This is a genomic window from Alteribacter keqinensis (assembly GCF_003710255.1).
Lineage (GTDB): Bacteria > Bacillota > Bacilli > Bacillales > Salisediminibacteriaceae > Alteribacter > Alteribacter keqinensis.
Genome location: NZ_RHIB01000001.1, coordinates 922,183 through 1,383,555 on the forward strand (window position 1 = coordinate 922,183; position 461,373 = coordinate 1,383,555).

General features: G+C 44.0%; 429 protein-coding genes, 1 other RNA gene, 3 pseudogenes and 1 riboswitch (1 of these 434 only partly in view). Of the genes and pseudogenes, 146 read left to right on the top strand and 287 right to left on the bottom strand.

Translation table 11 applies throughout. The features are described 5' to 3' along the window. Nucleotides 1-102 precede the first annotated feature (102 nt). Complete coding sequence (locus EBO34_RS04615; RefSeq protein WP_122896756.1) at nucleotides 103-699, top strand: cell wall hydrolase; 597 nt, start codon at nucleotides 103-105, stop codon at nucleotides 697-699. Between the two features lie 46 nt (nucleotides 700-745). Here EBO34_RS04615 and acsA read toward each other — a convergent pair whose 3' ends face one another. After that, a complete protein-coding gene (gene acsA / locus EBO34_RS04620) occupies nucleotides 746-2,461 on the bottom strand; it encodes an acetate--CoA ligase (protein ID WP_419466019.1) in 1,716 nt (571 codons plus the stop codon). Nucleotides 2,462-2,709: 248 nt separating this feature from the next. Here acsA and EBO34_RS20570 point away from each other — a divergent pair, with 248 nt between their 5' ends. The 3 genes from EBO34_RS20570 (at nucleotide 2,710) to EBO34_RS04630 (ending at nucleotide 5,485) form a co-directional block, all read left to right on the top strand. After that, the gene (locus tag EBO34_RS20570; protein ID WP_183163709.1) at nucleotides 2,710-2,877 is read left to right on the top strand and encodes a hypothetical protein; all 168 of its coding nucleotides are present in this window, start codon (nucleotides 2,710-2,712) and stop codon (nucleotides 2,875-2,877) included. Between the two features lie 58 nt (nucleotides 2,878-2,935). Beyond that, nucleotides 2,936-4,321 carry a class II fumarate hydratase gene (gene fumC, locus EBO34_RS04625; protein ID WP_122896758.1) on the top strand — a complete coding sequence of 462 codons (1,386 nt, stop codon included), beginning with the start codon at nucleotides 2,936-2,938 and terminating at the stop codon, nucleotides 4,319-4,321. A 240-nt stretch (nucleotides 4,322-4,561) separates the two neighbouring features. After that, nucleotides 4,562-5,485 (top strand): dipeptidase, encoded by a 924-nt coding sequence (locus EBO34_RS04630; protein WP_122896759.1) that lies wholly within the window; start codon nucleotides 4,562-4,564, stop codon nucleotides 5,483-5,485. Nucleotides 5,486-5,550: 65 nt separating this feature from the next. On the opposite strand, the gene EBO34_RS21190 is transcribed toward EBO34_RS04630, so the two are convergent. Further along, nucleotides 5,551-6,048, bottom strand: a complete 498-nt coding sequence (locus EBO34_RS21190; RefSeq protein WP_122896760.1) for a DUF1722 domain-containing protein — start codon at nucleotides 6,046-6,048, stop codon at nucleotides 5,551-5,553. A gap of 144 nt (nucleotides 6,049-6,192) precedes the next feature. On the opposite strand from EBO34_RS21190, the gene EBO34_RS04640 reads away from it, so the two are divergent. The 3 genes from EBO34_RS04640 (at nucleotide 6,193) to msrB (ending at nucleotide 8,194) form a co-directional block, all read left to right on the top strand. Continuing rightward, nucleotides 6,193-7,161 carry a YbgA family protein gene (locus tag EBO34_RS04640; RefSeq protein WP_122896761.1) on the top strand — a complete coding sequence of 323 codons (969 nt, stop codon included), beginning with the start codon at nucleotides 6,193-6,195 and terminating at the stop codon, nucleotides 7,159-7,161. A gap of 65 nt (nucleotides 7,162-7,226) precedes the next feature. Beyond that, nucleotides 7,227-7,748 carry a peptide-methionine (S)-S-oxide reductase MsrA gene (gene msrA, locus EBO34_RS04645; protein WP_122896762.1) on the top strand — a complete coding sequence of 174 codons (522 nt, stop codon included), beginning with the start codon at nucleotides 7,227-7,229 and terminating at the stop codon, nucleotides 7,746-7,748. A gap of 8 nt (nucleotides 7,749-7,756) precedes the next feature. Further along, entirely contained in the window at nucleotides 7,757-8,194 is a 438-nt protein-coding gene (gene msrB, locus EBO34_RS04650; protein WP_122896763.1) for a peptide-methionine (R)-S-oxide reductase MsrB, read from the top strand. Between the two features lie 70 nt (nucleotides 8,195-8,264). On the opposite strand, the gene EBO34_RS04655 is transcribed toward msrB, so the two are convergent. Further along, nucleotides 8,265-9,938, bottom strand: a complete 1,674-nt coding sequence (locus EBO34_RS04655; RefSeq protein ID WP_122898534.1) for an ABC-ATPase domain-containing protein — start codon at nucleotides 9,936-9,938, stop codon at nucleotides 8,265-8,267. Between the two features lie 374 nt (nucleotides 9,939-10,312). Between EBO34_RS04655 and EBO34_RS04660 the strand changes: the two genes are divergently transcribed. Both EBO34_RS04660 and EBO34_RS04665 read left to right on the top strand, forming a co-directional pair. Next, entirely contained in the window at nucleotides 10,313-10,993 is a 681-nt protein-coding gene (locus EBO34_RS04660; protein WP_122896764.1) for a DUF4397 domain-containing protein, read from the top strand. Between the two features lie 215 nt (nucleotides 10,994-11,208). Further along, nucleotides 11,209-12,345: a D-alanyl-D-alanine carboxypeptidase family protein gene (locus tag EBO34_RS04665; protein ID WP_122896765.1), complete on the top strand. Its 1,137-nt coding sequence runs from the start codon at nucleotides 11,209-11,211 to the stop codon at nucleotides 12,343-12,345. Between the two features lie 325 nt (nucleotides 12,346-12,670). On the opposite strand, the gene EBO34_RS04670 is transcribed toward EBO34_RS04665, so the two are convergent. Then, nucleotides 12,671-12,898, bottom strand: coding sequence for a hypothetical protein (locus EBO34_RS04670; RefSeq protein WP_122896766.1), 228 nt, complete (start codon nucleotides 12,896-12,898; stop codon nucleotides 12,671-12,673). A gap of 614 nt (nucleotides 12,899-13,512) precedes the next feature. Between EBO34_RS04670 and EBO34_RS04675 the strand changes: the two genes are divergently transcribed. The 5 genes from EBO34_RS04675 to EBO34_RS04695 all read left to right on the top strand — a co-directional run bounded on the left by EBO34_RS04675 (nucleotide 13,513) and on the right by EBO34_RS04695 (nucleotide 18,107). Then, nucleotides 13,513-14,688 (top strand): alpha/beta hydrolase, encoded by a 1,176-nt coding sequence (locus EBO34_RS04675; protein WP_249414002.1) that lies wholly within the window; start codon nucleotides 13,513-13,515, stop codon nucleotides 14,686-14,688. 26 nt (nucleotides 14,689-14,714) lie between these two features. Then, nucleotides 14,715-15,218, top strand: a complete 504-nt coding sequence (locus EBO34_RS04680) for a hypothetical protein (protein ID WP_122896767.1) — start codon at nucleotides 14,715-14,717, stop codon at nucleotides 15,216-15,218. A 164-nt stretch (nucleotides 15,219-15,382) separates the two neighbouring features. Then, nucleotides 15,383-16,540, top strand: a complete 1,158-nt coding sequence (locus EBO34_RS04685) for an aminotransferase A (protein ID WP_122898538.1) — start codon at nucleotides 15,383-15,385, stop codon at nucleotides 16,538-16,540. A gap of 28 nt (nucleotides 16,541-16,568) precedes the next feature. After that, a complete protein-coding gene (locus tag EBO34_RS04690; RefSeq protein ID WP_183163711.1) occupies nucleotides 16,569-17,444 on the top strand; it encodes a gamma-glutamylcyclotransferase in 876 nt (291 codons plus the stop codon). 3 nt (nucleotides 17,445-17,447) lie between these two features. Beyond that, on the top strand, nucleotides 17,448-18,107 hold the full coding sequence (locus tag EBO34_RS04695; protein ID WP_122896769.1) for an SOS response-associated peptidase: 660 nt from the start codon (nucleotides 17,448-17,450) through the stop codon (nucleotides 18,105-18,107). On the opposite strand, the gene ligD is transcribed toward EBO34_RS04695, so the two are convergent. After that, nucleotides 18,104-19,921, bottom strand: a complete 1,818-nt coding sequence (gene ligD / locus EBO34_RS04700; protein ID WP_249414058.1) for a DNA ligase D — start codon at nucleotides 19,919-19,921, stop codon at nucleotides 18,104-18,106. The genes EBO34_RS04695 and ligD overlap by 4 nt on opposite strands. 107 nt (nucleotides 19,922-20,028) lie before the next feature. Here ligD and ku point away from each other — a divergent pair, with 107 nt between their 5' ends. The 4 genes from ku (at nucleotide 20,029) to EBO34_RS04725 (ending at nucleotide 26,578) form a co-directional block, all read left to right on the top strand. Continuing rightward, nucleotides 20,029-20,871 carry a non-homologous end joining protein Ku gene (ku, locus tag EBO34_RS04705; RefSeq protein WP_122896771.1) on the top strand — a complete coding sequence of 281 codons (843 nt, stop codon included), beginning with the start codon at nucleotides 20,029-20,031 and terminating at the stop codon, nucleotides 20,869-20,871. A 344-nt stretch (nucleotides 20,872-21,215) separates the two neighbouring features. Then, the gene (locus EBO34_RS04715; RefSeq protein ID WP_122896773.1) at nucleotides 21,216-24,044 is read left to right on the top strand and encodes a 2-oxoglutarate dehydrogenase E1 component; all 2,829 of its coding nucleotides are present in this window, start codon (nucleotides 21,216-21,218) and stop codon (nucleotides 24,042-24,044) included. Continuing rightward, complete coding sequence (gene odhB, locus EBO34_RS04720; RefSeq protein WP_122896774.1) at nucleotides 24,041-25,297, top strand: 2-oxoglutarate dehydrogenase complex dihydrolipoyllysine-residue succinyltransferase; 1,257 nt, start codon at nucleotides 24,041-24,043, stop codon at nucleotides 25,295-25,297. Before EBO34_RS04715 ends, odhB begins: the two co-directional genes overlap by 4 nt. A 597-nt stretch (nucleotides 25,298-25,894) precedes the next feature. Beyond that, a complete protein-coding gene (locus tag EBO34_RS04725) occupies nucleotides 25,895-26,578 on the top strand; it encodes a type 1 glutamine amidotransferase domain-containing protein (protein ID WP_122896775.1) in 684 nt (227 codons plus the stop codon). Nucleotides 26,579-26,598: 20 nt separating this feature from the next. Here the strand turns inward: EBO34_RS04725 and EBO34_RS04730 are convergent, their stop codons facing one another. Then, on the bottom strand, nucleotides 26,599-26,865 hold the full coding sequence (locus EBO34_RS04730; protein WP_249414003.1) for a DNA alkylation repair protein: 267 nt from the start codon (nucleotides 26,863-26,865) through the stop codon (nucleotides 26,599-26,601). Between the two features lie 516 nt (nucleotides 26,866-27,381). Here EBO34_RS04730 and EBO34_RS04735 point away from each other — a divergent pair. The 3 genes from EBO34_RS04735 to EBO34_RS04745 all read left to right on the top strand — a co-directional run bounded on the left by EBO34_RS04735 (nucleotide 27,382) and on the right by EBO34_RS04745 (nucleotide 34,110). Further along, the gene (locus EBO34_RS04735; RefSeq protein ID WP_183163712.1) at nucleotides 27,382-27,903 is read left to right on the top strand and encodes a metal-dependent hydrolase; all 522 of its coding nucleotides are present in this window, start codon (nucleotides 27,382-27,384) and stop codon (nucleotides 27,901-27,903) included. A gap of 95 nt (nucleotides 27,904-27,998) precedes the next feature. Further along, nucleotides 27,999-30,947 carry a PD-(D/E)XK nuclease family protein gene (locus EBO34_RS04740; protein WP_122896777.1) on the top strand — a complete coding sequence of 983 codons (2,949 nt, stop codon included), beginning with the start codon at nucleotides 27,999-28,001 and terminating at the stop codon, nucleotides 30,945-30,947. Then, nucleotides 30,940-34,110, top strand: a complete 3,171-nt coding sequence (locus tag EBO34_RS04745) for a UvrD-helicase domain-containing protein (protein ID WP_122896778.1) — start codon at nucleotides 30,940-30,942, stop codon at nucleotides 34,108-34,110. Before EBO34_RS04740 ends, EBO34_RS04745 begins: the two co-directional genes overlap by 8 nt. A 61-nt stretch (nucleotides 34,111-34,171) precedes the next feature. On the opposite strand, the gene EBO34_RS04750 is transcribed toward EBO34_RS04745, so the two are convergent. Next, nucleotides 34,172-35,266 (bottom strand): SDR family oxidoreductase, encoded by a 1,095-nt coding sequence (locus tag EBO34_RS04750; protein ID WP_205165039.1) that lies wholly within the window; start codon nucleotides 35,264-35,266, stop codon nucleotides 34,172-34,174. Between the two features lie 234 nt (nucleotides 35,267-35,500). Between EBO34_RS04750 and EBO34_RS04755 the strand changes: the two genes are divergently transcribed. From EBO34_RS04755 to EBO34_RS04765, 4 genes are all read left to right on the top strand, one after another. Next, nucleotides 35,501-36,775 (top strand): helix-turn-helix transcriptional regulator, encoded by a 1,275-nt coding sequence (locus EBO34_RS04755; protein WP_122896780.1) that lies wholly within the window; start codon nucleotides 35,501-35,503, stop codon nucleotides 36,773-36,775. Between the two features lie 12 nt (nucleotides 36,776-36,787). Beyond that, entirely contained in the window at nucleotides 36,788-36,910 is a 123-nt protein-coding gene (locus tag EBO34_RS21050; protein WP_283234579.1) for a hypothetical protein, read from the top strand. Between the two features lie 106 nt (nucleotides 36,911-37,016). Beyond that, nucleotides 37,017-37,742 carry a ZIP family metal transporter gene (locus EBO34_RS04760; protein WP_122896781.1) on the top strand — a complete coding sequence of 242 codons (726 nt, stop codon included), beginning with the start codon at nucleotides 37,017-37,019 and terminating at the stop codon, nucleotides 37,740-37,742. A 106-nt stretch (nucleotides 37,743-37,848) separates the two neighbouring features. After that, a complete protein-coding gene (locus tag EBO34_RS04765; RefSeq protein ID WP_183163713.1) occupies nucleotides 37,849-38,529 on the top strand; it encodes a TVP38/TMEM64 family protein in 681 nt (226 codons plus the stop codon). A 65-nt stretch (nucleotides 38,530-38,594) separates the two neighbouring features. Here EBO34_RS04765 and EBO34_RS04770 read toward each other — a convergent pair whose 3' ends face one another. Next, a complete protein-coding gene (locus tag EBO34_RS04770) occupies nucleotides 38,595-38,777 on the bottom strand; it encodes an H-type small acid-soluble spore protein (RefSeq protein WP_122896783.1) in 183 nt (60 codons plus the stop codon). A gap of 125 nt (nucleotides 38,778-38,902) precedes the next feature. Between EBO34_RS04770 and EBO34_RS04775 the strand changes: the two genes are divergently transcribed. After that, the gene (locus EBO34_RS04775; RefSeq protein WP_183163714.1) at nucleotides 38,903-40,237 is read left to right on the top strand and encodes an FAD-dependent oxidoreductase; all 1,335 of its coding nucleotides are present in this window, start codon (nucleotides 38,903-38,905) and stop codon (nucleotides 40,235-40,237) included. Nucleotides 40,238-40,328: 91 nt separating this feature from the next. Here EBO34_RS04775 and EBO34_RS04780 read toward each other — a convergent pair whose 3' ends face one another. The 4 genes from EBO34_RS04780 to rarD all read right to left on the bottom strand — a co-directional run bounded on the left by EBO34_RS04780 (nucleotide 40,329) and on the right by rarD (nucleotide 43,608). Continuing rightward, nucleotides 40,329-41,588, bottom strand: a complete 1,260-nt coding sequence (locus EBO34_RS04780) for an MFS transporter (RefSeq protein ID WP_122896785.1) — start codon at nucleotides 41,586-41,588, stop codon at nucleotides 40,329-40,331. Next, nucleotides 41,581-42,162: a winged helix-turn-helix domain-containing protein gene (locus EBO34_RS04785; protein ID WP_122896786.1), complete on the bottom strand. Its 582-nt coding sequence runs from the start codon at nucleotides 42,160-42,162 to the stop codon at nucleotides 41,581-41,583. The genes EBO34_RS04780 and EBO34_RS04785 overlap by 8 nt, the downstream gene beginning before the upstream one ends. A gap of 181 nt (nucleotides 42,163-42,343) precedes the next feature. Continuing rightward, on the bottom strand, nucleotides 42,344-42,664 hold the full coding sequence (locus tag EBO34_RS04790) for a hypothetical protein (protein ID WP_122896787.1): 321 nt from the start codon (nucleotides 42,662-42,664) through the stop codon (nucleotides 42,344-42,346). Between the two features lie 11 nt (nucleotides 42,665-42,675). Then, a complete protein-coding gene (rarD, locus tag EBO34_RS04795; protein ID WP_249414004.1) occupies nucleotides 42,676-43,608 on the bottom strand; it encodes an EamA family transporter RarD in 933 nt (310 codons plus the stop codon). A gap of 193 nt (nucleotides 43,609-43,801) precedes the next feature. Between rarD and EBO34_RS04800 the strand changes: the two genes are divergently transcribed. Both EBO34_RS04800 and EBO34_RS04805 read left to right on the top strand, forming a co-directional pair. Next, nucleotides 43,802-44,494, top strand: coding sequence for a SatD family protein (locus EBO34_RS04800; protein WP_122896788.1), 693 nt, complete (start codon nucleotides 43,802-43,804; stop codon nucleotides 44,492-44,494). 1 nt (nucleotide 44,495) lies between these two features. After that, a complete protein-coding gene (locus EBO34_RS04805; RefSeq protein WP_183163715.1) occupies nucleotides 44,496-45,371 on the top strand; it encodes a DUF3307 domain-containing protein in 876 nt (291 codons plus the stop codon). Between the two features lie 126 nt (nucleotides 45,372-45,497). Here EBO34_RS04805 and EBO34_RS04810 read toward each other — a convergent pair whose 3' ends face one another. Together EBO34_RS04810 and EBO34_RS04815 are read right to left on the bottom strand one after the other, a co-directional pair. Continuing rightward, entirely contained in the window at nucleotides 45,498-46,472 is a 975-nt protein-coding gene (locus EBO34_RS04810; RefSeq protein WP_122896790.1) for a phosphotransferase enzyme family protein, read from the bottom strand. Nucleotides 46,473-46,619: 147 nt separating this feature from the next. Next, entirely contained in the window at nucleotides 46,620-48,218 is a 1,599-nt protein-coding gene (locus EBO34_RS04815) for an ABC-F family ATP-binding cassette domain-containing protein (protein WP_122896791.1), read from the bottom strand. A gap of 229 nt (nucleotides 48,219-48,447) precedes the next feature. Here EBO34_RS04815 and coaA point away from each other — a divergent pair, with 229 nt between their 5' ends. The 3 genes from coaA to EBO34_RS04830 all read left to right on the top strand — a co-directional run bounded on the left by coaA (nucleotide 48,448) and on the right by EBO34_RS04830 (nucleotide 51,962). Then, nucleotides 48,448-49,404, top strand: a complete 957-nt coding sequence (coaA, locus tag EBO34_RS04820; protein WP_122896792.1) for a type I pantothenate kinase — start codon at nucleotides 48,448-48,450, stop codon at nucleotides 49,402-49,404. A 177-nt stretch (nucleotides 49,405-49,581) separates the two neighbouring features. Then, nucleotides 49,582-49,914, top strand: a complete 333-nt coding sequence (locus EBO34_RS04825) for a winged helix-turn-helix transcriptional regulator (RefSeq protein ID WP_236784390.1) — start codon at nucleotides 49,582-49,584, stop codon at nucleotides 49,912-49,914. Nucleotides 49,915-50,837: 923 nt separating this feature from the next. Next, nucleotides 50,838-51,962 carry a M20 family metallopeptidase gene (locus tag EBO34_RS04830; protein WP_249414005.1) on the top strand — a complete coding sequence of 375 codons (1,125 nt, stop codon included), beginning with the start codon at nucleotides 50,838-50,840 and terminating at the stop codon, nucleotides 51,960-51,962. Nucleotides 51,963-52,118: 156 nt separating this feature from the next. Here the strand turns inward: EBO34_RS04830 and pepF are convergent, their stop codons facing one another. Continuing rightward, the gene (gene pepF / locus EBO34_RS04835) at nucleotides 52,119-53,933 is read right to left on the bottom strand and encodes an oligoendopeptidase F (protein ID WP_122896794.1); all 1,815 of its coding nucleotides are present in this window, start codon (nucleotides 53,931-53,933) and stop codon (nucleotides 52,119-52,121) included. 176 nt (nucleotides 53,934-54,109) lie between these two features. Between pepF and ytvA the strand changes: the two genes are divergently transcribed. The 8 genes from ytvA (at nucleotide 54,110) to EBO34_RS04875 (ending at nucleotide 61,938) form a co-directional block, all read left to right on the top strand. Continuing rightward, nucleotides 54,110-54,886, top strand: a complete 777-nt coding sequence (gene ytvA, locus EBO34_RS04840; RefSeq protein ID WP_283234580.1) for a YtvA family blue-light photoreceptor — start codon at nucleotides 54,110-54,112, stop codon at nucleotides 54,884-54,886. Between the two features lie 181 nt (nucleotides 54,887-55,067). Beyond that, complete coding sequence (locus EBO34_RS04845; protein WP_122896796.1) at nucleotides 55,068-55,916, top strand: ABC transporter ATP-binding protein; 849 nt, start codon at nucleotides 55,068-55,070, stop codon at nucleotides 55,914-55,916. Further along, on the top strand, nucleotides 55,849-56,625 hold the full coding sequence (locus EBO34_RS04850) for an ABC transporter permease (RefSeq protein ID WP_122896797.1): 777 nt from the start codon (nucleotides 55,849-55,851) through the stop codon (nucleotides 56,623-56,625). The genes EBO34_RS04845 and EBO34_RS04850 overlap by 68 nt, the downstream gene beginning before the upstream one ends. 18 nt (nucleotides 56,626-56,643) lie before the next feature. Next, nucleotides 56,644-57,639 carry an aliphatic sulfonate ABC transporter substrate-binding protein gene (locus EBO34_RS04855; protein ID WP_122896798.1) on the top strand — a complete coding sequence of 332 codons (996 nt, stop codon included), beginning with the start codon at nucleotides 56,644-56,646 and terminating at the stop codon, nucleotides 57,637-57,639. A 976-nt stretch (nucleotides 57,640-58,615) separates the two neighbouring features. Next, nucleotides 58,616-59,158: a peptide-methionine (S)-S-oxide reductase MsrA gene (gene msrA, locus EBO34_RS04860; protein ID WP_122896799.1), complete on the top strand. Its 543-nt coding sequence runs from the start codon at nucleotides 58,616-58,618 to the stop codon at nucleotides 59,156-59,158. Between the two features lie 50 nt (nucleotides 59,159-59,208). Continuing rightward, a complete protein-coding gene (locus tag EBO34_RS04865) occupies nucleotides 59,209-59,631 on the top strand; it encodes a pyridoxamine 5'-phosphate oxidase family protein (RefSeq protein WP_122896800.1) in 423 nt (140 codons plus the stop codon). Nucleotides 59,632-59,839: 208 nt separating this feature from the next. After that, nucleotides 59,840-60,193: a DnaJ family domain-containing protein gene (locus EBO34_RS04870; protein ID WP_183163716.1), complete on the top strand. Its 354-nt coding sequence runs from the start codon at nucleotides 59,840-59,842 to the stop codon at nucleotides 60,191-60,193. A gap of 53 nt (nucleotides 60,194-60,246) precedes the next feature. Continuing rightward, nucleotides 60,247-61,938, top strand: a complete 1,692-nt coding sequence (locus EBO34_RS04875) for a M3 family oligoendopeptidase (RefSeq protein WP_122896802.1) — start codon at nucleotides 60,247-60,249, stop codon at nucleotides 61,936-61,938. Nucleotides 61,939-62,063: 125 nt separating this feature from the next. On the opposite strand, the gene EBO34_RS04880 is transcribed toward EBO34_RS04875, so the two are convergent. After that, complete coding sequence (locus EBO34_RS04880; protein ID WP_122896803.1) at nucleotides 62,064-62,867, bottom strand: LysM peptidoglycan-binding domain-containing protein; 804 nt, start codon at nucleotides 62,865-62,867, stop codon at nucleotides 62,064-62,066. Nucleotides 62,868-63,006: 139 nt separating this feature from the next. Between EBO34_RS04880 and EBO34_RS04885 the strand changes: the two genes are divergently transcribed. The 4 genes from EBO34_RS04885 to cbpA all read left to right on the top strand — a co-directional run bounded on the left by EBO34_RS04885 (nucleotide 63,007) and on the right by cbpA (nucleotide 65,510). After that, nucleotides 63,007-63,429, top strand: a complete 423-nt coding sequence (locus EBO34_RS04885; protein ID WP_122896804.1) for an organic hydroperoxide resistance protein — start codon at nucleotides 63,007-63,009, stop codon at nucleotides 63,427-63,429. A 75-nt stretch (nucleotides 63,430-63,504) separates the two neighbouring features. Further along, nucleotides 63,505-64,002, top strand: a complete 498-nt coding sequence (locus tag EBO34_RS04890) for a L,D-transpeptidase family protein (protein WP_122896805.1) — start codon at nucleotides 63,505-63,507, stop codon at nucleotides 64,000-64,002. 87 nt (nucleotides 64,003-64,089) lie between these two features. Continuing rightward, complete coding sequence (locus tag EBO34_RS04895) at nucleotides 64,090-64,650, top strand: hypothetical protein (RefSeq protein ID WP_122896806.1); 561 nt, start codon at nucleotides 64,090-64,092, stop codon at nucleotides 64,648-64,650. Between the two features lie 206 nt (nucleotides 64,651-64,856). After that, on the top strand, nucleotides 64,857-65,510 hold the full coding sequence (gene cbpA, locus EBO34_RS04900; RefSeq protein WP_183163717.1) for a cyclic di-AMP binding protein CbpA: 654 nt from the start codon (nucleotides 64,857-64,859) through the stop codon (nucleotides 65,508-65,510). Nucleotides 65,511-65,600: 90 nt separating this feature from the next. Here cbpA and EBO34_RS04905 read toward each other — a convergent pair whose 3' ends face one another. From EBO34_RS04905 to EBO34_RS04915, 3 genes are all read right to left on the bottom strand, one after another. Beyond that, nucleotides 65,601-66,743, bottom strand: a complete 1,143-nt coding sequence (locus EBO34_RS04905; RefSeq protein ID WP_183163834.1) for a M20 family metallopeptidase — start codon at nucleotides 66,741-66,743, stop codon at nucleotides 65,601-65,603. 222 nt (nucleotides 66,744-66,965) lie between these two features. Beyond that, a complete protein-coding gene (locus EBO34_RS04910) occupies nucleotides 66,966-67,478 on the bottom strand; it encodes a GNAT family protein (RefSeq protein WP_122896808.1) in 513 nt (170 codons plus the stop codon). A gap of 228 nt (nucleotides 67,479-67,706) precedes the next feature. Further along, nucleotides 67,707-68,384: a superoxide dismutase family protein gene (locus EBO34_RS04915; RefSeq protein ID WP_122896809.1), complete on the bottom strand. Its 678-nt coding sequence runs from the start codon at nucleotides 68,382-68,384 to the stop codon at nucleotides 67,707-67,709. A 175-nt stretch (nucleotides 68,385-68,559) separates the two neighbouring features. Here EBO34_RS04915 and EBO34_RS04920 point away from each other — a divergent pair, with 175 nt between their 5' ends. From EBO34_RS04920 to EBO34_RS04965, 10 genes are all read left to right on the top strand, one after another. After that, nucleotides 68,560-69,612, top strand: coding sequence for a C45 family autoproteolytic acyltransferase/hydrolase (locus EBO34_RS04920; protein ID WP_122896810.1), 1,053 nt, complete (start codon nucleotides 68,560-68,562; stop codon nucleotides 69,610-69,612). 36 nt (nucleotides 69,613-69,648) lie between these two features. After that, on the top strand, nucleotides 69,649-69,912 hold the full coding sequence (locus EBO34_RS04925; protein WP_122896811.1) for a cation efflux transmembrane domain-containing protein: 264 nt from the start codon (nucleotides 69,649-69,651) through the stop codon (nucleotides 69,910-69,912). Next, nucleotides 69,851-70,165, top strand: a complete 315-nt coding sequence (locus EBO34_RS04930) for a hypothetical protein (protein WP_142996769.1) — start codon at nucleotides 69,851-69,853, stop codon at nucleotides 70,163-70,165. The genes EBO34_RS04925 and EBO34_RS04930 overlap by 62 nt, the downstream gene beginning before the upstream one ends. A 249-nt stretch (nucleotides 70,166-70,414) precedes the next feature. Next, the gene (locus tag EBO34_RS04935; protein ID WP_122896813.1) at nucleotides 70,415-71,350 is read left to right on the top strand and encodes a serine hydrolase domain-containing protein; all 936 of its coding nucleotides are present in this window, start codon (nucleotides 70,415-70,417) and stop codon (nucleotides 71,348-71,350) included. Nucleotides 71,351-71,363: 13 nt separating this feature from the next. Beyond that, on the top strand, nucleotides 71,364-72,062 hold the full coding sequence (locus EBO34_RS04940; protein ID WP_122896814.1) for a YwaF family protein: 699 nt from the start codon (nucleotides 71,364-71,366) through the stop codon (nucleotides 72,060-72,062). A 14-nt stretch (nucleotides 72,063-72,076) separates the two neighbouring features. Further along, nucleotides 72,077-72,628, top strand: a complete 552-nt coding sequence (locus EBO34_RS04945) for a GNAT family N-acetyltransferase (protein WP_122896815.1) — start codon at nucleotides 72,077-72,079, stop codon at nucleotides 72,626-72,628. After that, nucleotides 72,625-73,170 (top strand): histidine phosphatase family protein, encoded by a 546-nt coding sequence (locus EBO34_RS04950; protein WP_122896816.1) that lies wholly within the window; start codon nucleotides 72,625-72,627, stop codon nucleotides 73,168-73,170. The genes EBO34_RS04945 and EBO34_RS04950 overlap by 4 nt, the downstream gene beginning before the upstream one ends. Beyond that, nucleotides 73,171-73,935 carry a class I SAM-dependent methyltransferase gene (locus EBO34_RS04955; RefSeq protein ID WP_122896817.1) on the top strand — a complete coding sequence of 255 codons (765 nt, stop codon included), beginning with the start codon at nucleotides 73,171-73,173 and terminating at the stop codon, nucleotides 73,933-73,935. Between the two features lie 61 nt (nucleotides 73,936-73,996). Next, on the top strand, nucleotides 73,997-74,881 hold the full coding sequence (locus EBO34_RS04960) for a 5'-3' exonuclease (protein ID WP_122896818.1): 885 nt from the start codon (nucleotides 73,997-73,999) through the stop codon (nucleotides 74,879-74,881). Nucleotides 74,882-74,898: 17 nt separating this feature from the next. Next, nucleotides 74,899-75,378 (top strand): DinB family protein, encoded by a 480-nt coding sequence (locus EBO34_RS04965; protein WP_122896819.1) that lies wholly within the window; start codon nucleotides 74,899-74,901, stop codon nucleotides 75,376-75,378. A gap of 130 nt (nucleotides 75,379-75,508) precedes the next feature. Here EBO34_RS04965 and EBO34_RS04970 read toward each other — a convergent pair whose 3' ends face one another. After that, complete coding sequence (locus tag EBO34_RS04970; protein WP_429699417.1) at nucleotides 75,509-75,709, bottom strand: DUF4017 family protein; 201 nt, start codon at nucleotides 75,707-75,709, stop codon at nucleotides 75,509-75,511. Nucleotides 75,710-75,879: 170 nt separating this feature from the next. Here EBO34_RS04970 and EBO34_RS04975 point away from each other — a divergent pair, with 170 nt between their 5' ends. The 10 genes from EBO34_RS04975 (at nucleotide 75,880) to EBO34_RS05020 (ending at nucleotide 85,201) form a co-directional block, all read left to right on the top strand. Next, nucleotides 75,880-76,857: a ring-cleaving dioxygenase gene (locus EBO34_RS04975; protein WP_122896821.1), complete on the top strand. Its 978-nt coding sequence runs from the start codon at nucleotides 75,880-75,882 to the stop codon at nucleotides 76,855-76,857. Between the two features lie 231 nt (nucleotides 76,858-77,088). Next, the gene (locus EBO34_RS04980; RefSeq protein ID WP_249414006.1) at nucleotides 77,089-78,009 is read left to right on the top strand and encodes a heme-dependent oxidative N-demethylase family protein; all 921 of its coding nucleotides are present in this window, start codon (nucleotides 77,089-77,091) and stop codon (nucleotides 78,007-78,009) included. Then, nucleotides 78,002-78,463: a hypothetical protein gene (locus EBO34_RS04985; protein ID WP_122896823.1), complete on the top strand. Its 462-nt coding sequence runs from the start codon at nucleotides 78,002-78,004 to the stop codon at nucleotides 78,461-78,463. Before EBO34_RS04980 ends, EBO34_RS04985 begins: the two co-directional genes overlap by 8 nt. After that, nucleotides 78,460-79,395 (top strand): PDR/VanB family oxidoreductase, encoded by a 936-nt coding sequence (locus EBO34_RS04990; protein WP_122896824.1) that lies wholly within the window; start codon nucleotides 78,460-78,462, stop codon nucleotides 79,393-79,395. The genes EBO34_RS04985 and EBO34_RS04990 overlap by 4 nt, the downstream gene beginning before the upstream one ends. Nucleotides 79,396-79,460: 65 nt before the next feature. Next, nucleotides 79,461-80,006: a flavodoxin domain-containing protein gene (locus EBO34_RS04995; protein ID WP_122896825.1), complete on the top strand. Its 546-nt coding sequence runs from the start codon at nucleotides 79,461-79,463 to the stop codon at nucleotides 80,004-80,006. Between the two features lie 297 nt (nucleotides 80,007-80,303). Then, on the top strand, nucleotides 80,304-81,263 hold the full coding sequence (locus EBO34_RS05000) for an LPXTG cell wall anchor domain-containing protein (protein WP_183163718.1): 960 nt from the start codon (nucleotides 80,304-80,306) through the stop codon (nucleotides 81,261-81,263). Between the two features lie 130 nt (nucleotides 81,264-81,393). Further along, the gene (locus tag EBO34_RS05005; protein WP_249414007.1) at nucleotides 81,394-82,029 is read left to right on the top strand and encodes a sortase; all 636 of its coding nucleotides are present in this window, start codon (nucleotides 81,394-81,396) and stop codon (nucleotides 82,027-82,029) included. A gap of 121 nt (nucleotides 82,030-82,150) precedes the next feature. Continuing rightward, nucleotides 82,151-83,248: a D-alanine--D-alanine ligase gene (gene ddlA / locus EBO34_RS05010; protein WP_122896827.1), complete on the top strand. Its 1,098-nt coding sequence runs from the start codon at nucleotides 82,151-82,153 to the stop codon at nucleotides 83,246-83,248. A 362-nt stretch (nucleotides 83,249-83,610) separates the two neighbouring features. Further along, nucleotides 83,611-84,726: a S8 family peptidase gene (locus EBO34_RS05015; protein WP_122896828.1), complete on the top strand. Its 1,116-nt coding sequence runs from the start codon at nucleotides 83,611-83,613 to the stop codon at nucleotides 84,724-84,726. Nucleotides 84,727-84,841: 115 nt separating this feature from the next. Beyond that, a complete protein-coding gene (locus tag EBO34_RS05020) occupies nucleotides 84,842-85,201 on the top strand; it encodes a DUF1499 domain-containing protein (protein WP_183163719.1) in 360 nt (119 codons plus the stop codon). A gap of 16 nt (nucleotides 85,202-85,217) precedes the next feature. Here the strand turns inward: EBO34_RS05020 and EBO34_RS05025 are convergent, their stop codons facing one another. Together EBO34_RS05025 and yfbR are read right to left on the bottom strand one after the other, a co-directional pair. Then, on the bottom strand, nucleotides 85,218-85,424 hold the full coding sequence (locus EBO34_RS05025; RefSeq protein WP_122896830.1) for a hypothetical protein: 207 nt from the start codon (nucleotides 85,422-85,424) through the stop codon (nucleotides 85,218-85,220). A gap of 58 nt (nucleotides 85,425-85,482) precedes the next feature. Then, nucleotides 85,483-86,067 carry a 5'-deoxynucleotidase gene (yfbR, locus tag EBO34_RS05030; RefSeq protein WP_122896831.1) on the bottom strand — a complete coding sequence of 195 codons (585 nt, stop codon included), beginning with the start codon at nucleotides 86,065-86,067 and terminating at the stop codon, nucleotides 85,483-85,485. Between the two features lie 278 nt (nucleotides 86,068-86,345). Between yfbR and murB the strand changes: the two genes are divergently transcribed. The 5 genes from murB (at nucleotide 86,346) to EBO34_RS05060 (ending at nucleotide 90,906) form a co-directional block, all read left to right on the top strand. Next, complete coding sequence (gene murB / locus EBO34_RS05035; protein ID WP_122896832.1) at nucleotides 86,346-87,266, top strand: UDP-N-acetylmuramate dehydrogenase; 921 nt, start codon at nucleotides 86,346-86,348, stop codon at nucleotides 87,264-87,266. Between the two features lie 296 nt (nucleotides 87,267-87,562). Further along, nucleotides 87,563-88,375, top strand: a complete 813-nt coding sequence (locus EBO34_RS05045; protein WP_122896834.1) for a cobalamin-binding protein — start codon at nucleotides 87,563-87,565, stop codon at nucleotides 88,373-88,375. Nucleotides 88,376-88,455: 80 nt separating this feature from the next. After that, nucleotides 88,456-89,766: a cobyrinic acid a,c-diamide synthase CobB gene (locus tag EBO34_RS05050; RefSeq protein ID WP_122896835.1), complete on the top strand. Its 1,311-nt coding sequence runs from the start codon at nucleotides 88,456-88,458 to the stop codon at nucleotides 89,764-89,766. A 543-nt stretch (nucleotides 89,767-90,309) separates the two neighbouring features. Beyond that, complete coding sequence (locus EBO34_RS05055; RefSeq protein WP_122896836.1) at nucleotides 90,310-90,507, top strand: cold-shock protein; 198 nt, start codon at nucleotides 90,310-90,312, stop codon at nucleotides 90,505-90,507. Nucleotides 90,508-90,588: 81 nt separating this feature from the next. After that, nucleotides 90,589-90,906, top strand: a complete 318-nt coding sequence (locus tag EBO34_RS05060; RefSeq protein ID WP_122896837.1) for a hypothetical protein — start codon at nucleotides 90,589-90,591, stop codon at nucleotides 90,904-90,906. A gap of 36 nt (nucleotides 90,907-90,942) precedes the next feature. Here EBO34_RS05060 and typA read toward each other — a convergent pair whose 3' ends face one another. Next, nucleotides 90,943-92,781: a translational GTPase TypA gene (typA, locus tag EBO34_RS05065; protein WP_122896838.1), complete on the bottom strand. Its 1,839-nt coding sequence runs from the start codon at nucleotides 92,779-92,781 to the stop codon at nucleotides 90,943-90,945. Nucleotides 92,782-93,201: 420 nt separating this feature from the next. On the opposite strand from typA, the gene putP reads away from it, so the two are divergent. Continuing rightward, complete coding sequence (gene putP, locus EBO34_RS05070; protein ID WP_122896839.1) at nucleotides 93,202-94,686, top strand: sodium/proline symporter PutP; 1,485 nt, start codon at nucleotides 93,202-93,204, stop codon at nucleotides 94,684-94,686. Nucleotides 94,687-94,915: 229 nt separating this feature from the next. After that, complete coding sequence (locus EBO34_RS05075; protein ID WP_249414008.1) at nucleotides 94,916-96,010, top strand: serine hydrolase domain-containing protein; 1,095 nt, start codon at nucleotides 94,916-94,918, stop codon at nucleotides 96,008-96,010. A gap of 361 nt (nucleotides 96,011-96,371) precedes the next feature. Here the strand turns inward: EBO34_RS05075 and EBO34_RS05080 are convergent, their stop codons facing one another. Continuing rightward, nucleotides 96,372-97,490, bottom strand: a complete 1,119-nt coding sequence (locus EBO34_RS05080; RefSeq protein ID WP_122896840.1) for an acyltransferase family protein — start codon at nucleotides 97,488-97,490, stop codon at nucleotides 96,372-96,374. Between the two features lie 202 nt (nucleotides 97,491-97,692). Between EBO34_RS05080 and EBO34_RS05085 the strand changes: the two genes are divergently transcribed. Both EBO34_RS05085 and EBO34_RS05090 read left to right on the top strand, forming a co-directional pair. Then, the gene (locus EBO34_RS05085) at nucleotides 97,693-99,000 is read left to right on the top strand and encodes a Zn-dependent hydrolase (protein WP_122896841.1); all 1,308 of its coding nucleotides are present in this window, start codon (nucleotides 97,693-97,695) and stop codon (nucleotides 98,998-99,000) included. Continuing rightward, complete coding sequence (locus EBO34_RS05090; RefSeq protein WP_122896842.1) at nucleotides 99,000-99,911, top strand: DMT family transporter; 912 nt, start codon at nucleotides 99,000-99,002, stop codon at nucleotides 99,909-99,911. Before EBO34_RS05085 ends, EBO34_RS05090 begins: the two co-directional genes overlap by 1 nt. Nucleotides 99,912-100,495: 584 nt before the next feature. Here EBO34_RS05090 and EBO34_RS05095 read toward each other — a convergent pair. The 3 genes from EBO34_RS05095 to EBO34_RS05105 form a co-directional block, all read right to left on the bottom strand. After that, nucleotides 100,496-101,542: an iron-containing alcohol dehydrogenase family protein gene (locus tag EBO34_RS05095; RefSeq protein WP_122896843.1), complete on the bottom strand. Its 1,047-nt coding sequence runs from the start codon at nucleotides 101,540-101,542 to the stop codon at nucleotides 100,496-100,498. 3 nt (nucleotides 101,543-101,545) lie between these two features. Further along, nucleotides 101,546-102,205: an MtnX-like HAD-IB family phosphatase gene (locus tag EBO34_RS05100; protein ID WP_122896844.1), complete on the bottom strand. Its 660-nt coding sequence runs from the start codon at nucleotides 102,203-102,205 to the stop codon at nucleotides 101,546-101,548. 139 nt (nucleotides 102,206-102,344) lie between these two features. Next, nucleotides 102,345-102,902 (bottom strand): GNAT family N-acetyltransferase, encoded by a 558-nt coding sequence (locus EBO34_RS05105; protein ID WP_122896845.1) that lies wholly within the window; start codon nucleotides 102,900-102,902, stop codon nucleotides 102,345-102,347. Nucleotides 102,903-103,238: 336 nt separating this feature from the next. Here EBO34_RS05105 and EBO34_RS05110 point away from each other — a divergent pair, with 336 nt between their 5' ends. Then, nucleotides 103,239-106,832: a dynamin family protein gene (locus EBO34_RS05110; RefSeq protein WP_122896846.1), complete on the top strand. Its 3,594-nt coding sequence runs from the start codon at nucleotides 103,239-103,241 to the stop codon at nucleotides 106,830-106,832. A 98-nt stretch (nucleotides 106,833-106,930) separates the two neighbouring features. Then, a complete protein-coding gene (locus EBO34_RS05115; RefSeq protein ID WP_122896847.1) occupies nucleotides 106,931-108,109 on the top strand; it encodes a DUF2515 family protein in 1,179 nt (392 codons plus the stop codon). On the opposite strand, the gene EBO34_RS05120 is transcribed toward EBO34_RS05115, so the two are convergent. After that, nucleotides 108,106-108,954, bottom strand: a complete 849-nt coding sequence (locus EBO34_RS05120; RefSeq protein WP_122896848.1) for a dimethylarginine dimethylaminohydrolase family protein — start codon at nucleotides 108,952-108,954, stop codon at nucleotides 108,106-108,108. The two genes, EBO34_RS05115 and EBO34_RS05120, sit on opposite strands and share 4 nt — an antisense overlap. Nucleotides 108,955-109,092: 138 nt before the next feature. Here EBO34_RS05120 and EBO34_RS05125 point away from each other — a divergent pair, with 138 nt between their 5' ends. Further along, nucleotides 109,093-109,956: a CvfB family protein gene (locus EBO34_RS05125; RefSeq protein WP_249414009.1), complete on the top strand. Its 864-nt coding sequence runs from the start codon at nucleotides 109,093-109,095 to the stop codon at nucleotides 109,954-109,956. 187 nt (nucleotides 109,957-110,143) lie between these two features. Beyond that, a complete protein-coding gene (locus tag EBO34_RS05130; protein ID WP_122896849.1) occupies nucleotides 110,144-110,824 on the top strand; it encodes a M50 family metallopeptidase in 681 nt (226 codons plus the stop codon). A 416-nt stretch (nucleotides 110,825-111,240) separates the two neighbouring features. On the opposite strand, the gene EBO34_RS05140 is transcribed toward EBO34_RS05130, so the two are convergent. Next, entirely contained in the window at nucleotides 111,241-111,852 is a 612-nt protein-coding gene (locus EBO34_RS05140) for a YitT family protein (RefSeq protein ID WP_249414010.1), read from the bottom strand. Nucleotides 111,853-112,426: 574 nt separating this feature from the next. Next, nucleotides 112,427-113,509 carry an AbrB family transcriptional regulator gene (locus EBO34_RS05150; RefSeq protein ID WP_122896852.1) on the bottom strand — a complete coding sequence of 361 codons (1,083 nt, stop codon included), beginning with the start codon at nucleotides 113,507-113,509 and terminating at the stop codon, nucleotides 112,427-112,429. Between the two features lie 120 nt (nucleotides 113,510-113,629). On the opposite strand from EBO34_RS05150, the gene EBO34_RS05155 reads away from it, so the two are divergent. Continuing rightward, nucleotides 113,630-114,859 (top strand): M20/M25/M40 family metallo-hydrolase, encoded by a 1,230-nt coding sequence (locus EBO34_RS05155; protein WP_122896853.1) that lies wholly within the window; start codon nucleotides 113,630-113,632, stop codon nucleotides 114,857-114,859. 103 nt (nucleotides 114,860-114,962) lie between these two features. Continuing rightward, the gene (locus EBO34_RS05160; protein ID WP_122896854.1) at nucleotides 114,963-116,720 is read left to right on the top strand and encodes a Rieske (2Fe-2S) protein; all 1,758 of its coding nucleotides are present in this window, start codon (nucleotides 114,963-114,965) and stop codon (nucleotides 116,718-116,720) included. Nucleotides 116,721-116,810: 90 nt separating this feature from the next. On the opposite strand, the gene EBO34_RS05165 is transcribed toward EBO34_RS05160, so the two are convergent. The 3 genes from EBO34_RS05165 to EBO34_RS05175 form a co-directional block, all read right to left on the bottom strand. Then, nucleotides 116,811-117,587 carry a 3-hydroxybutyrate dehydrogenase gene (locus EBO34_RS05165; RefSeq protein ID WP_122896855.1) on the bottom strand — a complete coding sequence of 259 codons (777 nt, stop codon included), beginning with the start codon at nucleotides 117,585-117,587 and terminating at the stop codon, nucleotides 116,811-116,813. 150 nt (nucleotides 117,588-117,737) lie between these two features. After that, nucleotides 117,738-119,024: a GntP family permease gene (locus EBO34_RS05170; protein WP_122896856.1), complete on the bottom strand. Its 1,287-nt coding sequence runs from the start codon at nucleotides 119,022-119,024 to the stop codon at nucleotides 117,738-117,740. Between the two features lie 262 nt (nucleotides 119,025-119,286). Continuing rightward, nucleotides 119,287-119,589: a hypothetical protein gene (locus EBO34_RS05175; protein ID WP_122896857.1), complete on the bottom strand. Its 303-nt coding sequence runs from the start codon at nucleotides 119,587-119,589 to the stop codon at nucleotides 119,287-119,289. A gap of 106 nt (nucleotides 119,590-119,695) precedes the next feature. Here EBO34_RS05175 and EBO34_RS05180 point away from each other — a divergent pair, with 106 nt between their 5' ends. The 5 genes from EBO34_RS05180 to EBO34_RS20575 all read left to right on the top strand — a co-directional run bounded on the left by EBO34_RS05180 (nucleotide 119,696) and on the right by EBO34_RS20575 (nucleotide 124,495). Beyond that, nucleotides 119,696-120,754 carry a DUF3900 domain-containing protein gene (locus tag EBO34_RS05180; RefSeq protein ID WP_122896858.1) on the top strand — a complete coding sequence of 353 codons (1,059 nt, stop codon included), beginning with the start codon at nucleotides 119,696-119,698 and terminating at the stop codon, nucleotides 120,752-120,754. Nucleotides 120,755-121,112: 358 nt separating this feature from the next. Then, a complete protein-coding gene (locus EBO34_RS05185) occupies nucleotides 121,113-122,546 on the top strand; it encodes an LVIVD repeat-containing protein (RefSeq protein WP_122896859.1) in 1,434 nt (477 codons plus the stop codon). Nucleotides 122,547-122,805: 259 nt separating this feature from the next. Then, entirely contained in the window at nucleotides 122,806-123,693 is an 888-nt protein-coding gene (locus tag EBO34_RS21140; RefSeq protein WP_346725794.1) for a CAP domain-containing protein, read from the top strand. 213 nt (nucleotides 123,694-123,906) lie between these two features. Then, entirely contained in the window at nucleotides 123,907-124,140 is a 234-nt protein-coding gene (locus tag EBO34_RS05195) for a KOW domain-containing RNA-binding protein (RefSeq protein ID WP_249414011.1), read from the top strand. 199 nt (nucleotides 124,141-124,339) lie between these two features. Next, on the top strand, nucleotides 124,340-124,495 hold the full coding sequence (locus tag EBO34_RS20575; RefSeq protein ID WP_183163720.1) for a hypothetical protein: 156 nt from the start codon (nucleotides 124,340-124,342) through the stop codon (nucleotides 124,493-124,495). A 106-nt stretch (nucleotides 124,496-124,601) separates the two neighbouring features. Here EBO34_RS20575 and EBO34_RS05200 read toward each other — a convergent pair whose 3' ends face one another. Continuing rightward, nucleotides 124,602-125,267, bottom strand: coding sequence for a DUF975 family protein (locus EBO34_RS05200; RefSeq protein WP_183163721.1), 666 nt, complete (start codon nucleotides 125,265-125,267; stop codon nucleotides 124,602-124,604). Between the two features lie 223 nt (nucleotides 125,268-125,490). On the opposite strand from EBO34_RS05200, the gene EBO34_RS05205 reads away from it, so the two are divergent. Next, complete coding sequence (locus tag EBO34_RS05205) at nucleotides 125,491-127,899, top strand: septation ring formation regulator EzrA (protein WP_183163722.1); 2,409 nt, start codon at nucleotides 125,491-125,493, stop codon at nucleotides 127,897-127,899. Between the two features lie 54 nt (nucleotides 127,900-127,953). Here the strand turns inward: EBO34_RS05205 and EBO34_RS05210 are convergent, their stop codons facing one another. Then, the gene (locus tag EBO34_RS05210) at nucleotides 127,954-128,628 is read right to left on the bottom strand and encodes a PspA/IM30 family protein (RefSeq protein WP_122896862.1); all 675 of its coding nucleotides are present in this window, start codon (nucleotides 128,626-128,628) and stop codon (nucleotides 127,954-127,956) included. A 256-nt stretch (nucleotides 128,629-128,884) separates the two neighbouring features. Here EBO34_RS05210 and EBO34_RS05215 point away from each other — a divergent pair, with 256 nt between their 5' ends. The 9 genes from EBO34_RS05215 (at nucleotide 128,885) to EBO34_RS05260 (ending at nucleotide 138,979) form a co-directional block, all read left to right on the top strand. Beyond that, entirely contained in the window at nucleotides 128,885-130,417 is a 1,533-nt protein-coding gene (locus tag EBO34_RS05215) for an esterase/lipase family protein (RefSeq protein WP_122896863.1), read from the top strand. Between the two features lie 550 nt (nucleotides 130,418-130,967). Continuing rightward, the gene (locus EBO34_RS05225; RefSeq protein ID WP_122898560.1) at nucleotides 130,968-131,180 is read left to right on the top strand and encodes a hypothetical protein; all 213 of its coding nucleotides are present in this window, start codon (nucleotides 130,968-130,970) and stop codon (nucleotides 131,178-131,180) included. Between the two features lie 130 nt (nucleotides 131,181-131,310). Then, entirely contained in the window at nucleotides 131,311-132,300 is a 990-nt protein-coding gene (locus tag EBO34_RS05230) for a hypothetical protein (protein ID WP_122896865.1), read from the top strand. Nucleotides 132,301-132,480: 180 nt separating this feature from the next. Then, nucleotides 132,481-133,704, top strand: a complete 1,224-nt coding sequence (locus EBO34_RS05235; RefSeq protein WP_122896866.1) for a two-component system sensor histidine kinase NtrB — start codon at nucleotides 132,481-132,483, stop codon at nucleotides 133,702-133,704. A gap of 139 nt (nucleotides 133,705-133,843) precedes the next feature. Then, on the top strand, nucleotides 133,844-134,668 hold the full coding sequence (speD, locus tag EBO34_RS05240; RefSeq protein WP_183163723.1) for an adenosylmethionine decarboxylase: 825 nt from the start codon (nucleotides 133,844-133,846) through the stop codon (nucleotides 134,666-134,668). Nucleotides 134,669-135,260: 592 nt separating this feature from the next. Then, nucleotides 135,261-136,622: a sodium-dependent transporter gene (locus EBO34_RS05245; protein WP_122896867.1), complete on the top strand. Its 1,362-nt coding sequence runs from the start codon at nucleotides 135,261-135,263 to the stop codon at nucleotides 136,620-136,622. 201 nt (nucleotides 136,623-136,823) lie between these two features. Continuing rightward, nucleotides 136,824-137,759 (top strand): TRM11 family SAM-dependent methyltransferase, encoded by a 936-nt coding sequence (locus EBO34_RS05250; RefSeq protein WP_122896868.1) that lies wholly within the window; start codon nucleotides 136,824-136,826, stop codon nucleotides 137,757-137,759. Nucleotides 137,760-137,828: 69 nt separating this feature from the next. After that, nucleotides 137,829-138,422: a suppressor of fused domain protein gene (locus EBO34_RS05255; protein WP_122896869.1), complete on the top strand. Its 594-nt coding sequence runs from the start codon at nucleotides 137,829-137,831 to the stop codon at nucleotides 138,420-138,422. Nucleotides 138,423-138,493: 71 nt separating this feature from the next. Beyond that, nucleotides 138,494-138,979 carry a metallophosphoesterase family protein gene (locus tag EBO34_RS05260; protein WP_122896870.1) on the top strand — a complete coding sequence of 162 codons (486 nt, stop codon included), beginning with the start codon at nucleotides 138,494-138,496 and terminating at the stop codon, nucleotides 138,977-138,979. Between the two features lie 7 nt (nucleotides 138,980-138,986). Here the strand turns inward: EBO34_RS05260 and EBO34_RS05265 are convergent, their stop codons facing one another. Further along, nucleotides 138,987-139,259 (bottom strand): hypothetical protein, encoded by a 273-nt coding sequence (locus EBO34_RS05265; RefSeq protein WP_122896871.1) that lies wholly within the window; start codon nucleotides 139,257-139,259, stop codon nucleotides 138,987-138,989. 556 nt (nucleotides 139,260-139,815) lie between these two features. On the opposite strand from EBO34_RS05265, the gene EBO34_RS05275 reads away from it, so the two are divergent. Further along, the gene (locus tag EBO34_RS05275) at nucleotides 139,816-140,766 is read left to right on the top strand and encodes a ribose-phosphate diphosphokinase (RefSeq protein WP_122896873.1); all 951 of its coding nucleotides are present in this window, start codon (nucleotides 139,816-139,818) and stop codon (nucleotides 140,764-140,766) included. A gap of 483 nt (nucleotides 140,767-141,249) precedes the next feature. Here the strand turns inward: EBO34_RS05275 and EBO34_RS05280 are convergent, their stop codons facing one another. Continuing rightward, complete coding sequence (locus EBO34_RS05280; RefSeq protein WP_122898564.1) at nucleotides 141,250-143,178, bottom strand: ATP-dependent DNA helicase; 1,929 nt, start codon at nucleotides 143,176-143,178, stop codon at nucleotides 141,250-141,252. A gap of 75 nt (nucleotides 143,179-143,253) precedes the next feature. Continuing rightward, nucleotides 143,254-144,165 (bottom strand): ribonuclease Z, encoded by a 912-nt coding sequence (gene rnz / locus EBO34_RS05285; protein WP_122896874.1) that lies wholly within the window; start codon nucleotides 144,163-144,165, stop codon nucleotides 143,254-143,256. A gap of 150 nt (nucleotides 144,166-144,315) precedes the next feature. On the opposite strand from rnz, the gene EBO34_RS05290 reads away from it, so the two are divergent. Next, nucleotides 144,316-145,140, top strand: a complete 825-nt coding sequence (locus tag EBO34_RS05290) for a S1C family serine protease (protein WP_122896875.1) — start codon at nucleotides 144,316-144,318, stop codon at nucleotides 145,138-145,140. Nucleotides 145,141-145,303: 163 nt separating this feature from the next. On the opposite strand, the gene EBO34_RS05295 is transcribed toward EBO34_RS05290, so the two are convergent. Further along, entirely contained in the window at nucleotides 145,304-146,164 is an 861-nt protein-coding gene (locus tag EBO34_RS05295; protein WP_122896876.1) for a YihY/virulence factor BrkB family protein, read from the bottom strand. Between the two features lie 181 nt (nucleotides 146,165-146,345). Between EBO34_RS05295 and rlmN the strand changes: the two genes are divergently transcribed. Beyond that, nucleotides 146,346-147,422 carry a dual-specificity RNA methyltransferase RlmN gene (gene rlmN, locus EBO34_RS05300; protein ID WP_122896877.1) on the top strand — a complete coding sequence of 359 codons (1,077 nt, stop codon included), beginning with the start codon at nucleotides 146,346-146,348 and terminating at the stop codon, nucleotides 147,420-147,422. 54 nt (nucleotides 147,423-147,476) lie between these two features. Here rlmN and EBO34_RS05305 read toward each other — a convergent pair whose 3' ends face one another. Together EBO34_RS05305 and EBO34_RS05310 are read right to left on the bottom strand one after the other, a co-directional pair. After that, nucleotides 147,477-147,578 carry a YfhD family protein gene (locus EBO34_RS05305; RefSeq protein ID WP_122896878.1) on the bottom strand — a complete coding sequence of 34 codons (102 nt, stop codon included), beginning with the start codon at nucleotides 147,576-147,578 and terminating at the stop codon, nucleotides 147,477-147,479. Between the two features lie 14 nt (nucleotides 147,579-147,592). After that, nucleotides 147,593-147,733, bottom strand: a complete 141-nt coding sequence (locus EBO34_RS05310; protein WP_122896879.1) for a DUF4023 family protein — start codon at nucleotides 147,731-147,733, stop codon at nucleotides 147,593-147,595. A gap of 262 nt (nucleotides 147,734-147,995) precedes the next feature. Between EBO34_RS05310 and EBO34_RS05315 the strand changes: the two genes are divergently transcribed. The 9 genes from EBO34_RS05315 to EBO34_RS05355 all read left to right on the top strand — a co-directional run bounded on the left by EBO34_RS05315 (nucleotide 147,996) and on the right by EBO34_RS05355 (nucleotide 161,361). After that, nucleotides 147,996-149,201 carry a M24 family metallopeptidase gene (locus tag EBO34_RS05315; protein WP_122896880.1) on the top strand — a complete coding sequence of 402 codons (1,206 nt, stop codon included), beginning with the start codon at nucleotides 147,996-147,998 and terminating at the stop codon, nucleotides 149,199-149,201. 30 nt (nucleotides 149,202-149,231) lie between these two features. Continuing rightward, nucleotides 149,232-150,422, top strand: a complete 1,191-nt coding sequence (locus EBO34_RS05320; protein ID WP_122896881.1) for a cystathionine gamma-synthase family protein — start codon at nucleotides 149,232-149,234, stop codon at nucleotides 150,420-150,422. Nucleotides 150,423-150,563: 141 nt separating this feature from the next. Beyond that, nucleotides 150,564-151,526 carry an oxygen-dependent tRNA uridine(34) hydroxylase TrhO gene (trhO, locus tag EBO34_RS05325; RefSeq protein WP_122896882.1) on the top strand — a complete coding sequence of 321 codons (963 nt, stop codon included), beginning with the start codon at nucleotides 150,564-150,566 and terminating at the stop codon, nucleotides 151,524-151,526. Between the two features lie 493 nt (nucleotides 151,527-152,019). After that, nucleotides 152,020-153,297: a metallophosphoesterase family protein gene (locus EBO34_RS05330; protein ID WP_122896883.1), complete on the top strand. Its 1,278-nt coding sequence runs from the start codon at nucleotides 152,020-152,022 to the stop codon at nucleotides 153,295-153,297. Then, entirely contained in the window at nucleotides 153,294-156,821 is a 3,528-nt protein-coding gene (locus EBO34_RS05335) for a YhaN family protein (protein WP_122896884.1), read from the top strand. The genes EBO34_RS05330 and EBO34_RS05335 overlap by 4 nt, the downstream gene beginning before the upstream one ends. A 203-nt stretch (nucleotides 156,822-157,024) precedes the next feature. Beyond that, the gene (locus EBO34_RS05340) at nucleotides 157,025-157,561 is read left to right on the top strand and encodes a DUF4269 domain-containing protein (RefSeq protein ID WP_122896885.1); all 537 of its coding nucleotides are present in this window, start codon (nucleotides 157,025-157,027) and stop codon (nucleotides 157,559-157,561) included. 19 nt (nucleotides 157,562-157,580) lie between these two features. Next, nucleotides 157,581-158,591, top strand: coding sequence for a quinone oxidoreductase family protein (locus EBO34_RS05345; protein WP_122896886.1), 1,011 nt, complete (start codon nucleotides 157,581-157,583; stop codon nucleotides 158,589-158,591). A 79-nt stretch (nucleotides 158,592-158,670) separates the two neighbouring features. After that, the gene (locus tag EBO34_RS05350; RefSeq protein ID WP_122898566.1) at nucleotides 158,671-160,155 is read left to right on the top strand and encodes an amidase family protein; all 1,485 of its coding nucleotides are present in this window, start codon (nucleotides 158,671-158,673) and stop codon (nucleotides 160,153-160,155) included. 195 nt (nucleotides 160,156-160,350) lie between these two features. After that, complete coding sequence (locus tag EBO34_RS05355; protein ID WP_183163724.1) at nucleotides 160,351-161,361, top strand: LLM class flavin-dependent oxidoreductase; 1,011 nt, start codon at nucleotides 160,351-160,353, stop codon at nucleotides 161,359-161,361. A 51-nt stretch (nucleotides 161,362-161,412) separates the two neighbouring features. Here the strand turns inward: EBO34_RS05355 and EBO34_RS05360 are convergent, their stop codons facing one another. Genes EBO34_RS05360 through EBO34_RS05370 form a run of 3 tightly spaced genes read right to left on the bottom strand, consistent with a single transcriptional unit; the run spans nucleotide 161,413 to nucleotide 165,094 of the window. Further along, a complete protein-coding gene (locus tag EBO34_RS05360) occupies nucleotides 161,413-162,501 on the bottom strand; it encodes a Ger(x)C family spore germination protein (RefSeq protein WP_122896888.1) in 1,089 nt (362 codons plus the stop codon). Continuing rightward, the gene (locus EBO34_RS05365) at nucleotides 162,479-163,585 is read right to left on the bottom strand and encodes a GerAB/ArcD/ProY family transporter (protein WP_122896889.1); all 1,107 of its coding nucleotides are present in this window, start codon (nucleotides 163,583-163,585) and stop codon (nucleotides 162,479-162,481) included. Before EBO34_RS05365 ends, EBO34_RS05360 begins: the two co-directional genes overlap by 23 nt. 24 nt (nucleotides 163,586-163,609) lie before the next feature. Next, complete coding sequence (locus tag EBO34_RS05370; protein ID WP_122896890.1) at nucleotides 163,610-165,094, bottom strand: spore germination protein; 1,485 nt, start codon at nucleotides 165,092-165,094, stop codon at nucleotides 163,610-163,612. A gap of 122 nt (nucleotides 165,095-165,216) precedes the next feature. Here EBO34_RS05370 and EBO34_RS05375 point away from each other — a divergent pair, with 122 nt between their 5' ends. Further along, nucleotides 165,217-165,537, top strand: a complete 321-nt coding sequence (locus EBO34_RS05375; protein WP_249414013.1) for a hypothetical protein — start codon at nucleotides 165,217-165,219, stop codon at nucleotides 165,535-165,537. A gap of 281 nt (nucleotides 165,538-165,818) precedes the next feature. Further along, complete coding sequence (locus EBO34_RS05380) at nucleotides 165,819-166,865, top strand: peptidoglycan-binding protein (RefSeq protein ID WP_122896891.1); 1,047 nt, start codon at nucleotides 165,819-165,821, stop codon at nucleotides 166,863-166,865. An 84-nt stretch (nucleotides 166,866-166,949) separates the two neighbouring features. On the opposite strand, the gene EBO34_RS05385 is transcribed toward EBO34_RS05380, so the two are convergent. Together EBO34_RS05385 and kapB are read right to left on the bottom strand one after the other, a co-directional pair. Next, nucleotides 166,950-168,335, bottom strand: coding sequence for a hypothetical protein (locus EBO34_RS05385; protein WP_249414014.1), 1,386 nt, complete (start codon nucleotides 168,333-168,335; stop codon nucleotides 166,950-166,952). A 203-nt stretch (nucleotides 168,336-168,538) separates the two neighbouring features. After that, nucleotides 168,539-168,925, bottom strand: coding sequence for a kinase-associated lipoprotein KapB (gene kapB / locus EBO34_RS05390; protein ID WP_122896893.1), 387 nt, complete (start codon nucleotides 168,923-168,925; stop codon nucleotides 168,539-168,541). A 243-nt stretch (nucleotides 168,926-169,168) separates the two neighbouring features. Between kapB and EBO34_RS21195 the strand changes: the two genes are divergently transcribed. The 3 genes from EBO34_RS21195 to EBO34_RS05405 all read left to right on the top strand — a co-directional run bounded on the left by EBO34_RS21195 (nucleotide 169,169) and on the right by EBO34_RS05405 (nucleotide 172,189). Next, nucleotides 169,169-169,327 carry an HPr family phosphocarrier protein gene (locus EBO34_RS21195; protein ID WP_429699429.1) on the top strand — a complete coding sequence of 53 codons (159 nt, stop codon included), beginning with the start codon at nucleotides 169,169-169,171 and terminating at the stop codon, nucleotides 169,325-169,327. A gap of 121 nt (nucleotides 169,328-169,448) precedes the next feature. Then, on the top strand, nucleotides 169,449-170,837 hold the full coding sequence (locus EBO34_RS05400; protein WP_122896895.1) for a TldD/PmbA family protein: 1,389 nt from the start codon (nucleotides 169,449-169,451) through the stop codon (nucleotides 170,835-170,837). Continuing rightward, complete coding sequence (locus EBO34_RS05405) at nucleotides 170,837-172,189, top strand: TldD/PmbA family protein (protein WP_122896896.1); 1,353 nt, start codon at nucleotides 170,837-170,839, stop codon at nucleotides 172,187-172,189. The genes EBO34_RS05400 and EBO34_RS05405 overlap by 1 nt, the downstream gene beginning before the upstream one ends. A gap of 51 nt (nucleotides 172,190-172,240) precedes the next feature. Here EBO34_RS05405 and EBO34_RS05410 read toward each other — a convergent pair whose 3' ends face one another. From EBO34_RS05410 to EBO34_RS05425, 4 genes are all read right to left on the bottom strand, one after another. Then, a complete protein-coding gene (locus EBO34_RS05410; RefSeq protein ID WP_122896897.1) occupies nucleotides 172,241-172,495 on the bottom strand; it encodes a hypothetical protein in 255 nt (84 codons plus the stop codon). A gap of 69 nt (nucleotides 172,496-172,564) precedes the next feature. Continuing rightward, entirely contained in the window at nucleotides 172,565-173,308 is a 744-nt protein-coding gene (locus tag EBO34_RS05415) for a protein-glutamine gamma-glutamyltransferase (RefSeq protein WP_183163726.1), read from the bottom strand. A 99-nt stretch (nucleotides 173,309-173,407) separates the two neighbouring features. Continuing rightward, entirely contained in the window at nucleotides 173,408-174,286 is an 879-nt protein-coding gene (locus EBO34_RS05420) for a DMT family transporter (protein ID WP_122896899.1), read from the bottom strand. Between the two features lie 62 nt (nucleotides 174,287-174,348). Further along, nucleotides 174,349-175,149, bottom strand: a complete 801-nt coding sequence (locus EBO34_RS05425) for an SDR family NAD(P)-dependent oxidoreductase (RefSeq protein ID WP_122896900.1) — start codon at nucleotides 175,147-175,149, stop codon at nucleotides 174,349-174,351. Nucleotides 175,150-175,299: 150 nt separating this feature from the next. On the opposite strand from EBO34_RS05425, the gene EBO34_RS05430 reads away from it, so the two are divergent. From EBO34_RS05430 to EBO34_RS05465, 8 genes are all read left to right on the top strand, one after another. Beyond that, nucleotides 175,300-176,025, top strand: a complete 726-nt coding sequence (locus tag EBO34_RS05430; RefSeq protein ID WP_183163727.1) for an HAD family hydrolase — start codon at nucleotides 175,300-175,302, stop codon at nucleotides 176,023-176,025. 16 nt (nucleotides 176,026-176,041) lie between these two features. Then, on the top strand, nucleotides 176,042-176,683 hold the full coding sequence (locus EBO34_RS05435) for a fumarylacetoacetate hydrolase family protein (protein ID WP_122896902.1): 642 nt from the start codon (nucleotides 176,042-176,044) through the stop codon (nucleotides 176,681-176,683). Nucleotides 176,684-176,777: 94 nt separating this feature from the next. Next, nucleotides 176,778-176,880: riboswitch (SAM riboswitch) on the top strand. Nucleotides 176,881-176,972: 92 nt separating this feature from the next. Further along, nucleotides 176,973-178,091: a methionine biosynthesis PLP-dependent protein gene (locus EBO34_RS05440; protein ID WP_122896903.1), complete on the top strand. Its 1,119-nt coding sequence runs from the start codon at nucleotides 176,973-176,975 to the stop codon at nucleotides 178,089-178,091. Further along, nucleotides 178,091-179,242, top strand: a complete 1,152-nt coding sequence (gene metC, locus EBO34_RS05445; protein WP_122896904.1) for a cystathionine beta-lyase — start codon at nucleotides 178,091-178,093, stop codon at nucleotides 179,240-179,242. Before EBO34_RS05440 ends, metC begins: the two co-directional genes overlap by 1 nt. Before the next feature lie 18 nt (nucleotides 179,243-179,260). Then, nucleotides 179,261-181,108 carry a bifunctional homocysteine S-methyltransferase/methylenetetrahydrofolate reductase gene (locus tag EBO34_RS05450; protein WP_122896905.1) on the top strand — a complete coding sequence of 616 codons (1,848 nt, stop codon included), beginning with the start codon at nucleotides 179,261-179,263 and terminating at the stop codon, nucleotides 181,106-181,108. A gap of 24 nt (nucleotides 181,109-181,132) precedes the next feature. Then, nucleotides 181,133-184,582, top strand: a complete 3,450-nt coding sequence (metH, locus tag EBO34_RS05455) for a methionine synthase (protein ID WP_122896906.1) — start codon at nucleotides 181,133-181,135, stop codon at nucleotides 184,580-184,582. Between the two features lie 297 nt (nucleotides 184,583-184,879). Further along, nucleotides 184,880-185,539 carry a DUF429 domain-containing protein gene (locus tag EBO34_RS05460; protein ID WP_122896907.1) on the top strand — a complete coding sequence of 220 codons (660 nt, stop codon included), beginning with the start codon at nucleotides 184,880-184,882 and terminating at the stop codon, nucleotides 185,537-185,539. Between the two features lie 109 nt (nucleotides 185,540-185,648). After that, entirely contained in the window at nucleotides 185,649-186,464 is an 816-nt protein-coding gene (locus tag EBO34_RS05465) for a helix-turn-helix domain-containing protein (RefSeq protein WP_249414015.1), read from the top strand. 459 nt (nucleotides 186,465-186,923) lie between these two features. Here EBO34_RS05465 and EBO34_RS05470 read toward each other — a convergent pair whose 3' ends face one another. From EBO34_RS05470 to EBO34_RS05520, 11 genes are all read right to left on the bottom strand, one after another. Further along, nucleotides 186,924-187,439 carry a GNAT family N-acetyltransferase gene (locus EBO34_RS05470; RefSeq protein ID WP_183163728.1) on the bottom strand — a complete coding sequence of 172 codons (516 nt, stop codon included), beginning with the start codon at nucleotides 187,437-187,439 and terminating at the stop codon, nucleotides 186,924-186,926. A 422-nt stretch (nucleotides 187,440-187,861) separates the two neighbouring features. After that, nucleotides 187,862-189,139 (bottom strand): ABC transporter permease, encoded by a 1,278-nt coding sequence (locus EBO34_RS05475; protein ID WP_122896909.1) that lies wholly within the window; start codon nucleotides 189,137-189,139, stop codon nucleotides 187,862-187,864. Continuing rightward, on the bottom strand, nucleotides 189,126-189,830 hold the full coding sequence (locus tag EBO34_RS05480; protein WP_122896910.1) for an ABC transporter ATP-binding protein: 705 nt from the start codon (nucleotides 189,828-189,830) through the stop codon (nucleotides 189,126-189,128). Before EBO34_RS05480 ends, EBO34_RS05475 begins: the two co-directional genes overlap by 14 nt. 848 nt (nucleotides 189,831-190,678) lie before the next feature. Beyond that, nucleotides 190,679-193,156 carry a DNA topoisomerase IV subunit A gene (gene parC / locus EBO34_RS05485; protein ID WP_122896911.1) on the bottom strand — a complete coding sequence of 826 codons (2,478 nt, stop codon included), beginning with the start codon at nucleotides 193,154-193,156 and terminating at the stop codon, nucleotides 190,679-190,681. Nucleotides 193,157-193,160: 4 nt separating this feature from the next. After that, the gene (gene parE, locus EBO34_RS05490; RefSeq protein WP_122896912.1) at nucleotides 193,161-195,131 is read right to left on the bottom strand and encodes a DNA topoisomerase IV subunit B; all 1,971 of its coding nucleotides are present in this window, start codon (nucleotides 195,129-195,131) and stop codon (nucleotides 193,161-193,163) included. Nucleotides 195,132-195,535: 404 nt separating this feature from the next. Continuing rightward, nucleotides 195,536-195,943 (bottom strand): CoA-binding protein, encoded by a 408-nt coding sequence (locus EBO34_RS05495; protein WP_122896913.1) that lies wholly within the window; start codon nucleotides 195,941-195,943, stop codon nucleotides 195,536-195,538. 70 nt (nucleotides 195,944-196,013) lie between these two features. Continuing rightward, entirely contained in the window at nucleotides 196,014-196,436 is a 423-nt protein-coding gene (locus EBO34_RS05500) for a universal stress protein (RefSeq protein WP_122896914.1), read from the bottom strand. 111 nt (nucleotides 196,437-196,547) lie between these two features. Then, nucleotides 196,548-198,077 (bottom strand): ABC transporter permease/substrate-binding protein, encoded by a 1,530-nt coding sequence (locus tag EBO34_RS05505; RefSeq protein ID WP_122896915.1) that lies wholly within the window; start codon nucleotides 198,075-198,077, stop codon nucleotides 196,548-196,550. After that, on the bottom strand, nucleotides 198,074-199,147 hold the full coding sequence (locus EBO34_RS05510; protein ID WP_122896916.1) for an ABC transporter ATP-binding protein: 1,074 nt from the start codon (nucleotides 199,145-199,147) through the stop codon (nucleotides 198,074-198,076). Before EBO34_RS05510 ends, EBO34_RS05505 begins: the two co-directional genes overlap by 4 nt. A gap of 196 nt (nucleotides 199,148-199,343) precedes the next feature. Beyond that, on the bottom strand, nucleotides 199,344-200,486 hold the full coding sequence (locus EBO34_RS05515; protein WP_122896917.1) for a CapA family protein: 1,143 nt from the start codon (nucleotides 200,484-200,486) through the stop codon (nucleotides 199,344-199,346). A 357-nt stretch (nucleotides 200,487-200,843) separates the two neighbouring features. Next, on the bottom strand, nucleotides 200,844-202,373 hold the full coding sequence (locus tag EBO34_RS05520) for a carboxypeptidase M32 (protein WP_122896918.1): 1,530 nt from the start codon (nucleotides 202,371-202,373) through the stop codon (nucleotides 200,844-200,846). Between the two features lie 157 nt (nucleotides 202,374-202,530). Between EBO34_RS05520 and EBO34_RS05525 the strand changes: the two genes are divergently transcribed. Beyond that, nucleotides 202,531-202,839, top strand: a complete 309-nt coding sequence (locus EBO34_RS05525; RefSeq protein WP_122896919.1) for a HesB/YadR/YfhF family protein — start codon at nucleotides 202,531-202,533, stop codon at nucleotides 202,837-202,839. Between the two features lie 73 nt (nucleotides 202,840-202,912). On the opposite strand, the gene EBO34_RS05530 is transcribed toward EBO34_RS05525, so the two are convergent. From EBO34_RS05530 to EBO34_RS05575, 10 genes are all read right to left on the bottom strand, one after another. After that, a complete protein-coding gene (locus tag EBO34_RS05530) occupies nucleotides 202,913-203,161 on the bottom strand; it encodes a DUF2564 family protein (protein WP_122896920.1) in 249 nt (82 codons plus the stop codon). A 333-nt stretch (nucleotides 203,162-203,494) separates the two neighbouring features. Next, entirely contained in the window at nucleotides 203,495-204,415 is a 921-nt protein-coding gene (locus tag EBO34_RS05535) for a glycine betaine ABC transporter substrate-binding protein (protein ID WP_249414016.1), read from the bottom strand. Nucleotides 204,416-204,437: 22 nt separating this feature from the next. Next, nucleotides 204,438-205,268, bottom strand: coding sequence for an ABC transporter permease (locus tag EBO34_RS05540; protein WP_122896921.1), 831 nt, complete (start codon nucleotides 205,266-205,268; stop codon nucleotides 204,438-204,440). Beyond that, on the bottom strand, nucleotides 205,265-206,518 hold the full coding sequence (locus tag EBO34_RS05545) for a quaternary amine ABC transporter ATP-binding protein (RefSeq protein ID WP_122896922.1): 1,254 nt from the start codon (nucleotides 206,516-206,518) through the stop codon (nucleotides 205,265-205,267). Before EBO34_RS05545 ends, EBO34_RS05540 begins: the two co-directional genes overlap by 4 nt. A gap of 147 nt (nucleotides 206,519-206,665) precedes the next feature. After that, nucleotides 206,666-207,808 (bottom strand): THUMP domain-containing class I SAM-dependent RNA methyltransferase, encoded by a 1,143-nt coding sequence (locus EBO34_RS05550; RefSeq protein ID WP_122898574.1) that lies wholly within the window; start codon nucleotides 207,806-207,808, stop codon nucleotides 206,666-206,668. 819 nt (nucleotides 207,809-208,627) lie between these two features. Further along, nucleotides 208,628-209,016, bottom strand: an RNA gene (gene rnpB / locus EBO34_RS05555) — RNase P RNA component class B. Nucleotides 209,017-209,108: 92 nt separating this feature from the next. Further along, nucleotides 209,109-209,501, bottom strand: coding sequence for a reverse transcriptase-like protein (locus tag EBO34_RS05560; protein ID WP_122896923.1), 393 nt, complete (start codon nucleotides 209,499-209,501; stop codon nucleotides 209,109-209,111). Nucleotides 209,502-209,524: 23 nt separating this feature from the next. After that, the gene (gene gpsB, locus EBO34_RS05565; protein WP_122896924.1) at nucleotides 209,525-209,869 is read right to left on the bottom strand and encodes a cell division regulator GpsB; all 345 of its coding nucleotides are present in this window, start codon (nucleotides 209,867-209,869) and stop codon (nucleotides 209,525-209,527) included. A 63-nt stretch (nucleotides 209,870-209,932) separates the two neighbouring features. Continuing rightward, nucleotides 209,933-210,511, bottom strand: coding sequence for an SLOG family protein (locus tag EBO34_RS05570; RefSeq protein ID WP_249414017.1), 579 nt, complete (start codon nucleotides 210,509-210,511; stop codon nucleotides 209,933-209,935). 95 nt (nucleotides 210,512-210,606) lie between these two features. Next, nucleotides 210,607-211,119, bottom strand: coding sequence for a spore coat protein (locus EBO34_RS05575; RefSeq protein WP_122896926.1), 513 nt, complete (start codon nucleotides 211,117-211,119; stop codon nucleotides 210,607-210,609). A 758-nt stretch (nucleotides 211,120-211,877) separates the two neighbouring features. On the opposite strand from EBO34_RS05575, the gene EBO34_RS05580 reads away from it, so the two are divergent. Further along, nucleotides 211,878-212,186: a 2Fe-2S iron-sulfur cluster-binding protein gene (locus tag EBO34_RS05580; protein ID WP_122896927.1), complete on the top strand. Its 309-nt coding sequence runs from the start codon at nucleotides 211,878-211,880 to the stop codon at nucleotides 212,184-212,186. Nucleotides 212,187-212,188: 2 nt separating this feature from the next. On the opposite strand, the gene EBO34_RS05585 is transcribed toward EBO34_RS05580, so the two are convergent. Genes EBO34_RS05585 through EBO34_RS05595 form a run of 3 tightly spaced genes read right to left on the bottom strand, consistent with a single transcriptional unit; the run spans nucleotide 212,189 to nucleotide 216,148 of the window. Continuing rightward, on the bottom strand, nucleotides 212,189-212,968 hold the full coding sequence (locus EBO34_RS05585; protein ID WP_142996770.1) for a 3'-5' exonuclease: 780 nt from the start codon (nucleotides 212,966-212,968) through the stop codon (nucleotides 212,189-212,191). After that, on the bottom strand, nucleotides 212,946-214,856 hold the full coding sequence (locus EBO34_RS05590) for a DUF294 nucleotidyltransferase-like domain-containing protein (RefSeq protein ID WP_122896929.1): 1,911 nt from the start codon (nucleotides 214,854-214,856) through the stop codon (nucleotides 212,946-212,948). Before EBO34_RS05590 ends, EBO34_RS05585 begins: the two co-directional genes overlap by 23 nt. After that, nucleotides 214,853-216,148, bottom strand: a complete 1,296-nt coding sequence (locus EBO34_RS05595) for a ribonuclease H-like domain-containing protein (protein WP_122896930.1) — start codon at nucleotides 216,146-216,148, stop codon at nucleotides 214,853-214,855. Before EBO34_RS05595 ends, EBO34_RS05590 begins: the two co-directional genes overlap by 4 nt. Before the next feature lie 115 nt (nucleotides 216,149-216,263). Here EBO34_RS05595 and EBO34_RS05600 point away from each other — a divergent pair, with 115 nt between their 5' ends. Genes EBO34_RS05600 through EBO34_RS05610 form a run of 3 tightly spaced genes read left to right on the top strand, consistent with a single transcriptional unit; the run spans nucleotide 216,264 to nucleotide 219,979 of the window. Then, the gene (locus EBO34_RS05600) at nucleotides 216,264-217,751 is read left to right on the top strand and encodes a spore germination protein (RefSeq protein ID WP_122896931.1); all 1,488 of its coding nucleotides are present in this window, start codon (nucleotides 216,264-216,266) and stop codon (nucleotides 217,749-217,751) included. Between the two features lie 28 nt (nucleotides 217,752-217,779). After that, nucleotides 217,780-218,907, top strand: a complete 1,128-nt coding sequence (locus EBO34_RS05605; protein WP_122896932.1) for a GerAB/ArcD/ProY family transporter — start codon at nucleotides 217,780-217,782, stop codon at nucleotides 218,905-218,907. Beyond that, nucleotides 218,870-219,979 (top strand): Ger(x)C family spore germination protein, encoded by a 1,110-nt coding sequence (locus EBO34_RS05610; protein ID WP_122896933.1) that lies wholly within the window; start codon nucleotides 218,870-218,872, stop codon nucleotides 219,977-219,979. Before EBO34_RS05605 ends, EBO34_RS05610 begins: the two co-directional genes overlap by 38 nt. Before the next feature lie 167 nt (nucleotides 219,980-220,146). Here EBO34_RS05610 and EBO34_RS05615 read toward each other — a convergent pair whose 3' ends face one another. The 7 genes from EBO34_RS05615 to queD form a co-directional block, all read right to left on the bottom strand. Further along, nucleotides 220,147-222,417: a DEAD/DEAH box helicase gene (locus EBO34_RS05615; RefSeq protein ID WP_122896934.1), complete on the bottom strand. Its 2,271-nt coding sequence runs from the start codon at nucleotides 222,415-222,417 to the stop codon at nucleotides 220,147-220,149. Nucleotides 222,418-223,110: 693 nt separating this feature from the next. Beyond that, nucleotides 223,111-223,965 (bottom strand): polysaccharide deacetylase family protein, encoded by an 855-nt coding sequence (locus tag EBO34_RS05620; protein ID WP_249414018.1) that lies wholly within the window; start codon nucleotides 223,963-223,965, stop codon nucleotides 223,111-223,113. A gap of 184 nt (nucleotides 223,966-224,149) precedes the next feature. Further along, on the bottom strand, nucleotides 224,150-224,683 hold the full coding sequence (locus EBO34_RS05625) for a GNAT family N-acetyltransferase (RefSeq protein ID WP_122896936.1): 534 nt from the start codon (nucleotides 224,681-224,683) through the stop codon (nucleotides 224,150-224,152). Between the two features lie 595 nt (nucleotides 224,684-225,278). After that, entirely contained in the window at nucleotides 225,279-225,704 is a 426-nt protein-coding gene (locus EBO34_RS05630; protein WP_122896937.1) for a hypothetical protein, read from the bottom strand. Continuing rightward, nucleotides 225,692-225,817: a hypothetical protein gene (locus EBO34_RS21055; protein ID WP_283234581.1), complete on the bottom strand. Its 126-nt coding sequence runs from the start codon at nucleotides 225,815-225,817 to the stop codon at nucleotides 225,692-225,694. Before EBO34_RS21055 ends, EBO34_RS05630 begins: the two co-directional genes overlap by 13 nt. A 622-nt stretch (nucleotides 225,818-226,439) precedes the next feature. Next, nucleotides 226,440-227,168 (bottom strand): 7-carboxy-7-deazaguanine synthase QueE, encoded by a 729-nt coding sequence (locus tag EBO34_RS05635; RefSeq protein WP_122896938.1) that lies wholly within the window; start codon nucleotides 227,166-227,168, stop codon nucleotides 226,440-226,442. Further along, the gene (queD, locus tag EBO34_RS05640) at nucleotides 227,161-227,637 is read right to left on the bottom strand and encodes a 6-carboxytetrahydropterin synthase QueD (RefSeq protein WP_122896939.1); all 477 of its coding nucleotides are present in this window, start codon (nucleotides 227,635-227,637) and stop codon (nucleotides 227,161-227,163) included. Before queD ends, EBO34_RS05635 begins: the two co-directional genes overlap by 8 nt. 325 nt (nucleotides 227,638-227,962) lie before the next feature. On the opposite strand from queD, the gene EBO34_RS05645 reads away from it, so the two are divergent. Continuing rightward, the gene (locus tag EBO34_RS05645; RefSeq protein ID WP_122896940.1) at nucleotides 227,963-229,510 is read left to right on the top strand and encodes a BCCT family transporter; all 1,548 of its coding nucleotides are present in this window, start codon (nucleotides 227,963-227,965) and stop codon (nucleotides 229,508-229,510) included. A gap of 540 nt (nucleotides 229,511-230,050) precedes the next feature. Here the strand turns inward: EBO34_RS05645 and EBO34_RS05650 are convergent. The 8 genes from EBO34_RS05650 to yhfH all read right to left on the bottom strand — a co-directional run bounded on the left by EBO34_RS05650 (nucleotide 230,051) and on the right by yhfH (nucleotide 236,027). After that, nucleotides 230,051-230,980, bottom strand: coding sequence for a glycerophosphodiester phosphodiesterase family protein (locus tag EBO34_RS05650; RefSeq protein ID WP_249414019.1), 930 nt, complete (start codon nucleotides 230,978-230,980; stop codon nucleotides 230,051-230,053). Nucleotides 230,981-231,041: 61 nt separating this feature from the next. Next, complete coding sequence (locus EBO34_RS05655) at nucleotides 231,042-231,794, bottom strand: STAS domain-containing protein (protein ID WP_183163729.1); 753 nt, start codon at nucleotides 231,792-231,794, stop codon at nucleotides 231,042-231,044. Next, nucleotides 231,763-232,446 (bottom strand): cobalamin B12-binding domain-containing protein, encoded by a 684-nt coding sequence (locus EBO34_RS05660; protein ID WP_122896943.1) that lies wholly within the window; start codon nucleotides 232,444-232,446, stop codon nucleotides 231,763-231,765. The genes EBO34_RS05655 and EBO34_RS05660 overlap by 32 nt, the downstream gene beginning before the upstream one ends. Before the next feature lie 159 nt (nucleotides 232,447-232,605). Continuing rightward, nucleotides 232,606-233,595 (bottom strand): alpha/beta hydrolase, encoded by a 990-nt coding sequence (locus EBO34_RS05665; protein ID WP_122896944.1) that lies wholly within the window; start codon nucleotides 233,593-233,595, stop codon nucleotides 232,606-232,608. A gap of 70 nt (nucleotides 233,596-233,665) precedes the next feature. Further along, nucleotides 233,666-234,196 carry a type 1 glutamine amidotransferase domain-containing protein gene (locus EBO34_RS05670; RefSeq protein ID WP_122896945.1) on the bottom strand — a complete coding sequence of 177 codons (531 nt, stop codon included), beginning with the start codon at nucleotides 234,194-234,196 and terminating at the stop codon, nucleotides 233,666-233,668. Nucleotides 234,197-234,307: 111 nt separating this feature from the next. Then, nucleotides 234,308-234,937 carry an HD domain-containing protein gene (locus EBO34_RS05675; protein ID WP_122896946.1) on the bottom strand — a complete coding sequence of 210 codons (630 nt, stop codon included), beginning with the start codon at nucleotides 234,935-234,937 and terminating at the stop codon, nucleotides 234,308-234,310. Between the two features lie 3 nt (nucleotides 234,938-234,940). Next, complete coding sequence (locus EBO34_RS05680; protein ID WP_183163730.1) at nucleotides 234,941-235,714, bottom strand: DUF3891 family protein; 774 nt, start codon at nucleotides 235,712-235,714, stop codon at nucleotides 234,941-234,943. A 118-nt stretch (nucleotides 235,715-235,832) separates the two neighbouring features. Beyond that, entirely contained in the window at nucleotides 235,833-236,027 is a 195-nt protein-coding gene (gene yhfH / locus EBO34_RS05685) for a protein YhfH (protein ID WP_346725795.1), read from the bottom strand. Between the two features lie 487 nt (nucleotides 236,028-236,514). On the opposite strand from yhfH, the gene EBO34_RS05690 reads away from it, so the two are divergent. Beyond that, complete coding sequence (locus EBO34_RS05690; protein ID WP_122896949.1) at nucleotides 236,515-236,712, top strand: hypothetical protein; 198 nt, start codon at nucleotides 236,515-236,517, stop codon at nucleotides 236,710-236,712. Nucleotides 236,713-236,844: 132 nt separating this feature from the next. On the opposite strand, the gene EBO34_RS05695 is transcribed toward EBO34_RS05690, so the two are convergent. From EBO34_RS05695 to EBO34_RS05715, 5 genes are read right to left on the bottom strand one after another with little or no spacing between them, the layout of a single operon-like run. Continuing rightward, complete coding sequence (locus tag EBO34_RS05695) at nucleotides 236,845-237,633, bottom strand: ABC transporter permease (RefSeq protein WP_122896950.1); 789 nt, start codon at nucleotides 237,631-237,633, stop codon at nucleotides 236,845-236,847. Beyond that, complete coding sequence (locus EBO34_RS05700; protein WP_122896951.1) at nucleotides 237,630-238,331, bottom strand: ABC transporter ATP-binding protein; 702 nt, start codon at nucleotides 238,329-238,331, stop codon at nucleotides 237,630-237,632. The genes EBO34_RS05695 and EBO34_RS05700 overlap by 4 nt, the downstream gene beginning before the upstream one ends. After that, entirely contained in the window at nucleotides 238,312-238,704 is a 393-nt protein-coding gene (locus EBO34_RS05705) for a GntR family transcriptional regulator (RefSeq protein ID WP_122896952.1), read from the bottom strand. The genes EBO34_RS05700 and EBO34_RS05705 overlap by 20 nt, the downstream gene beginning before the upstream one ends. A gap of 54 nt (nucleotides 238,705-238,758) precedes the next feature. Further along, nucleotides 238,759-239,712 carry an ABC transporter permease gene (locus EBO34_RS05710; protein WP_183163731.1) on the bottom strand — a complete coding sequence of 318 codons (954 nt, stop codon included), beginning with the start codon at nucleotides 239,710-239,712 and terminating at the stop codon, nucleotides 238,759-238,761. Beyond that, nucleotides 239,712-240,611, bottom strand: coding sequence for an ABC transporter ATP-binding protein (locus tag EBO34_RS05715; protein WP_122896954.1), 900 nt, complete (start codon nucleotides 240,609-240,611; stop codon nucleotides 239,712-239,714). Before EBO34_RS05715 ends, EBO34_RS05710 begins: the two co-directional genes overlap by 1 nt. 313 nt (nucleotides 240,612-240,924) lie before the next feature. Between EBO34_RS05715 and EBO34_RS05720 the strand changes: the two genes are divergently transcribed. Beyond that, the gene (locus EBO34_RS05720; protein ID WP_122896955.1) at nucleotides 240,925-242,511 is read left to right on the top strand and encodes an alpha-amylase family glycosyl hydrolase; all 1,587 of its coding nucleotides are present in this window, start codon (nucleotides 240,925-240,927) and stop codon (nucleotides 242,509-242,511) included. Nucleotides 242,512-243,463: 952 nt separating this feature from the next. Here the strand turns inward: EBO34_RS05720 and EBO34_RS05725 are convergent. Further along, nucleotides 243,464-244,015 carry a DUF5983 family protein gene (locus EBO34_RS05725; protein ID WP_122896956.1) on the bottom strand — a complete coding sequence of 184 codons (552 nt, stop codon included), beginning with the start codon at nucleotides 244,013-244,015 and terminating at the stop codon, nucleotides 243,464-243,466. A gap of 493 nt (nucleotides 244,016-244,508) precedes the next feature. On the opposite strand from EBO34_RS05725, the pseudogene EBO34_RS05730 reads away from it, so the two are divergent. Further along, nucleotides 244,509-245,328: pseudogene (locus EBO34_RS05730) on the top strand (alpha/beta fold hydrolase). A gap of 93 nt (nucleotides 245,329-245,421) precedes the next feature. Here the strand turns inward: EBO34_RS05730 and EBO34_RS05735 are convergent. Further along, a complete protein-coding gene (locus EBO34_RS05735) occupies nucleotides 245,422-246,147 on the bottom strand; it encodes a peptidylprolyl isomerase (protein WP_122896957.1) in 726 nt (241 codons plus the stop codon). A gap of 173 nt (nucleotides 246,148-246,320) precedes the next feature. On the opposite strand from EBO34_RS05735, the gene EBO34_RS05740 reads away from it, so the two are divergent. Continuing rightward, entirely contained in the window at nucleotides 246,321-246,701 is a 381-nt protein-coding gene (locus tag EBO34_RS05740) for a YhjD family protein (protein ID WP_122896958.1), read from the top strand. A gap of 207 nt (nucleotides 246,702-246,908) precedes the next feature. Here EBO34_RS05740 and EBO34_RS05745 read toward each other — a convergent pair whose 3' ends face one another. The 3 genes from EBO34_RS05745 to EBO34_RS05755 all read right to left on the bottom strand — a co-directional run bounded on the left by EBO34_RS05745 (nucleotide 246,909) and on the right by EBO34_RS05755 (nucleotide 251,494). Further along, entirely contained in the window at nucleotides 246,909-247,766 is an 858-nt protein-coding gene (locus tag EBO34_RS05745; protein ID WP_122896959.1) for an amidohydrolase family protein, read from the bottom strand. 6 nt (nucleotides 247,767-247,772) lie between these two features. Then, on the bottom strand, nucleotides 247,773-250,892 hold the full coding sequence (locus EBO34_RS05750) for a GNAT family N-acetyltransferase (RefSeq protein ID WP_122896960.1): 3,120 nt from the start codon (nucleotides 250,890-250,892) through the stop codon (nucleotides 247,773-247,775). Nucleotides 250,893-250,972: 80 nt separating this feature from the next. Next, entirely contained in the window at nucleotides 250,973-251,494 is a 522-nt protein-coding gene (locus tag EBO34_RS05755) for a YwpF-like family protein (RefSeq protein WP_122896961.1), read from the bottom strand. A gap of 506 nt (nucleotides 251,495-252,000) precedes the next feature. Between EBO34_RS05755 and EBO34_RS05760 the strand changes: the two genes are divergently transcribed. Continuing rightward, nucleotides 252,001-252,744, top strand: coding sequence for a hypothetical protein (locus tag EBO34_RS05760; RefSeq protein ID WP_122896962.1), 744 nt, complete (start codon nucleotides 252,001-252,003; stop codon nucleotides 252,742-252,744). Nucleotides 252,745-252,920: 176 nt separating this feature from the next. On the opposite strand, the gene EBO34_RS05765 is transcribed toward EBO34_RS05760, so the two are convergent. The 15 genes from EBO34_RS05765 to EBO34_RS05840 form a co-directional block, all read right to left on the bottom strand. Continuing rightward, nucleotides 252,921-253,919 (bottom strand): DUF2207 family protein, encoded by a 999-nt coding sequence (locus EBO34_RS05765; protein WP_183163732.1) that lies wholly within the window; start codon nucleotides 253,917-253,919, stop codon nucleotides 252,921-252,923. A 158-nt stretch (nucleotides 253,920-254,077) separates the two neighbouring features. Beyond that, a complete protein-coding gene (locus EBO34_RS05770; protein WP_122896964.1) occupies nucleotides 254,078-254,770 on the bottom strand; it encodes a TVP38/TMEM64 family protein in 693 nt (230 codons plus the stop codon). A gap of 267 nt (nucleotides 254,771-255,037) precedes the next feature. Then, on the bottom strand, nucleotides 255,038-256,723 hold the full coding sequence (locus EBO34_RS05775) for a methyl-accepting chemotaxis protein (protein WP_122896965.1): 1,686 nt from the start codon (nucleotides 256,721-256,723) through the stop codon (nucleotides 255,038-255,040). A 171-nt stretch (nucleotides 256,724-256,894) separates the two neighbouring features. Further along, nucleotides 256,895-258,079: an MFS transporter gene (locus tag EBO34_RS05780; protein WP_122896966.1), complete on the bottom strand. Its 1,185-nt coding sequence runs from the start codon at nucleotides 258,077-258,079 to the stop codon at nucleotides 256,895-256,897. Between the two features lie 200 nt (nucleotides 258,080-258,279). Further along, nucleotides 258,280-259,500 carry an EAL domain-containing protein gene (locus EBO34_RS05785; RefSeq protein ID WP_183163733.1) on the bottom strand — a complete coding sequence of 407 codons (1,221 nt, stop codon included), beginning with the start codon at nucleotides 259,498-259,500 and terminating at the stop codon, nucleotides 258,280-258,282. A 252-nt stretch (nucleotides 259,501-259,752) separates the two neighbouring features. After that, nucleotides 259,753-260,805 carry a hypothetical protein gene (locus tag EBO34_RS05790; RefSeq protein ID WP_122896968.1) on the bottom strand — a complete coding sequence of 351 codons (1,053 nt, stop codon included), beginning with the start codon at nucleotides 260,803-260,805 and terminating at the stop codon, nucleotides 259,753-259,755. A gap of 65 nt (nucleotides 260,806-260,870) precedes the next feature. Further along, complete coding sequence (locus tag EBO34_RS05795; protein WP_122898576.1) at nucleotides 260,871-261,713, bottom strand: PHP domain-containing protein; 843 nt, start codon at nucleotides 261,711-261,713, stop codon at nucleotides 260,871-260,873. 3 nt (nucleotides 261,714-261,716) lie between these two features. Then, on the bottom strand, nucleotides 261,717-262,544 hold the full coding sequence (gene nadE, locus EBO34_RS05800) for an NAD(+) synthase (protein WP_283234582.1): 828 nt from the start codon (nucleotides 262,542-262,544) through the stop codon (nucleotides 261,717-261,719). A 22-nt stretch (nucleotides 262,545-262,566) separates the two neighbouring features. Next, nucleotides 262,567-262,866, bottom strand: a complete 300-nt coding sequence (locus EBO34_RS05805) for a hypothetical protein (RefSeq protein ID WP_122896969.1) — start codon at nucleotides 262,864-262,866, stop codon at nucleotides 262,567-262,569. A gap of 146 nt (nucleotides 262,867-263,012) precedes the next feature. Beyond that, nucleotides 263,013-263,243 carry a small acid-soluble spore protein Tlp gene (tlp, locus tag EBO34_RS05810; RefSeq protein WP_122896970.1) on the bottom strand — a complete coding sequence of 77 codons (231 nt, stop codon included), beginning with the start codon at nucleotides 263,241-263,243 and terminating at the stop codon, nucleotides 263,013-263,015. A gap of 72 nt (nucleotides 263,244-263,315) precedes the next feature. Beyond that, entirely contained in the window at nucleotides 263,316-263,732 is a 417-nt protein-coding gene (locus tag EBO34_RS05815; protein ID WP_122896971.1) for an acyl-CoA thioesterase, read from the bottom strand. Further along, the gene (locus EBO34_RS05820; RefSeq protein WP_183163734.1) at nucleotides 263,732-266,098 is read right to left on the bottom strand and encodes an AAA family ATPase; all 2,367 of its coding nucleotides are present in this window, start codon (nucleotides 266,096-266,098) and stop codon (nucleotides 263,732-263,734) included. Before EBO34_RS05820 ends, EBO34_RS05815 begins: the two co-directional genes overlap by 1 nt. Before the next feature lie 399 nt (nucleotides 266,099-266,497). Then, on the bottom strand, nucleotides 266,498-266,713 hold the full coding sequence (locus tag EBO34_RS05830; RefSeq protein ID WP_122896974.1) for a hypothetical protein: 216 nt from the start codon (nucleotides 266,711-266,713) through the stop codon (nucleotides 266,498-266,500). 64 nt (nucleotides 266,714-266,777) lie between these two features. Further along, entirely contained in the window at nucleotides 266,778-267,719 is a 942-nt protein-coding gene (locus tag EBO34_RS05835) for a DMT family transporter (RefSeq protein WP_346725796.1), read from the bottom strand. A gap of 734 nt (nucleotides 267,720-268,453) precedes the next feature. After that, nucleotides 268,454-269,740 carry a glycoside hydrolase family 18 protein gene (locus EBO34_RS05840; protein ID WP_122896975.1) on the bottom strand — a complete coding sequence of 429 codons (1,287 nt, stop codon included), beginning with the start codon at nucleotides 269,738-269,740 and terminating at the stop codon, nucleotides 268,454-268,456. Nucleotides 269,741-269,904: 164 nt separating this feature from the next. On the opposite strand from EBO34_RS05840, the gene EBO34_RS05845 reads away from it, so the two are divergent. Then, nucleotides 269,905-270,555 carry a TVP38/TMEM64 family protein gene (locus tag EBO34_RS05845; protein ID WP_122896976.1) on the top strand — a complete coding sequence of 217 codons (651 nt, stop codon included), beginning with the start codon at nucleotides 269,905-269,907 and terminating at the stop codon, nucleotides 270,553-270,555. 22 nt (nucleotides 270,556-270,577) lie between these two features. Here the strand turns inward: EBO34_RS05845 and EBO34_RS05850 are convergent, their stop codons facing one another. From EBO34_RS05850 to acnA, 6 genes are all read right to left on the bottom strand, one after another. Continuing rightward, entirely contained in the window at nucleotides 270,578-271,096 is a 519-nt protein-coding gene (locus tag EBO34_RS05850) for a VanZ family protein (RefSeq protein WP_122898582.1), read from the bottom strand. Between the two features lie 634 nt (nucleotides 271,097-271,730). After that, nucleotides 271,731-271,865 carry an acid-soluble spore protein N gene (locus EBO34_RS05860; RefSeq protein ID WP_122896978.1) on the bottom strand — a complete coding sequence of 45 codons (135 nt, stop codon included), beginning with the start codon at nucleotides 271,863-271,865 and terminating at the stop codon, nucleotides 271,731-271,733. 60 nt (nucleotides 271,866-271,925) lie between these two features. Next, complete coding sequence (locus EBO34_RS05865) at nucleotides 271,926-272,066, bottom strand: FbpB family small basic protein (RefSeq protein WP_122896979.1); 141 nt, start codon at nucleotides 272,064-272,066, stop codon at nucleotides 271,926-271,928. A gap of 52 nt (nucleotides 272,067-272,118) precedes the next feature. Beyond that, on the bottom strand, nucleotides 272,119-272,862 hold the full coding sequence (locus tag EBO34_RS05870) for a DUF421 domain-containing protein (protein WP_122896980.1): 744 nt from the start codon (nucleotides 272,860-272,862) through the stop codon (nucleotides 272,119-272,121). A 109-nt stretch (nucleotides 272,863-272,971) separates the two neighbouring features. Then, the gene (locus EBO34_RS20580) at nucleotides 272,972-273,127 is read right to left on the bottom strand and encodes a hypothetical protein (RefSeq protein WP_488154026.1); all 156 of its coding nucleotides are present in this window, start codon (nucleotides 273,125-273,127) and stop codon (nucleotides 272,972-272,974) included. A gap of 485 nt (nucleotides 273,128-273,612) precedes the next feature. Next, nucleotides 273,613-276,348 carry an aconitate hydratase AcnA gene (acnA, locus tag EBO34_RS05875; RefSeq protein ID WP_122896981.1) on the bottom strand — a complete coding sequence of 912 codons (2,736 nt, stop codon included), beginning with the start codon at nucleotides 276,346-276,348 and terminating at the stop codon, nucleotides 273,613-273,615. Between the two features lie 231 nt (nucleotides 276,349-276,579). On the opposite strand from acnA, the gene sspO reads away from it, so the two are divergent. Then, a complete protein-coding gene (gene sspO / locus EBO34_RS05880) occupies nucleotides 276,580-276,729 on the top strand; it encodes a small acid-soluble spore protein SspO (protein ID WP_122896982.1) in 150 nt (49 codons plus the stop codon). Between the two features lie 81 nt (nucleotides 276,730-276,810). On the opposite strand, the gene EBO34_RS05885 is transcribed toward sspO, so the two are convergent. After that, a complete protein-coding gene (locus tag EBO34_RS05885) occupies nucleotides 276,811-277,068 on the bottom strand; it encodes a DUF1216 domain-containing protein (RefSeq protein WP_122896983.1) in 258 nt (85 codons plus the stop codon). 165 nt (nucleotides 277,069-277,233) lie between these two features. Between EBO34_RS05885 and EBO34_RS05890 the strand changes: the two genes are divergently transcribed. Further along, a complete protein-coding gene (locus EBO34_RS05890) occupies nucleotides 277,234-277,368 on the top strand; it encodes a small acid-soluble spore protein P (protein ID WP_122896984.1) in 135 nt (44 codons plus the stop codon). A gap of 535 nt (nucleotides 277,369-277,903) precedes the next feature. Here the strand turns inward: EBO34_RS05890 and EBO34_RS21060 are convergent. The 3 genes from EBO34_RS21060 to EBO34_RS05895 form a co-directional block, all read right to left on the bottom strand. Beyond that, a complete protein-coding gene (locus EBO34_RS21060; protein ID WP_272873229.1) occupies nucleotides 277,904-278,032 on the bottom strand; it encodes a hypothetical protein in 129 nt (42 codons plus the stop codon). A gap of 158 nt (nucleotides 278,033-278,190) precedes the next feature. Beyond that, complete coding sequence (locus EBO34_RS20585; RefSeq protein WP_183163736.1) at nucleotides 278,191-278,343, bottom strand: hypothetical protein; 153 nt, start codon at nucleotides 278,341-278,343, stop codon at nucleotides 278,191-278,193. Between the two features lie 517 nt (nucleotides 278,344-278,860). Continuing rightward, nucleotides 278,861-280,501: a PQQ-binding-like beta-propeller repeat protein gene (locus EBO34_RS05895; RefSeq protein ID WP_122896985.1), complete on the bottom strand. Its 1,641-nt coding sequence runs from the start codon at nucleotides 280,499-280,501 to the stop codon at nucleotides 278,861-278,863. Between the two features lie 320 nt (nucleotides 280,502-280,821). Here EBO34_RS05895 and EBO34_RS05900 point away from each other — a divergent pair, with 320 nt between their 5' ends. Then, the gene (locus tag EBO34_RS05900) at nucleotides 280,822-281,364 is read left to right on the top strand and encodes a GNAT family N-acetyltransferase (RefSeq protein ID WP_122896986.1); all 543 of its coding nucleotides are present in this window, start codon (nucleotides 280,822-280,824) and stop codon (nucleotides 281,362-281,364) included. Between the two features lie 68 nt (nucleotides 281,365-281,432). Here EBO34_RS05900 and EBO34_RS05905 read toward each other — a convergent pair whose 3' ends face one another. Further along, the gene (locus EBO34_RS05905; RefSeq protein ID WP_122896987.1) at nucleotides 281,433-282,500 is read right to left on the bottom strand and encodes an SDR family oxidoreductase; all 1,068 of its coding nucleotides are present in this window, start codon (nucleotides 282,498-282,500) and stop codon (nucleotides 281,433-281,435) included. Between the two features lie 222 nt (nucleotides 282,501-282,722). Here EBO34_RS05905 and EBO34_RS05910 point away from each other — a divergent pair, with 222 nt between their 5' ends. Then, nucleotides 282,723-283,532 (top strand): alpha/beta fold hydrolase, encoded by an 810-nt coding sequence (locus EBO34_RS05910; protein WP_122896988.1) that lies wholly within the window; start codon nucleotides 282,723-282,725, stop codon nucleotides 283,530-283,532. 217 nt (nucleotides 283,533-283,749) lie between these two features. On the opposite strand, the gene EBO34_RS05915 is transcribed toward EBO34_RS05910, so the two are convergent. Continuing rightward, on the bottom strand, nucleotides 283,750-284,544 hold the full coding sequence (locus EBO34_RS05915; RefSeq protein ID WP_122896989.1) for an alpha/beta fold hydrolase: 795 nt from the start codon (nucleotides 284,542-284,544) through the stop codon (nucleotides 283,750-283,752). Nucleotides 284,545-284,733: 189 nt separating this feature from the next. On the opposite strand from EBO34_RS05915, the gene EBO34_RS20460 reads away from it, so the two are divergent. From EBO34_RS20460 to EBO34_RS05925, 3 genes are all read left to right on the top strand, one after another. Continuing rightward, on the top strand, nucleotides 284,734-285,012 hold the full coding sequence (locus tag EBO34_RS20460; protein WP_142996771.1) for a hypothetical protein: 279 nt from the start codon (nucleotides 284,734-284,736) through the stop codon (nucleotides 285,010-285,012). Between the two features lie 87 nt (nucleotides 285,013-285,099). Continuing rightward, on the top strand, nucleotides 285,100-285,336 hold the full coding sequence (locus tag EBO34_RS05920) for a hypothetical protein (RefSeq protein WP_122896990.1): 237 nt from the start codon (nucleotides 285,100-285,102) through the stop codon (nucleotides 285,334-285,336). 108 nt (nucleotides 285,337-285,444) lie between these two features. After that, nucleotides 285,445-285,858, top strand: coding sequence for a DUF2621 domain-containing protein (locus EBO34_RS05925; RefSeq protein WP_122898584.1), 414 nt, complete (start codon nucleotides 285,445-285,447; stop codon nucleotides 285,856-285,858). A 291-nt stretch (nucleotides 285,859-286,149) separates the two neighbouring features. Here EBO34_RS05925 and EBO34_RS05930 read toward each other — a convergent pair whose 3' ends face one another. The 20 genes from EBO34_RS05930 to yneA form a co-directional block, all read right to left on the bottom strand. Beyond that, complete coding sequence (locus EBO34_RS05930; protein WP_249414021.1) at nucleotides 286,150-286,662, bottom strand: CcdC family protein; 513 nt, start codon at nucleotides 286,660-286,662, stop codon at nucleotides 286,150-286,152. 133 nt (nucleotides 286,663-286,795) lie between these two features. After that, a complete protein-coding gene (gene copZ, locus EBO34_RS05935) occupies nucleotides 286,796-287,002 on the bottom strand; it encodes a copper chaperone CopZ (RefSeq protein ID WP_122896992.1) in 207 nt (68 codons plus the stop codon). Between the two features lie 16 nt (nucleotides 287,003-287,018). Further along, entirely contained in the window at nucleotides 287,019-287,342 is a 324-nt protein-coding gene (locus EBO34_RS05940) for a metal-sensitive transcriptional regulator (RefSeq protein ID WP_122896993.1), read from the bottom strand. Nucleotides 287,343-287,392: 50 nt separating this feature from the next. Then, the gene (locus EBO34_RS05945; RefSeq protein ID WP_122896994.1) at nucleotides 287,393-287,845 is read right to left on the bottom strand and encodes an SRPBCC family protein; all 453 of its coding nucleotides are present in this window, start codon (nucleotides 287,843-287,845) and stop codon (nucleotides 287,393-287,395) included. 27 nt (nucleotides 287,846-287,872) lie between these two features. Next, entirely contained in the window at nucleotides 287,873-289,666 is a 1,794-nt protein-coding gene (locus EBO34_RS05950; protein ID WP_122896995.1) for an ABC transporter ATP-binding protein, read from the bottom strand. Beyond that, a complete protein-coding gene (locus EBO34_RS05955; protein ID WP_122896996.1) occupies nucleotides 289,663-291,420 on the bottom strand; it encodes an ABC transporter transmembrane domain-containing protein in 1,758 nt (585 codons plus the stop codon). The genes EBO34_RS05950 and EBO34_RS05955 overlap by 4 nt, the downstream gene beginning before the upstream one ends. A gap of 220 nt (nucleotides 291,421-291,640) precedes the next feature. Further along, nucleotides 291,641-292,279 (bottom strand): PepSY domain-containing protein, encoded by a 639-nt coding sequence (locus tag EBO34_RS05960; protein WP_122896997.1) that lies wholly within the window; start codon nucleotides 292,277-292,279, stop codon nucleotides 291,641-291,643. Between the two features lie 104 nt (nucleotides 292,280-292,383). Further along, nucleotides 292,384-293,097 (bottom strand): PepSY domain-containing protein, encoded by a 714-nt coding sequence (locus EBO34_RS05965; protein WP_122896998.1) that lies wholly within the window; start codon nucleotides 293,095-293,097, stop codon nucleotides 292,384-292,386. Next, nucleotides 293,094-294,452 carry a sensor histidine kinase gene (locus EBO34_RS05970; protein ID WP_122896999.1) on the bottom strand — a complete coding sequence of 453 codons (1,359 nt, stop codon included), beginning with the start codon at nucleotides 294,450-294,452 and terminating at the stop codon, nucleotides 293,094-293,096. Before EBO34_RS05970 ends, EBO34_RS05965 begins: the two co-directional genes overlap by 4 nt. Before the next feature lies 1 nt (nucleotide 294,453). Then, entirely contained in the window at nucleotides 294,454-295,152 is a 699-nt protein-coding gene (locus tag EBO34_RS05975) for a response regulator transcription factor (protein WP_122897000.1), read from the bottom strand. 364 nt (nucleotides 295,153-295,516) lie between these two features. Then, nucleotides 295,517-297,037 (bottom strand): D-alanyl-D-alanine carboxypeptidase/D-alanyl-D-alanine endopeptidase, encoded by a 1,521-nt coding sequence (dacB, locus tag EBO34_RS05980; RefSeq protein WP_122897001.1) that lies wholly within the window; start codon nucleotides 297,035-297,037, stop codon nucleotides 295,517-295,519. A 253-nt stretch (nucleotides 297,038-297,290) separates the two neighbouring features. Continuing rightward, on the bottom strand, nucleotides 297,291-297,500 hold the full coding sequence (locus tag EBO34_RS05985; RefSeq protein WP_110517864.1) for a YneF family protein: 210 nt from the start codon (nucleotides 297,498-297,500) through the stop codon (nucleotides 297,291-297,293). Nucleotides 297,501-297,645: 145 nt separating this feature from the next. Beyond that, a complete protein-coding gene (gene sirA, locus EBO34_RS05990) occupies nucleotides 297,646-298,095 on the bottom strand; it encodes a sporulation inhibitor of replication protein SirA (RefSeq protein ID WP_183163737.1) in 450 nt (149 codons plus the stop codon). A gap of 154 nt (nucleotides 298,096-298,249) precedes the next feature. Next, complete coding sequence (gene tkt / locus EBO34_RS05995) at nucleotides 298,250-300,247, bottom strand: transketolase (RefSeq protein ID WP_122897003.1); 1,998 nt, start codon at nucleotides 300,245-300,247, stop codon at nucleotides 298,250-298,252. Between the two features lie 203 nt (nucleotides 300,248-300,450). Further along, nucleotides 300,451-301,920 (bottom strand): flotillin family protein, encoded by a 1,470-nt coding sequence (locus EBO34_RS06000; protein WP_122897004.1) that lies wholly within the window; start codon nucleotides 301,918-301,920, stop codon nucleotides 300,451-300,453. Continuing rightward, entirely contained in the window at nucleotides 301,913-302,476 is a 564-nt protein-coding gene (locus EBO34_RS06005) for an NfeD family membrane protein (RefSeq protein WP_122897005.1), read from the bottom strand. The genes EBO34_RS06000 and EBO34_RS06005 overlap by 8 nt, the downstream gene beginning before the upstream one ends. Nucleotides 302,477-302,708: 232 nt before the next feature. Continuing rightward, complete coding sequence (locus EBO34_RS20590) at nucleotides 302,709-302,858, bottom strand: hypothetical protein (protein ID WP_183163738.1); 150 nt, start codon at nucleotides 302,856-302,858, stop codon at nucleotides 302,709-302,711. A 231-nt stretch (nucleotides 302,859-303,089) separates the two neighbouring features. After that, nucleotides 303,090-303,332, bottom strand: a complete 243-nt coding sequence (locus EBO34_RS06015) for a DUF896 domain-containing protein (protein WP_122897007.1) — start codon at nucleotides 303,330-303,332, stop codon at nucleotides 303,090-303,092. 68 nt (nucleotides 303,333-303,400) lie between these two features. Further along, complete coding sequence (locus EBO34_RS06020) at nucleotides 303,401-304,063, bottom strand: YneB family resolvase-like protein (protein ID WP_122898586.1); 663 nt, start codon at nucleotides 304,061-304,063, stop codon at nucleotides 303,401-303,403. A gap of 4 nt (nucleotides 304,064-304,067) precedes the next feature. Further along, nucleotides 304,068-304,364, bottom strand: a complete 297-nt coding sequence (gene yneA, locus EBO34_RS06025; RefSeq protein ID WP_183163739.1) for a cell division suppressor protein YneA — start codon at nucleotides 304,362-304,364, stop codon at nucleotides 304,068-304,070. Between the two features lie 184 nt (nucleotides 304,365-304,548). Between yneA and lexA the strand changes: the two genes are divergently transcribed. Further along, a complete protein-coding gene (gene lexA / locus EBO34_RS06030) occupies nucleotides 304,549-305,178 on the top strand; it encodes a transcriptional repressor LexA (protein ID WP_122897009.1) in 630 nt (209 codons plus the stop codon). 58 nt (nucleotides 305,179-305,236) lie between these two features. On the opposite strand, the gene EBO34_RS06035 is transcribed toward lexA, so the two are convergent. Both EBO34_RS06035 and EBO34_RS06040 read right to left on the bottom strand, forming a co-directional pair. Beyond that, entirely contained in the window at nucleotides 305,237-305,419 is a 183-nt protein-coding gene (locus tag EBO34_RS06035; protein ID WP_122897010.1) for a YqaE/Pmp3 family membrane protein, read from the bottom strand. Between the two features lie 73 nt (nucleotides 305,420-305,492). Beyond that, nucleotides 305,493-305,741 carry a hypothetical protein gene (locus EBO34_RS06040; RefSeq protein WP_122897011.1) on the bottom strand — a complete coding sequence of 83 codons (249 nt, stop codon included), beginning with the start codon at nucleotides 305,739-305,741 and terminating at the stop codon, nucleotides 305,493-305,495. Nucleotides 305,742-307,243: 1,502 nt separating this feature from the next. On the opposite strand from EBO34_RS06040, the gene EBO34_RS06045 reads away from it, so the two are divergent. Both EBO34_RS06045 and EBO34_RS06050 read left to right on the top strand, forming a co-directional pair. After that, nucleotides 307,244-307,612 carry a Na-translocating system protein MpsC family protein gene (locus tag EBO34_RS06045; RefSeq protein WP_122897012.1) on the top strand — a complete coding sequence of 123 codons (369 nt, stop codon included), beginning with the start codon at nucleotides 307,244-307,246 and terminating at the stop codon, nucleotides 307,610-307,612. A 125-nt stretch (nucleotides 307,613-307,737) separates the two neighbouring features. After that, nucleotides 307,738-308,745: a sodium-dependent bicarbonate transport family permease gene (locus EBO34_RS06050; protein ID WP_122897013.1), complete on the top strand. Its 1,008-nt coding sequence runs from the start codon at nucleotides 307,738-307,740 to the stop codon at nucleotides 308,743-308,745. 461 nt (nucleotides 308,746-309,206) lie between these two features. Here the strand turns inward: EBO34_RS06050 and EBO34_RS06055 are convergent, their stop codons facing one another. The 7 genes and pseudogenes from EBO34_RS06055 to spoVK form a co-directional block, all read right to left on the bottom strand. Continuing rightward, complete coding sequence (locus EBO34_RS06055; protein ID WP_122897014.1) at nucleotides 309,207-309,488, bottom strand: AbrB/MazE/SpoVT family DNA-binding domain-containing protein; 282 nt, start codon at nucleotides 309,486-309,488, stop codon at nucleotides 309,207-309,209. 44 nt (nucleotides 309,489-309,532) lie between these two features. Beyond that, nucleotides 309,533-309,817 (bottom strand): annotated as a pseudogene (locus EBO34_RS21200) (Ger(x)C family spore germination C-terminal domain-containing protein); the annotation flags it as partial. A gap of 115 nt (nucleotides 309,818-309,932) precedes the next feature. Beyond that, nucleotides 309,933-310,622, bottom strand: coding sequence for a Ger(x)C family spore germination protein (locus tag EBO34_RS06065; RefSeq protein ID WP_122897016.1), 690 nt, complete (start codon nucleotides 310,620-310,622; stop codon nucleotides 309,933-309,935). An 850-nt stretch (nucleotides 310,623-311,472) separates the two neighbouring features. Beyond that, complete coding sequence (gene glnA / locus EBO34_RS06070; RefSeq protein WP_122897017.1) at nucleotides 311,473-312,810, bottom strand: type I glutamate--ammonia ligase; 1,338 nt, start codon at nucleotides 312,808-312,810, stop codon at nucleotides 311,473-311,475. 356 nt (nucleotides 312,811-313,166) lie between these two features. Then, complete coding sequence (locus tag EBO34_RS06075; RefSeq protein WP_122897018.1) at nucleotides 313,167-314,462, bottom strand: methionine gamma-lyase family protein; 1,296 nt, start codon at nucleotides 314,460-314,462, stop codon at nucleotides 313,167-313,169. An 11-nt stretch (nucleotides 314,463-314,473) separates the two neighbouring features. Further along, a complete protein-coding gene (gene hflX, locus EBO34_RS06080; RefSeq protein ID WP_122897019.1) occupies nucleotides 314,474-315,742 on the bottom strand; it encodes a GTPase HflX in 1,269 nt (422 codons plus the stop codon). Nucleotides 315,743-315,756: 14 nt separating this feature from the next. Continuing rightward, a complete protein-coding gene (gene spoVK, locus EBO34_RS06085; protein ID WP_122897020.1) occupies nucleotides 315,757-316,701 on the bottom strand; it encodes a stage V sporulation protein K in 945 nt (314 codons plus the stop codon). Between the two features lie 160 nt (nucleotides 316,702-316,861). Here spoVK and EBO34_RS06090 point away from each other — a divergent pair, with 160 nt between their 5' ends. Next, nucleotides 316,862-317,893, top strand: a complete 1,032-nt coding sequence (locus EBO34_RS06090) for a tyrosine-type recombinase/integrase (RefSeq protein WP_183163740.1) — start codon at nucleotides 316,862-316,864, stop codon at nucleotides 317,891-317,893. Between the two features lie 102 nt (nucleotides 317,894-317,995). On the opposite strand, the gene hfq is transcribed toward EBO34_RS06090, so the two are convergent. The 9 genes from hfq to miaB all read right to left on the bottom strand — a co-directional run bounded on the left by hfq (nucleotide 317,996) and on the right by miaB (nucleotide 329,006). Beyond that, a complete protein-coding gene (gene hfq / locus EBO34_RS06095; RefSeq protein WP_122897022.1) occupies nucleotides 317,996-318,226 on the bottom strand; it encodes an RNA chaperone Hfq in 231 nt (76 codons plus the stop codon). A 34-nt stretch (nucleotides 318,227-318,260) separates the two neighbouring features. After that, nucleotides 318,261-319,208: a tRNA (adenosine(37)-N6)-dimethylallyltransferase MiaA gene (miaA, locus tag EBO34_RS06100; protein ID WP_283234583.1), complete on the bottom strand. Its 948-nt coding sequence runs from the start codon at nucleotides 319,206-319,208 to the stop codon at nucleotides 318,261-318,263. Nucleotides 319,209-319,215: 7 nt separating this feature from the next. After that, a complete protein-coding gene (locus tag EBO34_RS06105; RefSeq protein ID WP_122897024.1) occupies nucleotides 319,216-320,022 on the bottom strand; it encodes a class I SAM-dependent methyltransferase in 807 nt (268 codons plus the stop codon). A gap of 27 nt (nucleotides 320,023-320,049) precedes the next feature. Beyond that, complete coding sequence (mutL, locus tag EBO34_RS06110) at nucleotides 320,050-321,948, bottom strand: DNA mismatch repair endonuclease MutL (RefSeq protein WP_122897025.1); 1,899 nt, start codon at nucleotides 321,946-321,948, stop codon at nucleotides 320,050-320,052. Nucleotides 321,949-321,967: 19 nt separating this feature from the next. After that, entirely contained in the window at nucleotides 321,968-324,616 is a 2,649-nt protein-coding gene (gene mutS, locus EBO34_RS06115; RefSeq protein WP_122897026.1) for a DNA mismatch repair protein MutS, read from the bottom strand. Nucleotides 324,617-324,671: 55 nt separating this feature from the next. Then, entirely contained in the window at nucleotides 324,672-325,727 is a 1,056-nt protein-coding gene (locus EBO34_RS06120) for a putative amidoligase domain-containing protein (RefSeq protein ID WP_122897027.1), read from the bottom strand. 67 nt (nucleotides 325,728-325,794) lie between these two features. Next, nucleotides 325,795-326,367, bottom strand: a complete 573-nt coding sequence (locus EBO34_RS06125; protein ID WP_122897028.1) for an outer spore coat protein CotE — start codon at nucleotides 326,365-326,367, stop codon at nucleotides 325,795-325,797. A gap of 676 nt (nucleotides 326,368-327,043) precedes the next feature. Further along, nucleotides 327,044-327,460: a YlbF/YmcA family competence regulator gene (locus tag EBO34_RS06130; protein WP_122897029.1), complete on the bottom strand. Its 417-nt coding sequence runs from the start codon at nucleotides 327,458-327,460 to the stop codon at nucleotides 327,044-327,046. A gap of 1 nt (nucleotide 327,461) precedes the next feature. Continuing rightward, nucleotides 327,462-329,006 carry a tRNA (N6-isopentenyl adenosine(37)-C2)-methylthiotransferase MiaB gene (gene miaB, locus EBO34_RS06135; RefSeq protein ID WP_122897030.1) on the bottom strand — a complete coding sequence of 515 codons (1,545 nt, stop codon included), beginning with the start codon at nucleotides 329,004-329,006 and terminating at the stop codon, nucleotides 327,462-327,464. Between the two features lie 554 nt (nucleotides 329,007-329,560). Between miaB and EBO34_RS06140 the strand changes: the two genes are divergently transcribed. Next, on the top strand, nucleotides 329,561-330,874 hold the full coding sequence (locus EBO34_RS06140) for a C40 family peptidase (RefSeq protein ID WP_122897031.1): 1,314 nt from the start codon (nucleotides 329,561-329,563) through the stop codon (nucleotides 330,872-330,874). A 126-nt stretch (nucleotides 330,875-331,000) separates the two neighbouring features. On the opposite strand, the gene EBO34_RS06145 is transcribed toward EBO34_RS06140, so the two are convergent. From EBO34_RS06145 to dpaA, 28 genes are all read right to left on the bottom strand, one after another. Next, nucleotides 331,001-332,176, bottom strand: coding sequence for a glycine C-acetyltransferase (locus EBO34_RS06145; protein WP_122897032.1), 1,176 nt, complete (start codon nucleotides 332,174-332,176; stop codon nucleotides 331,001-331,003). 48 nt (nucleotides 332,177-332,224) lie between these two features. Further along, nucleotides 332,225-333,265: an L-threonine 3-dehydrogenase gene (gene tdh / locus EBO34_RS06150; RefSeq protein WP_122897033.1), complete on the bottom strand. Its 1,041-nt coding sequence runs from the start codon at nucleotides 333,263-333,265 to the stop codon at nucleotides 332,225-332,227. Nucleotides 333,266-333,489: 224 nt separating this feature from the next. Beyond that, entirely contained in the window at nucleotides 333,490-334,356 is an 867-nt protein-coding gene (locus EBO34_RS06155; protein ID WP_122897034.1) for a 2-oxoacid:ferredoxin oxidoreductase subunit beta, read from the bottom strand. Between the two features lies 1 nt (nucleotide 334,357). After that, entirely contained in the window at nucleotides 334,358-336,100 is a 1,743-nt protein-coding gene (locus tag EBO34_RS06160) for a 2-oxoacid:acceptor oxidoreductase subunit alpha (protein ID WP_122897035.1), read from the bottom strand. 381 nt (nucleotides 336,101-336,481) lie between these two features. Next, a complete protein-coding gene (locus tag EBO34_RS06165) occupies nucleotides 336,482-336,742 on the bottom strand; it encodes a stage V sporulation protein S (protein ID WP_122897036.1) in 261 nt (86 codons plus the stop codon). Between the two features lie 221 nt (nucleotides 336,743-336,963). Next, on the bottom strand, nucleotides 336,964-337,758 hold the full coding sequence (locus EBO34_RS06170; protein ID WP_122897037.1) for a TIGR00282 family metallophosphoesterase: 795 nt from the start codon (nucleotides 337,756-337,758) through the stop codon (nucleotides 336,964-336,966). Between the two features lie 101 nt (nucleotides 337,759-337,859). Next, on the bottom strand, nucleotides 337,860-339,428 hold the full coding sequence (gene rny, locus EBO34_RS06175) for a ribonuclease Y (RefSeq protein ID WP_122897038.1): 1,569 nt from the start codon (nucleotides 339,426-339,428) through the stop codon (nucleotides 337,860-337,862). 556 nt (nucleotides 339,429-339,984) lie between these two features. Next, the gene (gene recA, locus EBO34_RS06180) at nucleotides 339,985-341,043 is read right to left on the bottom strand and encodes a recombinase RecA (protein ID WP_122897039.1); all 1,059 of its coding nucleotides are present in this window, start codon (nucleotides 341,041-341,043) and stop codon (nucleotides 339,985-339,987) included. Between the two features lie 258 nt (nucleotides 341,044-341,301). Then, a complete protein-coding gene (locus EBO34_RS06185) occupies nucleotides 341,302-341,634 on the bottom strand; it encodes a hypothetical protein (RefSeq protein WP_122897040.1) in 333 nt (110 codons plus the stop codon). 411 nt (nucleotides 341,635-342,045) lie between these two features. After that, a complete protein-coding gene (locus EBO34_RS06190; RefSeq protein ID WP_249414022.1) occupies nucleotides 342,046-343,653 on the bottom strand; it encodes a DEAD/DEAH box helicase in 1,608 nt (535 codons plus the stop codon). Continuing rightward, nucleotides 343,653-344,879, bottom strand: coding sequence for a competence/damage-inducible protein A (locus tag EBO34_RS06195; RefSeq protein ID WP_122897041.1), 1,227 nt, complete (start codon nucleotides 344,877-344,879; stop codon nucleotides 343,653-343,655). The genes EBO34_RS06190 and EBO34_RS06195 overlap by 1 nt, the downstream gene beginning before the upstream one ends. An 18-nt stretch (nucleotides 344,880-344,897) precedes the next feature. Continuing rightward, a complete protein-coding gene (gene pgsA / locus EBO34_RS06200; RefSeq protein ID WP_122897042.1) occupies nucleotides 344,898-345,476 on the bottom strand; it encodes a CDP-diacylglycerol--glycerol-3-phosphate 3-phosphatidyltransferase in 579 nt (192 codons plus the stop codon). Between the two features lie 144 nt (nucleotides 345,477-345,620). Beyond that, nucleotides 345,621-346,508: a helix-turn-helix domain-containing protein gene (locus EBO34_RS06205; protein ID WP_122897043.1), complete on the bottom strand. Its 888-nt coding sequence runs from the start codon at nucleotides 346,506-346,508 to the stop codon at nucleotides 345,621-345,623. A 17-nt stretch (nucleotides 346,509-346,525) separates the two neighbouring features. After that, nucleotides 346,526-347,299, bottom strand: coding sequence for a DUF3388 domain-containing protein (locus tag EBO34_RS06210; protein ID WP_122897044.1), 774 nt, complete (start codon nucleotides 347,297-347,299; stop codon nucleotides 346,526-346,528). A 208-nt stretch (nucleotides 347,300-347,507) separates the two neighbouring features. Continuing rightward, a complete protein-coding gene (locus EBO34_RS06215) occupies nucleotides 347,508-347,756 on the bottom strand; it encodes a DUF3243 domain-containing protein (protein WP_122897045.1) in 249 nt (82 codons plus the stop codon). A gap of 75 nt (nucleotides 347,757-347,831) precedes the next feature. After that, nucleotides 347,832-348,557, bottom strand: coding sequence for an elongation factor P 5-aminopentanone reductase (gene ymfI / locus EBO34_RS06220; RefSeq protein WP_249414023.1), 726 nt, complete (start codon nucleotides 348,555-348,557; stop codon nucleotides 347,832-347,834). Nucleotide 348,558: 1 nt separating this feature from the next. Next, nucleotides 348,559-349,854: an EF-P 5-aminopentanol modification-associated protein YfmH gene (gene yfmH, locus EBO34_RS06225; RefSeq protein ID WP_122897047.1), complete on the bottom strand. Its 1,296-nt coding sequence runs from the start codon at nucleotides 349,852-349,854 to the stop codon at nucleotides 348,559-348,561. Next, on the bottom strand, nucleotides 349,847-351,139 hold the full coding sequence (yfmF, locus tag EBO34_RS06230) for an EF-P 5-aminopentanol modification-associated protein YfmF (RefSeq protein WP_122897048.1): 1,293 nt from the start codon (nucleotides 351,137-351,139) through the stop codon (nucleotides 349,847-349,849). The genes yfmH and yfmF overlap by 8 nt, the downstream gene beginning before the upstream one ends. A gap of 186 nt (nucleotides 351,140-351,325) precedes the next feature. Then, nucleotides 351,326-352,045, bottom strand: a complete 720-nt coding sequence (locus EBO34_RS06235; RefSeq protein WP_122897049.1) for a GntR family transcriptional regulator — start codon at nucleotides 352,043-352,045, stop codon at nucleotides 351,326-351,328. A 302-nt stretch (nucleotides 352,046-352,347) separates the two neighbouring features. Continuing rightward, complete coding sequence (locus tag EBO34_RS06240) at nucleotides 352,348-354,762, bottom strand: DNA translocase FtsK (protein ID WP_122897050.1); 2,415 nt, start codon at nucleotides 354,760-354,762, stop codon at nucleotides 352,348-352,350. A 243-nt stretch (nucleotides 354,763-355,005) separates the two neighbouring features. Then, nucleotides 355,006-355,251, bottom strand: coding sequence for a YlzJ-like family protein (locus tag EBO34_RS06245; RefSeq protein WP_122897051.1), 246 nt, complete (start codon nucleotides 355,249-355,251; stop codon nucleotides 355,006-355,008). Continuing rightward, nucleotides 355,248-356,000 (bottom strand): ClpP family protease, encoded by a 753-nt coding sequence (locus tag EBO34_RS06250; protein WP_122897052.1) that lies wholly within the window; start codon nucleotides 355,998-356,000, stop codon nucleotides 355,248-355,250. Before EBO34_RS06250 ends, EBO34_RS06245 begins: the two co-directional genes overlap by 4 nt. 712 nt (nucleotides 356,001-356,712) lie before the next feature. After that, the gene (locus tag EBO34_RS06255; RefSeq protein ID WP_122897053.1) at nucleotides 356,713-358,377 is read right to left on the bottom strand and encodes a ribonuclease J; all 1,665 of its coding nucleotides are present in this window, start codon (nucleotides 358,375-358,377) and stop codon (nucleotides 356,713-356,715) included. A 199-nt stretch (nucleotides 358,378-358,576) separates the two neighbouring features. Further along, nucleotides 358,577-359,446: a 4-hydroxy-tetrahydrodipicolinate synthase gene (gene dapA, locus EBO34_RS06260; RefSeq protein WP_122897054.1), complete on the bottom strand. Its 870-nt coding sequence runs from the start codon at nucleotides 359,444-359,446 to the stop codon at nucleotides 358,577-358,579. A gap of 25 nt (nucleotides 359,447-359,471) precedes the next feature. Then, a complete protein-coding gene (gene dapG / locus EBO34_RS06265) occupies nucleotides 359,472-360,689 on the bottom strand; it encodes an aspartate kinase (protein ID WP_122897055.1) in 1,218 nt (405 codons plus the stop codon). A gap of 15 nt (nucleotides 360,690-360,704) precedes the next feature. After that, nucleotides 360,705-361,754, bottom strand: a complete 1,050-nt coding sequence (asd, locus tag EBO34_RS06270; protein WP_122897056.1) for an aspartate-semialdehyde dehydrogenase — start codon at nucleotides 361,752-361,754, stop codon at nucleotides 360,705-360,707. A gap of 225 nt (nucleotides 361,755-361,979) precedes the next feature. After that, entirely contained in the window at nucleotides 361,980-362,573 is a 594-nt protein-coding gene (locus EBO34_RS06275) for a dipicolinate synthase subunit B (RefSeq protein ID WP_122897057.1), read from the bottom strand. Further along, nucleotides 362,573-363,475, bottom strand: coding sequence for a dipicolinic acid synthetase subunit A (gene dpaA / locus EBO34_RS06280; protein WP_122897058.1), 903 nt, complete (start codon nucleotides 363,473-363,475; stop codon nucleotides 362,573-362,575). The genes EBO34_RS06275 and dpaA overlap by 1 nt, the downstream gene beginning before the upstream one ends. A gap of 248 nt (nucleotides 363,476-363,723) precedes the next feature. Between dpaA and EBO34_RS06285 the strand changes: the two are divergent. Both EBO34_RS06285 and EBO34_RS06290 read left to right on the top strand, forming a co-directional pair. Further along, nucleotides 363,724-364,633 (top strand): annotated as a pseudogene (locus EBO34_RS06285) (IS1595 family transposase). 167 nt (nucleotides 364,634-364,800) lie between these two features. Then, on the top strand, nucleotides 364,801-365,007 hold the full coding sequence (locus tag EBO34_RS06290; RefSeq protein ID WP_122897059.1) for a hypothetical protein: 207 nt from the start codon (nucleotides 364,801-364,803) through the stop codon (nucleotides 365,005-365,007). Nucleotides 365,008-365,564: 557 nt separating this feature from the next. On the opposite strand, the gene EBO34_RS06295 is transcribed toward EBO34_RS06290, so the two are convergent. The 24 genes from EBO34_RS06295 to rpsB all read right to left on the bottom strand — a co-directional run bounded on the left by EBO34_RS06295 (nucleotide 365,565) and on the right by rpsB (nucleotide 393,160). Then, on the bottom strand, nucleotides 365,565-365,801 hold the full coding sequence (locus EBO34_RS06295) for a YlmC/YmxH family sporulation protein (protein ID WP_110517759.1): 237 nt from the start codon (nucleotides 365,799-365,801) through the stop codon (nucleotides 365,565-365,567). A 64-nt stretch (nucleotides 365,802-365,865) separates the two neighbouring features. Then, a complete protein-coding gene (locus EBO34_RS06300) occupies nucleotides 365,866-367,104 on the bottom strand; it encodes a M16 family metallopeptidase (RefSeq protein ID WP_122897060.1) in 1,239 nt (412 codons plus the stop codon). Between the two features lie 11 nt (nucleotides 367,105-367,115). Further along, complete coding sequence (locus tag EBO34_RS06305; RefSeq protein WP_122897061.1) at nucleotides 367,116-368,102, bottom strand: polysaccharide deacetylase family protein; 987 nt, start codon at nucleotides 368,100-368,102, stop codon at nucleotides 367,116-367,118. 358 nt (nucleotides 368,103-368,460) lie between these two features. After that, complete coding sequence (pnp, locus tag EBO34_RS06310) at nucleotides 368,461-370,557, bottom strand: polyribonucleotide nucleotidyltransferase (RefSeq protein WP_122897062.1); 2,097 nt, start codon at nucleotides 370,555-370,557, stop codon at nucleotides 368,461-368,463. A 225-nt stretch (nucleotides 370,558-370,782) separates the two neighbouring features. Next, entirely contained in the window at nucleotides 370,783-371,052 is a 270-nt protein-coding gene (gene rpsO, locus EBO34_RS06315; protein ID WP_026689855.1) for a 30S ribosomal protein S15, read from the bottom strand. Nucleotides 371,053-371,173: 121 nt separating this feature from the next. Continuing rightward, complete coding sequence (gene ribF, locus EBO34_RS06320) at nucleotides 371,174-372,124, bottom strand: bifunctional riboflavin kinase/FAD synthetase (RefSeq protein WP_122897063.1); 951 nt, start codon at nucleotides 372,122-372,124, stop codon at nucleotides 371,174-371,176. A 43-nt stretch (nucleotides 372,125-372,167) separates the two neighbouring features. Further along, complete coding sequence (truB, locus tag EBO34_RS06325) at nucleotides 372,168-373,079, bottom strand: tRNA pseudouridine(55) synthase TruB (RefSeq protein WP_122897064.1); 912 nt, start codon at nucleotides 373,077-373,079, stop codon at nucleotides 372,168-372,170. Between the two features lie 676 nt (nucleotides 373,080-373,755). Beyond that, nucleotides 373,756-374,100 carry a 30S ribosome-binding factor RbfA gene (gene rbfA / locus EBO34_RS06330; RefSeq protein ID WP_122897065.1) on the bottom strand — a complete coding sequence of 115 codons (345 nt, stop codon included), beginning with the start codon at nucleotides 374,098-374,100 and terminating at the stop codon, nucleotides 373,756-373,758. Between the two features lie 167 nt (nucleotides 374,101-374,267). Further along, on the bottom strand, nucleotides 374,268-374,546 hold the full coding sequence (locus tag EBO34_RS06335) for a DUF503 domain-containing protein (protein ID WP_122897066.1): 279 nt from the start codon (nucleotides 374,544-374,546) through the stop codon (nucleotides 374,268-374,270). Beyond that, nucleotides 374,546-376,675, bottom strand: a complete 2,130-nt coding sequence (gene infB / locus EBO34_RS06340) for a translation initiation factor IF-2 (protein WP_122897067.1) — start codon at nucleotides 376,673-376,675, stop codon at nucleotides 374,546-374,548. Before infB ends, EBO34_RS06335 begins: the two co-directional genes overlap by 1 nt. Nucleotides 376,676-376,741: 66 nt before the next feature. Next, on the bottom strand, nucleotides 376,742-377,041 hold the full coding sequence (locus tag EBO34_RS06345) for a YlxQ family RNA-binding protein (protein WP_122897068.1): 300 nt from the start codon (nucleotides 377,039-377,041) through the stop codon (nucleotides 376,742-376,744). Next, complete coding sequence (rnpM, locus tag EBO34_RS06350; protein WP_122897069.1) at nucleotides 377,038-377,313, bottom strand: RNase P modulator RnpM; 276 nt, start codon at nucleotides 377,311-377,313, stop codon at nucleotides 377,038-377,040. Before rnpM ends, EBO34_RS06345 begins: the two co-directional genes overlap by 4 nt. 12 nt (nucleotides 377,314-377,325) lie before the next feature. Continuing rightward, nucleotides 377,326-378,489, bottom strand: coding sequence for a transcription termination factor NusA (nusA, locus tag EBO34_RS06355; protein WP_122897070.1), 1,164 nt, complete (start codon nucleotides 378,487-378,489; stop codon nucleotides 377,326-377,328). Nucleotides 378,490-378,577: 88 nt separating this feature from the next. Next, entirely contained in the window at nucleotides 378,578-379,048 is a 471-nt protein-coding gene (gene rimP / locus EBO34_RS06360) for a ribosome maturation factor RimP (protein ID WP_122897071.1), read from the bottom strand. Between the two features lie 288 nt (nucleotides 379,049-379,336). Further along, the gene (locus EBO34_RS06365; RefSeq protein ID WP_122897072.1) at nucleotides 379,337-383,638 is read right to left on the bottom strand and encodes a PolC-type DNA polymerase III; all 4,302 of its coding nucleotides are present in this window, start codon (nucleotides 383,636-383,638) and stop codon (nucleotides 379,337-379,339) included. Nucleotides 383,639-383,785: 147 nt separating this feature from the next. Continuing rightward, the gene (locus EBO34_RS06370; RefSeq protein ID WP_122897073.1) at nucleotides 383,786-385,486 is read right to left on the bottom strand and encodes a proline--tRNA ligase; all 1,701 of its coding nucleotides are present in this window, start codon (nucleotides 385,484-385,486) and stop codon (nucleotides 383,786-383,788) included. 339 nt (nucleotides 385,487-385,825) lie between these two features. Then, nucleotides 385,826-387,085, bottom strand: coding sequence for an RIP metalloprotease RseP (rseP, locus tag EBO34_RS06375; RefSeq protein ID WP_122897074.1), 1,260 nt, complete (start codon nucleotides 387,083-387,085; stop codon nucleotides 385,826-385,828). 14 nt (nucleotides 387,086-387,099) lie between these two features. Beyond that, on the bottom strand, nucleotides 387,100-388,248 hold the full coding sequence (locus tag EBO34_RS06380; protein WP_122897075.1) for a 1-deoxy-D-xylulose-5-phosphate reductoisomerase: 1,149 nt from the start codon (nucleotides 388,246-388,248) through the stop codon (nucleotides 387,100-387,102). Between the two features lie 45 nt (nucleotides 388,249-388,293). Then, entirely contained in the window at nucleotides 388,294-389,088 is a 795-nt protein-coding gene (locus EBO34_RS06385; RefSeq protein ID WP_122897076.1) for a phosphatidate cytidylyltransferase, read from the bottom strand. A 14-nt stretch (nucleotides 389,089-389,102) separates the two neighbouring features. Further along, a complete protein-coding gene (uppS, locus tag EBO34_RS06390) occupies nucleotides 389,103-389,870 on the bottom strand; it encodes an undecaprenyl pyrophosphate synthase (RefSeq protein WP_122897077.1) in 768 nt (255 codons plus the stop codon). 150 nt (nucleotides 389,871-390,020) lie between these two features. Then, on the bottom strand, nucleotides 390,021-390,578 hold the full coding sequence (frr, locus tag EBO34_RS06395; protein ID WP_122897078.1) for a ribosome recycling factor: 558 nt from the start codon (nucleotides 390,576-390,578) through the stop codon (nucleotides 390,021-390,023). Between the two features lie 2 nt (nucleotides 390,579-390,580). Beyond that, entirely contained in the window at nucleotides 390,581-391,306 is a 726-nt protein-coding gene (gene pyrH, locus EBO34_RS06400; RefSeq protein WP_122897079.1) for a UMP kinase, read from the bottom strand. 111 nt (nucleotides 391,307-391,417) lie between these two features. After that, entirely contained in the window at nucleotides 391,418-392,296 is an 879-nt protein-coding gene (gene tsf, locus EBO34_RS06405; protein WP_122897080.1) for a translation elongation factor Ts, read from the bottom strand. A 141-nt stretch (nucleotides 392,297-392,437) separates the two neighbouring features. Next, the gene (gene rpsB, locus EBO34_RS06410; protein ID WP_122897081.1) at nucleotides 392,438-393,160 is read right to left on the bottom strand and encodes a 30S ribosomal protein S2; all 723 of its coding nucleotides are present in this window, start codon (nucleotides 393,158-393,160) and stop codon (nucleotides 392,438-392,440) included. 622 nt (nucleotides 393,161-393,782) lie between these two features. Here rpsB and EBO34_RS06415 point away from each other — a divergent pair. Next, the gene (locus tag EBO34_RS06415; RefSeq protein WP_122897082.1) at nucleotides 393,783-394,358 is read left to right on the top strand and encodes a hypothetical protein; all 576 of its coding nucleotides are present in this window, start codon (nucleotides 393,783-393,785) and stop codon (nucleotides 394,356-394,358) included. A 693-nt stretch (nucleotides 394,359-395,051) separates the two neighbouring features. Here the strand turns inward: EBO34_RS06415 and EBO34_RS06420 are convergent. The 61 genes from EBO34_RS06420 to smc form a co-directional block, all read right to left on the bottom strand. After that, nucleotides 395,052-395,519: a DUF6115 domain-containing protein gene (locus EBO34_RS06420; protein ID WP_122897083.1), complete on the bottom strand. Its 468-nt coding sequence runs from the start codon at nucleotides 395,517-395,519 to the stop codon at nucleotides 395,052-395,054. A gap of 8 nt (nucleotides 395,520-395,527) precedes the next feature. Further along, the gene (locus EBO34_RS06425; protein WP_122897084.1) at nucleotides 395,528-395,809 is read right to left on the bottom strand and encodes a hypothetical protein; all 282 of its coding nucleotides are present in this window, start codon (nucleotides 395,807-395,809) and stop codon (nucleotides 395,528-395,530) included. A 265-nt stretch (nucleotides 395,810-396,074) separates the two neighbouring features. Next, entirely contained in the window at nucleotides 396,075-397,448 is a 1,374-nt protein-coding gene (locus EBO34_RS06430) for a flagellar assembly protein A (RefSeq protein ID WP_122897085.1), read from the bottom strand. Between the two features lie 44 nt (nucleotides 397,449-397,492). Further along, nucleotides 397,493-398,260 carry a FliA/WhiG family RNA polymerase sigma factor gene (locus tag EBO34_RS06435; RefSeq protein ID WP_122897086.1) on the bottom strand — a complete coding sequence of 256 codons (768 nt, stop codon included), beginning with the start codon at nucleotides 398,258-398,260 and terminating at the stop codon, nucleotides 397,493-397,495. Then, on the bottom strand, nucleotides 398,260-398,523 hold the full coding sequence (locus tag EBO34_RS06440) for a hypothetical protein (protein WP_122897087.1): 264 nt from the start codon (nucleotides 398,521-398,523) through the stop codon (nucleotides 398,260-398,262). The genes EBO34_RS06435 and EBO34_RS06440 overlap by 1 nt, the downstream gene beginning before the upstream one ends. Continuing rightward, nucleotides 398,520-399,008, bottom strand: coding sequence for a chemotaxis protein CheD (locus EBO34_RS06445; protein ID WP_122897088.1), 489 nt, complete (start codon nucleotides 399,006-399,008; stop codon nucleotides 398,520-398,522). The genes EBO34_RS06440 and EBO34_RS06445 overlap by 4 nt, the downstream gene beginning before the upstream one ends. Continuing rightward, nucleotides 399,001-399,639: a chemotaxis protein CheC gene (locus EBO34_RS06450; RefSeq protein ID WP_122897089.1), complete on the bottom strand. Its 639-nt coding sequence runs from the start codon at nucleotides 399,637-399,639 to the stop codon at nucleotides 399,001-399,003. Before EBO34_RS06450 ends, EBO34_RS06445 begins: the two co-directional genes overlap by 8 nt. Beyond that, nucleotides 399,639-400,112, bottom strand: a complete 474-nt coding sequence (locus tag EBO34_RS06455; protein WP_122897090.1) for a chemotaxis protein CheW — start codon at nucleotides 400,110-400,112, stop codon at nucleotides 399,639-399,641. Before EBO34_RS06455 ends, EBO34_RS06450 begins: the two co-directional genes overlap by 1 nt. Nucleotides 400,113-400,137: 25 nt before the next feature. Continuing rightward, nucleotides 400,138-402,126 carry a chemotaxis protein CheA gene (locus EBO34_RS06460; protein WP_122897091.1) on the bottom strand — a complete coding sequence of 663 codons (1,989 nt, stop codon included), beginning with the start codon at nucleotides 402,124-402,126 and terminating at the stop codon, nucleotides 400,138-400,140. Between the two features lie 20 nt (nucleotides 402,127-402,146). Beyond that, nucleotides 402,147-403,202 (bottom strand): protein-glutamate methylesterase/protein-glutamine glutaminase, encoded by a 1,056-nt coding sequence (locus tag EBO34_RS06465; protein WP_122897092.1) that lies wholly within the window; start codon nucleotides 403,200-403,202, stop codon nucleotides 402,147-402,149. After that, nucleotides 403,199-404,083 carry a MinD/ParA family protein gene (locus EBO34_RS06470; protein WP_122897093.1) on the bottom strand — a complete coding sequence of 295 codons (885 nt, stop codon included), beginning with the start codon at nucleotides 404,081-404,083 and terminating at the stop codon, nucleotides 403,199-403,201. The genes EBO34_RS06465 and EBO34_RS06470 overlap by 4 nt, the downstream gene beginning before the upstream one ends. Next, nucleotides 404,073-405,164 carry a flagellar biosynthesis GTPase FlhF gene (gene flhF / locus EBO34_RS06475; RefSeq protein WP_122897094.1) on the bottom strand — a complete coding sequence of 364 codons (1,092 nt, stop codon included), beginning with the start codon at nucleotides 405,162-405,164 and terminating at the stop codon, nucleotides 404,073-404,075. Before flhF ends, EBO34_RS06470 begins: the two co-directional genes overlap by 11 nt. Continuing rightward, entirely contained in the window at nucleotides 405,161-407,203 is a 2,043-nt protein-coding gene (gene flhA / locus EBO34_RS06480) for a flagellar biosynthesis protein FlhA (protein WP_122897095.1), read from the bottom strand. The genes flhF and flhA overlap by 4 nt, the downstream gene beginning before the upstream one ends. A 23-nt stretch (nucleotides 407,204-407,226) precedes the next feature. Continuing rightward, complete coding sequence (gene flhB / locus EBO34_RS06485) at nucleotides 407,227-408,312, bottom strand: flagellar biosynthesis protein FlhB (protein ID WP_122897096.1); 1,086 nt, start codon at nucleotides 408,310-408,312, stop codon at nucleotides 407,227-407,229. Next, nucleotides 408,313-409,092, bottom strand: coding sequence for a flagellar biosynthetic protein FliR (gene fliR / locus EBO34_RS06490; RefSeq protein ID WP_122897097.1), 780 nt, complete (start codon nucleotides 409,090-409,092; stop codon nucleotides 408,313-408,315). A 5-nt stretch (nucleotides 409,093-409,097) separates the two neighbouring features. After that, on the bottom strand, nucleotides 409,098-409,367 hold the full coding sequence (fliQ, locus tag EBO34_RS06495) for a flagellar biosynthesis protein FliQ (RefSeq protein ID WP_122897098.1): 270 nt from the start codon (nucleotides 409,365-409,367) through the stop codon (nucleotides 409,098-409,100). 12 nt (nucleotides 409,368-409,379) lie between these two features. Then, nucleotides 409,380-410,048, bottom strand: coding sequence for a flagellar type III secretion system pore protein FliP (gene fliP, locus EBO34_RS06500; RefSeq protein ID WP_122897099.1), 669 nt, complete (start codon nucleotides 410,046-410,048; stop codon nucleotides 409,380-409,382). Beyond that, nucleotides 410,048-410,728 carry a flagellar biosynthetic protein FliO gene (gene fliO, locus EBO34_RS06505; protein WP_183163741.1) on the bottom strand — a complete coding sequence of 227 codons (681 nt, stop codon included), beginning with the start codon at nucleotides 410,726-410,728 and terminating at the stop codon, nucleotides 410,048-410,050. Before fliO ends, fliP begins: the two co-directional genes overlap by 1 nt. A gap of 2 nt (nucleotides 410,729-410,730) precedes the next feature. Then, nucleotides 410,731-411,093, bottom strand: coding sequence for a response regulator (locus EBO34_RS06510; RefSeq protein WP_122897101.1), 363 nt, complete (start codon nucleotides 411,091-411,093; stop codon nucleotides 410,731-410,733). A gap of 22 nt (nucleotides 411,094-411,115) precedes the next feature. Then, nucleotides 411,116-412,315, bottom strand: coding sequence for a flagellar motor switch phosphatase FliY (gene fliY / locus EBO34_RS06515; RefSeq protein ID WP_249414024.1), 1,200 nt, complete (start codon nucleotides 412,313-412,315; stop codon nucleotides 411,116-411,118). After that, entirely contained in the window at nucleotides 412,308-413,300 is a 993-nt protein-coding gene (gene fliM / locus EBO34_RS06520; protein WP_122897102.1) for a flagellar motor switch protein FliM, read from the bottom strand. The genes fliY and fliM overlap by 8 nt, the downstream gene beginning before the upstream one ends. Nucleotides 413,301-413,334: 34 nt before the next feature. Further along, on the bottom strand, nucleotides 413,335-413,766 hold the full coding sequence (gene fliL, locus EBO34_RS06525) for a flagellar basal body-associated protein FliL (RefSeq protein WP_122897103.1): 432 nt from the start codon (nucleotides 413,764-413,766) through the stop codon (nucleotides 413,335-413,337). Nucleotides 413,767-413,771: 5 nt separating this feature from the next. Next, entirely contained in the window at nucleotides 413,772-413,999 is a 228-nt protein-coding gene (locus EBO34_RS06530) for a flagellar FlbD family protein (protein WP_122897104.1), read from the bottom strand. 68 nt (nucleotides 414,000-414,067) lie between these two features. Next, entirely contained in the window at nucleotides 414,068-415,255 is a 1,188-nt protein-coding gene (locus EBO34_RS06535) for a flagellar hook protein FlgE (RefSeq protein WP_122897105.1), read from the bottom strand. 74 nt (nucleotides 415,256-415,329) lie between these two features. After that, the gene (locus EBO34_RS06540; protein WP_122897106.1) at nucleotides 415,330-415,698 is read right to left on the bottom strand and encodes a TIGR02530 family flagellar biosynthesis protein; all 369 of its coding nucleotides are present in this window, start codon (nucleotides 415,696-415,698) and stop codon (nucleotides 415,330-415,332) included. A 26-nt stretch (nucleotides 415,699-415,724) separates the two neighbouring features. Then, nucleotides 415,725-416,174 carry a flagellar hook assembly protein FlgD gene (gene flgD, locus EBO34_RS06545; protein WP_122897107.1) on the bottom strand — a complete coding sequence of 150 codons (450 nt, stop codon included), beginning with the start codon at nucleotides 416,172-416,174 and terminating at the stop codon, nucleotides 415,725-415,727. A gap of 9 nt (nucleotides 416,175-416,183) precedes the next feature. Beyond that, a complete protein-coding gene (locus EBO34_RS06550) occupies nucleotides 416,184-417,383 on the bottom strand; it encodes a flagellar hook-length control protein FliK (RefSeq protein ID WP_122897108.1) in 1,200 nt (399 codons plus the stop codon). 28 nt (nucleotides 417,384-417,411) lie between these two features. Beyond that, nucleotides 417,412-417,969, bottom strand: coding sequence for a MotE family protein (locus EBO34_RS06555; RefSeq protein WP_122897109.1), 558 nt, complete (start codon nucleotides 417,967-417,969; stop codon nucleotides 417,412-417,414). A 15-nt stretch (nucleotides 417,970-417,984) separates the two neighbouring features. Then, a complete protein-coding gene (gene fliJ, locus EBO34_RS06560) occupies nucleotides 417,985-418,422 on the bottom strand; it encodes a flagellar export protein FliJ (RefSeq protein ID WP_122897110.1) in 438 nt (145 codons plus the stop codon). 4 nt (nucleotides 418,423-418,426) lie between these two features. After that, nucleotides 418,427-419,740 (bottom strand): flagellar protein export ATPase FliI, encoded by a 1,314-nt coding sequence (gene fliI / locus EBO34_RS06565; RefSeq protein ID WP_122897111.1) that lies wholly within the window; start codon nucleotides 419,738-419,740, stop codon nucleotides 418,427-418,429. After that, a complete protein-coding gene (gene fliH / locus EBO34_RS06570; protein ID WP_122897112.1) occupies nucleotides 419,718-420,509 on the bottom strand; it encodes a flagellar assembly protein FliH in 792 nt (263 codons plus the stop codon). Before fliH ends, fliI begins: the two co-directional genes overlap by 23 nt. Continuing rightward, on the bottom strand, nucleotides 420,502-421,512 hold the full coding sequence (gene fliG, locus EBO34_RS06575; protein ID WP_122897113.1) for a flagellar motor switch protein FliG: 1,011 nt from the start codon (nucleotides 421,510-421,512) through the stop codon (nucleotides 420,502-420,504). The genes fliH and fliG overlap by 8 nt, the downstream gene beginning before the upstream one ends. An 11-nt stretch (nucleotides 421,513-421,523) precedes the next feature. Further along, nucleotides 421,524-423,116: a flagellar basal-body MS-ring/collar protein FliF gene (gene fliF / locus EBO34_RS06580; protein ID WP_122897114.1), complete on the bottom strand. Its 1,593-nt coding sequence runs from the start codon at nucleotides 423,114-423,116 to the stop codon at nucleotides 421,524-421,526. Between the two features lie 152 nt (nucleotides 423,117-423,268). Further along, nucleotides 423,269-423,571 (bottom strand): flagellar hook-basal body complex protein FliE, encoded by a 303-nt coding sequence (gene fliE / locus EBO34_RS06585; protein ID WP_122897115.1) that lies wholly within the window; start codon nucleotides 423,569-423,571, stop codon nucleotides 423,269-423,271. A gap of 23 nt (nucleotides 423,572-423,594) precedes the next feature. Then, entirely contained in the window at nucleotides 423,595-424,032 is a 438-nt protein-coding gene (gene flgC / locus EBO34_RS06590; protein ID WP_122897116.1) for a flagellar basal body rod protein FlgC, read from the bottom strand. 5 nt (nucleotides 424,033-424,037) lie between these two features. Then, a complete protein-coding gene (gene flgB / locus EBO34_RS06595) occupies nucleotides 424,038-424,439 on the bottom strand; it encodes a flagellar basal body rod protein FlgB (RefSeq protein ID WP_122897117.1) in 402 nt (133 codons plus the stop codon). Nucleotides 424,440-425,023: 584 nt separating this feature from the next. Next, the gene (gene codY, locus EBO34_RS06600) at nucleotides 425,024-425,803 is read right to left on the bottom strand and encodes a GTP-sensing pleiotropic transcriptional regulator CodY (RefSeq protein ID WP_122897118.1); all 780 of its coding nucleotides are present in this window, start codon (nucleotides 425,801-425,803) and stop codon (nucleotides 425,024-425,026) included. An 18-nt stretch (nucleotides 425,804-425,821) separates the two neighbouring features. Next, nucleotides 425,822-427,222 carry an ATP-dependent protease ATPase subunit HslU gene (gene hslU / locus EBO34_RS06605; RefSeq protein ID WP_122897119.1) on the bottom strand — a complete coding sequence of 467 codons (1,401 nt, stop codon included), beginning with the start codon at nucleotides 427,220-427,222 and terminating at the stop codon, nucleotides 425,822-425,824. A gap of 24 nt (nucleotides 427,223-427,246) precedes the next feature. Continuing rightward, nucleotides 427,247-427,795, bottom strand: coding sequence for an ATP-dependent protease subunit HslV (hslV, locus tag EBO34_RS06610; RefSeq protein WP_122897120.1), 549 nt, complete (start codon nucleotides 427,793-427,795; stop codon nucleotides 427,247-427,249). 30 nt (nucleotides 427,796-427,825) lie between these two features. Beyond that, nucleotides 427,826-428,719, bottom strand: coding sequence for a tyrosine recombinase XerC (gene xerC, locus EBO34_RS06615; protein WP_122897121.1), 894 nt, complete (start codon nucleotides 428,717-428,719; stop codon nucleotides 427,826-427,828). Between the two features lie 201 nt (nucleotides 428,720-428,920). Beyond that, nucleotides 428,921-430,255, bottom strand: coding sequence for an FADH(2)-oxidizing methylenetetrahydrofolate--tRNA-(uracil(54)-C(5))-methyltransferase TrmFO (gene trmFO, locus EBO34_RS06620; RefSeq protein WP_346725797.1), 1,335 nt, complete (start codon nucleotides 430,253-430,255; stop codon nucleotides 428,921-428,923). A gap of 463 nt (nucleotides 430,256-430,718) precedes the next feature. Continuing rightward, a complete protein-coding gene (topA, locus tag EBO34_RS06625) occupies nucleotides 430,719-432,791 on the bottom strand; it encodes a type I DNA topoisomerase (RefSeq protein WP_122897123.1) in 2,073 nt (690 codons plus the stop codon). Nucleotides 432,792-433,021: 230 nt separating this feature from the next. Then, complete coding sequence (dprA, locus tag EBO34_RS06630; protein ID WP_122897124.1) at nucleotides 433,022-433,891, bottom strand: DNA-processing protein DprA; 870 nt, start codon at nucleotides 433,889-433,891, stop codon at nucleotides 433,022-433,024. A 106-nt stretch (nucleotides 433,892-433,997) separates the two neighbouring features. Next, a complete protein-coding gene (sucD, locus tag EBO34_RS06635) occupies nucleotides 433,998-434,903 on the bottom strand; it encodes a succinate--CoA ligase subunit alpha (RefSeq protein ID WP_122897125.1) in 906 nt (301 codons plus the stop codon). 17 nt (nucleotides 434,904-434,920) lie between these two features. After that, on the bottom strand, nucleotides 434,921-436,084 hold the full coding sequence (gene sucC / locus EBO34_RS06640) for an ADP-forming succinate--CoA ligase subunit beta (RefSeq protein ID WP_122897126.1): 1,164 nt from the start codon (nucleotides 436,082-436,084) through the stop codon (nucleotides 434,921-434,923). Nucleotides 436,085-437,179: 1,095 nt separating this feature from the next. Next, the gene (locus EBO34_RS06645) at nucleotides 437,180-437,362 is read right to left on the bottom strand and encodes a hypothetical protein (protein WP_122897127.1); all 183 of its coding nucleotides are present in this window, start codon (nucleotides 437,360-437,362) and stop codon (nucleotides 437,180-437,182) included. Continuing rightward, entirely contained in the window at nucleotides 437,337-437,720 is a 384-nt protein-coding gene (locus EBO34_RS06650) for an EscU/YscU/HrcU family type III secretion system export apparatus switch protein (RefSeq protein ID WP_122897128.1), read from the bottom strand. Before EBO34_RS06650 ends, EBO34_RS06645 begins: the two co-directional genes overlap by 26 nt. Continuing rightward, nucleotides 437,717-438,979: a hypothetical protein gene (locus tag EBO34_RS06655; protein WP_122897129.1), complete on the bottom strand. Its 1,263-nt coding sequence runs from the start codon at nucleotides 438,977-438,979 to the stop codon at nucleotides 437,717-437,719. Before EBO34_RS06655 ends, EBO34_RS06650 begins: the two co-directional genes overlap by 4 nt. A gap of 22 nt (nucleotides 438,980-439,001) precedes the next feature. Further along, a complete protein-coding gene (gene rnhB / locus EBO34_RS06660; RefSeq protein WP_122897130.1) occupies nucleotides 439,002-439,772 on the bottom strand; it encodes a ribonuclease HII in 771 nt (256 codons plus the stop codon). A 700-nt stretch (nucleotides 439,773-440,472) separates the two neighbouring features. Further along, a complete protein-coding gene (gene ylqF, locus EBO34_RS06665; protein WP_122897131.1) occupies nucleotides 440,473-441,315 on the bottom strand; it encodes a ribosome biogenesis GTPase YlqF in 843 nt (280 codons plus the stop codon). A 12-nt stretch (nucleotides 441,316-441,327) separates the two neighbouring features. After that, the gene (gene lepB / locus EBO34_RS06670; protein ID WP_122897132.1) at nucleotides 441,328-441,873 is read right to left on the bottom strand and encodes a signal peptidase I; all 546 of its coding nucleotides are present in this window, start codon (nucleotides 441,871-441,873) and stop codon (nucleotides 441,328-441,330) included. A gap of 216 nt (nucleotides 441,874-442,089) precedes the next feature. Further along, nucleotides 442,090-442,431 (bottom strand): 50S ribosomal protein L19, encoded by a 342-nt coding sequence (gene rplS, locus EBO34_RS06675; protein WP_122897133.1) that lies wholly within the window; start codon nucleotides 442,429-442,431, stop codon nucleotides 442,090-442,092. 125 nt (nucleotides 442,432-442,556) lie between these two features. Further along, on the bottom strand, nucleotides 442,557-443,291 hold the full coding sequence (trmD, locus tag EBO34_RS06680) for a tRNA (guanosine(37)-N1)-methyltransferase TrmD (protein ID WP_122897134.1): 735 nt from the start codon (nucleotides 443,289-443,291) through the stop codon (nucleotides 442,557-442,559). Beyond that, nucleotides 443,288-443,809: a ribosome maturation factor RimM gene (rimM, locus tag EBO34_RS06685; RefSeq protein WP_122897135.1), complete on the bottom strand. Its 522-nt coding sequence runs from the start codon at nucleotides 443,807-443,809 to the stop codon at nucleotides 443,288-443,290. Before rimM ends, trmD begins: the two co-directional genes overlap by 4 nt. Then, nucleotides 443,799-444,218 carry a YlqD family protein gene (locus tag EBO34_RS06690; protein ID WP_122897136.1) on the bottom strand — a complete coding sequence of 140 codons (420 nt, stop codon included), beginning with the start codon at nucleotides 444,216-444,218 and terminating at the stop codon, nucleotides 443,799-443,801. The genes rimM and EBO34_RS06690 overlap by 11 nt, the downstream gene beginning before the upstream one ends. Nucleotides 444,219-444,287: 69 nt before the next feature. Then, entirely contained in the window at nucleotides 444,288-444,515 is a 228-nt protein-coding gene (locus EBO34_RS06695; RefSeq protein ID WP_122897137.1) for a KH domain-containing protein, read from the bottom strand. Between the two features lie 82 nt (nucleotides 444,516-444,597). Next, a complete protein-coding gene (gene rpsP, locus EBO34_RS06700) occupies nucleotides 444,598-444,870 on the bottom strand; it encodes a 30S ribosomal protein S16 (RefSeq protein WP_026689927.1) in 273 nt (90 codons plus the stop codon). A gap of 135 nt (nucleotides 444,871-445,005) precedes the next feature. After that, nucleotides 445,006-446,364 (bottom strand): signal recognition particle protein, encoded by a 1,359-nt coding sequence (gene ffh, locus EBO34_RS06705; protein WP_122897138.1) that lies wholly within the window; start codon nucleotides 446,362-446,364, stop codon nucleotides 445,006-445,008. 11 nt (nucleotides 446,365-446,375) lie between these two features. Continuing rightward, nucleotides 446,376-446,705, bottom strand: coding sequence for a putative DNA-binding protein (locus EBO34_RS06710; protein WP_122897139.1), 330 nt, complete (start codon nucleotides 446,703-446,705; stop codon nucleotides 446,376-446,378). A gap of 91 nt (nucleotides 446,706-446,796) precedes the next feature. Continuing rightward, complete coding sequence (gene ftsY, locus EBO34_RS06715; protein ID WP_122897140.1) at nucleotides 446,797-447,795, bottom strand: signal recognition particle-docking protein FtsY; 999 nt, start codon at nucleotides 447,793-447,795, stop codon at nucleotides 446,797-446,799. Nucleotides 447,796-447,810: 15 nt separating this feature from the next. After that, nucleotides 447,811-451,380, bottom strand: coding sequence for a chromosome segregation protein SMC (gene smc, locus EBO34_RS06720; RefSeq protein ID WP_122897141.1), 3,570 nt, complete (start codon nucleotides 451,378-451,380; stop codon nucleotides 447,811-447,813). Nucleotides 451,381-451,554: 174 nt separating this feature from the next. On the opposite strand from smc, the gene EBO34_RS06725 reads away from it, so the two are divergent. Further along, nucleotides 451,555-451,776 (top strand): DUF1128 domain-containing protein, encoded by a 222-nt coding sequence (locus EBO34_RS06725; protein ID WP_122898592.1) that lies wholly within the window; start codon nucleotides 451,555-451,557, stop codon nucleotides 451,774-451,776. A gap of 605 nt (nucleotides 451,777-452,381) precedes the next feature. On the opposite strand, the gene rnc is transcribed toward EBO34_RS06725, so the two are convergent. From rnc to EBO34_RS06775, 10 genes are all read right to left on the bottom strand, one after another. Continuing rightward, nucleotides 452,382-453,152 (bottom strand): ribonuclease III, encoded by a 771-nt coding sequence (gene rnc, locus EBO34_RS06730; RefSeq protein WP_122897142.1) that lies wholly within the window; start codon nucleotides 453,150-453,152, stop codon nucleotides 452,382-452,384. A gap of 93 nt (nucleotides 453,153-453,245) precedes the next feature. Beyond that, entirely contained in the window at nucleotides 453,246-453,479 is a 234-nt protein-coding gene (gene acpP, locus EBO34_RS06735) for an acyl carrier protein (RefSeq protein ID WP_122897143.1), read from the bottom strand. A gap of 59 nt (nucleotides 453,480-453,538) precedes the next feature. Next, a complete protein-coding gene (fabG, locus tag EBO34_RS06740; RefSeq protein WP_122897144.1) occupies nucleotides 453,539-454,282 on the bottom strand; it encodes a 3-oxoacyl-[acyl-carrier-protein] reductase in 744 nt (247 codons plus the stop codon). Further along, nucleotides 454,283-455,227, bottom strand: a complete 945-nt coding sequence (gene fabD, locus EBO34_RS06745) for an ACP S-malonyltransferase (RefSeq protein ID WP_122897145.1) — start codon at nucleotides 455,225-455,227, stop codon at nucleotides 454,283-454,285. Nucleotides 455,228-455,238: 11 nt separating this feature from the next. Beyond that, the gene (gene plsX, locus EBO34_RS06750) at nucleotides 455,239-456,228 is read right to left on the bottom strand and encodes a phosphate acyltransferase PlsX (protein ID WP_122897146.1); all 990 of its coding nucleotides are present in this window, start codon (nucleotides 456,226-456,228) and stop codon (nucleotides 455,239-455,241) included. Between the two features lie 4 nt (nucleotides 456,229-456,232). After that, nucleotides 456,233-456,805: a transcription factor FapR gene (gene fapR, locus EBO34_RS06755; RefSeq protein ID WP_122897147.1), complete on the bottom strand. Its 573-nt coding sequence runs from the start codon at nucleotides 456,803-456,805 to the stop codon at nucleotides 456,233-456,235. Between the two features lie 81 nt (nucleotides 456,806-456,886). Further along, on the bottom strand, nucleotides 456,887-458,926 hold the full coding sequence (recG, locus tag EBO34_RS06760) for an ATP-dependent DNA helicase RecG (protein ID WP_249414062.1): 2,040 nt from the start codon (nucleotides 458,924-458,926) through the stop codon (nucleotides 456,887-456,889). A 4-nt stretch (nucleotides 458,927-458,930) separates the two neighbouring features. Continuing rightward, nucleotides 458,931-459,812 carry an L-serine ammonia-lyase, iron-sulfur-dependent, subunit alpha gene (sdaAA, locus tag EBO34_RS06765; RefSeq protein ID WP_236784338.1) on the bottom strand — a complete coding sequence of 294 codons (882 nt, stop codon included), beginning with the start codon at nucleotides 459,810-459,812 and terminating at the stop codon, nucleotides 458,931-458,933. 15 nt (nucleotides 459,813-459,827) lie between these two features. Continuing rightward, nucleotides 459,828-460,490: an L-serine ammonia-lyase, iron-sulfur-dependent subunit beta gene (sdaAB, locus tag EBO34_RS06770; RefSeq protein WP_122897149.1), complete on the bottom strand. Its 663-nt coding sequence runs from the start codon at nucleotides 460,488-460,490 to the stop codon at nucleotides 459,828-459,830. A 180-nt stretch (nucleotides 460,491-460,670) separates the two neighbouring features. Beyond that, on the bottom strand, nucleotides 460,671-461,373 hold the 3' portion of the coding sequence (locus EBO34_RS06775) for a DegV family protein (RefSeq protein ID WP_122897150.1). 155 nt of this gene lie beyond the right edge of the window; 703 of the gene's 858 nt are visible here — the last part of the coding sequence; its start codon lies beyond the right edge, outside the window; it ends in the stop codon at nucleotides 460,671-460,673.

Consider the following 461,373-nt stretch of genomic DNA (forward strand, 5'->3'; position numbering starts at 1 on the left):
TGTTACTATGAATCTACTAATGAAATAAAGCTAAAGTCCGCGTTACGATTATAAATGTCAGTGATGACAGCACTATTGTAATTTCAAGGAGGTTATTCCAATATGAAAAAATGGTTTATGGCTGGCGCAGTAGCCCTGGCAGCACTGGTACTTCCGGATCAGGCTGATGCGTCTTCAGAACAATATACAGTTAAAAGTGGCGATACACTTTGGAATATCAGTCAGCAGTATGGAACGACAGTTGATCAATTAAAAGCAAACAACGGCCTTACGGATGATCTTATTTACCCAGGTCAGACATTGACAGTAGGAGAGGCGGTTATTAATGAAGGGGAGCTTGACCTTCTTTCCCGTCTGGTACACGCTGAAGCAGAGGGAGAATCTTATGAAGGTAAAGCAGCAGTTGCAGCAGTTGTGCTCAACCGTGTGGAAAGTTCTGAGTTCCCTGACACGGTTGAAGGCGTCATTTATGAAACCCACGGAAGCGGTGGAATTTTTGCGTTTGAACCGGTTCAGAATGGCCAGATTAATAAGCTTGCCGATCAGGAATCCATTAATGCAGCAAGAGATGCAATGAATGGTTATGATCCTTCAAACGGAGCATTGTTCTTCTTTAACCCCGAAACCTCCACGTCAGAGTGGGTAAACCGACTCACAATTGACTCTCAGATTGGAAACCACGTATTTGCTTCCAATTAATAGAAAAAAGCAGCCGTTTCCGGCTGCTTTTTTCTTTCCTTTTGAATTAATCATCCATCGTGGAAAGGTCCCCGACTGGTTCTCCAAGCTCCCAGGCTTTTAGCACACGGCGCATGATTTTACCGCTCCGTGTTTTAGGAAGCTTTTCCTTAAACTCAATTTCTCTTGGCATGGCGTGAGCAGAGAGCTCTTTTTTAATAAACTGCTTGATTTCATCGATAAGTTCATCGTCCTGCGTATAGCCGTCCCGTAAAGAGATGAATGCCTTAATAATATGTCCCCGGACAGGATCAGGCTTTCCGATTACACCAGCTTCAGCTACAGCACGATGTTCAACGAGCTTACTCTCGATTTCGAAAGGACCTACACGTTCACCGGCAGTATTAATAACATCATCGTTTCGTCCCTGGAACCAGAAGTATCCTTCTTCATCCCGGTAGGCGGTATCTCCGGAAACATACCAGCCATCGATAGCGAAGTATTCATTAAATTTCTCTTCATTTTTCCAAACTTTACGCATCATGGACGGCCAGCCCGCTTTTACAGCGAGGTTACCCATTTCATTCGGAGGAAGCTCTTCGCCGTGGTCATTAATAATAGCGGCTTCCACTCCCGGGAACGGCTTTCCCATTGAGCCTGGCTTAATCGGTTCACCTGGGTAGTTACAAATTAACATCGCGCCGGTTTCTGTCATCCACCACGTGTCGTGTATACGACGGTCAAATGCTTCAACCCCCCAGCGGACAACTTCCGGGTTTAACGGTTCTCCCACACTGAGGATATGTCTGACCGAGCTTAAATCGTACATTTCCTTAATATTCGGATCAGCTGCCATGAGCATCCTGAATGCTGTTGGCGCACTGTACCATACTGTGACCTTGTACTTTTCAAGAGTTTCATACCAGTCCTGCGGGGAGAAACGTCCGCCGCGGACAACATTGGTGACACCATTCAGCCACGGACCGAAAATGCCGTAAGATGTACCTGTAACCCAGCCAGGGTCAGCTGTACACCAGTAAGTATCATCTTCTTTCAGGTCAAGAACCCATTTTGCAGTCTGATAATGCTGAAGCATAGAATTATGCACATGGTATACCCCTTTAGGTTTACCGGTAGAACCAGAAGTATAGTGAAGGATCAGGCCGTCTTCGAGGTCAACCCACTCAACAGCAGATTCCTTTGAAGCCGCTTTCATTTTGTCGAAATAAGAAACAAACTTTTCGCCATCAGGAAGTTCATTGCCGACGACAACTACTTTTTCAAGATGAGGAAGTTCATCAAGGGGAACTCGTGGAAGGAGGTCCGGTGTTGTGACCAGCACTTTTGATTCGCTGTCTTCCAGCCGTGCCTTTACGGCATCCTTCATAAATGCTTCAAATAACGGACCAACTACGGCACCGATTTTAATTGTTCCGAGCAAAGAAACATAAAGTTCCGGGGAACGCGGCATGAAGATAAATACGCGGTCACCTTTTTCAACTCCAAGGTCCTTAAGCATATTTCCTGCCTGATTTGACAGATCTTTCAGCTGGCGGAATGTGTATGTTTCATCACGCTCGGCGTCTGAGTAGAGTAAAGCCGGCTTGTTGCCAAGTCCTTCATTCACATGACGGTCTATGGCTTCATAGGCAAGGTTTACCTGTCCCGTTTTGTGCCATGAAAATGCTTCTTTCACTTGATTCCAGTCAAAATTTTCTTTCGTTGCTTCGTAGTTTTCAAGCTGATGTGATGTCGTTTTTGGCTGTAATACTTTCAAAATCAAGCACCTCCGCGAGTAATGTAAAATTGCAACACTCTAAAATTTCAGAATTTTAAGCTTACGTAAACGTTACATAAAAACCCAGTGTATTGTCAACAGTCAACAGAAAGATACAGGAAATTTATTATATTTGAAAGATTGTGACGGGGGAGAAACTGCAAAAGAATATGTGTTGTGATGTGATCTTCGCCTGCGTATGTACCTTCATGCTAAAATACAGAAGAACGATTGAATAAAGGAGCGATTAAACGATGGATTGGTTAGGAATATTAATTTTAATTGTTGCAGGTATTATTGTGCTCAGGGTTGTGGGGACGCTCTTTAAATTTATAATCAGCGCCGGCCTCATCCTGCTGTTTATATATATTATTATCAGACTCATCGATACTGCCTTGGTCATAAATCCGTTATGGTTTTAGCCGGGAATGGTTAAGGGTAGATTAACAAGAGACATATCAATTAAAGGAGGACTTTGTAATGGACTACCGGATCGAAAGAGATACCCTGGGTGAAATGAAAGTCCCGGAGGATAAATGGTGGGGTGCACAGACGCAAAGAAGCCTGGAAAACTTTAAGATAGGCACCGAAAAGATGCCTGAAGAAATTGTCTCCGCCTTTACCGTGCTGAAACAGGCATGTGCAAAGGCGAATCTGCGCCTTGATAATATCGAAGAAGATAAAGCAGAAGCAATATCAGCAGTGTGCGAAACAATCAGAAAAGAGAAATATACTGAACATTTTCCTCTCGTTGTCTGGCAGACGGGGAGCGGAACCCAGTCTAATATGAACATGAACGAAGTGATTGCCTACAAGGCAAATGAACAGTTAAAAAGCCGGAAGGAAACCGTGGTTCATCCCAATGACGATGTAAACCGTTCCCAAAGCTCCAATGATACTTTTCCTACTGCCATGCATATTGCGGCAGTAATTGACGTCCATGAGCGTCTGTTGCCAGCAGTCAGACATATGCGGGATGTGCTTGAAGAAAAAGTCATTACATTCCAGGATGTTGTCAAAATCGGCCGTACCCACCTTCAAGATGCCACGCCCCTTACCCTCGGACAGGAAATCAGCGGATGGGTCCATATGCTCAAAAAAAGTGAGCAGATGATTAAAGAGAGTACCGAACACCTTCGTGCACTGGCTATTGGAGGAACGGCTGTAGGAACAGGGATCAATGCCCATTCAAAGTTCGGAGAAACGGTAGCTGAAGAAATAAGCACTATAACCGGGCATGAGTTTTATTCATCCGAAAACAAATTTCATGCACTCACAAGTCACGACGAACTTACGTATGCACATGGAGCAATTAAAGCCCTTGCTGCAGATTTGATGAAGATCGCCAATGATGTGAGGTGGCTCTCCAGCGGACCGAGGTCGGGTATCGGTGAAATAACGATTCCTGCAAACGAACCAGGGAGCTCAATTATGCCGGGAAAAGTAAATCCTACACAAAGTGAAGCCTTAACGATGGTGGTCTCACAGATATTTGGTAATGATGCAGCAATAGGTTTTGCATCAAGCCAGGGGAATTTCGAGCTTAATGTATTTAAGCCGGTGATCATCTATAACTTTCTCCAGTCAGTAAGACTTTTATCGGATGCCATGACATCCTTTACAGACAAATGCCTGGCTGGAATTGAAGCGAATGAAGATGTCATTAACAACCATGTGAAAAACTCGCTGATGCTTGTTACAGCTTTAAACCCTCATATCGGCTACGAGAATGCAGCGAAAATTGCTAAAAAGGCATTTGATGATGATACTACATTAAAAGAGGCAGCAATCAGCCTCGGCCTTTTAACGGATGAAGAGTTTGAAGATATGGTTAACCCGGAAAAAATGATCGGTCCCAACAAATAACAACACAAAAGTACTTTCGCAAAGGCTGTTTCTTTAAATCCGGTATTGTAGCCGGAATGCTTGAGAATTCTAAGGTCCCGGGGGCCGTTCAGTTCCCGGAGAGCGACTGAAGGCCACTAAAAATTCAAAAACAGCGAAATACAAAGACGCTCCGATACCTGATTCGGGGCGTCTGTTTTATGGGGAAATTGATATACTGTATATAATTAAATATATAATATAACGTTAGGAGATTTTGTTATGCATGTTTTTGACCTTCATTGTGATGCGCTTCTTAAACTTTGGGAGGACCGCTCAAAATCATATCTGAATGATGCCAACATCCACACCAGCTTTGAAAGGCTTCAAAAAGGAAATGTAAAGCTCCAGCTTTTTGCTGTCTTTGTGGAGCCTGAGATTCCTTCAGATATGAAGTTTCAGGTTGCGCTGGAGCAAATTGATTTGTTTTATTATAAGGTTCTGGCACAAAAAGGAATCCGGCATATCAGAAACTGGTCTGACTTAAGACAATTAAAGCCTGATGAAACAGGAGCGATGCTTACGCTGGAGGGTGCTGATGCTTTTGGAAATGATCTGATGAAACTGCGTACGCTGTACAATCTGGGAGTCAAATCTCTAGGCCTTACGTGGAACAATGCAAACTTATGCGCCGATGGAGTGGGAGAACCCCGAAATGGAGGGCTTACAGAGCTTGGCTTTGAAGTAGTCAGACTTAACAACCAATTCCGTATCTGGACAGATGTTTCCCACCTAACCGAACCTGGTTTCTGGGATGTTATGAAAACAGCTGATTATCCTGTTGCCACACATTCTAACGCCAAGACCCTGTGCTCACATAGAAGAAACCTTACAGACGAGCAGGCGCAGGCACTGTTTAAGAAAAAAGGACTGTTGGGAGTGGTCTTTCACCCTCCATTTCTTGTGGATGATGCAGAAACAGCAGAGATTAGTGACCTTTTAAGGCATATTGAACACTTCTGTGAACTGGGTGGGAAAAACCATTTGTCATTTGGCTCGGACTTTGACGGTATTCAGTTTTTTGTATCAGATCTTAATCACTCAGGGCTTTATCAGAACCTGATCAATGAACTTCTCAAGTATTACAGTGAACAGGATGTACGAGGCTTTGCATATCAAAACGTTCTGGACCATCTGCCGGAATAGTGAAAAGAGGGCATTTCATAAGGCATATTATAATGCCGCCTTATGAGACGCCCTCTTTCTGGTGATCAGCAGGAAAAGTGTCTTCTGGTGACTGTTATATACTCGTTATTTATCTTTATGACATTCCACTTGTTTTCAGGAAGAAATACAGATGATTCTTTCAAGTAGGAAACCGGATATAATTCCAGCAGATACGCTAAATAAGCAGCGCATTTTCTGCACTCCGGCGGAAAGTATGTGTATGAGGCTGCGGTCAGTGACCGCGCATGGTTAAATAGTGTAAAAAATTGCTCTTTTTCAGATTCTGTAGTCTTGTGTTTAAAGTAACCCCAGATATGTTCACATGTATTCAAAAAATCTCCGTGACAAAAGGGAAGCTCCTTCTGATTTTTGATTTCCAAGTATACGTCCAGATATTCCCGGCAGTTTTCTGCCTCCCTGAGAGAGATTTGGATGTCTTTATAGAAACGGTACCCTTTAGCCATAATTTCATATTTATTACGGGCCCAGAGTTTCTCGGTTAGTTTTTTAAAAGTCACCGTCATGTCTTTCACCTCGGTCATTTGGATACTATAAGTGTAGCACCTGTCACGGCTCTAAAGTAAGGATGACATGATTAATTTAACCAGACTTTTGTGACTCATTATTAAAGGGAAACAGATACAGGAAATCGTATCTCTATTAAAAGCAAGTAAGGGGCTGGGGCCATGCGAATGTTTAAGAAACCTAGAATTGTCGTCAGTAAATGTCTTGAATTTGAACCATGCAGGTACGACGGGGCAAAAATCAAAAGTGATGCAGTGAGTAAATTAATGGATAGTGCAGAACTGATTCCTGTGTGTCCGGAAGTGGAAATCGGGCTCTCAACACCAAGAGAGTCGATCCGGATTATTGAATCTGGAGATGAGGAGCGGCTGGTACTGCCGTCCGGGAAAGAAGACCTTACAGATCAAATGAAAAGCTTCTCAGACTCTTTCCTGACAAATTTACGTGACGTAGACGGGTTTATTTTGAAAGGGAGGTCCCCGAGCTGCGGAATCTTTGATACAAAAGTATACGCAGGATACGAAAAATCCCCTGTAATTAAAAAGAGTGCCGGGATCTTTGCGAAAAAGGTTATAGATCATTTTCCTGATGCGGTCATTGAGGATGACGGGAGGCTCAGAAACTTCTCGATCAGGGAGCATTTTCTGACTCGTATATATACACTCAGTGAATTCAGAGATACAAAAAGTCGGGGCGATCTTGAATCACTGAACCGTTTTCATGCCAGAAACAAATATCTGTTTTTATCATATCATCCAAAACTTTTAAAAGATGCAGGACGTATAATAGCAAATTATGAAAAGCGGAGCAAGGAAGAGATCTATTCTTCCTATGAAGCAGTTCTTGGAACGATGATGAAGAAAAAACCGAAGTTTACAAGCAATATCAATGTCTGCCAGCATATTCTGAGCTTTTTTAAAGGTGAACTGAGTGTCCGTGAAAAAGAACATTTCCTGTACCTTCTTCAGCAATACAGTGAAAGGCGGATCCCGCTCAGTAATTTGACGAGTATCCTGAAATCCTGGGTTTACAGGTTTGAAAGGGAGTATCTGTTCAATCAATCGTACTTTGAACCCTACCCGGAAAGCTTAATTGAAATAACAGACTCCGGGAAAGGCCGCAATTACTGACCATAAGTTTGGACGTTCGGAGAAAGTGTTGTTATACTACTAAAAAAAGTGGTGGTGAGAAATGAATGGTTTTGAAGAAAGCAACATTTGCAGGTGGTTGTTTCTGGTGCATGGTATCTCCTTTCGATGAGCAGCCTGGTATCCATAAGGTTGTGTCGGGATATACCGGCGGGCACACTGATAACCCTACCTACGAAGAGGTATGTACGAATACAACAGGACATCTCGAAGCTGTTCAGATAACATATGATCCGGATGTATTTCTATACGAAAAACTGCTGGATCTATACTGGTCTCAGATTGACCCAACCGACCCCGGCGGTCAGTTTCATGACCGTGGAGAGTCTTATCAGACAGCCATTTTTTATCATGACGTTGAGCAAAAGAAACTGGCGGAGGATTCAAAGGTGAAGCTTGATAAAAGCGGCAAATTCAACAAGCCGGTTTGTACTGATATTCGTCCTGCATCTGTGTTTTTTGAAGCAGAAGCCTACCATCAGGACTATTACCGGAAGAACCCTCTTCATTATAAAATGTACCGTAAAGGAAGCGGTAGAGAAGACTTCCTAAACTCACACAGGAGGTAGTTGGTCTGATGAAAACAAACAGAAAAGTTCAGGATAAAAAAGCGTTAAACGAAATGCAGTATAAAGTAACTCAGGAAAACGGAACCGAACCTCCGTTTAAAAATGAGTTCTGGGACCATTTTGAAGATGGAATCTACGTGGATATCGTGTCAGGAGAGCCTTTGTTCAATTCAAGAGACAAGTATGATGCAGGGTGCGGATGGCCAAGCTTCACAAAGCCGATTGATAAGTCCCAGGTAACTGAGCATTCGGACTTTTCACATGGAATGCGTCGTACGGAAGTAAGGAGTGAAGAGGGGGATTCCCACCTCGGCCATGTGTTTACGGACGGGCCGAAACCCGGCGGACTCCGCTATTGTATCAATTCTGCAGCTCTTCGTTTTATTCCATACAGCGAGCTTGAAAAAGAAGGCTACGGGGAATACAAAACATTATTCGACAAATAGACTTTGATGTCTTATGAAACGAAAAAGTTGACGCCAATTATTCTTATGGCGTCAACTTTTTTTGTTTCCTTTAATCCCGGCGGAAGCGATTGAGAGTCTGTATAACTTCTTCTTTTCTTGGAAGGGCAAGATCTCCCGGGTGCTGCCCTTTGAAGGGCGAAAGGAATTCAAGTCCCGAATGGTTAATTTCAGTATAGATCTCGTCAATGGCTTCCATAATTGTGCTGTCTTTACTGCTTCCTTTTGTTAAATGTTTTATTATCAGGGCAATGGTCCTTGTCTGGCTGGTATCCGCCAGCTGTTCGATAGCAGATAAATCAATCATATGACGGGAGAACAGGATCGTATTCTTTCCTTTTGCCTCTACTTTCTCTTTTCGATCCAGTTTCTTTTTGAAATTGTCTCTGTCCAGTATTCTCATTTTGGGAACAGACAGGGTTACGGCTGTTTTCTTTCGGTGATTTTTTATTTCAGAAGCAATTTGCTTTACTTCTGCTCTTTTATCGTAAGGTCGGTATTCATTCATTACTATGACGTGGTCAGAAGCTTCGAAATAGTCCCCTGAACCCCCTATAGCCATGACCGTTGAAACATCCTGGTCCTTAAAGAGACTTTCTACATAATCAACAAAAGGGGTAATCGGTTCCTCAGAAACCAGCTTTTGCATTCTCGCATCACGAATCATAAAATTTGTAGCACTAGTATCTTCGTCCATTAAAATAAGCTTGGATCTCATTTCCAGAGCTTCCATTATGGAAGCTGCCTGGGAGGTGCTTCCGCTTGCATCCAATGTTGAAAAAGAGCGCGTATCTTTTTCAAAAGGGAGATTGGAAATAAACGGGGAAATATCTACTCCATGAATGGACCTGCCGTCTTCAGCTTTAATTTTCACTGCACTCTGATCAGTAATGACATACTCCCGGCCGTCTCCCGGAGCATGATTATACACACCGCGTTCAATGGCATGAAGGAGGGTACTCTTTCCGTGATAACCTCCCCCGGCTATGAGGGTAAGACCTTTTGGCAGGGCAAAACCGGTAACTGTCTTTTCTTTAGAAAGCTGAATGGTTTTTTCATAAGCGGCCGGGGACTGAAAGGATACGGCCTTACTTAACGGCTTATTACTCACACCGCTTTCTCTTGGAAGAACAGCCCCGTTGGCTATAAAGCAGATGAACTCATTTTCCTTAATATAATTTCGGATCAATTGCTGATCGTCAGATAATTCAATGTGTGATTTTACTGCTTCTTTTGAAAAATGGGTAAGAGCTTTTCTTGTTATGTCAGGTACAATCTCACCCAGCAGCTTACCGGTATCATGTCCTCTGATACGCCTTCCGTTTGCAGGCAGGCCGATACTGAGACGAATTTCGATATGTTTTTCAGTGACTTTTACAGCTGTTCGTTTCAGGACTTCCTGACCCGGGGCATCGATGGCAATCATCCCGCCTTTACCGGTTCCCATTCGTGAAACTGCACGTTTCTTAATCTGAAGATTGACCTCCCTGGCAAAAAAATCTTCGAAAGCTGACTTACGAGAGGCGGAATCTATAAGCTCTTCTGGAAGGTTTGTGTATGTGAACGGGAAAGCCACTCTGATTTTTGACGGAGCAGCAAAGGGATCTCCCTGAATATAGTCCATATATAGTGAAAAGACGTCTCCGTCATATTTTCCCTGAATGGTTTTGAGTAATTTATAGCTTTTTCCATCCAGTTCTTTCACCTTCTGTATGAGTCGTTTCATATCAATTTCCCCCAATACGTTGATTTCGTGCGTAATGATAGCTGTACTGTTATTAAAACATACGACAGGATCTGAAACAAAAAGGGGAGAAGGAAGAATAATTATCCAGTACCAGGGGGACATTAGGGTTGAAAAAAAGGCTGTTTTCGTAAAAATTGTTTCTCTTACTGAAAAAGGCAATGAAGTCGAAGCCCCTTAGACGCCTTGGTACTTGGTATTGGGGTGCCAGGCAAGACCTTGCAGAGCATAGCTCAAGGATTGCCGCAACCGTCACGGAAAGCGGAGGGTCGCAGGTTGCATCTTCATTATCTGTGAAGTGAAAATAGCAACAATCAATCTGAAAACAGCGAAAAAAACTATAAGGAGAATGAAAAATGAGAAAATGGATTATGTTATGTCTGACATTCCTGTTTGCGTTATCAGCTATGGGAGCAAATGTTTCTTTTGCAGATACAGGTGAAGGCTTTGTTAGAGCTGTTCATGCATCCCCGGATGCACCTGCAGTGGATATCTATGTGAATAAGGATAAAGTAGTTGAAGGTGTTTCATTTAAAGGTGTGAGCGAATACATGCCATTACAGGAAGGCTCTTACACCATCCGTATTTTTGCCCAGGGAGCAAACCCTAAAAAGGATACCCCTGTTATTGAGAAAAATGTAGATGTAAAAGGGGAACAAGCATACACCTTGGCAGCAGTAGGTCCTCTAAACCAAATTGATCTTGTAGCTGTCAGTGATGACCTCCAGCCTGCAGAAGGTAAAGCAAAAGTCAGAGCAGCCCACTTTTCCCCTGATGCCCCGGCTGTAGACATTGCAGCAGGACCGGAAACGATTTTATTCGAAAATGTGAGCTTTCCTCAGGTAGCTGAATACTTGGAAGTGGATGCAGGAACTGTGAACCTGCAAGTACGGCCAACCGGGTCACAGGATGTGGTGTTTGAAGTTCCTAATTTAGGACTCGAGGCAGGCGCTGTTTATTCTGCATTAGCAGTAGGCCAGCTTGAAGGAGAACCGGGCTTTGATATTATTATTGTAAAAGATGAACTGAAAGAATAAGGGCGCTATCCCAAAGTTACATCAGATAAAAACCACAGAGGTGAGCAAAGGACCGGAGAGTCTTTTGTTCCCTTTTTTTGTATGCCGCCACTCCGTGTGTGAAAAGATAAAAGAATATTAATGGTTTTGTAATGGAATTGTAATGTTTCATTCATCGCATAACAGCGAAAATACGTTTACTATAAAAGTATTAACGAACACATAAAGGTGATGGCATGAGAAAGACAAATTATCCAATAATATTCTCACTACTATTCATTATTACATTGACATCATTTCCATCATTACCAGAAGCTGGCAAACCCTCCGATCTATACAGTGAGGCAGCAGTTGTTATTGATGCCCGCACCGGGGAAGTCCTTTACGAAAAAAACGCATACCGGACAATGTACCCGGCAAGCATAACGAAAATCATTACAACTATTGTGGCTCTGGAAGAAGCAGGTCTTTCTGATGACGTACAAGTGAGTTTTGATGCGGTAAATGTAATAGGCTCCAGAGTCTATTTACTGGAAGAGGAGATTCTTCCACTCGAACAGCTTCTCCATGGCATCATGATCAGTTCCGGTAACGATGCATCTATAGCAGTAGCCGAACATATAGATGGTTCAGTTAAGGCTTTTGCAGACCGGATGAATGCGTTTGTGACAGAGAAGGTAGGGGTTGAAAACTCCAACTTTACGAATCCCCACGGCCTTTTTGAAGAAGAGCATGTAACCACCGCCTACGATATGGCCAGAATAAGTGCTTATGCAATGGGAAATGAACAGTTTAGAGAGATTGTCGGAACGAAAAGCCTGGACTGGAAAGGGGAAGGGTGGGAAACAACCCTTTATAATCACCACGATTTAATGAGACAGAATGACCATATTACAGGAGTAAAAAACGGTTATGTCAGAAGATCGGGCTATACTCTGGTTACCTCAGCATTTGATGGGGACACTGAAGTGATTGTTGTAACACTGAACTCCCCATCGCGGCTGTTTGCATATAATGATACGAACAAGCTTATTGACTACAGCCTGGCTGAATATGAAACACAGGTGTTAAGCCTTGCCGATGAAGACCTTTTGACCAACCACATTATACCTGAAGAACTTGCAGTGACAACCCGCAGGGGAGAAGATATTAAATATGAGGTGCGCGAAGAAGGAGAAATTATTGTAACTGGGAAAGGGAACCGGAAGATCGCTCATATTGACCTTGAAAAAAGGTACCTGACAGATCTCCCGTCGTATATTATCCCTTCAGATAAAGAAACAACAGTCGTTAAGAAGCAGGAAGAGCCGATTAAGAAAAGTATTGCACTGTGGTTTATTTTAAGCGGGTTTAATAAGGTTTTTAACAGATAGAAGCTTTTCATCTGTTCAATGAATAGCGGAAGTACTTATCAGAGGTTGACTTTACCCTTTAGTCAGCCTCTTTTTTAATGGCTGTTTTCGGATAAATTGTGCTTTTAGTGAATGTGATAATAAAGCCGGAGTGCCCGAGACTCCTGCGATAGTTACGAGCGTTTACATAAGAAGCAGGGTTATTTCTTCTGGCTTGCCTGCGCCACCGCGGAAATGGAAGGGCACGCAGACTTTATGTGTTAAGATTTGACTTATAGTAAAGAGTAGCAAACTATAGGGAAAACAGCTTTTTATTTGACTTTTCAACCCATACATCGTTCACTCATCACTCAGATATAGAGCTGCTTAATGATACAAGCATTTTTGTGTATTCATTCCGGTTTTTAAACATGGCTTCATTCCAGTTTTGTTCAATCCATTCTTTAAGTTCTTGAGATGAATTAAATACTTCTCCCGATGTATCTGCTTTTCTTATCATGTATCTGCCATTGTCTTCATCACAAGTGACTTCACATGGAAAAGCACCGTCGTGACTCTGTAATTGAAAGTCCATTCTCCTGTCTCCCTTCATAAAGGTTTACCTGAAAATACAATTTGGGGCATTCTCAACCTCGTATGGATGTTCTAAGCTTCGTTGAAACGGAATACGATCCCTTTCCGCATACTTGCGCCGATCCTCTTCAGGGCTTTGCTCTTACGGTATTTCGCCAGTCTCGCATTTCCGCATGAGTCTCGCGTATTCCGTTCAACTTCGCATGCTAACCTGTAATATCAGAAGAGCAGGTTAACTGAGTTGAAAAAAGACCGCATGGCTATTTTCATTCACCATGGTGTAAAAAAATTAGCATGGGAATGACCCCCTGAGTGCCGAGCACGAGGAGAATCATCGCCCCCCCCCCCCCGCTAAGTGAGTGAAATTAAACACCTGAATTACCAGAGCCATCAAAAAACCTCGCCGGATCTCATATAGCATATTTTTATTGTGATATTCATTCATACAAAGAATTCAACCATGATTTAGAAAGACTTCCAATAGATGGGTGAAGTGTGATAACTTTTATACATTTTTACATAATTTTTTAGAAATGACGTAGCGGTCAGAAGAACTTCTTATTATAATATAGACAGAAGTCGAATTTTTTCGATAATTACCGGAGGGGACTGTTTATGATGAGATGGGCTAAGCGGATTTTACAAAACCTTGTACTTCTAAGCTCACTGACAATTGCTGTAGTTTTGATCTCTGTTGCATTTGCAGTGTATCTCTGGCAGTCCACGGATGCAGGGCGGCTCCCGGCAAAAACCGCTGTTGTGCTTCATGCTATTAATAATAATCTGGTTACATTGGATATTGATGTCAGGCCTCCAAGAATTGTGAGCGGAGGAGGCGGAGGAAGCCCGTTGTTAAGAGAGGACCTCTATGTACCGGTAGTCGGCGATGTTCAAGTGCCTGTAAGAATATACAGACCTCAGGGTGAAGGGCCGTATCCGATTATCATGTATTATCACGGTGGTGCGTTCATGGAGGGGTACGGGAGTATTGAAACCCATGACAATATTGTCCGGTCCCTGGCGTCCCGTACGGAGAGTGTCGTGATTTCGGTCGGATACAGAGTGGCGCCGGAACATATTTTCCCAGCGGCTGTAGAAGACAGCTATGCTGCGTTGCAGTGGGCAGAGAGAAATGCGGGAAGTTTTAATGGTGACCCTGACACAATAAGTGTTGCAGGTGACAGTGCAGGAGGAAATATTGCTACAGTGATGACACTTATGGCAAGGGACCGGGAAGGCCCGGAAATAACCTCCCAAGTACTGTTTTATCCCCTGACAACGTTTCAGGATGTAGACCTAAGGTCGAGAGAAATTTATGATAGTGGTTATTATTTATTATCCAGACAGGTGATGTACCGGGCGAGGGATCTGTATACCCCTGAAGAAATGATGTGGTCAAATCCTTATACATCACCTCTGCAGGCTGATAATCTTTCTGATTTGCCCCCTGCCTTGATCATTACTGCGGAATTTGACCCGTTAAGGGACGAAGGTGAGGCATACGCAAAACGCCTTTTTGAATCCGGCGTTCATGTAAGAGCCACAAGGTATCGTGGGGTTATGCACGGTTTTGTCTCTTTTTATGAAGTTATGCAAAGCGGGAGATACGGATTGCAGGAAGCGTCTAGCTTTCTGAGGCAGGCACATGGAGGCGTTCTTCAGGAAAGCCCCTACCAGCTGCAGGTCCGTCAGTCTCCCCAGGGAATTGACAGGGTAAGGGAACAGGCAGAAGCGTTCGCAATCGCTGCATATCTGCTTGGCAGAACCGGAGCTGATCTCCTCACCCCTTAGCCCTCAATAAAGATAGGAGAGATACCATGAGATCAGTTCTCCCAGTCAGGCTGCTCGCAATAGGACAAGTTCTGTTTACTATCGCTTACTTCAGCTATATGCTATATATTTCATTTTCATGGGGCTTTACTCCGAGAATGGTTCAGATACTCGTTACAGACAGTATCTATTTAATTCTAATCATCAGCGCAGCGGGCCTTTTATTTTTGAAGACCTGGGGCTGGTGGGTAACTGTTATTCTCTACGGCAAACTGCTTATGAGTAAGCTTATAGGGACAGGAACAGAGTGGTTTTTACTGCTCTCGGGAACAATTGCAGAAAAATGGCGGTGGGATATCTTTTTTGCAGATCTGTTTATTATCCTTTTATACACCGTAATCCTTGCCTGTTTCTTTTTAAGAAGAATCAGAAGAATTTTCAACGTACACGAAGCAGGGAAAAAGATGGCCTTCCTCGTCACGATAGGAATCATCCTCCTTTACTCAATTTATTTCGTAACGGCTTTCTGGCTTATTGTTCAGCTGGGATAACACAGGAAATGTGTATAAAGGGCGGTTCATAAGGTATTATTATCCCTTATGTGCCGCCCGCATTCTTTTATTCCAAGCTTGTATGTGCATGCGGATACTGTTAGACTTTTTCAATAAAGAAGCCGAAATTGACGATTTTTATGAAACAGGAAAGGATTACAACTATGGAACATAAATTAAATTCCCGTGTAAAGAACATACAAATATCCGGCATACGCCAGTTTTTCAACAAGGTTGCAAAATACCCGGATGCGGTCCAGCTTACTCTGGGCCAGCCGGATTTTGAAACACCGAATCATATTAAGGAAGCAGCAAAGAAAGCAATCGACCTTAACTATACCCGTTATACAAAAAATCCCGGGGACGATGAGCTTGTAGAAGCAGCGTCCCGGTTTGTAAAAAACAAGTATAATCTCACCTACAACCCACAATCAGAAGTAATTACGACTGTGGGAGCATCACAGGCAATCGACATTACGATGAGGACAATTCTTCAGGAGGGAGATGAAGTTATTCTTCCGGGTCCTGTATACCCGGCATACGAACCCATTATCCGGTTATGCGGAGCAATACCAGTATATATAGACACAACCGATACCGGCTTTAAACTGGCACCGGCTAAACTGAAACAAGTGCTGACTGAAAAAACAAAAGCGGTCATGCTTCCCTATCCTTCAAACCCAACGGGGGTTGTTCTGACGGAAGAAGAACTGAAAGACCTTGCAGCTGTTTTAAGAGAAAAAGACGTTTTTGTTGTCTCTGATGAGATTTATTCCGAGCTTAACTTTGAAATGCCGCACCATTCGATTGCAAGTCTTACGGGCATGCGAGAGAAGACGATTGTCATTAATGGTGTTTCCAAGTCCCATTCAATGACAGGATGGCGTATTGGTTTTGTGTTTGCACCCGAAGAGATTACGAGACATATTCTGAAAGTTCATCAATACAATGTAAGCTGTGCTTCCTCCATTTCGCAAAAAGCAGCATCAGAAGCACTTACTGCAGGTGAAGATGACGCTGAACCGATGAAGAAAGAGTACAAAAAGAGACGTGATTATATGTATAAGAGGCTTATAGAAATAGGGATGGAAGTGGAATATCCGCAAGGTGCCTTTTACATTTTCCCTTCGGTTTCTAAGACAGGCCTGTCATCATTTGATTTTGCAACGAAACTGCTTGAGGAAAATAAACTGGCTGTTGTACCCGGGAACGCATTTTCTGAGTACGGTGAAGGGTATATCCGTCTTTCTTATGCATATTCCATGGAAAACCTTAAAGAAGCACTCGACAGACTTGAAGTATTCTGGAAAAAGCTTATGTAGGAATTGGCTTACAACTGGGGGAAAGAAGATGAAAGAGAGATTATTATTCGTATATGGAACGCTTCGTAAAGGGGCATTAAATGCTCATTACCTTGATAATGTGAATTGTGTTCATGAGCAAGCCTGGATCCAGGGCACTCTCTTTGACACCGGATCAGGCTATCCCGCATTCGTTCAGAGGGGGAATGGGAGGGTATATGGAGAACTGTATGAGATCCCCGACCGCCTTTGGGCAGACATCCACTACCTGGAGGGATACGATGGATCTGAGGGAAGTCTCTTCAAGCCTGTAACGGTATCGGTCACTACGGACACTGTCCAAAAAGAAGCTGTTGTCTATGTTTCAGGGCGTGAGTCCCTTTTGAAAACTGAGATTCCTGAAGGGGATTGGATGCGTCTGTTATTTGAACGTGGTCTCAGTGATTCCTTTTTGTATTTTGCATTCGGTTCATGTATGGACAAAGAGAGAATGGAGCTGGCCGGTGCGGACCAGTACTTTCATGAAATTACCGGTGCCGGTCTTCCTGGCTACGAGCTGAGGTTTACGATTGCCTCCAGAGTTGACGGGAAAGGAAGAGCAGACATTGTTGAAGAAGGGGGTCTCTCTGAAGGCCTCTTATACCGAACAGATAAAGAAGGACTCGATTACCTGTATAAACGGGAGGGTGTATTTACAGGGATGTACCGCCCTGCCATCATTTCAGTACAGGGACTTGACGGGAATAACTATACCGATGTTCTGACGTTTCTTGTGATCGATAAACAAAGTGAGACAGCACCGCCGGATCATTACGCAAATGAAATTTTGCGGGGAGCCGCCGGCTGGCTGACAGAAGGATATATTGACAAATTGAAGAACAGAATTCACCAGCTTCAGGTTTCAGAAAAAAACCAGGAGGTGTAAAACATGTGCGGAAGATACACTCTTTACTCAGACCCTGATTTTTTAAATAACCATTTTGATCTTGAAAACCCGGAAGAAGCCATGACTTTTAAACCGCGTTATAACATCGCTCCAAGCCAGGATATCCTCGCCGTAGTTCAGGGTAAAAAAGGGCAGAGGGCAGGTTTTATGAAATGGGGGCTCGTCCCGTCCTGGGCGGATGAGCCCTCCATCGGGAATAAAATGATTAACGCAAGATCTGAGACTATTCATGAAAAGCCGAGCTTTAAACATCTGATTAACAGGCGTCGCTGTATCATCTGCGCAAGCGGCTTTTATGAATGGAAGAAAGAGGGCGGCAGAAAACAGCCTTATTATATCCAGCTGCCCTCTGAACAACCAATGATGTTTGCCGGTCTGTGGGACCGCTGGGAAAAAGAGGGGCAGACACTGATCACAACCACGATACTTACAACAGAAGCCAACAGTACGATGAAAGAGCTTCATCACCGGATGCCTGTTATCCTTAATGATGACCGGCAAAAGCATTGGCTTGATGTGAATTCAAAAGATACGCTTCATAAGATATATAAAGAACGACCTTCGTCCCTGCATATCCATCCTGTCTCCATGTTTGTAAACTCCCCTCAAAACGAAGGGCCGGAATGTATTGAAAGGATTTAGGTCTTTTGTTTGGACAGTTCATGAATAAGAATACGAAGGTGGGAGCTGTTAGTTTTTCTGTCCTCCCCCCTGATACGTAACGGTTTTCCCCTGGACTCTGACAGTGCATAATCAATGGTGAACATAGCCGGGTCAAGAGTGTTGTCTACATCGCTCCATTGGACCGGATAGGCAGCAAGTCCCTGCGGCACTGCCCGAAGAGAGTAGGGGGCAATAATGGTCTTCCCTTTACCATGCTGAAGAAAATCAATGTACAAGCGGTCATTCCGCTTTTTTTTCAAGCGTTCAACTGTCCGCTCGGCCGGATTCAATTCTACAAGTGCTGAAGCGAGAAAAGACAAAATGACGTTGCCTTCCTCATACGTGATGCTTCCTTTGCTGACTGGGATGTAAATTTGAAGCCCCTTTCTGCCGGATGTTTTTACGAAGGAGTAAAGCTGCCATTTGTTGAGAATTTCTTTAACATCCAAAGCTGCTCTTACGGCATAGGGGAAGAGCTTCCGGTCGGGAGGGTCCAGGTCCAAAAACAGTTCCTCTATATCACCATCAGCTTTTTCCGGCGGGATATGAAATTCAATGGCTCCCTGATTTCCGAGCCACAATAACGTCTCAATGTTGTTCACTAAAATGGTGTGATGCCCTTCCCACATACGTGTCTCTACGAAAGATGGCAGTGACGGAGGGGCGTTTTTCTGGTAAAAAGACTCTTCTTCTATCCCATCAGGGAAACGGATAACCGTTAAAGGCCTGTTATATAACCATGAAAGAATAAAAGGGGCCATTTTCTGCAGGTAATATAGATAATCGCGCTTGGTGATACCGGCTTTTGGAAAGAGAAGTTTTTCGGGCTTCGTTATGTTTACATGAGGAGGCAGAGGCTCCAGTTCATAGTTGAGCCGCTTTACTGTGTAGTCTGATGGATCCTCATGAGGCAGGAATTTTGAGAAACGGGGTTCTCTCAGTTCTTTCCCTGTTGTTCCGAGGCATTTCACTTCACAGCAGAGAGGTGCTGCCAAATCATATTCACCATTTCGGTGTTTTGAATTTTTCCTTATGACTTTTTTTAATATATCCCGTTCTTCACTTGAAAGACCGTGACTGAAGGAGCCATAAGGCTTCAACATGTCATTCGATTCCACGCCGATTTTAAAATAACCGTTCTTCTTCTCACCTGTAATAAGAACATGAACGGATTTGTAATTCTTTATTTTCTGCCATTCCATTGTTCTGCCGGGCATCCATTTGCTGTATTCTTTCTTTGCCACTATACCTTCCCCATTATACGACTGTACCTGGTTCCACAGTTTGTCAGGTGACTTCCATACGGGTATCATTTGCAGGGGGGATGTTTCACTTCTTTCCTTTTCAGGTTCCAATGGACATCCGAGTCCGGACAAAAAGGTCTGGAGAGATGCCTTTCGTTTGATAAAAGGTAACCCAGTCATATCTCTTCCTTTTAGGATAAGGAGATCAAATGCGAGGAAAACAGCGGGAAACAAAGCCGCATGTTCAGTTACAGATGTTTTACTTCTCATTCTCCCTCGCTTTTGGCACTGGGAGAAATCACTTGTGTAGTTACTTAATAAGATTGAGAGTTCCCCATCAAGAACGACCGGGATGGGTGGCTTTATTCTGCAGTTTTTACAATACGCTGTGATTTCAGGAAAGCGGTCGTTTAATAACAGTCCATTCCGGCTTATTAACCGGACTTCATCCTCATTCCACTCCAGGCGGCACCGAAACCCATCATACTTTGTTTCATACAACCAGCCATTCTTACGGTCCGGCCAATTTTCAACTCTTGTGGGCAGCATGACATTCAACGTCTACACTTCCTTAATCCAGTATTATCTACTTATAACCTTCGCTTTTAAGGACCAAATTAACAGTACAATCTATGGTAAATAAGGGAGAGACGAAGATGCATACAATATGGAAAGGAACGGTCAGTTTCGGACTTGTAAATATTCCTGTAAAGCTTCATGCAGCCACTGAAAACAAAGATGTTTCCTTAAGACAACTCCATAAAGAGTGTCATACACCGATCCGCTACGACAAAGTATGTCCTCATTGTGAAAAAGAAGTTGAGAAAGAGGATATTGTAAGAGGGTTTGAATATTCCAAGGAGCAGTATCTCATTATTGAGGAAAACGAGTTAAAGGAGATTCAGAAAGCCCAGTCCGAACGGTCAGTTGAAATTCTTGATTTTGTTGACTTAAATGAAATTGATCCGATTTATTTCGATAAGAGCTACTTTCTGTCCCCGAACGAGGGAGGGACGAAAGCCTATGTTCTTTTAAGGCAGGCACTGGAGGAATCCGGTAAAATCGGTGTAGCTAAAATCATGATACGGGCAAAAGAACATCTGGCAGTTTTAAGGGTTTATAAGAATACGTTGTTAATGGAAACCATTCACTTCCCTGATGAAGTAAGGGCAGCCGACCAGGTCCCGGGGATACCGGAAGAGAATGATCTCTCAAAAAAGGAAGTCACTACAGCAAAAATGCTTATTGACCAGCTGACCACAACGTTTGAACCGGAAAAATACACAGATGAGTACCGTCAGGAGTTTATGAAGCTGATTGAAACAAAGAGGAACGGAAAAGACGTGGTGACTGCCCAGAAGCCTAAACTGGACACATCAAATGTAACCAATCTTATGGATGCTTTACAGGAATCGATTGAAAATACAAAAAAAACGAAGAAAAAAAGTGCCGCCTCAAAAAAGCGGACAACAACAGGAAGAAAAAAGAAAAATGCATAACTGCCTCCAGCGGGGGGTTTTCTTTTTTGTCACAGGGGAATTATATTCAAGGAAAAAGGATACCTGTATACAAATGGAAAACTCACTATTTCACAAATGGCAACAGGTGGTTTACTTTATTTTACAAAAAACGACTGTATTTTCGGAATTTAGGTCGAATTTCCATAAAATTAATGAGAAAAATTCTAAAAAATCTACAATTTCTTTTGAGGAATATTTCCTATAGTGATAAAATAACGATGTAAGCGTTTCACACGCTTTAAAGCACTACTACTTTTTATCCTTCTTAAACTTTACATATTACATGTACACAAACCGGGTGTACAAATGGAGGTACTGGATTCATGAGCTCAAAACACGTTCAAATGGATGAAGGCTGGTCCCAGTTTCACGGACCCAACTTCGGCTATTTACTGGAAGTGTATGAACTGTACAAAGAAGATGCAGCTTCAGTAGATGAAGAGTTAAAGCAGTTTTTTGACAAATGGGGAGGCCCGCCCGAATCAGAAGGAACTCCGGCTGCACAAAGCAGCGGCGGAGACATTACCGCAGCAATAAAGGCTGCAAAGCTGGCGGATCATATCAGAAGAAACGGACATTTAATGGCTGATATCTCTCCTGTTGAAAAACGTGAGTCACAAAACCTGTTCGACCTGAAAAGTTATCAGCTTACAGAAGAAGCGTTAAGAGCAATACCGGCTCACCTTCTCACACCGCATGCTCCAAAATCAGTGGAGAACGGGCTTGATGCCGTTAATCATCTGAAAAAGGTCTACAGTTCGGCACTCGCTTTTGAGTTTAATCAGGTTCATGACCTGGAAGAGCGGGAGTGGCTTTATAAGATGGTGGAGTCGGAAGAATACCGCCCGACTTTTTCAGATGAGATGAGAAAAGATCTGTTGAACCGTCTGAATCATGTGGAAGGGTTTGAACACTTCCTCCACAAAACATTTGTAGGACAGAAGCGTTTTTCAATCGAAGGTCTGGATTCAATGGTGCCGATGCTTGATGATGCGGTCAAGGAATCCGTAACAGATGGCGCTAAAAATGTCATGATCGGTATGGCGCACCGGGGCAGACTGAATGTTCTTGCCCACGTTCTCGGGAAACCGTATGAGATCATTTTCTCCGAGTTCGTTGACGCTCCAAACAAAGAACTCGTGCCTTCCGAAGGTTCTGTAGGAATTAACTACGGTTGGACAGGTGACGTAAAGTATCACCTCGGAGCTGACCGGGAAGTTGAAGAAAAAGAAGAAAAAGCAACCGTCTCCCTTGCCAACAACCCGAGTCACCTGGAGTTTGTCGATCCGGTTGTTGAAGGCTTTACCCGTGCAGCACAGGACAATCGCAGTGAGCCGGGGTATCCGAAACAGGACAAGTCAAAAGCAATGGCGATTCTCGTCCACGGTGACGCTGCATTCCCGGGTCAGGGTATAGTTGCTGAAACGTTAAACCTGTCCCAGCTTACGGGCTATGCTACGGGTGGTACGATTCATGTTATCGCCAACAATAAAATCGGATTCACGACATCCAGCAGTGACTCGCGATCAACAAATTACGCAAGCGATCTGGCTAAAGGATTTGAAGTGCCGGTCATTCACGTGAATGCTGATCATCCGGAAGCGTGTGTTGCAGCGATGCATCTCGCCTACGAGTATCGTAAGCGTTTTGAAAAAGACGTTCTGATTGATCTTATCGGTTACCGCAGATACGGTCACAACGAAATGGACGAGCCTGCAGCAACACAGCCGCAGATGTACAAGGAAATCAGAAAACATAAAACGGTATATGAACTTTATGCTGACAGACTGCATGAAAAAGGAATTATCGGAAGTGACGATGGAAAGAAGCTGCGTCAGAAGCTTCTTAGTGACCTGCAGTCCCAGTATGAAACAATTAAAGCAAACAAACGTGACCGGGCAGGGGAGATGAATCCTCCTGAAAAGGTTGTCCAGTCTCTCGATAACATTGATACGTCAGTTGAATTGGACACCCTCAAGCAAATAAACGAAGAGCTGTTAAAGTTCCCTGAAGACTTTAAAGTATTTCCCAAACTTAAAAAGATCCTGCAGCGTCGTGAAACGGCCTTTGACAATGAAGGAGCCATTGACTGGGCATTAGCTGAGACACTTGCCTTTGCTACGATTCTCCATGACGGAAATCCAATCCGTCTTACAGGTCAGGACTCGGAACGGGGGACATTCTCCCAGCGTCACATTGTACTGACTGACAGTGAAACCAATGAAAAATACTCTCCTCTCCATAAAATGCACCATGCGAATGCTTCTTTTGCTGTTCATAACAGCCCGTTATCGGAAGCTGCTGTAGTTGGATTTGATTACGGGTATTCTGTTCAGGCTCCGGAAACATTAACAATCTGGGAAGCCCAGTACGGAGACTTCTCCAATGGAGCACAGGTTATTTTCGATCAGTTCGTATCTGCAGGACGTGCAAAGTGGGGGCAAAAATCAGGACTCGTTCTGCTTTTGCCGCACGGTTATGAAGGACAAGGTCCCGAGCACTCGAGCGGAAGGGTTGAAAGGTTCCTTCAGCTTGCTGCCGAAAATAACTGGCACGTAACAAATGTCACAAGTGCAGCACAGTATTTCCACCTTCTCCGACGTCAGGCAAGCATTCTTGGCAAGGATGAAGTGCGTCCGCTCGTTGTGATGACACCGAAGAGCCTGCTGAGACACAATAAAGTGATTTCCACGAGTGAAGAGGTGGCAGCAGGTATGTTTAAGCCGATTCTTGAACAGCCCGGGCTTGCAGAAAATCCCGAAAACGTAAAGCGGATTGTTTTTGCCACAGGTAAGCTCACGATCGACCTGGCTGAAGCAGCTGAGGAACTTGAAGATAAAGACACGGTTCACGTTGTACGTGTTGAAGAGATCTATCCGTTCCCAAGGGAAGCTGTTGCAGAGCTCAAAGAAAAATATCCGAACGCAAAAGAATGGGTCTGGGCACAGGAAGAGCCGAGCAACATGGGAGCCTGGCACTATGTTCTTCCACACCTCAGACACCTGGCCGAAGATCATGCAGAAGTGAAGTATATCGGACGCCGCCGTCGTTCAGCTCCAGCTGAAGGGGATCCGAAAGCGCACAAACAAGACCAGAAAAAAATCATAGAAGATGCGTTGTCGTTAAACAGCGAAGGGAGAGAAGAAGAATGATCGAAATCAAAGTTCCTGAACTAGCAGAATCCGTAACAGAAGGTACAGTCGCTCAGTGGCTGAAGCAGCCAGGTGACCAAATTAATAAAGGTGACGATATCGTAGAGCTTGAAACGGATAAGGTAAATGTGGAAATCTCCGCTGATGAGTCCGGTACACTCAAAGAAGCTCTCTTTGAGGAAGGGGATACAGTTAAAGTCGGAGATGTTATCGCCATGATTGAAGAAGCTGGGGGAAGTTCTTCCGAGAAGAAAGAAGAGCCGAAAGCAGAGAAAAAAGAAGAATCACAGAGCAAAAGCGAGCCGGAAGCTTCTTCACAGGAAACATCCCAGTCAGAGAGTTCAGACTCCCCTGACCGTCCGATTGCAACACCGTCTGCACGTAAATATGCACGTGAAAAAGGAATCAACCTGAGCGAAATTTCTGCGCGTGACCCATTAGGGCGTATTCGTAAAGAGGATATTGAAGAACATGAGTCCAAGCAGAAAAAGTCTGAGTCAAAACCTTCACAGCAGCCTGCAAAACAGGAAAAACCAAAAGATGACCCTGCCAAGCCGGTTGAGCGTGTAAAAATGTCAAGACGTCGCCAGACCATTGCCAAGCGTCTTGTAGAAGCACAGCAGACAGCTGCAATGCTTACAACGTTTAACGAAATTGATATGACAAATATCATGGAGCTTCGTAAACGCCGTAAAGATCAGTTCCTTGATAACAACGGAGTAAAACTTGGCTTTATGTCATTCTTTACAAAAGCTGTTATCGGTGCTTTGAAGAAGTACCCGCTGTTAAATGCTGAAATTCAAGGTGACGAAATTGTCATGAAGAAGTTTTATGATATCGGAATGGCAGTTTCCACCGATGACGGACTTGTCGTGCCGGTCGTTCGTGATGCGGACCGCCTTGACTTTGCCGGTATCGAAAAAGAAATCGGAAATCTTGCCGGAAAAGCAAAAGAGAAAAAGCTTACCCTTGGCGACCTTCAAGGAGGAAGCTTTACGATCACAAACGGTGGTATTTTCGGATCTCTGTGGTCTACCCCAATCCTTAACACTCCGCAGGTAGGTATTCTCGGAATGCACAAGATTCAGATGCGTCCGGTTGCCATTGATGATGATACGTTTGAAAACCGCCCGATGATGTATGTGGCTCTTTCCTACGATCACCGTATTGTTGATGGAAAAGAAGCTGTAGGATTCCTTGTGAAAGTAAAAGAATTGATCGAAGACCCTGAATCCCTTCTTTTGGAAGGATAATTGTAACTGCCCTAAGTCTGTCCCCAGTGGTGAAATACACCTCTGTGGACAGACTTTTTTTGTTTTAGGCGCATGGCGGTGCCAAACCAGTTACAAAAGGTCATCGTTTGTTTAATACCATATCCAAAAAAGGGGACCTGTAAAGGGTAGAACCAGGAAGCATAAGACCAGTTGAAAGGACTGATGATAAAATTTATTCTGTTTCATCTGAATAAATAATGCAGCGTACTCAAGAGGGCATTGTCGAATTGTGCCCCAAGACTCCAATTGAGTGGTGGCGGTTTACGAGCAGGTCTATGGGTGGAGCAGGAGGGTTCGGTTCCTCTGACTATGAATTCAAGTTTGTTTTACGACAGGTCTCACTGGAATATAAGGGTTGTGGTTATGTGGAGGCTATTTGTCCGGGAAGCAGGAAAAATCACCGTTCAGCCCGGATAGGTTGTGACTTCATCCGTGGAAGTCTCGACAGACAGAAACAGTAACAGAAAATTGCGAAATTAAACAAACGTTTAACTTCAAGGCATGATGTTTGAAAGGGAATGAATCGTGGAACAAGGAGATAGAATATAATCGTTGGAAACCAAAAGGAGTGTTACGATGGCAAAGAAAATGCTTATGGTAGTGACAAGCGCAGACAAAATTAATTCCGATAATAAAACAGGCATCTGGGTATCCGAGTTCGTCGAGCCTTATCTTACCTTTATTGAAGCAGGGTATGATGTCACGGTTGCGAGTCCGGGAGGCGGGAAGGCTCCTTTGGATCCTGTCAGTATTGAAAACGATCAGCCCGAGGCGTGGAACGAGCCTCTCAAGCGTTTGGAAGAGACGGCCCCATTACAGCAGGTCTCAAAAGAATCGTACGATGGTATCTTTTTACCGGGTGGTCACGGAACCATGTTTGACTTTCCGGATGACCCTTCACTCCAGACGATATTAACCCACTTTGCAGATCATAACCTGCCCATTGGTGCCGTATGTCACGGTCCTGCCGGATTTGTGAAAGTAAAAAAATCTGATGGCACATCCCTTGTTGATGGAAGAAGGATGACTGCTTTTACAAATGAAGAAGAAGAATCCACAGAGCTGGACAAGCATATGCCTTTCCTTCTTGAAACATCACTCAGAGAAAACGGCGCATTGTTTGAAATGGGTCCGATGTGGTCTGACTATGTGGTTACAGATGGCAACCTGGTGACCGGTCAGAACCCGCAATCAAGCCTGGCAGCAGCAAAAGCGTTTGTGGATGTTGTTGAGACGATGTGGAAAACAACTTACGAATAAATAAAACAACAACCAGGCTGTTACGCCTGGTTGTTTGCATTCTCAGCCATTTTAATGAATCTTAATTCATCCTCCACGAGCCCGCAGCTTCCGCATTGGACGCGCTTGTCAGGGCCCTGGTAGGTCAAGTGGAAAGGTTCCTGTCTTTCTACTTCCTCGTAAACTCCATCATCATTATTCCACATTACTGAAGTTACCACCTGGTCAATTACGTTGAATCGTGTCTTTGCTCTGCATGATGGACACATATACGTATGATGCATAATCACATCTCCTTCTTTCAGCATTTTCTTCCCTTACCGGTGCAATCTTATATGAAAACAACTTTTCTTTTTTATAGTATAACCATTGATACAGAATTTAATAGAACACTCTCTTACTTCCTGCAAAGGAGTGTGATACATTAAGAGTTCTTATAAAATCTATGTCAGGTTGAATTCCGTTTTACTTCAATCAACCTTCTTTAATTATCGCTGTTTTTCCATAAATAATTCCTATTATCAGTTCCTTTAGAGAACAGATAATGAAGCTGCAGCCTGCGTGCTCTTCGCTTTTCGTGTGGCAGTGCCTGCAAGCGGTGAGAAAGAACCCTGCTTCTTCCTCTTCCAGTAACGCTTCGCAGTTATCTGCGTCGAAGCAGCTCGCAGCCTGCTCAAAGTGTTTGAGTTCGTCACTGCCACAGGAGTCTGAGTCATTTCAGCTTTATAATCTCTTTCAGTAAAAGCTACAATCTTTGCGAAAACAGTCTTTATTATTCATTAAATAACTATAAAACAGCAGTGGAATTTGAAAGGAATATGCAGATGAGATACGACACACACCTTGCAACAACGATCGCAGCCGGAAGCGGCATTTGTTTTTTTCAGCAGGACACTTCTTTTACTACTGTTTATATAACGGGGCTGATTGCCGGGAGTCTGCTTCCGGATATTGATGAACCAAGTTCTTTTCTAGGGAGAAGGCTTACATTTATATCAAGGCCGGTTAAGCGTATCTTCGGACACAGGGGCATCACTCATTCTGTTTTAACGTGGATGATCCTAGCTTATCTGTTGTCTCCGTTTGAGCATCCATTTCTAACGGGTCTATTAATTGGCTACGCTGTACATCTGGCAGGAGATCTGTTTTCAAGCAGGAGCATCCCGCTGTTTGCTCCATTCAGTTCGTTTCGGTTAAAAATGCCTGTTACATACAAAACCTCCGGACTTGCTGAAAACATCATTTTGTTTATAAGCGTTGTCATCTCCATTGTATTTATCCAGCAAGGAGAGTTGATTGTAGATATTTTACAAGGTCCGGGTATTCAAACTCTTATTTTTCCGTGATATGATAAAAGGAACGTATGATCGTATAAAAGCAACCTTATTATAGAGACCATTCTTGGAGAAAAAAGTCTCGATATTAAAAAGGAGGGGAGATCATGTCACCAGATTTTTTAAACAGTCTCACTGAAATTGTCAAAAAGCATCCACTGGAGGAAAAAATATTTATTGTCCCTTCAAAACGTGATGGCCGCCTGGCAGTGGAAGCACTGGCAAAAGAAAACACACCTGTTGTTAACGTACATAGTAAAACTATTGAAGAGCTGGTGAAAGAAACGGTGTACTGGAAACTGCTTCGTGATGGGAAAAAAGAACTTCCCCAGGAAGCAGGGAGGCAGCTAGTCTATAAAATTATGAAGGAGCTGCAAGCTGCCAATGAGTTTGAATACTTTTCATCGATCAAACTCACACCTTCATTAAGTGAATCGGTCTACCGTGCCATACTCGATATTAAACGGAGTTTGGGGGATGTTACTTCCCTAAATACATCCTCCTTTCAAAAGGTGGAAAAAGGAGAGGACATTCTAAAGATTATTGAAAGGTACGAACAGTCCCGGATAAAAGAAGGGTATGTGGATCGTGCGGATTTCATTAAGGAAGCGTTATCTGATTCAAAGACAGCCTTGGAAAAGCAGGTGTTTGTCTTTTTCCCCCACGATGCCTACCATCCGGCAGCGGCATCATTTATCAACCGGTATACAGACAAAGCCTCTGTATATGCACCTGGCTATTCAAACCTTAAAAATACCGAACAGAACCGTCAGATGATCAGCAGGGATTCCGTTCCTGCAGAAGTAACAGTTGAAGAGAAGATGGTCCAGCATAAAGGTGACTATTCATTAAAGGTTGCCTTCAGTGCGGAAGACGAAGTTAACCAAATTCTTTCCCATCTGAAAAACGAGAATATCCCTTTCGATCAGGCTGTGATTTATTATCCGAATGCCAACACCTACCACAGCCTTCTTTATCATCTGAAAGAAAAGAATGGTCTTCAAGTGACCTTTTCTGAAGGGGTGCCTGTTTCTTATTATCCATCAGGAAAAATGCTGTTTGCATTTCTGGACTGGATGAAATCAGGCTTCACCTTTAAAAATCTGGAACGTATGCTGCAGGAACGCAGTTTGTTTGAGCCTGAAGGTGTTTCAGTTAAAAAGATGCTCCGTATCCTTAAAAACCACGGAGTTAAAAAAGGGAGTTCTTCATACAGAAGGGTTATTGAGCGTCTTGAAGAAACAGGGGAGTATCCTGAATTAAAGTCCTGGCTCGCTTCACTGTTTAAACTGGTCCCGGTTAACAGCAGGTATGACACTGTAACGTCTGCTCAGTTTCTCGAGAGTATGATTACCTATCTCAAAAATTGGGTTCGCCCGTCGGGACAAGACGATGCTTCATGCAGATCCCATATCATTCTTATGATTGAACAAGTCATCCCTCACCTTACATATAAGGGAAAAGCCGGTGAGGTGATTGCCCAGTCTGAATTTTGGTTTTCTCAAATGAGTGCAACTGCATCGATGCCAAAGCCGGGTCATTTGCATGTAACTCCGGTCAGGACGAGCCTTTATTACCATTTTAAACACGTTTTTATTCCCGGTATGACAAATAAAAACATCCCTGGAAGTCAAAAAGAAGATCCTATCCTTCTCGATCAGGAACGTACAGCCATTCATCACTTTATGATGACATCGGCTGAGCATATAAAACGTGAAGCCTGGAAGACAGCAAGCATTGTGACATGTCTTAAGGGGAAGACGCATTTTTCTTATCCTCTTATGGACCTTGCAAACAATAAAAAGGCAACTCCCGCCTACGCTTTTATACAGCTGTACCGTGTGCAGTCAGGCAACTATGAAGCGACAGGGGAAGACGTGGAAAAAGCATTAACAAATGCCTCTTCCTTTGTTAATGAAGAGACTTCAAAAGTAAGTGAGTCTTCCTGGTGGACGAATGTGCTGTTTAAGAACGGACGTCTTGAAAAAACATTTTATAATAATGAACTTTTTGCCCATCTTCTTCAAGGGAATCGAGCGGAATCATTGAGGCAAAAAGGAGAACTGACCCCATATGACGGACACCTGAATAAACAGACCGCACTCCTTAACCCTCTGGTAAATGACCAGGTGGTGATGAGCGCAAGCAAACTGGAAAACCTTGCTGTCTGCCCCTACCGGTACTTTCTGAAGGATATTCTCGGGATTGAAGCTGAAGAGGATGAAGAAGAAGACCGCTATGCCTGGCTGGATCCGGCAGCGAAGGGGACGCTTTTGCACGCTATTTTTGAACGGTTTTACCAGTACCTTTATGACGAAGGAAAAACCTTTCAGGCTGATGGAACAATGGAATGGATCGAACCGATCGCAAAAACGGCAATAGAAGAAACAAGAACGATTTTACCGCCGCCCAATGAGGTGATTTATGAGCTTGAAAGTCAGGAAATCCTGGATGCGTGCTACATTTTCCTTAAACTTGAAGAAACCTTTTCTGCTAACCGTAAACCTGTTCACTTTGAATATGACTTTGGTTTTAAGGAAAGAGACAGTGTTTCTATTCCTGTAGGAGAAAAAGGAACATTGAAGTTAAGAGGAAAGATCGACCGTGTGGACAAGCTGCCTGATGGTTCTTTCGGTACGGTGGACTATAAAACCGGCGGAACATTTGGCTTTGATGAGGAAGGTTTCTTTAATGGCGGAAGAAAACTTCAGCACAGTCTGTATGCCTTGGCCTTTGAACTGTTGAATGAAGCAGACAGACCTGTGGTTTCGGCAGCTCATTACCTGTTTCCGACCAGAAAAGGAAAGGGAGAGCAGGTTATGAGAAAGTTCGATGACCAAAAGAAAGCGGAACTTCTTCAAATCGTTGACCACCTCACCGCATTTATCCAGGAAGGACAGTTTCCCTTTACAGAGGACCCGAATGATTGCAAGTTCTGTGACTATAAGCCTGTCTGTATGCGACACCGTTATGACGAAGATCTGGTTCAGGAGAAACTGGCACACCCTGATACAGAAGGAGCAAAGCGATTAAGGGAGGTGCGGAAATATGACTGATCTTATTGACCATCACCAGCGGGAGTTAATTAACAATGATTTGGACAGGAACTTTTTAGTAGAGGCCGGGGCAGGGTCCGGTAAAACAAGAAGTCTTGTAACGAGAATGACAAACCTGATTCTATCCGGAAAGTACAGTATCCACGAAATTGTCGCTATTACATTTACCAGAAAAGCAGCCGATGAGCTGAAAGAACGGTTTCAGGCTTCACTGGAAAAAACGGCAAAAATGACTCTCCAAAGCGGGGAGAAAGAACGTGTTATTAGAGCACTTGAGAGCTTTGATCAATGTTTTTTAGGTACGGTTCACTCTTTTTGTTCAAAACTATTGCGGGAGCGGCCTGTGGAAGCGGGCCTAGATTTTGATTTTAAAGAGCTTGACGATCAGGAAGATGAGCTGTTACTGGAACAGGCATGGGAACGCCATTTGATTTCAACGAGGCTCTATAATCCTGAAAAGCTTTCACAATTCCACGATGCTGGAATGAACGTGGCAGAGCTTAGACTGGCGTTAAAGACGGTAAAAGAATATGAGGATGTGTCCTGGTATACAAAACCTAAGGAAAAGCCCGAACTGGACGCTGTGTACCGTGAACTTCTCGGACTTGTTGAGTATGCAAAACGCTCCTTACCTGATGAAAAACCGGTAAAAGGGTATGACAATTTACAAAAAAAAATGAAGGATGCAATCAACCAGCTTTCCTACTTTAACCTTAATGAAGACCGTAACAAAATTGCTCTTATTAAACTTTTTAGCAGTAAACCATCCGTTACACAAAACCGCTGGCCGTCCAAAGACGAGGCAAAGGATATTGAGGAGAAGGCAAAGGCATTTCATGAAGTGGTTGTTCGGTTTCTTGAAGAATGGGCGGAGTACTGCCACCAGCTTATTATTCCGTTTATCAGACCGGCCCTTACTGCCTACAAAGAGCTGAAAGGGGAGCTCTCCCAGCTGAATTTTCAGGATATGCTTCTCCTGACAGCAAAGCTCCTGAGAGAGCAGCCGGAGGTCCGGCAGTACTTTAAAGATAAGTACCGCTGCCTTCTGGTTGATGAATTTCAGGATACGGACCCGGTACAGGCTGAAATGATGCTTCTTCTCACAGGTGAACAAAATGAAGAACGGGATTGGACAAAGCAGACTCCACAGCCCGGCTCACTGTTTGTCGTAGGAGACCCAAAGCAGTCCATTTACCGTTTCAGACGTGCAGATATTGATATTTACCAGAAAGTAAAGCAGATGATTGCAAAAACCGGAGGGGAGACCCTTGACCTTGTAATGAATTTCAGAACAACAAGCAGGATTACAAGCCGGATCAACCCTGTGTTTGAAGCTGCACTTCCTGAATATGAGGATTCTTACCAGGCAGCCTACAGACCGTTGATTTCTTTTAAGCAGGATGAAAGTGATGAAGAGATGAAAGGTGTCTATTCACTAACGGTTCCGGATGGAAAAAAAGACGAAGTAATGGAGGCTGAAGCCCGCCGCATTGCCGCGTACATCGTCGAGAAAGTAAAAACCGGGAAGGCAAAACCGAGTGACTTTATGATTTTAACAAGGTACAACGAAGGCGTTTCGGAATATACAAAAGTGCTTCAGGACTTTAATCTTCCGGTTATGACTTCAGGTGAATACGGTTTATGTGGTGATCACCTTCTCACGAGCTTTGCACACCTGCTTTTATATCTTGCCAAGCCGTCAAGTTCCTTTTATTTTACAGCAGTCTTGAGGGGGCCGTTCTTTGGAATAAGTGATGAGCTCCTGTTTAAGTATAAGGAAGCAGGTGGTGAGCTTCATGCATTCTCCGGAATCCCGGAAAGCCTCGCAGGAAGTGAACAGCGGACGCTTGTTTACGTTTTTGAAAAATTACGGACCTATTTGAAATGGTCCAAAGATAAACTTCCGTCAGCTACGATAGGAATGGTAGCGGATGACCTGCTGCTCCTGTCTAAATACGTCATGAAAAACAGATCAAAACGTGATGTGGTTCATTTTTTCCAGATGATCAATCAGGTACGGGAAAAGGAAAGCCAGGGGAATGCGTTATTTGGAGACTTGGCAGCGTATTTCTACGAACTTGTCAGTGAGGCGGCTCACGAAGAGATCCTTCTGCCCGAAGATCATCAGGCAGTCAGAGTGATGAACGTTCATAAATCCAAAGGTCTGGAAGCTCCTTATGTATTTCTTGCCCACCCTAAAAAATGGACAGATGTGGGGAAGTTTATTGATAAGCACATCCACCGCTCAGAGACAGGTTCCACAGGTTATTTCACATTCAGCAGATCAGTGGGTTCCTTTAACCATAAGGAATTGATTGCCCAGCCTGCAGGGTGGGCCGAAAAAAAAGAAGAAGAGATGAAATACCTGAAAGCAGAGGAAGACCGTCTTCTTTATGTCGCTGCAACGAGAGCAGAAGAAATGCTCATCGTCAGCCGGACAGATAAAGATAAAAATAAAGCTAATCCATGGCAGACCCTCCATATAGGTATTACCGGCCTTGAAGAGATTGAACTTCCAGCATCGTTTGAACCGCCGGAATCTGAATCGAAGCAGGAGCAGGTAGTTTCCTTTCGAGAATATGAGTCCCTGAGGCGTGAAAGAGAAGACTGGATTACTAACGCAGGCAGAAGTTCCTATACTTACGTGACCCCTTCTGAAAAGGACAGTGACACTGTCTTTTTAGAACGGGAAACAGGCGGAGGTAAAGAGTGGGGAAGCTTTGTCCATGCCTTATTTGAACAGCAGATTAAAGATGGAAATGAAGCAAGAAGCAAAATCCCCTACCTTCTTGGTATATTTGAACTCGATATGAGCCGTGAAGAAGAAGCGGAAACTCTTTTAAATGACTTTCAGTCGTCTTCTGTTTATAAAAGAATTCAAGAGGCAAGTGAAGTGTACACTGAGGTTCCTTTCACCTATCAGGAGCACGGGGAAGCTGGTCTGGTGATTCATAACGGTATTATAGACCTGATCTTTAAGGAAGATAACGAATGGGTGATTGTGGATTATAAAACGGATCACCTGAAAAACCCCGGTGAACTGCCGGCTTTGAGATCTGTTTATCAAAAGCAGCTGGATGCCTATATAAACTCATGGACAAAGGTCACAAATGAACCGGTAAAAGAGGCGATGCTTCACTTTGTCCGCTATCCTGATCAGTAGAAGTGAAAAAGGAAAGTGGGGACTTATAAGGCTTGGGTACGACCTTTTAAGTCCCCTTTTTTTAATGTATTAAGACACGTTTATTTTTATCTTCTTTGTGGTCTCTGTAATAAGATACCATCGAACGAAGTGTATCTGTAAAACTGGGAATGACAATGTCTGAATCTTTCAGGTCAGCCTGAACTTGGGCAGTGTCATAGGTTGCCCGGCACGTAAGGTAAGCGAGGGCTTGTTTTTCCACTCCGACCCATTGCCTCAATTTCCGGAAGTTAAGGAGGTAGGTGGCTGACTGGAGGGGAATCATCCCAACAGGCTGTTTTCCAAGGTACTCAAGCATAAGCAGACGGTAGACTTCCCTCATAGGAAGAGGAGCTGGATCAGTAAGGTGATAGGTTTTTCCTGCTCCACAGTCAGCATGGCTTAAATAGGCTGTTGCTTGAATCACATAGTCTACCGGAACAAAGTTTCCGTCTGCCTTCCCTGCACCGAGATAGGGAATGACAGGCAGAAAAGAGAGGCGGTCAAACATATTTAAAATGAAATACGGACCGTCAAATTTTATCGTAGCTCCGGAATTGGAATGGCCCCTGACAATCCCAGGGCGGATAATCGTAACAGGAATATGATCTTTCATATCTTCGACGAGGATTTCTGCTTCAAACTTTGTTTTTTCGTAATCGTTTTTAAACTTCTGTCCCTCGTCCAGTTCAGTTTCATAAATAATCCCTTCCCGCTTTCCTGATACATAAGCCGTGCTGAAATAGACATAGCGTTTCAGGTTCGGAAGTGTAAGGAGCCAATCGTTAATATGCTTTGTTCCTTTTACATTTACTTCATATGCTTTCCTGTAAGGAACGGCCAGATCATAAATCGCAGCTAGGTGAAAAACATAATCGACTTCCCGGATTCTTGAAATGGCTGCCGGATCAGTAAATAAGGAAGGACTTGTGATATCTCCTTTAACAATATGGAAGGCAATTTCATTTCCACATTCCATTTCCTTTATCCTGGCTACTTCCTCTTCTGCTGCATTCGCCTGCGAATCCATGACAAGAAGGTAAATCGAATTAATTTCCTTTCCTTTCTGCCTGATCATTTCTCTTACAAGCTCCCTTGCAATGAAGCCGGGAAACCCGGTAAAAAAGTACGTATTCATCAAAATGAACCTCCTTTATAGTCTGAGTGGATGCATATACTTCTAAATAATGTATTTGTTAAACACTCACCTAGTAAAATAGTAACGAAAATGAACATGCAACTAAGTCTATATTCAAGAAATGTTAAAAAAATCTAGGTAATTTTTATCTAATTCGATGGAGTGAGCTAGTATCAATAGTATTATGGTGTATAATGTTGTTAACTATCTAAACATTCAGATTCAGGTGGTAAAATGATTGGAGACAGAATTAAATTACTCAGAAATGAAAGTGGCTTGACCGTCGAGGAACTGGCCGACGGAATATTATCTCCAAAATACATACAGGACATTGAAAACAATGTTCGTCACGTTCCTGACGATATCCTGCCTGAATTAGCAGCAAGGCTGGGTACATCTGTAGATTCTCTGCTCGGAATTGAAAAGGAAACAAATATTCGCAAGGCGAATGAACTGCTTGATTCTGCACTAAGGTATGCCTATCGTGAGCTGCTTGAGCTGGCTAAAGAAAACATAGTTAGAGCGAAAGAGTTAGAAGAGCATTTTTCTACTGAACTTCATACAAAACTTGCTTTGGTAGAATGTCAGGTATTTATTAAGGAAAGAAAGATCAAAGAAGCATTTGATATGATTGAAAGCATAGACGAAGAGTCAGTTAAGACTTTTAATGATCTATACTTCATTTATCTAAGGATTTATGGCGCACTTTATTTCTTTAAAGAAGAATTTTGGAAAGCTATAATGAGTTTTCACAGCGCAATAAATGTAAAAGTTAATTTTGAAAAGTATCCTTTTGAAGTCGGGATCTGTTATTTTAACTTAGGTATAACTTACGCCTTCATAGGAAATCTCAGCTGGGGGGAACAGCACCTTAAAAAAGCTGAAAGTATTTTTCAGGATATAGGTGAAATTAAGCAATTAACAGATACCTATATCAATCTTGGTAACATTTATTTTCAAAGAGATGATTATGAAGATGCTCTGGATATTTATAAAAAGGCTCAAACCCTTCTTATTTACAATAGTGACTTAAAAACATCGTCATTTATCTTCCATAACATAGGCTTAGTATACCTTCACTTAAAAAACTATAAAAAATCTATTGAGTATGGAAATCGTGCCTTGGCGCTTAAGAGAAAAGTAAATACATTTCATAGTGATTTAATTAATACGATTGAACTTCTTGCAAGGTGTAATTTAAAACTTGAAAATTATGATATGGCCGAGATATATATAAAAGAAGTTATTTCTTTTATACCCAAGGTAGAAAGTTCTTCAATTCGAGGGACGTGTTATCTGACAGTAGGGTTATATCATAAAGCAATTGGGGAAAAAGAGAAATATATTGAAAATACCAAAAAAGCACAAGAAGTCTATCGAAGTGCAGAGCTCTATTTTAATGCAGCTAAATCTGCATTCGAGTTAGGCGACGAATTAAACGATCAAGATCTTTTGGTTGAATCAGCCAGGTTGTTCTATCAATACCATATAAAACTAAAAGAAAAATAAGGAGGAAGAACAATGAAAAAAATTATCGCTTTTGCATTAATTACAGCATTGGTAACTTTAGTAGCTCCAGATGCGAGTCTTGCATCTAACCCTGATTGGGTAATGCCTTTTTCAGTAACTGAATCAGCAATGTAAGTATTTTAAGGTGAGCATTCCGCTCACCTTTTTTTATTTTGTAATTCTTTTTCTTTTAATCAAATATACTGTTATATCTTGAATAAGGACAAGCGGGTGGTTGAAGGTGAATGAATTTTTAATCGGCAATGCTGTTGCAGCGGGGGCAACAGGTATCGGCGCGATTCCTGCCCTTATTTTCAGAAAGGGAACACACCGGTTTCGCGATGTGCTTCTAGCCTTATGTGCAGGTGTGATGATGGCAGCTGCCGTCTTCGAACTTATTCCACAGGCTCTGGCATTATCCGATTTTATAATGGTCAGTCTTGGTCTCACCGCCGGGGTTCTTGCATTAACTATACTTGAAACGACCGTTCCCCATCATCATTTGGAGCATGGGTACGGTGTTAAAATTGATAAAAAAGCCATGCTTATTATTACAGCAGTAGCTCTGCATAATATGCCTGAGGGCTTGTCGGTAGGGGTCAGCTACGGGAGCGGAGTAGAGGGGCTTGGTCCTTTAATTGCACTGGCAATCGGTCTTCAGAATATGCCTGAAGGTTTTTTAATTGCCCTATTCCTTATACAGCAGAAAGTTCGTATGATAACAGCCTTTCTCATCGCACTTCTTACGGGAGTTCTTGAATATATCTCAGCACTGGCAGGGTATTTTTTAACCAGTTTTGCAGATGGTGTTATTCCGTTTGGTCTTGCATTTGCTGCAGGATCCATGCTGTATATTATTTACAAAGAATTAATTCCCGAAAGTCACGGAGATGGGAATGCTCTTTTTGCGACCTATTCATTTATTCTCGGACTTCTGGCAATGCTTTTACTGACTACAGTGTTCTGAGTTTGAAAACATACTGCGTTCGTGGTATGTTTTTTTGTATTGAAGAGTGATGCAGGTATAAAACCGGGTATAGAAAAGCAGGACACTTATGATGAAGGGGTTTAATATGTGGAAAAAAATCGCTGTAAGAATGATTGTAATTCTCGCTGCAGTATATCTTGTGTATTTTTTAAATCAGTCATTTTTTCGTATTGATCCGGACTCCATCAGAAGCTGGATTCTCTCATTCGGAATTCTGGCCCCGCTTCTTTACATTTTTATTTTCGCGATACGGCCGTTAACCCTTTTTCCGGCTTCAGTACTGGCAGTCGCGGGGGGACTTTCTTTCGGGCCTTTTTTCGCCCCGTTATTTACGTATGTGGGATCATTATTAGGTGCAACTTTATCATTCTGGCTGGCAAGAAAGCTCGGGAAAAAAGTAGCGAAGCGTGAGTGGAAAGGGAAAGCAGAAGTTCTTCAGGACCGAGTAGAGAAACACGGGTTCTTTTATGTTCTTGTTTTACGGATCCTCCCGGTCGTAAACTTTGATCTTGTGAGTTATCTATCGGGCATATCGAGAATTAAATTTAAAACCTATATAGGGGCAACAATGTGCGGGATTATCCCCGGCACATTTGCTTTTACGTTTCTCGGTGCAAGTTTTGTCGACGGGGACTGGCGGATGATTCTTGTAACAATCTTTACTTTCCTTGTGGCTTTTTTAATTCCTGTATATGTCCGGAGTAAATTAGGTAAGCGTAATATTAACCTTGATCCGGACCTGGAGCCTGTTGATGAAACAAAATAGTAAAAGATACAACGGAGGAAGACTCATAAGGTATATTCTCACCTTTTGAATCTCCTCCTTTTTAGTCAGTGCTGCTCCTGCAGCTGGTCAAGAGGAACGGTCATCTCGTCATCTGGATCCTTCGCCGGAAAGACTCTCGCTGTATCCATTTCTGAATCTACGTGCTGAATCCACACCCGGGTTCCGTTAAAGAACACGTTGTGTTCTTTTGCGGAGTCCACAATTTCCTGTGCGCGCATCGCGTCCATATTATTCACCTCCAATATTTCCTGTTCGCTTCTCATTATCTGAATCCTGGTACCGAATTATGCACTGGGTGTTTACCTGTCCGGCCTAAGGGGAAATATTTTAAAAGTTAAAGGTGGTGGATGCTTTGGATTATGATGTGGTTATTATTGGTGGAGGTGTCGGAGGACTCACTCTTGCAGTTAAGCTTGCCCGGTGCGGTGTCAACCTTCTTGTAATTGAAAAAGATGTTAAGGGAGGACTTGTTTATAAAGGGGAGCTCCTTCAGCCTAAAAGTCTTCAGATTCTTGATGAAGTGGATGTGCTTGATAAGCTGCTGCCCCATTCCTATGAGCTTGATAAAATTCATACGTACGAGGTTGAACTGAAAAGTGGGGAAGCACCTGAAACTCTTTATCACAGCCGGCTGAATTATGACTGGCTGCCTACCAAATATAATCATGCCCGAATGGCCCCTCATGAAAAGATAAGAAATCTGCTTCTTGAAAAAGCGAACGATTATCCTTCTTTTGATTACTGGACCCCTGCCAAGCTTGTACGGATAAAGGAAGGGAGGGACCATTCAGAACAAATAGCTGTTATTAATCAGGATGGGGAGGAAAGGGAAGTAAAAACCCGATTTATTGTCGGTGCAGAAGGAAGAATATCCCCGGTCAGAAAAGCAATGGATTCAACCCTGCATTCCATGCAGTATAATCATCATTTTCTCACTGTTACCTTTCCGAGGCCCCCGTCTCTTACAGAGGCGACCATATTGGCAACAAGAAACCATTTTGTAGGCTTATTTCCGCTGCCCGATGATCAAGTGAGGTCAGTCTATATGATTGAGCCGGGACGTTACAAGGAAATGAGAAAAGAAGGCCTTGAACCTGTTTTTCAGGCTTATTATGATTTTATGCCGGAAATGAGAGGGTACGTGGACCAGATAAAAAAGTGGAAAGAGATTCAGCTGATGATCCCAATCCGTCATAATACTTCTCATTATGTTGATAAAGGAATGGCTATTCTGGGAGATGCTGCCCACAGCGTGCATCCAATGGCTGGGGAGGGGATGAATATGGCCATTCAGGATGCCGATGTTCTGGGCGAACTCCTTTGCTGGATGTTTACAAACAACCGCACCGATCCCCAGATGCTCGGGTGGTATGAACGGGTCCGTAAACCGAGGTCGGAATTTGTTTCCGGGCTCAGTCATCAGAGTGCTCTTGTTTATTCATTTAGAAGCAGGGCGTGGCAGAAAATAAGAATGAAGGCATTAAAACACCTTGAGAATCATCCGAGGCTTCACTTTAAACATCTCCTTAATATATCAGGAATGGGAATGTGGCCGATGAATCTTCTGGACTGGCCGAGACATATAGGGTTTCCTCCCGGGGAAAGCTCACGGTATACATTATCCGATGAGACAAAAATGAGGCACTTCTTTGCAAGAGAAGATGATTACCCGTGGGAGAAACGTTGATTTCTTGTCTGAACAGCTGAGCGGTAAAAAAAGAGAGGTTAATCCAAAAAGGTAAAAAACATCTTTTGGGTCAACCTCTTAATCCCTTGTTTTAATGAATAGTTTTAACTGCCGGAAGCTTTACAAAAACGAACAGAACAAGGATCATTACAAGAAATGCACCTGTCACCATGATGTAGTGAATACTTACACCAATCGAGAGTAACAAAGAGGTAATGGCGAAAGAAACAGGGGTCAGACCCATGGATGACATCGTTAATAAACTCATAACTCTTCCAATCATGTTTTTATCACACATGTCCTGAATAGCGGAGATTAACGGAATATTACAAAATGAAAATGTAATCCCAAGTATGAAGATTGCAAGCATGCTTTGCCATAATAGAAAGGTCTGGCTTAATACAAGAAGGGCCACAGACATTCCAAGAACACTTAACATAGCGATGAAACCGCGTTTTTTGTTTACATTTAACACGGCAATGGTAATGGAGCCTGCAACCATCCCGGCAGCAAAGGCACCTTCAAGAAAGCTGAAGTCCAGTGTCGTACCCTGAAGAACGTTTGAAACAAACAACGGCAGACCCATCATGAGGGGACCGACAATAAATAAATTCAGAAAAGCAGTCGTGATCAGAAGCGCTGAGAGTTGATCGGATGTTTTTACATAAACAATTCCCTGTTTTAGTTGCTGGAGTAAAGAAGGAGCGGATTCTTCTGCATGATTTGAAGACGTTTTCCCTGCTAATTTTATGAAGGCAACAAACACGCTGGCTAATAAAAGCAATACACTGGTAAGAGTAAAGGACCCGGTAAAACCGATAAGAACAATAACAAAACCTGCAATCATCGGTCCGAAGATCATGGCCATCTGATTGGTCATCTGAATAATGGAGTTTGCTCTTGTCAGATGCTTGCTTTTCACGAGTGTAGGCAGGATTGAACCGGATGCAGGCCAGAAAAAAGCATCCAGAACACCGAACAAAAGGGCAAAAAACACGAGTGTCCAAAGGTTTATCAAATCAGTGATGAGAAATAGGACCAGCCCTCCTACGAGAAGTGCACGGGTAATGTCAGAGATAAACATGATTTTGGTTCTGCTGATGCGGTCCGCAATGACACCGCCGATGGCCATGAATAAGAGGCGGGGGATTGTTGAAGCAATAAAAATCAGTCCGAGTGAGGCTTCAAGCCCGAGACTCTGTACGACAAACCATGACTGACTGAAAAGGAAGACCGACATGCTCATGCTTGAAAACAAACCTGCCAGCCACAAAAACACAAAATTCTTTTCCTTAAAAAGGCGCCGCTCCGTTTCGCTGCCGGTTTGTACTTTTACTGCCATTTCACTCATGTTCTTCTTCCCCTTCATTTTTATTTCCTGCAGGAAGACCTATAAAATTAAAATGATACTCATTTCCTTTTTTTCCGGAAGTGTCTGCATCTTTTTGATCCATAAGAAACTTAGCAATTTCGCGAAATTTATTTCTTACCTCGTCATACTGCTCCTTGGTCAGTTTGAGCGTTGTAAAATAGTTAAACGTCTCTGTGGACAGTTCTTCTTCTCCGCGCTTCACAATTGATTTTGTTTTATCAAGGGAAGTTACGATATTTTCCTTTAACGAATCACTCAATACAACCCCTTCCTGCTGGGGAAGGACATCTCCGAGTTGGAAGCCTGGAGCAATTGTTTTATAAAACTTCTGAATAATGCCGTTTTTCTCTTCGGTCGATTCTACATAAATAAGACCTACCCGCTCCAGTTCTTTCAGATGATAATGGATTTTGGACGGGGGGGTATCAAGGAGGTCTCCAATCATCTTACCAGTACGCGGTGTTTCGAAAATCTCCCACAATATTTTGATTCGAATCGGAACGCTAATCACTTTCAGCTGTTCAATATCATTAATAATGTACGGCTTAGCCATATGGATTTAAACTCCTTTAACGTTCAAATTTATTTTAATGTATTATATTACTGAAACGTTTGAAGTGTCAATAGTTATTTTGGATTATTGAGAAAATTCTTCCTTATGTTAAAATAAGAACATACGTTCCCTTTTGAGCGGAAGGAAAAAGCTCTGACCGGAGCGGGGGTCAGAGCCAGCATTATTTTTTTAACTTGAGCAAGTACCAGGCGCCGTATGTAGCCAGAAGGAGGGAAGCATAAAGAAGGGAAACAAAGATCCACCTTAACCCTGACTCCAAAACCGGCATAAGGATAATGACAATCCCATTTACCACTATGAGTCTTACGTACCATTGGTTTGTTAAAACCGGCATGAAGATAAAGAACAGGGCTATTGATACAGCCACTACGATTGAAGAAGTCAGAAAGTATGGATAGTTTTGGAGATCGACTGCAGAATAAACAAGAATGATAAGTGCCGCCAGAAATAATAGAATAAAAACGATACGATCCAGGTTCATAAGCAACCTCCTCACTGGGACAGGCTCTTGCTGGCAGGGTTAAACCGGTTGAGCCATTTTGTGTTCGAGAAAGAATAAAGAATTAAAGCAAACCAAATGACACTGAACGAAAAAAGATGAACGAACTGGAACGTTTCGCTGTATGAGAAAACACCTAAAAAAAGCATAATGGTCGGAGCAATGTACTGGAGAATCCCAATCATGGAGAGAGGGATCTTCTTAGCTCCGATACCAAACAGGAGAAGAGGTACAGCAGTCACGGCGCCTGCTCCGATAAGGAGGGGCATGGTTACGTCCCCGCCGTAAAAAGCTGAGCCGGCATCCTCGTGAATGTAAAAAAGGTAGCCAATGGATACGGGGGCCAGCACAAGGGTTTCCAAGGTCAGCCCTGTGAAAGCACCGATCTTTGTAAGTTTTTTAACCAGTCCGTAAAAGGCAAAACTTAAAGCAAGAAGGATGGCTGCTGCAGGCACACCTTCAAAGGACAGAGTAAGGATAAGCACTCCTGCAGCAGCAAGAACAAATGATGTCTTCTGCCAGAAGTTTACCTTCTCTTTTAGAAAAACAACGCCCAAAAAGACACTTACGAGAGGGTTAATATAATACCCGAGGCTCGCTTCAATAATACTGTCATTAGCCACCGCCCATATGTAGGTAAGCCAGTTTGCAGAAATAAATAAGCTGGCCAGAATCAGACCGGCTGTGATTTTTGGATGAGTCTTCAAATAGGCCAGGTCTTCAAGTAATTCTTTACCTTTATTCAAGATGACAATAACGATACACATAAAAAGCAGGGACCAGATGATTCTGTGAGCGAGAATCTCCGCCGGCGGCACATGCCCAAGGTACTTCCAATAGATTGGGAGAAATCCCCATATCATATAAGCACCTGTTCCTGCCGTTATTCCCATGATTGTCTGGCTGCGCTGTTCCTGCTTTTTCACCTGTCATTCCCCGATTCACACGTTTTTATCTAGTGTATATCGGAAAAAGTAAGTTGTAAATGTTTTGCCTTCCGAAAGGATTGTTGAATAATGCTAGTTTTCAGGTTATAGTTGACGTAAATACGACAACTATTAATTTGTTGATGTTTTTTTATCAACTTTAAGCCGGTTGATATCATTGGAGGTGATTAAAATGAAACCTGCAGTATGCTTTGCGATTGACATAAAGAAATCTTCAATCGTAAATAAACAGCAGCTGATGAAAACTTTAAAGCTGTGTAAAGAAAAATTGAACCGTCAGTTTAAAAAAAATATCATAGTACCATTCGATATCCGAGGCGGGGATGAGATGATTGGGGCATTGACTGCTTTTTCACAGGTCAGACCGGTTATCGAGCAAATGACAGAAACGCTGGAAAGCGGAGGACTTTCATTTTATTTAGGAGTAGGAATCGGATATGTGGAAAATAATGAAACGTCGATTCATACCGTTAACGGAAGTGCAGTCCTTCAAGCCTTGTCAGCAAGGGATGATGAATTGAAGCAAAAAGGTGAGGAAGGGAAGGTATGGCAGCAGGGGGCTCGGAGCGCAGTCTTTTTCTCTTCTGAAGAAGCTCCTGCTTCTTCATTGAACAGCCTGTATTTAACGATTCTTGAAAAGAAACATGCGTGGACGAAAAAACAACGGGAAGCAATTTCATTTTTAGAAACAAATCCGGATTATACATTCGAAAAAGCAGGAAAAGAACTTGGTTACAAATCACCGAAATCCACCGTTAGTTACTTGCTGGCACGCTCTCAATATCTTAGAGTAAAGGCGATGGAAAAAAGCTTCGATGATCTGCTGATTTATATTGGCGAAAAGCTGGAAGACAGGAGGGGATAGGGTGTGGCTATGGATTTTGTTCGGTCATCTGCTCTGTGATTTTTTGTTCCAGAGTGACAGACTGATTGATCTAAAGAGAAAAAATATCATAAAAGGGCTCCTTGCCCACAGTTTCATTCACGTTAATGTTTATGTTGTGCTCCTTATGGTCTACTGGTTTATTTATGGGGGCAGTATTTCCCTTATCCTTTTGGCAGCAGCGCTCATTGCAATTATTCACTTTTTCATAGATTACCTGAAAATCAGACTCGTTTCTCTAAATCAGGCAACGCCATATCAGGCAGGGTTATTTGTACTGGACCAGGTTTTTCACGTGATATCCATTTTACTTGTTTTGACCCTCCTTGGTTTAGGTTCGTTTTCCTTCAGTGGAATTTATGACGGTATTGTTTTGTTTTCTGCTGGTGCTTATCCGTGGGAAACAATGGAGAGAGTGGTTGCCCTGGGCTGTATCATTGTCATTGGAACATACGGAGCTGGATACTTTCTGGGGATTCTCTTGAAAGACTTCACACCAAAAGATGATATTCAGAAAAATCATTACACGATAGCAAATGAAAAGACAGAAGTCAGAACAAGATTTCTGCCTAACGGGGAAAAAGAGTCTGAAATGGTTTCTGTGAAAACAGAGCAGTTGTTTAAAGATTCTTCCCAGAAAATAGGAAGGTATATCGGGATGCTTGAAAGGCTGCTTATTATTTTTCTCCTTCTTGTTCAGCTTCCTCATGGACTGGCCTTTCTGGCAGCTTTGAAGTCCCTCACCAGATTCAAGCAGTTTGATAACAAACAGTTCGCAGAGTATTATTTAATCGGAACTTTTTCAAGCTCGTTAATCGGTATTGTCCTTGGGGTAGTGGCCCTTGGGGTTTTACAATAGAAGTTCATTGGTTGAGAAGGAGACTCAAAGGTAGAAAAGCGACCTTCTGAGTCTCCTTTCTTTTTAGAAGGTTAACAGAAACCAAAACCGATCATAAAAGGTGGATGTTATGCAGTAATTCAGAATTTACAGGGATACAAGAGGGGTTGCTTCCAGTATCCGTACTTTTAGTCCATTAAGGAAACCCGCTTGTTTTTCATTTAACTGAGTTGTATCCCATTTTTTGTTCAACACTCCGTAGAGCTCGCAATCCCTGAACATCATCAGGACCTCAAGGTCGTTCAGGCAGCCGGGGGGAAGAGTGCTTAACTGCTCATAACCCTTGAGAAAGTAAAATAAAAACCTTCCCGCCTCTTCGTCACGAGTCTTTTTATCAGAAATATGAAGAAGTGAATAGTAAAGTGGAATGGCCAGATCACTTGCGAGATAATGATAGCCCGCATCATCGAAGTCGAAAATGAACACTTCACGTCCGTCGAAAAAGAAATTGCCTGAATGAATATCAGAATGAATCAGTCCGTACGTCTCGGGTGTTTGAGGAATACTCCTCGTCTTTTGTACCACATGGTTCACTCGCTTCTTAATCAAACCATCGTCCGGAAGAAAGGGGGCAAACTGACTGGAAAAGGAAGATATAAGATCAGAACGCATTGGAATTTCCGGTGGCTTTGAATATCTTTTTGTAATGTGGTGAAGCTTGCCGGTGGCTTTACCCCAGGCAGTCAGGAGGGAAGGGTTATGAAGCTCTTTTTTTATGTCTACCGAGTTTCCTTTTGCTTTTTCAAACATACATACAAAGAATGTGTTACGGTCATCTGCTATGATTTTTTCAATCATGTTGTTATGTAACGAAGGAAGGGGACCGCACACATCAGCGCTGTTGCTCTTTAAATACATCAGCCAGTGGAGTTCACTTTCAATTTCCACGGCTGTACGGTGACTGCTGTGTGTAAACCGGACGATAACCGGCAGATCTCCAAGTGAGCCTTCAAACACATAATTCTCAAAATCCCCGAGTTTCTTTTTACTGATAACACCAAACCGCGCAAGACCTTCGGACAGTATGCTTTCTGTAAAGAGCTCGTCAATGTATTTTTCCAATTGATTTCCTCCCTCGTTCCTGTTTGCTGTATTATAACTGAGACTGGAAAAACTTTAAAGGTATTTTTAATTTACATAATAAAATTATGGTAACTAATAATTAAAAACCGGCACCCTCTGAGAGAGGAGTGCCGGTTATTTACAAGCTTATTTTTTTGCTGCCTGAAGTTCCACGTATTCATCGTAAGTGATTTCTTTATCAAATACGCCTTCTTCTTTGATTTCAATAACGCGGTTGGCAATAGACTGGTTAAACTGGTGGTCATGGGATGTGAAGATCATGGCACCTTTGAAATTAATCAGCCCGTTATTGAGTGCTGTAATGGACTCAAGGTCAAGGTGGTTCGTAGGATCGTCAAGTAGAAGAACGTTGGATCCTGAAAGCATCATCTTTGAAAGCATACAACGTACTTTTTCTCCTCCGGATAATACACTTGCTTTTTTCTTTGCTTCCTCACCGGAGAAGAGCATACGGCCCAGGAAGCCTCGAATAAACGTTTCGGTCTGATCTTCCGGGGAATACTGGCGCAGCCAGTCAACCAGGTTCATTTCGTTTCCTTCAAAGTACTTGGAGTTATCCCGAGGGAAGTAAGCCTGGCTTGTTGTAATGCCCCATTTATATTCACCGCTGTCAGGCTCCATTTCACCCATGAGAATCTTCATCAGGGTTGTATTGGCAATTTCATTATCACCTACAAGAGCAATTTTATCTTCACGGTTCATAATGAAGCTTACATTGTTGAGTACTTTAACTCCGTCAATGGTTTTTGTAAGTCCTTTTACCTGGAGGACGTCGTTACCGATTTCGCGCTCAGGCTTAAACGCCACATAAGGATACTTACGTGAAGAAGGTTTAATGTCATCAAGTTCGATTTTATCAAGTAGCTTCTTACGGGAAGTTGCCTGCTTCGATTTCGAAGCATTGGCACTGAAGCGTGCGATAAAGTTCTGAAGTTCTTTGACTTTTTCTTCTTTCTTTTTGTTCTGATCCTGCTGCATTTTAAGGGCAAGCTGACTGGATTCGTACCAGAAATCATAGTTGCCTACATAAATCTGGAGCTTTCCAAAGTCAAGGTCAGCGATGTGCGTACAGACCTTATTAAGGAAGTGACGGTCGTGGGACACAACGATGACGGTGTTATCAAAGTTAATCAGGAATTCCTCAAGCCACTTAATGGCTTTAATGTCCAGGTGGTTTGTAGGCTCATCCAAAAGAAGGACATCAGGGTTGCCGAAAAGAGCCTGTGCAAGAAGGACTTTTACTTTTTCTCCACCAGTAAGGTCAGCCATTTGCTTTTGGTGCAATTCTTCACCGATTCCAAGACCGCTCAATAATACTGCAGCGTCAGACTCGGCTTCCCAACCGTTAAGTTCTGCAAATTCTCCTTCGAGCTCGGCTGCTTTCATGCCGTCTTCATCAGAGAAGTCTTCTTTCATATAGATAGCGTCTTTTTCTTTCATAACTTCATGAAGTCTCGCGTGGCCCATAATAACCACGTCAAGCACGGTGAACTCTTCATATTCAAAGTGATTCTGCTTCAGTACCGCCATCCGGTGATTCGGCGGCAGGCTTACGTCACCTGTCTGTGCTTCAAGCTCTCCGGAAAGTATTTTAAGAAATGTCGATTTACCGGCACCGTTGGCACCAATTAGGCCGTAGCAGTTCCCGGGTGTGAATTTAATATTTACATCTTCAAAAAGCTTGCGATCACCAAATCGCAAACTAACGTTTGATACATTAATCATTTTTCCTCATCCTTTTACAATACAAAGTCTAGAAAAGTATAACATTTTCACTGGCGAAAAGCGATTAAGGTATAAAAAAACATTCATTCTTATTTTCAATGAACGCAATTTGAAGTAATATGGATGACAAAGAAACAGCAATAATGCAAAGAATGTGTTAAAATTGACAAAGTACAGCAAGGTTAAGCGTTTTCATTCTACATAAACATACGACAAGGGGTCATTCAGCATGATTTCAAATCATCCTATACATAAGCAGTACTCTCCTTATATAACATTGCAGAAGGAAGAATGGGCATCTTTGAGTCCAGGCTCTGTACAGCCTCTTTCTGCAAAAGAAATAGAAGCGCTTCAGGGAATAAATGAAAACATCTCACTCGACGAAGTATCGAGTGTCTATCTTCCTCTGTCGAGGTTAATCAACCTTTATACAACGGCTTCGCAGGATCTGCATTCCGTTACCAATCTGTTTCTCCATAAAAAGACAAATAAAGTCCCGTACGTCATAGGTATGGCGGGCAGTGTGGCTGTTGGAAAAAGCACAACGGCAAGACTAATACAGGCCCTTTTGTCCCGGTGGCCAAACCACCCGAAAGTGGAACTGATTACAACTGATGGTTTTCTTCACCCAAACCGTGTCCTGGAAGAACGGGGAATAATGAACCGAAAAGGGTTCCCTGAAAGTTATGACACCGCAAAACTGATAAACTTCCTTGCAGATTTAAAATCAGGGAAAGAAGAAGTGAGTGCACCTGTTTATTCCCACCTTGTCTACGATATCGTAGAAGGTGAGAAACAGACTGTCACCCAGCCGGATATCGTTATTGTGGAAGGGATTAATGTGTTACAGGTAGCCAATGACGGAAGGGAAATTCCTGAAGTATTCGTATCGGATTTCTTCGATTTCTCCATTTATGTTGATGCTCTTGAAGAAGATATTTTTAACTGGTATATCGAACGGTTTAAAACCCTTAGAAACACCGCTTTTCAGAACCCTCAATCCTATTTCAAAAGATACGCCGGTCTTAGTGATGAGGAAGCCACCGCAATCGCGACGAAAATCTGGAAAGATATTAACGAGGTCAATTTATACAACAACATTCTCCCTACGAAACACAGAGCCGATCTTATTTTAAGAAAAGGCAAACATCATTCTGTGGAACACATTCATTTAAGAAAGATTTAAGTGTGATTATTTACCATTTTCATATGTGAGGCTGATTCCAGTGACTAAATGCATTGTGGATCAGCCTCTTTGGGTTTAATTGTGAAAAACAGGGTATTTATTAACTAATCAAACAGTCATACTTCATTACCTTCATTATCAATGATTAGCGCTTAATAGATTATAGGAGGGATTGGCTTGGATAAAGAAAAAGTGGAAAACCTTAAAACGACACTGGAAGTGGTGTGCGGGAAATGGAAAGGAATCATTCTGCTTGAACTTGTCGGCCGCACACTCAGGTTCAATGAGCTGAAAACAGAACTTCACGAAGCATCTCATCAAACACTTATTAAACAGCTAAAAGAACTCGAAGCAGATGGTCTCATTGAGCGCAAAGCCTATCCGGTCGTACCGCCTAAGGTGGAATATTCCCTTACTCCATATGGAAGAGAGCTGGAGTCGATGCTTGAAGATATGGTGGAATGGGGAATGCGGCACCGTTCCGGGGAAAAACAAAAAGAATATTCGTAAAAAAGAGGTGTGATTCAACTGTTGAATCACACCTCTTTTTTATTTGAAGGCCACTTTGAAATAGAATTGAATTCAACTGCGATGAGCTGTGCTGTAAAATTCCCAGGAACAGTATAACCAAGCAAAAAAAGACCGGATGTGCCCTATGGTGCAAATTTAATTATCATGGTGTTTTTTCGTGAAAATTGCTGCTTTAACTTAATAAAGATAATGGAGTCTGAGTGCCTGAGACTCCTGTGGCGGTGAGGGCCAGAAAAGACCCCGCAGGACGCAGTCTGAGAAGGCATGCCGGCCCGCCACACGAAAGTAGCGGATGAAATATACGCAGACTCCTGCGGGATGTAAAGCAAAGGTGAGACCCCGCAGTGCGTAGCACGCGGAGGGTAACCCGCTTCCCGCGGAAAGCGAAGTATATTTCAGGAGCGATTTATTTGCACCGCATATTTTTTATGTTCGGGTTCTCGTTGACTAAAACACTTATGTCCCAGTCTCTGCACGTTTACATGACGGATGAGTTTCGAGTCGCTTAGACGAAGAAAACTGCGAAGCATTAAAGGCAGCGAAAACCTGGTCCCTATACTAGTTACCGCGCAGGAGGTATAAGCCTAAAGTCTGATACAAAAGAAAAACAAATAAAGCGGGGTTAAATTTGGCACAAATTAAATACAAATTTAAACTTTGTGAATTAAGACAATTACAATACAAATAATAAAACCCGCATGAATGGATGGTCCACTCAATGACTCGGAGTCCATTCCGGGTTGAAGCTATATCAGAAAAACATGTTTTATTCTTTATAAAGAACGGAATTATTTCAGTAAAGCAATTCCGGGGTCTTTGCATAACTAAATTGATAGAGACAACCGGCCGTGTTCCTGAATAAGATGTAGGTAAAGAGTGCAGGCGGCTGGAGGGATGTACATTTGAGCAGGTATCTTGACTATATGAATAGGAATGCTCAGCAGCAGGAAGGGGAAGTTATACAACTCATTAAGGCGGAATCTCCTACCTATAAAAAAAATCTTGTAGACAAATGTGGAAGTTTATTAATGAAGCTCTTCGAGAATCATTTTATGACAAAGAGCAGATTGTACCCGCAAGAACATCGCGGAGATCACTTCCGTGTAAATATCGGAACAGGCTGGAAACGCATTTTGATCCTTGTGCATTTTGATACAGTTTGGGATGAAGGGCGTCTTACTACGTACAAGAAAGATGGCAGACTTTACGGACCTGGAGCAATTGATATGAAAGGTGGTATTATCCAGGCAATGTGGGCTGTAAAAGCTCTTTTTGAACTCGGTGGTATGGATGATAAGGAAATCGTATTTTTGTGTACGTCCGACGAAGAAGTTGGAAGTCAGACTTCAAGAAATATTATTGAACGAGAAGCGAGACTGAGTGATGCTGTTCTTGTAATGGAACCTCCGGTATCCGGGTCGGGTGCTATTAAAACGTCCCGGAGTGGAGTGGGGTTTTACGAATACAGTATTCTCGGAAAGAGTTCCCATGCGGGCAGTAATCATCATGAGGGCAGAAGTGCAATAAAAGAGCTGGCACACCAGGTTCTCTATCTGGAGTCTCTAACGGACTATATGAAAGGAACTACAGTGAATGTCGGGGTTGTTAATGGCGGCACCAGGTTAAATGTTGTGCCTGAATTTTCCAGGGCGCATATTGATTTCAGGGTGAAAACCAGTGAAGAGGCAGGCAGGATTATGTCAATTGCAGGGTTCCCGACTCCGGTATTGGACGGGACATCGATTTTTGTTACCGGAGGCTTAAACCGGCCGCCTATGGAACGTAATGAAAAAGGGGTATTATTATTTGAAAAAGTGAAAGCTGCAGGAAAGAAAGTCGGTCTGGAAATAGAGGAGGCACATGCAGGTGGAGGCAGTGATGGAAATTTCACGGCTGCTCTCGGGATTCCGACCATTGACGGGCTGGGGAGTGTGGGGGATGGTGCCCATGCTGAACACGAACATCTTCTATTAAAGGAGCTTCCTGTAAGAACTGCAATGCTCGCTCATTTTATAGAAGACTTATAAAGGCTGTTTCAAAAGGCATATTATCCCTCTGAAACAGCCTTTTATTTACTGTTTTATGAAAACGTTAAGAATGTTTTTATAGAAAGTGTTGATGGGAGCGCATTGGGCGGAATTCAACACCTGTGTTTAAAGGAGGCTTTGATAAGCAGCCTTTAATCACGTGTAACTTTTTTCTACTTCATCCACGAGGCTTCCTACATAAGATACAGCTTCACGGATCGCGGCCGGGTTTGACAGGTCTGCTCCGGCGTGGGAAAGAAGTTCGAGAGGTTTCATCGTACCTCCTGACTTTAACACGTGAAGCCACCTCTCAACTGCCGGCTGTCCCTCATCTTTAATCATTTTTGCGACAAGGGTGGAAGCGGTAAGACCGGCTGAATACGTGTAAGGGTACAAGCCCATATAGTAGTGCGGCTGCCTCATCCAAGTAAGTGCGTCCCTATCATCAAAACTCACTGTATCACCCCAGAACCCTTTCAATACGTCCAGTTTAACTGCTGATAGTGAATCTGCAGTCAGTGCCTCGTTGTTTTCGGCCATCGTATAAACCCGTCTCTGAAATTCACCTTCCAGAAGGTGGGTGACAAAATTGTGGTAATACGTACCGAGAAGCTGGAGGATAACCCAGCGCTTCATTTGAGCCTCAGAAGACTTTTTAATCAGGTGATCGGCTAGAAGGAGTTCATTAAGGGTGGATGGAGCTTCAACGAAATATGTCGAAGGCCGCACATTTGAGATTTGCTGATATTTGTTGGCCAGGTAGAAGTGGCCTGCATGACCGAGCTCGTGTGTAAGGATAAACGTTCCCCTCATCATGTCAGTCCAAGTCAGAAGGATGTAGGGATGGGAGGCATAAGGACTGGAGCAGAATGCTCCTGTCATTTTGCCGTCATTTTCAGCTTTGTCCACCCACCGGTCATTCAGCCCTTGTTTCATAATGTCCATATACTCCGGACCCATAACTTCCAATGATTCCAGGATCATTTTACAGGCTTCATCATACGTCACCTCCGGGTTGAAGGAGGGCTCGAGAGGCGCTTTTAAATCACAGAACCTGATTTCGTCAAGATCTGACTGCTGCTTTTTCAATTTCATTAGCCGCTGCATGTGCGGGGCAAGTTCTTTATAAATGATGTTCAGCTGATTTTCGTACATCTCAACAGAAACTTCCTGGGGATGCAAAAGCATCTCAGTGACGGAATTGTAACCGCGGATCTTTGAAAGCGTGACCTGCTTGGTCACTTCTTTTGCATAACCTGCGGCGTATGTATTTTTGTATTTTTGCAACCCATTTGTAAAAGATTCGTAAGCGTTTCTGCGGGTTACAGGATCAGCACTCAGCTCAAACCGGTCTTCGTATGATGCGAAAGTTAAGGGTTGTTCCTCGTTGTTTCCATCCAGGAATGTGTCAAATGACATATCGCTCGACTTGCTCTGAGAATAGATCGCATACGGGGCTGCATGCAGGGCAGACAAAGATGCTAATACTTTTTCTGTTTCAGGTGAGAGGGTGTGCTCTTTGCGGTCTTCAAGATCCATGAGGTTCTTTTTGTAAACAAGGAGATCCGGTTCTTCATTAAGATATTCTCCGATTTTTCCGTCGGGAAATTGAAGGACCTCTGAATCGATAAAGCTGAGAGAGGCGTCAAATCCAGCTAATATATCAGACACTTTTGCGTAATTTCCCTGATTAACCGGGTCTGAACCGTCTTCTGCCAGCTTCAGGCTTGCGTATGTTGCTGCTTTGTACGCTCTCTCGATAAACGCATCTCTTGCTTGAAGACACATTAAAAGTGTTTTTGCACTGTGGTTCAGGCGTCCTGAAAATCGGGTGACTTCGGAAATGTCACTATTCAATCTGTGCAGTTCTTCTTTCCACGTTTTTTCACTGGAAAAAAGGTCTGATAAGTCCCATGTCTGGCTTTCCGGAACACTCTTTCTGGTCCTTTTTTGTCCTTTTACTGCTTCCATTTTTTGTTCCTCCTGTCGATTGCGGTGATTGATTTAATTATACACAAGTCACCGGGGGTTTGTACGATTATTCAGAATAATGATTCTATTATAATGGAAAAGTTGAAATACAGCCGGATTCATTTTATGATAGAAAAAGTTATCATATGAAAAGATGGATATTGGAGGATAAGTACTTGGGACATAAACTCAGCGAATGTTTGTCGCTCGATGTTATTATTCAGGCGATGGATTACACCAGAGCAGGTGTTATTATTACAGACCCGGATTTGGATGATAATCCGATTGTATATTCCAACAAATCTTTCGGCGCCATTACAGGATATGATCCGGAAGAATATCTCGGTAAAAACTGCAGATTTTTGCAGGGGGGAGGGACCTCATCAGAAGCCATAAAGGATATAAAGAATGGGCTTATGAATAAAAGACCGGTTTCCGTAACACTTAAGAACTACCGTAAAAGCGGGGAAGCCTTCTGGAATGAACTCCACATTGATCCGGTCTATGTAAAAGAAGAAGAGAAGTATTATTTTATAGGTGTTCAAAAAGATATTTCCGAGTTAAAAGATTCGCAGGCTAAAATAAAAGGGTATCTTGAAGAGGTGTCGAGGCTCTCCACACCTATCGTTCCAATTGAGGACGGGGTCTCGGTACTGCCGTTAATCGGAAATGTAGATGAAGAAAGACTCGAAATTATCCTTCAAAATATTACTGCGGCTGTGTCGGCAACGAAAGACCATACGCTTATCCTGGACCTGTCGGGACTGAGCGATATTAACGAGCATGTGACCAGAGGCATATTCAACTTGAACGAGCTTCTGAGACTTTTAGGTACCCGTTTAATTATTACCGGTATTTCAACCAGACTTGCTATTAAAGCAACACACCTACAGATAGATTTATCTGAGATCTCAACCTTTTCCACCGTAAAAGAAGCCATTACGTCAAAATGAAAATTCTAACTCAAAAGGGACATCTGCCTTGTTTTGCGGCAAATGTCCCATTTTTATTTGATTTCCAACGGTACGGAAAGGAGAAATTGTATTGACACCCATTTGTGAACTGTCATATACTAATGAAAGTAATCCCGAGTAAGGTGATAAGGATTAATTGTTTTGTCCAGGAGGTTTAGTAATGGAGCGAGTAATGATTAAGAATGTAGAGAAAACATTCGTCTCTGATGATAAGGAAAAAAAGTCATTTACCGTTTTCGATGATATATCGCTTGATGTGAGTCCGGGTGAGTTTGTATCTCTTCTCGGCCCGTCGGGATGCGGTAAGTCCACGCTGTTAAATATTGTTGCCGGGCTGGACCGGGCGACAAACGGCGAAGTGAAAGTGGGTGACACGAATGTCACAGGGCCTGGATCGGACAGAGGGGTTGTGTTTCAGGAAGCAGCGTTAATGCCCTGGCTGAATGTTATTGACAACGTAAAGTTTGCACTTAGGAAAAAAATGAATAAAGAAGATGCTCATAAAGAAGCGGAGAAATATTTAAAACTTGTTCACCTGAGTAAATTCATGGACGCTTTTCCCCATGAATTATCAGGCGGAATGAAACAACGTGTTGCAATAGCCAGAGCTTTGGCAATGAATCCGAAAATTCTGCTGATGGATGAACCATTCGGAGCTCTTGATGAACAGACACGATCCATGCTTCATAAAGAAGTCCAGTTCATCTGGGAAGAAACGAAAAAAACGATTCTTTTTGTTACTCATAATATCAGAGAAGCGATCCTCTTATCAGATCGTATTGTCTTAATGGGTACACGTCCGGGGGGGATCAGGAAAGTTTATCCTGTGGATCTGCCCAGACCAAGGACACCTGCTTCAGAAGAATTTATTAAGCTTGAACAAGATATCATGTCCATTTTGGGCGGTGAAATAGAGAAAGTGATGAGGGAGGAAATGGGAGATGACTTCAACAGCCAGAAGGCTTCTCTTCTTTACGGCACTAATCGTAATATGGGAGATCATATTTAGAGTTAATTTACAGACGAATTTTTGGGCCACAACATTATTTCCGTCTCCTATTGGAGCTGTCGAGCAATTATACCGTGGTTTTTTTGAAACAGGAATTTTACGTGTAGCCCTTCTTGAGAGTATGCAGCGAATTTCATTAGGGTTTGTTTTGGCCGTTATTATCGGCGGAGTTCTCGGTGTCCTTCTTGCTACATCTAAACTGGCAGACGAAACACTGGGTTCCCTTGTTATTGCACTACAGCCAGTTCCTAGTATTGTATGGCTTCCAATTGCCCTTATGATGTTCCAGGGTGGCGGAGGAGCGATTCTGTTCGTTGTCGTTCTTGGTGGTACTTGGGCGATGACTCTCAATATGAGAATGGGTATTAAAAATGTCCAGCCCATATTGATAAGAGCAGCCAGAACAATGGGGTACAAAAAGACAGAACTCGTCTGGAAAGTCATGTTGCCTGCATCCATTCCATCAGCATTGACCGGTGCACGTCTCGCCTGGGCATTCGGATGGCGGGCGTTGATGGCGGCAGAACTGATTGGTCGGGGAGGTCTCGGCAGAACACTGATGGATGCCCGTGATTTTTACAATATGGATTTGGTGGTAGCCATTATGTTTATTATTTCTGCGATCGGCTTGACGGTAGAGTACTTTATCTTTAGTAAGGTAGAAAAACGAGTATTATCACGCTGGGGTCTGAATACAAGTAATTCGTAAAAAAGAAGGGGGATTCAAATGAAAAAAATTCTGGGTTTGGCAAGTGTGGGAGCATTGATGCTCCTTGCAGCGTGTGGCACAGGCGGAAGTTCATCTTCAGATGAGGTCAATATCGGGTATTTCCCGAACCTCGATCATGCTGCGGCAATTGTGGGTATGGAAAAAGGGTATTTTGAAGAAGAAATGACAGAAAGTGACGTAGATTTTGTGAATTTTCCAAACGGAAATGACTTTATCGATGCTTTGAGTACAGGAAACATTGATATGGGGTATGTCGGTCCGGGGCCGGCTATTAACTATTTCCTTCAAGGTGGAGACGTTGTGGTTATTGGAGCTGCAGCGAACGGAGCTACACTGATTGTGTCAAGGGAAGACTCCGGTATTCACACTTTGGAAGACCTTGATGGTCATTCCTTTTGCACACCGGGGAACGGATGTACACATAATGTCCAGCTCGAAATTATGCTTGAAGGCATCGGACTGAAATCAAATCGGCTGGGCGGAACCGTTGAACATCAGTCACGGGTGGCACCTGCCAATATGGTTGCCATGTTTGAGCAAGGTGACATTGATGCAGCAGCAGCTCCCGAACCTTGGGGTACGCTTCTCGTTGAAGAACACAACGCGAATGTTGTTGTAGAGTGGGATGAAGTATTCTTAGGTCAGGAACTGGCGAGTGTAGTCATTGTAACCACGAATGACTTTCTGGAAAATAATCCTGAAGCAGTAGAGCAGGCATTGCGCGCACATAAACGCGCTGTGGACTATACTGAGGAAAATACTGAAGATACGTTGAAAACAATCAACGATTCTCTATATAACCTTACTCAGACAAGACTTCCTGAAACAGTACTTGAAAATGCATGGGAGCGTATGGTGGTAACAACAGAAACCCATGCGGATGCACTTCAGTACTGGGCTACAGCTTCCTATGAACTCAATTTCATTGAGGATGAGCCTGATCTTGACGGGTTTGTCGACACATCCATTCTTGACCGTATTACAGAAGAATAGAAACAAAAGCCGTCCAAAAGGGCGGCTTTTGTTGAATGGGCTGCCCTGAAAATACAATTTGGGGGATTTCATTCTCAGCATCTTACCGATGTTCTCAGCTTCGTTAAACGGAATACGCTACCTTTCCGCGACTTGCGCCGAGCCTCCTCATTGAGAGGGAAGCTACTCAAACACTTTAGGGCTCTGATTGCAACTTGAAGTGGGTTTTGATTTTTTCATGTGCTAAAGGTCATTGTGGTTATAAAAGAATGTTGATTGGAGCGAATTCCGTGGAGACCCGGTCAAGCACAAGACTTGCTTCATGAATAAGCCTCGAGTTGCTTCGCCGCATATTTCTTCAGAGCCTGGCTGGCAGAGAGGAAGGAGCAGCATGCTGAAGATCGAGCCGCCCGCGGAAAGTGCAATGAGCGTAGATTAACACCTAACTTTTCCGAGCCTATTTAAAAGAAGATGGGGCGGCATTATTATCGGGCTTTGACTTTTTCAGTGCCCTCAAGATGTAAGATCTCGCCTGTCTCGCACTTCGGCGGGAGTCTAGCTTGTTCCATTCAACTCCAAAGCGTTGCGAACTGGAGGATATAAAATACCATGCCGAAAACAGAGCGCATGTCTATTTTCATGTTCCGTGGCAGGAATAAGCTAGCATGGGTGACTGTGTCAAAGATCGAGGTTAAGTGATAAAATTTGTGAAGTGTCGCGATTTCTGGGCACTGCTTCGGGAGAATTGCAGGCCAGAGAGACCGGACATGTGCCGGGGTGGCTCCCGAACCGCACGAGGAAATAAAGCAGAAGTCAATACCGGAAATTTAAAAGCGTTCAATAAAATATTAAAAAATAACCAAAGAAACCCCTATAAAAATTGACAGTTTATTCTGACATTAAACGACTGTTTAAATAGTGTTGCGTGGGCGACTCTTTATCTTTCCTGTGTTAAACTGATACAGTGATAATTAAATGAAGATATCAGGTGATGTTTATGACTAGACGAGTTGAAGTGGCAACCTTTGCCGGAGGCTGTTTCTGGTGCATGGTGAAACCATTTGATGAGCTGCCGGGAATTATTGAGGTTCGATCAGGATATACCGGAGGACATGTTAAAAACCCTTCATACAAAGAAGTAAAACAAGGGGATACAGGTCATTTCGAAGCTGTAAAAATAACGTATGATCCATCTCTGTTTTCCTATGAGAGCCTTCTGGAATTATACTGGCCTCAAATAGATCCCACTGATGCAGAAGGGCAGTTTATTGACCGGGGACCTCAGTATAGAACGGCTATTTTTTATCATTCCTATGAACAAAAAACAGCTGCAGAAAAATCAAAGCAGCGAGTCGAAGAAAACGGACCGTTTAATAAACCTGTTGTAACAGAGATATTACCGGCCGAGGTTTTTTATCCTGCAGAAGAAATGCATCAGAAGTTTTATAAAAAAAACCCTGATAGATATAAACAGGAACGTGTTAATTCAGGCAGGGATGCTTTTATTAATAAGCATTGGAAGTCACCCGGTTTTATTTAACACCAATTGAGGAATAGTAAGGATATCTTTCTCAAGGAGTGGTGACAGTTATGAATGAACATGCGCTTAAGGACAGAATTATTTCTCTGCTTGACTCCCATAAAGTAGGCACACTGGCTACAGTGAGAAATAACCGGCCGAATTCCAGGTATATGACCTTTTTTAATGACGGTTTAATGCTTTATACACCAACGAATAAAGAAACACACAAGGCAGAGGATATCCGGGAAAACCCTTACGTTCATATTCTCTTAGGCTATGAAGGAGAAGGTTATGAAGACCCTTATCTTGAAATCGAGGGAAAAGTGGAAATTAAAGATGATAATGAGATGAAAGAAAAAGTCTGGAGTGACCGTATGTCAAAATGGTTTGACGGCCCCCGTGATCCGGAATTTGTATTGTTGCAGGTTACGCCTTCCGCAATCCGTCTGATGAATGACGGAGAAGAAACACCAGATACACTTGAACTATAATTTAATTTGGAAGCCGCCCGTAAGGTAAACCCCTTTCGGGCGGTTTTTCTAGTGTGACTGGGACGCCGGCACAGGTTTGTTATGGAAATCAGCATCTAATCTAATCAGTTAAAAATATTTAAAAATTGTGAACATATTGTTTTTACACAGGAAGAAGCCTCCCTGTTATGGAAGATGGAATTATCTGAAGTGAGCAGGAGGAATGAAGATGAAAGACTGGTTTGGTGACATTTATAAGAAACATGAAAAAGCCGGCGACTTCGACCATCTCGAAGGTAAAGGAAAACCGCTGAAACGGGAGCTGCTTGAGGGGGATGTGCTTGACCGCACGATTAAGGCAGCAAATTTTGTGCCTGAATGGGTGCAGAAAAGAAAAGAAGTGGTCACTGAGATGGAAAAGGTGATTCGCCTGAAAGAACATATGGATGAAGAGGTATTCGAGGAGAGGGTTGAGACCATTAATGGTCTTATTAGAAAATACAACCAGAAATGCCCGCCTGTTATGCAAAGAGGGCTTGTCAGTCCCGGTAATCTGGAAGAGCGGTACGAAAGCTGGCTTTAATTTCAGAATTGACAGACATTCTGGTATAATCAGGAAGGTGGGAGGAAGATAATATGATGAAATATTACGTTGAAAAGTATGATTTTAAGCAGGCAGATAAGGTTGAGCACCAGCTCAGGAAGCTTCTTGAACGTCCTGTAACGTCAGTTGAGGACCTTGAGAAATGGCTGGTGGATCAAACTGAAGTTTATGACGCTATTGAAGAAGCCCTGTCCGGTCATTACATTGATTTTCAGTGTTACAGTCATTCTGAAAAGGCCAAAGAGGCATTTGAATATGATCAGAAATACATAGAACCCATGGTGAAGAGATATGAAGCTCTTCTTGATAACAAATTCTTTAAAAATGAGTACAAGTCATTGCTGGACACTGATGTATACGGGGAATTTATTAAAAGTAAAGAAAATGCAAAAGCCATCTTCCGGGATGAAAACGTAGATCTGGAAATTGAGGAAGACCGTCTTGCGACACGTTATTTTGAAATTACCGGCAGTCTGACCGTTGACTGGGATGGGGATGAACTTACACTGAGCCAGGCAAAGGTTCATCTGAAAAGTTCTGACCGCGAGACACGTAAAAAAGCAGCGACGTTGATCATGGAAGCTGTTTTATCAGAAGAGGCCGAGCTTCAATTGATCATGGATGACCTGATCAAACTGCGTCAGAAAAAAGCTGAAAATGCAGGCCTTTCAAATTATCGTGACTACATGTTCAAAAAATATGAAAGATTCGATTATACGCCAAAAGATTGTAAAGCATTAATGGAGAGTGTCAGGAAGCACGCACGTCCTATTCAGGATCACCTGTTAAATGAACAAAAAGGTGATCTGGGTGTAGATTCTCTGCGTTTCTGGGATCTTCAGGGAGTTCCGAATGGGCAGACACCACTCAAACCTTATGAAACAAGAAATGAGCTTGTAGAGGGGACAAAGGAAATGCTCAATACGCTGAACCCGCGGTTTGGGGAGCTCCTGAGCAGGATGGATGAGCGGGGAATGCTTGATTTGTCTGCTAGAAAAGGGAAGGCACCGGGTGGCTTCTGCACTACACTTCCTGTTTCTGATCTGTCGTTTATTTTTATGAACGAAGCCAGACATCAGGACGACCTGGTAACACTTATCCACGAGATGGGACACTGTATTCATAATGATTATAAAAAAGATCTCCCTGTCGGGTTGTACCGCGATACACCGAGTGAGTCCGCTGAACTTGCGAGTATGACCATGGAGCTGTTCACGATGGATCAGTGGGATCGCTTTTATAAAAACGAAGAGGATCTCAAACGGGCCAAAAAAGAGCAGTTCAGCAGCATCATTGATCTGTTGACACAGGGAATGGTTGTAGATCAGTTCCAGCACTGGCTTTATGAAAACCCTGAGCACACGAAAGAGGAGCGGAACAGTTATTTTGAGAACCTTTCAAACGAACTGTCCCTTGGAGCAGTTGACTGGACAGGGGTGAGAGACTGGCACCGGAACAAATGGCTGTTTGTCCTTCATATTTTTGAGGTTCCGTTTTATTACATCGAATACGTAATAGCCCAACTGGGTGCTGTTCAAATGTATATGCAGTACAAAGAAGATCCGGAAACGGCACTTGCCAATTACGAACGGGCTCTTAAACTGGGCAGGTCAAAGCCTCTGCCTGAGGTATATAAAGCCGCAGGTATTTCATTTGAGTTTTCCGATAATACAGTGAAAAATGCGGTTTCATTTATAAAAAAAGAGCTGGAGGAACTTAAGTAAGAAGGAGTTTCCCCTATCTGAGAGACAGAATAAAGCAGAATTAAAACGAGGGCGGCTCTTAAGGCGGGATTATACACCTTAGGAGCCGTCCTCTCTATGGAAATGATGTTGTCAAAAAGATTTGACTAAAATGAGACTTTTAATTTGACCAGGTCCTGAACAGATCCGTCTTCGGCACTTCTTGTGTATACCCAGAGAGTTCCGGTATCTGAAGTAGGCAGGTTGTCAAAAGGAACACTCGCTACGAAAGAACCATATGCGGGCCCTGCGAGTGCAGCCGTTGTAAAACGCTCGCCGGAAACCGTTTTGTCATTCTGGTCTACAAGCCGATAAAGGACATTGGCTTCAAATGCCCTGGCGAGACCGCTGATAATACCGCCGTCATTAAACGGGGCCCCGGGCCTTGGTTCAAAAACGACAATATTTCCGGATGTAGGTAACGGGATGATCAGGAAGGTTCCTTCATAGATCAGGTCAGGTGAGATTCCGGTGCGAAACTGATTGGCAGTCAGAACTTTTTGCAGAGAAACACCAAGGGAGTGAGAAATAGTAAATAGGGAGTCGCCCTCCTCAATTACATAGATAACTGCGGGAATGGATACTTGCTGATAAGGATAAATGAAATCCGGGTTTTGAATGGTATCATTCATACCGGCAATAAGATCAGGAGTTGTTCCAAATCTTTTGCTGATGGCCCCAAGAGTCTCTCCCTCTGAAACGGTATAAAGGGTCACGGTCCGGTCGGGATAGCGTTTTGGAATGATGAGTTTTTCACCCGGGAAGATTGTGTATTGTTCTGTGAATGGAGGGTATAGAGCGTTGGCTTTAATGATATCCTCCACATCACTTTCGTACCGTAATGCCAGGGAGTAAAGGGTATCACCAGCCTGTACTGTATGAATACTGTGCGTTCCATTAAGAATAGCCATAAAAAAACACCTCCTGCTCTGTCATAATGATATGTTTCACAGCTTGTAAAAAGACACTTCTTTATGAAAAGTGGTTTAAAATCCCATGAAAAAGTAAAGATATACCTTGTGGACAATTATTAGAAGGAGTGGATTTCATATGGCAGAAGTTATGTTTACTTCTAAAGCGACAGCAGAAGGCGGCCGTGAAGGTCACGTCAAATCAGTGAGTGGTGTTGTGGATCATAATCTCGTTATGCCTAAAGGAGATACTGCAACAACAGAAGGCACGAATCCGGAAGAGTTGTTTGCTGCAGGTTATGCAGCCTGCTTTGACGGGGCTCTTAACTTAATCGCTTCAAAAGCAGACAAAGAAATTGATTCGAAAATAACAGCGGAAGTTTCACTCTTAAAGGACCCTTCTGACGATGGATTTAAGCTCGGTGTGAACCTGGAAGTTTCAATTCAGGGCGTTTCCCGAGAGGAAGCTGAAGATCTCGCTCATAAAGCCCACGATTTTTGTCCATATTCCAAAGCTACGCGGGATAATATTGATGTATCGTTAAATGTCACTACAGGCTGACCCTGAATTAAAAAAGAATGAAACGAAACCTCCTGCACATACGTTAGTAATAAAACGGATGTGCAGGAGGTTTTTATGTATCAGCATATAGTCAGGCCGGGGGAAACCCTCTTTTCTATTTCTGAAGATTACCGCACACCCTTCCAGGCTATTCTTCAGGCAAATGGGCTGCCCGATCCAAATTTCATATACATCGGTCAGGCGGTAACGATACCGGGAATCCCTGACCCGAACATGATTCCTTATTCTATTATCGTTTCTATATCTCAACGGACACTTACATTACTCGAAAACGGCGTGCAGGTGAAAGTATATCCGATTGCAGTCGGAAGGATGCTGTTCGATACACCGACAGGAGAATTTATTATCGTAAACAGAGAGCCAAATCCAGGGGGGCCGTTCGGAGCTTTGTGGTTGTCCTTATCAAAGAAAGGTTACGGCATCCACGGTACAAATAACCCGGCCTCGATTGGGCAGGCTGTCTCCCGCGGGTGTATCAGGATGTTTAATGAAAATGTACTGGAGCTGGGTTCGGTAGTGCCGAATGGAACGCGGGTAAGTATAAGACCGTAATCCGGTATGAATACAGATTTATTTAGATGAGTATGAACACTCGTGTAAGGGTATATACCTGTAACACATTTTATAGGAGTGTATAGGATGACGGATTATGTAGAAGTGGAGCCAATGCTCAAACAGATAAAAACAACAAAAGAACTGAATGACATGGGCTTTCACTGCCTGAGTCATTTATATGACCACGAGGATGAGGGAGATGAAAACAAGCTGGACCGCAGCGGGCAGTTCTCCCATTGCTGGATATGGAGTAACGGTTTTTTAAGAATCATCGTTAAAGATCGGGAAGACCAATACTGTGAAATCGTTGGTGAGTTCACAGAAGAAACCATTCAGGAAATTATCAGAAACCAGTGGCGTAAAGCAGATGAAAAACGACTGGTGGATAAAGAGGATTTTTCCGAACTCAATGAAGGGGAATTTATGAATGTTGACGTGCTGTTTAAGCTCGGGGATAACTATTCTGTGAAAGTCAGGGTGGAGGTTTCCCATTACGACGACACCACAACCGCAATCGACCTGGCTAAGATCATGCTGTCATCCGATCTGGGGCTTAATATCGATTTCATATTCGAATCCCTCAATATAAACTCTTATGATGAGAGGTACGTGAGGGTAGAAAAAGAGAAAGAATCTGCTGTTTAATTAAGTCTGTTTAAGCATAGCTTACTGCTTGGTGAAAGTTATATCCACAACACTTCATCTTCATTTATAACGCCAGATAAAAGAAGCAGCAATACAGGAGCATTAATAAAAATCATAATAGCTGTACCAGCAAGGTTGTATGCAGGAAATACTGTCTCATTTGTTGAATATAACAGAAGATGCTACAAATGAAGGAGACGATGAAGATGCAGATTAAATCCCATTACCTACACAAAAGAGATGTAAAAACACTTGATGAAACAATGAATATTAAAGAAGCGCTTGATTTCATCCAGCAGACTGGTTTCAGGTGTGTGCCGGTTTTATCAGCAGAAGAGGAATTCCTCGGCAACATTTATAAAACCCACCTCTATGAATACCTTTACAGAGACAATCTCGATCCGGCAGCGCCTATCACAACCCTTTTATCCGACAAAGATAAAGCAGTTGACGAGAAAGCGTCATTTTTCAGTGTGTTTTTTACAATCCGTCAGGTTCCCTATCTTACTGTTATTGATGAAGACAAGAAGTTTAAAGGCATCCTGACACACGGCAAAATTCTTGATATTCTGGAGAACGCATGGGCTGTAGGGCACAGTAGTTACGCTCTTACCCTTTCAATGGAAGAGTATAAAGGTTCTTTACAGGATATCGCTGCAACTCTTTCAAAGGTAACAGATATCAGAAGCTTCATTACTCTGGATAGTGACCGCACATTTATGCGTCGCTGTGTGGTAACCCTGCCAAACGAAACGACAGAGGATGAATTGGAGAAAATAGTACGCCATCTCGAGAATAATCACTTCCGAATCATTCATATTGAAAACGAAAAATCCATGGCTGGTGAAGGAAAGCAGTAGTAGAAATAGAAGTAGGACTAATTCGACGCGGTCCTGACTGAGGGCAAAAAAAGATCAGCAAGGCAAAAATGCCTTGCTGATCTTTTTTGGTTATTTTTTCGTATTTTCGAATTCATTTTTAATCGAGTCAAGAAGGCTTCTGTCGGTTAATACCTTCAGTCCTGTAAGTGCCATAGCTTTAGCTCCGATAAACATGCCTTCAAATCCCTCTTTGCTGAGTGCGGCATCTCTGAACTCCCGCGTATGACCAATAATCGGTGTATCACTGATTTTAACATAAGGGTGTATAGATGGAACTTTGTGACTCACGTTACCCATGTCAAGAGATCCGCCGCCTTTTTTTTCTTTTATTTCATCCCTGTCTACACCGAGGGAGACAAGACTTTCAGTAAAGGTTTTGGAAAGAGGCTCGTTAGTAACCATGTTGTCGTAGGAGAATTCGTAATTGGATATGGAAAGTTCTGCGCCGGTGGCCAGTGCTGCACCTTTTGCGCAATTATTCACTTTTTCTACTACTTTGTTAACAGCTGAGCGGGTGGATGCCCTTACATAAAAGTGTGCTGCTGCATAATCCGGAACCACATTTGCCGCTTTTCCGCCTTCAGGAATAACACCGTGAATCCGTACATCAGAAGTTACGTGTTGCCGCAGGGCATTAATACTGTTAAAGGTTTGGATAACAGCATCAAGAGCGTTAATGCCTTCTTCTGGTGCAGCGGCTGCGTGTGCGGTTTTGCCTGTGAAAGCAAACTCAATGGCATCCATAGCAAGAGAACTTCCGCTTTCCCGGTAGCAGCTGCTTGGGTGAGACATAATGGCAACATCCAGGTGGTCAAAGACACCTTCCTCAGCCATGGTTACCTTTGCTCCCCGCGTTTCTTCCGCAGGTGTACCGTAGACAAACACTTTTCCGCCTGTCTCATGTATAAATTTGCTTAATGCAATTCCGGCAGCGGCTCCCATTGTGCCGATGAGGTTGTGCCCGCAGGCATGTCCAATCTCCGGCAAAGCATCATATTCGCTCATAAATGCCACGTTTGGTCCGGGACGTCCGCTTTCATATACAGCTTCAAAGGCAGTAGGCTGACCGACAATATTAGTGTTAACTTTAAAATCGTGCTCCCGCAGGGTTTCAGACAGTATCTCACAGGCTTTGAACTCTTCATTCCCAAGTTCCGGGTTATTTCCGATATACTGGCTGATTTCATACATTCTATTCTTTAATTCGTCCATTGTTTCAAAAAGTTTCTCTATGTACAATTTTATTTCCCCTCTCGTTTTCAACCTGAAACGGTCTGTAGCTATTTTATAACGATCAAGAGTAAATGAAAAGGCGGAAGAGAAGAGGAGGTTTTGTCCGGGAAACGAAAGACAAAAGCCCCCTTTTTTAAGAACGTAAAAAGGGGGTCTGTCCCCGCACAATTTTGTGTGAAATTGTGGCGTGGTGTGACTGTATTAAATCGCAGGCTGCCAGGTGATTGTACCTTGTTTTTCTTTTTTTGATACATTCACGTGAAAAGAGTGCTTTTTGTAAAAATGCACGAGACGGTCGATATGATCCCAGTCACGTTTTACGAGGTTACCTGTAATATACTGCACGTTGTTTTTCAGAGCATAATCTTTCAGGTGATTCATGCAGACGGTTCCGTAGCCCCGGTTTTCTTTCCCTCTAATATCATCAATCTGAATGGTATTGTTGTCGGTGTATTGAGCGTGAATCGAGAAGTCCCATTGACCTCGAAAAGGGGCGGAGCAGTCATTCAGCATGATTTTGCACGTATTATTGTCATCACTAGAGTATATGATGACCCAGTTATCTTCTTTTGTTTGGTCAATCCCTAAAACATCCCATTTACCGGCGATTTGTTTTAGGTTCTCCTGCATTCTGAACATTTGAAATTCCAGATCGGATTTTTCCTGAATGAGTTCATCTTTTGATTTTCTTTTATCATCCTGAAGAAGCAGCATAAGATCCTCCCCGTCAGTGAGTATTCGTAATCGATTTTCAAAAGTTAGCTGTCAATGTAAAAAGTCCTACAGTTTTCGTATTTTACTAGATTGACCGGGAAATTTCAAACGTTAGAAAATGCTGAAAATAATCATCTGATCACAAGCTGGAAAAGCTGTCAACCTCAAACAGAAAATTGTGCGGGGACAGACCCCGCACAATTTCGACCCCGCACAATTTTGCACAATTTATGGTTTTGTGACTACGCCGCATGCTGCGCGGTCTCCTGCGTCTCCGGTTTTAAGTGTCTGTACATCCGGTCCCGGTTCGTTTTGTTCTGAAGACTGGTAGCGGTCCGGTATGTTGGCGAAATTATCTGCATCTTCGTGAACAATTACGGCAACATCATCTTCAAGGAGCTGGGCGGGAGTAAAGCGGTCAAGTTTAGCCACAAGATAACCTGTTTTGTTTTCAGTAACATATACCGGCGGCATATCCCCTGCGTGATGATCATGAGGGTTTACTGCCGGATTGTAATGACCACCTGCACTCATGAATGGCCCTTCTTCTGCATCAGCTTCACAAACCCCGTTGTCATGAATATGAAACCCGTGAAAGCCCGTCTCGAGATTTTTCACTTCGGCCTTGACAATTACCTGCTCGTCTAAGGCAAAGAAGGAAACAGATCCAACAGGTTCATCCGCTGCATTTTTTAATTCTGCTTTCGCCTGGAGTTCGCCGATATCGTGGGCACCGCCTGCAAATGTCTCGACTGCCTCAGTGTGATCAGATTGAATCCCGTGATCCATCACTGACTGATTGTTAATATAACCGCCTTCTTCATTTGTTTCGGATGACTGGTTTTCCCCTGCACATCCTGATGCAACGATAGAAGTCAGCAAAACTGCAAAAAGATACTTTTTCATCGCTGTCACTTCCTTTTTAAATTGAATCCACTACGTTAGCAGGGTAGTCAATCAGTGCCGAATATAAACCTGGTCTCTTCCGGACAATCAGACATTCTTTTTAAAAGCCGTTTTTGCTTTCAGTGCAAAAGGATAAAATGTACTATTAAAAGTGAAAAAAGAACAGGGGGCTGACATGAAAATACAGGTGGATGTAATCCAGGGAAGAGGATCGCCTTACGAATTCGGATATAAACAAGGGGAAAAACTAAAAGAGATGCCATTATATAATGCCCATGTAAAACGGCGGAGCAAGTCGATGAGATCCTACAATACCGTTCTGTATGAGGCCAGAAGGTGGTTCTTGGAACTGGCCCCTGAACTGTGGGAAGAATTGGAGGGACTCTCGGAAGGTCTCGGATGGTCCCTTGAAGATACCCTTCACGAATACGGAGGCTACCAGCAGGACTGGAAAAAATCCGGCTGTTCCACGTTCATGATCGATGGGGTATACGGAAGAAATTACGATTATCATCCAAAAACCTACGATGGCAGATTTGTTTTCTGGCAGCCGGAACAATCAAAGGGCTACAGTTCCATTGGCTTTGCACAGCGGATGATCGGGCGGATGGATGGAATGAACGAAAAGGGACTGGCCGTAGGCTACCACTTTGTGAACCGGATCAGACCTGGAGACGGGTTTATCTGCACAACGATAGCACGCTTTCTATTAAATCAGTGTGCCACTGTTGAAGAAGCAAAGGACATGATTAAGCAGATTCCACACCGTCATGCGTTTAACTATTCGATGACAGATGCAAATAGAAACAGTGCGGTCGTAGAGGCCTCTTCTAAAGGAGTAGCGGTCCAGCCGGAAGGAAGAGTAAGCTGCACGAATCATTTTACCGTCAAACGTGAGGAGAACCGGCACCGTACCGTAGAATCAGAGTCAAGACTCAGGTCTCTAAACACCCTCGCACAAGGAAATCCGGCCGCAAAGCAGCTCTTTTATTATCTGAATCACGAAAAATACAACATAGCAAAAAGAGAATACGGAAACTGGTCGGGAACGATTCATACAGCGGTGTACGATACTGTAAATCAAGCAGTCCACATCGGAGTCGGGGTGAACGGAGAACCTGTGACCGTTTCTTTTTCCAGCTGGTTAAAAGGGAGAGACAGTATGCTGAAAAAAATAAATGGTACACTCCCGGGTGCCTTACCGGTTTTTCATCTGAAGAGAAAGTAAATAAAAAAATAAGTACTCAATTACTGAGGTGAAAACATGCAAAACGAAAAGCGGGTTCTGAAAGTATCTGTATACGGAGCACTGATCTATGCAATCGTAGCCATCGTCTGGGGGATAGCCGGGAACTCTCAAATGATATTATTTGACGGACTGTATTCATTAATCAGTGTTGCCTTATCCTTCTTTTCTTTGTTATCTGCAGCGTATATTCAAAAGACAGATTTTAAGCGTTTTCCTTTTGGAAATTACGCCGTACGCAGACCCGTTAATGGTCATGCTCGTTTCAGGCTACTTTGTTAAAGTCCCGTTACTTTCGATTAAGGAACAATTAAAAGAAGTGCTTGAAATGGCTCCGGAAGAAGGGATTCAGACTGAAATTGAGAAAACCAGCAGTCACATTAAGGAAAAGTACGGATTTGATGAAAGCATTTTACGAGTATCAAAAGTAGGAAGTAAGCTCTTTATTGAAGTGGATTTCATTGTGGATACACACAAATGGGAACCGTCAATTAAGGACCAGGATCGTATACGGGAAGAGTTTTTTGAACGTTAAAATGACATTGCCTATACGAAGTGGCTTACGATCTCGTTTACAAGTGACCGTAAGTGGGCTTTATAAACAGGCTCTCTTCCCCTTTCGCTTTACGGGGTAACACCGACAAAACCCGGTGCTCCCGCATTTTTTGGGGGAAAGCAGTAAAAACAACAATGAATAGTGAAAAGTGATGAGGTCCTAACTGTTGGTATCCCCTAAAATACCTGTCTGTTTCTGGTGTATAATGGTAATAGAGGAGATGAGAGAATGAAACGATTTTCAGCAGGGTCAGTTTCTTTGGATGAGAAAAAAAAGGAGGCACTTGAAAAAGAACTTCGCCATGACCCCGTCCGCACATGTTCGGTTTTAATAGAAGATCAGCTCGTCTTTACATACGAGAGTGAGCGGGGAGATATGGAAACACCGCGGAAAGTCAATTCCATCACAAAAAGTATCCTGTCAGCTGCAGTAGGGCTGGCTATTGAGCATGGTTATTTCGAAAGTGTCAATGAACCTCTTTCACGGGTTTTTGAAAATGGTAATCTTCCGGAAAGATACAAAGAGGTGACGATCGAAGATTTACTTACAATGAGATCTGGAATTGACTGGGCCGGTAATAAACCTATGATCGAATCCGGGGACTGGACAGACTTTATCTTCAACCAGTCTCTGAAAGACAAGCCGGGTACGACGTTCAATTATGTATGCGCTAACTCCCACCTGTTAAGTGCCGCGGTTCAGAAACGAACGTCCCTGTCAGCAGAGGAATTTGTCGGAAAACACCTTTTTGCAAAGCTGAACATTAAAGACGCAGTCTGGGACAAGGATCCCAAAGGCATTTCCACTGGCGGATTCGGCTTGGAAATGAAGCCGGCGGACTTACTTGCATTCGGTTCTCTTTATTTACATAACGGCCGGTTCGGGGGCGAAGCTGTACTAAACGAAGAGTGGGTCCGTACTTCAACGGAAGAAAAGACCGGAACGGATATGGGAAATCAGCGTTACGGCTACCACTGGTGGGTGAACCCTGAAACGAACAGACTTCCTTATTTTTATTATGCTGCCGGAAGCGGTGGGAAGTATATCTTTGTTGTTCCTGACAGGAAGATGGTATGTGTGTTTACGAGTGACTATTCACGTAAAGAAGGTGTGAAGCCTTTTACGCTTTTTACCCGCTATCTGCTGAAAGGCTTTAAAAAGTAAGGGGGAGAAGCAAGTGAGCTGGTATACAGGAAATAACTCACAAACGCCGTTCTCTATGTTTTCTGCCGAACATCTGTTGATGATTATTATTTTTTTCCTGGGGATTGCCGTTATTTACGCGCTGAAGAGCAGAATCAAAAACCGACGTTTAAGAAAATATGAGATTGCCATTGCGGTTTCCTTACTGCTGTTTGAAACTGCCTACCATGGTTGGCTGATTACAACAGGGCAGTGGGGGAAGAATCATGCTCTGCCTCTTGAGCTCTGTAATATCAGCCTTGTATTCGTGATTGTCCTGATGCTCACACGGCACAGGGCCATTCATTCTCTTGTTTTGTTTATTGGAATAGCAGGTGCCATTCAGGCGATTGTGACTCCTGTACTTTCCTACGGGTTCCCTCATTTTCGTTTTGTCCATTTCTTTTATACCCACATTCTAATCATTTGGGTATCCGTCTACTTTGTGGTTATTCACAACTACAGGCCGCGATTTTTAAGCGTCCTTATAGCTCTTCTGTTTCTGAATATTCTGCTTCCTGTAATCATCTGGATAAATCACAGTGTAAACGGAAATTACTGGTTCTTATCTGAAAAACCGGCCGGAGGAAGTCTTCTGGATTATCTGGGCCCGCACCCGTGGTACATCCTCAGTCTGCAGGGTGTTGCCTTCGTTCTTTTTACACTTATCTGGTTAGTTTTTAAAAAACGATAAAATGAGGTGTCTGCGTGAATATACCTGACCTTAAAACTGCCGACTTTTTACTTACAAGAGTAAAAGCCGAAGATTCCGTTGATCTTTTTTCCATTTTCAAAGACAAAGAAACAATGAAATTTATTACGCCCCATCCGGTAACGTCCCTTGAGCAAATGGAAGAAAAAATGGCTGCGATAATCAGCTTGATGAGGGAGGGGAAGGAAGCGGCCTGGATAATCAGACCAACTGACAATAATGAAGCAGCAGGTTTGTTTCGCTTTCACAAAATTCATAAGTGGCATCAGAAGGCAGAAATGAATGCCGTTCTTTCTCCTGTTTATCAAAACAGTGGAGTAATGACACAGATTCTGCCCCGTGTCCTTTCATTTGGATTTGAAGAATTGAAATTAAACAGAATTGCAGGAGATATATTTATAGAAAATCAGGGTTCCAGACGGCTTCTTGAGAAAAACGGATTCCATTGTGACGGTATTCTCAGGCAGACTGACTTTGATGGAGAGCGCTTTTATGATACGGCTGTCTACTCCATCCTCCGGGACGAGTATCTCTGGAGTGAAATATGACAAAAATCATCTATCTCATCCGTCATTGTGAAGCAGAAGGACAATGGCCTAACGCAGAGTTAACCAAAAAAGGAACAAAGCAGGCAGAGCAGCTAAAGAAATATTTCACATACCGTAATCTAGACAAAATAATAACAAGCCCATGGAAACGGGCAGTCAATACAGCTAAACCCCTTTCTTTACTAAAAAACAAGCCCATACATACTGATGAGAGATTACAAGAAAGGAAGCTGTCTTCTAAGGATATGCCCGACTGGTTTGAAAAGCTGAAAAACACATTTATTGATCACGACTTAACATTTGATGGAGGAGAATCGAGCCGGACAGCTCAACAAAGAGGGCTGGAAGCAATCAAATCCATTGTAAATGGAAATGGGGACAGGTTTGCCGTTGTTACTCACGGAAACCTGCTTTCCCTAATCCTTCACTATTACGACAGGAAGATTGGGTTTGAAGATTGGAAAGCTTTAAGAAACCCTGACTTGTTTGTACTTACCTTTGATCAAGAGAGAATAACGCTAAAGCATGAAGGAGATGTATAAATGAGAAGCGACGTCTTTAAAGACAACCTGCAGCCATACGAAAACCCTGAAGGGTATGACGAAAAAAATGATAAATATGTTGAGGATATTCATTTTTTAAGAAAGTGGGCTGCCGGAAAAGAAGGGCCTGTCATTGACCTGGCCTGCGGAACAGGAAGGGTGACCCTTCCTCTGGCTGAAAACGGAATTCCGTTGATGGGAGTAGATATCCACCCGGGGATGCTGAGCCGGGCAAGAGAGAAAGCGGAGGCTAAAAACCTCACAGTCCATTTTTTTGAACAGGACTGCTGCAGTCTGTCTTTACCTGTGCAGACAGACTTTATCTATATGACCGGAAACTCTTTTCAACACTTTCTTACAAACGATACTCAGGACCGTCTTCTTCAAAGTGTTAAAGCACACCTTGTAAAAGGTGGGATGTTTGTATTCGGCACACGCTTTCCACAGCCAGGCGAACTGGAATCTGCGGAATCAACGGAAACGATACATAAAAGAGAAGGAGATTCTCAGATCACTTATACGTCAACTGAGAGTTATGATCCTTTTGAGCAGATCCTTTACTGTGAATCAAAAACATTCATAGATGACCGTCTGGTGGATACCGACAGAATTAAACTCCGTTACGTGTACCCGCAGGAAATGAAACGTGTCCTTGAAACAAACGGATTTTCTTTAACTGCGGTTTATGGAGACTGGGACGAATCGCCCCTTACAAAGCATTCGGCCAATATGATTGTGGTGTGTGAAAAAGCAGAGAATGCGTAAGATTTGTTCCATGTTACAATAAAAACATATGAAATAAGGAATGAATTAAAGGAGTAATACGATGCCACAGAAAACGCTATTATTAATTGATGGATTTAATCTTCTCAGCAGGGGATATTTTGCAACAAGTTACGGCCGGTCAGAAGAACAGTTGAAAAACAGCCAGGGTGTTTATACAAATGCTCTTCGCGTATTTTTTCAAAAGCTGTTTAATCTCATTGAGGAGCACGGGATTACCCATACAGCTGTGGCCTGGGATGTTAAAAGAGATGAAACAACAAGGAGCCAGGCTCACGAATTCTATAAATCTCAAAGGACAGACTTACCGGAACCTCTGATAGAACAGTATGAAACACTGACTCACATGCTTGAAGGAATGGGAATTGCCCAGCTGACTGTTCCTGCTTATGAAGCAGATGATGTCATTGGTACTCTCGCTGTTAAATGGGCAGAGGAGGAGGAAGGTCACTGCTTTATCTACAGTAATGACCGTGACCTTTTTCAGCTGCTGGGTCCAACCGTCTCACAGATTATTAACCGGAAAAAAGAAGAAATTGTCTATACCCACGCACTTTTTGAAGAAGAGTTTGGTATTCAATCGAGCCAGTGGGTTGATGTGAAGGCACTTCTGGGTGATCGCAGTGACAACATTCCAGGGTGTCCGGGAATCGGAGAGAAATCGGCCCTTCCCCTCATTCAGGAATACGGTTCCATTGACGCCGTATATGAAAAGATTGAAGAACTGGATAAAAAATATAACCGTTACAAGAAAAAGCTCGCTGCTGGAAAAGAGACAACGTATGTGAGTAAGGAGCTTTCCCAGATCATTTGCGAAATTGAAGCTCTTGAAGACTTCTTATTTGATGAATTGGAATTATCTCTTTCAAAAGAGAAGATCTTATCTGAACTGAATGATAAAGAAGTAAGGATTCGTTTATCCATATAAAAGAGGAGAAGATAAAGATGAGCGGAGCGGTAAAGTCATTCGATATGTGGAGAACACGTATTACGATGAGTCTGAAAGCAACGCCTGATCGTATTATAGATCACATTCCTTCCGGTTATCCGAACAACATCCGTTGGAATGCAGGACATATACTCGCAAACTTTTATGAAAAAATGGAACCGCTTAGTAAAGAAAATCAACGGCTTGATCCTTTATATAATGACCTTTTTCTGAACGGAACCAGTCCCCATGACTGGGATTTTGATCAGGTACCTTCTCTGGACACCTTAATTGAAGAACTTGAGAAACAAAATGACTGGGTGCAAAGAAATGCCGGCACATTAGTAACAGCGAGGCTTGAAACACCCTTTCGCGGCATGGAAACAGGAGAAGAGCTCCTTCAGCTTTTAACCGGTCATGACTGCCTTCACTTAGGTGTCATTAATGGAATAAAGTATGCGTCCGGCATCAGGAATGTATGGAAGCCGGAGCATTAGAAAAGTGTAAAAGCTTTGTGGCAGGGGATGAAGACCCTTACCGCAAAGCTTTTTAATTTGAATAGAATAAATGTTGTTGCAGGTTATTGAGATTTCGCTGCGGGCCCGGCCCACAGCCTGTATAATCCTGTCAGGAACCTGTGGATTGCGGTTGCTTTCTTCTGAAAAAATGAAGAAAGATAAAAACCAAAATAAATGCAGGGATGGCATAAACATGTCCGACAAACAGTTTCCACCCTAATGTATTATAGCCTTCAGAAGTCGGTAAAATCAGTGCAATAATGCATGCTGTTACATATGCGGCAAGAGAAATGGATAGATTCTTCATCATTACAGCCTTCGTTTACATATATTGTATTTTACCACATTAATCCAGAAGAACATCCACCTTTAGACCTTAATGTCATATCGTAAGGATTGACATTTGTAAAATTAAAGAATATAATTAACTTACAAAAAGTAAGTAATTGATTAATTTATAGATAACGGGAGGTTACCCACATGAATTTAAAAGGCATTCACCATGTTTCTGCTTTAACAGCCAATGCACAGGAAAACTATCGCTTCTATACCGAAGTTATCGGAATGAGGCTGGTGAAGAAAACAGTCAATCAGGATGACACATCAGTCTACCACCTTTTTTACGGTGATGAGAAGGGCAATCCAGGAACAGAGCTCACTTTCTTTGAAATTCCGATGGCTGCGAAAAATCACCCTGGAGTGAGCAGCATTTCCACTATCGGGTTACGCGTGGAGAATGATGCAGTTCTGGAGTACTGGAAGAAAAGACTTGATGATCACGGTGTAAAGCGCAGTGAAATCGTCGAGCGTGCAGGAAAGAAGTATCTTGATTTTAAAGACACAGAAGGACAGCGCCTCACTTTTGTTTCCGATGAAACGAACCATGGGGTTTCTTCAGGAACTCCATGGGTGCACTCTCCCGTTCCAAAAGAACAAGGTGCAACCGGACTTGGACCGGTGAAGCTGACAGTGAGAAAGCCTGAATCAACCGTGAAAGTCCTGACCGACATCCTTGGGTTTGTAAAAACGGACCGTTCATACCCATCTCCAGCGGACAATCAGCCTGATATCCTTGTCTTTGAAACAGGAGAAGGCGGAAACGGAGGAGAAGTCCACCTTGAGGAACGATCTGATCTTCCACCAGAAAGAATGGGCCGGGGCGGTGTTCACCATGTAGCCTTTCGGGTGGACAACAAAGAAGAGCTCTATAAGTGGGTTGAAAAGCTTAACTCATTGCAAATTCCAAACTCAGGTTTTGTTGACCGTTTCTATTTCAGGTCTCTTTACTTCAGGGAGCCCAACGGTATTCTATTTGAACTTGCGACAGACGGACCTGGATTCGATACTGACGAAGACCTTGACAGTCTAGGAGAAAGCCTTGCACTTCCGCCATTTTTCGAATCCAAGCGTGAGCAGATTGAAGCAAAGATAAAGCCTCTAAATACGAAGCGTTCATAAAAACAATGACTGTCACCATCTTTTCGAAGCTTCTCAAAAGGATATACTCGACCTTTTGAGAGCTTCTTTTTTAATTCTTTCTATTCCTTTTGCAGGGTGACTCTTCTCAAAATACTTTCTGTACTCTAAAGGAAGTGAAATAAATCTACTCCCTTAAAATGACAGAAAAAGGATTTCGCGCAAATTTGTCGAAGGGGTTAAATAATACGATTACCTGAGGGTGTGATAAAGATGAATTCCTTTCCTTACCCTTTTAAAGAAGGGCAGACGGACTATGGATACGCCAACAACGCTGTTCCAATGATAAACAAAAGCGCAGTTGAAATCACTTCCAACTATCAGGAAGAAATAACCATTAAGCGGAGACTGCTTGACAGACACCGGGATCGTTGTTTCTCGGCTTTTCCTTATACATACGAAGCACAATGGGAAGCAGCTCTTTACCTGACTGAACAGTTATCAGCTTTTTATCCTCAGCATTTTTCCATAATGGAAAAAGGGAAAAAACGGACGTTGATTAACAAGATGTCCGAAGAAGAAGTCCATTTACTTTATAAAGAAACAGATGAGCCACTTAATACAATTGGCAAACACGTTCAGGAAGACCTTATTCTCATGTTCCAGCGGGAAGGACAGTTGTTTCTTGACGCAGGCCAGCTTTGCTTTCCTTCAAACTGGTCACTTGTTTTCAATAAAGGAATGGCTTTTAAAGATATCCACAGGCCTGTCCCGGGTTTCAGGGAAAACAGTCTGGACGCACGGATTGAGCGGTTTTTACTTCATCTGCTGCCTGACCAGCCGTTCGAGAGAGTCAATTGGTCTTTTATGGCAGGAAACAGACTTGATACGTCTTTGGAAGCCTTTCCTGATTGGGGGAAAGAACGGTACGAAGTGACAGAAGCGAATGCAGGTGAAAAAGTCCATCTACGTGTGGAAACCCAAAAGCTTATCCGGCTGCCGGAGACCTATGTGATCCTTTTTACCATTCATACCCATTTGCTTTCATTGGCTGACCTTTGTAAAAGCAAAAATAAAGGGAGGCAGGTCCTGAGCATTCTCGAGTCCCTCCCTGACCGGGTTGCTGATTACAAAGGGATAACGCCATATAAACATCCTGTACTTGCTTACATTAAAGGTGAGTTACATGAGTAAGAACTGGGTCTGGGTACCGGGGAGGCAAAAGTACCTCATTCTTTATCATCACTCTCAGGATCACCAGGTGCTGTTAACGAAACTTAGAAGAGTAAAGGCAGATGTGGAAGAAGTGGAAGTAAAGGATCGGGATCACCAGGCAGCGCTCCTTTCTTATTTATCAATACAAAAAATGGGAACTTACCTTTATGGATTTTTACCCGAAACGATGATCCACTCCATTGCGTACGTAGTCAAAGAGGCCGGTTTTACAGACGATGACATGCAGATGTGCGCGCCAGGCGACAAACACAGGCCCGTTTTTTGCGCCCACTGCCATGCTGTCTTTTTTGTTGAACCGGGAGATGAAATAACTTGCCCGGAATGCAGGTGTTTTCTTGAGGTATCAGATAATTGGTCGGTATTTCATCAGGCTTATCTTGGATCTTATTCTTTTAAGGAGGGGGAAACATGAGGATACCTGTAGTTGTCAGTAAAATCATACAGGAGACACCTCATGTGAAACGCTTTACTTTAAAACCTCAGTTAGATCAGTCCCTTCCTCGTTTCCATCCGGGAGCCCATATTCTGACTTATTTACACAGTGGTTCAGAATGTTTTGTCAGATCATATTCTCTGACAAACTGTCCTTCTCATGATTATTATGAAATTGCCATCTTAAAAAAAGTAAGAGGCAGTGGGGGATCTTCCTGCTGGCATGAACACGTGAAGCGAGGACAAACTCTCACTATCAGTTATCCGAGAAATTTTCTGCATCCGGATTTATCTGCTAAGCATCATGTTTTTTATGCAGGTGGAATTGGGATTACTCCTTTCTTATCCATGATGAGATGGTGCAGGAAGAGAGGGGCTTCGTTTGAGCTTCATTATTCTGCAAAAACGAAACATGACTGTGCCTTTTACGAATACATAAACCGGGAGCACCCCGATCAAACGACCTTTTATTTTACACGGGAGGGGGAGAGAATCGACCCGGGTCTTGTGAAGCAGCACCGGATAGGCACACATCTTTACATATGCGGACCGGAAAGCTTCCAAAATGAGATAAAGACCGCGGCTTTACACACCGGTTATCCGAAAGGTTCGGTGCACCTGGAATCGTTTGTTCAGCTGCACTCAGACGGCTTCAATAATCCTTTTACGGCCAGGCTGGAAGAGAAAATCATTAATGTAAATCAGGAAGACACCTTACTTGATGCTTTAAATAAGGAGGGGGCAGGTATACCTTTTTCATGCAGAATGGGGCAGTGCGGAACGTGTGAAGTAGCTGTAAAGAAAGGGGATATTGTTCACCGGGATTCATTTTTAACAGAAGAAGAGCGCTGTTCGCGTATGCTGCCATGTGTATCGAGAGGAGAGGGTGTTATCGAAATTTCAATGAAATAAATTCAGCTGTACATGAAATGTAGAATTTACCCCAAACTAATGTAGAAAAAGAAGGGGGTAAAAATATGCAGACGTTTGTCCTTTATGCAAGCATGAACGGGCACACAGAAGTTCTGGCATCAGCTGTTGCCGATGGAGCAAAAAAAGTGGAAGGAATGGACGTTGTCCTGAGCTCTGTAGAAGATATTAACCCGGATTCACTCAAAGAAGCTTCGGCGATTATCTGGGGTTCATCAGGGTACTTTGGTGAACCGAATCCAAAGATGGCTGATTTCTTCTCAAAGCTTGGGGGACTGTGGTTTTCAGGTGCGCTTCAAGGAAAAGTAGGAGGCGTTTTTGCTACAACGTCTACTCAGCATGGTGGTGTGGAAAATATTTGCCGCGCGCTGCAGACACCGATGCAGCATCACGGTATGATCTTCGTATCAAATACAGGTCCTCTTGATGAAGATCGTGTTAAATTTGGAAATCCATACGGAGCAACAGCTGTGATTCCTGTTGAAGCATCTCCGGACTCACCTATGAATAAGCCGGTAGAGGGAGAAATGAAACTGGCAGAAGAGTATGGTATGCGAGTGGCTGAAACAGCTGCAAAACTACTTCAGCAATAAGATTGAGTAAACCTGCTGATCAGGGGAAACCCCACCTGATCAGCAGGTTTTTTATTAGGTTTTTAGTACCATGACTTTTGGTTACATCTCTATAAAATGTTAAAATTACTCATTTATTTACAAAAATATGTTTATTTTACCTGTCATAGAGGAAAAGTCTAGTAGATTAAGTAATGATGAAGGGGGCGAGGTAAGGTACTATATGAAGTTAGTACATGCTTAAAACTGTAATTATGTGTGTTATAGAAACAACACCGAAATCTGTTAGTGAATTAAAATAGATGGGGAGAGATGAGAGTGTTAAACAAACAGAAGCTTACTGTTTTTTCAGCGTTAACCATGTCGGGATTGCTTGTAGGTCTGGGGATTAACCATACTGCCTTTGCAAACAGTGATATGAGTGCCCAGGACGTTTTGAATCACTCGAACGAAGCAATGGCGGATTTATCCAGCTTTTCGAGTTCAATGAGCATTCATCAGACAATTTCAGATGAAATGTCCGGGGAAATGGACCTTCATTCTATTGTAGAACAGGACGTTATCCTGGACCCGTTTAAACTCAAACAGACGATGACGACTAGCTTGGATGGCGCAGAAGACATGACGCTAACCTCCTACTGGACAGACGAAGGTTTTTTTCAGGAAGATCCTGAAGGTGGCTGGATGAAGATTGCTGAAGGAACAGGAGAGATGGAAGGGTTGACCTACCACCCAGGCGATCAGGTAAATGAAATGGAAATGATGGGTGATGATGTTTCATTATCCGAGGAAGGCAGCTACTATGTGATTACATACGAGGGAGACGGGGAAGAACTAACTGACTTTATGAACGAAACAATGAATGGCAGTATGGAAGATGAAGAGACTGTCATGATGGAAGAAATGATGGGGGACATTGAGATCAATGATTTCTCATATGAACTGTATATCGATATGGAAACACATTATCTTAGTGAGATGTTCCTTGAAATGGACATGGATATTCATATGGAAGGTGAAACAGCAAATATCTATCAGATGATTGATATGTCATTCCACAATTATAACAGTGTTGAAGACTTTGACCTGCCAAGTGAAGTAAAAAAAGAAGCAAAAGATCTTGATGATATCATTGAAGAAGGACTCGAAGAAGCAGAAGAAGGTGGAAAACTTCCTGCAACTGCGACGAATACGCCGATGATGACACTCGGGGGTCTTGTTCTTGCACTGACTGCAGGGGCTCTCCTCATTGTGCGGCGGCGTTTTCAAAACGTTTAAGGTGTCTCAATACCGAACGGCTACAACAGCAGCTGAGTTGCTGCCTGAGAAGGTATCCCAAAAAGTAATTATTACTTTTGGGATACCTTCTTCAAAATTTACTGCTAATAATACTGAGGGAGGGGCTGCTGTGGAGCGGGTTTTATACATCGTTTTTTTCAGTGGATTAATTGCGTTCGCTTTTTTTGGTTTTGAATGGTTTCAGAGTAAGCAGGAGGTAGTCACATTATCTGCTGACCAGATCAGTAACGCAGAAGAAAATGTGAAACGGTCCAGTCAAAGCCAGGATGAGGACGTTTCTTTGCGGCGCTTTTTGTCTGAAGACCGTGTAATGTCAGATGAAAGAAATGAATACAAGCCTGGAGCAGAGGTAGCTTCCCTTCTCATCCCTGCTGTTGAAGAAGGTTATCCTGTCTATTGGGGGGCAGATGATGTTACACTTAAGCAGGGTGTGGGGATGTATGTAAGTGAATGGACTACTACCCCTGAAGTGGGGGGCCACACTGTTGTCAGCGGTCATCGTGACTCTGTGTTTACAAAGCTTGGGGAAGTAACCGAAGGCGATGATGTTTTATTGGAGTTTGAAGGGGAAACATATGTATACAGTATTAAAAACATCTGGATTACAGCTGCTGAGGACCGCACAGTTATTGTCGACAAAGAGTCACCTACACTTACGATAACAACATGTTACCCTCTTGATTATTTAGGGAGTGCACCGGATCGCTACATCATTCAGGCTGAGTTAACCGGCGTCCACAAATAAATGTGGAACGTCTTTATTTATTTATGATATATAATAAGTGTAGGGAAAAATACAAAGCCTGCAAAACGAAACAAATAAGCAATAGAGATTACATAATTGTCAGTTAGAGGAGAGAAAGCAGATGACTAAACGCACATTAGGTATAATCTTCGGAGGTAAGTCTTCTGAGCATGAGGTTTCCCTTCAATCGGCAAAGAATGTTTATGACGCCGTTGATAAAGAAAAGTATGATGTTGTTTTAATTGGAATTGATAAAGAAGGTAAGTGGCATTTAAACGATACAGGGAATTATCTGATGAACGGAGATGACCCGAAACGAATTGCCCTGAACAAATCAAACAAGGGGATTGCAGTTGTACCGGGTGAATCGGAAGATCAGTTTATCGAAAAATCTTCTGCCTCTGCACTCGAACAGCTGGACGTTGTCTTCCCGATACTGCACGGCCCACTGGGTGAAGACGGTACGATGCAGGGGATGCTTAAACTTGCAGGTCTGCCGTTTGTTGGTCCTGACGTACTCGGTTCTGCCGTAAGTATGGATAAAGATGTTGCCAAACGTCTGTTGAAAGATGCGGGCCTTACTGTTGCAGATTCCATTACTCTGAAAAAACATAAAAAAGATACTGTTTCTTTCGAAGAAGTTGAAGGAAAACTCGGCCTTCCTGTATTTATTAAACCTGCCAACCAGGGATCTTCCGTAGGTGTGAGCAGAGCAGGAACGAAAGAAGAGTATACAAAGGGAATTGAAACAGCTTTCCGTTTCGATAATAAGCTGATTATCGAGTCTGCTGTTAAAGGCCGTGAAATTGAGTGCGCAATCCTTGGTAATGAGGAACCGCTTGCCTCAGGTGTAGGGGAAATTCTGCCGCAGGGAGATTTTTACTCATATGAAGCTAAATACATTGATGAGAAAGGTGCCCTTCTGCAGGTCCCGGCGTCTTTATCAGAGGAAATGATTAAGAAGGTTCAAGAAGAAGCGGTGAAGGCTTTTGAAGCCCTTGAGTGTGAAGGGATGGCCCGTGTTGATTTCTTCCTGAAAGATAATAATGAACTCGTAATTAACGAAATTAATACGATTCCAGGATTCACTAAAATCAGTATGTATCCAAAGCTTTGGGATTTAGAAGGAATCAGTTACCCGAAGCTTATAGATAAACTTATTGAACTTGCCATTGAACGCCATGATCGGAATACCAGACTTGAAAGTAAATACTTCTGATAATCCTTTACAGATTTTTGAACCGTTGAGAAAATATTCTCAACGGTTTCTTTGTAGATCCAAGGATGGAGGACTGACCATTAGTAAGCTGGTTTAATTCTATTTAACACACCTTTATTCACAGGTCCATTATTGATTTGCCTGTGGAAAAAAGTGTGATCATACATTTTAACCGGGATAATCTGCGCGGTTAGCGTATTTCTCTTTATTTTCCATAGAAAAAATAGGAATATTATATTGAAATTAAAACTATTATTCACCCATTAACGGGTAAATAGATTCAAAATTCAGAAAACTTATTGTGCTAATTTCCTTTTCTTGCTAAAGTACATATTGTACTTAAAATTGAGAGGAGAAGGAAAATGAAATTAAAACATTTGCTTTTTGCTGCTTTAAGTTTGTCCCTGGTTATTCTGTTTCTGCCTGGTATGATTGGACATGCTGAGAGTGACTCAAAACACAAGGAATATCTTGTCGGGTTTGAGCGTGGTCCAAACGCATCTGCTGTTCAAAATGCCGGCGGGGAAGTGCTTCATGAGTTTGAATACATGAATGTTCTTCACGTTAAGCTGCCTGAACAAGCTGTAAAAGCATTGGAGAACAACCCGAACATTGCCTATATTGAGGAAAATAAAGAGGCAAAAACACTTCAGACAACGCCTTGGGGAATCCCTTTCATCTATGCAGATCAGGTACATAATCGCGGTACCTACGGGCAGGGTGTGCGTGTAGCTGTCCTGGATACGGGAATTGCCACTCATGCGGATCTTAATATTCGCGGTGGCGCAAGCTTTATTCCAAACGAACCTACTTATCAGGATTTTAATGGACACGGTACCCACGTTGCCGGAACGGTAGCTGCACTCAACAACAGTTATGGTGTTATCGGAGTGGCTCCGAGTGCCGAACTTTACGCAGTAAAAGTTCTGGATGCAAATGGAGGAGGTTCTCATGCCTCTATTGCTCAAGGAATAGAGTGGGCTGTTTCCAACAACATGGATATCGTGAACATGAGTCTTGGCAGCCCGCAAGGTTCAACAACACTTCAACAGGCTGTAAACAATGCCCATAACAGCGGCGTACTCCTTATAGCTGCTGCAGGTAACTCAGGAACAAACGGTTCTCAAAATACGATGGGCTATCCTGCAAGGTACAGTAATGTTATGGCTGTAGGTGCGGTTGACTCCAACTACAACCGAGCATCATTTTCAAGTGTTGGAAATGAACTTGAAATCATGGCTCCGGGAGTAAGTATTCAAAGCACATACTTAAGTAACTCATACCGGGCTTTAAACGGGACATCAATGGCAGCGCCTCACGTAGCAGGAACAGCTGCACTTGTGAAACAGCGTTATCCTCACCTTACGAATTCACAGATTCGTAACCGCCTGAATCAGACCGCCATTCCGTTAGGCAACAGTTTTTATTTTGGGAACGGTCTCGTAGATGCTGAAAATGCAGCAGGTTACCTGAATTAAACGAACCGAAGTCTGTCTTAACCGGTGAAAAACACCTTTTAAGACAGACTTTTTTATTGTTATGGGATGTTTGCAAGAGGGTCGAAGAGGGAAAAACATGTCAGAGGTGAAGCGAATGAAAAAGCTGGATTTATGCCCCAAAAACAGGCGAAACTGTGTTTCTTCCTTAGATGGAGAAGCAAAGAAACATGCTACAGATCCTCTTCCCTATACAGGTTCGGGGGAAAAAGCCCTGCAGAAATTACACGATCTGTTAAGGGAAACGAATGATTGTGAAGTTGTCCGCAGTGAAAGTTATTATCTTCATTGTGTATTCAAAACAAAAATATTACGGTTTAAAGATGATGTGGAATTTATTATCAATGAGACTAACGAGGTTATCGATGTACGTTCGGCTTCAAGGATCGGGCATTATGATTTTGAAACAAACCGGAAACGAATAGAGGAAATCAGACAACAATTTAGCGAGGCGTAATAAACGTGCCGACATATCAGCTGCCGGCACGTTTTTCATCTGTATTTGGTTTTGTTTCTCCCATTTCATAAATCTTATATTGCTCTTCGTTTCTTTCATTGGCTTTTTTTGTTGAACGTTTTAACAGGAAAACGGTCAGCCAGGTTACGAAGAACAAAGCAATCATGGCGAAGTAGGCATATGTGAAATCCTGAGTACCATCAGGAAACGTAAAAATGTCCATACAGTCTCACAACCTTTCAGTCAGGCTCCTATTAGTATAACAGAGAGGAAACTTTCTTTCACTCCTCAGAAATTTCATCCAGTGTTTTATCAAAACTCGGGGCAAAATGTGTGAGGAAATAATATACTTCTTCCATTTCCAGAGTTTGAAGGGTATCTTCAATCTGACTTTTGGCCACAGCAAATTCCCGGTTTCCTGCCTGCAGTTCACTCATGCATTTTAAGTAGGCGTCCAGCAGGTCTGCCGCTTTTATATAGCGGCTCAGCTCTGAGCCATCTTTGTCTGCAATCAATTTCTGATACACATGTTTTAAATCAGACGGTGCTTTATTAACAAGTTTTTTGGCAGCAAGGTCTTCAATGTCCCTGAAATTCTTAAGCATATCACTGTTGTGATGTTTCACGGGGGTGGGGATATCTCCGGTAATAACCTCGGTTACGTCATGAAATAACGAACGTGTGACGGCTTTTTCTGTATCAACGGACTTATGAAAAACTTCATTTGCAATTGTACATAAGGAATGTGTAATAATGGAGACATGAAAGGAATGTTCAGCCACGTTCTCTTTCATCACATTACGCATCAGGCTCCAGCGTTCGATATAGCGTAAACGGTAAAAATAGGCCAGTAAATGACTTTCCAACAGGTTCACTTCCTTTATTTAAACTTCCAACGATTATCGTACACCAGTTCTGAAGCAATTGAAACAGGCAGTAAGAAAATGGCTGTTACAAAGATCATTATTGAATAAACAGCCATGTGGAGGAAGCCCCCTGGACCGTCTGCGTAAAGGAAAATCTAACTTAGCAGAGCTAAGAAAATAAAGAGAAATGTCGAAAACTGGACTTAATGGTTGCCAATTCAGGAAAAATGCATAATACTAAAATAGTAAAATTAATTGATGTTTTGAGGGATTGTACAATGACAAAAAACGAAATTTATGAAGAACTGCTATCTATTTGTGAAAAAGAGAATGTATTAAGAGATGAACCGATGAAGAATCATACATTAACAAAATTAGGCGGCAAAGCTGATTTTTTTGTCACTCCTGTTTCGTATGATCAGATGAGTGAGATTGTTGCCTTTACTTATAAAAATGGCGTGCCGTTTATGCTTCTTGGCAACGGATCGAACATGGTAGTAAGAGACGGTGGTATCCGTGGTATTGTTGTACAGTTCAGCAAATTGAATGACTTGTACAGTACAGGGACGCAGGTTATCGCGCAAGGAGGAGCCAATATTATCGATGCTTCGAGACTTGCGTTAAAGGAATCTCTGACAGGGCTTGAGTTCGCATGCGGCATCCCGGGATCAATTGGAGGGGCAATGGCCATGAACGCAGGGGCATATGGCGGAGAAGTAAAAGATGTGATTGACCATGTGACTGTGGTTACAAAAGAGGGCAAGCAGCTGAAGCTTACGAAAGAGGAACTGGAGCTTGGCTATCGTACAAGTATTATCGGAAAAAAAGGACACATGGTTGTTGAGGCTGTATTTAACCTTGAAAAAGGGGACCCGGATAAGATTAAAGAAAAGATGGATGATCTTACTTATCAGAGAGAATCGAAACAGCCTCTTGAGTATCCATCTGCCGGAAGTGTATTTAAAAGGCCGCCCGGATATTTTGCAGGAAAGCTGATTCAGGACAGTGGATTACAGGGAAAAGGTGTGGGTGGTGCTGAAGTATCCACAAAACACGCCGGTTTTATTATCAACAAATCAAATGCAACAGCTACAGACTATATTTCAACGATTCAAATGGTAAAAGAGAAAGTAAAGGAGACATTTGGTGTTGAATTGGAGCTGGAAGTAAAGATTGTCGGAGAGGATCCGGCGGAATAACAGCAACAGGAGAACGCTAACTTTGATTGTCAGGCGTTCTCCTGTTCTTTTTTCATCAGGCTTTTAATATGTGCTTTCGGCTCCCAGCAGTTAAACTTATAATCAGGACGGGTTTCAAAGCCCAGTCGCCTGCATTTGTAGTAAACCCTCCCGGGGATTTTGATTACCTGGAAGTGACTGCAGGTCGCGCAGCAGTGATAATCTTTCATAATGGATCATACTCCCCATTGGTGTAGTCTGACTTTATTGTATATTCTGAATCTGTGCAAATCAATAATTTGAGGATGTGAATCTGATTGAAATACATTTCACTATGCCCTAGTAACACAGAGCTTCTCCATTACCTTGATCTTATCCCAAACGTTGCAGGTGTTGATGACTTTTCCGACTGGCCGGATACAATTAAGGAGCTTCCAAGACTCGGACCTGACCTTAATATTAACATGGATAAACTCGAATCTCTCAAACCGGATCTTGTTTTTGCTTCGTTATCTGTTCCGGGTATGGAAAAAAACATTGAAGAACTGAACATGCGCAATATCCCTTATGTGATCGTTCCCAATCCCCGCACTCTGAAGGAGGTTGCTGATGCAATCAGGTTTGTCGGACGAGAATCAGGGCGGACAGAAAAAGCAGAAGAGCTGGCTGAGAAGTTTAATGAGATCCTTCACCAATACGAGTCAATCAGCAGAGAAATCAATTATACATACTCAATCTACTGGGAATGGTGGCCAAAGCCCGTATTTACACCAGGTCATCATAACTGGCTGACTGAAATAAGCAGACTTGCAGGTGGGGAAAATGTTTTTTCAGACAAAGAAACAGAGAGTGTTCAAACGGAATGGACAGACGTTTTAAAACGGGACCCGGATGTCGTTGCTGTAGTATGGGTCGGGGTACAGCAAAGTAAAGTGAACAAAAACGTTATTCTGAAACGCCCGGGTTGGAATGACATGAATGCAATCAAGTATAAACGTCTGTTCGTCCTTGATGAACCTTTGTTCTGCCGTCCGTCTCCCAGACTCCTCCTTGGCCTGAGTAAGCTTGCGAGTATCCTTCATCCTGAGAAGTATCCTCTGTATACAGGGGAAGATCTGCTTTTAAAGTAAGACTGTAACAGGGGTCTTTTTTGATTTACCAAGAGTGGTGAATGAATCGACAATCAAAAAAAGAGAGCAGGAGGGATTGGATGTCTTTAAAAAGACTGGTTATTGCAGGGACGGAAAGCGGGGTTGGAAAAACGACAGTAACAATTGGCTTAATGGCGGCTTTTATTAAAAGGGGATATAAAGTACAGGGCTTTAAATGCGGTCCTGACTTCATTGATCCTTCCTTTCATACCGCTGTTACCGGACGTGCCTCCCGAAATCTGGACAGCTGGATGCTTACAGATGAGACCATTAAAGAGACACTCAGCCGGGAAAGCCGGAGTTCAGATATCTCCATCATTGAAGGCGTAATGGGGATGTTTGATGGGGTAATGCCGGACTCTGACAAAGGGAGTTCCGCTCACATTGCTTCTATTACAAACTCACCGGTTTTACTCGTCGTTGACTGTGCTGCTCAGGCGAGAAGTGCTGCAGCAGTCGTAAGGGGATTTCAAGTCTTTTCTTCAGATACTGAAATTGTCGGCGTCGTCGCCAACCGTGTAGGGAGTGAAGGCCATTTCAGGCTGATTCAGTCAGCTGTCGAAAAAGAATGCGGCATTCCTGTAGTGGGCTACCTCACAGTAAGTATGAATGTTAACCTTCCTGAAAGACATCTCGGGCTTATTCCCGCAAGTGAGCATCATGAGATGGAGGTGTATAGTCATACACTCGGTGAGTCTATTAATCAAACCTTCGATCTGGATTTGATTTACCGGCTGGCTGAAGCCTCGTCACTTGAAGTTGAGAGAGAATGTTATCAACCGGAAAAAAGGATAAAAAAGGCCACAATTGCGGTTGCAAAAGATGAGGCTTTCCACTTTTATTACGAAGAAAACATCGAACTGCTACAACAATCCGGTGCGGAGTGCATATATTTTTCTCCTCTTCATGACAAAGAGATCCCATCCTGTGATGGGATCTATATTGGCGGCGGTTTTCCTGAAGAGTTTGCCAAACAATTATCAGAGAATAAGTCGATGAGGGTATCAATTGCTGAGGCTGTAAAAAATGGAATACCTGCAGTCGCAGAGTGTGGAGGTTTTATGTATTTTTGTGAGGAGCTGATTAATATCAGAAATGAAAGATATCCGATGACCGGAATACTTAAAGGGAGCACACGTGTTCATAAAATGCTGCAAGCGATCCGTTATGTTGAACTGGAAGGGGAGGAAATCCGTTTTTTACCGGAGGGAAGTAAGGTGCGGGGTCACGAGTTCAGATATTCGTCGTATGAGGGTGATAAATTGCCTGAAACGCCAAAACATGTTCTGGCATCATACAGTCACCTCCATTTTGGTTCCTGTCCTGAACTTGCAGAAAACTTTGTGGTGCAGTGCAGTAAATATTCATGATGAAATTAGAAGAGGGAGCCCGGATATCGGACTCCCTCAATGTTTATTTAAGTTATTAGAAAAACCCTCGACTTTAAGCCGCGGTATCTTTTCTGTGTTGCCTACTGTATTCTTAGATAATGAAAACCCTGCCTCTTTTTCATCCTTGCGACTCCTGGGTCGCGCCAGTGTAAAAAAGAAATACTGTTTTCACAGATGCCATTGTTGAATTGCTATATGGTTCCGTTCATGTAACATCCAAAGTAGTATTGCGAAGATTTATTCATAACTTATGCTTCTAATATGAGAAGCAATACAAGTAATCATACATCATATTATAAAATAATGCAAATTCCCTGAGGAATTTAGAAAAGAAATGCTAAATTACACATTACCCCTTTGCTTTCTTTGGGAGATCGTGCTACAATAAGATTAATTATTGATGTTCGGATATTATTCATTGAAAAGAACTTTCAGCAAGTGATTTCATCTTGAATCAATATTAAGAGCAAAAATAGTAATACAATTGTGGGTACAAACAAACCCACGCAGGAGGCACATACCATGGTTGAAGGTACAGTAAAATGGTTTAACGCAGAAAAAGGTTTTGGATTTATCGAAGTAGAAGGACAAGACGATGTATTCGTACACTTCTCTGCAATTCAAGGCGATGGTTTCAAAACACTTGACGAAGGTCAAACTGTAACATTTGAAATCGAGCAAGGTCAACGCGGACCTCAAGCTGCTAACGTTCAAAAGTAAGCAGCATTAAAAAATCCCCCTCATTTACTTGAGGGGGATTTTATTTTGTCTGTATAATAAAGGAGCAAGGGGGGAGAAAAAATGCAAAAAGAAGATCACCGCTTTTATGCAAAATGGATTGGGGTCAGACAGAGAGGAAAGAAGAGGTATATCCTTAATCAGGCGCTTATAAATGGTACCGTTGCTTTCGTGGGACTGATCTTACTGGCTGGTTTTTTACAGGACGGTCTTACAGTTGAATATTTTACAAGTGAAACATTTATGAGTAATGTATTATTTTTTGGTGTTCTTTCCCCTATATATGGATGGACAGCAGCTCGTTCCAGGTGGAACAGAAATGAAGACAGGTTCGATGATTTAGAGCGGTTGAATGCCGCTGTAAATAAAGATCACCACTAAAAAAAGCAAGCCCCGAGGTTTTGGGGCCTGCTTTTTTTATGCTTTTGCTGCTAACTTCTTCTTCTTTTCTTCACGCTCACGCATGCTCTTGTTAAGGATCTTCTTACGAAGACGAATGGACTGAGGTGTTACTTCACAGTACTCATCTTCATTCAGGTATTCAAGAGCTTCCTCAAGAGTAAGAATCTTAGGACGCTTCATTGTTACTGTGCTTTCTTTTGTAGCAGAACGGATGTTTGTCTGCTGCTTAAGCTTTGTAATATTAACCGTTAAGTCGTTATCACGGTTGTGCTCACCAACAATCATACCTTCGTAAATTTCTGTACCTGGTTCGAGGAAGAGGATACCGCGCTCTTCAACTCCAAGCATACCGTATGGCGTTGATTTACCTGTTTCCATGGAAACAAGAACACCCTGCCGGCGGCCGCCGACCTGGCCTTCTGCAACTGGGCGGTAGCCATCAAATGTGTGGTTGAGGATACCGTAACCTTTTGTCTGGGCCATAAATTCAGTTGTGTAACCAATCAAACCGCGTGATGGAACGATGAAGTCCATGCGAACCTGGCCGTCACCTTTGTTGACCATGTCCATCATTTCACCTTTACGCTCACCTAAAGACTCCATAATTGCTCCTGTGTACTCTTCAGGGACATCAACCTGAGCACGCTCTACTGGTTCACACATAACACCGTCAACTTCCTTAATAATAACTTCAGGTTTAGAAACTTGAAGCTCATAACCTTCACGACGCATGTTCTCAATCAGGATGGACAGGTGAAGTTCTCCGCGTCCGGATACTTTCCATACATCAGGCGAGTTTGTGTTTTCAACCCGGAGACTTACGTCTGTTTCAAGCTGGGTTTTAAGGCGCTCTTCAAGCTTGCGGCTTGTAACATAGTCACCTTCGCGACCGGCGAACGGGCTGTTGTTTACAAGGAAAGTCATTTGCAGAGTAGGTTCATCAATACGGACAGGTTCAAGAGGTTCCTGGGCATCAACCGGACAGATCGTATCACCGACCATGATGTCTTCGATACCAGCGATCGCAATAAGGTCACCGGCTTTTGCTTCTTCAATTTCCAGACGTTTTAAGCCGAGGAATCCGAACAGCTTGGTAACGCGGAATTTTTTTACGGAGCCGTCAGCTTTAATGAGGGCTGCCTGATCGCCGGTACGAATCGTCCCGCGGAATACGCGTCCAACACCAATACGGCCAAGGTAGTCATTATAGTCAAGCATCGTCACCTGGAACTGGAATGGTTCTTCACTATTGTCCTGTGGAGCAGGGACAGCATTTACAATTGTTTCAAAAAGACATGTCATATCATCGTCTTGTTTGGCAGGATCTTCACTTGCGGTTCCCATGATGGCAGAAGCATACACTACCGGGAATTCGAGCTGGCTTTCATCAGCTCCGAGTTCAATGAAGAGATCGAGAACTTCGTCTACGACTTCTTCAGGCCGAGCTGCGTCACGGTCAATTTTGTTAAGGACAACAACAGGCGTAAGTTTTTGCTCCAGAGCCTTCTTTAATACGAAGCGAGTCTGCGGCATACAACCTTCATATGCATCAACCACAAGTAATACACCGTCAACCATTTTGAGAATACGTTCTACTTCGCCACCGAAGTCGGCGTGTCCGGGAGTATCCATAATGTTGATTCGCGTATCTTTGTAATTAACGGCTGTGTTTTTCGCAAGAATTGTAATTCCGCGCTCTCTTTCAAGGTCATTATTATCCATAGCACGCTCATCGACAATCTCATTATCTCTGAACGTACCTGATTGTTTTAGTAGTTGGTCAACCAGTGTTGTTTTTCCGTGGTCAACGTGGGCAATGATGGCAATGTTTCTTAAGTCGTTACGTAACTTCATTTTTTCAAATCACTCGCTCTCTACGATTTCACTAACTGTCCAATTATATCACAAAAACAGGATTACTCCTACAATTGTTTAGTATCGGCCACTATGATTGATTTTAAGCCATTGAAAAGGAAAACAACAGAGGTGTAGAGATAGACAGGTAAAGAGTTTGTAAATCATTTGACGTGAAAGGTGAGTATGTTATGGTAATAATTAACTCAAAATATGTCAGATAAATTTAAATATTTAAAAAATGTGTTTGTTGTTGTTTCAGAAAGGGTAAAAACTGATAGCTTGATTAATTAAAGGAGGTGTTTAAGTGGAGGAATACGGGTTGACTGGAGCTACGGCATTCTGGCTCTTTGTACCGATGGCGGTATTAATTGCATTGTCTGTTATTACATTCTTTACTGAGAGGAGAGAATAGCTGGTTTGAATATTGCAACTTTAATTACGTTTATTGTTTATTTGGCAGCCCTTCTTATTATTGGTCTGATCGCATACCGGATGACGAATAACCTGTCCGATTATGTGCTGGGAGGAAGGCGTTTGGGCGGCGGGGTTGCAGCCCTCAGTGCCGGTGCTTCCGACTTGAGCGGATGGCTTCTGCTCGGCCTGCCGGGAGCTTTATATGCTTTTGGAATGAGTGAAATGTGGATCGGAGTCGGACTTGCCATCGGGGCGTACATAAACTGGCAGTTTGTAGCGAAAAGGCTCCGGATCTACACAGAAGTCGCAGGTGATTCCATTACTTTACCGGATTATTTTGAAAACAGGTTTCATGACCGTTCAAAAGTACTTAGAATTTTATCAGCAGTCTTTATTTTGCTTTTCTTTGCGTTTTACACGTCAGCAGGACTTGTGGGGGGAGCGATTCTTTTTGAAAACTCCTTTGGTCTTGAGTACACTGCAGCGCTTTGGATCGGGGCAGTTGTTATTATTTCCTATACGTTTCTGGGAGGCTTTCTGGCAGTCAGCTGGACGGACTTTTTTCAGGGAATACTCATGTTTCTTGCGATTATTATTGTACCGATTGTTGCTGTCAGTCACATGGGTGGCTGGTCAGAAACAATGGGCCATATCGGGAACGTAGATCCAACTCATCTGGATGCTTTCTCAGGTATGACTCTGGTAGGTATCATCTCTTTACTTGCATGGGGACTTGGCTATTTTGGACAGCCTCATATCATTACTCGGTTTATGGCAGTTAAGTCATCAAGGGAGATACCAAAAGCGCGGTTAGTCGGTATGACGTGGCTTGTCATTTCGCTTGTTGGAGCCATGTTTGTCGGACTGGTAGGGATTGCTTACTTTGAGAGCTTTACTTCACAGCCGTTAAATGACCCTGAAACGGTGTTTATTGCCTTTACCCAGGTACTGTTTCATCCGATTGTAGCCGGGTTCCTGCTCGCGGCAATTTTATCTGCCATTATGAGTACGATTGATTCCCAGCTGCTGGTGTCTTCGAGTGCCCTTACAGAAGATTTTTACAAGTCATTTTTACGAAAATCCGCATCTCAAAAAGAGCTTGTTTTAGTAGGGCGGCTCGGGGTGGTATTGATTGCTCTAATCGCCATTGCCCTTGCCTACAATCCGGACAGTACAGTTCTTGATCTCGTGGCTTATGCATGGGGCGGTTTTGGAGCTGCATTCGGTCCTGTTATTATCCTGTCCCTTTTCTGGAAGAGAATGACGAGGAATGGAGCGGCTGCAGGTATTGTCGTGGGAGGTCTGACTGTTATTTTATGGGCTAATCTCGATGCTGTCGGTCTTACCGGAGGCATATGGGATTTATACGAAATTGTTCCAGGCTTTGTGTTAGGATGGGCGGCCATAATGGCTGTCAGTTTAATCGGAGAGCCCCCATCCCGGGAGATTCAGGAAGAATTCGACTCTGTCAAAACATCTAATATTTAATGATAAGAATATGTTGGTCTGAAAACTGCAATTACAAGCCCGGCACGAAGGTATAATTCGTGCCGGGCTTTTTTGTGCAAATTAATATAGGAGCTTTTCTGGAGAATAACAGAAATGAAAACCGGGTATATAATCGTAGGCACAGGAAAGAACCTTATTTGTGTAGTATACTCAGACTGAGTAAAATGAGGTTACCAGACAAGACGAGCAGACAAAAGGTGGACTTTTTGTGTTAAGAAGGGTAATGAAGCTGACATTTTTACTTTCCATACTATTCTTTGTACCGTTGGTGATATGGATGAATGTGACAGGGACCACTATTTTTCAGCCTGCTACGACCTGGGAAGAGTACGAATCCCCGGAAGAGGCCGGCTGGGATGAAGACAAGCTTAATGAAGCGAGAGCTTATTTTAACTCACTGAACTCAACCGCAGGGATAGCCATATACAAAGGTAAAGTATTGTTCAGCTGGGGTGATGTGGCCTCAAATACCAATGCCCACAGTGTACGTAAAAGTATTCTGAGCGGCATGTACGGCCCCTATGTAGAAGATGGAACAATTGATTTAAACAGCACGATGGGGGAACTGGGAATTGTAGACTTTCCTCCTTTGACAACCCTGGAAAATCAGGCAAAAATTAAGCACCTTATGACGTCCAGCTCAGGAGTTTATCTCCGGGCCGGGGAAGAATCCTTTGCCATGAGGAGAAAGCGTCCGGACAGGGGTTCTCACGCTCCAGGCTCTCATTTTTATTATAATAACTGGGACTTTAATGTATTGGGAACGATCTTTAACAACAAAGCAGAAGTAGATCTGTTCGAGCATTTTGAAGAAACCATTGCTGATCCTCTTGGTATGGAAGATTTTTCGTTGAATCATACAGGGTACAGAGAGGAAACGGGCAGATCGATCCACCCTTCATACCTTTTTAAAATGAGTGCCCGGGACATGGCAAGGTTTGGACAGCTTTATCTGCAGGAGGGCGAGTGGGAAGGAGAACAGATCATTCCCCGTGAATGGATCGAGACGAGCACTTCCGTTCAGGCCCCGGTCCCCGGTAACAGCATTTATGATTATGGTTTTATGTGGTGGGTTGCCACAGAAGAACCTTATAAAAGCCTTGGAATGTATTCAGCCGTTGGCCGCTACGGACAATCTATTGATGTTATTCCTGAAAAAGATCTCGTATTCGTCCACCGCGTGGATTCTGACCGCCTGGCATTCCGCTTTTTACGACGGGGTGTTACCCAGTCACAGAGACTTTATCTATTGAGGATGATCCTGGATGCTAAAATAGGGGAGGAAGTCCCGGACATCCACTAAACTCGGCTTTTGGAAACAAGTGTTACAGTGTCAGGCTGTTCTCGCAAAAGTATTTGCTTTTCTTGAAAAAGAGGATGCAGCAGAAGTGCCCGGGACTCTCTGTGGCAGGAGAAGCTAATGTTTTTTATTTGAAAAAAATGGAGCGAAAGGCGACGACTCCAGGGACGAGTGGTTACCTCACAAACAAGCTGCGAGTTGCTTCGACGCAGATAACTACGAAGCGTTACCGGTAGAAGAAGAAGCAGGAGTAATCCTCCAGAAGGCTGAAGTGAGGCCCGCGAAAGTGTCCGCCTGTATCGGAATACATCATTGTCAAAAAAAGAGAGTGTCACCAAAAGTAATTTTGGTGACACCCTCTTTTTTATATTCTCGGTTTTAATTGTTCTTCGGGTTCCCTCTCAGGTGTTTTTGGCGGTTTACCGTCTTTACCGACACCGATTTTTCCTACAAAGTACTTACCGTGTTTCCAGCGGGAAGCAATCATCATCGTTCCCATGGAACAGAAAAGACTGAGGAAGAAGAGGATAAAGATATAAGCAGCTCCAAAACTTAATCCAGCCTGCCTGACGAAAAGGTCAATGGTGTGAATAAAAAACATATGAAGCAGGTAAATACCAAACGAATACTGACTGATCTGTATGAGAAATGGTGGTATCGTCTTTATCTTTTGTCCAATGTACATGATAAAGAACATAATGGCCACAGTATGAAGCAGAATATCAACCCGTTTTGAACTGTGTACGAGTAGGATATTATTGTGATAAAAAATAAGCAGTAATGTTGTAGAGACTATAGGTGCGGCTATAATGATTTTACGGTATTTATAAACCCATTCTCTAAAAGTTTCATAATAATATCCGCAGTAGTAACCTACGGCAAAATAAAAGATCCAACCGAAAAAAGGTACCCAGTAAAAACGATCCCAAATATAATGGACAACCGGATGGGAAATCGGTGCAGCTGTCATATTAAACAACGCCAGATAAGCAATATTTATACTCAGCGCCAGTGGAATGACAACTTTCGGGTCTGCTTTTCGTAAATACTGATGGAAAAGTAAATGAAGAATATAAAACTGAAAAATAATGAGTACAAAGTATCCATGAAAATCTCCGATCACTGCATTCATCAGAAACTTTTCTCCCCAGGCACCAAAGGTTGTTGCATACGGAAGAGAATAGAAGAAAGCCATAAACAGAAACGGAACAAAAATGTACATAAAGCGCTTTTTCATAAACCCTTCAGGAATAGGACGATTGCGGTAGGAGTAGGCAATAATGAATTCTGACATAAAAATAAAAACCGGTGTTCCAAAGTATAAAAATACCTGAATGGAATCAAAGATCGTAACCATCAAGGGACCGATACCCTGCAGGTAAGACGAGCGCAGGGCAATATCAATTGAATGGAGGAAAACGATACACATACAGGCTATACTACGGAGTACAAAGATCTCATCGATCATCCTTCTTGTTTTCATATTTTCCACCTCTTAAAAGGTTTGACGCACGTACAGCAAGTTACCCGTCATTATCATATGTTTTCCCGTTATCGTCAATGATTGTCATTCTTTTTTGATAAAATTACAAAATCTATTTTTATGGAGGTAAAGCTCTGGTTGTCAGTCCGGTTTATTGCGTGTAGAATTATTTAGATACACGAAGTGAAGAGGGGACAGGCCAATGAATTCATTTTCCGAAACATTGATACATTCACTGCTCAGTGAGTATGATCGCAACCTTACAATAGAAGGTGTAAACGGTGTGCGAATAGCAAAACGACTTGGTGCACTCTCGGAGATTGGGCTTACACCGGATTCGGGCTCAGGCCGTATGGGCTTTTCTAATGAAGAGACGGCTGCCAAAAACGTTCTTACCGGCTGGATGAAAGCTGCAGGTCTGGACGTCAGGGAAGATGGGGCTGGAAATGTAATCGGAAAGCTTGAAGGCTCTGATATGAAGGACCGCGTTGTAATGGCAGGGTCCCACCTGGACAGTGTGCCGAACGGGGGACATTTTGATGGTCCTCTGGGTGTTCTGGCAGCACTTGAAGTAGTGGATGCCTGGAAGGAAAGCGGGTATAAGCCCCGTAAAACGTATGAAGTTATCATTTTTTCTGACGAAGAAGGTTCCAGGTTCAAATCAGGATTAACGGGCAGTACAGCTATGACCGGGCATACGAATCAAGAGAAGATGAGGGCTGTAAATGATGTGTTCGGCACCCCTTTCAAAGAGGTTCTTGAGCAGGCTGGTTTGAACGAGGAAGGGTTATTTGATTCGTCACGGGATTTTTCTAATGTAGAAGCATTCTTTGAAGTTCACATTGAGCAAGGCAAAAGGCTGGAGAGGGAAGGACTTCCAGTAGGGATAGTTTCAGGCATCGCCGGACCTTGCTGGCTCCAGGTGGGTTTTAAAGGGAAAGCCGGACATGCAGGGAATACCCCTATGGACGACAGGCAGGATGCTTTAGCAGCTGCCGGGGACTTTGTCAGGCAGGTTTACCGTACACCTGCTGAGGTCAGCGCCTCTGCAGTGGCAACGGTCGGACAGCTGCAAGTCTATCCCAACGGAATCAATGTCATTCCTGGGGAAGTGGTCATGACTGTTGATATCCGTGATATTCATAAGGAAACGAGAGACGAGCTTGCAGATCGGGTAAAAGAACTGGCCCTGCAAACTGGAGAGCAATACAATACGGAAGTTTCTTTTGATGAAAAGGTACGCATTCCTCCGGTGCCTGTTCAAGAGTCGGTTTTAAAAATAATAGAAGAAGCTGTTGAATCACTTGATATCAGACCTGTGCTTCTCCCGAGCGGTGCAGGACACGATGCTATGATGGTTGGAAGGTGCGTACCTGTAGGTATGATCTTCGTTCGAAGCCTTGACGGTGTGAGCCATCATCCTGCAGAATGGTCTTCATTAAACGATTGTGTTCTTTCCATTCACGCTTTAAAAAGAACTATAGAATTAACGATGGAAAGAGGGATCTAATGTCACGGGGGTTTACGTATGCTCTGCTGTTTTTCGTGATGATTATCTGGGGTATGAATGTAGTAGCGGTGAAATTCCTTGTCGAACATATCTCCCCTGTGGCAATGCAGGGTGGAAGAATCTTTGTGGCGGGAATTGCTGCCATTACCGTGTTGTATTTCCGGAAAGAATTACGAAAACTCACTTCAAAAGAGTACCTGCTTATTATGATCATTGCTGTTTTCGGACAGTTAAGTCACCACGCCCTTCTTGCTGTCGGGCTTGTTAATACAACGGCTTCAAATGCGTCATTGATCCTCGGACTTATTCCCATAACAACAGCAGTACTGGCAGTTATCTTCTTAAAAGACCGCCTTACTTTTCTGCGGCTTCTCGGTATCGTTACAGGTTTTATTGGGGTTGCCCTTGTCGTGCTTCAAAACGGAGACAGTGTCATCATATCCCGTGGAGACCTACTCGTATTTGTTTCTATGGTTTCACAGGCAATCAGCTTTATCTTTATTAAAAAGTTAACAGCAACAGTCTCTTCCAAACAGCTCACGGCAGTCATGCTTCTGATTGGTTCCTTATTACTAATTGGGATGAGTATGGTATTTGAGCCACAAGGGCTGAGTACGTATACCAATCAGACAGCCATCGTACGGGGAGTCTTTTTCTCATCAGCGATCCTTGCTACTGGACTTGGACATATTCTCTACAATGCCGCTATCCAAAACATTGGTGCAGGTCAGACAGCGATTTTTAACAATCTCGTTCCTTTTTTTGCTCTGATCGGATCATTCTTTCTTCTTGGTGAAACCATTCACGGATACCAGATTTTCGGGTTCCTCTTAATTGTTGCAGGTGTCTTCCTTGGCACCGGATATGTTGATACGAAGATCAGAAACCGCCATAGGAAAAAAGCAGCCTGAACGAACCGATAGAGGGGCAGCATTCTTTTAACAAGGCTCCCTGTACCCGCTCCTTGCGCTCCAATTTATAACAGCCTAAAAAAGAACGACTCCACAAGGTATTGAATACCAGTCTTATGGAGGCGTTTTTTTGATTTAATCAGTCTGACCCGAAAATACAATTTTGGGAGTTTCTCAACTTCTCACCGATGATCTAAGCTTCGTTGAACGGAATACCCTCCCTTTCTGTGAACTCGCGCCGAGCCTGTCTTTACTTCGCCATGGTGTGAATAAATTAGCATCGGTGTATGTTTTCGGATAAGTTGCTTCAAAAAGTGAGATGAAGAAGAAGTGCCCGAGACTTCCTGTGGCAGCGACAAGGGTTTACATTACAAATTAACTGCGAGCTGCTTCGACGCATCCACTTCGAAGGAGACGCTGGCAGAGGAAGAAGCAGGAAAAAACTTTAATGAGGCTGTAGTTGATGCCCCGGAAAGCGTCCGCCTGTAGCGGAATTTATGATTGTAAGAGCAACAATCCATACGAAAACAACCTTTGATTCTTAAAGGTCATCTGTTGAGGTTCAGGAATAAACTCCAGAAATATCACACCAGAATCTCCTTCAGGATTTTGTCTTCATTAATAAAGGCCAATGCTCTTTGATGGTAAGTCCTGTCATGAAGATAAGTATACCGCTCAGGTTTAATATCCGGTGACAGCCGTACGGCTTCCTCAACAGTACTTTTTGGTATGGCGAGGGTTTTTACATAATCGAAGAATCCCGTTCGGGAGAATACTTTTCTCATCCTTTCTCCGCGGTGATCCTGAACATGGGCCATAATATAAGCACCTAATCCAGTCTGCAGCCCATGCATCGCAGGCTTTTTTAACAGACGGTCCATAGCATGGGAAATCAAGTGTTCAGATCCGCTGATGGGGGCAGTATTGCCGCTGATCACAGTAGAGATTCCTCCCATTGTAAGAGAGCTGATGAGTTCTTTTAGGAAAACCGGATGATATAAATCATTCATGGGTGTTCTTACAAAGCTGTTTACTGCTTTTTTACTGATCATGGCAGCAAAGGGATTGATTTGATTCTTCTTATGGGAAGATTCAAACTCCCAGTCATATAGTGCTGTAATGTTAGACATGAGATCCCCGGTTCCTGCAAGAATAAAAGGAACCGGGGCTGTTTTTATAATATTCAAATCAGCAATGATCCCAAATGGGACGTGGGCAGGAATGGTTGTTTTCTGTCCTTTAACCATAAGAGAGCAAGTACTGCTGGAAAAGCCATCATTGGAAGGGGAGGTCGGCATGCTGATAAACGGGATTTTTCTGAGGGAAGCGATGAACTTCCCATAGTCAATAATCGTACCTCCGCCCATTGCGATAATCACATCAGGGGCGCTGAACTGAAACGCTTCTTCCGTAAGCTCAAGCATGGACTTCGGTCCCTTGATGATTTTCGGCTGAATTTCAATTTCTTTTACAGAATTCATAACTCTGTCCTCGTAGGCTGAGAAGGTAAAATCATCGAAGAACATGACTGCTTTGGTAAAAGCAAACGGCTTTAACAGCCGGTCCAGGTCAAACGCGAGCTCATATCCGATTTCAAGTAGGGAAGGGATGGCAATGTTTGTTGGCTGCATGTCTTATCCTTCCCCGGTCACGACCTTGCTGTCGATGAGGTGTGCTTCCACTTCTTTAAAGGAAGAAACGGGAATAAAAGGTACATTTCTCTCTTTCAGAATTTCCTGAAGGACACCGATGGCATAGGTTGTATCCGCATAAACTGCAGGGTGGGAATCAGGCTCACTATCCCCGATAAAATCAACGGTTTCGTATTCTTCTTTTAACTTCTTAATGACTTTTGATTTATCAATTCCGTAACGTTCATGATAATGCCAGTTTGATTCTTGCACGTTCATATGTACGTTTTGTTCTTTATAAAAACCTTCGTTGGAGAATACAGGTACATTTGTAATTCCGTATTTTTCGAGAGTATGTTTAATGTAAAAGTCTGTCCCGGCACTCAGGATGAAAAAGTCACCGCCGTTCTCCTGGACCTTGCGGATAAAATCAGGTACGTGGGGGTCGATTGCCATATCATAAATATCCTGAATGATTTGCTCTTCCTCCTGGTTAATGGATTTAAATACCCGGCTTAAAAAATCAATATCTTTTACTTTCTCTGATTTCCATTCATCATACAGCGTTCTACCCTCAGGAAAATACTTTTCAATTACCATCCAGTAAAAGTCCTGTTTCGAGATTGTTCCGTCAAAATCTGATACAAATGCCCATTTTTTCATCGTGAGGCCCCTCCAATCTTTGTTGTGATTATTTTAACACACGTTTTTAGGAAACCTGGTTTTCAGCATCCAAAAATAAAAAAACAATGGTTGAGCCCTTTGTGGGGGCACCATTGCTTTTTATAAACTTCAGATTACCTCAGGCTTCATTAGCCAGCACGAGAGGCTCTTCTGCTGCAGTACGCATCATATGAAGACTGTACATGTCTTTAGAAATTTCAAAGAGGTCGTACTGGTGGGCACCTTTATTAATCTGACTGACCAAAATAGGGTGAGTGGCTGAAACCTCCTGAACATAAGGGAGCTTTAAGACCGCCTTTCTTGATCGCTCATTCGTATTCCGCACCTTCATATAAATACGTTCGATGTTTCCTGAAAAGAAAAGCTCATCGAAAAATACCGACTTCGCCTTTTCATTGTAGCCCATCCCATGGTAGGGCTTTCCGATCCATGTACCAAGGAATCCTGCATTGTTCTGAATGTCAAACAAAGTAATGGTTCCAATCGGGGTGCCCCATTCATCAATAATCGTTCTCGAGATAAGCTCTCCCTGTTCTTCAGCTTCAATAAGCTGCTTTGTTACGAATAAATACTCTTCAACACTTGATGCCCGATGACGCACAAAAGGGAAGACATCTGGATGCACCAACAAGTTGAACAATGCTTCGCAATCGCTGAGATCACGTTTCATAAGCATGTTTACCCCTCCTGTGAGGGTAGTTCAACAAAAGCCGACCACCCTCGAAATTTTTAATGAAAAAAATTCCGGGGTGGGAATCGAACCCACTAGAACCAGCTTGCTGGTGGCGCACCATTTGCCTTCCCTAAATAATCCGTTGATTATTTAAGTGATATTCAATTTGATTTCTCACTTACCATTTGTATCATACTAAAATATATATGAAAAAGATACTGGTTTTTGTTTAGGTTTTTTAAATTTTTTTTTGGTGCTTTTCCGTTTCTTTAAGGGTGAAAGCCTTCTCAATCGTTGGGAAATTCGTTATAGTGGTATGTGAAAGAAAGGGGCAGTCCCATGACCTTAATTGTGAAGGATCAAACAAAAATCCAAAGCGATCTCCCATATACAATTGAAGAGCAGTTCCGCCTGCAAAAGCTGACTCGCAAATTTTCATCTCCGTCGTTCGAGGTAGCCTTTTGCGGACATTTCTCAGCCGGTAAATCAACATTGCTTAATCGTCTTGTTGGTGCGGAAATTCTCCCTACCAGTCCGATACCGACGAGTGCAAATGTCATTGCGATTGAAAACGGGGAACTCGGCTTATCTGTTCAATCAAGAGGTAATGACGAAAATCAGGTGTTTAAAGGAGAAATTCCATGGCCTAAGGTAAGAGAATGGGGAATGAACGGCCATGATATTTCCGGTCTTACTATTACAGGACCATTTCCGTTCCTTGGAAAGCACAGCAGGATCCTTGATACTCCCGGAGTGGATTCCACAGACGCTGCTCACGAGGCTGTGACTCTAGAGCAGCTTTACACAACGGATGCCATCGTTTACGTAATGGATTATAATCATGTTCAGTCAGAAACGAATCTTTACTTTCTGAAGCAGTGTTCCATTGAGAAAAAACCTGTTTTCCTTGTGATTAATCAGATTGATAAGCATAACGAAGAAGAGGTATCAATCGAAGAGTTTAAACGTTCTCTTAACACTGTTCTTGATAAATGGGGTATTCAGACTGAGGATGTCTTCTTTACAACAATGAAAGAACCATCACATCCCCTTAATGAATTTACCCGTCTGGAAAGTATGCTTAAAGCCATTTTGTTTCATGGAGAAGAACTCTTTGAACAATCGGGAATCCGCCTTCAGCAAGGCTTCCTTAATGCGGTCCAATTAAGGCTTGAGGAAGAGAAACATGAAAAAATCGAAGAAGTGAAAGAAGAAATGGAAGAGAAGGGGTTTGATGAAAGCCAGCTTTCTGAGAAAAGCATCCTGCAAACCCGGATCGATCAGCTCTGTAACTATGAAGAATGGCTGAAGCAGTCATTTCAGGATCACTTTAAACGGACGTTCTCAAACGTCACGCTGTTCCCTTATACGACAACCGAACTTGCTGAAAACTGGATTGAGTCCTTTAAGCCGGGGTTTAAGGTAGGTGTCCTTTTTACTAAGAAAAAAACAGAGGAAGAAAGAGAGAACCGTTTTAATGATCTTGTAACTGAACTTGAAGATAAGGTGAAAACATTATTATTTTACAAGGTGAAAACCTATTTACAGGAGCTTGACCGAACAAAACTCACCAATAAAGATGCATTTGAAACGGCACTTTCAAAATTTCAGGTACCGGACTTAAGCATCATACTTCAGCAAAGTGTTAAAACGGACCATACGGACCGACAGTATGTGCGCACGTTTACCTCTCAGGTGACGGGTACAGTCGTACGTGATATTCAGGATCAGGCAAATTCGTTATTGGCTTTATATGCTGCGGGGATGGAAAAACAAAATCAAGCTGAGCTTGAAGCTTTGAAGGAAAAACAAACGAACCTTGAAGAGGTTGAGGTATTTGAAGAAAAGATGGATTCTTTGAGTACCGAGTATGACCGGATAATCCTTCTGGTAGACAAGAAACGCTCAGAATTGAAAGAAGACAGCCATTTCAGGAAAGCACTTAAGGAGACCATGAAAAAAAGCTATCCGGACAATGGGGATACTTTGGCTCTCACTGAAATTGAGCTTCCGGAAGAAAGTGTGATCGCAACGGATCAGCAAGACCAAAAAATCAAGCGCGAAAAGACATTTAATGAAAAAAATACGGCGCAGTGGCTGGAAAAAGTAAACTCGGTAATGTGTGAGTACCAAGACGTTGCATTACTGTCCAACGAACGAAAGCAGCTTATGGAGAGGGTGGAACGATTTAACAATCAGACGTTTATTGTTTCGTTGTTCGGGGCTTTCAGCGCTGGAAAATCAAGCTTTGCGAATGCGCTTCTTGGAGCAGATGTTTTACCCGTTTCCCCAAATCCGACGACAGCCACGGTTAACACTGTTCAGAAAAGTACCGATGAGCACGCTCACGGGACAGCTGAGGTCATCGTTAAATCTGAGGATACCATTGAAAAAGAAATTAAAGCTGTATCCAAGGAGATTGGTGCTGATCTCACCCTGGACACGATTAAAAGCTGGAAGGCTAGTAAGAAAGGCTACGTAACGAGCACGCAAAAAACGTACGCAGAATACCTGGAAACATTACGTGACAGTCTGCTTCAGACCAAGTGGGAGCTTGGATCCACGTTCACCCTTACCCACGGCGAACTGAAACCTGTCGTGGCAGACGAGGCGTATGCCTGTCTTGTTGAGCAGGTTAACCTTTTTTATGACTGCAAGGTCACAAAAAGCGGAGTTGTTCTTGTTGATACTCCTGGGGTCAATTCGATCCACGGCCGACATACAAATGTAGCCTTTAAGCAAATGCGCCAGTCTGATGCGATTTTTTACCTTACGTATTACAACCATGCATTTTCAAAAGCTGACGAGTACTTCCTGCAGCAGATGGGGAAGGTGAATGAGAGCTTTACCGATGACAAATTGTACTTTGTGATCAATGCCTCAGATCTTGCCTCAAGTGAAGGTGAGCTCAATGGCGTTCGTAAACATGTGAAAGACCAGCTTGTGCGCAACGGAATAGAATCACCGCGTCTGTTTCATTTATCAAGTAAGGAAGGACTCAGGCTTAAAAAAATGCAGCACCAGGATGAAAGAGACCCTTTCAGCGAATTTGAGCATACCTTTTATACTGAAACGATTGATGAGCTGAAGAGGCTGAGTGCAGAAATGATTAAAAACCAGCTCTCAACGTTTGTGAATAAGGCAGATGAAAGCCTGGCCTTTATGAACAGTAAGAAAGAGGATCAAAAGCAGGAGCACGAGAGGATAAAAAGAATTGTAAAAGCAGAGAAATCAAGAGTGTCTGAAGCGAACTTCGATTTTGTAAAGCAAGATGCAGGAGAAGAGTTCGAGCAGCTTATGATCTACCTCCGGGAACGGATGCGCTATGTTCTTTCCGATTATTTCTCAACATCCTTTAACGTGACTGTACTAACCGGAAACACAAAACGTGTATTACATGAACAGTTTAAAGCAGCTGTAAAGGAATGGATTGGCTTTGGTGAACAGTTTTTGTCACAGGAGCTTGAAGCAACATTCATCAGAATGGAACAAAGAATCGCCCGGCGTGTGGACAATTGGATTAAGGAGGAAGCAGGTGTAATCCAGACAAAGCTCCCTTATCTCTATATTGAGCACCAGGTCAAACCTGCTCCTGTAAGTCCCGAGCGGCACACACTTGACCTTTCCATCGATGCAGATTTCTATACATCTATGCTGAAAACAAAGAAGGATATTTTCGAAAATGGACGGCTGAAGGAAGTAAGAGAGCAGTTGATCAGCGAAGGTCATAAAAAAGCGTCATCCCTCCTGCAAGCTTCCATGTCCGAGTTTAAAGCGGCAATTGAAGCATCCGTGTCTGAGCTCGAGGATTCGGTCAAAGAAAAGGTGATTGAAGCAATTGACCTCGAACTCACACGATTTGAAGCCTTGTTCGATTCAAGCGAACAGCACAGACTGCTCAAAGAAAAAGACGAGTTGTCAAACCTTTTGTAATGTCGATTGGAGCGGAAATGAACGTTCTTGTTTAAAGACTCGGCAGGAATGCAAAGAACCCCTTTCTCATAAGTGTTAAGAGAGAAAGGGGTTTTGTCGTGTACAGGCTGAAATCATTTCTTGAATGGATGTTCAAAGATCCTTCACAGGACGAACATAATCAGCTTCTGAAAAAAGAGAAAGTAAATACCGGTGTGAAAATGGAATCTCTTCACCGCTTAAAGGAAGAACTTACAAAAGAAATGTACCAACCTGCTGTGACGTTTCAGGAAGACAGGGAGAGAATCCGTGCCATTCGTGAAACGACAAGGGGGCTTAATCGAAATAATGTAATCAGAACCGAAGCCTATTTATCTTTTTACAACAAGCATCCTGAAGTTCACTGGGCTTTCCTCGCCCATATGGTTTCCAGAAATGGCGGTTGGAACATGACAGACCTGAAAGGAAGCTTACTTCAGGCTTTTATACCTAAAAAGGACCAAATTCACTATTTTCATTTTCTTGAAAAGGCTAATCAACTCATTTTTGACGATGCATATTCCCAGCTGCTCGTGTATGAACAAGTAAAGCAAATGGGTGATGACCGGCCGTTATCATATTTACCATTGTTAAATGTATCCCGGTTCATGTGTGCCGTGTGGCGGACGTTTCTAGCAACAGGGGACAGTGCCGTTCTCACCATAGGTCTGATTATTAATGAACAGCACCTTATTGAAAAACCGGTCATCCAGCATCCTGTGTTTCACGAAACTGTTTTTAAATCCTGGAAATTTCAGTTACAGGATCTATTATCGCTTACCCGGGTGATATTTCCTTATGAACTGAAAGGGAGGATCCGTCTAAGCGGACTGACTGTCAGCAGCTTTGATGAAGTATCTGAGCGGATTATGATCGGGAAGAAACTGTATTCTCTTCTTTTTGACACGCCTTTGTTAACTGTGGGGGCATTGTCTTTTGCCAATAAAGTGCCCCATACGGCTTCACGTTCAGATTACTGGCCTCACATGTTTTCAAAAAACAGGGAGAGTGTAACAGGAAATGAATGGCACAGCTGTTTTGAGAATGCAGATCCTTTTCTTTACAGCCCGGTATTAACTGATGCCTGGTCTGATAAGAAGCCAGTGGCTTCGTATAAAAAAGATTGGTTTCATAACACAAAGGTACCAGACTATTTCAGTTCTGCATCAGTACCCGGGAATATTGATGTTACGAGCGATTATTGCGAAGCTCTCAGGCAGATGGTGCTGCTTAAAGAAGCAAAGTCCGCAGTCTTTTAGGCTTTTGATCGAAGAACTGGCATTGTACAGCAGCGGAAAGATCCACCTGATTTTATGATTTCTGAGATATCCACTTCAATAACATGATACCCCCGTGAGCGTAATTCTTCATTTACCTTCTTGTTTACAGGCAGACTGAATACTTTACGATCACCAATGGAGAGGACATTTGTACCGAGTGTAAACTGCTCTTTTTCACATACCCGTATACAATCATAGCGGGACGTCAGCATTTCCTCATCGAACTCACTCATCACCCCTGGAAAAATAATTGCCTCAGAAGGGCTTAATACATTAAAGATACAGTCAAGGTGCAAATATTTGTGGGGGAAGGGGATTGATGTGACAGCGTACTGGGGAAGAAGACTCTGCAGATGTTCAATGGAACCTTCATCTGTACGCTCACTCACACCTATGTATATGTTGTGTCCGTCGATCACCACATCGCCACCTTCAATTTTATCACCGAGAAGATTATAATAGCTTATTTTGGAACGTTTTAGCCAGTCTTTCAAATGTTCTTCCTCACCGTGCCGCACCTTTTGAGCCATTTCTGATACAAAGATGGTCTGGCCAAGTGTGAAACCGATATCCCTTGTAAAGACTTGTTCGGGAAAGTGTTCCTTAGGTTCGAGATGGATGACGTCTACACCGTGCTTTTCCAGTTCGGAAGTGAAATCACGGTGCTGTTTGAGGGCGAGCTTAACATTCAGCCCTTCTTTTTCATATTTTTTTTGTGTTTCATTTATCACATCACGTATTGCAATATGATGCGGTTCGCAGACAGCCACTTTTCTCAATGCTCCATACTCTGTATCACAAAAAGATTGTTTTTGTTGTTTCAAGATAACTCCTCCTCGCTAAACGTTACTACTTACTAGCTTTTCCTTGAAATCTAAACAATACACACATCATGAGAATTAGAGTGGAAGGCTGTGCTATAATACAAGAAGTTAAAATCAATTGCTGAAAGAAGGATTACCATGACATTTGAAACAGGAATGATCTACAACCTAACGGCGACACAGGAAGTAGGGGGAGACTTTGTTCTGTCGGATGGAGAAGAGATTGTTGTTCTTCCAAAAGAAGAAGTAAAAGGGCCCCTTGCTCCCGGGGATGAATTATCCGTGTTTATATACCAGAATAAAAAAGGTGAGGTAGTCGCTACAATGGACCTTCCTCATATTACTGCAGAAACCTATGACTGGGCCCAGGTTGTTGACAAGGTAAGTGGACTTGGGGTCTTTGTAGAAATCGGCCTCAAGCAGGATGTGTTAGTTTCAAGCGATTACCTGCCACTTATTGAGAAGGTGTGGCCTGAAAAAGGTGATGAACTTTTTGTCACACTGGAAACGGATAAAAAAGGCCGCCTGCTTGCCAGGCCGGCTACTGAAACAGTGGTGGAGGATTCGTTTAAAAAAGCACCTGCTGAGTTAAAAGGCTCGGCAATTGACGGGCGGGTGTACCGCTCGACTAAGGTTGGTTCTTTTATCATCACAGAATCCGGCTACCGCGGTTTTATCCATTACATGGAGAGAAAGGTTGAACCCCGCCTCGGTGAATGGGTTGAAGGCAGGATCATTGATGTAAAAGAAGACGGATCATTAAACGTGACATTACGTCCGGTAAAAGAAACGGTACTTGACGATGATGCAGAGGATATCTTCAATTACCTCATTCGTACCGGAGGCGAAATGCCTTTTACAGATAAAAGTGATCCTGATGCAATACGGGAAGAATTTAAAATCAGTAAAGCTGCATTTAAACGCGCACTCGGAAGGCTGATGAAAGAAGGGAAAGTGGTCCAAAAAGAGGGAAGGACGCTTGTATCAAAGGACGAAAACTAAGATAAGGAGCATAGCTCAGGCTGTGCTCTTTTTTGAACGCTGTTTTCGGTAAGGGGCGCAGGTGGCTTACCAGAACCGCCATGAAAAGCGAACGGCGCGTTGGCTTCAACAATACTTTCAGAAAACAGCAACAATCTATATGAAAACAGCTTTTCCGAATGACCTCTTTTTAAGGTGGTGATTACCCGTGAATGATGATCTGTACTTTTACATACTCCTGTTTATAATCGTTTTGGGAATAACCTACCTGCCGGTGATCGGGTCCTATTTCCGGCTGTTTAATACGCTGATACATGAGAGTCTCGGACATGCCCTCGTAGCCCGCCTGACAGGAGGCAGAGTCGTCTCCATTTCTTTATTTCAAAATACCGGTGGGCTCGCGGTTTTTCAGCACCACTGGTTTGGAAGAGTGATTACTGTCTTTTGCGGTTATCCTGTTTCTTCTCTCATGAGTGTCGTGGTTATTTATCTTATTACTCAGGGGTACTTTGAGGAGATTGCTCTGGGACTTTTTATCCTTCTTATTTATGTGCTTATCTTTTGGGTAAGAAATCTGGTGGGATGGTTATGGGTCCTTTCTGTAATAGGAGGTTTGACTGCTGTATACATTTATGCAGAACAGCGTTATTTTGAACTTTTGATAACTGTTATTGGGATAACTATACTCACCCAGGCGTTTGCAAGTTCATGGGGGATCTTCATGTTAAGCGTGTTTAGGAATAGACAGGCAGGAGATGCAATGTTGCTGGCAGAAGCAACAAAAGTTCCCGCTGTCATCTGGGGGACTGTCTTTATGCTCCAGGGCACGTTCTTTTTTATTATCGGTACGATGATTTTCTTTGGTTATGATGTTATTAATCTGATTTGAGAATACTTTTGCGAAATGGATGGCTGATTTTTTGATGAATTGGTGTGTTTATAATTATATTGGTTTATTAAAAAAGGAAATTGCAGTGAATGCGTGCTCATAGACAAGGAGCGCAAAAGAGCGGAAATCAAAATCAGCTTTATAAAAGCTTATTTTAAAAATCCTAAAGGCTGTTTTTGCAAAGATTGTAAAAAAGATGAAGAAGCCGGAGTACCCCGAACCTCCTTCCGAAGTGGGCGCCAGGGTGAGAACCTGGCTCACCGGCACCCAGCGGAAAGAGCTGGGAAAGCAGGCTTCTTCTGTAATAACTAGGTTTATGTTGTCGTACCTGTTGCCACAAGCTATTAGAAAAGGGAGAACCTAAAAGAGAGAGGCTCATGTGAAGTATTATACACATGAGCCTCCCTCTCCAGTTTTTAGGATACCTGACCCGCAGGCACTTGATGAGCAACTGGAGCTGCAGGTTGATTGGCTGTAATCTTCCCTTTAATCATGCTTACGATAAAGGAGATCATTAAAACAGAAAGGATGGAATAAAATCCTCTGACAAGGCCTACAGATACAAGCCCTGTGAGAATGACCAGGGAGTCAAACACAAACAGGCTTTTACCTGGATCAAATCCGAATCTCTTTTGCAAAAAGAGACAAAGTATATTTGCTCCTCCAAGGGAGGAACCGTTCAGAAACAACACTGCCAGTCCGAAACCGATTATCAAGCCGCCCAGGATAGAGCCGACAAAAGGGCTAATCTGAAAGGACGGAAATAACTGCAGGGCTTCTGTCATTACTGAGAGCGTAGTAACTGCAAAAATAGTAGAGAACGTAAACTTCTTTCCCATTTTCATAAACGACAGAATATAAAAAGGGATGTTGATTAATAGAAAAGCCAGTCCGAACGATGAACTGATTAAGTATGATAAACTCAGGGCAAGGCCGGCTGTTCCACCTGTTATTACCTGTGAGCTCTGGAGGATAAGAACACCGAAACTCACAACGGCACTGCCAAGGATCATATATAAAATTCTCACTCTTTTTCACTTCCTTCACGTTTCACACAGATGCTTTGCTCAAATAGACACAAAGTTGATTATATCCCCATTGTGAAAATCACACAAATACCTGCATAACCGCGTTTTAGCTTTACACTGATAAAGTGCACGGAGGAAGAAGAACGAGGAGGCTGGGACAAAACAGTCTTTAATGAAGTAAAAAACGGTTGAACAAAACACTGATGAAGTAATTCCTTAGCTTCCGGGTCAACACGGAAACGATTGATTGTCCGGTAGCTCGGTTCGTAACCAGAGACGCCTGCGGGAAGGCAAGAGCTGAAGATCCATCGAGATGATCTTTCCACGATTAGCTGAAGCCTTGCCCGCGGCAAGCGAGTGTATTTCTGATCAATCAACGCTTATGCAAAATATAAAAAAAGAAATGGCTCTCAAAGCGGTGAGGGCCATTCTATTTTAGATGGGTTTTGTCACAGCCCCTCTCAAGAAAGTGAGCAGTGTTAAAGGAGTGAGGAGAAAAAGGCTTACGGGCGCTGAGCTGATGAATTCAATTAGCGCAAATCAAATTCTGATATTAACAAAGCGCTTTTACCTGTTACACGGAAGTTGGTGTTGACTGACGGTTTCCAGCTTTTTTGTTAAAGTACCATTTTAATAAAGGCGGTACAAAGATGATGATTACCAGAAGTCTGGTGAGCTGTAATGCACTTACCACAGCTGGATCGCCACCTACAATGGAAGCAGTCAGTACCATCTCAATAAGTCCGCCTGGTGCGACACTTAATAACGCAGTTGGCAGACTGAGTGTTGTAAAAAATGAGAGTAAACCACCCAGTCCGAATGAAACAAAAATGAGAAGAATGGCTATTCCTCCGTATACAAAGCAGTATTTGCCTCCTGCTTTTAAATCATCAAACGAGATTCGTTTTCCTAAACCTATTCCTACGGCAACCTGTGCAGAAATGAGTAACAGCGGAGGAAGAACAGGTAAGGATACGATAAAAATATTAATCAGTGCGGTGAAGAAAAGAGGAATAATCACAATTCCCGCAGGAATAAGGTTTCGCTTCCATATCCCAATGGCCACAGGAATGATAAACCACAATGCTGCCAATCCCCAGGACTGATCCGCCGCCTCGTTTGCACTGACGGGTACACCAGTACCGGTCTGTCCCTGTGAAAAAGCGAAGATAATCACAACAGGAACGATGAACAGCACCGTTAACAAACGAACAGTCTGAAAGATAATCACAAGGGAAGAGTTTGCTTTTAAGGCTTCACTTGCAATTGCCATCTCTGTTAACCCGCCGGGAATCGACCCGAACACACTGGTGATTTCATCAACCTTAATACGTCTTGAAACAAAGATTGCTGCTCCAATGCTTATTACAATAAGGATGACCGTTGCTGCAGCATAAGGGAGTATGTAGGGACCAACAGTAAGAAAAGTAGCGGCGGTAAAGTAAAGGCCAAAATAAATGCCGAGGGTTAAAAAGCCGGTATTTTTCACAGGATCAGGAAAGAACGCCATTCGTTTGGTGACACCCTGCCAAATTAGAACAAAGGTAAGTGCTCCGAGTACCCAGGGTAGGGGGAGGGCGAGAATGGCAAACACAAATCCCCCGGTCACACCGATCATCACTGTTTCCAGAAATCTGAATAAATGAACCGAATTCATTGTATGACTCCAATCTATTTAGAGTTGCGAATTAATAGTATTGTACCATACTCTTTTAGAAGGACTCTTACTATTTTAAAGCGAAGTAGTTCAGTGCAGAAAAAAATGGAGGGTTAACGAATGAGTAGTCAGTCTATTCGCACATTCATAAAAGAGATTGCAGAAAATGAAAAAGTCAGGTGGGCATTGGAAGAAATAAAGAAAGAAGCATCCCGTACGCTGGAGGATCAAATTGAAATCACTGAAATTGAAGCACCTACTTTTGAGGAAGAAACACGGGGGAAGGTCTATGCTTTGAGGTTGGAAGAAGCAGGTATCGAGAATATTTCGACCGACAAGCACGGGAATGTTTTCGGAGTAAGAAAAGGGACAGGAAAGGGGCCGAAGATTGTTGTTTGTGCCCACCTCGATACGGTTTTCCCCTCAGGAACTCCTGTAAAAGCAACGTGGAAAGAAGGAAAAATCTACGCTCCGGGTATTGCAGATGATGGCCGGGGACTTGCTGTTGTACTGACTCTGGCGAGAGTAATGAAAAAATATGATCTCAGGACGGTGGGTGATCTCATTATCGGAGCTACCGTAGGTGAAGAAGGTTTGGGTGATTTATATGGTGTGAAAGGTCTTTTTGAGACACGGAATGACATTGATGGCTTCATTTCAATTGAACCGGGATCCCCATCAAGAATTATTTTTGCCGGCACAGGAAGCCGTCGTCATAAAGTAACTTTTACAGGTAAGGGCGGACATAGTTTCGGTGACTTCGGTACACCAAGCGCCATCCACGCTCTTGGAAGGGCAGTCGGAGAAATCGCTGAAATAGCTGTTCCTGAAGAGCCTAAAACGACCTTTAACGTAGGTGCAATTCAGGGAGGGACTACGGTCAATACGATCGCTGAAAAAGCATCAATGGTGATTGACCTCAGATCAACAGATCCGAAAGCCCTGAAATTACTCGAGGACAAGGTGTTGACAATTATAAAAAAAGCTGCTCTGAAAGAAAGACACGAGAGGTCTGGAGGCCCCATGGATGTAGATATTGAGCTTGTGGGCGACAGGCCCGCCGGAACACAGTCTTCAAAAGATCCTATTGTTCAGACTGCTGCTGAAGCAGTCAGGCAGATTGGACTTGATCCATTATTCAGCGGACCCATCAGCACAGACTCGAATGTTCCCATCAGCCTTGGAGTTCCATCTCTTACACTAGGAGGCGGAGGGGCGTTCGGCAGTGCCCATACCCTAAACGAATACTTCGACCCGACTGATGCTTATTTTGGCCCTTGGCAGATTCTTCTGACGGTTCTTGCCCTAGCTGGAATGGAAGATGTGAGTGAGCCGGTGCTGAAGAAATGAAATCTAAGACTGAGGTCTTAAAAATAATGCGGTCTGACTCCCATGTTCTTTTACCCGGTTCTTTGTAAACTGACCTTAATAATGTGAAGGAGTGATTGCAGAGATGAATGAAGAACGGATTTATGCGGGAACAGTAGATGAAATGAAACAGGGATCACCAAAAGTGATCAAGGGAGGGAACCATGGAATCGCAGTTATCGCAGACAATGATGCATTTTATGCTGTGGATAACCGCTGTCCCCATTTAGGCTTTCCCTTGCACCTCGGGAGCGTCTGTGACGGACTTTTAACCTGCCACTGGCATCATGCACGCTTTGACATTAAAACGGGCGGCACACTCGATCCGTGGGCTGATGATGTTCCGGCCTATCCAGTTGAAGTAATAGGTAATGAGGTCTGGGTGGTTACTCTTCCGAAAAACAAGCAGACGGTTTCATCTCTTCGTAATCGTTTAAAAGAAGGTCTGGAGCAGAATCTGAGCCTCGTTATCGCAAAGGCAGTTGTTGGACTTGTTGAGGCGCGGGAACCGCTGGCTGATATTGCGAAGGTCGGTGTGGAGTTTGGGACCAGGCATCGTTATAAAGGATGGAGATCCGGCCTCACCATTCTCACATCGATGACAAATATGCTTCCCTATCTCGATAAAAACGGACAGATACTCGCATTGTATCAGGGGCTTGCCCATGTAGCAAGGGAGAGTGCCGGTATGGGTACCCGTTTTTTAACAGGACCACTGCCGGTGGGAGGGGACGAAGATATCCCTTCATTACAAACGCTTTCCAATTGGTACCGCCACAGTATCGAAGTCAGGGATGTTCAGGGGGCGGAGCGTGTACTCCTTACTGCGATTGAGTCTGGTGCTTCCAATGAAGAGCTGTCTGACATGATGCTTCGTTCCGTAACCGATCATTATTACATGAATACCGGGCACACACTTGATTTTCATAACAAAGCGTTTGAAATACTGGGCAGAATTGGAAGCGATAACCGGGATTTCGTACTCACATCCCTTTTGCCCGAGCTTTCTGATGCTTCAAGAAGTGAAGAGCAAAACAGCTGGCAGACGCCGGTACAGCTCGTTACCCCTCTTGAAGCGGTTTTTGAGGAAGTGATGACTACGACCTTCGGTGAGGATGAAATAAAAACTGACAGAATGCAGCTCGTTGAGTTAATACTGGATGATCAGCCACTGGAGACGATCCGCGCCCTTTTTGACGAACTGAAAAGTGGAACCTCTCCTGTAAAGCTGGGCCAGCTGGTTTCTGCAGCGGCCGCTGAACGGTTGGCCCGTTTTCACGTGCAAAATGAATTCAGGGACTGGATCACCGTTCTCCATACATTCACTCATGCCCATGCAGTCCATGAGAGCCTGAAGCGCTCAGTGACGCCGGAACTTACAAGAGCAATCTTTCACACAGCCATGAGTATTTACTTAGACCGGTTTCTTAACACACCGTCTGCGAGACGGCCGGAGCGGACCCGGGGCGACAACAACACCCCTCCTGAGACTGATGAGTTTTTGACACTCTTGGATAAACAGCAGCAAACAGACCAGGCAGCGAAATGGGCTGCTGATTACTTAAACAGGGGTGGAAAGAAAAAAGCTCTTTTTAACGCACTGGGGCATGGGGTTTTAAGAGAAGACGCCGAGTTTCATACATTTCAGGTATTTGAAGCAGCTATCACTGAACATGAGAGTTGGGAGAATGATGAAAGTGACTTTGCAGAATGGGCAAAAGACACAATGATCTTTGCTGCAGTCAGATATATTGCAGCTCATGCACCGACAAGCAGGGAAATCTCCCATACTGCAAAAATAGCTGTACGCCTTTCTAGGGGCGAAAAATTGTTTGAGGAATAACCGACCTAAACCTGTAAGAAATAATAAGCCCTCCCGCCCGGAACGCTTTCGGACCGGGCGGGAGGGCTTTCATATTTATTTAACGTTTCCCTATTGGGCTGTATAGCCGCCATCCATGATGACCGGCTGTCCTGTAATTCCTTTTGCACTGTCGCTTGCAAGGAAGATGGCAAGGTCAGCAATTTCCTCTACCTGGAGTAACCGGTTCTGTGGTACAAGAGGGTAAATAACTTCTTCGAGTACTTTTTCGAGATCAATGCCCCGGCTTTTTGCCAGGTCTTCAAGCTGGTTGCGGACAAGGGGGGTATCAACGTAGCCCGGGCAAATAGCATTAACTGTAATTCCATGTTCAGCCCCTTCAAGGGCAGCGACTTTCGTCAGGCCGATAACACCATGCTTTGCACTGTTGTAACCGGCTTTACCAGCAAATCCGATGACGCCGTTAATGGAGGCCATATTTAAAATTCGTCCGAAATTCTGTTTTTTCATATACGGGAAAGCGATTTTTGTAGCAATAAACGGACCGACGAGCATGATCTTTAAAAGGAGTTCGTATTTTTCTGTAGGAAAGTCTTCAAGGTTCGCTACATGCTGTATACCGGCATTGTTAATCAATACATCTACCCGCCCGTATTTATCAATAAGCTCATCCATTGCTCGCTGAATGTCTTCCTCATCAGTTACATCACACTTAATCCCGTCTACACTGTACCCTTTTTCTTTAAGGTTATTGACAGCTTCCTGTAACGGTTCTTCCTTAATATCTGAAAGTATGACTTTTGCCTTCTGCTCTGCAAATCGGATACCAATTTCCAGACCTATTCCACCTGCAGAACCTGTAATAAAAACGACCTTATCTTCAACCATGTTAAAAGCCTCCCTTTGTTTTTTACTTCACTGTATTGTTGCTATTCTCACTTCCGACAGTGCACAAAAACAGCAGATGAAAGTGGCGGTGCCGGCTACTACATTACAGGAATCTTGAAAAACAGTCTTTACCTTTTTTGCAGATTTCAATTACACAATTCCTAATGTAGCCATGACGATAATAACAGCTACTGCAATGGTCGGAATAATTAACCCGACTGCTGCAATGTCCCCGTAGGAGTCTTTATGTCCGAGCCCTGTTACAGCATAAAGGGTAAGTAAAGCCCCGTTGTGAGGAAGAATACTTGCTCCAGAAGCAACCGAAGCTACCCTGTGGAATGCTTCAGGGCTGATTCCCTGCTGTTGGGCGATCTGGTTGTATTGTTCCCCGAGAGCTTCAAGACCAATACCCATACCACCACTTGCAGATCCGGTAATAGCAGCAAGAATCTGGATCGCTACGCCCTGGGAGATAAGAGGATGGCCGGGAATATTAAGAAGCATCGCACTCAAATCTTCAAATCCCGGTGATGCCGTAACAACCGAACCAAATCCGACTGCTGCGCTTGTATTGATCACAGCCATTACTGACCCTGCAGCCCCGTCATTAATAGAAGAGCTGAATTCTTTATAACGTTTAATGTTAAACGCCATAAGAAGCAGGCTTCCGGCAATTAAAGCAGGAATAATAGGCCAGTCAAAAACATTCAAAGTTACAACAACCAATCCCAATGGCAGAATTGACAGCCATACGTTGGGCAGTTCATCCTCGTCCACACCTTCCACAGCGTGTTCTTCATCGGGTTCTGTAAACCTTTCATCTTTCTTGGTTAATCTGTTTTCACGCCACTTCAAATAAAAATAGCCTCCTACAGCCATGATTAAAGCTGCAGCAATACCCATAAAAGGGGCAGCCATTGGTGTTGTGCCGTAATACACCATAGGGATCAGGTTCTGGATCTGCGGTGTTCCTGGAATGGCAGTCATTGTAAAAGTGAAAGCTCCAAGGGCGAAGGTGCCGGGCAGAAGTTTTCTGGAGATGTCCGCTTCTTTGAACAAGGCGACTGCAAGAGGGTAAATGGCAAAAACGACGACGAACAGGCTGACACCTCCGTATGTGAGGACGGCTGCTGCAATTAAAACGCCGAGAATGGCTCTCGTTTTTCCAATAACACGGGTGATGGAAAAAGCAACAGACTGAGCCGCTCCGGTGTCTTCCATCAATTTACCGAAAATGGCACCGAGGAGAAAGACTGGAAACCACTCCTGGGCAAAGTCGACAAACCCGGTCATATAGGTGTCTCGATATGTAGGTAATACTTCCATTCCACTTAAGAGAGCGACTAAACCACTTATTAACGGAGCGATCCAGATAATGGACCAGCCCAGATAAGCGAGAGTAATCAGAAGCAGTAATCCGATAATAATACTCGTCATAAGCCATCACCTTTTCCACTGTTTGCAGATAGTGTGGGCAGAGACGAGGAGGATATACGAAATTGTTAAAGTACGGTTAAGTTAATCAAATAAAGTTGACCGAAAAGGCCTAATTATTCTTTTGGATCAGCCCAGAGCACTGAGTTGAGCCATTTCACTTCTTCAAAGAGCCTGGCAGGAGTGGTTTTTTTCCTACCGGGCGGGGAGCATGCGGAGCCATTGCGATTTTGCTTTATTCTTTTGAGACACCTTTAAATTTCCATTACTTTTTCCGCATTTTCTCCATCTCTTCACTTACAACAAAAGCCAAGTCGTCATTTCCAAACAGGGAAAGTACACCTAACAGGGTCTGGTCAGCTATTTCTTCAGACTCTTCCTTTGGCACCGTAAGCTCGGTACCTTGCATCAGGGCCGTGTTTTTACTCTGTTTTGGATAGGCTTTTTTATACAATTCTACAGCATCCAAATCATTGTTTACACACCATTGGGCAAACACTAAAATCATCATATTCTCATCTTTTTGATAGTTTTGGATGATTTGTTCTTCTACTTCTTTTTTATTCATTTCCAAGCTCCTTTTTTATGAGGCTGTTTCATATTATACCGGACAAGATGACGCTCTTCCATGATATAATATACCGGTGGAAAAAGGATGACGGGGGATTAAAGATATGGATTTTACGATTGATTTTGCCTCATTTTATGTAGTCCAGGTCAGTGGATCTGGAGAGCAGGCGGAAAAAACATACAAGCACTTTCAAACGTTAAACAGCGAACAGTATTTTACCAGTCCGCTAAAAGAGTTTCTTGATGGGGAACTGATGAAGATTGCGAAACGCAAAGTGGAAAGAAACCCTAAGAATGATCAGGTTCCGACGAAGATCGGCCAGTTCGTTACTGAGCCGGGTCATGAGCTGGACTCCAACCCGAACTACAATTTATTTAACCGGATAAGAACGGCTGGTTCTTCAGAAGAGTTTAAAACGAACAGTGAGCAACTGGTCAGGGCTTACACAAACACAAGTGCTGTCAGGGGCGGGGCACTGCTTGTAATCCGGGCGAAACTGACCAAATATATGGATGACAAATTTGTGTTTGTTCTCAAGTGTGACTTTGAACCGAAAGTGGCCACAATTACAGATGAACAAACGCTGATCCGACATGTGGAAATGGCGATAACGACAAAAAACATGAAATCCATTCAGTATCCGTATATGCCCGAAGAGGGAATGACAGAAGAGTGGGAGTTAAAAATTCATCAGTCCTCCCACGCCAGATATTTCGAAGACTTCCTTAAATACGTAGAATACAGCCAGTCTATGCCTGAGATTGTAAAAGGGCAGATGATTGAAACTGCACACCAGCACCTGGCAGAAACGTATGAACCTGAGAGCGAGGAATGGCTGGAAGAAGAACAAAACCTCGAAGCCTGGGCAAATACAGAAAACCGTCAGCTCCAGGAAAAGTGGACAGAAGATCAGGTTATTGAAGCTTCTGCCCCTATTATTGACCGGCAGCCTGAAATCGAGATGAAGCTCAAGCTCGATCACATCGATGTGAAAGGACTGCTTTCTGATTTCGGTGACTCTATTCACATTGCTAAGGTCAATGGAAAATATGTCATATTAATTGAAGGGGAATCCTTTTCATTTGAAAAAGGCGCATCCCCGGTAGAGTTTCTGCAGCCGGACACACTGGATAACGTTTTAAAGCGGGTTGGAAGAGGATAGTGTTCTTGAGCGTCAAAGCCTCTAAAATAGCGCTTTTGACGCTTTTTCTTTTTTAAAAAACAGGTAAATAGACCTATTAATTAAAGGGAAAGGAATCATTTTTAGATGGTGTAAGGAGTCTGACACCGCGAAAATTTCATTTAGTGAATCGAAATATTTATTTTTGACTATCAAATATCGGTTTAATGGTCGGATCGTCAGCTATTCGACAGTAATTTGAAGTAATAAATGGTTAATGAGGCTCAGGGGATATCGGATATTGTCGAATTCTGAGGATTTTCCGTCCTGTACTACCCCTGCCATGTAGTTATACTTAAAATTGTTAAAACTTTCAGAATTTATGCAGGGGGAATGCAGAATGAATAAGAAGAATCAGGTTATAGTGAAATCGATTGTCGCTGGAGCCTTGGTATTTACCATTTTAACTCCGACTGGATTTGCGCACGATGCATTTGAAGGGGGACAAAAAGGAGAAGGAATTGTATTTGACCATGACGCTATTGAGCAATTGGCTTCCCCGGTTGAGGAAGGCGGAAAGAACGTTAAGCATCTTCACGAAGCGGCTGCCGTACAGCTGGCTGAAAAAGACGGGGTTCAAAACAATACAGCAGATGTTTATGCTCATAAAGGGTTTGCTTACGTCGGTACCCACACAGCCAACGGAGCCAATGGGGGAGTCAGGGTATTTGATCTGAAAGACCCGTCCAACCCTGAAGAAGTTGCCGTCTTTGCAGATGAAATTCCATATACATGGCAGGAAAAAGTCATCGTTAAAACAGTAAATACGAAAGAATTTAAGGGAGACTTAGCAATCGTGAGCTTACAGCAAACCTCACGTAATAATGCAAACCGCCCGGATAGCAGAGGGGGCATGTTGCTTTATGACGTAAGTGATCCATACAATCCGGAACAGCTCGGTTTTTATGAACTGGACCGTACAATTACAGGAACCCATGAACTTTATTTAACCACACAGGGAAACCGTGCTATTGCCTTATTGTCTAACCCGTATGCCGATTATTACACTGGCGGCGTAGAGAGAGATTTCCAGATTATTGATGTAAGTGATCCGGCTAACCCTGAAAAGATCTGGGAATTTGACCCGAGAGAATTGGAAGAAGTCGCTGAAGATTTTAATGGTTATCATTGGGATGCTGATGATGGTCACACCCGTCCGGTATTTAACCACAGTGTGATTACAGATAACAACGGCCATTACGCTTACGTTTCCATGTGGGATCTTGGTACTGTAATTTTTGATATCCGAGATCCTGAAAATGCACAGTATCTCGGACGTACAGAGTACCGTGATGACCAGAAAGGTGCTGCCCACTCCGCTGCCCTTGCCCGTGGAGGCACTATTCTTATTGAAACAAGAGAAGTTGCCAATCCTCATGGCGAAGGCTACGAAAGTGCTTACGGTTACACAAGAATCTTTGATATCAAGGATAAATCAAACCCGGTACTTCTAAGCGAATTTACAACCGAGCTTACGTTTGATTTCTCAGCTCCGGTCAACACTTTTGCCAAAACCGTTCACGATCCGAAAGTCCATGGAAACACCCTTTACCTTTCTTATTATTCCGGAGGGGTGTTGGCAGTAGATATTACAGATCCAAGCAATCCGGAAGAAATTGGACGCTACACACCGGACCAGGGAAATGTATGGGGAGTCTTCGTTGACAGAAATTATGTCCTTGCGTCTGATATGGGACAAGGTCTTAAAGTCCTTCAGCGAAATAACGGAAACAACAATAACAACAATAAAGGAAGCCGTCCTTTAAATCATTAAGAATCGAACAAATTCTCATCACTTTAAAGCAGTCCCAAAAGATTAAAATCTTTTGGGACTGCTTTATTATTTGCTGAAACACGCTGATGGTTCAATATTGTCAAAGTCAAACGCCCTTCCGCCCCGGCTGCGTACCCGCAGAAAGAATTTGTATGACATCCATTCACCTCCTTCACGTCAAGAATTTACCACCTATTTTTTTCACAGTGAAAATAAAGAATAAGTGTGTTGATTGATGAAACGAAGGAGGAAATATAAAGTGAATAAAAAACTGATTTTAACACTTATTGCCGGTTTGCTTATGATGGTCTTTACTGCCTGTGGGGGCGGCGGGGACATGGGAGAGGATACGGAGGAAGGTGCACGTGGCTACGAGGATGGAAGGATTACCGGTTACTACAATGACCTTTACCAGCCAAATCCTGACCAGACGTTTGAAATATCCAGTGACAAGACAAATGTGGACAGTCAGAATTTTCCCCACACAAAAGCGATTCAGATCCAGGATGCAAAATTTTTAACAGACGTTGACCCGGATCAGCTCCATCCTGACGATCTTTATAACATCGTAAGAGATGAACTGAATATTCAGCTTCCTGAAGCGGGAACACCACCTGTACAGCAACCTGAAACAGACGGACCTCAGGAACCTGCTAACCCACCTGTTTCTGACCCTCAGGAAGAACAGGCACAGCAACCTGACCCAGGCCAGGAACAGCCTCAGGAAGAAGCAGGGCAGGAGGAGCCACAGCCCGATACAAGTGGTGAGCTTAAAGAATTTGAAAGACAAGTGATTGAACTGACAAATGCTGAACGACGTAACAATGGCCTTTCTGAATTGGATACGAATATTGATTTATGTATGGTCGCACGTGAAAAGTCCCGTGACATGCAGCAGAATAATTACTTTTCCCATACAAGCCCGACATATGGATCACCTTTTGACATGATGCGTGACTTCGGTATTCAGTATAATGCAGCCGGTGAAAACATTGCACAAGGTCAGCCGACTCCTGAGCAGGTCGTTCAGCAGTGGATGGCTAGTGCCGGTCACCGTGAAAACATTCTAAGCAACAGCTACAATCAGATTGGTGTTGGGTATGAGTCTCAGGGGAACCACTGGACCCAGATGTTTATCAATAATTAAGTCGCTTCTTAAAGCCCGTTATTTTATAGCTGGTATTCAATGGAGATGAAATCAACTTCAATATTTTACAGCCCCAATTAAATAAAAATTCCAACAAAAGCATGTGCACTTACAAGCGCACATGTTTTTGTTATAGTAATGAAGGTAGCTTTATTAAAAATTCGGGTAATGTATTTATACTGAACTGATTTTAGTTAAGGAGGTCGCTTATTTATGGCAGATCAGGGAGCAAACAAAGAAAGCAGTGAAAACAAAGGCAACAAGGAAAAAGAAAGTCTGATTAAGGTTGAAGCTGGAGAAAATGTAGAGGTTATTAAAGGCGAATTTAAAGGCATCAAAGCAGAAGTTATCGCTGTTTACACAAACTCCATCGCTGTTGAATTGGACAAAAAACTTTCAGACGGCAGCAAAGCCAGAACAGTTCTGCACCATACAGAATTTAAGTAATCTAAATGAAGCAGTACGCTTATTAATGAAGACAAAATGATAAAAACCGGAACGGCCTTGTACAGGCTGTTCCGGTTTTTTTGATTTTCGGTAACATACGACAGGAATAACGTACATAAATTGGTAGTGGTAAAGCCATTATCCTTCTATTATCAGTGATAAGTTGTTTTCACAGCCTAAGAAAAAGGAGGGGAGACTGGTGATACCATCCATTATTATTACAATTGCGTGGGTAGTTGTTGGGTTCTGGAGTTTATTGAAGCTTGTTAACTTATTCAACGGCGGCACAAAAAACTGGCTTGATATCCTGTTACACCTGGCGGTTATCTTAATTGCTCTTTCGTTTATCCTGTAGCTCTCTGGATCAGATTTTTATTTTGGATTAATCTTGTCTCATATGAATTAGAGAAGCCGCTTCCACATATGGAAACGGCTTTTTCTAATTGAGACCATAATCACATTTATACGGCTTCACTTTCTGGGACATTCTGGTTTCGCAACTCGTCATAAAATGCTGCAATTGTTGCATAAATGTAGGGGATTAGCCATATGAAGCCGATTCCAAGTGTAAATACTGCCACAAAAAACCATCCGATAAAGCTGAGAAGTGTCATGAAATACTTCCACTTGTATCCCTTCATGAGCCGGCGGCTTTCTGTAATGGCCTGATTCGGTCTTAAATCCGGACGGTCTTTTAGGATGTAGTAGGTCTGAGAATAGGAAAAGGCTTTGATAATTCCCGGAATGATGAGTAGTAAAGCCCAAAGAAAAACGTAGATACTCATTAAAACTCCAGTCAGAAGTGTTTTAAGATAATATTGCTTGGTAAGACCCTTAAATGCCAGATCAAATGTTGCGTCATTCTGTCTGACGAGAGTCACGAAATAGACGTAGGCTCCGAAGTAAAGAGGAATCAGTGCAACTTGCACTGCAAGAACAACAGCCTCCACCCATAATGGTGTGGTCCCCTGTTCCAGCCATTGGGTAACATCACCTGTTAATGCAATCTCAACAAAAGTCGGAACAAATGCGCTGATCAGAAAAAGAACAATAATAACGCCAATTGATTTTCCCCAGTTTCCTGATAAAGAGGATAAAGCTGTTTTTTTCAATGCTTTGATTCTCAACGTATACAACATCCTTTCAATAGTAACTGTCTATTATGCCCTCATGTTACAATATAATTATAAATTTGGAAATATTTTTTATTTAAAAGCATTGTCACTTCTACTCATTTCAAGTAGGAAGACTTTCCTTTCCACATGTTGCTTTGATGATTAATGTTGTTGAAACTTACCGTACTTTTATCCGTAAATGAAGGAAGAAATGTATTTCACTGGAGGAATGTGTATGAAACGATTGCGAAACTGGATTTGCACTATTTTACTCGGATCCGCTTTATTTGCCGTCCCTTCTAATACTTTTGCTGATGTGACAATTGAAGATACCGGTCAGTTTTTCACAGATTCAGAGACAACGAGTCTGGAGGAGGAGCACAGTGATGCTGCTTTTAATTATTACATATATACAGTCCCTTCTTTGGAGGGAGAATCCATCGAAGACTTGAGCTATGAAGTTGAAAATCAGGCTTCACCGGGATATGATGCCATCCTTGTACTCGCAATGGATGAAAGTGAAGTTTACATTAACCCTGTATCTGCAGGTTTTGAAGAAGCGGTGTTGTCATTATTCAGCAGCTATGAGGGGCTGCTTGATGAAACGTTTATGCCTTCAGCTGTTGACGGCGATGTAGCAGGAGGAATAGATGAGCTTATCCGGTATACAGAAGCGAGCCGGAGTGAGCCGGCTGAAGCCGAAAGCAGTGGAGCTGCAACGTTTTTCTTTATCGTCCTGACCGGTGCTGCTGGGGCAGGAGGATTCTTCTTGTTATTCAGGCATCGGAAAGCAAAACGGCGAAAGTCAGAGGTACTCAAGAAGCAAAAGCAGGTCATCAGTGGGGCCTATCCCGTTTTAAACAAAGCGGATGACAAGAGAGAATTGACACGGGGAAAAACAAAAGAGGTATTTGATCATCTGTTCGTTCAGGTTCAGACTTTTATCTCGGAGAATGAAAAAAGGGAAAAGGAAATAGTAAAAATTAAACCTCCTTTCTTCAACCAGTTGTCTTTTCACAGTAATATGACAGCGTTAGATGGGGATGCAGCCGGGGAAGATGAAAGGTTAGCCAAATTGAAGGAGGAAATCGAGAGGCTCATTGAGAAGGAACTCCGCGTAGGGACGGAATTTAACGAGCTTTATGGACGTTTCGAGGCATCTGAAAAAAGACTTGGTGAACTGAAAGAACAAAGTGGATTCCCAATGGCCAACCTGGACGCAGATAAGAACCAGGTTAAAGAATTACTCATTGAATTAAAAGCTTCTGATTACAGCTTTGATTATTTGAATACCAAAGATGCCCTATCTTCTATTAAGCCTGAGGTTGAAAGCTTCACGGATAAAGTTATCGTTCAGGAAAAACTACTCAACGAGATTTCTCATCTTGAGGAAGCTATTAATGCAACAAAAGCAGATGTGAAAATGGTCATTGATCGTGAAAAGCTCAAAATTGTTGAATTTAACCCACTTGGACTTCTTCAAGAAGCTGAGAAAACGAATAGTGAGCTCAGAGAGCACATTGTGGATGGGGGCGTAGCTGCAGCTGTAAGAGCGAATGACCGAATAAAACTGCTGATAAAAGAAGCTAAGGAAGGAATACAAAACAGAATAAGGATCAGAGAAAGAATTGTTAAACAACTGCCGGTTTTTGAAAATACAATGCAATCCTACCGTGCTCAGGAGTCAAATTTTTCCGCAGAAATAGAGAAGCTCCGTTCATCTTTTTCTGAACAGCAATGGATAGAATTGCACAGTACATTTACCGACCTTTCAGCCCGGGCAGGACAGGGGATTCAAACTGTTGAAAAGATTAATAAATTGATGGCCAATGATGTGCAGCGGTACAAAGAAGCGGATGTAATGACAGAGAGTCTGAAAAAAGAAATGGACTTTATGGAGAAACTTTATAAAGAATGTTTCTTCACCTTTGACAGGCTTATGGAAGAAAAGGGGGAAGCAAAGCAGACAATCGAAGACATGAAATCCCAGGTTGACAGCCTCTTTTCCATTATCGAAGATGAAAGGCTGCCAGATGACACGTCAGAGCTTTCGGTTATTAAAGACCATTTAGAGACTTTGTCAAAAGAAATCAATACGCTGCCTCTTGATCTTACTGCGATGGAGGAGGAGATTCGCAGTCAGCGTAAAGGGTTACGGAAGGTCTCGGGGGCAGTGGATAAACGTGTAGAAGAAAAGCGAAGAGCTGAACGTGAGTGGCGGGAAGTAGAAGGGTCATTTATCACAGCTGATAAGAAGTACGGCTTCTCCATGTTTTCAAATCCCTACAGAAAACGATTTAAAGCATGCGAGGATAACGTCAATGAAGCCATGGGAAAAGGGAGATATGAAGACGTTGTTGCTGAGGCGAGAGTTGTTCGTCAAATCGTGAGAGAGCTGACGAGCGAACTTAACCGAAGAGACAGAGAACGAAATGCAAGACGGAGAACAACGACTGTGAGAAGAACAGGTGGATTTCCTACAGGCGGAGGCAGGAGTGGAAACTCTCCCTTTGGAGGATCCGGTCCTTTTGGAAAAGGTTCCAATCGTGGTGGAGGCGGTTCTTTCGGAGGCGGCAGCCGTCGCGGTGGAGGGGGCTCCTTTGGAGGAGGAGGATCCCGCCGCGGTGGTGGAAGGAAATTTTAAAACGGAAAAAAGGCTGTCAGCCAGGGAATACCCTGACCGAACAGCCTTTTTTACTTACGCATTTTTCTTTTGCATCTTTTCTTTCAGAGCTGCTAATTCACGATCAACAGAGCTTGACGTTTCAAGGCCTGCCAGTTCATCGTCGAGAGACTTATTTAAGCTTCTCAGTTCCTCTGAAGATTCTGCTTCTGCTTCATTCTGAAGAACTTTTTCTTCCATCCGCTCAAATCCGCTCTTTGCACTGTCTCCTATGCCGGACATAGCACGGTTTACTTTAGCACGGGCTTTTGCACTTTCCGACCGGGCTTTGAGTGAATCTTTTTTCATCTTCATCTCATCATGCTCAGCTTTCATTTCTCTCATTTTATCTTTTAGTTCAGCTGAGAGCTTTTGCGCTTCTTCATAGGACTGCTTCAGTGCGTCTGCGTTAGCCTGCTGCTTATTTTTATCTTCAAGTACACGGCGTGCAAGGGCTTCATCATCAGATTCCAGTGCAGCAAGAGCCTGTTCCTCCCGCTTGGCTGTGTAAGAGACGGCTTCTTCAAATTTCCTATGAAGCAATTTTTCATTTGCGATTTGTTTAGCAACAGCACTTTCTACATCAGCAATATCCTTTTCCATATCAACGATGAACTGGTCGAGCATCTTCGATGGATCTTCTGCTTTGTTTAAAAGGGCATTTAATTCAGATGAAACAATCGTACGAACCCGGTTAAAAAAACGAAACATTGTCATCCCTCCGTATTAACATTTTCTAAAATGATCATAGCATAATTTTGCCAGTAATAATGAATTTACGTTTCATTTTATCAAAAGGTTTCATCTACAAAACGCCCAGGAAGATATGACTACAGACACCCAGGTTTTAAACTCTCCAAAAGGAACATGTACCTGTTTATGGAAAATAAAGAGGATACGCGTTCTCCCGGCAAAAAGTATATACATAGCAGAGTTCACTCTGTGATACTAAGGGGGAGGAAATGGAATGAAAAAGAAAATACTTTTGATATTGGTGGTGACGCTTCTTATGTCCACTCACGTTGCAGGGGCATCAGGTTTTCATGAAACCATCGGGACACCGGGGGAGCCCGGAACGGTTATGATTGGAGAAATGCCGGATAACCCGGATCCTGATAAGCCCGTCTTGTTATTCGTTCAGGGGCTGACAAATAATTCAGGGGCATGGTATGAGGGAAATGTCATGTACAGTACAGCAAGGGATGCGGGATATGAAACAGCCTTTGTGGAGCTTTATGATTCTGGAGGTGAGCCGAGAAGTTACTGGAATAACGGAGCCATGCTTGCCAATCAGATCGAACAGATTTCTCATTATTTTAATGGAAAAGATATTGTTGTCGTGGGATACAGTAAAGGTGGAGTGGATGCCCAGGCTGCTTTGATTCATTACGGAAAACATCACCTCGTCCGTGATGTCATCACGATTGGTTCTCCCCATTACGGCAGTGAACTCGCAGACCTTGCACATAGTACATGGGCAGGCTGGCTGGCAGCTCTAATCGGTGCAAGAAGTGAAGGGACGGAAAGCTTACAGACAGGAAATATGAGTTATTTCAGATCCATCACAGATAACAGGTGGGAGGCACTTGAAAATACGTACTTTACGATTGCCGGGGACAGAGCAGGACCGTTTTTCAGTTCATACTTTACAGGGGGATTGTTTATCCCCGGTCCAAGTGACGGTGTTGTATCTGTAGAAAGTGCCCACCTGCCATATGGCAACATCCTGGCTATCGGTAACTGGAATCACGGTGAGGTACACCTGGGGCAAAATGCGTTTCCCGTTTTCAGCCCGGTCCTGACTGCTCCACAACCTGTTCAGCAAAACGGATATGAAGAAAAAAAAGTAGAAAGTGACCTTGATATCCTTGTACGAGGTGGTGAAAAGCATGGTGAAATGGAGGAAACGTTCCCGGTTGAAGAAGGGGTAAATAAAATTACTGCAGATTGGATATGTTCTGAAGAATTAACGGAAATTGAAGTGACAGACCCAGACGGAAATACTGATAAAATTCAAGTTACAGCGAAAGAAGGAGAAGTGTATTTTGAAGGGGCCTGGCACCATACTGTGGAGATCAATAAGCCTGAGCCCGGAGAGTGGACCGTCAAGACAGCAGGCGGAAACAGTGCTTATCTACTTGTGGCGGCATTTGATTCCCCTCTAAACAGTAAGGTAGAGGTCACTACGCCTGCTGGAAAAAAGGGATGGAAAGTAGCACCTGCCTTTACGGGTATTTCGCCACAAGCAGGACAGGCAGTGTCAGTTCACGCCTCTACAGAATTTATGCCCGGGCTGCGGGGGCAGTCTCCTCAATCGGCTCCTCGCTCTCAAACGATAAAGCAGCGGGGGCAAAAGGGAGTAATAAACCTGCCTTTCAAGGGGGAAGGCTCCTATAATACTACCTTGGATATTAAAGGTACTACTCCGTCAGGTCACTCTTTTGAAAGGACCGTTATACGCTCTGTGTTTGTCGATGACCTGGGAGTTGTCCATGATTAAAGCAGATGACGGCTCATAAGGTACAACCTTATGAGCCTGTTTCTTTTCATTTGCATGTCCGGTTAAAAATAAAGGCTGTAACAAGCCCTGTAAGCCCGCTGTATAATAGGATTAAAGCGAACACAGAATAGCCGATACTCTCCATTCCCCCATTGGATGGGGGAAAAAGGGAGAGGGCGGTAAAAACAGCAAAAAAGATAAAGCAGATTGTACATGGGGAGTAAAGTACCATTTTCCGGTTACTCCATTTAGATAAAAAATAAGTAAGTGTAATGATCAGGATGGTTATCAATACGAAAATGCCGACAGCTGCTTCCATTGTTCATATTCAACACCTTAAAGAGAGATCGTTTCTCCATAATCCATAGCTATAACACTGTTATCTTTTTTTCAGCTTCTGCCATTATTTTATCACAAATCACCTGCTGGTCCGGTAATAGCTCTTTTTAATTCCTGCCTGTAAAGTAACAGGTTATTCGACTGGTTTATCCTCCTATCCTCTAGTAAACTGTTTGGTGGGTCACATATATTAAGAGGAAGAGGGATGAAGATGGGCAGTTATTTACCAATTATCTTATTCGCAGCGCTTATTTGTGTCGTTGCCTTGATCAGCACGATTATTATCGGCGTTAATCCTGCGGACAGGAACTATACAAACAAAAAATCTATGAAAAAACGTCTTATATTATTATCAATGCTGTATATCATTGCCTTTGTTCCGGCACTCATATGGACAGTCGTCTACTATTATTTTCTCCGGTAAAGATGGACAGACGGACCAATTGGCCAGATTTAGCTTGGAAACAGGATTTCAGGCTTGCTATATAGAATGCATATAAAAGACAGCATCGTCCATTTACCCGCTTTAATACATTGAAAAGAGGGGATCAGCAATGCCGCATTTATCCAGACAGGAAGTTGATAGAGTCCGGAAGGTTAAAAGTAAACAAAATGAAGATACGATTCTCCGTAAGGAAAATGTTGTAGGGCTTGGTATTGGAATAAAAATGAAAAATGGAAAGCCGACTGATAAACCGGCACTTATCACGTATGTAACAAAAAAGGAACCACTGAAAAACCTTAAGGACGAAGATGTGGTCCCGGAGGTTATTGAAGGTGTAGATACTGACGTGATAGAAATCGGCATACCGACCATCGAGAATGGCGGTAAGGCAGATACAATGAGAACACTGCCTTCAAATGAGCTTTCATCCAGAGTCCGCCCTGTTAAAGGCGGATGGAGTGTTGGTCACCCTGATATTACAGCAGGCACTGCAGGCGCTATTGTTTTTAACAGGGACGAGTCTTCACAGGTGAAGTATTATATTTTATCAAATAATCATGTGCTGGCTAACAGCAATAGAGCGAGTATTGGTGATCCGATTATTCAGCCAGGATCGGTAGATGGAGGGAAAGGACCTGAAGACCAGGTAGCCACTCTGAGCCGCTTCATTCCCATAGACCTTACTCCGGATGTCCGTCTTGAGGATCATGACAACGTAGTTGACGCCGCCATTGCTGAAGGATCGATTCAAGAGCTTGACCGGGAAGTCTACTGGAGTGGATATGTGAAAGGTTGGATCCCTAAAGAGAGCGTTGAAGTTGGAACAAGAATTAAGAAAACAGGCCGGACAACGGGTTATACAACTGGTGAAATTCTTGCAGTAGATGCGACACTCGACATCAACTTTGGGAACAACCAGGTCGCGCGTTTCCACGATCAGATCCTCACTTCAAATATATCCGAAGGGGGAGACAGTGGTTCCCTCGTTACAGACAGTGAAAACAGGGCAGTTGGATTATTATTTGCTGGAAGCCCGCAAGTGACCATTTTAAACCATATTGAAAATGTTAAAAATCTCCTTAATATCGATTTTATGTAAAAACAGGGCACTCAAAAGTTTATACACTTTGAGTGCCCTGTTTTGATGTATAAAATCTATCCATTCACAGCATTAATGCATGAAAGTAAAAAAGTATTCGTTTTTATAAAAAAATTTAGTATTATATAAGTAGATGTTGATACAGGTAGAAAAACAGCAGTTACCAGGAGGGAAGCAGTCATGGTTAATAAACAGACAGGAGCAGAAGTTATTCATCAGCACCTTGATATCGGGACACTGCTTAATGCTCTTCCCATTGGTGTGCTTGTGGTGGATCCGGAAGGTGAATTTGTATATATAAACGACCTGGTTTATAAAGCGTGGGGCGCAAACCCGGTTGAACAAAAAAACCACTCTGTGCATGAAGAGTACATCGGATGGTGGAGAGAGACGGGAGAAAGAGTCGGCAGTGAAGACTGGGCAGTTGTACGAGCTCTGCAAAAGGGAGAGTCGTCTTACGGGGAAGTCATTGACATTCAGCGCTTCGATGGTACAAAAGGGGCTATATTAAACTCCGCAGTTCCCATTTACAACGGCAATCATGATATTATTGGCGCTGTCGTTACGATCTCTGATATTACTAAAATGCGAAACCTGGAAATCGAACTAAATCTTCATAAGGATTACCTGGCCCAGCTTGTGGAAGAGAAAACTAAAGAGCTTATTCATAAAAACGAACAGTTACAGGTTGAAATGGCAGAAAAGGAACAAATGCAAAAGCAGCTCCGTCAGCTTGACCAGCTTCACCTGGTTGGAGAAATGGCAAGCGGGTTTGCCCATGAAATCCGCAATCCACTGACTACCGTTAAAGGGTTTATCCAATTGCTGGGAAAAAAGGAAATGTTGGCTCAATATGATGAGATGTTTTCTCTCATGCTTGAGGAAATCAACAGGGCAGACGCCATTATTACAACCTTCCTGGACTTGGCAAAAGATAAAAAAGTGGATCTTCAGCCTGTTAACTTGAATGAGATTATTGAAGATCTGCTTCCTTCTTTGCGCATGACAGCGCAGGAAAAACACCATCAGGTTGTTTTAAAACTTAAAAGCGGTCTGCCGGATATCTGTGCAGATGAGAAAGAAATCAAACAATTGATCAAACACATTTTCAGAAATGGTATTGAAGCCATGGATACTGACCAAACCATTCTTATAGAAACGGATGCAGATTCAGAACGTGTTACGGTTATGATTGAGGATGAAGGAAAGGGCATTAGTGACGATATTAAAGAAAAGATCGGCACACCTTTCTTCACAACAAAAGATGACAATACGGGTCTTGGAATGTCTATCTGTTACAGTATTGCTGAACGGAACAGCGGTCTGATTAAACTCGAATCAAAATCGCAAGGAACATGCTGTAAAATATCATTTGAAGCAATCGAAAAACCTCCATCATGCTGATGGAGGTTTTTCCATATAAGTGTCTGTGTTGAAGGACTGGTTTTGTTTTATCAGGATTCCTGATATTATAGGAAACGAATGGTTTTTTCATGTATCTTTACACAGAATACAAATTAGTGAAGTAAAGGGGAAAAGTATTTTGAAACTTACACCTGAACAACGTATTCAGCTGCATGACTTTAATAATCTCACAAAGTCCATGAGCTTTAATATGTATGATATCTGTTACACAAAAACAAAAGAAGAGCGGCAGGCTTATATAAAATATATCGATGAGCAGTACAATGCTGACCGGCTGACTAAAATCCTTACCGATGTTTCTGACATCATTGGCGCACACGTTCTGAATATCGCAAAACAGGACTACGAACCACAGGGTGCCAGTGTGACTATTCTTGTGGCAGAAGGTCCGGTTGAACAAGCCCCTAAAGTAGCATTCCAGGAGTCACCGGGTCCATTGCCGGAATCAGCGGTTTTCCATCTGGATAAAAGCCACATTACGGTACATACCTATCCGGAATATCATCCTGACGAAGGAATCAGTACGTTCCGTGCGGATATTGACGTATCTACCTGTGGTGAGATTTCTCCTTTAAAAGCCTTGAATTATATGATTCACTCCTTTGACACGGACATTATGACTATGGATTACCGGGTTCGTGGTTTCACCAGGGATATTACCGGGCACAAGCTTTTTATTGATCACGATATCAGCTCTATTCAAAATTACATCCCTGATGAAGTGAAAAAGTCCTATGATATGATAGATGTGAATATTTATCAGGAAAATATCTTCCACACGAAATGTAAGTTAAAGAAGTTTGACTTGAACAATTACCTTTTTGGATACAGAAAAGACAGACTTACGGATGACGAGCAAAAGGAAATTACCGAAAAGCTGCAGCACGAAATGGATGAGATTTATTACGGCCGAAACATCAAACGTGGAACGATTGACGAATAGTTTTGCCACCAGCCCATATTATGATTGCCAAAGAAGATGCTCTAATGGTGAAACCACCATTTAAGCATCTTCTTTTTTGATCAGCTGTGTTAAAGGTCATTGTGGTCTTATAGAAAACATTGATTGATGCGTATGCGCGTCACTCCTAGTCGAGAAATGAGCGTTTACATCACAAATCAGGTGAAAAGCTGCGATGCATAACTGGCAGAGGAAGAAGCAGAGGTACTTCATAACAAGGAGACTAAAACCCTTGCCCCCGTGGAAAGAGAGTGCACTGAGAGTAAATTTAAACCTGAATTTTTACAGAGCCTTTTGATCCTATTAGCAGGAGTGGGAAAAGGTGTTCCTGGAGCTTTCAAAAAGTCGCGAGAAGGCTGCTGAAATGGCGAGTGATGAGTGAATAGCAAAACTCCTTCTTTTAAAATGGTTTATTTACAATTCTAATATATGGGTATTAATACCCAGGACCTTTGTGTATTAAGTATTCAAAAAGTTGATAATTTTCAAAATAAAAGATGAATTTAATAGCATAGTGTCGTATATTATTAGAGTACAGACTTATATTACTTTTTTTAGGGGGAGGAAGAATCACATGAGTCAAAGAGATTTGGGGCAAAACGGTCGTGAGCAATGGGCTACAAAAATAGGGTTCATGCTTGCGGCAATGGGGTCGGCAGTAGGTCTGGGGAACATCTGGCGTTTCTCCTATGTTGCAGGAGAAAACGGAGGTGCTGCGTTTCTCTTAATCTATGTAGCCATGATCCTTTTAATCGGGATTCCAATCATGCTCGCCGAGTTCTCGATCGGCCGGCGTGCACAGAGTGATGCTGTAGGGTCTTTTGAAACACTGGCACCAAAAAAACCATGGGTGGTTGCAGGTTTTCTCGGGGTAGCATCCGCTTTTATTATCCTGTCTTTCTATGGTGTAATTGCAGGTTGGACAATGAAGTACTTTACAGGATATCTCACAGGCGGGTTATGGTCTGAGCCTGGAGAAGGGTATGTTGACTACTTCGTTAACTTTATTACCAGCCCGCTTCAGCCGTTAATCTGGCAATTTATCTTTATGGCGCTTACAGTAGGAATCGTGTTTGTGGGGGTTAAGAAAGGGATCGAAAAAGCGAATGTCATTCTAATGCCGACACTTGCGATCCTGCTGATTATCCTTGCAGGGTACAGTTTGACACTTGGGGGAGCAAGCGAAGGCCTTGCATTCCTGTTCTCTCCGGATTGGAGTGTACTCTCTGAACCTGGTATTTACCTTGCTGCTCTTGGTCAGGCGTTTTTCTCCCTTAGCTTAGGGATGGGTGCTTTAATTACGTACGGAAGTTATCTTTCCAAAAAAGAACAGCTTCCGGGTGCGACTGCCGGAATTGCAACAATGGATACGCTATTTGCCGTAATTGCAGGTATTATGATCTTCCCGGCTGTGTTTGCCTTTGGGGGAGAGCCCAGCGACGGCGTCGGTCTTGTATTCTTTACACTTCCAAACATTTTTGAAAGTATGCCTGGTGGTGTAATTGTTGGTTTAGCCTTCTTCTTCCTGTTAGCGGCGGCAGCATTATCATCCGCGATCTCGCTGTTGGAAGTAGCAGTTGCCTATTTTATCCGTAAATTTGGATGGACACGTAAAAAGACAGCTCTGATCATCGGGGGATTAATCTTCCTGTTGGGAGTTCCTTCTTCATTAGGGCAGGGGCTTTTGTCAGACGTATCGGTTATCGGTGGACGCGATATTCTTGACAGCCTGGACTTCCTGGCATCTAACATCTTCCTTCCACTGGGCGGTCTTATCATTGCCCTCTTTGCAGGATGGGGATGGAAGAAAGCAGAATCTCTCGAAGCTTCCGATTTTGGTACCTCAACATTAGGAGCTGCCTGGCTGTTCCTTCTGCGATATGTGGCACCAGTCGCGATTTTGCTCGTATTCCTTGCATCAATTGGTATTCTGTAAATTGCACTTCAAAAGCTTGCCGGGACAATATTGTCCCGGCAAGCTTTATTTATTGCTCAGCTGCACTAAGTGTTATTGTTGAAGAAATCTTGGCTGGAACTCAATGGTCGGCAAGGAATATCCAAGTTTAACAAAACCAATTGCTTATATGGTTTATTCCATGTAAAGTTAACAGGAATAGTTTGAAAAGGATGACCAGACATGAGCCAGCCGGAATATATTTATACATTTAGCTTTACAGCAGAAGAACATCCATTATGCCAGCTTGAAATGCGGGCGTTTTTTGGTTGCGATACTACTTTACATAATTTAAAAAGTAACAAAGAGATCGACCCCAGCCGAAGTCCGTTTATGAATGAACGGATTGAGGTAATGTTTCAGGAAGGGACTATAGACGATCTGATTAACAGTGTCAGTTCAATCCCACGCAGTGATGAAACATTTAAACTTACCTTTGTTCAAAACTCAGATGAAAAAAAAGTGCCATTTAAACAAGCAAAAAACATTGAGCGTATGGTTGGCATGGAGTTTGCTGACAATGCCGATCTCGTTAATCCGGATCGTAACTATGGGATTATCTTTTCAGACGGGGAGTGGTGTTTCGGACCTATGGTAAAAAGTGAATCCGTCTGGACCCGTCACGAGGACAAGCCCCACCAATATTCTACAGCTTTGAGTACAAGGGTAGCCAGAAGTATCGTAAATATCGCGGTGCCTCAAATTGAAAACGTCACTGTTATCGATCCATGTTGTGGAATTGGAACCGTTTTACTTGAAGCGAAATCGATGGGCATCACGATCGGTGGAAGTGATATTAACCCGAAAGTGATGTACGGATCACGAAAAAACCTCGCCCATTTCGGGTATGAGAGTAATGTTGAGTTAAAAGATATCAGAGAAATAAGTAAACATTATGATGTAGCGATTATTGATATGCCTTATAACCTTTGTTCCGTTCTTGAACCTGAGGATCGATTTGAAATGCTTGTAAGTGCCAGAAATTTTGCATCAAAAGTCGTTGTAGTGACAATCGAGCCCATTGATGATGCGGTCATTCAAGCAGGATTTGAGATTGCTGACCGGTGTGTGTTCAAAAAGAATGGCAGATTTAAACGAGAAGTACTCGTATGTAAGTAAAGGGAGTCACAAAGCGAATGGGATAAAGCGAATATATAGTTATCAAAGATTTGAAAGGGGGAGAGTGTAATGAGTAAATTCATTGACTTCCTGGAGGAACAGATCGGTGAAATTGAACGTGGCTGGATAAAAGATCCTTCCGGTAAACAGCTTCCTTTTCAGATAGTCAAGTTCAGCGAAGGACCGTTGGAAGAAACCAGCGCCTATTGTTCACTTGGCCTGAGCAACGAGCTCCTTGGAGAGGCCTTGGAAGGCGAGCACGTTCGTCAGGAGCTCGTTTTTGCATCGTATAATCAGTTTGAAGAAGAAGCAATTCCTTTTATCCTTCAAAATGTCGTGCAGATGGCTATCAGAAGTAATACCCCTTTTAGAAGAGGGGACGTTATCGGACCATATGGGCCGATGTTTGGAGACTCACTCATGGAGGCTTTCTACGTTACCACTCCTGTCTATTTTCCTTCTCAGTTTCGAGCCTATGAGATCAATGAAGAAGTGATTATCGAGTTGAAATGGCTTATTCCAATTACAGCGAAGGAAGCGGATTTCATTCAACAATCCGGATGGGGAAAGTTTGAAGATCTTTTGGAAGAACATGAGCCTGATTTGATCGATGCAGGCAGGCCTTGTCTGATTGAACTTTACTTTGAATCTGAGCATTCGTAATACCTACATTTAAAGTTCATTTATCTTAGGCATCTTAAATGTATTTTTAAAAAGTAAAAGGGGTCAGCCAAATGAGAATCGTTATTTTGGGAGATACTCATATACCAAAAAGGGGGAAAGAGCTCCCGGAGAGACTGATCAAAGAATTGTCAGGTGCTGATCACATTATTCACACCGGCGATTGGATTACGATGGAGGTTTACGATAAATTAAAATGTTTTGCTCCTGTTGACGGGGTTTACGGAAATGCAGATGGCGAATCCGTTCGAGAGCGTTTTCGAGACAGGGAAATCCTTATCTTTAATAACTTGAAAATCGGTCTGGTTCATGGTCATGGAGAAAAGAAAACAACGGAGAAAAGAGCCATAGAAGCCTTTGATGAAAACCTTGACTGTGTCCTTTTCGGCCACTCGCATATTCCTTATCTGAGATATCATTATAAAACGCTTCTTTTTAACCCGGGTTCTGTGACAGACAAGCGAAAGCTTCCATTCTATTCATTTGGAGTTATGACAATCGATAAGGATATCTCTGTTTCACATGTGTTTTTTACCTAGTTCATCTTCACCGGCCATTTTTCAGGTGTTTAAGGAAGAGTGTAAGGAGTTCCGGGTATTTTTCAATAAACAACGGATCGTACCCTGAAGAGATATACTGTTGTGAAGATTTTTTGATGTCAATAGCCGTTGGCTTACTTGCTTTAAGGGGACTATGAAGGAAGTCAGTAGTTGTGGTGTATACTCCATCACCAAACGGGAGAATCATCCCTGTCAGGATCGCGTTCTTTTCTGGTTGTGTAAATGCATTATGATAGACTAAAACTGGTTTTGTATCCATTTAAAAAATTTCATCAACATCATAAATCCGTTTTGTCTTGGAGTGTTGCACTCCGGAATGAAAAAACCGGGGAAGGTATACTGCCATTCATTTAGGATGAAAAGGGTATAAGGAGTGAGATGATGTTGCAGCCGGGGTATTCTCTGATCGAGAAAGGTTTGGTAGATCGTTTTTCTTTTTCTTGCAGCAGGTACACAGTAAAACATCCATTTAGCCAATTGTGGAAAGGCTTCATCCGGCATCCCGGAAAAGATTGGAATCTTACCTTTTAACCGATCCCAATATCTCAGGATAAATGGCTCGTAATTAGTCTGAGCGTATTCATGAAACAAATCCATTACATAAAACAATTCTTCCTGTTCGTCTTGATCGAGTACTTTACTTCCGTTCCATGGGGCATTTGTATGAACATGGTCATTCCTCACTTTCGGGGTTTAGGATAAAGGGGAGAAGAGTGACAAGAGGGGAACCTACGTTCTTGAATTTACATGAAAATGGTTCTGTTTTCCACTAGGTATACCGCAAATATCCAGAAAAAATATGAAGAGGTGCTGAAATGCCAATTTATCAAAATGAAGCAAACATGCGTGTATTCAGTTTAAATTCGAATTCGTCAATTGTTAATGAGATTGTTAAGGAATTGGGAATTGAAAAAGGACGGAGTACAATTACCCGATTTAGTGATGGGGAAATTCAGGTCAATATTGAAGAAAGCATCAGAGGTTGTGACGTTTACCTTGTTCAATCAACAGCTCAACCGGGCAATGAGTATCTGATGGAACTACTTATCATGATCGATGCCATGAAACGTGCTTCGGCACAAACAATTAATTGTGTTATTCCTTACTTTGGATATTCCAGGCAGGATCGTAAAGCGAGATCGAGGGAACCAATTACGGCAAAATTAATTGCAAACCTTCTTGAAAAAGCAGGTGCAGACCGTGTTATCACAGTAGATTTACATGCACCGCAAGTACAGGGGTTCTTTAACATTCCTGTGGATCAGCTTCTTGCTTTTCCTATTCTCTCTAAATATTTTCTGGAAAAGAACCTTACAAACACTGTTGTTGTCGCACCTGAGAACGGAGGCGTTATACGGGCCCGTCAGCTTGGTGATGCACTTGATTCTCCTATTGCATTAATTGACCGGAACCGAAGCCTGTCAGGAGGTGGAAAAATGGATATTATGGGGGAGGTTGAAGGAAAAACAGCAATCATTATCGATGACATGATTGATACCGCCAGAACGGTGACCGCAGCTTCAAGGGAGCTGCTGGATCGCGGTGCCAATGAAGTGTATGCCTGCTGTACGCACCCTGTTTTATCTGAACCGGCAGTAGACAGAATTCTGGAGTCAGACATTGTTGAAGTGGTGACAACCGACTCTATTTATCTGCCTGAAGAGAGAAGGTCTTACCGGATTAAGGTTCTCTCTCTTGCACCGATGCTGGCAGAGGCGATACTTAAAGTACAGAACAATGAATCGGTAAGTACGCTCTTTGAATAAAGTTGTTTTCGGATTGAATTTTTTTAAAAATGGTACTGTTAGACTAATGTGTTGATTTCCGCTCATTGCACTTTCCGGGGGCGGTTCGATCCTCAGCGCTTTGCGCTTCCGGGGTCTTCCCGAACTCGCTTTTCCCGCAGGAGTGTCGCGTATTCGCTCCAATCAACACTTTTACTAAGTTAAAAATGACCTTTAATAAGACTTTTATCAAAAATGGAGTGGTGAATCTCTGCTGGAAGTGCATCAGCTGTGAACATTGACTTCATGAATAAGCAGCATGTTACTTCGACGCACAAGGATTCAGAAGATCACTCGCAGAGAAAGAAGCAGAAGTGTTTTTTTCGAGGAGGCTGATGTGGTGCCCGCGAAAAGCACTTTCCTGTAGCGGAACTTATTATTGTATGAGCAAAAATCTTTGCGTAAAGAACGTTGAAAAGGCGACTCAAAAGGTATATAAATACCTTTTTTGAGTCGCCTTTCTTGTTAATAGTTTATTTTCACTGGTAATGCGGATGAAATGTTTTCACAGTAAGCTTCATTTTCTCTTGATGAAACAATCAGATGAATAACACCCTCATCGGTGGCCGTCCGTATTAACCTTCCGACTCCCTGACGAAGCCTTAGAAGCATGTAAGGGATATCCACTTCCTCAAGCGGATGATTACTTTCCTGCCTCTTAGCTTTAAATACAGGGTCCACGGGCGGGAATGGAAGAGAAGCGATGATTACCTGATTAAGAGCCGATCCTGGTATGTCAAGCCCCTCCCAAAGATGATAGGCGCAGAGCACTTGGTTTTCGTTGTTTTGAAACTTTTTCACCAGTTCACTGATCTCCTGATCTCCTTCAAAAAGGCAGGAAACTTCTGGTTTTTTCACAAAAAGCCAGTCACGAAACCGGTTCATTTCATCGGGAGAGGAAAATAAAACAAGGGATCCACCTTCGTTTTTAAACGATTTATCTGCAATATGCTGCCACTTTTGTTCTTCTTCATCTGTGACAAAAGCATAAGCCGCCATTTTCTCGTTGTAATCAAAAGGAGAGTCTACTGTAAAGCCAATGCTCTTATCAATTCCCAGGCTTTGTGAAAAGAATGTGAAGTCGCCTTCTCTGGAAAGCGTAGCGGAAGAAAATACATAAGGGATTTTTTGAGAGAATACTTCTTTTTTCAAAACCTCTTCCACTAGTCTAGGCATGATAACAAGGGAGAACGTGTCTTTTGATTCTTCAACCCAGTAGATTCCTTCATTATCTTTTAGGAGAATATCGAGGCCGTAGGCATAAAACTCCAGGTACTCTTCAATCATCTTAAGGTGATATTCTTCGAGAACATACAACTCTGAATCAAAGACAAGCTGGTCCAGGAGACTGGCTGCATTTTTCTTCAGCTTTTCAGCAACCGCAAGCATTTCAGGTGTCCGGGGAACTTCTTTTCGATTGGATTCTTCCTGCATTTTTGCTGATTCTTTCAGGATGTCGAACCATTCATCGTGTCCGGCTAATATATCTTCAATCAGGACCAGGGATTCTTCTCTTACATCCTGATTCAAATAACCGGTAAGCACTGTGGTCAGTGTTTCAGCGTTAAAGCGGTAGGTGAGCCCTTTTTGCGCTGCAAACTCCAGTAAATGTCCTTCATCAAATACAACACAGCTTGCTTCCGGGAGTAGAGGAAGCTGTCCTTCCCGGGTTCTCGATTCTTTCGTCCAGACGTGTTCCATATAAAAATCGTGGGAGCAGATAACCAGGTCACCTGCACTGCGGTAGTGATTACGGTTAAGTGTCTGACCACAGCGGTGAAAATACTCACATGTAGAACACTGCTGGAGGGGGTCCCATGCTATTTTTTTCCACTCACGATCAGAAATCCACGGGTACTCTTTCCTGTCCCCATAGGGCTTAAAGGAAGTCATAGAAGCACCTTGCTGATTTACAAAAGAAGGGATGTCATCATAAACCTTCTCAATTTCTTCACTGTCCGTCTGGTCTATGATATTGTTCAGTTTTTTCACACATACATACTGTTCCCGGGCTTTTGCGAGTCGCACGTCAATTTCCATGTTGAGAGCGTTTGATAGTTTTTCAATATCCCCGCCCGGTTTCACCAGCTGTTCGATTAATGTCTCATCTGCACAGGAAATGATGGCGGGTTTTCTCATGTATCTTGCATAGCAGATGGCGTAAACAAGGTACACGAGGGTTTTGCCTGTGCCGACTCCCGCCTCAGCGAAAATCACACTTTTATTTTTATATGCCTGTTCCAGCTGAAAGGCCATAAAGATTTGTTCATCACGAAGTTCAAACCCAAGGTCGGGCAGGATTTCGTAGAACACATCACCGATAAAGTCACCGAGTTCATCGAAAAAGTGACCGTTTTTTGATTGGGGAAACGGAAGTGCTGCTGTTTTTTTCATCATTTATTTTCAGTCCTTATTTACAAAGTTATGCCAACTTTAAATGATAGCAGAAAGAAGGACTTTTGGATATTGTTATATCAAGAAAGTGGAGAAGTCACTTGCTACATAGGTGTTAGGAAATAAAGCACGGGCTTCCTCAGCCAGGATATGAGAGTCCTGATAACGCGGGCTGATATGGGTGAGAATCAATTGTCTCACACCAGCTTCTTTTGCTAAGGCTGCTGCCTGAGAAGCTGTACTGTGGAAGTAGGCTTGGGCCAAGGCTTCCTCACTTTTTGCAAAAGTTGATTCATGAACGAGTGTATCCACGTCGCTTGCAAGAGGAAATAGATTTTTTGTATGCCGGGTGTCTCCTAAAATCGTAACAGATTTCCCTTTTTGGGGAGGACCGATAAACTCCTTGCCATTTACCGTACGTCCATCAGGCAGTGTAACTTCCCGGGCGCTCTTCAGTTCTTTTAAATGGGGGCCGGAAGGTATTCCAGCTTTTGTTACTTTATCCATCAATAAAGAACCGGGCGTGTCCCGTTGTTCCACACGAAAGCCTAAAGACAAAACGCCATGGTCGAGGGTACCGACTGTTACCTTTGCATCTTCCCCATTAAACAGGACTCCTGTTTCATTAACCTCTAGAACTTCCAAAGAGTAGGTAAGAAAAGTTTGGCTGACTGATAAAGCAGATTCGATAAAAGCACTCACCCCTTTTGGGGCATATATGGTTAAAGGTGTCGTTGCACCCTGGAATGACCTGCTTGATAAAAGACCAGGCAGGCCGTATAGATGATCCCCATGGGTATGAGTAATGAAGATTTTATTTATCTTCGTAATTTTAACTGACGAGTGAAGGATCTGATGCTGGGTTGCTTCCCCGCAGTCAAAAAGCCACATGTTGTTTTCTTTATTCATTAGATGCAGAACAATTGAAGTCACATTTCGTTCTTTTGACGGGACGCCCGCCCCTGTACCTAAAAATGTCAGTTTCACGTCAGGTACCTCTCTTTCAACATACTTTTCATATAAAAGGGTGATATTCCTGTGATGATTATGGCCGAAAATGCCTGCTCATTCAACTTTGTATGGAAGGACCAGCAAGCTTTTAACTCCTCAATTTGAATGCTATGATAAAAAAACAGAGTGGGAGGGGGATTTCCTATTACATACCGTGAAGACAAAGATACTAATCATCATGAAGAAGAAGAGCGTCCGTTTTTTGATGGCGAACGGTACTATACCAAAGAGGAATTTTTTAATCCTGAAGACGAGGATGAGGAGCCGGAAGTTAGGAGGGGGAAGGGAAAAGGATTCAGGACTTTAATCGCAGTCCTCCTTGTCATGGTGCTCATAGGCAATGTTTTTGCATTCCTTCCAAGATTAATTAATATTCCGGCAATGGAATTTTTACAGACTTCAAGGGAATTGTCTCAAAACGAGCAGGTTCAGCTTTACAAAGAATCTGTTGTCGTTGTGAGAGGGGGAGACAGTAAAGGCACTGGCTTTTTATTCTCTGAAGATGGTTATATCATGACCAATGACCATGTGGTGGCCAATCAACGTGTGGTGTCTGTCTCTTTTGAAGATGGCAGCAGGTATCAGGCGGAAGTTATCCACCGCAACGAAGAGCTGGATATAGCCGTACTGAATATTGACCTTGAAGTGTCTGACCGTTCTTATTTTACGTTTTCAGACAGCTGGGTAGAAGGGGAAGACGTATACGTGATTGGAAACCCGTTGTTCTTTAACTTTATAGCCAACGAAGGACAGCTGATTGGTGCGAGAAGTGACGGTATCCTCATGCTCGATGCGCCGGTTTACCGTGGTAACAGCGGCAGTCCGGTCATTAATCAAGATGGGGATGTCACCGGGGTTATTTATGCCACCACCAGGACTGAACATGATGGAGAAAACAGGAGAGTTGGGTTAATCGTACCTTCAGAACTTTTTCTTGATGAAATTGATTAAAAGAATGAAGAGGCTCTTAAATGTCCAAAAGTAGATTGGCAATGGCACGGCACCGCTGCTCGTCCAACACGAGAAGGGCTTTCAAAAGAGGGCAGCGGTTCCGCTCATTGCTTCGAGGTTGACCCAAAAGGTAAAAAACGACCTTTTGGGTCAACCTCTTCGTTTATCTAAATAGGTTCATTTTCTTTTCTTCCTGCAGAGAATGATCTGCCGCTTTTCTTCTGTGAAGGATGGCGTTAATTTCTCCGCCAACTACAAGGATAATACCGGTAATGAAAAACCAGAGCATCAGGATGACTACACCGCCAAGACTTCCGTAGGTGGCAGTATAGTTGCCAAAATTACTTACATAAAAAGAAAATCCAAAAGAAACAAGCTGCCAGCTGATTGTGGCAAATACAGCCCCCGGTATTGCGTGCCTGAAGGGCTTATATTTGTTTGGAGCGTAGTGATATAGTGCTGTGAGAATCACCGCTATCACGATAATACTCACTACCCACCTTAGTATTCGGATTAATTGTTCCGTTTCAGGGGGAAGGGTAATGTAGGAGCTCACAAATGTGATAATGACGTCCCCGAATATGGGAAGAGCCAGAGCAAGAACGAGTGCGAAAACAATACAGATGGTAAGAACAATTGAAAGGAAACGCGCCTTTAAAAATGATCTTGTTTCTTTAACATTATAGGCGTTGTTCTGGGCTTGGATAAATGCATTGACAGCCAGAGATGCCGTCCAAATAGTTCCGATAATTCCGATAGTCAGTAAGCCGCCCCTTTCCGTTGAGACCACGTCTACGACCGTCTCCTCAAAAATCGTTGCTGTTTCGTCCGGCATTACACTCTGTAAAACACTGATTGCTGTTTCCGGCTGGATATTTAAATAGGGAATGATCGATAATAGTAACACCATCAGGGGAACAGCAGATAATAGGTAATAATAGGCTTGTGCTGCAGCGAGCAGAGGGACATCGTCTTTTTGAAATTCGTTAATAAGTTCTTTAAAAAAGGAAATTGTCTGTTTCATAGGGGCCTCCACTCAGATATTTGTATGTTCCCTGATTATATCCCCTTTGCCGGAAGACGTTAATCATCGAGCCTGCTGATATTGACAACTCGGACTCTGATACTTATAATTGAATATTTGTAGGCGTATGTAGTGATAATGGATAAATATAGATATATTTTGTTTGAAATGAGGGTTTCTTATGACAAAACCATCCATTTATGGATTAACATTTGAGCAGCTGACAGACTGGCTTGTAGATAAGGGGCACAAAAAGTTTCGTGCACAGCAGGTTTGGGACTGGCTTTATAAAAAACGCGTGAAAGATTTTTCTGAAATGAAAAATGTAAATAAAGAGTGCCGTGCTCTTTTAGAGGAACACTTTGCGATTCAGACACTCGAGGTTCATTCAAAGCAGGAATCCCGTGACGGAACAATGAAGTTTCTGTTTAAGCTTCAGGATGGGAACCTGATTGAAACGGTTCTTATGAAGTTTAGTTATGGACTGTCTGTATGTGTAACCACTCAGGTTGGCTGTAACATCGGGTGCAGTTTCTGTGCCAGCGGCCTGCTTTCAAAAAGCAGAGACCTCACGAGTGGGGAAATCGTTGAACAGATCATGAATGTTCAGCACGCACTGGATGCTCGTGAAAATGAAGAGCGGGTAAGTCATATCGTTGTAATGGGAATCGGAGAGCCATTTGATAACTTTGATAACCTAATGGACTTCCTTCACGTTGTTAACGATGATAAAGGACTTGCAATTGGTGCCCGTCATATCACTGTTTCTACGAGCGGAATTATTAAAAAGATTTATGAATTTGCCGATCAGAAGCTCCAGGTCAATCTTGCCCTTTCTCTTCATGCACCAAATGATGAGCTTAGAACAAGGATTATGAAAATCAATAAAGGACAGCCGATCAAGCCGTTAATGGAAGCTGTTGATTATTACCTTGAGACAACCAACCGGCGGATTACGTTCGAGTATATTCTTTTAAAAGGGGTAAATGATACTCCAGAGGTTGCCCAGCAGCTTGCAGATCTTATAAAGGATAAGAAGAGGCTGTCGTATGTAAACCTGATTCCATACAATCCGGTTGATGAGCATATTCAATATGAACAAAGTGAAAAAGAAGCTATACTGCGTTTTTATGACACGCTGAAAAAGAACGGTATTCAGTGCGGTATCCGTCATGAACAAGGATCCGATATCGATGCTGCCTGCGGTCAGCTGAGAAGTAAGCAGATTAAAAAGGATAAAGAGAAATCAAAAGCATAATTCGATATTGATAGAGGTTGACCCAAAAGGTATTCGGGGTCAACCTCTTACTGTTTACTGCTGATCGCTCTCGGGCTGTTTAATGTCTTTTTTAGGTGTCTGTGGAAGTGTCTGTTTGTTTTTGTCCCTTGCTTTTTGTTTTCTGGCTCTTCCCATGTACATTACCTCCGTTAATCTGTGTTTTTAATTGTTGTATTTTTTTTGCTTGGCAGGCTGTGACTGTGATCCCTTTTTCCCTGCCGTTTATTATTTCGCTCCGTTTTTTCCTTGCGCTGGTTGAATTGCTCTACAAATTCGTGCGTGTCAGTCATCGTTACTCCTCCTCCAATGTGATACAGTCTTAAGATTCCACCCTCTCAATGTGTAATACAGGTAGTTAGTGCCAGATCGTTATTATTCGGCAAAACTAGTCATTGATGCGCGCTTGTCCACGTGAGAAAATCACTGTAAATCATTTCATTTTTCAATAGTCTCAAATCGGAGTGTTTTGTTTTCAATATTCGACGTTCTCGGGATATGACCAGCCAAATATAATTAGAAAACGAATTTTTGCAGGTGGGAAGGGGGAGGTTTATGCTTCCTTTTGATGTAAGCGAGTACCAGGGCCGGATTAAACAGACGAGAACTTTAATGGAAAAAGAGGGAATTGATTTACTGCTCATTACGGATCCGGCCAACATGAACTATCTTAGCGGATATGATGCGTGGTCATTCTATGTTCATCAGATGCTCATTATCGATATCCATGATTCTCAGCCTGTATGGGTAGGACGGTTTATGGATGCACCTGCTGCCAAAGTAACCACGTGGATGCATGAAGCGAATATAATCGGTTACCCCGATATTTATGTCCACTCAGATTTACTGCACCCAATGGCATTTATAGCAGAAGTCCTTCGGAAAAGAGGAAATCAGGCAAGCCGGATCGGCGTTGAAATGGATCATTATTATTTTTCGGCCAAAGCATTCGAAGAACTGAAAAAAGCACTTCCGGATGCCCGCTTTCAAAGTGCCGATCTCTTAGTAAACCGTGTGCGGATGGTAAAGTCAGATCAGGAACTTGAATACATGAAAAAGGCGGGGAAACTCGCTGAACTTGCGATGTTTAACGGTGTTCAGACCATACGTACAGGAAATCGTGAATGTGATGCGGCTGCGATGATTTATTATCATATGATCGCAGGAACGAAAGAATGGGGCGGTGACTACCCGGCTATCGTCCCACTTCTTCCTACAGGAGAAAACACATCCATTCCCCACCTTACCTGGACAGACCGGAAGTTTCAGGAAGGAGAAGCTGTTATTGTGGAACTCGCAGGCTGCTGCAAGCGGTATCACGTGCCATTGGCAAGAACCATTGCCATCGGACCTCCTTCTCAGGATCTCCTGAGGATTTCATCCATTGCGACAGAAGGGATTAACCGTGTACTTGATGAAATCAAACCAGGAATGACATGCGGTGATGTCGAGGCTGTATGGCGGATGAGCCTTCAGAAACATGGCATTGCAAAAGAATCCAGGCTCGGTTATTCCGTAGGCTTAAATTACCCTCCCGACTGGGGAGAGCATACAGCAAGTATCAGAAAAGGGGATCAGACGGTACTTCAGCCGAACATGACTTTTCATATTATCCCGGGATTATGGTTTGAGCGGTCCGGTGTTGAAATCAGTGAAACAATCCGTGTAACAGAAACAGGGTGTGAAACGCTTGCAAACTACTCAAGGGAATTGATCATTAATTCTCCGTATGTGATAGAAGAGCATGGAGAAATCAGTTAAAGATAATTCTTTCACCAGGGGGCGTTGAGTATGAAGGATACAGGAATGAGCACACGGGCACTTTGGGCAGGGGAGCGTGAATATCTGGCATTTGGTGCAACCCAGGTCCCGGTCGTCCACAGTGTTTCTTTTGGATATGATGATATGGATGACTGGTATCAGGTGGCTGTCGGAAAAAAAGAGGGTCATATTTACGGAAGAAACACAAATCCTACTGTCCGCGCCTTTGAGGAGAAGATCAGGATTCTTGAAAATGCAGAAGCTTCCACGAGCTTTTCAACAGGCATGGCTGCCATCAGCAACACTCTCGGAACCCTTTTGCAGCCAGGAGAGCGTGTCGTTTCCATTAAGGACACGTACGGGGGGACAAATAAAATATTCACGGAATTTTTACCGAAACAGCATATTGATGTCACATTGTGTGACACAGGCAACCATGAAGAAATGGAGAAAGAAATTGAAAAAGGGTGCAGTGTCGTTTATCTTGAAACGCCAACAAATCCTACTGTCAAAATTACAGATATAAAAAGAATGGCAAGAGCCGCCAAACGGGCTGGAGCTGTAACTGTTGTAGACAATACGTTTGCAACCCCGGTAAATCAACAGCCTTTAAGCCTGGGGGCCGACCTCGTCATCCACAGCGCCACGAAATTTCTCGGGGGACACGCAGATGCGCTGGGAGGTGCTGTCTGCGGTGTGAAACATTTGGTGGATGACATCTATCACTACCGTGAAATAAATGGTGCAACACTCGATCCGATGGCAGCCTACCTGCTTTTAAGGGGAATGAAAACGTTAAAGCTCAGAATCGACAGACAGAACGAAAATGCCATGGCTGTTGCAAAATATTTAATAACAGAAGATATGGTTGAAGATGTATTCTATCCGGGACTCTCTTCCCAGAAGGGGCATGAAATCGCCAGGAACCAGATGAGCGGATTTGGAGGTATGCTGAGTTTTTCTGTAAAAGGCGGGATAGACACTGTCCGGCACCTTCTGCCTAAGCTGGCTTATGCAAACCGGGCAGCGAATCTGGGCTCTGTTGAAACGGTTGTTGGTCCGACACGTACAACAAGTCATGTGGAATGCACGCCTGAAGAACGGGCAGCAATGGGTATACCTGAAGGGCTTGTAAGGTATTCAGCCGGTATAGAAGACATTGACGACCTGATCGATGATCTGAAATGTGCGTTTCAGTCACTCCCGAAATATATAAGGTAGAAGAAGAAGCGGCTCCACACTGCAAACTTAGTGGAGCAGCTTCTTTTTGCTTCATGAAGCCTTTTTTGGTATAATGTTCAAGGTTAAAAACAAATCAATCATTTAAATAGATGAGTTTTACAGAAAAAGGCGGGATTGAACATGAACAACTACAGAGTATTACTTTATTATAAATATGTTGATATTAATAATGCTGAAGAGTTTGCTCAGGAACATCTGGCATTTTGTAAGGGTCTGGGACTTAAAGGGCGCATCCTTATAGCTGCTGAAGGAATTAACGGAACGTGTTCCGGCACTGTTGAGCAAACGGATAAGTATATGGAAATGATGAAGGCGGATCCTCGTTTTTCAGATATGGTGTATAAAATAGATGAGGCTTACGGACATGCATTTAAGAAATTGCACGTGCGTTACAGACCGGAGCTTGTAACTCTCAGACTGGAAGACGACATTGATCCCCGTGAGCAGACCGGTAATTACCTCAGCCCGGAAGAGTTCTACGAGAAGATGCAGTCAGAGGATACACTCATTATCGATGCCAGAAATGATTATGAATTTGACTTGGGACATTTCGAAGGAGCCATCAAGCCTGATATACGCTCCTTCAAGGAACTTCCCGACTGGATTAAACAGAACCGTGAGATCATGGAAGATAAAAAAATTCTCACCTATTGTACAGGTGGAGTACGTTGTGAGAAATTCTCCGGCTGGCTGAAAGAAGAAGGATTTGAGGATGTCTCCCAGCTCCACGGAGGAATCATCACTTACGGAAAAGACCCTAAGGTTAAAGGACAGAAATGGAACGGTCAGTGTTATGTATTTGACGAAAGAATCAGTGTTCCGATCAACCAGGTTGAGCACGTGGTAGTGGGGCGCGACCATTTTGACGGTGAACCTTGTGAGCGTTATGTTAATTGTGCAAACCCGGAATGTAACAAACAAATTCTCTGCTCCGAAGAAAATGAGCACTTTTACATGCGCGGCTGCTGTGATGAGTGCCGTACACACCCGCGTAATCGTTATATTAAAGAGCACGGCCTGAGTGAAGAAGAAGTAGCACGCCGTGAGGAACACATTGAAGCTTCCCGTGCCGCCAAAGCATAAGAACAGATTTCTTATAAAAGAACAAAAGCCACGATCCATAGCCGGATTGTGGCTTTTCATTTCTCTTCCGTAAATCACGTTTTCTTTGGAGTGAATGCGCGACACTCCTGCGGGAAAAGCGAATTCTGGAGAGACCCGCAGGCACGAGCTCTGCTTCATGAATAAACTGCGAGTTGCTTCGACGCAGACCACTTCAGAGCATAGCTGGCAGAGGAAGAAGCAGTATACCGAGGAGTCCGAACCGCTCGTGAAAAGTGCAATGAGCACAAATCAACACCTGGTTTTTCTGAGTCTATTTAATCTAAGTAGCTAGGCGCGAGTCCATGGAAAGGGAGCGTATTCCGTTCAACGAAGCTTAGAACATCGAAAATTTTAATGCAACTTCCTATAAAGTGCAGTTAGTTGTCTGTAATCATGTCTTTGTTTTTGTTGAACAATCTGGTAATTAAAAGGATAATAGAATTTAAGAAAACTTTTAAAAGGAGGGATAGTCATGGATTACAGCTTTATCCATGCTGCTGATATTCATTTGGACAGTCCGCTGAGGGGATTGGAAAAGTACGATGGTGCCCCTGTTGATCGAATCCGGAACGCAACAAGGGAAGCTTTAAAGAACCTTGTTGATCTTTCAATAAAAGAAAAGGTGTCTTTTATTGTGATTTCGGGTGATCTGTACGACGGAGACTGGAAGGATTATAACACCGGATTGTTTTTTGCAAGCCAAATGAGCCGTCTTCAAAAAGAAAACATTCCAGTGTATGTGATAAGGGGAAACCACGATGCCCAGAGCCTCATTACCAAAGAGCTTGCCCTGCCTGAAAATGTAATAGAATTTCCAGTAGATAAACCCTCCACAGTAACCATCGAGCACTTAAACACAGCCATTCACGGCCGAGGATTTTCAACAAGAGCCGTCACTGATAATCTGGCTGCTTCTTACCCTGAAAGTAAAGACGGTTATTTTAATATCGGCTTGTTACATACAAGTGCAACGGGGCGGGAAGGACATGAAAATTATGCGCCGTGCCAGCTGAATGATCTTTTGAAAAAACAATATGATTACTGGGCCCTCGGGCATATTCATCAAAGGGAGCTTTTGCATGCACAGGAACCTGTGGTGCTTTTTCCCGGAAACATTCAGGGGCGTCACATAAGAGAAACCGGTGATAAAGGCTGTACCCTGGTGCATGTTAAAAATAATCAGGTACAGGAAATGGAGCACCGCTCGCTCGATGTAGTAAGGTGGTGCCTCTGCTCTGCGGATGTGAGCGGAACGGAATCGTTTGATGATGTTATTGAAATTGTACGTACCAATCTTCAGGAAATCCAGGACGAGCATAATGGAAGATTCCTTGCAGTCAGGGTTGTTCTCACAGGGACAACCAATGTTCATCAGGAAATGATTGTAAATAGAGAGCACGTTATGAACAATATACGTTCAGTTGCACTTGATACAGGTTTTGGTGACGTATGGGTTGAAAAGGTGAAAATTGATACAAAAAGAATTGTTGATATAGAAGAATTAAAACAACAGCATTCACCAATCAGCAGTATCCTCGGCTATCTTGATCATATCGCCGAAGATCAAGAAGCGTTGAAGGAACTGCTGAATGAATTAAACGATATTCAAAAAGTACTCCCGCAGGAACTGAAAACAGGAAAAGACGGACTGGATTTTGCCACTACTGAACTGATAACTGACAGGCTTGATGATATTGAAGATCTGATTCTTCACCACCTGACTAAAAGAGCGGAGGTGCAGTCCTCATGAGGTTTGATTATCTCACATTAAAAGCGTTCGGACACTTTACTGACTTTGACCTTCCATTCGAAAAGGATAAAAACTTTCATTTTATTTATGGACCTAATGAAGCGGGGAAAAGTACCATTCTCCGGTCCGTTGCCAATTTCCTTTACGGCTTTCCGCAACAGACGGCAGATTCGTTTTTACATGATAATAAAAAGCTTCTCATTGAAGGGCAACTTTCTAGAAAAGACGGTGAAACGCTGAGGTTTATGCGTCGGAAAGGACGTAAGAACACGGTTCTGGATCTGAATCAAAATCCTATTGATGAAAAATTTGTGAGCCGATTTTATGATGGGTTAACCCAGGATCATTTCCTTAATATCTTTGCTTTGGATCACGTACGTCTCCGGGAAGGCGGAGAGAGTCTGCTTCAAAGTGATGGAAACGCGGGAGAAAGTATCTTTTCAGCAGCTTCAGGTATCAGTATGCTTCGGGATGTTCTTAAAGATATTGAAGACCATGCGGGGAAATTGTATGTGAAGGGCGGATCCACGAGAGAAATTAACCAGAGTCTCCGAAAAGAAAAGGAAATCTCAAAGGAAATCGCAGAAAACCAGCTTAAACTGCAGGACTGGAAAGACCTTGAGCGCAAGTATGAAGACGGGAAAAGAGAAATCGACCGTCTTACTGAAGAAATAAACATCCTTGGCCGTGAGTTGCAAAAGATTGAGAGAATCGAAAAAACCTTACCTAAAATTGCACTTAGAAATGAACTTAAAAAAAAGAGAGAGCGACTGGGAGAACTGCCTAATCTGCCGGAAGAAGCCCGTGAACTGCGCAAGGAAAACGAGAAACTAGCAGAGTCTTCTTCTGAAAGATTAAAAGAAATCGATCAATTGTTAAAAAGGTACAAAGACCGGCTCGACAGCCTCCATATACCGGAACATATTCTCGAACAGGAAGCTGAAATTACGTCCATTTACAGGGGCGTCAATGGTTATATTCAGGATGTAAACGAGCTTCCCCGCCTTGAAGGCGAAATGGAAAGCCTTCAAAATTCCGTATATGCAGCCCTTAAAACTATTGACCGCAACTACACTTCTTTAACTGATGCAGAATCCCTGAGGCTTAGTGCGGAGAAGAGGAAGAGGCTGTTATCACTGGCAGACGAAAAACCGTTGCTTGACCAGAACCTAAAAAGCACGTCCTCTGATGCTGAATCGCTGGACAGAGAAGTTAATGAACTTGAGTCTGAACTTAGAGCGTTCGATGACATTCCGGACAGTGAAGAACTGGAATATGTTCTCGAATCTGTCCAGAAGCATGGAGATGTTGAAGAACGATTGAAACAGAAAAAACTCGAAATTGAAAGCTTGAAAATCAAATGTGCCCACACTTTCCGCTCTCTTTCGTTCTGGGAAGGTTCATATGAAGACCTTATTGGGCAGCCAATTCCAGCAATGAGAGAAACGATTAAGCAGTTCGAGAAAGTAAGAAGAGACCTTAAATCAATACAGGAAAAAACTTTTGAAAAACAGGAAGAGGAAAAAGCAGCCATAGCGGATCTTGAAGCGAGTCTGAGGTCACTTGATGCCTTGGCGGATGTTCCTACAGAGTCGGAGCTTCAAAAGGAAAGGATGTTTCGTAATACCGGATGGGTGCTGATCCGCAACCAGCTCAATGAGCGCCGGAATGAAATAAGTGAGATCGAAGCGTTTTCAAAGGGACTCCCTCTCGAACTTGCCTTTGAGAACAGTATGAAAAAAGCCGATGAACTTACAGATGTGATGAAGCGGGAAGCTGAAAAAGTAGGAGAGAAAAACAAACTGCTTGCAGATAAGCAGTCCAGCATTGAGAAACTGGAGTCACTGACATCAGAATTGGAAAATCTGAATACGGATTTAACAACCTGGAAGGAAGACTGGAATGATTACTGGCTGACTACCTCTGTCAACCCGGGCACACCGGAAGAAATGCTCGAGTGGCTTAACCGTTATGAACAGGTCATGGCTCATCATGAACAGCTTGAAACAGCGAATGCTCATTACACTGATTTGGAACACACCTATCAAACGCTGAAGGAGTCGCTTATTAAAACACTTTCTGAGTTGGAGAACACAGATACACAACGTTCCCTCGGCCAATTGGTCAACCAGGCATTGAGAGTAAAAAAGTGTTTCTCAGAGCAGCGTACAAGAAAAGATGTACTAAGAGATAAATATAAACAGAAACAGGAGCAGTATGAGGCTGTCCTTAAGAGAAAAAGAAGAACAGAGGATGATGTTAAGGAGTGGGGAGAAGAATGGGAGAGCGCGATAGAAGGTCTCCCTGTAACTTCAGCAACTCCAGCTTCTGTTGTGAAAGATTTACTGGAAAATTATGATAGCTGTGTCACAAGCTATGACGAGTACTTAAAGATAAAGCGCAGCAAAGACGCAATGGAAACCAGAGTCAGTGGTTTTGAAGAAGATGTCATACGCATTGATCAGGAAGTGGTTTCAACTCTTAAACCCCGTGCTATGGACACGGCTGTAACTTCTTTGTATGAACTGCTCCAAAAAACGAAAGAAGACCGCAGAACGGTTTTGGAACTTAAAAAGAAGATCCAGGAGGCCGGTACAGAGAAAGAGGCTGCCGTTCGTGCAGAAAAAGAGGCAGAACACGTGTTAAACGAGCTGATGATTAAAGCCGGCTGTGAAACGTTAAGTGAACTGGTGGAAGCTGAATCGAAGTTTAAGGAGGCGCAGGAATTGTTTCAGAAAATCACCTCTGCAGAAGAGCAGCTCCTTGCCATCGGTGCAGGCCAGACTCTTGAAGAATTACTGGCTGAAGCGGCGGAGACGGCTGCTGATTCCCTTGCACTCGAAAAGGGTAACCTTGAAAAACAGGTAAAAGAACTTGAAGATCAAAAATCAGAAGTCCTCCAGATACATGGAGTTAATAAGAAGGAGTACCAGGAAAAAATTCAAGGCACCAACGACCGATCTGTAAAAGCAGAAAGTGAGAAACAGAGTATTCTCTCAAAAATTGCGAGAGATACCGACGATTATATTAACCAAAAGCTTGCTTCTGTTCTTCTCAGAAAAGGAATTGACTATTACAGAGAACAAAACCAAAGCCCGATCGTAAAAAGAGCAAGCGAAATCTTTAAAAGGCTCACTCTTGATCATTTCGACGGTATAGTCGTAGAATTTGATGAAAAAGATCAGCCTGTTCTTATGGGACTTCGCCAGACTGATACTGTTCCTGTTTCAGGAATGAGTGACGGTACCACGGATCAGCTTTATCTGGCTTTGCGTATTGCAAGTATTGAGAGATTCGCAGCTGAAAATGAACCGGTTCCTTTTGTAGTGGATGATATTCTGGTCCATTTTGATGATGACCGGGCGAGAGAAACCCTTCGTATCTTACTGGAATTATCCCGTTTGACGCAGGTTATCTTTTTTACGCACCACTCACGGCTTGAATCCCTGATGAAAGAAGCAGACTCTGATCAGCAGTATCAGATGACAAGACTGGAAACGACGGTCTCGGCCGGTTTATTTTAAGGACGATTTAATGGTCCGATAAAGGTATTCTATAAAAAAGGAGGCGGGGATCCACCGGATTCTCGCCTCCTTTTCCATAACGGTACACTGTCCAGGCTTCTGTGTACCTGCTTCACTTAAGCCTAAGGCAAACCAACACGAACAGTTTTGTTTACAGCTCTTTACGGTCTTCTTGCAAAAAAGGAGAAGAGGGGGATCATACAATGTTAAGGACGCTCAATCACCTTAAAACAGGCACTCCATTGCAGGGGAAGGCCTGTGAAGCGATCATGCAGCTTAAGATTATGGAGGATTTCAGTTCTTTTAATCCACTTCTCTGCGGTACCATTCCGATTGGGATTCAGATTAAAAACTCGGACCTTGATATTATTATGGAAGTTTCAGATTTTGCTCAATGGGAAAATCAGGTGAAAGACACCTTTGGTCATTTGGCAGGTTTCCGAATTAAACATTCATCGAACCGAGATACTCCCTTTAGTAAAGCTAATTTTTTCTATTCAGTATTTGAATTTGAACTTTTTGGTCAGGATGTTCCTGTAACCAGGCAAAACGCATATCTTCACATGCTGGTCGAACAGGCACTATTAAATGAAAATCCGGATATGAAAAACGAAATCAGAAAGCTAAAAACCAACGGTCTGAGGACAGAGGCTGCTTTCTGCAAGGTGTTGGGATTAAGTAAAAAAGACCCTTATACCGAGCTTTTAAACTATGGTAAAAGCCGGGGGTTAATCAGGTAAAACGGTGAGGAGGCTAACGATGAAAGCAATTGTGTTAAATGAAACGGGAGGTCCGAATCAGCTTGCGTATCAGGAAGTTGAAAAGCCAAAGCCCGCAGAGGGTGAAGTGCTGATCCGGCTTAAGCATGCGTCACTGAACCGAAGAGATGTTTTTATCACTCACGGTCTGTATCCAGGTATCAAACTTCCATCTGTACTTGGAGCAGACGGATCCGGGGTTGTAGCAGAAACAGATCGTGCAGATGGAGTGAAGAAAGGTGACGAGGTTCTCATTAACCCGGGACTCAACTGGGGAGATAACCCTCACGTAAACAGTCCGCAATTCAACATTTTAGGGATGCCTTCTAATGGTACCTATGCAGAATTCGTTAAAGTTCCCGTTGAAAACATATACAAAAAACCGGAATATCTTACGTTTCAGGAGGCAGCTGCATTGCCTCTTGCCGCAGTTACGGCCTATCGTGCTGTTGTGACAAGAGGAAACGTGCAAGAGGGGGAAACAGTGCTAATTCCAGGTATCGGCAGCGGCGTTGCCTTGTTTGCCCTGCAGATTGCTAAAGCGAAAGGAGCGAGAGTGTTTATCACCTCCGGCAGCGATGAAAAAATTGAAAAAGCAAAAGACCTTGGAGCTGAAGATGGTGTCAATTACAAAAAAGATGGCTATGTAAAATCGCTGAGAGAAATGATGGGCTCGGCGGATTTATCCATTGACGGCGTAGGGGGAGAATCATTCATGGATTTAATTTCCCTTGCCAGGCCCGGAGGAAGAATTGTAAATTTTGGAGCGACTACAGGACCTGTTCCAAGTTTTCTTCTGCCTAAATTGTTCTTTAAGCACCTCGACATGAAGGGAACAACAATGGGAAGCCCTCAGGATTTTGAAGAGATGCTGGCATTCTTTTCAAATCACAAAATCCGTCCGGTTCTTGACAGGTCATTTCCTCTGGAAGCGGCCGCAGAAGCACAATTGTACATGGAATCAGGTAAGCACTTCGGAAAAATCACATTGGAAATAGACTCAACAATATAACACTAATGGTTTTAAAAGGAATGTCTATACGAAATCAGCTTTATAAGAGGTAAGCCGATACCAATACGGGGTGAATGTGTTGAATAGTAAAATTTACAGGAAGCTTGATGCTACTGATCTTGCAGAACTTGTACAAAAAAATGAAGTGAGTGCTGTTGAGCTGGTCAAAGCTTCTTATGACCGCCTTCTTGAAGTTAATAATATCTTGAATGCTGTTGTGCACACAAGATACGAAAAAGCGTTGGAAGATGCCAAAAAAGTAAACCCGGATCAGGGACCATTTTCAGGCGTTCCTTTATTGGTGAAAAATCTCTCGCAAGCCATAAAAGGTGAACCTCTCACCGGGAGTTCCCGTCTCCTCCAGTCAACAATTGCGAAGTCGGATTCAAACCTCGTAGCAAAACTCAGAAATGGCGGATCTGTCTTTTTAGGATCAACAAATACTCCGGAATTTGGATTGAAAAATATCAGTGAACCGGTCATGTATGGCCCTACGAGAAATCCTGCTGATCACCGTTACTCTGCAGGCGGCTCAAGTGGCGGATCTGCGGCAGCTGTGGCCGGTGGTATCGTTCCCGTAGCCGGTGCAAGTGACGGGGGAGGCTCCATCCGCATTCCTGCTTCTTTTACCGGCCTGGTGGGATTGAAACCTACAAGAGGAAGAACGCCTGTTGGACCTGGCGCAGGAAGGCAGTGGCAGGGGGCGGCCATTGATTTTGTGCTCAGCCGTTCAGTAAGGGACAGTGCAGGGATGCTCGATCTTCTCCAGGTTGTTCAGCCTGAAGCAGCTTTTCAGACACCTTTGTTTCAAGGCAGTTATATGACAGAGTTGAATAAGGGGATCGACAAAAATTGGAGAGTCGGGTTTTCCTTATGTTCACCAGTAGGTACGCCAGTTTCAGAAGATGCGAAGGAAGCGGTGTTAAAAACAATCAGATGGCTTGAAGAGCAGGGTGTTGCTGTTGAAGAACATGCCCCGGATATCGACGGAACTTCCCTGATGGAGCAGTATTATATAATGAATGCAGGTGAAATGGCCGGATTGATTCAAACCTTTGAACAATCTCTCAACCGGAAACTGGTTGCAGAAGATATGGAAATAGAGTCATGGATTTTAGGAGAAGCAGGGAAAAAAGTTTCCGCTGCAGACTTTACAAAAAGTCTGGCCGCGTGGGATACGGCAGCCCTGAAAACGGTAGAATATCACAATAAATTTGATTATTACATCACACCTGCTACCGCTTTTTCAGCACCGGAGATAGGAGAGCTGACACATTCTGCAGAAAGCTGTGGAAGCCTCATTGAAAACGTTCAATCTCTGGATTATAAAGGACAGCAGGAACTGATTTATGAGATGTTCCTTCCCAGTTTAACGTACACTCCTTTTACTCAGCTGGCTAACCTCACAGGACAGCCGGCAATCAGCATTCCTGTTCATAAAACCACCCTGGGCATGCCTGTTGGCGTACAAGCAATGGCTATGAAAGGGCGGGAGGATAAATTACTCAGACTTGCGGGAGCATTGGAACAGTCCCCGTTATGGGCTCAGGAACTGAATAAGTAAACTGAACTGGAGAATATTAACCATCAGGAATGAGCGGGGCAGCCCCTTTTAATTCTTGATGGTTTTCACATTTCCCCGACAGATGGCCAGGGTACTTTGTAATGCATATCATTGGATTTGAGCATTCGTTTTGACTAAGGTGATACAGGAGCATATAATCTGAGGTACATTCAATCAACTGAGGTGGGTCAGGGGATGGAAAGAAAACAGCTTAAAGATATCCGTTTTTCAGTACTTGATTTAGCACCAATACTTGAAAATGGAACTGTCAGACAAACATTTGAAAATACTATTGACCTTGCCAGGCACTCCGAGGCTCTCGGTTATCACAGATACTGGCTTGCAGAACATCACAACATGCCCGGCATTGCCAGCTCCGCAACATCGGTTCTTATTGGTCATGTAGCAGGAAAAACATCATCAATCAGAGTGGGATCTGGAGGAATTATGCTTCCAAACCATGCCCCCCTTGTCATAGCAGAACAGTTTGGAACGCTCGAACACCTTTATCCGGGACGAATTGATCTTGGACTGGGACGCGCACCGGGTACAGACTTTCAAACAAGCCGCGCCCTTCAAAGGGATCAAAAAGGGGGAATGGAATTTCCTCAAATGCTGGAGGAGCTGATGCATTACCTGGAGCCGGGGCAAAGTGAAGGTGTACGTGCTATCCCGGGTGAAGGGACGAACATTCCGGTGTGGCTTCTGGGCTCAAGTGGTTTCAGTGCCCGCCTGGCAGGCGAGCTTGGACTCCCTTTTGCATTTGCGAGTCATTTCGCCCCGGACAACACGCTGCCGGCACTTGAATTATACAGAAGTACATTTCAGCCTTCTGACATTCTTGAAAAGCCATATGCGATGGTAGGTGTCAATGTGATTGCAGCGGAAACCGATGAAAAGGCAATGTTCCTTGCTACTTCACAACAACAGCAGTTTCTTGAGCTTGTGAGAGGAAAACCGGGTCCTTTAAAACCCCCGGTAGATGATATTAATGCATTCTGCCTTCCTCACGAGAGAGAAGCAATTGAAAGACAGCTAGGATCCTCGATTACAGGAAGCAGGGAAACCGTACAGGAAAAGCTGCAGGCGTTTCTAAATGATACTCAGGCAGACGAGATGATGATTCACTCACAAATTTATGAGCACAAAGAACGGTTACGTTCATTTGAAATTGTGAAAAACATACACGGTTCAGGACGGGCATAATGAAAGAAGGCGCCTCATAAGGCAGAATGCTGCCAATAGTGAGGTGCCTTTTTATTCACTGATGCCCCCGTGGGTGATGGTGGTATTCACTTCTACATTGACTTTAAGGTCAGGGTACGTTTCTGACCACTTTTCAGCGTTCCATCCCCTTGTTCTCGTCTTAACTTGAAAGCCAAGACCCAGGGGATCAGCATCTAAATACTGAAATTTTTTAATTAAGGCTTTAATCTCCTCTTTTAGCTGCTCTGTTAATTCATCTTCAAATTCTTTAATCTTTTTTTCATCCAATCTTCCACCGGAATACTCACTCAGTGACCCTTTTGCTGTTACCTTCGCTGTCAGAACCGGCTTTCCTGATTCATAGTGGAGCTTATACTTCGTCCGGGCAATCAGATTCATAAAAGTGGCATATTCATTTCCCTCTAATTTAATTTCATACGTTCCCTCACTGAACGATTCAACCAATGCCTTAAATAAAAATGATTCTTGCATCGAGATTGATGAAACCATTTTGTCATCTTTAAAGATGGCCAGCCCCTTCACTTGAAGCTTATCCTCACTCATTCCGAGATAGGGAAGAAAGGCATCCATCCCGTCCTGGTGATACCGGTAAAGAAAGACATGGATATTGGTTTTCGGTAAATCTGTATGCTTTGTATTCTGCTCAACCAATTCTGAGATATATCGGGAAATCTCCGGTTCAATTGAAAGGTGGGATTCCAGCAGCTCTTTTGTATTTCCCTCATATACCAAAAGGTGCATTCTCTGACCGACAGAGGGGTCTCTTGAGTAGGTATCAATTAATTCATAGATTCCTTTTTCTGCAAGTTCCTGATTATATACGACTGAAGATAACTTACTATTATTAATTATTTTAGGCGATTTACTATCCAATTTGTCACGGATACCCTTTGCAGTGGTGCCGCTGGCGGTAATGGTTTCACTTTCAATATTTGTTGATGTTTTTTGATCCGCACCAATATATTTTGGTATACTCACTGTCACCTGGGTTACATCTTCATCAATATAATCAAACCCCGAGGTATGAATCAGCTGCAGTTCATCAATGACTTCTGTCGGGACACAGCCCGAAAGTAACAATGCATAAATAATGAAACTACCCACTTTTTGAAACGTCATGTTGAGCCCCTTTCAACCGGATTTTCTGTGCAACCCACAAAAAAGGAATGTAAACATAGGTGAAGTAAAAGCCGATTTCCGAAACGACCGTATTCAACTGGTCGATTCCCTGCCGCGTCTCGAATACAATACTGGCACAGAAAAGGATCATGAGAAGTAAAATGAGTGTCTGATGCTGATTAATTGAAAACAACAGCTTATACCCGCGGCTTGTAGCCCACAGTCCGAGACATATATTCGGCAGAACCACAAGACCCCATATAGGTATAGCGAGGTATTCAAAGCGCTCAAGAAAGGGAAGCTCGATAATCTGCCACATTGTCAGAAGTGGCCAGATTGTCAGACTCAGCTGTTTAGGGCTGAAATAGATAAAAGCTGCAAAAGAGACAAGAAGGTACATGAAAATAGTCAAAAAATTACCGGCGAGAGCCCATTTAAGGCTTGTTTCCGGCTTCTTTATAAATGGATAATAAATAAAAAGCATTTTAATTCCCAGATAACTCAGGACTATGGTCTTGATTCCCGGCAGGTAATCTTTTAATGACGCATCAAACAGAGGGAGAAGATTACGTATTTCCATAAATTCGAGGGGACCGATCAGACTGAAATAAGTAATGAGTGACAGGATGACCCCGAAAAAACAAACCCCTGTGACCACTCTGAACCCTTTTACAATGCAGTAGTAGGCAAGGATGCAGTAAACTGCTGTAATAGACCAAGTACTGAGATTTGGAAAAATCCACACCTGTATCACTTCTGTAAACGTCCGCAGTACGACGAGAGTAACACTGAGCAAATAAGTAAGAAGCAAAAAAGTGAACAGGCCACCGATCCATTTTCCGAAGACCTGTTTATTAATAGACACAACATCCCCATTTCCACGCTTTAGAATGTCATAAATAACCCAGATCATCGCAGAGGTAATCAGTCCTGAGATTATGACAGCAATCCACCCATCGTATTCCATGTCTTTTGCTATATACCGGGGAAAGCCAAGCACACCAACACCTACCTGCATGGCATTGATCAGGAACATAACTAAAAAAGGAGAGATGAGGTTCCGTTCGGGAATCTTTGTTTGCATGTGAACTGATCTCTCCTTTCCTGTTTATTCATCGATGTCGTGTTTTCTTTTCGCATTTTTTTCATTAAACCGCTTCGTTTTTCCCGGTCTCATCTGCGCAGGACGTTCAGATTGTAAACTGAAAGGGAGCCTGATTACGGAGTCTTTAAAATCTGCAAGCCGCGGCGGAAAAATCGGTTCCAAGTAAGGTCTGCCAAGGGATGTAAGGCCAAGAAGGTGAACGATTAAAAAACCGATGCCGATAAAAACCCCGATCAGGCCCCACAGCTGGGCCAGGAAAAGAAAAGGGAACCGAAGAAGACGGATGGTATTACCAATCCTGTAAATGGGCGTTGTAAAGGAGGCGAGAGCAGCCAGTGCGACGATGATCAACAGAATATTACTCGTAAGCCCTGCTTCAACTGCCGCGGTACCAATAACAATTCCTCCAACGATACCAATGGTTTGTCCGACTTTTGTAGGGAGCCTTGCACCGGCCTCGCGTAAAAGCTCAATCGTCAACTCCAGAAAAACAGCTTCTATAATAGGGGGAAAAGGAATCGCTTCTCTTGATTGAATTAACGTCGCCAGCAGATCTCTGGGTATTAACTGTGAGTGATAGGTAAGAACAGCAACATATATGGCTGTAGCGAAGATAGAAAACGCCACAGCAAAAAGTCTGATTATCCGGATGATGGATGACACGTGCCACCTTGAAAAATAGTCATCAAATGCTGAGAAAAACTCAATAAAGGTTGTCGGCCCTGTGATAGCAGTAGGTGATCCATGAACGAGTACAGCCACTTTCCCTTCTGACAATACAGCAGCCACCCGGTCGGGCCGTTCTGTATCGATGAGCTGAGGAAAGGGAGAAAGGGTGCTGTCTTCAATCATCTGGTTTAAGTAGGAGCTGTCATCGATATGATCAAAATCAACATCCTCAATCCGCTGCCTCATCGTGTTCACATTTTCTTCGTCTGCAATGCCATCAAGATACAGAAGAGCAACTTTAGTTCTAGTAAGGGTTCCGACTTCCAGTTCAATCATGCGGAACTGTCTGATCGGCAGACGGTTTCGAATAAGCTGAATGTTCGTTTTTAAATCTTCAATGAATGCCTGCTTAGGGCCAAGTACACTGAATTCCACTTCGGGAACAGTAATGTCTCTTAAATTTCCATTTTCAAGGGGAACAAGTAAACACTCCTGTAAAGAAGATTGAGTAAGAATAAGAACAAACCCTGTGAGCAGCTTCGTCTCAATTATTTCAAGATCAGAAGTGGCCTGGATCTGATCAAAGGGAAGTGACAGATTGATATCATACAGGGATGGGGATTCAGCTTTCTTTAAATTCGGCAGAAAGTCTTTTTTCATAAGAGACAGGTCTACCAGGGTTTTGAAATAGTACAAGTGTACTTTCGAATTATTAATCTGAATGACTTCACTGGTAAAGTCAGCCGACTCCCCAAGCTCGGATAATAAGGAAGGGAGATCGGTGACTTTATTATTCTGATCCTCCGGTTTCTGTACCATAGATCCACCCCTCCAAAAATTCATCACACACTACGGGTATTATGACTGAAATAAGCAGAGAATATTCTTAGAAACCCAATGTTCAGGGCATGATAACGACAACAAGAAAGGATGGATAACAGGTGAAAAAAACGTATTACATTAACTTAAATCCTGCGAGCATGGACTTTATCAGTGAAATAAAAGTACCCGAATCGGGGTATCAGTATGAAATAGAGGCTTCAGAGGAGGAAATAGAGGAACTTCAGGACCTCCTTACGGTTACACAGGCACATGATTCCGATGAAAGAAATCTGCTCACTTTTCGCCACTTTGATGATGATTTTGCTGACCATGACAGAAGAGAATATCAGGAAGGACTTTCCGAGGTGTTTCAAGCTATTTATGACCTGGGAACACCGGAAGCGAAGCAGGCCATTGAGGAAATTCACTTAAATGAATAACCGTGTCGAAAGAAGAAGGAAAAGCGGAGGCTGCGTTCTAAAGTGAACAAGTCTCCGCTTGTTTCATCATAAAAGTATATTTAAAAAGTAAAAAACCTGAATTAAAAGGAAGATACTGGAGTATCCCGGCGTTTCCCGTCGAGTGGTGTAGAAGCTTACAACCCTTGTCACATAAGGGTTACAGGAGTATTTCAGTTTCATTAAACTCGTTCTAATATGATTCTATTCGTCCAACTTTTGTTATATTGTGGTCTTATACTTACGAAGGAGGGCGAACAGTAATGGAATTTACCTTATTAACGGGGAAAAGGGTTGCAATGATGGTTTTGGCATTTGCATCATTTTTCTTAATCAGTATCGGTGAAACTAAAGCAGAGTCGCTTTTAGGAGATAAGCTTCTGCACGAAGGTAAAAGTCATGAACAGGTCAGTTTGCTTCAGGAGTTGTTGAGTGAAAGAGGATACATAGAGAGTGAGGTACAGGAAGGTACGTATGATCAGGCTACACGTAACGCTGTTATGTCTTTTCAAAAAGAGCACAGCCTCTTAACCGATGGTGTGGCAGGCCCTCAGACTTTAGGCGCACTTCAGGTCCTGAGACAAGGTGATGAGGGACAGGTTGTACTCGCACTTCAGGAAGACCTTGCTGCACTTGGAGTTTATACAGGAAAATTGGACGGAGAATTTGGTCCCGTTACACACCGCTCCGTTAAAACTTTTCAACAGGAAAACGGAATTCTTGTTGATGGTCTCGCTGGTCCTCAGACTTACGGAAAACTCCACAAGGCGTTAAACAATCCGGGTACGCTTGTTTCACCTTCATCATCCTCATCTTCAAATGAGGCCTCTTCATCATTAAATTCGTCAGACTCTGGCACATCCTCTTCTGCCAATAGCGGCTCAGCTTCAAATTCAGAAGGCTCCACATCTTCTTCATCAGAGAGCAGCAGCTCAGAATCATCAGGGCAGGCGAACGCTGAAACAAATGATGCATCTTCTTCCGGTACAGACCGATCAGGCAATACATCTGCCAGCCAGGGACAAACTATGACGGTAGAAGCGACTGCGTACACCGCTTACTGTAATGGATGCTCAGGTATTACGGCAACAGGACTTGACCTTCGTTCGAACCCGGGTAAAAAGGTAATTGCTGTTGATCCATCCGTCATTCCCCTTGGCAGCACTGTCCATGTTGAAGGATATGGAACGTTTATTGCAGGAGATACAGGCGGTGCCATCCGCGGGAACAAAATTGATATCTTTATGCCAAGCAGGGAAGATGCCATTCAATTTGGACGCAGAACAGTAACAATCACGGTTCAGAATTAATCGTTTGATTTGATTAAACAACTGGTAAGGGCGGAAAAAAGTACAATACCTTCTAATCCGCCCTCATTTTACTGTAAATGGTTATCAGATAATCCCTGCCTTAAGAACAAGATACAATATGGTTGTCAGGAAAAAGGCCAGTACTAGAACAAACACCGCATTCTGCCTCACTACGGTTATCGGACGCTGATCCATTAACCTGGAAGCCATCAGGACCTGCCCGGAAAAGGGTGACATTTGGGTTGAGGTCGTCCATGCAATCAGTAAAAGCATCGCCATAAATTCCGGGGAAACACCAAATCCGGAAGGTGTGAGAGAACTTCCTATACCTATAATAATAATGACCGGATGAATGCCAATCTGGGCAAGCAGAATGGTAAGCCCTACAATAAACAGGCTTAGCAGGTAAACAGAACCCATGGAAGCATCAAAAAGTATTTCAGAAACGTAGCCTCCGAAATCGGTCTGAGAGAGAGCCATACCGAAATAACCGGCGCTGATAAAAACAGCAAGTTCATTTTTCAGCCTCAAAAATGTATGCTGCACCTGCTCGGATACGTCCTGCATGTAGGATTTCACCAGATTGTTGATCACAGCCCATAAAAATGGAAGCAAGAGAGCCACAAGGGATACAACAGTGAGCATGTTTACATGAAGAAGGTAGTCAAGCAAAAAAGACAGCGTGATTAATACAGCACAAAATATATAAAAAGGGGTTAACGAGCGGTTTTGTGACGTTACAGAGTTGCGGTCATTCTGTTGAACCAATGTTTCGTCCTTAAATGAAATGAACCTGAAAAAAATCCAGGAGACGATCAGGTACACAACAGCAAGAAAGACAGCATATCCTCCGATATCAAACCAGGAAAGCTGGAATAATACGAGAACCAGTCCTACGTTAACAAAGTATGGGGACCACATCATACAAAAGCCGAAAGCCCGCATAACATTCAGGGTCAGTTTCTTATCCTTGTATGCAGAAAAACTCTCTTCTGCAATCCGTTTTACGATGGCCATAGACCCGTAGTTTAATAATATACCAATGGAAGCGGTCAGAAAATAACTAAGCCGATAAGGGTGCTGAGATCCTTTATGTTCCCGTTCCTGTACTTTTTCCTTTAGGGCACTCAGGTAACCCGCAGTACTCATAAACGTTCCGATGAGTGGGATAAGTAAAAAAAGACTGAGCAGGTTCAGATTTTCTCCAAAGCCAAGAACAGCAGTCTGAACAGATAACTGTTCTGCATAAACGCAGTAACTCCCTACAGAAATAAGACTAAGTACAACGATACGACTGATCGTGGAAATGTAGAAAAAAGCACAGATAAGGAGAAAGGCTCCGATTAAACTAAATGTGATTGAAATCCAAAAGCTTGGAATAAAATGTTCAATTAAGTATAAGATCGCGGCAAGGTAGGCAAGTACACCCAGCCACCCCATTAGAGATTTTGAGGAGAACGTTGGTTTCATCTCCTTTACTGTGATTTAAAGCAACTTAAAGCAACCCGCTCGTGCTTAAATGTCCGGACCTCACTGGTAACATACACCGGCAGCATATGCTCAAGTACAAGCAAGATGAAATTCATGAAGCCATAGGGTTAAAAGCAGTCCGGCCGGGTAACAGAAAAAGGATGCATCAAGGCAGACAGGCCCTTGCACACATCCTTTACACGTTATGAACCAAAGTAGTCTTTTTCAAGCCGCTTCAGGTTTTCAAGAGCTTTCTGACTCCATTCCGTCGACTCATCCTCCAGGTGGCTCATTTCTTCGTGTAATGCTTTTTTTAATGAATCTCTGTAGGGGGGAACCTCTCCTTCATACGGTTTTACATAGGCTTTAGGAACGTTGGTTTTTTCCCTTTCCCCCAGTGCACGGCGCTCATGAAAAAAGGGCACGTTGACCTGGTTCGGGTTATGAAGGTCACCTTGTTTAGGGTGCTTTAATACTGCTTTAATTTTCAATACATAACGGTCCTGTTTAATTTCCGTAATTTCACCAATATACTTACCGGTTTTATATAAGCCTGTAACGGTTTCTCCTACCTGGTAGGTTTCATTCATCTTAATCCCTCCCGTTCCCTGATAATAACACAAGTTTGAAAAAAGAAGGCAAATAATCTGACAGCTTCATAGCGCCACAGTTGAAATTCCTGCTATACTCCTACGAAAGAAATCCTAAAATATGGAGGGAAATGAACTGTGGAACAGGTAACGTATGATTTTAGCATGGGGAGTGGACTTTCTGTTCAGAAGATCCTTAACCTTATCCAGGTAACCAGCTTGTTTGACAGTGATGTGTAAATAATAAAAAATGAAAAAGCGTACAATCTCAAAAGCGTCCTCGGTGTTATGAACCTGTTTTTCACAACAAACCGAAATCAGACTTTTACAGTGAGCATTAAAGGTGAAGATGCAGAATATGCATTAAAAGAAATTACAAGGTTTATTCACTATCATCAATAACATTGTCCTATCCTCATGCATTTTGGCATGGGATTTATTTTTGTTATCGAAATATCCTCAATTTTCCTATACAATTAGGAGAAGACTTATTATTTGTACAATTTCACAATGGAGGGATCGAATGCTTGCTCAATCAGTCATAGAAAACATAATCGACGCTGCACTAAGTACAGGTGGTGATTTTGCAGAAGTCTTTGCAGAAGACAAGGTGAACTCGAGTATAGTTCTGATAGGAGGAAAGGTAGAGAGAAGTATTTCAGGTAAGGATTTCGGCATTGGAGTACGTATTTTTAAAGGAACGAACAGTGTGTACGCCTACACAAATGACCATACAGAAGACCGCCTGATTGCAATGGCAAAAAAGGCCAGTCAGGCTTTATCCGGGGAAGGCAGAACCGAAGCTGTAAAGCTGCAAACTGAAAAAGTGAATACGATTCATCCGGTCACATTCGCCCCCTTGGACGTTGCCAAATCAAAAAAAGTGGCAGTAATGAGAGATATTTACCAGGTGGCTAAAAACTACGACCAGCTGATATCACAAGTAACGATCGGTTATAACGATGTTGACCAGAACGTACTTATTGCCAACTCTGAAGGGCGGTTAGTAGAGGACCGCCGCATCCGCACACGGCTGTCAGCCCAGACCGTAGCCTCAAACGGGGAGGAAATGCAGACAGGTTCCTATTCTCCCGGAGCCCATAAAGGGTTCGAGCTGATGGAGGATCTTGATCTGTCCTACTACGGATCAGAAGCTGCACGAATTGCCGTTACGATGCTGAAAGCAGACGAATGCCCGAGCGGCCAGTTCCCTGTTATTATTGACAATGACTTCGGAGGGGTTATTTTTCATGAAGCATGCGGGCACGGACTCGAGGCCACCTCGGTAGCTAAGGGCAATTCCGTTTTTGCAGGACGTCTCGGAGAAAGAGTTGCACCTGACATCGTCACGTATATCGATGACGGGACTCTGCCAAATGAGTGGGGTTCACAGAACATTGACGATGAAGGAGAAAAAACCCGCAAAAACGTATTGATTGAAAACGGGATTTTAAAAGGATACTTGATTGATAAACTCGGCGGCAGGAGAATGGGAATGCCCTCAACAGGCTCCAGCAGGAGGGAATCGTATAAATTTGCCCCTACGTCGCGAATGACAAACACGTTTATTGCACCTGGAATTTCCACACCGGAGGAAATCATCGCGAACACAGAATTCGGTATTTACGCAAAATACATGGGAGGCGGTTCAGTCAATCCGGCTACTGCAGACTACAACTTTGCAGTGAACGAAGGATATATCGTCAGAAACGGAAAGATTGCCGAACCTGTCCGGGGTGCGACACTCATCGGTAATGGAGCTAAAACGCTTCAAAAGGTGGATATGGTCGGGAACAATCTTGGTCACGGTCAGGGGATGTGCGGGTCTGTGAGCGGTTCAATTCCCGCTAATGTCGGCCAGCCGATGATTCGTGTAAGTGAAATTACTGTTGGCGGAAGGAGGCAGGCATAATGGAAATGACTGCATTTAAGGAGAGACTGTTTAAGGCAGGCTCAAAAGCAGGCTTTGAAGAAATGGAGCTTTACTACGTAAATGGAGAAAAGTTCAGTACGAAAGTTTACGAGAATGAAGTGGACAGCTACACAGTTGCAAATGACGGTGGTTTATCCTTCCGGGGGCTTATAGACGGGCAGATGGGTTATGCCTATACAGAAAAAATTGATGAGACATCTATAGATCTACTTGTACAGGAAGCAAAAGAAAACCTTGGCATTCTTGATACGGAGGACAGAGAAGACCTCTTTGAAGGATCTTCTTCCTATCCGCAACTTGACTTGTACGCAGAAAAACTTGAACAGATTACACCACAGGAGAAGATTGCTTTTTTAAAAAAGCTTGAGAAGGCTTGTAAGGATCAAAGTGAAAAAGTATCAAGTGTCAATTACTGTATGCTTCAATCCTTTGCTTCAGAAAAAAGAATCGCAAACTCAAAAGGGCTTGACGTACAAAATAAAGGAAACGCCGTATATGTGTTTGTTTCGGTTGTAGTAAAAGAAAAAGAGGATATTAAAAGTGCCCAGACTCTGAAGGTGTCCCGTGATTTTTCGAAGTTTGATGCCGGGAAAATTGCAGAGGAAGTGGTTGCCGAGGCACTGAGCTATCTGGGGGCTGAACCGGTTAAGAGCGGACAGTACCCGGTAATCCTTAAAAACAAAGCAGCAGCCTCTCTCTTTCAGACATTCGTTGGTTCCTTTTCAGCTGAAAATATTCAAAAAGGGAAGTCACGTCTCGCCGGGAAGATCGGAGAAAAAGTGGCGGGGGAAAACATCACGGTCATCGACAATCCCCACGATGAGAAGCGGTTCTCAAGCCGTTCTTTCGACAGTGAAGGGGTTCCCACGAAGCCATTGAATGTGATTGAAAACGGCGTACTGCAAACATTTCTTCATAACAGGAAAACAGCAAAGAAAGACGGAGTGTCACCAACGGGGCATGCTTCCAAAGCTTCGTATAAAGGAACAATCGGGATTTCTCCTTCGAACATGACCATTAAGGCCGGTAAGAAGAGCTACGATGATTTGATATCAGAAAGTCAGGAAGCGGTGGTCATTACGGATCTTCAGGGGCTGCACTCAGGAGCAAATCCGATTTCAGGGGATTTCTCCCTTGCTGCTCACGGATACCTTGTAAAAGCCGGGAAGATTGTACGGCCGGTAAATCAGATTACTGTAGCAGGAAACTTTTTTACCCTTCTGCAGCAGGTGGAGGAGGTAGGAAATGACCTGGAAATCGAACTGCCCAGCGGTGGATCGATCGGATCCCCAAGCTTAAAAGTGGCAAACCTGAGCATCGGAGGAAAATAAAAAAACAGTCGCAAGAGGGATTTCCCCCTTTTTGCGACTGTTTTTTCGAAATTATACTTCAATAAGTTCATGAGAAAGTTCTTGTTCGAGGAAACCGGCAGTACCTATGTTACTCTCTAGATCCACGATATAAATGGTTTTCCCTTTTTGAATCCAGGAAGTATAGGTGTCAAAAAACGGGTGTGTTTCAGAAAAATAGCGCTGAAGCTCCTCCGGCGTTTTGCAGGCTTCTTTTACAGTCCCCTTACCCACATACTCACTTCTGCCATGCTTATTTACATAAACGGTATCTCCTGATTTAAACATGTTATCACCCCAGGTTGTAATCGCTGTCTTTACTATAGCATAGGAGTGTTTCCTTCTACAAAGCAGGAATTATCTTACATAAAAACGGCTCAGATAACGAAAGTCCGGTCTTACAATAAAGTTATTCAAAAACGCAGAACGCCTGGCAAAGGGCATTCGCTTTGAGTTTAAAAAGTCCAGAATTTCGCGGGCGGGTACGATCCCGATCCCGTGACCAAAGTACAGATCTCCATTCATTAGAATAGCATTTTCACCCCGCCATTCAGGGGTGGCTCTGTTGTAGTCAGGGCTGTCAAAATACACACAGTCCCCGGGAATGTAGTCCGTACTTACATGACCTGCAAGGCCTAGGTCCCGGTCAGATTCCCATGAAAAGAGATAGATGTGAGGGAACAGTCGGTTAAACATTGCAGGTCCCAGGGCATCAAGGACCGCCTTATAGTAAACGATAATAATCGCAACAGCACATTCAAAAGCGTATAAAGACCCGTTTACGAAGATATCGTTGATTGCTGCATGAGGTGGAATTCCCGGCCGGAGGTAAAATCCTCCCCTGCGGGTCCGGTACCATACATATTCGTTACAGTAAGAAGTTGTAAAAGTAGCAAAGGATGCACCACTGTAGTTTAAGCCTTCAGAAGCCCGCAAAATGTGCACCCTTAAGTAAAGCTCAAAATAGAGCTCGTGTAGGGAATTGTAGTCATAAATATCACGATAATCAGCCATCAGCCTTAAAATCCGCTGCTGTTCTGGAATTAATTCAGCCATATTCACTGTAGAAAGATCCAGTTCGCGTGAGTTTATCCTGATCATCATATCCGCTCCTTTGATGTATTGACTCTACGAAGCGAGCAAAGGACATTTGAGTTCTTTAAAGGATATGATTGGAACGAAGATAGTGACCAATTTCTTTTAACCGAGAAGAGAAATCAGTCCCGCACCGATAAAAACGAGAATGCCCACAATGAGGAGCACCGGAGGAATGGTCTCTTCTTTTTTAAGAAAAAAATAAGCCAGGATGACGGTTATGACAGGGTCGACAGCAAGAATTGCCACGGAATAGCTTACATAAATGAGGGAGGCGGACAGGTAAAAGAACAGGAGGGCAAATCCTGTCAGTATTCCTGCCCAAATATAGTGGGGGTAACGAAAGGAAGCTTTCATGAAAACAAAGAAAGAATTATCTGTCCTGAATGTTTCATAGACAGTCAGAACAAATAAAGCGATTACGGTACCGATGAACGCTCCAAGGACAGGTTCGTATAATACATTCATTGCTTCTTTTGTGAGTCCCTGTCCAAAGCCGTAACCAACTGCTGCAAGAAGGGCATACAAGTATCCTGACCGCTGGACTTTGGTCCGGTCTTCTTTAAACGTGAAGACGGCCAGCACAAATAAGCCTGTCAGGATACAGATGATACCGATCATGGGACCGGGAGCAATACGTTCATGGAGAAAGAACAATGCGAAGATCAGTGTAAATACCGGTGCGGAATTTTTTATGGAAACGGCTTTAGAAGAACCGTTTATCCGAATGCTTTTGTATAATAGTGGTCTGCCTATAACATTTATTAAAAAACCTGCAGTGGCAAAAAGGAGTATTCCATTTACAGTCAGTTGAGGTGGTTCTTTTATAAACGAAGCCGCCAGAAGTGCTGCCCCTAAAACAAGGACGTTCATCAGGGTAATGACCCATAGCCCGTTTGTTGTTGAATGGGTCATTCCTTTTTTCAACACAATGTTTGTGATGGAAAAGCAGAGTGCTGATAAGAAAGCGAGTAAAAACCCCATAACCGTCACCCTCACAGATTCGTTATCTGTTAGGTTATGTTAAAACCGGGCAGAAGTGACCATTACCTCATGACGCTCCCTCCGGATATTTTCACAGATTCACCAATGATATTGGAGGCTGCATCAGTGAGGAGGAACAATATGGTGTTGGCTACTTCTTCAGGTTCTGTCAGCCGGCCTGAAGGAAGACCCTCCTCAACGATTTTCAGCTGTTCTTCAAACGAGCGGTTCTGCCGCTTTCCTTTTCGCGAAATGGCATCACGAGCCATTTGTGTATTTACAAATCCGGGACATACTGCATTAACACGGATATTGTTTTCGATTGCTTCTACTGCCAGTGCCTGGGTGAAACCGGTAAGAGCGAATTTGGATGCACTGTAGGCGCTGTTGCCATAGGTGCCTCTTAAACCGGAAAGGGAAGAGACATTCACAATGGTCCCATGCTGTTTCTCGATCATCTGATTGTATACCGCCTGTGTAAATAAGACCGTAGACGTAAAGTTAAGCTCCAGAATGTTTCTGAGATCGTCCTCTGAGAGACGCTCAACTGTATCCCCGCCTCCGATCCCCGCAGCATTAACGAGACCGGTTACTGGCCCAAGGTTTCCGGCTGCCTGCTTTAGGAGTGACTCCCGGTCATGTTTCTTTGTCAGATCGCTTATGTGTGCATATATACTGGCATCCTGATTGCTGTTTTCAAGTTCTTCTTTTATTTTATAAAGCTTCTTTTCATTTCTCCCGGTAATCGTAATCGATGCTCCAAGCTCTGTTGCAATTTTTGCAGTCTCATACCCGATCCCGCCTGTAGCTCCGGTAATCAGGAGATGCTTATCATTGAATGATTCCTTGTTAAAAACCGTCATAAGTATCGCCTCCTTCAACGTTTATGTGTTCCATGTTACCCATTTCCATTTCTCCTGAAACAGGCGGAGGGAGTCATTTCCTGAGAGAAATATTAATGATCATGGTATAATTTGGTCGCATGACAATTTTATAAAAGCGAGGCGTTCATCATGGTAAAGGTTATCTTATTTGATTTGGATGGGACACTGCTTCCCATGGACACGGAAGCTTTTGTAGAAAATTACATAAAAGAACTTGCACCAAGAGTCGCTCACATCATAGACCCGAAAAAATTTGTACAGGCCCTCTGGGCGGGAACGGAAGCCATGATCAAAAACAAGGACCATCAAAAAACAAATGAAGCGGTATTTGAAGAAACCTTTCTCTCGTTAATCCCGGTAACTAAAGAAGAGATATGGCCAACACTTGACGCTTTTTATGAAAAGGTCTTTCCCGGGTTTTCTCATATGAGCGAGCCGACTCCACTTGCAAAGGAGGTTGTGGAAGAGGCTGTGGAAAAGGGATATCGCGTTGCTATTGCAACAAATCCGGTTTTTCCAAGAGCAGCCATCAACCACAGAGTAAACTGGGCTGGAATATCACATATTCCCTTTGAACTGGTAACCGTCTATGAGGAAAGTGTTTACACGAAGCCACATACAGAATATTACAAACACATTTGTGACCAGTTGGAGGTAAACCCGGATGACTGCTTGATGGTAGGTAATGACAAGCAGGAAGATATGTCCGCCAGTGCCATCGGGATGAAAACGTATCTTGTTGAAGGTCACGTGATCGACAGGGGTGCTCCTCAATTCACAATTGATGACAACGGAACTTTGGAAGACTTTTATGAAGATCTGAAGAATGGCAGCGGTGTATTCCAGTACAGCTGAAGGTGGAGGGATTACAGTGGAGAATATCAAGAACATTTTTTGTATCGGACGTAATTATGCTAAGCATGCAGAGGAACTTGGAAACCAGATACCAAAGTCACCTCTTATTTTCTCTAAACCAACCGGTTCCCTTGTAAAAGCAGAGAATCAGGATATTATGTTTCCTTCTGACCGGGGACCTGTCCATTACGAAGCGGAGATTGTTCTTTTTATTGGAAAAGAGGTCGGATCTACGTTCGAAGTTGAAGATGTTGTCGATAAAATGGCGTTAGGGATCGACTTTACTCTAAGGGACGAACAAACGAGGCTTAAAGAAAAAGGCCATCCATGGTTAAAGGCAAAAGGGTTTAAAAATGCTGCGCTGGTAACGGAATTCTGGCCTTTCCCAGGCCTTAATACTTGTCAGGAAACGGATTTTACCCTTGTTCAAAACGGAAATGAAGTCCAAAGAGGAAACATTCAAAACATGATGTTTGATTTTCACAGAATTATAAAGGACTGTCATGATTTATTCGGCCTTGCACCGGGAGATATCATTTATACCGGAACCCCTGAAGGCGTCGGCCAGATTACTGCCGGTGATGAGTATGTCCTCAAGTGGGGAGACAAAGAAAAAGGACGGTTTACGGTCAATAAGTACGAGCGTACAGGAATATAATGGAACTTGTCGGATGTATAAAACAACTGTTGCGTTCTTTACCGTACTCATATACAATAGGAGACAATATTTAAATTAAGTGAATATTTACACAATCTTATCACGAGAGACGGAGGGAAAGGCCCGATGAAGTCTCAGCAACCAACCAATAAGGTCAGGTGCTAATTCCTGCGCATTTGTTCGCGCAAAGATAAGAAGAGGCTGATGTGTTTTTACATACTGACCTTCTTCTTATTTTTATAAGAAGAAGGTTTTTTATTATTTATTACTCTCTAGGAGGCTGTCAAACGTGTACCGAAAAGAACTGGAAACGACCTTTGTACAAATTGGAAACCGTAAAGATGAAACGACAGGCGCCGTCAATGCCCCGATTTACTGTTCGACAGCCTACAGGCACGAAGGAATAGGGCAGTCCACAGGCTATGATTATTCCAGGACAGGAAACCCGACACGGATTATTTTAGAAGATGCCATAGCTGAGCTGGAAGGAGGAGACCGGGGATTTGCCTGTTCATCCGGAATGGCGGCGATCCAGGTTGTATTATCCCTGTTTGAGAGCGGTGATGAGATTATTGCATCCAGCGACCTGTACGGAGGAACCTACCGCCTTTTTGAAGAGGGATGGAAACGGTGGGGGCTGTCTTTTTCCTATGCAGACGGCCGGGATCCTGAGACGTTCCGGTCGCTTATTACAGAAAAAACCAAAGCACTCTTTATCGAAACACCGACAAACCCACTGATGCACGAAGCAGACCTTGGCGCCGTCAGTAAACTGGCGGAAGAAAACAACCTGCTTTTGATCGTAGATAATACGTTTTATACACCTTTGCTCCAACGGCCAATAAAGGAAGGTGCACATATTGTCATTCACAGTGCTTCTAAATATCTTGCGGGGCATAACGATGTGATTGCCGGTTTAATTGTGACTAAAGGAGAGCATCTCTCAGAGAGACTGTTTTACTTTTTCAACAGTATGGGTCCCGTTCTTTCCCCCCTTGATTCGTGGCTTGTGATGAGAGGAATGAAGACACTGCCTCTCAGAATGGAAAAACATCAGGAGAATGCCAGGGCTGTTGCAGATTACCTGCGTGGTCATAATGACGTTTCCGATGTAATCTACCCGGGCTATGGGGGAATGCTTTCATTTCGCGTAACCAATGAACACAAGGTAGATGATTTACTGCAAAACCTTAGTCTGATTACATTCGCCGAAAGTCTTGGTGGTGTTGAAAGCCTTATGACGTATCCGGCTACACAAACTCATGCAGATATTCCAGAACAGGTAAGGAATGAACTGGGGGTATGTAACCGCCTCCTCCGCTTTTCAGTCGGAATCGAATCGGCTGAAGATTTAATCGGGGATTTAGACCAGGCCTTTAAAGCTGTTCGATCAAAGGAGGACTGTTGATGCTCACGGAAAAAGAGGAACTGAGTTTACAGACAAGACTGCTTCACCACAAATATAAAAGTGATTCACAGACAGGAGCGGTAAGTGTTCCGATACAGCATGCCTCAACGTTTCACCAGGAAACCCTGGACTCGTTCGGAAAGTATGATTACGCACGGTCCGGCAATCCAACAAGAGAAGCCCTGGAGGAGATCATTGCAGGCCTTGAAAACGGTACAAAAGGGTTTGCCTTTGCTTCAGGAATGGCTGCTATTTCAACCACGTTTATGCTTTTGTCTGCCGGGGATCATCTCGTGATCACAGAAGATGTGTATGGCGGCAGTTACAGAATGACAACAGAAGTGCTCACCCGTATGGGTATTGAACACACTTTTGTTGATATGACGAATGTAGAAAGTGTGGAAAGAGCGGTTCGTCCAAATACCCGGATGATATACATGGAAACACCATCAAACCCGACGATGAAAATTACACCGGTAAAAGAGATTACCGGTCTTGCCAGAGAAAATGACTGTATCAGTGTCGTTGACAATACGTTTTTAACCCCTGTCCTTCAGCGCCCCCTTGACCTCGGGGCAGATATTGTCGTCCATAGTGCAACAAAATTTATCGGGGGCCACAGCGATGTAGTGGCGGGGCTTGCTGTAGTAAAAGACCCAGTCATTGCCGAAAAGATAGGATTTTTACAAAACAGCTTCGGGGCCATTCTCGGGCCTCAGGACGCATGGCTGATTATGCGGGGCATTAAAACGATGCATACAAGAATGGAAGCGTCGGAAAAGTCTGCTTTGAAAATCGCCCGCAGGCTCAGTGAACATCCGGCCGTCAACCGTGTTTATTACCCGGGCCTTGAAACTCACTCGGGTTATGACCAGAATAAGCTGCAGTCAGAAGGTTCCGGTGCTGTTTTATCTTTTGAGTTAAGCGATAGAAGTCACGTAAAAAAAGTAGTGGAATCTGTACAGCTGCCTGTATTTGCCGTGAGTCTCGGGGCTGTTGAGTCCATTCTTTCCTATCCGGCGCAGATGTCCCATGCGGCAATGCCCCAGGCAGAAAGGGAGAAGAGGGGGATCACCGACGGCCTTCTCAGATTATCCGTCGGTCTGGAAAAAGCAGAAGACATCATAACAGATTTGGAACGAGCATTTTAGCCGGAAAGGAGCATGAGAGTGAATTTCAATGAACGTATAAAAGAAGGATTATTAGTAGGAGATGGAGCGATGGGGACGCTGCTTTACCAGGAAGGGTATGACGGCTGTTTTGAGAAATTAAACGTCACCTCCCCTGAAAAGGTCCGTGCAATCCATCAGCAATACCTTGAAGCCGGTGCAGACGTAATTCAGACGAATACGTATGCAGCAAACAGTCTGAAGCTTTCCCGGTATAACCTTGAAAACCGAGTTGATGAAATAAACGAACAGGCGGTTCACATCGCTAAGGAAGCTGCGAATGATAAAGCGTATGTGTTTGGAACTATTGGAGGAATCGGTTATATCCACCCTCAGGAATACGATACCGAAGACATTACGAATAGTCTGGAAGAACAAGCACTGGTACTTCTTCAAAGCGAAGTAGATGGCTTTTTGCTGGAAACCTTTTATCACTTTGAAGAGCTGCGCTCATTAGTAAGTTTTATCCGAAAGCGAACTGACAGGCCCATTGTTGCGCAGGTAACACTTGGTGATATTGGTGTGCTGCAGGGAGGGATCCCATTAAGAGAGGCTCTCGTTCAGCTTGAGGATGAGGGCGTGGACGTAGCAGGCTTGAATTGCAGAATGGGCCCATATCATATGCTCAGGTCGCTGGAAGAAGTTCCGGTTCTTGAAAAAGCTGCACTTTGTGCCTACCCAAATGCCAGCCTGCCGAATGTTCGTGATGGAAAGTATTTTTATCAGTCCAATCCATCCTATTTCGGCGACATGACAGAAGCACTCATCGAACAAGGGGTCCGGCTGATCGGAGGCTGCTGCGGTACGACACCCGATCATGTGAGACAAATACGACAGGCCATTGATGAAAAACAGCTCAGACCTGTTACGGAAAAATTCGTAAAGGGCAGGGAAGCCTCCATCGTTTCTGTTGTCTCTCCATCAGCGGAGGAAAGCCTGCCGGATCTTTCAAAGAAAAGGAAAAGCATCATCGTTGAGCTGGATCCGCCAAAAGCCTTGTCACAGGCTGATGAGTTCATGAAAGGGGCAACAGCTTTAACAGAAGCAGGGGTCGATGCAGTAACACTGGCAGACAATTCTCTTGCTTCGTCCCGTATCGATAATCTTGCATTAGGCTCTCTCATTAAGCAGAAAACGAAAGGAAACCCTCTGCTACATGTTGCCTGCCGCGACAGAAATATGATCGGTTTGCAATCTCATTTACTCGGACTTCATACTCTGGGTATCAATGACGTTCTGGCCATTACCGGGGATCCCGCAAAAGTCGGTGACTTTCCAGGGGCAACATCCGTCTATGATATGGCTTCAATGGACCTGATCAGGCTGATGAAACAATTAAATGAAGGAATATCCTTTTCAGGGAAAGATCTTGGTGCCAAAACATCGTTTACGGTAGCAGCTGCTTTTAATGCAAACGCGAGACATCTGGACCGGGAAGTGAAACGGCTGGAGAAGAAGATTGAAGCAGGAGCAGATTACTTCATGAGTCAGCCCGTATACAGCATAGAGCAGTTTAAACAGGTTTATGAAGCTACAAAACATTTACCTGTGCCGGTCTACATCGGGATCATGCCTCTGGTGAGCAGCAGAAACGCTGAATTTTTACATCACGAAGTTCCGGGGATCACTCTCTCGGATGAAGTACGGAGCCATATGGCGAAGTTCTCCTCCGATCCGGAAGCGAGTCAGAAGGAAGGGCTCCGGATTGCCGAGTCGTTAATTGATGCAGCAACCGAATACTTCTCCGGTATTTACCTCATTACACCGTTTTTACGGTACAATATGACCGTTCAGCTTACAAATCACATTAAAGAAAAAGAAGCACTCACATTGGAGTCTCTCCGGTAACATTGACTGAAAGGACGATCTACTATGACAAAGACCACATTCGAACAGGCACTGGAAAAACGCATTCTCGTCCTCGATGGTGCTATGGGAACCATGCTTCAGAATGCCTCACTTACGGCAGATGACTTTGGCGGCGAACTGTACGAAGGGTGTAATGAATACCTGAACATTACTGCACCTGACGTCATTCGAACCATTTACCGCACCTACCTTGAAGCAGGTGCGGATATTATAGAAACGAACACATTTGGAGCCACTGATCTTGTTCTGGCGGATTATGACCTGGGCCACCTTGCCTATGAAGTCAATAAACAGGCAGCGATTCTGGCAAAGGAAGAAGCGCGGGATTTTTCCACTCCCGAAGAAGAACGGTTTGTTGCAGGGGCTATGGGTCCGACAACCAAATCTCTTTCCGTTACCGGGGGAACTACGTTTGAAGAACTCATTGGTTCATACAAAGAGCAAGTAGAAGGTCTCCTCGATGGCGGCGTTGATCTCCTGCTCCTGGAAACGAGCCAGGATATGAGAAATGTAAAGGCAGCATTTCTTGCAATTGAAAAGGTATTTTCAGAGAGAGAGACGAGTATCCCCCTGATGGTTTCCGGAACGATCGAACCGATGGGAACGACTCTTGCCGGGCAGAATATCGAAGCTTTCTACATTTCCCTTGAACATATGAACCCTACGGTTGTGGGATTAAACTGCGCCACCGGGCCTGAATTTATGCAGGATCACCTTCGTTCATTATCAGATCTGGCCACATCCTACGTGCACTGTTACCCGAACGCAGGGCTTCCGGATGAAGAGGGCCATTATCATGAATCACCTCAGTCTCTGGCTAAAAAGCTGGAAGGGTTTGCGGAAAAAGGGTGGCTGAACATTGCCGGGGGTTGCTGCGGAACAACCCCAGAACATATCACCGCGATCAAGGAAGCTGTTTCATCCTACAAACCGCGTAAACGGACGCAATCCCATCCCCATGTGGTTTCGGGTATCGAACCTCTCATCTACGACGATTCCATGCGTCCTCTTATGGTAGGGGAACGGACGAATGTGATCGGCTCAAAGAAATTCAAATCACTTATTGCCGGGGGAAAGTACGAAGAAGCTTCTGAAGTCGCCCGGGCTCAAGTAAAAAGGGGCGCACATGTGATTGATGTCTGCCTGGCAGACCCTGACCGGGATGAGCTTGAAGATATGGAGAAGTTCCTGGAGCACGTGATCAACAAAGTGAAAGTTCCGCTAATGATTGACTCTACCGACGAAAAAGTCATTGAAAAAGCGCTCACCTACTCCCAGGGTAAAGCGATTATCAATTCAATCAACCTGGAAGACGGAGAAGAACGTTTTGAAGCGGTGGCTCCATTAGTGAAACGTTTTGGCGCTGCAGTCGTTGTAGGGACGATTGACGAAGAGGGGATGGGAGTCTCAGCTGAAAGAAAGCTGGAAATTGCGAGACGATCCTACGACCTCCTCGTCCATAAATACAGTATTCCACCTCAGGACCTTATTTTTGACCCCCTTGTTTTCCCTGTCGGCACGGGGGATGAGCAGTATATCGGCTCTGCGGCAGCGACGGTCGAAGGGATCAAGCTGATCAAGGAAGAATTTCCTGAGTGTTTAACCATCCTCGGTGTGAGTAATGTGTCGTTCGGCCTTCCGCCTTTAGGCCGGGAAGTATTAAATGCGGCTTATGTATATCACTGTACAAAAGCGGGGCTTGATTATGCGATTGTAAATACAGAAAAACTCGAACGCTATGCTTCAATTTCCAAAGAGGAAAAACAGCTTGCAGACGAACTGTTATTTAATACAAATGACGAAACGCTGGCGACATTTACGGCATTCTACCGGAAAAAAAAGGTGGAAAAGAAAGTTGAAGTTTCAACATTAACACTGGAAGAGCGGCTTGCAAGCTATATTGTGGAAGGAACGAAGGAAGGGTTGTTTAAAGACCTGGACGAGGCACTGGCCAAATATGACACACCTCTTGATATTATAAATGGTCCATTGATGAAAGGCATGGATGAAGTCGGACGTCTCTTTAACGATAATGAACTCATTGTTGCTGAAGTTCTCCAGTCAGCCGAAGCCATGAAAGCTGCCGTTGCCCACCTGGAGCCGTTTATGGAAAAAAAGAAAGATGACCGCGGGAAAGGGAAGATCCTCCTTGCTACAGTTAAGGGGGACGTTCATGACATCGGAAAGAACCTTGTTGAGATTATCCTTAAAAACAATGGTTTCCAGATCGTCAACCTCGGCATTAAGGTAACAGCAAACGAATTGATTGAGGCTGTTGAACGGGAGGATCCTGATGCGATCGGGCTGTCAGGGCTTCTTGTAAAATCAACACAGCAGATGGTCCTCACAGCCAATGATCTTAGGGAAAGAGGAATTTCCATTCCTATTCTCGTAGGAGGTGCTGCTCTTACACGCCGTTTTACAGAGAACAAGATTTCCAAAGAGTACGAGGGACTCGTATTGTATGCGAAAGACGCAATGAACGGTCTGGATCTTGCGAATAAGCTTGCCAAGCCTGACGAGCGGGAGCATTTACTTATCTCTCACAGGGAGAAACAAGCCCTAATTGCAGAAGCTGAAAATGAGAGTGACAAGACGCAGCAGACAGCAACAGCCACCCTTGTGCGTCCCGTATCCGAAGTATCTAAAACTACTCCTTTATACAAACCTGAAGACTATAAAAAGCATATTTTAAGAGATTACAGCTTGTCTCATCTGTATCCTTATATAAACATGCAGACATTAATCGGACACCATCTAGGTGTAAAAGGAAAAATTGAACGGAACCTTGAAAGGCGCGATAAAAAAACAGAACAGCTTCTGGAGAGAGTTCACGAATTGCTTGCGAAAGCAAACGATGACGGAAGTCTGAACGTTAATGGCATGTATCAGTTCTTCCCGGCTCAGTCCGATGGCGACGACGTCATTGTCTACGATCCTGAGGATCACACCCGTGTTCTTGAACGGTTTTCGTTTCCCCGTCAAAAGAAGAAGCCTTACCTTTGTCTGGCCGACTTCCTGCGTTCCGTTGAAAGCGGTGAAATGGATCATGTAGGGTTTTTAACCGTCACTGCCGGCCGAGGTGTAAGAAAGCTAGCAGAAGAAGCGAAGGAGGCGGGAGATTATTTGGAAAGCCACTTGATTCAGGCGACAGCTTTGGAGCTTGCAGAGGGCTTTGCGGAAAGGGTTCACCAGCTTATGCGGGATAAATGGGGATTCCCAGACAGTGTGGACTTTACGATGAAGGACCGCTTTGCCGCTAAGTACCAGGGAGTGAGAGTATCGTTCGGTTATCCTGCCTGTCCGAATCTCGATGACCAGGGGAAACTGTTTAAATTGTTAAACCCTGAGCAAATTGGAGTGCAGTTAACAGATGAGTTTATGATGGAGCCGGAAGCATCTGTGTCAGCCATGGTTTTTGCTCATCCGGAAGGTAGATATTTCGCTGTGTAAATAAAAGTGATGGAGCAGGCCGTGCGCCTTTTCCATCACTTTTTTCATATTGACCTGTTTCTTGTCAGTAAAGGAATGGTTATCAGCTGTAATGGGAGTCCAAAAGGATATAGCCCAAAATAACAAGTAAGATAAAAAGAACTAAAATCAGGATTAGCTGTTCACTTTTCATCGTGTGATCCCTCCGCGTTCTTATATTTACAGCCTATGTGCATATGAAGGGGATGTGCCCATCTTTTTCGATTAGACTGTAAAGGTATACTGATTTAGGAGTTTTCGAAAGGATGTGGAAAGCAAATGAAGGTTGTCGGAGTTGATCTGGCGGGGCCAAGTAATCATAAAGACACTGTGATGGCGGTTTTTCAGCACAGAGGCGGCAAATTGGAACTGAGGAATCTTGAAAGTGGTGTGAGTGACTTATCCTTCTTAAACGCAGTAGAAGAATTGTCCGAGTCTGATCACGTTGTCATCGGTATTGATGCGCCGTTATCCTATGCTGATGGGGGAGGAGACCGGGCTGGGGATAAGGAATTGCGAAAGTACATTGTATCTCTTGGAATGCGATCAGGATCTATTATGTCACCTACCTATTCAAGAATGGCGTATTTAACATTGCGGGGGATCAGGCTCACAAGGGAGCTCGAGCGCCTGCCTCATGCTGACCGTATTTCAATTGTGGAAGTACATCCTGGAGCAGCCATTGGATCCAGGATAGACGCCGGTAAGTTTTTTCATGTATTGGAGTATAAAAAAGGGCGATCTTCAAGGGAATTTATGCTCGGGTGGTTTAAAGAACAGCAATTGAAGGGGATACCGGAGGGTTGTAAAGAAGAAAGTCACCTGATTGACGCATGTGCAGCAGCTTTAAGTGCCTGGCACTGGGCAGATCCAGAGTTAAAGTCGAGATGGCTTTATCCTGCTGATCCTCCCCTGAATCCTTATGATTATTGTTGCTGATATAAGCCGAAGTGCTATTATTAGCGATTGCGAACGTATGTTTGTATAATGGATTTAGAGCATTTTCATAACGTCAGTCATCCACTTCCAGGGTAAGGGGTTGGATTTGGTGAGCGTAAAAAGATGTAAGCTGAGTGATCATGAAATCGTGAAGATGTATGAAGAAGGGATGAGGACGGTGGATATCGCTGTCCTCGCAGGTGTGTCTCAGAAAACCGTTAATGTTGTTTTGAGACGAAATGATGTGAAAAGGCGGGCGAGAGGGAGCTGGAAACGAAAATATCATGTTAATGAAGATTATTTTAAAACGTGGTCACCGACTATGGCCTATGTTCTTGGCTTTTTCGCAGCAGACGGCTGTATTTCCGGGCAGACACAGACAGTTTCGTTTGCGCAAAATGAGATTGAAATTCTGGAGGTTATCCTGGATGAATTGGGTTCAAATCATCGTATTGTAAAAAACGATGAAACTGGAGTAAACATTCTGAATATACACAGTAAAATCATGAAGGATGATTTAATGAATACTCATGGCATGTTTCCGGCTAAGTCAAACTCGATTGCATTCCCCTTCGTACCTGATGAATATTTGAGCCATTACATGAGAGGATATTTTGATGGGGATGGCAGTATTAACAAGCAAAAATGCTACGTTACATTCGTTGGCGGCTCAAATAAATACATGAAGACTTTAGAAAAGTTATTGATTAAAAGAAATTTAAAAGTGTTGATAAAAATTGAAGGTGATGGCAAACATTTTAGAGTAATCATTGGAAATAAAGTATCGGTATCTGCATTTTTAAAATGGATATACAAAGATAAAAACATCTATTTAGAAAAAAAGTTCCTTCAGTTCAAGGGCGATTCTAACCATAAAAAGATTATTAAGGAGAGGCAAGTAACATATGACTACGAGGGAGCATAAGTTCCTTTTTTTACCTATTAACTTTACTTTATACAGTATAATTATTAAATTTTTTATCTAGTTTACTTAATATCTATTATCGTACCCAATGTAGAAATCAAAAGATGGTGTATCATATCCTAAGTAAACTCAATGTTTTGAGACAAAACAAAAAACATCAAATGTTAATGTCATAACTCACAGGAATTTAAATTACGAGTTGATTTTGATTCAATCAATTTTTTTATTAATCGTTCATTTAAGCTAAATCTATTACTTTAATATGTATCTTTAGAAAACTATTGTGTTTTATCTAATGAAGTGTTTTTTAATATTCATCTTATTTATTTACCTGTTATGCAGCAGTCTTCCTGCTTAGGGTATATAAATTAATGTTTGTTTACATAATTATATTATGGTTAATTCTTTCCCCATATAAAAAATTCCCGACTGCTTGGAGTCAGGAATTAATATCTTTTCTTATTCATTACGAAGACCTTTTACAAAATACATAAGCAGCTGATCATCAACCATCACCTTTGTTCCGGGTTCAACAGAATCATTATCATACGTTATACCTTGCCGGTCCGGCAAGTAACCCCGTTTCAAATAAATGTGCATTGCCGTACTGTAATCCTTGTATAAACCGACGCCCAGCCCTACATAGTTATGATGCTTTGCTGCTATTCGTTCAAGTTCATCCATTATAACCGTTGCAATGCCATTACGCCGGAATTCTGGAAATACAATCAAATCACTGATTTCAGGAATATGCTTTTCTTTAAAATAGGAATATTCAGAATGACATTTCATCTGGCAGCAGCCCGCAAGAGTATTATTATAAAAAGCCAGCAGGGTAATTCTTTCATTATATTTGTTTTCTTCAAGGCAGCGTTCAAAGTATTCTTTATCACGATCAAGACCGCGTGTAATAAACGCTGCTTTGAGCATCGATAAATCTTCTGGTTCGATTGTACGAATAATTGTCCGGTGCATATTACCCCTCAAATTCTTTCGCATAATTGTTTTCTTACACAAATGTACCATACCTTAAACCTTAAGTATTAGATGTCATCACTCTGTAATTAAGTTGTAAACAATCAGTTACTTTGTTAGTAGATGAAGAACAAAAGTTTCACTTCATTTGTACCTAAAGTACTAATGATTCAATAATTATCATGGTTATTTAGACAGTCATTATGACAAGACAGCTGTTAATATTTATTGTATGTATTCTTAATGATTCTCTCTACGAAGGTACGGTTTCAATATTATATGGAGAAAGTATTAGTTTACATAACTAAGATACGACTAGAGGTGTTACTTACTCTTTTATACTCATCAGAATGATTAATTACAAATCAAACACAACCAAAAAAAATAACCACCTGGATCTCAGACGGTTATCCTATTTATGATTACGCCTCGCGTCTTAAGGCAGATAATACGTTAACGCGTGTTGCTTTTGCTGCAGGTCTGAACCCTGACAGCATAGCAACAGCCACACTGATTCCTGTTGCTATCATTACCAGCTGGAATGGAATATAAGAAAAGGTAATGTTAATCCCCTCTGCCCCTGTAGTTGCCTCAAGGATCATTGGGATAAATAGATTAGCCCCCACACTGACAACATAAGCGATTCCGACACCAAACAAAGAACCAAGAAGGCCGATTGAAGCACTCTCCATTAGAAACATTCGTTTTATTGCTGAAGGGTTTGCTCCCAGCGCTTTCATCACTCCAATTTCATGTGTACGTTCCGTTACAGCCATCGTCATCGTATTAAATATGCCAATCGAAGCGATAAGGACCGCTATTGTTCCAATAAATATCAATCCAGCCTTAAAAGCCGTAAAAAAAATATTCATTCCTTTCAATTCTTCTGATATGGAATAAACCATGAACCCCTGTTCTTTCAGACCATTTGTGGCATCTTCGACCTGGTCTACACCTGCTACATGGGCTGTTACACTGTTGTACATGCCTTCCTGCCCCGTTAACGCTAATATTTCTTCACGCTTACTCTCTCCTAAATATAAACTCCAATCCTGCAGCCAGTCTCTTGAAGGTTCATCTACTATGCCAACAATCGTAAACTCTTCAGAGTACGGAGTATTTTCATTCTCACCGGCAATAGTAAATAAAACAGTTTCTCCGATTAAGCTATCATTAAAAGCAGTAAGTTCTGTGCTCTCATCATCAGGATACTCCCCTGTTTCTGCATTAAATTCATATAAAATTTCATGAACATGATATCCGGCAATTATTTCGTTATCATTATCCGGAAAACGTCCTTCTGATAGTCTCAGATTACTCTCTTTTTCCGCCTCGAAGTCTGTAATAATACCATCTACGTTTCCTCTATACTTGTTATCCAGGGTTATTTCTGTAAATGAATCTATTCTGGATTGAGGAACGACCGACTGGATACCTTCGGTGTTTTTAACATCACCAAGCCACTCCTCTGACATTGGATGATATTCATCATCGATCATTTTGCCGTTTACATCAATTTGAGTCAGTGGCTGATGACTCGAAGCTTCTTCCATCAGACTGTTTTGCAACCCGAATCCGATTGAGGCCAACACGATAAGAAAAGAGCATCCCATTGTCGTGGCCAGTATGGTCATAAAGATTCGAAGCTTGTTTTTCTTCATGTTTCTTGAAACAAATTGAATTTGATCAGTTAGCTTCAAAGTACACGCCGCCTTCCTGCTTCATCATTCCATCATGGATTTTAAGGGTGCGATTTCCAATGTTTGCAACTTCTTGATCGTGAGTAATAATCAGAAAAGTGATCTGCTGGTCCTTGTTTAACTGTTTAATCAGGCTGAGCACTTCTGCCTCTGTTTCTGAATCGAGACTTCCTGTAGGCTCATCTGCCAGAATCATCATCGGTTCTGTAATAAGAGCTCTTGCAATAGATACCCGTTGCTGCTGCCCGCCTGAAAGTTCGTTTGGATAGTGCCCCTTATGTTCGGATAACCCCACTTTTTGAATCATTTCATGGGCTTTCCCTTCTCTTGTCTTTCTGTCAATTCCTTTTAATGTGAGGGGCAGTTCCACATTTTCAAAAGCTGTAAGCCCGGGAATCAATTCATAATTTTGAAAGATGAATCCGAAATGATCCAGCCGGAACTTTGCCCATTGTTTTTCGTTTAAGTCAGTAACATCTGTACTGTTAATCGTAAGCTTTCCGGAATCTGCTTTTATGTAGCCGGACAGTAAATTAAGTACCGTCGACTTCCCGGAACCGCTCCTGCCTATGATGGAAACAATTTCTCCTTTATTTATTTCAAAGCATACATCCTTTAATACAGGTACAGACGATTGCTTTCCTTTCTTCCCGATCACATAAGAATAATGCAGATGCTCCACCTTTATCATCTTTCACTCTTCCTCCCTGGAATCTTTATAAATAGTTTCAAATACAAAGTGTCTCTTGTGTCTTAAGTGTATTACAATCATTAATACACTAAGATCATATATTGGAAACGAATGGATGTCAACCCTTTTCTGGAAATTGTATGGAGACAGACCCCATAGCCATCAAGTTAAGCGATTTAAGAATTTGAAGCAGAAGAAGTCAGGATGTAGCCGGAATGCCCTTCGCTTTCCGCGGTGGCGCCGGTGAGCCTCCGGGTACTCCGCACTCCGGGGTCTCACCCTGCCACCTGCTCCCGCAGGAGTCTCGAACATTCCGGCTACATCCTCTTTTACATTCTTATTTGAGTGCTTTTAAACATGAAGCAGCTTACAGGTTTCTAAATGAAGAAAATGTAAAAAGAAGAAACGGGACACACCGTGTAAGGTCTTAAAAGACACGATAAATAAGGGTGAGGGAACAGAACTATTAAGGGTTTAAGAAAGGTGTTGTTTTGTAAGGATCAGTTTTATCAAAAAAGGAAGTGGAGCGAAACGTGGGACTCCTGTGGGATTAGCATCAACTTAAGACCCCGCAGAGCGGTCTTTCCTGAGGAGGCTGAAGCGATGCCCGCGGAAAGCGTCCGCCTGTAGCGGAATTTGTTTAAGTTCAAAAAAATCATCCAACAAGAAGCTTCTTTGTCATGTCTAAATTACCAGAGGAAAGTAAGTTTAGGAAAGAAAACGAAAGAAACCGTCAAGTTCTGCTTAACTTGACGGCTATTGGGACAGACCCCGCACAATTTTGGGATGCAGAAAGCCCGCCTATCCAAACCGGAAAGGCGGGCTTTCATATGATTGATTTAATTGTCTCAGAATAGAGTTGGATCGTTGTCAGGGTTTACAGTTACTTTTTCAGGAGTAGTGTTTGACGGTAGCAGCCAGGCGTCTTTCACTTCGCCTGTCTGAGTGACGTCAAAGATAAAGGATCCGTTTGTGTAACGGTCGCTTGCTCGTACTTTTTTAGTATCAACCGTTTCTACAGAGCCGTCTGCTGCCTGAATATGAACAGTAACTGCTCCTTCTGTTGCAAAGAATTTCGTAACACGGTGTGGCTGTCGCTTGAGCTCTTTTAACATAACAACGCCCCGTTTTGCCCGCGACGTCTTTTCGAAGACGGATAGAGACATTCGTTTGTATGCTCCCCGCTGGGTAATTAAGAAGAGTGATGGTGAGGCGTCCTTTGAAAATGCCTGGCCGCTGACCACCACATCATCATCTTTAAGATTAATGGCTTTTACACCAGCAGTCCTCTGTCCGGTTACGCTCACTTCTTCTTCATCATACCAAAGACCAAACCCTAGTCGAGTGGCGAAGAAAAGCTGTGCATTTCCGTCTGTAACATGGACATCAATCAAATCATCGTCTTTTTTCAGTTTAACTGCCATTAAGGCTCTTGAGTAACGCTGGGCTTTATAATCTGCCAGTGGTGTACGTTTCACCATGCCGTTTCTCGTAACAAAAAGAAGGTACTCCGCTTCATTGAACTCCGAAATCGGAATGGCTTTTAATACTACATCATCGCTGGCCATCTGTACGATGTTCGCTACATGCTGTCCGTTATCTTTCCATCTGATATCCGGGAGCTGATGAACAGGTAAAAACAAATAGGAACCTTTCTTTGTGAACAGAAGAAGTGTTTCCGTAGTATTCATCTCAAATTCGCCAATGAGCCTGTCATTTTCTTTCATGCCAGGCGGTTCTCCCTTGGACGACGCATGGGAACGAAGACTGGACCGTTTAACATAGCCTTCTTTTGTTACAGCAACGATGACATCTTCTGAAGGCACCACAACTTCGAGGTTAATTTTAAGATCCTCGATTTTTTCTTCTACCATGGAACGGCGGTCTTCTGCATATTCTTTGCGAATGGCACGGAGCTCCCGCTTAATCTCACCGATAAGCTTTTTCTCGCTGCCAAGAATCTCTGAAAGCTTTTCGATCTGTTTACGAAGCTCATCAAATTCATTTTGAAGCGTTGTAATATCGGTATTGGTAAGTCGGTACAGCTGTAAGGTTACAATGGCTTCTGCCTGTGGTTCTGTAAAACCATACGCGTCCTGAAGGGCACGTTTTGCATCAGCTTTATCCTTGCTTGCCCGGATCGTTGCGATCACTTCATCAAGAATACTAACGGCTTTAATAAGTCCCTCGACAATATGCTGGCGGTCCCTGGCTTTTTTCAAGTCAAATTCTGTACGGCGGGTCACAACTTCCTTCTGATGCTGTATGTAGGCATCAAGGAGCTTTTTAAGACCAAGCTGCTGTGGCGTTTTCTTGTAGATAGCAACCATATTAAAGTTGTAGGAAATCTGCAGGTCTGTGTTCTTAAACAGGAAGTTTAGGATTCCCTGTGCATCTGCATCTTTTCGCAGCTCAATGACAATGCGCAGTCCTGTGCGGTCCGTATCATCCCGCACTTCTGCAATCCCGTCAACCTTCTTATCCAAACGGAGCTCGTCCATTTTCTTAACAAGATTGGCTTTGTTAATTTCATAAGGAATCTCATGTATTGTAATCTGCTCACGGCCCCCGCGCATCGTTTCAATCTCTGTTTTTCCACGGAGAACAATTTTTCCCTTGCCGGTCTCATACGCTTTCTTCAGTCCTTCAACCCCTTGAATAATACCGCCTGTAGGGAAATCAGGACCTTTAATATGCTCCATTAAATCATCGATCATACAATCCGGTTTTTCCATCTGCATGATTGCTGCATCAATGACTTCTCCCAGGTTATGGGGAGGGAGGTCTGTGGCATACCCACTTGAAATTCCTGTCGACCCGTTTACAAGGAGGTTCGGAAACCGAGATGGGAGCACAACAGGCTCTGAATCAGAGTCGTCAAAGTTCGGCATAAATTCCACCGTATCTTTTTCGATATCCTTAAGCATTTCGGAAGATATTTTCGACAGCCTTGCCTCAGTATAACGCATGGCTGCAGGTGGATCTCCATCAATCGAACCATTGTTTCCGTGCATCTCCACAAGGAGGTGACGCATTTTCCAGTCCTGACTCAGCCGGATCATGGCATCGTATACGGATGTATCTCCGTGAGGGTGATAGTTACCGATAACGTTACCAACTGTTTTGGCCGATTTACGGAACGGTTTGTCCCAAGTGTTTCTGTCATGGTGCATGGCATATAAAATACGCCGCTGAACGGGTTTAAGCCCGTCCCTGGCGTCAGGTAATGCCCGGTCCTGAATAATGTATTTACTGTATCTCCCGAACCTGTCTCCGATCACATCTTCAAGAGGCAAGTCCAGGTAACGGTCTTTTTCTTGTTCCACTTGACTATTCCTCCTCTGTGACCATTAAGTTTTCACTGTCCAGAATATTCGTTTCCTCTTCGAGACTGAAGGCCACATTTTTCTCTATCCATTTACGCCTCGGCTCGACTTTGTCACCCATTAATGTTGAGATGCGTCTTTCCGCACGGGCAATGTCGTCAATGCGCACACGTACAAGAGTACGGGATTCAGGGTTCATTGTTGTTTCCCAAAGCTGTGTCGCATCCATCTCACCAAGACCTTTATACCGCTGAATGGTATAGCCCTTACCGATTTTTTTCATAGCTTTTTTCATTCCGTCTTCGTCCCAGGCATATTCGACCTTCTCTTTTTTCCCGCTTCCTTTACTTACTTTGTAAAGGGGCGGAAGAGCGATATAGATCTTGCCTGCTTCAATAAGCGGCCTCATATACCTGTAAAAGAACGTAAGAAGAAGCACTTGGATATGAGCCCCGTCTGTATCTGCATCGGTCATGATAATTATTTTATCGTAATTGATGTTCTCAATATCAAAGTCCGGTCCAACATCTCCTCCGATAGCATAGATAATGGTGCGGATCTCTTCGTTTTTCATAATATCGGCAAGCTTGGCTTTCTCTGTGTTGATAACCTTACCACGGAGTGGAAGTACCGCCTGAAACTTGCGGTCTCGTCCCTGCTTTGCAGAACCTCCTGCAGAGTCGCCCTCTACCAGGTAAAGTTCATTTTTCTCCCGGTTTTTTGACTGGGCAGGTGTTAACTTCCCGCTAAGCATGGCGTCTTTACGCTTATTCTTCTTCCCGTTACGGGCATCCTCACGGGCTTTACGTGCAGCTTCACGTGCCTGGGCCGCTTTAATCGATTTTCTGATCAGCGTGTTGCTGACCTCTGGGTTTTCTTCAAGGAAGAAGCTGAGCTTTTCACTGACGATGGAATCCACAGCTGAACGTGCCTCTGTTGTTCCAAGCTTTCCTTTTGTCTGACCTTCAAACTGCAGTTTATCCTCCGGCACGCGTATAGAAACGATAGCCGTGAACCCTTCGCGGATGTCATTTCCATCAAGGTTTTTATCTTTCTCTTTCAGTAGCTGAAGCTTTCTTGCATGTTCATTGATGATTCGTGTTACTCCAGCCTTAGCCCCGAGTTCATGGGTGCCTCCATCTTTCGTCCGTACGTTATTAACAAATGACAGCATGTTTTCGGTATAGGCATCACTGTATTGAAAGGCAAAATCCACTTCAATTCCCTGCTGTTCTCCCTGAAAAGAAACAACGGGGTGCAGCGTTTCCTTTTCTTCATTCAGGTAATCAACAAATGCTTCAATGCCAGTATCGAATTGGAAAACATCACGGACAACTTCCCCTTTAGGGCGTTCGTCAACGAGTTCAATCCGCATGCCCTTAATTAAAAATGCTGCTTCACGGAGACGTTCCGACAACGTTTCATAGTTGTAGTGCACTGTACTGAAGATAGATGGATCAGGTTTAAAATGAACGACAGTACCGTTTTTACGGGTAGTGCCCTTCCTTTCTAGGGTTGTAACGGGCTTGCCCCCGTTTTCAAACCGCTGCTGATGCACCTGGCCATCCCGGTAAATGGTCACTTCCAGAAACTCGGAAAGTGCGTTTACGACAGAGGATCCGACACCGTGAAGACCACCACTGGTTTTATAGCCCCCCTGGCCAAACTTACCTCCGGCATGAAGCACGGTAAATATAACTTCAGGGGTTGGCTTCCCGGTTGCATGCATTCCTGTAGGCATACCCCGTCCTTCGTCTTTTACGCTGATACTTTCATCTTTATGTATAGTTACTTTTATATCATTACCGAAACCGGCCAATGCTTCGTCGACAGCATTATCGACGATTTCGAATACGAGGTGATGCAGACCCCGGTGGTCTGTACTGCCGATATACATACCAGGACGTTTCCTGACAGCATCCAGACCTTCTAACACTTGAATTGCATCATCGTTGTAAGTAAAATTCTGCTGCAATCTTGTTACTCCTTTCTATCTGTTCAAGCCCGCTTTCCAATTTTAAAAATGAATCTAATAAAGAATAGAATATTATTAACGGTTATACTATCATATCATACGAACGGACGTTCCTGTCAGTGAGATGATAAAATCATGGTATTTAGTGGAAAGCGCCTTTAGCACTATGTTTAATGTAGCGATTAACGTTTCATTTTTCAAGGAGTTTCCGCAATAATTGTTGAAATAACAGGATTTATTCTTCTATTATTACCCCGTAAACAAGAAAAGTCCTACTGTCCGTCAAAACCTTTCACTCTATTTTTGTTGTCCCCATCCTTTCTATTCTCTAAACGAAAATCGCGGATAAGGAAATAAAACAGAAAAATGCCCCCTCACCTGACTGGGAGAAGGGGCGTCTGTCATTATTTTGTTAACGCGTGCTCTACTTTTATACACCGGTCCATAATCACAGTCATTCCGGCTTTTCTGGCTATTCTGTAAGCTTCTTCACATTCAAGTCCCAACTGGGCCCAGAAGACATCAGCTTTCACTTTAGACGCTTCTTCTGCCACACCTGCAAGGTACTCGCTTCTCCTGAAGACATTAATAATATCCACTGGTCCTTCCAGTTCACTTAGTGAACCCAATGCTTTTTCCCCAAGAACTTCTGAACAGTTGGGGTTAACCGGTATGATTTTGTATCCGGCATTCTGCATTGCTTCAGACACCTGATAGGATGTTCGTCCTGGGTTGTCTGAGAGACCGACGACCGCGATTGTTTTTGCAGAATTAAGAATATCTTTAATTTCGTCTCTCGATGGGTTGTTCATAAGTACAATCACTCCTCTTAAACAGACTACTTATTATCATACCTCTAATGTCCTGCTGCCAAACAACGGGTCATTTAACAATCATTACCGGGCATTTGACCCGCTTTGCAACCTTATGGCTCACGCTGCCAAGGACCATTTGCTGAAATTGATTTAACCCTCGGGAGCCAATGATGACAAGATCGTAATCACCTTCATTGGCTGCTTTTACAATTGAGGGCCCGGGGTCACCAAAAAGTGCCTTTGTCTGAAATTGCACACCGCTCTCATTCAATTTATCAATGATCGGTGCCAGTTTCTCCACCCTTTCCTCGGGGATTGTTCTTATAGGGTATGCCTGGCTGAGAACATCAGACCTGACCGGTGTTTCATCAACCACATGAACAAGGTCAATCCGGGTGCCATTCTTTTTTTGAGCAATATATACAGCATTTTCAGTGGCACGCACGGCATGTTCGGAACCATCCGCTGCTAACAGGATTTTCTTGTACATCTGCATCCCCCTTCCATATGTAATCGTTTACTTTTTAATTCTACAAGGAATGTCAATTTCCTTTATTGATAAGAAAAGTGCCCCCATTACATTGGAGGCACCTAAAAAAATTTATTCAGCCAGTAACCCTTCAGACACTAAAAATTCCCTTGCGACATCAGAAGCATTTTCATCTCCGACTTCAACCCTGTGATTCATCTCCTGCATCTGTTCATCACTGATCCTTCCGCCTAGCTGATTAAGTACGTTTTCAATTTCCGGATACTGTTCCAGAATATCTCTTCGTACGAGTGGAGCTCCCTGATATGGCGGGAAGAGCGTTTCATCATCCTCAAGTACGGTCATGTCATACTCTACAATGTACCAGTCTGTTGCGTAGGCATCCATTAAATCAATATCTCCAGACTGCAACGCGTGAGGTCTGAGCCCGGCTTCCATCGTTACAACGTCAAAATTAACATCATAGACCTCCTGAATACCTAAATACCCGTCCTGACGATCTGCAAATTCGTGAGTAAATCCTGCCGTAAGTTCGTTGTTATAATTTCTAAGATCACTGATGGTTTCCACGCCAAGTTCATCTGCTGTTTCTGTCATCATCGCAATGGCATACGTATTATTGAATTCCATCGGATCAAGAAAGACGAGACCGTATTCTTCATCCATGCCTTCCTTTGCCATTTCAAATACTTCCTGTTCATCATTCGTTTCCAGTTCTTCATCGAGGAAAGTCATAATTGCAGTTCCTGCAAATTCGAGATAAATATCAATATTGCCGGACTGTATGGCATTAAAGACAAAGTCGGTTTGACCAAGGTTTGGCTCCAAGTCAACAACGAGATCCGTTGCATCTTCGATCAGCAATTTATGCATGTTAATGATAATCTCCGGTTCTGACCCTAATTTCCCCCCGATCGTAATGTCTGCCTGCTGGGGTCTGATGACTAATGGCGCTGAGACAATTAATAAAGCCACAACAACCACAGATACAATCGGCATGATCGAACTGCCTCCTGACCGCTTTTCTGTCACTCTCAGGACGGCATCGAAAAATAAAGCCAGCAGAGCCGCAGGTATTGCACCGAGTAGAATATATTCATTATTTGATCTTGCAATACCGAGCATGATTAAATCACCCAGCCCGCCCGCACCAATTAACGCAGCAAGTGTGGCTGTCCCAACGATTAAAACCATGGATGTTCGTATCCCAGCCATGATTACAGGCATTGCGATTGGAAGCTCAACTTTATGAAGCCTTTTAATTGAGCTCATCCCCATCCCTCTGGCCGCCTCGACCAGAGAAGGATCCACTTCTCTTATACCTGTATACGTATTACGAAGGATCGGGAGCAGAGCGTATGCGGTTAAAGCAACAATAGCAGGGGTGGTACCAATACCGATTAACGGTATCATAAAACCGAGTAAAGCAAGACTCGGAATGGTCTGAAGCACAGCGGATGCACCTATTACGGGCTCAGCTATTCTCCTGTTCCTTGTAAGGATGATTCCAAGTGGCAAAGCAATAAATACACTTAATAAAAGAGAGATAATCGACAGCTGCAAGTGTTCCCATGTAGCTGCCCACAGCATGTCCTGTCTCGCCTGAAACAACTGTATAAAATTCTGAAACAATAAGATCATTGGGAACGCCTCCCCTGCTCACGGGAGTCATTTAAATAAAACATCACGTCTCTTATTGTAACGACACCCACAAGATGTCCTTCGTGATCCACAACCGGCAGTACATCCTGGCCTGTATGTTTAAATGTTGCTACCGTATCTTCAATTGAGGATTCAGGATGAATTGTGTCATGAAAAGCGTGAATCTCACCATCCTGCGCGATTCTTCCCAGAAACAGTTCCTGATCGTTTGAACAGACGAAGGGACCCGCATGAGTTTTCCCGGCCGGGTTTTCGAGATCATTCTGATTAATTATGTAGCTGGATTGTTTTAAAACGAGGTGATTCACTTCCTCTGACCATGCATTTTTACGGCCTCCGAGAAACTCTTTCACAAAATCGTCTGCAGGTTTTTTCAGTATGTTTTCAGGCGTGTCGATCTGGACAGCAGCCCCTTCTTTCATTACGCAGATCCGATCACCGAGCTGAAGAGCTTCGTCCATGTCATGGGTGACAAAAACAATCGTCTTTTGAATTTCTTTCTGCAGTTTTCCAATATCCTTTTGAAGCTGGTCGCGGCTCAGAGGATCGAGCGCACTGAAAGGCTCGTCCATTAAGATAATATCCGGGTCTCCTGCCAGTGCCCTGATAACCCCGATTCGCTGCTGCTGACCACCGGACAGTTCTTTGGGTTTTCTGTCCCGGTACGTGGCCGGATCAAGACCGACCATAGATAACAGGTCATCAATCCGTTTCGTAATCTCAGTCTTTTTCCATTTTTTTAATTCCGGGACAATAGCAATATTCTCAGCAATAGTCATGTGAGGAAAAAGGGCAATCTGCTGGAGAACATAGCCTATATTCCACCTGAGCTCTTTTATGTCTTCGTCCTGAATATCTTTACCGTTAATTTTTAGTATGCCTTCTGTAGGGTCAATAAGGCGGTTGATCATTTTCATCGTTGTTGTTTTTCCGCATCCGCTGGGACCTATCAATACAAAAAATTCTCCGCGGTTGATGCAAAAGTTAAGGGAATCTACGGCTTTTGTACCGTCATCAAACACTTTTGATACTGATGAAAATTCAATCATCTATCACACTTCCTTCTTTATTTAATACTTCATTTAAGCTGTAATTTGTGTCTGATTTAAGTGCATACTTTCATTAATATTCCGCTAATTTGGTGTTTTGAAACCTTCTTTTTTATACGTAATTACGGTACGTGAAATATTAAATCAGACTTAAAAAACACCGTGGACCACGATGGTACACAGTGTTTTTTAAGTCTTATTCAGATCCGATTTCCAATTCATTCATCCACTGGCTTACATGTTCGTATGCTGAATCAAAATGATTTTCCCAATCAACCAGAATTTCATTATTCATTTCTGAAGGCGGAAGGACAGTAAAGTTTCTCCCTCCTTCGCTCCGGTCTGTGTATACAGGAATAAAGCGTGGGTTATCAATGATCGTAAATGTGGCAGGACCTGCAATGACTTCTTTGACTGTAACCTGGGCCAGTCCTCCGATACGTCTTTTAAGTTCTTCCTGCCCGGAAATGAGGTTTCCGAGTGAGTAAGCGACAAAGACTTCTCTGCCGTCACTTGTTTTCAGCCATTCAAAAGGCTGAAGAACCTGGGGATGATGCCCAAAGATGATATCAGCTCCGGCTTCGGCTGCAACCGAGGAAAAATACGTCTGGTACTCGTTCGGATAATCTGTATATTTTTCCCCATAGTGAAGGTTAAGGACAACCACATCAGACATTTCCTTTGCTTCTCTGATTTCACTTTCCAAGGTACTTTCTTCAATCAAAGAGATAAGATGATCTTTACCCTCAGGTACAGGCATGCCATTTGTGCCTTGGGAGTAGGATAAAAAGGCAAAAGAAATATTATTAATCTCTATGATTCTTACATTCTCTTTATCTTCCTGTGATTCATAGGCCCCTGTATACGGAAGGCCACTGTCATTGAGATGATTAATCGTCTCTAGTACACCCTCTTCCCCGTTTTCCAGTGTATGGCTATTGACAAGAGTGAGCATATTAAAGCCGCTTCCTTTGAGTGCATCCGAAACTTCTGCTGAAGCGGGATACTGACTTCCATGCATCGTTTCCAGGTTAATGATTGAAAAATCAGCCTCGTTTATGTAAGGAGTGATCTTTTCGAACATGGGAATAAAGTCAAAACCTTCTTCATTCCGTGCATTATCAGAGACACTGTTGGAAATGAGTACATCTCCTCCGCCGATAATTGTTGCTTCATTCTTTATTTGCATTTCTCTATGTAATTGAATTTCTTCACGAATAACCTTATTTTCATTTAAAGTAACCGGTGCCTGGCTGCTTGCTTGTTCTACAAACTTAAAACCAAAAAGTGTGCTGACCATCACAACCCCTGCCAGAACAACAGAAATAGTTGTTTTCATCGTAAAACCCTCTCATTTTTGCGCATTCTCATCTATCATAACAAAAACATGTCTTTTATGTAACGCTTTATGACAATTATATTACATTTTCACTTATATTTTTCTTCTCTATAGTACTGTTTAAGCCCCGCTTCGCTTTCAATGCAATGCCTTTTTACACTTACAAGAAGCATTTCTGCGTTTTGATGATATTATTTTAGGTTTACAATGACCTTTTTTACAGATGGCTGCCTTTATTTTACTTTTAGTGTCCACCCATCCCCCAGTAAATAAAAAAGCTGCCCCTGCCGGTCACAGACGACCGCGCGGGACAGCTTATCAGCACTTGAGCCATTACAGCCGGCTTAACAAGTACCTTCATTTCGCTTGCTGAATATTCAGCTTGTAAACATCTGAATACTTACTTTTCAGATAGTCGATAAGATATTGAGCGTTGATTTCTTCCCCTGTTGTTTCTTTCAGAATTTCAAGAGGGAGCTTACTTTTTCCGTACTGATGAACATGACGGGTCATCCATTCTTTAACGGGACCAAGGTCTCCATTTCTTAATAGCGACTCAAAGCCTTCGTTCATGTCTTTTCTCAGTACATTCATAAGTTGTGCCGCATAAACGTAACCTAGTGCGTAGGATGGAAAGTAACCGAAAGCGCCTCCGGACCAGTGAACATCCTGAAGAACCCCCTCCCCGTCATGGGAAGGTCGCACGCCGAGATACTCTTCCATTTTATCATTCCACGCTTTTGGAAGGTCCTTTACTTCTAGGTCACCATTAATCAGGGCTTTTTCCAGCTCGTAACGTACGATAATGTGAAGAGCGTACGTCATTTCGTCTGCCTCAATACGGATTAGGGAAGGGCCGGCAACATTAATGCCTTTGTAGAACGTATCCAGGTCCACATTGTCAAACTGTCCTGAAGACTGTTCCTTCAGAAGAACATAATTCTTTTCCCAGAATGCCCGGTTGCGGCCGACAAAATTCTCCCAGAATAATGACTGGGACTCATGAATACCCATAGAAGTTCCGGAGCAAAGAGGAGTACCGATGTATTTTTCACTGATGTTCTGCTCATAAAGGGCATGTCCACCTTCATGAATTGTTCCGAAAACCGCTGTTCTGAAATCGTCTTCATCATACTTTGTCGTCACCCGCACATCATTCGGGTTCAGGCCGATCGCAAATGGATGAACGGTTGTATCAAGACGTCCTGCCTCAAAATCATAATTCATCTGTTCTAAAATAATCTTGCTGAATGCTTCTTGTCTGTCTGCTGGAAAGTGCTTAAACAGGAAATCAGTTTCCGGCTGGTAAGAACTTTCTGTAACAGCTTTTACAAGAGGGACAAGCTGATCTCTTAAGTCTCCGAAAACCCGATCGAGGGTTTCTACAGTCAATCCCGGCTCGTAGTCATCAAGAAGGGCATTATATTTGTTTCCCTCATACCCTACCCACTCCACATAGCTGCGGTTAAATTCCACGATTTTTTCAAGATAAGGCCGAAACGTATCAAAATCAGCTTTTTCCTTTGCTTCCGGCCAGATGGATTCCGCATTGGATGTAAGAACGACATATTCCTGGAATTCTTTTTCCGGGATGTTTTTTTGTTTATTGTAAGCTTTTTTACATTCTGCTACAGAATCTCTTGTTACTTCATCAATTTCGTCTGTACCTGATAAAATATCAATGAAAGATGCCATTTCATCGGAAACAGACATCTGAAATACCTGGGCTGATAACGTCCCGATTACCTCAGCACGCTGGGAAGCACCTTTTTTAGGGGCACCCGTTCTCAGATCCCAGGCCATTAACCCGTGGGCTTCCTTAAAATTGCTCATTTTTTTAACATAGTACAGGAATTCTTTTTCCGTTTGTTTTACTGATTTAGTCAAGATGACTCAACTCCTCATAAATATCAATCCTTATATTCTTCTTTGAAAAAGCGTTATTTCCTGCCCGTCTTGGAAAAAAGTATGAAACAAACTCGTATCCTGTAACGATTCAGGGTCTGTGTGATAAAATAAACGAACAGACAAGGAGGCTTTTCAGATGGATTTAACGATAACCGATAATGCAGCAGGTTTATATAAAAAAGAAATGAATTTAGCCGATGGGGACGCCCTGAGACTTTACGTCCGCGTTGGAGGAATCGGGTCAGGAGGATTCTCTGCCGGCGTCACAAAAGAGCTCCCCGAAGGTACCTATATGACGAAAGAATCTGGCGGGATTACCTTTTGTATATCGGAAGATGATGAATGGTATTTTGACGGAATGACGATAGACTTCAATCAGGATCTTGGAGAAGTACAGTTTACGAACCCGAAAATTGAGGATGTAACAAACCCCCGCGGTCAATAGCACTTTTTTGACCGTTTACTAAATGACTGCAAAGCAAAAGGCTCAGGAAGAGCAATACCTTCCTGAGCCTTTTTTATTCTTCATCCTTTGCTTTTTCAAGCTGACTTTCGAGTTTTTCAATTAAGTCATGTGAATATGCGCCAAGTTCTCCACTCATCTCATACTTTGTGGCTTCATGCAATTGATTTTTTGCATCATTCAGTGCATTCGTTGCCGTTTCAAGCTGTTCAGGGTTCATGCTCATGGTTGCCTGGCCGACCATTTTCTGAGCAGCTTTAATGGCCATTTCAACCTGCTGGATATCGTTAAACGGTTGTGACATATGAAACACATCCTTTTTTAGGTTCTGTTAAGCTCTGGTGTTGATCTACGCTCCATTGCACTTTCCTCGGGCGTCGGGAGCCTCCTCGACATGCTGCTTCTTCCTCTGCCAGCCAGGCTCCGAAGCAGATGCGTCGAGGCAACTCGAAGCTTATACATGAAGCAGCACTCGTGTCTGCGGGTCTCCCCGGAACTCGCTTCTCCCGCAGGAATGTAGCGCATTCGCTGCAATCAAAATGATTTTTAACTTATAATACTTTAACCCCTTTACCCGGGACGGTGTAAAGGCTGGTTGCTTACACATTTTTCTTTGTAACACGGTAAAGCATAATTATTATTGCCCTGTCATTTCCCGCACACGGTCTTCATTTTCATCCACCCATTGGCGTGCAAGCTCTTCTTCATCTCCGCCGTCTTCTATTTCTGCTATCATTTCTTCTACCTCATCCACTTCAATACTCCAGTTAGAAAAAAACTCATAGGCTTCAGGGGCTTTTTCTGCAAGGTCTTTATTTGCCACCACATGAACTTCTGAAGTAGCAAAATAATCCTCATCTCCCTCCAGCACAGTTAAATCATATTCAACAAACATAGGGTGTGGGCGCCACCCGAGAAAGAGAATCGGTTCTTCTGAAGAAACGTGACGCTGGACTTCTGACAACATCCCGGATTCACTGGAAGCTACGTAATCAAGATCGAGATCAAAGGATTGAATCATCTCTCTTGATGTTTCAGTCATTCCTGCTCCTTCTTCAATGCCATAGATACGGTTATCAAAAAGGTCTTCCTGGCCTTTCAGATCTTCAATGGTTTCAACACCTTCTACATAATCAGGAATGACCCAGCCCAATTCTCCCTCTTCATAACTCACAGATACACTCTCAATCGTATCTTCATACTGATTCATGTAATTTTCGTGCATATCGGGAAGCCAGGCATCCATAAAGACATCAAGATCGCCTCTGGAAAGGCCGGTATAAACAGCCCCTGCATCTGCTTCCTGAAGCTCTACTGTATACCCCATGTCTTCAAGAATTTCCTTTGCAATATAAGTAGGGGGTATCGTTGACGTCCAGTTTGTCACGCCAAACCGGATTGTTTCATCCCGGTCTTCTTCCGTTCCTTCCTCTTCTTCTGCAGGTGCGGCCTCGTCTGTTTCATCCGTTTCCTCATCGATCCCGCAACCTGCCATGGCAACTGCCATAATCCCCAGAAGGGCGATCACAGCTATAAGAATAATCCAACGTTTTTCCATTTTTTTCACTCCTTGTATTTTTCTATCGTTCAGGCTTCAGCCCTTGTGTAATCCGGTCAAGAATGATGGCCAGTACAACAATCCCCAAGCCGCCTACAAGACCAAGACCGACGTTAACGCTCGAGATTCCGGACAGTACGATAGAGCCGAGACCCGGAGCTCCGATCATGGCTGCAATAACGGCCATGGAAAGGGCGAGCATAATCGTCTGATTTACCCCGGCCATAATAGTGGGGAGAGCAAGAGGCAGCTGAACTTTTATAAGCATCTGCCCCGACGTGGAACCAAACGCCCTTGCAGCTTCGACAACATCACCTGGAACCTGCCTGATCCCAAGGTTTGTCAGGCGTACACAAGGGGGTGTGGCGAACACAAAAGTTGAGATAACTGCAGGTACTCCTCCAAGCCCAAACAGTAAAATCGCCGGAATCAAGTAAACAAAGCTCGGGAGGGTCTGCATAAAGTCCAGGACTGGACGTACAATTCGCTGAACCCCTTCAGATTTTGCACTCCAAATCCCGATTGGAATGCCGATTACGATGGACAAAAAGGTGGAGACAAAGATGATCGCAAGGGTCTGCATCCCTTCTCCCCATAAATCAACGCTTCCAAGATACAAAAGTCCGATCAGGCTGAATATAGCGACTCCTTTTCCTGCGAGATACCAGGCCAGGGCAACAACAATGATAGTCAGTATTTCTGCAGGAATCGCATTTAACATCCAGTTTATCCATTCAAGCAGCGAACCAATCATTCCACCTATTGCATCAAAAAAAGGACCGAGTGTAGGTATGAGCCAGTCATTGACAAAATCATTTGTCCATTCTTCCAGAGGTAAGTAAAAATAGTTCATCGCTCATCCCCCTCAATATTAAGCTCCGTATGTGCCACTGGTGTCTCGTGAACCTGCAGAGCGCTATAATCCGTTCCTTTACCCATACCAAGTCCGGATAGAATAGACACCCGGACAATGATGCCCCTGAGCCTGTCATTTTCAACAACGGCAATAGGATAGTTTGTTTCCGCAGCAGCAGGGATCAGATCTTCAAGGGGGGTATCTTTTTCCGCTGTTTTATAATCGTGTCTTAAGTACCCATCCAGTGGTTCCTCTGTATCGATCGCTTTTACTGCATCTTCAATGGTAAGAAGACCTTTTAACACGTTGCCTCTGTCCACGACAAAAATACTTGAAATGCCTTTTTCCTTCATGCGCCTCACTGCCACACGGGGACCATCCTTGGAAGACGTCACCACATCTGGTTTTTTCATCACATTCTCAGCAACCAGTACTTTCGAGCGGTCAACGTCCTGAACAAAGTTCGCCACATAATCATTCGCCGGCTCACGCATGATTTCTTCAGATGTGCCGATCTGAACGATAAAGCCGTCCTTCATAATCGCGATGCGGTCACCAAGCTTTAATGCTTCATCCAGATCGTGGGTAATAAATAAAATCGTTTTGTTTAATTTATCCTGAAGTTCAAGAAGTTCATCCTGCATGTCTTTTCGGATTAGCGGATCCAATGCACTGAACGCTTCATCCATCAGCAGAATATCGGAGTCAGTTGCCAGTGCCCTCGCCAGTCCCACACGCTGCTGCATCCCTCCGCTTAATTCATCAGGGTAGCTGTTTTCATAGCCGGAGAGTCCTACAGCGTGAATCGCCTCAACGGCTTTTTCTTCCCGATTTTTTGTATCCATCCCCTGAATTTCCAGTCCGTACTCCACATTCTTCTGAATCGTCCGGTGAGGGAGGAGGGCAAAACGTTGAAAAACCATCCCCAGTTTCGACCTTCTCGTATCGATAAGAGACTTCATGTTCATTTTCGTAATATCTTCCCCGTCAATGAGTACAGAACCGGAAGTGGGATCGATAAGCCGGTTTACGAGTCTGATTAAGGTGGACTTTCCGCTGCCGGACAGACCCATAATGACAAAGAACTCTCCTTCATTTACGTCAAAGCTGGCCTGGTTTACTCCGACGGTATTTCCTGACTCTTTTAATATTTCATCTTTTGATTTGCCTTCTTTAAGCAATGACACCCCTTTTTTCGGGTTCGGTCCGAATACTTTTGTTAAATTACGTACCTCAATTTTTTTCATAGACGTACTCCTTTATAAAGTTCCAATTCACCTTCCTTTACTGTTTACATTTTTTTCATTTTCATGCACAAAAAAAGAAGCAGTCCGAAAAGGCATCATGCCTTTCAGGCTGCTTCTGACGTAATATTAATCCCGGTCGAATCGCCGTTATTTTTTCGGCGGACGCGGACCCCAGAACTGATAAAAGTCGGTTTTGATATTTCCGTTGTATAGCTTTCGCTTTTTGGTTGCTTTCTTTCCGTAAAAAAGTTCAAATTTTTCATGGGACGTAATGATATAAACAGACCATGTCGGAAGGTACGTCCGATACACTTCCCCAATGTCTTTATAGAGCTTTTCAACTTCGGCTTTTTCATTCATACGTTCTCCGTATGGCGGGTTGCCTAAAATGACCCCGTATTCCTGTTTGGAACGGAGATCTTTTGCCTGCATCTGTTTAAAGGCAATCTGGTCAGGAAATCCTGCTTCCATTGCGTTGTTTGTGGCGAGGTCCACCATTTTGTGGTCTATATCTGTACCGAATATTTGAAGAGGCTGGTCATAGTTGGCCATATCCTCTGCTTCTTCATGAGCCTCATCAATCCACTTTTGTTTGTACCAGTCCCACCCCTCAAAGGCGAACTCGCGGTTGACCCCGGGAGCAATGTTCTGTCCGATCATCGCAGCTTCTATGGGAAGTGTCCCTGATCCGCAGAAAGGATCCACAAAGGGCTTGTCCGGTGTCCAGTTTGTGAGGTAGATCATAGCTGCAGCCATTGTTTCCTTCAGCGGGGCCTCATTGTGGAGGTATCTGTATCCGCGTTTATGAAGTCCGGTTCCGCTCGTATCAATTGTCAGAGTAGCAATGTCCTTTAACAATGCCACTTCAATACGGTAAAAGCCCCCTGTTTCATCAAACCAGTCTTTCCGGTAGGCTGCCTTCATTTTTTCCACTACTGCTTTTTTTACAATGGCCTGGCAGTCCGGAACACTGTATAAACCGGATTTAACAGAACGTCCGATTACCGGAAATTCAGCATTCACCGGGAGAAATTCAGACCAGGGAAGTGCTTTTGTTTTCTCGAAGAGCTCTTCAAAGCTCGTTGCTTTAAATTCTCCTACTTTTATTTTTACACGGTCTGCCGTCCGGAGCCACAAATTGGCGCGGGCGACACCTTTCATATCTGAAGTAAAGATGACTTTACCATTTTCAACGCTTACATCTTCAAAGCCGAGGTCGCGGACTTCCTTTGCCACGATTGCTTCAAGGCCCATGGCAGCTGTAGCAATAAGGGTTAATTTTCCGTTCATGCCGATCATCCTTCCTTTTCTTCCGGAGTATTTATTCTTTATAAATTTTAACATTATCGTCTTCTATATATATCAGGCAGATTACAGCCAGCATAATGTGCTCTTTCCACAGTAGTACCAGAAAGAGACCTCGAGTGAAACGCCCTGTTTCTTTCTCAGCGTTTAAGCGTATGCCTCGAAGCAGACTGGGGCTTTCTTGCTTTATCACTTTAAGAATCAGGAAGAGTGTTATAACCCTTCATTGAAATCCAACTTCGTTGAACGGAATACGCTCCCTCCACGGAGTCGTGCCGATCCTCCTCAGGGCTTCGCCACTGCGGGGTCTCACCTGATTCGCACTTCCGCAGGAGTCTCTCGTATTCCGTTCAACTACGTAAAATGCGTTGTGAAAATAAAATGAAAATGATAACTAAGTCAAAGAAAGACCCACTGCCTGGTAATATACGTTATTGAGATATTAATTAGGATGGATATTTGTTTTCGTGAAAATTATTGCTTTTGCTGAAAAAGGTAATGAAGCTGAAGTGCCTGAGTCACCTGTGGGAGAGACGAGCGTTTGCATCAAGAATTAGCTTCGAGTTTTTTCGATGCAGATAGCTGCAAAGCGTTGCTGGCAGAGGAAGATGCAAGCTTAATTCTCCATGCTTGCCGGCACCACCACGGATGTAAATACTCGTCGCTTTTTGCTCCATTTATTATGTTAAAAATCAATTTATCCATTACAGCTTATTTATAACAACTTCCTTAAAATTGTATGTAAAAAACTCCACGAACACAAGGATCGAGGAGTTATCAGTTCAAAACGATGCGCCCAATGCGCTCTGTAAGCCATGTTCTGTTCCTTTGTACTGCCAGCGGGCGTGAGCCCTCGTACTCCGGTGGTAACCATCTGTCTCCAGACGAGAAAAACTCATCTGCCCCCTTCTCCGTTCAATTCCTTCGAAGGGATGCCCCTACCATATTTTGGGTTTCTCGCTCGTGGGGTTTACCGCGTTCCACTCTGATCATTTCTGAATCAGACTTCGTCACTGTGGCACTTTCAAGGGTACTGCACCATATCCAAAAAGGACTTAGGTGGTTTCCCTGCCGTCAGCCAGAAGGCTGCCTTGACTTATGAATTCGTCAAGCACGATCACTACAGTCATCGCAGACTGTGCGAGCATGGACTTTCCTCTGCACGCTAAAGCGCACAGCGATTACCCGAGCGTATTAAACACATCGTTTTGTTACAATTAAATTAGCGACAAAAATAAGTATAGCACAGTTTCACAGCCGCAAGCAAGACCTGGTTATAATTCCCTTACTTGTTCATCTGGACCGCTCGTTTCGACAGGAAGTCGGCTTCCTTATTCTGCTTTCCCGGTATCCACTTTATAAAACAATAATCAAAATGGTCATCCATAAGTGTAAGTGACTCATTCAGATACTTCTGGAACTCTTCTCTCTTTACGTATCTTTTCTCCACGGCGTCAGCTACAATCTGTGAATCTGTACGTAAAGAAATAATGGAGAATCCGTGACCGGCACAAATCTTTAAGGCTTCAACCAGTGCGGAGAACTCGGCATGATGATTGGTCATGGTTCCAAGGGGGATGGATTCTTTTATAACATAGCCTTCACCTTTAATAAAAATGCCTGCCCCGGAAGGACCGGGATTTCCGGCACTGGCTCCATCGATATATACTTCAACCAAAACACACTCTCCTTCAGTCCGCTTTATTCTTCATTCAGCTTACTGCCAAAAACATGCTTCTCCAGGTTGGAAAGGCGTCGTAAAATATCATAGTTGGTATTACCGCCATTGGTGTGCTGCTGTGGCTGCGGCTGGGGAGCTGTAAGCGGCTTATGACGTTTCGTCTGCTCACTGACTGACGACGCTTCTTTTTGCATCTTTTCAGCTTCTTTTTCCAGGACCTGAATACGTTTTTCAAATGCATCGTAATCTTTTATGATCTGATCCAGAAACTGATCAACTTCATCCTGACTGTATCCGCGGATACTTGTTTTAAAATCTTTTTCCAGAATTTCCTTTGGTGTTAAACGGGCAACCTTCTTTTGCATTGCGTTCACCTCATATTTACTGTACAAATAATGTACTTATTTTTACAAAAAGTTGTCTTCTTGTCAATTCCAATCTTCCTGCCGGGCTCTGATGGACTCTTCAATATCCTCCGGAGTGAGGTAGAAGACAGGGTAATCCGAAGCTTCATGCTTCTTTTTTGCATAGGTCAGGTAATAATCAGGAGACCCTGGAGTAAACTCGTCATACAGTACAAGAAAGGCGTGGCTCTTTTCTATTATAAACTGATTTTTCATTCTGAGCTGGGCCGGGTTTTCGTATGGCCGCTTTGTAATATAGTCAGTAAAATCACTATTTGACCAGATCATTTCGTAGGTTGCTTTCCATACTTCTTTCCAGCGTTCCTCCTGCTCATAAAACGGGGCCAGTGTTGCCAGCTGCAGATCAGGGTAATCATTTTTAAGAGCCAGCAGTGCTTCTGCAGCCCATTGTTCAACTCCAGGCTGTCCGCTTGTAATAAGCCATTTAAAATCTATCTCTTCTTTAAGAGCGCGGAGTTTTTCTTTTATGGCGTCTTTAAGAAAAGGAAGATGAGGATGCTTTTCGTCAAAGATCCCAAGCTCATTGGGTTTATATCCTGTTACGGCAAGGGCTTCATACATATATGTACACGTTCCTTTCACCCTCTAGTCTACCATAGCTTGGACAAAGGAAAAACGTGAAATTGTAAAAAAAAGAAGCGAAACCATTCAATATGGTCCGCTCCTACAGCAGCAGCCTATCTGCCGCATTTTCCGCCTTTGCCATACCCGTTAAACTGAGCTCCTGCCACCTGGCCAGGGAACCCCATGTTTGGCTGGGCCTGAGCTCCTGCCACCTGGCCAGGGAATCCCATGTTTGGCTTTGCCTGGGCTCCTGCCACCTGGCCAGGGAATCCCATGTTCGGCTGAGCCTGGGCTCCTGCCACCTGACCCGGGAATCCCATGTTTGGCTGAGCCTGAGCTCCTGCCACCTGGCCAGGGAATCCCATATTTGGTCCCATTTGAGCTCCTGCTACCTGCTGCCCGGGGCCACCTTGGAAATGCTGGTGAGAAACCTGGTCCACCTGAGAAAACGTCTGCGGATACGTGTGAACGTGCTTATATAAGTGATGAGCGACGTTTGTCGTATGAGTCGGATGCACCTCAGGTACAATGTACTCACAACACTGATGCGTCATTTGCTGTTTAGTCGGGTGAACTTGCGCTGGCATAACCTGACAATGACGACGTGGTCGTTGTTGCTTAAACATAAGTTGTATTCCTCCTTTTAGATTCGGTACACTATCAACCTATGTCAAACGGGGTGTACATGTACTAGTTATAAAACCTATTTTTGGTACTTTTATGTAAGACAAAGTAAAGATTTACCGTAGAAAAAAGTTCTTTATAAGACTTACTTGTGGTCTGTAAGCTGTCTATAATTCATTGTTTAATAAGTGAATAAAGTTTCATAATTCTTTCTTTAATGAAACTCGCACCTGCAGTATTCATACCCTTCGCTTTCCGCAGCGGTGGCGCTGAGCCTCCTCAGGCTTTCGCCCTGCGGGATCTCACCATGCCCCCAACTACCGCAGGAGTCTTCGGGCATTCCGGAGCCTGTAAAAACCAAAACAAAAAGGCTTGGACAATTCCAAGCCTCAGAGTGTAAAAAACGGAAACTGTACTGCTCCGTCTTTAGCTTCAGACATAAACCAGACCGTCATTCCAATTACAGCGAAAAACATAAGTAAAATCATTGTACGCATTACGTTATTAACTCCCCACATTTAAAACTTACACAATTATTATTGTAAAAATTTTCTCCGTGATTTTCAACAGTTAATTTGCAGAAAATTGTTTTATTCGTCCGTTTTCGTCAAATTTTACACACTTTCTTATAATTCGACCCAATTATTATCGAAAAAAAGGATTTTATGCGCTCGCCCGGGAAATAATCTAGTAGGTTTATTTCCCATATCTTCAGGGAAATGATAATAAAACAACACGGTAAAACAAGGGGGATTGGTTTATGCCAAAAGTAGAAGTACCGGGATTTGAACCTTTCGAAACTACGGAAGGCACTAAGCTCGTTTTAGCACTCGAAGATAATGGAATCGATATCCTTCACCGATGCGGAGGGAAGGCAAAGTGCACAACCTGTAGGGTAGAAGTACACCAAGGCGACTTTGAGCCTCCGGGTGAAAAAGAACTTGCAAAATCACTTGAAGAAGGGTGCCGGCTGTCTTGTCAGATCAGAGTCACTTCAGACGTAAAAGTTACCCCTAAAATGACAGTTTCATCTACAGGAATGGACCCGGGACCACGACCGGAAAAGTAAGATCAAGACCGCAGAACCGGGTTTCTGCGGTCTTTTCCTATTTTGTTGTTGAGTTCACCGTAAGTTGTTATTCCGCGCTTTTTCAGTTCTTCTACAAAGTGTAGAAATAAATCAGCTGTCATATGAGCATCATTTAAAGCGTGATGCCGCTCCCTTTCTTCCACCCCGACTCGTTTGATTACGCGGTCGAGATTGTTCTTTTCATCAGGATAGAGAAAGTTGGCTATTTCATAAGCATCAATATAATATGGGGCAAACGTTTTGATTCCCCACCTTTTTGAAAGTTCCTTAAGAAATACTATATCAAAACTGGCAGGGTAAGCGACCAGAACAGTGTTTGACATGAACTGAACAAACCGGAAGAAAGCAATCAGGAACGATTCCCCTCCTTTAATCTCTTTATTTGTAAGTCCCGTAAGTTTCATTACATCTTCTGAAACAGGCTTAAATGGACGTACCACCTCGTAAAAGTGTTCCGGAAACCGGATATGATTAACGTTTACCTTCATCGCCCCAATCGAAATCACTTCATCACCCATTCGGGGAAAAAAGCCTGTCGTCTCCAGGTCAAATACGGTATAGGTAAGATCGTCAAGGGCAACATCGTCGATATTTCCTTCGGGCTCAATATCGTTCAACTCATGAATCAAGGCATTATACAAAGGACGGTTCTTAAAAATCCAGCCCCGTTTCATGGAGTGAAACAGATGGATATCCAACATAATGTAGCGTAAATAATGAAGGACAGATACCTGCATATTATAATCCTCTGTTTCTGGCAAAGCTTAACTCACTCATCTGCTGCATTCGCTTAGCAACGAGCAGTGCTTCCTTGAGCTGCCTTCTCTGGTCCTTGGTCAGAATATGAGGGGACAGTTCGTTTGTCAGGGGAGTGTCCTGCCTTAACTGCTTCAAATTTTCCTGTATTCTGAGCTGATAAAGGTAATCAAGGGCAAGCTTTGCGTTCTTTGCATCCCGCGGATGAAAAACCTCTTCCTTGCTTAACACATGAAGACGTTTCAGCGTGCTTACTTCCTCAACTCCATACCGGATTGAAAAAATTCGAATGCCGTTTACAATCTGCATAATGGCAGCCTTCTTTAGATCGATAGTACGGTTCTTCCCTTTCGTACTGATTCTGCCGAACGCCTGAATCGGGACTCTGAAACGGATCGTATCTTTCATCAGCATTGCATGAAGAATTCTAGCCTTCTGAATCGGATTCGTAATCCGTTCACGCAGGTTCTCCGCAAGTGTAAAGTCTCCAAATAAAGGACGATAGTCAATAAAAATAGTAAAGTCCCGCACTTCCTGGCCGTCCGTTTCCCGAAGCCACCGGAAGACTTCTCTTTCCCAATGATCTATGGACCGGCGCCACTTCGATTCCTTTGCCATGATTCCGCCTGTGCACTCGGGAAACCCGCACTCGACAAGGCCGGCATTGATTTTTTCTGCAAAGCAGCGGAAGTACTCATCCACCTGTTTGCGGTTGTCCAGATGTTCATAATTGTCCAGAATAAAACCATTATCCTGATCCGTACTGAATGCCTGCTCTCCTCTCCCCTGACTTCCCATCACAATAAAGCAGTAATTAACAGGCGGGGAACCGTATCCTTCCAGCTTCATTTCCTTTAAGGCAGCCCGGATAACCTGAATATGAACTTGATCGTTGTACTTGGAGATAAATTCACTCATTTCCGTACCGTAGGTTTGTTCACTGAGCAGTTCCTCAGTAAATGAGAGGAAAGATTCATTTGATTTGGGAGAAAGCGCTGAAAGTTCACTCAGGCTTTTGGCATGATTGACGTTATAGTACAGATTTAAATATTCTGATTCATGAAGTCTTAAAAATGACTCTGCCGTCAGGATTCCCACTACTTTCTCTCCGTTGAGAACAGGAACAAGGTTAATCCTGTCATCTTTGAAGTATGTAAGCACCTCATAGCTGAAAGCGTCCGCCTGAGTGGATACGGGGCTGGTAATCATCCATTTTTCCACCTGGTCCTCCGGCACCCCGTGACTCAGACCCTTAAGCAGTTCAGTCTGTGTAATGGTTCCTTTCAGATGGTGGTCATGATCAACAACTGTAAGCCCCTGGCCTCCCCAGTCTCCTAGAGTCTTTGCTGCCTGCAGAATAGACTGATCCTTATAAATAAATCTCGGCTTATCCATAATGGTGTGTACCCGTGTTTTATAAAGAGCAATATTCTCGGTACTTGTGGACGTATTTCCTTTTTTCATTTCATCGTAAAGAGACTTCATCCGCTGCCCGATGCCACTCAGGATCGTGTCCGAGAATGCGTTGTTTTCAGTCATAACCTTTAACAGGGCACTTTTTTTCAGTTTTACGGATTCGCAGCTTTCAAGGGCCTGTACAGAAAAATTCATTTCCCCTCCCGATAGAAGAATCATCAGCCCGATCAAATCCCCCGGGTAGTAGAATCGAACGGAAAACTGCTTTCCGTCTTCCCTGTGAAGCACATTTTTAGCGAGTCCTTTTAATAAAAAGTAAACTTCTACTTCTTCCTCGTCTTCATGGAAAATAAATTCGTTCTCCTGAAACGACTGACGAGTGGAGTCACGCACTACCGTTTCGAATTGCTCATCAGTTAACAATTGAAAGGGAAATGCTTTTCTCATTACATCAATATACGTCTCTTCCTCAGTCACTGCGAGTCACCCCATTTCTCAATTTTAATTTCAAGACGTGTTTTTCGTTTAAGAAGACCTTCTGTTTTAGGTTTATGTGAACGCAGAAGGCGCGAGATCTTTTTCTCTGATTCAATAGCCAGGTTCGTGTATACCAGTGCTTTTTCATAATCTTTGTCCTGGTGTTCAATCAGTTTTGCAAGTTCTTCATACGCTTCCCTGGCTGCTTTTGATTCCCCGGTGCCAGTCAGGCTTTTTTCAAAAAACTCCCTCGCTTTTTCAGGATTTTTTTGTTTTTTATAAATATGACCGAGCTTGACATACGCTTCCTGGCGGATCCCTCCGTCGTACTCAAGAGCTTTTACATAGTGTGCCTCTGCCTGTTGTGAATTCTTCGCCTGTTCAAACCATTTCCCCATTTCAAGATGCTCTCTTCCGGTCGTTTGCACATGAGGCATATGGAGGAGTCGCTGGGATATCCGGGAAAACAGAACAATCAGGCTGAGAACATCCCATTCATGGTGTTTAAAAATTCCAAGCAGTTCTTCAGGATCCTCGTGATTCAAGTATTCGAAATAAAGAATCGGAGCAAGACTCCCCGGTGTTTCATTTACCCGCTTCACGTTCAGCTTTTCTTCTTCAACGATGGAAAGCCTGCACGAAGGAAGTTCGGCTTTCCAGAGCCTTCTCGCAGCATGGAGCAAATCGTAATGACCGAACAATGGCAGTTTTGGGACTTCGTTTCTGACAAATGCGTGCCGGGATTTTAAATGAGGCCAGTCGAATGCTTTTCCGTTATAACTCACAAGCTGATTAGTATCACTGAAATCCGTTAGAAAACCATGAAAAAATGCCGCTTCGCTCGCAGGGCCTGGCATAAAATGCTGAACGATCTCTACCTGATCTCCTTTGATCCGGGAATACCCCATCAAAAAGATCGTTGTCCCTGCCCCGCTTGAAAGGCCTGTTGTTTCTGTATCAAAAAACAACAGATCTTCTAAATCGACCCCTTTCAGAGACAGAGGATGATCTTCCTCTTCCTCCTGCCACTGCTTATGAACATGAAACAGGTCAGAAAACGCACTGCTCCCGTGAAAGGAAGAGACAGGGTATGTTTTTCTCCTGATAAGGGAGTATTCTCCTTCGTAAAAATGAAGTTCAAATCCAAAATCATACCATTTCTTTTCATATGAAAATGGAAACGATGATGTCTTTTCCTGTTCAGGATCAGGTCCATCCTTAGGAATTCTTTGTACAGAGTCAGTTTCTGTATTTATGTATCCCTTAAGCCGCTGCAATTTTCCTCTCACCATGTTCACGCTCCCCACTTGCTTCTGATCTTATTGTAAATCAAATCACATGAATAGAAAACCACTCTCACTTTTCATACTAAGAGGAGACACAGGGACCGGAGAGAGGGACTTTTTTATGACAGCAAAACAGAAGTCTGACCAGAAGACATTTAACGAAGTCCTCAGTGAATGCAGGAAGTCGGATGATTTTGTGAGTGACACCGTTCACAGTAACAAAGATCATCTGTATTATCTTCATTTTTACAATTCCCTTGTTGATACTGCTCCGTTAAATGAACTAATCATTAAACCACTCCAGAAGCATCCTGTCTTTTCATTTGAGGACCTGAAAGGCAAAATCCCCGTTAAAGAACTGAACGTAGCTGCAACCGGGCGGGATCTGGAGGAAGGGCTTCACCGGGGTCACGTGCTCATCCAGTTTGATCCGAATGAACCTTACGGCCTTCTTGTTTCGGTAAACAGGTCCGAAAACCGTGAAGTGAATATCCCTGAAGTAGAATACAGCGTTATCGGTCCGAAAGAAGGGTTAGTAGAGGACTTAAATATCAACCTAAATTTAATCCGCAAACGACTTCCGGTTTCAACACTTTGTATAAAAAAAATAAAAGTCGGATCCATTTCCCATACCGAAGTAGCCGTTCTTTACCTGTCTGATATTGCTAACGATGACAACGTACAAACGATGATTCAGCGCATTGAAGACATTGATTACGATGAAATCAGTGACAGTTCATATATTAACCAGTTTATTGAAGACAACAGCAACTCTCCATTCCCTCAGCTGATTGATACGGAGCGTCCGGACAGAGTGGCAGCCCAGCTTACAGAAGGGAAAGTAGCTGTTATGGTAGCTGGCTCTCCTTCAGCCATTACAGCACCAACAACAATCATAGAGTTCTTCTCGGCATTTGAAGATTATTTTATACCATGGCACCTTGCCTCGGTTTTTCGGATGATCCGGCTGTTTGCTGTTATGTTTTCCGTCTTCTCCACACCGCTCTATGTGGCGGTGATCACTTATCATACTGAACTGATACCCCAGGATCTCCTTGCTACATTAATTTTGTCCCGGAGTATTATCCCGTTTCCGCCGATCATCGAAGCCATATTTCTTGAGTTAACGATTGAGCTGTTACGAGAGGCAGGGGCAAGGCTTCCTACGAAAGTCGGCCAGACGATCGGTATCGTAGGCGGGATTGTAATCGGGACCGCAGCTGTTGAGGCCGGACTTACAAGTAATGTACTCCTTATTATCGTGGCCCTTGCTGCACTCGCATCCTTTACAACGCCAATTTACCGGATTGGTAATACGATTCGTCTGATCCGCTTTCCATTTCTGCTTATGGCCCAGCTGTGGGGCCTTCTTGGTATTTCTCTTTTGGCAACGTTTTTTCTCGTGCACCTTATTACACTTAAATCGCTGGGGAGGCCTTATTTCGAACCGATTTACCCATTTCGCTTTAAAGACCTGAGAGATTCTTTTTTCAGACTTCCGTTTAAGTATCAATATGACAGACCTGAAGTGATGCAAGTGAAAAGGAGTAAGCGTTTTTCGAGACAGGAAAGCAGAAAATCATCTGATATTGACGAGCACATCCAGTAGCAGTTCAGACGTAAGGGAGGTATAAAGTATGGCAGGCCAAAAACAGCAGAGTTTAACCCATATCACTCCCTTTCTCGTCTTTTTCCTTGTCCACTCCATGCAGATTGGAGTCGGTGTTTTCGGTTTTCAGCGTTATATTGCTATGGACGCAGAATATAATGCATGGATTGCTGTCATCATGGTGGGAGCCCTTCTTCACATCCCTATCTGGATGATTTATAAGATGATGCTCAGAGATGATGGTGTAAGGGACGTGGTAGACATTCACAGGCATTACTTCGGGAGGTGGATCGGAGGACTCCTTAGTTACGCCTTTCTTGTTTATTTCTTGTTTATGGGCATTACCGTGCTCAGAACGTATGTTGAAGTTGTTCAAATATGGATGTTTCCGACCCTTATGACGTGGCCGGTCACCTTGATCATCATTCTCATTATTGTGTACGGAATCTATCACGGTTTCAGGGTGGTTGCAGGGATAGCTTTTTTAGGTGTAGTCCTGCCCTTTGCCCTTATTCTCACTGCCATTTCGCCACTTGAATTTGCAAATTTTCATCGTCTTCTGCCTATAGAGTTTCACCTTGGAGACCAGCTGGCTGCTATGAAGACGATGACGCTCAGCTATATTGGATTTGAAGCTCTTGCTTTTTATTTTCCCTTTATTCAAGATCCGAAAAAAAGCCAGAAGTGGGCCCACCTTGGCAATGTACTTACCATTTTCATTTACTTTCTCGTTACGATAGTCACGTTTCTTTTTTACAGCCGGCAGCACTTGGAGCGGGTTGTCTATCCTACGCTCAGTTCATGGAAAGTTCTTGAACTTCCTTTTATCGAGCGCTTTGAGTATATCGGCATTGCCATCTGGCTTTTGGTAATAACCCCTAACGTCATGATCAGTTTATGGACCGTAAGCAGAGGCATGAAAAAACTGCTCCACACAAAACAAAAATATACTCTCTTTTTCGCTGCAGGAGCCCTGTTTCTTTTCTCCATCTCCTTTCAGACACGGGAATCCATTGACAGGTTGAATTCGTATGTATCTGAAGCCGGGTTTTATATTATCTTCTGCTACATCCCGGTGTTGTTTATCGTCACGAGTATGATAAGGAGGTTCAGAAAAAATGACCGGTCAAAAAGCGGCCAGAGCGCAAACCTGTAGGACGGCTTTTTTCTGCACGTTCCTTCTACTCCTTACCGGCTGCGTTGAACCATATATCCTGGATGAAGTGCAGATCATTCATGCAATCGGCTACGACTACATTGATGATCACCATATTGAAGGAACGATCAGTATACCTGTTTACGGAGGTTCCGAAGACATAAGAAGCGAAACAATCAGTGCTGTCTCCCGCACGACGAAGGACATCCGGCTCTATTTGGATGCCCAGTCTTCCAAGCCTCTTCAAACCGGAAAAGTAAGTTCGGTATTATTTGACAGACAGCTTTCAGAGCTGGGATTGATGAGAATCATTGATACATATGTAAGGGATCCCAGAATCGGCATGAGGATTCAGCTGGCGGTCGTAGAAGAGATGTCTACGAAAAAACTTCTGGAAACAACTTATCCAATGGAAGTAGATGTGGCTTTATATGTATCTGATCTGATCGAGCAGAATATCAATCAGCAAAACCTTCCGAGAATGAACTTCCACATTTTCCTGACAAATTTTTACGGACAAGGAAGAGACCCGTTTCTGCCTATACTGCGAAGCGAGGGAAATGCCATTAAAGTCGCGGGGCTTGCACTGTTAAAAGGCGACCGGTACGTCGGGCAGTTAAACTTGAAAGATTGTTTCCTGCTGAAGGTCTTAATAGAAGATTTCGGAGACGGTTCCTACGAAGTGATTCTGGGTCCGGACGAAAACGAATATGCCATGCTTCGAAATATTGATTCAAGTACTTCATATGAAATAACAGATGCAACGACAAACAATCCGAAGATTCATGCCACTGTCTCATTATCCGGAAAAATAAGTGAATATTCCGGGAGCAAGCTTGACCAGAAAAAAGTGGATGAAATCCACAAAAAAGCAAAAAAACAACTGGAACAAAGAATTAAAAAAATGCTTAATAGAATGCAGGAATTAAATGTGGACCCAATGGGGATCGGGGACCAGGTCCGCCGGTACAATCCGGACTTCTCAGATGACCGCTGGGAGGAACAGTTCCCCAATGCAGCCATCGACGTGGATGTAAACATAACAATTAAAGAAACAGGTGTCGAAGAATAAGTGACCTCATTCAAAAAGATCGAATTGAAAAGAGGGCGATTCATAAGGATTTAAGCCACCTTATGAGTCACCCTTCTCTCCTGATGCGTTTATGCCGATCTGGTATAAAACTGCCTGACCACACCCATTTGCTAATGATTAGGCAGTCTCATTTTTTGTCATTACGTTTATTTGTGACCAAGCAGTTTTAACACGAGTGTTTTCGCATCTGCTGAGCCTGCATCGCCAAGATGGGCTCCCGCTGAACCGATGCACGATGGACATCCTTCTTCACACGGGCACGCCTTTACAAATGAAGCCGCTTCTTTCAATGTTTCGTTCAATTGTTTATACACCTGCTCTGAGAGTCCTATTCCTCCAGGATACCGGTCGTACAAAAAGACCGTAGGCTTCTCAGAATGAATTGCCTTCACCTGAGGTACGGCATGAAGGTCATTCCTGTCACACATGACTTTCACGCATGAAACATGCTGCCACACATGAGCAAGCCCCCCCAGAGCTTCCTCCAATGTCTTCTCGCCCCACTCCTTAACGAGAGACTCAGGAAACGACAAGGCGACAGCCTGGGTATGAAGCTCCTGCTCCGGCAGATGGATCGGTCCTGATCCGATATTTTCAAAAGTCTCAAGCTTGATTTTCTTAAAAATCGTTGCCATCGCCGTTACCATCACGTCACCGAATTCCACATGACCGAATTCGGACTTTTTCTCTTCATCCACCTCAAGCACCTTTAAATTCACAGCCAGGTTGGCATCGGTGTAATATTCTACATCCACTTCCCTTACAAAAGCTTTTTTCTCATCCCAGTCCAGGTATTCGACCTGATATTGTGTTCCCTCGTGAAGATAAATGGCCTCATCATGCAAAAGAGTGAGCGCACTGAACGTATCCATCTCCCCGATAACCCTGTGATTGGCCACATCACTCTGGTCGATAATGACGACATTTTCCTGGGCTGCGGAGCGTAAGCTGATGTTATGTGCAGGGAAAGCGTCATTCATCCAGTAGAATTTATTCCGCTGGGTATGGAGGACACGTTCATCCACAAGGAAATCCAGCATTTCTTCTACATCGAGGCCGTCAAATGTACTGCCTCTTTCAAAAGGCAGCTCGTATGCTGCACATTTCAGGTGATCGATTAAGATAATCAGGTTGTCCTTATTAATTCTCGCAGTCTCTGGTGACCCCCTGAAAAAGAAATCAGGATTTGAAAAAATGTACTGGTCTATCGGTGTAGATGAAGCAACCATGATCACGACAGATTCATCCTGCCGTCGTCCTGCCCGCCCCGCCTGCTGCCAGCTCGATGCCACTGATCCCGGATACCCGGTCATGATACACACCTGAAGCTGGCCGATATCCACCCCGAGCTCCAGAGCATTGGTGCTCACGACACCAATGGTATCCCCTTTTCTCAGGCTTCTCTCAATCTCACGGCGCTGGTTTGGCAGGTATCCGCCTCGGTACCCGCGAATTTTGTTTTTATCGATGTCGTACTTTACAAGTTCCTGGAGGTGGCTTAATATGATCTCCACCCTCACGCGGCTTCTGGCAAAAACGATCGTCTGAATGTTTTCCTTCAGAAACCGCGCTCCGAGCTCATTGACCATTTTTGTTGCCCCTGCCCGGATATTCAGCTGTTTGTTTACAATGGGAGGGTTATAAAAAACAAAATGCTTCTTTCCTCTTGGTGCCCCGTTATTATCAATCAGTGTCACTTTTTCACCGATCAGTTCCTCACATAACTCCTCCGGGTTTGCAATCGTGGCTGACGTACAGATAAACGTCGGATTGCTTCCGTAGTAGGCACAGATTCTCTTCAAACGGCGGATAACGTTGGCCACGTGGGAACCAAACACCCCTCTGTACGTATGAAGTTCATCAATGACAATGGTCTCCAGGTTTTCAAAAAGAGAAATCCATTTCGTGTGATGTGGGAGAATTGCTGCGTGAAGCATGTCGGGATTGGTGATCACGATATGGCCGGCTTTTCTGACCACCTGCCGGATGTTGGCCGGCGTATCACCGTCATACGTATAGCTGTTCACATTTACATCTATATCATCAATCAGTTCATTGATTTCACTCTTCTGATCCTGAGCGAGGGCCTTGGTCGGAAATAAGTACAGCGCCCGGCTGTCGGGGTTATCAAGCTGTTTTTGCAACACAGGGAGGTTGTAGCATAACGTCTTTCCTGATGCTGTCGGGGTTACTGCAACCACGTTTTCTTTTTTGTTTACAGCTTCGAATGCACTAGCCTGATGAGTATAAAGTTCCTTGATTCCCTTTCTCCCGAGGCCATCTTTTAAACGTCTGTCTATTGAGTCAGGATACGGCACGGTCCGGGCCGCTTTTTCATCTATTTCATGCCAGTGAGTGACATTTTCATCTTGTCTTAATTCTTTTAGTATCGTATGTAAATCTTTTTTTCCAAACATGGGTCGTCCCCCTCCTAACACCCATTATAGCGAATGTACGTTTGCGTGGTAAAGAAAGAGATTGGTTGCATAGGCAAAATGGGTGGGAGTTCCTTGCGCGCAGATATCAGATTCTGTTATCTGCTGCCTCGCTGTTACATAAATTTTGTTTCAAACTTAATAAAAATGTCCCGTCCTATTACAAGACGGGAACTCCTCTCTTTACCCTCCAAGATAATGATTCATACACTGGTTGATACTGCCGGTCATTGGAAGAATATCGCCGGCAGTTATTTATGTATTGCCGGTACAGGCTGTGCTGATTTATCCGCTGTGCAGGGCCAAGTCCACCCGGTCCTGCACAAGGCTGTTGCCGCTGGGGCCAGTTATAAATTGGAGTAATTGGAAATCCCTACTGCTGTCCGAACGGCTGGACCCAAGGCGTCATTCCTCCCATGCGACCCCACTGCTGTGGTACTCCCGGCATGTAGATACTTGCGCCACCAATGCTCCCCATCTCCCCAAACCCTCCTGATGGAAATATTCTGTACGGTCTTGTATACATTCATCTATTGTCACTTCTGTTTTATCTTTGTATCAGGATACTGGTCTATAGAGTTATCGGTGCACTTCTACACTGCATTTGGAATAAATTGAGGTCCGATAGTCCAAAACCTGTGCAATTGAACGGTAAATACCTTACAGTAAGAATCATTATTCTCTCACTGCGGGAATGTTCAGCAGTTCCGAGACCGTCACAAATTCGTAGCCTTGGGCAAGCAGCTCAGGAATAATGATTCTTAAGGAATCCACTGTTTCTGTCCTGTCTGCTCCAGGACCTCCTCCGTCGTGCATAAGAATGATTGAACCTGGTTCAACCTGGCTGAGTACGTTTTCTGCAATTTCTTCTTCTGTGATCATCTGCCAGTCGAGTGAATCCACGTCCCACGCGATGACCGAATAATTCAGGTCAACCAGCTCTTCAACAAGTTCACGGTATAAAAAGCCGTAAGGAGCACGGAAAAGTGAAGTACGGAACCCTAAAATATCTTCCAGCACATCCTCTGTCCGGTTAACTTCGTCCACAAGGATATCCACATCCCCCTCTTCCACCAGATCAGGATGCCAGTATGTGTGGTTTCCTATCTCGTGCCCTTCTTCAGCCATTCTTCTCACAAGGTCCGGATAGACACCTGATCTTACTCCCATCAAAAAGAACGTAGCAGGAACATTGTATTCCTTTAACACATCCAGAACAAGCGGGGAGAAATCAGGGTCTGGACCGTCATCAAATGTCAGGGCCACCCGGTTGGCTGTGTCAGGTCCTTTTACAAATACGAAATCGGGATATTCCTGCTGAAGTACCACATTGGATACAGGGTTCAGTTCCCTGACTTCTTCTTCAGGTCCTCCTTTAAGGGGAGGAAGCTCTTCCTTTTCCTTCGTCCACCACCACACAGATGATGAATCTCCCGGGTTTTCAGCCTGGGTCTTTATAAACCCTGCCGTCTGGAGAACAAACAGGGCAGCGAAACTTAATAAAATCCTTCTAATAATCTTTTGCTTCACAGTGTCAGCTCCTTCATGCATTGATACCGTTAGTTTCCAAAAAACGGATGATTCTATACAAGAATACTCTGAGGCATGAGCCTCAGAGTACGCAATTCAGTTTAAGCAATTAGCAAACAATAAAAAAAGCCGCAATTACAGCTTCCCGGATCTTCAACTATTGCTACCCGTTAGCTGAAGATAGTCATCTATTATATTTAAGTAATGAATACACATATGTATCATATGCATCTTCGTTTTGATACATATAATCCCTTAGAACACCTTCTTTTAGAAATCCGACTTTAGTTAACAGCTTATTAGAAGCTTCATTATCTGTAAAGACAACTGCACCTATCCTAGTCAGGCCGAATTCACTAAATCCGTATTCAATTACTTTAGATACCGCTTCGAAGGTATATCCCTGTCTCCATTGATTAGGATGTATCTCATAACCAATCTCTGCTCGTTTATGTTTAGGGGACCAAGCATTAAAACCAATAGTCCCTATTATTCCTTTAGTTCCTTTTATTTCAATGCCCCAACGTATTCCTCTTTTCTCTTTGAAACTATTAGCAAAGAAATCAACAAATGCTTTTGCTTGTTCCATATTTTCTAAAGTATCTTGCCCATAATACTGTGTTACATTTTCATTTGAAAAACAAGCAAATATCCCTTCTGCGTCATCCCGTGATATTTCTCTGAGTACCAATCTTTCTGTCTCTAATGTTGGAAACATTCTTTCCCCTCTCCTTCTCAACCCTTTTTATGGAACACATCTTCTTCAATAATCCTGCTCGTTAGTTCAATTAAAAATTGCATATCCTTATTGAAGGAATACCCCTTTTCATCTTAACATTATTTCCCATTAATCATTCATAATAAAAGTTGCATTTGCAGCTTCCTGAATCTTCAACTCTCGCACACGTTACTTCAATAAAAGATTATAATTTCTTTTCAATAAGAGTTATGGATAATTGTTCATTCACAATGACTTCTCTAATATTTTGAAATCAATTCTTTTTATAAAAACTAACAGCTGGGGTGCATTTTTAGAGCCTGTTGATACTTTTATCGTTTCAACCTTGAACTTACTTTCCAGGAAATTTAATAGAAACTGTGCCATTCCTTTTCTAAAAAGGTTTGTGTACCCTTAGCCTATGAATATCAACTTCATCGTCAACTACTTTTATGTTTTAAAAGTTCAAATATAAAAAAGCCTGCCTCGTTGAGAATGTATAAGGAATCATAAAGCCCTTAGAGACAGTTGATCTCCAAGGGTTTAATTTTTTATTATTTGGCTTTTCACTGGTTTTGTAATTCTGCTTCAAAGCCTAAGATTTTTTAGAGTTTTTTTCCTTGTCCTTCGCTTTCTTCTTAGGTTTTAGCTTTTGCTTGAAAGTTGATTTTTTCTTTTTAGAGCTAGACTCTACTTTCTTTCCCTTGTTATGATCTTTATCGTCTTTTTTCTTTTTCTTGTCTTTTTTCTTTTCATCCTTTGAATCTTGTTCTGACTCTTCAGTTTCTTCCTCTACCGGTTCTCCATCCGCTGATTCTTCTGACTCTTCTTCCTCTTGCTCTGGTTCTTCTTCAGGTTCCTCAGCGTCTTCCTGTTCTTCGGTTTCTTCTGCCGAATCATCCTCAATTGAGGCAGCAGCCTCTTGTCCACCTTTATCATTTTCTGGTGATTCTGAATCATCTTCGTCTATAAACTCAATGCTCGTAACTAAGTTTAAATTGACAGCTTCTAAATCAGCCATTTCTCCTGTGTGGTAGTTATTCGAGAAACAATATCCTCTTTTGATTCTCCATCAATTTTCATTGTTTCGTAATGATCATTACCAAAGTGGAACCTCACGTTATAAATCGCCATCTGACAAACCTCCTAGTTATTTTTATCTCTATCCATTTTAGGAACTACCTTTTTTTAAAAAAAAGATAAACGGAATGAACAAAAAAAGGGCTTTAGGATTACAGGCTCATTTTTAGATTTCAATATATCTCCAAATTCAAGAAGGTAAATACCTAATTCTTGGTTAAAGAGATAAGCCAGTGGTATGAGTTCAAGTCTGATTGCCTTACCGAAAACCTATGTATACCCCTCCTGCAATAACAACCGCATCCAGAATACTTACAATCGTCCATTTCACCTGCTCTTCCCCTCATTTTGTTCTTTCATCAATAACCTTCAAAAGAACTCTGGTAAATGATGTTGTCATATAAAAAAACCGACAAAGATCTTAACACAGCCTTTTTAAAAAAGCGACTCCACTTTCATGGCCGGATCCCTCTAATTATTAGACGTAACAATATATGGAATGGCTACGGAAATAACAGAAAAAAGAGAGTGACTTATAAGGTGGCATTATACCTTAAAAGTCACTCTCTGAAGCAATGATCTGCTGTTCTTTTGAAAGCCCTCTATGAATGGTTCCTCGTGTTTGGCCAGCAGCGGGCGGAGCTATTTCCAGTCTGAACAGACAGCCTCATTTCGTCTATACGCCCCGCTGATCAGGATGCCATATGATTTTATGGAGCTGCAAACTTACTTTAACATTGGATAATTTGTGATAGAGGACTTTTTCTACGAGACGTTTTGGGGGCATGGACTCCCAGACTGGACTAAATAATACCTGACCGTCTTTATGATGCATTTCGATGACATCTTTCGCCTCAGTAAAATCCGTATCATTTGCAATGACAAATTTGATTTCATCCTGTTTTTTTAAAAGGTCAAAGTTTGACTCGATCATACGTTCCTTTTCACCGGATGCCGTCAATTTATAGTCCATCACGTAACGTGCTTTTTCATTTACAAGCGGATCAGACTTTCTGATTTCTTCAAAAGGAGCAAGATCGATTCCCCCATTCGTTTCAATGTGGATGTCTGTTATATGATCAAGCTCTGCCATCGCGGTCAACAGGGCTGCTGATTTTTTTCCGTGAATGAGCGGCTCCCCGCCGGTAAAACAGATATAACGGCTTTCAAATTCCTTTATTCGTTCAATAATTTCACCGATCGTCGCTTCGAATTCAGGTTTTGCCGGAGCGTAACTGTATGGTGTATCGCACCAGTGACAGCGTAGGTTGCAATGAAAAACCCTGACAAATACCGTTGGAAATCCTGCCGCTGATCCTTCACCTTCCACAGTTTCAAAAATCTCCACCATTGGAAGGCGCCATTCCATAAACTCTTTTTTTGAGGGCAGTTTAAACTTACTCATGATCTTCCATCCATTCCCGCTTTAGGGACGCACAGCTTGTCGGCGTTTCATAAAGAATCAACTCTTCAAGTCTCTGTCCTTCGGCTTTCAACCCTTCTTTTTCAAGAGACTGATCAAGCTGTTCCCAAATCCAGACGATCATATTTTCAGCAGTGGTATTCATATTCGGAAGAACCTCATTTAAATATCTGTGATCCAGTTTATCCTTGATTGTATATTCGTAAATGCGTTTTACATCACCGAAATCCACACTGATGCCGACTTCATTTACATATCCGCTTACGGTAATTACCAGTTTATAAGTATGACCGTGGAGGTTTTTACACTTTCCTTCATAACAATGAAGGTGATGGGCAGCATCAAAGGTGAATTCTTTAGTAATTCCGACACGCCTATGATGATACTTCAATTCATTTCGGTGGATATCTTCTCCAAATTTTTCCACCTTTTTTGGTATTTTAAATTCCATATTACACACGCTCCCTAGTTTTTTTGTCCAAAGAGGGGTGGGAATTGCGAACCCTCTTCTCAACTCGTATCATTTTAACACGAATCCGTGAATGGGCAAGTCAGGTATTGTTTTCACAAAATTTTGTTCTGTGGTAAGATTGCCGCTCGCGATTTTTTACATCTCTATTGATCTCCGGCTCTGATAACCATTTTTCAAAAGCTGAGTGCGGCGTTCTCGTTCAGGAAAAAAGCCGGCCTGAAGCATTATCACAGCCTGTTTTTGTATAGTTTGTAAGAATTCCAACAAATACTATTCTGTATTAGCAATCAGAGGAGGACTTTATTTGAAATTAAAACAGTCTTTTGACTGGCCGGTTACACTAATCAGTGGTGGCCTGCTGTTATTATTTGTCATTTCAGCCTTGGTTGATGTGGACTTTGTTTCCGGTCTGGTAGATGCCGGTTTTGGATTTTCAGCTGATTATTTCGGGGCTTTCTGGCAGCTGCTGATGCTGTCGGTATTTATCATCGCTCTCGTACTTGCTTTCAGCTCCCATGGCAGGATCCGCTTAGGTAAACGGGAAGACCCGGAGATGAGCACGTTTAAATGGATATCCATTATTATGTGTACCTTGCTTGCAGGCGGTGGTGTGTTCTGGGCTGCAGCAGAGCCTATGTACCACTTTATTGATGTACCTCCCATGTTTCCCGGGATAGATCCGGGTACCCCGGAAGCCGTCATACCTGCATTGAGTTTGTCATTTCTGGACTGGGGATTCCTTGCATGGGCAATCCTTGGTACTCTCGGTGCGATCGTATTGATGTACGGCCACTACCATAAAGGAATGCCTTTGAAACCGAGAACACTTCTTTATCCTGTATTTGGGGAAAAAATTATGAAAAACAGCCCTCTCGGTACGATGGTTGACGCTTTCTCCATTATTGCCGTTGCAGCAGGTACCATAGGACCCATCGGATTTTTGGGGCTTCAAGTCGCGTACGGGCTTAATGCCTTGTTTGGCATACCGAATGTGTTTTTTACCCAGCTTCTGATCGTGATCGGACTTGTGGGTATCGCAGCGGTTTCTGCTGTCACCGGGATTTATAAAGGAATCCAGATTCTAAGCCGGTTCAACGTTATCTTTACTTTCATTCTGATTATTGCTGTCCTCATTTTAGGACCGGGCGGATTTGTAATTGATCAGTTTATAGGAACGTACGGCGTATATTTGCGGGAGTTTTTACCGATGAGCCTCTACCGTGACGACCCTGCATGGCTTGCTTTCTGGACAGTGTTCTTCTGGGGATGGTTTATCGGATATGGTCCGATGATGGCTATTTTTATCAGCCGTATCTCCCGGGGGCGTACGATACGGGAACTTGTTGTTGCAGTTGCTGTTATCGCGCCTGTCGTCACAAACTTCTGGTTTACAGTAGTCGGGGGGACAGGTATACACTTGGAACTGATGAACCCCGGTTCCGTGTCTGATGCTCTCAACGAAGGGGGACTTCCTGCATCGATGATTGCAATCGTCACACAGCTTCCGCTGGGGTGGCTGTTAGCAGCAGCGTTCCTTCTTGTTACCATTGTTTTCGTGGCGACAACGAGTGACTCCATGAGCTATACCATCTCTATGGCAGTAACAGGCAGCGGAGATCCATCAAGTGTATTGCGGGTTTTCTGGGCCTCTATTATGGGGGCTGTGGCATCGGTATTGTTATATATCGGCGAAGGAAGTGTGGACGCTCTTCAATCTTTCATCGTTATAACCGCCGTACCCGTTTCCTTTATCCTGTTCCCGTTAGTATGGACTGCTCCTAAAGTAGCTTCGGAGCTTGCCGTAGAACAGGGAATAAAAGAACCACGTCGTAAACGTTCTTCAGAACAGTAGGAGAAGGGATGTATATACAGCTCAAGAAAGGTTGGGACATTAAGGAAGTGTTTAACTGAGAATCTGAACAATGCGCTAACATAGCGGATGAAATATACGCAGACTCCTGCGGGATGAAAAGCGAAGGCATTGAAGAAGTACAAAACAACTTTTTCAATGCCTTTTATTTGAGTGGCATTTGCTTCAGCGGTTGCACGAGAAATTTACTCATACCAGGCTTTTAAAAATGGCAATCGTTACGCTCATCGCTTAGAAGGCACTGGAAAAGTTAAAGATCGAACTTTTTCAGTGCCTTCTGAAAAGCTAAGGTGAGACCCCGCAGTGACGAGCGTTTACTTCATGAAAATGCGACGAGTTGCTTCGACGCATACAGTTGCAAAGGTTAGCTAGCAGAGGAAGAAGCAGGGAAGCTGGAGGAGGGTAAACCGCTTCTCGCGGAAAGCGGAGTATATTTCAGGAGCTGTTTATTTACACCTTAGAGGATTTGTTCGGATTCTCGTTGACTAAAACACTTCTGTCCCAGCCTCTCTCTTTTAGTCTTCAATCTCTCCCGAGCACATTAAGCAGAAGGTCGGGTCTGTCTGTTATAATTCCGTCAGCGCCGAGAGCAATCAGCTTCCGCATCGTCTCTTCATCGTTTATCGTCCAGTAATGAACAGCCATCCCCCGCCTGTGGGCTCCTCTGATTAACCCCTGGTCTGCCAGGTTAAAAATACTTTCCTCTACCGGGATTTGCACAGCATCCACAGAAGGAGAATATAGCCCCCTTAACAGAAACTTGTGAAGCACGACGAAGTTCCTAACCTCCTGCCGGCCGCCGCTTACAGCTGTACGTCCTTCTGAAACCTCCTTAAAATGATCGATAATGTTCTGATCAAAACTTGCTATAAGGATGAGCTCTTCCATATTGAACTCCTGGATAAGTGACCACATCTTTTCCACCATTTCTTCGTGACGATCATCATCGTTCGTAGCTTTTAACTCAATGTTCAGCCTTATATCCCCAAATGATTCGAAAATCTCACGCACCGACGGAATGGTAATCCCCTGTTCCCTGAAACTGTATCCTCCTTCTAAATCCTGGAAATAATGAGCCGCATCCAGAGTCTGAATTTCCTCTAAAGTGAGGTCATTCACCTTCCCGGCCCCATCTGTTGTTCTGTCAACCGTTGAATCATGAATTGCCACAAGGTGTCCGTCTTTTGTAATATGTACATCAAATTCGATCACATCAACACCTAACTCCCTTGCTGTTTCAAAAGCCACGAGCGTATTTGATGGTGCCAGGTGCTCTCCGCCCTGATGCGCTATGACGAGTACATCAGTGTCATTGCTGAAAAATGATTGATACGGGCGCTCACTTACAGGGAAAAAATAAACCATGATCCAGATAATAAGGATCACACTTAAAATACGGACAATGACCGGGTTTCCTGGTTTTTTTGGACTTGTTTTTTCTACAGTTACCACATACCCCTCCATCTCTCTGAAACTGCAAAGACCACTCCGTCATGAAGAGTGGTCTTTGAGGTCAGGATTCAATTAAGAAGCGTCGAATCGCTTCTTTGGCAGATTGAATATATGTCATATTCAGTTCTTCTTTAAATGATTTCATCTGTTGGGCGTGCTGAGGCTGTATCCCGATAATAATCACCTGTACGCCCATATATTCGAGGGCAAGAAAAATCTCCCTGATCCCTTGAAGCCCTTCCTTCTTTACAATCCCCACACCGGTAAAATCAATTAGTACATTATCAAATTCCCCGCCGTAAACGGCATCGTAGATATTTTTTCTGACGGCCTGGAGTTTCTCTTCGAACAAATCTCCAAAAATGGGAACAAGGGCAACTTCATCGCTTAAGGTAATAAAAGGACCCGAGAGACGGTTGGTCCGGGCAATGGATTCTTCCAGTTCCTCATTTTTTTCATAAAGCTCGAAATTGGTGTTCCTCAGTCTTTTTTGAAGGGTCATCAGCTGTCCTTCCACTTTTTGAAGTCTTGTATCCTTTGAAACGACAATAATATTGGCTTCTTCATCGGCTGTCCATTTCCCATAAACGTCGAATAAGGCAAGAGGATGCTCTTTTGTCAGCAGATTCAACTCCAGGTTAAATGTACGGTGAGCAGGGCTGATTAATTTTTTCGCTTTTTCCCTGCTGTCCCTGTCTATAAGATCCAGAAACGACTTTACACTTGGAAACTCGTTCCTGGCCTGTTCCGAAGTATCCACCACTTCGTAGTTTGATTTAATCCTAATGAATGGAAGAGGTATTTGATTGAGCATCGAATCCATCCCGCCTGTTCCGTTTAGTCATTTCCAGCCAGTCATCTAACTGATATAAGTCTTTAATTACTTTTGTGTTGGGAGTGACAGCTTCAGTAAAGTCATACGATGACATAATTCTTCCACCAATCAAAATCTTCGGTTTCGACGGGAGCTTCGCAAAGGCTTCCAGGTAATCCGGTAAATCGGTAAGCCGGTGTGCAAGTGCGAGACTCATCCCAACAACTTCCGGCTTCCATACCTTCGCATTGTTGATGGCGTGATCGAGCGGGAGGTTCGCGTTTAAATAACGGACGTTCCAGCCTTTTTCCTTAAACAGGATGGATACCATTTTTATGCCCAGCTGATGCCATTCATCCTGTACAGAAAAGAACATTGCTTTAGGCAGTGCATCATTTTGCTGTGTATGAACCAGATCATATTCGGTCTGGGAAAGAACGAAATCACACACACCTGTAGCCAAGTGTTCGTCTGCAACACTTATTTCATTCTCTTCCCAGAGCCGTCCTACCTCATACATGGCTGGTGTAATGACATTCATATATAATTCAAGTCTCGAATGTTTTTTTCGTAATGATTTTATGGTATGAAGGGCTTTTCCCTGATCACCTGCCAGAATTGCTTTTACAAAAGTCTCCCGTTCTATTAACAAGTTATCACCTACTGATTTCGCATTGTTTAAAGGCTATTATTCTATAATTCCTTCAGACAAAATCCAATAAAAAACCTGAAGGCTTTCTTATTTTACCATATATAGCGTTTTAATGCCTTAAAGAAGGCACCACGACTGTTTGCCAGTGGTACCTTTCATTCAGTCTTCATTTTCCGGTTCTTTTTCGAGAGTGGACTGCCAGGCACTCCTGCCATGGATAAAAGAAGACATTCGTTCAAATGCAAGCTCACGAATCGCTTCCTTTTCATTTAACAGCTGGTGGCCTGCTCCTTCAAAAAGGGCAACTTGAAGATCCTTGCACTTGTCATTAAAAAACTCCACATTTTCCTGCCACTGCACCGTTGTATCCTTTGTTCCCTGAAGCAGATAGACCGGAACTTCCACTTTTGAACAGGCAAGAATATCCTTTTGCCATTCGGTCAGTGCCATGAGCCACGATGTAGGCAGTTCGCGGACCTGGAGAGGATCATGTTTTAAGAAAAGGTGATACCTCTCATCTTTTGAGTTCTGTTTAAAACGCCTTTTCTTTTTAGTTACCCATTTACTTGCTACAGGCAGCAAAAGACGGACCCATTTCCATTGGTAGGGATGGTACAGAGGACCTGCCATCATTAATGCTTTTAAGGGAAGCACTCCTTCTGAAACCCCGTGAAACAAAACGGCTCCGCCGGTACTGTGCCCAAGGCCGTAGACGGGACCTGCACAACGGTATTTGTCCAGCTGCCCCCATCCGGCTTTTACTGCATCTACATAATGAGAGAAGTCCCTGATGGCGCCCCTGTCCCCGCTGGACAGACCATGCCCGGGGAGATCGATTGCAGCCACTTCATACGATTCCTTCAAAAAGGCATTCACACAGGCACTGAGTCCTCCCGTATGATCCATATAACCGTGAACAAGGAGAATAGTCCCTTTGGGATTTTCAGGTGTAAAAAGCTGTACGTGTACATCAGCCCTCATCGTATTTACAAGTTCGCACCGGTAACCAGCGAGTGTCTTGAGATTATAATGATAAAATTGAAGATAGTCCATCACAGGAGTGTGGCTTTCCTGAGGGTTCAGCTGCGATAAATCCATGGCGTCTACCGGAAGTAGTTCCGTCCAGGTAATATCTCGTTCCCACGACATATTGTGAGCTCCTTTCCGTGAGCAATGCTAGAAATTATGTAAAGAAAGGAGCAGTGCTCCTTTTTGGCCCTTATTTGCTGTTCTCAGCCAAAGCATCGGCAAATGCTTTTGCATAGGCAGGCAGATCCGGGGGTCTCCGACTGGATATTAAATGTCCGTCAGTAATGACAGCTTCATTAAGCCATTCCGCCCCTGCGTTCATCATGTCATGTTTAATGCCCGGTGTACTTGTCACTTTTCTCCCCCGGAGAATATCGGCTGAGATAAGAACCCAGCCGGCATGACAGATCTGTCCAATCGGCCGTTGTTTTTCGTCCATGAATTTTACCATATCAAGAACCTCATCGTAGCGTCTCAGTTTATCCGGTGCCCAGCCGCCAGGAACGAGAATGCCATCATATTCTTCAATTTGAATAGTATCAAAGCTGTAATCACTTTTGGCAGGAACACCGTATTTACCTGTGTACGTATGTTCGCCTTCTTTTCCGGCGATGTGCACAATTGCTCCTTCTTCCTGGAGTCTGTAAATGGGATACCACAGTTCCAAATCTTCAAATTCGTGATCAACAACCGTGAGCACTTTTTTATCTTTCAGTCTCATTTTGCAACACCTCTTTTAAATTGTGTCCTGATGTCCAACGTTAATATGAAGCATTTTCGCCTTAAGTATGTATGTGCCCTTTTCACCAGCTTTATAAACATGAGTAACAGGCTACTTCCGACCGTCCCATTCATCAAAAAACTCTCCGAGAAACGATTCCAGGAAACGGTGCCTCTCCTTTGCAAGATTCCTTCCAGTATTCGTATTCATTTTACAGCTTAACTTTAACAGCTTTTCGTAAAAGTGGTTTACAGCCGTCGACTTCCCGGTTCGGTATTCTTTTTTTGACATTTCACTTCGTACTTTAATGTCAGGGTCATACATGGGATCACCGGCTGCTCCGGCATACATAAAACAGCGGGCAATGCCGATGGCCCCGATGGCCTCAAGGCGGTCCGCGTCCTGTACGATTTTCCCCTCAAGGGTTTCAGGCGTCTCTCCACTGCTGAAGCTGACGGATGCGATATTGCTTAAAATGATCTCTTTCTGTTGCACCTTTTGTTCATGCAGCCATCTTCTTACCACCCTTTCCCCTTCTTTTTCACTGGAGTAAAATTTATCATCTGCAATATCGTGGAGTAAAGCAGTCATCTCTGTCACATACAGGTCGGCCCCCTCCTCCCCCGCAATAGTCAGAGCCATTTTTCTTACCCTGTCAGTATGAAACCAGTCGTGCCCTGTTGAATCTGTATCAAAAAAAGACCTGGCCCATGCCTCCGCTTTTTTTATCATTTCAGTCATCTTTTATCCTCCCTCAGTAAACGTAACATCATGATACAGAAAAGAAGTCTCCCTGTATATCCTGTTCGGATCATTTTCCTGAAACGTCACTTTTTCGATGTATTTGAAAGGAACTGTAATGGTCAGACGGGTCCCCGAAAACGGAAAAGGAGAGACCAATACTTCTGTTTTTGATTTCCACCGGGCCTTCACGCGCTCGTTATGGAAAACACCGAACCTTTGGGGAAACCCTTCACTAAACCAAGGGACCTCCCTTTCTTTTTCGGCCCCCCATTCATTCATGCAAACATAAAGGGACAAATTATCTGAAAATTGAAGAAGATCGTAATGAAACTTCAGAGCCTGTTCATCTTTTTCAGTAAACGCTAAAGATTCCCTGAGCCTTGACTGCCGGTTCTGCTCTTCTTCTCTGAAGGTACAGCCGGCTATATCAAGCTTCCCCCTGAAAAAACTTGTATAATGCAGACTCATTAATAGCGCGCTGTACAGATTTACCTGTTCAATTTCATCAACCCCCTGTTTATAAACAGCTATTTTTTTCCTCAGGGGGTAATCAATAAAAGAAAGGGGACGTTTCGTCTTATGATGCAAAAGGATCTTCCTGTCGAGTAAAGCCCATCCTCTGTCGTGGTGTGTAATGGCAAGTCCTGTGCTTGTTCTCTTGTCAATCCCTGTAAAATACCTGTTATCCCACGCTTCGCTGATAATTCCAGACAGGTGCGCGTGCCGGTCCTGTTCGAACAGAAAAAAACCTGACTCATCTTCACGGACAATCACCTGTGTCGCCCCCCTTATAAAAACACCTTATCTTTTTCAATTCTTTGGAAATGACAATTTCCCTTCTAAAACTTAAACGCAAAAAAATCCTCCGGCCCATAAACCGGAGGATTTTAAACTATCGGATCTCTGATACGCATTTATCACATTGGTGATAATAACACTCTGCCATCTCTTCAAATACTTCGCCGCACTTTGTACACTCTTTTGGTGGAAGATTCTGAAAAAACTCTTTACTCGATTGGATCATGTTTTTCCCCTCCGTTGTCTTTGATATGGTCATTGTAATACAACAATAAATTAAAATCAACATCTATTATAAAACAGTCAATGATCTTCACCTTGAATCATCCTGTATTAAACGTCTTTATTCCTTTTAATTCAGGTAAACACTATAAAACAGTTCTCTTTCTTACTATTGTTATATGACAGATATCTGATTTGTTGACGGCTCTTCCCTTGAGATATTTTTATTAATGAGTATACCTCTTAGTCAGTGAGCCATTAAAGATCAAGTGATGGTCCTTGTTGACATGCGCAGCTGAACACCAGCAGCGAGACTCCTGCGGCAGTGGGGGCCAGGAGAGACCCCGCAGGGCAGTGCCCGAGGAGGCTCACCGGCACCGCCGCGGAAAGCGAGCGGACGGTGTTCAGCGGAGCTTTTACAACCACTTGTACTGAAGTAAGGGTATATTCATATTTTTATTTTAGAACAACCTTTTGCCTTTCAGCGCTGCGTTGTCTATAATTAAATTGAACGTTTTCCAAATGACGCAATGTTCGACAAGGAGGTATGACAGATGACATTAAAGAAATGGCTCTCATCAATGTTTTTATTTGCTGCCTTTTTCTTCACCCCAGTAATGATGACTTATGCTGCCGGCGGTGGCGGTGGTAATGGTGAAGAGGAATCAGTTTCATGGGTTACACAGCTGCCATTAACAATCATGGCTTTTGCAACGATTATTGTGATGATCTACTATGCGTTCCGTGACTGATAAAGAAACAGATACTTACAATCACCGGTAAATTACTTAATCAAAAAAAGCGGGGCGAACAAGTCGCCCCGCTTTTTTTATCGTTTTAAGTTTTTTTAGAAGGTTTGTTTGAGGTACAGCGCGTCCGGGCTGTTACACTTCTGCTTTTTTGTCAAACAGCCAGCAGATGCCGGCGAACGCAGCTGTGAGCAGTCCGAATTCAATAATGACCTGGCTCAGATACAAAACCTCGATGCTTCCCTGTGCATTTACAGGAAGGCCCTCCATTTCCAACTCTATACCTTCAGGGATGTTATCAATCTTGAGCAGGGGGATCCATTGTGCAATTCCCGTGTAAAGGGCTGTATCATTGACCCATGACCAGACGATGTTCAGCCCGATCGAGATTCCAATTCCCAACAGCCAGCCCAAAGGTTTAATGACTTTTGACAGCACGTAAATAAATAAGCCTGTAAGACCAAGCCACAGGGCCCCGTGAGTGATAAACGCAAAAATCCAGCCGAAGTATTCCAGGTACAGAGACGAAAAATCTTGAATTCCCATCCCTATAAACGCATCCCTTGAAGCCAGAAGTAAAGCATAAAGAGAAGTCATCGTAATCAAAAGTGAAGCCGTAAAAAGAATAAATGCCGAAGCCAGCTTGGCCGACAGCAACTTCCAGCCTCTGTGGGGCAGGTTCATCCAAAGCAGCGCCGTCCCCTCTTTCCATTCTCTTCTCATAGATACAAGGATAACGATAAACACATAAAAAAGATGAAAGAAGACAACCGGTATCAAAAGAAAGATAAACATGGTGTTACCCGGGTTTCTGTCAACCTGGTACCATAGAAAGACAAGGATGACCAATAAAAGTGCCAAATTTAATCCTGCGACAAATGTATTCTGCCGCAACTCTTTTTTCAACAACATGAGCCAGCTCATTTCAGCACCTCCCTCATTGCCTCAACAACACTTTTCCCTTGTGTTTCCCTGAGGGTTTCTACATTCTCAGAAAGCAGAATCCGCCCTTCCTTCATAAACAAAATGTGATCAAGAAAGGGCTCCACCTCTGCCACTTCATGAGTGGATAGAATTGTCATCTGATTTTCGATGTTGGTATAGCGGATGATCATATTCAATATCTCTTCTCTTACAATCGGATCGAGACCGGACAGAGGTTCATCCAGCAGAAGAAGCGGAACATCCCTTGCAAGGGTGAGCGCTAATTTGACCCTTGCTCTATTTCCCTTGGAGAGGTGCTTGATTTTATCATTCAGGTCAATTTCCAGCTCCCTTAACATCTCCTTCGCTTTTTCCGGTGAAAATTCCGGGTACATCCGGCTGAAAAATGTCACAGCCTCTCCTGCTTTTTGATAATCATAGAGGGAGTCCACTTCTGAGAGGTATGCTGTCTCCTTCGAGATCAGCCTGTCGGGCACTTGATTCATCACAAGTACTTTTCCTTTAGACGGCTTCAGCAATCCTGCAATAATTTTCAAAAGCGTTGACTTGCCGCTGCCATTTGGACCCACTAGTCCTACAATTCCCGGTTCATTCAGGTCGATGCTGACCCCGTTCAGTGCCGGCTTCCCAAGGTATTTCTTAGTCAGATCCTCTGTACTAACCCTTCTCGTGGTCATGTGCTTCACCTCTTTGGTTCAGATATTCGTGTAACAGTGTCAAAACTTCTTTTTCTGTATAGCCATACTGTGTAAGAGCGTCTACAAATCTCTCTGTCTCTTTTGTGGCTGCTGATTCTTTTAGCTCGTCAATGACCGACTGTTCTTTTGTAACAAAGGTCCCTTGTCCACGCTTGGTTTCAACGACTTTTTCTCTTTCCATTTCCATATACGTCCGTGAAATTGTATTCGGGTTTACCCCGGCGCTTACAGCCATCTCCCTTACAGAAGGCAGCTTGTCCCCGGGATTCAGTTCTCCCCGGCACACCTGTCCATAGACGTGCTCCATTACTTGTATATAAATCGGCCGGTTATGATCAAATGATAAAGTCACTTTCTCAAGCCTCCTTTTCCAGAGGTTTTCATAAGCTCTATTGTACCAAACCCATCAGTCTGCCACATCTCTTTTCATAAACACAACAAACGTCAGAAGCATAAAGGCGGTAAAATAAAGAATCAGCATCGTTACAGAAAAACCTGCCGTGAGCGATGGTATTAACGGTGCCCCATCAAGGAACTGGACGAGCCTGGTATTGGCAAACAGAATGTATTTTGCCCATTCATAGCCGCTCAGAAGGTAAACAACCTGTCCACCCATAAACATAGCCACCAGTGAAACCCCTACTGCCAGTGCCTGGTTTCTGAAAACGGTGCCTATCATAAAGGCCATTGCAGCGATCATGATGAGCTCGACAAACTGAAGGCTGTAGGCGCTCAGGATGTAGGAAATCACATGCCAGTCCCGGATCTCCCCGTTTATGACTTCTACATGACGAACAGGAGTAAAGTCAAATCCGAACACGAAGAGGCCCGTGATTAATGTTGATAAAAGCAGGATAGCCGTCATTAATAATGCAGTAAGAAGTGTCGCAGCCCATTTTGATAAAAGGATCCGCCATCGTCTTACAGGGCGTACGAGTAAAAGTTTAATCGTGCCTGTTGAGTGCTCCCCCGAAACGATTCCTGCCCCGATAATAACAGCAAAAACGGTCACAATGGATGTGAGCATGGCATGGTCAATGACAAGGGAGTAGGCATGATCACCTGGAAGCGGGGCCACTTCGTGTTCAAGGTGATACTCGTTTTTCATAAGTGTTTCCTGTAGTTGATATTGCGTCCCTGGAGGAAGATTTTCTTCGGTGAGTTGCTCTTCGATTATCCGGTTTTCCGCTGCGAGCTGATCCTGCCAGTTTTCTGATGAAGAAGTGTTTTCGTCAGCTAAAAGAAACGATGTCATTACAGCTCCGAGGATAACGAAAGCAAGGAGCAAAAATACCATCACTTTTGTCCCTGTCCGCCGTCTGATTTTCATCCATTCATTTTGAATTAGCCTGATCATCATCATTTTGCTCCCCCTGTAACTAATAGGAATTCTTCTTCAAGACTAGCCTTTTTGATTGGTGAGACTTCATAAATACTACACTCTTTTTCTACTAAAGAAGCAATCACTGAAGGAATTTGTTCTTTCTTGGCTTCAATCGTTACACTTCTTTCTTCTGCTGAGTAAAGGATGCCTTTTTCTGCAAGGACCTTTTCGGCTGTCTTTACCTCATTCAATAAGATGAGCCATTTCTGTTTTTTTGCCCCCACGAATGAATCCACTTGTTCTACACCAATCAATCTGCCTTTATCGATAATTGCAATCCGGTCACACATTTTCTCCATTTCAGCGAGAAGGTGACTTGAGACGATCACAGCTATTCCTTCTTCACGGGCAAGGCGTTTCAGGTACTCTCTCAATTCCCGAATGCCCGCCGGGTCGAGTCCGTTTGTCGGTTCATCAAGTATAAGTACCCCCGGTTTGTGTAGAAGCGACTGTGCAAGACCGAGACGCTGCCTCATGCCCAGAGAGTACGTTCTAACTTTTTCATGAATCCTTTCTTCAAGTCCCACAAGCCCGACTACTTCCCTGATCCGGCCTTTCGTTATTGTTTTATGCATCCGGGCATAGTGAAGAAGATTTTCGTACCCTGATAAATATCCATACATTTCAGGATTCTCTACAACCGCCCCTATATTTTCGATCGCTTTTTCAAATTCACCTGTAACGGAATAACCGGCGATTGTTACTTCCCCCTTCGTCGGTTTAATGAGCCCTGTAATCATTCTGATTGTGGTGGTTTTTCCTGCTCCGTTTGGTCCGAGAAGACCGAAAACCTCCCCTTTACCGATTAAAAGTGTTAAATCATCTACCAGTGTGTGCCGGCCGATCCGTTTAGTGAGTCCTTTAAGTTCAACCATTGCCGATTCCCCTCTACCCTATATTTGCGTTCTAGTGTACTAACAAAATAGTACACTAGAACATAAGCTGTGGTCAAGAGAGAAAAAAATGCGTTTATGGGACCGGCCTGACTTTGTCTCACCGGTTAATATTGGAAGACCACGAATGACCACTTTTAGACGTTAAATCAATTTGTAAAGTCGTTATTTACCACCACAAAGCCGTCAAAAAGAAATCTCATGCAGATAAAACGCATTGAATACGTTTACATAATGAGGTAAACTAGCTTTATAGAAAATTAGTGCAATCGGTTGCATTTGAAGGGGAGAAAAAATGAATAATTACAGCTGGCTTGGTATTACTGCCCTTGCTCTTCTGCTTGCTTGTGAACAGAACGAAGATGCAGGAGGATCGGAAGAAGAAGAGGATTACTATACACCTGAGGTCCTTCAGAACGATGAGCAGTCCGGCCTCATCACCCATTTTCCCGAAACGGTTTTTTATGAAATCTTCCCCAGAGCGTTTTATGATACTACCGGTGACGGGATCGGAGATATCCGGGGAATGATTGAGAAGCTTGATTACCTGGATGAAATGGGCGTCGAAGGCTTGTGGCTCATGCCGATCCACCCTTCTCCCACATATCACGGATATGATGTCCTTGATTATTACGGTATCAACCCGGATTACGGAACAATGGAGGATTTTCGGGAGTTTGTAGAGCAAGCCCAGGCGCGAGATATTAAAGTTCTGGCAGACTACGTTGTTAATCACACAAGTGTGGAGCATCCCTGGTTTACAGATGCGGTCTCATCTGAAGACAGTGAATACCGGGACTGGTATATCTGGGCGGACGAAGATACGAGGCTCTCAGAGCGCGGAGAATGGGGCCAAAGGCTGTGGCACGGGGAAGCACCGAACCAGTATATGAGTGTTTTCTGGGAAGGCATGCCCGATTTAAATCTGGATAACCCTCAAGTAAGGGAAAAGCTAATTGAAATCGGCACCTTCTGGCTGGATGATGTAGGGGTGGACGGATTCAGACTGGATGCAGCCAAACACATCTTCCCCGGCAAGCACGATAAAAACCTCGACTGGTGGGCAGAATTCCGCGAAGCAATGGAAGATGTAAAGGAAGACGTCTTTTTGGTCGGTGAGGTCTGGGATATTCCTTCTGTTACGGCACCTTACCTAGAAAACGGTCTTCACTCGGTCTTTCACTTTGACCTGGGAGAGGCAATGGTACAGGCTGCCCGGAGTGAAAGAGGAAGCCGTCTCGTGTCCGGCCTGAAGCGGGATCTTGACCGGTTTGACCAGTTTTCGGATGAATATGTATTATCAACCTTTCTAACTAATCACGATATGGATCGTGTGATGAGTGAATTGCGTGGTCATCCTGAGCGTGCCCGTATGGCAGCATCTCTCCTGCTGACGCTTCCAGGCAGCCCGTTCATCTATTACGGAGAGGAAATCGGTATGGAAGGCCAAAAGCCTGACGAACACATCCGTGAACCAATGGTCTGGTATGAAGACCGCGGCCAGGATGGGATGACAAGCTGGATTGAACCCCGTCACGATCAGGATGAAAAGGTTCTTTCAGTCGAAGAGCAATTGAACGATCCCGATTCCCTTCTTCGCCACTATCAGACGATGATTCACTTAAGACGAACGACACCGGCTCTTTTGTACGGGGAAATTGAAGAAGCCTACACAGACGAGCAAAGCATTGTTACTTTCTACCGGGAAGCTGACGACGAACTTGTTCTCGTTTTTCATAACTTGGGAGATGAGGAAGCCACAACCGGTCTTCCTGAAGAGGGTGAACTCTCATGGCACTTCCGTCAGTCAGACGATCAGACAATCAGTAACGGAAGTCTCACCCTTCCGCCATACTCCACCGCCGTACTGACCGTCCGCTAGAGAGGGGTCACGGTGGGGTCTGGGGCAGGGCGGGGTCTGTCCCCGCACAATTCTGTGTAAAATTGTGGATGCAGCAGGAGATCAGGACAGTACACCTTGGTATTAAAAGAAGGAGGCCGGGACAAAAGTGTTTTAGTTGAACGAAAACCCGAACGAATAGTATGCGGTGTAATAAAACCGCTCCTGAAATATACTCCGCTTTCCGCGGGAAGCTGGTGAGCCTCCGTGTGCTATCGCACTCCGGGGTCTCACCTTTGCTTTTCCTCCCGCAGGAGTCTACGTATATTTCATCCGCTAAGCCAGCGCATAGTTCGGATTTTCAGTTAAACACTTTCTTTATGTCCCAGCCTCTTTGAAGTTTCACAGATCATTACCTCAGAACGCTCAGGGTGGACCAAGAAAGTAAAAGAGAACTTTATGACATTTAATAAAATCGCCAGGAAATGTACCGCTGAGAAAGACATCTCGCATTCACTTGAAGAGCTCATCGCCATTGTGGATGATTTATCATTAACTTTGAGAATGTCCGTACCAGCAATTATTAATAAAAGAAATGCTTAATTTTACAAGCCAAGTTAAAAGCGACCCTTCAACGCGTCATCCTAAAGAGTGAATGGAAACGGATTAAGGAAGAAGCGAGGAAGGGGCGGCTTTTATCTCAAATAAATTCCCTCACTTGGGAGGTTGCATTAGATTTAAAGGATGAATCCATTAAAGGTGACACTTTACTAAACAAAACACCTGATCATTCTATCAATGTGACTTTTTAGGGAATGGAAACAATGGAGTCCTTGACCGAACCCTGAATCACATAAAAAACAAAAAGAGCTTTTCATCCCATACCTTTCCCTCCCCGAAAAAATCATGGAGACATTGTTGAAGGGAACTCATCAGAAGGTTATTTTAAACGATTGAAAAAGCGAAGAGGTTTTGCATCTTCGCTCTTTTGGCATTACCAGTCATATTCTGTTAATTTGTTCGTTAACCCGCCATCCTGATCGAGGCATACGATCGCACATTCGTGACGGTGCGCAAACTTCAGCACCTCAATCAGATCATCTGGGAGCCGGCGGTATAGCGCGTTATCGGGGGTCGGTGTTTCAATAAACCAGCTGTTGTCCCGCTTTTGGTAAACATTCAGCCCCTCAAATGACCGATACTCCAGTTTGGCAGCTGTTTTTTCACTCACATGTCCTGTTGAAAGTGTAATCATTTTTTCATGCTTCGGCGATTCATTCTTATTGATGTCCGAATCAACCACCAGCATGTACGTATTGTTTTTTAAACACTCTCGCGCTACCTTCCTGAAGCTCTTTGGCAGCTCCTTAACATCCTCTTCTGTAAAATCCGTGAAGTAAACGTACCATCCTTTCTCCCCTTTTGGATAGGTTACCAGAAGGTTTGATACGCCCATTTGGAGATCCTCCAGCGCTGCCTTGGTCAATTCCTCTTTTGAAATGGTTTTCGTATTCCTGATCTCCAGATTTTCGCTTGTCTTCATCATCAGCATTCATCCTTTCGTTCTGTGATACCTGCAGTATAAGCGCTTTTTCTCCCTAACATTGAAGTTTTCCCGAAAAGTACTCTGAAAACCCTGTTTTCATGCTATTTTATTAAGGATTACCATCTGCGAAAGGATGATGAAATTGGAACTGTCAAAATGTCATTCCCCCACCCCATCAGCAACAATGCAATTCTTTCTTCGCTTCGCTCGATCTTCATTCTGCTGCTTGCTCCCGCTGCGCTGGAGCGGATCGCAAACGCTGACATTGCACGTATGCAGGGGGACGGCCGTCATTTTGAACCCAATTCCCCTCCACACCATATAGATTTTTCTATATACGACCCCTGCACTCTCCTGCCACCTCCTTTTTCGTACCATTCCTCACTTAACAGCATTCTCAAAACGCCGCAAAAAGCACCCAATGCCTCACGTTTGAAAGTGAAATCATCGGGAATGAGTAAGCCTGAGACTCTTAAATAAAGGTGGCCGTAATATGAGCAGACTGATTAAGGTGGACAATGATACAGAACTCTATGTTGAAGATATAGGGAGTGGCAAGCCGGTTATACTTCTGCACGGATGGCCTGTAAATCATCGTATGTTTGACCGGCAGATGCTTACTTTGCCGGATTACTTTGCCGGAAAACGGCTGTCGTTTTATCGGTGTTGATCTGCGTGGATTTGGAAGGTCCGATAAGCCTGCAGCCGGTTATGATTACGACCGGATGGCAGACGACCTCAGAGTCGTCATTGACCAGCTTGGATTGGAAGATGCGGTGCTCGGCGGCTTCTCCATGGGAGGTGCTGTCGCTATTCGCTATATGGCCAGACACAAAGGAAATGGTGTTTCACAGCTCGTTTTGATGGGTGCAGCTGCCCCTGTCTTTACACAAAGACCTGACTTTTCCTATGGCCTGCCTAAAGACAATGTGGATGGGCTGATCCAGGGCACATACCGGGACCGTGCTAATATGCTGGCCGACTTTGGTGATCTGTTCTTTGGTAAAAAACCGAGCGAAGCCTATGCGAGTTGGTTTCACGCATTAGGAATGGAGGCTGCACCTCATTCAACCGTTAATTGTGCCCGTACACTGCGGGATGCTGATCTTCGATTCGACCTGGGGTCTATTCATGTCCCCACCCTCATCCTGCATGGTAAAAAAGATGAGATTTGTCCGTTCGAACTGGCTGAACAGCTGCATACCGGCATCCCTGACGCCCGTATTATTCCGTTTGAAGAAAGCGGCCACAGCCTCTTCCATGATGAAAGCATAAAATTTGACGGAGAGCTTCTCCGTTTCATTTCTGAATGACCACAGACCGCTGCGTACCGGACCGGCAACACGATCTTCTTCTCAGTAACACAAAAACAACGCCGGAATCCTAAAAGGATTCCGGCGTTTTCGTCAGTTTACCACTTCAATTTCTTCGATTACAACGTCTTCATCGGGACGTCCCTGCCCGTCGACATTCACAGCAGCAATGTCATCGACAACGTCCATTCCGTCAATGACGTGGCCAAATACAGTATGACCACCATCGAGGTGAGGCGTTCCACCATTATCGATGTAGGTTTGGGCTGCTTCTTCGTCCAATTGCCCCTCTTCTACAGCATTTTCAACGGCCTCAACAACCTGGCTGTCCAGTTCGTCATTTTGTACGATGAAAAACTGGCTTGAGTTTGTATTCGGGCCCGCGTTTGCCATGGAAAGGGCTCCCCTGAAGTGTCTGAGTTCCTCAGTAAATTCGTCTTCAAAAGGTTCACCGTAAATACTTTCACCACCCATACCGGTTCCGTCAGGGTCTCCTCCCTGAATCATAAAGTCTTCAAGAACACGGTGGAAGATGACACCTTCGTAAAACCCTTCCTCTGCGTGAGTTACAAAATTTTCAACCGCTTTTGGCGCGTATTCAGGAAAAAGCTTGAGGGTGATATCTCCCATTGAGGTTTTCATGATCACTTCCTGCTCGTCCTCGGCCACTTCCCCGTTTAGCTGTGGATAATCAGAGGATCCTCCCTCGGGTGTATCTCCCTGAGTTTCTGATCCATTCTCTTCTCCGCCGCATGCGGTAAGCAAAAGTGCGGCACCGAGAAACAGGGTTCCTGCTTTCAATCGTGCTGTTTTCTTCATAGTGACGTCGTTCCCTTCTATGTATGCTATGTCTTTATTATGAAAGATTCTGCCATAGAAGTGCAAGCTAGAATTTTTTTCTTCTTGACTGATTTTTAAAAAACAGGGTAATATAATGTCAGAACAGGTGTTCGTAAAATCATAATTAGTCCAGTAAAAGGAGCGAACGGTCCATGGCTAAACTCACAGTTGAAGAAGAGCGTTTAAGCGAATCGTTTATTTTGTATGAACTTATGCGCAGAGTGCTGGAAAACGATTTGGTCAAAATGAACCAGGCTCCGGTGAAGCTGAAAACTCCTTATATTCACCTCGTGGAACAAACGCTGAGAGACCTGAGCCGGGAGCTTCACGAAACGAAACGCCACATGAAACGTCTGAATCTGAAGGTGGAATTAAATTCCCACGATAACACCTTCTCCGAATATACGATCTTTTACCGGGGCTATGCCCTGACTGCCAAATACTTAAATGCCCATTTGAAAAATCAGGTTTCCGAAAAAATTGAAGCATGGTTTTTGCACCGGAGACAGTCAAAAGAGGGCCCCGTCCATTAACGGAGCTCCTCCCTTACAAAAGGCGGCCACTGAAAAAGTACAAACCAACTTTTTCAGTGCCAGTTATTTTAGTTGCAATGGCTCCGCTTGGTTGCGCACCTGTTACGAGAAACCCACTCATAACAGACTTCCAAAACATGCAACCGTTACGCACCTTGCTCAGAAGGCACTGGAAAAAGTGAAAGACCCAACTTTTTCAGTGCCTTTCTACAAAAGCGGCCTAATCTTTGGAAACACCCGGAGCGCTGTCTCATAAAACACATCGTCCCAGGAATGCTCAGGCATATGGGACTGAATAAACTCAATGTAGGGCCTGACCCGGACAAGAGGCCAGTCGGTACCGAACATAAATTTGTCATAATGGTCACAAAACGCGGTGGCGTGTTTAAAGTGATCAAAGAAATGAGGTGTGTTAACAATCCGGTCCACGGCTTTTTCTTCGCCTACGATAAGACCTGACAAATCGGCAAACACGTTCCGGTTTTTATAAATGACCTCTGCTGCGTCCAGCATCCACGGATCACCGAAATGAGCCATAATAAACGTCACATCTCTGTTAAACACCGCTGTTTCGTCAATGGTAAGGGGATGGGCATACTTCAGAAGACCCCGTTCGGAATAGGTATCCCCTGTATGAAAGACAACCGGCAGCCGGTAAGCTTTGGCCAGTTCATACACCGGACCGTAAACCTTGTCATACGCATAAAAAGGATAATAACCAAGGTAGATTTTGATCCCTACTGTTTCCGGCTTTAGCAGGGATCTTTCCAGCTGCATGAGTTCCTGCTTCCCGAGACGGTAAGGATTTATCCCTGCACACACTCCCATATTCTTTGGAAGATGCGGTGCAAGGTCCAGTCCCATAGGGGTCGGTGGAGCCGAGTCCGGAAACCCTTCTCCCCCTTTAATCTCCCTTAACCCCATAGCAACGGAAAAGACAACGTTCGCATCGGCAAACTCTTTGTTATACCCTTCAAGGGAATAATCGATATGAGACAGAGTTTCAGCCGTATGGTGAAAGCTTTGTATGTGAGAAAAATGAACGTGGGCATCAATGATTTTCATAACAGCTTAACCCTTTCTCCATGTAGTATGATCAAACCGGACAGAGCGAAGATCGTGAGTTGCTTCCAGTGGCACTTCTTCATCACTGAACATGAAGAACATCGGCTCAGAGAAGAATGTCTCTTTGTCCCTGAGCGCAATTGTCCGTCTCGAATCCCCCACCACTACATGCTGATTCATATACAGCTCCATTTTGTCATTGGTTTGTTCCGGGAAAATATGAAGCTTTTCATTCCGTCCGGATTTGGAAGCTGTAAGGTGGCTGAACTGAGAAAGATGATGCTCGTGATGATGATGTCTGTAAGCCTCACTGTCATCACCGGCCTGAACCACCACACTGCCCGTCTCCTCGCCGGTATGAAGGTTAAACCCGGTGGCAATCGTTTGGTTATTCCACAGGACAGCTGTTTCCTGTTTTATTTCATACATGGAACAAAGAACAGGCACCCCCGGGAGCATCAGAGCGTACTGCCTGACAGTAACCCCTCCGAAGACCGGATGATCGCTGATGGAGAACGTCAATTCAACACCGTTCCACTCATTTTTGTATTCGTCTTCTACAGACACAAAGGAAGCGTTTGTTTTTTCTTTCAGAATGCTTCTGGCAGACAGGCCAAAAAGCTCAAGGCGGATTCCTCCGATCCAGGGATTCCACCAGGATTTTGGCTCAGGCTCCGGAAATGAAGAAGCAAGCCACTCCTCTCCTTCATAAGACAGAGAATAGATTCCCGGATAAAAATCCGGTGCAGCTTTGATGGAAAGGACACCGTTATCAACCGTAAACACCTGTTTTCCTTTTTCTTTCGATTCTTCAACAGCAGTACGATGATTCCCCGGCGGTAACAAAGCTGTGGTTTTTTTGAAATGGTAACCGGACAGTTGTCCCTGGATTGTCGCCAGAACAGCCTGTTCTGATGTGGTAACCGGCAGTGTGGCTTCCCATTTCCCTCCGCCGTCTTCACTGGACCAGCTGCCCTTTGCAGCCTCCTCTTCATTTGGCAGAGTGATGCGAAAATCCCCTTCTGTTGAACGGTTAACACGCTGAGCAAAAGCAAGGACCGCCGTATTTGATACAAAAGGGTTGCCATCTTTTGTTCCCCACTTCATGACATCAGATAAAACAGAAGGAGAAACGGCCGCTTTTTTCTCCGCAAAGCTTTTGACTTCATCTGCAGAGTGGAGTGCGCCGATTGAAAACGTGACAGGTGGCGTAAAAACCGTTTCACCTGAATTTATTGTTTTCACTACGTGTTCAAAATACATCATGTGCCATGTGTGAAAATGAAGTTTCACACCGGAACTCCATACAAGGGCTGCAGGCCACGTCTGGTTTCTTGAAAACAGCCAGTTACCCGTGAGTTTTTCACTCTCCCACACACTCACTTCACTGCTGTACGTTCCCCGGTTAAACACAATTTCACCGTCATACGGAAGCGTCGTCTCGCTTAAATCAAACATCAGCGGTTCATTTAAGTGAAGATCCCCCACAGGCTGGTCACTGCTGTTTTGAAGGCCGAAAGACTGGGTCATCATGCCATCCGCAGCCAGCTTAACTACTCTTTTGACGACCAGGCCGGGGAAATTTCGCGATAGATACGATAACTCAACACCAATCCCTGACTCTTCTTCAAAAAAGGACACACTTTCAGGTTCCATCTTGGAAAACTCTTCTGAAAACGGCAGGCCGATCTTAGGATACATAAACGTATAGGAGCCTTTGTTTGCTCTTCCTCTCTCTGCAATCAGGGCATTGTTTTCTTTTTTCAGGGCAACATGGGAAAGCCCCTGAAAGAGATGAATATAGGCGCTGCACTCGCCAAAGACTCCCCGCCCCTGGACGTTAAAGGGGAACGTAACGGTTTGCTGGAACATAATTTCAGTATCGTCCAGATTCGCTTTTACCGTAACGTCTTCGCTGTAAAATAAAGGATTTCCCAACTCATATGGTACCGGCACGACCCGTTTTTCTTTTTTATCAAGAGAAAGTGAGAAAGAACATTCAGCAAAGACGACATTATCATTTGAAGGAAGCTCGAACACCACATCTACTTGTGTACTGCTGTTGTTTTCAACCTGAAGATAGGCCGTTTCCTTTTGATGAAGAAAGGACTGGTTACCAGGTAAAGCTCCTGACAGCGTTACCGGCGCTTTCGTGAGCACACCTGTTTTCATCGTCACCGTCCTGCCGTCGATCACCACAGCAGCTTCTACAGCAGGGTGCGTCTGCATGCTCTTTTGATCCCCCGTCTGCTCCAGCACGGCAAACGTTCCCGCAAGAACCTTTTTTTCGCCCGGTGAAAGTATCATTTCCCGTTTCCCGGAAAATCGGATGTTTTTGTTATCACGGCCGGAAAAAGAAAACGCAATCGTTTGATCAGACGTATTTTTAACCGTAAATGATGCCTCGTACTCCCGGCCTGAGATACAGGTGTGATGAGGAATGGTCATTGTAACGGCGTAGTCTTCTGTACGGAAAGAGGAAATGCCGCGGCCTGTCTTTTCAAACTCTACCCGGAGATTACGGCTGTCTTTTTTCCATTCGTACGTGTAACAGTCAAACCCGTTCGTTTTGTTTCCGTCAGGCTCCGTTTTAATTTCCCTCACACTGTCTTTGTACCAGTCCAGATGCTCAAAAAGAGGCTTGAATAATTCCTGGGTCATCACTGTCGGAAGAAAGTTCATCAGATGGACTGTATCATCACGGTTTTCCCAGAAGAAACCGCACTTTTTATAAAGGGGAACCGCTTTTGTATTTCCGGGCCATGTATAAAGATCAAGGCGTGGCCACTCCCGTCTGATTGTTTCTTCAAGAGCGGTAAGGATCAGCTTTTTGCCAATTTTCCGTCCGTGATAGTCGGTTCTAACATTCAGTAAAGGGATATACAGGGCACCCTCATCTTCACGGTATTCGGAAAGGCCGCAGTACCCGATAACCTCGTTATTGTCCATGGCGAGAAACGTATGAAGATTGGCTGAGTTCGCCTGCTGATCCCGGACATTGGTACCTGTTTTCACGTCAGAATGGCCGCCCCATCCTTCCCGGCTTAAGTTCCACATTTTCGCTACAGCTTCTGCATGGCCGGGTTCATACTCGCATAAAACGATCTGTTCTTCTGTTTTTTTCATCCTGAACTCCCCTTTTTATCACCAAAAAGAAGCTGTCCCTTTAATGTGAGAGCATTGGGGGGGACAGCCTCCAGTTATGTTCATCCTTTATTTTCCGATTCTTTCTCTGCTTCGTAGTACCCTTTTTCTTTTACTTGTTCATAAGCGGTCGTTAAAATACCCTGAATCGCCTGCCCCCGGTCTTTTTTGCGCTTCTTGAACTCTTCATAGAGCGCCTCGCCGCTGAATCCTTCTTTCACGAGATTTTTAAGGAGCATATCGGAAAGATCGTCTTTTTTAGCTACGATTACGCCATCCAGATGCACACTGAGATGCTCACTCAGCTCATTTACAGACTTTACTGAGCAGACAAGAGTTGCCGGATCGTTGGTTTTCTTTGTGATCGTCACTTCAGCCATGAACTGCTGATCGGCTTCTGCATACTCTTCAAAGAAACGTCTCCAATTTTTATCGACCACAGCTTCAACGAGCCAGTTTTTCTTCGCTTCTTCTTTGTTGATAATCAACCCATCCACGAGGGGAATCTGCTTACCTTCCAGATCTTCTTTCTCATGGTCGTCATCGAATAATACTGCCAAAGAACACAGCTTAAATGTTTTCATATGTACCCCTCCCTTTCTTACTGAACATCCTTCCCCTTTATTCTCCACTCGTTTGTAAAATCCTGCTTACTCCATAATTTCACACACAATTGTGCGGGGACAGACCCCCTAGCCGTCGGCCCCCACTCGTGCTAGGAGTCTTCGGACATTCCGGCTGCATCGGCTCATTCACATAATATGAGGGTTAATAAAACAGAAGATGACCTTATATATAAGAGGAAATATTTGATGAAGTAGAAATAGAATCTAAAAGTCACGAGAACTCAAACAAGATGAAATTTCACTTGTGTATGAAACAGAATGAAGCGGAATGCGTCCACACGAGGATAAAACAACAGCCTTAAGGATATCAGGAATAATTTTTCCTTCACTTAATGGATATGGACACCTTGACTTCCCGTGATACTTAGAAGGAGAATAACGATAGTCCTTATTTTCGTTAGCTTTTCCCTTTGAAAAACCAATCATTCCCGGAAAACGCTCACCTTGAGAAAGGAGAATACAGCTTGGGAAATCGAGAAGCACTGCTCACCTCCCTGCCCGAAGATTCTTTTAACGAAACAGAGGCACTGGACATTTACACTGTTACAGCAACGAAAGTCTATTTACGCCTTGATGAAAGGAGTAAAAGACGGCACATGCCTTTTTGCTTTTTCAGACTCAGGGAGCTTTTTAATAAATATGACCGCATTTGGGTTCACGCGGTCCCTGTTCCTGATTCTGCTTTGTTACAAGGAAGGCAGTCAGCTTTATTCTTTACTGAAGCACTCCTGAACAACCTTGCCCGGCAAGCCGGCTGTGAGCTGATTTTTCTTACTCACCGTCACCAGCCATCATTAAAATCCACTGATCGCCTGCCCGGTTCCGCTGACTCCGTTCAGTGTATGCATTTGGCAACAAAGGACGATGCAAGGGTTTTGGCAGAACATTATGCACATTGGCTGCCAAAAATCATCGGCGTGACAACATCTTTTACAGATAACCATTTCAGTATTAGCTTATTCGGTGTCCCGGTACTTGAAATGACTACAGTTGTTTACTGTCGTGAACTTGCATCGTTCAGACTCACCGGCGGTCTCCTTTTCCGAAGGTCGCAAAACCCTCCCGCTTATTTTCATTTTTTAGCAGACGAGTCCCGTCTCTATACAGCATTGATTCACTTTTCCCCTGCTTTGTGGTGGCCTTTGTACCGCATTTCCCAAGGTCCCATCCACAAAATGGTCATGCATGCCTACCGCTGCAATTTGTGAGTTTCCCATTGGCGGTGTGTCCAATCTTTCAGTCACGCGCTTTGTCCGGGATGAATGTCCCGTAGGCCTCAACACTGCAAATTATATAAATCACCACTAACCTTCAACACAGCCAAAAAAAAGCAGCTGTTCCACAAGGTCAGAAATGATGCTTGTGGAACAGCTGCTTTGTTCTTTCAAACGTTATCAAGTCCGGTTCCATCGGTATTGTCACCAAAAGCAACCGGAGCGTTTTCAACAAGGTCGAACCCCTGCTCGAGATCACGGTACATCTTCACCCCTTCAAGGGAAAGCACTGCGGTCCCCGTTGGCGCAACATAGTAAAGGGGAAAAGATTCCTGAGACACCTTAATCTCCCCTGCTTCCTGGACAGAAAATCTCGTAAGAAAGCGGTCGGCCACCCTGAATGCCACAGCATAGACGAATGACTTCGTAATATCATCAGAATTAAATGCTTCACTTCCTGCATTTTTAATATACTCATAATACTTTTGCCACTTCTGTTCTTCCATACGACCGGCAACGGTGTGGGGAGATATGAAATAAATAAGCCCAAGGCTTAAGAGAGAGGAGAGAAAGATACCCAGTCCTGAGAAGGGAGCGAAAAATAAGAGAACACTGCCTGCTGCTATTCCCGCTGCTCCATTTCCTATCAAAACCATTCTCGGAAAATTGAGCGGCCTGTAAAACTGATGAGATTTCATTGTTTCAATAACTGATCGTTCCCACTCATACAGGTTGTGAAGGTATTCTTCCATTTTCCCGTTGTTACTTGTATAAACCTCTAAATCTGTCACATGAAATGTCCCGTTGCTGCCGATGTCATAACAGATCCACTCTAATAAAAAACGTTCATCCTGTGTGAGCTTCCCATCTCGTCCCCTGTGCGTCTGATCGATAAAGAATGGGGATTCAAAACCTTTTTTTTCAGAAAGACGTAACGCTTCTTTTGTCACGAGAGAAAGAAGGCCGGCTGTTACATCGTTGGCAGAGAGTCCTCTTCTTGAAAGCAATTTCACCACAACTGCTGGACTGAGAAAATCACGTTCATCAGGAACGTGTTTCTTTTCGTGTTCAAAAGAGAAAGGATCTTTTCGTTTCTTTATCTCTGACAACCAGACTGTTACAGTCACTGCATTAATGATAATAAGTAAAGCGAAACTGATTATGAGCATGCGAAACAACTCCTTTAAAAAAGAAATCATTTAAAATGGCTGTTTATTCGTATCCACCCCTGCTATTTACTTTCTTTTTAACACGCAATTGCTATACAGAAGCCTCAAACATTCCTATGTCTGCTCGTGGATAACAAACCTGTACAAAAAATAAGCAGTTAAGAAATATACTTTTCAAAAGAGGGTTTCCCTCTTTTCCCATAAAAGGCCTTTCTTAGATAAAAGCCGGCAACAGTAAGAGCGAACAGCACATACCCTGAAAGGAAAGTGGTGTAAAACGCGTCATTACTCTCAAGCCATAAAGGCGCCGTAAGTAAAGACAACAGCCAGATCATAGACAGGTTTCCCACGACACAGGACCAGATATAAGCTTTCAGGCTGATTGGTGTGAAAGCCGCGGCAAAAGAGATCAGATTGCTCGGGAAAACCGGAATACTGCGCAGGGCCACAATGGTAAACACCCCATACTCCTTTATCCACCGGTAATAACGGGACAGGCTGGACTTTCTCTTATTCCAGATCCGTTCAGTCCAGTTGAAGTTAAAATATTTTACGAGGAGAAAACATACCCATGCTCCCAGAACAGTCCCGGCCAGACTGTACAGCCCCCCCTCAAAAACCCCGAAAGCCATAATATGAACAAGGATAATCAGCACAACTGGAAAGAGTGTAATCACGTTCTGAATGATCATCAGCGGTATAGTAACGAGAAGAAGTCCGTAGCCCATATCCTCAAATAATGTATCAATAAAATACTCCACGTTGTTGCTTCTTGCTGCACTTACCCAGTCACTTTGCCAGGCAACAGTAAACAAACCAAGGAGGACAGCCAAGATCAGCCATTTTTTCAAGCTTGCAACTCCTTCCGGTTAAAAACCATTCGTTACTAAATGTTCCTAAATTATACCTAACCTGGACCCTTACCTCAATAAAAGAGTCTTATGGTACGCCTGTGCGAATCTATTGTCTGGTGTCTTTATCTCTGTGGCCCTGTAATGTCAGGTGGCTTTCGCGGGCAAAAGAAAAAACTGATTCAAAAGTGTATACCCTTTTGAATCAGCCTCTATTTGTGACTAATTGATAAATCGTCTTTAGATTCCAGTTAAAGATCCTGCTCACTAAAATGAGAACCTGTTTACACTTTTCTTCAGATCTTCAGCCATGTGGTTCAGTTCCTCTGCTGAGGCTGCCACCTGCTGAATAGAGGAAAGCTGTCCTTCCGTACCTGATTTGACTTCATTGAACCGTGTCGAGGTCATGGCAGCCATTTCAGCCATCTCTTCAACTGAAGCTGTTACTTGTTCGGAGCTTGCCGACATTTCCTCAGAAACAGCAGAAACTTCCTGAATCTGTGTGCTCACGTGACCAATGGACTGGTGAATTCTGCCGAATGCTTCCCCCGCTCTTGTTACCAGCGTAATTCCACTGTTTACTTCAACAGTACCTGATTCCATCTGGCTGACGGCGAGCTTTGTCTGTACCTGAATCTCTTCTATGACCTCTCCGATTTCCTGGGCTGACTTCCGGGATTCCTCAGCTAGTTTTCTCACTTCATCTGCCACAACGGCAAAGCCCCGTCCGTGGTCTCCGGCCCTTGCCGCTTCGATTGCTGCATTAAGTGCAAGTAGGTTGGTCTGTTCTGAAATGGATGTAATCATTTCAATGATGGTCCCTATCTCTTCTGAACGTTCTCCGAGTTTGTTCATCACTTCGGCAGTTTCGCTTACAGAGTTGGAGATCAGGTTCATTTGCCCGACCGCAGATTGAATTTCACGGTTCCCTTCTTCTGCTTCACGGGTAGCATCCTGGGTAGATTCAGCCACAAGCATAGTGGATTCAGCGATGCGCTGAATACCGCTGCTCATCTCTTCCATGGCTTTTGCACTTTCCTGAGAGCTTTCTACTGTGTTTGATGCGCTTGCGGCTACCTGATCGGTTGTAGAGGCAATCTGTGTAGTGGCTGCTGTTGTATGCTGGGAGTGATTTGATAGTTCTGATGATGCACTTGCAACAGAGTCTGCAGTTTCAGATGCCTGTTTCAAAAGAGTCCTCAACTCAGTAACCATACGGTTAACAGAAGTGGTAAGGCGTCCGATTTCATCTTTTGACTTTGTTTTAATTCGTTCTCCGCTCAAATCTCCCCTTGCTACTTCTTCAATCTTGTTTGCAACCAGGAGAATCGGAGTGACAACCTGCCTTGCTACAAACAAGGCTACCAGAATGGCCACAATCACACCAGCACCCGTTGCAATAATATTAAACAGTGCTACCGTTTCCCCTTGGGCACTCATATCATTTCCTCTTGAAATAATACCGTCCTGCTCCTGGGAAGCAAGAGCTGTAAAGCCTTCCATAACCTCTTCAGCGATCGGGTCAAGCTGGTAACGGACAGTAATCAGCGCCGTATCCATTCCGTGCTCTTCATACATGGGAAAAACGCGGGAGATCGTAATATCATTCCAGTACTCACTGCGGTCAATCAAGTGTGCCACGTGTTCGTCTTCATTTGAAAAACCGAGGAGGTCAGCACCAAGAGCATTGCTCTCTTCGGCGAGTTCAATATAACGCTCTCTGTATTCATCGTCTCCGCTTAATATGTATCCTCTGATATTTGCCATGCGATCAGCCATGTTCAGGGCCATGCCGCTGCTGGTGGTGAGGTGCGGAAGCTCTTCACTCATGATGCGGTCCACATTTTGATTAATCGTATAAAGGTTCACCATTGAGAACGATGAAATCCCAAGAAGGATAACCAAGATAATACCAAAACCCAATAGTATTTTTGCTCGTAAACTCTTTTTCATAACAGTCCCCCAGTCAAACAATTCAATTGTCTAAAATATCAAAAAAACATAAAAATACTATATCATATTACTCATGACTTTTGACTGAATAAATAAAAAAATGCCCCATGCATAATAAAACAGGCATAAGAGTCCTATCTTATGCCTGTTTCTCATCAACCTATTCTATTTTTACCCGTTCATCTCTGCCAGCCGTTTTTTATCTTTCATTCCCTGGCGGGTTCTGAAGTAGTATGCTCTGTAAAACAATGAGCCCAACAGGCCGAGCAACGCAAAACCAAACATCATGTAATAAAGGGTTCTGACCATAAATGTATCAATAACTGCTCCGCCAATAAGAGAGCCGATCACTCCTGATACACCGAAGAACACACTGATAAACAGGAGGTGTCCTGTTGATGTAAGTTCATCAGGTACCAGACGTGCTACGAATTGAAAGGCCGTTAAATAAAAGACACCGAAAGTCAGACCATGAAGGATCTGTAAATATAAAATGTCTCCAGGCCCTGACACGCTCCCCATAAGAAGCCACCGCAGCACATATAAAACAGCGGCAAATGTAATAAAAGTCAGAGGATGAAACCGCCTGAGCCACAAGGCACTCGCTGCAAACACAACCGCCTCTGTGATGACACCGATAAACCAGGCAGTCCCTATGATTGCTTCATTTCCTCCAAGCTCTACAATATACAGTCCGAGAAAAGTATCATTCATTCTGTGTGTCAGGCTGATCAGGAAAATCATGATTAAAAACAAAGCAAGAACAGGATCCTTCCCGAGCAGCAGTGCTTTCTTCAAATTCGCTTTCTTCCTGGAAGGCGTACTGTCCGGCGCCCTGGTACAAAACAGGATTGCAATAATTAAAAAGAACGCATAAAGATAGTAAATATTCTGGATCCCAAACGATGCAAGAAGATACCCTGAAACAAGAGACGACGTACCAAAGCCGAGTGACCCCCACATCCGGATGCTTCCAAAGGAAACCCCCCGTTCATAGGATACCTTTTGTGCAAGACTGTCGCCCAGTCCTCCTGCAGGGGACATAAAAGCAAAGAAGATAAATAATAAAAACATAATCCAGACAAACTCATTCATCTGAAACACAATAAAGCCGACAATCAGTGCTCCTGTCAGGCAGGTTAAAAGAATATATTTTACGGTTTTCCATCTGTCACTCATATAGCCCCAGAAAGGCTGTGACAAAATCGCAGCAAAAGGTCCCACAGCAAGTAAAATGCCGATTTGGGACCCTGAGAGACCGAGTGCCTGAAAATAGACAGGCATATAACTGATAATGATGGTCATGGCTGAATGGAAAAAGAACAGTGTTCCTTTCAGCTTCCATGTGTGGTTCATGTTATCGTTCCCTTTCCAAAAAGCTGTTTACATATCATTAGCTGGTTTTCATAAAGCTGATTCGCAGATTGCTATTTTGACTTCTCTCATAAATTCCCTTAACGGCTGAGAAGAAGCCTGCGTACACTTGGGGGGCTCTGGCTTAAACACGCTTATTCCTCCAGCAGGTCTTGAAAAAACAGCTCCTAAAACCGGCTCCTTTATAGCAGCCACTCCCGCTCAAATAAAAATGAAGGATCGATATCAAGAAACACAAAGCGGTTTCCGGACAAAGGATAGGAATAGGTCCGGACAAGTTCATTTGTCTCTATATCACGATAAACATCTGAGAGTATTCCGGTTTTTCTGCTCTCCATCTGAGCAACGTTTTCAAGAAAGTACGATCGCCAGCTCCAGTTCTTCCCCTTGGCAATTGTCTCCTCATACCAATTGCCTTCTTTATCTTTTTTCCAGTTTGATGTGAGCTGATAGCCAAACCTTTCACACATGTAAACACGGAAAACCATGTGACTTAACTGCTCTGCAATCGCTTTTGCCTCTTCATCATCAGACTTGTACCTGGTGAGGGATTTCCCGAGATTGGCCAGCTGCTCATCCAGTCCTAAAACAAATGCGATCTGTTCCTGTAATAGGCTGTTTGCACGGTGAATAAAGGAACGGACCTTTTCATCCAGGTTCTGTTTTACCATATCCCTGCTGATCCAGGAAAGACCGGGTTTATGCAGGTATCCCCCTTCAATAAAGCGTCCTCCATGCCCCCATGCAATATGGAGGTGATGAAGATCTTCTATTCCTTTAAACAGAAGAGTCGCTCCGATTTTCCGGGAGAAAATGGCAAGAGCCTCAAGAACGTTGCGGTAATCAAAAGCTGATTCGTGGTTTCCGATCCCTTCAAGGTCAATCTTCATCATGTTTGGCTCAAGCTTTGACAGACGGTCAAGGTTACTTCCGAATTTACCCAGGTCATCAATGGCTACCTGAATGCCGTTGGTTGTGAAAAACTTCATCAGATGACTCAGGCTTTCAATGTCCCCCTGGAAATCGTGTTCACGAAACTCCAGAACGATTTTTTTAAGGGGAAGACCTTGTTTTTCGTACTGAAAGAGAAGGTTTAATAACAATTCATGATTATCGAGCTCGTCCAGAACATTTGCATCAACGTTTAAAAATAAGAAAGGCTGCTCTTCCTGAGTAAGGTAGTGAGCAAACGCCTGGTTGTATATCTGTTCGTCAATTTCCCATTTGTATTCTGCCGGAACATTTCCATCCCTGAAAAAAGAGCCGAGGGACACCCAGTCTTTGTCGGTCTTCAAATGTCCAAGCACTTCATATCCTGCAATAATATGCTCATCACAGCTGATTACAGGCTGGTAAAACGGCGCAATGTTTTCTTTATGTAAAATGATATCTAAAGGATCCATAATCATTCCCCTTTTACTCCTTTTACCCAACTATTATAGCACGCATTTCTATTAAGGGGATGAAATGTGCAGACATGAAAAAAGGAGCTTCTCATAAGACGTATAATGTCCTTTTAAGAAGCCCTTTGCAGCAATGAGCGAAGTCATACCCTCTTTGACAGCCCGGTACAGGCGGTCTTTTCGTGTTCATCGGGTAGCGCGAGTTGCGCCATGGCCATTCTGATTTGAACTATTAAGATACCTTCAGGCGAATCACTCACAGCGGGTGGTAATCCTTTCGTTCAGCTCATTCACCAGTCCCATCATGCTTCTCTCATTTAAGCGTGACAGACAAAGCTGGTCAAGTTTATTCTCAAGTTTGAGCATCACTTTAAGCCCTTCTGTACCAGATTTCATTTTGCCTGTATAAAGTGCCGAAAGTTCCTGAAGTTCCGTTTCATATTCTTTTTCCACAGCCGGGTCCATACACCGTTCAAACATATCAATCACGTGATCTCCTTCTCTTGTAGGATTAATCACATGAGGAGCAGTACCATCAAGGATGGCATAGCTGAGCTCCGGAATCACGACCATGTCCAGACTGTCAGGATCGAGTCCGCACGGGAAGGAACGGACATCAAGGCCTGAATCTTCTGCATGTTTGACTACTTTTCGCATAAGGGTCGACTTTCCGCTTCCGGATCTTCCCTTGATGATAATCCGGTTGGATAATGGCTGTGTAATGGAATGGATAAAGTTTACCGGTCCGTATGCAGTAGCCCCGCCGAAAAAACGTTCGTCAGAAATGGAATCCGGCTTCCGGTGCCCTTTTCCATCAAACATGATGGTGATCACATCTTCTGCCGCTTTGTCAGCTTTTGAAAAGTCCATTCCCTTTAGATAATAGTCTTCCTTTTGAACGTGAATCGCTTTTCCTTCACCGAAAGAGCGGTGAACCTTTGTTTCCTGGTTACGAAGCTGCTCCATCAATTGTCTGAGTTCATCATTTTTTTCTGACGTTAGACAGCTGTTAAGATCAAAGGTCCGGGCCCCGGCTTTGAGTGGATGAAGAGGATCATCACCGAGAATCAGTATCCTGTGGCCGTCGGAAATTCCTTCAAGGGTCTTCCCGTCAGTCGGGTGTAAATACCTTACAAAATGTGCCCTGTTTTGTACCTGCTTATTTAAAAGAAGATTAAGGACATCTTCACGCATCTTTTTGCTTCCGCCTGAAATAAGATGGATGTCTTCAAACTGATCAGCTGCTTTTTCAATAAGTGAGACATAGCCCCGGCTTGTATGGGCACGCCATAAGTAATTGCTCATTTTCCACACTCCCGCCCCGTATTGTGACGTTAGTATGGTATTCACCAAGGTGACAATTTGTGCGTTTACAGCCTCTCCAGAAACTGCTCCGCATGTTCATTGGGAAGTTTGGTTATTCCCAATTCTTCGCCTTCCCGCCCGAAGGATTCATGGTGAAAATCTGATCCGCCCGTGCGGAGCATTTTTCTCCCGCTTTCCCTTTCAATCTTATCGCAAAGAGATGAAAACCGTTCGATGGCTTTCTCTGAGTGATCCCGGTGATACACTTCGACACCGTCAAGTCCAGCATCCTTAGCCCATTCTTCAATCTGATCGTCAATGTCATAAAAAACGGGATGAGCAACAACAGCAATCCCCCCTGCTTTCTGAAGCACACTGATGGCTTCTTCAGGAGTAAGTTCCTCTTTTTTTGGTACATAAACAGGCCTGCCGTATCCGATATACTTGTCAAAAGCATCCTTCACCGTCTTTGCATACCCCTTGTCCACAAGGGCTTTAGCCATGTGGGGACGTGAATAGGTATGGCCTGTAACGTGGGGAAGAATATCAGACCATTCAATATCCATCCCAGCAGACTGGCACTTCTGAATCATCTCTTCCATTCTCCCTTTACGCATGCTTCTGTAATAAGCAATCGTTTCCTGAAAAGCCTCATCTTCCGGACGGAAATTGTATCCTAAAATGTCCACACTCCGCCCTCCTTTTGCCCGGGTACTGAGTTCAATCCCCGGCACAAAGCGTATGCCGTGTTTTCGGGCTTGTTTTTGTGCCGCCTCAAGCCCGCCTGTAGTGTCGTGGTCGGTAAGGGCAATGACGGTAAGGCCTCCGCGGGCACATTTTTCAACAAGTTCCAAAGGATCATAACCGCCATCTGAATACGTAGAATGCATATGCAGGTCTGCTTTCATCACCTACTGCCACCACTTGTCAAACACTGTAACCGGAAGCTGGCGTTTATGCTCGGTCATGTTGTAGCGATTTTCGAGATTTTCTTTTGATGCGGCACTGATTTCTCTGCCTTCCAGGTAGTCATCGATTTCTTCATAGGTAATACCCAATGCCTCTTCGTCAGGAAGGAGGGGCTGATCGTCTTCAAGGTCTGCTGTCGGTTTTTTCGTATAAAGCCTTTCAGGAGCGCCAAGCTCTTTAAGGAGGGCCTGACCCTGCCGTTTATTCAAACCGAATAAAGGTGTCACATCACATGCACCATCCCCGTACTTTGTGTAAAAACCGGTAACCGCCTCTGCTGCGTGATCTGTTCCAGCCACCAGGCATCCGTAGTGGGCTGCCAGGTCAAATTGCACTTTCATCCGCTCACGGGCTTTTGTGTTGCCTTTAATGAAATCACTCATTTCTTCTCCCGTTGCTTCTTTGAACTGGGAGTACGAAGCATCTACGGCCGGTTTGATGTTCACCGTCACTCTGTTGTAAGGGTCAATAAAATCAAGGGCCAACTGTGCATCGTCCTCATCTTTTTGTACGCCGTGAGGAAGTCTAACTGCGTAGAAGGTATATTTATCGGTGTTTTCCTCTTCGTTGAGCTCTGTCATTGCAAGCTGGATCAGTTTTCCGAGGAGGGAGGAGTCCTGTCCTCCGCTGATCCCCAGTACATATCCGTTTGTTTTACTTTTCTTCGTATATGCTTTCAGGAAATCAAGGCGTTTTCTGATTTCTTCCTGAACATCAATCTCCGGTTTTACACTAAGTGCCGAAATGATCTCATCCTGTTTGTTAATCATATAAATCCCTCCTGATTTGTAGTTACTGCTTAAATTTTTTAAGCTGGGACTCAAGCCCTTCTTTTTTCAATACATCCCTTGCATTTTCTCCGAGCAGATCAAAGTGGGGGAGGCCTTTCTGGTAATGAATCCACTCACGTTTGAGTCCATACTGCTTTCCCCATTTAACAAGGGTTTCTACATTACTGCACCCTGCTTTTGTGACAGTCTTGTATTGGGGAAAGCGTTCATCGTACCAGTAATGTGTAAGGATGGCGATTTCCCCTCTTTGTGCCTTCTCTTTGAAAGCATTTAATTCTGATCTTGTAATGCCAAAGGCCATCATCATTCCCCTTTTCACATTCTGCTCTTATTTTATCATTGTCTTACTATCATTAATCAACTGATAAGGGCAAGGTGGATAAAAGAAAAGTGAAAAAGGCAAGGGCCTCTGCCCTTACCTTATCCGTTACCCCATTTTAGAGATTTTTAATATTCGCCGCGTTCACGGTCGCCCTGCTCGTCAGCAATTTCAGCTTTAAAGCTTTCAATACTCTCCTGGCGACGGTGGTTTTTATCCTGAATTGCCTGGCGGTCTTCCTCTGTCAAATCCAGATTGTCTGCTGTTTCCTCTGCTGCTTCGATGTTTTCCTGAGTGTTTTCAACCATCTGTTCCAGCTTTTCAACATTATCCTGGCGTTTATCCGGTTTTGCTTTCATCTCTGTCGATTCCTCCTTCAAAAATTACCTTTTTATTGTGGCGGAATCAACAGATATTATTCACCTGCCGGGTCACTTTTTGTGTTTTTCATAAGCTTCATGCCAGTCAGGGAACTGTTTTTTTATATTTATCGGACGGAACGTTTCATTTTTTACACACACGTGCTCACTGTACCCGGCAACGCATTGCCGGCCTTCTTCATTAATAATTTCATACCCGTAGGTTACACGGATTCCTGTGTAGTCTTCAATCCACGTTCTGACGGTCACCTTTTCACCGTATTTTGCCGGCGCCTTATATGATAGGTTAATATTCGTAACAGGAGAAAGGATGCCGGACTTTTCCATATCAGCGTAACGAAAGCCAAGTGCTTCAATAAGTTCTGTCCGGCCGATTTCACACCAGACGAGATAATTGGCGTGATACACCACCCCCATTTGATCAGTCTCTGCATAACGAACATTAATCTTCGACTCAGTAATAAGCATTATGAACTCCTTTTGTTTACGAGAGTTTTAAAGTCATCGGGAATAAGCGTAGTCAGGTCTGTTTCAGCGTTCTGGAAGTTTTGCTCCTGTTCCATAATCCGATAGGAATGGTGCTGAATCGCATCTTCCACTGCATCCTTCATGGCACGGCCGTTTCCACTTGGTTTGTTACGCTCAATCTGACCTTTCAAATAATGACCCGTGTCCTTATCAATCCTGTACCCGAATTGATCGACATAATACATAAGAATGGAAAACATCTCATCCGAAGAGTAGTCGGCAAAGACGATTGATTTTTTAAACCTGGAAGAAAGCCCCGGGTTACTGTTCAGCAGTGCTTTCATCGGTTCGGGGTAACCGGCAAGAATAACAACGAGATTATCATTGTGCTTTGTCATTTCATCCACCAGTGTATCAATCGCCTCTTTCCCGTAGTCTTGTGTGCCTCCTGATAGAAGGCTGTATGCTTCATCAATAAACAGGACGCCTCCGAGGGCTTCACGAATCTTTTTCTTTGTTTTTTCGGCGGTCTGACCAACATATCCGCTCACCAGGTCACTCCTGCCAGTCACCACGAGATGGCCTCTCTTCAATAAATCCAGTTCATGGAGAATTTCAGAAAAGATTTTTGCGACCGTCGTTTTCCCTGTTCCGGGGTTACCCGTAAAGAGGCTGTGGAGCTGAACAGGCACTTCAGGAAGCCCGTTTTCCCGGCGCATAGCCTGGACTATTACAAATGAAGCGAGCGTCTTCACTTCTTTTTTTACTTCATTCAGACCAATCAATTCCTGAAGTCGTTCTTCTGCTTTTTTATCATCTGGTTCACCATCTTCGTCAACCAGAAAATCGTTTTTATCCAGAACAGTAAAGTCACTTTTGGTAAAGGACCCTCGTTCAGCGGCATTGGAACCTTTGGTAAAAATCGCATTGAGAACGATGTTTTTTGCCGTTCTCGCATTTCCAAATGACTCATCAACCTGCTCCTGTTCAATGCGTTTTTGAAGAGCTGGCAGGGCTTCCTCGGTAAGGGAAAAATCATTGTCCAAAGCCACGTGTTCTCCAATCTCCAAAAGCTCATCAACACTGTAATCGGGCAAGTGAATGTGATTACTTTCAGGAAAACGGCTGCGAAGGCCTGGATTACTCCATAAAAACCGGCGCATTTCTTCCGGGTAGCCTGCAAGAATAACAGCAAACTTTCCGGCGTATTCCCCGCTGGTCATGGCAGAAACGAGCGTGTCGACGGCAGTCTGACCGTAGTCATTTCCCCCTGCCCCTTCCCGCTTCAGACTGTATGCTTCATCGACAAACAGGACTCCGCCGACGGCATCTTTAATTACTGCCATTGTTTTTTCTTCTGTCTGTCCCACATAGGAACCAACGAGATGGGATCTGTCAACTTCAATCACGTCTTTCCGCGGGAGAACACCTAGCTCGTGATAAATCCTTGCCAGAAGCCTTGCAATCGTTGTTTTCCCTGTACCCGGATTTCCTGTAAGGATCATGTTCAGACTCTGCTCATCCTGAAAATGAAATCCCTGCTCTTTCCTTTCTTTCTGATACACGAGATATCTGTAATAGTTCCGAACCCGTTCTTTTACTGTTTCCAGGCCGACCATCGTATGAAGGTCTTTAAGAGCGGAAGGTTCTTCCCCTTTTTTCAGTGAATCCTCCTGTACCGACTGCCATTTAATTACAAGGGCTTCGAGTTCGGCTACAGCTTCTTTCACCCGAGCGAGATGCTCCTTTGAGTGATAAATTCCGGAGATGCTTGCTTTAAAGGCCAGAGCAGATTCCTGCAGGCGCTCACACGCTTCACGGAGAGAAGCAAGCAGTTGACTGACGTTGCCGCTGAAGGCATAGGCATCGTAATCGCTCACCCGCTGTGCATTTTCATCAAGACGGGCGGCCCTCGATGAAAGCTCCTGTTCTTTCGCCAGAAAACTGCCTGCCATCGCTAAATATTGTTCTACGACTGCTTTTTTTGCATGGCTGTGGTCAGTTTCCCTGATCTTCGGAAAGGTCTGGTTAAAAAGGTCAGTAAGGAGTGAAGAGTAGTCGAGATCCCGCATGAGTGAAGCCGTATGCTTGTCTTCCGGCAAAAGGTTACGGGCATCCTCTGCCCACCGGGCTACTTTTTCGTCTTCTTTCTGTTTACGGTGAAACCTTGCTTTTCCTGCAAGTATGTACAGGTAGGCAAGTCTTTGCTCACTTGTGTAAAGTGTCCCGTGGTCATCATCGGCATTTTCCGTAACAACCTGGATCAGACGGATGATTTCTGTTTCTTTTAGCTGTGCTTCAGGTTTATGTAAAAGTCTTTCAATCGATTCATCAATGGTAGGGCGGTTAGTACGTTCACGTTCCATGTTCTTCCCTCGCTTTCTTTCACTCATATTGTATCACTGTTTTTTCTGAATTTCTAAGCGTGGCTGTGGCCGATTTCTTTTCTGGGCATATGATGAATAAAATCAAAAGAGAGATGGGATGAACGATGCCGCCAAAAAAGAAAAAGAAATATGTCGCACCGGACGCAGGCATTAAATTTAGGCATACGTGGAAGATTGTCATGAGTGATAAATGTGAAGCATGCACACAGCAGTGCGCCCGGGGTATCACTTATATGGAAAAAATGCGAAAACCTGGCGCAATAGGGACAGGTGTTCCGTGCCACCTTACACGGGGAAAAGGAGCAAAATAAAAAGGGAGCTTCATGTGGAGAAGGTTTTCTCCCGGAAGCTCCCTTGTTTATTATGTTGAGCTCCGTTTCAGTGGCGGAGCCTTCTTATATAGCACTTGATTTCCTTTTCCAGCTTTTCTTCGTCAATCTCGATTCTTTCTTCCCCGGCTTTTCTTCTGAGAGATGTGAAAATGAGCTCGAGTTCTTCCTTTAACCCGTCCACCCTGAAGCCGTCATCAATATAGTTCTTCACCCGTGCGTAATAATTCATAAGTTCCTGGTATGAAAGGAATTGATCGTACATCCAGCCTCACGCTTTCGCTGTTTTTTTTCAGTTTATTCCCATCTGTAAAAAAAGGTGTCAGTAACTATGAGGCTGTCTTTCTTGCTTTTCTTTTTTGCTGGTGAATCCATAAAGGTTTCGTTCTGGTACCCACCGTTACTCCGGTAAATACAAACATCGCTCCAATAATATGTGCCAAAAGCAATGGCTCGTCAAGGAAAATAACGGCCAAAATGACAGCCGATACCGGCATCAGATTGATAAACAGGGAAGCTTTAGCAGCGCCGATGATCTTTATTCCCTGATAATACATGAGAAAGCTGATCACAGTCACAATAATGCTCATATGAAAAATGGAAGACCAGACAACCCAGTCAGCCGCCTCTACCTGGGACCAGCTTGTTTCATAGACAGCAAATGGCATGAGCATCAGTGTCCCGATGGTAACCGCATAAGTAGTCGAAGTCAGAGCTGAAAATTTCTTTAACGCAACCTTTCCAAGAACACTGTACAGCGCCCAGCAGATAACAGCAAATAACAGGACGAGATCAATCGGCTCGAGACCGTTTCTCAAGGTTGCAAGAATCTGCCCGTTTGTAATAATAATGACTGCACCTGTTAAAGCAAGGACAAGCCCGGTTACATTACGTTTCGTAATGGTTTCCTTTAAGAACAAGCCTGATAAAAGAATGATCAGTACCGGATTGGATGCTATAAACAAGGAGCTTTTTACGATTGGCGCATATTTGGCAGCTGTAAAGAAAGCAATATTATAGATCGCAATACCCGTAAGTCCGAGGGATATGAGGAGAAGCCAGTCTGTTTTGGACGGCTTCGGCCGGTCTTTTTCCAGAATCATCATCATGGGAATCAGGATAAGAGCAGCAAAAAAGAAACGCAGAAACGAAACCGTTACCGGATCAAACGTTTCTGTGGCAAAGCGTCCTGCAACGAACGCACTTCCCCACGTACTGGTTGCAAAAGCAAGCATAAGATAGACAGGCCATAGTCGTTGTTGTGTCACCATTCATCAGTCCGTTTCACTAAACTATTCGATATACGAAATATACATGAAAAAAAGCCTCTTGCCTAGAGTGAATGCAGAAAGAAGTGGAACTTATTAAAACATTTTGAACCAAAATAGTGAGGGCGATTCACAAGGTGGAAGATACCTTGTGAATCGCCCTTTGAAGCCGTGAAGTGCTTCCTCTTCACGAGTAAAGCGGTTTTCTTGTTGTTTTAGGAAATTCTAAGATGTAGAAAACTTTATGAGGAATTTTCCGAGTCCAACTCAGCGCCTGCGATCTCGAGGTCATTTCAAGCCATCAACTGAATCCAAAGAGCGGCTTCAATATGATTGCCTGAAATCCTTAAACTAAAGTCTAAGGGCAAGTAAGTGGCTGGTAAATAAAGAATGTGTTTAGCTGAAAATCCGAACAATGAACTGACATAGCGGATGAAATATACGCAGACTCCTGCGGCTTAAAAGGCACCGGAAAAGTTAAAGATCGAACTTTTTCAGTGCCTTCTGAAAAGCAAAGGTGAGACCCCGCAACGAAGTGAAGAGGGTAACCCGCTTCCCTCGGAAAGGGAAGTATATTTCAGAAGCGGTTTATTTGCGCTGTATATAATTCGTTCGTATTCTTGTTGATAAAACACTTCTGTCCCAGCCTCAAGTTTTCTTTATCGCTCGTGACCAATGCGCTTGCACAAAGTGTTGCTTGTGCCGATTCGTTTGGACATCCTTTATGTCTTATGGCTTTATAATTTTTTCACATCATACCGGTCGCTGAGTATGAGCCAGTTCTGGGGAAAAGGCAATCCAAGTTTCCAGTAGCTGATTCCTCTCAGCCCGAGTTCATCAATCAGGTTAAACTTCTGTTCTATGCTTCTGGCATCCTCAAACCAAACCTCGTGTTCATCCCCTTCCTCATCTGTATACGTATAGGTAGGAGCCTGGGATTCTTCATCATACTCGATCGGAACATTGTATTCATACGCCCTCCTCACCGCTTCATTCGGGCTCACTGCTTCCGCCATATCCTCTCCGGGTGTGAATGGCAGTGTCCAGTCATATCCATATAAATTCTGTCCGAGCATGATTTTTTCTGCCGGCATCTCTGTGAGAGCATATTCAACAACTTCTCTCACGGGGCCAATCGGTGAAACGGCCATAGGGGGGCCCCCGCTGTACCCCCATTCATATGTCATTAGAACAACGAAGTCCACAATTTCCCCGTGGGCGCCGTAGTCGTGTGCTTCGTACCATTTCCCTTCTTGGTCAGCACTCGTTTTCGGAGCCAGAGCAGTTGAAATCAGAAGCCCTTCCTGTCTGAGTCGTTCCGCAGCTTTCCTGAGAAAATCATTGTACCGCTCTTTGTCCTCAGGCCTTAAATATTCAAAGTCAAAATGGATATCCCCGTAGCCGACTTCCTGTGCTTCCTGGATAATTTCATCCAGCAAGGTGTTCTGGGCTTCCTCACTCGTAAGAATGGCCGCACCTAAATTATCACTGAACGCTCCCTCTTCAAGGTTTGTGACTACCATCATTAAAGCGGCACTGTTCTCGTCTGCTATTGCCGGGAAATCATCTAAAAGAGGTGGCTTTAACGTACCGTCGCGGTTCAATTCATAGCTGAAAGGTGCAAGGTAGGTGAGAAACGGTGCTCTGTTACGAGCCGATTCAATGAGGTTTTCTGATACCTGATCCCCAATCGGTTCTACATAGGCATTCGTTTCTATTGTTGTTTTTGAAAGTGGTGGAATGTAGAGCCTTAACCCCACGTTCAACGGTTCATTCATGGAAACCTGGTTGATCCGGGCAAGCTCATCGACACTTATCCCGAACTTATCGGCGATCTCGAACAAGCTGTCCCCTTCCTGTACGTCATAAAAAGAACCGGTGATCGGAATGACAACACTTTGTCCTGCGACTAACCGGTCCGGCTCTGGAAGTTCATTGGCCTCTGCAATTTCAGCGGCCGAACTATTATACATTTGTGCAAGGCTGAATAGTGAATCGCCTTCTTCTACAATATGAATCTGCACACCTTGTTCCCCCCTATTCCCCCATATTCCTTTATCAGGCATGGTTCATCACCTCTATTTATACGCAGCAGGCCCTGGTTTGATGAATAGGCGGAGGATTTTAATTTCACTATTTTACGGTTCATAGTATACTAAACAACAGTCAGTATAAAGGAGTACATACTATGTTGCGCAAAATTCTTGTTACGTTGTTTTATGTAGGCATAGCCGCTTTTATTTATTTCATTCATGAACCACTCCTTCAATGGATTCGTCAGACCGACCGGGAATTTGCCGTTTTAACCGCCCTTGTTGCCACACTCATGTCGCTTTTTCCTGTCATACCTTACCCGATTGTGGGTGGTGTCATCGGGGCTGCCTACGGGCCTGTTCTTGGAGGGTTTATTATCTGGTTCGGTTCAAGCATGGCTTCGGTGATTATGTTTGCCATTGTCCGCTACGGATACCAGGACTGGGGAATGAAGGTCCTCCATAAGTACAAATACCTTGGCAAATTAACGGTCCTTTTTGAGCGTAATGCCTTTTTGACGATTACGTTATTAAGAATGATCCCGGTCATTCCATCTATTATCATTAATGTATATGCAGCATTAAGCCGGGTCCGCTTTTTATCATACGCCCTGGCCTCCTCTCTGGGCAAAATACCATCCATGATTCTGTTTGCCCTGATCGGCCATACAATCGTCACAGACCCTCAGGAAATTGTGTATATGATCCTTATATACGGAACGTTTCTTGCTGTGGTGTACGGAGGGTACCGCTATTTCCAGAAGAGAGCCGAAGCAAAATTTCAAACGGAGCATGAAGAAAATTAAAAAACAGCAAGGGACCACAGGGTCACCTTGCTGTTTTTACGTAAAGAACATGAAGTTTTACAGCGAGCCAGTATAACGAAGCGCCAATGAGCCCGCCAATCGTATTTAAAATAACATCATCCACATTTGCGACCCGGTACGTAAAGAAGTACTGGTTCACTTCGATAAAAACGGAAAGGACGAGCGCTAGAAACCCTACAGGCAGAATGCCGAGAAGAGATCTTCTCCACCTTCTGTAAAGGAGAGGGAATAAATATCCAAAAGGAATAAACATAACTATGTTGCCAAGAAGAATTCTGACAGGCACCCATATATCTGTGCTGTAGTAGTAGATATTATGAATACTCAATAATGGGACTACATTTAAGTTCCGGCCGTCTGCTCCGACAGGTCCGTATGATGAGCCGTAATTCCAGGCAAAGAATACGACATAAAAAAGACTGGCCATGTATAGGAGAAACAATAACGTCACAGCCGCTCTCGGTTTTCTTTTTCTTTTAATACTATCCTCAGGTTTTTGCTGTGTATCATTCTTTTTCATCACTTGCATCTCTCACCCTGCTTTCTATCCGGACAGCTTGTTTACGTTCCTTTATTATCTTATGAAGGGCAAGCATGTGGCAACCCTTTTTCATTTAAATAAACACAACAATGTTGTTACAGGAACTTTTATAGTCCAAGTAACTCAAGTTTTGTTATCCGGATGGTTCAGCAGGGTTATTTCTTACGGTTTGCAGGCACCGCCAAAGAAAGTGAAATATAAAAACTTCAATCTCTTTTGAAAACTGACAAAGAACAAAAGCTCAATCATCTTGGTCACGAGCGGTAAAGAAAACTTGAGGCTGGGACATAAGGAAAGAGTTTAGCTGAGAATCCCAACGATGCGCGAACAAAGCGGTTGAAATATACGTAGACTCCTGCGGGATGAAAAGCAAAGGTGAGACCCCACAGTGCGTAGCACGAGGAGGCTCACCAGCTTTCCGCGGAAAGCGAAGTATATTTCAGGAGCGATTCATTTGCACCGCATTTTATTCGTTCGGATTTTCGTTGAGTAAAACACTTCTGTCCCAGCCTCTTAGTTGCCCTTATGGACGCGCAAAAGTTTCATCATAAAGCTACCCACATCTTAGAGAGCTATAAAACAAAAAACCTGCCCTATAGGACAGGTTCTCATTTTATTTCCCCTTAGACGGAGCATAATCAGGCTGTTCACTGCTTTTATTGTTCATTTGTTTTCCTTTATTGGAATCACTTTTCCTCGGCTGTGTGCCCAGGTGGTTTGGTCTGTACTGGTCAAACTTATGGCTCATTGTATAGCCCTCCTTCCATATCCTTAATATGGCCGGACAGAAAGGAGGTATACACGATGATTACAGAGCATTGTCGAGGCGGTCCTGATGACGCTTATCAAGACGAAGCTCAATTCTTTCCATTTCTTTTGGATCGTTCATTAACTGCTGCTTATTTTCGTTGATCAGGTCTTCAAATCGTCTTTTCTTCGTTTTTTTCATTTCTTTCACCTCTATTTGCATTATTAACGCAAAAAGAGGAAGTTCATACCTCTTATTGTGAGTTCCCCAGGATATGGTTTTGTTCCTCCTTGGATAATCGCTTGCTCACATAGACATTTTCCGCTTCATCAAGGGTCAGTAAAAAACATTCTTTCGGTTCTTTTAAGCCGTGCTTAATGAGCTGCTCCTGAAGCCAGGAGCGTGATTTTACTTTTTTCAGGTTCGCATCGATTACCCGGCCGTCTGAAATGAGAACGGTTGGGTATCCCTTGGATTCTGGTGCTTTACCTATGTCCGCAGGAGATGCTGTGTCATACATGGTTTTTTTGATCACACTGATCTTACCGTTGGGCTCAAGAACAGCATAATCCACTTCTGTTAAATCAATTGCATTTTGGAGACGCAGATCCATCATTAAGGATTCAACAGTAATTTTCATTCTGTTTAATTCTTTATGAATGATTTGGCCATTTTTAACAAGAACAAGCGGTTCATCCTCAATCACCCGTCTAAATCTTGGAAGCTTTAATGCAATCCAGGATAAAAATAGATGGATTCCCGCAATGAATGCAGCGGCTGCCAACGGTCCGGGTAAAGGAACGTCTCCTGCTGCCAGGGGTTCTCCTACGATATCTCCAATGATAATGCCGAAAATAAAATCAAGAGGATCAAACGTACCGATCGAGCGCTGCCCGAGAATTTTAAGCAGAATAAAGATATATATGTAAACGATTATGGCACGAATTAAAAAATGATAAACCGGAAGATCGCTTGCGCCTTGCCAAAATTCAAACACGTTCATCACCCTTTAGTATCTTATCGATAATGGAAAAACCCAAGTTCATTAGGTGACCTTGGGTTTTCCTTTCCCCCGGAAACGAACAAGGCGCTTCCGTTTATCATCATTACTGGCCTGTTTGAGGCTGGTCGTTTCTCATTTTCTTTACTTCATAGTCCGCAAACGTTTCAAGCTCTGAAGCGTGGTTGTCTTTTCCTTGTTTTTTCGCATTTTTATTTCGCTCTGCATTTGCGTTTCCCTGCTTTTGTCTGCCCAAAATCATTTCCTCCTTTGTTTTCTTTTCTAGTATGTGATTTGTTTCTTTTGTTATGTATTTTTTAATATGGTATGTGAAATATCGAAAAATTTTATTTGAATGCTGTTCTCGTAAAGATTGAAGCTCTGTCTTCCTTATCATAACCACAGTAATTGTAGATTAAGCCGGAGTACACGTCGCTTTCCGTGGGGGCTCACCTTACGCCCGCTCTGGCAGGACGCTTCCTTTTAACGAAGAACCACATTTTTTTTGCGGAAACAGCCTTTCATTAACAGGTTAGATGAAGCCTGCATCCTTTACCATGCATCTCACCGGGAATGCTCGGCGCGCGTGTACGGTGGTTGCGAGAGATTTGCTTTTAACGATGCTGATTTCACTGAAAGATTTTAGCACCTTATCTAAGGCTATTTCAGGCTGGCCTGTGAGCTTTAACAAAACTAAACGCAAAAAACCCCTTCCTGCACGATTGACAGAAAGGGGTTCGTATCCGATTAGGATTTTGCTTTTTTCGTTTCTTTCAAGGCACGACGCAGTACCATCGGCAGGATTCCGCCATGACGGTAGTAGTCAATTTCAACTTCACTGTCGAAACGGGCAAGAACCTCAAATGATGTTTCTTTACCGGTTTCAGGGTGTTTTGCAGTGACTGTTACCATGTCACGCGGCTGAATATCGTTAGTTACTTTCACATCGAAATGCTCTTCACCTGTAAGTCCAAGTGATTCAGCGCTGTCCCCTTCTTTAAACTGAAGCGGAAGAACGCCCATCAGTACAAGGTTGCTGCGGTGAATACGCTCAAAGCTCTGAGCGATAACTGTCTTGATGCCAAGAAGGTTTGTACCTTTGGCAGCCCAGTCACGGGAACTTCCCATACCGTAGTCATTACCGGCAAGGACTACAAGACCTGTATCCTGTTCTTTGTATTTCATACACGCATCATAAATCGCCATTACTTCACCGGTAGGCCAGTATGTTGTATATCCGCCCTCTGTACCTGGTGCAAGCTGGTTTTTAATGCGGATGTTTGCAAACGTACCGCGCATCATTACTTCGTGGTTACCACGACGGGAACCGTAGGAATTAAACTGCGCAGGAGTTAATCCTTTTTCCATAAGGTATTTACCTGCAGGGCTGTCTTTTGCAATTGATCCCGCCGGAGAAATGTGGTCTGTTGTAACACTGTCTCCAAGCTTAGCCACTGCACGAAGGCTGTTAAGCTCTTTTACATCTTCAGGCTCTTCGCTCATGTCCTCGAAGAAAGGAGGGTTTTGAATGTAAGTAGACTCATCATCCCACTTGTAAAGTTCTCCTTCTGAAGTCTGAAGTTTATTCCAGCGTTCGTTGTTATCGAACACTTTTTCATACTCACGCTTAAATAACTCAGGAGCAACAGCATCATCCATATACTTCTTGATTTCTTCATGGCTTGGCCAGATATCTTTGAAGTATACGTCCTTACCTTCTTTATCCTGGCCGATTGCCTCTGTATGAAGGTCGATATTAACTGTTCCCGCAAGAGCATATGCCACAACCAATGGCGGTGATGCAAGGTAGTTGGCTTTAACAAGGGGGTGAATTCGACCTTCAAAGTTACGGTTACCACTTAGAACAGAAGAAACGGTCAGATCATTATCTGCGATTGCTTTTTCGATTTCTTCAGGAAGCGGTCCACTGTTACCGATACATGTAGTACAGCCGTAACCAACAAGGTTGAAGCCGAGTTTATCCAAGTAAGGCATAAGACCTGCATCTTCCAGGTAGCCAGTAACAACCTTGGATCCAGGTGCCAGACTGGTTTTTACATATTCAGGTACTTTCAGGCCTGCCTCTACTGCTTTTTTCGCCACAAGTCCGGAACCAATCATAACGTGCGGGTTTGATGTGTTCGTACAGCTTGTAATCGCAGCAATTGTAACAGCACCTGTTTTCAGGCTGGATGTCTTTCCATTCGGGTGATCAACATCAACAGATTTATTAATTTCATCCGGATCGAGTCCGAACCCCTGATTACCAACCGGAGCTGTAAGTGACTTGTTCCACTCCTGCTTCATCTGGGAAAGAGGAATAAGATCCTGCGGACGCTTAGGTCCGGAAAGATTCGGTTCAATTGTAGAAAGATCTATTTCAACAACATCCGTAAATTCCGGATCGTCTTTACCAGGCTCATAGAACAGATCATTGGCTTTGCAGTATGCTTCTACCAGGTTTACCTGCTCTTCTGAACGGCCGGTAAAGCGCATGTAGTTTAATGCTTCTTCGTCAACCGGGAAGAAACCGCATGTCGCACCGTATTCAGGTGCCATATTGGATATCGTCGCACGGTCAGCAAGAGGCATCTCAGCAAGACCTGGTCCGAAGAACTCCACAAACTTGCCGACTACTTTCTTTTCACGAAGAACCTGTGTTACTTTCAGCGCAAGGTCAGTTGCGGTTGCGCCTTCAGGCAGGGCTCCTGTGAATTTAACACCGATAACTTCAGGCACCGGGAAGTAGGAAGGCTGCTGCAGCATACCGGCTTCTGCTTCGATACCTCCGACACCCCATCCAAGTACTCCGATTCCGTTAATCATTGTTGTATGGGAGTCTGTTCCCACAAGTGTATCCGGATAAGCTACGCGCTCTCCGTTATCGTTTTCATTTTCCTGAACAACATTGGCAAGGTACTCCAGGTTTACCTGGTGAACGATACCGGTTGCAGGTGGTACTGCTCTGTAATTATCAAGAGAATTCTGAGCCCAGCTCAGGAACTTGTAACGCTCTTCGTTACGCTGGAACTCAAGCTCCATGTTTTTAAGGAGTGAATCGGCACCGCCGAAATCATCTACCTGCACGGAGTGATCGACAACCAGGTCAACAGGAATTGCCGGGTTGATTTCGTTCGGATCTCCACCCATATCTGCCATTGCTTTACGCAAAGAGGCAAGGTCTACCACAGCTGGTACCCCGGTGAAGTCCTGAAGGATAACACGGGAAGGCTTAAATGGTACATCCACCGCTTTCTGCTCATCTGTACCCCATTTAGCCAGGTTCTGCACATGCTCTTCTGTAATAACTCTGCCATCGTGCTGGCGAAGGACGCTTTCCAGAAGTACCTTTACAGAATAAGGAAGGTTGGAAACGGTTCCAACTCCCGCACTTTCAATTGCTTTTAAATCATAGTAGTGATACGTTTTTCCATTAACTTCAAAAGACTTTTTTGAGTTGTATAATGTTTGATCTTTCGACATATGTATTCCCTCCTTCAAGTACAATCATATAACAGAATGTCTAAATTGTCTAAAACCTTGCGAAAAAAGTGACAAGTTTCCTTTAGTACAATAACATGAATCGACTCAATATGGAATGGAAACGCTTCATTTTACACACATACAATAATTTCCCTTAAATCCGAATGATCAAACCCGGAATTTTATCCCTCCCCCTGTGCATCCTACTAAAGAAAACTGGAGGTGACTATGATGTCAAAGGATAAAGCCAACCACGTTCGTCCCGGTATGAATGATTCAAAAGCACAGGGAAAAGGCGCCGGCTACAACGAACGCTGGAATGATGAGCCCATGAGTGCCGAAGAAAGAATGTTTAATAAGAAGACAAAAAAACGTCAGTAATCTGATAAACAACCGCGAATGCTGTTTTTCTCATAAAGAAAAGGTGTACGAAAAGGACCAACGCCCTTTTCGTACACCTTTTTATTCTTCCATTAACTGCTGCTGGTACTTTCTTACTTCCTCTTCATAAATTCTTAACTGTTGTTTCTGGTGTTCCGATGCATTTACATGGGCTTTCTGGATCACCTGCATGGCTTCATTTAATTCCTGTTCGGCTGCTTTATGATGATGACCGTAATCTGCATCATCCGGTGCAAGATCGTTCATTGCACCCTGCAGTTGTACGAAAGCCTGCTGGGCAGCCTGGAATGCCTGCTGCTTGTTTTTATGGTATGGCATGTTCACCGTCTCCTTTCTATGACTGAACGTATTCCTCATTAGTGTGAAATTCAGTACGTTTTTTTATCCGGACGAGTTCAGGAAAGTTTTATTAAGATTGCTTAATTCTTCAACTGTACGTGTCTTTGTCCCTGGACACACTAGTATTGAAAGGAGGCGTTGACTGTGGAAAACAACACGTTCAAAAGCCAGCGCAGAAACCAGCCTAAAAACAACCGATCCAACCAGCCGCAGCCTCAGAGTGGTTCCCATAAAACGAAAAAAGCGAACCATGTGGGCCAGACAGACGGTGAAAGTTAACGATCAAATCAATTTTCTTGTGTGTGCAGTGCTTTTAAAAGAGAGCATCAACGCTCATTGCTCTGACCCAAAAGGTAATAACCAACTTTTCGGGTCAGCCTTTTCTGCGCGGTGCCATTTTGCACTTTTTACCATTAGTAAAAGTCCGTAAAAAGATCATACTATATTTTGAAGAGAGAGCCACACGCTTTCTTTTCAGAGTAGATGCAGCAAAGCACCATCGAAGTGAAGTGTGAAACGAGGTATTCCTTAAGTCATCTTGAGGGGTGGTTAGCTTGTACCATTAACAAGCGGACGTGACACACGTTCTGAACGTAACATCACATCATTAAAAATGAGGTGTTTCCGAAGGACAAACATCGATAGTACCCCATACCTGTATCGACTCATAAGAAAAAGGCGGTCACATTTCTGACCACCTTTTTTCTTTTGGCTTTGTTAAACTCAGGTAGTGATTTCCGTTCACTGCACTGCGCGGCACAACCGCTCCAATCAACTCTAATAAATATCCAAAGCTCTTAAATACAGCGTTTTTTTACCTACGGCCCTCTTTTTTTAGTTCACGCTGCTTTTCGATGTATTTGCCTTCAAGAAAATCTTTAATCAGGCCGAACACATAAAATGAAGCCCCGATTCCTGCACCGGCCATTAACATACGTTTCATCCTTTGTGCCTCCTTTTATTGTGATGCTGCTGTAAGTATTGCAGCCATGCATTGACTGCAAATACCGGGATCCACATGCAGGTGCATGAGATTCAGACAGATTATATTTGTATACTTTTTCCCCTGACAGCCTTATTTTAACCGCAATACACGGAAATTCACCTTTTCTCAGCGATAACAACAGCAAGTGTTGCAATGGGGCCAAGTAAAAGAGACAGAAGAAACCAGTTTAAGCCGCTCCGATTTTTCCCCTGGGCAATTCCCGCATTAATAAGTGATAACGTGCCCCAGCCAATATAATATTCCTGCATCTGAAAAACCTCACCTCATAATCATCCGTTCGTTTTTATAAAAAAGCTGTTTTCGTATTGATTTGCTTTTACCACCGCTACATGCGGACGCTTTCCGCGGGCATCGCTCCAGCCTCCTCGGGAAAGACCACCAACGCTGGGTCTTCAGATGATGCTATTCCCGCTTGAGTCGCCGCCTTTCGCTCCATAATTAATATTGACAAAGCAACAATGTTTCTGAAAACAGCTATTACTAAAAAGCAAAAAATCTTTTATAAACGTAGTGATGAAGGCAAAGTTCCCGAGACTCCTGTGGCAGTAATCATGAAATTAGCTTCGAGTTGCTTCGACGCAGAAAACCGCGAAGCGTAACTAAAGAATGCAAAAACAGAAATGTGTTCCTCTTTATCCAGGATTCTATTTTCCTGTTCGAATCTTGGCTCTTCATCTCTTCAAGGGAAAAGAACACCTTTGGATCAAACCTTTATGAATGAACGAAAAAACAAGCCCGGACGCAAAAGCTCCGGGCCTTTCCTGATTACTCGATTGTTATCCCGTGAATGTAACCGCTGCGGCTTGCCAGTACGACAGTGTTATTATAAACGGCCGGTGAAGCTTCAATATTCACACCCAAGCTCACCTGGTCAATCATTTGACCATTTTCCCCGTTGAGAAGGGTCACATCCCCATTAAAATCACCTTGAATGAGATAGGCATTTCCTTTTTTATCATACACATCAACAGGCGAGCTCCAGGCATAAAAAGGCATATCCCTTGTCCAAACTTCTTCACCCGTTTCTTTGTCCAGCGCAGCCATCAGACCACGGTACCGTCCCCCGTGTCTTGCGATCGTAAAGATAACAACGTCTTCGATTGCCTGTTTACCGAGAACAGGTGTTGCAAGTACCCCTCCGGCTACACCGGGATAATAGAACGCCGAATAACTTTTCTGCCAGACCACTTCACCTGTCATGCCGTTAATTTTCCTTAGGTGACAGTCACCGTCCCGGCCAATGTTATCAACTTCAGTACCTGTATAAAGATAAGGCACGTCATCCACTACTTCAACAACAATAGTGGAGTCTGTATCATCCAGCGGCGGGAGTGCCCATACAGGAGACATGGTCTGCAGGTTCACCGCCATGATGGATCCGCCATTGTCGGCGAAGAAGGCAAGGTTTTTGTAGACAGCAACCGAGTTTTCGATCCCCTGATAGTCATTGCCTTCCACTTCGTAACGAAGCTTCAGTTCATCAGGTGCAACAGAAACAGTTCCGGCATCTTTATCAAACAATGTATTTAACTTCACTTTATAAAAGATACCGTTTTCCCCACCTACTACGAGAGTATCTGTCTTACGGTTAACGAGAGCTGAGCTGTCAAAAGCCCCCCATTCCCTGAATGCAAAACCATCACGTCCTGATATGTGATGAAGCAACGAGCCGTCAATCAGGCTGTAAATGGAAAGACCGAAAGAGTCCTCGTAAGGTACGCCGTCTCCCACATATAACAGGGGATACCCCCGGCTGTCAGCAGATACGCTGCCTTTAATCGGATTTCCCACTTCAATCGGATGTCTTGTCTCTTTTCCTGTCTCCAAGTCAAGAAAATAGACGTTCCCATCGAGAGATCCTTGAATCACTTCAACAAAATCTTCGTCATTGATAAATGGAGAATAAATGTTCATCATTTCCCGAACGTCTTTTTCCCATTTAACTAGGGCCGGCTGTCCTGTCCACCCTGCTCCCCCTCCCCAGTCACTGTTAAAACCTGTCCGGTACTGCCAGGACTCTTCAATTCCAAAAACACCGGTGTCCAACTGTCCGTAAGCAGGTTGATCCCGCATTGGTCCGCCGCGAAAAGTAAGGACCCCTTCAACATTTGTATAATCCTCCGGGAAAACTTCATCCGTTTTTATGTATAAATGCTCTGATTCATTGTTATGTTTAAGGTCAAATGAAATATTGCTGTGATCATAATGTTCAACTTTAAAAGCTGTGAATTCTTTGACTTCCTCTGCCTCTTTTTTATCCAGCTGCTCTCTTTCAGTCAAATCCGCTTTATCAGCCCGGTCACCGGCGTAACTGAAGTATGCAGTTTCTTCCTTTGCTAATAACGTGCCTGAACTGCAGGCCGTCATTAAACACAGCCCAAAAAAGATGAAAACCCCTCTTTTCATCCATCATCCCCCTTACACCCCTTGTTTTTCCAATATATCACAAAACCTCCCTTTTCCGTACTTTTTTCTCTATTATTTAAGACTCTTTTTAAATAAACTTTCGACTTTTCTGACATTAGATGAAGAACGCGAATCCTGCTATAACGAAACAGGGCTTGTGGACCATGGTTCCCTTATGATGACGCGTTGCAATTTGTCTTAATCTGACAGGTTGTAAGACTCACGGACCATCTTTTAGTCAGCATTCAACTAATTACTGTTTTTTCTGATAATTTTAGGTTACGATAATAAAAATACGCTCTTGTGAAGGAGGCAGGATTGTGAAGAACCATGTCTATCTGGAATGTTTGTCAAATGTGACCTCTGCCGACCTTTTGGACTTCGAAAAGGTGAACAGAATGTTTTTTGATGAAATTATTCCGAAGCGCTCTGATTCCGATTACGACCGTGAACCCTTTGAAGATACCCTTTCTTCGTTTTTGCAGGAAATTGAACAGGAAAAGTGCTTTATGTTTGTAGTGAGGAAGACAGAGGATAAGAGGATTGTCGGAAGAGTCAACCTGGTTAATGTGAATGTATCAGAAGATGGTGTAAAAAAAGCAGAGATAGGCTACCGGATTGGGCAGAAATATAAAGGTAAAGGGTATGCGACCCTGGCTGTCCAGCTTGCCAGCCGGATTGCAGCGGCTAAGGATATTAATCTCATAACAGCCGTAACGTTTACTGATAATATCAGTTCTCAGGTTGTTCTTCTAAAGAACGGGTTTCATGAGGCCGGTTTAAAAAAGAATGCGCTTGAGTTTCACGGAGAGTGGCTTGATTCAATCCAGTTTGAAAAGAGGCTCTCAAAATTAAGTTCGTGAGTGAGGGGTGCCGTATTTTTAATATTAATAGAGGCTATCCCAAAAAACGGGACAGCCTCTTACCATTATTAAGCTTTTACCGGCGCACCGTGACAGTAGCTCATCACCATGTGTGTGAGCAGTTCCTCATTTACGTAGACAGGCTTTTCTCCAACCCGCTCCAGCATGGCTTTCGTATTGCTGTCATCAAAGGCTACGTTTTTACTCAAATATGTCTGGAAGACACTTAAAGGTTCATTCCAGCGAAGTTCTTCTGCAGTCAGCTGAGGCAGATAGTCTTTTGGCTTTAACACGACATTATCAAGCTTGAGGGCATTTTTAATGATGGAAAAAATCGCACCATTGGACAGTTCATAACTGTTCGTAATATGGTAGATCTCACCTTTTTCGGCTTCATCAGCTCCTGTTGAGAGAACATTTACAACGTAATCAACCGGGACAAAGTTGGACGGTGTGTTTTCATCACACAGAAACGTATATCTTTTGCTCTGTTCGCCGATTTTTCTTTCCATCCGCTTTTTAAACAATTGAAAGCTTCGCAGCATGCCGTAAAGGGCAAAAGTTGTCTCCGCTTCTCCGGTTTTTGAATCCCCGATTATAATAGAAGGACGGAAAATACTCACATCCAGTCTGTCCCGGTAGGAGTATACGAGATGCTCTGCATGACATTTACTTTCTTCATAACTGTTCACAAATGCGCCGTTCGTATCATGAAGGGTTTCTTTTGCGTATTCTTTCATACCGAGTGTATAAGCGGTACTTACATGAAAGAATTTTTTTGCGCCGATTGTTCCAGCGAAGTCCAGAATATTTCTGGTGCCCTCAACATTAATGTTAAACGACGTTTCTCTCTCTCTGTCATCAAAAGAGAGGTACGCAGCACTGTGGTAGACTATGTCAATTTTGTCTTCCGTAAGCTCTTTTACTTTATCTTCGTCAAGATTAAGAGAGGAATCTGAAAGACTTCCAAAAACAATATTAAATCGTTTCATAAGGCTTTGAGGTATTTTATCCAAGAGCGCCTTCTTTTTCCGCTCGCTTCTGACCAGGGCATATACATGGTGGCCTTTTTCCAGCAGCTTCTCTGTAAGCTTTGAACCAACGAAGCCTGTCGCTCCAGTCACAAAAATCTTCATGTGACCACTCCTTTATCCAAATTTGATAAACAATATATTACAATATAAGTTAATGTTTTTCCTTTTCTGTTAAAAGATGTATTATTTTCTATTGCCAGTGCATTAATTATCAGCAAAATTAACACTTATTCTATAATAACATTGTTTTCCCCTCAACAATAAGGTATATTTGTACATAATTCATTTTGTATACTAAAATAGCCTTTAAATGAGGGTACTATAATGCTATTAAACTTTCAAACACATTACTGTGACAACAATGATGAATGGATTGTCCTTTTCCACGGACTCGGGGGAAACCACTCGATCTTCTATAAACAGATTGAGCCATTCAAAAAACATTTTAATCTGCTATGTATTGATTTTCCCGGTCACGGGGAATCGGGGTCTTTTGACGATCCTGATTATCTGACGCTGACCAGTGAAAAAGTAATTGAACTGATGAACCACCTGAAAATTAAAACAGCACACTTTGTAGGGGTATCCCTTGGAACCATCGTCATGCAGGATATCTCCCTTCGGCACGGGCACCGTATCCGGTCCATGGTTCTTGCCGGCGCTGCTTCAAAATTTTTGAAGTGGGGACAAATTCTCTGCAAGCTGACACTTGCAAAGCCGGTTCGTAAGGTTTTGCCTTATATGCTTCCCTACTCTATCTTTGCATTTTTACTGATGCCAAAGAAAAACCACAGGAAAGCAAGGACAATCTTTATCAGGGAAGCTTTCAAACTCGGAAAGAATGACTACCTGAAATGGGCCCACGTAGCAAAATACGCCTACAAAACGTATGACAGACTCACCCTTAGAAAAAACGTAATACCTAAGCTGTATATCTCAGGTTCCGAGGATCACATGTTCCTAAAGGGAATACAAAAGTTTGTAAAAACCGAAGCCAGCTCTGACCTCACAATTATTCCTGACTGCGGGCATGTATGCAACATTGAAAAAGCCGAAACGTTTAACAAAAAGGCTCTTGCATTCTTAAAGGATATCCGAGCGATCCATCAGCAGCAGAACAGAAAAGTTATCTGAAAAAAGCTGTCCCCGAAGGTCAACAAACCTTTTGGACAGCTTTTTTCATGTTATTGAACTAATGTGCTGTTAAGCAATGACGGTCTGGTTACAAAACGCCCAGTCAGACTCCATCTGCCTGCAAGGTCTCATCTACCCGCTTTTTACCGAAGTCTATTCAGCCAGACTCCGCAGAAAAAAATCTTATGTTAACGTTTTGCACCAGCCTGCCCCTGTTTTATATCCGCACTTTACCAGCTGTCTCTGTCATGAAGTTTTTTATCAGCTCATTTACCCGCGGGGCATTATCACGGTTCGTTGCATGGGCTGCATTTTCAATCACTTCCCATTTTGCCCCGGGGATGGTTTGTGCCATATACTCCTGCTGATGCCTGATGATAATGTCATGCTCTCCCTGGAGAATCAGAGTGGGACAGGATATCGTACTCAGTCTCTCCCGGCAGTCCATCCGGGTCAGGGCAGACCAGATACTGGACCAGTCTTTTTGCGTCAGGGATAATACAGCTTCTTCGATGAAAAGACGGTTTGAAGGATTGTAGCGGGAAAAGTAAATCCCTTGTGCTCTGGCGAAGGCTTTTATCGGGATAAAGTTGAACATGAGCCTCTGGATGGGTATCATCATTTGTTCGTATTTATTAAACCTGAACGAACACGGGGCCCCTATGGCAATAATGCCGGCCACCCGCTCAGGATGCATTATGGCCGTCTGCATGCTGATTATGCCACCCATTGAAAGTCCGCATAGAACAGTTTTTTCAATTGACAGATGATCGAGAAGCTCAATGAGATCCTGGATAAAAATCTCCCCATTAAGCTCCTGGTCCTCTTTGCAACGGGATTTTCCATGTCCGCGCACATCCCACAGGATGACTTTATATTCTTCTTTTAATGCATCAATCTGAGGCTCCCACAGCCGGTGATTCCATGAAGCACCATGAGTAAACAGGATGGGAATCCCTTCTCCGTAAACCTCATAATAGACAGGACCGTTTGTACCGTTTAAGAAAGCCATTCTCAATCCATCCTCCTTATGATGAAGATTTCGATACAGTCTTCTTTTGTTTAATTTTACGACTTACAAAATTGGATAACAATGGGTATTTTTATATTCGATCGAATGAACTCGGGACTCACTGGAATGAATTTTGGATTTGTGATTATAAATCAATGAAGAGACTGTCTGACAATACGGGGTGAACAGATGAATTTCTTGATTACGTGCGCGATCCTGCTGGTTGTTTTATTCTCTTTGAGAGCAACTCAGCGATATTCCAGGCCATCAAAGAGGGCATGGTGGAAAAAATACGTTCCGTCTATGATTACATTTACTGCATCCGCTGTATTTCTCGTGAAAGCTCATTACTTTTCAACCATTTATCAGCCGATTGTTGATATGACGTTCTTTATTCTTTTTGGTGTTTTAAGTATCGTTTCCTTTTTCATTGTCCTGATCTCCCACAGGTTAACAAAAGAAAAATAGAAGAAGGAACAATTTGTAACAAAAACACAACTTCAGTCCCCTTCAAAAATACGAACACCCGTTTTACTCTTAAGTGGGTGATGGTCTATGGAAATACTTGATTACTCTTACTTAAAGAGGCGGGCTATGAAAGCTTGGTTTGATGAGTTCCCGAACAGCCCCGTCATTTTCCGCATAATCGGACATTATTACTTTGTGTACCGGGTGATGTGGTCAAATGACGATCCAATTGTAGAACGTAAATCCTTAATTGAGATGGAGAGACTCATCAACAGGGAACTCGGTACAGAAGATGCCTACCTCAAACGCAAGCGGATGGTGTAATGCCAGTCGCTTTTTTCTTTTTGCACCGGACTTTTCACAGCCCCGGGATTATCGTACAATAGAAGTAGAATGCAATAGAGGTGAAGATCAGTGGCAAACGATCTGTTTATGTGGTTTATTTTCTTATGGTCAATCCTGTTAATAGGTCTTGTGTCTATCGGCGGCTATTTTATGTTCAGGAAGTTTCTTAAAAAGTTGCCTAAAGAAGACGGAAAATCGATTCTTGACTGGCAGGATTACTATATTAATGAAACACTTCATTTATGGTCTGATGAAGATAAAGCGTTTTTAAACGAACTCGTAGAACCCGTTCCGGAACTCTTCCGTGACGTTGCCAAAGGAAAGATTGCAGGTAAAATCGGAGAATTTGCTCTTGAGGAAAAAGCAGATGAAATGACAGAGGATTTAATTATTAAAGGGTACATCGCAGCTACACCAAAACGTGATCACAAATTTCTTGTTAAAAAACTACGGGAGAAAAAGATCGATATCAGTCAGTATGAAGGATATTTTCAGCAGTAGGTATCTAATAGAGGTGTCTCATCAGGTTGCAATAACCCTGTTGAGACACCTTTATTTTGACCAGCCGAAAAGCGAGAAGGGTTTGTCGAAAATTGACTAATTCTCTTTAAACTGTCCAAAGTTCTGCATAAATATCTCTGGATTCTGTATACACGGACCAAAGTTCTCCATAAACACGCTTAAAGTCTGCATAAACACGCTGAAGTTATCCATAACCTACTGGGAATTCATAAGGAAATGCCATATGCGTTGTAAACAGTCTGTTTAAGTATAAAATTAACCCGCTACCAATTAAGGAAGCGGGTTTTCTGTCTGCAATTGCATGGAATTTGCCGTGTTCCGGTCGGTAAGTGTTCTTTGAACTTTTCTGAATTTCATCAGCATGGCAATCCGCCAGGGCAGAATCATTCCAAATGCAAGTACAAAAAACATTCCTGCAAGCTCTTCAACCTGGATTTGGTGGCCAAACGTCAGTTTGAAAATGACACGAAGCAAGAGCAGCCCCACAAGAATAAAAGCAAACGCTTTTGAGCGCATTAAGTAGATATCATTATTGCGTACTTCGAACTTGCTTGTTTTAATAAGCAGGATGGAAAACAAAACCCCTACTGAAAATGCTTCCAAAAACTGCAACGGGGTAATCCTGGCGGGTTCATATACAAACATTAAAAAGCCGGTGCTCATGGCAATCGGCGGGATAATAATTTTTCGGGCGTTTGCGGGCTTTTTCATAGCTCTCATCCGGATCATTAATGCAAAGAGACCCATAATAACGGCTAAAATTGTAAAAACAATACCAAGCAAGGGTTCATCCCCTCCAGACTGTACAATCATAAGATGCTCTATTTATTATATCACCTCGTACAACCCCTTACCAGTTCATTTCAGAACAAAGAAAAAAACAGCCCGGACCCAAAAGCGGATCCAGACCGTTCTATTATTTTACATCATAGCCCTGGTCGTCAATCTCTTCTTTCATGGCCTCGATCGTTACAGTCGAATCATCATACTCAACCGTCACATTTTTTTCTTTAAGATTAACTTCTGCTGCATGGACACCGGACATGTTCGTTAATGCCCCTTCTACAGCTGATTTACAGTGATTGCATGTCATACCTTCTACAAGAATTGTTTCTTTTTTCATCTTTAAATCCCCCTTATTATGAGCGTGAAAACTGTTCAATAACTTTCATAAGTTCATCGATTGCCTCGTCACCTTCACCTTGCTCAACGGCATTTTTTACGCAACCCCGGGTATGGTCTTCCAGCAACGTATAGCCGACTTTTTTTAAAGCTGCGCTGATAGCAGAAAGCTGTACAAGAACATCGATGCAGTAACGATCGTCCTCGATCATTCTCTGAATCCCTCTTACCTGGCCTTCAATACGTTTCATTCTGTTAATGAGCTTTTCTTTTTCATCGGACGTGCGCCTGGTGACAGTATGAGAAGGCACAAGCTCGATATCCAGTTTTTTTGACATCATTCTCACCTCAGTTTCTCTACATTCACCATACCCCCATTAGGTATTCTTTGTCAACTTTCAGTGTCATATTGCTCTTCTATTGCTCTCTTTAAACTAATCAGATGCTCACCATCTTCTTTCTTCAGCATCTTCACCATCAAAGGCCTCATCAGCTTCATTGAAAGCTTCGTCGCCGTAACTTCACCCGTGAACCTTACCCTGGTCTGACTGCCTTTGTCTTCAAAAACATAATGGTAAACAACTTCAAGCCCTTTATTAACACTTTTAATCGAGTATAGGTTCGGCGCTTGATACTTCACGACTTCGAGTACAGCACCGACTTTGCGGTTGCGGAACTCGCGAATTTCTTCAAATTGGGTACCTTCTCTTACAGGTCCCTCCGTGAGCTTGTTTACTTCTACTACGTTGGCTAAAACGTCTGTGCTGTTCTCAAGGTTACTTGCATACGAAAAAACTTCTTCCAGCGGCCGGTCAATCATCACTTCTTCTTTTAAATCCGCCAATGAACCTCAGCTCCTTTATTTTTTCAATTAAAGAGGATTTTCAAGTTTTTGTACTCCTTGTTGCAAGAGATACATTTTATGATAGAGCCCTTCTTCTTTTAACAGGGAGTCGTGAGTACCTCTTTCAACAATTTCACCCTGATGGAGTACAAGAATGTGGTCCGCATCTTTGATTGTCGACAGGCGGTGGGCAATGGCGATGGTCGTCCGTCCCAGTCTCATCTTTTCCAGTGCCTTTTGAATTTCAGTTTCCGTTTCTGTATCCACACTTGCTGTTGCTTCATCAAGAATGAGGATTTTCGGCTTTTTAGCCATCGTTCTTGCAAAGGATAAGAGCTGCCTTTGTCCGCTTGAGAACGTCGATCCCCTTTCACCTACCGGAGAATCATAGCCTTGTGGCATCCGGTCAATAAAGGAGTCGGCATGCACAAATCTTGCTGCGTCTATGACGTCGGCCTCCGAAATCCTGTCATCATACAATTTAATATTATGTCTGATGTCCCCGAAAAACAAGAAAGGATCCTGCAGGACAAGTCCGGTTTTTTCCCTCAGTTCTTTGTCTTCGAACGTAGTAAGGCTGTGGCCGTCTATTAGTATCTCACCCTTCCCGGGCGTATAAAAGCGCATCAGAAGATTAATAATCGAACTTTTTCCACTGCCCGTATGACCGACAAGAGCCAGTGTTCCTCCTTCTTTCACTTTAAAACTGATATTCTTCAACACATCCTGTTTCCCGTCATAGGAGAACGTGACATCTTTAAACTCTACCACACCTCGGGAAATGCCCGGGCTGTCAGTCCCTGTTTTCCCCGGTGCAAGCTCATCGTGATCCATGAGCCTAAACACTCTTCCTGCGGAAATGAGAGCCTGCTGGAAAATAGAGAGCCGCTGCATCATCTGGTTAACAGGTTCAAAAAAACGGTCGAGGTAGTTAACAAAGGCGTACAGGACACCGATCTCCACCGGACTGTTCAGAGATACGATGCCGAAATAGCTGAGAACCATGACCAGAGCAAGAATTGAAATCACATCTACCGCAGGCCTTAGAAGAAGCCCGTCAAGCTTTATACTTTTATACCATGCCTCGTGATGCTTCTGGTTAATTTCCTGGAATTCACGGTTCATCCTTCGCTCCTGGCGAAAGACCTGAATGATCGCCATTCCCTGGATGGATTCATTTAACCGGGCATTTAACTGACTGAGCTTTTCACTCATCTCGGCATAGTACCTGGAACTGAACTTCCGGTACAGCTGCATGATGACCACAAGGAACGGCAGGATGAACAGGCAGAATAATGCCAATTGGACGTTTAAGTAGAACATGGCAATAAATACACCAATGAGAAAAACAATGTTCTGTACAAAGACAGCCATCACACTTACATACAGTTCCTTTACCTGCTCTGTGTCATTGGTAATACGTGATACAAGTCCTCCGGCCGGGAACTGGTCAAAGAAGGAAAGTCCCAGTTTTTCTACTTTTTTAAATACATCAATCCGGAGCTCCTGGATGATGCCAAGTGCAACCTTTTGAAACATAAGGAGCTGTGCATAGTTCATAATTGCTGCAGAAAAATGCAGGCCCAGGTAGCCTGCCGCAAGCAGGACAAGGGGCTGTGTATCAAAAATCCCCTGGGTAAGGTAGTCATCAATGAAAATTTTCACAAGAATAGGTCCGAGAATTTCAGCTCCTGTCCCCCCGACCAAAAGGATAAAAGCAACTGTGAGCCATTTCCAATGAGGCTTTGCATAGGCAAGGAGACGTTTAAACACCAGGCTTTGTTTTAACGGTTCAAGGAGGTATGCATGTCTGTCTTTCATGAAGAGTGCCCTCCTTTTTCAATGAGTGATTCCAGTTGCTGGTGTTCATACATGCGCCTGTACCAGCCATCACTCTTCATCAGTTCTGTATGGGTTCCCCGTTCTGCAATCCGCCCCCGGTCCATGACAATGATCAGATCAGCATGATTGATGGCACTGAGTCTGTGAGCGGTAATAAAGGTGGTTTTTCCTTTCCTTACACTTCTCAAAGACTCGAGTATGGCTTCTTCCGTTTTTGCATCCACCGCAGAGAGGCTGTCATCCAGGATCAGGACTTCAGGATTCATAAGCAGAGCCCTTGCAATACTGATTCTCTGTTTCTGCCCTCCTGATAATGTCACTCCCCGTTCCCCTACAACTGTTTCATAACCTTCTTCAAACCTGACGATGTCTTCATGGATAGACGCGAGCTTTGCGGCTTTAATAATGTCACTGTAGGATGCATCCGGACATGCAAAGCTGATATTATCCGCAATGGTGGCTGAAAATAAAAAATGATCCTGCGGCACATATCCAAACGAAGTTCTGAGAGCATCCAGTGTATACGCTTCAGTTTTTTTCCCGCCAAAACGGATCTCACCGTCCGCTAAATTAAATTCACGCATGAGCGCTTTTACAAGTGTCGTTTTACCGCTCCCCGTCCTGCCCGCAATTCCGATCGTCTGACCCTTTTCGGAAGTGAAACGAATGTTCTCAAGGCTCGGTTCTTCAGCATTTTCATATGTAAAGCGTTCAATCTCAAAGTCAATGCTGCCTGTCGGAGGCTCTTCAACGGCTCCAGGCTCGTCAGATACATCCTGCTTTTCGTTTAAAAGACTTGATACACGGTCATAGGAGGCCCGTCCCCGTTCAACGATGTTAAACAGCCATCCGAATGCGAGCATCGGCCAGATTAACAGACCGAGATAAACAGTAAAACTTGTTAGCTGCCCGATTGTAATGTCGCCACTTACAACGAACCCTGCACCAAATGCGACTGACAGGAAAAAGGACAGGCCCACAATGACGGAAATAGTCGGATCGAATAAAGCGTCGACTCGGGCAACGGATACATTCCGCTTTACTACTTCAGCTGATTTTTCCCTGAATGCTTCCACTTCGTGATCCTCGTATCCGAATGCTTTCGTCACACGAATACCTGACATGCTCTCCTGTACTTTATCGTTTAAGGAAGAAAAGGCCGCCTGTGCTTTTCCAAAACGGGTGTGGAGCAGGGAACCGTACTTGCTCGTAGCATATGCCATTAAAGGCATGGGAATAAGGGCAATGAGCGTCAATTCCCAGCTGATGGTCACAGCCATGGTAATGATTACAAAGCCGCCCATTGTAAGAGAGTCGACCAGAGTGAGTACCCCTGCTCCCGCTGTCTGTTCAATGGCTCTGATATCATTTGTAGAATGAGCCATCAGATCCCCTGTCCGCTTTCGGTGATAAAAAGAAGAGGCCATTTTCGAAAAATGGTCGTACAGGTTATTTCTGAGAAGCCTGGCCAGCTTTATGGCAGACCCGAAAATCAGGATTCTCCACAAATAACGGAGAATATAAATGACAATGGCAAGGCCGCCAAGCGTGAGCATCCACTGCATCAGAATCTGCTCATTAAGGGTGTTGTTGTTGATATGGTCCACGATCACACCGACAGCATAAGGGGGGATCAGGCTTAAAAATGAAACAACAGCAAGGACCAGAATCCCTCCACCGTACTGCCACTTTTCTCTCTTAAAATACCATAGTAAATCAATAAATACTTTCACGTGACACACCCCGGTTTTGTTCTATTCAGATTTTTCCAACGATAAAAACCCATGTTTATCATATCAGATATGAAAATAGTGGAAAAGTAAAAAATTTACCAGACGGATAATGCCTGAATGATAAAAAAGAAGTTCAGGTGTCTTTTCATGCTGAGCGTAAGAAAAAGCCGGTCCATAAGGGGACTCCCTCACAGACCGGCTTCTGATACGTATTCATTGATTAGTCATGCTCTGTAAACAATACCTCACCTGTATAGGCATCAAGGTATACTTCAACTTCTTTGTCATTTCCATATTCAATTTCAACTTCATATATTAGCTTTCCTTTTTTCTTTTCTAGCTCGATATCATCAATGTAGCCTTCTCCAATGTGGGCAAGGGCGATTTCTCCGGCTTTTTCAGAAGAAATTTTCTCTCCATTTTGCTCCCGGTCACTTGATTTGTTATCATTTTTGCCTTCAGACTGTCTGTTCTCCGCTTTTTTCAGATCAGAATCAACCTTAACAACCTCACCGGTTACAGCGTCTACATAAACATCACCGTCTTCACCTTTATAATCAATTTCAACTTCATACACGAGTTTACCCTTTTCCTTTTCAAGCTCCACTTCATCGATTTTTGCATTTTCAAATCGTTCTTTCACAATAGCAACGGCGTCATTTTTCGTGAGCTGCTCTTTACTGTTTTGTTTTTTGTTGTTTTGGTCTTTTTGTTCTTCTGTTATTTCTTCTGCTTCTGTTTCGAATGGAGAATCCAAGTCCACTGTATTGACTGAACCTTCATTTGAGTTGGCCATGGCCAGAGCGGATGTACCTCCGATTACAAAAATACTTGTTAAAACGACTGTCAGTTTTTTCATTTTTGTGTTCCTCCTTGTATTGTTGTTACTTACACTATAGCCAAGGAAGATGATAGAACCCTTAGACAAAAATGAGAAAACGATGAGAAATAGAAGAGGATTTATTAATTATCAAACGTAACCGAAATCACCTCACCTGTGTAGGCATCGATAATAATGTCTGCCTCAACGTCTGCGTCGTCATTTTCAATCTCAATATCATATACAAGACGTCCGTCTTTCTGTTCAAGGTCGACGTCATCCACTTCACCCTGGAATTCACGGAGAGCAATTTTGATCGCTTCATCTTCAGAAATAGGCTCCTGCTGTTCAGGTTCATCTTCTTCCTGTGTATACAAAAGCACTTCCCCACTTACGGCATCAAGCTCAAACGTACCTGTTCCACCTTCCTGATCCACCGTCACGTGGTAAATCGTACGCCCTTCTTCTTCACGCTGTTCAACTTCAAGGATCGTCGCGTCTCCATCGACAGAATCCAGTACCCGCTCACTGATTTCGTCAACCGTAAGGGTCTGCCGGTCTTTGCCTTCACCGTCTTCATTATGTTCAAGCAGTTCCATCTCAAGGATTTCGCCTGTTTCAGCTAAAACAACGATATAATACGTTCCCTCACGTGCAGCCAGCTCAACCTGGTAAATATCTTCTTCCTGTTCGTTACCGGTTCTGATCTCCTTTACTTCACCATCGTACCGTTCTTCAAGCATGTCGCCAATTGCGTCTTCAGACAGGTTTGCACTTGCCTTCATATTTGTATAAATTACCGTTCCTGCGATTAGAATCAAAATGACGGTTAATGCTGCTATTACGTTTTTTTTCATAATCTCAGTCCTTCCTCGGGAAGGATAAGAGTAAATACAGACCCTTTTCCTTCCTCACTTTCAACTTTAATTGTTCCTTTGTGACTTTTGGCGATGGCCATGGCGATCGAGAGGCCAAGCCCTGTCCCCCCTGTTTTCCGCGTTCTTGCTTTATCGACTCTGAAAAAGCGTTCAAAAACAGAGTGCAGATCCTCTTCCGGGATACCGATCCCGAAATCCCGGACTTCAACATGCTGACTGCCGTCCACTTTTTTTACATTAACCGTCAGACCCTCTTCACTGTACTTTAATCCGTTGTCTATTAAAATAAAGAGAAGCTGGTTAAGCTTTCCTTCATCTCCATTTATAACAGCTTCTTCGGAGCATTGAACATCTACTTGTCTTTGATAAGCAGTGCCGAGCTTTTTCGCAATTTCCGAAGTCAGTCTGCACAAATCAACGTTCATCACCTGCAGCGTCTCCTCTGTTTCTCCTGACGCGAGGGCAAGCATCTGATTTGTCATCTCTTTCATCCTGCGGGATTCTGAATCAATGGCGTTTACTGCCTCCTCCAGCACCTCAGGACGCTCCATTCCCCACCTTTTCAACAGCCGTGCATAGCTGCAGATAACCGTCAGAGGGGTTTTTAATTCATGAGAAGCATCAGAGACAAACTGTTTTTGTTTATCAAAGTTTTTCTTTAACAGATCAATCATATGATTAAATGAATGTCCCATCATGGCAAGTTCATCTTTTGCCCGTTCATCGATATCAATCTTCTTAAAGCTTCCCTCTTCCCTTATCTGGTTCATCGTCTGTACAAGATTTTGAACCGGAAGAAGAATAAAACGGCTTAACGCCCTCGCTGCAAAGAAAGAAGGAATTAAGATGACAATTGATGAAATGAGTAAAATAACCCGGAGAATACCCAGCGTTTCTTCATAGGTATTCATAGGTGCAATGAGCTCAAGGGAGGCAATGGATCCATCCGTCCAGATAACCGGGCTTCTTGCACTGGCGTATGCCTGCTCATTAAACGTGATGTCCTCTGTCGTTTCCCGTGGGGAAAACTCAGGACTGATCCCGTTCAATTCTATATTTTTAGTCACGGCAATCGGGGTTTCACTATTTTCCCGGACAACCCTGATCATACCGCCCTCAGGTACAGAAGCACCGATAAACGCCCCTGCATCATCCTCGTTGTTACCAGTCGTCTGCATGGCTTCAACCACAGTCCTCGCCTGACTCATAGCCCTGTCAAGCTCTGCATTCATTGTGTAATGGTGAAAGAGAAAATAGATGCTGGTATTGACTACCAGAAGCAAAACGAGAAGTGTTACTGTGGAATAAAGTGTAATGCGATGAGAGAGTTTCATTTTATTTCGACTCCTTCATTACATACCCTACTCCCCGTATGGTATGGATGAGCTGTGTTTCAAATGGTTTATCTGTTTTTTGCCTCAGGTACCTTATATACACATCCACAACATTGGTTTCACCGAAATAGTCAAATCCCCAGACCTTTTCTAAAATCTGCTCTCTTGTAAGAACCTGCTTCGGATGTTCAAGCAAGTAAACAAGCAGGTCATATTCCCGGGGTGTAAGCTCAATTTGATTGCCGTTCCGCTTTACTTCTCTCGTTTTTGTATTTACAGACAAGTCCAGAAAAGTAAGCAGGGTATCATCATCTTTCTGATCTTTTTTACCTGCGGCCGATCTCAGGCAGGCACGGATTCTTGCCAGGAGTTCCTCAATTTCAAATGGCTTTGTGACATAGTCATTTGCACCCTGATCGAGACCGGTGACTTTATCGACGATGGCATCTCTTGCCGTCAGCATAATAACAGGCGTCTGATTATCACCAGCCCTCAGCCTCCTGAGCACTTCGATTCCGCTTATATGGGGAATCATCACGTCCAGGAGTATGAGATCCCATTCTTCTTTTTGAATGGCTTCCCATCCGGATCGTCCGTCTTCTTTTATCTCTACAGTATAGCCTTCATATTCAAGCTCAAGCTTAATAACCATGGCGATATTTGCTTCGTCTTCTATAATTAAAATTCGGATTTGTTCCACCAGGATCAGCTCCTCATCTGAGAGGTGTTATTTTTTTATAGTGTACACGAAAAAAATGAGAGAATGATGAGAAACGCTTTTTCTTTTCGGTTTTGTTAAACTCAGGTGTTGATTTTCCCTCATTGCAGCGGGGGCGCCGGTGAACCTCCTGAAGGTTTATGCCTGGTTCTTCCTCTACCAGTAACGCTACACAGATATGGGGGTCAAAACCACTTACAGCTTATTCACGGTGTAACTGATCGTTGCTCCAGCAGGAGTGTCGCGCATTCGTTGCAGTCAACATTGTTAACAACTGTACTCTAAAGGAAGTGAAATTGGAAAAAAACAATAAAAACACCCCTTAAAAGGAGTGTTTTTCTTGTTTTTATTCCAGACCTCTTGAAAACTCTGCGAGACGGACCACTATGGCGTCTTCAACAGACGTCGGTGATGAGCCGATGAAATTGTTGAGAATAATAGAAAAGGCAAGTTGTTCATCATCTTTTGTCTTCACATAACCCGAAAGTGATGTTTTGGAAGTAATCGTTCCGGTTTTAGCGTGGGCGTTACCTTCTGCAGCCGTACCTCTCATGCGAAGACGCAGTGTGCCTCCTTCCATGTGATCGTCCATACCTGCAACCGGCAGGGAATCATAATACAAATCAAACCAATCTTCTTTCTGAACGCCGAACAAAAGCTGGGTCATCTCCCGGGGAGGAATTTTGTTTAAGTGTGACATGCCTGAACCGTCCCGAAGCTGGACAGTTGAAGTATCAACACCTGCACGTTCCAGATACTCTTCTACCACACTGAGCCCGTTATTCCACGTTCCCTCTCCCAAAACTTCTTTTCCTAACGTTTTCGTTAAATGTTCAGAATGATTGTTCTGACTGAGTTTCATATAAGGATACATCATTTCTGTAAGTGACATTGAATGATGACTCGTCAACGCTTGTGCATTTGATGGTGTTTCTCCCAATGTGAGATCCCCGTGAACTTGGACACCATTTTCCTCAAGAGCCTGATTAAAAAGATTCAAAACCACTTCTGTCGGTTCCCATACGGCTACGTACTGCGTAATCCGGACTCCATCTACAGGCAGCGTTCCTTCAAAAAAGATCTCATTTGTACCGTGCTCTCTTCCCCAGTCAAAGGTCCTGGTTCCGCCGGATTCAACCGTTTCAATGTCGTTTCGAATCGTAATCGCATCCGTTTCCGGTGTAACCTGTACTTTTGCAGGATCACCAGGGTTTTCACCCGGATGAATTTCAATGTAAACCGAAGCCGTATTGTACCGGTCAAGGGCTGCATCGGATAACAGTGACGCATCCGGCGCAAAGCTTAAGGCCGATACTTGTGCTCCAGTGTGACGCCGTTGATTAAACCACGATAAATCCAGACTTAATCGCATGTCATCAAAATACGTATCATCCGCCACAATATTACCATGAATGTTTTTAATACCCATCTCTGCAATTTTCCCGGCCATCTGTTCATAATCTGCAGGAAGAATGGTCGGATCCCCTTCTCCTTTAATGAAGAGATCACCTTGTAAGACAGCTCCTCGCTGCTCCCCATTTGTTAAGACTTCTGTGTTAAACGTGTGCTCCGGACCAAGACGATCCAAAGCGGCAGCCCCTGCCAAGAGCTTTTGTCCCGATGCGGGAACGAGACTCGTTCCTCCGTTAAAAGAAAAAAGCTCTTCTCCGCTTTCTGCTGATCTAACATGAACCCCTGCAACTGCATGGTCAAGACGTTCATCCTGCAAAATCGTATGCAGGTCCTTTGCCAGTTCCTGTTCGGCAGTCAGATCCCCATCCATCTCTGCCGTTGTGAAATGAGCTGCACCCAGAACGAACAGCAACATAACCATGATTAACGTTGCCTTTCGACTGACTTTTTTCATCAAATACCCCTTTTCCCCCCTTTATTTCGATACACGTATCATTTTAATGGAATCATTGACCCTGTTTCTATTATTATTTGAAAATTAGGAAAATAGACAGTGAAAAATCGATCAATAGACTTCCTTTATTTTTCTTATAATTAGTACTTATGTTTTCTTTTTCACGCAAAAAAACCACTACTTCTTTAAAAAGATCGTAGTGGTTTCCATTTCGTTTATAAAGTAAAGAAAAAGCATCCTTATATAATGAAGGCTACTTCTGGTTCTGCATCGCTTTCATCATCTGATTAATCTTCTTTTGGGATGGGTTCATCCCCATCTGCATCATCATTACACGAAGCATTTTTTCATTAATTGGCGGATTCTTTTTCATATAGCTCATCATGTATTGTCTTGCAATAAAGAAGCCGATTGCGATTCCGCCCAGTAAGCTTAAAACACCGATTAAAATATTTACCCACATAAAACGGTGATCCTCCTTCTCTCTATGTTGTCTTCCATATCACTCGTCTTTATCCGAACTCCTATGGAACCTCATTTATTATAACGTAATGAGGGGGACAATGAAAGAGAATGTAAAAGAAATCCTGTTATAAATATTCAGTCTGTCAGCCCTGTTCCACAATTCTGAGACTCTTCAGGGGACGGAGCCATCCGTATTTTTCCCGGTCGTAATCGACCGCAAGAAAAAAATCATCAAACTCTTTTAACGTGTCAAAAAATCGGGTTTCAGCTTCAAATGTTCCACGAGATTTTATTGTCAGTTTCTCTTTTTGAACAGTAAGGACCGCCTGGCTTTCTTCATTATCTGAAATGAAAGTGTGGACCCATCTTTCATTTTTGTATCCTTTTTGATTGTTAAACCGGCGTATGAGCCAGGCATTCAGTTCAAGATAGTCATAGGACTTTTGTATATATGAAACCTGACGTTTCGTTATATCTTTCAGAGGAGTCACAGCTTCGTGATGTTCTTTAAACAAATGAAACAGCTTTCCTTCAAAACCGTAATAAATGAATGCAACTTCTTCATTTATAAGATAGATTTCATAAGTTCGCACAGGCTCTCCCCCTAACTTTAAAATAAAGGTCTTTTTCCTATCCTACCCGAAAGCCTGTACAGTATTTGTCAGTATTTGAAGAAAAACAGCACTGTTTTTGTCGAATGCATAAAAAAAGCCCTGCGGCACTATTGCGCCGCAGGGCAAACGATATTTATCTTTCAAGCAGCTGCTTAAAGTTGGATACTACGTTTTCCACGGTAAATCCGTATTCTTCCATAATGCGGTCACCAGGCGCTGAGGCACCGAACCCATCGATGGCAAGAACGGATCCGCCGTCTCCTGTGTAGCGCTCCCAGCCGAGGTTTGCTGCCATTTCGATGGCAAGACGCGGTTTAACATCCGTTGGGATAACCGATTTTTTGTACTCAGCTGACTGCTGTTCAAAGCGGTCCCAGCTTGGCATGCTTACGACAGAAACGAACAGGCCTTCTTTTTCAAGGGCTTTTTGTGCTTCTACAGCAAGGGAAACTTCAGAACCGGTGGCAAGAAGTACACCATCAATGTCGCCGTTTGCTTCAGAAACAACGTAAGCACCTTTTTTAACGCCTTCATAAGCTTTCTGGTCAGTTCCTTCAAGGGTAGGCAGACCTTGTCTTGTCAGGATGAGTGCAGTAGGAACATTTTTGCTTTCCATTGCGAGCTTGTAAGCTGCAGCCGTTTCATTGCCGTCAGCCGGACGGATGACAGAAAGGCCTGGAATCGCACGCATTGCCGGAAGCTGTTCAATCGGTTCATGGGTCGGGCCGTCTTCTCCTACAGCGATGCTGTCATGTGTAAATACGTATGTTACAGGAACCTGCATCAGAGCACTTAAACGTACAGCAGGACGGAGGTAGTCGGAAAACACAAAGAATGTTGCAGCATACGGTTTCACGCCCCCGTGAAGAGCCATACCATTTACCGCTGCAGCCATAGCAAATTCACGTACACCAAACCAGATATTGCGGCCGCTGTAGTTTTCGCTTGTGAAGTCCTCTACTCCATTCAGCATCGTTTTGTTGGATGATGCAAGGTCAGCCGATCCCCCAAACAGGTAACGGACGTTTTTACCGATTCCATTGATCACTTCACCACCGGATGCACGTGTGGCAAGCTTATCTCCCACCTGGTAAACCGGAACGTCTTTGTCCCAACCTTCCGGAAGTTCACCGCTCATAGCATGCTTAAGCTCTTTTGCAAGTTCAGGGTAGGCTTCTTTGTACCCTTCAAAGAGGTCATTCCACTGCTGTTCTTTTTCAGCTCCGTGTTCAGCAAGGGTTTTGTAATGATCACGGACTTCATCGGGAACGTGGAAGTCTTTTTCAAACGTCCACTTATAGTAATCTTTTGTAAGTTTGGCTTCGTCTTCACCAAGTGGAGCCCCGTGGGAAGCAGATTTACCACTCTTATTCGGTGAGCCGTAACCGATTGTTGTTTTTACTTCTATCATTGTAGGACGCTCGTCTTCTTTAGCCGACTCAATAGCGCGGTTGATTTCATCAAGGTTATTTCCGTCCTCTACACGGATAACCTGCCAGCCGTAGGCCTTATACCGGTCTTCAACGCTCTCGGTGAATGATTTGTCAAGGTCACCGTCAAGTGAGATATCGTTGGAATCATAAAGAACGATCAAGCGACCGAGCTTCAGGTGCCCTGCAAGGGATGCAGACTCTGCAGAAACCCCTTCCATTAAGTCACCATCACCGCAGATGGCATATGTATAATGATCAACAACATTATAGTTGTCACGGTTGTAGGTTGCAGCAAGGTGTCTTTCTGCCATAGCCATTCCTGTTGCCATTGCAAGTCCTTGTCCCAATGGACCAGTCGTCGCGTCTACACCCGGAGTATGGCCGTATTCAGGGTGACCTGGTGTTTTCGATCCCCATTGGCGGAATTCTTTTAAGTCTTCCATTGATACATCGTAACCGTGCAGGTGTAAAAGGCTGTATAGCAGCATGGATCCGTGTCCTGCAGACAATACAAAGCGGTCTCGGTTAAACCATTTAGGGTTTTTGGGGTTATGATTCATGTAATTTGAAAATAGCGTATACGCCATCGGAGCAGCACCCATTGGCATTCCAGGGTGTCCGGAATTTGCTTTTTCGATACTGTCGATTGCGAGCGTACGAATAGTGCTGATGGAAAGGTTTTCCATATTCGTAGACATGCACGATCATCCTCTCTTATCAATTCTTGTCGACTTCATTTCTCATGATATACCTTCCAACGGGAATAAACAACCATTTAATGAACAGGAAAGGGGATTTAAACCCTCTGTTAGTGTCTTTTGAATAAGCCATTTTTATACAGACAAAAGAGGCCGGCCCATAAGGGTTTACCTTATGGTACCGGCCTCTTAAAAATGAATGGTTACTGGTTTTTTTCAGTAGCTTTTGTTTCAGTAGTGTCCTTTGTTGATGCCACTTCACCTGCCAGGTTATCAATGCTGTCTTTCACGTTTCCTTTACCGGCATAGCTTTCAAGGAGTTCTTTAATGTCCAGTCCTGAGGAAGCTTTCAGGGATTCCTGCAGTCCTGCCATTAAATTAGTCGCGTAACCTGTAACTTTGTTCGCGCCGCCGTTTGACCCGCTTCCACCTGTATCAACGACCGTGATCTTATCGATATTACCAAGTGGCTGCGCAGCCTGTTTCGCGTATTCCGGAAGCATTTCTGTAATCATGTTCAGCATCGCAGCCTGACCGTACTTGCTGTAGGCTTCGGCAATCTTTTCTTTCGCCTCTGCTTCAGCTAGACCTTTGGATAGAATAACGTCGGCTTCAGCCTTACCTCGCTCACGCTCTGCTTCAGCAGCACGAAGTTCACGGGCTTTTTGCGCTTCTGCTTCCTGCTCTACAGCATAACGCTCGGCATCGGCTTTCTTCTTCACTTCTGCATCATACTGCTTTTCACGTCTCAGGATCTCTTTTTCTTCAAGCTCAATCTGCTTTTGTCTTTCAATAATGTTTACCTGCATACGTTCTTCTGTTACTTTCTGCTGGGCACGGGCTTCCTGCAGGGAGTATGCCTGGTCAGCCTGGGCTTTTGCTTCTTCCTGCTGCCTGCGGTACTCGGCAACTTTCAATTCTTTTTCCTTCTGGGAGTTTGCAATTTCAGCATCACGTGTATACTCCGCTGCTTTTGCTTCCTGTTCCGCACGGGCGTTTTCGATTCTTGCTTCTTTTTCACGTTCCGCACGTGCAATGGCAGCATCACGCTTTACAGCTGCAATCTGCGGCTGTCCGAGAGCATCCAGGTAGCCGTTTTTATCACTGACTTCATTTGTTGTAAAGGAAAGGATTCGCAGTCCCATTTTACTGAGGTCTGTGGCAGCCACCTTTTGAACTTCCTTGGCAAACACTTCACGGTCAGAGTTAATTTCCTCTACAGTCATTGAACTGAGAATCGCTCGTAAGTGTCCTTCAAGAACCTGGCGTGCTTCAGTTTTCAAATCATCATATTTTCCGATATACTGCTCAGCTGCAGTGGAGATTTCCTGAACGCTGGAGCCAATTTTAATAATCGCATTTCCGTTTACGGAAACAGGAACACCCTGCTTGGAGTAAACATTGTTTGCTCCAACTTCAAGCTTGTGGTTTTCAAGACTGATCCGTCTTGCCTGCTGAAGAACAGGGATGATAAATGCACCGCCACCGTGAATAATTTTCACTTTCTTTCCTTCGTCATCGGATACAACGCTTTTGCCTCCACCGAGCACGCTGCCGGTAACAATTAAGGCTTCGTTCTTCCCCACAGTCGTATATTTGGTTACAAATAGTAAAACGAGTACCAGAATAATAGCAAAGACGACACCGCCTACAATTAAACTAAGATCATTCATGTGTTTTTTCCTCCATCATCAGCTTTTTTTCTTCTACACTTACAATCAACACCTGGTTTTCCTTATCAATATCAACAATTTGAACTTCTTCCCCGCTGGCTACCGGCAGACCGCTCACAGATCTTGCAGGATACCCCTTAATGGAAAATGTTGTTTTTACAATGACTTCACCATAGTCATTTTCTTTCCCAATGGATGTTGTAACAGTCCCGTAGTCTCCGATCAAATCCGACATGTGATAGCCTACGCTGGATTCCGCTTTTGATAAAGGAGCCAGAACAAGCATATGTAGCAGTGTGACCAGAACAAGTGCAATCACTACGGAAATGAAAAGACCTGTGAGGCTTGAAAGCTGTGTACCGTTCTCAAAAACAAAACCCGCCCCGCAAAGGACTGCAACAAAACTGAGAACTACAGTCGGGTTAATAAATGCACCGGGCACCGACTCAAATAATGCATCCAGAAGATCTCCGAACAAAGCATTAATAAGTGTTAATGAGCCAGCTATGATCAGTCCCGTCAGGTAAATGACAGAAAGCTCAACACCGAAAATCATGACTCTTTTCCGTAAGATTGCACCACGGATCTCCCTCCCTTCTTTCGTACATTATTTTTCCTGATCAGATAAGGAAACACACAGCCAAACAGTCATCTCCAATTCTAGCAAATCATTACTATAATTGTCTAAAAGAGGATGGTTTATTGTGTCATTATTGTTTACGGTTGTGAAGAAATAAAGTTTCATGCATTCGGTACTTCATTCATTAAAGATTTAAATGAGTATACCCTTACGTCAGTTCATAAAGCTCCGCTGAACGCCATCCACTCGCTTTCCACGGCGGTGCCGGCGAGCCTCCCCGGGCACTGCCCTGCGGGGGTCTCTCCTGGCCCCCATTGCCGCTGGAGTCTCGTTCCTGGCGTTCAGCTGCGCTTGACAAAAAAGGAACCAGCTCTTCTCATTTAAAAAAAGATTCACTGACTAAGAGGTAAACTCATCAAAAATTAAATGGCACAAAAAAAGCCCCCTTTTAAAGGGGGACTGGCTGTTGAAAAAGATTTTATCTTAGTGATGGTGGCTGTTGATGCCGCCTGTATGTCCTTCGCTTTCCGCGGTGGGGTCTCCTCAAGATAAAAGAAGCCACTGAAAAAGCCTGTGAAATACAGGCCTGTTAATGAAGAAGATCGGAATTGCTGTTTTCCTTGCTTTCTTTCAGTTTCTTCGGTGTTACGTCATTACCTTTGTCGTCGACGACTTTTACCGAATGGAGCTGATTTTTAAAAGACTGACGCATGCTCTTAAGGTACTCCTGTCTTAAAGCCTGCTGCTCTTTTGACTCACTTGCACTCAGTCCTTCTCCTTTTGATTTTCTTGCCAGTTCATTGATCCGGGCAATTTTATCTTTACTTAACACGTAAATCAATCCTCCACCAAACTTATTGTACGTTTATGCTACACGAGTTAATGGAGGCTTTCAAGTTTTTAAGCTTCTTCCCGGGCTTCAGTCACTGCATTTTTTATGTATTCACGATACCTGCGGTTGGCAGTGGCTTTTGAAATATCGTAGCCGAATCCTCTGAGAGTGGCTGCAAGGTCGTGAAAAGTGAGACCGCTGTTTCTGAGTCTGACGATTTCTTCAATAGGTACATCTTTTCTCCTCCGTCCCCCGGCTCCGGTTGACTGAAGATTCTTTTCCGGCCTGTACCCTTTTTCTACCGCTGCTTTCATACCCCGCTTAATCTTGAGGTTATGAAGTTTTCTCTGATACTCTTCAACAATAGATACGATATCAAGAACCATCGTATCTGTCTCAGAAAGCCTGAGCGTCCCCTGGTCCTGAACAGTATAAACCGTCACTTCCAGCTTATGGAGCTGATGCAAAAGAGCCATTTTTGCATTCCCTCTGCCAAGCCTGGTATCATCCTGGACAAGAAGAACACCAGCCTGTTTTTCCTTGAATGTGTCCAGGAGTTCAAAGATTCCCTCCCTGTCCACGTCAAACCCGCTTGCCTGCTCTTCTATCGTTTTAATAACACGAAAGTCATGATCTGAGGCCAGTTTTTCCAACTCCCTGACCTGCCTTTCAAGAGAAGACTCCTGACTTTCCTTCTTCGTGCTGACACGCACATAGATGACTGCTTCCATCATATCATCCGTTCTCTCCTTTAACAGGAACCGTTAACTTCTGTCCGGCAATAATTATGGCACCATCAATATCATTGTGATCAGCAATCCATCCTACGATCGTTTCCTTATTGGAATTCAGTTCATGCTGCAGATCAGAAGCTATGGTCCATAATGTATCCCCTTCTGAAACAACAATTGTATCATACTCATATGCTTCCAGGCTTTTTCCGTCTACAGGGATCGTCGTAACAAGAACAAATACAAGAATGATAACAGCAGTAATCACATGGGAACTCTTTACGTTTATCAGTAAATCCATGATTAAACACCTCTTTACAGAATGTATGTTCGTATTCAGTATAATAGGAACACCCGTTCGAGTCAACACAAAAAACAGAACGAATGTTTGCACCCATATGCGCCTCATGGTATAATGTTCCTAACATCAGAGGTTTCTTAAATTTGCACGGATTCCTACATAATGAATAAAAAGAGGTGCTACTATGACAAAGCTATCCCGTCGCCAGCAGGACATTCTGGAATATATTAAAACTGAAGTAAAACAAAAAGGTTATCCACCTTCCGTAAGGGAGATCGGTGAAGCTGTCGGGCTTGCTTCAAGTTCGACCGTTCACGGCCATTTGTCACGTCTGGAGAAAAAAGGCCTGATCAGAAGAGATCCGACCAAACCACGCGCCATTGAAGTCATTGAGCTGGAAGAACAAAATGAAAGTTTACAAATTTCCGAGAGTCCGTCTGTGTACGTTCCCTTCATTGGTAAGGTTACCGCCGGCCAGCCCATTACAGCTATTGAAAATATTGAAGAGTACCTTCCGCTTCCTTCCCGTATGGTACAGGATGAAAAGTCATTTATTCTGGAAATCCAGGGTGATTCCATGATTGAAGCAGGAATTTTCGACGGGGATATGGTGGTTGTTCGTCAGCAGCAAAGCGCCAATAACGGAGATATTGTAGTAGCAATGACCGAAGAGGATGAGGCTACGGTTAAACGATTCTTCAAAGAAAAAGATCACATCCGCCTTCAGCCTGAAAACGCGTCTCTTGACCCGATCCTGTTAAAACATGTTTCTATTTTAGGTAAAGTCGTCGGTGTATTCCGCACCGTGCATTAAGCATATTGATGGAGAAAACCCTTAAGCCGGGAAAGCTTCAGGGTTTTCTTTATGTCAGTTATTCTTTTGAGTATTTTTTCATTCTCTTATCCTGCTTCTGGTCCGCTACAATAAAACAGGCGTGAATGGCTCCCGGCAGCCAGAAAAAGAGCGTTAAAACCAAATTCAGCAATGCCTGAAACGGTCTTCCTACCAATAGTACAGCTACCGGAGGCAGTAAAATAGCCAGTAAGTACATCATATTACATGACTCCTTTCAAATTGGGCCTACAATAGTATAACCCTAAGAAAAGAAGACAAAACCTGTTTATGTATTAGTTCTTCTTATAACTCACATCACCGGAGTCGTCTACAAATCCCCAGCCGCCGATAATTTTCTCATTCACTTCAATGACATAGCCCACTTGTTCTTTCGCAAGTCTGAAAGCTTCATCCCGGTCCTCAAGGGGCGTACCGTACCCCTGGCGGTATTCCGGAATCATATTTGATCCGCTTTCTCCTCTCATAACAAGCTCTTTATCTGCGTTCTGCGCTGACTTTACTTTAAAATATGTTTTATTCATTGAATGTCTCCTTCTTCCCAGATGATTTTCCTGTCCACTTAATGATTCGTTGCCTGGAGCTGTTGTCTGACTGTATAAGAGGATTCTTCTTCAAATCAGGGTATTGAATTAAATAAAGCCCAACTCACTCTTCTAAAAATAAATTGCCTCTACATACATAAAAAAATTTCTTTATAGAAATTGAATTATTAAATCTATAATCATTATTGATGTGAAAAGGAGAATAAGAATTAATGAAGACAAAAAAGAAATCAAGCAATATAATTTTGACTAAAAGTCTACCATGACCGTCCATAACTTTGAAATGAGATACAGCTTGAAAAATATTTTCCTCAGCTATATAGGATCTCAGAAAATAGAAAAATCAAGGAAATCTCAAATTTCTTATCAGTTGACTGCACAGTATGCACGACCAAAAATAAAACCCCAGAACCGTTGAGGCTCTGGGGTTTCACATTTTAGTACAAGCTCATGTACTGCTCGCGCTCCCATGGGTGCACTTGCGTACGGAACATATCTTTCAGAGTCAAAACTTATCAAAGCTTATCAAGAACGTTGATTTAATCGGATTTTATTTTTATGACATTTCAAGAAAGATCATATCATTTCATATTTATTTGGTCGTTTTTTGGTCGTTCCTTTGGTCGTTTTTTCATTCTTCACATATAGTAAAAACAACACAAACACTAGGGATAGTAATAAAGTGAGCAATAAAGACAAATCCTTGATTGATAAACAAATTCAGTTAATCCGTTTTCAAATTTAGTGAAATAAGAATTTCACGCAAAGTTAATCCATTCTTCTTTCTTAGGCGATGTGTAGGTTAAACCTGTTACTATTTATGATCACCTGCTTACAACTGATGAATTTTTTCTGAAAGGTTTTCAGACCCAAAACAAAACAAATCCCAGGCCAAAAAGAAGGACGAGTGAAATTATTATTGTATAGTATTACTGGCGCATCGGTTGCTTCATTCGTATAAAAGTTGAGAATTGCTAAAGCAAAACTTCATTTTTTTCATGATCCCTGACTCCTTCTCCTTAACCTCTCCCCGGATGATTTCCCTTAAAAAAGCAGAATAAGCTTGGGACACATTCCCTTTGTTCCAGACTTAATATGTTTTAACCGGAGTGGGGGAGTGTTCTATATAATTGACTCAACAATCATAATTGAAGGCACCTTCCATAAGACGTAAATGTTTCCAAAGACCTCAGGGTAATTTAATATAGTTAAAAGAACAGACTCCCGGTTTTTAGGATCGGTGAATAGATTTGAATGTTGACATATTGTATTTCCAGAGGTAAATTTATCTTAATTGAATAATCGAGAGATATTTATTTCAAACTTCATTAAAGGATGCTTTAGCATACTGTTCATGTTACTGATGGGCTGTATGAAAAAGACAGCCTTGAACATCATGAAGACTGGGATAATGTGAATCGGTATATTCTCTCCGGATTTTCGGGCAGGGGGTATACTGATTTTTTTTAAGGAGGTCAGTTATGAAAAGGACAAAAGGAACGATTGAGTCTGAAATAAGTAAAGCATTAACCCAGTGGGAAAAAGATTACCTTGGGCGCGGATCAGTCTCTGTGAAAACCGATATTTTAAGGGATATGATTATTGTTACTCTTCAGGGAGTCTTAACACCGGCTGAGTTTTCCCTTTGTGAAACAACTGAAGGTATGCTCTCAGTAAAAAGATTCCGGTTTGATTTAGTAGAGTCGGGCCAGAAGGAATTAATGAATATCATTCTGAATATAACGGAACAGGAAGTTAAAAGTTTTCATACAGATATCAGCACGCGCACAGGCGAGAGGGTCATGGTGTTCAGGCTTTACAATATTTACGAGAAAAAACTAACACAATAATGGGAGTTCTTCAAAAAACCTGATGGTTAGTTGAAGGAAAACCGGCAACTTTCAGAATTAGCGGTCCGATCCGTTTAAAATTCTGGAATTGCCGGTTTTTTTATTGAAAAACGAGGAGGTACGATATGTCAGAAATCATCATTCAGAATTTATTGTCACCTGTAGTATTATTTTTTGCTTTAGGAATTTTTGCTTCTTTAGTTAAATCGGATTTGGCGTTTCCCAAAGGAATTGGCGAAGGATTAAGTATATATCTTTTAATTGCCATCGGCATAAAAGGAGGAATTGAACTTTCTCATTACTCTGTTAACGATGTCGTTGCGCCGATTATCGCAACCTTATGTCTGGGAGTCACAATCCCCTTTATAACCCTTTTTATTACACGGTTAATGAAAATGGATCTGAAGAATTCTATTGGACTGGCAGCGACTTACGGATCTACCAGTATTGTAAGCTTTGGTGCAGCTGTCTCCTTTCTTGAAAAAAGCGGTGCCGCGTATGAAGGATTTATGAATGCAATGGTGGTCCTGATGGAAAGCCCTGCAATCTTAGTATCTATTGTGTTACTTAAAATGATGGAGAAAAACGAAACAATACCTGCATTTTCCTCACCAAGGCTTGGAATTATTGCAACACCCGGAAGATTCATTGACAGAGAAATCATAAGGGAAAGTCTCTTCGGGAAAAGCATATTACTTCTTCTCGGCAGTTTAATAATCGGCCTGGTTCTCGGTACCCGGGCAATTCCAATGGTTCAACCCTTATTTATGGATTTATACAGCAGTGTATTGATTATATTTTTACTCTACATGGGCCTGGTTGTGGGTCAGCGCCTTCCTGAAGTTAAAAAGCACGGTGTAAAACTGTTAATGTTCGGATTATTGACGCCTCTTCTTTTTGGCAGTTTAGGGGTAATTGCCGGCAGTGTGATCGGTTTGTCACCAGGAGGGTCTGCACTAATGGGGGTTATTGCAGGAAGTGCATCTTATATAGCTGCGCCGGCTGCATTAAAAACTTCTGTACCTGAAGCAAATCCTTCTATTTATTTAGGTGTAGCCTTAGGAGTCACTTTTCCTTTCAACCTGATTATCGGCATACCTGTTTACTACGAAATTGCTAAGTGGCTGCACTAGGGTGACAGTGCCTGGTAAATCTTCTGTTTAAATTAAACAGTATCCACGGAGTGATCCCGAGAGAAGAACCTTGGCGAGTCCCTCCCTCCAGCTTGAAACCCGCTGGGGGGCTCGCCGCCTTTTCAATCTTCCATACCTCTCACCGAAAAATAATATAGGCTTTGCCTGCCTTTTTTCTATTATCATTGTTTTCTAGTCTATCAACTCTGCTGCTATCAACAAATAAAACTAGATTTTGTTCCATTTTCCTCTCCACTTCCTAATATATGTTTTCTAGTTTTTTATTCAGTTTAATATAGGATCCAGCAAAATTTCTCAAATAACCTTATAAACCGGCCGTTTTTAAAAACGGTCTCCTTTTCTTCAGAAACGTCTTCTAAGAACGGCATACGCAGCACCACCATCTCCACACTTTTCTTCATAGTACCGCCTCTATAAAGTTAACTTTGTTAACAGTCTTTTTATAGCAATTTATAAAAAGAGGGGAGAGAAAGGGTTATTTCGTTAACTAAGGCGTTCTTTCCTTTCGGACTGAGCACCAGCTTCCCGTCCAAAAAGGATTCGTTATTGTCAGTAATCTCACTGGTAACATCACACGTCATATTCGCTTTGTATTTCTGCAGAATGATTTTTTCGTTATCTGTAAAAATCTCAACCGGATCCTTAATATTGATATCCAATATCCGCCGTAGTTCCTTAGGGATAACAATTCTTCCTTCCCATAGAGTAATGATATACGAAATCCATAATTATTTTTTAGATCCTGCAGCCCCAAAATTTGTGACGTTTATCTCAACGTCATAGGTAATGGGAGCCTGGGCAAAGTATTGATCCCAATCCGAATTTTTTCCCATTCCTTTGGATATTTGATTCTAAATGGATCACGGAACCCGGCCGCATCCGTCTTATATTCTTGCTGCATCTTATTCATGGCCTGATTCATAAATTCTTCGACTTTGGCTTCGGTCAACCGTTCTACTTTCTCCAGTTTCTTTTCTTTAAATGCGTTATCTTGATAAGACCAATCTTCAGATATCCAGCCTTCTGATTTAATTTCTACGTGGAAAGAAGCATTACTGTTTTCCCATTAGGGCTTGATTGTAGAGTGCAATGATTGGATCTCATAAATGATTACATTCTCATTTTCGTTGTACTTTTACAAGTCCCCCTTCACTATTTCCTGTAACCTAGTTTATTCCCTCTACTTCTTCCTTATTTAAAAAGCCAATTAATTTTTGTTCATGCCCTTTAATTACACCGGCTCCATTCATTTTTATTTTTCCATCGATGACATCAATATTTTGCAAAAGAAAGCTTGAGTTAGAACTGAGTTTTCCCGCTACATCTCCAACTCCCATCTCTTGGACCAAGCCCATGGTACGTGCTCTATTACCCTTAATTCCTTCAATATAGGAGCTTGGAATATCTTCGTTTCTGCTCACCTCTAAAATACTTTGAGCTTTCCCGCTTGTTATATATACGGTCGGACTCAGTCGGGATACGTTATCCCGCAAAACTTGGTTCAAAAGATCAGACATCCTATTCTCTTGAGCAATACTTTCATTAAGTATGATTACCTTTATGTGTTGAGCAAAAATGGGATGGGCCAATTCTAATGACAGGTCTCTTATTATCTCATGAATAGCATTGCCTGTGAGTGATACATTTTCAAAAGGGAGTTGGTCTGAAACATAATCAGAGTTGCTGACAGAACGCGCAATTTGACTGGTATATCTAATCGGTTCCTTGTCGTTCTCAGATTTATCAATCCCCATTCCTAATACAATGGAAAGTTCGTCAATGTCATTACTGTCCCAGCATCCAGTCAAAAAGATCAATAAACCAGCTACAAGCATGTATTTTATTTTCTTAATCACTTTTTGCACCTTCTCTCAACCCTCTAATCATTGATATGGCTAATAAAATAACTGGGATGAAAATAGCAAAAAATAAGCTTGTGTAACCAATGATCGTTCCCATTGCTTTTGGTAATATCTGAGACGATTCTGCGGACATTATCTTTTATAACAGATACTGCCCTTCATTCATGTTCATAGAATCACGCTCTCAGTAAACCCTTCTTATGTAAATAACGGATCATAGTCAACCTCACTTACAGGTCAACATCCTAATAAACTCAAGCGACTCCGGTAACATCTCAATGAAAACCTTAACAGAACTTGGTCAAAGAAATGGCTATTGACCAAACAAAAACCAGCGAACAGAAAGGCCGGGTTCAATCAAGTCCCGCTCCGATCCAAAAGAAAGTCAGGGGAATAAGTCTAAGAGAATACAGGAAGGGTCAGTTGCCGTTTATTATTTGCCGTGGAGTACCTGTCAAATGACCGAATCATTCATAGAATGAAATATCTGTTTTTGCAGCTTTTTAAAGAAAGGAGATCTTGACATGGGTATACTAACACCTACTCCGCTAGCATGGGGGAATAACATAGTATTCTCTTCAGTTGGGAAAACGTGACCTCAACCCAGCCTGGAATCGAGACAATATGATGAGCTTCAGCGTAGGGCTTACCTGTAGCAATTCATACAAATAATCACTTAGTGGGTCAGGACTACAGCAAGCGCACAGTTGAAATCATCCACGCTACAATGTATTGAAAATTATTTTGGTCGTTTTTTGGTCGTTATCGATTATTAATATATTTTTAATCGATAACGACCAAACAGAAAAACCCTTGACACCAGTGGTGCCAAGGGTTCCAGCCTTTAATAAAGCGACATATATTGTTCGCGCTCCCATGGGTGCACTTGCGTACGGAACATATCCCACTCGATTTCCTTTGCTTCAACAAAGTGCTCGAGGGCGTGACCGCCAAGGGCTTTTTGCATTACTTCGCTGGACTGAAGATTGTCGATCGCCTCTTTCAATGTTGCCGGGAGGGAGTCGATTCCTTCTTTTTCACGTTCAGGCCTATCCATTGCATAGATGTTGCTGTCAGTAGCTGCAGGTGGTGTCATCTTGTGACGGATGCCGTCAAGACCAGCTGCAAGCATTGCTGCAATGGCAAGGTAAGGGTTTGCCGCCGGGTCCGGGCTTCGCACTTCTACTCGCGTGCTCAGACCGCGGGAGGAAGGAATACGCACAAGCGGTGAACGGTTACGCATGGACCATGCAACGTAACAAGGTGCCTCGTAGCCTGGAACAAGACGCTTATAAGAGTTTACTGTCGGGTTAGTAAGAGCAGTATACGCTGTCGCGTGCTTCAGGATTCCTGCAAGAAACTGCATCGCTGTTTCACTTAACTGCGTATCTGTACTTTCGTCAAAGAAGACATTTTCTTTGCCTTTAAATAAACTCATGTTTGCGTGCATTCCGTTACCGTTAACACCGAACAGCGGCTTTGGCATGAACGTTGCGTGAAGTCCGTGTTTACGGGCAATTGTTTTAACTACAAGCTTAAACGTCTGGATGTTATCACATGTTGTGATTGCATCAGCGTATTTAAAGTCGATTTCGTGCTGGCCGGGGGCAACCTCGTGGTGGGATGCTTCAATTTCAAAGCCCATGTCCTCAAGCTCAAGCACGATGTCGCGACGGCAGTTTTCACCAAGATCTGTCGGAGCAAGGTCAAAGTATCCGCCTTTATCATTAAGCTCCAGCGTCGGCTCACCGTTTTCATCGTTCTTAAACAGGAAGAACTCCGGCTCCGGGCCGATGTTAAAGTCACTAAATCCTAAATCTTCAGCGTCTTTAAGTACTCGCTTTAGCACACCACGCGGATCACCTTCAAACGGTGTACCGTCCGGGTTATAAATGTCACAGATTAAACGGGCAACTTTACCCTTTTCAGGAGTCCACGGGAAGATGACCCATGTATCAAGATCCGGATACAGATACATATCGGATTCTTCGATTCGAACGAAACCTTCAATGGAAGATCCGTCAAACATCATAAGGTTATCCAGCGCTTTAGTCAGCTGGTCCACCGGGATCTCTACGTTTTTGATAATACCAAGTAAGTCAGTGAACTGCAGTCTGATAAATCGTACGTTTTCTTCATCAGCCATTTTCATAATGTCTTCTCTAGAAAATCTGCTTCCCATAGTAACTAATCTCCTCCTTGAATTTCCCGCTGGTTGCGGGCGTTGCTTCCTAAGTTGTTATTGTAATTGTCCCTTTAAGGATGAGCAAGAATGTCTGTTTCTATGCTCTAATGTTTGACCCGGATCCTCTTAAAACTTTGTCGTATTATGAAGAATGATAGTAGGTCAAAACACCTCGCTCTCCTTTGATAATTCTATCCTATACAAAATTTATTCCTTTGTGTGAGATGTTGTCAGATAATCTGACAAACTAATTCAAATAGATAACCCGGATCAATACCGGGTTATTATGTATGCCGGTTCATGTCTGCATACAAAAGGAAAAAGGACAGGGACATATATATCCCTACCCTTTCTCACTGGCCGTTAATCGTTTTTTTATCGTTTAATGTCAAAAGATTTTGCTCCATTAAAGAAAGCAGTGCTTCGGAAACGCCGATTTTCACATGCTCAAATGTGAGGCCTCCCTGAACGTAAGCTCTGTACGGAGCTCTCAGGGGCCCGTCTGCCGAGAGTTCAATACTTGCACCCTGTATAAACGTTCCTGCAGCCATAATGACGTCATCTGCATATCCGGGCATGTAGCTGGGCTGGGGCATGACGTGCGCATCTACCGGTGATGCCCCCTGGATTGCCTGGCAGAAAGCTACCATCATCTCCCGGTTTGGAAATGTCACGCTCTGAATCAAATCCGTACGTTCTTCAGTCCAGTGAGGCGTCGTTACCATTCCTGCCTCTTCCAGAAGTTTTGAAGTAAACATCGCTCCTTTAACAGCCTGGTTAACTACGTGGGGGGCCAGGAAGAACCCCTGATACATTTCAAGCAGGCTGTACAGAGATGCTCCGCCTTCACTTCCGATTCCCGGGGCAGCGAGCCGGTTTGCACACTGATCGATCAGGTCCGTGCGGCCGACCAGGTAACCCCCGGTTTTAACAATTCCTCCCCCGGGGTTTTTTATAAGGGACCCTGCCATAAGGTCTGCCCCCACATTACAAGGTTCGATCGTTTCAACAAATTCTCCGTAACAGTTATCAACAAAAACAACCAGGTCCGGGTTGATGTCTTTGACAAGATCAATCATTGCCTTTATTTCCTCAACGAAGAAGGATGGACGGTCAGCATATCCGCATGAGCGCTGGATGCCGATTACTTTTGTCTTCTTAGTAATGGAAGACTTAATCTTTTCAGGGTCTGTCTTTCCTTCTTTCAGAGCGACAGAGGCATATGTGATACCAAAGTCTTTTAACGACCCGCTTGCTTCACCTCTCAACCCGATGACTTCCTCGAGGGTGTCATAAGGATCGCCTGTGATGTACAGCAGCTCATCCCCTGGTCTTAACACACCGAACAGTGCCGTACTGATGGCATGTGTCCCGGATACAATTTGAGGGCGCACAAGGCCTGCTTCCGCTCCGAAAACATCTGCATACACTTTCTCAAGGGTGTCCCGCCCTGTATCGTCATAGCCGTAACCCGTCGATCCGTGAAAATGAAAGTCTGAAATCTGGTGCTTTTTAAAGCTTGCCATCACTTTCCGCTGGTTTCCTTCACTGATTTCATCCCGCTTTAAAAAATGCGGTCTTAATTCTTTTATTGCATTATCCGACAACCGTTTAATCGCCTTATGATTTTCTTTGTTGTATGTATCCATTTCTTTCTCCTTTAGCTGGTACTCTTTTTCTTTAATTCGTGGTAAATAGAAGACTGAGGAGAAGCGTATCCTCTTACAATGTAACGTTCATTTTCTTCATCAAATGTTCTTTCGACCAGAATCGTTTCTTCCTTCAGGCGGTGAAGCCACTTTCCTTCCCACGCTTCGATATGAACGTAATAAGGCGCGAATTCTTTTTCCATAGATGCTTCGATTTTGTCCCTGAGCCTGTCCAGGTCTTCTTTAATATGAGCTGATATAAGAGCTGACGGAGCATCACCGGCAGGAAAGAAATCTCCTTCAAGCTGATCACGCTTATTATAGACTTTGAGCATCGGAATTTTATCTGCGTCCAGCTCTGAGAGAAGATCATTTACCGTTTTTTCATGGTTTACAAAATCCGGATGTGAAGCATCCACGACGTGCAGAATCAGGTCTGCTTCCTTTACTTCCTCCAGGGTGGAGCGAAAGGCAGCAACAAGTGTAGTGGGAAGCTGCTGGATAAATCCGACAGTGTCCGTCAACAATACATGCATACCACTCGGAAGCTTAATCTGCTTGGTGGTCGGATCAAGTGTCGCAAACAACTGATCTTCCACTAATGTCTCAGCTTGACTCAATGCTTTTAGTATTGTAGATTTGCCTGCATTTGTATAGCCGACAAGGGCAATCTGGAACGTCTGATTCTGCTTTCGCCGCTCTCTGTACCTTGAGCGGTGGGCAACGACCTGCTCGAGCTGGCGCCTGATCTCAGTCATTCGGTCACGGATATGGCGCTGATCAATTTCAAGCTGCGTTTCACCGGGTCCTCTTGTACCGATCCCCCCTCCGAGCCTTGAGAGAACGTGTCCCTGTCCCCGGAGCCGTGGAAGAAGATAGCCCAGCTGTGCAAGCTCCACCTGGAGTTTCCCCTCTTTTGACTGGGCACGCTTGGCAAAGATATCGAGAATCAGCTGTGTACGGTCAATGATTTTCACATCAAGTTCCTTTGTAAGGTTCCTCACCTGTGAAGAACTTAATTCATCGTTAAACATGACGAGCTCTGATTCCGTTTCTTCCAGAATCATCTTCAGCTCTTCTACTTTCCCTTTTCCAATATAGGTTGTCCGGTCCGGATTATCACGGTTTTGAGTAAGTGTCATAGAAACATACCCGCCTGCCGTTTTAGTCAGTGCGCGAAGTTCCTCCAGTCGGTACTCAAACTCCTCGTCTGTCATGTCGCTGGTTTTTACACCAACGACAATGACTTGTTCTGAATCTATTTTCGCCCTTTCTGTCACGGTACCCCTCTTTTCTATTCACCTTCACTGGTTTTTTGATAGGCTGTTCTTAAATCACGTGCAGTAAGTGTCATGAGCGCTTCCCGGCCGTAATTCTCTTCCTCAAGAAGACGGACTGACTGGGAGCGGATTGCTCTTTCAATCAGATTTCGTATAAAACGTCCGTTACTGAAATGCTCCACATCCTGTCCTTTGGCGTGTGTAAGGATGTTTTGAAGCTCCTCTGCTGCCGAATCATGGAGCCGGTACTGTCTTTTTTCAAGCATTTTTTCCCCTATCGTCATCAGCTCTTCCACATTATAGTTGGGAAAAGTTACTTTAAGGGGAAAACGCGAGGGAAGTCCCGGGTTTAAAGATAAAAAACGGTCCATCTCTTTGGGATAACCTGCAAGAATCAGGACAAAATCATGCTGGGAATCTTCCATTGCTTTCACAAGCGTGTCAATTGCTTCTTTTCCGAAGTCCTTCTCTCCGCCCCGGGCAAGAGAATAGGCTTCATCCACAAACAGTATCCCACCCATGGCTTTTTTAATCAAATCCCTCGTCTTTTGTGCCGTATGACCAATATATTCTCCTACAAGATCTGCTCGTTCCGCTTCTATTAAATGCCCTTTTTCAAGCACGCCCATCTCCCTGAACAATGTGGCTATCAGTCTTGCAACCGTTGTTTTTCCCGTACCCGGGTTTCCTTTGAAAACCATATGAAGCGTCTGTTTGTTCGGGATGAGACCCATTTCCTCACGCCGCTTATTTAAATAAAGCCAGGCATACACTTCTTTTATGAATGATTTCATCGTATGAAGCCCGACCAGTTCACCGAGTGCTCTCTCCACATGTTTGAATGGGGCATGTTCCTGGCTTTCAAACGTTTTTGTCTGCACAGGAGTGGTTTCCTGCTGTTGTTTTTTGAGCACGATGTTAATCTGCCCTTTTTTTCTCATGCTGTCCGCCTGATTCAAAGGGGTCACCACCCTATAGTGTAAGGTTAGATACTTCTCTTACCACTACTATACGCAGCAATATACAGTTCGTGACAAATGCCTATGACGTCGAAGATTTTACCAATACATCCCTCTGTTTGTTATAATAATGGAAACATCACCCAAGGGAGGAAACTTCATGACCACTGTTCTGAAAACTGAAATGATTATTGAGCCTTTTTTGTCAATTGAATGTTCAGAAAAGCAAGAAAGTACAGTAAAAAGATACCGGTATGATCTTATTCAGTTCTACGAATGGTGCCAAAAGGAAGGAATCCCCTTAAGCGAAGCCTATTCGCCGGATACCGTTGATGCCTACTACCTATACTTATGCAAAATAAAACGTTATTCCATCCTTACAATAAAAAGAATTCTGAGCGTTTTAAAGCAGCACAGCCTATTTGTAAACCCAAGTCCGAAGAAGGTTACACCTTTTGATGTATATCTTCAAAGAGACACGATCGACCATAAAAAAGCGGCTGGGGATTTTCTTAAAACCCGGCAGATAAAAAAGCTGCTTAAAATCATTCCAGGTGATTACGCACTCACCGATCACCAGCTGAAATACAGACATTTCTATTCGGAGCGCAACCAGGCTATCATTCACCTGATGCTGTTCTACGGCCTGACGGTTCAGGAAATCTCGGGTCTCACAATGAAAGACGTGCATTTTCAGACCGGTATTATCCATTTGTTCAGCCGCAAGAGAAAACCAAGAACCATCACCCTTCAGCGTAATGACAGACGTCTTCTGCACAGATATTATCAAACGGTTCCCATGGCCGTCAGACCACGCTGGCAGACCCGTGATCCGTTTTTTGCGAGTTTCGACTTTCAGAGGGGGACATACCGCTGGAGTTACGAGGATGACGCCCCGAAAAAGCTCACTGATGTTTCTGTTCAAAAAATGATCCGTCAGGAAATGCGCCGGGCAGGTCTTGGTCCGGGTTTCTCCGGGAGAGCTCTCAGAAACACGTATATTCTGCACAGGCTTCTTGACGGAGCCATGCCTGAAGAACTCAAAGAAGAGCTCGCTTTTGCCACCACCCAGCCGATTGAAAGCTTCACACGTTTTATCGATGAAGAAAAAGAAAACTTAAAGGACCTGACTCCTCTTTCACACGAAAAAAGGCAGGAAATCCTTGAAACATACACATTTTCAAAACCGTGATTGTGAGATAAAGAATCAGGGGGCTGATCCTTAAGGCTAAAAACCTTATGGATCAACCCCCTCTTTTTCGTATCGTAACCTGAGTGATGGTACGAGACGTGATTAGCCTTCCTGGTTCAACTGCACATTCCGCTGTGGAGAGAAAGTGGAAATGGCATGTTTATACACCAGCTGCTGTTTTCCATCTGTATCTAAAATGACGGTAAAATTATCAAAGCTCTTTACAAACCCTCTAAGTTGAAAGCCGTTTAGTAAAAAAACCGTCACCGGAATATTTTCTTTTCGCAACTGGTTTAAAAACTGATCCTGAATGTTTACAGTTTGTGTCTTCATCGTCTCGTGACCTCCCTGAATTGACATAATTATCTTATTCGCTGTTTAAGATCAGCTTTCCTTCTACAAATTCATGAATTTCGCGAACCTTTTGCTCTGCGTCGTGTGTCATGTCAAACCAGGTAATGTCCATCTTATTACGAAACCAGGTAAGCTGGCGCTTTGCGTAACGTCTTGAATTCTGCTTAAGTGCGCTCACCGCTTCTTCAAGGGTCATGCGCCCCTCCAGGTATGCGTAAATTTCTTTATAGCCGATTGCCTGGACCGACTGACAGTCTCTTACTCCGCTGTCATAAAGCCGCTTCACTTCATCAAGAAGTCCCTGTTCCATCATCAGATCCACCCGGTAATCAATTCTCTCATAAAGCTTTTCTCTTTCCATCATAAGACCGATGAGGGTGACATCATATGGAGATTCCTTTTGTGCTGTTCCTTTTTCACTGAAAGGAACCCCGGTTGTCTCATAAACTTCAAGTGCTCTGATGACTCTCCGGACATTGTTTGGATGAATCGCTTCATAACTCTTGGGATCTGCATCTTTCAATTTCTCATGAAGTGCCTCTGCCCCGTGTTTTCTGGCGAACGCTTCCATCCGTTCACGAAAACCTGCATCTTCTTTTACATCCGAAAATTCATATCCGTAAATGACCGAACTCACATAAAGACCTGTTCCACCAACAAGAAAAGGGATTTTTCCCTGACTGTGAATGTGATCAATCAAACAGGTGGCACATTCCTGAAATTCCTGCACAGAGAAAGAATCCCGGGGGTCTTTAAAGTCCAGAAGGTGGTGCTTTATTCCCTGTTTTTCTTCTTCTGTGATTTTTGCCGTACCAATATCCATCCCTTTGTATATCTGCATGGAGTCACCACTGATGATTTCTCCATTAAATGCCTTCGCAAGGGAGATGCTGGCGGCTGTTTTTCCTACAGCCGTTGGTCCTGCTAAAACAACTATTTCTTTTTTTTCCATGTTTTTCACCCGTCTGTTAATCCATTATGCCATCTCTTGATTTTTCCCATACCCCAAAATGATAAGTTGCCGAGGGGCGTACAGATACAGTAAAGGAACCTTCCTCAAATCTCCGGGAGCGGTAGTGGTCCTTTAATACAACGCAAACCTTTGCAACTCTTTTCGCCTCCGACAGCACTTTCAAAAAGGACGATCCATCCTCCGGGGAACTTAATGCAAGATGCTTCAAAGGAAGAATGCCCGGTGATCCTTTTACATCCTCTTCAAACATCGGATCAAAATAAACGACATCCACACTCGAATCCGGCTGTTCAGCAAGCCAATCCAGGTGATGCCGGTTCATCACCTTTATCCGCCGCATAGCTTGATTAATCAAATCATGATTGGTCTGATAAGTACGAAGCCCCTCCTTTAAAATGTAGCTGATGACTGGATTTGCTTCTGTACCGAAAACTTTCCCAGTTTTCCCCACAGCTAAACTTGCGAGGACTGTATCACTCCCAAGTCCGAGGGTCATATCCGCTACACTCATACCGTTTTTAAGTCCGCATGCATTTATAAAAGGGTCTTTTTTTGTCTTTAAATACGACTTCGCCCTGAACATAGCGGAGTTTGGGTGGTAAAAAAACGGTTCTGTATTCAGGTCTTTGTAATAAATAAGCCGGTTCGCTTCTGCAATGAGGACAGGTTCATTGACTTTTTTCAGCATGTTACTTACAGAATCCCGCCCTCTCGGCCGGAATTCCGCACCAAATACGCGAGCTGCTTCAGATGCGTTTTTAATCATGATTTCTGTGGCTTTCGGCGCTGTCGTTACGATCATATTTGTCCACTCTCTCCAGGTTTTCTCTTACATGATCCGCTTGAACATTCTTTCCATTTCATACGTTGAAAAATGAAGAACGATCGGTCTTCCGTGGGGACATGTATAAGGCTCTTCGCATGTACGCAATGTCTCAAGAAGCTTGTACATCTCATCTTGTCTTAAATAGCGGTTCGCTTTAATCGCAGCTTTGCAAGACATGAGGATGGCCGCTTCTTCTTGCATTTTGGCAACATCCACAGCCTTCCCGTCAATCACAAGATCAATCATTTCACGAAGAAGTGATTCTTCCTCTCCCTTTGGGAGCCATACCGGATGAGCCCGGAGTAAATAAGTCCGCTGCCCAAAAGGCTCTAAAATGACCCCCACTGCACGAAGGCTGTCTTCGTTTGCCAGAATCAGAGATTCTTCTTTTTGTGTGAATTCAAACGTAAGCGGTACGAGAAGATCCTGCAGCCTCGGGTCCACTTCCCCGACTTTTTCCCGGAAGTATTCATATTTAATCCTTTCCTGGGCGGCATGCTGGTCAATAATATAAAGCCCCTCATCATTCTGGGCCATAATATATGTGCCGTGCAGCTGCCCGATCGGATACAGTGTCGGCATGAGACCGTCGGCATCCTCTTTTGCTTTTGTTTCCTCTGCATGCCCTGACACCGTTTCTCTTACCTGTTCTGCCTGTATTTTTACTTCAGGAGTGGTGATCTGCGGCTCTGCAGGATGAGGTTCAGGTTCCTGTCTTTTTGGTTCCAACGGCTCAAGCAAGGTTTCTGTTTCAAGCTCGGGCTTAGGTTCTTCATCATTACGGATAACCGGTTTATCGCTTACCTCTTCCTGATGGCTTTTCATGACCGGATTTTTCGCAGCTCCTGAAAAGCGCAGGGGTACTTGTTCACTTTTTTGTTTACGGGCAGGTGTCTTTTTAACATCAGGTATAAGAGTGGTTTTTTTAAACGTATCTTTAATTGTTTTTGCAATCAGTTCAGTAAGCTCCTGCTCTTTACTGAGCCTTACTTCAAGTTTTGACGGATGGACGTTCACATCAATAAGGATCGGATCCATCGTGACACTCAGGACAACCACAGGGTGACGCCCGACAGGAAGAAGCGTATGATAGCCTTCGTGAATCGCTCTTGAAACCGCAAAGTTTTTTACAAAACGGCCATTGATTAATAGAGAGATATACGACCGGTTTGACCTGGTGATTTCAGGCTTGGCAATATAGCCTTCCACGGAAAAGTCCAGGGAGGAAGCCTCTACCTTAAGCATGTTTTTTGCCACTTCGGTTCCGTAGATCGAAGCAATCACCCTGAGGCGGTCATTGTTTCCGTTCGTTTTTATAAGAGTTTTCTCATTATGATACAGCTCAAAGCTGATCCCCGGGTGTGCGAGGGCAAGACGGTTTATTACATCTGTTGTATGTCCCAGTTCTGTATGGATTGTTCGCAGGTACTTGAGTCTTGCAGGAGTGTTGAAAAATAAGTTTTCAACGGTTACTTCCGTTCCTTTTCTTGCCGGTGCTTTTCCTTTGTCTGTCGTTTTACCGCCCTGGAAGGAAATAAACCGCCCTTCCCCTTCTCCCGTACTTGTTGTAAGTGTCAGATGGCTGACTGAAGCAATACTCGGCAGTGCCTCTCCGCGAAATCCAAGAGTTGAGATATGAAAGAGGTCTCTGTCATTTTTGATCTTACTTGTGGCATGCCTGAAAAAAGCCGTTTCCAGGTCATCTTCTTCTATGCCCTTCCCGTTATCCAGCACGCGGATGGAAGCCAGTCCACCTTCAGAGAGGTCAACACGGATCTGAGTACTGTCTGCATCAATGGCGTTTTCCACCAATTCCTTTACAACAGATGCAGGACGTTCCACCACTTCCCCTGCCGCTATTTTGTTGGACAGCTGGTCGTCCAGCTTCCGAATGATTCCCATCTCCGGGTTCCTCCCTTCGTTACTTCCTCAGCTTTTGCTGCAATTGATGAATGGCTTGAATCGCCTCAAATGGCGTGACGTGCAAAAGGTCCATGGATTCAAGTTCCTTAATTACGTCCTTCTCTTTTTTCGACAGTTCCCTGTTACGTTTTTCAGCCTTTTTTTCGTCCTTAAACAGCGTACTGTCAAACAACGCCAGCTGACCCTGATCTTCATTTACGGAAGATGGGGCACTTTCTGTTTCCAGGATACCTGCTGCAACAGGTACTTTCTCAGGTAAAACCTCTTTATTGTCTGTGTTTTCAAGCTCTTCAAGAATCACTTTAGCCCTCTCGATGAGTTTCTCCGGAAGTTCTGCAAGCTGTGCCACATAAATGCCGTAGCTCCGGTCTGCGGAGCCGTCTACTACTTTGTGAAGAAAAACGACTTCACCGTCTTCTTCAGAAGCGGAAACGTGAACATTCTTGAGTTTATCAAGCTCACTTTCGAGAGCAGTCAGTTCATGATAGTGGGTTGAGAAAAGAGTCTTCGCACCGATTTCATTATGAATATATTCCATTATCGCCTGTGCCAGGGCCATTCCGTCATAAGTTGACGTCCCCCGTCCGATCTCATCGAGGAGAATCAGACTCTGATCCGTGGCTTTTGAAACAGCATGCTTTGTTTCCATCATTTCAACCATAAACGTACTTTGTCCCGAAGCAAGGTCATCGGCCGCTCCGATCCGTGTAAAGATCTGATCAAACACAGGGAGCGTTGCTCTGGATGCAGGAACGTAACATCCAATCTGCATCATGACTGAACACAGGGCAAGCTGCCTCATATACGTACTTTTACCTGCCATATTCGGACCGGTAATTAAAAGCATCCCGCTTCGCTCGTCCAGTTTAATGTCGTTTGGTACGTAATCGCCCTGCTCTATGACTTTTTCCACCACAGGGTGACGTCCGTCCACTATGTCTACTGTCCCTTCACTGCTAAGGTCCGGACGGGTAAAGTGATTGTCTTCGCTAACTTCGGCAAAGCTTTGGAGCACATCAAATGTACTAATGACCTTTGCGAGTTTCTGCAACTTGGCAATATATCCTTTAACCTCTTCTCTTACAGACAGAAACAGTTCATATTCAAGCTTTCCGCTCTTTTCTTCGGCTTCAAGGATCAATGCTTCTTTCTCTTTCAATTCAGGCGTAATAAACCGCTCTGCGTTTGAAAGGGTCTGCTTTCTCTCATAGCGCCCTTCCGGAAGGGAGGAGGCATTGGCTCTCGTGACTTCGATATAGTATCCGAAAACTTTATTAAATCCTACTTTTAACGACTTAATTCCGGTTTCCTGGCGCTCTTTCTGTTCAAGAGCCGCAATCCATGACTTTCCATTTTTCATGGCATCCCGGTATTCATCAAGCTGACTGTTGTATCCGTCCCGGATCATGCCCCCTTCGGTTATGGAAATACCAGGCTCGTTCATGAGGCTCTTCTCCAGGAGCTGCTGAAGTTCCGTACAGCGGTCTACACCAGCCATTAACTGATCAGCATAGGAGTGCTCAAGACGGTGGACGGTTTCAAATATCGCCGGGACCCGCTCCAGTGATTTTTTCAGCTGAATCAGATCACGGGCATTCACATTGCCGAACGAAACCTTTCCGGAAAGGCGTTCAAGATCATAAACATCCCGGAGATTTTCTTTTAATTCTTCCCGCTCAAAAAAACGGTCCATTAATACTTCTACAAAACCAAGGCGGTTCTCGATCTGGTTTTTATCAAGCAGGGGCCGCTCAATCCATTGTTTAAGGAGTCTTCCTCCCATTGCAGTAACGGTTTTATCCAACAGCCATAAAAGAGATCCGTGTTTCTTTTTTTCCCGGATCGTCTCGGTCAGTTCAAGGTTTCTTTTGGAGTGTACGTCAAGCTTCATAAAATCTTTTGCAAAATAAAAGGCGGCTGGCTGCAAATGGTCAAGTGACCGCTTTTTTGTTCTGTACAGATAGTTTAATAGTCTAACAACGGTTAATCTATGTTTTTCGTCCTCAATATTGTGAACGAGACGTGTCATTTCGCCAACACTTGCCGTACTGCTTTCTTCAGAAAACGTGACATGAAGGATATGGGAAATACGCTTTCGTCTCTCTTCAGGAAAAGCAGGAGGTATGACAATTTCCTTTGGTGTGTAGGAGGCTGCTTCATGAATCACGTCGTACAGCGATTCGGTACAGGTGACACGTACCTCCCCTGTTGTTAAATCAGCGGCAGCCAGGCCGAACTGGCCTCCTTCAAATTCAGACAAAGAAAGAAGATAGTTGTTTTCTTTCTCCTGTATTGTTGTCCCTTCCATTACTGTTCCCGGGGTAATGAGCTGGACAACTTCCCGCTTGACGACCCCTTTTGCCTGGGCCGGGTCTTCTGTCTGTTCACAGATAGCTACTTTATAGCCTTTCTCGATAAGCTGGGTAATGTACCCTGAGCATGCATGGTAAGGAACACCACACATAGGGATTTTATCTTCCCCTTTTCCTCTCGCTGTCAGCGTAATCTCCAGCTCTTTGGCCGCTTTTACCGCATCTTCAAAGAAAAGCTCGTAAAAATCACCTAATCTGAAAAATAAAAAGGCCTCCTCGTACTCTGCCTTTATCTTTAAGTATTGTTTTATCATCGGGGTTTGTTGTTTCGACATAATCTTCCTCCAGCTCGCATCATTCGTCGGTTTATTATAACATACGCACGACTGTTCATGAGAGAGGAATACGCGCCTTTGCCACCCAGGAATAAAAGTCTTCTATCTTTTTTTTGTCCCCCGGTTTAGGGAACTTTTTGATAAGAGATTGAAATACATTCTGCACAAATCCCTCTGCTGTATTTAAGTCCCCGCTGTGATAGGAACGGACAACTGCATCCGGAATATCAAAATAAGGAAGAAGCTCATTCTTAACCACCCACTCCACCCAGGTAAACAGCGTCAGACTTCCCGGAATCCGGCCGTACCATGAAGAAAGAGTCCGGTACTCAAATCCGTTAAATGAATTGGACCTCACATTTCCGAGTCCTCCGTAACGAGAATTTCTTCTTTCCTTTCCCCCAGCCCCGTCCACCAGTGACATTGGCAGTGCTACAAGTGTATCCAGCTGGCTCGTTTTTTTAAAGGATGGACAGAGGTTTCCAAAGTGAAGATGCCCCCCGAGAAAAAACCTGTCCCTCGGATTGGAGGTGGATATCGTTTCATAGGAACTGTTCCCTACCCTCTTTTCCTGCCGGGAAAAAAGTGTAAGGAGGTTTTCATGCAGCTCCCTGCTGCTGAATCCTGGTGCCGGATGGAGTTCAAATACAGGCTTATAAAAAGTATGTCCTTTTCGGATAAGAGCGCCGTCTGTATGCTCTTCTGCTTTATCACGGTTGATCATCAGACTTTGAAACATTCCGGTCTTTTTGCAAAGAATCATATATTCAACGTCAGCCCCGAACGTGACCGGTTCCTTTACTTTCTTCCTTTTATACATTGTTGTCGTATTCTCTTTCAGGTCAGTTATGATAATCTTTTTTCCTTCCCGCTGAAGTTTACAATAAAACCCGGGCAGCTTTTGTGCGTAGGCTGCCCGAAATGCGGTATCGATCATTTCCTGTCCCATATAATAATTTTTCAGTTGATGAACGGATATTGTCTGCCGTTCCTGATACGGGTAAGTAATCGAAACGGACTCGGGCTCATATTCAAAACTTCTTACTTCCATACGAAAAAAACGCCGGTTTTCCTCTCCGGCGTCCAGTTGAAATGCTTCAAGACGGTTCAATGGCACCCCTCCCTGATAATCAGATAAAAAGAAATAAGGAAGAAGAGGTTTCTTCTTCCCTAAACTCTTATTCTTCTAGGTCTCCCATCAGGAAGTTAGGATCCAGATCTTCAAATGCCTCGTCTTCTACATCGTAATCCCAGATTTTTTCATCCCAGCTGTCGCCGGAAAAATCAGGATTGCAGTAAACACACACTTTTGTTTCCCCGATGACCTCTACCATGAATTCTCTTTCAACCTGAACGTTTACATCGGTAGCATTGCCTGCAATTGTGGCCTCCAATGTATTCGGCTGCTGTATCGCCCGGGCAAGCACTTCCATCTCTTCAGAGAGGACGTTCTTATCCTGTAAAGCCAGAGGTACTACATCTGTGTAGGCAACTGTTTCAGTAGCCACATTTGTTTTCGTATTGTTGTCATACGAATACCAGATGTTAATGTCGTACTTCCCGTTCACTTCGATAGCGTCTCCCTTTTTCTCTGCATCATACTTGTGGTTGATGATCCAGCACCCTAAAATGCTGGTCGGCTTATGCGTAGGACTGATATTGTGACTTGCTTGAGAAAACTTCCTTCCTTTTCCGCACACAGCCTTAGTAATAATCTCTCTGTAATTAAGCTCTTTGTCGCTTAGTGACATGCCGTTCCCTCCTCAAACAAATAATTGACTCTCGGCAATCCAAAAACCTAGGAATCATGACAGTTTCATATGCATCCTATGCGGGACATTTGACCAGTGTGATAAAAAGTTTTGTACTGCGTTACTTCAGCCTATGTGAACAGATGCTTTTTGCTACTGCGCTCCACCTTTACAGTAAGTTCAATTATGTATATGAGGTGTTTTGCTTGTTCATGCATTTTGTTTTATTTCGAAGAAGAGAAATTATGTGTTTCATATATATGATTGAGTACGGTATGTGAAATATATCAAACCGGGAATGGTGTCTCTGTTTTTTTGTGGTAGGCAGTCCAGCTGGGCTTTTCTGTTATGGAATGAAAAAACGCCTTATCATGCGGTCAGGCTGGAATAAAACCCAGTTAAAAAGATTGCCCTCACCATTGATGAGAGCCAAATAAAAGTATTCAGAAGCGGGCGACGAGCGGTTACTACAATGATAAGCTGCGAGTTGTTTCGACGCCGGTATCTGCGTAGAGTTACTGGTAGAGGAAGAAGCAGGCATAAGCCACCTGCAGGCTCACCGGTGCCACCGCTGCAATGAGCGTAAATCAACACCTGACTTTAACAGAGCCATCACAAAAAGAAAAGGCTGTCGAAAAGAAACTTTCTCGACAGCCTTTTCAGGCGGTTTTTATGATCAGCATCCGGAGTTAAACGGGTTTTTTGTTGTAGTTCCCTGCAATACGTCTCCACCGGTGGATTTAATAATTTCATCTGTAACGCTGTTTGAGATCGTAGTAGAAACAAGCTGTAAAAGACCGTTTACTTCTGTCTGGGACTGCTTGAATTCTTTTACAATCGGAATTTCGTCAAGTTCATCCTGAAGGGCGTCAATTTTTGCTTCAACTTCTTTTAGTCCCTCAGTTTTATTGTAGTGCTGCAGGTTTACGGCTTCTTTCTGGAGCTTTTTAATCTGTCCGATAATTTCCTGAACACGGAGATTTTCATTGATTTGAAGTTCAGCACGTTTGAAGAAATCAACTTCTTCTGTTTCTGCCATCACTTTCGCAAGTTCTTTCGCTTTTTCAATAACTTCTTTTTTTGTATGTGCCATCCTATTTCACCTCTGCTGTTTCGACTACCTGACCATTAAGAGACCAGGTTTTCGCTTCTGTTATTTTAACGTGGATAAGCTCCCCGATGCAAGATTTAGGAGCTTTAAAGTTAACAAGGCGGTTCGTTCGTGTACGTCCCGCAAGGACTTCCGGATCTTTTTTACTTTCTCCTTCAACGAGAACTTCCATGATCTTCCCTTCAACAGCTTTGTTTTTCTTTGCTGAAAGGTCGTTTACCATTTCATTGAGCCTGCGAAGGCGGTCCCGCTTGACTTCATGGGGAACATTATCCTCCATTTTAGCCGCAGGTGTGCCGTCACGCGGAGAGTAAATGTACGTAAAGCAGCTGTCGTACTCCATCTCTTTTACAAGAGAAAGTGTATCTTCGAACTGCTCTTCCGTTTCGTTTGGGAAACCGACAATGATATCGGTTGTAAACGAAGCATGGGGCATTGCTTTTTTAATTCTACCGGCGAGCTCGATATAGCTTTCACGGGTATATTTACGCGCCATGAGTTTAAGAACTTCGTTGTTTCCGCTTTGAACCGGTAAGTGAATGTGTTCAACCAGGTTACCGCCTTTTGCCAATACTTCGATCAGATGATCATCAAAGTCCCGTGGGTGACTCGTTGTAAATCGTACCCTCGGAATGTCAATCTTACGGATTTCATCCATCAGATCTCCAAGACCATAGTTCATATCAGCGAGATCTTTGCCGTAGGCATTTACATTTTGTCCAAGGAGGGTAATTTCTTTGTATCCGTTACGGGCAAGGTGACGTACCTCTTCGATTATGTCTTCAGGACGGCGGCTTCTCTCTTTTCCTCTTGTATAAGGCACAATACAGTACGTACAGAATTTATCACAGCCGTACATAATGTTAACCCAGCCCTGAATCTGGCCTTTCCGTGCACGGGGCATGCTTTCAATAATGTCCCCTTCTTTAGACCATACTTCAATGACCATCTCTTTGGAAAGAATGGCATCACGCATGAGGTGCGGAAGGCGGTGGATATTGTGGGTACCAAAGATAAGGTCCACCTGCTGGTGCTTTTGCATGATTTTGTTTACGACGCTTTCTTCCTGGGACATACATCCGCACACACCGATGATGAGCTCAGGACGTTCACGCTTCATCGTTTTTAAGTGACCGATTTCGCCGAACACTTTGTTCTCGGCATTTTCCCGGATCGCACATGTATTCAGAAGAATAACATCAGCATCGTCTGTGCTGGCTGTTGATTCAAAGCCCATATCAAGTAAAATACCGGCCATGTTCTCGGAATCGTGTTCGTTCATCTGACACCCGTATGTACGGATGAGAAACTTCTTGCCTTTGCCGGTTTCACGCATGGATTCAGGAACTTCAAAATCGTAATGAATTTCTACGTTTTCTTTTCCCCGCTTTTTAGCCTGCTTAAGGTTTGGCGGGACATAGGTTGTCTGAAAGTACTGAGAGAAATCCTTTTCCTGGCCGGATTTTTTGTCCGCGGCATAAGTCTCCTTTTCATTGACGGTTTGTTTTTTTCGCTGTTCTTCGTTCATTGATCCCTCGACCCCTTTATACTGCAATAGTCTTCCAACCTATAAGTATAAAGGGTTTTCAGGTGTTTCACAATACTCTTTGGTAACTCCGCGCTGTAATCCGCTTGTTTTGCATAAATATGGTATTACTGTTACACTGCAGGGAGTTTACAGAATAATGACAAGTTAAAGAGCTCATTAGTTTTACATTGATAATAAGGGGAGATATCGATGCTGTCTATATGCACTCAATTTCCACGGTGGCCGGTGAGCCTCCTCATGTTTTCGCATTTCGGAGCTTCCCCCCCCCGGCTCCAGCTCCCGCGCGTGGAAACAGCATTCTCCTTTCATTTAAAAGGATCCAGTAAATAAATAAGATTCTTAAAGTTTTGTTTTGAAGAAGCATGTATGCTAAGGATGCTCCTGAATCGCTCTAATAAGAGAACGCTATGAGCGGAAATCATCAACCGAGGTTAATATATACATCCTTTATAAACATTTAAAAGTAATGCGTAATAAAGCTTTTTCACTTCACATTTAGAAAAAGCAATTAAACCGGTAAAGGGGGAATTTATTTGTCTCGGTGGTTGAAACGTAACAAGTGGATGCTTCTTTTCTGGACAGGCATCTTTGTCTTTATTGTTCTTTTGTTCCGTCCCTGGCAGATGATGTTTGATGATAATGTTTCAGAGCCTGCTTCAGGCGGAAGCGGGGATTTGATAAGGGATTACGGGGAACTTGATCCCGATGTTGAAAACATTCTTGCAGCGGGCGAAAGCCTTCTTGGAACCCCCTTTCTATCAGGGGGGCGCGATCCGGATGAAGGATTTAATTCTTCTGGATTTGTCCAGTATGTGTACCAGGAATCAACAGGAATACGCATGCCCCGGATCGCCGCTCACCAGCATGACCTGGGAGAGGAAATAAAGAAAGAAGACCTGTATCCCGGTGATCTCGTGTTTTTTGAAGCAGAAACGGTTATGAGCGGGATATACACGGGGAACGGAGAGTTTCTTACCGTTTCCAGCACCAACGGCGTAGAAAAGGTGTCTCTTGCAAGAGACACCTTTTGGAGCAGGCATTTTATTGGGGGAAAACGGCTTACAAAAGAAGAAATGCAGGGCCTGCATCCAGGTACGTATACAGAACACTCCCATCCAGCTGTGAGAGAAGCTGTCCAGTACCTGGATACGCCCTATGTTTTTGGAGGGAATACGCTGAATGGTTTTGACTGCTCTTTTTTCATACAGGATGTTTTCAGGGAAAGCTCAGACATTTACTTGCCAAGAGTGACGAAAGACCAATACGAGCTTGGTGAAGAAATTGACAAAAAAGACCTTAAACCTGGGGATGTTCTGTTCTTTGCGGGTGCTGATGGGGATGAAGACGACCCGCGCAGTGATTGGGACGTTAACCATACAGGCATCTATGCAGGAGGGAATTTTATGATTCATGCGAGCCGGACTGAAGGAATGACACAGGTTTCATACCTGAATGAATACTGGGACGATGCATTTACCGGTATCAGACGCTACGATGATATGAGTCTCAATCATGAGCACCCCGTCGTGCAAGAAGCAGCTTCCCACCTGTTCAGTGAAGACTTTACGACACCGGGTTTTGTCCGGCATGTATACAGGAAAAGCCTTGGAATAACACTGCCGCAGAGGGCTGAAGATCAGTGGAACAGCGGTTCCCCCGTGGAGAGGGATGACCTTGAAATCGGGGATGTTCTGTTTTTTGAAGGAACAAACAGTTACCTGGCTGCTCTTTATACAGGCCATGACCTTGCCATGTTTGTGAGCGCGTCTTCAGGGGTGACAACGCGTCACCTTGAATACGATGAATTCTTCTCGGAAAATTATCTCGGAGCAAGACGATACGATTAACCTGATGGCTTGGGAGATTTCACTCTTCTGATCCTGCGTTGGTTACATAATATTATTATGGTTGATTAAAAACGAGACACAAATAAACCCGGACAAGGGAAGCTCGCCTATGTCCGGGTTTTAATATTAGATGATATTTAATTCTTTCCCTGCTTTTTCAAATGCATCGAGAGCTTCCTGTAATACTTCCTTGGTGTGCTCCGCAGTTACGATTGTACGAACGCGTGCCTGGCCTTTTGCAACGGTCGGGAATGCAATTCCCTGTGCAAATACGCCGTATTCAAGGAGCTTGTCTGACAGCTGGTGAGCTTTTGCTTCATCGCCGACAACAACTGGTGTAACAGGAGTATCACTTCTTCCTGTATCAAAGCCAAGATTCTGAAGACCTTTTTTAAAGAACTTCGTGTTTTCCCACAGACGGTCAATCAGCTCCGGCTCTTCAAGCAGGACATCAATTGCCGCTGAGCATGCCGCAGTTACCGCTGGAGGATGGGATGTGCTGAATAAAAACGGACGCCCTTTGTGAATGAGGTAGTCTCGGACAGACTGGGTACTTGCCACATATCCTCCAAGGACGCCAATCGCTTTACTTAACGTACCTACCTGGATGTGAACGCGGCCGTTCAGGTCAAAATGGTCCACTGTGCCCCGTCCGTTCCGGCCCAGAACACCACTTGCGTGGGCATCATCAACCATAACAAGAGCGTCGTATTTTTCACAAAGCTCAACAATTTCCGGTAGAGGAGCAATGTTCCCGTCCATACTGAAAACACCGTCAGTAACAACAAGGCGCTTACGGTAGTCGCCGCTCTCTTTCAACGCTTCCTCGAGACTTTTAAGGTCTACGTGTTTGTAAATCTTACGGGCAGCTTTCGTCAGACGAATGCCGTCAATAATCGAAGCGTGGTTCAGCTCATCGGAAATAACAACATCCTCTTTTGTAAGAATGGAGCTTAAAATCGCCTGATTTGCTGTAAAGCCTGATTGCAGTACGAGTGTCGCTTCAGTGTGCTTAAATTCTGCAAGCTTTTTCTCAAATTCCTCGTGAAGTGAGAAAGTTCCTGCGATTGTTCGGACAGAACCGGTCCCTGCTCCGTATTTCTCAACGGCTTCAATCGCTGCCTGCTTCATTTTCGGGTGTGTGGTAAGACCAAGATAGTTGTTGGAAGAAAGCTGAATGACTTCTTTCCCATTAATCACCACTTTTGCCCCCTGATCGGACTCAAGCGGCACCAGGGAGCGGAAAATACCCTCTGCTTTCATTGAATCGAGCTCTTCTTGTAAATATTCAAATCCCTTCACAAAAACCCCTCCATTTAGTGTATCAGATTCCTTCATTATTACCGTGTTCTAAGGGTGAAGTACGACTTTTCCGCATTTTCCTTCAATCATAAGGTTAAATCCTTTTTCGAATTCTTCGAGAGGGAAATGGTGCGTAATCATCGGTTTTACATCTACCTGACCGGAGCTTAACAGACCGGAAACCTGCTGCCACGTTTCATACATTTTTCGTCCTGTAATCCCCTGAACTGTAATACCCTTGAAGACAATATCATTTGTTACATCAATTTCTACAGGGCGTACCGGAAGGCTGAGAATCGAAACGCGCCCGCCGTTGGTAACCATTTTAAATCCCTGATTCATGGCGATAGGATGTCCGCTCATTTCACAGACAACGTCGACACCTTCTCCGCCGGTGAGCCGGTTTACAACCTCCAGTGGATCTTCATTCATGGAGTTTACAACGGCTGTGGCCCCCATTTTTGTGGCAAGATCGAGCCGGTATTCGTTTAAATCAAAGGCAATAACCTGGGAGGCACCACATGCCTTTGCCACACCTACCGCCATAATACCAATCGGTCCGCAGCCAATGACAGCAACGGTTTTCCCGGCAACATCTCCTGCTAAAACAGTATGTACACCGTTTCCGAAGGGCTCCTGTACACTGGCAACATCAAAAGGAAGCTCAGGATCGTTTTTCCACAGATTCACAGCAGGAAGTGCTACATATTCTGCAAAACAGCCATCTCTGTCAACTCCGATAATCTGGGTGTTTGCACAGATATGCGCCTGACCCGTAAGACACTGTTTGCATTCACCACAAACAATGTGGGTTTCAGCACTTACGTGGTCTCCAACTTCTACATTTGTTACATTGCTGCCTTTTTCAACAACGACGCCGGCAAACTCATGACCGAAGACGTAAGGTGGATTTACCCGGCTCTGTGACCATTCATCCCATGCATATATATGAACATCTGTACCGCATATGGACGTTGCCTTTACTTGTATCAGTACTTCACTATCATTTATTGTCGGGATCGGAACCGTATCAAGTTTCGCCCCAGGGGCTCTTTCCGGTTTTACAATTGCTTTCATTGTTCCTTCCATAACATCTACACCCCTCTTATTCACTTTATATCACGTTCATTTTATCACGGCCCGTCTGAACGCGTAAACAGAACTGTCCGCCAGACATGGACACTTGAACGCGCTGAAAAATTTCTTTGAAATTATTTTTGATACATACTAGATTTTGTAAAATAGTACCCTTTTATCCGGCTTTTCAGACAAAAGAAAGACGCCTTTAAACAAACAGGCGTCTTGTTTTGTGTCTACATAAATTCATTGACAAGCTGGTCGAATTTATCTTTTTTAAGCTCCAAAGGCTGACTTGCAAGTGCTTCATCCTTAAAGCCATCCACCAGCTGTTCATAGGAAGGCTTCTCTTTATTCTGATAGATCAGTCCCGTCACCAGGCCGTTATGTTTCATGAGTGTATTCATTGCCATCCCGCGGTCGGACGGGTCGTACCCCTCAATTGTTGAAAGCTTCGTAATGTTTTCTTTAAACCAGTCGTAAGTATTCACTTTATTGAATGTCACACACGGGCTGAATACATTAATTAACGAAAAGCCTTTATGTGCGATCCCTTGTTCGATAATGGAGGTGAGCTCCTTTAAATCCGTGGAGAAGCTCTGCGCAACGAAGGTTCCGCCGGCAGATAACGCCATTTCCATCACATTCAATGCCGACTCAATTGAACCGCCCGGTGTACTTTTCGTTTTGAATCCCATGTCACTTCGCGGGGATGTCTGACCTTTTGTAAGACCGTAAATCTGGTTATCCATTACGATGTAGGTAACATCGATATTTCTCCTGATTGCATGAATCGTATGACCCATACCTATGGCAAAACCGTCGCCATCCCCACCGGATGCAATGACCGTTAATTCACGGTTCGCCATTTTTACACCTTGTGCGATCGGGAGAGAACGTCCGTGAATACCGTGAAAGCCATAGGAGTTAATGTATCCGCTGATACGTCCGGAACAGCCGATGCCACTTACAACAGCCAGGTTTTCAGGTGTCAGACCTGCGCTTGCTGCCGCTCGCTGAATGGCTGCCTGAACGGAAAAGTCACCGCATCCGGGACACCAGTTTGGCTTAACGTTGTTTCTGAAATCTTTAAATGTTGCCATCCTATAACAACTCCTTGCATGATTGATAGACTTCCTGCGGCAGGAACGGATTGCCGTCATACTTATTCAGGGTTTTAAGTTTATCCGAGCCCACTTCCATTTTGATGAGCTGGGCGAGCTGGCCTGTTGCGTTATTTTCGATCACAACAACCTGCTTTGCCCGGTCAATCATCTCTTTGACTTGTTCTTTCGGAAAAGGATGAAGAAGACGGACATGGGCATGATTCACTTTTAATCCGTCATTTTCCAGGCGGGGCATGACTTCCTGAATGGTTCCCCGGGTTGAGTTAAACCCGACAATAAGGAGATCTGCCTCTTCGTGTCTTTCATCTTTATATACAGGTGTCTTAAAGTTTTCAGCCAAATTGGTGAGCTTTCTGAGCCTTTTATCCATCTGGATTTTACGGTTATCAGGACTTTCAGAAGGTTTGCCCTGCTCGTTATGTTCTACACCTGTCACGTGGTGGATGGCGTTTTTCATTCCCGGAATAACACGTTTTGAAATGCCGTCTTCCGCTTCTTCATAGCGTTTGTAGTAAACATTCTTCTCAAGTTCCGGAAGCTCTTCCGACGGATCAAACTTCCCTCTGCGGATTTCGATTTTATCGTAGTCCAGAGGTTCAACGGTCTGCTTCCCAAGTGAGAGGGCCAGATCAGACACAAGAATAACCGGGCACTGGTATTCTTCTGCCAGATTGAATGCTTCGATTGTGTCGTAGAATGCTTCTTCTACTGTCGAAGGTGCCATGACGATTTTCGGAATCTCGCCATGAGTCCCATAAATCATTGCCATAATATCGGATTGTTCCTGTTTCGTGGGCAGCCCCGTACTTGGTCCTCCCCGCTGGGTATCTACTATTACAAGAGGAGTTTCAGTAATTCCGGACAGGCCGATCGATTCCATCATAAGCGACAACCCCGGACCTGCAGAGGCGGTCAGGGATCGGACCCCTGCGTAGTTGGCTCCGATCGCCATCGTACATGCGGCAATTTCATCTTCAGTCTGTATAACGGTACCCCCATACTCAGGCAGCTTTTTAATCAGGTATTCCATGATTTCAGACGCAGGAGTAATCGGGTATGCAGGCATAAAACGGGCACCTCCGGCCAGAGCTCCGAGAGCGATGGCATCGTTGCCGATCATGAACATACGTCCTTTCATTTCTACCGGTTCCAGACGGAAATCCAGGGCCTCGTCTTTTGCTTCTTTATTAAAATAATCCATGCCTTTCTTAATGGCCTGCATGTTTTTTTCAACTACGGCTTCTCCTTTTCTGGAGAAAATTTGTTTCACTACACTTGAGAAGTCTTCCGGCTTAACTCCAAGAAGCGCACTTGAAGCTCCCACAGCCACCATGTTTTTCATAAGAGAAGTACCAAGTTCGTTGGCGATCTCTGTAAATGGAATAGAAAAAAGGCTTGCTTTTGCCCCATCTGGTTTCACAGGGTTAAATTTACTGTCAGCAATAATTACACCGCCATCAACCAGCTCATGATGGTTCAAGTCGATCGTCTCCTGATCGAATGCCACAAGTATATTCAGATCATCACTGATTGCGTTCATTGGTGTCGTGCTCACACGGATTTTATTATTCGTGTGGCCGCCTTTAATGCGTGATGAAAAGTGACGGTAGCCATACAGATAATAACCAAGGCGGTTTAAAGCCATTGAGAAAATCTCTCCGGTACTCTCGATCCCTTCCCCCTGCTGTCCGCCTACTTTCCAAGATAATTGTTTCATCATCTTCCTGCACCCCTTTACAAACGGTCCGTCTTTTATTAAGCCATCGTGCAGCCTTGTTTTTGAGTTTTTTATGCCGCACATGTTGTCTTCTGTCTTCTGTCTTCTGTCTTCGGTCAGTTCCAGTCAGTATCGTTTAATCCACATATGTAGAGTTACAGACTTATCCCTGTAAAATAGTGGATACTTTCATAAACTTCTTATATTGTATCACATTTTTATTTCTCTTAAATAAAAATCTCTCGTCCTTCCAATGTATAAATCGTTCTGCACATCATGCCGTGATCGGTAATAGTGTCGGTTTTTACGGCTTCCAGTCGAACATTGAAGGATTGTCAGGAAATAAAAAAACTGCCTGACATCATCTGTCAGGCAGTTGTACTCTTAGCGAGGTTCAATAATTAACTTAATTGCTGTCCGTTCGTCCCCGTCAATCAGGATATCGGTAAAGGCTGGTATACAGATTAGATCAATTCCACTTGGAGCAACGAAACCTCTTGCAATGGCTATGGCTTTAACCGATTGATTTAATGCACCTGCTCCGATGGCCTGGATTTCGGCTGATCCCCGTTCCCGGATCACGCCTGCCAGAGCGCCGGCTACAGAGTTAGGGTTGGATTTTGCTGAAACTTTTAATACTTCCACTTTAGGACCTCCTTAGGATGATTTATAGGACTGATTGATAGTAGTGAAAATAACGAACATATTGCCATTTTAAAACTAAATTCTTCTGTCTCTGTGATCATGATGTTCGTTATTCGGTTTACAGGAGACTTTTCACTATACCCATTCATTTACCTCATTTGGTATATATTCAAAACCTATAAATATATTCCTCCGGAAAGAATTGACGGTACATAGGAAGTTTAGTCGAAAAACGGCTGATCTTCGTTAATCATGATCCGCTTGATGGATTCGGCATGACCGGTCTGTTTATTTAGCGATACGAACACTCCGTTTAACTGTTCCCGCCCTTTCGTAACTTCAAACCTCGTTGGAAGGTTTGTTGTGAACTTATGAAGGACAGCTTCTTTCTCAACTCCAAGGATCCCGTCATAAGGTCCTGTCATCCCTGCGTCAGTAATAAACCCTGTACCTTCAGGAAGCACCCTGTTATCTGCCGTCTGTACATGAGTGTGCGTACCTACTACAACAGACGCCCTGCCATCCAGATACCAGCCCATTGCCTGCTTTTCGCTTGTGGCTTCAGCGTGAAAATCAACAAATATAAACCGTGTGTTTGCTGCGGCTTCTTCTACAAGTTCATCTGCCCGTTCAAAGGGACAGTCAATAGGAGGCATAAACGTCCGTCCCTGGAGGCTGATCACAGCGAGGGTGTTCCCTCCCACTTTTTTATATGTAATCCCCCGTCCGGGATTGCTTCTTGGGAAATTGGCAGGTCTGATCATATCATCTTTATCTTCAATGAAGTCAAAGATCTCTTTTTTATCCCATGTATGGTTTCCAAGCGTGACGATATCCGCTCCTGCTTCCTTGATTTCATGGTAGACCTTTTCAGTAATCCCTTTTCCTGCTGCTGCATTTTCCCCATTGACTACCGTGACATCCGGACGGTACTTTGTCTTAAGTTTTTTCAAATATTCCTTCAGCATATGTCTTCCCGGTGATCCGACGACGTCTCCAATAAACAATACTTTCATAACACGAAAACTCCTTTGTATTCTTGTTGCGTTTTTTACTATCATAGCCTGTCTTGGCGTCAAAATGTCCGTATAATAAAAATAAAGTGGCAAAAGCCACTTTATTTTGCATACTCAACTGCCCTCGTCTCACGAATTACGGTCACCTTAATGTGGCCGGGATAATCGAGCTCGTCTTCGATTTTTTTAGTAATTTCTCTGGCCAGCCTGTAAGATTCATCATCGTTGATGGAATCAGGTCTGACCATGATACGAACTTCCCGTCCTGCCTGTATGGCAAAGGTTTTTTCAACACCCTCAAAGGATTCGGAGATCTCTTCAAGTTTTTCAAGGCGTTTAATATACGTCTCAAGCGTCTCGCGTCTTGCTCCTGGTCTGGCTGCTGATAAAGCATCAGCTGCCGCCACAAGGGAAGCAATAACAGACGTCGGTTCCGTATCTCCGTGATGCGATGCAATACTGTTAATGACAACTGGATGTTCTTTGTATTTCGTGCCGAGTTCCACCCCGATTTCAACGTGGCTTCCCTCAACTTCATGGTCAATCGCTTTTCCTATATCGTGCAACAATCCAGCCCGTTTCGCCAGTGTCACGTCTTCTCCAAGCTCACTGGCCATTAAGCCTGTAAGGTAGGAAACCTCCATTGAATGCTTGAGAACGTTCTGTCCGTAACTTGTACGGAATTTAAGACGTCCAAGGATTTTAATGAGGTCCGGATGGAGTCCGTGGATACCAACTTCAAAGGTGGTTTGTTCACCGTACTCCCGAATCAGCTCATCTACTTCGCGGCGGGATTTCTCCACCATTTCCTCAATACGGGCAGGGTGAATACGTCCGTCCTGAACGAGTTTTTCAAGAGTCGTTTTTGCGATTTCCCGACGGATTGGATCAAAGCCTGACAAAATAACGGCTTCCGGTGTATCATCAATGATCAGGTCAATACCGGTCAGTGTTTCGAGAGCACGGATGTTCCGTCCTTCACGGCCGATAATTCGCCCTTTCATTTCATCGTTTGGCAGGGAAACCACACTTACAGTTGTTTCTGCTACATGGTCTGCTGCACAACGCTGAATCGCCACCGAAAGAATTTCTTTTGCTTTTTTATCAGCTTCATTTTTGGCATTGGTGACTGCCTCTTTGATCATAATCGCTTTTTCATGGCTTAATTCATCTTCAACGGACTTCATGATAATATCTCTGGCTTCATCTTTTGTGAAGCCTGAAATCCTTGCGAGTTCATCCTGTTGCTTTTGAAGCAACTCCTCAACTTTGCTATTCATCTCGTCGATATTCTGCTGGCGTCTGACCAGCTCTTCTTCGCGTTTTTCCAAAGAATCTTCTTTTTTGTCCAAGGTTTCACTTTTACGGTCTAATACTTCTTCTTTTTGTACTAAGCGGTTTTCCGTCTTCGAAATATCATTTCGGCGTTCCCGTGCTTCACGCTCGGATTCGATACGGAGTTTATGAGCTTCATCTTTCGCTTCAAGAATCGCTTCTTTTTTGCTTGATTCCGCTTCTCGCTTTGCTTCTTCGATGGTCTGTTTTGCCAGTTGTTCCGCACTGGAAATCTTGGCTTCTGCAATGGATTTACGTACGAAGTATCCGATGACGACACTAATTGCTGCAGTGACTAGCAAAATGAGGATGAGAACAAAAATGTTGTCAATCATGACTGATTCACCTCCTCATGCTATTCTTGTTGTGTTTCGTTTTTTGATGTTGATACGTGTCATTTTTAATGGTTCGGTATTAGCGCACATCCAGCACAGGTAATACTTAACAAATTGAGTATGTGGTAAGGCAGTATTCTTTTTAATTGTATGTTCCAAAACGGCCATTGTCAAGCATTGGTAGGATTGGTTATCAAAGAATTTATTCACCGAAGGCTGTTGAAAATATCCGCTCCTTTCCCATAGATACCTGGCTTTTGATGGAAAATATGTTAACTTTCCCCTCGTAAAATTTAAACGATCGTTTAAATTTCTGACTCAGCTAAACTTTGACTTTGGTTCTGGTTAGCATACTTTCAGCGGACAGTCTCTGAGTCTTTCGGGAACACGCTGTCCCCACAGGGTCGTGGCGGATTCTCTCCATTTAATAAATTTCCATTGACCTTTAACATAGCGGGAATGTAAAGCCGGGTATGTAAAAAGGCTGTCTGAAGAAGGTGTTTTTCCCTTCTCAGTCAGCCTCTTTAAGAAATCCGGCAGTACCGGTTCATTGAAATTACTTCAAATCGAGCGGAAGATCTTCTTTTTCTCCTTCGAAATCAGCTTCCCCGGGTGGTACTTCCTGAGGTTCAAGTAAACCATGATATTCGCGGATACGGTTTTCAATGTTTTCCGTAATATCAGAGTTTTCCTTCAGGAACTGTTTTGCATTTTCACGTCCCTGGCCCAGTCGGTCCTCGTTATAGGAATACCAGGCACCACTCTTTTGAACGATGTCAAGATCAGACCCGATGTCAAGAATCGAACCTTCCCTGGAAATTCCTTCGCCGTACATAATGTCTACTTCCGCAGTTCTGAACGGAGGCGCTACTTTATTCTTAACAATCTTGATTTTCGTTTTATTCCCGACCATGTCGTTCCCTTGCTTTAACGCCTCTGCACGACGGACTTCCAGTCTTACGGACGAGTAAAATTTCAGGGCACGTCCGCCTGGCGTCGTTTCAGGGTTACCGAACATAACACCGACTTTTTCACGGATCTGGTTAATAAACACGGCGATGGTTTTGGATTTGTTAACCGCTCCGGAAAGCTTTCGGAGAGCCTGGGACATAAGACGTGCCTGAAGACCAACGTGGCTGTCTCCCATCTCACCTTCAATCTCTGCTTTCGGAACAAGTGCCGCAACTGAGTCGACAACGATCATATCAACCGCGCCGCTCCGGACAAGTGCCTCAGCGATTTCAAGAGCCTGCTCACCTGTATCCGGTTGTGAAAGAAGAAGCTCATCGATATTAACGCCAAGATTTTGAGCGTAAATCGGATCGAGTGCATGCTCCGCATCAATAAAGGCAGCCTGTCCTCCCTGACGCTGAATCTCTGCAATCGCATGAAGAGCAACCGTTGTTTTACCTGATGATTCCGGTCCGTAAATTTCTACTACTCTTCCTTTCGGGTAGCCGCCTACCCCAAGAGCTATATCTAATGCAAGTGTACCACTGGATACAGTGGAAACCCGCTGTTCTGCCTGTTCCCCTAATTTCATGATCGAGCCTTTACCAAACTGTTTTTCAATCTGGCGCAGCGCCATATCCAACGCTTGTTTGCGGTCTGACATTCTAACCTCTCCTTTTGGCTCTCTACAATCTGTCGAGCCGTTTCAGTTCATAATCCTATTTTAACTTCTTTTGAGATATTTGCCAAGCTTTTTGCAAACATTCGTTCGCATTTTTTTAGATCAGGAGATTTATATATAAAACATGCGGTTACCCTCGCTGTTCGCGCACAAGCTGCTCTTGTATAATTTTCCCCATTACCCTCTGACTTCAAAAGAAGCCCGGATAACGGGGAACAGAATAATTCCGGCATTTTTCATTTAGTGACAGTAGGCCGTTCCAAAGGAGTCATACTGTCCCGTTACATCAAATGTCAGCCCGGCTTTTGTCGGACTCTCCATTCTCACTGCTGCTTCATACACATTGTCATTTTGATCTTTTAATTTTACCGCATATCGACCCTGGCTCCTTGAATATAAAGAAGATACCGGTGTGAGACTGTCTTCCTCAAGACTGTATTCAGTTGCTATAAAAGAGGACGCATGGTTTTTGGCTGCGGAATGGGTCCAAGGAGCACCAGTAAGATGCCAGTATACAGATGCAGATGCGAAAATAATCATGAGGGAGGTGCCTGTTATAATCCAGATCTTCATACCCGACTCCCCTTTACGAAATGTTCTTGTAATCAGTATAAGGGAGACGGAATCGATTTGGAACTATTTCCGACTATTTTTATCAGAAAAGTAACTAAACAAGTTTGTGTTGTTGATATTTTCTTATTAACCCGGTACTAGCAGATAAAGCCTGCGTGCCCTATGCTTTCCTCGGTGGTGCCGGCAAACCTCCTCGCCCGTGAGGAGGCCACTGATAAAAGTCCCTTTTTTGCTAACAGGCTTCTTTAAATTTAGGTGTTGATTTGCACTCATTTCACTTTCCGCGGGCGGTTCAGAAGTATACTCAGCCTGCTGTTTATTCATAAAGCAGCATTTGCACCCTGCGGGGTCGCTCCGTAACAAAAAAACAGGAAGCTGTTCCAAAGGGTTTTGGAACAGCTTCTCATGTCATCAGCGTCGTTTTGGACGCGGTTTGGCTGGTTCTAGATTTACTCGTGCTCCGTTCAGACGGGAATACTTAATTGCTTCATATACAAACGGGGCCGCTTCTTCAGGAACTTCAATGAACGTGAAGTTTTCAAAAATATCGATCTTCCCGATTGTACGTCCGGGAATTCCTGCCAGGTCAGCTACTTCTTCAACAAGCTTCTTCGGAGTAAGATCAACGTTGCGCCCTACATTTATAAAGAAACGCGTCATTCCTTTTTGTGCACCTGTATCACCGAAGTTATAGGTTTCATCGGACAGGTTATCATGGCCGTAAAAAGCGAGTTTTAACAGGGAGGTGACAACTTTTTCAGCAGGATATTCCTGAAGAAGGTCGGTTACGATTGATTCGTAAAGATCCGTTTCATCATGCTGTTCCATCAGATCAATAATCTGTTTCTTCCAAGATTCCTGCTGTTTTTCCACTACTTCTTCAATTGAAGGAAGGTTCTGGGATGGAATCGTCATTTTAATCTCCAGTTCGATTGAACGAAGGTGCTTCATCTCTCTCGGTGTTACGAGAGTTAAAGCAAGTCCTTCCCTGCCGGCACGACCGGTACGTCCGATACGGTGAACATAGCTTTCAGGATCCTGCGGGATATCATAGTTAATAACATGTGAGACGTTTTCAACATCAAGACCCCGCGCTGCAACGTCTGTTGCCACAAGAAACTCAATGTTTGAGTCTCTGAATTTACGCATAACCCCGTCTCGCTGGGACTGTGTCAGATCACCGTGAAGGCCGTCTGCCATATACCCTCTCGCCTGGAGAGCCTCAGTGAGCTCGGCTACACCTTTTTTGGTGCGGCAGAAGATAATCCCGAGTTCGATGTGTTCACTGTCGATAACACGGCAGAGAGATTCGAGCTTGTTTTTTTCAAGAACCTTATAGTAAACCTGTGAAATGGAAGGAGCCGTCACTTCCCCCTTGCTGATCGTCACCTGCTTTGGCTGGTTCATATACTTGTTTGAAAGCTTACGGATCGGAGGTGGCATCGTAGCAGAGAAAAGCATCATCTGCCGGTCTCTGTTTACCATTTTAAGCACTTTTTCAATGTCTTCAATAAAGCCCATGTCAAGCATTTCATCTGCTTCATCCAGAATAAATGTATGAATGTCGGAGAGCTTCAGCGTTTTACGGTTGAGGTGGTCAAGAACCCGTCCCGGGGTTCCGACAACGACATGAACGCCTCGTTTAAGAGCTTTAATCTGGTGTCCGATTGACTGCCCTCCGTAAATTGGAAGAGTCCTGACCTGTTTATGTTTTGAAAGCTTCTGCAGTTCTCCTGCAACCTGAATGGCAAGCTCTCTTGTAGGCGTGAGAATAATAGCCTGTACGTGATTCGCAGGTGTAACTTTTTCAATTAATGGAATACCGAAAGCCGCAGTTTTACCCGTTCCCGTCTGAGCCTGACCTATGACATCGTTGCCATCAAGGATAACAGGAATGACTTTTTCCTGTATCGGGGACGGAGCTTCAAAGCCCATATCTTTAATCGCTTTTCTAATCGGCTCAGATATTTGAAAATCTTCGAATTTCATATACTTCTCATCCACCTTTAACTCTTTCATTAGTTCAATTCTCTAAGTAAGTAAAAACATCCGTACATGGCTGCCCGTTCACGGATCTGGGCACGGCTCCCCGCAAGGTTCAGAGGATAACTTTTCGTGCCTGACGGAGTAGAGATACCTAAAAACACGATTCCCGGTTCCTTGTTTTCCAGGGAATAGGGGCCGGCTACACCTGTGAAACTGATCCCGATGTCTGAACCGAGAACTGCTTTTACATTTACAGCAAGCTCTTCTGCACATTCAGCACTCACAGTACCATAGTTACGGACAGTCTCCTCTTTTACATTGAGGACGTTTTGTTTCACTTTAGCATCATAACAAATTACGCCGCCATTATAAAAGGAAGAAGCCCCGGAATGCTCTGTCATCCATTCACCAAACAATCCCCCGGTCAGACTTTCGGCAGATGCAATGGTCATGTTGCTTGATTTAAGCTTCTCTGCAGCTACCTTTGAAAGGGGATCGTTTCCATAACCGTAAAAAAAGTCGTTCACAGAAGAAAGGATCGTTGATTCCAGTTCATCAAGAGCTTTTTTATTTGACAGACTGGCTCCTTTAGCCGTCAGCCTCAGGGTCACTTCCCCGCCTGAAGCAAGGGGGGCAATGGTAGGATTTTCCTGATTCTCGATAAGATCGTCAAACATATCCGCAAGTGCAGACTCGCCGATACCGAAGAACCGTAATACCCTCGAGGTAATCTCAACCCCGGAGCCTCCCTTTCCTGCTAAATAGGGAATCACTTCTTCTTCCACCATCGGATACATTTCTTTTGGCGGGCCCGGAAGAAGGAGAAATGAAGGAGTTGTATCGGTCACCATGCCACAGGCAAGTCCGTGATTATTTTTAAAGACATGGGATCCTTTGATCACCTGAGCCTGTTTTTTATTGTTCGCTGTCATAGGCTGCCTGCGCTTTTCAAAAAAACGGGTAATCACATCTAAAGTCTGTCCATGTATAACGAGCTCTTTATCAAGGTACTCTGCTAAAGTTTCTTTGGTCAGGTCGTCTTTCGTCGGGCCGAGACCTCCTGTCATGATTACCAGATCCGCCCGCCCGCTGGCGACCCGGATCGCTTCAGTAAGACGTTCCCGGTTATCGCCTACAGTGGTATGGTAATACACGTTGATGCCAAGGCCTGTCATTTTTTCAGACAGAAAACGGGCGTTTGAATTGGTAATTTGACCGAGCAATAGTTCTGAACCAACAGCAATCACTTCTGCATTCATTCAGTTCCTCCTGCTTTATTATGTGGATTTTGATAACACATGTTTGTTTTTTACAAAATAATCCCAACCGGAAAAGACGGTTAAAATGACGGCAATATAGATCATAATTGTATCAAATGGGATGTTGAGCGCTTCAAAAATCATATTATGTAGCATAATTGCTGATGCAGCGACGATCTGGCTCACTGTCTTCCACTTTCCCCAGTTACTTGCAGCAATAACATCCCCGTCCGCTGCTGCAACGAGTCTGAGACCTGTAACAGCAAATTCACGGCTTAAAATCAGGATCGCTGCCCAAGCAGGAAACATCCCCAATTCAACAAGTGAAACAAATGCTGCAGTGATTAACAGCTTGTCTGCCAATGGATCTAAAAATTTCCCCATATTGGTTACAAGGTTAAATTTCCGTGCATAGTAGCCATCCAGCCAGTCTGTTGATGCTGCGATGATAAAGATGAGGGCGGCCACAAAGTGACTTACTGGAATTTCTGCTCCGAGGATATACCATACACCCCAGTCAAAGGGAATGAGCAGGAAGATCATAAATAAAGGAATCAGAAAAATTCTGGAGATTGTTATTTGATTTGGTACGTTCATGTTGAGCCTCCTTTGTAAAACTGGCAATCCACTTCCTGGTTTCCACCTCTAGAATCTTTTTCAATTTTACCAAACTAAACCAAGGAATGCGAATAATACTTCGGAAAAACAAAACGCTGCTCACAAAGGAGCAGCAAAATTGTTTTATTCATCCTCGAATGAGATTGTCAGGCGCTGTACATCACGTTCCTGGGGAAACTCTACCGGTTCATCATTAATCGTGAGATCAATACCGTAGGCATTACCTGTATAAATGAAGAGTTCCTGTCCGGCGCTCAGTTCATAAGAAAGGTCATCACCGCTGCTGTAGGTACTCTGATCCACTTCTTCTCCGTCTATTTGTACAACAGTCCAGCTGTTTGCCGTGAATTCCAGAAGTACCTCATATTCCCCTGAACCGGACACAAATAATTCAGACTGATTACCATTAATGCTTCCTTCAGTGATCTCAAGCTCCTCTTCCTGAGGATCCGGCTCAGACTCGGCTTCCTCTTCGTCTTCTTCAGTTCCATCTTCCTGAGATTCCACACCGGTTTCCGGCTCATCCTCCTCATCAACAGGAGCTCCGCTTTCATCAAAATCTCCAGGTGTCTCACTGTCCCGCGGAACAGCACCTGAATCTTCAAAGTCCAGGTTAAAAAGCCAGAGTACGACAATAAAAACGATGATAATAAATGCCACGACCAGGGTCGAAATAAGCGATGAAAATCTTGAATTTTTTTTCACCGGTGCCGGTTTTGTTTCTGTGCTTTTTTTCCGGCTCACCCGGGGCGGCAGCTCGGTTGGTTCTTTTCTGGACCGGGGCAGTTCATCTTTGTGTTCGTCAAAAAGAAGCTCCGGATCAAGCCCTACTGATTCTGCGTAGCTTTTCACGAAGGCTCTTGCATAAAATTCCCCCGGCAGGCGGTCAAATGCTCCTTCTTCAATGGCAATCAGATAGCGTTTTTGAATTTTGGTTCTAACTTGCATTTCTTCAAGAGAAAGCCCGCGCTCTTCCCGGGCTGATTTAAGACGTAATCCTAATTCTGACAATGCTAACACCTTCCATACTAACTGATATCAAAGGATGAAAAACCGGAATCTACAGCGTCATATGTAATTTCTTCAGATTCATCGCTTCTTAGTTCAATAATATAATCAAAATCCTCGAGTGAATACTCTGTTTCCCTGACAAAGATATCCGGGTGTTCAACTACTTTTGTGGCAGGCAGCCGCATAATTTCAGAAACAAGCATACGGTGCTTTTCAGAGGCCCTCATGGTGGAGACAATACCGTCAATAATATAGATATGATTTTCAGAAAACTCATCGTCAGCCAACTGGCTACGGATGGTCTGCCTTAAAAGGGTGGATGAAAGAAAGGACCATCGTTTGCTGGCACAAACACTCGCAGCAACCACCGACTCGGTTTTTCCCACTCGCGGCATCCCTCTGATACCGACCAGCCGGTGTCCGTCTTTTTTAAACAATTCCGCCATAAAATCCACAAGGACACCAAGCTCATCCCGGACGAAGCGAAACGTTTTCTTTTCATCTTCATCACGTTCAATATACCGGCCGTGGCGCACGGCCAGGCGGTCTCTGAGTTTAGGTTCACGGATCTTTCTGAGGGTAATAATATCCATTGTTTCAAGAATGAATTTCAGCCGCTGGATGGCTTCGTCACTTTCACTGCGGATCAGCATGCCCCGTCTTCTGTGCTCAACGCCGTTAATCGTCACAATATTGATACGGAGCATCCCGAGAAGAGAAGCAATCTCCCCTAACAGACCGGGGCGGTTTTCATGTATTTGATATTCGAGGTACCACTCTTTTTTTTCCATGCATGTGCTCCTCTCATCTGCGCTCCTCAAAAATCTGAGCTTTCATTCTATTATCATAAAGTATTTTTTTCATCTTTAAAAGAGGTACATTGGAAAGTTTCACCTTTAGACCTACATTTTTTTCACAGAGTACCCCTTTTACAGAAAGATTTTAAAAAAACAGGTAAAACGACAAAAGTGCCGCCTGGAGGCGACACCATTTGTACGATTATTTTTCCTGTACAAGTTTTACCATCATGTTGGCAATCGCATGCTGCTCTTCTTCAGAGGCAACGCGCCACATATCTGCAAGAACAGCTTCCTGCTCGTTTTTAGGCTCGACTTGTTCAGCCAGGTACTCTCCGACTTGATAAGCCACTTCAGAAACGACCTGATTGTTCATCCCTTCGTGTTTACCCTGCTCCAAACGATCACCTAAAAAGTGTTTCCATTGATCCCAGTTGTCTAAGACACTCATGGTGTACCCTCCCTTTATTTATTTCTCCTATAGTTTTTCTTAGGTGAAGAAGAACTATACATAAAGAGAGAATCTTTAACAGTGCCATGCGCCGTTCACACTCAGGATATGGCCGCTTACGTAAGCAGCACCGGGGGACGCCAGGTAGGATACGGCTTCAGCTACTTCTTCAGGCGTTCCCGGGCGCCCGGCCGGAATATCCTCCACAAGTGCTGCAGACTCTTCTTGTGTGAGGCCATCGTTCATCGCTGTGCTGATCAGACCGGGAGCCACGCCGTTAACCTGTATGCCGGAAGGCCCCAGTTCTTTTGCCAGTGCTTTAACGTATGAATTGAGTCCGCCTTTAATCATGGAGTACAGCACCTCACAGGAAGCACCTGTCAGTCCCCAGACGGAGGAAATGACAATGATTTTTCCAGACTTTCGGCTCAGCATGCCCGGCAAAAATGCATTTGTGATCTGATAGGGGGCAATAAGACCAAGCTGTAGTGCCTGTTCCAAGTCCTTTTGGCCAAAGTCCTGAACAAGGCCGGTATAGCTTTTCCCGCTGTTGTGGACAATGACGTCAGGCGTCCCCCGTACTTTTTCCGAAATGTCCCTCAAAGATTCAGGATCGGTCAGGTCTCCCTGGATAAGTACAGGCTCGCTCCCCCCGGCCAGCACAGCCCGCTCAGCTGTTTTCAAAGCTCCTTCTTTATTCCTGTTATAGTGAAGTACAAGGGAATACCCTTTTTGGGCAAGTGTCACCGCAATCGCCTGGCCAATTGCTCCGCTTGCCCCGGTTACAAATGCTAAAGGCACATCAGCTGTCCCCTTTTGGCTTGACAAGACACTTGCTGTACTGGGTGTCCGTTTTAAAATGTTCGGCCATGGCTGCATTTAAATCCTCAATTGTAATAGACTCCAGTGTAGGGATCACATCAAACAGGTTCATATCATTAAATTGATAACGGGTAAACTGGTTGGCAATATATTCAGGAGAATTAAGGGACTTCAGGAAGTAGCCGATTTTTTTCTTTCTGATGCTTTCCATCGTCTCTTCATGCAGCTCACGTTTCACGAATTCCTCCACCATGGATTTGATCCGATCTGAGAGTTCATCGGGTTTTGATGTATCCCCGCCGATAACAGAGAATCCAAAGCCAAGCTCTCCCGAATAATCAAAGGAGAAGGTGTCATCAATCAGGCCTTCTTCGTACAGTGTTTCATAATTCTCCGAGCTTGGACCGAACATCATTTCAAGAAGAATGTTTATGGAAAGCTCATGCTTTAATAAAGCCTCTCCCTGACGGTCAGGAGAACGGTCCTTAAAGCCAACGAGGCATTTACCCGTTTTCACATTCATGGCAATTTCCTGTGACGCTTGATCAACCTCAGGAGGCTCAGCTTCAAAGAACCGGTCAATTTTTTCAGGCTTGGAAAACTCTTTAGCAGCCTGATTTTCTTTTACAAGCTTCATCATTTCTTCAGGATCTACATTGCCTACGATAAAAAGAAGCATGTTGTTCGGATGGTAAAACGTCTCATAGCACGTGTAGAGGAGGTCTTTTGTGACCTCATTGATTGATTCAATGGTTCCGGCAATATCAATTTTCACCGGGTGGTATTCATACAGATTACTGATCAGACCGAAATAGCCGCGCCAGTCAGGATTATCATCGTACATTTTGATTTCCTGCCCGATAATTCCTTTTTCCTTTTCCACACTCTCTTCGGTAAAGTATGGCTTCTGCACAAAGTCCAACAGGGTTTTCAGGTTTTGCTCCACACTCGAGGTGCTTGAGAACAAATAGGCTGTCCTGGTAAAGCTCGTAAATGCATTGGCGGATGCCCCTTGTTTACTGAAGAGCTGAAATACATCTCCGTCTTCATCTTCAAAAAGCTTGTGCTCAAGGAAGTGGGCAATGCCGTCAGGAACTTTTAGTGCATCTTTTTTACCCAGAGGGATGAAATGGTTGTCAATGGAGCCGTACTTTGTTGTAAACGTGGCGAAGGACTTATTAAACCCTGCCTTCGGAAGAATATAAACGTCCAGTCCATTATCAAGCTGTTCGTAATAAAGCGTTTCATTGAGCTGGTCAAAAGTCTGTTTATTCACCGGAATCATCCTCCGTTCCTTTTAGGAAGTAAATAGTATCGAGTTCAACTTTCTCTGCCACCGAAACGACATCTTCCTTTGTTACTTTTTCAATGCCCGGGATCCATTCATCAAGTTCCCGCTTTTTCTCTCCAAGCTCGTTATGATACATCAGCTCAACGAGTCCTCTGGGTGCATCCATTGTTTCAAGAAGCTGGTTTTTAAGGACTGCTTTTGTCTGTTCGAGCTGTGCATCATCGAAGTCTCCGTTCTTCATCGCTTCCATCTGCTCGCGGATGATTCTTACGGCTTTGTCATAGTTGGACGTTTCAATCCCGCTCATGACCATTAAAAGACCTTTGTGGCTTTCTACCCTGGATGCTGCATAATACGCAAGGCTTGCCTTTTCACGGACGTTAATGAAAAGTTTGGAATGGGAAAATCCGCCGAACAGCCCGTTAAACAATTGAAGTGCAAAATATTCGTCATCCTGATACGTAATATTTGTACGGTAACCAAGGTGAAGCTTCCCTTGTTTGAGATCCTGCTGTTCGATGATTTCATTTTCCTCTATGGTGCGGGTTTTTTCTTTTTCAGCAGAGGATGGTGTCTGGTCTTTACGCTCGGGAAAAGCAAGATGCGCCTGGACGAGCTTTTTTATCTCATCCACTTCCACATCTCCCACTACATAGAGGTCCAGAACGTCTTCTTGCATAATTTTTTTATAATAATCATAAAGGGCAGCAGGCGTAATTTCATCAAGTTCAGAGGCATTGCCGTAGACAAACAGCCCGTAAGGTTCATCTTTGCACATTTCCTCGTTCAGCCTCATGTTGGCGTATCGGATTTTATCATCGTATACGCTTTCAATACGCTGCTTTAAGTTTCTTTTCTCGCTTGTCAGTATGCTGTCTTTAAACCCGCCATCTTCAACGAGGGGATTTGCAACAACCGAGGTCATCATTTTAAACGCTTCTTCCAAAAGAGGCGTATTATCTTTTAAATAGCGCTCATTAGCGACTTCAAGTCTGAAGGAAATAAGATGGTTTTCACCTTTTTTATTCACATCTCCTGTAAGGGACGCCCCGTACAATTCATCAAGGGATTGGCGGATTTTCTGCCTTGTAGGATAGTCTTTTGATCCGCTTTGCATAACAAGGGGAAGTAAGGCTCGTTTCGTGTGATCTTCCTTCGTGAGAGGAGCCCGGATATGTAACACAAGCGTATTTGTTTTATACGTTTTTGACTGAATTACATGGACACATACAGGGCCTTCTGTAAACTGATTGACATTTACTGCTTCCATTTGAAACCCTCCTTTAATTTCCGTTGCATATAAGTCCTTTATGCTTCTTTATTAGGATACCTTTCTTTTTCCTTTATACACTGATTGTAGCGAAAAAGACATCGCTTATGCAAAATATTCCACTCAATTAAAGCATGAAAAAAAAGAACGCAGAATAATCGGATATTCCGGCGTTCTTTCATCAGCTTATACACGTTTTCTAATAACATGAAATTTAAACTTATCAGCTCTGAAATAGTTAATGGAATAGAGAACAGGCGTCTCCTGCAGATTGAAATGCATCTGCTTCAGTGTTAAAAGTGACGTTTCCGGTTCACATTCAAGGATCTCAGATACTTTCTCGTGAAACCCGACCGGCTCGATTTGTGTATGAGCATAACTGATTGACGTACCCGAGGATTCAAGCTGGTTAAAAATCGACTCTTCCTTATGGGAAACATAATCAGGCAGCAGTCTTTTCGGAAGCTTGTCCAGGCAGTAGACAACCGGTTTCCCGTCAGCAGTACGAACACGCTCGATTACGATGATCTCCTTAAGATTAAGATCGTTAAATCTGACGCAGTCATCTTCTGATGCCGGCTGCACAGTTGAAGATAAAAAGATGGTGCCGGGCTCCATGTTGCTTGTTTTAATCATATCGGTTACACTGTTGAGCTCTTCAATACCCGAGGTGAACAGCGGTTTCGAATTTACGAAAGTTCCCACTCCGTGTCTTCTTATAATTACGCTTTCATCTTCAAGCATTCTTAATGCTTCTCTTAATGTAGCCCGGCTTACACCAAGCTGTTTGGACAGGCCGAACTCTGATGGCAGTCTCTCCCCTGGTTCGTAATGGCCTTTGTCAATGTCGTCTTTTATCCGGTCAATGACCTGTAAATAAAGCGGCCGATGGTCGGACTTAATCATAAATCCACTCCCCTTACACCCATATATCTCTTTTTTTCGCAGAACAGAAATCACTAAATTAACTTTATCACGAAAACTGGAATTACACTAGCATTTTTAAAAGCGCTTTCCGCGGTGGTGACGGCGAGCTACCAAGAGGTTTATGCCTGTTTCTTCCACGCTACGCAGATATGTCGAGCACCTCGCAGCTTATTCGTGGTGTAACTGCTCGTTGCTCCCGCAGAGTGTCGTGCACTCGCGAAACGGGATAAAAAAAGCTGCTTTATAAAGGGGGACTCCCTCTGAATAAAACAGCCTTTCTCCTAACCGTTTGACACCTGGTCGTCCTGTCCTTTAGCGACGAGTACTTCCCTCGGCTTGCTTCCTTCGTAGGGTCCCACTACACCGCGGACCTCCATTTCATCAATAAGTCGGGCGGCTCTCGTGTAACCGATACGAAAGCGCCTTTGAAGCATGGATACCGAAGCGGTCTGCATTTCTGTGATGAGCTGGACTGCTTCATCATACAGATCATCCTCAACGGCCCCATGGGATTCCTGCTCCCCTTCCTGAGGAATCATTTCTTCTGCGTACTGTGCCTTCTGCTGTTCAATACAGAAGTTTACAATCCGCTCAACTTCATCATCACTTAGGAAAGCACCTTGTATTCTTGTAGGTTTGGATGCTCCCACAGGAATGAACAGCATGTCTCCCCGTCCGAGAAGCTTTTCTGCACCGTTCATATCCAGGATTGTTCTGGAGTCAGTCTGACTGGATACCCCAAAAGCAATTCTGGATGGTATGTTTGCTTTGATTACACCTGTAATAACATCCACAGACGGTCGCTGTGTGGCAATAATCAAGTGAATACCTGCAGCCCGGGCCATCTGGGCAAGACGTGTAATGGAGTCTTCCACGTCTGAAGAGGCGACCATCATAAGGTCTGCAAGCTCATCGACGATAACGACGATAAACGGCAGGTACGGATGGTGATCCTCTTCAGGCCTCTTCGCATTTTCTCTTTTCATGTAGGCATTGTACCCTTCAATGTTCCTTGTACCTGAATCTGCAAAAAGTTCATAGCGTCTTTCCATTTCAGATACAACTTTTTTAAGGGCCTGTGATGCTTTTTTCGGGTCCGTCACTACCGGTGAAAGAAGATGTGGTATGCCGTTGTATACATTCAGCTCAACCATTTTCGGGTCGATCATCATCAGCTTTACTTCGTGAGGCTTGCTTCGCATCAGAATACTTACGACGATTCCGTTTATACATACACTTTTTCCGCTTCCTGTTGCCCCTGCAACAAGAAGGTGGGGCATTTTATTGAGCTCTGCAATAACGGCTTCCCCTGATATGTTACGGCCAAGACCGATAGCGAGAGGGTTATCGGAATCAAGCATCTGTTTCGCTTCAAGCACTTCTTTCAGGGTCACCAAAGACACTTCCTGATTTGGAACTTCAATCCCGATTGCTGATTTTCCCGGAATCGGCGCTTCAATACGGATATCCTTGGCAGCCAGTGCCAGAGCAAGGTCATCACTAAGGTTTACGATCTTGCTTACTTTTACACCGGCAGACGGGTACACTTCGTATTTCGTCACCGACGGACCGAGATGAACTTCTGTGACTCTTGCTTTTACTCCGAAGCTTTCAAGAGTCTGCTCCAGCTTCCGGGCATTTTTCGAAAGAAGGTGATGCTCTTTCGTCTGATTTGTCTTTTTCGGATTGTTTAAAAGCCCGCCGTCCGGGAGCTCATAGTTTTCGTTCTCTCTTGAGATGACCGCAAGAGAAGCAGTAGGAACAGGAATCGCTTCTTCTTCCTCTTCATCAGGTATGGGCTTTTTAGCCTGCGGGTCTTCACTTGAAGGAGTCTTTGAAGAAAGAGGTGCTGTACCTTCGGAAGAGTCCTGCAGCCCTGATCCGTCTTCGTACGCTTTTGTTGAAAAGTCGTAAATAATCGGCTCTTCCTCCGGTTGATCGCTGCCTGAAGATACAGGTTCGGGAGCAATGGACGTTTGAGGGGCTTCGGGCTTTTTACCGGCTTTTTTCTTTTCCTCTGCTTCTTGTTTTAACGATTTTCGTCTCTCGTTTACCGCCTCTTTCATGGAATGAAAGCTCTCAATGAGCCAGGCTCCGAGAGAAGTGAACATTTTTTTCAGAGAATCGATTACCCTGTCTGTACCCTTTTTAAGTACATCTGTAACCGACCGCCCTGTAATCAGTATGATGGCTGCAATAATCAGACCGATTGAAAAAGCGATGGTTCCGCCGGATGCAAACAAAAAGTGGGTCATACTGAAACCCAGAGCTCCGACCATCCCCCCGCCAAGGCTTTCAATGGCTGCATCACCGCTGAGCTGCATCATAAAGAGATAGTACGTATTCATAATAACAGAACGGTCTGTAAACGCTTCGGCTTCGGCGAGGGCTTCAAACAACCGTACGTGGGTAAGTAAAGCGATGGCAAAAACCAATACGTACATACCGGTCATTCGTCTCGTCCAGAACGTGGGCCATTTTCGTTTGATCATAAAATAAAAGGATAGAAGAAGAAGCCCGATCGTCAGAATCGTATGCCAGTCTCCAAGAACAAACCTGAACAGCTGGACGATGCCTTCTCCGGCAAATCCGAGCCGCGCAAATGCCACGGTGGATATGACAAGGAGAAAAACACCTGCAAGTTCGTATGTGAGCTGGGATTTCCATTTTTGTTTTTTTCGTTTTCTTTTTGTCATTTACAACACCTCAACTTATGTAAAGGCTCTCTTCATGTACTATTCGAGAACCTTGTATGAAAAGCCTTTGTCTTATTTTGTCAGCCTTTCTCCGCAACCTTTGCAGGAGAAGTGCTGTTATTCTCACTTACAACTCCCACAAAGAAAACAAGCAGCCATACGATTGGCTGCCTGTCGAACGCTTGTTTTCATTTTATCATACCCTTACTGGTGAAGGAAGGGAGCATTGGCCTCATTTTCCTCTTATTCCAACCCTCCGTTAAGGTTTATCGGATCGAGGAGACTTCCCGGCTGGTAATGACTGTGGAGGTACATGTTCGGATCGGTACTTAATAAACGTACTACCCGGTACTTCCCGGGACCCTCGGAAGCATTTACCGCTTCTACGACTAGAGAGCCGCCTGCTACAGGAATCGTCTGTTGCTTGGTGAACTCTTCTTCACTTGCCGGGAAGATGAGGTTCTGTGCCTGGTACGTATACAGAATCATTGTACGACATCCCCTTCTGTCTGGGGTTTTGCATCATCAATGAGCTCATTAAGTTTTTTGATCGCCATCCCGATCCCGCCCACTTCATTAATCATTCCATATCGGACGGCATCTTCACCGATAACGTTTGTTCCGATATCACGGGTGAGGTTGCCTTTTGAAAGCATAAGGTCTTTGAATTTTTCTTCAGAAATCTCCGAGTTCCGGGTTACAAAGCTGATGACTCTGTCCTGCATTTTATCAAGGTATTCAAACGTTTGAGGCACACCGATCACCAGCCCTGTGAGCCTAACGGGGTGAATGGTCATGGTGGCGGTTTCTGCAATAAAGCTGTAGTCAGCTGCTACTGCAATCGGGACGCCGATGGAATGCCCTCCCCCGAGTACAAGGGTAACGGTTGGCTTGGAAAGAGAAGAGATCATTTCAGCAAGGGCAAGCCCCGCTTCTACATCTCCCCCGACCGTATTCAGGATAACGAGCAGTCCTTCAATCTTTTTATTTTGTTCTGCGGCCACAAGTTGTGGAATGACGTGTTCATACTTCGTTGTTTTATTCTGGGGCGGCAGCTGCATATGCCCTTCGATCTGACCCACAATGGTGAGGACGTGAATATTGGATTCTTCCATTTTAGGGACGTTCGTCGTTCCAAGCTGCTGTATTTTATCCAGAATCCCGTCCTTCCCTTTACCGCCCTCCTGAGGCTGGTTTGGGGCAGGGTTTGGCTGATCGTTCTGATAATAGTGGTTCATCGGCAGTTTCCTCCTCAATAAGACTCTACACGTAGTATGGAGAGATCCTTCCTGTTTCATTCCGGGGGATATAAAAAGAAAAAAAGACTGTGACAGACGTGTTTTGGTCAACGAGATCCGTACGAATAAAATGCGGTGCAAATAAATTGCTCCTGAAATATACTTCGTTTTCCACGGAATACTGGTGAACTCGTGCTACGCAAAACCACTGAAAAAGTCCATTTTCTTTTAAAACAGGCTCTGTTAAAGGTAGACGTTGATTTTCGCTCCTTTGCCTCCCTTTCCGCAGCGGCGCGGGTGAGCCTCCAGGAGGTTTATGCCTTGCTTCTTCCTCTACCGGTAACGCTACGCAGATATATGCGTCGAAGCAACTCGCAGCTTATTCGTGGTGTAAATGCTGGTTGCTCTTGCAGGAGTGTCGCCAAATCGCTGCAATCAACGACTTTTTAAATCAACAATGACTTTTAACACATCATAATAAACTTAGCCTCCTACCCACTGTGGGGTCTTATCTTTGCTTTTCATCCCGCAGGAGTCTGCGTATATTTCATCCGCTTTGTTATGGCATTGTTCGGATGCTCAGCTAAATGTTCCAATCACTTTCTTAAGCAACGACGAGGAAAGCCGCTGGCCTGCACGAGTGGGTTTCTCGTGCAGGGCCAGCGGCGGGATCCATTGCCAAACCACTTATAAACTTTTGAGACAACTTCTTTTACTTTGAATCCATGATGATCGGCATCACCATCGGACGTCTCTTCGTTTTATCAAAAAGGAACTTCCCTAAAGCATCACGTATACTGCTCTTAATCTGAGACCATTCCATAATCCGCTGCTCGCTGCAATGGGCAATGGTTTTCGTCACAAGGGACTCGGCTTCCTTGATCAAGTCTTCAGACTCCCGTACGTAGACAAATCCCCGGGAGATAATATTAGGTCCTGCAATACACTCGTTGGATTTATTCAACGTTATCACGACTACGAGAATACCATCTTTGGAGAGGAGGCGTCGGTCTCTCAGAACGATGTTTCCAACATCACCGACTCCTAGTCCGTCAATCAGTACATTACCGGCAGGGATTTTTCCGGACTTCTTTCCCTGGCGTTTTTCAAATTCGACACACTCCCCTTTTTCCAGAAGAAAGATGTTTTCCTGTTCAACCTTACAGCTTTTCGCGAGCATCCCGTGGGCATACTGCATCCTGAACTCACCGTGAACCGGGATAAAATGACGGGGTTTTATCAGGTTAAGCATAAGCTTGAGTTCTTCTTGATACCCATGTCCGCTTGCATGAACAGAATCTTTTCCATACACCACATCAGCCCCTGAACGGTGTAGAAGATCAATTGTCCTGGAGATGGATTTTTCATTTCCGGGAGAAGGTGCTGCGGAAATAATGACACGGTCTGAATCCTTTATTTTTATCTGCTTGTGCGTTTTTTGTGCCATCTGGGACAAAGCACTTAACGGCTCGCTTTTACTTCCTGTTGTAAGGATAACAAGTTTATCGTCCGCATAGTTTCCAGCATCATCAGGATCAATAATCAAATCCGGCGGAAAAGTCAGGTAGTCCTCTTTTGAAGCAACATCAATAACCTGTTTCATTGTGCTTCCCACCGGCACGACTTTCCGGCCGGTACGGTCTGCTGCATCAAGTGCCTGCTGAATTCGGTCTATGTTTGTGGAAAATGCAGCAATAATCATTCTTCCCGGTGCTTCGTAAAAGGCGTCGTTTAATCGCTGGCTCACTTTTGTTTCACTCAAGCTCACACCAGGTTTTTCAGCATTCATACTGTCTGACATCAGACAGAGAACCCCTTTTTCCCCGAGGGCTGCCAGTTTGCCAATCTCTGTTTCACGTCCATCGACCGGTGTCGGATCGAGTTTGAAATCACCAGTGTAAACAATCGGCCCCTGTGACGTATGAATACAGATGCCCAGGGCACCCGGGATACTGTGTGTGACGTGGAAAAAAGTGAGCGGTGTATTGCCCACTCTGATTTTCGATTCAGCATGAATTTCTTTGGTGTCTGGTTCGGGACAGCCTTTTAAATCTTTGCAGAGCTGTTTTACAAATGCGAGAGTCAGTCTCGTTCCATATACGGGAACATTCAATTCTTTTACGAGATAAGGAATGGCCCCGATGTGATCTTCATGGCCATGGGATAGAACAATTCCTTTCACACGGTCTTTGTTTTCAGTCAGAAATGAAAAATCAGGAATCACAAGATCGACTCCGAGCATATCATCTTCAGGAAACATCAGTCCTCCGTCAATAACGATTATTTCCTCATCGAGTTCCACTACATACATATTTTTTCCGATTTCTCCAATGCCACCGAGGGCAGCTATACGAATCTTTTCTGTTTGTTTCGACAATGTCGGTATCCTCCTATATTTATTTGGCACGTCCTGGTTACTGTCTGTAGTATAACGCACTTCGTTTTTCCATGACAAGAAGGGCAGGGAAAAAGAGGGAAATTATACATGTCAAACGAAAACCCCCGGGCCGATGTTCACGGAGTCCCGGGGGTTTTGTACTGTTTTTCAGCTTTCTTCGATCATCAGCCTTATTTCATTAAATCGTATTAAGCACGTCGCTTAATTTGTGACGCTCTTCGGATGTTAATGGAATCAGGGGCAGTCGTACGCCTCCTGTATCCAGTCCTTTTAGCTGAAGAGCTGTTTTTACCGGTACGGGATTTGGTGCTGCAAACAATCCGTTCATTACCGGCAGAAGCTTTTGATGAAGCTTGCTTGCCTCTTTGTGCTTACCGTTCAGGTGAGCGTTAATCATCTCCTGCATTTCATTTCCGAGTACATGAGAAGCAACACTTACTACCCCGTCGCCTCCAATGCTCATGATTGGGAGAGTCAGTCCGTCATCACCGGAGTATACAGTAAAATCTTCCGGTGTTTTGTAAATGATGTCCGTAATCTGATCCAGATCTCCGCTTGCTTCTTTTACACTGACGATGTTGTCTATTTTTGAGAGCTCAACGACCGTATCTGTATGCATACTCGTCCCGGTTCGTCCAGGTACGTTGTACAGCATAACCGGAAGTTTGGTTTTCTCGGCAATTGTTTTAAAGTGCTCAAACATTCCCTGTTGTGAAGGCTTATTGTAGTAAGGAGTGACGAGCATCACTGCGTCCACACCAGTCTGTTCCGCTCTTTTGGTAAATTCAACTGTCTGAAAAGTATTGTTCGATCCGGTTCCGGCAATGATTTTCACACGGCCGCCGGCTACTTTAACGGCGTGCTCAAACAAGGCAAGCTTCTCTTCCTGGGACAACGTAGGAGATTCTCCTGTAGTGCCTGCGACAACAAGTCCATCAGACCCGTTGGCAATCAGGTGCTCAATAACCTTGGTTGTTTTATTAAAATCAATGTTCCCCTTTGAGTCAAACGGGGTGACCATTGCTGTCACAATGTGTCCGAAATTCATGTTGGCTCAACTCCTATTGATGATCTTAAACGTGTCCTAAAAATATTTCGTGCAGTGCGTTGACTGCAGCTGTCATGTCTTCTTCTTTTACCAGCACCCATATTGTAGTATGAGAGTCAGCTGATTGCAAAATCTGAATGTTCTTCATGGATAACGCTTCTACAATTTTGGATGTTACACCAGGCACTCCTGTCATACCGGCTCCGACAGCACTTACTTTCGCACAGTTTCTTTGTGCTTCCGGTTTGAAGCCGAGTTCTGTCAGGACGTGAATGGCGCGGTCGGCCACTTCATCCTTTACTGTATAAGCGACACCCATCGGCTGAATGCTGATAAAGTCCACGCTGATATTTTCATTTGCCATTGCTTTAAATACTTTCGCCTGAAGGTCGTATTCCCCTTCGCGGGCCGCTACTTTTATCTGTGTTACGTTGTTTACATGGGCGATGCCTGTAATCGTCCGCTCTTCCACGTCCTGGCCGAGAGCTTTTGCAGTAGATGTGGTAATCAGTGTTCCTTCTCCGTCCGAAAAGGTAGACCGGATACGAATCGGTACTTTCGCCTGCATGGCAATTTCCACTGCACGGGGGTGAATCACCTTCGCGCCCTGATAGGCCATATTGCAGATTTCGTTATACGTTACAACACCGAGAGGCTTCGCTTTATCCACTACCCGCGGATCCGCTGTCATGACCCCTTCTACATCTGTAAAGATATCAACCACTTCTGCTTTCAGGGCTGCACCAAGAGCCGTAGCAGACGTATCTGAACCTCCACGGCCGAGGGTGGCTGTTGTCCCTTTCGGCGTGAGCCCTTGGAAACCGGTAACCACAACGACGTCAGCCTCATCGAGTGCAGCTGTCAGCTCTTCCGTTTTCATCTCTGTGATTTTGCCGTTCGTATAGTCTTCTGTTACGCGAAAGCCTGCCTGGGCACCTGTAAGGGCCAGTGCCTTAACCCCTTTTTCATTAAGCAACTGAGAGAAGACAACGGATGATATTACCTCGCCGCAGGAGGCCAGAAGATCGAGCTCTCTTTTAGAAACATTGGCATTTACACTTCCCCCGACGAGATTTAACAGTGTATCTGTCGCATAGGGATCGCCTGAGCGTCCCATAGCGGAAACAACGACTACAATCTTGCCTCCAGGCTTGAGTGCTTTTATAACATGATTTGCAGCCATTTCTCTCATTTCAGCTGTCTTAAGAGAAGAACCGCCGAATTTCTGTACAATAATGTTCATAGCCCACCTCGATCTTTACTTGAGTAATCCTTTTTTTACAAGCGCCTGGGCTATTTGAACACTGTTCAGCGCAGCCCCTTTGAGAAGGTTGTCAGAAACAATCCAGCAATGGAAACCTTTATCGTTATCAAGGTCTTTACGGATCCGGCCGACAAACACATCATCTTTTCCTGCAGCATCGACTGCCATCGGATACAGCTGCTCTTTCGGGTCGTCCATAAGTGTGACACCTTCAGCTTTATCCAGAACAGAAAAGATATCTTCTGTTGAAATACCTTCTTTACTTATTTCAAAGAACACACTTTCGCTGTGTCCTGTTTCGATTGGAAGACGTACACATGTGGCAGCCACATGAAGGCTGTTATCTCCTGTGATTTTCTTCGTTTCATTGATCATCTTCATTTCTTCAAACGTATATCCGTTGTCCTGGAATAAGTCAATTTGCGGAATGGCATTATAAGCGATCTGATAATGCTTTTTATCACCTGAAACCGGCAGAAGGCTGGCTTCTGTCTGTTTACCTTCAATCACATCTTTTGACTGGGAATACATTTCATCAATCGCATCTGCACCTGCACCGCTTACAGCCTGGTAGGTGCTTACGATGATCTTTTCAAGCCCGAATGCTTCTCTGATCGGCTCCAGGGCCGCTACCATTTGGATGGTCGAACAGTTCGGGTTGCTGATAATGCCGTTATGATCATCAAGGTGGTGAGGGTTTACTTCAGGTACGACGAGAGGGACCTCAGGATCCATACGGAACGCACTTGTGTTATCTACTACGATAGCTCCCCGCTTCACTGCTTCCGGCGCGAGGCTCCTGGAAACCGAACCGCCTGCGCTGAAAAGAGCCAGATCAATGCCCTCAAAGGATTCGGGGGTCGCTTCCTTCACTTCAATTTCCTCACCTCGAAAGACCACTTTCGTTCCGGCAGAGCGTTTAGAGGACAGGGGAAGGATTGATTTCACCGGAAAATTAAGACGCTCAAGCGTCTTTAACATTTCTTTTCCTACAGCTCCTGTTGCACCGACTACTGCTACATTAAAATTATTTTTGTTTACCATTTTCATTTCTCCTCTCTCTATATCAATCAAATTGACTTGCCTGTTTACTCAAAGTTTATGGCTATGTATTATTACATACCCTCACCTTCGTTTTCAACACAGAGTAATTACAGATAAAAATAACATAACGTAGTTAAGGGCAGGCCCTAACTACGTTTATATTGTACTTAGCAGGAGCATGACCCTGCACTTATTCTATTTTAGCAATTGTTGAGGAATTTTTCATCATTGATTATATCTTTGTATTAAAACCGGCTGAATCTGCTCCCCGGAAATGGCTGCTTCGACAGTATCTGCCAGTCTTGTCATATCCGCTACAAGAGAGTTTGGCTTTTTGTAAGGGTGATCCTGCCCAAACGGGATGAAGTAAATGTTTTTTGTTGCCATAAGACGCATGATGTTAACCCCGTTCAGCCCGAGCGCATCATTTGTTGAAATACCTAAAACCACCGGCTTTCCGTTTCGAAGCGTGGCCTTTGCCCCCATCAGTACCGGCGAATCGGTCAGGGCGTTGGCAAATTTACTCGTCGAATTCCCCGTAATCGGTGCAATAACCATACAATCAAGAGGTGTTGCTGGCCCGAATGGTTCCGCAAGAGGAATGGTGTTTACAATCGGTTCATCTGTAATGCTTTTAATCCGCTCAATCCAGTCCTCACTTTTACCGAACTTAGTATCAGTGCTTTGTACCGTATGTGTCAAAAACGGTGTTACCTTTGCCCCCAGACTAACCAGCTTTTCCATTTCCGGCATGACTTCTTCATACGTACAATGCGACCCGGTTAATCCAAAGCCGATATGTTTCCCTTTTAAGGACATTAAGAAGTGCCTCCCCTCATTTTTTCCCACTGTTCCGCCAGTAGCAGCGACAAAACATTGGCTAAAATTCTTCCTGCAGTCTTCGGTGCTACAATACCGGGCAGCCCCGGAGCCAGTAACGCCTTTATGCCCCTCTTTTCCGCATAGCGAAAGTCGGTGCCCCCCGGCTTGCTTGCCAGGTCCACAATTAAAGCGTGTGCCGGCATTTTAGAAATTACATCTGCTTTTAACACTTCTGCAGGAATGGTATTAATAATGACATCCGCACTCTCCACATGAGCCCGCAGATCTGAAAGTGCAATGGGTTCAAGACCCTGTTCAAACGCTCTTGCAAGAAGCTCTGTTTCCTGTGCTGCCACTTTTACCTTTGCCCCCAGCTGCCTGAATGTTCTTGCAACAGTCATACCGACACGGCCGAAACCGAGTACGACCATTTCTGATGAATGAATGGTCGTGTCTGTATGCTGAATGACCATCATCACAGTGCCTTCAGCAGTCGGAACGGAGTTATAAATCGCCACATCATCACGGTTAAATACTTCGACAAACGGACGCTTGCAGATGTTAAGCAGAGCTTTTATTGATTCCGTTGAAATCCCTGAGTAGATCGTCGTCGTCTTCTTCGTACCACTTAACCATTTTGCATCTATCATAATCGGCTCTCCGGAGAAGATCGTCTCCACTTCACCTTTTGCATTCATTCCGCTTACCGGCAGGATGATCGCATCCACCCCTGCCGGGTCGAGTGTACTTATAAATTGTTTGTTTGCACCGGCGAAACCGTCATCCAACTGATCAAATCCGACTAACGACAATTTAGCATCCATCTGTGATAGTTTACGAATAATTTCCAGCTGCCTTGCATCTCCGCCGATGATTGCAATATGCATATCTGTTAACACTCGTTTTTTCTCCCCTTTCTCCCATATGTCTTTTTAAAGGGGACCCTCATTTGCGATGTTCTTCATCCACATACTATGTATTCCTGTAAATGAACGTGCGGGAGTAAGCGCAGTGTTCTTAGAAAAAATGCAGGCTTCCGCAAAAATAAAAAATGAGTATCCCTTTAGCTCAGAATAGCCACACTCAGGAACGTATGTTTGGTATAATATTAAACAAACATACGTTCGTTCTTTAGGGGTGTATCTTAATGACCAATTTCTCGGAAATGAATTTAATCACTTTCCAAAAGGTATTCGCAACAGAGGATGCGTGTCATGACCAGTTGTTTCAGTTAAAGTGGTCAGACGGCTACGTATGCGAGAAATGCGGTCATAAAGAGTGCTTCGTTACAAAGACTCGCAAGCACAGATTATACGAATGTAACGATTGTCATTATCAATCGACGGTGACGGTTGGAACTGTCATGGAGAAAACGCGAACGGACCAAATGGTTCCCAGCCATCTACCTGATTGCCTCTGATAAAAGAGGGGTATCAGCGATGAAATTAGCGAAAGAAGTGGCTGTGACATGCAAAACAGCATGGCTGATGCTTCATAAAATCAGGCAAGCCATGAAGCAGCGGGATGCACGCTATAAATTAGCTGGTATCGTCGAGTTGGACGATGCTTTCTTTGGTGCTCCCAAAGAAGGCGGCAAAAGAGGTCGCGGTACCGATAAAACAAAGGTGCTGGTCGGACTTTCGTTAAATAAAAAAGGGCATCCCCTGTTCGTAAAGATGGAGGTTATTCCAGATGTCAAAAGTAAGACCCTAATTGACTTTGCAGAGCGTCAAATCCACAACGGGTCAACGATTAGCAGCGATGCTTATCGCTCCTATAGAAAACTGGAAGAGAAGGGGTATAACCATGATTTCCAAGTTTATAATCCGAAGAAGAGTCCCGACCACCTTCACTGGCTCCATACCGTGTTATCAAACGCCAAGGCACTCGTAGGCGGGACTTTTCATGGACTGGCTTCGAGACACCTTCAATCATACCTGGATGAATTCTGTTACAAGTTTAATAGAAGACACCATGAAGATGAATTATTCAGCCGTCTTCTTCATCATTGTATGGCGGTTAAGACCATCACACACCGAGAATTAGTAAGCAAATGAATGTAATTTTTAGAGGAGTTTTTGAAATAATCGGAAAAGCCATAATGAAGACCTGTATAATATGTTAAAATTAGGAAATATGTTGCTCGGAATGTACTTAAACTAACGGGGAGTTTACTTGAATAAGTAGACTTACTTAAAACTTAAATGAGGGAAGGGGGAACATAATGGCAAAGTTTGTTGTTTTATTTGGCTCAATCATAATGCTTGTATCGGTGATAATAGGTCTTTATTTTGATATTGGTTACAGTGAAGGAAGTTATCTATATTTATTTCACATGACTTTTTCATTAGCGTTTTTAATTTATGCTATATATTTGATTGTGAAAGATAAGAAGTCCAGTAAGAATTCGGGTGGTGAATTCGGTAAGTGAATTAACTATTTTTATATTCTTAACTCAACTAACGGAGAGCGTTAGTTGAATAAGAAGCAATTAAATTAAAAGCGGAGAAATTCTCCGCTTTTCTTTAATTTCTTGATTTTCTAAGCTAAGGAGATACTTATTAAATAAAATTATTGGATACCCCCCCCTCAACGAAGCATCTATGTACGGAAGGAGCTCCCTATTACAGGCCTGTTGCCGAGCATTCCACTGCTTTACCAACTGCATTGAAAAAGTCATCATTTTAAAAAGTTCGCTCTGTTAAACTCAAGCTCTTTATCAAGACAAAAAGGTATATGCTGATTTCGCTTATTGCATTTTATCCCGGCAGTTGAAGAACCTCCTCAGCATTTCTTATTGCCAAAACACCCCGGCTCCTTGGAGTGATAAATAGGACCGTCATTTTAAAAGGTCTCTGTGTTCGGCTTGATCTGAATACAGCAAAAAGAGGGCGACTCATAAGGTAGCAATTATACCTTGTGAGTCGCCCTCCAGAGCAATAATAAGAGCCATTGCCAACCTACAAGAGGACTTTTGAGACAGCCTCTTTAAGGCTGAACTTCGATTATGATCATGTCTGTTCCTATTTTCTTAATCTGGTGCCAGTAGACAGTCACTTCTTTATCCCGTTTTCCGAGACCGAACCATTTTAATGTTGGAATAACAAATGCCTGGATCTGTCCCGTTCGTTCATCGATAACCAGGTCTGTCTGACCGAGAACACCAAGTCGTTCCCCTTTGTGAAAGTCAATGATTTCTTTATTGCTTATTTCACTCAGGCGCATGGAACCCCTCCTTTATAACCCTCTATATCCGAGTTTATGAATAAAAGGAGGCAGTCATGACATGTTAAGCTAGGGAACTTGGGAGTTTGCCGTCGGGACTTACAAGTGTCATGGCAAAATCCTTTGAAAATACATCGTGACTTATTGTTTTGACGTCTGATAACGATACTTTTTCTATTTCTGCAACAATTTCATCGAGCGTCCGATGTCTTCCGAGAAGCAGCTCGTTCTTCCCGTTTCTGCTCATTCTGCTGTTTGTGCTTTCAAGGCCCAGCATGAGACTGCCTTTAAGCTGTTCTTTTGCATTCTTCAACTCACGCTCTGTTATTCCATTTTCTTTAACTCCGCTCACAACTGAAGACAGGCATTCATACATGTTGTCCAGGTGTTTAACGGCTGTACCTGCATACAGTGTGACCATCCCTGTATCGTGAAAAGAGGAATGATAGGAAAAAACAGAGTATGCCAGACCCCGGTTTTCACGGATTTCCTGAAACAGTCTGCTGCTCATAGACCCGCCCAGAACGTTATTTAAAAGAATCAGGCTGTATATATCTTTATGGCCGATCGGAAGTCCTTCATACCCAAGGCAGAGGTGGGCCTGTTCGGTTTCTTTCTTCCGTGCCATTTTATTATGTTTAAATGTCGGACTCTGAAGGGATTTATCCGATTCAAACTGCCGCATTCCGTTAAATGTATCCTGAATAAATTCAACGAAAGATTCATCCACATTTCCGCATACGGAAATGACAACATTATCTGCATTGTAAAACTGATCCATATAGGATACGAGGGAATCCGTTGAGAACGTCTGCAGTGTCTCCTCTGTCCCGAGTATCGGATAGCCGAGGGGATGGTCTCCAAAGCCAGCCTGGCTTAACAGGTCATGGACAATATCGTCAGGAGTGTCTTCGTACATTTTTATTTCCTCAAGGACAACTCCTTTCTCCTTGACCATTTCCTTCTGATCGAAAGTAGAGTTAAAATACATGTCTGCCAGTACTTCCAACGCATGTCTTGCATGTTCATCGAGCACTTTTGCATAATAGCACGTATATTCCTTGGAGGTAAAAGCATTAACCTGTCCCCCGATGGAATCAAAGGACTCGGCGATCTGCTGGGCATTCCGTGATTTTGTCCCTTTAAAAAACATGTGTTCAAGAAAATGGGACACCCCGTTCTGCATTTTTGTTTCAAACCTGGACCCTGTCCCAATCCATACTCCGATGGAAACTGACCTTACTGTATTGTTCGGTTCAAATACAATTCTCAACCCATTATCACACGTTACTCTTTTAATCAAATTACATCCCCCTAGTACCACGTCTGTTGTTGTTTTCCAGTGATGCGCTCTTCACTCAATGTCTCCGACACGGTGCCGAGATGCAACCCTTTTTCCTTCAGTCCGACTATCATCTGCTCCAGCCCCTCTTCTGCCGAGGCGGTCGGATGCATCAGAACGAGTGAACCTGCTTCTGATTTTTCGATGATTTTTAAAGCCATCTGGTCCGCCGGCGGGTTTCGCCAGTCAATCGTATCGACGGTCCACATGACAGTATGCATGGCTAACTCACTGGCAATGTCTACTGCATCCTGTCGGAAGCTTCCGCTCGGCGGTGCAAACCAGTGTGGTTTAACTCCGAGGGTCGCATCTATAATATCATTCGTTTTTACAAGCTCTTCACGTATCCGATCATTGGAGAGTTGTTTCATATCAGGGTGAGAATAGGCGTGGTTTCCTATCTCATGACCTTCTTCTACAATCATTTTAGCAAGTTTTGGGTTTTTTTTCACCCATGAACCGTCTAAAAAAAACGTTGACTTCACATCATGTTCCTTTAATGTCTTCAACATCCCGGGTAGAAATTCATTTCCCCATGCCACATTGATCATGAGGGATACCATTGGCTTTTCCGGATTTCCCTTGAATATCGGGCTTGGAGGAAGATCATCAAGCCTCACTTTTGGCCTGGTCTGAACGTATACAAGTTTTTTCGGATCAAAAACCCCGCCCGGCTTCATTTTCTCATACGAAGCTGTTTCATCAACTTCGAGTCCGTTAAGTCCAGGAATGGCCTTCCATACTTTATCAACTACCGCATCTGCAGCTGCTACTTCAAACTCAGTTTTCCTGTCTGAAATCTCCTGGTATAAAGGGTTTTTGCTTGAAAGCGCTTCTACGGAAGCCTCACTCTTCAATTCATATATATAACTCGAAGTTATTGGATTCTGGGTACTGATTAACGTCAGAAGAAGTATGAATAAAAATGTCGACCACTGCAGCAGAAATCGCTTAACCATAGGCTGTCCCTCCTTATTATCACACTATGCACAGGAAGGACAAGGTAGAACGGGGTTTCATCATTGCAGAGCTTTTAATAAAAGGCTGTGTTATCCTCGGGTGTTAATTTACACTCATAGCACTTTCCCCAGGCGGTTCGTTAGCCTCATACACTCGCTGCTTCTTCCTCTGCCAGCTATGCTTTGAAGTGGGTCGGCGTCTAAGCAACTCGCAGCTTACTCATGAAGCAGCGCTCGTGTCTGCGGGATCTCCCCGGAACTCCCTTTTCCCAAGGGAGCCTCACTTGAAAACAGCGCCTGAGAGATGTAGCAAAACCCACAAAAAAAAAAAGCCGGTCTCCCGGCCTTTTTTATGAGCTTATTTCTTTGTTTCTTCCGTTAGAAGAATTTTACGGGAAAGGTTTACGCGTCCCTGGTTGTCAATCTCGGTTACTTTAACCATGATTTCGTCGCCGAGGGAAACTACGTCTTCCACTTTCCCTACACGCTCTTTTGCAAGCTGGGAAATGTGTACAAGCCCGTCTTTTCCTTTGAACAACTCTACAAATGCCCCGAATTTTTCAATCCGTTTAACTTTGCCGAGGTATGTCTCGCCAACCTCAACTTCACGGACGATGTCTTCGATGATGCCTTTTGCTTTGTTGTTCATCTCGGATTCGGTTGAAGAAATATATACTTTACCGTCCTGCTCAATGTCTATCTTAACACCTGTATCTTCAATGATCTGGTTAATCACTTTTCCGCTCGGGCCGATAACGTCGCGGATCTTATCAGGGTTAATGTTCATTGTAAGGATCTTAGGTGCATAGTCGGAAAGCTCTGTTCTTGGCTCTGCAATGGCGCTCAGCATGTTATCAAGAATCTTCATGCGGCCTGTCTGTGCCTGGGAAAGAGCCTGTTCAAGGATTTCACGGTTAATCCCATCAATTTTAATGTCCATTTGAAGAGCAGTGATGCCTTTTTTCGTTCCTGCTACTTTAAAGTCCATGTCTCCGAGGAAGTCTTCCATTCCCTGAATGTCAGTAAGAACAGAGACGTCATCTTCATCTTTAACCAGACCCATTGCAATTCCGGCTACAGGTGCTTTAAGGGGAACACCGGCTGCCATCATGGCAAGTGTAGATGCACAGATACTCGCCTGGGATGTCGATCCGTTTGACTCGAGTACTTCAGATACGAGACGAATGGTGTATGGGAAGTCTGCTTCTGAAGGAATCACTTGTTCAAGTGCACGTTCACCAAGAGCACCGTGTCCGATTTCGCGTCGTCCCGGGCCACGGATCGGGCCTGTCTCCCCGACACTGAAGCTTGGGAAGTTGTAGTGGTGCATGAAACGTTTTGTTTCCTCGATTCCAAGTCCGTCAAGAATTTGAACATCACCTAATGCTCCCAGTGTACAGATGCTCAAAGCCTGAGTCTGTCCGCGTGTGAACAGCCCGGATCCGTGTACACGGGCCAGAATATCAACCTGGGAGTCAAGAGGGCGGATTTCATCAATCTGACGGCCATCGGGACGTACTTTGTCTTTTGTAATCAGACGGCGGACGATCCCTTTAAGAATTTTGTCAAGGATGGACTTCGCTTCTCCGCTTCGGTCTTCTTCCTCTGTTGCATATTCGGCTGAAATGCGGTCAATCACTTCTTTGATTGCCGTTTCGCGGGCATGCTTTTCAAAAACAGTCGCTGCTTCTTTAAGGTCAGCTTCTGATTTTTCACGAAGCTCAGCTTCGAGTTCAGGATCACCTGTCGCAAGCTTCACTTCCATCTTTTCTTTGCCGATTTTAGAGACGATGTCCTCCTGGAACGTAACGATCCGCTTAATCTCTTCATGACCGAACATAATCGCTTCGAGCATCACGTCTTCTGGAACTTCTTCTGCCCCAGCTTCAACCATGTTGATCGCATCTTTCGTACCTGCTACTACAAGGTGGATGTCACTTTTCTCCAACTGTTCTGTTGTCGGGTTGATGACAAATTCATTGTTAACACGTCCGACGATCACACCTGCAATAGGTCCGTCGAAAGGAATATCTGAGATAGACAGGGCAAGAGAAGACCCGACCATCGCTGCCATTTCAGGTGAACAGTTCTGGTCGTTGCTCATAACGATACTGATTACCTGGAGGTCGTTTCGGAAACCATCCGGGAACAGCGGACGGATCGGGCGGTCAATCAGACGGCTGGTTAATACCGCATTTTCACTCGGACGTCCTTCTCGTTTAATAAACCCACCAGGGATCTTCCCTGCTGCGTATAGTCGTTCTTCGTAATTACATGTCAGAGGGAAAAAAGGTAAATCCTTCGGCTCTTTTGAAGCAGTTGCTGTACAAAGTACTGCAGTATCGCCATATCGTACCATAACCGCACCGTTTGCCTGATTGGCAAACTTTCCGGTTTCAAATGTCATTGTACGACCGGCAAAATCCAATGAAAATAATTGTTTTTCTTGTTCCATAAGTACAAGTACTCCTCTCATTCACATTTCCTGTGAATCATACTACTCATTATTTTTGACTTAAATTTATGTAGTAAACATGTCTGACAAAAATCTTTAGCCTTTTTTATCATATCAGATGGCCAGTCGCCGGGCAACGTTCATTTGGCAGCTGCCACAAATGTAAAAATTTCCCTTTAACTATAACAAAAAAGCGGGATGAATCCCGCTTTTCCAAAAGTGTTCTTATCGACGAAGACCAAGTTTGTCAACAAGTTGACGATAACGAGCAACATCTTTGTTACGAAGGTAAGTCAGCAAGTTACGGCGCTGACCAACCATCTTTAGAAGTCCACGACGAGAGTGGTGATCCTTCTTGTGCGTGCGCAAGTGATCGTTTAAAGTCGTGATTTGCTTCGTTAGGATAGCAACCTGCACTTCAGGAGAACCAGTATCGTTCTCGTGAGTTTTGAATTCGTTAATGATTTCATTTTTGTGCTCTTGTGATAAAGCCATCCAATCCACCTCCTTAATATATATCCCCAGTCGCCTAGCGGACGTCGGTGACTCGTTCCGCCAAGTGATGGTTAACATTGATCATGATACTAGTTTTGCCCGGAAAACACAAGGGCAGACGCTATATTTCTTTTATTTTCGCAAAAAAATCACGAACACAGCCCTCATCTGCCTTTAGCTGGGCGATGAGCTCGTCCACGCCGGAAAAGGCTTTTTCTGAACGAATCCGCTCATGCCAGCGGATCAGTACTTTCTTTCCGTACAGATCGCCGGTAAAGTCAAACAAATGAATTTCAACTGCCGGTTTATCCGGTGCTTTTTCGTTAAATGTCGGTTTAAAACCGATGTTGCACATTCCTTTGAGCCATTGGCCGTCTGAGCCCAGTTCAACGGCGTATACCCCCGGTTTCGGAATGAGATAAGCTTGGTCTTTATCTACATTGGCAGTTGGAAAACCGATTGTCCGTCCCCGTTTTTCACCGTGTACCACGGTTCCTGAAGTCTCATAATTCCTTCCGAGGAGTTTTTTTGTTTCATAGAGTTCTCCTGACCGGATCGTTTCACGAATGCGTGTGGAACTGATCTTTTCATCGGCCTCGTCCACTTTCCCTACAACCGTATGGCTGAAAGCGCCACGGGAGTGGAATTCGATCGTTTCCATCGTACCTTTACCAAGCCGGCCGTAGGAGTAATCAAATCCAGCTACAACATGCTTTACGTTTAATCCAATTAAATAGTCATCACAAAAGTTCTGTGGTGTAAGCTCTGCAAACTCAGGTGTAAAATGGACCACAAAAAGGAAGTCCGGTCCAATTTTACCGATTTCCGACTCTTTTTTTGACAAAGGAGTAAGATAGTCAATGGCTGCTCCTTTTCGCAGCACTTCCTTGGGATGAGGATCAAAAGTCATGACTCCACTCTTTTCCCCACGCCTGTCTGCTTCTTCCATAGCTGTCTGAATGACTTTTTTATGCCCGCGGTGGACACCGTCAAAAAAACCGAGTGCAAGAACGAGAGGAGGAAAATCAGATTTAACAAAAGAATGAGGATGATTTATATGAATTGTCTGCACAGTTCCACCTCGAATACCGGCATGTCCTGAAAAGAGAAAGTTTCTACAGAATCTTAAGCATTTTCTCCGGTTTCATCATACCTTCTTTGTTTGGGTGCTTTTTATAAATGGCTAAGCATTCCCCCTGTTGATTATACAAAGTGAAACGGGATTCGTCCATTGTTTTTGGTAATGGAATGACAGCTCCGTTCATTACTTTTGCTTCTATTTCTTTATCTACAGTGAGTTTCGGCCAGTCTTTGAGGGCATGTTCAAAAGGATAAAGTGACTCCTCCAGCCGGTTCTGTTCCTTCAATTCAGCAAGCTGTTCTTCTGTCAGGCACTGGTCGGAAGTAAAAGCTCCTGAAGCTGTCCTCACGAGATCTGACATGTGGGCAGGGTATCCGAGAAGTTCTCCCATGGTCACAGCCAGGGTTCTTACATAGGTACCCTTGCTGCATTTTACACGGAAACGAAAGGTTACAAGGCCGTCTCTTTGGACCACGGGTGATGTTCGTTCCAGTTTGTAGATTGTTACTTCACGGAACGGACGCTCTACTTCAATCCCCTGTCTGGCGTACTCATAGAGCCTTTTTCCTTTTACCTTTACTGCAGAGTACATTGGAGGTGTCTGTTCGATTCTCCCATTCAGCCTTTCCAGGACTTCATCCACATCGGTTTCAATTAAAGTTTCGGATACGTCTTTTTGTTCCACTTTTTCACCTGAACTGTCTTCAGTTGTTGTAGAGAAGCCTATTGTTGCTTCTCCTTCATATTCCTTGGATTCCGCTGTCATGTACTCCACGAGCTTTGTCGCCCGTCCGATACAGATAGGAAGAACACCTTCCACGTCGGGGTCCAGGGTGCCTGTATGTCCGACTTTTTTGGTGCCGTAAAGTCTTTGCATATCCCTGACACAGTCAAAGGATGTTTTTCCCCTTTTTTTCCATAATGGTACGATTCCCTCTGGATTCATTTTCTGCACCTCATTTATGCGCGTTCGTTTATGTAATTCATTTGTTTAGATTGTCGATATTATTTATTACTTCCCGACAGGGTAGATAGAGATGAAGCCTGCTTGGTTTTCACCTTCCGCGGCGGTGCAGGCAAGCCTCTGAAGACTCCATTTTCTGTTAAGGTTAGAAGTTGATTTGCGCTCCCTTTCCGCGGGCGGTTCGGGAGCCTTCTCGACACACTGCTTCTTTCTCTTACAGCCAGGCTTCGAAGCCAATGCGTCGAAGCAACTCGAAGATTATTCATGAAGAACGCTTTTCCCGCAGAAGTGTCGCGCATTCGCTCCAATCAACTGTTTTTAAAGGAAGAGTGTCATCGATTTCTTTTGCGACAACAGACACCTTTTCTCATCTATCCACACCATTGCGTATGGAAATAGGCATGCGGTCTATTTTCATGTAAATTTACTCAACAAACTGTGCGTAGTTGAATGGGAATATGCGAGTCTGCGGATAGGGAGCGTATTCCGTTCAACGAAGCTGAATGTCAATGAAGGGTATTAAAACCCTTCCTAGCTCTCTTTTTAAGGACAGCTTTTCAAAAAGAGCAGAATGCTTTCTGTACTAGAGAGCCTTATACATAAGAAAAAGGATGGCCCGGAGGACGTATGCCGACCTTCTGAGCCACCCTTAACAGTATTAGCGGTCGTTGAGTTTTCGTAAAAGCTCCTCAATACGGTTACCACGCTCGATACTTTCATCAAATTTGAAATACAGTTCAGGTGTTTTGCGGATTTGAATTCGTTTGCCAATTTCGGAACGGATGAATCCGGTGGCTTTTGAAAGTCCATTTAACGTTTGTTCTTTCTGCTCATCTTCACCATAAACCGTGATGTATGCTGTGGCTTGCTGGAGGTCCCCTGTTACATCAACAGCAGTGACTGTTACAAAGCCCACTCTTGGATCTTTAATTTCACGCTGAATAATATCAGTCAGTTCTTTTTTGATCTGTTCTCCGATGCGATTTGCACGAACATTACTCATAGTGCGCACCTCCAAATTAGTTGCTGGAGCGGTTCTGCAAAAAAGAGATTCGCTCCCTTTTTTTACGATGTTAATCGTGACTCTATGTGCTTCGCTTTCCACACGGTACAGGGAGAGCCGCACTTACACTGCTGCTCTCCCGCAGCCGCTGCAGGATCTGCGAAACATTAGAACCATTCCCACTGTACCGAAGCCGTTTCAATCTCAGGAACGCTGTCAATGAAATGGAGTGCCCTGTTTAATTCCTGTTCCACCCGTGTACGGTCGGAACTGACAGAGGCTATGGTGATCTCTGTTCGCTGCCAGACATTCTGATGACCAGTCTCTGATACTGAAATATTAAGGCGGTCACGAAGGCGGGTAATGACGCTCTTTAGTACCCCGCGCTTCTCTTTTAAAGACTGAGCGTCATAGATAATCGCTTCAATCGTAAGGACGCCGATCATTAGCGCTTGATTTCTTCCATTACATAAGCTTCAATGACGTCGCCTTCCTTAACATCGTTGTAGTTTTCAAGTGTAATACCGCACTCATAGTTTTTCGCGACTTCTTTAGCATCATCCTTAAAACGCTTCAAGTCACGGATGGTGCCTTCGTGAAGAACAACTCCGTCACGGATAAGGCGGACACTAGAATCTCTTGTAATTTTACCTTCTGTAACATAGGATCCTGCGATCATGCCGATTTTTGAAACTTTAAATGTCTGACGGACTTCAGCCTGACCGATTACTTTTTCTTCATACTCAGGATCAAGCATTCCTTTCATTGCCTGCTCCACTTCTTCAATAGCGTTATAAATAACGCGGTGAAGACGGATATCTACGCCTTCCTGATCTGCTGTACGCTTGGCGTTAACATCCGGACGTACGTTAAATCCGATAATAATGGCGTTTGAAGCACTTGCCAGGATAACATCAGACTCTGCAATCGCACCTGCACCGGTATGAATGATGTTGACTTTAACACCTTCAACCTCGATCTTCTCAAGAGAGCCTTTCATAGCCTCTACAGAACCCTGTACATCGGCTTTGATAATAATGTTGATATCTTTAATATCCCCTTGCTGGATCTGGTTAAACAAATCATCCAGACTTACTCGGGAAGATTCACGGCGCTGTTCAACTTTTTGTTTCATGGCACGGGCTTCACCGATCTGACGGGCTTTTTTCTCGTCTTCAAAGACCATAAACTGATCTCCTGCCTGAGGCACGTTGTTAAGACCCGTAATTTCAACAGGTGTGGAAGGGCCCGCTTCTTTTACACGGCGGCCAAGATCGTTAACCATAGCACGTACACGGCCGAATGTGTTTCCGACTACAATCGGATCACCGACACGAAGTGTACCTGATTGAACGAGCAGTGTAGCAACAGCTCCGCGCCCGCGGTCAAGTTCCGCTTCGACGACTGTTCCCCGTGCACGTTTATCCGGATTTGCTTTGAATTCTTCAACTTCAGAAACAAGAAGGATCATTTCAAGGATTTCATCAATTCCTTCGCCCTTGATCGCACTCACGTTGACGAAAATCGTATCTCCGCCCCATGCTTCTGATACAAGACCGTGCTCAGTAAGTTCCTGCATGACACGATCCGGGTTTGCTCCTTCTTTATCCATTTTATTCACGGCTACGATGATTGGTACTTCCGCTGCTTTCGCGTGGTTAATCGCTTCTACCGTCTGCGGCATAACGCCGTCATCCGCTGCAACAACGAGAATTGTAATATCCGTTACCTTTGCTCCCCGCGCACGCATTGTTGTAAAGGCTGCGTGACCCGGAGTATCAAGGAAGGTAATTTTTCTGCCTTTTTCTTCTACCTGGTAGGCACCAATATGCTGGGTAATTCCCCCTGCTTCACCGGCCGTTACTTTTGTGTGTCGGATGCTGTCAAGAAGCGTTGTTTTACCGTGGTCAACGTGACCCATGATTGTCACAACTGCCGGACGCTCTTTCAAATCTTCCGGTGCATCCTCTTCTTCAATCGTTTCAAATTCAGCTTCATTAATGACGATTTCCTCTTCCACTTTCACTCCGAAATCTTCACCAAGAAGTTCAATTGTATCATTGTCAAGTTCCTGGTTAATGGTAGCCATTACACCAAGACCCATTAGTTTTTTTATGATTTCAGATGGTTCTTTGTTCAGCTTGTCGGCAAATTCCCCGACTGTTATCGGAAGGGTGTACGTAATTTCCGTCGGCATTGGCTTAGGAGCCGGACGGCTTGGCTGACGGTCATTTCTCTGATTGTTGTTTCGCTGGTTCCGGTTTTTGTTATTATTTCTGTTATTGTTCTTTTTGCCCTGCTGATTGTTCGGCTTATTTGAACGGTTTGTTTGTTTTTTATCATTCATAGGTGACTGATCACGTCCTTCATTACTTTGACGCTTTTTCGCGTCATTTTTTTTCGGTTCATTCTTCCCCTTTGTCTCACTACCTGATTCGAGCTTCTTTTTTGCCTCATCAGTTAATACACTCATATGGTTTGAAACTTCCACATTAAGTGTTTTGAGACGTTCAATCACTGCTTTACTTGTCGTATTCTTTTCTTTGGCATATTCGTAGATTCGCATCTTTTTCATCTGTTTACCTCCTGAGATCATGGCACTCCTGCCCTGTGTTTTACAAGAGGTTTGAGCCATGAATCTTTATTCCAGTAACGACTGAAGCTTTTTTGCAAAGCCGCTTTCTTCTACTCCCAATACTACTCTTTCATTTTTTCCAATCGCATGTCCAAGGGTCTCACGGTCTCCTGTAATCACAAGAGGAACGTTATAGTAGGTACTTTTGTCTGCGATCTTCTTTTTCGTATTGTCAGATGCGTCTTCTGAGAGGATGACAAGATGCAGTTTTTTCTTGCGCATCGACTGTAATACAATTTCTTCACCAGTAACGACAGCTCTGGCCCGGTATGCAAGACCAATCAGGTTAAGGGCTTTATCTTTCATTTTGACTTCCCTTCTGCCACTTCCGTTACGAGATAATCATAGAAATCATCGTTCACTTTCGTCTTTAAGTGACGTGAGAGAATATCTTTTTGTCTGGCTTGTTCAAATACATCCTTCGATGCTGTTAAATACGCCCCTCTGCCTGATTTCTTGCTTGTAGGATCATAGATAACATCGCCTTCAGGTGTACGGACGATCCGCACCAGTTCCTTTTTCGGCTTCATCTCGTTAGTGACAACACACTTGCGTAAAGGAGTTTTCCTTGCTTTCATAGTCAGCACTCCTTATTTCTCAAAGTCCTCTTCTTCATATGAGGCTGCTTCTGTATAATTCTCTTCCTGATCGCCAAATCCTTCTTGGTCATGAAGGTCAGTGTCTTCCTTTAATGGTGCATTCGGATCATATAGGCCCAGCTCTTCAGCATCGGATTCACTCTTAATATCAATCTTCCAGCCTGTAAGCTTTGCAGCCAGACGGGCGTTTTGGCCACGTTTCCCGATTGCCAGTGAAAGCTGGTAGTCCGGAACGACAACCTGAGTCATCTTCTCTTCTTCATTTACTGTTACCTGAAGGACTTTGGAAGGGCTCAGGGCGTTGGCCACGTATTCCTTAGGGTCTTCTGACCAGCGAACGATATCGATCTTCTCGCCTTTAAGTTCGTTTACGATCATCTGGACTCGCTGACCGCGCTGACCGACACAGGAACCTACAGGATCCACTTCCGCATCTTCTGCGTGAACCGCAATTTTTGAGCGGTCTCCGGCCTCACGGGAAACAGACTTGATTTCCACTGTTCCGTCATAAATTTCAGGTACTTCAAGCTCAAAAAGACGCTTTAGAAGGCCTGGATGAGTGCGTGAAATCATGATCTGAGGACCTTTGGTCGTCTTCTCCACTTTTGTAATGAAGGCTTTTATGCGGTCATTATGCTTATACGACTCGTTAGGCATCTGTTCGTTTAAAGGCATGATCGCCTCAACTTTACCAAGATCCACATAAATAAAACGGTGGTCCTGTCGTTGAACAATCCCAGTCATTATATCTTCTTCACGGTCGATGAAGTCAGAATAAATAATCCCTCTTTCCGCTTCACGTACACGCTGGGTAACTACCTGTTTCGCTGTCTGGGCAGCGATTCTTCCGAAGTCTTTCGGCGTTACTTCAATTTCAACAATGTCATCAACCTGATACTGCGGGCTGATGGACTTGGCTGCATCTTCGGAAATTTCCAGCCTTGCATCAAACACTTCCTCCACAACCACTTTCTGAGCGAATACACGGATTTCACCGTGCTCCCGGTCAATGTTGACGCGTACGTTCTGCGCCTGGTTAAAATTACGTTTATAACCTGTAATTAAAGCTTGTTCAATGGCTTCCAGAATGATTTCCTTGTCGATGCCCTTGTTCTTCTCAATGCTCGTTAAAGCATCCATAAAATCACTATTCATGAGTGGTGGTTCCCCCTTTAAAAACAATTCCAGACACGTCTAATCACCCGCCGCAGAACGACCGGGACAGGACGGACTTTTAATTTCCCTACATGATGACTGCAAGTCTTGCCTTGGCTACTTTTTCGTACGGAACCTCAACAGAACGGGTTCGCGTTTTTACAATCATCTGAATGGTAAGCCTCTCACCATCAAAGTCGAGAAGCTTCCCCTCGAATACCTTTTCACCGTCTATAGGTGCGTAGGTCGTTACATTTACATTTTTGCCTATTGCTTTTTTTACATCTTCTGCTTTTTTGAGCGGACGCTCAGCCCCTGGTGAAGAAACCTCCAGATAGTATGCTTCCTCAATCGGGTCTTCCTTATCGAGGGCTTCACTCAGTTTTTCGCTCACTGCTGAACAGTCATCAAGGTCAACGCCTTTATCAGAATCAATGTAGACGCGGAGAAAGTAGTTTTTGCCTTCTTTGACGAACTCTGCTTCTACCAGTTCAAGTCCCATTTGTTCCACAATTGGTTGTGCCATTGTTTCAATTGTTGTTTTAATATTACCTGCCATATGTTTCGCCTCCTTGCTTTGAACGGGCTGGACTTTTGTTTTGGATGTTTGTTCAAAATCAAGGCAAACGTTAAGAAGATCGTTGGTCTGTAAGAACCTTTTACGCTGGTCTCCTTATTTTGAACGCTGTAAATCCGGTTCAGCAAAATGAGGGATAAGCCCGGAAAACCGGACTTATATCCAAAAGAAAGAGTGGGATGCTCCCACTCTTTCGGCTGCCGTTATTCTAAGTATTGCCATCTAACTATAACATAAACCTTTTTGCCGTGCAAACCAACGTATGGCTTATCAGAACAGCGACAGCTGGTTTGAATCAGGAAGTCCTTCGAGGCATCCGTGATCGTCAAGGTTCTGAAGAACGGTTTTTGTAATCTTACTCCGCTTCTGCAGGTCTTCTTTAGAGAGGAACTCGCCGCCTTCTTTTGCCTTTTCAATGTTGATTGCCGCATTTGTACCAACACCTGTAAGAGCATTAAACGGCGGGATCAGGCTGTCCCCGTCAACAACAAACTCAGTTGCCTTGGAACGGTAGAGATCGACCTTCTGAAAAGAGAAACCACGCTCACACATTTCCAGAGCCAGTTCCAGGACGGTTACCAGACTCTTTTCCTTTGGCGCTGCATCCAGGCCTTTCTGATAAATTTCTTCCATACGCTTTCGTATGCTTGCAGAACCTCTGTGCATTGTATCCAGATCAAAGTCATCGGCACGGACAGTGAAATACGCAGCATAGAACAGGATCGGATGGTGGACCTTAAAGTACGCAATACGTACTGCCATTAAAACATAGGCCGAAGCGTGGGCTTTCGGAAACATGTACTTGATTTTAAGGCACGAACCGATATACCAGTCCGGCACACCGTGTTTTTTCATCTCTTCAATCCATTCTTCCTGGAGCCCTTTTCCTTTACGTACAAATTCCATGATTTTAAAGGCAAGGCTGTCTTCGAGCCCTTTGTACTGAAGATACACCATAATGTCGTCACGGCATCCGATAACGTCTTTTAATACACACGTCCCATCGGCAATTAGGTCGGCAGCATTATTCAGCCATACATCCGTTCCGTGGGAAAGACCGGAAATCTGAACGAGTTCGCTGAACGTGCTCGGCTTTGTATCTTCAAGCATCTGTCTTACAAAACGGGTGCCAAATTCGGGAATTCCATAAGTTCCGGTCTTACACATGATCTGGTCTTCCGTTACCCCGAGTGACTCTGTACCGCTGAACAGTTTAAACACTTCCGGGTCGTCAACAGGGATATCCTGCGGGTCCATCCCTGATAAGTCCTGGAGCATCCTGATTACCGTCGGATCATCGTGTCCGAGGATATCAAGCTTCAAAAGATTATCGTGGATCGAATGGAAGTCAAAGTGCGTTGTCTTCCATTCTGATTCCCGGTCATCTGCAGGAAACTGAATGGGTGAAAAGTCATAGATGTCCAGGTGATCCGGTACGACAATGATCCCCCCGGGGTGCTGTCCGGTGGTCCTCTTGACTCCGGTACAGCCGGAGACAAGACGGTCAATCTCAGCTCCCCTCAGACGGAGCTGGTTGTCATCTTCATAACCCTTTACGAATCCGTATGCCGTTTTTTCCGCTACTGTACCGATCGTTCCGGCACGGTAGACATAATCAACACCGAACAATTCTTTTGTATAGTTATGGGCAACAGGCTGATAGTCACCTGAGAAGTTTAAGTCGATATCAGGTACTTTGTCTCCTTTAAATCCAAGGAAGGTTTCAAAGGGGATGTCCTGCCCGTCTTTTGTATATTCTGCTCCGCACTTTTCACAGTTTTTATCGGGAAGGTCAAACCCGGATCCGACTGAGCCGTCATCAAAGAATATACTGTGCTTGCAATCAGGACACACATAGTGCGGCGGCAGAGGATTCACCTCTGTAATTTCCGTCATGGTAGCTACAAAGCTCGACCCTACTGACCCCCGTGAACCAACAAGATATCCGTCATCAAGAGATTTTTTTACGAGTTTTTGAGAGATAAGATAAATAACGGAGAACCCGTTGCTGATAATGGACTTGAGTTCTTTTTCAATACGCGCTTCCACAATTTCAGGAAGATCATCCCCGTAAATGCTTTTTGCCATGGAATAAGTCATATCACGCATTTCATCATCTGCCCCTTCAAGGTTGGGGGTGTAGAGGTCATCAGGTATGGGCTTAATCTCATCGATATCATCTGCGATCATATTAGGGTTCGTAACCACAACCTCTTTTCTCTTATCCTCAGAAAGGAAGGAGAAACACTCGAGCATCTCATCTGTAGTCCTGAAGTGGACATCGGGCAGAGAATGACGGTTCAGGGGGTTGGCGCCGCCCTGACTTGCTATTAGAATCTTTCGGTAGATTTTATCTTCCTGGTGCAGGTAGTGGACGTTTCCGGTTGCCACTACCGGTTTATCAAGCTTCTCACCGAGTTCAACAATGTTTTTTAATATCTCTTTTAAAGCCAGTTCATCCCGGACGATTTCTTTTTCAATAAGTTTATAATAATTGGCAGGAGGCTGGACTTCCAGGTAATCATAAAATTTTGCGATTTCCTCTACTTCCTCCGGTGCTTTCTGCATCATCGCATCGAACACTTCACCGTTGTCACATCCGGAGCCGACGATAATCCCTTCCCGGTTTTTAGCAAGCACCGACCTTGGAATTCTCGGGACTCTGTGGAAATAATCAATATGGGCTTTTGAAACGAGACGGTAGATATTACGAAGACCGTCCTGGTTCTTTGCCAGAAGAATACAGTGATTAGGCCTTTGTTTTTTATATTCATCACCGGTGGACTGGTAATTCAACTGGTTATGGTTTGTAATTCCTTGCTCTCCGGCGTCCTTGACCATTTTCCAGAGAAGATGGCCGGTAGCTTCCGCATCATAGATGGCACGGTGATGGGAGACCAGTTCAATGTTAAATTTCTTACAGAGCGTATTTAACCGGTAGTTACGGTAGTTCGGGTAAAGAAGCCGTGCAAGCTCCAGTGTATCAATGACCGGATTTGGTGTTTTATCATAACCGATCCTTTTAAACCCGGCATCGAGAAAGCCCATATCAAAGCTTGCATTATGGGCTACAAGGACAGCATCCCCCATCCAATTGTGGAAATCTTTCAGGACATCTCCGACTTCAGGTGCCCCTTCAACCATGTCGTCCGTAATTCCCGTAAGATCGATAATGGTAGGACTGAGCTTTTCATGGGGATTGGCAAACGATTCAAAGCGGTCGATGATCTCTCCTTCTTTCACTTTTACAGCAGCAAGCTCGATGATCGTATTGTAAACAGCAGACAGTCCTGTCGTCTCGACGTCAAAGACGACATACGTATCATCAGAGAGATTTCGGTCGGCTTCATTATAGGCAATCGGCACACCATCATCCACCAGGTTGGCTTCGAGACCGTAAAGGATTTTAACCCCTTCTTTCTTGCCTGCTCCATAGGCTTCGGGATAGGCCTGGACAACACCATGATCAGTTACGGCAATGGCTTTATGTCCCCACTTTTTTGCCTGCTGGATGTATTTAGAGACACTTGTTACGGCATCCATCTGACTCATTGGTGTATGAAGGTGAAGCTCAACACGTTTCTCATCCTCAGGAGCAAGATCCTGTTTTTCAACAGGCCGTACTTCCTGGATGTCACGCGCCATCATCGTCAGGTCCCGGACAAACGTATCGTGCTGGATCATACCTTTTACTTTCAGCCACATACCCTTTTTGATTGCTTCAAGCGCAGGAACATCCTCTTTATCTTTTGAAAACATCTTAATCAGGAACGAATCGGTATAGTCGGTCATTTTAAAGGTCAGAAGGGTTCGGCCGCTTCTGAGTTCCCTTGTTTCTGCATCAAATACGTAACCTTGAAATACAATATTGTTTTCTTCTTCCTGTACTTCTTCCATTCGCTTAGGCTCGTCTTTAATCGGTTTACCGATGGCAACTGCCGACTGACTGCCAAGTTCTTTTGCTTTCTTTTCTATTTTCTGTTTCTCCATCATCGCTTCGACAACTTTGGAGTGATCTTCTTCTTGTTTTTTCTCTACAAACTTCTCGTAAGCTTCCTTCGATTCTTTCACAGTTGCATCGATCTGCATGGAAGGAAATCCTGTCTGAACAAGAAGGGCTTTCAGCGGTTCTGATACTTTTCGCTTCATCATTTCCGCTTCAGCATCATTTATAGCAGCAAGAAACAGTTTGTTCTGTTCAACTGAAGGGACCTGCTCTTTCAGACGGCGGATGAGGCCGTTTGTCGTTTTTTTCAGACACTCTGTAAAATAAGGCCAGTAGCTCTCAATATGACTCTTTGGATCGACAGGTTCCTCGTAACGGAGAGAGAGTTCAACCTTTGCGATATGCTTTAAGCCTTCTATAATCGTAGTCCGGAATACCTCAAATGCCGGAAATGGAAGAACAGCCGGCAGACAAAAAGCAAAGTGCCAGCGTTTTTCATTTTTATAGACTTCCAGCTTTTCTATGTATCCGCCTTTAACATGGTTATCGGTAATTGCACCTGGCATCGCTACTTGTTCTAACAGAAGCTCAAACCGTTCACGGCGGATTTGAAGCTCATCTTTCATGAAACGTTCCCCCTCTTTCTATCCTCTGGTCAAACATGTTCCTATTTACGCCTCCAAAAGGGGGCTTCACGTTTTAAGGGTGCCCCGTCAGGCTGGAAACCGCCTTTTTTTCGGGACACCCTCAAGTAATATCTTAAATCAGATTGATTACAGTTTCAAATGGCGTGAAATGGTATCCATCAGTTTATCTTTATGGACTTCCATTTTTTCTTCTTCATTACGAAGCTTCACTTCGAGAATACCTTCATCTGCTTTTTTCCCTACCGTTACACGGACAGGCATCCCAAACAGGTCGGCATCTTTAAACTTAACCCCCGGACGCTCTGCCCGGTCGTCAAACAGAACATCATAGCGGGAACTGAGGCTTTCGTATAGCTCTTCCGCAAGTTCCCTCTGGGCCTCCTGCTTCATATTTACAGGAATAAGGTGAACGTGGAATGGTGCAACGCTGTGAGGCCATACAATTCCGTTTTCATCATGGTGCTGCTCAATAATAGCGGCTACCGTTCTGGAAACGCCAATCCCGTAGCTTCCCATTACCATCGGCTGGGATTTACCATTCTCGTCAAGGAATGTTCCCTTCATCGATTCACTGTAGCGGGTTCCGAGTTTGAATACGTGTCCAACCTCAATTCCTTCCTTAAACTGAATCGTTCCTTTGCCATCCGGTGAAGGATCTCCTTCCTGAATTAAACGAAGATCACTGTATTCAAGATCAGAGAGGTCCCTTTCCGGATTTACATTCACATAGTGGGTGTCTGTTTCATTTGCTCCGCAAACGCCGTTAACAACTGATTTTACGGCATGGTCTGCAATGATCTTTAAGTCTTTTGCTGCACCTACCGGACCGATAAACCCTGTAATGCTGCCTAAGTGCTGTTTCGTCTGTTCATCGCTTGCAAGTTCCACCATCTGTGCATCAAGGACATGCTTGATTTTGATGTCATTTACTTCATGGTCTCCCCTTACAAGAACAAGAACAGGCTCGCCATCTACGATAAACAGCATGCTCTTGATCAGGTCTGCAGGGTTTTTCTCCAGGAAATCAGCGACATCGGTAATGGACTTCTTACCTGGCGTATCTATTTTTTCAAGCTCTTTTAGAGGCTCGTCCCGCTTTTCATACGAAACATTAACCGGAGCGATTTCAATGTTCGCTGCAAAGGACGATTCATTTGAATAAGCGATTGTATCCTCACCGATATCACTGAGAACCATAAATTCGTGTGTGTCCTTTCCTCCCATCGCACCGGAATCGGCAACGACGGCACGGAAATCGAGTCCGCAGCGGGTAAAGACATTCGTATAGGCGTCATACATTTTACGGTAGCTTTCATCGAGACCTTCGAAGTCTTTGTCAAAGGAGTATGCGTCTTTCATAAGGAATTCACGTGATCTTAAGATTCCAAAACGGGGGCGTCTTTCATCACGGAATTTTGTCTGAATCTGATAGAGTGTCATAGGAAGACGCTTATAGGAATTCACATCATCACGGACAAGAGCTGTGATAACTTCCTCATGGGTAGGACCTAAAGCAAATTCTCTCTGGTGACGGTCTTTTACACGCATAAGTTCCGGACCGTACATCTCCCAGCGTCCGCTCTCCTGCCACAGTTCCGCATTTTGAATTGCCGGCATGAGCATTTCCTGGGCTCCCGACTTGTCCATTTCCTCACGGATAATTGTTTCCACTTTTTTCAGTGCTTTTAACCCTAATGGCAGAAACGAATAAACACCTGCAGAGCTCTGGCGGATCAATCCTGCCCTAAGCATAAGCTGATGGCTCTTAACCTCCGCATCACTTGGGGCTTCTCTTAATGTTGGCGATAAAAATGTGCTTTGTTTCATATGTATACCACCTCGTATTCAATTTGAATAAGCGATGAGGCCGGGACATAATGAAAGTGTTTAGGTGAGAACCTGACAAAGTACTGACTTAGCGGATGAAATATACGAAGACTCCTGCGGGATGAAAAGCAAAGGTGAGACCCCGGAGCGCGAAAGCGCGAGGAGGCTCACCAGCTTCCCACGGAAAGCGAAGTATATTTCAGGAGCGGTTTATCAGCGCCGCTACGATTTGTTCGGATTCCCGTTGACTAAAACACTTCTGTGCCAGCCTCATGCTTTAAACTTTATTGGTTTGTTTTTTGTTTCTGATACTGCCTGCCTGCGCTCATTTATTGTTTTTTACAGGAAAAACTTATTGATGTCGTTCCATGTTACCACGAGCATCAGGAGCATGAGCAGGGCAAACCCGATGAAGTGTACCATACCTTCTTTTTGCGGATCAATCGGCTTGCCTCTAACAGCCTCAAGTCCGATAAACATCAGTCGTCCACCATCCAGGGCAGGGAGCGGGAGAAGGTTGATAATCCCCAGGTTTACACTCAAAATGGCTGCCCACTGCATGAGTACCAGGATACCCATTGCTGCGACTTCGCCGGTATAGCTGTATATCCCTACAGGACCCGCAAGATGATCAAGGCTGAACTGCCCTGTTACAAGCATTCCGAGAGCTTCAACAATCAGGACAGTATACTCGTAGGTCGTGGTAAACCCAAAGAGAATGGAACCAAAAACATTAAACTCTGTGGGCGGGTAAATACCGACAACACCCTGAACCTGTTCTTCAGGACCGATTCTTTCATCAGGTACCATTTCGACCTGGAACGTCTCAGATCCTCTCTCTACTTGGAATAAAAGAGATTCGTTGGCACTTCCCTGAATAATGGTAGTCATCTCTTCCCAAGTGGAGACATTTTCGCCGTCAATTGAAAGGATCCGGTCACCCTGTTCAAGACCCGCTTCAATTGCTACTCCGTCGTCTGTTACATCACCTACAAGGGCTTCGTCAACGGGAAGTCCGGCAATCAGTGCATAGGCAGTAAGAATAACTGCCGCCAGGGCAAAGTTCATCATCGGGCCTGCAAAAATGGCCATCGCCCGCTGCGGAATCGTTTTTGATGGGAACTGGCGGTCATAAGGAGCAATCTGTGTTGCTTCCTCATCGTGGATAAAGTTCGCCTTTTCGTGTACAGGATACGTAACCAGACCTTCTTCATCTGCTACATAACCTTGTACAAAAAGCTTATGTTCAAGATCAATTTTTTCTACCTGAATCACTTTGCAGTCCGGATGTTTTGATTTATTGTTTACAACAATATCGGTCACCCGGTCCTGTTCATCGAATTTAAGGCCGATCTCATAGCCCGGCTTGATCTGTATCATTTCCGGGTCTTCTCCGGCCATCCTTACAAACCCGCCTAAAGGAAGGAGACGGATCGTGTAGGTTGTCTCATTCTTTTTGAAAGAAAAGATCTTCGGACCGAAACCGATGGCAAATTCACGGCATAAAATTCCTGCCCGCTTTGCAAAAATCAAATGTCCCCATTCGTGAATGAAAACCAAAAGACCAAAAATTATCACAATAGCTATAAACGTATTCACGTTATCACAACCTTTTACTTCATATCGGTTTGAACAAAACGGCGGGTCATACGGTCTACTTCAAAGATTGTATCAAGATCCGGGTTTTGAATCACTGAATGGGACTCAAGCGCCTGTTCGATGATCGTTTCGATCTGAAGGAACTGGATTTTCCCATTGAGGAAAGCATCCACTGCCTCTTCATTTGCTGCATTAAGAACAGTTGGAGCTGTTCCTCCGATCCGCCCCGCTTCGTATGCAATCTTCAAACAGCGAAAACGTTCAAAATCCGGCTTTGAAAAATGAAGCGTTCCGATTTCCCACAAGTTTAACCTTTTCTTATCAGGCATTGCAAGACGGTCCGGGAGTGACAAAGCATATTGAATCGGCACTTTCATATCCGGCATACCGAGGTGGGCCAGTACGCTACCATCAATATATTCTACCATGGAGTGGATCATGCTTTCTTTATGAAGGATCACATCAATCATCTCGTAAGGCATATCAAACAGCCAGCGGGCCTCTATCACTTCAAGCCCTTTGTTCATCATCGTTGCCGAATCGATAGTAATTTTTGCTCCCATACTCCAGTTCGGGTGGTTCAGGGCATCCTCCACTGTCACACCTTCGAGCTCTGCTCTCGTTTTATCACGGAAACTGCCTCCCGATGCCGTAAGAATTAATCTCTCCACTTCCTTTTCGGAATTCCCTTCAAGGCACTGGTAAATGGCAGAGTGCTCGCTGTCTATCGGAATCAGCTTTACGTTATTCTCTTTTGCAGCACGGGTTACGATGTGACCCGCTGTCACGAGCGTCTCCTTGTTGGCAAGAGCTACATCTTTCTTGGCCTTCATCCCTCTGAGTGTAGGCTCCAGTCCGACACTGCCCATAAGAGCATTGACAATCGTGTCCCCCTCCGCCTGTTCCACGGCTTCAAGAAGGCCTTCTCTGCCATAGCCGGTTTTGACTGAACCAGGGATCATCGTTTTCAATTTTTCTTCGTCTTCTTTTCGTTGAACACATACAAATTCCGGTTTGAATTCCCGGATTTGTTGAGCTGCAAGTTCAATGTTTCTTCCGCACGTTAAAGCGTGGAGTCTGAACTGTTCCGGATGGGCTCTGATGACGTCCAGAGTCTGGACACCAATGGAGCCGGTCGAACCTAGTAAAATAATCGTCTTCATCGCTTTGACGCCCCTTTTATGTCTGTAGCCGCATACAAAGCGAAACTACTGAATGAATGATAGTAAATATAAAATCGGCATGACAAAGATTAAACTGTCAAACCTGTCAAGAATACCTCCGTGTCCCGGGAGAACCTGTCCTGAATCTTTCACAGAATAATGCCTTTTCAAGGCTGATTCCACAAGGTCCCCAAGCTGGCCCGAAACACTCACCACAAGGATAAACAAAAGCGTTATGAGCATAGAGTCGTATACCGGGAAGAAAAACGAATAAATAAATCCGAACAGGATCGCAAAGGCGATTCCCCCAAGAGAGCCTTCAATCGTTTTTTTCGGGCTGATATGGGGCCATAGTTTATGTTTACCGAGAAACCTGCCGCAGAAATATGCGCCGGAATCCGTTACCCACACAAGAATCAGGACAAAGAACAAAAAGATAAGTCCGTCTTCAAGAAAACGGGCAGCTAAAAAATAATGAAAACCAAAACCTATGTATACTGAAGACAGAATAATAAAACCTGCTTCATCAAATGTAAACGCATTTTTGGAGATGACCGTCAAAGCCAGAAGAACAATGATCATCAGCAGGAACGTCTCTGTTCTCTCAAGGTGTATGAGATCAAAGTTTAATATGTTCTCAGGTAAAAGAAGGAGCCACATAAAAATAAATCCGATCGCCCCGCGATAGGAGAAAGGAGACATCCCTTTCATTTTAAGTATCTCAGCCATTGCAATGGTCGCTAGCAAAAAGATAAGGAAGGTGAATGGCAGCCCTCCAACGAGTATTACAGCTAAAAATCCGGCGCCGGCAACGACACCGGTAATAATTCGTTGTTTCATTGTCCATCCACCTCCTATACGCCGCCGAAACGACGTGTTCTCTTTTGATAAACGACAATCGCCTCTTTAAAGTGTTTTTCAGTAAAATCAGGCCACAGAACTTCTGTAAACCAGAATTCCGAATACGCGAGCTGCCAGAGCATAAAGTTACTGAGCCTGATCTCACCGCTCGTTCTGATCAGAAGATCCGGGTCTTTAAGTCCCCCGGTCATGAGATGGCTTCCTATGATATCTTCAGTGACGTCTTCAATAGCCAGTCTGCCACGTTCGATTTCTTTATAAACATCCTTCATGGCTTCAACCATTTCGTGTCTGCTTCCATAATTCAGGGCAAAATTCAGGATCAGTCCGTCATTACCGGAAGTATCTTCAATCGCTTTGTTGACGGCATCCCTGGTATGGCCGGGCAGGGCCTCTTTGGAACCTGTGATGCGCACCTGTACATTCTCTTCGATTAACTGAGGGAGTTCTGCTTTTAAGAACCGTTCCGGCAGCCTCATCAGAAAGTCTACTTCAGGCTTGGGACGCTTCCAGTTTTCCGTTGAGAAAGCATAAAGCGTCAATGTTTTTACGCCTAGTTTATTGGACGTTTTTACAATCTTTTTAATTACATTCATTCCCTCGCGGTGACCCGCAACCCGGGGTAGGCCCCTTTTTTTTGCCCAGCGGCCGTTTCCATCCATAATAATAGCCACATGCTCAGGAATATTCTGAGGATCGAGACTGGCTTCTTCTGAAGTATTGTTCTCTTCCTCTTTTCGGTTCGTCCATTTTTTTAACATCGTAAATCCCCCAACATATAAAAAACAAAAGTGACTGACCAGTCAGAATGTTACTGAATCTTTCACTTTATGAATCATCATTATTTAAGTGTAAAAAAACCCCCTTAATATAGAGGGTCTTTTACTCTGTTTATTTTACACGGTTTTCGGTTACACTTCCATGATTTCTTTTTCTTTGTTGTCGGCGATGCCGTCAATGGTCGTAACATAGCTGTCTGTTACCTTCTGGACATCATCCTGGCTGCGGCGGAGCTCATCTTCTGTCAGCTCACCGTCTTTTTGGAGCTTCTTAAGTTCATCATTACTGTCACGGCGGATGTTGCGGATAGCGACTTTCGCATCCTCTGAATAACGGCGGACAAGCTTAACAAGTTCTGCACGGCGCTCTTCTGTCAATGCCGGAATGGTAATGCGGATGATGTTTCCGTCATTTGATGGAGACAGACCGAGATCCGCTTTTTGAATCGCACGTTCGATATCTGCAAGTGAAGATTTATCAAACGGCTGGATTGTCAGCATGCGTGCTTCAGGAACTGAAATGGTAGCAAGCTGGTTCAGCGGTGTCATCATTCCGTAGTATTCCACCTGTACTTTGTCAAGGATGGAAGGGTTCGCACGGCCAGCACGGAGTGTTGCCAGTTCCTTGCGTAAAGATTCGATTGATTTATCCATTCTTTCTTTTGCCTGATTAATGGTTTCCTGACTCATGATTAATTCGTCCCCCTTATTACTGTTCCGATTTCTTCACCAATTACGGCGCGTTTAATGTTACCTTCCTCCATGAGAGAGAAGACAATCAATGGAATGTCGTTATCCATACATAGTGAGGAAGCTGTTGAATCCATCACTGCAAGACCGTCTTTTAACAGGTCAAGGTAAGTGAGGGACTCGTATTTCTTTGCAGTTGCATCCTTGGAAGGATCTGCCGAGTAAACACCATCAACGTTGTTTTTGGCCATAAGAATCACGTCGGCTTCAATTTCAGCCGCACGAAGCGCTGCTGTCGTGTCGGTTGAGAAGTATGGATTCCCTGTACCTGCTGCAAAAATGACTACGCGCTTTTTCTCAAGGTGTCTGATAGCACGTCTGCGTATGTAAGGTTCTGCAACCTGTCTCATTTCAATAGACGTCTGTACACGAGTCTGGACGCCGATGTTCTCGAGGCTGTCCTGAAGAGCAAGGGAATTCATAACTGTTGCAAGCATCCCCATGTAGTCTGCCGTAGCTCTGTCCATTCCTTTTGCGCTTCCAGCCATACCGCGCCAAATGTTCCCGCCACCGACAATAATCGCAACTTCTACATCAAGCTCTACGATTTCTCTGATCTGCTCCCCGATGGACTGAATGACAGAAGGATCAATTCCATATCCCTGGTTTCCGGCAAGCGCTTCTCCACTCAACTTCAATACAATACGTTTATATTTAGGATTCTCCATGTTACCCTCCAGAATTAGTCTCAAACAAAGGTGTGATAAAGCTATGGGATTGGTTAAAAAAGTTCGTTTACTTGGGAAAAAAGGGACACAATGTGCCCCTCTTGACTTGCCTTACTTCTTTACTTGTGACATAACTTCTTCTGCAAAGTTGTCTTCACGTTTTTCCATACCTTCGCCCACTTCAAAGCGTACGAAAGATACTACTTTTCCACCTTTGGACTCAACGTATTTTCCAACTCTTTGGTCAGAGTCTTTTACGAAAGACTGCTCATTTAAGCAGATATCTTCGAAGAATTTAACAAGACGCCCTTCAACCATTTTTTCAACGATCTTTTCAGGCTTTCCTTCGTTAAGAGCCTGCTGCTTAAGAACTTCGCGCTCACGCTCTACTTCTTCTGCAGATACTGCATCGCGTCCTACATATTTAGGGTTGATCGCTGCAACGTGCATAGCGATGTCTTTCGCAGTTTCTTCGTCAGTACCTTCAAGGACAGTAAGTACTCCGATACGTCCGCCCATGTGAAGGTAAGCACCGTAGTTCTGGCTGTCTGTTTTTTCGACAATAGCAAAACGGCGAAGGGAGAGTTTTTCTCCGATTTTTACGATCTGGTTGTTCATGTAGCTTTGAAGCGTGTCTTCGCCTTCAAAAATCTGCCCCAGAGCTTCTTCTACATCTGCAGGTTTGTTAGTAAGAATGTGTTCTGCAACAGCTGCAACAAGGTTTTGGAAGTTTTCGTTTTTAGCAACAAAGTCTGTCTCGGAGTTTACCTCAACGATAACAGCAGTGTTTCCGTCAGTTTTAACTGCAGTAAGACCTTCAGCTGCTACGCGGTCAGCTTTTTTCGCAGCTTTTGCGATTCCTTTTTCACGAAGAAAATCAACGGCTTTGTCCATGTCACCGTCTGTTTCTGTGAGTGCTTTCTTGCAGTCCATCATTCCTGCGCCAGTCTTTTCGCGCAATTCTTTTACCAATTTAGCTGAAATTGCCATGGTTATTATTCCTCCTTGAGAATTCGGTTAAGTATTCTTTTATCATCTTTTCTTATAGGAGCGCTTGTTAAACGAGCGTTTCCTTTAAAAAAGGGTGATAAAGGGTCCGGCCCTCTATCACCCTTGTAGGACGTGCATATATTAAGCAGTTGTTTCTTCTTCTTGTTGAACTTCTTCTTCCTGACCTTGGTTAGCTTCAATGATAGCATCAGCCATTTTAGAAGTAAGAAGACGTACCGCACGGATCGCGTCGTCGTTACCTGGGATAACAACATCAATTTCGTCCGGATCACAGTTTGTATCAACAATTGCGATAACCGGGATGTGAAGTTTGCGGGCTTCCGCAATCGCAATCCGCTCTTTACGAGGATCGATTACGAATAGTGCATCCGGAAGTGTGTTCATGTCTTTGATTCCGCCTAGGAACTTTTCAAGTCGGTCCATTTCTTTTTTAAGAAGGACAACCTCTTTCTTAGGAAGTACTTCGAACGTGCCGTCTTCCTGCATACGCTCGATGTTTTTAAGACGCTGAATACGCTTTTGGATTGTTTCAAAGTTTGTTAGTGTACCACCAAGCCAGCGCTGGTTGATGAAGTACTGGCCAGCACGCTCTGCTTCTTCTTTAACAGAGTCCTGTGCTTGCTTTTTCGTACCGACGAAAAGAACTTTCCCTCCGTCAGCCGCGATGTTACGTACGTAGTTGTACGCTTCATCTACTTTCTTGACCGTCTTTTGAAGGTCGATAATGTAAATTCCGTTTCTTTCTGTGAAGATGTAGCGATCCATTTTAGGGTTCCAGCGACGAGTCTGGTGACCGAAGTGTACCCCTGCTTCTAATAGTTGTTTCATGGAGATAACTGCCACATCAAACACCTCCTTTGGTTTTTTTTATCCTCCGCATGTATCGTCTTTATGCAAAACTGCGCTGTGCAGCACCATTGCATAAATCCACATGCGTGTGTGATTAACACCGAGAATTACTATACCACATGAGTGAGTGTTATAGCAAGGAATTGTCCTTTTTTATTTTGCTTTTTGCTGATACCTGTCTTGTTGTATTTAGGATATTTTTTCTGTGGTTAATGTGAGATGAAGCAGAAGGGCCCTTCGCTTTCCGCGGAGGTGCCGGTGAGCCTTCTCATGCTTCGCAAGGTCACTGAAAAGTACAAACCTCTTTAAAATACTCTTTGTTAAAGGCAGGTGTTGATTTTCGCTCATTTGCGCTCCCTTTCCGCGGGCGGTTCGGGAGCCTCCTCAACGCTTTGCGTCTCCGGGGTCTCCCCCATAGCCATCAAGTTAAGCGATTTAAGAGTTTGAAGCAGAAGAAGTCAGGATGTAGCCGGAATGCCCTTCGCTTTCCGCGGGGGCGCCGGTGAGCCTCCGGGTGCTCCGCACTCCGGGGTCTCATCCTGCCACCTGCTCCGGCAGGAGTCTCGAACATTCCGGCTACATCCTCTTTTACATTCTTATTTGAGTACTTTTAAACATGAAGCAGCTTACAGGTTTCTATATGCGGGTATTATCCTTTTACAAAGTAAAAGGAGGAATTTTAATTGGGAATACTAAACTCCACGAAACCACAAAAGCACTCCGTTGCACCTTTCCTAATCATTCTTTTAACCGAATTGCCAAAGAGAACAAGTTCATTGTAAGAAAGAGGAACCTGGAGGTATTACCTTTTTTACTGCTCTGTGTAAGCAACCAAGTTTCTGTCGGTAACGATACACTTAATGATCTATGCAAAAAGTTATCGAAAGAAGGTGTCCGTATATCACCTCATGGTCTTAATGAACGATTCAACAAGCATGCAGAAAGCTTCCTTCGTCAGATCTTTTTACACTTATTAAACAGTGTAAATTTTGAAACTCAAGCTATTCACACCTGCTTCTTTTCGCGCATTCGCATCCTTGACTCCACTTCTTTTTCATTACCTCGTTCTTATTCTTCTTATCGTGGATCAACGAAATCTGGTGTAAAGATACAGTTGGAGTATGACATTCTTTCAGGAGAAATATTGTTAATTGAAGTGCAGGAAGGAAGGGAGAGGGAACAGAACTATTAAGGGTTTAAGAAAGGTTTTGTAAGGATCAGTTTTATCAAAAAAGGAAGTGGAGCGAATGGCGGTGACTCCAGCGACGAGCGTTTACATCACGAATAATCATCGAGTTGCTTCGACGCAGATACTTCGAAGCATACGCTAGTAGAGGAAGAAGCAGGAAAAACCCAACCGACGACCCCGCAGGGCGCTCTTTCCTGAGGAGGCTGAAGCGATGCCCGCGGAAAGCGTCCGCCTGTAGCGGAATTTATTTAAGTTCAAAAAAATCTTCCGAAAGGAAACTTCTTTGTCATGTCTAAATTACCAGAGGAAAGTAAGTTTAGGAAAGAAAACGAAAGAAACCGCCAAGTTCTGCTTAACTTGACGGCTATGGGGTCTCCCCGGAACTCGCTTTCCCCACAGGAGTGTCGCGCAATCGCTCCAATCACCACTCTTTAAAACAACAATGATCATTAACACGTCATAAAAAAGCTCATCTATAAGATCTTTTTAGTAGAGGTTGTGAGTACTGTTACTCATTTTTTGCAACAACAGGCTTTAATGAAAAAGGAGCAATCTCAAGGAAAAGAACCTGTGCGGCCTTTTCTGCATTTTAGTTTCTCGGCGCTTTGCTTCTTCAATACTTATATAGCTCAGCTTTCCAATCACGACAGTCAGCAGGCGCCCTGCCCACAACGTGGAAAAATACAATAAAGCAGCTTATTTATAAAACTTCAAAAAGAGTTCCACTTCCCCTTTACCCATGTTCAATTTCCTTGCGATGTCCTCAATACTGAACCCCTGATTGGATAAGGAAAGAACTTGTGCGGTCTGGGAGGTTTCGATCTTTTCCTGAGGCTCGCGAGCAACGGCAGGAGGCTTGTAGTCAGATTCACCGGATACTTGTTTTTCAGAAATCGTATCAGCGGGCTTTGGGTTGCTGATTTCTTTTCGAGCCGGCCGGAGAGATTCTGTTGAAACGTTTCTGCTCTTGTCTTGCAATTCCTTCACAAGGGCTTCGTTATTTTCTTTCATTTCAGTTGTATAGGCTAAGAGGAGATCCTCAATATCCCTGGCTGCAGTCTGCCCGCTGGTCTCTCCTTTGAGCTTCTGCCGCTGAAACAGAAGGATAATAAGGTAAAAACTCAGGAGGTGCAGCATAACGCTGATCATCAATATGTATTCCATTCGTTCCCTCACTTAAATAAATCGATTTGATTTCCTTTATAAGGATGTTCGCCTGATTCCTTCTGTTTCTCTTTGCTGCCGGAACCGGAGTCGTCCTTATGGATACGTTTGTGGCTTGTTTTTTCTGTTTTTGCTATATTTTTGCGTTTTACTTCATCTGTCCGGAGACGGTCCTTCGCAAGATAAGCCTGGGCATTGTTTCCCCGCTGCTGGAGCTGATCCTGAATCTTTCCGGCTGTCTGGGTTCTCGGCAGTGCAACCTGGAGCTCAATTGATTTAAGTCCGCTCATCTTTTCCGCCCTCTTTCTTATAAAATACCGGTCACGTGACAGTGATTTCTGCCATGAACGGTTCCTGTCTGTTCTTATTTATCGGCTCTGTTAAACTCTGGTGCTGAATTACTGCGGAAGTACGAGACAGACGAGACACCGCATGGGCAAAGCCCGGAGGAGGCTCGGCGCGAGTCCGCGGAAAGGGAGTGTATTTTGTTCAACGCAGCTGAATTTCAATGGAGGGTTATAACACCCTACCTGATTTCTTTTCAAGGTGGCTTATTTATAATGAAGTGAGAGTAATTTCACTATTATTCAAGGTTAACGTAACACGCTCGTGCCTGGCTACTATTTTTCTTCTGTACTTGCCAAAGTAAGCACTTACATTAGGGTGCAGATGCCTGTTGATTAAAAATACCGCTTCCTCAGGGTGTTCCATGATTGATTTTGCTTTTTCATAATCATCTTTCGCTTTCTGATACGCCTCATTGACAGTAAGAAGGTTATTCTGAACTTTTAGCATCATCAGCCTGTCTTTTGTACCGAGAGTCGATGTCATCTTCTTTTGCTCCAGAACGCGGTACAGTTTGGACAGCTTGAGCATGGACTCTTTTGATTGTTCATACAGTGTTCTGGCTTCTTTTTCTTTTATCATTACATTTTCGTTTACACCTAAATAAAAAAGCGTCGGAGTATTCATCTGGTTGCCTGCTTCATTCACGTCAATTCCCTGGCCCGAAGAAATACTGCCTCCGACAACATTTCCCCTCTGCTCCTTACAGACCACTTTCCCGAGCGCTTCAATTTTGCTGTGGAGGATGGACTGGGATACAAACACATGGTTTCCTGCGTAAATAGTGGCCTGATTCGCAAAAGAGGTGTGTACATCCCGGTTTGCCTTTATATACCCTTTACCCTGGGAGACAATGCCTTCACAGACATAGACAGACCCTCCGCTTTCAAGCTCAGCTCCTTCTACTGAACCAAAGACCGTAATATCACCTCCGGCCTTTATCTTAAACCCGGAAGGTACGCTGCCCCGGATTTTAACGGTCCCGGTAAAATCGATGTTCCCGGTCTTCATCGTCACATCCCCCGGCACCTCGTAAACAGGTTGAACATGAATCATTTTTTCGTCCGCACTCATGAGACCGTTGCAGGTGGCTATGATTTTCTCACCATCTTTATCGATGCGCGTATTTTTCCCGGGCCTTAATGTAAAATCTTTTCCGGGCTTTGCCTGGATCACTTCCCCAAATACATTCATGCCGTTAATTCCCCGGCCTGGACTTATTTTTCTTCCTACAACCATTCCGGATGTGACGTTCTCCAAATTGAGTACATCCCTGAGTTCTATCCGGCCGCCGGATTGCCCTTCTTCCTTACCGGTTGTGAAAACCGCAGGGGATAGCTTTGCAGGCGTTCCGTGCTCAACCGCTTTTCCCGACGCAATTACCAAGGGGGCGGAAATACGGCCGTTATCAGCCAGAAGTATAGCTATACTCTTCTTATTAATTCCGAAGATAATACCCTCTTCCTTTAAATAATCGATAATTTCCTCTTCAGTAAAGTCTTCTTCTGGAATTTTATGTGCAATGAGTTTTGCTGTCAGTTCTTTATCATCTATAAGGACCTCAAAATAATCTTCAATCGGCATCGTCTGCCCTCCTGTGCCGGTGGCCTGATTTATGAATTACAGCATCAAACTTCAGATTTAAAGGCACGCTGCAACTTAAACAATGCTTTAGAATGAATTTGTGAAATGCGTGATGTCGACAGGGACAAAATGGATCCAATTTCAGTAAGGGTCAGTTCATCAAAATAAAACAGACTGAGGACCAACTGTTCATTCTTTGTCAGGTCTTTCATCTTTATAGCAAGCTCTTCATATTTATCCTGCGTCAGTATGTGTTCTTCAGGTGATTTCATCTGTTCATCTACAATGGATGTAACAAACGTTTCATCAGACTGGCCGTCACCCGTCTTCTCATCAATCGAAAGCAGGTGGGAAGTGAGACTTTCATGCATGACATTCAGTACTTCTTTTTCCGAGAGAGAGCACTCATCGGCCACTTCACCAGCCTCAGGTATCCTCCCAAGCTGCTGCTCAAGGGCGTTCTGCGCTGCCTCGATCCGCTTGGCCTTTTCTCTAAGGGACCTTGGCATCCAGTCTTCCTGCCTCAGGCCGTCAATGATTGCCCCTCTGATTCTAAACGAGGCATATGTATCAAACTTGAGTTCACGTTTATGATCAAATTTGGCAAGTGCATCATACAGGCCCATGAGCCCGTGACTCTTCAAATCGTCATGACGGACATTTTTTGGCAGTCCGGCTGCTATTCGCTGTACATGAAAATCCACGAGGTGCATATACCTTTGAATCAGGTGATCACAGGCTTCCTTATCCTCAAACGCTGTCCAACGGTCCCAGTAAAGATCCGCCTTGTGTGCTTCTGCTTGTTTTGACATTATTCAGCCTCCCCACTGCCGCTGCTCATTTCTGAATCATTGCTTTTTTGAATCGTTTCCCTGCTTTCCTCCCGTTCGGGCTCCGCTTTTAAAGCCATTGGGAAAAGCAGGATAAGCAAGGTACCCGCTGCGCCTCCAATGACTCCGCCAGCAACGGCTCTGTATAATGAAACCGGCCAGTCATTCTTCATTAAGGACGAAACGAATACGATGATCATCGATAGGAGTATGGACGTAATCATGACAACAGACGTCACTCTCAAATCGTTTTCACCTCTTTGTTAACGGTCCTGACTTCCAGGAGACACGTTTTTGGATCAAATTCAATCGTCCGCCCGTTGCCCCCGCCCACATCTTCACTGATTAACGGAATATTTCTTGTTTTCAATTCCGTTCTTACAGCCTCGATATTCCGCGGCCCGATTCTCATGGCTTCGCTGGAGGAAGCAAAGGTAAACATCTGGGCCCCTCCGGCCATTTTGGCTTTCAGGCGGAAAAGCGGTGCCTGCTTTTTCTTCAGGTTAAGCAGGAGGTCCTCGATAGCTGTATCAGCATATTTCGCCCGGTTTAAAGTACCCTGCTTACTCAGCTTTGAAGAAGGAAGCATGATGTGGGCCATTCCGCATAAGTGGGACTTTTCATCATAGAGGATAATTCCAACGCAGGAACCAAGCCCCATTGTCCTGATTTTATTTGGAGGCTCGGCCATCTTAAGATCGGCCATGGTCACTTTTACAATGTTATCCATCCAACTGAACTCCTAATGAGTGAAGTAAAGGCTTGAACGATTCGGGATTTGGAAGAAAGAAGAAATGACCATTGATTCCTTTTATCGGAACATGACTTTTTTCACTTATTTTTGTATCGATCACAAGCGCATAATCACTGTGTTCAGAATGTGCGATTAATCCATGGCTCACAATGGCCATTGCAAGGTCTACCGCTGTCTGGGGTGGAGAAGGATACAGTTTTAAGTCTGTAAACGCTGTGAGAGCTGACAGATAAGACCCTGCCAGGATGTTTCCGACTTCATTAAAGGCGGATACTGCCATGTCAGAATAGGGAGGTGTATGTAGCGTGTCTTCTTCGTTTAAGGTGAGCTCCTGGACAAGCGTCGTTGCATCTTCTGCAGGGAGTATGAAGAATAAGCTCCCGGGTGCATCACCATTAACGTGGAGGAACGCAGCCGCTACAACCGCCTCCTCCTCTCCCAGGCGATCGTTCATTTCTTCAAACGGAACAAATTCAACTGAAGGCACATTCATATCCATCGGCTTGTTCAATAACTGCGACAACGCCGTGGCTGCATGGCCGGCACCAATATTCGCGATTTCTTTCAGGACGTCGAGGTGCTTTTCACTGAATCCGCTCTCTTTCATCAGGAGCCTTCCTCGATCGTTTTAAGCTCCTCAAGCTCTTTTCTGCTCAGAACTTTATTCAGGTTAAGCAGGATCAAGAGTCGCTTCTCAAGCTTCGCTACACCGTGGAGGTAGTCGGCTTCGATTCCCCCGACAACTTCCGGCGGCGGCTCAATATTGTCCATCTCAATATCCATCACATCGTTTGCTGCATCAACGATCAGGCCGACTTCCATATCTTCAACAGATACGATGATCACCCGTGTATGGTTGTCGTGCTCTTTTTCTTCAATATTAAACCTCATACGAAGGTCAATGATTGGTGTAACGACCCCTCTAAGGTTAATTACGCCTTTTACAAATCCAGGCGTATTCGGCACACGTGTGATTGGCTGAATTCTTTCAATTGACTTTACCTGATCAACACTGACACCGTATTCTTCTTCTCCTATTTGAAAAACAATAACTTTTTGACTTTGAAGTACGCTGGTCATTTAAATCCCTCCTGGTTTCTTGTGCTTATCTAATAATTGTATTGCAGTCAATGATCAGGGCTACCTGGCCGTCTCCGAGGATCGTTGCGCCGGAAACCGCAAACACCTGGTTGAGATAATGCCCGAGGGCCTTCAAGACGATTTCCTGCTGTCCGATAAATGTATCAACGATTAACGCCGCCATTTTGTCCCCTTTTCTCACAACAACAATGGAATAGTGCTCATCGGCCTGTCCTGGTTCTTTGGGAACGTTAAAAATCTTCTTCAAGTCAATCAGAGGAACAACGCGTCCTCTGAAATCGATGACTTCCTGGTTATGGGCTCTTAAAATATCAGACTTCTTAATAATAGCGGTTTCAATAATAGAGGAGAGCGGAATCGCATACTTTTCCTTTTCCACTTCCACCAGCATTACTGAAATGATTGAAAGAGTCAGAGGAAGCTGAACCGAGAATGTAGTTCCTTCATCTTTTTTCGAGGAGATTGTTACATTGCCTCCGAGGGACTCGATTTTGCTTTTAACAACATCAAGACCTACACCTCTGCCCGAAATGTCTGATATTTCATCTCTTGTACTGAGCCCGCTTGAAAACAGGAGGTTATATACTTCGCTGTCGGAAAGGTTCTCTTTACCTTTTTCCGGGACTGCCCCTTTGCTGACCGCCTTGGCAAGGACTTTATCCCGGTCGATTCCGGCTCCGTCATCAGCGACTTCAATAAACACATGATTTCCGCTGTGATAAGCCTTTAAATGTATGGTGCCTTGTTCCGGTTTGCCTTTCTTAATACGCTCTGAAGGTGTTTCAACACCATGGTCGATCGAGTTTCTCAGTAAATGAACAAGAGGATCTCCGATCTCATCAATAACCGTCCGGTCAAGTTCTGTTTCCGCACCTGAGACTTCCAGGTGTACGTGTTTATTTAACTCTTTTGCAAGCCCCCGTACCATTCTGGGAAAACGGTTAAATACCTGCTCAACCGGTACCATACGCATGGTGAGTATGATGTTTTGCAAATCACCTGAAATTCTGCTCATATGCTCGACAGTATCTGTGAGTTCATGATTGTTCAGGTCAGCCGAGATCTGCTCAAGACGCCCTTTATCAATCACAAGCTCTTCAAACAAATTCATAAGAGCATCAAGGCGGTCAATGTTCACGCGGATCGTTTTATTAGCTGAGGCTTGCTTCTTCGTGTCTTGTTCCTGAGGTAATTCTTTTGCCGTTTCCTTTACCTCTTCATTTCCATCGTCTAAAACAGGTTCAGGTTTATCAATCACAACCTCATCCACAGACACAGCCTCTACTTCACTCACTTTAAAGATGTGGGCTTTTACTTCATCAGCGGATTCCTTCGATAGAAAGGTGAGCGTAAACTGACTGTCAAACGCTTCTTCTTCCAGCTCTTCAACCGGTGGGGTGCTTTTAATGACTTCTCCGATTTGTTCTAGTACATCGAAGATCATCACAACACGGGCAGCTTTTAAAATGCAGTCCTCCCGTAAGATAACCTTTACTGTATAAGGAACGTAGCCTTGTTCCATAGATTGAGAGAGGACCGTAAGTTCAAAGTCATCAAATGTGGACTCTTCTGATCTCGGCTTTTCCATAACAGCGGCAACTTCACTTTGTACACCGTTGTTTTCAAGATCAAAGAGTTTACTCAGTACATCCTTTACATCTGCCTTCCCTGTTCCGCCTGATGCAATATCTTCTACCATTCTCTCAATGTGATCGACAGCCTCAAATACAATATCAATTAATGTGGTTCCGGCTTCGTATGTACCATTACGAATACCATCGAGGATGTTTTCCATCTGATGGGTAAGGTTGGTGATCTCTTCATATCCCATCGTTGCTGCCATCCCTTTTAATGTATGGGCTGACCGGAAAATTTCACCGATAATTTCCTTTTGACCGGGATTGGTTTCAAGATGGAGCAGATGATCGTTGATGGCTTGAAGATGCTCGCGGCTTTCTTCAATAAACATGTCCAGATACTGATTTTTTTCCATAATGACTTTCCCTCTTTTCGTTAATGCTGACCGAGTTCATTTGTAATGTGATCAAGATTTGTGACAGCGTCAGACAGTCCTGATTCAACGACTGCTCTTGGCATTCCGTAAACGACTGCTGTTTCTTCGGACTCTGTGATGACATAGACGTCACTGTTTCTTTTTAGCGATTTTATTCCCTCAGTTCCATCACTCCCCATGCCTGTCAGGATGACCGAGATCACCCTTGTTTTAGGAAGGGTGGCAAGTGAGGTAAGCATCACATCCACTGACGGACGGTGTCCGTTAACCGTATCACTCTCATCATCCAAATGAACTACGACCGAAGACCCTAATTTCTTCACCTTTAAATGGTAGCCTCCCGGGGCAATATACGCAATCCCTCTTTTTATGATTTCTCCATGTTCTGCTTCTTTCACCTTAATCTGAGCTTGTCCGTCCAGCCGTTCACTAAGGGATTTTGTAAATCCCGGAGGCATATGCTGGACAACGAGTATCGGATAAGGGAAGTCTCTAGGAATATTGCCGAGGACCGTCTGAAGGGCTCTCGGGCCCCCGGTGGATGTACCGATTGCGACAATCTTGGTTCTTACCAAAGTCACAGGAGGCTGTCTTTTCCGGATAACCGGGTGTCTTTGATTTTCATGGGACCTTACCTGTACCGGCCGGGCATTGGAAGCTGCTGTGACCTTTTCGATCAGTTCGTTCTGAACTTTATGTATATCCAGTGAGATAGCCCCGCTAGGTTTCGTAATAAAATCAAACGCCCCTAGGCTCATCGCTTCCAGGGTATTATCGGCACCTTTTTTTGTTGTACTCGATACCATAATGACTGGCAGAGGGGTTTCCTTCATAATCTTTTTTAACGCGTCCAGCCCATTCATGACTGGCATTTCAACATCGAGCGTCACCACATCAGGCTTATATTTCTTTATCTTTTCGATCCCGTCTCTCCCATTGCGTGCTTTTTCCACAACCCGGATTCTCTTGTCTCTCTCCAGGAGGTCTGCGATCATTTTTCTCATGAATGCAGAGTCATCAATGATCAGCACGCTGATTTTGTTATCCGCACTCATCGTTTTTTTAACCACCCTTTAAGTTTCTTAACAAATGAATTCTCATTCGTTCCAGAAGGCTCACCGCAGAAACGGCCGGCTATCTCTTTCATTGCTTTACTGACTTTGCACTGTGGAGCGGCACTCATAAAAGGCTTTTGGGCACAGACCGCATTCCAGACAGCTTCATCTTTTGGCAGGAAGCCGAAAAATTCAATCTTCTTTCCCAAAAAAGAATCACACACCTGAGTGAGGTTCGCGGCTAAATGTGCAGCATGTTCTTTGTTTTTACACTGGTTAACCAGGAGGTGAACAGGTAAAGACGGATTTTGTTTATGAATGTACTTAATCATGCCGTATCCATCTGTCATCGCAGTCGGCTCGGGAGTCGTCACAACGATCACATCGTGAGCAGCCATTACCATCTGGGTTCCGCCTCTGTTTATCCCGGCACCAAGATCAAGAATGATTACATCATATTCATTTTCCAGTCCTTCTAACTGACGGAGAAAAAAATCCAGGTCATTTTCATTGAGCTCATAAATCTCCGACAAAGCCGTCCCCCCTGCAATGTAGGAAAGCCCTTCTTCTGTTGTCTCAATAATATCCCCGGCACGCATGCGCTGCTCAATCATATCAATCATCGAATACCGGGAAGCTTTCCCAAGGAGGATATCAATATTAGCCATACCAAGGTCAAGATCAATAATCAGGACTTTTTTATGCTGTTCAATCAGGCTCAGACTGAAATTGACTGTAAAGTTGGACTTCCCCACCCCGCCTTTTCCGCTTACAACAGCAAGAACCCGGGCGGTATTCTTCTTCATTTTTTCTCTTATGGGAAACGTTGAGGCTTGTTTTTTCATTGATTTTCTCAGTTGTGCTGCCTGGTCACTGTACATGGCATTTATTCACCATCTCTTCGATGATGCCCGTTTTATCTGCTTTTTTAATGTCATCCGGTACATCCTGACCTGTTGTTATATAGGATACTTTCATGTTGTGACTGCTGAGAACATTGAGGACGGCCCCATGGGATTTTGTTTCGTCCCATTTTGTGAAAAGGGCGTATTCAGGACCGATTGCCTTAAACTGATCGATAATTTCTTTCATATCTTCATATTTACTCGTTAACGAAAGGACAAGATGAGTTTCAATCTGTGAAGAAAAATCAAGAGTGCTCTTTAATTGTTTGATATATTCACTGTCCTGATAATTCCGTCCTGCCGTATCAATAAAAACAACGTCTTTATCTGCCAGTTTTTCGCACGCTTTTTTAAAATCCTCCAGTGAGTAGGCCACCTCGACAGTAACGTTAAGAATTCTGGCGTAGGTTTTCAGCTGTTCTACCGCTGCAATCCGGTACGTGTCCGTTGTAATAAAGCCAATCGTCTTTTTTTCATGAAGCAGAGCATGGGAAGCCATCTTTGCAAGGGTGGTCGTTTTTCCGACACCCGTGGGCCCGACCAGATTGATATATTTCTTCCGGTCTGCCACAGATAGAAAAGGCTCATCGGGAATTTCGGCTTCAAGGATTTGTTGCATCCACAGGCGAAGATCGGGCTGCCTCGGTGAGTCTTCTTTGTACCACCGTTTTACTGCACTGTTCATGCACGTATCTGTAAGTTCCCATGAGAGTCCCGCTCCGCACATGACCTCATACAGCGGCTGAAGCGGCTGAGGGTACTGTGTTTTTAAATGCATTCCAGTAACCGAGTTTCTAAGAGCAGCCACTTCCATTTTCAGATCCCCCGTCTCTTCTTTCACTGCCGGCGGGGCAGTGTTAAGCGGTTTTTTCACGGGTTTAACCGGCTCAGGGTCTGCAGCTGCAATGACCTCGAGCTTTTTCTTTGTGAAAAAACCGAGGAACCCGCCTATTTCAATTGTTTTGGAGTGAAGAATCACAGCGTCTTTTCCAAGTTCCTGCTTTATTTTAATCATGGCTTCAGGCATATCATCAGCCTGATATTTTTTTACTTTCAAATCCCTTTCACCACCCCTACACTCTGTACTTCTACACTAGGTTCGAGCTCGTTGTAGCTGAGAACCGGTACTTGCGGCATATAGCGCTCTATCAGGTGACGCACATACATCCTTACAGCAGGTGAGCATAGAATGACCGGCATGTAGCCCATCTCCTGCATTCTTTCAATTTCAGCCATCATCTGTTCGATCAATTGCTGGGAAGACTGAGGATCCAGAGCAAGATAGCTTCCATGCTCAGTCTGCTGAACGGCATCAGAGATCATTTTCTCTACAGCTCCGCTGACCGTTACTACGTGCAGGGCTTCTTTGTCCTGGACGAACTGCTTTGAAATTTGGCGGCTGAGACTCTGACGGACATACTCTGTGAGCATATCCGTATCTTTCGTCATCTGACCGTAGTCCGCAAGGGTTTCAAAAATAATAGGCAGATTCCGGATCGAAACCTTTTCTTTCAGTAAACGGCTCAGAACCTTTTGTATTTCTCCAATGGAAAGGGGAGAAGGGGTCACGTCTTCTACAAGAGTGCTGTAGGATTCACTCAGATGATCAACGAGCTGTTTCGTTTCACCGCGGCCGAGAAGCTCATCAGAGTGGTTTTTTATGACCTCAGTAAGATGAGTCGATACAACTGACGGCGGATCAACGACTGTATAGCCTGACAGCTCAGCCTGCTCTTTAGTATCCTCCGAGATCCATATCGCCGGCAGTCCGAATGCCGGTTCAACCGTGTCAATTCCTGTAACTGCTTCATCATCGACACCGGGACTCATGGCCATATAATGATCGAGGAGAAGTTCTCCTCTGGCTACTTCGTTTCCTTTAATTTTGATCGAATATTCATTCGGCTGGAGCTGGATATTATCCCGGATCCGAATAACCGGAACGATCATTCCCATTTCAATGGCCAGCTGCCTCCGGATCATAACGACACGGTCCAGAAGATCTCCCCCCTGATTTGTATCAGCCAGAGGAATGAGACCGTATCCGAACTCAAATTCGATAGGATCCACCTGTAGAAGACTTACGACACTCTCAGGTGAAGTCATATCCTCTTCCTGATCGCCCGGGTCATCGTCTCCTTCCTCTTCTATCTTTTGTGCTGCCTCTTCCTTACTCATAAAGAAGCCTCCTGCACCAAGCATCAGAGCTACCAGTGTAGGAATCGGCCAGGCAATTGGCGTTGCAACCCCCAGCAGAAAGATCGTAATTCCTGCAACATACATCATTTTTGGATAGGCAAACAACTGCTTTGTCACATCATGACCGAGGTTCCCTTCTGATGCAGCACGGGTGACAATAATACCTGTAGCTGTAGAAACGAGGAGGGCAGGGATCTGACTCACAAGACCGTCCCCGACAGTAAGGAGAGTATATTTGTCCGCCGCCGCAGCCAAAGGCATTCCTTCCTGAATCATGCCGATTACAAGACCGAAAATGATATTGATAATGACGATAACAATACCGGCAATTGCATCCCCTTTAACGAATTTGCTGGCTCCGTCCATAGACCCGTAAAAATCAGCTTCCTGTTCGATTTTCTTTCTTCTTTCCTTTGCCTCAATATCGGAAATCATCCCCGCATTGAGGTCTGCATCGATACTCATCTGCTTGCCGGGCATGGCATCGAGAGTAAAGCGGGCCCCTACTTCTGATACACGCTCCGCCCCTTTTGTAATGACGATAAACTGGATCACGACCAGAATAATGAAGATAACAAACCCTACCAGGGCATTACCTCCCACAACAAAGGATCCGAACGTTTCGATGACATTTCCTGCATCCCCGTGATTACCAAGAATGGCCCTTGTTGTGGATACATTCAGGCCGAGACGAAACAGGGTTACCAGTAAGAGCAGTGTCGGAAATATGGAAAACTGCAATGCTTCCTTTGTATTCATCGCTACTAAGATGATCAGAAGCGCAAGGGATATATTAATAATGATTAAAAAATCAATAATGCCAGTAGGCAGGGGAATAATAAGCATAATTACGATGGTTACTACCCCAAGTAAAACGGTTAAATCTCTCGGTGCCATTGCACTTCTCCTTTACTCCGTACTTACTGCTTTGCTTTTTGATTCAGACGGTAAACATAGGCGAGCACTTCTGCCACCGCTTTAAAAAGCTCCTCCGGTACTTCGTCACCAATCTCTGCCTGTGCGTAAAGTGCTCTCGCGAGCGGTCGGTTTTCCACAGTGACTACCTGGTTGTGCTTTGCGATACCAATGAGCTTAAGGGCTACATAATCAACCCCTTTGGCTGTTACTTTCGGTGCTGCCATATCTCCCTCATCATACTTAAGGGCTACAGCATAGTGAGTCGGGTTGGTGATGACAACGTCAGCTTTCGGAACTTCCTGCATCATCCTGCTTGTTGCCATCTGACGCTGTTTTTCTTTAATACGTGATTTAATGAGGGGGTCACCCTCACTTTTTTTATGCTCATCTTTTACATCCTGCTTTGACATACGGATGTTTTTTTCGTGATCGTATTTCTGATAAAGATAATCAAGAATCCCCAGAAAGATAAGAAGCAAGGCAACTGCCAGCCCCATCATAACCGTGAGCGTTCCAATCATCGCAGCACTGTCGCCGACGGAGTACAACGACATTGTAAGAATATCGTCCATATAAACCCAGATAATCGTGAAGGTAACAATACCTACGAGGCTGATTTTAAGCATGCTCTTTAAAAATTCAACGAGCGCCCGGACAGAATAAATCCGTTTAAAACCCTGAATCGGATCAACCTTGCTAAGCTTCATTTTTATTGCTTCCGGTGCAAACAGAAAGCCAACCTGCATATAGTTGCTCACCACCGCCCCGAGCATGGCAATCAGCATGATGGGACCAGCTATCCAGATTACCTGGGCGGTCAGATCCAGAAACAACGCCTGAACGTTTCCGCTCGTAAGCTCCAGAGTAAGGAGGTTCTCGAAAGTGTAGGCACTCATGGTAAAGAGTCTTTCAGATGCAAAGCTGCCGATTAACCATAGAAATAAAAAAACAAATAATAGAATAATAGCGGTATTCACATCGGAGCTTTTGGCAACCTGTCCCTTTTTCCGTGAATCCTGTTTCTTTTTCGGTGTGGCTTTTTCCGTTTTTTCCTGAGAAAAAAATGTTAAATCAATTTTTTTGTACATTTATCCCAGACCTCCATAGAGCTCCAGAAGCGTTCTCATCGTCACCGTCATCGATTCAACCAGATATCCGACAACCACGAAAAACGGTCCCATGACAAGAAACAGCATGATAAACCCTGCAATGATCTTAAGGGGCAGCCCTACAACGAATACATTGACCTGCGGGACAGTTCTGGACACCATTCCCAGAGCCACATCAACTAAAAATAAGGATCCGACTATTGGCATGGCCATTTGAAAAGCAATCATAAACATCGTGTTCATGCTTGTAATCACATGCATAACGACGGCTTCTTCACCAAATGGGAGGAAAAGCTGGTCCAGAGGTACAAACTGATAGCTGTAAAATACGCCATCGATGAGGAGGTGATGAGCATTGGTCGCAAGTAAAAACAACAATGCAAATGTATACAGATATCCCCCCGTCATCGGGCTTTGGGCTCCGGTCTGAGGATCGATAACGTTCGCGATCATAAAGCCCATCTTGATATCGATAAAACCGCCGGCTACCTGGATAGCATACAGAATTAAAGAGGCAGCAAATCCGACTGTAAGACCTACCATCGCTTCTTTTAAGATAAGCAGAAAATACGTATGATCTATTTCAAGTACGGGCCATTCGTATGCAAAAAAGATAATCCAGGCCATAAAGAAGGAAAAACCTACTTTATAAAGTGCCGGGACATTCTGATAGGAAAATAAGGGCAATGTGATTACAAAGGCTGACATTCTGACAAGAACGAGGAGGAATGCCGGGAACCACTCAAGCAAATCAATCATTTACGCTACCCTATGTACAGGTGCAGGTTGGAGAAAATCTCTTCTGTGAAAGACAAAACCACATCGAGCATCCACGGCCCGAAAACAACGAGTCCGATCAGCACCCCGACAATCTTCGGAATAAATGCAAGGGTCTGTTCCTGGATTTGTGTGGTTGCCTGAAACACACTTACCAGGAGTCCTATTCCCAGTGCCAGAATCAACAGTGGCCCAGCTACTAAAATTACGGTAAAAACGCCTCGTTCCGCTAATGAAATGACCATCTCTGAACTCATCATTTACTCCCCTTAAAAACTTAATAATAATGACCTGATAACAAGGTGCCACCCGTCAACCATGACAAACAGCAGTATTTTAAACGGCAGGGCAATCATGACAGGAGGAAGCATCATCATCCCCATTGACATGAGAACACTTGCCACGACCATATCAATAATTAAAAACGGGACAAAAATCATAAACCCGATCTGAAAAGCTGTTTTTAATTCGCTGATGGCAAAAGCCGGGACAAGTGCAGTCAGAGGAATATCCTCCAGTGTCTCGGGTCTTTCCAGCCCCTGATACCCCATAAACAATGCCAGGTCCTTTTCCCTTGTATGCTGGGCCATGAATTCCTTAATGGGTCCGGCTGCAGCTTCAAAGGCTTCTTCCTGAGTGTACTCCCCATCAAACAACGGCTGAAGGGCTTCTTCATTAATCTCCTGAAATACAGGCGCCATCACAAAGAAAGTAATAAACAGGGCCAGTCCGATTAACACCTGGTTAGGCGGCATCTGCTGTGTTGCAAGACCTGTCCGGACAAAGCTTAAAACGATGACAACACGTGTAAAGCACGTCATCAAAATCAGGATACTCGGAGCAAGTGCCAGCACCGTCAATAGTAATAACAGCTGTATGGTTGATGTTAAATTTTGAGGATCGTCGCTGAATATATCCAATGCTGGTATTTCCGGCATTACTCTTTCTCCTTCAATTTGGCGTGGAGGTTTGTCTGTGATGACCTAACCTCTTTTAAGCTATCTTCAAGCAGGGAAGAAAAGGATGTAGGTTTCTTTCTCCCGGAAGAGACCGTTTCTTTCAGCCACCTGCCCGCTTTGTTCAATGGAATATCATAGGCATCCTGCGGACGGTGTTCTTCGAGCATTTTTTCAACTTCCTCTGGGTCTGTCACTTCCTTTAGCAGCTGTATATTTTCACCCACACCTACAACGAGAAGCTTGTCCCCTACTTTTATAAGCTGCACCGAACGGTTCGGACCCAGGTTTACGCCGCCGACGCTTGAAATGACGGAGTGGCTTTGAAACGTCTGATTCCTTTTATTGAACAGTTTCAGCAGGCCGTAAATCAGGGCAATGATGAAAGCAAGAGCGAGACACATCTGAAAAAGAAGACCGATATAACTCTGCTCCCCCTGGGAAACCGGCAGTTCTTCTGCCGGGTCTCCGGAATTCAGCACAGCAGGGCTTTCGTCAGCTTCATCCGTCCCGTTACCTGACAAACCGTCTGAAACGGAACGGCCGCTTTCTCCGTAGTCAGTACTTTCAGCTGAAACCGGTTGTACAGGAAAGAAAAGAAAACTCATTAAAATAATACAAATTAACGCGAGTTTAACAGCAGTAAAATTCCATGCAACCATCATTACCCCAGAGTTTTACCAATGGCTTCAAGCACTCGTTCAGCCTGAAAGGGTTTAACGATAAAATCTTTTGCACCTGCCTGAATCGCATCAATGACCATGGCCTGCTGGCCCATCGCAGAGCACATAATGACCTTTGCATCTCCGTCAAAACCTTTAATCTCTTTTAGAGCCGTAATGCCGTCCATCTCCGGCATTGTAATATCCATTGTTACAAGGTCCGGTTTGTGCTCCTTATAAAGTTCCACTGCCTGCTGGCCGTCCTGAGCCTCTGCAACAACTTCATAATTGTTTTTTGACAGGATGTCCTTGATCATCATCCGCATAAATGCGGCATCGTCTACGATTAATACTCTTGCTCCCATTTTTGTTTCCCCCAATGTGAATTTATCTGAGTTTATTGATCCGGTCATGCTGACTTACGATATCGGTTACTCTTACACCGAAATTTTCATCAATGACAACGACTTCCCCTTTGGCAATAAGCTTCTGGTTGACGAGAACATCCACTGGTTCTCCGGCGAGCTTATCCAGTTCAATGATAGAGCCCTGGGACAATTCAAGGATGTCTTTAATCGATCTCCTTGTCCTTCCAAGTTCAACGGTGACTTCCAAAGGAATATCCAGAAGCATATCGAGGTTTTTCACTTCTGTTACTGGCCCTCTTCTTTCTTCCGTTTCAAAATCGGAAAAAGCAGCAGGTGCTACATTTGCCGACCTTTCATTGACATTGCCTGAACTGAAGTGAGGAAGTTCTTCTATTTGATTGTATGAATCATACACATTCTGTGTCACCGGTTCCGACGTTTCTTTAACAGGCTCGCGGTGTTTATCACCACTGCCCTTCTGTTCATTCAACTTTGTATCATCTTCACGGGCAGCAGCCACTTCTCCCCCGCTCTTTCCGGGGTTCATAAGTTCTTCGACCATTTCCTTTGCAAACGTGATGCTCACCAGCTGCATAAGCCTTGAATCGATCAGATCTCCGACTTTCAGGTCAAATGATATTTTTGCAAGGGCATCACCGTCAGGGAGTTTATGTATCCCTTTGTTTTCACTTACATCCAGAAGATCAATGCCAGGTGGTGAGATGTCCACCTTCTTGTTAAAAATCGTAGACATGGATGTGGAAGCTGAACCCATCATTTGATTCATCGCTTCCTGAACCGCACTGATATGCATTTCGGAAAGGTTCTCATCTGGATTCCTGCCGTCTCCTCCGAGCATAAGGTCTGCGATGATCGCCGCATCGGTTGTCTTAATCACCATCAGGTTTACCCCTTCAAAGCCGGTCGTATATTTAACATGAATGGCTACATGAGGATGAGGAAACTCCTGATCCAATTCTTCTTTTCTGACAATCGATACCTTCGGCGTTGTAATATCTACTTTTTCATTCAGGAGTGTTGATAAGGCCGTTGCTGCACTGCCAAAGGAAATGTTGCCGATCTCACCGAGAGCATCCTGCTCAATGCCTGACAGGTAGTCTTCCGTGTAAAGCGCTTTGCTTTTGCTCTCATCATCAGGCTCATTCATTCCGTTTAACAAAGCATTAATTTCTTCCTGGCTTAACATTTCATCAGTCAATGTCTTCTCCCTCCTTTATCTCATCGGTAATTTGAACTGCCAGGTTCTTCTTCAGCTTCCCTGGCTGGGCCAGATACTTTGGTTCACTGCCAACTTTCACAAGGAGTGGTGTATCTGTTTTCTGATCAAGCTCAATGACATCCATCTTGTCGAGCTGCAGAAATTCCTGGATCGTGATCGACGAGCGTCCCAGCTCTACACTGATTGGCAGCACTGCTTTTTTTACATTCTTTTTAAGTGATGCCTCTTCAAAAGGAAGGCGTTCTTTTTGTTTTTCCTGCATCCATAAGTGAACACTGAGTTTTGGAAGCAGGTGTTCAATTACGACGTGGGGCAGACAGAAATTGATCATGCCTGAAGCTTCACCAATGGATGTTTCCAACGAAATGACCACGACAGTCTCGTTTGGAGACACCAGCTGAAGGAATTGAGGATTTTCCTCTAACTCCTCCATTACCGGGTCAAAATCACCCACTGAACTCCACGCTTCCTGATACGTATACAATGTTTTTTGGAACAGCTGGGTGATAATCTTTGTCTCAATCTCCGTCAGACCCTCACTCTTACTGAGCGCCTCCCCCTTGCCGCCGAGCAGACGGTCGAGCATGGCATAAGCAACGTTCGGGTTAACTTCCATAAGGAGACGCCCGTCCATTGGAGCAGGCTCAAAAACCGTCAAAATCGTCCTTTTGGGCACGGAACGGATAAACTCCTCATAAGGAAGCTGGTCGACGGAGGCTACATGGATCTGAACGTATGTTCTCAGCTGCGCGCTCATCTGGGTGGTTAACAGCCGTGAGAAGTTTTCGTGCAGCCTGGTCAGCCCTCTGACCTGGTCTTTTGAAAAACGCAGGGCCCGCTTAAAATCATAAGTGCGGACTTTTCTTTCCGCTTCTTCTCTTTTCAGTTCATCGGCATCCATCTCACCTGTTGAAATAGCCGAGAGAAGAGCATCGATCTCTCCTTGTGATAATACATCTGCCAAAAATATTCACCTGCCTTTGCCTGCGGGGCTCCTTTTATTGGATAATCCGCTCCCGCAGATACACACTCTCCACGGAACCGGATACAAGCAGATCATTGAAAAGCCCTGCCAGTTCTTCTTCCAGTTCTACTATTGATTCGGATCCTTTAAAGTCACTGGCACTTCTGTCGGATAGTACACGGATGATAATATTCTCAACCTGGAAATCCCGCTTTTCAAATTCTTCTTTCGTCTTTTTACTGTCAAGCTGAATCACAAACTTCGTACGGATAACATTATTGGATAATAAGTTCGTTGTAATCTCATCAGTTTCCACACTCCACTGAATCATTTCATCGATTGTCGGTTCCGAGTCAGCGCTTGTTGGATTAACAAACTGGGTGACGATAACCAGTGTAATCGCCCCGATTAGTGTGAGCGTTGTTAGAATAATGACCATAATGCTGACTAGACGGTTTTTAAACACCTGCTCTATTCACTTCCTCTCCGGCCGTTACTTTCTTTTACTGTTGCAAGAGCCAGACCCACCTGTCTGTAAAAATCTGTTATTTTCTCTTTCACAGTTGCTTCTGTTTCTTTTACAACGATTGTTTTCCCGTTTACGAGTGTAATCGTCGTATCGGGAAATGACTGGACCTGTTCAACATACAGGGCATTTAATGTGAACACCTGATTGTTGAGGCGTGTAAGCTCTACCATAATATAAGGCCAACCCCCTCCTGTTTACTGCCGCCCTGTGCCTTAAAAGCCCTGAGCGGCACAAGCCATTATCGTTTCAGGTTAACCAGTTCCTGTAAAAGTTCATCAGACGTTGTTATCATTCTCGTGTTTGCCTGAAACCCGCGCTGACTCACAATCATTTCTGCAAATTCCTGTGAAAGATCCACATTGGACATCTCAAGACCTGCCACCATCAGTTCACCTCTGCCCCCGTTACCGGGAACGCCAACCTGAGGATTACCTGAGTTGTTTGAAATCTGAAACATATTGGAACCCGCTTTTGTAAGTCCCGCCGGGTTATTAAAGTTAGCTGTAGCAATCTGTCCTAAAAGCCTCACATCGCCGTTGGAGAAGACACCGTTGATTTCACCGGAACTGGAAATGCTGTAGCTTTCAAGAACACCTTCCTGATTGCCGTCCACTTCATCAATTTCCACGTTGGACGGGGAAGCATACTGGGTAAGCTGGGAGAAATCCAGCTGAAATTCTATATCTGCAGCGTCACCTAAAGGAAGCTGAACCTCCATAGTTGCATCATCACCGAGCTGACCGCTTGCAAAGTTCAGCTGCGTAGTTGTTTGGTTAACTGTCACACTCCAGCTGTTATCCCCTGTTTTTACGAATTCCACCGGAACCGAATGGGTCCGGCCGAGTTCATCATAGACCAGAAACTGCATGGGACGTGCAGCGCCGATGTCGCCTTCTGCGTTCAGGTTCCCCCGGAGTGTTGCGTTCTCCGTTGCCTGCGGTGCTGTTCCTGCACCTGACTGGATAAGAAGGTTTCCTAATTGTGTATCGTCAATGACCCCGTCCCCATCAGCCGGATAGCCTTGGATTCTCATCCCTTCTGAGTTCACGAGATTTCCCTGCTGATCAAGATAAAAGTTACCCGCTCTTGTGTAATAGTTTTGGTTACCATCGGCAGCAATAAAAAAGCCGTCCCCGGATATGCCAAGGTCCAGATCTCGCCCTGTTGACTGGATGGATCCCTGGGTCTGTACGGAATCAATGGAAGAGAGCGTTGTGCCGAGACCTACCTGCTGGGGGTTTCTGCCCCCCCGGTTATCCCCTGCCGTACTTGCACCGGATAACTGCTGACTTACAAGGTCCTGGAATGTTGCCCGCCCGCTTTTAAAGCCATGCGTGTTTACATTGGATATGTTATTTCCGATTACGTCCAGCTTCGTCTGGAAGTTCTTCATACCGCCGATTCCGGCGTACATTGATCTGATCATTCTCTTATCTCTCCTTTTTATTCTGCCGCATCAGTCAGTCCGCGACAGCCGGCTTCCTCTTAAGGTCCAGCCGGTTAATCTATAATGATCACTCCGTTTATACCGGTAAAAAGTTGTGACGATGCTTCTTTGCGCTTCATTGCTGTAATCACGGTTTCGTTTTTTGCGCTGATCACAAGGGCCGCTTCAGTTGTAAGCACGAGACTTTCATTGACCCCTTTTTGTTTTGCCTCTTCCAGTTTGCTTTCAATTTTTGACCAGGTTGTCTCACTCAGGAGAATGTTCCGGTCATTCATTCTTTTCTCAGCATGTTTGCTTACTTTAATCGACCCGGACAGAGTTTCATGTAAGTACGATTGAAACGCTTTACCTGACAATGGTTTGTTTTGCTTTACTGATGGTATTCTCAGCGGATTCAACAGATGATGCGTTGTGATTTCCACTTTTTCTCCCTCCTTTTGAGTGTGAGTTAAGGTAAGGAGATACTCAGAACATCTTTTGGTGACAGATGATGTTCACCGTCAACAATGAAGGACGTGTTTCCATCTTTAAAAGAGACTGTTGTCACCAGACCGGACGTACGTTCCAGCTTTGTTGTTCCATCTTCATTTTTACCTTCTTTCTCCCATTCAATCTTCTTACCGATCATATCTCCGTAACTTGCAAATGGCTGGCTTTGGGAAGTATTGGCGATCTTTTCCAGAGTGGAATGGATATTCGTCATTTGCTCAAGGGAAGAGAACTGTGCCATCTGGGCGATAAATTCTTTATCTTCCATTGGGTTCATCGGATCCTGATTCTGAAGCTGGGTAATAAGAATCTTCAGGAAGGCATCTTTGTCCAAGTCTGTTGTTCCCCGGCTTGACTGCTGCTTTTTATAATCTTCGAGATAGAGACTATCAGTAACGGATGTCACCATAAGATCACCTTACACTTTCTCGTTAATCGAATCGTTGAGTAATTCTTTAAAATCGGCTTCCTGTTTCTCTTCATCACGTTCTTCGCGAGGTCCAGTATCCCGGCCATTGTCTTCTTGTTCCTGCTTTTCCTTAAAACCTTGCTGCTGAGTAACCTCAATTCGTTCCACAGGGAGCTGCTGGGAATTAAACGCCTGCCTCAGATGCTGAAGCTGAGACTCAATCAGGTCCCTGGCTGCTGTAGTGGAAGCCATAATGGTTGCCGTCATCACGGACTTTGATCTTGTAAGTGTGACATCAAGACGCCCCAGGTGTTCAGGATACAGCTTAATCGAAAGCTGCTGTACTCCCTGTCCTGTCTGCTTAAACGCCCGGCTTGCCAGAATGTTTTCAAATTGTTTTATAAAATCATGAAGCTGCTGTGACCCTTGACGCTGCTCGCCCGTATGAATGACATGCTGTTGCACCGCATTGAAGGGCTGATTAAGCTGGTCCATCGTAACGATCTGCTGCGGGGTCTGAGGCAGCGGATTGAACTGTCTTGTAAAAGCACCTTCTGCTATTTCTCTTTGGTTGAAACTCTGTACGTTTGCAGGTTTGGCCGGTACATTCTCAACAAATTCCTTTACTTTAGTAAGGAGCACTCTCCAGAAACCTGAGTTCCTTACATGTTCATCCCCGTTTCCTTGAACCGCCTGTGACGTAATGGTTAATATGACCGGGGATTGTGAGATAAACTGGATAAGTTTTTTTGCAGCATTCTCATGGTTACCCTCATGCGCTGCAGCTATGACGCTTTCATCCTCAGGCTCGTTGATGAGAGCTCCGTGGGCACTGAGCAGCGCAAGCTTGATTTCTTCTGGCCAACCTTCCTCCAAAACCTGGGAGACTGAGATCCCTTCCTGTATGGCATGAATGATGTGTTCAGATTCATAAAGGTGGGATAACAGGGATAACAGTTCATCATTATCAAGAATGTCCTCTGAAATGGTTTCTTCAGGATTCAGTAATTTGCCCGCTGAGTGAAGTAATTCAATAATTAAATCCACTTCTTCCTCCGGCATACCTGTTTCTTCTGAAGGAACCGAGACATCACCATCAGCAATCATGGCTTCCAAAAGGTAGCCGAACGTGTTTTTTCCAGATGGTGAGCCTGTTTTCTGCTCCATGACGGCTCCAGGGGCAGTAACAGATAAAACGTTCATGTTCATATGTTCACCTCCTTTAAGAACCCAAAGTTTAGTTTTTCATTAAGCTCATGAGTACGGCTGCCTTTTCAGGATCCATCCGCTGAAGAATCTGGGACCTGTTTGACGTACGCATCAGGTTCAGATAAAGAACCGCATCACTTTCATCTGTATTGGCTAAAATAGCAGCCGCTTTGGAGGCTGTCATATTTTCAAGGGTACGGACTATCTCCTCCAGATCAGAACCGGTGATTTCTTCTTCATCAGCCTCAACCGGATCATTACCCGGTCCTTGTTCTTCCATTTCTGAGATGATCCTCTCCAGGTCCGCTATTTCATTTTCCAGAGATCCAACCGCATTTGAATATGAGGCATTTTCTCTTTCAAGCTCTGCAATCCGGTCTTCAAGTGCATCCCTTGCGATCTCTTCTTCTGTTTCTATTAAGGACCCTACGAAGGGCCAGGAACCTGCCGATTCAAGAACAGCCCCTTTCATATCATCATGAAGGATTGAAAGAATGACAAACCCGAGAATCACAATAAAGATGACGGGGATCAGGATAAGCATGAATACTGCCTGCAACTTGTTCGTTCGTTCTTTTGTTTCCATCTCATTCACCCTGCTTTACTTCCATGAAAACTGCTGCACGGCAATCTCATCCATTGCTTTTTGGTCATCAGCTTTTCTTTTTTCGTCATAATCGTGCTTTCTTTTTTCTTTTACTTTTTCGTATTTTTTTACATCCAGTGCTCTGCTTGTAAGTCTTTGCTCGCTTGTCTGCATTTTAAGCCTGGCTTTGTGTGTATCCTTCTGGCCAAGGTAGATGAGCTTGTCCATACTCTGAAGATTTGTTTCGTAAAGCCGCAGCCGGGATATGGAAGTGCCTGTTTCGAGTGCCTGGTGATACTCTTCCTGAAGCGTTTCTTTTTTCTTCATTAAGTGATAAAGGCTCGTTGCCACTTCCTCGAATTCCCTGGTTGCCTGTGTACAGGCTTCATCCGCTATTTTCTTATCGTATTCTTTTAGTTCAAGAACCTTCTGAAGAGAAAATGCAAAAGTCATTCGCTCACACCTTTCCAACTGTCTTTAAAAGCTGCCCGACTGATTCTTCAAACGTAACCAGGTCCTTATTGCCCTGCTTTAGAAAGTCAATAATGACCGGGTGCAGGGTAATTGCCTCATCCACACTATTGCTGGATCCTTTTTTGTACGCTCCGATGGTGATCAGATCTTCTGATTCTTCATACACACTGATCAGGTTTCTCATTTTATCGGCTGCATGTGAATGATTTTCCTTCACAATGTCCTTCATCACCCGGCTGACACTTTTAAGTACGTTCACCGCGGGAAACTGTCCCTTGTTGGCAAGCTTCCGGTCGAGGACGAGGTGTCCGTCCAAAATCCCCCGTACCGCATCGGCAATGGGCTCTGATAAGTCGTCACCGTCAACAAGAACCGTGTAAAATGCGGTAATTGTTCCGTGTTCATTTGTTCCGCTTCGCTCGAGAAGGCGGGGCAGAACGGCAAAAACGCTTGGGGTATACCCTTTTGTGGTGGGGGGTTCTCCTACTGCAAGACCAACTTCCCTCTGAGCCATTGCCACACGGGTGACACTGTCCATCATGAGCGTTACATTCATCCCAAGGTCCCGGAAGTATTCTGCAATTGCAGTAGCTGTCATCGCTCCTTTTATCCTCATAAGAGCCGGCTGATCGGAGGTGGCAACGACTACGATTGTCTTCTTCAGTCCCTCGGCACCAAGATCCCGTTCAATGAACTCCTTCACTTCCCGTCCCCGCTCGCCGATAAGGGCAATTACGTTCACATCTGCATCAGAGTTTTTCGCAATCATGGCCATCATCGTACTTTTACCAACGCCGCTTCCGGCGAAAATTCCCATCCTCTGTCCTTTTCCCACTGTAAACAGGCTGTCCACTGCTCTTATGCCGAGGCTCAGGGGAGCGGAAATCCGAGGTCTTTCCATGGGGTTTGGCGGCGGATTATCCGTTGGGTAAGGTTTGCAGCCTTGAATGTCTTGCCCTCCCTGAAGGGGTCTTCCAATTCCATCTATTACCTTCCCGATGAGGGCTGTGCCGATATTGATTCTGAGTGGATTGCGGGTTGATTCAACGAGACTGCCCGGCGCGATGTCCTGTATGGCGTCAAATGGCATAAGAAGGACTTTTTCGTCTTTAAAACCGACGACTTCAGCCATGATTTTTCTTGACGGATGTTTTCCGGCGGTTATATAACACAGCTCTCCAATGGAAGCCTGAGGCCCTCTGGCTTCGATCATCAGTCCTGCAACCTGCGTTACTTTTCCGTACCATTTAAAAGAACTGAGTTGTTCAATTTCATTAATGATGCGACTTGCCTTCATCGGTCTCATCCTGTCTCTGAATCTCTTTTAGCTGGTGCTTTAATTCATGAAGCTGACTGCCAAGGCCCGCTTCCATCTTTCCGAATGGCGTTTCAATTGTACATCCGGTTAATGGAAGGTTTCTGTCAGGGTAAATATAGATATGTTTGGCAGAAAGAACGATCTGCTCAAGCTCCGGCTTATGTCTGAGCGTCTCTTCGTAGCGGTCGGGATGTATGTAGACAGCAATCTCCTGCTGATCCTTGACTTCTTCAACAGCCCGGGACACGAATTCTGCCCACATGGCTTCTTCAGTGAGCGTTGTGCCCAGGATTTTTTCTGCAGCAGCAAGGGCGATACTGAGAATATCAGGACTCGCTTTTTCCAGGGTATCGAGATAATCCTGTCTCGAACGTTTGACCGTTTCTCTTGCTCCTGCCAGCTCTTCTTCGCAGGTCTTGAGGCCTGCTTCATATCCGTCACTGTACCCTTTTTCCCAGCCCTCTTTTTTTCTCATTTCATACAGAGACACGGCTTCTTCTTTTGCCCGCTCCCTTTGGGAGGCGAGTTCACTTTTCACCTGTTCCTTATAGGCATTGGCTTCCTCTATTAATTTGAGTGCTTCTTCCTTTGCCCTTTCGAGTTGAACTGTTACGTCTTCGGCTTCCTCCTGTTCGAATGATAGATCATCAGACATTTTTGGTTCCGGTTCGGAATTAAGGGATTTGATCTGGATAATCGATGTTACGTTCGTTTTTTTTGCCATGGATGACTTAATGAATTTAGACAATCACATCATCTCCTCCACCACGGGCGATCACGATTTCACCTGTTTCTTCAAGGCGGCGGATGACGGATACAATTCGTGACTGGGCTTCTTCAACATCCTTCAGACGGACAGGACCCATAAACTCCATTTCTTCTTTAAATGTTTCTGCCATGCGCTGGGACATGTTACCGAACAGCATATTTTTCACTTCTTCTGAAGCTACTTTCAAAGCCAGCTGAAGGTCTTCATTTTCAACATCCCGTATGACACGCTGTATTGACCGGTTATCAAGAGTGACGATATCTTCAAACACAAACATCCGCTTCTTAATTTCCTCCGCCAGCTCCGGATCACGTGTTTCCAGACTGTCCAGTATCGTTCGTTCAGTTGCCCGGTCTACACTGTTTAACACTTCAACAACCGATTCTATACCGCCCGCCTGTGTATAATCCTGAGTGACAGTAGCAGAAAGTTTCTTTTCAAGAATCGTCTCCACCTCGCTGATAATCTCAGGTGTCGTCCCTTCCATCGTAGCAATCCGTCTTGCCACATCAGCCTGGACATCCTGCGGGAGAGAAGAAAGAATCTGACCCGACTGTTCACTGTCAAGGTAGGAAAGAATGAGTGCAATTGTTTGGGGATGCTCTCCCTGGATAAAATTCAGAATTTGGGATGCATCGGCTTTTCTCGCAAAGTCAAATGGTCTGACCTGAAGATTGGAGGTGAGCCTGTTAATGATGGACATGGCTTCTTCCTCGCCAAGAGCCTTTTCAAGGACATCCTTCGCGTAGCTGATACCGCCTTGTGATATGTAATCCTGAGCCATCGCAAGCTGGTGAAACTGACTGAGTACTTCCTCTTTTGTTTCGGTATTTACTCTTCTTACACCGGCAATTTCAAGTGTAAGTTTTTCAATCTCTTCTTCTGTAAGGTGCTTATATACCTGTGCAGATACATCAGGACCAAGAGAGATCAGCAGTACTGCGGCTTTCTCTTTCCCTGATAATGTCTTTCGCTTGACCACGCTTTACCCTCCTAATCCTCTGAGAGCCACGTTCTTACAAGCTTTGAAAATTCTTCAGGCTTTTCTCTAGCCATCTTTTCAAGCTGGCGGCGACGGGCTTTTTCTTCTGAATCGCGTTCTGTATTTACATCCGGAATATCAAAAACGGCTGTTTCCTGCTGAATTTCCCGTTCTTCTTCTTCTTCAGTTTCACGTTTAGGTTTGCGAAGTAAAAGGAATAGAAGTACAAGAACTACAAATCCAAGTCCTCCTGCCAGTACATAACCTAAGTTTGAGGATTGTGCCGCCTCGTCTGCAAAGGTTTGTTTGCCGTTAAAAGGCTGAGCTGATACAAAGACCCGTTCATTGATATCCGTATCATCCCACCCGGCAAGTACGTCATTAGATATGGAAGTACGCACGACTTGTGTAAGGACCTGCTGAATGTCATCCATTCGTTCCTGTGGCAGTGAGGCCATGTCTTCCGGATCGGGCGGTTCAACCATAACCTGGATACCGATATCCATTACCTGATAAGGACTCTCAACGATTTCCCGAGTGATGCGGTTAACATCATTGTTAATCCGTTCCTCAATGAGTTCGTAGTCTCCGCTGCCGGAGCCCGCTACAGCAGGGAACCCTGGTATATCTTCTTCCCCGGTACCGGCAATCCCGCCTTCTTCAGCGTTATCTCCTGTATAGGTTTCCGTAATTCGTTCCACGCTTACGGCAATACCTTCCATATTTTCTTCATCCACCGGCGTTACGAGGTGCTCTTCTCTGTTCTCTTTAGTGAAATCTATGTCAGTCGAAACCGTTACAAGTACTTTATCCGCCCCCATCATTGTTCCAAGCATCTGCTGAAGCTGGCGCTGAATATCCCGCTCGATATCCCGTTGAATGGAACGGTGTTGCTCATAAACTGAAAGTGTCGTATCAATGGTGGACTGATCCTGATATTCAAAATGGTTAAACATCTGATCCATAATCACAATATTTTCCACAGGGAGGTTCGGTATACTTTTGGATACCAGATGATAGAGTGATTTCACTTTATTCTGGTCCATGGAAGACCCTGGTGCCAGACTCATCACAATGGATGCGGAAGCCGTCCCCTGTTCATCTGCAAGCCAGATTGATTCCTCGGGGAGTGTAATCATCACCTGGGCCCCCTGAACCCCGTCTACGCTCCGGATTAATTTTTCAAGTTCTGTCTGCATTAAACCCCGCTCAAGAACGTTAAATTCCTTATCCGTTGTTCCAAATCCCATGTTTTCCTGGAAGGAGCTGTAGTCAATACTCCCGCTTCTCGGCAGTCCTTCAGCTGCCAGTTCAACCTTGAGGTCATCGACAACACTTTCCGGAACCCGGATCGTTGAGCCGTCCTGTCCGACTTCAGAGTCAATTCCCCTGGCATCAAGTGTTGCTTTTATTTCTCCAGTTTCCTGAGCTGTGAGGTTTGTATAAAGAGGAACATAATACGTTCTCGATCCAAACCAGACCAATAGGAGAATCATGAGTATGACAAAAATAACGGAACCTACAAGTAACCCCTTCTGCCTGGATGTCCTTGATTGCCATAGCTCGACTGTCTTTTGTTTGTAGGTGGTTAATGTTTCGTTCATGGCTCCTCCTATAACGCTTCGTGTTGATCTCTACGCAGCTTCGTTTATTGGTAAATGTTGATTTTTTAAGAAAAAGTATTAAGTACCGGATATTTTTGACGATATATAGATCATAGACACCCATAAGCAGATTGTTATAGACGAAAGCTATATTAAACTTGCATTCTCATGATCTCCTGATAGGCTTCAATCGCCTTGTTACGCACTTCTACAGTCGTCTGCAGTGCTACACTTGCTTTTTGTGAAGCAATCATCACATCATGAAGATCAATGTTTTCTCCTCTGGCCATTTTTTCAGTGGCCGCTGTTGAAGCAATTTGTTTATCATTCACATCCTGTACAGCTTGATTCAGCCAGCCTGCAAATGCCTGCCGGGCTTCAAAACCGGGTCTTGCACTCATCTTTCCTGCTGCCGGTTTCATCATGCTGTTTTGTATGGATTGTACTGGGTCCATAATATTCACTCCTGTATTATCATTTAACGTCCAATTTCAAGGGCCTTTAAAAGCATATTTTTATGAGCGTCCAGGGCAGTTACATTTGCCTCATAGGATCTTGTTGCACTCATCATATCTACGACTTCTTTCAGTGGGTCCACATTCGGGAGCTGAACGAATCCCGCATCATCAGCATCAGGATGCTCCGGCTGGAATACCTGTTTAAACGGTGTCTGGTCTTCCACTATTCTGCTCACTTTCACACCACTTCCCGCCTTCTCATTCCGCGCGCGGTCCAGATGATTCTTAAACGTATTATTCGGCTCCATGACGACCATCTTTCTTCGGTATGGCTGCCACTCCCCATCCACCAATCTTCCTCTCGTTGAATCGGCATTTGCCATATTTGAAGATACCACATCCATCCGCAGCCTCTGGGATGTGAGGGCTGATGCTGACGTATTAATCCCATTAAACATCTATTCTACCTCCCTTGCCCGATCACAGTCTGAATTGAATTAAACCTGCCGTTCATTCTATCAATTAATGTATTATAGTAAATCTGGTTTTTAGCCATTTCCGTCATTTCAAGATCGATATCTACATTGTTGCCATTGTGGTTATATGCCGTATTTGTTCTTTTCTGAATCTCAACACCCGAGCTTCCCGCCTCTCTGAATGAAAGATGGCGGCTGTCGGTTCTGTGAGCGTCAAAATCCGGTTTATTCATGGCACTTTTCAGTTCATGGGAAAACACCGTTTTCTTAGCTTTATAGCTCGGTGTATCCACATTTGCAATATTGTTGGATATCGTGTTCTGGCGTGTCATCGAAGCATTTAATGCTGAATGGAGTAACTGATTTGTCGAATTATTGAATAGATTCATCATTTTACTCTCCCTAAAAGTGTTAAAATCTCAAAATACAGTGAAAAAATTCCTCTATCTAGTCGTATTTTATATAATTATGGTGGGATTGTCTAACTTTGAAGAAAATTGGTACTATGTCAATCAAAAAGACCTAATTCACTGTTTTGAGGTACTTGTCGTCCAATCTTCCTGTGAGCCTTGTCACGCGTCCCTTTCTATTAAAAGTCACATTCGCCTCCTAATCTTTATTCATGTGACTTTTGTCCCAACACCATTCGGGACAGTTTTCAGAATCACATCAACTTGCTTACTGTTTTTTGTGAGCCATATACGCCTTCCATAATGTCTCTCCTTTGTGTCTTTGCATGCCGAAGGTCCTCCACCGGTCGCACTGTATTAGCTGACATATATACTCAGAACCTGAATGGTATAAATGGCATAGGAGCGTGCTCCGGTTCCTCCTTCAGCGGAGCACGCATTCCCACACAGGAGTTACGGGACCGCCCGTCACCCTCTCAGGGATACCTCTTATACCGCCGGATATTAAATATCGCAAAACAAAAAACGCATGGATTTCCATGCGTTTTTTATAGTGGTTCAATTTAGCTGTTCTTAAGTTTATCAAGCTCGATGAGGAACTTATCGTTAAGGACTTTAATATACGTCCCTTTCATTCCGAGTGAGCGGGATTCAATAACACCGGCACTCTCAAGTTTTCTTAAGGCGTTTACGATAACTGAGCGGGTGATCCCTACGCGGTCTGCAATTTTACTTGCGACAAGAAGACCTTCGTGACCCTCAAGCTCTTCAAAGATGTGCTCAACTGCCTCAAGCTCACTGTAGGATAAGGAGCTGATCGCCATTTGAACAACCGCTTTGGAACGGGCTTCCTGCTCAATTTCCTCTGTTTTTTCGTGAAGAATCTCCATACCTACTACCGTAGCACCATACTCAGCAAGGAGCAGGTCATCATTGTCAAATGAATCTGAAAGACGGGCAAGAATCAATGTGCCCAGACGCTGTCCTCCACCCTGGATAGGAACAACAGTTGTAAGACCGTTCTCGAAAAGGTCCTTGTTCTCTACCGGGAAAGCAGTGAATTCACTGTTGATGTCAAGGTTGGAAGACGTTTCTTCCACCTTAAACAGCCCGCTCGTATATTCTTCAGGGAACTGGCGGTCCTCAAGCATTTGCTTCATACGCTCATTTTCAATTTCCTGTTTAATAGCGTAGCCCAGAAGCTTACCCCGGCGGCTTACAATAAACGTGTTTGCTTCAATGACGTCTCGCAGTGTAACAGCAACATCTTTAAAATTTACTTGCTGTCCTCCTGTTTTTTGCAGTAATTCATTAATCTTTCTTGTTTTTGATAGTAAATCCATTACGAATCCTCCCGTGAATTATAAAATATATTGGCTCAAGTCGCGGTTTTCTACGACATTCTGCAATTTTTCTTCCACATATTTTGGTGTGATGACCACTTCTTCCAGATTGATGTCTGATGCTTCGAATGAGAGGTCCTCAAGAAGTCTTTCCAAAATCGTATGCAAACGACGGGCACCGATGTTTTCAGTCTCTTCATTTACACGTGTGGCAATTGTTGCAATCTTATAAACAGTTTCGTCAGAAAATTTCAAGTGTATACCTTCTGTTTCCATTAAGGCCTGATACTGTTTTAATAGAGCATTATCCGGCTCTACAAGGATACGGACAAAATCGTCAACAGTCAAGCTTGACAACTCGACGCGGATCGGAAAACGCCCCTGAAGTTCGGGAATAAGGTCAGACGGCTTTGAAAAATGAAACGCTCCGGCTGCTACAAACAGCATATGATCCGTTTTAACAGGACCATATTTCGTAACCACTGTCGATCCTTCCACGATTGGAAGAATATCGCGCTGGACACCTTCCCGGGATACATCTGCAGTCTGTCCTGAGTTTTTCCCCGCCACTTTATCAATTTCGTCTATGAAAATGATTCCCAGCTGTTCAGCCCGTGTGACTGCCTCCTGGGTGACTTCATCCATATCGATGAGTTTTTGGGCCTCATCTTCTGTGAGAACTTTCCGTGCGTCCTTCACCGTAAGCTTACGCTTCTTCTTTTTCTTCGGCATCATGTTTCCGAGCATTTCCTGCATATTCATACCCATCTGCTCCATGCCTGCCCCCTGGAACATATCCATAAAGTTCCCTTGCTGCTCTTCAACCTCAACGGTTACAACATGATCTTCAAGTTCTCCCATGGCAAGCTGGCGGGCGGTACGCTTCCTTTTATCCCGGATCGTTTCCTCTTCCTTTTGATCCTGGTTCGGTTGCTGCTGGTTTTCCTGATTGCCTCCGAAAATCATTTCAAAAGGGTTTTTATAATTGTTCTCTTTCTTTTTGGATGGAACGAGAAGTTCCACCAGCCTCATATTGGCGCTTTGTTCCGCTTCGCCTTTTACTTCAGCCATTTTCTGCTCTTTTTCAATTCTGATCGACGTTTCCACAAGATCACGAACCATGGATTCCACGTCACGGCCTACATAACCGACTTCAGTAAATTTAGTCGCTTCCACTTTGACAAAAGGTGCTCCAACAATTTTAGCGAGCCGGCGTGCGATTTCTGTTTTACCTACTCCGGTAGGACCGATCATGAGAATATTTTTAGGTGTAATTTCATCCCGCAGTCCTTCATTAAGCTTCGAACGCCGGTACCGGTTTCGAAGGGCGACTGCTACGGAACGCTTCGCCTGGGACTGCCCTACAATATACTGGTCAAGCTTTTCAACAATCTGTCTTGGTGTAAATGCTTCACTCATCGGGTTTTTCCCCCTTTTATATAATCAGGACTCTTTCAGTTCTTCTACAATAATTTCCCGGTTGGTATACACACAGATGTCGGCGGCTACCTCAAGAGCTGATTCAGCCAGCTCCCTGGCGCTCAGTCCTTCCCCGTGCTTTTTCAAAGCGCGGCCTGCAGCCAGTGCATAATTACCGCCGGAGCCGATGGCAATGATTCCGTCATCGGGTTCAATAACTTCACCTGTACCCGCAATAAGATAAAGGTTGGCGCTGTCCATCACAATGAGCATCGCCTCGAGTTTCCTTAAAACCCGGTCACTCCGCCACTCTTTTGCAAGTTCCACGGCTGCTCTTTGAAGATTTCCGCTGTATTCTTCCAGTTTGTTCTCAAACTTTTCATAAAGGGTAAAGGCATCCGCAACGCTGCCTGCAAAACCGGCAACAACTTTACCACGGTAAAGGCGGCGGACCTTTTTAGCCGTATGCTTCATCACAACCGCATTCCCAAACGTTACCTGGCCATCTCCGGCCATGGCCAGGGATCCGTTGTGCTTAACAGCAAATATCGTTGTACCTCTGATTTGTTCCATGTGAACGCTCCTTTACAGAAATCATCGTATCTATGCTCTCGGGTGTGACCGTTGATACATCTCTTTCAGCCGGTCTTTCGTAACATGCGTGTAAACCTGGGTAGAGCTTAACTGACTGTGGCCGAGAAGTTCCTGGACGGTCCGAAGATCAGCTCCTGCATTGAGCATGTGCGTTGCAAACGTGTGTCTGAACACGTGGGGACTGATCCTTGCATTCATAGAAGCATCATCAACAATCTTTTTCAGCATTGTCCGGATGCTTTTCGGAGTCAGCCTGCCGCTTCTGTAGTTCAGAAAGAGCGCTTCAGGATTTTCTTTACCGTCAATAATCTGTTTACGTCCGTCATTCAAATAAGTTTCAATGGCATCCATAGCAAAGCTGCCGACCGGTACATACCGCTCTTTCTTCCCCTTGCCTCTCACAAGAAGGGTCGCCATGTCACGGTCCAGGTCTGATACGTTCACACCTGCACATTCACTCACCCGGATGCCTGTAGCGTAAAGAAGTTCAATGATGGCCTTGTTTCGCTGGCCGAGGCTTCCGGTGGCGTCTATGTAGTTGAACAGAGTGTTCATTTCTTCCTCATACAGAAAAGTAGGCAGCCGCTCCCCGCTTTTAGGTATCGATGCCAGTATAAACGGGTTGTCCTTTACTGCTTCTTCCCTTAATAAGAATCTGTAAAACGAGCGAAGTGCCGAAATTTTTCTGGAGACTGTTTTCCGGGCATACTCCCGTTTATGGAGGACAGAAAGATATTCCCGTACTTCAGGATACGAAACTCCCGTCAATTCACTGATTCCATGGTTCTTCATGAATTCAAGGAAATCTGTTATATCTTTTCGGTAGTTTTCGATCGTATGAACCGAAGCATTCTTCTCTATTTGCAAGTATCGTATAAACGTTGTCGTCCAATCCTCAGTCATTTATACATTCACCCGGACTTTCGTTTTGTAGAAACACTCTGTTAATTTTCAATGCTGATTTCCGCTTCGGTCAACATTTTTTTCAATCACCAACCACCTGTCATAATGCTGGCAGAAAAGCCTCTGTAACAGGTGTTTTGGTGGTTTAATCACAAAGAGCTACTAAATCGTATCACAATTTAGCAGCTCTTTCAATAAACTTTACACTTTTTTCACAAAATTCTGAATTGTTGCCAATGCACGCTCACCGTGGGCTTCATAGCGCTCTTTTTTGTTTTTAATGCGCTTTTCAAATGGCGGAAGAAGACCCATGTTTGCATTGATCGGCTGGAAGTTATCCGGGTTTGCCGTCGTAATGTAGTTGACCATCGCGCCTGTCATTGTCTCCGCAGGAAAGACTGCCAGTTCTTCTCCTGCAACAAGCTTCGCAGCGTTAATACCGGAGACAAGTCCTGCTGCGGCGCTTTCCACGTACCCCTCTACACCTGTCATCTGACCGGCAAAAAACAAGTCGTCCCTGTCTTTATACTGATAGGTGGGGCGAAGAAGGTTCGGTGAGTTAACAAATGTGTTTCTATGCATCACGCCGTAACGGACAATTTCTGCATTCTCCAGTCCCGGGATTAATGAAAAGACTTCCTTTTGCGGACCCCATTTCATATGTGTCTGAAAACCGACAATATTGTAAAGGGTTCCTGAACTGTTGTCCTGTCTGAGCTGAACAACAGCATAAGGACGTTTACCTGTCTTCGGATCTTCCAGACCCACAGGCTTCATCGGTCCGAACAAGAGTGTTTTCTTTCCCCGGCGCGCCATCACTTCAATCGGCATACACCCTTCAAAGAACATCTCTTTTTCAAAGTCTTTAACCGGCACTGTTTCTGCATTGATCAGTGCGTCATAGAAGCGGTCAAATTCCTCTTCAGTCATCGGGCAGTTCAGATAAGCTGCTTCCCCTTTATCATAACGGGACTTGAGGTAGACTTTATCCATATCAACCGAGTCCGTTTCAAGGATCGGTGCTGCCGCGTCATAGAAATAAAGATGCTCTTCTCCTGTAAGGGCCTTAAGTTCATTCGAAAGGCTCTCAGAGGTAAGGGGGCCAGTAGCAATAATCGTCGGGCCATCCGGAATCTTCGTAATTTCTTCAGAAAAAACCGTTACATTTTCATGGCCTTTTACACGGTCTGTAACAAGCTGGGCAAACTCATGACGGTCTACTGCAAGTGCTCCCCCTGCAGGAACGGAACAATCATCAGCAGACCTGATAATGACAGAATCCAGGTGCCGCATTTCTTCTTTCAATATACCGACGGCATTTGCCAGTCCGTTGGCTCTCAGGGAGTTGCTGCATACCAGCTCTGCGAATTTATCTGTATGGTGGGCAGGTGTCTGCTTTTTTGGACGCATTTCGTACAAGTGAACCTTTACGCCGCGCTTTGCAAGCTGCCATGCAGCTTCACTTCCCGCAAGACCTGCTCCTATTACATTTACGTGTTGTGTCATATTAATCCTCCTCAATAACAGTACAGTCATCCGGACAACAGGGTTCACTCGACTGTTATTTGTTCACGAATCAGTTCTTACTACGCCTGCTAATATACCTTATCAAATAAAGAAATGCAAGAACAACAGGGCATACATGTATACACAGGAAAGAAGGGCTGCCCCCTGGAGCGGTTTTAAGGATTGTTTATTAAACGAGCCCCTGTAAAAGAAATTATGGAAGGGGGTTATAACCCTTTATTGACATTCAGATGCGTTGTAATAATCAGGGGAACAGGATAACTCAGCTGAATAAGACCGTATACCTATTTTCATGTACAATATTGTGAATAAATCAGCATGGTTGTCTGTTTTATTCCCTCTTCCTTTAGCGTACAGAATTTAAGATTAAGCCAGCCCTTCTCTTTTCACGTGGAGGTGGTGCCGGTGACTCCTCGTCCGATTCAAAAAACCAAAAAGAAAAGAGCCCTTTATGGGCCCTTTACCTAATATGTTAGTTTTGTTCCTCTTTGTAATCACATTCGGAACATTGTACGTGGATGCCTTTTTTGGTCTTTTTCTCGACAAGCATTTTTGAACATTTCGGGCACGTACGGTTAATCGGTTTATCCCAGGAAATGAACTCACATTCCGGATAACGGTCACATCCATAAAAAATGCGTTTCTTTTTACTTTTACGTTCCACAATATTTCCTTCGTTACAAGTCGGGCACTTCACACCGATATCTTTTACGATCGGTTTTGTGTTGCGGCATTCAGGAAAGTTGGAACAGGCCATAAATTTACCATAACGTCCCATCTTAAAGACCATTTCATGCCCGCAATTTTCACAATCCTCGCCTGCCGGTTCGTCTTTGATCTCTACTTCTCTCATCTCTTCTTCTGCTGTTTTCAGGCGTTTTTCGAAATCTTTGTAAAAATGATCAATGACCTGAACCCAGTTTTCCTTACCGTCCTCAATTGAGTCAAGGTCCGTTTCCATCTTTGCCGTAAACTCCACATTCAGGATTTCCGGGAAGAATTCAATGATCAGATCGAGAACGATGGTACCAAGCTCTGTAGGTACAAAACGTTTATCTTCAAGTGCAACATACCCTCTACGCTGAATCGTATCCAGCGTCGGTGCATAAGTTGACGGTCGCCCGATACCGAGCTCCTCCATCGTCTTTACGAGACGCGCCTCAGTATAACGCGGCGGCGGCTGGGTAAAGTGCTGGTTCGGATCAATCGTTTCCACAACGACCTCTTCCCCCTGTTCAAGTTCAGGCAGCCAGCGGTCTTCTTCTTTCTTACCATCATCTGTGCCTTCAATATACACTTTCATAAAACCGGGGAACTTCAGCTTCGATCCGTTCGCTCTGAAAATCACACCGTTGTTTGAGAGATCCACACTCAGGGTGTCCATCACCGCAGGAGCCATAAGGCTTGCTACAAGGCGATCCCAAATCAGTTTATACAGACGGTACTGGTCTCTGGAAAGATATGACTTGACGTTTTTCGGATCTTTCATCACAGAAGTCGGCCGGATCGCTTCGTGAGCATCCTGTGAATTGGCACTTTGTTTCGATTTTTTTTGTTCGGTATTAATGTATTCCTTACCGTAATTGGCTTCGATGTAGTCTTTTGTTTCATTTTGTGCCGTTTCTGAAACCCGTGTTGAGTCGGTACGCATATACGTGATTAAACCGACGGTACCTTCTTTTCCTACATCAATACCTTCGTAAAGCTGCTGAGCGAGCATCATCGTTTTCTTTGCTCTGAAATTCAGTTTACGGGCAGCTTCCTGCTGGAGTGATGAAGTGGTAAATGGTACGACCGGGTTGCGTTTGCGTTCCCTTTTCGTAACTTTATCCACGGTGAACGAATCACCTGACAGCTTGTTGAGAACAAGGTCTACATCTTCTTTCGTTTTTAATTCCGTCTTTTTCCCGTCGACTCCATAAAACTTCGCTTCAAATGATTCGTCATTTTTATTCAGTTCCGCCTGTATTGACCAGTACTCTTCGGGCTCGAAAGCTTCGATTTCCTTTTCCCGGTCAATAATCATTTTGACAGCTACACTCTGCACACGACCTGCACTCAGACCCTTCTTAACTTTCTTCCATAATAACGGGCTGATATTGTAACCGACAAGACGATCAAGAACTCGCCGTGCCTGCTGGGCATCCACTAAATCCATATTAATGGTTCTTGGTGTTTTAAACGAATCTTTAATAGCTTGTTTGGTAATCTCATTAAAAACAACTCGGCATTTTGATTTATCGTCAATATTCAGGCTGTGGGCAAGGTGCCATGCAATGGCTTCCCCTTCTCTGTCGGGGTCAGCTGCAAGATAAATCTTTTTTGCTTTTTTCGCTGCTGTCTTAAGTTCCTTAAGAACAGGGCCCTTTCCACGGATGGTGATGTATTTAGGGTTGAAGTTGTCTTCCACATCTACACCCATCTGACTTTTCGGCAAGTCAATAACATGTCCCATCGATGCTTTTACTGCATATTTCTTTCCTAAATATTTACCGATTGTTTTCGCTTTAGCCGGGGATTCGACGATCACTAAGTAATCGGACATAATGTTGTTCCTCCCCTTCAGAGGTAAAATCGTTCAAATATAGTAAAATCAAATCTCCACTATTATTAACTACACATTTATGATTTGTCAAACATGAAAACGGAAAAAAACGGTTATTACTCCTTTCAAAACCACTTAAAGCCTTGTTGTATCTTCTTTTTGAATTTTCAGGCTACACGTGTACTTGTTTGATATTTATTCACTTTTTTCCGGATTCCATACCTTCTTTTTTAAATTTCTTCTATTATATCTTCTGCAGACATAACCGTTTTTGCTCCTTCCTGGATGAGTCTCAGGCAGCCTGCGGCCTGCTTTTTTAAAGGTGAACCGGGAACGGCAAGAACCTCCCTGCCCTGTTCAAGTGCACAATTGGCTGTAATCATCGAGCCGCTTTTTTCATTGGCTTCGACAATGAGAACAGCTTTGCTGATGCCGGAGATGAGTCTGTTTCGTTTTGGAAAATGCCATCGTTGAGGTTTTGTTTCAGGCGGGTATTCACTGAGGATGAGGTTTTCATTCTTGATTGATCTGGCTAATGGTGTATGAGATGGAGGATAAATGTGGGTAAAGCCTGAGCCGAGGATTGCCATTGTCGCTACGTTGTTTTTCAAAGCCCATTTATGTGCAAATCCATCAACCCCTTCTGCAAGACCTGAGACGATCAGAAGCTCATCAGCGGGGATCGGGTTCAGCAGCTCTTCTATAATCGGCACAGCTTCAGGAGAGGGTCTCCTTGAACCAATTACAGCGAGGGGAGACGTTTTTTTAAGTATGCTCAAATTTCCTTGATAAAACAATACAGCAGGAGGATCGTATATCATCTGGAGACGGACAGGGTAATGGGGGTCATTCCGGGTCAGGAAGCCTATGCCCTGCTTTTCCAGCTCCAAATGGAGGTTGCGGTGCCTAAGTTGCTGAATGTTTTTGTATATTCGTTCTGCCCGGTCCAGGCGCAGATTTAAGGCTGCCATAAGAGAGGCGGCAGACATTTGAAAAGGGGCTTTCAATTCAGGGTCGAGTGCGTACATACGTTCTGTTATAAGGGCATCAGCATGTGTCGCATAATGGAGGATCAACATGCGCTCATTCAAATAATTCATTTGTTTACCTGCCTTCGTAATAGAATTGGAATAACATAATGGGGCGCTCAGGAGGAATGAAAAAGAGGCTCCCCCGGAAGCCGGGGGAGGACTCAGTTAATACGTGTTATTTATGAGTAACACACTTTTCGTAAATACCGTTGTCTTTCAGGGAGCTGATAAGCGTTTCTCCCATAACTGCAGGAGTTTGTGCTACTTTCACACCGCATGCTTCAAGTGTTTTGATCTTCTCAGCCGCAGTTCCTTTACCACCGGAAATAATTGCACCGGCATGGCCCATACGTTTCCCTGGAGGTGCAGTCTGACCGCCGATAAATCCTACTACCGGCTTAGTCATGTTCGCTTTGATCCACTCGGCCGCTTCTTCTTCAGCTGTACCGCCGATTTCACCGATCATGATGACTGCATAGGTGTCATCGTCTTCATTGAATTGCTTCAATACATCGATGAAGTCCGTACCGTTAACAGGGTCTCCGCCGATTCCGACAGCTGTAGACTGGCCGATACCTTCAGTGGAAAGCTGGTGAACCGCTTCGTACGTTAATGTACCAGAGCGGGAAACGACACCAACGTGCCCTTTTTTGTGAATGTATCCGGGCATAATACCGATTTTACACTCGTCAGGAGTAATAACTCCTGGACAGTTCGGTCCGATCAGGCGTGTTTCTTTGCCTTCTAGGTAACGTTTTACTTTAATCATATCAGTTACAGGAATACCTTCTGTAATTGTAATAACAAGATCAATGCCGGCGTCTGCCGCTTCCATGATTGCGTCTGCTGCAAATGCAGGGGGAACGTAAACGACTGAAGCATTTGCTCCTGTTTTTTCAACAGCATCACTTACTGTATCAAATACTGGAATACCTTCTACTTCTGTGCCGCCTTTACCCGGTGTAACGCCACCTACAACATTCGTTCCGTATTCAACGGCCTGTTTTGTGTGGAACAGCCCGGTAGCCCCGGTAATACCTTGTACAATTAGTTTTGTGTCTTTATTAATAAGGATACTCATCTGCTACCCGTCCTTTCTTACTCTTTAACAAGAGAAACGATTTTTTCTGCACCATCAGCCATTGAGTCAGCTGCTGTAATGTTCAGTCCTGATTCTTCAAGAATTTTCTTTCCAAGATCTACGTTTGTTCCTTCAAGACGCACCACAAGAGGAAGCTCAAGTCCCATCTCTTTCGTTGCTGCAACGACACCTTCGGCAATGATGTCACACTTCATGATTCCGCCGAAAATGTTTACGTAGATTCCTTTTACGCTTTTATCGGAAAGAATGATTTTGAACGCTTCAGTAACCTTCTCTTTTGTTGCTCCGCCACCTACGTCAAGGAAGTTTGCCGGGTCACCGCTGTAATGCTTAATGATGTCCATTGTGGCCATGGCAAGTCCTGCACCGTTAACCATGCATCCGATGTTCCCGTCAAGAGCAATGTAGCTGAGATCATGTTTGGATGCTTCAATTTCCTTTTCATCTTCTTCTTCAAGATCGCGAAGTTCAACAATGTCTTTTTGACGGTAAAGAGCGTTGGAATCGAAATTAAGCTTCGCATCCAGTGCCATGACTTTTCCGTCCCCTGTTGTAACAAGCGGGTTGATTTCTGCAATAGAGCAGTCTTTTTCTTCAAATGCTTTATAAAGTCCCATCATGAACTTTACCGCGTCGCGGACAAGCTCTTTTGGAATGTTAATATTAAATGCAAGACGGCGTGCCTGGTACGGCATAAGACCTACAACAGGATCAACAACCTCTTTAAAGATTTTTTCAGGTGTTTTTTCGGCAACTTCTTCAATCTCTGTGCCGCCTTCTTCTGAAGCCATCATTACAATACGGGACGTATCGCGGTCTACAACGAGTCCTACGTAATACTCGCTTTTAATATCACAGCCCTCTTCGATGAGTAAGCGCTTAACTTCTTTACCCTCAGGACCAGTCTGATGCGTGACTAATGTTTTACCGAGAATCTCTTCGGCATATGTACGAACGTCGTCAAGATTTTTCGCCACTTTAACACCGCCGGCTTTTCCGCGGCCACCTGCGTGGATTTGTGCTTTGACAACGGTTACATCAGTGCCTAGCGATTTTGCTGCTTCGACAGCTTCTTCTACTGTGTAAGCCACTTTTCCGTTAGGAACTGCGACACCATAATTTCTTAAAACTTCTTTGCCTTGATACTCATGGATATTCATTGCCATCCTCCTAACTTAATTGTCCCTGCATCTTCTTTTCCCTCTCCTTCAGAGAGTTCGCTAATCGTTCACAAACCCTTTGGGGAAAATAAAAAATTACAAAATATTTCGTGCGGGAAACGAAGAAATTTGTATATGCTTCGTTGCACAAGTTTTATTTTACTATACTTTTGTCAATTTTGTGAATCGATTGCTCAATTTTTTTCAGGAAATTTTGGAACCAGGTTGTAACAAGGGGTAAAAAAGGGCGTTATTTACTTTTTTGTCAGCTTTATAGAACAAGAAAAATGATTTTCGTTCCTGATCAATCAACACTTATATTGTCATTTATCAACTCTTGTTTAAAAAGACATAATGCAGCCGGGATGCCTGAGACTCTGGCGGTTGTGGGGGCTAGGGTGAGACCCCGCAATGCGGAGGAGTCCACTGAAAAAGTCAAAGTTCGATAATAACATCACCACTTTAGGTCTCTAATTGCAACATAAAAATTGGATTTGATTTTTTATTGTGAAAAAGGTCATTTTCGTTTTTTAAAAAGTGTTGATTGGAGCGAATGTGCGACACTCCTGAGGGAGACAAGCGAGTTCCGGGGAGACCAAGCAGACACGAGCGCTGCTTCATGGGTAAACTGCGAGTTGCTTCAACGCAGACCACTTCAAAATATAGCTGGCAGAGGAAGAAGCAGTATGTCAAGGAGGCTCCCGAACCGCCCCCGGAAAGTGCAATGAGAGGAAATCAACACCTTCCTTTATTAAAGAAAGTGGACTTTTTCAGTGCCTCGGCGGAGCATGAGGAAACTTACCGGCACCTCCGCAGAAAGCGAAGGGCATGAAGGCTGCAAATCAACCTTTTTTATAAACGTAGAAAATAACCCGATTACTGAAAGTCTTTTGTAACAAAAAAGAGATCACCCATACCTGGACGATCACTCTTTATAGCTGCGCTCCTGCATAACGCGGGCGTCAGTCTGTCTTTTTGTACCGGGGAACGGACTTTCAGGATTTATGGGGCTGCCTGATTTTACGTTTAAAGAATAACTGCTGCTCTCTTTGTTTACCTTCTTTTTTTCCGATTCGGTTTTTTTATTCCGGGATTTCATTTTTTATCTTTTTTCAGTTTCTCGATTACACTTCGGGTTGCATTTTGTGTAATCTGATCGGATTCACCTACAGAGCGGTAAACGCCAAACTCCTCTGCAATTTCAGCACGGTAGCTGTTCATGTATTCCTCAACACCGTCGACAAGCAGGCCGTTACGAAAATTTTGATTCTTTTCCATTATGTGTTCCTCCTTCAGGGCATTTATTCTTTTCTAACATGTCCTTTTTTAACGGATCTACACATGAAAATGTTTCCTGCTTCTTTTTCCTGTATTCTTTATCGAGATTGTATACGAATGCAAACACTTCCGCTACGGCATGGTACAAATCCTCAGGAACCTCCTCATTGATTTCAAGCTTACTGAGCAGTTGCACCAGTGATTGGTCCTCCAAAACAGGGAGATCGGCTTCTATTGCCTGTCTGATAATGTTGTGAGCCACATACCCCCGGCCTTTTGCCTTTACAACAGGAGCACTCTCCCGGTCATACCTCAGGGCAATGGCGCGCTTTCTTTTTATGTATTCATTCTCATTCATACTCTGATATCAATCCCTTTGTGAAAACCCTTCTTTTGTGGGATCGTTCTCTTGGTTTCTCTATTATGATCATCAGGCTGCTTCCAATGTACCGAGGACAGTCTGTAATCCCCTTTTAGGAGAGCAGCTTCAAGCAGCGGTTTGAATTTTTCCAGAGCAGTTACCGGTTCCGGAAATTGATTAAAAAGTGTCAGTGTTACAATACGCTGCTGGATATGAACATCAGCAATTGTTTCCTTTAAGCCCTCCAGCTCAAGATAAAAAAGGATTCGGCAGTGGTTACTGTCCCAGCCCCCCTCCTCATTTTTCCGTCCCTCCCACTGGATAGTAACGTTCTGTGTGAGGTCGCCAAACTTTACAGGAATATAGAAGAGATGGTGGTGAAGGGAGTGGTTATTGTCTATATTCAAAAGCTGCATACCCGTCAGGCGGTGCACGAGTGAACGGGCAAGGCCTCTTTGTTCTTCAGTGATTCCTTTTTCTCCGAGAAACTGCAGCAGGCGTGCTTTCAGATTTTCAGCAGTTTCCCCGCCCGCTCCTTTTTGTTGAAGATTACGTTCATATAATAAGCCCAGGCTGCTCAGAAACGTATGTAATGGTGGCGGGAAGATAGGACGGCCATTTGACTCGGACATTCCTGTAAAAGCTTTTTCAAGGCTTTGAACCAGGGAAGCATGTTCAGGCTGGCCTTTAAGAGCTGTAAGGAGCTGCTCCAACGAATGTCCGGTACTTCCTCCCCCATCAAGGACTGCCAGGCTCATAAACGTCTCCTTTGTAAATGGAAGCTGATTCTGGGCCATATGGGACAAGGTATGAACAGTCGTTTTCTCAGGATACGGGCTGTTATGAAACAAAGATGCCCCCTCAATGATATGGCTCCTTGAGAAGGGAACTCCGGAAGCAGTAAACATTCGGAGCAATTTATCCTCCACACCGCTTTTTTGGAGTCTCCACTCGTTTACTAGAGCCTCAGAGGAACCGGGAAGGGCCTGCGAAGTGGCTGACTGGCTGCTATTCAGGACCTTGAGTTTCGGAATGCCTCCGGTGGAAGCAACCTCAAACCAATAAGTACGATCTCTTACCAGTCCCACTTCAAGTCTGGCATTTACAGGAATGCTGCCATACTGAATGGTGGCAAGGTTGTTCGGATAAAGCTGTTTGACTGTTCCCTGGAGAATTTGGCCTTTCCCAAGACGGAGACCGCTTTTTTCTACTCTCACCATACTTTCAAACGTCTGTTGTACCCAAGCAACGTTCATCTTGAACCCACCTTTAACATTTTCACATGAGATCTTTTACAGGTGCAAATGACTTTCTGTGTTCTTTTGTAATTCCTGCCGTTCTTAATGCCGTAAGATGGTCTTTCGTTCCGTAACCCATATGCTTATCAAAGCCATACTCAGGAAGCGTGCCGGCCAGTCTGGTCATATACTGATCCCGCTCGACCTTTGCCACGACAGAAGCGGCTGCAATGCTTACACTTTTTGAATCTCCTTTGATCAAAGACATCTGTTCTGTCGTAACGGGCAGTGTCATCGCATCGAGAAGAAGGTAATCCGCTTCTTTTTTCATATCGATTATGGCTCTCTGCATGGCAATTTTAGTGGCTTCGTAAATATTGTAATGGTCAATCTCCTTTGCCGTTGCCACACCGATGCCCACGGCTTCTGCTGTTTTCTTAATGATGCTTGCAAACTGCTCCCGCTTATCTTTGGATAACTTTTTTGAATCCGTAAGACCAGGAAGGTAAAAATCATAAGGGAGAATGACGCTTGCTGCAATAACCGGCCCGGCCAAAGGTCCTCTGCCCACTTCATCAATACCGGCAATGGCTTTAAATCCGTTATGTTTCAGGTTATCTTCATATGTATTCATGGTTGCAAATTGTTTGGCTAAAACTTTTTCTTCTGCAATGCGCTTATAATAGGACCGCAGGGCAACCTGCACGCCTTTGCGTGTGTCGTCCTCAAGAGCTCTTATAAATTCCGGATCTGCTGTATCGTGTAATTTTTCTTTAATTTTACTGACACTCATTTTTTTTATTTCGATCATGGTATCCTCTCCTTTAAATATCGGTACATTCTCTTTTTATGTTAAGCTCTGTATGGGTTAAAACATAATACTGTATTGGACATTGGTGGTGATTTACACCCCAATTGCTCCGATTAGTATCTGACACATCACCAATGGCCTGCAGACAAAAACAAAGAGGCTGGGACATAAAGAAAGTGTTTAGCTGAGAATTCGAACAATGCGCGAACATAGCGGATGAAATATACGCAGACTCCCTCGGGATTAAAAGAAAGCCACTGAAAAAGTACAAAACAACTTTTTCAGTGCCTTTTATTTGAGTGGCAATGGCTTCAGCGGTTGCGCGACTGTTACGAGAAACCCACTCATACCAGTCTTTTAAAAAATGCAACCGTTACGCTCATTGCTTAGAAGGCACTGGAAAAGTTAAGGATCGAACTTTTACAGTGCCTTCTGAAAAGCAAAGGTGAGACCCCGCAGTGACGAGCGTTTCCTTCATGAAAATGCGACGAGCTGCTTCGACGCAGACAGTTGCAAAGGTTAGCTGGCAGAGGAAGAAGCAGGTGTGCTGGAGGAGGCTAACCCGCTTCCAGCGGAAAGCGAAGTATATTTCAGGAGCGATTTATTAGCGCCGCTTTGGTTTGTTCGGATTCTCGTTGACTAAAACACTTACGTCCCAGCCCCAAAACAAAGGCACGCCATAGGCGTGCCTTTTCACAGTTTAAGGCTGTTCTAAAGTCAGGCGGCCGAGCTTTCCGGAACGAAAGTCACGGAATACAAGCTCCGCTGTACGGTCGTAATCCACAAGCCCGCCGCTTACAAGGCATCCTCGTTTCTTTCCGATTTCATCAAAAAGCTCGACAATGTCATCAGGCACTTCAGTAAGATTATAACGGTCTTTCAGAATTTCAGGATACGCTTCTTTTACATACTTCAGAAAGAACACTGCAGTTTCCTGAAAGTCAAAGATCTCCTCTTTAATTGCACCTGTCAGAGCAAGGCGGAATCCAACAGCCTCGTCATCGAACTTCGGCCATAGAATCCCGGGAGTATCGAGAAGCTCCATTTCCTTGCCGACTTTAATCCACTGCTGACTTTTCGTCACGCCGGGACGGTCACCGATCTTTGCAATCTTCTTGTTTGCAAGACGGTTGATAAGTGTGGATTTACCAACGTTTGGAATACCGAGAATCAATGCACGAACCGCTCTTGGCTTCATCCCTTTACGGATCATTTTTTCGATCATAGCGGAGGCCTGTTCTTTTACAGCCGGGGGAATGCCTTTAATGCCTTTCCCCTTTTGGGCGTCCACTTCAATAACGACATGACCTTTGTCTTCAAAGTGTTTGCGCCACACCTTGTTCATGTTCGGATCTGCCAGATCGGATTTATTCAGGATAATCATTCTCGGCTTACCCTGGGTAATCTCATCGATAACCGGATTTCTTGATGAGAGGGGAATGCGTGCATCTACAAGCTCAATGACCACGTCAATCAGCTTCATTTTTTCCTTAGCTTCCCTCTTTGCCTTGGCCATATGGCCGGGGAACCACTGTATGGACATATGTGACAACTCCTAGTTTACAATTCTGAACTCGTTAAACGGCCAGAACACAAAATTTGCTTTGCCGACCACTTCGTCATATGGAATCGTTCCTATATGGCGGCTGTCTTTACTGTGCTGGCGATTATCTCCGAGCACAAATACATGGCCTTCAGGGACCGTTGATTCCCCTGTAAGCCCTTCGAGTGTAAAGTCCCCAGTAAAGGGTTTGTTATGAGCGTTTTCCTTATAATCATCAAGGTAGGCTTCTTCCACAGGTTCGCCATTAATGTAAAGCACATCGTTTTCATAGGCTACATGATCTCCTGGAAGGCCGATAACCCTTTTAATATAGTCTTTACTTTGTGTAGCATGAAAAACAACAATATCAAACCGGTCAGGCTCTGAAATGCTGTACCCGATTTTGTTTACGATCATACGGTCATTATGCTCTAATGTAGGCATCATCGATTCACCATCCACCACAATGGGCGCGAAAAAGAAATAACGGATGACAACGGCTAATAATAATGCAACAGCAACAGCTTTCAGCCATTCCCATGATTCTGACTTCGCCATATGTACTTGCCTCCAGACAGATGTATACTTTCATTCTTTATTATTGTAATCGATAAACCTGCTGTTTTCCATATAAAATCCACGTCTTGAAAGGAAGTGGGTCATTCACACTATGTGAAGGCACTGAAAAAGTTATTTTGTACTTTTTCAGTGGCCTCCTATGTAAAAAGGAGCCTCGGACAAAAGCCCAGGCTCCTCTTCTTTGTTCGTTTAAGCTTAGCGTTCTTTGATTCGAGCTGCTTTTCCGCGAAGTGCACGCAGATAGTATAGCTTCGCACGACGTACTTTACCTTTACGAGTCACTTCGATCTTGTCCAGACGAGGTGAATGTACTGGGAATGTACGTTCTACTCCAACACCGTTGGATACTTTACGAACAGTGAACGTTTCGCTGATTCCAGTTCCGCGGCGTTTGATAACGACACCTTGGTAAACCTGGATACGCTCGCGAGTTCCCTCCACAACTTTCACGTGTACACGAAGAGTATCTCCGGCACGGAATTCTGGGAGGTCACCTTTTAATTGTTCTTTTGTAATATCGCGAATAATCTGTTCCATTTGCTGTTCGCCTCCTTCCCTCCAGATGTTCTTGTCATAGTGCGACAGCGGAGCATCTTGATAACTGCAGCTTTTTAGCCACAAGGTATATAATAGCACAGCAGAGCTGTGACTACAACTTTTTTTTACTCTTCTTCTGCACGAAGTCTGGCAATAAATGCGAGGTCTTCTTTAGTAAGTTCCATTTTATCTAAAAGGTCAGGTCTTCTTGTAAACGTCCTTCTGAGAGACTCTTCCCTGCGCCACTGTTCAATACGCTCGTGGTGACCGCTTAACAGGACATCGGGAACGTCCATTCCGCGAAACGTTTTCGGCCTCGTGTAATGTGGATGCTCAAGAAGCCCTGTGCTGTGGGAGTCGGTTACGGCGCTCATTTTATTGCCCAGAGCACCTGGCAAAAGACGTGTAACACTGTCAGCCACAACCATCGCTCCCAGTTCTCCGCCAGTAAGTACGAAATCACCGATAGAGATCTCATCTGTGACAAGATGTTTCCGGATACGCTCATCATAGCCTTCGTAATGACCGCATAAAAAGATCAGATGTTCTTCTTTCGCAAGTTCTTCTGCTTTTTTCTGATCATAACGCGCCCCCTGGGGACACATGAGAATCACTCTCGGCTTTTCCCCTTCTTTACTATGGAGTTCAACCGCATCAAAAAGAGGCTGCGGTGTCAGGACCATTCCCCCGCCGCCGCCGTATGGATAATCATCCACCCGGTTATGGCGGTCTGTGGTGAAGTCCCTGAAGTTTACAACGTCAAAGGAAACGACTCCTTTTTTCTGAGCCTGCCCGAGAATGGAAGTATCAAATACCCCTGCAAACATTTCAGGAAACAGGGTGAGCACAGTCATCTTCATTCGTCGATCAAGCCTTCCATCAGTTCGATTGTAACCGTTTTTTCCGTAATATCCACGCGCTTCACAACGCTTTCAATATAAGGAATGAGGACGTCTTTCGCACCGCGCCGGGAGACAACCCAGACGTCATTGGCGCCGGGAGAGAGAATCTCTTTAATATCCCCGATCTGTTCCCCGTCTGTGGTTTGAACGGAACAGCCGATAATGTCGGAGTAAAGAAACTCTCCTTCTTCAAGTTCCGGGGTTTCATCTTTTGACACCTGCAGCAGGGAGCCTTTAAATGATTCTACATCATTCACATTGTCAAGGCCTTCAAACGTGAGCAGTTCAAACTGCTTATGTTTTCTGTGACTTTTTATCACAACGGGTTCCCGCTTGTTTGTTGCGTTTTTAACGAAAAGCTCTGTTCCCGGTTTATATCGTTCCTCAGGAAAGTCCGTGCGGGAAATCACCCGGACTTCACCGCGAATGCCGTGAGTATTCACAATCTTACCCACGTTTAACCAATCAGTCGTCATCTTGCATGCCGCCTTTACGAATTTCATGTACCATGCCGTTTTTTACGACAATCTCGGTACCTTTCATAATTTCTTCCCAGTTATCGCCTTCTTCAACCTCTTCAATCATTTGAATAGAGCCTTCACGGACTTCTGATCCGAGCTCCAGTTCATCAAGCTGACTGAGTTTCATTTCAAGCTGGCGGATGCGCTCTTTACGACGCTGCATTTCCCTCTGGAAACTCTGCTTGAGGGAGTTTTGATAATTGGCGTTCGCTTTATTATCCTTCAGTTTTTTATGAAGAACAAATTCAAGCTGCTGAAGCTCTTTGTTCAGCTGGTACTGTTTTGAAAGAAACTGCTCTTTCAGACGGGTCTTACTCGTTTCTGTCAAGATCTGTTTGACAACCACCTTTTTTAAAATCTGCACGTTGTCACCTCCAACTATCCATAATGAACGCTTTGCATACATAAAAAGGGAGAGGAAATTCCCCACCCTTTAACCAATTTCCAAGTTAATACGCTTGTTCTGGCTTACTCCTGCTGCATAGACAACAGAACGAATTGCTTTTGCAATACGGCCTTGTTTTCCGATCACTTTTCCCATGTCGTCTGCGTGAACGGAAAGCTTTAGTGTGAGTGAACGGCCTTCATCGTTTTCAGTGACATGGACATCTTCAGGATGATCTACAAGGGCTTTAGCAATAGATTCTACTAATTCTTTCATAGTCACTCACCTCATTTATAGCAGAGGTTCAAAGATGCGGGTCACGCTGTCTTTGAACCTGGCTGCCTGTTAGACGAAAAACTTATTTTGCGTTTTTCGCGTTATGAAACTTTTCCATCAAACCAACGTTTGAGAAAAGGTTGCGAACAGTGTCAGAAGGTTTAGCTCCCTCTGTCATCCATTTCAACGCTTTTTCTTCGTTTACGTCAAATTTAACTGGGTTTGTTAACGGGTTATATGTTCCAATCTCCTCGATAAAGCGACCGTCACGTGGAGAACGAGAGTCCGCTACTACGACACGATAAAAAGGAGATTTTTTAGCTCCCATACGCTTAAGACGAATTTTAACTGCCATGTGTTTCACCTCCAAATCGAATTAACACAATTAAAGATATTATCATAGTTTGTGCGAGTTCACAACCCCCGTAAAGGAAAAAACCTTAACACAGGTAAAAAAATCTGTGAACCCTTATAAAAAAGGAGTTTCAGCTTACATAAAGGGGAATTTCATGTTGCCTAAGCCGCCTTTTTTCTTCTTGCCCTTCTGCTGCATTCCTGACATCTGCTTCATCATCTTCTTCATCTCACCGAACTGCTTGATAAGCCGGTTGACATCCTGAATGGATGTACCGCTCCCTTTTGCAATCCGGCGTCTGCGACTTGCATTCAGAATCGACGGGTCTTCTTTTTCTGCTTTGGTCATGGAACGGACAATCGCTTCTATCTGACCGATCTGTTTATCATCGACCTGCACATTTTTTAAGCCCTTCATCTTGCCAGCGCCGGGCATCATGTTAAGCAGTTCATCGAGAGGTCCCATGTTACGGACCTGTCCCAATTGCTCAAGGAAGTCATCGAATGTAAGCTCATTGGTGCGCATTTTACGCTCGAGCTCTTTGGCCCGGGCTTCATCTACGTTCGTCTGAGCCTTCTCAATCAGGGTAAGAACGTCTCCCATACCGAGAATACGGGATGCCATACGGTCCGGGTGAAACGGTTCGAGCTGGTCGACCTTCTCTCCCATACCGGCAAACTTAATCGGCGTATCCGTAACAGCTTTAACGCTGAGTGCCGCCCCGCCTCGTGTATCACCATCAAGCTTTGTAAGAACCACCCCGGTAATACCGAGCCGTTCATTAAAGCTTTCAGCTACGTTTACTGCATCCTGACCAGTCATAGCATCCACAACGAGGAGAATCTCGTCGGGCTTGGCCAGTTCTTTTATCTCATCAAGCTCACCCATCAGATCTTCATCAACGTGAAGACGGCCGGCTGTATCAATGAGAACATAATCATTGTGCTCTTCTTTTGCTTTCGCAAGAGCTTCCCTGGCAATTTCAACAGGGCTTACCTGATCTCCCATGGAGAAGACAGGCATATTAAGCTGTTTCCCCAACGTTTCCAGCTGCTTAATAGCTGCCGGACGGTAAATATCTGCTGCAACCATTAACGGATTGCGGTTGTGCTTTTTCCGCAGATGGTTTGCGAGCTTTCCTGTTGTCGTTGTCTTACCTGCACCTTGAAGTCCGACCATCATAACAACGGTAGGTGACTTCGGGGCAACGGCGATCTTGCTCTGTTCGCCGCCCATAAGTGCAGTCAGCTCTTCATTAACAATTTTAATAACCTGCTGTCCGGGTGTGAGGCTTTCAAATACATCTGCCCCGACTGCCCGTTCTTTTACACGAGCGATAAAATCCTTTACAACTTTAAAGTTAACATCCGCTTCCAAAAGGGCAAGCCTGACCTCACGCATCATTTCTTTAACGTCTTGTTCAGATACTTTCCCTTTACCGCGGATTTTATTTAAAGTTCCTTGGAGCCGCTCCGCTAAACCTTCAAAAGCCATTCGGTTTCCCCCTATTCAAGTTTGTCCAGGGTGTGGAGGACACGAAGGATCTCTTCTTTATCTCTCTTTGCTTCAATAAGCGTGCGAAGCTCTTTTAATGCTTCATTACGCTTTTGGTACCGCGTAAATAGCGAGAGTTTCTCTTCGTATTCTTCCAACAAAGCCTCTGTGCGTCGTATATTATCATACACTGCCTGCCGGCTCACTTCAAAGTGTTCCGATATTTCCCCGAGGGACCAGTCATCCAGATAATACATTCTCATGTAATTGTTCTGTTTGTCAGTTAACAGGGACTGATAAAAATCGTACAGGTAATTAATTCGGATTGTTTTTTCAATCACAGGACGCACCGCCTTGTTAAGTGAATATCCTTTACATACTATATCTTACAAGGCGGAAGAAGGCATGTCAAGAAAAAATCTTGACGCCTCTTTAATCCTCTTCTGCAAGCTCTTCAGCCTGCTCCAGCACATCGGCAAAAAGACCGTGAACATACTGATCGGCTTCAAACTCCTGAAGATCTTCCATTCCTTCTCCCAGACCGACAAATTTAACTGGGATATCAAGCTCATTGCGGATGGCGAGAACGATCCCTCCCTTTGCAGTTCCGTCGAGTTTCGTAAGTACAATCCCCGATACGTCAGTTGACTTTGAAAACGTTTTAGCCTGGCTCATGGCGTTTTGCCCCGTCGTGGCATCGAGGACGAGGAGAACTTCATGAGGGGCATCAGAAATCTCTCTTGAGATGACCCGCTTTACCTTCTCTAGTTCGTTCATCAGGTTCACTTTGTTTTGAAGGCGGCCGGCTGTATCACAGAGAAGGACGTCCGCCTTACGTGACTTTGCTGCCTGGATCGCGTCAAACATAACCGCCGCCGGGTCACTGCCGGCCTGCTGTTTAATCACATCAACGCCGACCCGCTCTCCCCAGACTTCGAGCTGTTCAATAGCCCCTGCACGGAAGGTATCCCCGGCTGCCATAACGACATTTTTCCCTTCCTGTTTAAAACGGTGTGCAAGCTTTCCGATTGTAGTCGTTTTCCCGACACCGTTTACTCCGACGAAAAGGATAACTGTCATTGTATCCTGCATATTCAGCTTTGTTTCATTCTCGGACTTCTGAAGCATTTCTGCAAGCTTTTCGGAAATGACCGGCTGAATGTCTTTTGCATCTTTAATGTTCCGGCGTCTAGCTTCGTCTTTGAGCTCATCGATTAGGTCCATTACGGTATGGACCCCCACATCAGCTGAAATGAGGATGTCTTCGAGTTCTTCAAAGAACTCTTCATCCACAGTCCGGTAGTTTTTCACGAGTTCATTCATCTGACCGACAAAGGAATCTCTCGTTTTCGTAAGGCCGTCCTTAAACTTATTCGTTACACTGTCTGTCTGTGTTGTAATTTTTTCTTTTAATTTTTTAAAAAAGCTCATTTCTTATCCTCCATCCTAGTCGGAGCCGACTAAGGCTTCCGTTTCTTCCAGTCTGACACTTACCAGATTTGAAACTCCCGACTCCTGCATCGTAACCCCGTACAGCACATCTGCTTCTTCCATCGTTCCTTTACGGTGGGTAACGACAATAAACTGGGTGTCCCTGCTGAATTCCTTAAGGTATTGGGCAAAACGGGCCACATTGGCGTCATCGAGAGCGGCTTCCACCTCATCAAGAACACAGAACGGAACCGGTCTTGTTTTTAAAATACCAAACAACAGAGCGATCGCGGTAAGTGCCCTTTCCCCTCCTGACAGAAGGCCGAGGTTTTGAAGCTTCTTCCCAGGGGGCTGGGCAACAATATCAACTCCGGTGGCAAGAAGATCGTCGGGGTTTGTCAGGACAAGATCTGCCCTTCCTCCGCCGAACAGCTGGACAAAAACATCTCTGAAATGCTCCTGAATCTGGTAAAACGTTTCTTTAAACCTGCGGATCATTTCACTGTCCATTTCTTCTATTACCTGAAGAAGAGTGGCTTTACCATGCTCCAGATCCTCTTTTTGTTCCTTCAGAAAATCGTGCCGTTCTTTAACTCTGTCATACTCCTCGATCGCTCCGACATTTACACTTCCGAGCTCTTCGATGGCAAGTTTAATGAGCTTAACTTTTGTCCGGGTTTCTTCAATCGACAGTGTGGAGTTGTCTTTTGCCTTTGCTGCTTCAAACGTGAGTTCATATTCACCTTCCAGCTTAGCCAGACGATTGTCCAGTTCCACGTCTGTGCGGTTTACGAGCACTTCTGTTTCATGAACAGCATCTGACATTTGTTTCAGCTGACGCTTATATTCCCTTAGAACCACTTCTGTATCATCGTGATCCTGCTGCAGGCCTAACCGGTCGGATTTCCGTTTGGATATCAGCCTGATCGTCTGCTCTTTTTCCTGCTTTCGTTTGGCGATGATTTCTTCAAGTGTTTCCCCGTCATCCGCCTGCGAATCAATTTCCCGCCTGAGCTGGTCATACTCCTCTGTCCGGTAGGAAAGATCTTTTTTTACATCGTTGAAGGACTCGGTAAGTGAAGTTAATGACTGCTCAAGATAGTGAAGCTGTTCCTGCTCTTTCGTTTCCATGATCCTCAGGTTTGTGAGTTCTTTTGAAAGGCTTTCTTTTGATACAGCCTGTTCCGCCTGTTTCTTGGATACTCTTTGAATCTCTTTATTTAATTCTTCGGTCTTTTCTACTGCGGCCGTAATTGCCTCATCGAGTTCTTTCAGGCGGGATTCCTTTTCTTTTCGTTCCCGCTCAAACTCTTCTTTTTCCTGATCATATATTTGAAGGCGGTCATTTAAACTGTTGATCGCCAGTTCCAGCTCTTTGGACTTCCCTTTTTCATCCTGCTCCTGATCTCTTGTTGCTTCGCCTCTTTTTCTTGCAAGGTCTGCTTCCTGCTGGAGGGCTGACAGCCTTGCTTTACGATTCTTTACATCCGCCTCGGCTTTTTGAACATCCTGCTCGAGTCGGGTAAGCTTAGCCGTCATCCTTTCCAGTTCCTGCTGCCTTCCAAGGAGCTGGCTTTTCTTTTTAACCATGCTTCCGCCGGTCATTCCGCCACCGGGATTAATCACATCCCCTTCAAGAGTGACAATTCTGAAACGGTAACGGACGAGCCTTGCGATTTCATTGGCCCCTTTCAGGTCCTGTGCGACAATCACATTGCCAAGAAGCTGCCCGATGACATTTTCATAGCGTTCGTCAAAGGAAACAAGATCTTTAGCCACTCCTGCAAAAGCAGGGTGATTGGAAACCGCCGTCAGGTCTCCGGATGGAAGTGTCCGGGGCTTCATAACATCCATAGGAAGAAAAGTTGCCCTTCCCAGGCCGCGTTGCTTTAAGAAACCAATTGCTTTGCGGCCTGTGGCTTCATTTTGTACAACTACGTGCTGCTGGGCTGCACCCAGGGCAATATCAAGAGCGGTTTCATGCTCTTTTTTTACATCGATAAGCTCTGCGACTGCTCCCTCAATACCCGAAGACTTCCGGTCCCGCTCTTTCAGGATTTCTTTTACACCCTGGAAGAAGCCCGAGTAGTCACTCTGCATGTCTTCCATAAACTCTTTTTTCGAGCGGAGCTGCTCTGCATGACGGTAAGCCTCATAGAGAAGAGTTTCTTTCTTCCGGTATTCCTGCTCCTCATGTTCAAGCTTTGCCTGAAGGTTACGGAACAAGGTGACAGACTGATCGATCTCTTCTTTTATCCGGGCATAGTATTCATCCTGCTTCTCTTTATCACGCGTGTAATGCTCCCGTTTTACAAGAAGGTCCTTGTTTTCCTGTTCAAGGCGTTCTTCTTTAAAGGACTGTTTTTCGAGCTGTTCGGTGAGATACCGCTTTTCGTTCTTCAGAGAAGCTGCTTCATTTAGATACTCTATGTACTCACCTTTAAGGCTCTCAATTTTTTCTTCTGTATCCTCCGAAAGCTTTTCGTACAGTGCCTCTTGTTTTTTTCGTTCCTTTTCTGTTCTCTTCAGCTGCTTCTTGGCTGCTTCTGCCTTTTCGGACTGAACGTCACATTCACGGGCGAGCTTCTCTTTTTGTTCCTTAAGCTTTTCCAGCTCTTCTTGAAACTGTTCCCGGTTTTTTGCGAAGTTTTTTTTCCGCTCTTTCCAGACCTGCTTCTGTCCTTCCTGCTTTTCGAGTTCTTCACTCGTGTTCAAAAGAACGTCCTGAAGCTTCTGAATGGAGTCCTCAATGTCCTGGATGTCGCTTCTGAATGCTTCTACCGCATCCTCTTTTTCTTTCACAGCACGGGTAAGGTTCTCTTCTTTTTCACGAAAAGAAACGAGTTTTTCTTTTTCCGCAGTCCATTTTTCGTGGAGATGTTCAATTTCCTTTACAAAAAGGCCTATTTCAAACTTTTCAAGCTCTGCTTTTTTCTCTAAATATTCTTTCGCAACTGATGCCTGCTCACGAAGTGGTTCAACCTGACCGTGAAGTTCGTAGAGAATATCCTCTACACGGTTTAAGTTGTCCTGCGTATCTGCAAGTTTCTTTTCTGATTTCAGCTTTCGCGTTTTATATTTGAGTACCCCTGCAGCTTCTTCAAAGATTTTACGGCGTTCTTCAGGTTTACTGCTCAGGATTTCTTCAATTTTCCCCTGGCCGATAATAGAGAAGGATTCTCTGCCGAGTCCTGAATCCATAAACAGGTCTACGATATCACGGAGCCTGCACGGCTGTTTGTTGATCAAATATTCACTTTCACCTGACCGGTACACCCGGCGCGTTACACTTACTTCACTGTAATCAATAGCCAAATGCTGCTCTTCGTTATTTAACGTAAGCGTGATTTCTGCCATGTTAAGGGGCTTTCTTAAATCCGTACCGGAGAAGATAATGTCTTCCATTTTTCCGCCCCGGAGATTTTTTGCTGACTGTTCGCCGAGTACCCAGCGAATACCGTCTGATATATTACTTTTACCACTTCCGTTCGGACCGACTACAGCGGTCACCCCGGAAACAAAGTCGATCGACAGTCGGTCGGCAAACGATTTAAAGCCGACCAGATCGAGACGTTTTAGGAACAATGCCATCCACCTCATTTAACTTATTGCATCGACGAGGGGTTTTTCGTCTTAACTCGTCTATTTTACCATAATTAAATTTGATTTTGGAACGGGCTTGGGAGAAAGGCTTTTCAAATATGGGAACCATGTTAAAATGGGAGAGAAGTTAATGTGAATTTTGAAAGGGTGACACGGATGAATTTAGACCAGAAAACAGAGGAAAATATTAACATTATGCTCGATGAAATTAAACAGAAGCTTCAAATTGTAAACGCAGGGGCCATTAAAGCGGAGGCTTTTGACTTGAATAAATATGACGACCTGAAAGACATCCATGCTTATGTGATGAGTAAGGACAATTTCAGTGTGAATGAGATGGATGGGATTGTAAGTGAATTGGGGCAGATGAGGAAGTAACCATTTTGGATTAAACTGTTGTTCAAAAAGATTATTACTGATCAGAATTTTTTACATTAACTCTTCTACATTGGAAATTTAATGATGAAGCCTGCGTACCTTTCCATTTCCGCGGGAGTGGCGGTGAGCCTCCTCGCGGAAATGGATAATCCACAAAATTTTATATTTTTATAAACTCTTTTCAAATCAGGTGTTGATTTCCCCTCATTGCGCTCCAATCAACGCCTTTTTAAAAACAATGAACTTTAACACATCGGTGAAAAAGGCGCTTAGCCATTCCTTTCTAACGAATGGCAGTAATCCAACTCTTTAATACAGTTTAAGGGAAAATACTTATTTTTAAAAAAGCGTAAGGCGGCGACTCTGGCGGGAACAGCAACAGCTACGAGCATAACAGCATGAATTAGCTGCGAGTTGCTTCGACGCATATACATCGAAGACTACGCTAGCTAGTAGAGGAAGAAGCAGAAGGCAACTCCCCGGGGAGGCTGAGGCGGTCCCGCGGAAAGCGTCCTCCTGGAGCATTGTTTATCTCGGAAATGCGTTTTAACTAAAACAAAAAATCCCGGCAGTAAGTGATGCATTTAACTTACTGCCGGGATTTTTTATTTTTCTTCCTTTGCCAGCTTTTCCAGCGCCTTTTGTGCTGCGTGTTGCTCTGCCTCTTTTTTCGAACGTCCTGTGCCGTTGCCGAGGTTTTCTTCCTCGAGCCACACTTCGCTTACAAATTCCCGGCAGTGGGCCGGTCCCTTCTCCTGAACGATCCTGTACTGAACCTGTCCGTGACCTTCCCGCTGAATGTATTCCTGAAGCTGACTCTTAAAGTCCATCATATGGGAGAATGCACCTTGTTTAACTTTTGGATAGACATTCTCTTCCAGAAAGCGGTACACAGCATCAAGACCCTGGTCGAGGTATAGGGCCCCGATAAACGATTCAAACACATCTGCCAGAAGGGCAGGACGTGTACGCCCGCCAGTCATCTCTTCTCCTTTACCAAGCAAAACATGCTCTCCGAAGTCGAGTTCGCCTGCAAACTTGGCTAATGAAGGCTCACATACGATGGCAGCTCTGAGTTTGGTCATCTCACCTTCGCTCATGGAGTCAAAAGTTTTAAATAAAAACTGAGAGATGGCCAATTCCAAAACCGCATCGCCTAAAAATTCGAGACGTTCATTGTCGTCGTGGGGACGAATACGATGTTCATTTACATAAGATGAGTGCGTAAAAGCCTGTATAAACAAATCCTCATTTTCAAACTCAAACCCTAGTGAGTGCAGGAATTGCTTGTAGTCTTCTTTTTGTTCTTTGGTTATCTGTATTTTCTTTTGTTGTCGTCTTAACCCTTTTCTGCGGACTTTTCGCGACTGTTGCATGAGTACCCCCATCTATCTTTTCCCTATTCATTTACGAAAGCCCGAGTCCGCCGGCTCAATAAAGAGCACGGGGCAGACTCAGGCTTTTATTTACTATTGCTGATTGTCTATGTAAGTGATCACATCACCAACAGTAGCGATTTTTTCAGCGTCTTCATCGGAAATTTCCAAGTCGAATTCGTCTTCAAGTTCCATAACGAGTTCCACTACATCCAAGGAGTCTGCACCTAAGTCTTCTTTAAACGTAGCCTCAGGCTTCACTTCTGATTCGTCTACTCCAAGACGCTCAGAAACGATTTTGGCGATTCGGTCAATTGTAGCTGCCATGTCTTTCACCTCCCCTCAAGTCATTATAGGATAACTTTGTTAAAAAGACTAGTATGGATTTACATCACCATGCCGCCGTCAACATGAAGCGTCTGGCCTGTCATGTAGCGGGCTGCATCACTTGCAAGGAATGTAACGACCTGGGCTACATCTGATGCGGAACCGAGTTTTCCGAGCGGAATCTGGCCAAGCATCGCTTCTTTCACATCTTCGCTTAAAGCATCTGTCATATCTGTTTCAATAAAGCCGGGAGCCACAGCATTTACATGAATATTCCGGTTTGCAAGCTCACGGGCAAGGGACTTGGTAAGGCCGATTACACCTGCTTTACTTGCTACGTAGTTTGCCTGTCCGGCATTTCCTAATACACCGACGACCGAACTGATGTTAATGATACGGCCGTAGCGCTGCTTCATCATATGGCGCGTTACCGCTTTTGAGCAGTTAAACACACCTTTCAGGTTAATATCAATAACAGCATCAAAATCCTCTTCTTTCATGCGCATCACAAGACCGTCTTTTGTAATACCGGCGTTGTTCACAAGAATTTCAAGAGATCCGAATTCTGCCAGAACGACTTTAATCATATCCTGTACATCTTTTCCGTCCGCAACATTTGCCTGAACGGTAATGGCCTTTACTCCATAGGATTCGCACTCACGGGCTGTATTAAGAGCACGCTCTTCGCTGCCTGCGTAGTTAATGGCCACGTTGGCTCCGTTTTTCGCTAGGTGAATCGCAATTTCACGGCCGATCCCACGGGATGCCCCCGTTACAAGGGCTGATTGTCCTTCAAATAACATTTACTTTCCCTCCTTCAGAGCTGCGACTGCTTTTTCCAGTGTTTCTTCGTCATAAACGGGAAGCACTTTCGCCCGGCGGTTTACCTTTTTCACAAGTCCGCTGAGTACTTTGCCGGGACCTGCTTCAATAAAGGTATCTACACCTTCGTCAACGAGCTTGCGAACTGTGTCTTCCCAGAGAACAGGAGAATAGATCTGTTCGTAAAGAAGCCGCGAGACCTCATTTTTGCTTTTTACTGATTCTGCCGTGACGTTGGCAATCACGTTCATCACAGGATCGCCAATGCGGAGATTCTCAAGGGTTTCCTTCATCTTCTCTGCTGCCGGCTGCATCAGGCTTGAATGAAAGGGGCCGCTTACATTAAGTGGGAGAACCCTCTTTGCTCCTGCCTCTTTAAGGGCTTCAGACGCTTTTGCAACCCCTTCCGTGGAGCCTGAGATTACGATCTGACCCGGACAGTTGTAGTTAGCCGGCTGAACAGCACCTGCGGTTTCAGATACTTCTGCTGTGATACGGTCAACTTCCTCACGCTCCATGCCGAGTACGGCAGCCATGGACCCCTGTCCGCTTGGGACGGCTTCTTCCATAAGTTGTCCCCGACGGCGTACGGCTTTCACCGCTTCTGAAAAAGGGAGGGCTTCTGCGGCAACAAGTGCCGAGTATTCCCCAAGACTGTGTCCTGCTGCAAAGTCAGCTGTGACACCCTTCTCCTTTAGCACTTCCCAGATTGCTGTACTGGTTGTCAGGAGGGCGGGCTGGGTATTTTCCGTACGCTTTAATTCTTCTTCTGTGCCATTAAATACGAGTTCCTTTAAAGAAAAGCCGAGGGCGTCGTCTGCTTCATTAAATATACGGTCTGCGACTTCATACTTTGCTGCAAGTTCTTTTCCCATGCCGATGGTCTGTGATCCCTGGCCCGGAAAAAGGAGTGCTGTTTTTATCATCTGCAACTCTCCTATTCTTCATTTGATTTAATTTCTTTTGTAATTAATGCGACTACATTTTCATCATGCATCGTACGTGCCTGGCGGATGGCACTGAAAATGCCCTGGGCATCAGAAGAACCGTGGGCTTTAATAACCGGTGCTCTCAATCCGAATAATCCGGCTCCACCATATTCAGAGTAATCCAGCTTCTGTTTGATCTGCTTAAACGACGGCTTTAACACACCTGCAGCAAGCTTATTTTTAAGCGAGGAAGTAAGCTCTGCTTTTAACAGGGCAAACATAGACATGGCAGTACCCTCGATCGATTTTAATACGAGGTTGCCTGAGAATCCGTCACAGATTACAACATCTGCAGCTCCGCTCAGCAGATCCCGGGCTTCTACGTTTCCGATAAAATTAACCGGAAGTGCCTGCAGCTGGGCATATACCTGCTTTGTAAGGTCATTGCCTTTTCCTGCTTCGCTGCCTACGTTTAAAAGGCCGATACGCGGTTCCTCAATCCCTCTTACCTTCTGCATGTAAATACTTCCCATCGTTGCGTACTGAGCAAGGTGGGCTGGTTTTGCGTCCATATTCGCCCCAACATCAAGGAGGAGGAATCCTTCTCCTCCAAGGGTTGGGAGCATCGGGGATAACGCGGGTCTTTCAATTCCTTTAATACGGCCGACAACAAGAAGTCCTGCCGTCATGTATGCCCCGGTATTACCTGCAGAAATACAGGCATCTGCCTCTTTGTCCTTAACAGCCTGTACCGCACGGACCATGGAAGAATTCTTTTTTCTTCTTACAGCACGCACCGGTGAGTCGTCGCTTGAGATCACTTCATCTGTGTGATGTACGGTAACTCTATTGTTTTCTTTCAGGGTTTTATTAATTTCTTTTTCATCTCCGTAGAGAATGACTTCCAAGTCTTTATATTCGAGCAAGGCTTTTTCAACGCCTTGTATGACAGCCTTCGGGGCATGATCGCCTCCCATGGCATCAATTGCAAGTTTCATTTTTTCACCCTTCTTTCTCCTCTGCATGTTCTTGTCTGAACATTGTGAACTCCCCTGTGAAGACCACTTCCCGGTCTACAAAACTGTTTACCATAACGGTCGTTCTGTCTAGATTAATTAATGTTACTGAGGCTTTGGCAACGACCCGTTCTCCGCTTTTCACCTGACGTTTAAAGGAGACATCGGCAGTGACAGTAAGGGCAAGTTCATCATCGATAATAGCTGTTGCCAGTGAATTGGCCTGGGCAAAAAGATGATGCCCGCGGGCAATCCGTGTGCGGGAAAAAACATGTTCTTCTCTAATATCCAATATGGAAATGGCATGTTTATCAAGCTCCAGGTCGACAACTTCCCCGATTACTTCTTCGAGCTGGAGGGCTTTGACAGTATCGTACTGTTGTTTGGCCACATCTTTAATTCTCTCACGTACTTCCGGGATATTCATTTCAAGACGGTCCAGCCGGACCGTCTGAACACTCACCCCAAAAGCCTCTGCGAGTGCTTCATCAGTTGTAAACGGATTTTCTTCGATCTGCTGCTTCAGCTTCGGCTGGCGCTGCTTTTTTGAGAGTTTCATTCCATCACTTCCACACTTCTATGACTAGGTACTAATAGTAGTATATAATTGCACATCTTACTTTTCAAGGAAAAGTCGTGATCAGTCCAGACGGTCAAGATCAAGAACCCCTTCTTCAAGGAGCCAGGTTCTGAGCTGAACATAGTCTTTTGAATGCCAGAAGGCTTCAGAATTCACCAGTTTTGCGGCGTCCTGCCTTGCCACTTCAAGAACACGGTAATCATGTACCAGGTCTGCTACTTTAAATTCCGGAAGACCGCTTTGTTTATGACCAAAGAAGTCTCCTGGACCTCTCAGCTCCAGATCTTTTTCGGAAAGCTCAAATCCGTCATTTGTTTCTGTCATGATTTTCATTCTTTCTTTCCCGTTATCTGATTTAGGGTCGGCAAGAAGGATACAATAAGATTGTTCACTGCCTCGCCCGACACGGCCTCTGAGCTGGTGAAGCTGGGAAAGACCGAAACGTTCCGCATCATAAATAACCATAACAGTGGCATTCGGAACATTTACACCAACCTCCACGACCGTTGTGGACACCAGAACCTGCGTTTCGTTTCTGGAAAAAGCATTCATGGCATCTTCTTTTTCCTCCTGAGACAACCTGCCGTGCATCAGCCCAACCTTCCAGTCCGACAGCCCGGAACCGAGCATGGCATGCACATCGATGGCGTTTTGGACATCCAGCTTTTCAGACTCCTCGATTAGAGGGCAGATCACATACGCCTGCCTTCCTTTATGAATTTCCTTTTCCATAAATGAAAGAACACGGTCAAACATAGACGGCTTTGCCCAGTATGTTTCAATGGGCTTCCTGCCTTTTGGCATTTCATCAATGACCGATACATCCATATCTCCAAACGCCGATATGGCAAGAGTCCTTGGTATTGGTGTGGCAGTCATAAACAGGACATCGGGGTGAAGCCCTTTTTCTCTTAATACTCTTCGCTGGTTAACTCCAAAACGGTGCTGTTCGTCTGTAATAACAAGGCCGAGGTCTTTAAAGTCCACCCCTTCCTGTATAAGGGCATGGGTTCCTACAAGAATATTTACTTCTCCTGTTTTTAAGCCTTCAATCACTTCTCTCCGCTCTTTTGCTTTCGCACTCCCTGATAAAAGCCGGACGGTAATGCCTTCCGGTTTTAAAAGCTCTGACAGTGATGCCATATGCTGCTCGGCAAGAATTTCAGTTGGAACCATAAGGGCTCCCTGATAGCCTGCTCTTACGACAGCATATAAAGCAATAGCGGCAATAACGGTTTTACCCGATCCAACATCCCCCTGCAGAAGTCTGTTCATCCTGAATTCCGACTTAAGATCATTGAGGATTTCCTGTTTCACCCGGTTCTGTGCCCCTGTCAGCGGGAATGGCAGCCTTTGAACAAACGCCTCAACATTTTTAACGGGCAGATGCTTTTTGTCACCTTTTTGCTGCTCCCGCTCCTGCTTTCTGTACGTCTGCATTTTCAGCTGAAAAAGAAGCAGTTCTTCATATGTCATCCTCCGCTTCGCCTGGCTCAACGAATCCTGCGACTTGGGAAAATGAAGGTGACGGATCGCTTCCTCGCGATCCATGAGGCGGTAGGTATTTACGAGCTGCTCCGGAAGTTTCTCTTCAATGAGATCACCATAACTCGTCATGGCTTCATGAATAAATTTACGGAGAGAAGCCATTTTCATATCCCCCTTCAGGGAATAAACCGGCTCGAGACCTTCTTCATTCGTTTGTTTTTTCGTCGTCATCACTGCCGGGGAAAGACTGGCCCGGTGCTGGTCCCACTTACCTGTTATGACAACTTCGTGTCCTATCACAAATTTATTTTTTAAATAATGCTGGTTAAAGAAGATTGCTTGAATAAGAAGACCGTCCACGAGGACGCGAACGGTTAATCTGGATTTTTTCTTACCGTAAAAGCGGACAGCAGGTTCACTTTGTACCTGTCCGCGGATGGTCACCCGCTCCTCGTGCTGGACTTCTGCAAGAGGGCGTACGGCATAATCCTCATGCCGGAAAGGATAATATTCCAGCAGGTCTTTGACTGTATGTATACCAAGAGAGGAGAGCTGCTCTTGGGAGTGCTCTCCTACACCTTTAATTTCTGTTACGGGAAGGTACAGACTCATGGGATCAGCGCGGAGACGAACCGAAGATTTCCTGCTGCAGTCGTCTTCCGGTCGGCGTCGCCGCAAGCCCCCCTTCTGCAGTTTCTCGTAAAGCAGAAGGCATTGTCTGACCGATTTTGTACATGGCATCAATCACTTCATCAGCCGGTATTCTGCTCTCAATCCCTGCCAGTGCCATGTCTGCAGCTACAATCGCATTGGATGCCCCGAAGGCATTACGCTTTACACAAGGGACTTCAACAAGCCCTGCAACCGGGTCACAAACAAGACCGAGCATATTCTTAAGAGCGATTGCCATTGCCTCTGCGGACTGCTTCGGTGTTCCTCCAGCCATTTCCACAACTGCAGCTGCAGCCATACCGGTAGCAGAACCTACTTCGGCCTGGCACCCTCCGGCAGCTCCGGAGATAGATGCATTATTGGCAACTACGAATCCGAACGCACCGCTCGTAAATAAAAAGCGGATCATTTCTTCGCGGCTCGGATTCAGCTTGTTCTTTACAGAAAACAACGCCCCTGGTACAACACCGGCAGAACCTGCGGTCGGCGTAGCACAAATGGTTCCCATAGCAGCATTGACCTCATTTGTGGCCATCGCTTTAGCCACGGCATCAAGGAGAAGGTTTCCTGCAAGGGTGTCGTTATTCTGCATATATTCATAAAGCTTTTTACCGGCACCGCCAGTGAGGCCGGATACGCTTTTGACTTCTTCTTCAATCCCTCTTTTAACTGCCTGTTCCATGACAGTCAGGTTCCGGTCCATCTGTTCGATAATTTCTTCTCGTGACCGGCTGTGAATCTCCATTTCCTGCAAAATCATGGCTTCGGAAATGGAGATATTACGTTCTTCTGTCAGCTTGATCAGCTGTTCGACGTTTTGAAACATCGTAGTCACTCCTCTCTAGTCATGGATTTTCGTTACTTTATCAACAGAAGCAAGTGCTCCGACTTCAGTAAGAAGCTCGTCACTTACATTTTGGTCTACTTCAATCACCATCAGTGCTTCTTTTCCTTTATCCTTTCGGGATACTTCCATATGACCGATGTTGATTTCGTTTTTGGCAAGCACGGCTGAAACGGATGCAATCGCCCCGTACCGGTCGTTATGAACAACGAGAATCGCCGGATGATTACCGCTGAGGCGAAGCTTAAAGCCGTTTAATTCCTTGACTTCAACTTTTCCGCCGCCAATTGAGATCCCTACAAGCTCCATCGTATCCTGTCCTTTACCAAGACGGATCTTAACTGTGTTTGGGTGATCGTGTTCATCAGGTTCTTCAATAAACCTTACTTTTATGTTTTTCTTTTCGGCCAATTTTAATGAGTCGGGAATTCTGGAATCGTACGTATCGAATCCGAGCAGTCCTCCCACAAGCGCCACATCGGTACCGTGACCCTGATACGTTTTGGCAAAAGAACCGTAAAGGTGGATATCCGCCCACTCCGGTTCTGTCTGAAAAAGATGCCTTGCCACCAGTCCGATCCTTGCAGCTCCGGCAGTATGTGAACTCGATGGCCCGACCATAACCGGACCGATAATATCAAAGACACTGCGAAATTTCATGTGTCTAACCTCCTCTGTTAACAAGCGCGCTGAGATAGATAACTCCTCTCCTATCGTAACAAATCAAAGGTGAAAGGGCTATCATTGGTTTCTGGTAATTTCCCATATAAAAAACCTCCTCGTGAAGAGAAGGTTTTTTAGTACAGGTCTGACCCTTTTAAGCAATGTTATCCATAAGGGTTATTCTGCTTTGGTTACGCTGATGGAGAGGGTGCCGGGACCGACGTGAGCCCCGATAACAGGTCCGATTGATGTGATTACCGATGAGGCTGTAGTCATGCGCTTTTCAATCTCCTCGATAATGATGTTCGCTTCGTCCTCTGCCTGTGCATGAGAGATACCAACATGAACAGAGCTTGATCCGTATCTGGTTTCAATTTCCTTATAAATCCTGGCAAGGGCCTTTTTGTTTCCTCTTGCTTTTTCGAAAGGATACACTTCCCCTTCGTCGTTTAAAGAAAGGATCGGCTTTATTTTAAGGAGAGAACCGAGTACCGCAGATGCTTTACCGATACGTCCGTTCTTTTCAAGATACTCAAGGGTATCGACCATAAAAAAGACAGAAGTATCACTCAGAAGCTCCGTAAGACGCTGCTCACACGTTCGCTTGTCAGCACCTTCCTTAGCAAGGCGTGCGATTTCCGTAACCATAATTCCGATGGCATAGGACGCTTTTTTTGAATCTACAACGGTAATATCGATGTCGCCTTCAAGTTCCTGCGAAGCGATATGGGCCGACTGATATGTCCCGCTCAGCCTGGAGCTGAGGTGTATGGAAAGAATATGAGCTCCATTTGTTTCCTGGGCCAGTTTTTTGTATACTTCTTCAAACTGGTGCGGGGTTGGTTGTGACGTACTCGGCATCAGGTTATTCTGGTGAAGC

Bases quoted from the DNA above. Each gene is read 5' to 3' on its own strand.
- EBO34_RS04615 (WP_122896756.1), top strand. From the start codon at position 103: ATGAAAAAATGGTTTATGGCTGGCGCAGTAGCCCTGGCAGCACTGGTA.
- EBO34_RS20570 (WP_183163709.1), top strand. From the start codon at position 2,710: ATGGATTGGTTAGGAATATTAATTTTAATTGTTGCAGGTATTATTGTG.
- fumC (WP_122896758.1), top strand. From the start codon at position 2,936: ATGGACTACCGGATCGAAAGAGATACCCTGGGTGAAATGAAAGTCCCG.
- EBO34_RS04630 (WP_122896759.1), top strand. From the start codon at position 4,562: ATGCATGTTTTTGACCTTCATTGTGATGCGCTTCTTAAACTTTGGGAG.
- EBO34_RS21190 (WP_122896760.1), bottom strand. From the start codon at position 6,048: ATGACCGAGGTGAAAGACATGACGGTGACTTTTAAAAAACTAACCGAG.
- EBO34_RS04640 (WP_122896761.1), top strand. From the start codon at position 6,193: ATGCGAATGTTTAAGAAACCTAGAATTGTCGTCAGTAAATGTCTTGAA.
- msrA (WP_122896762.1), top strand. From the start codon at position 7,227: ATGGTTTTGAAGAAAGCAACATTTGCAGGTGGTTGTTTCTGGTGCATG.
- msrB (WP_122896763.1), top strand. From the start codon at position 7,757: ATGAAAACAAACAGAAAAGTTCAGGATAAAAAAGCGTTAAACGAAATG.
- EBO34_RS04655 (WP_122898534.1), bottom strand. From the start codon at position 9,938: ATGAAACGACTCATACAGAAGGTGAAAGAACTGGATGGAAAAAGCTAT.
- EBO34_RS04660 (WP_122896764.1), top strand. From the start codon at position 10,313: ATGAGAAAATGGATTATGTTATGTCTGACATTCCTGTTTGCGTTATCA.
- EBO34_RS04665 (WP_122896765.1), top strand. From the start codon at position 11,209: ATGAGAAAGACAAATTATCCAATAATATTCTCACTACTATTCATTATT.
- EBO34_RS04670 (WP_122896766.1), bottom strand. From the start codon at position 12,898: ATGGACTTTCAATTACAGAGTCACGACGGTGCTTTTCCATGTGAAGTC.
- EBO34_RS04675 (WP_249414002.1), top strand. From the start codon at position 13,513: ATGATGAGATGGGCTAAGCGGATTTTACAAAACCTTGTACTTCTAAGC.
- EBO34_RS04680 (WP_122896767.1), top strand. From the start codon at position 14,715: ATGAGATCAGTTCTCCCAGTCAGGCTGCTCGCAATAGGACAAGTTCTG.
- EBO34_RS04685 (WP_122898538.1), top strand. From the start codon at position 15,383: ATGGAACATAAATTAAATTCCCGTGTAAAGAACATACAAATATCCGGC.
- EBO34_RS04690 (WP_183163711.1), top strand. From the start codon at position 16,569: ATGAAAGAGAGATTATTATTCGTATATGGAACGCTTCGTAAAGGGGCA.
- EBO34_RS04695 (WP_122896769.1), top strand. From the start codon at position 17,448: ATGTGCGGAAGATACACTCTTTACTCAGACCCTGATTTTTTAAATAAC.
- ligD (WP_249414058.1), bottom strand. From the start codon at position 19,921: ATGCTGCCCACAAGAGTTGAAAATTGGCCGGACCGTAAGAATGGCTGG.
- ku (WP_122896771.1), top strand. From the start codon at position 20,029: ATGCATACAATATGGAAAGGAACGGTCAGTTTCGGACTTGTAAATATT.
- EBO34_RS04715 (WP_122896773.1), top strand. From the start codon at position 21,216: ATGAGCTCAAAACACGTTCAAATGGATGAAGGCTGGTCCCAGTTTCAC.
- odhB (WP_122896774.1), top strand. From the start codon at position 24,041: ATGATCGAAATCAAAGTTCCTGAACTAGCAGAATCCGTAACAGAAGGT.
- EBO34_RS04725 (WP_122896775.1), top strand. From the start codon at position 25,895: ATGGCAAAGAAAATGCTTATGGTAGTGACAAGCGCAGACAAAATTAAT.
- EBO34_RS04730 (WP_249414003.1), bottom strand. From the start codon at position 26,865: ATGCTGAAAGAAGGAGATGTGATTATGCATCATACGTATATGTGTCCA.
- EBO34_RS04735 (WP_183163712.1), top strand. From the start codon at position 27,382: ATGAGATACGACACACACCTTGCAACAACGATCGCAGCCGGAAGCGGC.
- EBO34_RS04740 (WP_122896777.1), top strand. From the start codon at position 27,999: ATGTCACCAGATTTTTTAAACAGTCTCACTGAAATTGTCAAAAAGCAT.
- EBO34_RS04745 (WP_122896778.1), top strand. From the start codon at position 30,940: ATGACTGATCTTATTGACCATCACCAGCGGGAGTTAATTAACAATGAT.
- EBO34_RS04750 (WP_205165039.1), bottom strand. From the start codon at position 35,266: ATGAATACGTACTTTTTTACCGGGTTTCCCGGCTTCATTGCAAGGGAG.
- EBO34_RS04755 (WP_122896780.1), top strand. From the start codon at position 35,501: ATGATTGGAGACAGAATTAAATTACTCAGAAATGAAAGTGGCTTGACC.
- EBO34_RS21050 (WP_283234579.1), top strand. From the start codon at position 36,788: ATGAAAAAAATTATCGCTTTTGCATTAATTACAGCATTGGTAACTTTA.
- EBO34_RS04765 (WP_183163713.1), top strand. From the start codon at position 37,849: ATGTGGAAAAAAATCGCTGTAAGAATGATTGTAATTCTCGCTGCAGTA.
- EBO34_RS04770 (WP_122896783.1), bottom strand. From the start codon at position 38,777: ATGGACGCGATGCGCGCACAGGAAATTGTGGACTCCGCAAAAGAACAC.
- EBO34_RS04780 (WP_122896785.1), bottom strand. From the start codon at position 41,588: ATGAGTGAAATGGCAGTAAAAGTACAAACCGGCAGCGAAACGGAGCGG.
- EBO34_RS04785 (WP_122896786.1), bottom strand. From the start codon at position 42,162: ATGGCTAAGCCGTACATTATTAATGATATTGAACAGCTGAAAGTGATT.
- EBO34_RS04790 (WP_122896787.1), bottom strand. From the start codon at position 42,664: ATGAACCTGGATCGTATCGTTTTTATTCTATTATTTCTGGCGGCACTT.
- EBO34_RS04800 (WP_122896788.1), top strand. From the start codon at position 43,802: ATGAAACCTGCAGTATGCTTTGCGATTGACATAAAGAAATCTTCAATC.
- EBO34_RS04815 (WP_122896791.1), bottom strand. From the start codon at position 48,218: ATGATTAATGTATCAAACGTTAGTTTGCGATTTGGTGATCGCAAGCTT.
- coaA (WP_122896792.1), top strand. From the start codon at position 48,448: ATGATTTCAAATCATCCTATACATAAGCAGTACTCTCCTTATATAACA.
- pepF (WP_122896794.1), bottom strand. From the start codon at position 53,933: ATGGAAGCAGTAAAAGGACAAAAAAGGACCAGAAAGAGTGTTCCGGAA.
- EBO34_RS04845 (WP_122896796.1), top strand. From the start codon at position 55,068: ATGGAGCGAGTAATGATTAAGAATGTAGAGAAAACATTCGTCTCTGAT.
- EBO34_RS04850 (WP_122896797.1), top strand. From the start codon at position 55,849: ATGACTTCAACAGCCAGAAGGCTTCTCTTCTTTACGGCACTAATCGTA.
- EBO34_RS04855 (WP_122896798.1), top strand. From the start codon at position 56,644: ATGAAAAAAATTCTGGGTTTGGCAAGTGTGGGAGCATTGATGCTCCTT.
- msrA (WP_122896799.1), top strand. From the start codon at position 58,616: ATGACTAGACGAGTTGAAGTGGCAACCTTTGCCGGAGGCTGTTTCTGG.
- EBO34_RS04865 (WP_122896800.1), top strand. From the start codon at position 59,209: ATGAATGAACATGCGCTTAAGGACAGAATTATTTCTCTGCTTGACTCC.
- EBO34_RS04870 (WP_183163716.1), top strand. From the start codon at position 59,840: ATGAAAGACTGGTTTGGTGACATTTATAAGAAACATGAAAAAGCCGGC.
- EBO34_RS04875 (WP_122896802.1), top strand. From the start codon at position 60,247: ATGATGAAATATTACGTTGAAAAGTATGATTTTAAGCAGGCAGATAAG.
- EBO34_RS04880 (WP_122896803.1), bottom strand. From the start codon at position 62,867: ATGGCTATTCTTAATGGAACGCACAGTATTCATACAGTACAGGCTGGT.
- EBO34_RS04885 (WP_122896804.1), top strand. From the start codon at position 63,007: ATGGCAGAAGTTATGTTTACTTCTAAAGCGACAGCAGAAGGCGGCCGT.
- EBO34_RS04890 (WP_122896805.1), top strand. From the start codon at position 63,505: ATGTATCAGCATATAGTCAGGCCGGGGGAAACCCTCTTTTCTATTTCT.
- EBO34_RS04895 (WP_122896806.1), top strand. From the start codon at position 64,090: ATGACGGATTATGTAGAAGTGGAGCCAATGCTCAAACAGATAAAAACA.
- cbpA (WP_183163717.1), top strand. From the start codon at position 64,857: ATGCAGATTAAATCCCATTACCTACACAAAAGAGATGTAAAAACACTT.
- EBO34_RS04905 (WP_183163834.1), bottom strand. From the start codon at position 66,743: ATGGACGAATTAAAGAATAGAATGTATGAAATCAGCCAGTATATCGGA.
- EBO34_RS04910 (WP_122896808.1), bottom strand. From the start codon at position 67,478: ATGCTGCTTCTTCAGGATGATAAAAGAAAATCAAAAGATGAACTCATT.
- EBO34_RS04915 (WP_122896809.1), bottom strand. From the start codon at position 68,384: ATGAAAAAGTATCTTTTTGCAGTTTTGCTGACTTCTATCGTTGCATCA.
- EBO34_RS04920 (WP_122896810.1), top strand. From the start codon at position 68,560: ATGAAAATACAGGTGGATGTAATCCAGGGAAGAGGATCGCCTTACGAA.
- EBO34_RS04925 (WP_122896811.1), top strand. From the start codon at position 69,649: ATGCAAAACGAAAAGCGGGTTCTGAAAGTATCTGTATACGGAGCACTG.
- EBO34_RS04935 (WP_122896813.1), top strand. From the start codon at position 70,415: ATGAAACGATTTTCAGCAGGGTCAGTTTCTTTGGATGAGAAAAAAAAG.
- EBO34_RS04950 (WP_122896816.1), top strand. From the start codon at position 72,625: ATGACAAAAATCATCTATCTCATCCGTCATTGTGAAGCAGAAGGACAA.
- EBO34_RS04955 (WP_122896817.1), top strand. From the start codon at position 73,171: ATGAGAAGCGACGTCTTTAAAGACAACCTGCAGCCATACGAAAACCCT.
- EBO34_RS04960 (WP_122896818.1), top strand. From the start codon at position 73,997: ATGCCACAGAAAACGCTATTATTAATTGATGGATTTAATCTTCTCAGC.
- EBO34_RS04965 (WP_122896819.1), top strand. From the start codon at position 74,899: ATGAGCGGAGCGGTAAAGTCATTCGATATGTGGAGAACACGTATTACG.
- EBO34_RS04970 (WP_429699417.1), bottom strand. From the start codon at position 75,709: ATGATGAAGAATCTATCCATTTCTCTTGCCGCATATGTAACAGCATGC.
- EBO34_RS04975 (WP_122896821.1), top strand. From the start codon at position 75,880: ATGAATTTAAAAGGCATTCACCATGTTTCTGCTTTAACAGCCAATGCA.
- EBO34_RS04980 (WP_249414006.1), top strand. From the start codon at position 77,089: ATGAATTCCTTTCCTTACCCTTTTAAAGAAGGGCAGACGGACTATGGA.
- EBO34_RS04985 (WP_122896823.1), top strand. From the start codon at position 78,002: ATGAGTAAGAACTGGGTCTGGGTACCGGGGAGGCAAAAGTACCTCATT.
- EBO34_RS04990 (WP_122896824.1), top strand. From the start codon at position 78,460: ATGAGGATACCTGTAGTTGTCAGTAAAATCATACAGGAGACACCTCAT.
- EBO34_RS04995 (WP_122896825.1), top strand. From the start codon at position 79,461: ATGCAGACGTTTGTCCTTTATGCAAGCATGAACGGGCACACAGAAGTT.
- ddlA (WP_122896827.1), top strand. From the start codon at position 82,151: ATGACTAAACGCACATTAGGTATAATCTTCGGAGGTAAGTCTTCTGAG.
- EBO34_RS05015 (WP_122896828.1), top strand. From the start codon at position 83,611: ATGAAATTAAAACATTTGCTTTTTGCTGCTTTAAGTTTGTCCCTGGTT.
- EBO34_RS05020 (WP_183163719.1), top strand. From the start codon at position 84,842: ATGAAAAAGCTGGATTTATGCCCCAAAAACAGGCGAAACTGTGTTTCT.
- EBO34_RS05025 (WP_122896830.1), bottom strand. From the start codon at position 85,424: ATGGACATTTTTACGTTTCCTGATGGTACTCAGGATTTCACATATGCC.
- murB (WP_122896832.1), top strand. From the start codon at position 86,346: ATGACAAAAAACGAAATTTATGAAGAACTGCTATCTATTTGTGAAAAA.
- EBO34_RS05050 (WP_122896835.1), top strand. From the start codon at position 88,456: ATGTCTTTAAAAAGACTGGTTATTGCAGGGACGGAAAGCGGGGTTGGA.
- EBO34_RS05055 (WP_122896836.1), top strand. From the start codon at position 90,310: ATGGTTGAAGGTACAGTAAAATGGTTTAACGCAGAAAAAGGTTTTGGA.
- EBO34_RS05060 (WP_122896837.1), top strand. From the start codon at position 90,589: ATGCAAAAAGAAGATCACCGCTTTTATGCAAAATGGATTGGGGTCAGA.
- typA (WP_122896838.1), bottom strand. From the start codon at position 92,781: ATGAAGTTACGTAACGACTTAAGAAACATTGCCATCATTGCCCACGTT.
- EBO34_RS05080 (WP_122896840.1), bottom strand. From the start codon at position 97,490: ATGAAAACAAGAAGGATGATCGATGAGATCTTTGTACTCCGTAGTATA.
- EBO34_RS05085 (WP_122896841.1), top strand. From the start codon at position 97,693: ATGAATTCATTTTCCGAAACATTGATACATTCACTGCTCAGTGAGTAT.
- EBO34_RS05090 (WP_122896842.1), top strand. From the start codon at position 99,000: ATGTCACGGGGGTTTACGTATGCTCTGCTGTTTTTCGTGATGATTATC.
- EBO34_RS05095 (WP_122896843.1), bottom strand. From the start codon at position 101,542: ATGCAGCCAACAAACATTGCCATCCCTTCCCTACTTGAAATCGGATAT.
- EBO34_RS05100 (WP_122896844.1), bottom strand. From the start codon at position 102,205: ATGAAAAAATGGGCATTTGTATCAGATTTTGACGGAACAATCTCGAAA.
- EBO34_RS05105 (WP_122896845.1), bottom strand. From the start codon at position 102,902: ATGCTTATGAAACGTGATCTCAGCGATTGCGAAGCATTGTTCAACTTG.
- EBO34_RS05110 (WP_122896846.1), top strand. From the start codon at position 103,239: ATGACCTTAATTGTGAAGGATCAAACAAAAATCCAAAGCGATCTCCCA.
- EBO34_RS05125 (WP_249414009.1), top strand. From the start codon at position 109,093: ATGACATTTGAAACAGGAATGATCTACAACCTAACGGCGACACAGGAA.
- EBO34_RS05150 (WP_122896852.1), bottom strand. From the start codon at position 113,509: ATGAATTCGGTTCATTTATTCAGATTTCTGGAAACAGTGATGATCGGT.
- EBO34_RS05155 (WP_122896853.1), top strand. From the start codon at position 113,630: ATGAGTAGTCAGTCTATTCGCACATTCATAAAAGAGATTGCAGAAAAT.
- EBO34_RS05160 (WP_122896854.1), top strand. From the start codon at position 114,963: ATGAATGAAGAACGGATTTATGCGGGAACAGTAGATGAAATGAAACAG.
- EBO34_RS05165 (WP_122896855.1), bottom strand. From the start codon at position 117,587: ATGGTTGAAGATAAGGTCGTTTTTATTACAGGTTCTGCAGGTGGAATA.
- EBO34_RS05170 (WP_122896856.1), bottom strand. From the start codon at position 119,024: ATGACGAGTATTATTATCGGATTACTGCTTCTGATTACTCTCGCTTAT.
- EBO34_RS05175 (WP_122896857.1), bottom strand. From the start codon at position 119,589: ATGAATAAAAAAGAAGTAGAAGAACAAATCATCCAAAACTATCAAAAA.
- EBO34_RS05180 (WP_122896858.1), top strand. From the start codon at position 119,696: ATGGATTTTACGATTGATTTTGCCTCATTTTATGTAGTCCAGGTCAGT.
- EBO34_RS05185 (WP_122896859.1), top strand. From the start codon at position 121,113: ATGAATAAGAAGAATCAGGTTATAGTGAAATCGATTGTCGCTGGAGCC.
- EBO34_RS05195 (WP_249414011.1), top strand. From the start codon at position 123,907: ATGGCAGATCAGGGAGCAAACAAAGAAAGCAGTGAAAACAAAGGCAAC.
- EBO34_RS05205 (WP_183163722.1), top strand. From the start codon at position 125,491: ATGAAACGATTGCGAAACTGGATTTGCACTATTTTACTCGGATCCGCT.
- EBO34_RS05210 (WP_122896862.1), bottom strand. From the start codon at position 128,628: ATGTTTCGTTTTTTTAACCGGGTTCGTACGATTGTTTCATCTGAATTA.
- EBO34_RS05215 (WP_122896863.1), top strand. From the start codon at position 128,885: ATGAAAAAGAAAATACTTTTGATATTGGTGGTGACGCTTCTTATGTCC.
- EBO34_RS05225 (WP_122898560.1), top strand. From the start codon at position 130,968: ATGGGCAGTTATTTACCAATTATCTTATTCGCAGCGCTTATTTGTGTC.
- EBO34_RS05230 (WP_122896865.1), top strand. From the start codon at position 131,311: ATGCCGCATTTATCCAGACAGGAAGTTGATAGAGTCCGGAAGGTTAAA.
- EBO34_RS05235 (WP_122896866.1), top strand. From the start codon at position 132,481: ATGGTTAATAAACAGACAGGAGCAGAAGTTATTCATCAGCACCTTGAT.
- EBO34_RS05245 (WP_122896867.1), top strand. From the start codon at position 135,261: ATGAGTCAAAGAGATTTGGGGCAAAACGGTCGTGAGCAATGGGCTACA.
- EBO34_RS05250 (WP_122896868.1), top strand. From the start codon at position 136,824: ATGAGCCAGCCGGAATATATTTATACATTTAGCTTTACAGCAGAAGAA.
- EBO34_RS05255 (WP_122896869.1), top strand. From the start codon at position 137,829: ATGAGTAAATTCATTGACTTCCTGGAGGAACAGATCGGTGAAATTGAA.
- EBO34_RS05260 (WP_122896870.1), top strand. From the start codon at position 138,494: ATGAGAATCGTTATTTTGGGAGATACTCATATACCAAAAAGGGGGAAA.
- EBO34_RS05265 (WP_122896871.1), bottom strand. From the start codon at position 139,259: ATGGATACAAAACCAGTTTTAGTCTATCATAATGCATTTACACAACCA.
- EBO34_RS05275 (WP_122896873.1), top strand. From the start codon at position 139,816: ATGCCAATTTATCAAAATGAAGCAAACATGCGTGTATTCAGTTTAAAT.
- EBO34_RS05280 (WP_122898564.1), bottom strand. From the start codon at position 143,178: ATGAAAAAAACAGCAGCACTTCCGTTTCCCCAATCAAAAAACGGTCAC.
- EBO34_RS05295 (WP_122896876.1), bottom strand. From the start codon at position 146,164: ATGAAACAGACAATTTCCTTTTTTAAAGAACTTATTAACGAATTTCAA.
- rlmN (WP_122896877.1), top strand. From the start codon at position 146,346: ATGACAAAACCATCCATTTATGGATTAACATTTGAGCAGCTGACAGAC.
- EBO34_RS05305 (WP_122896878.1), bottom strand. From the start codon at position 147,578: ATGGGAAGAGCCAGAAAACAAAAAGCAAGGGACAAAAACAAACAGACA.
- EBO34_RS05310 (WP_122896879.1), bottom strand. From the start codon at position 147,733: ATGACTGACACGCACGAATTTGTAGAGCAATTCAACCAGCGCAAGGAA.
- EBO34_RS05315 (WP_122896880.1), top strand. From the start codon at position 147,996: ATGCTTCCTTTTGATGTAAGCGAGTACCAGGGCCGGATTAAACAGACG.
- EBO34_RS05320 (WP_122896881.1), top strand. From the start codon at position 149,232: ATGAAGGATACAGGAATGAGCACACGGGCACTTTGGGCAGGGGAGCGT.
- trhO (WP_122896882.1), top strand. From the start codon at position 150,564: ATGAACAACTACAGAGTATTACTTTATTATAAATATGTTGATATTAAT.
- EBO34_RS05330 (WP_122896883.1), top strand. From the start codon at position 152,020: ATGGATTACAGCTTTATCCATGCTGCTGATATTCATTTGGACAGTCCG.
- EBO34_RS05335 (WP_122896884.1), top strand. From the start codon at position 153,294: ATGAGGTTTGATTATCTCACATTAAAAGCGTTCGGACACTTTACTGAC.
- EBO34_RS05340 (WP_122896885.1), top strand. From the start codon at position 157,025: ATGTTAAGGACGCTCAATCACCTTAAAACAGGCACTCCATTGCAGGGG.
- EBO34_RS05345 (WP_122896886.1), top strand. From the start codon at position 157,581: ATGAAAGCAATTGTGTTAAATGAAACGGGAGGTCCGAATCAGCTTGCG.
- EBO34_RS05355 (WP_183163724.1), top strand. From the start codon at position 160,351: ATGGAAAGAAAACAGCTTAAAGATATCCGTTTTTCAGTACTTGATTTA.
- EBO34_RS05360 (WP_122896888.1), bottom strand. From the start codon at position 162,501: ATGACGTTTCAAAAAGTGGGTAGTTTCATTATTTATGCATTGTTACTT.
- EBO34_RS05365 (WP_122896889.1), bottom strand. From the start codon at position 163,585: ATGCAAACAAAGATTCCCGAACGGAACCTCATCTCTCCTTTTTTAGTT.
- EBO34_RS05370 (WP_122896890.1), bottom strand. From the start codon at position 165,094: ATGGTACAGAAACCGGAGGATCAGAATAATAAAGTCACCGATCTCCCT.
- EBO34_RS05380 (WP_122896891.1), top strand. From the start codon at position 165,819: ATGGAATTTACCTTATTAACGGGGAAAAGGGTTGCAATGATGGTTTTG.
- EBO34_RS05385 (WP_249414014.1), bottom strand. From the start codon at position 168,335: ATGAAACCAACGTTCTCCTCAAAATCTCTAATGGGGTGGCTGGGTGTA.
- kapB (WP_122896893.1), bottom strand. From the start codon at position 168,925: ATGAATGAAACCTACCAGGTAGGAGAAACCGTTACAGGCTTATATAAA.
- EBO34_RS05400 (WP_122896895.1), top strand. From the start codon at position 169,449: ATGCTTGCTCAATCAGTCATAGAAAACATAATCGACGCTGCACTAAGT.
- EBO34_RS05405 (WP_122896896.1), top strand. From the start codon at position 170,837: ATGGAAATGACTGCATTTAAGGAGAGACTGTTTAAGGCAGGCTCAAAA.
- EBO34_RS05410 (WP_122896897.1), bottom strand. From the start codon at position 172,495: ATGTTTAAATCAGGAGATACCGTTTATGTAAATAAGCATGGCAGAAGT.
- EBO34_RS05415 (WP_183163726.1), bottom strand. From the start codon at position 173,308: ATGATCAGGATAAACTCACGCGAACTGGATCTTTCTACAGTGAATATG.
- EBO34_RS05420 (WP_122896899.1), bottom strand. From the start codon at position 174,286: ATGGGGTTTTTACTCGCTTTCTTATCAGCACTCTGCTTTTCCATCACA.
- EBO34_RS05425 (WP_122896900.1), bottom strand. From the start codon at position 175,149: ATGACGGTTTTTAACAAGGAATCATTCAATGATAAGCATCTCCTGATT.
- EBO34_RS05430 (WP_183163727.1), top strand. From the start codon at position 175,300: ATGGTAAAGGTTATCTTATTTGATTTGGATGGGACACTGCTTCCCATG.
- metC (WP_122896904.1), top strand. From the start codon at position 178,091: ATGCTCACGGAAAAAGAGGAACTGAGTTTACAGACAAGACTGCTTCAC.
- metH (WP_122896906.1), top strand. From the start codon at position 181,133: ATGACAAAGACCACATTCGAACAGGCACTGGAAAAACGCATTCTCGTC.
- EBO34_RS05460 (WP_122896907.1), top strand. From the start codon at position 184,880: ATGAAGGTTGTCGGAGTTGATCTGGCGGGGCCAAGTAATCATAAAGAC.
- EBO34_RS05470 (WP_183163728.1), bottom strand. From the start codon at position 187,439: ATGCACCGGACAATTATTCGTACAATCGAACCAGAAGATTTATCGATG.
- EBO34_RS05480 (WP_122896910.1), bottom strand. From the start codon at position 189,830: ATGATAAAGGTGGAGCATCTGCATTATTCTTATGTGATCGGGAAGAAA.
- EBO34_RS05495 (WP_122896913.1), bottom strand. From the start codon at position 195,943: ATGAACAACCCATCGAGAGACGAAATTAAAGATATTCTTAATTCTGCA.
- EBO34_RS05500 (WP_122896914.1), bottom strand. From the start codon at position 196,436: ATGTACAAGAAAATCCTGTTAGCAGCGGATGGTTCCGAACATGCCGTG.
- EBO34_RS05505 (WP_122896915.1), bottom strand. From the start codon at position 198,077: ATGATCTTATTGTTTCAGAATTTTATACAGTTGTTTCAGGCGAGACAG.
- EBO34_RS05510 (WP_122896916.1), bottom strand. From the start codon at position 199,147: ATGATTGAATTTTCATCAGTATCAAAAGTGTTTGATGACGGTACAAAA.
- EBO34_RS05515 (WP_122896917.1), bottom strand. From the start codon at position 200,486: ATGAAAACAACTATTTCTGTTGTTCTGGCAGGGGTTGTGATGGTCAGC.
- EBO34_RS05525 (WP_122896919.1), top strand. From the start codon at position 202,531: ATGGATTTAACGATAACCGATAATGCAGCAGGTTTATATAAAAAAGAA.
- EBO34_RS05530 (WP_122896920.1), bottom strand. From the start codon at position 203,161: ATGTCACAACCGTTTAACGATATCCAGCAGGTTGAAATGGCCATTAAA.
- EBO34_RS05535 (WP_249414016.1), bottom strand. From the start codon at position 204,415: ATGGAAAAACGTTGGATTATTCTTATAGCTGTGATCGCCCTTCTGGGG.
- EBO34_RS05540 (WP_122896921.1), bottom strand. From the start codon at position 205,268: ATGAACTATTTTTACTTACCTCTGGAAGAATGGACAAATGATTTTGTC.
- EBO34_RS05545 (WP_122896922.1), bottom strand. From the start codon at position 206,518: ATGAAAAAAATTGAGGTACGTAATTTAACAAAAGTATTCGGACCGAAC.
- EBO34_RS05550 (WP_122898574.1), bottom strand. From the start codon at position 207,808: ATGAACGGAAAATTAACCCTTATTGCTACAGCTGCCATGGGCCTTGAA.
- gpsB (WP_122896924.1), bottom strand. From the start codon at position 209,869: ATGCAAAAGAAGGTTGCCCGTTTAACACCAAAGGAAATTCTGGAAAAA.
- EBO34_RS05575 (WP_122896926.1), bottom strand. From the start codon at position 211,119: ATGTTTAAGCAACAACGACCACGTCGTCATTGTCAGGTTATGCCAGCG.
- EBO34_RS05580 (WP_122896927.1), top strand. From the start codon at position 211,878: ATGCCAAAAGTAGAAGTACCGGGATTTGAACCTTTCGAAACTACGGAA.
- EBO34_RS05595 (WP_122896930.1), bottom strand. From the start codon at position 216,148: ATGGTGAGAGGAAAATTGCAGCGGCTTAAGGGATACATAAATACAGAA.
- EBO34_RS05600 (WP_122896931.1), top strand. From the start codon at position 216,264: ATGACAGCAAAACAGAAGTCTGACCAGAAGACATTTAACGAAGTCCTC.
- EBO34_RS05605 (WP_122896932.1), top strand. From the start codon at position 217,780: ATGGCAGGCCAAAAACAGCAGAGTTTAACCCATATCACTCCCTTTCTC.
- EBO34_RS05610 (WP_122896933.1), top strand. From the start codon at position 218,870: ATGACCGGTCAAAAAGCGGCCAGAGCGCAAACCTGTAGGACGGCTTTT.
- EBO34_RS05615 (WP_122896934.1), bottom strand. From the start codon at position 222,417: ATGTTTGGAAAAAAAGATTTACATACGATACTAAAAGAATTAAGACAA.
- EBO34_RS05625 (WP_122896936.1), bottom strand. From the start codon at position 224,683: ATGTTTCCAACATTAGAGACAGAAAGATTGGTACTCAGAGAAATATCA.
- EBO34_RS05630 (WP_122896937.1), bottom strand. From the start codon at position 225,704: ATGGCTGATTTAGAAGCTGTCAATTTAAACTTAGTTACGAGCATTGAG.
- EBO34_RS21055 (WP_283234581.1), bottom strand. From the start codon at position 225,817: ATGGCGATTTATAACGTGAGGTTCCACTTTGGTAATGATCATTACGAA.
- EBO34_RS05635 (WP_122896938.1), bottom strand. From the start codon at position 227,168: ATGAGTAAGTTTAAACTGCCCTCAAAAAAAGAGTTTATGGAATGGCGC.
- queD (WP_122896939.1), bottom strand. From the start codon at position 227,637: ATGGAATTTAAAATACCAAAAAAGGTGGAAAAATTTGGAGAAGATATC.
- EBO34_RS05655 (WP_183163729.1), bottom strand. From the start codon at position 231,794: ATGCTCAATCAAATACCTCTTCCATTCATTAGGATTAAATCAAACTAC.
- EBO34_RS05665 (WP_122896944.1), bottom strand. From the start codon at position 233,595: ATGTCGTGGGAACGAGATATTACCTGGACGGAACTACTTCCGGTAGAC.
- EBO34_RS05670 (WP_122896945.1), bottom strand. From the start codon at position 234,196: ATGAGACTGAAAGATAAAAAAGTGCTCACGGTTGTTGATCACGAATTT.
- EBO34_RS05675 (WP_122896946.1), bottom strand. From the start codon at position 234,937: ATGACTGAAATGATAAAAAAAGCGGAGGCATGGGCCAGGTCTTTTTTT.
- yhfH (WP_346725795.1), bottom strand. From the start codon at position 236,027: ATGTTGATTTTAATTTATTGTTGTATTACAATGACCATATCAAAGACA.
- EBO34_RS05690 (WP_122896949.1), top strand. From the start codon at position 236,515: ATGACATTAAAGAAATGGCTCTCATCAATGTTTTTATTTGCTGCCTTT.
- EBO34_RS05695 (WP_122896950.1), bottom strand. From the start codon at position 237,633: ATGAGCTGGCTCATGTTGTTGAAAAAAGAGTTGCGGCAGAATACATTT.
- EBO34_RS05700 (WP_122896951.1), bottom strand. From the start codon at position 238,331: ATGACCACGAGAAGGGTTAGTACAGAGGATCTGACTAAGAAATACCTT.
- EBO34_RS05710 (WP_183163731.1), bottom strand. From the start codon at position 239,712: ATGATGATCAGGCTAATTCAAAATGAATGGATGAAAATCAGACGGCGG.
- EBO34_RS05715 (WP_122896954.1), bottom strand. From the start codon at position 240,611: ATGGTTGAACTTAAAGGACTCACTAAACGGATCGGCCGGCACACACTG.
- EBO34_RS05720 (WP_122896955.1), top strand. From the start codon at position 240,925: ATGAATAATTACAGCTGGCTTGGTATTACTGCCCTTGCTCTTCTGCTT.
- EBO34_RS05725 (WP_122896956.1), bottom strand. From the start codon at position 244,015: ATGATGAAGACAAGCGAAAATCTGGAGATCAGGAATACGAAAACCATT.
- EBO34_RS05735 (WP_122896957.1), bottom strand. From the start codon at position 246,147: ATGAAGAAAACAGCACGATTGAAAGCAGGAACCCTGTTTCTCGGTGCC.
- EBO34_RS05740 (WP_122896958.1), top strand. From the start codon at position 246,321: ATGGCTAAACTCACAGTTGAAGAAGAGCGTTTAAGCGAATCGTTTATT.
- EBO34_RS05745 (WP_122896959.1), bottom strand. From the start codon at position 247,766: ATGAAAATCATTGATGCCCACGTTCATTTTTCTCACATACAAAGCTTT.
- EBO34_RS05750 (WP_122896960.1), bottom strand. From the start codon at position 250,892: ATGAAAAAAACAGAAGAACAGATCGTTTTATGCGAGTATGAACCCGGC.
- EBO34_RS05755 (WP_122896961.1), bottom strand. From the start codon at position 251,494: ATGAAAACATTTAAGCTGTGTTCTTTGGCAGTATTATTCGATGACGAC.
- EBO34_RS05765 (WP_183163732.1), bottom strand. From the start codon at position 253,919: ATGCTCATAATCAGTTTCGCTTTACTTATTATCATTAATGCAGTGACT.
- EBO34_RS05775 (WP_122896965.1), bottom strand. From the start codon at position 256,723: ATGAAAAAGAGTTTACGAGCAAAAATACTATTGGGTTTTGGTATTATC.
- EBO34_RS05780 (WP_122896966.1), bottom strand. From the start codon at position 258,079: ATGAACCACACATGGAAGCTGAAAGGAACACTGTTCTTTTTCCATTCA.
- EBO34_RS05785 (WP_183163733.1), bottom strand. From the start codon at position 259,500: ATGGATCCTTTAGATATCATTTTACATAAAGAAAACATTGCGCCGTTT.
- EBO34_RS05790 (WP_122896968.1), bottom strand. From the start codon at position 260,805: ATGAGCAATTACTTATGGCGTGCCCATACAAGCCGGGGCTATGTCTCA.
- EBO34_RS05795 (WP_122898576.1), bottom strand. From the start codon at position 261,713: ATGAAAGCAGACCTGCATATGCATTCTACGTATTCAGATGGCGGTTAT.
- nadE (WP_283234582.1), bottom strand. From the start codon at position 262,544: ATGATTAACAAACAGGATGAGATCATTTCGGCACTTAGTGTAAAACCG.
- EBO34_RS05805 (WP_122896969.1), bottom strand. From the start codon at position 262,866: ATGGCCTTTGGCATTACAAGATCAGAATTAAATGCTTTCAAAGAGAAG.
- tlp (WP_122896970.1), bottom strand. From the start codon at position 263,243: ATGAAAGCAAAACCGGATAAACGCCAGGATAATGTTGAAAAGCTGGAA.
- EBO34_RS05815 (WP_122896971.1), bottom strand. From the start codon at position 263,732: ATGCTTATTACTGAGTCGAAGATTAATGTTCGTTATGCAGAGACTGAT.
- EBO34_RS05820 (WP_183163734.1), bottom strand. From the start codon at position 266,098: ATGGAACGTGAACGTACTAACCGCCCTACCATTGATGAATCGATTGAA.
- EBO34_RS05830 (WP_122896974.1), bottom strand. From the start codon at position 266,713: ATGTACGATCAATTCCTTTCATACCAGGAACTTATGAATTATTACGCA.
- EBO34_RS05835 (WP_346725796.1), bottom strand. From the start codon at position 267,719: ATGGTGACACAACAACGACTATGGCCTGTCTATCTTATGCTTGCTTTT.
- EBO34_RS05845 (WP_122896976.1), top strand. From the start codon at position 269,905: ATGTTGCGCAAAATTCTTGTTACGTTGTTTTATGTAGGCATAGCCGCT.
- EBO34_RS05850 (WP_122898582.1), bottom strand. From the start codon at position 271,096: ATGAAAAAGAATGATACACAGCAAAAACCTGAGGATAGTATTAAAAGA.
- EBO34_RS05860 (WP_122896978.1), bottom strand. From the start codon at position 271,865: ATGAGCCATAAGTTTGACCAGTACAGACCAAACCACCTGGGCACACAG.
- EBO34_RS05865 (WP_122896979.1), bottom strand. From the start codon at position 272,066: ATGAAAAAAACGAAGAAAAGACGATTTGAAGACCTGATCAACGAAAAT.
- EBO34_RS20580 (WP_488154026.1), bottom strand. From the start codon at position 273,127: ATGATTTTGGGCAGACAAAAGCAGGGAAACGCAAATGCAGAGCGAAAT.
- acnA (WP_122896981.1), bottom strand. From the start codon at position 276,348: ATGTCGAAAGATCAAACATTATACAACTCAAAAAAGTCTTTTGAAGTT.
- sspO (WP_122896982.1), top strand. From the start codon at position 276,580: ATGTCAAAGGATAAAGCCAACCACGTTCGTCCCGGTATGAATGATTCA.
- EBO34_RS05885 (WP_122896983.1), bottom strand. From the start codon at position 277,068: ATGCCATACCATAAAAACAAGCAGCAGGCATTCCAGGCTGCCCAGCAG.
- EBO34_RS21060 (WP_272873229.1), bottom strand. From the start codon at position 278,032: ATGAAACGTATGTTAATGGCCGGTGCAGGAATCGGGGCTTCATTTTAT.
- EBO34_RS20585 (WP_183163736.1), bottom strand. From the start codon at position 278,343: ATGCAGGAATATTATATTGGCTGGGGCACGTTATCACTTATTAATGCG.
- EBO34_RS05895 (WP_122896985.1), bottom strand. From the start codon at position 280,501: ATGAAAAGAGGGGTTTTCATCTTTTTTGGGCTGTGTTTAATGACGGCC.
- EBO34_RS05905 (WP_122896987.1), bottom strand. From the start codon at position 282,500: ATGAAGATTTTTGTGACTGGAGCGACAGGCTTCGTTGGTTCAAAGCTT.
- EBO34_RS05910 (WP_122896988.1), top strand. From the start codon at position 282,723: ATGCTATTAAACTTTCAAACACATTACTGTGACAACAATGATGAATGG.
- EBO34_RS05915 (WP_122896989.1), bottom strand. From the start codon at position 284,544: ATGGCTTTCTTAAACGGTACAAACGGTCCTGTCTATTATGAGGTTTAC.
- EBO34_RS20460 (WP_142996771.1), top strand. From the start codon at position 284,734: ATGAATTTCTTGATTACGTGCGCGATCCTGCTGGTTGTTTTATTCTCT.
- EBO34_RS05920 (WP_122896990.1), top strand. From the start codon at position 285,100: ATGGAAATACTTGATTACTCTTACTTAAAGAGGCGGGCTATGAAAGCT.
- EBO34_RS05925 (WP_122898584.1), top strand. From the start codon at position 285,445: ATGTGGTTTATTTTCTTATGGTCAATCCTGTTAATAGGTCTTGTGTCT.
- copZ (WP_122896992.1), bottom strand. From the start codon at position 287,002: ATGAAAAAAGAAACAATTCTTGTAGAAGGTATGACATGCAATCACTGT.
- EBO34_RS05940 (WP_122896993.1), bottom strand. From the start codon at position 287,342: ATGATGTCAAAAAAACTGGATATCGAGCTTGTGCCTTCTCATACTGTC.
- EBO34_RS05950 (WP_122896995.1), bottom strand. From the start codon at position 289,666: ATGAAAGACAGACATGCATACCTCCTTGAACCGTTAAAACAAAGCCTG.
- EBO34_RS05960 (WP_122896997.1), bottom strand. From the start codon at position 292,279: ATGAAAAAACTGACAGTCGTTTTAACAAGTATTTTTGTAATCGGAGGT.
- EBO34_RS05965 (WP_122896998.1), bottom strand. From the start codon at position 293,097: ATGAAAAAAAACGTAATAGCAGCATTAACCGTCATTTTGATTCTAATC.
- EBO34_RS05970 (WP_122896999.1), bottom strand. From the start codon at position 294,452: ATGAAACTCTCTCATCGCATTACACTTTATTCCACAGTAACACTTCTC.
- dacB (WP_122897001.1), bottom strand. From the start codon at position 297,037: ATGAAAAAAGTCAGTCGAAAGGCAACGTTAATCATGGTTATGTTGCTG.
- EBO34_RS05985 (WP_110517864.1), bottom strand. From the start codon at position 297,500: ATGTGGGTAAATATTTTAATCGGTGTTTTAAGCTTACTGGGCGGAATC.
- tkt (WP_122897003.1), bottom strand. From the start codon at position 300,247: ATGTCTACGAATATGGAAAACCTTTCCATCAGCACTATTCGTACGCTC.
- EBO34_RS06000 (WP_122897004.1), bottom strand. From the start codon at position 301,920: ATGAATGATCTTAGTTTAATTGTAGGCGGTGTCGTCTTTGCTATTATT.
- EBO34_RS06005 (WP_122897005.1), bottom strand. From the start codon at position 302,476: ATGATTTTCGGTGTTGAGCTTTCTGTCATTTACCTGACGGGACTGATC.
- EBO34_RS06020 (WP_122898586.1), bottom strand. From the start codon at position 304,063: ATGGAAGCAGTCATCTATGTGCGTGTCAGCACGAAGAAGGAAAGTCAG.
- yneA (WP_183163739.1), bottom strand. From the start codon at position 304,364: ATGGATTTACTGATAAACGTAAAGAGTTCCCATGTGATTACTGCTGTT.
- lexA (WP_122897009.1), top strand. From the start codon at position 304,549: ATGACAAAGCTATCCCGTCGCCAGCAGGACATTCTGGAATATATTAAA.
- EBO34_RS06035 (WP_122897010.1), bottom strand. From the start codon at position 305,419: ATGATGTACTTACTGGCTATTTTACTGCCTCCGGTAGCTGTACTATTG.
- EBO34_RS06040 (WP_122897011.1), bottom strand. From the start codon at position 305,741: ATGAATAAAACATATTTTAAAGTAAAGTCAGCGCAGAACGCAGATAAA.
- EBO34_RS06045 (WP_122897012.1), top strand. From the start codon at position 307,244: ATGAAAAGGACAAAAGGAACGATTGAGTCTGAAATAAGTAAAGCATTA.
- EBO34_RS06050 (WP_122897013.1), top strand. From the start codon at position 307,738: ATGTCAGAAATCATCATTCAGAATTTATTGTCACCTGTAGTATTATTT.
- glnA (WP_122897017.1), bottom strand. From the start codon at position 312,810: ATGGGAAGCAGATTTTCTAGAGAAGACATTATGAAAATGGCTGATGAA.
- EBO34_RS06075 (WP_122897018.1), bottom strand. From the start codon at position 314,462: ATGGATACATACAACAAAGAAAATCATAAGGCGATTAAACGGTTGTCG.
- EBO34_RS06090 (WP_183163740.1), top strand. From the start codon at position 316,862: ATGACCACTGTTCTGAAAACTGAAATGATTATTGAGCCTTTTTTGTCA.
- hfq (WP_122897022.1), bottom strand. From the start codon at position 318,226: ATGAAGACACAAACTGTAAACATTCAGGATCAGTTTTTAAACCAGTTG.
- EBO34_RS06105 (WP_122897024.1), bottom strand. From the start codon at position 320,022: ATGATCGTAACGACAGCGCCGAAAGCCACAGAAATCATGATTAAAAAC.
- mutL (WP_122897025.1), bottom strand. From the start codon at position 321,948: ATGGGAATCATTCGGAAGCTGGACGACCAGCTGTCCAACAAAATAGCG.
- mutS (WP_122897026.1), bottom strand. From the start codon at position 324,616: ATGTCGAAACAACAAACCCCGATGATAAAACAATACTTAAAGATAAAG.
- EBO34_RS06125 (WP_122897028.1), bottom strand. From the start codon at position 326,367: ATGTCACTAAGCGACAAAGAGCTTAATTACAGAGAGATTATTACTAAG.
- EBO34_RS06130 (WP_122897029.1), bottom strand. From the start codon at position 327,460: ATGGCACATACAAAAAAAGAAGTTATTGAAAAAGCGAAAGAACTTGCG.
- miaB (WP_122897030.1), bottom strand. From the start codon at position 329,006: ATGAACGAAGAACAGCGAAAAAAACAAACCGTCAATGAAAAGGAGACT.
- tdh (WP_122897033.1), bottom strand. From the start codon at position 333,265: ATGGAAGGAACAATGAAAGCAATTGTAAAACCGGAAAGAGCCCCTGGG.
- EBO34_RS06155 (WP_122897034.1), bottom strand. From the start codon at position 334,356: ATGGCAACATTTAAAGATTTCAGAAACAACGTTAAGCCAAACTGGTGT.
- EBO34_RS06160 (WP_122897035.1), bottom strand. From the start codon at position 336,100: ATGATGAAACAATTATCTTGGAAAGTAGGCGGACAGCAGGGGGAAGGG.
- EBO34_RS06170 (WP_122897037.1), bottom strand. From the start codon at position 337,758: ATGAAAGTATTGTTTATTGGAGACGTCGTCGGATCACCGGGAAGACAT.
- rny (WP_122897038.1), bottom strand. From the start codon at position 339,428: ATGATTGACAACATTTTTGTTCTCATCCTCATTTTGCTAGTCACTGCA.
- recA (WP_122897039.1), bottom strand. From the start codon at position 341,043: ATGTCAGACCGCAAACAAGCGTTGGATATGGCGCTGCGCCAGATTGAA.
- EBO34_RS06185 (WP_122897040.1), bottom strand. From the start codon at position 341,634: ATGAAGATCTGGATTATAACAGGCACCTCCCTCATGATTATTTTCGCA.
- EBO34_RS06190 (WP_249414022.1), bottom strand. From the start codon at position 343,653: ATGAAAGAGTTAAAGGTGGATGAGAAGTATATGAAATTCGAAGATTTT.
- EBO34_RS06195 (WP_122897041.1), bottom strand. From the start codon at position 344,879: ATGAATGCAGAAGTGATTGCTGTTGGTTCAGAACTATTGCTCGGTCAA.
- pgsA (WP_122897042.1), bottom strand. From the start codon at position 345,476: ATGAACGTACCAAATCAAATAACAATCTCCAGAATTTTTCTGATTCCT.
- EBO34_RS06210 (WP_122897044.1), bottom strand. From the start codon at position 347,299: ATGGAAAAAAAAGAGTGGTACCTCGAATATCAAATACATGAAAACCGC.
- EBO34_RS06215 (WP_122897045.1), bottom strand. From the start codon at position 347,756: ATGAGTGTCTTAGACAACTGGGATCAATGGAAACACTTTTTAGGTGAT.
- yfmF (WP_122897048.1), bottom strand. From the start codon at position 351,139: ATGGAAGCAGTAAATGTCAATCAGTTTACAGAAGGCCCTGTATGTGTC.
- EBO34_RS06235 (WP_122897049.1), bottom strand. From the start codon at position 352,045: ATGATTAAGTCCGACCATCGGCCGCTTTATTTACAGGTCATTGACCGG.
- EBO34_RS06240 (WP_122897050.1), bottom strand. From the start codon at position 354,762: ATGACAAAAAGAAAACGAAAAAAACAAAAATGGAAATCCCAGCTCACA.
- EBO34_RS06245 (WP_122897051.1), bottom strand. From the start codon at position 355,251: ATGATTCTGTATACGTACCAGGCACAGAACCTCATCTTCCCGGCAAGT.
- EBO34_RS06250 (WP_122897052.1), bottom strand. From the start codon at position 356,000: ATGAACCACTATTATCAGAACGATCAGCCAAACCCTGCCCCAAACCAG.
- dapA (WP_122897054.1), bottom strand. From the start codon at position 359,446: ATGAATTTCGGACACATTGTGACAGCAATGGTCACCCCGTTTGACTCA.
- dapG (WP_122897055.1), bottom strand. From the start codon at position 360,689: ATGAACATTATTGTACAGAAATTCGGCGGTTCTTCTCTTAAGACAGCT.
- asd (WP_122897056.1), bottom strand. From the start codon at position 361,754: ATGGTAAACAAAAATAATTTTAATGTAGCAGTAGTCGGTGCAACAGGA.
- EBO34_RS06275 (WP_122897057.1), bottom strand. From the start codon at position 362,573: ATGTCCTTAAAAGGGAAACATATCGGCTTTGGATTAACCGGGTCGCAT.
- EBO34_RS06290 (WP_122897059.1), top strand. From the start codon at position 364,801: ATGGCAAAGTTTGTTGTTTTATTTGGCTCAATCATAATGCTTGTATCG.
- EBO34_RS06295 (WP_110517759.1), bottom strand. From the start codon at position 365,801: ATGCGCCTGAGTGAAATAAGCAATAAAGAAATCATTGACTTTCACAAA.
- EBO34_RS06305 (WP_122897061.1), bottom strand. From the start codon at position 368,102: ATGGTTAAGCGATTTCTGCTGCAGTGGTCGACATTTTTATTCATACTT.
- pnp (WP_122897062.1), bottom strand. From the start codon at position 370,557: ATGGAACAAGAAAAACAATTATTTTCATTGGATTTTGCCGGTCGTACA.
- rpsO (WP_026689855.1), bottom strand. From the start codon at position 371,052: ATGGCTTTATCACAAGAGCACAAAAATGAAATCATTAACGAATTCAAA.
- truB (WP_122897064.1), bottom strand. From the start codon at position 373,079: ATGAATCCAGAGGGAATCGTACCATTATGGAAAAAAAGGGGAAAAACA.
- rbfA (WP_122897065.1), bottom strand. From the start codon at position 374,100: ATGAGTAATGTTCGTGCAAATCGCATCGGAGAACAGATCAAAAAAGAA.
- EBO34_RS06335 (WP_122897066.1), bottom strand. From the start codon at position 374,546: ATGATCGGCGTCCTTACGATTGAAGCGATTATCTATGACGCTCAGTCT.
- infB (WP_122897067.1), bottom strand. From the start codon at position 376,675: ATGAAAAAGATGCGAATCTACGAATATGCCAAAGAAAAGAATACGACA.
- EBO34_RS06345 (WP_122897068.1), bottom strand. From the start codon at position 377,041: ATGAAAGATAAAGCCCTTAACCTGATTGGTCTTGCATACCGGGCCAGA.
- rnpM (WP_122897069.1), bottom strand. From the start codon at position 377,313: ATGAAAGCAAGGAAAACTCCTTTACGCAAGTGTGTTGTCACTAACGAG.
- nusA (WP_122897070.1), bottom strand. From the start codon at position 378,489: ATGAATAGTGATTTTATGGATGCTTTAACGAGCATTGAGAAGAACAAG.
- rimP (WP_122897071.1), bottom strand. From the start codon at position 379,048: ATGGCAGGTAATATTAAAACAACAATTGAAACAATGGCACAACCAATT.
- EBO34_RS06365 (WP_122897072.1), bottom strand. From the start codon at position 383,638: ATGAAAGATGAGCTTCAAATCCGCCGTGAACGGTTTGAGCTTCTGTTA.
- EBO34_RS06370 (WP_122897073.1), bottom strand. From the start codon at position 385,486: ATGAAACAAAGCACATTTTTATCGCCAACATTAAGAGAAGCCCCAAGT.
- EBO34_RS06380 (WP_122897075.1), bottom strand. From the start codon at position 388,248: ATGAAGACGATTATTTTACTAGGTTCGACCGGCTCCATTGGTGTCCAG.
- EBO34_RS06385 (WP_122897076.1), bottom strand. From the start codon at position 389,088: ATGAAACAACGAATTATTACCGGTGTCGTTGCCGGCGCCGGATTTTTA.
- uppS (WP_122897077.1), bottom strand. From the start codon at position 389,870: ATGTTAAAAAAATGGACGAACCGAAAAGAGGAAGAGAACAATACTTCA.
- frr (WP_122897078.1), bottom strand. From the start codon at position 390,578: ATGAGTCAGGAAACCATTAATCAGGCAAAAGAAAGAATGGATAAATCA.
- pyrH (WP_122897079.1), bottom strand. From the start codon at position 391,306: ATGGAGAATCCTAAATATAAACGTATTGTATTGAAGTTGAGTGGAGAA.
- tsf (WP_122897080.1), bottom strand. From the start codon at position 392,296: ATGGCAATTTCAGCTAAATTGGTAAAAGAATTGCGCGAAAAGACTGGC.
- EBO34_RS06415 (WP_122897082.1), top strand. From the start codon at position 393,783: ATGAAGCAGCTTACAGGTTTCTATATGCGGGTATTATCCTTTTACAAA.
- EBO34_RS06420 (WP_122897083.1), bottom strand. From the start codon at position 395,519: ATGGAATACATATTGATGATCAGCGTTATGCTGCACCTCCTGAGTTTT.
- EBO34_RS06425 (WP_122897084.1), bottom strand. From the start codon at position 395,809: ATGAGCGGACTTAAATCAATTGAGCTCCAGGTTGCACTGCCGAGAACC.
- EBO34_RS06430 (WP_122897085.1), bottom strand. From the start codon at position 397,448: ATGCCGATTGAAGATTATTTTGAGGTCCTTATAGATGATAAAGAACTG.
- EBO34_RS06435 (WP_122897086.1), bottom strand. From the start codon at position 398,260: ATGTCAAAACAAGCAGAAGCACACAAGGCGGATCTTTACTGGGACCGT.
- EBO34_RS06445 (WP_122897088.1), bottom strand. From the start codon at position 399,008: ATGGATAACATTGTAAAAGTGACCATGGCCGATCTTAAGATGGCCGAG.
- EBO34_RS06450 (WP_122897089.1), bottom strand. From the start codon at position 399,639: ATGAAAGAGAGCGGATTCAGTGAAAAGCACCTCGACGTCCTGAAAGAA.
- EBO34_RS06455 (WP_122897090.1), bottom strand. From the start codon at position 400,112: ATGACCAGCGTACTTCAAAGTCAAAAAGTTATTGTTTTTCAAATAGGA.
- EBO34_RS06460 (WP_122897091.1), bottom strand. From the start codon at position 402,126: ATGGAAAAAAATCAGTATCTGGACATGTTTATTGAAGAAAGCCGCGAG.
- EBO34_RS06465 (WP_122897092.1), bottom strand. From the start codon at position 403,202: ATGAGTGCGGATAACAAAATCAGCGTGCTGATCATTGATGACTCTGCA.
- EBO34_RS06470 (WP_122897093.1), bottom strand. From the start codon at position 404,083: ATGTACAGTGACCAGGCAGCACAACTGAGAAAATCAATGAAAAAACAA.
- flhA (WP_122897095.1), bottom strand. From the start codon at position 407,203: ATGGCACCGAGAGATTTAACCGTTTTACTTGGGGTAGTAACCATCGTA.
- flhB (WP_122897096.1), bottom strand. From the start codon at position 408,312: ATGTACAAAAAAATTGATTTAACATTTTTTTCTCAGGAAAAAACGGAA.
- fliR (WP_122897097.1), bottom strand. From the start codon at position 409,092: ATGATTGATTTGCTTGAGTGGTTCCCGGCATTCCTCCTCGTTCTTGTC.
- fliQ (WP_122897098.1), bottom strand. From the start codon at position 409,367: ATGAGTTCAGAGATGGTCATTTCATTAGCGGAACGAGGCGTTTTTACC.
- fliP (WP_122897099.1), bottom strand. From the start codon at position 410,048: ATGCCGGAAATACCAGCATTGGATATATTCAGCGACGATCCTCAAAAT.
- fliO (WP_183163741.1), bottom strand. From the start codon at position 410,728: ATGGTTGCATGGAATTTTACTGCTGTTAAACTCGCGTTAATTTGTATT.
- EBO34_RS06510 (WP_122897101.1), bottom strand. From the start codon at position 411,093: ATGGGAGCAAGAGTATTAATCGTAGACGATGCCGCATTTATGCGGATG.
- EBO34_RS06530 (WP_122897104.1), bottom strand. From the start codon at position 413,999: ATGGTAGAGCTTACACGCCTCAACAATCAGGTGTTCACATTAAATGCC.
- EBO34_RS06535 (WP_122897105.1), bottom strand. From the start codon at position 415,255: ATGATCAGATCAATGTACGCCGGAATCGGCGGTATGAAGAACTTCCAG.
- flgD (WP_122897107.1), bottom strand. From the start codon at position 416,174: ATGGTGACATCCGTTACTGATAGTCTCTATCTCGAAGATTATAAAAAG.
- EBO34_RS06550 (WP_122897108.1), bottom strand. From the start codon at position 417,383: ATGAACATGAACGTTTTATCTGTTACTGCCCCTGGAGCCGTCATGGAG.
- EBO34_RS06555 (WP_122897109.1), bottom strand. From the start codon at position 417,969: ATGGAAACAAAAGAACGAACGAACAAGTTGCAGGCAGTATTCATGCTT.
- fliJ (WP_122897110.1), bottom strand. From the start codon at position 418,422: ATGACTTTTGCATTTTCTCTTCAGAAGGTTCTTGAACTAAAAGAATAC.
- fliI (WP_122897111.1), bottom strand. From the start codon at position 419,740: ATGAAGGCAAGTCGCATCATTAATGAAATTGAACAACTCAGTTCTTTT.
- fliF (WP_122897114.1), bottom strand. From the start codon at position 423,116: ATGAACGAAACATTAACCACCTACAAACAAAAGACAGTCGAGCTATGG.
- fliE (WP_122897115.1), bottom strand. From the start codon at position 423,571: ATGGACCCAGTACAATCCATACAAAACAGCATGATGAAACCGGCAGCA.
- flgC (WP_122897116.1), bottom strand. From the start codon at position 424,032: ATGTTTAATGGGATTAATACGTCAGCATCAGCCCTCACATCCCAGAGG.
- flgB (WP_122897117.1), bottom strand. From the start codon at position 424,439: ATGAATCTATTCAATAATTCGACAAATCAGTTACTCCATTCAGCATTA.
- codY (WP_122897118.1), bottom strand. From the start codon at position 425,803: ATGGATTTACTATCAAAAACAAGAAAGATTAATGAATTACTGCAAAAA.
- hslU (WP_122897119.1), bottom strand. From the start codon at position 427,222: ATGAGTGAAGCATTTACACCAAGACAGATTGTTGAAAAGCTTGACCAG.
- hslV (WP_122897120.1), bottom strand. From the start codon at position 427,795: ATGGAACAAATCAGAGGTACAACGATATTTGCTGTTAAGCACAACGGA.
- xerC (WP_122897121.1), bottom strand. From the start codon at position 428,719: ATGACTGAGGATTGGACGACAACGTTTATACGATACTTGCAAATAGAG.
- trmFO (WP_346725797.1), bottom strand. From the start codon at position 430,255: ATGACTGTACTGTTATTGAGGAGGATTAATATGACACAACACGTAAAT.
- topA (WP_122897123.1), bottom strand. From the start codon at position 432,791: ATGTCCGATTACTTAGTGATCGTCGAATCCCCGGCTAAAGCGAAAACA.
- dprA (WP_122897124.1), bottom strand. From the start codon at position 433,891: ATGAATTATTTGAATGAGCGCATGTTGATCCTCCATTATGCGACACAT.
- sucD (WP_122897125.1), bottom strand. From the start codon at position 434,903: ATGAGTATCCTTATTAATAAAGACACAAAACTAATTGTACAAGGTATT.
- sucC (WP_122897126.1), bottom strand. From the start codon at position 436,084: ATGAATATCCATGAGTATCAAGGCAAAGAAGTTTTAAGAAATTATGGT.
- EBO34_RS06645 (WP_122897127.1), bottom strand. From the start codon at position 437,362: ATGGAAAAGAATCAAAATTTTCGTAACGGCCTGCTTGTCGACGGTGTT.
- EBO34_RS06650 (WP_122897128.1), bottom strand. From the start codon at position 437,720: ATGAATGAGAATGAATACATAAAAAGAAAGCGCGCCATTGCCCTGAGG.
- EBO34_RS06655 (WP_122897129.1), bottom strand. From the start codon at position 438,979: ATGAACGTTGCTTGGGTACAACAGACGTTTGAAAGTATGGTGAGAGTA.
- rnhB (WP_122897130.1), bottom strand. From the start codon at position 439,772: ATGATCGAAATAAAAAAAATGAGTGTCAGTAAAATTAAAGAAAAATTA.
- ylqF (WP_122897131.1), bottom strand. From the start codon at position 441,315: ATGTCCATACAGTGGTTCCCCGGCCATATGGCCAAGGCAAAGAGGGAA.
- lepB (WP_122897132.1), bottom strand. From the start codon at position 441,873: ATGGCGAAGTCAGAATCATGGGAATGGCTGAAAGCTGTTGCTGTTGCA.
- rplS (WP_122897133.1), bottom strand. From the start codon at position 442,431: ATGGAACAGATTATTCGCGATATTACAAAAGAACAATTAAAAGGTGAC.
- trmD (WP_122897134.1), bottom strand. From the start codon at position 443,291: ATGAAGATGACTGTGCTCACCCTGTTTCCTGAAATGTTTGCAGGGGTA.
- rimM (WP_122897135.1), bottom strand. From the start codon at position 443,809: ATGACGACTGATTGGTTAAACGTGGGTAAGATTGTGAATACTCACGGC.
- EBO34_RS06695 (WP_122897137.1), bottom strand. From the start codon at position 444,515: ATGAAAGAATTAGTAGAATCTATTGCTAAAGCCCTTGTAGATCATCCT.
- rpsP (WP_026689927.1), bottom strand. From the start codon at position 444,870: ATGGCAGTTAAAATTCGTCTTAAGCGTATGGGAGCTAAAAAATCTCCT.
- ffh (WP_122897138.1), bottom strand. From the start codon at position 446,364: ATGGCTTTTGAAGGTTTAGCGGAGCGGCTCCAAGGAACTTTAAATAAA.
- ftsY (WP_122897140.1), bottom strand. From the start codon at position 447,795: ATGAGCTTTTTTAAAAAATTAAAAGAAAAAATTACAACACAGACAGAC.
- EBO34_RS06725 (WP_122898592.1), top strand. From the start codon at position 451,555: ATGAATTTAGACCAGAAAACAGAGGAAAATATTAACATTATGCTCGAT.
- rnc (WP_122897142.1), bottom strand. From the start codon at position 453,152: ATGCAACAGTCGCGAAAAGTCCGCAGAAAAGGGTTAAGACGACAACAA.
- acpP (WP_122897143.1), bottom strand. From the start codon at position 453,479: ATGGCAGCTACAATTGACCGAATCGCCAAAATCGTTTCTGAGCGTCTT.
- fabG (WP_122897144.1), bottom strand. From the start codon at position 454,282: ATGTTATTTGAAGGACAATCAGCCCTTGTAACGGGGGCATCCCGTGGG.
- fabD (WP_122897145.1), bottom strand. From the start codon at position 455,227: ATGATAAAAACAGCACTCCTTTTTCCGGGCCAGGGATCACAGACCATC.
- plsX (WP_122897146.1), bottom strand. From the start codon at position 456,228: ATGAAACTTGCAATTGATGCCATGGGAGGCGATCATGCCCCGAAGGCT.
- fapR (WP_122897147.1), bottom strand. From the start codon at position 456,805: ATGAAACTCTCAAAAAAGCAGCGCCAGCCGAAGCTGAAGCAGCAGATC.
- recG (WP_249414062.1), bottom strand. From the start codon at position 458,926: ATGAGTCTGTACCTTCCCGTAACAGAAATTAAAGGTGTAGGAGAGCAC.
- sdaAA (WP_236784338.1), bottom strand. From the start codon at position 459,812: ATGTTTCAAAACGTCGAACAGCTGATCAAGCTGACAGAAGAACGTAAT.
- sdaAB (WP_122897149.1), bottom strand. From the start codon at position 460,490: ATGAAATTTCGCAGTGTCTTTGATATTATCGGTCCGGTTATGGTCGGG.